The 410,059-nt window shown below is 60.1% G+C and carries 400 protein-coding genes, 7 tRNA genes, 3 pseudogenes and 1 riboswitch (1 of these 411 cut by a window edge); of the genes and pseudogenes, 205 read left to right on the top strand and 205 right to left on the bottom strand.

Going from position 1 to position 410,059, the window contains the following annotated elements; all coding sequences use genetic code 11:
- Positions 1 to 106: 106 nt before the first annotated feature.
- From EOL43_RS03425 to EOL43_RS03410, 4 genes are all read left to right on the top strand, one after another.
- Positions 107 to 466: an acyl--CoA ligase gene (locus tag EOL43_RS03425; protein WP_240686440.1), complete on the top strand. Its 360-nt coding sequence runs from the start codon at positions 107 to 109 to the stop codon at positions 464 to 466.
- Between the two features lie 15 nt (positions 467 to 481).
- A complete protein-coding gene (locus EOL43_RS03420) occupies positions 482 to 1,915 on the top strand; it encodes an aldehyde dehydrogenase family protein (RefSeq protein ID WP_133485513.1) in 1,434 nt (477 codons plus the stop codon).
- 2 nt (positions 1,916 to 1,917) lie between these two features.
- The gene (locus EOL43_RS03415; protein WP_133485511.1) at positions 1,918 to 2,763 is read left to right on the top strand and encodes a crotonase/enoyl-CoA hydratase family protein; all 846 of its coding nucleotides are present in this window, start codon (positions 1,918 to 1,920) and stop codon (positions 2,761 to 2,763) included.
- 421 nt (positions 2,764 to 3,184) lie between these two features.
- A tRNA-Gly gene (locus EOL43_RS03410) sits at positions 3,185 to 3,258 on the top strand.
- A 52-nt stretch (positions 3,259 to 3,310) separates the two neighbouring features.
- Here the strand turns inward: EOL43_RS03410 and EOL43_RS03405 are convergent.
- The 10 genes from EOL43_RS03405 to EOL43_RS03360 form a co-directional block, all read right to left on the bottom strand.
- Positions 3,311 to 4,723 (bottom strand): mannose-1-phosphate guanylyltransferase/mannose-6-phosphate isomerase, encoded by a 1,413-nt coding sequence (locus EOL43_RS03405; RefSeq protein WP_133485509.1) that lies wholly within the window; start codon positions 4,721 to 4,723, stop codon positions 3,311 to 3,313.
- An 80-nt stretch (positions 4,724 to 4,803) separates the two neighbouring features.
- Positions 4,804 to 5,736 carry an NAD-dependent epimerase/dehydratase family protein gene (locus EOL43_RS03400; RefSeq protein WP_133485507.1) on the bottom strand — a complete coding sequence of 311 codons (933 nt, stop codon included), beginning with the start codon at positions 5,734 to 5,736 and terminating at the stop codon, positions 4,804 to 4,806.
- An 18-nt stretch (positions 5,737 to 5,754) separates the two neighbouring features.
- Positions 5,755 to 6,834, bottom strand: coding sequence for a GDP-mannose 4,6-dehydratase (gmd, locus tag EOL43_RS03395; RefSeq protein ID WP_133485505.1), 1,080 nt, complete (start codon positions 6,832 to 6,834; stop codon positions 5,755 to 5,757).
- A 17-nt stretch (positions 6,835 to 6,851) separates the two neighbouring features.
- Positions 6,852 to 7,940 carry a DegT/DnrJ/EryC1/StrS family aminotransferase gene (locus tag EOL43_RS03390; protein WP_240686439.1) on the bottom strand — a complete coding sequence of 363 codons (1,089 nt, stop codon included), beginning with the start codon at positions 7,938 to 7,940 and terminating at the stop codon, positions 6,852 to 6,854.
- A gap of 238 nt (positions 7,941 to 8,178) precedes the next feature.
- Positions 8,179 to 10,392 carry a hypothetical protein gene (locus EOL43_RS03385; RefSeq protein WP_133485504.1) on the bottom strand — a complete coding sequence of 738 codons (2,214 nt, stop codon included), beginning with the start codon at positions 10,390 to 10,392 and terminating at the stop codon, positions 8,179 to 8,181.
- 83 nt (positions 10,393 to 10,475) lie between these two features.
- On the bottom strand, positions 10,476 to 11,843 hold the full coding sequence (locus EOL43_RS03380; RefSeq protein WP_133485502.1) for a phosphomannomutase: 1,368 nt from the start codon (positions 11,841 to 11,843) through the stop codon (positions 10,476 to 10,478).
- A gap of 53 nt (positions 11,844 to 11,896) precedes the next feature.
- Positions 11,897 to 12,088, bottom strand: coding sequence for a Trm112 family protein (locus EOL43_RS03375; protein ID WP_133485500.1), 192 nt, complete (start codon positions 12,086 to 12,088; stop codon positions 11,897 to 11,899).
- Positions 12,085 to 12,729: an LON peptidase substrate-binding domain-containing protein gene (locus EOL43_RS03370; protein WP_133485499.1), complete on the bottom strand. Its 645-nt coding sequence runs from the start codon at positions 12,727 to 12,729 to the stop codon at positions 12,085 to 12,087. The genes EOL43_RS03375 and EOL43_RS03370 overlap by 4 nt, the downstream gene beginning before the upstream one ends.
- Positions 12,730 to 12,756: 27 nt before the next feature.
- On the bottom strand, positions 12,757 to 13,659 hold the full coding sequence (gene trxA, locus EOL43_RS03365) for a thioredoxin (RefSeq protein ID WP_133485496.1): 903 nt from the start codon (positions 13,657 to 13,659) through the stop codon (positions 12,757 to 12,759).
- Between the two features lie 55 nt (positions 13,660 to 13,714).
- Positions 13,715 to 14,503: an exodeoxyribonuclease III gene (locus tag EOL43_RS03360; RefSeq protein ID WP_133485494.1), complete on the bottom strand. Its 789-nt coding sequence runs from the start codon at positions 14,501 to 14,503 to the stop codon at positions 13,715 to 13,717.
- A gap of 231 nt (positions 14,504 to 14,734) precedes the next feature.
- Between EOL43_RS03360 and EOL43_RS03355 the strand changes: the two genes are divergently transcribed.
- Entirely contained in the window at positions 14,735 to 15,607 is an 873-nt protein-coding gene (locus EOL43_RS03355) for a LytTR family DNA-binding domain-containing protein (protein WP_133485492.1), read from the top strand.
- 10 nt (positions 15,608 to 15,617) lie between these two features.
- Here EOL43_RS03355 and EOL43_RS03350 read toward each other — a convergent pair whose 3' ends face one another.
- Positions 15,618 to 15,995 (bottom strand): VOC family protein, encoded by a 378-nt coding sequence (locus EOL43_RS03350; RefSeq protein ID WP_133485490.1) that lies wholly within the window; start codon positions 15,993 to 15,995, stop codon positions 15,618 to 15,620.
- An 85-nt stretch (positions 15,996 to 16,080) separates the two neighbouring features.
- Here EOL43_RS03350 and soxR point away from each other — a divergent pair, with 85 nt between their 5' ends.
- The 4 genes from soxR to EOL43_RS03330 all read left to right on the top strand — a co-directional run bounded on the left by soxR (position 16,081) and on the right by EOL43_RS03330 (position 19,489).
- Positions 16,081 to 16,545 (top strand): redox-sensitive transcriptional activator SoxR, encoded by a 465-nt coding sequence (gene soxR / locus EOL43_RS03345; RefSeq protein WP_133485488.1) that lies wholly within the window; start codon positions 16,081 to 16,083, stop codon positions 16,543 to 16,545.
- A gap of 67 nt (positions 16,546 to 16,612) precedes the next feature.
- Entirely contained in the window at positions 16,613 to 17,323 is a 711-nt protein-coding gene (locus EOL43_RS03340; protein ID WP_133485486.1) for a VIT1/CCC1 transporter family protein, read from the top strand.
- A 277-nt stretch (positions 17,324 to 17,600) separates the two neighbouring features.
- On the top strand, positions 17,601 to 18,689 hold the full coding sequence (locus EOL43_RS03335) for a TauD/TfdA family dioxygenase (RefSeq protein WP_420867493.1): 1,089 nt from the start codon (positions 17,601 to 17,603) through the stop codon (positions 18,687 to 18,689).
- Positions 18,690 to 18,892: 203 nt separating this feature from the next.
- Entirely contained in the window at positions 18,893 to 19,489 is a 597-nt protein-coding gene (locus EOL43_RS03330) for an outer membrane beta-barrel protein (protein WP_133485482.1), read from the top strand.
- A gap of 151 nt (positions 19,490 to 19,640) precedes the next feature.
- Here EOL43_RS03330 and EOL43_RS03325 read toward each other — a convergent pair whose 3' ends face one another.
- Positions 19,641 to 20,327 carry a response regulator transcription factor gene (locus EOL43_RS03325; RefSeq protein WP_133485480.1) on the bottom strand — a complete coding sequence of 229 codons (687 nt, stop codon included), beginning with the start codon at positions 20,325 to 20,327 and terminating at the stop codon, positions 19,641 to 19,643.
- A 151-nt stretch (positions 20,328 to 20,478) separates the two neighbouring features.
- Between EOL43_RS03325 and ribA the strand changes: the two genes are divergently transcribed.
- Together ribA and EOL43_RS03315 are read left to right on the top strand one after the other, a co-directional pair.
- Positions 20,479 to 21,558 (top strand): GTP cyclohydrolase II, encoded by a 1,080-nt coding sequence (gene ribA, locus EOL43_RS03320; RefSeq protein WP_133485478.1) that lies wholly within the window; start codon positions 20,479 to 20,481, stop codon positions 21,556 to 21,558.
- A gap of 20 nt (positions 21,559 to 21,578) precedes the next feature.
- A complete protein-coding gene (locus EOL43_RS03315) occupies positions 21,579 to 22,067 on the top strand; it encodes a L,D-transpeptidase family protein (RefSeq protein ID WP_133485589.1) in 489 nt (162 codons plus the stop codon).
- A gap of 3 nt (positions 22,068 to 22,070) precedes the next feature.
- On the opposite strand, the gene EOL43_RS03310 is transcribed toward EOL43_RS03315, so the two are convergent.
- A complete protein-coding gene (locus EOL43_RS03310) occupies positions 22,071 to 22,724 on the bottom strand; it encodes a YggS family pyridoxal phosphate-dependent enzyme (RefSeq protein ID WP_133485476.1) in 654 nt (217 codons plus the stop codon).
- An 89-nt stretch (positions 22,725 to 22,813) separates the two neighbouring features.
- Entirely contained in the window at positions 22,814 to 23,623 is an 810-nt protein-coding gene (locus tag EOL43_RS03305) for a porin (protein WP_133485474.1), read from the bottom strand.
- A gap of 295 nt (positions 23,624 to 23,918) precedes the next feature.
- Here EOL43_RS03305 and EOL43_RS03300 point away from each other — a divergent pair, with 295 nt between their 5' ends.
- The 4 genes from EOL43_RS03300 to holA all read left to right on the top strand — a co-directional run bounded on the left by EOL43_RS03300 (position 23,919) and on the right by holA (position 28,566).
- Positions 23,919 to 24,431 (top strand): DUF3576 domain-containing protein, encoded by a 513-nt coding sequence (locus EOL43_RS03300; RefSeq protein ID WP_133485472.1) that lies wholly within the window; start codon positions 23,919 to 23,921, stop codon positions 24,429 to 24,431.
- 73 nt (positions 24,432 to 24,504) lie between these two features.
- The gene (gene leuS / locus EOL43_RS03295) at positions 24,505 to 27,060 is read left to right on the top strand and encodes a leucine--tRNA ligase (RefSeq protein ID WP_133485470.1); all 2,556 of its coding nucleotides are present in this window, start codon (positions 24,505 to 24,507) and stop codon (positions 27,058 to 27,060) included.
- Positions 27,047 to 27,544, top strand: a complete 498-nt coding sequence (lptE, locus tag EOL43_RS03290; RefSeq protein WP_133485468.1) for an LPS assembly lipoprotein LptE — start codon at positions 27,047 to 27,049, stop codon at positions 27,542 to 27,544. The genes leuS and lptE overlap by 14 nt, the downstream gene beginning before the upstream one ends.
- Positions 27,541 to 28,566, top strand: coding sequence for a DNA polymerase III subunit delta (gene holA, locus EOL43_RS03285; protein WP_133485466.1), 1,026 nt, complete (start codon positions 27,541 to 27,543; stop codon positions 28,564 to 28,566). The genes lptE and holA overlap by 4 nt, the downstream gene beginning before the upstream one ends.
- Here holA and EOL43_RS03280 read toward each other — a convergent pair.
- Positions 28,563 to 29,738: a TIGR03862 family flavoprotein gene (locus EOL43_RS03280; RefSeq protein WP_133485464.1), complete on the bottom strand. Its 1,176-nt coding sequence runs from the start codon at positions 29,736 to 29,738 to the stop codon at positions 28,563 to 28,565. The two genes, holA and EOL43_RS03280, sit on opposite strands and share 4 nt — an antisense overlap.
- The gene (locus EOL43_RS03275; RefSeq protein ID WP_133485462.1) at positions 29,735 to 31,060 is read right to left on the bottom strand and encodes a mechanosensitive ion channel family protein; all 1,326 of its coding nucleotides are present in this window, start codon (positions 31,058 to 31,060) and stop codon (positions 29,735 to 29,737) included. Before EOL43_RS03275 ends, EOL43_RS03280 begins: the two co-directional genes overlap by 4 nt.
- A 45-nt stretch (positions 31,061 to 31,105) precedes the next feature.
- Between EOL43_RS03275 and EOL43_RS03270 the strand changes: the two genes are divergently transcribed.
- Positions 31,106 to 31,438, top strand: a complete 333-nt coding sequence (locus EOL43_RS03270; RefSeq protein WP_133485460.1) for an HNH endonuclease family protein — start codon at positions 31,106 to 31,108, stop codon at positions 31,436 to 31,438.
- Positions 31,439 to 31,456: 18 nt separating this feature from the next.
- On the opposite strand, the gene EOL43_RS03265 is transcribed toward EOL43_RS03270, so the two are convergent.
- Together EOL43_RS03265 and EOL43_RS03260 are read right to left on the bottom strand one after the other, a co-directional pair.
- Positions 31,457 to 32,068, bottom strand: a complete 612-nt coding sequence (locus tag EOL43_RS03265) for an enoyl-CoA hydratase/isomerase family protein (protein ID WP_133485458.1) — start codon at positions 32,066 to 32,068, stop codon at positions 31,457 to 31,459.
- Positions 32,065 to 32,820, bottom strand: a complete 756-nt coding sequence (locus EOL43_RS03260; RefSeq protein WP_133485456.1) for an SDR family oxidoreductase — start codon at positions 32,818 to 32,820, stop codon at positions 32,065 to 32,067. Before EOL43_RS03260 ends, EOL43_RS03265 begins: the two co-directional genes overlap by 4 nt.
- A 116-nt stretch (positions 32,821 to 32,936) precedes the next feature.
- Between EOL43_RS03260 and EOL43_RS03255 the strand changes: the two genes are divergently transcribed.
- The 4 genes from EOL43_RS03255 (at position 32,937) to EOL43_RS03240 (ending at position 36,296) form a co-directional block, all read left to right on the top strand.
- The gene (locus tag EOL43_RS03255) at positions 32,937 to 34,283 is read left to right on the top strand and encodes a TldD/PmbA family protein (protein ID WP_133485454.1); all 1,347 of its coding nucleotides are present in this window, start codon (positions 32,937 to 32,939) and stop codon (positions 34,281 to 34,283) included.
- Positions 34,270 to 35,061: an inositol monophosphatase family protein gene (locus tag EOL43_RS03250; RefSeq protein ID WP_133485452.1), complete on the top strand. Its 792-nt coding sequence runs from the start codon at positions 34,270 to 34,272 to the stop codon at positions 35,059 to 35,061. Before EOL43_RS03255 ends, EOL43_RS03250 begins: the two co-directional genes overlap by 14 nt.
- Before the next feature lie 81 nt (positions 35,062 to 35,142).
- Complete coding sequence (locus EOL43_RS03245; RefSeq protein WP_240686438.1) at positions 35,143 to 36,183, top strand: LacI family DNA-binding transcriptional regulator; 1,041 nt, start codon at positions 35,143 to 35,145, stop codon at positions 36,181 to 36,183.
- A 36-nt stretch (positions 36,184 to 36,219) separates the two neighbouring features.
- Positions 36,220 to 36,296: transfer RNA gene (locus EOL43_RS03240), tRNA-Arg, on the top strand.
- Between the two features lie 65 nt (positions 36,297 to 36,361).
- Here EOL43_RS03240 and EOL43_RS03235 read toward each other — a convergent pair.
- Positions 36,362 to 37,213, bottom strand: a complete 852-nt coding sequence (locus EOL43_RS03235; RefSeq protein ID WP_133485450.1) for a 1-acyl-sn-glycerol-3-phosphate acyltransferase — start codon at positions 37,211 to 37,213, stop codon at positions 36,362 to 36,364.
- 188 nt (positions 37,214 to 37,401) lie between these two features.
- On the opposite strand from EOL43_RS03235, the gene EOL43_RS03230 reads away from it, so the two are divergent.
- On the top strand, positions 37,402 to 38,331 hold the full coding sequence (locus tag EOL43_RS03230) for a bile acid:sodium symporter family protein (RefSeq protein ID WP_133485448.1): 930 nt from the start codon (positions 37,402 to 37,404) through the stop codon (positions 38,329 to 38,331).
- On the opposite strand, the gene EOL43_RS03225 is transcribed toward EOL43_RS03230, so the two are convergent.
- Positions 38,328 to 39,185 carry a LysR family transcriptional regulator gene (locus EOL43_RS03225; RefSeq protein WP_133485446.1) on the bottom strand — a complete coding sequence of 286 codons (858 nt, stop codon included), beginning with the start codon at positions 39,183 to 39,185 and terminating at the stop codon, positions 38,328 to 38,330. The two genes, EOL43_RS03230 and EOL43_RS03225, sit on opposite strands and share 4 nt — an antisense overlap.
- A 106-nt stretch (positions 39,186 to 39,291) precedes the next feature.
- On the opposite strand from EOL43_RS03225, the gene EOL43_RS03220 reads away from it, so the two are divergent.
- The 5 genes from EOL43_RS03220 to EOL43_RS03200 are packed head-to-tail and all read left to right on the top strand — an operon-like array spanning position 39,292 to position 44,087.
- Positions 39,292 to 39,891 carry an amino acid synthesis family protein gene (locus tag EOL43_RS03220; RefSeq protein ID WP_133485443.1) on the top strand — a complete coding sequence of 200 codons (600 nt, stop codon included), beginning with the start codon at positions 39,292 to 39,294 and terminating at the stop codon, positions 39,889 to 39,891.
- Positions 39,863 to 40,642 (top strand): alpha/beta fold hydrolase, encoded by a 780-nt coding sequence (locus tag EOL43_RS03215; protein ID WP_133485441.1) that lies wholly within the window; start codon positions 39,863 to 39,865, stop codon positions 40,640 to 40,642. The genes EOL43_RS03220 and EOL43_RS03215 overlap by 29 nt, the downstream gene beginning before the upstream one ends.
- On the top strand, positions 40,639 to 41,562 hold the full coding sequence (locus EOL43_RS03210; RefSeq protein ID WP_133485439.1) for a flavin reductase family protein: 924 nt from the start codon (positions 40,639 to 40,641) through the stop codon (positions 41,560 to 41,562). The genes EOL43_RS03215 and EOL43_RS03210 overlap by 4 nt, the downstream gene beginning before the upstream one ends.
- Positions 41,563 to 41,565: 3 nt before the next feature.
- A complete protein-coding gene (locus EOL43_RS03205) occupies positions 41,566 to 42,600 on the top strand; it encodes an LLM class flavin-dependent oxidoreductase (protein ID WP_133485437.1) in 1,035 nt (344 codons plus the stop codon).
- An 8-nt stretch (positions 42,601 to 42,608) separates the two neighbouring features.
- On the top strand, positions 42,609 to 44,087 hold the full coding sequence (locus tag EOL43_RS03200; RefSeq protein ID WP_133485435.1) for an aldehyde dehydrogenase: 1,479 nt from the start codon (positions 42,609 to 42,611) through the stop codon (positions 44,085 to 44,087).
- A 12-nt stretch (positions 44,088 to 44,099) separates the two neighbouring features.
- Here the strand turns inward: EOL43_RS03200 and EOL43_RS03195 are convergent, their stop codons facing one another.
- The 5 genes from EOL43_RS03195 to EOL43_RS03175 are packed head-to-tail and all read right to left on the bottom strand — an operon-like array spanning position 44,100 to position 49,059.
- Positions 44,100 to 45,131 carry a histone deacetylase family protein gene (locus EOL43_RS03195; protein WP_133485433.1) on the bottom strand — a complete coding sequence of 344 codons (1,032 nt, stop codon included), beginning with the start codon at positions 45,129 to 45,131 and terminating at the stop codon, positions 44,100 to 44,102.
- Between the two features lie 60 nt (positions 45,132 to 45,191).
- Positions 45,192 to 46,220, bottom strand: coding sequence for an extracellular solute-binding protein (locus EOL43_RS03190; RefSeq protein ID WP_133485431.1), 1,029 nt, complete (start codon positions 46,218 to 46,220; stop codon positions 45,192 to 45,194).
- Positions 46,221 to 46,238: 18 nt separating this feature from the next.
- Positions 46,239 to 47,045, bottom strand: a complete 807-nt coding sequence (locus tag EOL43_RS03185) for an ABC transporter permease (RefSeq protein ID WP_133485429.1) — start codon at positions 47,043 to 47,045, stop codon at positions 46,239 to 46,241.
- Complete coding sequence (locus EOL43_RS03180) at positions 47,042 to 47,968, bottom strand: ABC transporter permease (protein ID WP_133485427.1); 927 nt, start codon at positions 47,966 to 47,968, stop codon at positions 47,042 to 47,044. Before EOL43_RS03180 ends, EOL43_RS03185 begins: the two co-directional genes overlap by 4 nt.
- Positions 47,968 to 49,059, bottom strand: a complete 1,092-nt coding sequence (locus EOL43_RS03175) for an ABC transporter ATP-binding protein (RefSeq protein ID WP_133485425.1) — start codon at positions 49,057 to 49,059, stop codon at positions 47,968 to 47,970. The genes EOL43_RS03180 and EOL43_RS03175 overlap by 1 nt, the downstream gene beginning before the upstream one ends.
- Positions 49,060 to 49,388: 329 nt before the next feature.
- On the opposite strand from EOL43_RS03175, the gene EOL43_RS03170 reads away from it, so the two are divergent.
- The 9 genes from EOL43_RS03170 (at position 49,389) to argE (ending at position 59,932) form a co-directional block, all read left to right on the top strand.
- Positions 49,389 to 50,666 (top strand): flavin-containing monooxygenase, encoded by a 1,278-nt coding sequence (locus EOL43_RS03170; RefSeq protein WP_133485423.1) that lies wholly within the window; start codon positions 49,389 to 49,391, stop codon positions 50,664 to 50,666.
- Between the two features lie 21 nt (positions 50,667 to 50,687).
- Positions 50,688 to 51,833 (top strand): aromatic ring-hydroxylating oxygenase subunit alpha, encoded by a 1,146-nt coding sequence (locus EOL43_RS03165; RefSeq protein ID WP_133485421.1) that lies wholly within the window; start codon positions 50,688 to 50,690, stop codon positions 51,831 to 51,833.
- Positions 51,834 to 51,854: 21 nt separating this feature from the next.
- On the top strand, positions 51,855 to 52,271 hold the full coding sequence (locus EOL43_RS03160; protein ID WP_133485419.1) for a RidA family protein: 417 nt from the start codon (positions 51,855 to 51,857) through the stop codon (positions 52,269 to 52,271).
- Positions 52,272 to 52,275: 4 nt separating this feature from the next.
- Positions 52,276 to 52,950 carry a DUF1028 domain-containing protein gene (locus EOL43_RS03155; protein WP_133485417.1) on the top strand — a complete coding sequence of 225 codons (675 nt, stop codon included), beginning with the start codon at positions 52,276 to 52,278 and terminating at the stop codon, positions 52,948 to 52,950.
- Between the two features lie 31 nt (positions 52,951 to 52,981).
- Positions 52,982 to 54,094 (top strand): aromatic ring-hydroxylating oxygenase subunit alpha, encoded by a 1,113-nt coding sequence (locus EOL43_RS03150; protein ID WP_133485415.1) that lies wholly within the window; start codon positions 52,982 to 52,984, stop codon positions 54,092 to 54,094.
- 9 nt (positions 54,095 to 54,103) lie between these two features.
- Positions 54,104 to 55,600 (top strand): aldehyde dehydrogenase, encoded by a 1,497-nt coding sequence (locus EOL43_RS03145; protein ID WP_133485413.1) that lies wholly within the window; start codon positions 54,104 to 54,106, stop codon positions 55,598 to 55,600.
- A 30-nt stretch (positions 55,601 to 55,630) separates the two neighbouring features.
- Complete coding sequence (locus EOL43_RS03140; protein ID WP_133485411.1) at positions 55,631 to 56,569, top strand: LysR family transcriptional regulator; 939 nt, start codon at positions 55,631 to 55,633, stop codon at positions 56,567 to 56,569.
- Between the two features lie 96 nt (positions 56,570 to 56,665).
- Positions 56,666 to 58,735: an oxidoreductase gene (locus EOL43_RS03135; protein ID WP_133485409.1), complete on the top strand. Its 2,070-nt coding sequence runs from the start codon at positions 56,666 to 56,668 to the stop codon at positions 58,733 to 58,735.
- A gap of 60 nt (positions 58,736 to 58,795) precedes the next feature.
- Entirely contained in the window at positions 58,796 to 59,932 is a 1,137-nt protein-coding gene (argE, locus tag EOL43_RS03130) for an acetylornithine deacetylase (protein WP_133485407.1), read from the top strand.
- 9 nt (positions 59,933 to 59,941) lie between these two features.
- On the opposite strand, the gene EOL43_RS03125 is transcribed toward argE, so the two are convergent.
- The 3 genes from EOL43_RS03125 to EOL43_RS03115 form a co-directional block, all read right to left on the bottom strand.
- A complete protein-coding gene (locus EOL43_RS03125) occupies positions 59,942 to 61,567 on the bottom strand; it encodes a thiamine pyrophosphate-binding protein (protein WP_133485405.1) in 1,626 nt (541 codons plus the stop codon).
- Between the two features lie 124 nt (positions 61,568 to 61,691).
- Entirely contained in the window at positions 61,692 to 64,121 is a 2,430-nt protein-coding gene (locus tag EOL43_RS03120; protein ID WP_133485403.1) for a GcvT family protein, read from the bottom strand.
- A 154-nt stretch (positions 64,122 to 64,275) separates the two neighbouring features.
- Positions 64,276 to 65,550, bottom strand: coding sequence for a serine hydroxymethyltransferase (locus tag EOL43_RS03115; RefSeq protein WP_133485400.1), 1,275 nt, complete (start codon positions 65,548 to 65,550; stop codon positions 64,276 to 64,278).
- Positions 65,551 to 65,671: 121 nt separating this feature from the next.
- On the opposite strand from EOL43_RS03115, the gene EOL43_RS03110 reads away from it, so the two are divergent.
- Together EOL43_RS03110 and EOL43_RS03105 are read left to right on the top strand one after the other, a co-directional pair.
- Positions 65,672 to 66,559: a LysR family transcriptional regulator gene (locus EOL43_RS03110; protein ID WP_133485399.1), complete on the top strand. Its 888-nt coding sequence runs from the start codon at positions 65,672 to 65,674 to the stop codon at positions 66,557 to 66,559.
- 132 nt (positions 66,560 to 66,691) lie between these two features.
- Positions 66,692 to 68,239, top strand: coding sequence for a hypothetical protein (locus EOL43_RS03105; RefSeq protein ID WP_133485397.1), 1,548 nt, complete (start codon positions 66,692 to 66,694; stop codon positions 68,237 to 68,239).
- Positions 68,240 to 68,350: 111 nt separating this feature from the next.
- On the opposite strand, the gene EOL43_RS15400 is transcribed toward EOL43_RS03105, so the two are convergent.
- The 3 genes from EOL43_RS15400 to EOL43_RS03090 form a co-directional block, all read right to left on the bottom strand.
- Complete coding sequence (locus tag EOL43_RS15400; protein WP_205669508.1) at positions 68,351 to 68,752, bottom strand: hypothetical protein; 402 nt, start codon at positions 68,750 to 68,752, stop codon at positions 68,351 to 68,353.
- 237 nt (positions 68,753 to 68,989) lie between these two features.
- Entirely contained in the window at positions 68,990 to 69,694 is a 705-nt protein-coding gene (locus tag EOL43_RS03095; RefSeq protein WP_133485395.1) for a winged helix-turn-helix domain-containing protein, read from the bottom strand.
- Complete coding sequence (locus EOL43_RS03090; protein ID WP_338068762.1) at positions 69,666 to 69,914, bottom strand: hypothetical protein; 249 nt, start codon at positions 69,912 to 69,914, stop codon at positions 69,666 to 69,668. Before EOL43_RS03090 ends, EOL43_RS03095 begins: the two co-directional genes overlap by 29 nt.
- A 204-nt stretch (positions 69,915 to 70,118) precedes the next feature.
- Here EOL43_RS03090 and EOL43_RS03085 point away from each other — a divergent pair, with 204 nt between their 5' ends.
- The 4 genes from EOL43_RS03085 (at position 70,119) to EOL43_RS03070 (ending at position 73,462) form a co-directional block, all read left to right on the top strand.
- Positions 70,119 to 70,619: a hypothetical protein gene (locus EOL43_RS03085; protein WP_133485393.1), complete on the top strand. Its 501-nt coding sequence runs from the start codon at positions 70,119 to 70,121 to the stop codon at positions 70,617 to 70,619.
- A 218-nt stretch (positions 70,620 to 70,837) separates the two neighbouring features.
- A complete protein-coding gene (locus tag EOL43_RS03080) occupies positions 70,838 to 71,461 on the top strand; it encodes a ribonuclease HII (protein ID WP_133485391.1) in 624 nt (207 codons plus the stop codon).
- Positions 71,462 to 71,587: 126 nt separating this feature from the next.
- Positions 71,588 to 72,688, top strand: coding sequence for a site-specific DNA-methyltransferase (locus EOL43_RS03075; protein WP_133485389.1), 1,101 nt, complete (start codon positions 71,588 to 71,590; stop codon positions 72,686 to 72,688).
- Between the two features lie 150 nt (positions 72,689 to 72,838).
- Positions 72,839 to 73,462: a glutathione S-transferase gene (locus EOL43_RS03070; protein WP_133485387.1), complete on the top strand. Its 624-nt coding sequence runs from the start codon at positions 72,839 to 72,841 to the stop codon at positions 73,460 to 73,462.
- On the opposite strand, the gene EOL43_RS03065 is transcribed toward EOL43_RS03070, so the two are convergent.
- On the bottom strand, positions 73,459 to 74,598 hold the full coding sequence (locus EOL43_RS03065) for an alkane 1-monooxygenase (RefSeq protein WP_133485385.1): 1,140 nt from the start codon (positions 74,596 to 74,598) through the stop codon (positions 73,459 to 73,461). The two genes, EOL43_RS03070 and EOL43_RS03065, sit on opposite strands and share 4 nt — an antisense overlap.
- Positions 74,599 to 74,648: 50 nt before the next feature.
- Positions 74,649 to 75,689: an A/G-specific adenine glycosylase gene (gene mutY, locus EOL43_RS03060; RefSeq protein WP_133485383.1), complete on the bottom strand. Its 1,041-nt coding sequence runs from the start codon at positions 75,687 to 75,689 to the stop codon at positions 74,649 to 74,651.
- 89 nt (positions 75,690 to 75,778) lie between these two features.
- Here mutY and EOL43_RS03055 point away from each other — a divergent pair, with 89 nt between their 5' ends.
- Positions 75,779 to 76,297, top strand: coding sequence for a DUF721 domain-containing protein (locus EOL43_RS03055; protein ID WP_133485381.1), 519 nt, complete (start codon positions 75,779 to 75,781; stop codon positions 76,295 to 76,297).
- 4 nt (positions 76,298 to 76,301) lie between these two features.
- Entirely contained in the window at positions 76,302 to 76,958 is a 657-nt protein-coding gene (locus EOL43_RS03050) for a DsbA family protein (protein ID WP_133485379.1), read from the top strand.
- 27 nt (positions 76,959 to 76,985) lie between these two features.
- On the opposite strand, the gene lpxK is transcribed toward EOL43_RS03050, so the two are convergent.
- The 6 genes from lpxK to EOL43_RS03020 all read right to left on the bottom strand — a co-directional run bounded on the left by lpxK (position 76,986) and on the right by EOL43_RS03020 (position 83,683).
- Entirely contained in the window at positions 76,986 to 77,984 is a 999-nt protein-coding gene (gene lpxK / locus EOL43_RS03045; protein WP_133485377.1) for a tetraacyldisaccharide 4'-kinase, read from the bottom strand.
- Complete coding sequence (locus EOL43_RS03040; protein ID WP_133485375.1) at positions 77,984 to 79,270, bottom strand: 3-deoxy-D-manno-octulosonic acid transferase; 1,287 nt, start codon at positions 79,268 to 79,270, stop codon at positions 77,984 to 77,986. Before EOL43_RS03040 ends, lpxK begins: the two co-directional genes overlap by 1 nt.
- An 83-nt stretch (positions 79,271 to 79,353) precedes the next feature.
- Positions 79,354 to 80,271 carry an alpha/beta hydrolase gene (locus EOL43_RS03035; RefSeq protein ID WP_133485373.1) on the bottom strand — a complete coding sequence of 306 codons (918 nt, stop codon included), beginning with the start codon at positions 80,269 to 80,271 and terminating at the stop codon, positions 79,354 to 79,356.
- Between the two features lie 9 nt (positions 80,272 to 80,280).
- Positions 80,281 to 81,465, bottom strand: coding sequence for an organoarsenical effux MFS transporter ArsJ (gene arsJ, locus EOL43_RS03030; RefSeq protein ID WP_420867492.1), 1,185 nt, complete (start codon positions 81,463 to 81,465; stop codon positions 80,281 to 80,283).
- Between the two features lie 65 nt (positions 81,466 to 81,530).
- Positions 81,531 to 82,535, bottom strand: coding sequence for an ArsJ-associated glyceraldehyde-3-phosphate dehydrogenase (locus EOL43_RS03025; protein ID WP_133485369.1), 1,005 nt, complete (start codon positions 82,533 to 82,535; stop codon positions 81,531 to 81,533).
- A gap of 80 nt (positions 82,536 to 82,615) precedes the next feature.
- Positions 82,616 to 83,683 (bottom strand): NAD(P)-dependent oxidoreductase, encoded by a 1,068-nt coding sequence (locus EOL43_RS03020; protein WP_166636186.1) that lies wholly within the window; start codon positions 83,681 to 83,683, stop codon positions 82,616 to 82,618.
- A 335-nt stretch (positions 83,684 to 84,018) separates the two neighbouring features.
- Here EOL43_RS03020 and EOL43_RS03015 point away from each other — a divergent pair, with 335 nt between their 5' ends.
- From EOL43_RS03015 to EOL43_RS02975, 9 genes are all read left to right on the top strand, one after another.
- On the top strand, positions 84,019 to 86,844 hold the full coding sequence (locus tag EOL43_RS03015) for a molybdopterin oxidoreductase family protein (protein ID WP_133485365.1): 2,826 nt from the start codon (positions 84,019 to 84,021) through the stop codon (positions 86,842 to 86,844).
- Positions 86,844 to 87,575, top strand: coding sequence for a 4Fe-4S dicluster domain-containing protein (locus EOL43_RS03010; RefSeq protein ID WP_133485363.1), 732 nt, complete (start codon positions 86,844 to 86,846; stop codon positions 87,573 to 87,575). The genes EOL43_RS03015 and EOL43_RS03010 overlap by 1 nt, the downstream gene beginning before the upstream one ends.
- A gap of 12 nt (positions 87,576 to 87,587) precedes the next feature.
- Positions 87,588 to 88,457: a dimethyl sulfoxide reductase anchor subunit family protein gene (locus tag EOL43_RS03005; protein ID WP_133485361.1), complete on the top strand. Its 870-nt coding sequence runs from the start codon at positions 87,588 to 87,590 to the stop codon at positions 88,455 to 88,457.
- Between the two features lie 63 nt (positions 88,458 to 88,520).
- On the top strand, positions 88,521 to 89,132 hold the full coding sequence (locus EOL43_RS03000) for a ribonuclease D (protein WP_133485359.1): 612 nt from the start codon (positions 88,521 to 88,523) through the stop codon (positions 89,130 to 89,132).
- A gap of 63 nt (positions 89,133 to 89,195) precedes the next feature.
- Complete coding sequence (gene lptC / locus EOL43_RS02995; protein WP_133485358.1) at positions 89,196 to 89,819, top strand: LPS export ABC transporter periplasmic protein LptC; 624 nt, start codon at positions 89,196 to 89,198, stop codon at positions 89,817 to 89,819.
- 29 nt (positions 89,820 to 89,848) lie between these two features.
- Positions 89,849 to 90,313 (top strand): lipopolysaccharide transport periplasmic protein LptA, encoded by a 465-nt coding sequence (gene lptA, locus EOL43_RS02990; protein WP_133485584.1) that lies wholly within the window; start codon positions 89,849 to 89,851, stop codon positions 90,311 to 90,313.
- Positions 90,313 to 91,071, top strand: coding sequence for an LPS export ABC transporter ATP-binding protein (gene lptB, locus EOL43_RS02985; RefSeq protein WP_133485356.1), 759 nt, complete (start codon positions 90,313 to 90,315; stop codon positions 91,069 to 91,071). The genes lptA and lptB overlap by 1 nt, the downstream gene beginning before the upstream one ends.
- Before the next feature lie 243 nt (positions 91,072 to 91,314).
- Complete coding sequence (hpf, locus tag EOL43_RS02980) at positions 91,315 to 91,893, top strand: ribosome hibernation-promoting factor, HPF/YfiA family (RefSeq protein WP_133485354.1); 579 nt, start codon at positions 91,315 to 91,317, stop codon at positions 91,891 to 91,893.
- A gap of 35 nt (positions 91,894 to 91,928) precedes the next feature.
- Positions 91,929 to 92,393 carry a PTS sugar transporter subunit IIA gene (locus EOL43_RS02975; RefSeq protein WP_133485352.1) on the top strand — a complete coding sequence of 155 codons (465 nt, stop codon included), beginning with the start codon at positions 91,929 to 91,931 and terminating at the stop codon, positions 92,391 to 92,393.
- Between the two features lie 10 nt (positions 92,394 to 92,403).
- Here the strand turns inward: EOL43_RS02975 and EOL43_RS02970 are convergent, their stop codons facing one another.
- The 7 genes from EOL43_RS02970 to cysQ all read right to left on the bottom strand — a co-directional run bounded on the left by EOL43_RS02970 (position 92,404) and on the right by cysQ (position 100,415).
- Positions 92,404 to 93,819 carry a sulfotransferase family 2 domain-containing protein gene (locus tag EOL43_RS02970; protein WP_133485350.1) on the bottom strand — a complete coding sequence of 472 codons (1,416 nt, stop codon included), beginning with the start codon at positions 93,817 to 93,819 and terminating at the stop codon, positions 92,404 to 92,406.
- A 1-nt stretch (position 93,820) separates the two neighbouring features.
- The gene (locus EOL43_RS02965; RefSeq protein WP_133485348.1) at positions 93,821 to 95,521 is read right to left on the bottom strand and encodes a DUF5927 domain-containing protein; all 1,701 of its coding nucleotides are present in this window, start codon (positions 95,519 to 95,521) and stop codon (positions 93,821 to 93,823) included.
- The gene (locus tag EOL43_RS02960) at positions 95,518 to 96,528 is read right to left on the bottom strand and encodes a glycosyltransferase family 2 protein (protein ID WP_133485346.1); all 1,011 of its coding nucleotides are present in this window, start codon (positions 96,526 to 96,528) and stop codon (positions 95,518 to 95,520) included. Before EOL43_RS02960 ends, EOL43_RS02965 begins: the two co-directional genes overlap by 4 nt.
- A 141-nt stretch (positions 96,529 to 96,669) precedes the next feature.
- Positions 96,670 to 97,665, bottom strand: coding sequence for a glycosyltransferase family 2 protein (locus EOL43_RS02955; protein ID WP_133485582.1), 996 nt, complete (start codon positions 97,663 to 97,665; stop codon positions 96,670 to 96,672).
- A 45-nt stretch (positions 97,666 to 97,710) separates the two neighbouring features.
- Positions 97,711 to 98,604 (bottom strand): UTP--glucose-1-phosphate uridylyltransferase GalU, encoded by an 894-nt coding sequence (gene galU / locus EOL43_RS02950; protein WP_133485345.1) that lies wholly within the window; start codon positions 98,602 to 98,604, stop codon positions 97,711 to 97,713.
- A 203-nt stretch (positions 98,605 to 98,807) separates the two neighbouring features.
- Positions 98,808 to 99,611 (bottom strand): 3-deoxy-manno-octulosonate cytidylyltransferase, encoded by an 804-nt coding sequence (locus EOL43_RS02945; RefSeq protein ID WP_133485343.1) that lies wholly within the window; start codon positions 99,609 to 99,611, stop codon positions 98,808 to 98,810.
- Positions 99,612 to 99,617: 6 nt separating this feature from the next.
- Entirely contained in the window at positions 99,618 to 100,415 is a 798-nt protein-coding gene (gene cysQ / locus EOL43_RS02940) for a 3'(2'),5'-bisphosphate nucleotidase CysQ (protein WP_133485341.1), read from the bottom strand.
- A 199-nt stretch (positions 100,416 to 100,614) separates the two neighbouring features.
- On the opposite strand from cysQ, the gene EOL43_RS02935 reads away from it, so the two are divergent.
- The 4 genes from EOL43_RS02935 (at position 100,615) to radC (ending at position 105,606) form a co-directional block, all read left to right on the top strand.
- On the top strand, positions 100,615 to 101,367 hold the full coding sequence (locus EOL43_RS02935; RefSeq protein WP_338068761.1) for an ABC transporter permease: 753 nt from the start codon (positions 100,615 to 100,617) through the stop codon (positions 101,365 to 101,367).
- Positions 101,368 to 101,603: 236 nt separating this feature from the next.
- Complete coding sequence (gene dnaK, locus EOL43_RS02930; RefSeq protein WP_133485337.1) at positions 101,604 to 103,520, top strand: molecular chaperone DnaK; 1,917 nt, start codon at positions 101,604 to 101,606, stop codon at positions 103,518 to 103,520.
- Between the two features lie 64 nt (positions 103,521 to 103,584).
- Positions 103,585 to 104,724: a molecular chaperone DnaJ gene (dnaJ, locus tag EOL43_RS02925; RefSeq protein ID WP_133485335.1), complete on the top strand. Its 1,140-nt coding sequence runs from the start codon at positions 103,585 to 103,587 to the stop codon at positions 104,722 to 104,724.
- 108 nt (positions 104,725 to 104,832) lie between these two features.
- Positions 104,833 to 105,606 carry a RadC family protein gene (radC, locus tag EOL43_RS02920; RefSeq protein ID WP_133485333.1) on the top strand — a complete coding sequence of 258 codons (774 nt, stop codon included), beginning with the start codon at positions 104,833 to 104,835 and terminating at the stop codon, positions 105,604 to 105,606.
- Positions 105,607 to 105,609: 3 nt separating this feature from the next.
- Here the strand turns inward: radC and EOL43_RS02915 are convergent, their stop codons facing one another.
- The 3 genes from EOL43_RS02915 to secA form a co-directional block, all read right to left on the bottom strand.
- Positions 105,610 to 107,187, bottom strand: coding sequence for a phosphate ABC transporter substrate-binding/OmpA family protein (locus EOL43_RS02915; protein ID WP_240686436.1), 1,578 nt, complete (start codon positions 107,185 to 107,187; stop codon positions 105,610 to 105,612).
- Positions 107,188 to 107,287: 100 nt separating this feature from the next.
- Positions 107,288 to 109,270: an acyltransferase family protein gene (locus tag EOL43_RS02910; RefSeq protein ID WP_133485331.1), complete on the bottom strand. Its 1,983-nt coding sequence runs from the start codon at positions 109,268 to 109,270 to the stop codon at positions 107,288 to 107,290.
- Positions 109,271 to 109,381: 111 nt separating this feature from the next.
- Positions 109,382 to 112,063, bottom strand: a complete 2,682-nt coding sequence (gene secA / locus EOL43_RS02905) for a preprotein translocase subunit SecA (protein WP_133485329.1) — start codon at positions 112,061 to 112,063, stop codon at positions 109,382 to 109,384.
- A gap of 178 nt (positions 112,064 to 112,241) precedes the next feature.
- Here secA and EOL43_RS02900 point away from each other — a divergent pair, with 178 nt between their 5' ends.
- Genes EOL43_RS02900 through mutT form a run of 3 tightly spaced genes read left to right on the top strand, consistent with a single transcriptional unit; the run spans position 112,242 to position 114,833 of the window.
- Positions 112,242 to 113,120: a peptidylprolyl isomerase gene (locus tag EOL43_RS02900; protein WP_133485327.1), complete on the top strand. Its 879-nt coding sequence runs from the start codon at positions 112,242 to 112,244 to the stop codon at positions 113,118 to 113,120.
- Positions 113,121 to 113,136: 16 nt separating this feature from the next.
- Positions 113,137 to 114,438: a bifunctional glutamate N-acetyltransferase/amino-acid acetyltransferase ArgJ gene (gene argJ / locus EOL43_RS02895; protein WP_133485325.1), complete on the top strand. Its 1,302-nt coding sequence runs from the start codon at positions 113,137 to 113,139 to the stop codon at positions 114,436 to 114,438.
- Entirely contained in the window at positions 114,435 to 114,833 is a 399-nt protein-coding gene (gene mutT / locus EOL43_RS02890; RefSeq protein WP_133485323.1) for an 8-oxo-dGTP diphosphatase MutT, read from the top strand. Before argJ ends, mutT begins: the two co-directional genes overlap by 4 nt.
- Positions 114,834 to 114,911: 78 nt before the next feature.
- Here mutT and infB read toward each other — a convergent pair whose 3' ends face one another.
- Genes infB through rimP form a run of 4 tightly spaced genes read right to left on the bottom strand, consistent with a single transcriptional unit; the run spans position 114,912 to position 120,279 of the window.
- Positions 114,912 to 117,404 carry a translation initiation factor IF-2 gene (infB, locus tag EOL43_RS02885; RefSeq protein WP_133485320.1) on the bottom strand — a complete coding sequence of 831 codons (2,493 nt, stop codon included), beginning with the start codon at positions 117,402 to 117,404 and terminating at the stop codon, positions 114,912 to 114,914.
- The gene (locus tag EOL43_RS02880) at positions 117,401 to 118,042 is read right to left on the bottom strand and encodes an RNA-binding protein (RefSeq protein ID WP_133485318.1); all 642 of its coding nucleotides are present in this window, start codon (positions 118,040 to 118,042) and stop codon (positions 117,401 to 117,403) included. The genes infB and EOL43_RS02880 overlap by 4 nt, the downstream gene beginning before the upstream one ends.
- 24 nt (positions 118,043 to 118,066) lie before the next feature.
- Positions 118,067 to 119,692, bottom strand: coding sequence for a transcription termination factor NusA (nusA, locus tag EOL43_RS02875; protein WP_133485316.1), 1,626 nt, complete (start codon positions 119,690 to 119,692; stop codon positions 118,067 to 118,069).
- A gap of 2 nt (positions 119,693 to 119,694) precedes the next feature.
- On the bottom strand, positions 119,695 to 120,279 hold the full coding sequence (rimP, locus tag EOL43_RS02870; RefSeq protein WP_205669507.1) for a ribosome maturation factor RimP: 585 nt from the start codon (positions 120,277 to 120,279) through the stop codon (positions 119,695 to 119,697).
- Between the two features lie 358 nt (positions 120,280 to 120,637).
- Here rimP and EOL43_RS02865 point away from each other — a divergent pair, with 358 nt between their 5' ends.
- Positions 120,638 to 121,966, top strand: coding sequence for a GSCFA domain-containing protein (locus EOL43_RS02865; RefSeq protein ID WP_133485312.1), 1,329 nt, complete (start codon positions 120,638 to 120,640; stop codon positions 121,964 to 121,966).
- Between the two features lie 7 nt (positions 121,967 to 121,973).
- Here the strand turns inward: EOL43_RS02865 and pip are convergent, their stop codons facing one another.
- Complete coding sequence (gene pip / locus EOL43_RS02860; protein WP_133485310.1) at positions 121,974 to 122,963, bottom strand: prolyl aminopeptidase; 990 nt, start codon at positions 122,961 to 122,963, stop codon at positions 121,974 to 121,976.
- A gap of 53 nt (positions 122,964 to 123,016) precedes the next feature.
- Here pip and ubiG point away from each other — a divergent pair, with 53 nt between their 5' ends.
- Positions 123,017 to 123,766, top strand: a complete 750-nt coding sequence (gene ubiG / locus EOL43_RS02855; protein WP_133485308.1) for a bifunctional 2-polyprenyl-6-hydroxyphenol methylase/3-demethylubiquinol 3-O-methyltransferase UbiG — start codon at positions 123,017 to 123,019, stop codon at positions 123,764 to 123,766.
- A 3-nt stretch (positions 123,767 to 123,769) separates the two neighbouring features.
- On the opposite strand, the gene EOL43_RS02850 is transcribed toward ubiG, so the two are convergent.
- From EOL43_RS02850 to EOL43_RS02830, 5 genes are read right to left on the bottom strand one after another with little or no spacing between them, the layout of a single operon-like run.
- Positions 123,770 to 124,552: a GNAT family N-acetyltransferase gene (locus EOL43_RS02850; protein ID WP_133485306.1), complete on the bottom strand. Its 783-nt coding sequence runs from the start codon at positions 124,550 to 124,552 to the stop codon at positions 123,770 to 123,772.
- A complete protein-coding gene (locus EOL43_RS02845) occupies positions 124,549 to 124,995 on the bottom strand; it encodes a MarR family winged helix-turn-helix transcriptional regulator (protein ID WP_133485304.1) in 447 nt (148 codons plus the stop codon). The genes EOL43_RS02850 and EOL43_RS02845 overlap by 4 nt, the downstream gene beginning before the upstream one ends.
- Positions 124,995 to 125,813: a carbon-nitrogen hydrolase family protein gene (locus EOL43_RS02840; RefSeq protein ID WP_133485302.1), complete on the bottom strand. Its 819-nt coding sequence runs from the start codon at positions 125,811 to 125,813 to the stop codon at positions 124,995 to 124,997. Before EOL43_RS02840 ends, EOL43_RS02845 begins: the two co-directional genes overlap by 1 nt.
- Before the next feature lie 3 nt (positions 125,814 to 125,816).
- On the bottom strand, positions 125,817 to 126,074 hold the full coding sequence (grxC, locus tag EOL43_RS02835; RefSeq protein WP_133485300.1) for a glutaredoxin 3: 258 nt from the start codon (positions 126,072 to 126,074) through the stop codon (positions 125,817 to 125,819).
- 43 nt (positions 126,075 to 126,117) lie between these two features.
- The gene (locus EOL43_RS02830) at positions 126,118 to 126,834 is read right to left on the bottom strand and encodes a ComF family protein (protein WP_133485298.1); all 717 of its coding nucleotides are present in this window, start codon (positions 126,832 to 126,834) and stop codon (positions 126,118 to 126,120) included.
- Positions 126,835 to 126,864: 30 nt separating this feature from the next.
- Between EOL43_RS02830 and EOL43_RS02825 the strand changes: the two genes are divergently transcribed.
- From EOL43_RS02825 to EOL43_RS02800, 6 genes are all read left to right on the top strand, one after another.
- Positions 126,865 to 127,695, top strand: coding sequence for a methyltransferase domain-containing protein (locus EOL43_RS02825; RefSeq protein ID WP_133485296.1), 831 nt, complete (start codon positions 126,865 to 126,867; stop codon positions 127,693 to 127,695).
- Between the two features lie 51 nt (positions 127,696 to 127,746).
- Positions 127,747 to 128,781 (top strand): ferrochelatase, encoded by a 1,035-nt coding sequence (hemH, locus tag EOL43_RS02820; RefSeq protein ID WP_133485294.1) that lies wholly within the window; start codon positions 127,747 to 127,749, stop codon positions 128,779 to 128,781.
- 99 nt (positions 128,782 to 128,880) lie between these two features.
- On the top strand, positions 128,881 to 129,438 hold the full coding sequence (gene hslV / locus EOL43_RS02815) for an ATP-dependent protease subunit HslV (RefSeq protein WP_133485292.1): 558 nt from the start codon (positions 128,881 to 128,883) through the stop codon (positions 129,436 to 129,438).
- Entirely contained in the window at positions 129,419 to 129,955 is a 537-nt protein-coding gene (locus EOL43_RS02810; RefSeq protein ID WP_338068760.1) for a GNAT family N-acetyltransferase, read from the top strand. The genes hslV and EOL43_RS02810 overlap by 20 nt, the downstream gene beginning before the upstream one ends.
- Positions 129,952 to 131,259, top strand: a complete 1,308-nt coding sequence (gene hslU / locus EOL43_RS02805) for an ATP-dependent protease ATPase subunit HslU (RefSeq protein WP_133485288.1) — start codon at positions 129,952 to 129,954, stop codon at positions 131,257 to 131,259. Before EOL43_RS02810 ends, hslU begins: the two co-directional genes overlap by 4 nt.
- A gap of 57 nt (positions 131,260 to 131,316) precedes the next feature.
- Positions 131,317 to 132,408: an alpha/beta hydrolase gene (locus EOL43_RS02800; RefSeq protein WP_133485287.1), complete on the top strand. Its 1,092-nt coding sequence runs from the start codon at positions 131,317 to 131,319 to the stop codon at positions 132,406 to 132,408.
- Here EOL43_RS02800 and EOL43_RS02795 read toward each other — a convergent pair.
- The 3 genes from EOL43_RS02795 to EOL43_RS02785 are packed head-to-tail and all read right to left on the bottom strand — an operon-like array spanning position 132,405 to position 134,696.
- On the bottom strand, positions 132,405 to 133,007 hold the full coding sequence (locus EOL43_RS02795; protein WP_133485284.1) for a Smr/MutS family protein: 603 nt from the start codon (positions 133,005 to 133,007) through the stop codon (positions 132,405 to 132,407). The genes EOL43_RS02800 and EOL43_RS02795 overlap by 4 nt on opposite strands.
- 1 nt (position 133,008) lies before the next feature.
- Positions 133,009 to 134,037, bottom strand: a complete 1,029-nt coding sequence (mltA, locus tag EOL43_RS02790) for a murein transglycosylase A (protein WP_133485283.1) — start codon at positions 134,035 to 134,037, stop codon at positions 133,009 to 133,011.
- Complete coding sequence (locus EOL43_RS02785) at positions 134,037 to 134,696, bottom strand: Tim44/TimA family putative adaptor protein (RefSeq protein ID WP_133485281.1); 660 nt, start codon at positions 134,694 to 134,696, stop codon at positions 134,037 to 134,039. The genes mltA and EOL43_RS02785 overlap by 1 nt, the downstream gene beginning before the upstream one ends.
- Before the next feature lie 105 nt (positions 134,697 to 134,801).
- On the opposite strand from EOL43_RS02785, the gene EOL43_RS02780 reads away from it, so the two are divergent.
- Positions 134,802 to 135,305, top strand: coding sequence for an FxsA family protein (locus EOL43_RS02780; RefSeq protein WP_133485279.1), 504 nt, complete (start codon positions 134,802 to 134,804; stop codon positions 135,303 to 135,305).
- Here EOL43_RS02780 and idi read toward each other — a convergent pair.
- Positions 135,285 to 135,806 carry an isopentenyl-diphosphate delta-isomerase gene (gene idi, locus EOL43_RS02775; protein WP_133485277.1) on the bottom strand — a complete coding sequence of 174 codons (522 nt, stop codon included), beginning with the start codon at positions 135,804 to 135,806 and terminating at the stop codon, positions 135,285 to 135,287. The genes EOL43_RS02780 and idi overlap by 21 nt on opposite strands.
- A gap of 104 nt (positions 135,807 to 135,910) precedes the next feature.
- Between idi and secB the strand changes: the two genes are divergently transcribed.
- Positions 135,911 to 136,402, top strand: coding sequence for a protein-export chaperone SecB (gene secB, locus EOL43_RS02770; RefSeq protein ID WP_133485276.1), 492 nt, complete (start codon positions 135,911 to 135,913; stop codon positions 136,400 to 136,402).
- Positions 136,403 to 136,414: 12 nt separating this feature from the next.
- On the opposite strand, the gene dnaQ is transcribed toward secB, so the two are convergent.
- From dnaQ to EOL43_RS02750, 4 genes are read right to left on the bottom strand one after another with little or no spacing between them, the layout of a single operon-like run.
- Positions 136,415 to 137,146, bottom strand: a complete 732-nt coding sequence (gene dnaQ / locus EOL43_RS02765) for a DNA polymerase III subunit epsilon (protein ID WP_133485274.1) — start codon at positions 137,144 to 137,146, stop codon at positions 136,415 to 136,417.
- Positions 137,139 to 137,735, bottom strand: a complete 597-nt coding sequence (gene coaE / locus EOL43_RS02760; RefSeq protein ID WP_133485272.1) for a dephospho-CoA kinase — start codon at positions 137,733 to 137,735, stop codon at positions 137,139 to 137,141. Before coaE ends, dnaQ begins: the two co-directional genes overlap by 8 nt.
- Positions 137,732 to 138,568, bottom strand: a complete 837-nt coding sequence (locus EOL43_RS02755) for a shikimate dehydrogenase (RefSeq protein ID WP_133485270.1) — start codon at positions 138,566 to 138,568, stop codon at positions 137,732 to 137,734. The genes coaE and EOL43_RS02755 overlap by 4 nt, the downstream gene beginning before the upstream one ends.
- Positions 138,565 to 139,164: a Maf family protein gene (locus EOL43_RS02750; RefSeq protein WP_133485268.1), complete on the bottom strand. Its 600-nt coding sequence runs from the start codon at positions 139,162 to 139,164 to the stop codon at positions 138,565 to 138,567. Before EOL43_RS02750 ends, EOL43_RS02755 begins: the two co-directional genes overlap by 4 nt.
- A gap of 393 nt (positions 139,165 to 139,557) precedes the next feature.
- On the opposite strand from EOL43_RS02750, the gene EOL43_RS02745 reads away from it, so the two are divergent.
- The 7 genes from EOL43_RS02745 (at position 139,558) to EOL43_RS02715 (ending at position 146,920) form a co-directional block, all read left to right on the top strand.
- Positions 139,558 to 140,007, top strand: coding sequence for a CopD family protein (locus tag EOL43_RS02745; RefSeq protein WP_133485266.1), 450 nt, complete (start codon positions 139,558 to 139,560; stop codon positions 140,005 to 140,007).
- A 125-nt stretch (positions 140,008 to 140,132) separates the two neighbouring features.
- Positions 140,133 to 141,404 carry a transcription termination factor Rho gene (gene rho / locus EOL43_RS02740; RefSeq protein WP_133485264.1) on the top strand — a complete coding sequence of 424 codons (1,272 nt, stop codon included), beginning with the start codon at positions 140,133 to 140,135 and terminating at the stop codon, positions 141,402 to 141,404.
- Positions 141,405 to 141,432: 28 nt separating this feature from the next.
- Entirely contained in the window at positions 141,433 to 142,722 is a 1,290-nt protein-coding gene (gene mnmE / locus EOL43_RS02735; RefSeq protein ID WP_133485262.1) for a tRNA uridine-5-carboxymethylaminomethyl(34) synthesis GTPase MnmE, read from the top strand.
- 27 nt (positions 142,723 to 142,749) lie between these two features.
- On the top strand, positions 142,750 to 144,618 hold the full coding sequence (mnmG, locus tag EOL43_RS02730) for a tRNA uridine-5-carboxymethylaminomethyl(34) synthesis enzyme MnmG (RefSeq protein WP_133485260.1): 1,869 nt from the start codon (positions 142,750 to 142,752) through the stop codon (positions 144,616 to 144,618).
- Positions 144,615 to 145,235 (top strand): 16S rRNA (guanine(527)-N(7))-methyltransferase RsmG, encoded by a 621-nt coding sequence (rsmG, locus tag EOL43_RS02725; protein ID WP_133485257.1) that lies wholly within the window; start codon positions 144,615 to 144,617, stop codon positions 145,233 to 145,235. Before mnmG ends, rsmG begins: the two co-directional genes overlap by 4 nt.
- Positions 145,228 to 146,019 (top strand): ParA family protein, encoded by a 792-nt coding sequence (locus tag EOL43_RS02720; RefSeq protein WP_133485255.1) that lies wholly within the window; start codon positions 145,228 to 145,230, stop codon positions 146,017 to 146,019. Before rsmG ends, EOL43_RS02720 begins: the two co-directional genes overlap by 8 nt.
- 13 nt (positions 146,020 to 146,032) lie before the next feature.
- Positions 146,033 to 146,920, top strand: a complete 888-nt coding sequence (locus EOL43_RS02715; RefSeq protein ID WP_133485253.1) for a ParB/RepB/Spo0J family partition protein — start codon at positions 146,033 to 146,035, stop codon at positions 146,918 to 146,920.
- Here EOL43_RS02715 and hemW read toward each other — a convergent pair.
- Genes hemW through rph form a run of 3 tightly spaced genes read right to left on the bottom strand, consistent with a single transcriptional unit; the run spans position 146,917 to position 149,385 of the window.
- Positions 146,917 to 148,074 carry a radical SAM family heme chaperone HemW gene (gene hemW, locus EOL43_RS02710; protein WP_133485250.1) on the bottom strand — a complete coding sequence of 386 codons (1,158 nt, stop codon included), beginning with the start codon at positions 148,072 to 148,074 and terminating at the stop codon, positions 146,917 to 146,919. The two genes, EOL43_RS02715 and hemW, sit on opposite strands and share 4 nt — an antisense overlap.
- Positions 148,067 to 148,675, bottom strand: coding sequence for an RdgB/HAM1 family non-canonical purine NTP pyrophosphatase (rdgB, locus tag EOL43_RS02705; protein ID WP_133485248.1), 609 nt, complete (start codon positions 148,673 to 148,675; stop codon positions 148,067 to 148,069). The genes hemW and rdgB overlap by 8 nt, the downstream gene beginning before the upstream one ends.
- Positions 148,675 to 149,385, bottom strand: a complete 711-nt coding sequence (gene rph / locus EOL43_RS02700) for a ribonuclease PH (RefSeq protein ID WP_133485246.1) — start codon at positions 149,383 to 149,385, stop codon at positions 148,675 to 148,677. Before rph ends, rdgB begins: the two co-directional genes overlap by 1 nt.
- A 70-nt stretch (positions 149,386 to 149,455) precedes the next feature.
- Here rph and hrcA point away from each other — a divergent pair, with 70 nt between their 5' ends.
- Together hrcA and EOL43_RS02690 are read left to right on the top strand one after the other, a co-directional pair.
- Complete coding sequence (hrcA, locus tag EOL43_RS02695; protein WP_133485244.1) at positions 149,456 to 150,517, top strand: heat-inducible transcriptional repressor HrcA; 1,062 nt, start codon at positions 149,456 to 149,458, stop codon at positions 150,515 to 150,517.
- Positions 150,518 to 150,541: 24 nt separating this feature from the next.
- Entirely contained in the window at positions 150,542 to 151,102 is a 561-nt protein-coding gene (locus tag EOL43_RS02690) for a nucleotide exchange factor GrpE (RefSeq protein ID WP_133485242.1), read from the top strand.
- 52 nt (positions 151,103 to 151,154) lie between these two features.
- Here EOL43_RS02690 and mutS read toward each other — a convergent pair whose 3' ends face one another.
- Together mutS and galE are read right to left on the bottom strand one after the other, a co-directional pair.
- The gene (gene mutS, locus EOL43_RS02685; RefSeq protein WP_133485578.1) at positions 151,155 to 153,776 is read right to left on the bottom strand and encodes a DNA mismatch repair protein MutS; all 2,622 of its coding nucleotides are present in this window, start codon (positions 153,774 to 153,776) and stop codon (positions 151,155 to 151,157) included.
- Positions 153,777 to 153,871: 95 nt separating this feature from the next.
- Complete coding sequence (galE, locus tag EOL43_RS02680) at positions 153,872 to 154,882, bottom strand: UDP-glucose 4-epimerase GalE (RefSeq protein WP_133485240.1); 1,011 nt, start codon at positions 154,880 to 154,882, stop codon at positions 153,872 to 153,874.
- Positions 154,883 to 155,114: 232 nt separating this feature from the next.
- Here galE and EOL43_RS02675 point away from each other — a divergent pair, with 232 nt between their 5' ends.
- From EOL43_RS02675 to EOL43_RS02665, 3 genes are all read left to right on the top strand, one after another.
- Positions 155,115 to 157,376 (top strand): NADP-dependent malic enzyme, encoded by a 2,262-nt coding sequence (locus EOL43_RS02675; protein WP_133485238.1) that lies wholly within the window; start codon positions 155,115 to 155,117, stop codon positions 157,374 to 157,376.
- A 148-nt stretch (positions 157,377 to 157,524) separates the two neighbouring features.
- Complete coding sequence (locus EOL43_RS02670) at positions 157,525 to 158,493, top strand: glutathione S-transferase family protein (RefSeq protein WP_133485236.1); 969 nt, start codon at positions 157,525 to 157,527, stop codon at positions 158,491 to 158,493.
- Positions 158,494 to 158,535: 42 nt separating this feature from the next.
- Positions 158,536 to 159,399 (top strand): COG3904 family protein, encoded by an 864-nt coding sequence (locus tag EOL43_RS02665; RefSeq protein WP_133485234.1) that lies wholly within the window; start codon positions 158,536 to 158,538, stop codon positions 159,397 to 159,399.
- A gap of 52 nt (positions 159,400 to 159,451) precedes the next feature.
- Here EOL43_RS02665 and EOL43_RS02660 read toward each other — a convergent pair whose 3' ends face one another.
- Positions 159,452 to 161,668 carry an NADP-dependent isocitrate dehydrogenase gene (locus tag EOL43_RS02660; RefSeq protein WP_133485232.1) on the bottom strand — a complete coding sequence of 739 codons (2,217 nt, stop codon included), beginning with the start codon at positions 161,666 to 161,668 and terminating at the stop codon, positions 159,452 to 159,454.
- Positions 161,669 to 161,840: 172 nt separating this feature from the next.
- The gene (locus EOL43_RS02655; RefSeq protein WP_133485230.1) at positions 161,841 to 162,857 is read right to left on the bottom strand and encodes an isocitrate/isopropylmalate dehydrogenase family protein; all 1,017 of its coding nucleotides are present in this window, start codon (positions 162,855 to 162,857) and stop codon (positions 161,841 to 161,843) included.
- A 174-nt stretch (positions 162,858 to 163,031) separates the two neighbouring features.
- On the opposite strand from EOL43_RS02655, the gene EOL43_RS02650 reads away from it, so the two are divergent.
- A complete protein-coding gene (locus EOL43_RS02650) occupies positions 163,032 to 163,904 on the top strand; it encodes a ribokinase (protein WP_133485228.1) in 873 nt (290 codons plus the stop codon).
- Positions 163,905 to 163,910: 6 nt separating this feature from the next.
- Here EOL43_RS02650 and EOL43_RS02645 read toward each other — a convergent pair whose 3' ends face one another.
- From EOL43_RS02645 to EOL43_RS02635, 3 genes are all read right to left on the bottom strand, one after another.
- Entirely contained in the window at positions 163,911 to 164,198 is a 288-nt protein-coding gene (locus EOL43_RS02645; RefSeq protein ID WP_133485225.1) for an SCP2 sterol-binding domain-containing protein, read from the bottom strand.
- Positions 164,199 to 164,274: 76 nt separating this feature from the next.
- Positions 164,275 to 165,522: an argininosuccinate synthase gene (locus EOL43_RS02640; protein ID WP_133485223.1), complete on the bottom strand. Its 1,248-nt coding sequence runs from the start codon at positions 165,520 to 165,522 to the stop codon at positions 164,275 to 164,277.
- Between the two features lie 140 nt (positions 165,523 to 165,662).
- Positions 165,663 to 166,496, bottom strand: coding sequence for a hypothetical protein (locus EOL43_RS02635; protein ID WP_166636185.1), 834 nt, complete (start codon positions 166,494 to 166,496; stop codon positions 165,663 to 165,665).
- Positions 166,497 to 166,706: 210 nt separating this feature from the next.
- Here EOL43_RS02635 and ilvA point away from each other — a divergent pair, with 210 nt between their 5' ends.
- Entirely contained in the window at positions 166,707 to 167,954 is a 1,248-nt protein-coding gene (ilvA, locus tag EOL43_RS02625) for a threonine ammonia-lyase IlvA (RefSeq protein WP_133485219.1), read from the top strand.
- Here ilvA and EOL43_RS02620 read toward each other — a convergent pair.
- On the bottom strand, positions 167,951 to 168,265 hold the full coding sequence (locus tag EOL43_RS02620; protein WP_133485217.1) for an Hpt domain-containing protein: 315 nt from the start codon (positions 168,263 to 168,265) through the stop codon (positions 167,951 to 167,953). The genes ilvA and EOL43_RS02620 overlap by 4 nt on opposite strands.
- Before the next feature lie 220 nt (positions 168,266 to 168,485).
- On the opposite strand from EOL43_RS02620, the gene EOL43_RS02615 reads away from it, so the two are divergent.
- Positions 168,486 to 169,718, top strand: coding sequence for a PP2C family protein-serine/threonine phosphatase (locus tag EOL43_RS02615; protein ID WP_240686435.1), 1,233 nt, complete (start codon positions 168,486 to 168,488; stop codon positions 169,716 to 169,718).
- On the opposite strand, the gene EOL43_RS02610 is transcribed toward EOL43_RS02615, so the two are convergent.
- Positions 169,700 to 170,143 carry an NUDIX hydrolase gene (locus tag EOL43_RS02610; protein ID WP_133485215.1) on the bottom strand — a complete coding sequence of 148 codons (444 nt, stop codon included), beginning with the start codon at positions 170,141 to 170,143 and terminating at the stop codon, positions 169,700 to 169,702. The genes EOL43_RS02615 and EOL43_RS02610 overlap by 19 nt on opposite strands.
- A 70-nt stretch (positions 170,144 to 170,213) precedes the next feature.
- Here EOL43_RS02610 and hslO point away from each other — a divergent pair, with 70 nt between their 5' ends.
- The 5 genes from hslO to EOL43_RS02585 all read left to right on the top strand — a co-directional run bounded on the left by hslO (position 170,214) and on the right by EOL43_RS02585 (position 174,695).
- Positions 170,214 to 171,215 (top strand): Hsp33 family molecular chaperone HslO, encoded by a 1,002-nt coding sequence (hslO, locus tag EOL43_RS02605; RefSeq protein ID WP_133485214.1) that lies wholly within the window; start codon positions 170,214 to 170,216, stop codon positions 171,213 to 171,215.
- Positions 171,199 to 171,804, top strand: a complete 606-nt coding sequence (locus tag EOL43_RS02600; RefSeq protein ID WP_133485212.1) for a CoA pyrophosphatase — start codon at positions 171,199 to 171,201, stop codon at positions 171,802 to 171,804. The genes hslO and EOL43_RS02600 overlap by 17 nt, the downstream gene beginning before the upstream one ends.
- Positions 171,801 to 172,946: a CCA tRNA nucleotidyltransferase gene (locus EOL43_RS02595; protein ID WP_133485210.1), complete on the top strand. Its 1,146-nt coding sequence runs from the start codon at positions 171,801 to 171,803 to the stop codon at positions 172,944 to 172,946. Before EOL43_RS02600 ends, EOL43_RS02595 begins: the two co-directional genes overlap by 4 nt.
- The gene (locus EOL43_RS02590) at positions 172,943 to 174,166 is read left to right on the top strand and encodes a class I SAM-dependent RNA methyltransferase (protein WP_133485208.1); all 1,224 of its coding nucleotides are present in this window, start codon (positions 172,943 to 172,945) and stop codon (positions 174,164 to 174,166) included. Before EOL43_RS02595 ends, EOL43_RS02590 begins: the two co-directional genes overlap by 4 nt.
- A 61-nt stretch (positions 174,167 to 174,227) precedes the next feature.
- Positions 174,228 to 174,695, top strand: coding sequence for a L,D-transpeptidase family protein (locus tag EOL43_RS02585; RefSeq protein ID WP_240686434.1), 468 nt, complete (start codon positions 174,228 to 174,230; stop codon positions 174,693 to 174,695).
- Between the two features lie 50 nt (positions 174,696 to 174,745).
- Here EOL43_RS02585 and dalA read toward each other — a convergent pair whose 3' ends face one another.
- Positions 174,746 to 175,240: a divisome-associated lipoprotein DalA gene (dalA, locus tag EOL43_RS02580; protein WP_133485205.1), complete on the bottom strand. Its 495-nt coding sequence runs from the start codon at positions 175,238 to 175,240 to the stop codon at positions 174,746 to 174,748.
- 168 nt (positions 175,241 to 175,408) lie between these two features.
- Here dalA and EOL43_RS02575 point away from each other — a divergent pair, with 168 nt between their 5' ends.
- Positions 175,409 to 176,011 (top strand): L,D-transpeptidase, encoded by a 603-nt coding sequence (locus EOL43_RS02575; protein WP_133485204.1) that lies wholly within the window; start codon positions 175,409 to 175,411, stop codon positions 176,009 to 176,011.
- Between the two features lie 69 nt (positions 176,012 to 176,080).
- On the opposite strand, the gene trxA (EOL43_RS02570) is transcribed toward EOL43_RS02575, so the two are convergent.
- The 8 genes from trxA (EOL43_RS02570) to regB form a co-directional block, all read right to left on the bottom strand.
- Positions 176,081 to 176,401, bottom strand: a complete 321-nt coding sequence (trxA, locus tag EOL43_RS02570) for a thioredoxin (protein WP_133485203.1) — start codon at positions 176,399 to 176,401, stop codon at positions 176,081 to 176,083.
- Positions 176,402 to 176,434: 33 nt separating this feature from the next.
- Positions 176,435 to 179,803 (bottom strand): double-strand break repair helicase AddA, encoded by a 3,369-nt coding sequence (addA, locus tag EOL43_RS02565; RefSeq protein ID WP_133485202.1) that lies wholly within the window; start codon positions 179,801 to 179,803, stop codon positions 176,435 to 176,437.
- Positions 179,800 to 182,745 carry a double-strand break repair protein AddB gene (addB, locus tag EOL43_RS02560; protein ID WP_133485201.1) on the bottom strand — a complete coding sequence of 982 codons (2,946 nt, stop codon included), beginning with the start codon at positions 182,743 to 182,745 and terminating at the stop codon, positions 179,800 to 179,802. Before addB ends, addA begins: the two co-directional genes overlap by 4 nt.
- A complete protein-coding gene (locus EOL43_RS02555) occupies positions 182,738 to 183,421 on the bottom strand; it encodes a nucleotidyltransferase family protein (protein ID WP_133485200.1) in 684 nt (227 codons plus the stop codon). Before EOL43_RS02555 ends, addB begins: the two co-directional genes overlap by 8 nt.
- Entirely contained in the window at positions 183,406 to 184,398 is a 993-nt protein-coding gene (locus tag EOL43_RS02550) for an aminoglycoside phosphotransferase family protein (protein ID WP_133485199.1), read from the bottom strand. Before EOL43_RS02550 ends, EOL43_RS02555 begins: the two co-directional genes overlap by 16 nt.
- Positions 184,395 to 184,889, bottom strand: coding sequence for a tRNA (adenosine(37)-N6)-threonylcarbamoyltransferase complex ATPase subunit type 1 TsaE (gene tsaE / locus EOL43_RS02545; protein WP_133485198.1), 495 nt, complete (start codon positions 184,887 to 184,889; stop codon positions 184,395 to 184,397). The genes EOL43_RS02550 and tsaE overlap by 4 nt, the downstream gene beginning before the upstream one ends.
- A 57-nt stretch (positions 184,890 to 184,946) precedes the next feature.
- Positions 184,947 to 186,530, bottom strand: a complete 1,584-nt coding sequence (locus EOL43_RS02540) for a PAS-domain containing protein (protein WP_133485197.1) — start codon at positions 186,528 to 186,530, stop codon at positions 184,947 to 184,949.
- A 113-nt stretch (positions 186,531 to 186,643) separates the two neighbouring features.
- Entirely contained in the window at positions 186,644 to 188,059 is a 1,416-nt protein-coding gene (gene regB / locus EOL43_RS02535) for a sensor histidine kinase RegB (RefSeq protein ID WP_133485196.1), read from the bottom strand.
- 104 nt (positions 188,060 to 188,163) lie between these two features.
- Here regB and EOL43_RS02530 point away from each other — a divergent pair, with 104 nt between their 5' ends.
- From EOL43_RS02530 to EOL43_RS02520, 3 genes are all read left to right on the top strand, one after another.
- Entirely contained in the window at positions 188,164 to 188,790 is a 627-nt protein-coding gene (locus EOL43_RS02530; protein WP_133485195.1) for an SCO family protein, read from the top strand.
- Between the two features lie 82 nt (positions 188,791 to 188,872).
- Entirely contained in the window at positions 188,873 to 189,427 is a 555-nt protein-coding gene (locus EOL43_RS02525) for an ActR/PrrA/RegA family redox response regulator transcription factor (RefSeq protein ID WP_133485194.1), read from the top strand.
- A complete protein-coding gene (locus EOL43_RS02520; RefSeq protein WP_133485193.1) occupies positions 189,424 to 189,765 on the top strand; it encodes a hypothetical protein in 342 nt (113 codons plus the stop codon). The genes EOL43_RS02525 and EOL43_RS02520 overlap by 4 nt, the downstream gene beginning before the upstream one ends.
- On the opposite strand, the gene EOL43_RS02515 is transcribed toward EOL43_RS02520, so the two are convergent.
- Positions 189,762 to 190,259: a GNAT family N-acetyltransferase gene (locus EOL43_RS02515; RefSeq protein WP_133485192.1), complete on the bottom strand. Its 498-nt coding sequence runs from the start codon at positions 190,257 to 190,259 to the stop codon at positions 189,762 to 189,764. The two genes, EOL43_RS02520 and EOL43_RS02515, sit on opposite strands and share 4 nt — an antisense overlap.
- Positions 190,256 to 190,852, bottom strand: a complete 597-nt coding sequence (locus EOL43_RS02510) for an HD domain-containing protein (RefSeq protein WP_133485191.1) — start codon at positions 190,850 to 190,852, stop codon at positions 190,256 to 190,258. Before EOL43_RS02510 ends, EOL43_RS02515 begins: the two co-directional genes overlap by 4 nt.
- 135 nt (positions 190,853 to 190,987) lie before the next feature.
- Here EOL43_RS02510 and ahcY point away from each other — a divergent pair, with 135 nt between their 5' ends.
- Positions 190,988 to 192,373, top strand: coding sequence for an adenosylhomocysteinase (gene ahcY / locus EOL43_RS02505; RefSeq protein ID WP_133485190.1), 1,386 nt, complete (start codon positions 190,988 to 190,990; stop codon positions 192,371 to 192,373).
- Between the two features lie 10 nt (positions 192,374 to 192,383).
- Complete coding sequence (locus tag EOL43_RS02500) at positions 192,384 to 193,136, top strand: extensin-like domain-containing protein (protein ID WP_133485189.1); 753 nt, start codon at positions 192,384 to 192,386, stop codon at positions 193,134 to 193,136.
- Between the two features lie 48 nt (positions 193,137 to 193,184).
- On the opposite strand, the gene trpB is transcribed toward EOL43_RS02500, so the two are convergent.
- Positions 193,185 to 194,393 (bottom strand): tryptophan synthase subunit beta, encoded by a 1,209-nt coding sequence (trpB, locus tag EOL43_RS02495; protein ID WP_133485188.1) that lies wholly within the window; start codon positions 194,391 to 194,393, stop codon positions 193,185 to 193,187.
- Positions 194,394 to 194,545: 152 nt separating this feature from the next.
- A complete protein-coding gene (gene lysM, locus EOL43_RS02490) occupies positions 194,546 to 194,962 on the bottom strand; it encodes a peptidoglycan-binding protein LysM (protein WP_133485187.1) in 417 nt (138 codons plus the stop codon).
- A 159-nt stretch (positions 194,963 to 195,121) separates the two neighbouring features.
- Here lysM and EOL43_RS02485 point away from each other — a divergent pair, with 159 nt between their 5' ends.
- Positions 195,122 to 195,463 (top strand): DUF2853 family protein, encoded by a 342-nt coding sequence (locus EOL43_RS02485; protein ID WP_133485186.1) that lies wholly within the window; start codon positions 195,122 to 195,124, stop codon positions 195,461 to 195,463.
- A 252-nt stretch (positions 195,464 to 195,715) separates the two neighbouring features.
- Here the strand turns inward: EOL43_RS02485 and EOL43_RS02480 are convergent, their stop codons facing one another.
- The 5 genes from EOL43_RS02480 to tsaD are packed head-to-tail and all read right to left on the bottom strand — an operon-like array spanning position 195,716 to position 198,898.
- Positions 195,716 to 196,105: a DUF1761 domain-containing protein gene (locus tag EOL43_RS02480; protein WP_133485185.1), complete on the bottom strand. Its 390-nt coding sequence runs from the start codon at positions 196,103 to 196,105 to the stop codon at positions 195,716 to 195,718.
- A gap of 53 nt (positions 196,106 to 196,158) precedes the next feature.
- Complete coding sequence (locus EOL43_RS02475; protein ID WP_133485184.1) at positions 196,159 to 196,575, bottom strand: EVE domain-containing protein; 417 nt, start codon at positions 196,573 to 196,575, stop codon at positions 196,159 to 196,161.
- Complete coding sequence (locus tag EOL43_RS02470) at positions 196,575 to 196,847, bottom strand: YciI family protein (protein WP_133485183.1); 273 nt, start codon at positions 196,845 to 196,847, stop codon at positions 196,575 to 196,577. The genes EOL43_RS02475 and EOL43_RS02470 overlap by 1 nt, the downstream gene beginning before the upstream one ends.
- Positions 196,848 to 197,795, bottom strand: coding sequence for an NAD(P)H-dependent glycerol-3-phosphate dehydrogenase (locus EOL43_RS02465; RefSeq protein WP_133485182.1), 948 nt, complete (start codon positions 197,793 to 197,795; stop codon positions 196,848 to 196,850).
- Positions 197,792 to 198,898, bottom strand: coding sequence for a tRNA (adenosine(37)-N6)-threonylcarbamoyltransferase complex transferase subunit TsaD (gene tsaD, locus EOL43_RS02460; RefSeq protein ID WP_133485181.1), 1,107 nt, complete (start codon positions 198,896 to 198,898; stop codon positions 197,792 to 197,794). The genes EOL43_RS02465 and tsaD overlap by 4 nt, the downstream gene beginning before the upstream one ends.
- A gap of 78 nt (positions 198,899 to 198,976) precedes the next feature.
- On the opposite strand from tsaD, the gene EOL43_RS02455 reads away from it, so the two are divergent.
- From EOL43_RS02455 to EOL43_RS02425, 7 genes are all read left to right on the top strand, one after another.
- Positions 198,977 to 199,669: a uroporphyrinogen-III synthase gene (locus EOL43_RS02455; RefSeq protein ID WP_133485180.1), complete on the top strand. Its 693-nt coding sequence runs from the start codon at positions 198,977 to 198,979 to the stop codon at positions 199,667 to 199,669.
- Positions 199,670 to 199,744: 75 nt separating this feature from the next.
- On the top strand, positions 199,745 to 201,031 hold the full coding sequence (locus EOL43_RS02450; protein ID WP_133485179.1) for a hypothetical protein: 1,287 nt from the start codon (positions 199,745 to 199,747) through the stop codon (positions 201,029 to 201,031).
- A 10-nt stretch (positions 201,032 to 201,041) separates the two neighbouring features.
- Positions 201,042 to 202,517 (top strand): heme biosynthesis protein HemY, encoded by a 1,476-nt coding sequence (locus tag EOL43_RS02445; protein WP_133485178.1) that lies wholly within the window; start codon positions 201,042 to 201,044, stop codon positions 202,515 to 202,517.
- A gap of 141 nt (positions 202,518 to 202,658) precedes the next feature.
- Positions 202,659 to 202,734: transfer RNA gene (locus tag EOL43_RS02440), tRNA-Thr, on the top strand.
- 252 nt (positions 202,735 to 202,986) lie between these two features.
- A complete protein-coding gene (locus EOL43_RS02435) occupies positions 202,987 to 203,784 on the top strand; it encodes an ABC transporter ATP-binding protein (protein WP_240686443.1) in 798 nt (265 codons plus the stop codon).
- A gap of 3 nt (positions 203,785 to 203,787) precedes the next feature.
- Positions 203,788 to 205,419 carry a putative ABC exporter domain-containing protein gene (locus EOL43_RS02430; RefSeq protein ID WP_133485177.1) on the top strand — a complete coding sequence of 544 codons (1,632 nt, stop codon included), beginning with the start codon at positions 203,788 to 203,790 and terminating at the stop codon, positions 205,417 to 205,419.
- A 75-nt stretch (positions 205,420 to 205,494) separates the two neighbouring features.
- Positions 205,495 to 206,646 carry an amidohydrolase gene (locus EOL43_RS02425; RefSeq protein WP_133485176.1) on the top strand — a complete coding sequence of 384 codons (1,152 nt, stop codon included), beginning with the start codon at positions 205,495 to 205,497 and terminating at the stop codon, positions 206,644 to 206,646.
- 82 nt (positions 206,647 to 206,728) lie between these two features.
- On the opposite strand, the gene EOL43_RS02420 is transcribed toward EOL43_RS02425, so the two are convergent.
- From EOL43_RS02420 to EOL43_RS02400, 5 genes are all read right to left on the bottom strand, one after another.
- A complete protein-coding gene (locus EOL43_RS02420) occupies positions 206,729 to 207,031 on the bottom strand; it encodes a hypothetical protein (protein ID WP_166636184.1) in 303 nt (100 codons plus the stop codon).
- Positions 207,032 to 207,079: 48 nt separating this feature from the next.
- Entirely contained in the window at positions 207,080 to 208,141 is a 1,062-nt protein-coding gene (locus tag EOL43_RS02415; RefSeq protein ID WP_133485174.1) for an autotransporter outer membrane beta-barrel domain-containing protein, read from the bottom strand.
- A gap of 361 nt (positions 208,142 to 208,502) precedes the next feature.
- Positions 208,503 to 208,889: a hypothetical protein gene (locus EOL43_RS02410; protein WP_133485173.1), complete on the bottom strand. Its 387-nt coding sequence runs from the start codon at positions 208,887 to 208,889 to the stop codon at positions 208,503 to 208,505.
- Between the two features lie 139 nt (positions 208,890 to 209,028).
- Complete coding sequence (locus EOL43_RS02405; protein ID WP_133485172.1) at positions 209,029 to 210,384, bottom strand: sensor histidine kinase; 1,356 nt, start codon at positions 210,382 to 210,384, stop codon at positions 209,029 to 209,031.
- Entirely contained in the window at positions 210,381 to 211,046 is a 666-nt protein-coding gene (locus tag EOL43_RS02400) for a response regulator transcription factor (RefSeq protein WP_133485171.1), read from the bottom strand. Before EOL43_RS02400 ends, EOL43_RS02405 begins: the two co-directional genes overlap by 4 nt.
- A gap of 274 nt (positions 211,047 to 211,320) precedes the next feature.
- Here EOL43_RS02400 and EOL43_RS02395 point away from each other — a divergent pair, with 274 nt between their 5' ends.
- Positions 211,321 to 211,551, top strand: a complete 231-nt coding sequence (locus EOL43_RS02395) for a hypothetical protein (protein WP_133485170.1) — start codon at positions 211,321 to 211,323, stop codon at positions 211,549 to 211,551.
- A gap of 64 nt (positions 211,552 to 211,615) precedes the next feature.
- On the opposite strand, the gene EOL43_RS02390 is transcribed toward EOL43_RS02395, so the two are convergent.
- From EOL43_RS02390 to nhaA, 3 genes are all read right to left on the bottom strand, one after another.
- Positions 211,616 to 212,884, bottom strand: coding sequence for a PqqD family protein (locus tag EOL43_RS02390; RefSeq protein WP_133485169.1), 1,269 nt, complete (start codon positions 212,882 to 212,884; stop codon positions 211,616 to 211,618).
- Positions 212,885 to 212,980: 96 nt separating this feature from the next.
- Entirely contained in the window at positions 212,981 to 213,346 is a 366-nt protein-coding gene (locus EOL43_RS02385; RefSeq protein ID WP_133485168.1) for a hypothetical protein, read from the bottom strand.
- A gap of 207 nt (positions 213,347 to 213,553) precedes the next feature.
- On the bottom strand, positions 213,554 to 214,747 hold the full coding sequence (gene nhaA / locus EOL43_RS02380) for a Na+/H+ antiporter NhaA (RefSeq protein ID WP_133485167.1): 1,194 nt from the start codon (positions 214,745 to 214,747) through the stop codon (positions 213,554 to 213,556).
- Positions 214,748 to 214,841: 94 nt separating this feature from the next.
- Between nhaA and EOL43_RS02375 the strand changes: the two genes are divergently transcribed.
- On the top strand, positions 214,842 to 215,759 hold the full coding sequence (locus tag EOL43_RS02375; RefSeq protein ID WP_240686433.1) for a hydrogen peroxide-inducible genes activator: 918 nt from the start codon (positions 214,842 to 214,844) through the stop codon (positions 215,757 to 215,759).
- 13 nt (positions 215,760 to 215,772) lie between these two features.
- Here EOL43_RS02375 and EOL43_RS02370 read toward each other — a convergent pair whose 3' ends face one another.
- Positions 215,773 to 217,080, bottom strand: coding sequence for an enoyl ACP reductase FabMG family protein (locus EOL43_RS02370; protein WP_133485166.1), 1,308 nt, complete (start codon positions 217,078 to 217,080; stop codon positions 215,773 to 215,775).
- A 193-nt stretch (positions 217,081 to 217,273) separates the two neighbouring features.
- On the opposite strand from EOL43_RS02370, the gene EOL43_RS02365 reads away from it, so the two are divergent.
- Positions 217,274 to 217,909: a trimeric intracellular cation channel family protein gene (locus EOL43_RS02365; RefSeq protein WP_133485165.1), complete on the top strand. Its 636-nt coding sequence runs from the start codon at positions 217,274 to 217,276 to the stop codon at positions 217,907 to 217,909.
- Between the two features lie 74 nt (positions 217,910 to 217,983).
- Here EOL43_RS02365 and EOL43_RS02360 read toward each other — a convergent pair.
- Positions 217,984 to 218,064 (bottom strand) — tRNA-Lys (locus EOL43_RS02360).
- A 121-nt stretch (positions 218,065 to 218,185) separates the two neighbouring features.
- Here EOL43_RS02360 and EOL43_RS02355 point away from each other — a divergent pair.
- The gene (locus tag EOL43_RS02355; RefSeq protein WP_133485164.1) at positions 218,186 to 219,463 is read left to right on the top strand and encodes an integrase arm-type DNA-binding domain-containing protein; all 1,278 of its coding nucleotides are present in this window, start codon (positions 218,186 to 218,188) and stop codon (positions 219,461 to 219,463) included.
- Between the two features lie 108 nt (positions 219,464 to 219,571).
- Here the strand turns inward: EOL43_RS02355 and EOL43_RS02350 are convergent, their stop codons facing one another.
- The 3 genes from EOL43_RS02350 to EOL43_RS02340 are packed head-to-tail and all read right to left on the bottom strand — an operon-like array spanning position 219,572 to position 223,988.
- Positions 219,572 to 221,029 (bottom strand): multicopper oxidase domain-containing protein, encoded by a 1,458-nt coding sequence (locus EOL43_RS02350; RefSeq protein ID WP_133485163.1) that lies wholly within the window; start codon positions 221,027 to 221,029, stop codon positions 219,572 to 219,574.
- Positions 221,030 to 221,062: 33 nt separating this feature from the next.
- Complete coding sequence (cueR, locus tag EOL43_RS02345; RefSeq protein ID WP_133485568.1) at positions 221,063 to 221,458, bottom strand: Cu(I)-responsive transcriptional regulator; 396 nt, start codon at positions 221,456 to 221,458, stop codon at positions 221,063 to 221,065.
- A 19-nt stretch (positions 221,459 to 221,477) separates the two neighbouring features.
- On the bottom strand, positions 221,478 to 223,988 hold the full coding sequence (locus EOL43_RS02340; RefSeq protein WP_133485162.1) for a heavy metal translocating P-type ATPase: 2,511 nt from the start codon (positions 223,986 to 223,988) through the stop codon (positions 221,478 to 221,480).
- Positions 223,989 to 224,137: 149 nt separating this feature from the next.
- Between EOL43_RS02340 and EOL43_RS02335 the strand changes: the two genes are divergently transcribed.
- A complete protein-coding gene (locus tag EOL43_RS02335) occupies positions 224,138 to 224,338 on the top strand; it encodes a heavy-metal-associated domain-containing protein (protein ID WP_240686432.1) in 201 nt (66 codons plus the stop codon).
- A 1-nt stretch (position 224,339) separates the two neighbouring features.
- Here EOL43_RS02335 and EOL43_RS02330 read toward each other — a convergent pair whose 3' ends face one another.
- Positions 224,340 to 224,879, bottom strand: a complete 540-nt coding sequence (locus tag EOL43_RS02330) for a hypothetical protein (protein WP_133485161.1) — start codon at positions 224,877 to 224,879, stop codon at positions 224,340 to 224,342.
- Positions 224,880 to 224,954: 75 nt separating this feature from the next.
- Here EOL43_RS02330 and EOL43_RS02325 point away from each other — a divergent pair, with 75 nt between their 5' ends.
- Positions 224,955 to 225,557 carry a Crp/Fnr family transcriptional regulator gene (locus tag EOL43_RS02325; RefSeq protein WP_133485160.1) on the top strand — a complete coding sequence of 201 codons (603 nt, stop codon included), beginning with the start codon at positions 224,955 to 224,957 and terminating at the stop codon, positions 225,555 to 225,557.
- On the opposite strand, the gene EOL43_RS02320 is transcribed toward EOL43_RS02325, so the two are convergent.
- The 11 genes from EOL43_RS02320 to EOL43_RS02270 form a co-directional block, all read right to left on the bottom strand.
- Positions 225,542 to 226,018 carry a DUF411 domain-containing protein gene (locus EOL43_RS02320; protein WP_133485159.1) on the bottom strand — a complete coding sequence of 159 codons (477 nt, stop codon included), beginning with the start codon at positions 226,016 to 226,018 and terminating at the stop codon, positions 225,542 to 225,544. The two genes, EOL43_RS02325 and EOL43_RS02320, sit on opposite strands and share 16 nt — an antisense overlap.
- A gap of 91 nt (positions 226,019 to 226,109) precedes the next feature.
- Positions 226,110 to 226,601, bottom strand: a complete 492-nt coding sequence (locus EOL43_RS02315) for a c-type cytochrome (protein ID WP_133485158.1) — start codon at positions 226,599 to 226,601, stop codon at positions 226,110 to 226,112.
- Positions 226,598 to 227,998, bottom strand: a complete 1,401-nt coding sequence (locus EOL43_RS02310; protein ID WP_133485157.1) for a multicopper oxidase family protein — start codon at positions 227,996 to 227,998, stop codon at positions 226,598 to 226,600. The genes EOL43_RS02315 and EOL43_RS02310 overlap by 4 nt, the downstream gene beginning before the upstream one ends.
- Positions 227,999 to 228,002: 4 nt before the next feature.
- Positions 228,003 to 228,902: a c-type cytochrome gene (locus tag EOL43_RS02305; RefSeq protein ID WP_133485156.1), complete on the bottom strand. Its 900-nt coding sequence runs from the start codon at positions 228,900 to 228,902 to the stop codon at positions 228,003 to 228,005.
- Positions 228,903 to 228,911: 9 nt separating this feature from the next.
- Complete coding sequence (locus tag EOL43_RS02300; protein ID WP_133485155.1) at positions 228,912 to 229,526, bottom strand: c-type cytochrome; 615 nt, start codon at positions 229,524 to 229,526, stop codon at positions 228,912 to 228,914.
- Between the two features lie 51 nt (positions 229,527 to 229,577).
- The gene (locus EOL43_RS02295; RefSeq protein WP_133485154.1) at positions 229,578 to 229,883 is read right to left on the bottom strand and encodes a hypothetical protein; all 306 of its coding nucleotides are present in this window, start codon (positions 229,881 to 229,883) and stop codon (positions 229,578 to 229,580) included.
- 36 nt (positions 229,884 to 229,919) lie between these two features.
- On the bottom strand, positions 229,920 to 230,354 hold the full coding sequence (locus EOL43_RS02290; RefSeq protein WP_133485153.1) for a c-type cytochrome: 435 nt from the start codon (positions 230,352 to 230,354) through the stop codon (positions 229,920 to 229,922).
- A gap of 23 nt (positions 230,355 to 230,377) precedes the next feature.
- On the bottom strand, positions 230,378 to 230,947 hold the full coding sequence (locus EOL43_RS02285) for a L,D-transpeptidase (RefSeq protein WP_133485152.1): 570 nt from the start codon (positions 230,945 to 230,947) through the stop codon (positions 230,378 to 230,380).
- A 552-nt stretch (positions 230,948 to 231,499) separates the two neighbouring features.
- Positions 231,500 to 231,940: a terminase small subunit gene (locus EOL43_RS02280; RefSeq protein WP_133485151.1), complete on the bottom strand. Its 441-nt coding sequence runs from the start codon at positions 231,938 to 231,940 to the stop codon at positions 231,500 to 231,502.
- Positions 231,941 to 232,055: 115 nt separating this feature from the next.
- A complete protein-coding gene (locus EOL43_RS02275) occupies positions 232,056 to 232,676 on the bottom strand; it encodes a type VI secretion system-associated protein TagO (RefSeq protein ID WP_133485150.1) in 621 nt (206 codons plus the stop codon).
- Positions 232,677 to 233,763: 1,087 nt separating this feature from the next.
- Positions 233,764 to 233,839 (bottom strand) — tRNA-Lys (locus tag EOL43_RS02270).
- A gap of 110 nt (positions 233,840 to 233,949) precedes the next feature.
- On the opposite strand from EOL43_RS02270, the gene dapF reads away from it, so the two are divergent.
- From dapF to EOL43_RS02225, 9 genes are all read left to right on the top strand, one after another.
- Positions 233,950 to 234,786, top strand: a complete 837-nt coding sequence (dapF, locus tag EOL43_RS02265; RefSeq protein WP_133485149.1) for a diaminopimelate epimerase — start codon at positions 233,950 to 233,952, stop codon at positions 234,784 to 234,786.
- Position 234,787: 1 nt separating this feature from the next.
- Positions 234,788 to 236,050, top strand: a complete 1,263-nt coding sequence (mtaB, locus tag EOL43_RS02260; RefSeq protein WP_133485148.1) for a tRNA (N(6)-L-threonylcarbamoyladenosine(37)-C(2))-methylthiotransferase MtaB — start codon at positions 234,788 to 234,790, stop codon at positions 236,048 to 236,050.
- A gap of 33 nt (positions 236,051 to 236,083) precedes the next feature.
- Positions 236,084 to 236,692, top strand: coding sequence for an FMN-binding negative transcriptional regulator (locus EOL43_RS02255; RefSeq protein ID WP_133485147.1), 609 nt, complete (start codon positions 236,084 to 236,086; stop codon positions 236,690 to 236,692).
- Between the two features lie 49 nt (positions 236,693 to 236,741).
- Positions 236,742 to 237,032, top strand: a complete 291-nt coding sequence (locus tag EOL43_RS02250) for a hypothetical protein (RefSeq protein WP_133485146.1) — start codon at positions 236,742 to 236,744, stop codon at positions 237,030 to 237,032.
- 3 nt (positions 237,033 to 237,035) lie between these two features.
- A complete protein-coding gene (locus EOL43_RS02245; protein ID WP_133485145.1) occupies positions 237,036 to 237,638 on the top strand; it encodes a glutathione S-transferase in 603 nt (200 codons plus the stop codon).
- A gap of 495 nt (positions 237,639 to 238,133) precedes the next feature.
- A complete protein-coding gene (gene petA / locus EOL43_RS02240; protein ID WP_133485144.1) occupies positions 238,134 to 238,700 on the top strand; it encodes a ubiquinol-cytochrome c reductase iron-sulfur subunit in 567 nt (188 codons plus the stop codon).
- An 11-nt stretch (positions 238,701 to 238,711) separates the two neighbouring features.
- Positions 238,712 to 240,025: a cytochrome b gene (gene petB, locus EOL43_RS02235; RefSeq protein WP_133485143.1), complete on the top strand. Its 1,314-nt coding sequence runs from the start codon at positions 238,712 to 238,714 to the stop codon at positions 240,023 to 240,025.
- A gap of 14 nt (positions 240,026 to 240,039) precedes the next feature.
- Positions 240,040 to 240,837, top strand: a complete 798-nt coding sequence (locus EOL43_RS02230) for a cytochrome c1 (RefSeq protein WP_133485142.1) — start codon at positions 240,040 to 240,042, stop codon at positions 240,835 to 240,837.
- 178 nt (positions 240,838 to 241,015) lie between these two features.
- Positions 241,016 to 241,507, top strand: coding sequence for a DUF695 domain-containing protein (locus EOL43_RS02225; RefSeq protein WP_133485141.1), 492 nt, complete (start codon positions 241,016 to 241,018; stop codon positions 241,505 to 241,507).
- A gap of 57 nt (positions 241,508 to 241,564) precedes the next feature.
- On the opposite strand, the gene EOL43_RS02220 is transcribed toward EOL43_RS02225, so the two are convergent.
- From EOL43_RS02220 to EOL43_RS02210, 3 genes are read right to left on the bottom strand one after another with little or no spacing between them, the layout of a single operon-like run.
- A complete protein-coding gene (locus tag EOL43_RS02220; RefSeq protein ID WP_133485140.1) occupies positions 241,565 to 242,257 on the bottom strand; it encodes a thiamine ABC transporter ATP-binding protein in 693 nt (230 codons plus the stop codon).
- Positions 242,244 to 243,803, bottom strand: coding sequence for a thiamine/thiamine pyrophosphate ABC transporter permease ThiP (locus EOL43_RS02215; protein WP_133485139.1), 1,560 nt, complete (start codon positions 243,801 to 243,803; stop codon positions 242,244 to 242,246). Before EOL43_RS02215 ends, EOL43_RS02220 begins: the two co-directional genes overlap by 14 nt.
- Positions 243,779 to 244,768 carry a thiamine ABC transporter substrate-binding protein gene (locus EOL43_RS02210; protein ID WP_133485138.1) on the bottom strand — a complete coding sequence of 330 codons (990 nt, stop codon included), beginning with the start codon at positions 244,766 to 244,768 and terminating at the stop codon, positions 243,779 to 243,781. The genes EOL43_RS02215 and EOL43_RS02210 overlap by 25 nt, the downstream gene beginning before the upstream one ends.
- 39 nt (positions 244,769 to 244,807) lie before the next feature.
- Positions 244,808 to 244,915, bottom strand: a riboswitch (TPP riboswitch).
- 240 nt (positions 244,916 to 245,155) lie between these two features.
- Between EOL43_RS02210 and EOL43_RS02205 the strand changes: the two genes are divergently transcribed.
- The 3 genes from EOL43_RS02205 to EOL43_RS02195 all read left to right on the top strand — a co-directional run bounded on the left by EOL43_RS02205 (position 245,156) and on the right by EOL43_RS02195 (position 248,226).
- Complete coding sequence (locus EOL43_RS02205) at positions 245,156 to 246,121, top strand: DMT family transporter (protein WP_133485137.1); 966 nt, start codon at positions 245,156 to 245,158, stop codon at positions 246,119 to 246,121.
- Between the two features lie 66 nt (positions 246,122 to 246,187).
- Entirely contained in the window at positions 246,188 to 247,294 is a 1,107-nt protein-coding gene (gene aroC / locus EOL43_RS02200; RefSeq protein WP_133485136.1) for a chorismate synthase, read from the top strand.
- Entirely contained in the window at positions 247,294 to 248,226 is a 933-nt protein-coding gene (locus EOL43_RS02195; RefSeq protein ID WP_133485135.1) for an AEC family transporter, read from the top strand. Before aroC ends, EOL43_RS02195 begins: the two co-directional genes overlap by 1 nt.
- Positions 248,227 to 248,239: 13 nt before the next feature.
- Here the strand turns inward: EOL43_RS02195 and EOL43_RS02190 are convergent, their stop codons facing one another.
- The 6 genes from EOL43_RS02190 to ade form a co-directional block, all read right to left on the bottom strand.
- Positions 248,240 to 248,650, bottom strand: a complete 411-nt coding sequence (locus tag EOL43_RS02190) for a thioredoxin family protein (RefSeq protein ID WP_133485134.1) — start codon at positions 248,648 to 248,650, stop codon at positions 248,240 to 248,242.
- A gap of 12 nt (positions 248,651 to 248,662) precedes the next feature.
- A complete protein-coding gene (locus EOL43_RS02185) occupies positions 248,663 to 249,376 on the bottom strand; it encodes a cytochrome c biogenesis CcdA family protein (protein ID WP_133485133.1) in 714 nt (237 codons plus the stop codon).
- Between the two features lie 57 nt (positions 249,377 to 249,433).
- The gene (locus EOL43_RS02180) at positions 249,434 to 250,309 is read right to left on the bottom strand and encodes a DMT family transporter (RefSeq protein WP_133485132.1); all 876 of its coding nucleotides are present in this window, start codon (positions 250,307 to 250,309) and stop codon (positions 249,434 to 249,436) included.
- An 81-nt stretch (positions 250,310 to 250,390) separates the two neighbouring features.
- Positions 250,391 to 250,678 carry an HU family DNA-binding protein gene (locus EOL43_RS02175; RefSeq protein WP_108858109.1) on the bottom strand — a complete coding sequence of 96 codons (288 nt, stop codon included), beginning with the start codon at positions 250,676 to 250,678 and terminating at the stop codon, positions 250,391 to 250,393.
- A gap of 186 nt (positions 250,679 to 250,864) precedes the next feature.
- On the bottom strand, positions 250,865 to 252,349 hold the full coding sequence (locus EOL43_RS02170; RefSeq protein ID WP_133485131.1) for an AMP nucleosidase: 1,485 nt from the start codon (positions 252,347 to 252,349) through the stop codon (positions 250,865 to 250,867).
- The gene (gene ade, locus EOL43_RS02165) at positions 252,349 to 254,151 is read right to left on the bottom strand and encodes an adenine deaminase (RefSeq protein WP_133485130.1); all 1,803 of its coding nucleotides are present in this window, start codon (positions 254,149 to 254,151) and stop codon (positions 252,349 to 252,351) included. The genes EOL43_RS02170 and ade overlap by 1 nt, the downstream gene beginning before the upstream one ends.
- Before the next feature lie 97 nt (positions 254,152 to 254,248).
- Here ade and EOL43_RS02160 point away from each other — a divergent pair, with 97 nt between their 5' ends.
- Together EOL43_RS02160 and EOL43_RS02155 are read left to right on the top strand one after the other, a co-directional pair.
- A complete protein-coding gene (locus EOL43_RS02160) occupies positions 254,249 to 255,085 on the top strand; it encodes an SDR family oxidoreductase (protein WP_133485129.1) in 837 nt (278 codons plus the stop codon).
- Entirely contained in the window at positions 255,082 to 255,879 is a 798-nt protein-coding gene (locus EOL43_RS02155; protein WP_133485128.1) for an ion transporter, read from the top strand. Before EOL43_RS02160 ends, EOL43_RS02155 begins: the two co-directional genes overlap by 4 nt.
- A gap of 193 nt (positions 255,880 to 256,072) precedes the next feature.
- Here the strand turns inward: EOL43_RS02155 and dxs are convergent, their stop codons facing one another.
- From dxs to EOL43_RS02135, 4 genes are read right to left on the bottom strand one after another with little or no spacing between them, the layout of a single operon-like run.
- Positions 256,073 to 258,001 carry a 1-deoxy-D-xylulose-5-phosphate synthase gene (gene dxs / locus EOL43_RS02150; RefSeq protein WP_133485127.1) on the bottom strand — a complete coding sequence of 643 codons (1,929 nt, stop codon included), beginning with the start codon at positions 257,999 to 258,001 and terminating at the stop codon, positions 256,073 to 256,075.
- Between the two features lie 15 nt (positions 258,002 to 258,016).
- The gene (locus EOL43_RS02145) at positions 258,017 to 258,871 is read right to left on the bottom strand and encodes a polyprenyl synthetase family protein (RefSeq protein WP_133485126.1); all 855 of its coding nucleotides are present in this window, start codon (positions 258,869 to 258,871) and stop codon (positions 258,017 to 258,019) included.
- Entirely contained in the window at positions 258,872 to 259,114 is a 243-nt protein-coding gene (locus tag EOL43_RS02140; RefSeq protein WP_133485125.1) for an exodeoxyribonuclease VII small subunit, read from the bottom strand.
- Complete coding sequence (locus tag EOL43_RS02135) at positions 259,111 to 260,046, bottom strand: histone deacetylase family protein (RefSeq protein WP_133485124.1); 936 nt, start codon at positions 260,044 to 260,046, stop codon at positions 259,111 to 259,113. Before EOL43_RS02135 ends, EOL43_RS02140 begins: the two co-directional genes overlap by 4 nt.
- A 46-nt stretch (positions 260,047 to 260,092) precedes the next feature.
- Here EOL43_RS02135 and EOL43_RS02130 point away from each other — a divergent pair, with 46 nt between their 5' ends.
- The gene (locus EOL43_RS02130; protein WP_133485123.1) at positions 260,093 to 260,632 is read left to right on the top strand and encodes a hypothetical protein; all 540 of its coding nucleotides are present in this window, start codon (positions 260,093 to 260,095) and stop codon (positions 260,630 to 260,632) included.
- Between the two features lie 7 nt (positions 260,633 to 260,639).
- Here the strand turns inward: EOL43_RS02130 and EOL43_RS02125 are convergent, their stop codons facing one another.
- Positions 260,640 to 261,341, bottom strand: coding sequence for a response regulator (locus tag EOL43_RS02125; protein WP_133485122.1), 702 nt, complete (start codon positions 261,339 to 261,341; stop codon positions 260,640 to 260,642).
- A complete protein-coding gene (locus tag EOL43_RS02120; protein ID WP_133485121.1) occupies positions 261,334 to 261,840 on the bottom strand; it encodes a MarR family winged helix-turn-helix transcriptional regulator in 507 nt (168 codons plus the stop codon). The genes EOL43_RS02125 and EOL43_RS02120 overlap by 8 nt, the downstream gene beginning before the upstream one ends.
- A 186-nt stretch (positions 261,841 to 262,026) precedes the next feature.
- Between EOL43_RS02120 and EOL43_RS02115 the strand changes: the two genes are divergently transcribed.
- Positions 262,027 to 262,893 (top strand): branched-chain amino acid aminotransferase, encoded by an 867-nt coding sequence (locus tag EOL43_RS02115; RefSeq protein ID WP_133485120.1) that lies wholly within the window; start codon positions 262,027 to 262,029, stop codon positions 262,891 to 262,893.
- Between the two features lie 64 nt (positions 262,894 to 262,957).
- Positions 262,958 to 263,386 carry a hypothetical protein gene (locus EOL43_RS02110; RefSeq protein WP_133485119.1) on the top strand — a complete coding sequence of 143 codons (429 nt, stop codon included), beginning with the start codon at positions 262,958 to 262,960 and terminating at the stop codon, positions 263,384 to 263,386.
- Here EOL43_RS02110 and queG read toward each other — a convergent pair.
- From queG to EOL43_RS02080, 6 genes are all read right to left on the bottom strand, one after another.
- Complete coding sequence (gene queG, locus EOL43_RS02105) at positions 263,383 to 264,393, bottom strand: tRNA epoxyqueuosine(34) reductase QueG (RefSeq protein WP_420867490.1); 1,011 nt, start codon at positions 264,391 to 264,393, stop codon at positions 263,383 to 263,385. The two genes, EOL43_RS02110 and queG, sit on opposite strands and share 4 nt — an antisense overlap.
- Positions 264,394 to 264,485: 92 nt before the next feature.
- Positions 264,486 to 265,151: an FtsZ-binding protein FzlA gene (gene fzlA, locus EOL43_RS02100; protein ID WP_133485118.1), complete on the bottom strand. Its 666-nt coding sequence runs from the start codon at positions 265,149 to 265,151 to the stop codon at positions 264,486 to 264,488.
- A gap of 54 nt (positions 265,152 to 265,205) precedes the next feature.
- Complete coding sequence (gene mtgA, locus EOL43_RS02095; RefSeq protein ID WP_133485117.1) at positions 265,206 to 265,952, bottom strand: monofunctional biosynthetic peptidoglycan transglycosylase; 747 nt, start codon at positions 265,950 to 265,952, stop codon at positions 265,206 to 265,208.
- A gap of 61 nt (positions 265,953 to 266,013) precedes the next feature.
- Entirely contained in the window at positions 266,014 to 266,484 is a 471-nt protein-coding gene (locus EOL43_RS02090) for a DM13 domain-containing protein (protein ID WP_133485116.1), read from the bottom strand.
- Between the two features lie 137 nt (positions 266,485 to 266,621).
- A complete protein-coding gene (gene gltB / locus EOL43_RS02085) occupies positions 266,622 to 271,160 on the bottom strand; it encodes a glutamate synthase large subunit (RefSeq protein WP_133485115.1) in 4,539 nt (1,512 codons plus the stop codon).
- A 70-nt stretch (positions 271,161 to 271,230) separates the two neighbouring features.
- Positions 271,231 to 272,664 (bottom strand): NAD(P)-dependent oxidoreductase, encoded by a 1,434-nt coding sequence (locus EOL43_RS02080; protein WP_133485114.1) that lies wholly within the window; start codon positions 272,662 to 272,664, stop codon positions 271,231 to 271,233.
- A 243-nt stretch (positions 272,665 to 272,907) separates the two neighbouring features.
- Between EOL43_RS02080 and EOL43_RS02075 the strand changes: the two genes are divergently transcribed.
- The gene (locus EOL43_RS02075; protein ID WP_133485113.1) at positions 272,908 to 273,711 is read left to right on the top strand and encodes an undecaprenyl-diphosphate phosphatase; all 804 of its coding nucleotides are present in this window, start codon (positions 272,908 to 272,910) and stop codon (positions 273,709 to 273,711) included.
- A gap of 52 nt (positions 273,712 to 273,763) precedes the next feature.
- Here the strand turns inward: EOL43_RS02075 and EOL43_RS02070 are convergent, their stop codons facing one another.
- Positions 273,764 to 274,750 carry a complex I NDUFA9 subunit family protein gene (locus EOL43_RS02070; protein ID WP_133485112.1) on the bottom strand — a complete coding sequence of 329 codons (987 nt, stop codon included), beginning with the start codon at positions 274,748 to 274,750 and terminating at the stop codon, positions 273,764 to 273,766.
- A 140-nt stretch (positions 274,751 to 274,890) separates the two neighbouring features.
- Here EOL43_RS02070 and EOL43_RS02065 point away from each other — a divergent pair.
- A tRNA-Leu gene (locus tag EOL43_RS02065) sits at positions 274,891 to 274,977 on the top strand.
- A 249-nt stretch (positions 274,978 to 275,226) separates the two neighbouring features.
- Here EOL43_RS02065 and EOL43_RS02060 read toward each other — a convergent pair.
- Genes EOL43_RS02060 through EOL43_RS02050 form a run of 3 tightly spaced genes read right to left on the bottom strand, consistent with a single transcriptional unit; the run spans position 275,227 to position 277,153 of the window.
- A complete protein-coding gene (locus EOL43_RS02060; RefSeq protein ID WP_133485111.1) occupies positions 275,227 to 275,769 on the bottom strand; it encodes a GFA family protein in 543 nt (180 codons plus the stop codon).
- Positions 275,770 to 275,786: 17 nt separating this feature from the next.
- Positions 275,787 to 276,671: a class I SAM-dependent methyltransferase gene (locus EOL43_RS02055; RefSeq protein WP_166636183.1), complete on the bottom strand. Its 885-nt coding sequence runs from the start codon at positions 276,669 to 276,671 to the stop codon at positions 275,787 to 275,789.
- 53 nt (positions 276,672 to 276,724) lie between these two features.
- A complete protein-coding gene (locus EOL43_RS02050; RefSeq protein WP_133485109.1) occupies positions 276,725 to 277,153 on the bottom strand; it encodes a hypothetical protein in 429 nt (142 codons plus the stop codon).
- A 149-nt stretch (positions 277,154 to 277,302) separates the two neighbouring features.
- Between EOL43_RS02050 and EOL43_RS02045 the strand changes: the two genes are divergently transcribed.
- Entirely contained in the window at positions 277,303 to 278,013 is a 711-nt protein-coding gene (locus tag EOL43_RS02045; protein ID WP_133485108.1) for a winged helix-turn-helix transcriptional regulator, read from the top strand.
- A gap of 34 nt (positions 278,014 to 278,047) precedes the next feature.
- Here the strand turns inward: EOL43_RS02045 and EOL43_RS02040 are convergent, their stop codons facing one another.
- Positions 278,048 to 280,228 carry a hypothetical protein gene (locus tag EOL43_RS02040; RefSeq protein ID WP_133485107.1) on the bottom strand — a complete coding sequence of 727 codons (2,181 nt, stop codon included), beginning with the start codon at positions 280,226 to 280,228 and terminating at the stop codon, positions 278,048 to 278,050.
- Entirely contained in the window at positions 280,228 to 284,205 is a 3,978-nt protein-coding gene (locus EOL43_RS02035) for a hypothetical protein (RefSeq protein ID WP_133485106.1), read from the bottom strand. The genes EOL43_RS02040 and EOL43_RS02035 overlap by 1 nt, the downstream gene beginning before the upstream one ends.
- A gap of 742 nt (positions 284,206 to 284,947) precedes the next feature.
- Between EOL43_RS02035 and EOL43_RS02030 the strand changes: the two genes are divergently transcribed.
- From EOL43_RS02030 to EOL43_RS02020, 3 genes are read left to right on the top strand one after another with little or no spacing between them, the layout of a single operon-like run.
- Positions 284,948 to 285,340, top strand: coding sequence for a TadE/TadG family type IV pilus assembly protein (locus EOL43_RS02030; protein WP_166636182.1), 393 nt, complete (start codon positions 284,948 to 284,950; stop codon positions 285,338 to 285,340).
- A 10-nt stretch (positions 285,341 to 285,350) separates the two neighbouring features.
- Positions 285,351 to 285,953, top strand: a complete 603-nt coding sequence (locus tag EOL43_RS02025; protein WP_133485104.1) for a TadE/TadG family type IV pilus assembly protein — start codon at positions 285,351 to 285,353, stop codon at positions 285,951 to 285,953.
- The gene (locus tag EOL43_RS02020; protein WP_166636181.1) at positions 285,890 to 286,687 is read left to right on the top strand and encodes a hypothetical protein; all 798 of its coding nucleotides are present in this window, start codon (positions 285,890 to 285,892) and stop codon (positions 286,685 to 286,687) included. Before EOL43_RS02025 ends, EOL43_RS02020 begins: the two co-directional genes overlap by 64 nt.
- Positions 286,688 to 286,737: 50 nt before the next feature.
- Here the strand turns inward: EOL43_RS02020 and EOL43_RS02015 are convergent, their stop codons facing one another.
- The 3 genes from EOL43_RS02015 to EOL43_RS02005 form a co-directional block, all read right to left on the bottom strand.
- On the bottom strand, positions 286,738 to 287,475 hold the full coding sequence (locus tag EOL43_RS02015; RefSeq protein ID WP_133485102.1) for a hypothetical protein: 738 nt from the start codon (positions 287,473 to 287,475) through the stop codon (positions 286,738 to 286,740).
- A complete protein-coding gene (locus tag EOL43_RS02010; protein ID WP_133485101.1) occupies positions 287,472 to 289,121 on the bottom strand; it encodes a sulfatase-like hydrolase/transferase in 1,650 nt (549 codons plus the stop codon). The genes EOL43_RS02015 and EOL43_RS02010 overlap by 4 nt, the downstream gene beginning before the upstream one ends.
- A 63-nt stretch (positions 289,122 to 289,184) precedes the next feature.
- Complete coding sequence (locus tag EOL43_RS02005; protein WP_133485100.1) at positions 289,185 to 290,411, bottom strand: FAD-dependent monooxygenase; 1,227 nt, start codon at positions 290,409 to 290,411, stop codon at positions 289,185 to 289,187.
- A gap of 86 nt (positions 290,412 to 290,497) precedes the next feature.
- Here EOL43_RS02005 and EOL43_RS02000 point away from each other — a divergent pair, with 86 nt between their 5' ends.
- The 5 genes from EOL43_RS02000 to EOL43_RS01980 all read left to right on the top strand — a co-directional run bounded on the left by EOL43_RS02000 (position 290,498) and on the right by EOL43_RS01980 (position 297,226).
- On the top strand, positions 290,498 to 291,826 hold the full coding sequence (locus EOL43_RS02000) for an amidase (protein ID WP_133485099.1): 1,329 nt from the start codon (positions 290,498 to 290,500) through the stop codon (positions 291,824 to 291,826).
- A gap of 131 nt (positions 291,827 to 291,957) precedes the next feature.
- Entirely contained in the window at positions 291,958 to 293,139 is a 1,182-nt protein-coding gene (locus EOL43_RS01995; RefSeq protein ID WP_133485098.1) for an aminotransferase class I/II-fold pyridoxal phosphate-dependent enzyme, read from the top strand.
- Positions 293,140 to 293,151: 12 nt separating this feature from the next.
- A complete protein-coding gene (locus EOL43_RS01990; protein WP_133485097.1) occupies positions 293,152 to 296,076 on the top strand; it encodes a DNA translocase FtsK in 2,925 nt (974 codons plus the stop codon).
- 93 nt (positions 296,077 to 296,169) lie between these two features.
- On the top strand, positions 296,170 to 296,517 hold the full coding sequence (locus EOL43_RS01985) for a RidA family protein (RefSeq protein WP_133485096.1): 348 nt from the start codon (positions 296,170 to 296,172) through the stop codon (positions 296,515 to 296,517).
- A gap of 103 nt (positions 296,518 to 296,620) precedes the next feature.
- Positions 296,621 to 297,226, top strand: a complete 606-nt coding sequence (locus tag EOL43_RS01980; RefSeq protein WP_133485095.1) for a LolA family protein — start codon at positions 296,621 to 296,623, stop codon at positions 297,224 to 297,226.
- A 48-nt stretch (positions 297,227 to 297,274) separates the two neighbouring features.
- Here EOL43_RS01980 and EOL43_RS01975 read toward each other — a convergent pair whose 3' ends face one another.
- Positions 297,275 to 297,850 carry a transglycosylase SLT domain-containing protein gene (locus EOL43_RS01975; protein ID WP_133485094.1) on the bottom strand — a complete coding sequence of 192 codons (576 nt, stop codon included), beginning with the start codon at positions 297,848 to 297,850 and terminating at the stop codon, positions 297,275 to 297,277.
- Positions 297,851 to 298,068: 218 nt separating this feature from the next.
- Between EOL43_RS01975 and hspQ the strand changes: the two genes are divergently transcribed.
- Positions 298,069 to 298,395, top strand: a complete 327-nt coding sequence (gene hspQ, locus EOL43_RS01970; RefSeq protein WP_133485093.1) for a heat shock protein HspQ — start codon at positions 298,069 to 298,071, stop codon at positions 298,393 to 298,395.
- Between the two features lie 96 nt (positions 298,396 to 298,491).
- Here hspQ and EOL43_RS01965 read toward each other — a convergent pair whose 3' ends face one another.
- Both EOL43_RS01965 and EOL43_RS01960 read right to left on the bottom strand, forming a co-directional pair.
- A complete protein-coding gene (locus EOL43_RS01965; RefSeq protein ID WP_133485092.1) occupies positions 298,492 to 298,944 on the bottom strand; it encodes an ATP-binding protein in 453 nt (150 codons plus the stop codon).
- A 28-nt stretch (positions 298,945 to 298,972) separates the two neighbouring features.
- On the bottom strand, positions 298,973 to 299,320 hold the full coding sequence (locus tag EOL43_RS01960; protein WP_133485091.1) for an STAS domain-containing protein: 348 nt from the start codon (positions 299,318 to 299,320) through the stop codon (positions 298,973 to 298,975).
- A gap of 99 nt (positions 299,321 to 299,419) precedes the next feature.
- On the opposite strand from EOL43_RS01960, the gene EOL43_RS01955 reads away from it, so the two are divergent.
- The 11 genes from EOL43_RS01955 (at position 299,420) to EOL43_RS01905 (ending at position 311,772) form a co-directional block, all read left to right on the top strand.
- A complete protein-coding gene (locus tag EOL43_RS01955; protein ID WP_133485090.1) occupies positions 299,420 to 300,598 on the top strand; it encodes a thiolase family protein in 1,179 nt (392 codons plus the stop codon).
- 65 nt (positions 300,599 to 300,663) lie between these two features.
- Positions 300,664 to 301,116 carry a GAF domain-containing protein gene (locus EOL43_RS01950; RefSeq protein ID WP_133485561.1) on the top strand — a complete coding sequence of 151 codons (453 nt, stop codon included), beginning with the start codon at positions 300,664 to 300,666 and terminating at the stop codon, positions 301,114 to 301,116.
- A gap of 153 nt (positions 301,117 to 301,269) precedes the next feature.
- Positions 301,270 to 301,848: a helix-turn-helix domain-containing protein gene (locus tag EOL43_RS01945; RefSeq protein WP_133485089.1), complete on the top strand. Its 579-nt coding sequence runs from the start codon at positions 301,270 to 301,272 to the stop codon at positions 301,846 to 301,848.
- Between the two features lie 10 nt (positions 301,849 to 301,858).
- Positions 301,859 to 302,230 carry a GFA family protein gene (locus EOL43_RS01940; RefSeq protein ID WP_133485088.1) on the top strand — a complete coding sequence of 124 codons (372 nt, stop codon included), beginning with the start codon at positions 301,859 to 301,861 and terminating at the stop codon, positions 302,228 to 302,230.
- A gap of 3 nt (positions 302,231 to 302,233) precedes the next feature.
- Positions 302,234 to 302,857: a LysE family translocator gene (locus EOL43_RS01935; RefSeq protein WP_133485087.1), complete on the top strand. Its 624-nt coding sequence runs from the start codon at positions 302,234 to 302,236 to the stop codon at positions 302,855 to 302,857.
- A gap of 16 nt (positions 302,858 to 302,873) precedes the next feature.
- Positions 302,874 to 305,318, top strand: coding sequence for a GcvT family protein (locus EOL43_RS01930; RefSeq protein ID WP_133485086.1), 2,445 nt, complete (start codon positions 302,874 to 302,876; stop codon positions 305,316 to 305,318).
- Positions 305,319 to 305,384: 66 nt separating this feature from the next.
- Entirely contained in the window at positions 305,385 to 306,353 is a 969-nt protein-coding gene (locus tag EOL43_RS01925) for a GlxA family transcriptional regulator (RefSeq protein ID WP_133485085.1), read from the top strand.
- Positions 306,354 to 306,437: 84 nt separating this feature from the next.
- Complete coding sequence (locus tag EOL43_RS01920) at positions 306,438 to 308,885, top strand: GcvT family protein (RefSeq protein WP_133485084.1); 2,448 nt, start codon at positions 306,438 to 306,440, stop codon at positions 308,883 to 308,885.
- 93 nt (positions 308,886 to 308,978) lie between these two features.
- Positions 308,979 to 309,881, top strand: a complete 903-nt coding sequence (gene rarD / locus EOL43_RS01915; RefSeq protein WP_133485083.1) for an EamA family transporter RarD — start codon at positions 308,979 to 308,981, stop codon at positions 309,879 to 309,881.
- A gap of 36 nt (positions 309,882 to 309,917) precedes the next feature.
- Positions 309,918 to 310,565, top strand: coding sequence for a pseudouridine synthase (locus tag EOL43_RS01910; RefSeq protein WP_133485082.1), 648 nt, complete (start codon positions 309,918 to 309,920; stop codon positions 310,563 to 310,565).
- Between the two features lie 79 nt (positions 310,566 to 310,644).
- Positions 310,645 to 311,772 carry a beta-ketoacyl-ACP synthase III gene (locus tag EOL43_RS01905; RefSeq protein WP_133485081.1) on the top strand — a complete coding sequence of 376 codons (1,128 nt, stop codon included), beginning with the start codon at positions 310,645 to 310,647 and terminating at the stop codon, positions 311,770 to 311,772.
- A 9-nt stretch (positions 311,773 to 311,781) separates the two neighbouring features.
- Here the strand turns inward: EOL43_RS01905 and EOL43_RS01900 are convergent, their stop codons facing one another.
- The 5 genes from EOL43_RS01900 to EOL43_RS01880 form a co-directional block, all read right to left on the bottom strand.
- Positions 311,782 to 312,885 (bottom strand): flagellar basal body P-ring protein FlgI, encoded by a 1,104-nt coding sequence (locus EOL43_RS01900; protein ID WP_133485080.1) that lies wholly within the window; start codon positions 312,883 to 312,885, stop codon positions 311,782 to 311,784.
- Positions 312,882 to 313,892, bottom strand: coding sequence for a flagellin (locus EOL43_RS01895; RefSeq protein WP_133485079.1), 1,011 nt, complete (start codon positions 313,890 to 313,892; stop codon positions 312,882 to 312,884). The genes EOL43_RS01900 and EOL43_RS01895 overlap by 4 nt, the downstream gene beginning before the upstream one ends.
- Before the next feature lie 10 nt (positions 313,893 to 313,902).
- Positions 313,903 to 315,360, bottom strand: coding sequence for a flagellar hook-associated protein FlgK (gene flgK / locus EOL43_RS01890; RefSeq protein ID WP_133485078.1), 1,458 nt, complete (start codon positions 315,358 to 315,360; stop codon positions 313,903 to 313,905).
- A 23-nt stretch (positions 315,361 to 315,383) separates the two neighbouring features.
- The gene (locus tag EOL43_RS01885) at positions 315,384 to 316,691 is read right to left on the bottom strand and encodes a flagellar hook protein FlgE (protein ID WP_133485077.1); all 1,308 of its coding nucleotides are present in this window, start codon (positions 316,689 to 316,691) and stop codon (positions 315,384 to 315,386) included.
- 115 nt (positions 316,692 to 316,806) lie between these two features.
- On the bottom strand, positions 316,807 to 317,640 hold the full coding sequence (locus EOL43_RS01880; protein ID WP_133485076.1) for a flagellar motor protein MotB: 834 nt from the start codon (positions 317,638 to 317,640) through the stop codon (positions 316,807 to 316,809).
- A 190-nt stretch (positions 317,641 to 317,830) separates the two neighbouring features.
- Here EOL43_RS01880 and hmgA point away from each other — a divergent pair, with 190 nt between their 5' ends.
- The 3 genes from hmgA to fahA are packed head-to-tail and all read left to right on the top strand — an operon-like array spanning position 317,831 to position 321,088.
- Positions 317,831 to 319,183 (top strand): homogentisate 1,2-dioxygenase, encoded by a 1,353-nt coding sequence (gene hmgA / locus EOL43_RS01875; protein WP_133485075.1) that lies wholly within the window; start codon positions 317,831 to 317,833, stop codon positions 319,181 to 319,183.
- Positions 319,180 to 319,821: a maleylacetoacetate isomerase gene (gene maiA / locus EOL43_RS01870; protein WP_240686429.1), complete on the top strand. Its 642-nt coding sequence runs from the start codon at positions 319,180 to 319,182 to the stop codon at positions 319,819 to 319,821. Before hmgA ends, maiA begins: the two co-directional genes overlap by 4 nt.
- 7 nt (positions 319,822 to 319,828) lie before the next feature.
- Entirely contained in the window at positions 319,829 to 321,088 is a 1,260-nt protein-coding gene (fahA, locus tag EOL43_RS01865) for a fumarylacetoacetase (RefSeq protein ID WP_133485074.1), read from the top strand.
- A gap of 15 nt (positions 321,089 to 321,103) precedes the next feature.
- Here fahA and EOL43_RS01860 read toward each other — a convergent pair whose 3' ends face one another.
- Positions 321,104 to 321,670: a DUF2585 family protein gene (locus EOL43_RS01860; RefSeq protein WP_133485073.1), complete on the bottom strand. Its 567-nt coding sequence runs from the start codon at positions 321,668 to 321,670 to the stop codon at positions 321,104 to 321,106.
- 52 nt (positions 321,671 to 321,722) lie between these two features.
- Between EOL43_RS01860 and EOL43_RS01855 the strand changes: the two genes are divergently transcribed.
- The 3 genes from EOL43_RS01855 to EOL43_RS01845 all read left to right on the top strand — a co-directional run bounded on the left by EOL43_RS01855 (position 321,723) and on the right by EOL43_RS01845 (position 324,556).
- Positions 321,723 to 322,673, top strand: a complete 951-nt coding sequence (locus tag EOL43_RS01855; protein ID WP_133485072.1) for an MBL fold metallo-hydrolase — start codon at positions 321,723 to 321,725, stop codon at positions 322,671 to 322,673.
- 66 nt (positions 322,674 to 322,739) lie between these two features.
- Positions 322,740 to 324,362 (top strand): FAD-dependent oxidoreductase, encoded by a 1,623-nt coding sequence (locus tag EOL43_RS01850; RefSeq protein WP_133485071.1) that lies wholly within the window; start codon positions 322,740 to 322,742, stop codon positions 324,360 to 324,362.
- A gap of 5 nt (positions 324,363 to 324,367) precedes the next feature.
- Positions 324,368 to 324,556 (top strand): DUF2783 domain-containing protein, encoded by a 189-nt coding sequence (locus tag EOL43_RS01845; RefSeq protein WP_133485070.1) that lies wholly within the window; start codon positions 324,368 to 324,370, stop codon positions 324,554 to 324,556.
- Between the two features lie 66 nt (positions 324,557 to 324,622).
- Here EOL43_RS01845 and EOL43_RS01840 read toward each other — a convergent pair whose 3' ends face one another.
- A complete protein-coding gene (locus EOL43_RS01840; protein WP_133485069.1) occupies positions 324,623 to 325,291 on the bottom strand; it encodes a peroxiredoxin in 669 nt (222 codons plus the stop codon).
- Between the two features lie 191 nt (positions 325,292 to 325,482).
- On the opposite strand from EOL43_RS01840, the gene EOL43_RS01835 reads away from it, so the two are divergent.
- From EOL43_RS01835 to EOL43_RS01815, 5 genes are all read left to right on the top strand, one after another.
- Entirely contained in the window at positions 325,483 to 326,922 is a 1,440-nt protein-coding gene (locus tag EOL43_RS01835) for an aldehyde dehydrogenase family protein (protein ID WP_133485068.1), read from the top strand.
- 156 nt (positions 326,923 to 327,078) lie between these two features.
- Positions 327,079 to 327,819, top strand: coding sequence for a DUF1538 domain-containing protein (locus EOL43_RS01830; RefSeq protein WP_133485067.1), 741 nt, complete (start codon positions 327,079 to 327,081; stop codon positions 327,817 to 327,819).
- Complete coding sequence (locus EOL43_RS01825) at positions 327,816 to 328,613, top strand: DUF1538 domain-containing protein (protein ID WP_133485066.1); 798 nt, start codon at positions 327,816 to 327,818, stop codon at positions 328,611 to 328,613. The genes EOL43_RS01830 and EOL43_RS01825 overlap by 4 nt, the downstream gene beginning before the upstream one ends.
- On the top strand, positions 328,603 to 328,956 hold the full coding sequence (locus tag EOL43_RS01820) for a P-II family nitrogen regulator (protein WP_133485065.1): 354 nt from the start codon (positions 328,603 to 328,605) through the stop codon (positions 328,954 to 328,956). The genes EOL43_RS01825 and EOL43_RS01820 overlap by 11 nt, the downstream gene beginning before the upstream one ends.
- Positions 328,956 to 329,360, top strand: a complete 405-nt coding sequence (locus EOL43_RS01815; RefSeq protein ID WP_133485064.1) for a CBS domain-containing protein — start codon at positions 328,956 to 328,958, stop codon at positions 329,358 to 329,360. Before EOL43_RS01820 ends, EOL43_RS01815 begins: the two co-directional genes overlap by 1 nt.
- 77 nt (positions 329,361 to 329,437) lie before the next feature.
- Here EOL43_RS01815 and EOL43_RS01810 read toward each other — a convergent pair whose 3' ends face one another.
- Together EOL43_RS01810 and EOL43_RS15555 are read right to left on the bottom strand one after the other, a co-directional pair.
- A complete protein-coding gene (locus EOL43_RS01810) occupies positions 329,438 to 330,538 on the bottom strand; it encodes a LysM peptidoglycan-binding domain-containing protein (protein ID WP_133485063.1) in 1,101 nt (366 codons plus the stop codon).
- Positions 330,539 to 330,576: 38 nt separating this feature from the next.
- Complete coding sequence (locus tag EOL43_RS15555; RefSeq protein ID WP_276320882.1) at positions 330,577 to 330,711, bottom strand: hypothetical protein; 135 nt, start codon at positions 330,709 to 330,711, stop codon at positions 330,577 to 330,579.
- A 45-nt stretch (positions 330,712 to 330,756) separates the two neighbouring features.
- Here EOL43_RS15555 and EOL43_RS01800 point away from each other — a divergent pair, with 45 nt between their 5' ends.
- On the top strand, positions 330,757 to 330,951 hold the full coding sequence (locus tag EOL43_RS01800; RefSeq protein WP_133485062.1) for a hypothetical protein: 195 nt from the start codon (positions 330,757 to 330,759) through the stop codon (positions 330,949 to 330,951).
- Between the two features lie 70 nt (positions 330,952 to 331,021).
- On the opposite strand, the gene EOL43_RS01795 is transcribed toward EOL43_RS01800, so the two are convergent.
- Positions 331,022 to 331,098: transfer RNA gene (locus EOL43_RS01795), tRNA-Pro, on the bottom strand.
- 133 nt (positions 331,099 to 331,231) lie between these two features.
- On the opposite strand from EOL43_RS01795, the gene EOL43_RS01790 reads away from it, so the two are divergent.
- Positions 331,232 to 332,827 carry a Na/Pi cotransporter family protein gene (locus tag EOL43_RS01790; RefSeq protein ID WP_240686428.1) on the top strand — a complete coding sequence of 532 codons (1,596 nt, stop codon included), beginning with the start codon at positions 331,232 to 331,234 and terminating at the stop codon, positions 332,825 to 332,827.
- On the opposite strand, the gene leuB is transcribed toward EOL43_RS01790, so the two are convergent.
- The 5 genes from leuB to leuC form a co-directional block, all read right to left on the bottom strand.
- A complete protein-coding gene (gene leuB / locus EOL43_RS01785) occupies positions 332,824 to 333,927 on the bottom strand; it encodes a 3-isopropylmalate dehydrogenase (RefSeq protein ID WP_133485061.1) in 1,104 nt (367 codons plus the stop codon). The genes EOL43_RS01790 and leuB overlap by 4 nt on opposite strands.
- Positions 333,928 to 334,002: 75 nt before the next feature.
- The gene (locus EOL43_RS01780) at positions 334,003 to 335,079 is read right to left on the bottom strand and encodes an endonuclease/exonuclease/phosphatase family protein (RefSeq protein ID WP_240686427.1); all 1,077 of its coding nucleotides are present in this window, start codon (positions 335,077 to 335,079) and stop codon (positions 334,003 to 334,005) included.
- Complete coding sequence (locus EOL43_RS15485) at positions 335,076 to 335,918, bottom strand: hypothetical protein (RefSeq protein WP_240686426.1); 843 nt, start codon at positions 335,916 to 335,918, stop codon at positions 335,076 to 335,078. The genes EOL43_RS01780 and EOL43_RS15485 overlap by 4 nt, the downstream gene beginning before the upstream one ends.
- A 254-nt stretch (positions 335,919 to 336,172) precedes the next feature.
- Positions 336,173 to 336,778: a 3-isopropylmalate dehydratase small subunit gene (gene leuD / locus EOL43_RS01770; RefSeq protein ID WP_133485059.1), complete on the bottom strand. Its 606-nt coding sequence runs from the start codon at positions 336,776 to 336,778 to the stop codon at positions 336,173 to 336,175.
- Positions 336,779 to 336,790: 12 nt separating this feature from the next.
- Entirely contained in the window at positions 336,791 to 338,200 is a 1,410-nt protein-coding gene (gene leuC / locus EOL43_RS01765; protein WP_133485058.1) for a 3-isopropylmalate dehydratase large subunit, read from the bottom strand.
- Positions 338,201 to 338,477: 277 nt separating this feature from the next.
- On the opposite strand from leuC, the gene EOL43_RS01755 reads away from it, so the two are divergent.
- From EOL43_RS01755 to EOL43_RS01705, 11 genes are all read left to right on the top strand, one after another.
- Positions 338,478 to 339,845, top strand: coding sequence for a mechanosensitive ion channel family protein (locus EOL43_RS01755; protein ID WP_133485057.1), 1,368 nt, complete (start codon positions 338,478 to 338,480; stop codon positions 339,843 to 339,845).
- A 176-nt stretch (positions 339,846 to 340,021) separates the two neighbouring features.
- On the top strand, positions 340,022 to 340,387 hold the full coding sequence (gene rsfS / locus EOL43_RS01750; RefSeq protein ID WP_133485056.1) for a ribosome silencing factor: 366 nt from the start codon (positions 340,022 to 340,024) through the stop codon (positions 340,385 to 340,387).
- 16 nt (positions 340,388 to 340,403) lie between these two features.
- Entirely contained in the window at positions 340,404 to 340,874 is a 471-nt protein-coding gene (gene rlmH / locus EOL43_RS01745) for a 23S rRNA (pseudouridine(1915)-N(3))-methyltransferase RlmH (protein ID WP_133485055.1), read from the top strand.
- Positions 340,875 to 340,961: 87 nt separating this feature from the next.
- On the top strand, positions 340,962 to 341,483 hold the full coding sequence (locus EOL43_RS01740; protein WP_133485054.1) for a carboxymuconolactone decarboxylase family protein: 522 nt from the start codon (positions 340,962 to 340,964) through the stop codon (positions 341,481 to 341,483).
- Positions 341,484 to 341,560: 77 nt separating this feature from the next.
- Positions 341,561 to 343,081, top strand: coding sequence for a 2,3-bisphosphoglycerate-independent phosphoglycerate mutase (gpmI, locus tag EOL43_RS01735; RefSeq protein WP_133485053.1), 1,521 nt, complete (start codon positions 341,561 to 341,563; stop codon positions 343,079 to 343,081).
- Positions 343,081 to 344,244, top strand: coding sequence for a murein hydrolase activator EnvC family protein (locus EOL43_RS01730; RefSeq protein WP_133485553.1), 1,164 nt, complete (start codon positions 343,081 to 343,083; stop codon positions 344,242 to 344,244). Before gpmI ends, EOL43_RS01730 begins: the two co-directional genes overlap by 1 nt.
- Positions 344,245 to 344,248: 4 nt before the next feature.
- Positions 344,249 to 345,583 carry a S41 family peptidase gene (locus EOL43_RS01725; RefSeq protein ID WP_133485052.1) on the top strand — a complete coding sequence of 445 codons (1,335 nt, stop codon included), beginning with the start codon at positions 344,249 to 344,251 and terminating at the stop codon, positions 345,581 to 345,583.
- Between the two features lie 93 nt (positions 345,584 to 345,676).
- Positions 345,677 to 346,171, top strand: coding sequence for an RNA pyrophosphohydrolase (locus EOL43_RS01720; protein WP_133485051.1), 495 nt, complete (start codon positions 345,677 to 345,679; stop codon positions 346,169 to 346,171).
- Positions 346,171 to 346,662, top strand: coding sequence for a hypothetical protein (locus EOL43_RS01715; RefSeq protein WP_133485050.1), 492 nt, complete (start codon positions 346,171 to 346,173; stop codon positions 346,660 to 346,662). Before EOL43_RS01720 ends, EOL43_RS01715 begins: the two co-directional genes overlap by 1 nt.
- A gap of 87 nt (positions 346,663 to 346,749) precedes the next feature.
- Positions 346,750 to 347,442 carry a ribulose-phosphate 3-epimerase gene (rpe, locus tag EOL43_RS01710; RefSeq protein ID WP_133485049.1) on the top strand — a complete coding sequence of 231 codons (693 nt, stop codon included), beginning with the start codon at positions 346,750 to 346,752 and terminating at the stop codon, positions 347,440 to 347,442.
- 127 nt (positions 347,443 to 347,569) lie between these two features.
- A complete protein-coding gene (locus EOL43_RS01705; protein WP_133485048.1) occupies positions 347,570 to 348,517 on the top strand; it encodes an MBL fold metallo-hydrolase in 948 nt (315 codons plus the stop codon).
- Between the two features lie 79 nt (positions 348,518 to 348,596).
- Here EOL43_RS01705 and EOL43_RS01700 read toward each other — a convergent pair whose 3' ends face one another.
- Genes EOL43_RS01700 through dapE form a run of 3 tightly spaced genes read right to left on the bottom strand, consistent with a single transcriptional unit; the run spans position 348,597 to position 353,184 of the window.
- Entirely contained in the window at positions 348,597 to 349,748 is a 1,152-nt protein-coding gene (locus tag EOL43_RS01700; protein ID WP_133485047.1) for a lytic murein transglycosylase, read from the bottom strand.
- Between the two features lie 26 nt (positions 349,749 to 349,774).
- Positions 349,775 to 352,030, bottom strand: coding sequence for a ribonuclease R (gene rnr, locus EOL43_RS01695; RefSeq protein ID WP_133485046.1), 2,256 nt, complete (start codon positions 352,028 to 352,030; stop codon positions 349,775 to 349,777).
- Entirely contained in the window at positions 352,027 to 353,184 is a 1,158-nt protein-coding gene (gene dapE / locus EOL43_RS01690; RefSeq protein WP_133485045.1) for a succinyl-diaminopimelate desuccinylase, read from the bottom strand. The genes rnr and dapE overlap by 4 nt, the downstream gene beginning before the upstream one ends.
- Before the next feature lie 165 nt (positions 353,185 to 353,349).
- Between dapE and EOL43_RS01685 the strand changes: the two genes are divergently transcribed.
- A complete protein-coding gene (locus EOL43_RS01685; protein ID WP_133485044.1) occupies positions 353,350 to 353,922 on the top strand; it encodes a hypothetical protein in 573 nt (190 codons plus the stop codon).
- A 4-nt stretch (positions 353,923 to 353,926) separates the two neighbouring features.
- Here the strand turns inward: EOL43_RS01685 and EOL43_RS01680 are convergent, their stop codons facing one another.
- A complete protein-coding gene (locus tag EOL43_RS01680) occupies positions 353,927 to 354,556 on the bottom strand; it encodes an HAD hydrolase-like protein (protein ID WP_133485043.1) in 630 nt (209 codons plus the stop codon).
- A complete protein-coding gene (locus tag EOL43_RS01675) occupies positions 354,553 to 354,906 on the bottom strand; it encodes a hypothetical protein (protein ID WP_133485042.1) in 354 nt (117 codons plus the stop codon). Before EOL43_RS01675 ends, EOL43_RS01680 begins: the two co-directional genes overlap by 4 nt.
- Before the next feature lie 162 nt (positions 354,907 to 355,068).
- Between EOL43_RS01675 and EOL43_RS01670 the strand changes: the two genes are divergently transcribed.
- Together EOL43_RS01670 and EOL43_RS01665 are read left to right on the top strand one after the other, a co-directional pair.
- Positions 355,069 to 356,085, top strand: coding sequence for a transporter substrate-binding domain-containing protein (locus EOL43_RS01670; protein WP_240686425.1), 1,017 nt, complete (start codon positions 355,069 to 355,071; stop codon positions 356,083 to 356,085).
- A 94-nt stretch (positions 356,086 to 356,179) separates the two neighbouring features.
- A complete protein-coding gene (locus tag EOL43_RS01665; protein WP_133485040.1) occupies positions 356,180 to 356,467 on the top strand; it encodes a DUF6525 family protein in 288 nt (95 codons plus the stop codon).
- On the opposite strand, the gene dapD is transcribed toward EOL43_RS01665, so the two are convergent.
- Positions 356,445 to 357,272, bottom strand: coding sequence for a 2,3,4,5-tetrahydropyridine-2,6-dicarboxylate N-succinyltransferase (gene dapD, locus EOL43_RS01660; protein ID WP_133485039.1), 828 nt, complete (start codon positions 357,270 to 357,272; stop codon positions 356,445 to 356,447). The genes EOL43_RS01665 and dapD overlap by 23 nt on opposite strands.
- 217 nt (positions 357,273 to 357,489) lie before the next feature.
- Here dapD and EOL43_RS01655 point away from each other — a divergent pair, with 217 nt between their 5' ends.
- From EOL43_RS01655 to EOL43_RS01645, 3 genes are all read left to right on the top strand, one after another.
- Complete coding sequence (locus tag EOL43_RS01655) at positions 357,490 to 358,332, top strand: LOG family protein (protein ID WP_133485038.1); 843 nt, start codon at positions 357,490 to 357,492, stop codon at positions 358,330 to 358,332.
- A gap of 118 nt (positions 358,333 to 358,450) precedes the next feature.
- Complete coding sequence (locus tag EOL43_RS01650) at positions 358,451 to 358,987, top strand: hypothetical protein (protein WP_133485037.1); 537 nt, start codon at positions 358,451 to 358,453, stop codon at positions 358,985 to 358,987.
- Between the two features lie 163 nt (positions 358,988 to 359,150).
- On the top strand, positions 359,151 to 359,342 hold the full coding sequence (locus EOL43_RS01645; RefSeq protein WP_133485036.1) for a hypothetical protein: 192 nt from the start codon (positions 359,151 to 359,153) through the stop codon (positions 359,340 to 359,342).
- Here EOL43_RS01645 and EOL43_RS01640 read toward each other — a convergent pair.
- The 4 genes from EOL43_RS01640 to EOL43_RS01625 all read right to left on the bottom strand — a co-directional run bounded on the left by EOL43_RS01640 (position 359,339) and on the right by EOL43_RS01625 (position 362,820).
- Positions 359,339 to 360,193 carry a Hint domain-containing protein gene (locus EOL43_RS01640; protein WP_240686424.1) on the bottom strand — a complete coding sequence of 285 codons (855 nt, stop codon included), beginning with the start codon at positions 360,191 to 360,193 and terminating at the stop codon, positions 359,339 to 359,341. The two genes, EOL43_RS01645 and EOL43_RS01640, sit on opposite strands and share 4 nt — an antisense overlap.
- 251 nt (positions 360,194 to 360,444) lie before the next feature.
- Complete coding sequence (locus tag EOL43_RS01635) at positions 360,445 to 360,795, bottom strand: hypothetical protein (RefSeq protein WP_133485035.1); 351 nt, start codon at positions 360,793 to 360,795, stop codon at positions 360,445 to 360,447.
- A gap of 202 nt (positions 360,796 to 360,997) precedes the next feature.
- Positions 360,998 to 362,188, bottom strand: a complete 1,191-nt coding sequence (rlmN, locus tag EOL43_RS01630) for a dual-specificity RNA methyltransferase RlmN (RefSeq protein ID WP_133485034.1) — start codon at positions 362,186 to 362,188, stop codon at positions 360,998 to 361,000.
- A 104-nt stretch (positions 362,189 to 362,292) separates the two neighbouring features.
- Positions 362,293 to 362,820, bottom strand: a complete 528-nt coding sequence (locus tag EOL43_RS01625) for an invasion associated locus B family protein (RefSeq protein ID WP_133485033.1) — start codon at positions 362,818 to 362,820, stop codon at positions 362,293 to 362,295.
- A 184-nt stretch (positions 362,821 to 363,004) separates the two neighbouring features.
- Between EOL43_RS01625 and EOL43_RS01620 the strand changes: the two genes are divergently transcribed.
- The gene (locus EOL43_RS01620; protein WP_133485032.1) at positions 363,005 to 364,009 is read left to right on the top strand and encodes an asparaginase; all 1,005 of its coding nucleotides are present in this window, start codon (positions 363,005 to 363,007) and stop codon (positions 364,007 to 364,009) included.
- Between the two features lie 8 nt (positions 364,010 to 364,017).
- On the opposite strand, the gene EOL43_RS01615 is transcribed toward EOL43_RS01620, so the two are convergent.
- Both EOL43_RS01615 and serB read right to left on the bottom strand, forming a co-directional pair.
- Positions 364,018 to 364,776 carry a TSUP family transporter gene (locus tag EOL43_RS01615; RefSeq protein WP_133485031.1) on the bottom strand — a complete coding sequence of 253 codons (759 nt, stop codon included), beginning with the start codon at positions 364,774 to 364,776 and terminating at the stop codon, positions 364,018 to 364,020.
- Positions 364,769 to 365,647 (bottom strand): phosphoserine phosphatase SerB, encoded by an 879-nt coding sequence (gene serB / locus EOL43_RS01610; protein ID WP_133485030.1) that lies wholly within the window; start codon positions 365,645 to 365,647, stop codon positions 364,769 to 364,771. The genes EOL43_RS01615 and serB overlap by 8 nt, the downstream gene beginning before the upstream one ends.
- 280 nt (positions 365,648 to 365,927) lie before the next feature.
- Here serB and EOL43_RS01605 point away from each other — a divergent pair, with 280 nt between their 5' ends.
- Both EOL43_RS01605 and serA read left to right on the top strand, forming a co-directional pair.
- A complete protein-coding gene (locus EOL43_RS01605) occupies positions 365,928 to 367,070 on the top strand; it encodes a phosphoserine transaminase (RefSeq protein WP_133485029.1) in 1,143 nt (380 codons plus the stop codon).
- 63 nt (positions 367,071 to 367,133) lie between these two features.
- Positions 367,134 to 368,726: a phosphoglycerate dehydrogenase gene (serA, locus tag EOL43_RS01600; protein ID WP_133485028.1), complete on the top strand. Its 1,593-nt coding sequence runs from the start codon at positions 367,134 to 367,136 to the stop codon at positions 368,724 to 368,726.
- A 54-nt stretch (positions 368,727 to 368,780) separates the two neighbouring features.
- Here serA and EOL43_RS01595 read toward each other — a convergent pair whose 3' ends face one another.
- The gene (locus EOL43_RS01595) at positions 368,781 to 369,464 is read right to left on the bottom strand and encodes an aquaporin (protein WP_133485027.1); all 684 of its coding nucleotides are present in this window, start codon (positions 369,462 to 369,464) and stop codon (positions 368,781 to 368,783) included.
- Positions 369,465 to 369,571: 107 nt separating this feature from the next.
- Between EOL43_RS01595 and EOL43_RS01590 the strand changes: the two genes are divergently transcribed.
- The gene (locus tag EOL43_RS01590; protein ID WP_133485026.1) at positions 369,572 to 370,330 is read left to right on the top strand and encodes a metallophosphoesterase; all 759 of its coding nucleotides are present in this window, start codon (positions 369,572 to 369,574) and stop codon (positions 370,328 to 370,330) included.
- A gap of 35 nt (positions 370,331 to 370,365) precedes the next feature.
- Here EOL43_RS01590 and EOL43_RS01585 read toward each other — a convergent pair whose 3' ends face one another.
- Positions 370,366 to 371,370 (bottom strand): sterol desaturase family protein, encoded by a 1,005-nt coding sequence (locus EOL43_RS01585; protein WP_205669505.1) that lies wholly within the window; start codon positions 371,368 to 371,370, stop codon positions 370,366 to 370,368.
- A gap of 41 nt (positions 371,371 to 371,411) precedes the next feature.
- On the opposite strand from EOL43_RS01585, the gene EOL43_RS01580 reads away from it, so the two are divergent.
- Positions 371,412 to 371,780, top strand: coding sequence for a Hint domain-containing protein (locus EOL43_RS01580; protein ID WP_133485025.1), 369 nt, complete (start codon positions 371,412 to 371,414; stop codon positions 371,778 to 371,780).
- A 26-nt stretch (positions 371,781 to 371,806) separates the two neighbouring features.
- Here EOL43_RS01580 and EOL43_RS15630 read toward each other — a convergent pair.
- Positions 371,807 to 371,920: pseudogene (locus tag EOL43_RS15630) on the bottom strand (hypothetical protein); the annotation flags it as partial.
- 16 nt (positions 371,921 to 371,936) lie between these two features.
- On the opposite strand from EOL43_RS15630, the pseudogene EOL43_RS01570 reads away from it, so the two are divergent.
- A pseudogene (locus EOL43_RS01570) lies at positions 371,937 to 372,089 on the top strand (IS5/IS1182 family transposase); the annotation flags it as partial.
- Between the two features lie 155 nt (positions 372,090 to 372,244).
- A complete protein-coding gene (locus EOL43_RS01565; protein ID WP_133485024.1) occupies positions 372,245 to 372,634 on the top strand; it encodes a diacylglycerol kinase in 390 nt (129 codons plus the stop codon).
- Between the two features lie 18 nt (positions 372,635 to 372,652).
- Here EOL43_RS01565 and EOL43_RS01560 read toward each other — a convergent pair whose 3' ends face one another.
- Together EOL43_RS01560 and EOL43_RS01555 are read right to left on the bottom strand one after the other, a co-directional pair.
- On the bottom strand, positions 372,653 to 373,414 hold the full coding sequence (locus EOL43_RS01560; RefSeq protein WP_133485023.1) for a CDP-alcohol phosphatidyltransferase family protein: 762 nt from the start codon (positions 373,412 to 373,414) through the stop codon (positions 372,653 to 372,655).
- On the bottom strand, positions 373,411 to 374,103 hold the full coding sequence (locus tag EOL43_RS01555; RefSeq protein ID WP_133485022.1) for a phosphatidylserine decarboxylase: 693 nt from the start codon (positions 374,101 to 374,103) through the stop codon (positions 373,411 to 373,413). The genes EOL43_RS01560 and EOL43_RS01555 overlap by 4 nt, the downstream gene beginning before the upstream one ends.
- A gap of 242 nt (positions 374,104 to 374,345) precedes the next feature.
- Between EOL43_RS01555 and EOL43_RS01550 the strand changes: the two genes are divergently transcribed.
- Positions 374,346 to 375,884, top strand: coding sequence for a sulfatase-like hydrolase/transferase (locus EOL43_RS01550; RefSeq protein WP_133485021.1), 1,539 nt, complete (start codon positions 374,346 to 374,348; stop codon positions 375,882 to 375,884).
- Complete coding sequence (locus EOL43_RS01545; protein WP_133485020.1) at positions 375,881 to 376,486, top strand: phosphatase PAP2 family protein; 606 nt, start codon at positions 375,881 to 375,883, stop codon at positions 376,484 to 376,486. The genes EOL43_RS01550 and EOL43_RS01545 overlap by 4 nt, the downstream gene beginning before the upstream one ends.
- Before the next feature lie 113 nt (positions 376,487 to 376,599).
- Here EOL43_RS01545 and EOL43_RS15625 read toward each other — a convergent pair whose 3' ends face one another.
- Positions 376,600 to 376,953 (bottom strand): Tn3 family transposase, encoded by a 354-nt coding sequence (locus tag EOL43_RS15625; protein ID WP_420867491.1) that lies wholly within the window; start codon positions 376,951 to 376,953, stop codon positions 376,600 to 376,602.
- 123 nt (positions 376,954 to 377,076) lie between these two features.
- Between EOL43_RS15625 and EOL43_RS15620 the strand changes: the two are divergent.
- Positions 377,077 to 377,212 (top strand): annotated as a pseudogene (locus tag EOL43_RS15620) (transposase); the annotation flags it as partial.
- Between the two features lie 97 nt (positions 377,213 to 377,309).
- Here the strand turns inward: EOL43_RS15620 and tnpC are convergent.
- From tnpC to EOL43_RS01515, 4 genes are all read right to left on the bottom strand, one after another.
- Entirely contained in the window at positions 377,310 to 378,824 is a 1,515-nt protein-coding gene (gene tnpC / locus EOL43_RS01530) for an IS66 family transposase (protein ID WP_133485018.1), read from the bottom strand.
- 70 nt (positions 378,825 to 378,894) lie between these two features.
- Complete coding sequence (tnpB, locus tag EOL43_RS01525) at positions 378,895 to 379,242, bottom strand: IS66 family insertion sequence element accessory protein TnpB (RefSeq protein ID WP_133485017.1); 348 nt, start codon at positions 379,240 to 379,242, stop codon at positions 378,895 to 378,897.
- Positions 379,239 to 379,619, bottom strand: a complete 381-nt coding sequence (gene tnpA, locus EOL43_RS01520; protein WP_133485016.1) for an IS66-like element accessory protein TnpA — start codon at positions 379,617 to 379,619, stop codon at positions 379,239 to 379,241. The genes tnpB and tnpA overlap by 4 nt, the downstream gene beginning before the upstream one ends.
- Before the next feature lie 287 nt (positions 379,620 to 379,906).
- A complete protein-coding gene (locus tag EOL43_RS01515; protein ID WP_133485015.1) occupies positions 379,907 to 380,275 on the bottom strand; it encodes a winged helix-turn-helix transcriptional regulator in 369 nt (122 codons plus the stop codon).
- Positions 380,276 to 380,367: 92 nt separating this feature from the next.
- Here EOL43_RS01515 and EOL43_RS01510 point away from each other — a divergent pair, with 92 nt between their 5' ends.
- Complete coding sequence (locus EOL43_RS01510; protein WP_133485014.1) at positions 380,368 to 381,144, top strand: nuclear transport factor 2 family protein; 777 nt, start codon at positions 380,368 to 380,370, stop codon at positions 381,142 to 381,144.
- Positions 381,145 to 381,208: 64 nt separating this feature from the next.
- Here EOL43_RS01510 and pnp read toward each other — a convergent pair whose 3' ends face one another.
- The 4 genes from pnp to EOL43_RS01490 all read right to left on the bottom strand — a co-directional run bounded on the left by pnp (position 381,209) and on the right by EOL43_RS01490 (position 385,136).
- Positions 381,209 to 383,356: a polyribonucleotide nucleotidyltransferase gene (gene pnp, locus EOL43_RS01505; protein WP_133485013.1), complete on the bottom strand. Its 2,148-nt coding sequence runs from the start codon at positions 383,354 to 383,356 to the stop codon at positions 381,209 to 381,211.
- A 181-nt stretch (positions 383,357 to 383,537) separates the two neighbouring features.
- A complete protein-coding gene (locus EOL43_RS01500) occupies positions 383,538 to 384,254 on the bottom strand; it encodes a sterol desaturase family protein (RefSeq protein WP_133485012.1) in 717 nt (238 codons plus the stop codon).
- Between the two features lie 152 nt (positions 384,255 to 384,406).
- Complete coding sequence (gene rpsO / locus EOL43_RS01495; protein ID WP_133485011.1) at positions 384,407 to 384,676, bottom strand: 30S ribosomal protein S15; 270 nt, start codon at positions 384,674 to 384,676, stop codon at positions 384,407 to 384,409.
- Positions 384,677 to 384,818: 142 nt separating this feature from the next.
- Positions 384,819 to 385,136 carry a DUF5665 domain-containing protein gene (locus EOL43_RS01490; protein WP_240686422.1) on the bottom strand — a complete coding sequence of 106 codons (318 nt, stop codon included), beginning with the start codon at positions 385,134 to 385,136 and terminating at the stop codon, positions 384,819 to 384,821.
- 179 nt (positions 385,137 to 385,315) lie between these two features.
- On the opposite strand from EOL43_RS01490, the gene EOL43_RS01485 reads away from it, so the two are divergent.
- The gene (locus EOL43_RS01485) at positions 385,316 to 386,509 is read left to right on the top strand and encodes a calcium-binding protein (RefSeq protein ID WP_133485010.1); all 1,194 of its coding nucleotides are present in this window, start codon (positions 385,316 to 385,318) and stop codon (positions 386,507 to 386,509) included.
- A gap of 9 nt (positions 386,510 to 386,518) precedes the next feature.
- Here EOL43_RS01485 and EOL43_RS01480 read toward each other — a convergent pair whose 3' ends face one another.
- Positions 386,519 to 387,025, bottom strand: coding sequence for a DUF1643 domain-containing protein (locus EOL43_RS01480; protein ID WP_133485009.1), 507 nt, complete (start codon positions 387,023 to 387,025; stop codon positions 386,519 to 386,521).
- An 88-nt stretch (positions 387,026 to 387,113) separates the two neighbouring features.
- On the opposite strand from EOL43_RS01480, the gene deoA reads away from it, so the two are divergent.
- Positions 387,114 to 388,421 (top strand): thymidine phosphorylase, encoded by a 1,308-nt coding sequence (gene deoA / locus EOL43_RS01475; protein ID WP_133485008.1) that lies wholly within the window; start codon positions 387,114 to 387,116, stop codon positions 388,419 to 388,421.
- 87 nt (positions 388,422 to 388,508) lie between these two features.
- Here deoA and dapB read toward each other — a convergent pair whose 3' ends face one another.
- A complete protein-coding gene (dapB, locus tag EOL43_RS01470; protein ID WP_133485007.1) occupies positions 388,509 to 389,318 on the bottom strand; it encodes a 4-hydroxy-tetrahydrodipicolinate reductase in 810 nt (269 codons plus the stop codon).
- A gap of 98 nt (positions 389,319 to 389,416) precedes the next feature.
- On the opposite strand from dapB, the gene rbfA reads away from it, so the two are divergent.
- Together rbfA and truB are read left to right on the top strand one after the other, a co-directional pair.
- Positions 389,417 to 389,836 (top strand): 30S ribosome-binding factor RbfA, encoded by a 420-nt coding sequence (gene rbfA / locus EOL43_RS01465; protein WP_133485006.1) that lies wholly within the window; start codon positions 389,417 to 389,419, stop codon positions 389,834 to 389,836.
- Entirely contained in the window at positions 389,836 to 390,741 is a 906-nt protein-coding gene (gene truB, locus EOL43_RS01460; RefSeq protein ID WP_133485005.1) for a tRNA pseudouridine(55) synthase TruB, read from the top strand. The genes rbfA and truB overlap by 1 nt, the downstream gene beginning before the upstream one ends.
- Before the next feature lie 123 nt (positions 390,742 to 390,864).
- On the opposite strand, the gene EOL43_RS01455 is transcribed toward truB, so the two are convergent.
- Complete coding sequence (locus EOL43_RS01455; protein WP_133485004.1) at positions 390,865 to 391,092, bottom strand: DUF1674 domain-containing protein; 228 nt, start codon at positions 391,090 to 391,092, stop codon at positions 390,865 to 390,867.
- A gap of 68 nt (positions 391,093 to 391,160) precedes the next feature.
- On the opposite strand from EOL43_RS01455, the gene EOL43_RS01450 reads away from it, so the two are divergent.
- The 10 genes from EOL43_RS01450 (at position 391,161) to EOL43_RS01405 (ending at position 403,442) form a co-directional block, all read left to right on the top strand.
- Complete coding sequence (locus EOL43_RS01450; RefSeq protein ID WP_133485003.1) at positions 391,161 to 392,420, top strand: RsmB/NOP family class I SAM-dependent RNA methyltransferase; 1,260 nt, start codon at positions 391,161 to 391,163, stop codon at positions 392,418 to 392,420.
- A gap of 118 nt (positions 392,421 to 392,538) precedes the next feature.
- A complete protein-coding gene (locus EOL43_RS01445; protein ID WP_133485002.1) occupies positions 392,539 to 394,290 on the top strand; it encodes a heparinase II/III family protein in 1,752 nt (583 codons plus the stop codon).
- A gap of 30 nt (positions 394,291 to 394,320) precedes the next feature.
- A complete protein-coding gene (purH, locus tag EOL43_RS01440) occupies positions 394,321 to 395,910 on the top strand; it encodes a bifunctional phosphoribosylaminoimidazolecarboxamide formyltransferase/IMP cyclohydrolase (RefSeq protein WP_133485001.1) in 1,590 nt (529 codons plus the stop codon).
- 4 nt (positions 395,911 to 395,914) lie between these two features.
- Positions 395,915 to 396,391, top strand: a complete 477-nt coding sequence (gene lspA, locus EOL43_RS01435; protein WP_338068758.1) for a signal peptidase II — start codon at positions 395,915 to 395,917, stop codon at positions 396,389 to 396,391.
- Between the two features lie 141 nt (positions 396,392 to 396,532).
- On the top strand, positions 396,533 to 396,976 hold the full coding sequence (locus EOL43_RS01430) for a DUF3035 domain-containing protein (RefSeq protein WP_338068757.1): 444 nt from the start codon (positions 396,533 to 396,535) through the stop codon (positions 396,974 to 396,976).
- A gap of 137 nt (positions 396,977 to 397,113) precedes the next feature.
- Positions 397,114 to 398,448 (top strand): M16 family metallopeptidase, encoded by a 1,335-nt coding sequence (locus tag EOL43_RS01425; RefSeq protein WP_133484999.1) that lies wholly within the window; start codon positions 397,114 to 397,116, stop codon positions 398,446 to 398,448.
- On the top strand, positions 398,448 to 399,758 hold the full coding sequence (locus tag EOL43_RS01420) for a M16 family metallopeptidase (RefSeq protein ID WP_133484998.1): 1,311 nt from the start codon (positions 398,448 to 398,450) through the stop codon (positions 399,756 to 399,758). The genes EOL43_RS01425 and EOL43_RS01420 overlap by 1 nt, the downstream gene beginning before the upstream one ends.
- Positions 399,759 to 399,809: 51 nt before the next feature.
- Positions 399,810 to 401,672 carry a DNA mismatch repair endonuclease MutL gene (gene mutL, locus EOL43_RS01415; protein ID WP_133484997.1) on the top strand — a complete coding sequence of 621 codons (1,863 nt, stop codon included), beginning with the start codon at positions 399,810 to 399,812 and terminating at the stop codon, positions 401,670 to 401,672.
- Complete coding sequence (locus tag EOL43_RS01410) at positions 401,669 to 402,898, top strand: DNA recombination protein RmuC (RefSeq protein WP_133484996.1); 1,230 nt, start codon at positions 401,669 to 401,671, stop codon at positions 402,896 to 402,898. Before mutL ends, EOL43_RS01410 begins: the two co-directional genes overlap by 4 nt.
- Positions 402,899 to 403,037: 139 nt before the next feature.
- Positions 403,038 to 403,442: a hypothetical protein gene (locus EOL43_RS01405; protein WP_133484995.1), complete on the top strand. Its 405-nt coding sequence runs from the start codon at positions 403,038 to 403,040 to the stop codon at positions 403,440 to 403,442.
- A gap of 140 nt (positions 403,443 to 403,582) precedes the next feature.
- Here EOL43_RS01405 and EOL43_RS01400 read toward each other — a convergent pair whose 3' ends face one another.
- From EOL43_RS01400 to EOL43_RS01375, 6 genes are all read right to left on the bottom strand, one after another.
- A complete protein-coding gene (locus tag EOL43_RS01400; RefSeq protein WP_133484994.1) occupies positions 403,583 to 404,359 on the bottom strand; it encodes a DUF6782 family putative metallopeptidase in 777 nt (258 codons plus the stop codon).
- A 53-nt stretch (positions 404,360 to 404,412) separates the two neighbouring features.
- On the bottom strand, positions 404,413 to 405,000 hold the full coding sequence (locus EOL43_RS01395; protein ID WP_133484993.1) for an HD domain-containing protein: 588 nt from the start codon (positions 404,998 to 405,000) through the stop codon (positions 404,413 to 404,415).
- 68 nt (positions 405,001 to 405,068) lie between these two features.
- Positions 405,069 to 406,211 carry a saccharopine dehydrogenase family protein gene (locus EOL43_RS01390; protein WP_133484992.1) on the bottom strand — a complete coding sequence of 381 codons (1,143 nt, stop codon included), beginning with the start codon at positions 406,209 to 406,211 and terminating at the stop codon, positions 405,069 to 405,071.
- 13 nt (positions 406,212 to 406,224) lie between these two features.
- Complete coding sequence (locus tag EOL43_RS01385) at positions 406,225 to 406,473, bottom strand: SemiSWEET family sugar transporter (protein WP_133484991.1); 249 nt, start codon at positions 406,471 to 406,473, stop codon at positions 406,225 to 406,227.
- Complete coding sequence (locus EOL43_RS01380) at positions 406,473 to 407,528, bottom strand: saccharopine dehydrogenase (RefSeq protein ID WP_133484990.1); 1,056 nt, start codon at positions 407,526 to 407,528, stop codon at positions 406,473 to 406,475. Before EOL43_RS01380 ends, EOL43_RS01385 begins: the two co-directional genes overlap by 1 nt.
- Positions 407,529 to 407,554: 26 nt before the next feature.
- Positions 407,555 to 408,205, bottom strand: a complete 651-nt coding sequence (locus tag EOL43_RS01375) for a histidine phosphatase family protein (RefSeq protein ID WP_133484989.1) — start codon at positions 408,203 to 408,205, stop codon at positions 407,555 to 407,557.
- A 145-nt stretch (positions 408,206 to 408,350) separates the two neighbouring features.
- Between EOL43_RS01375 and fdhF the strand changes: the two genes are divergently transcribed.
- Positions 408,351 to 410,059 carry the 5' portion of a formate dehydrogenase subunit alpha gene (fdhF, locus tag EOL43_RS01370; RefSeq protein WP_133484988.1) on the top strand. It continues 1,042 nt past the right edge of the window, so only the first 1,709 of its 2,751 coding nucleotides appear in the window; it begins with the start codon at positions 408,351 to 408,353; its stop codon lies beyond the right edge, outside the window.

Raw genomic sequence — 410,059 nt, 5'->3', positions numbered from 1 at the left:
ACGCCGCCCTACTGGCCCACTTTTGCGCCGCCCTTGACATGCGCCGCCCTTTATATCCGAAACGGTCGACGCGAATGGTTGGCTGCACACCGGTGATCTGGGCCGGATGGATACGCGCGGCTACGTCACCGTCACGGGCCGTGTCAAAGAGATGATCATCCGAGGCGGCGAGAACCATTTCCCGGCCGAGATCGAGAACTGCCTGTTGGAACATGGCTGCGTGGCCGAGGTCGCCGTTGTCGGCCTGCCGCACCCGAAATGGGGCGAGGTCATCGGTGCATTCATCCGCGGCACAGAACCACTCGATAGGTCCGCGCTGCATGCCCATTGCCGCGCAAATATGTCGCCGCAGAAAACCCCGAATGTCTGGGTGCAGGTCGAGGATTTCCCCCTGACCGGCTCGGGCAAAATCCAGAAATTCGTTCTCCGTGACCGTTTTGTCGCCGGGGAATTCACTGAACTCTGACTGACAGGAGCCGACATGCAGGATGCTTCCAAACACTATATCAACGGCCAATGGGTCGCCTCGATAGACGGGCGCGAAATGGCGGTTGAGAACCCGTCTACGGAAGAGAAGATCGCCACGATCACTTTGGGTGGCGTCGCTGATGCCGACGCGGCCGTCGCTGCGGCCAACGCAGCCTTCCCGGCCTGGGCGGCAACAGAACCCGAGGAACGGATCGCCGCATTGGAGCGGTTGATGGAGGTCTACAAGTCTCGGGCCGAAGACATGGCGCAGGCCATCAGCACCGAAATGGGTGCACCTATCGCACTGGCTAAGACGGCACAGGTAGGTGCTGGGGCTGGGCATCTCAAGAACACCATTCGGGCGGCCAAGGCTTTTGCCTTTGAGCACCCATTGGGAGACCACGCGCCCAGCGACATGATCCTATACGAGCCGGTCGGTGTCTGTGCGTTGATCACCCCCTGGAACTGGCCGATGAACCAGGTGATGCTCAAAGTGGCACCGGCTCTGGCGGCGGGATGTACGATGGTTCTGAAACCAGCCGAACAAGCCCCGCTCAGCGCCACGTTGCTGGCAGAAATGATCGACGCGGCCGGTTTCCCGCCAGGTGTGTTCAACCTTGTGAACGGCGATGGGGCTGGTGTTGGCGCACATCTCACGGCGCACCCCAATGTGGATATGGTCAGCTTTACCGGCTCGACCCGAGCTGGGGTGGCGATCAGCAAGGCCGCGGCAGATACCGTAAAACGCGTCAGCCTGGAGCTGGGGGGCAAGGGAGCCAATATCATCTTCGCCGATGCCGATGAAAAGGCCGTCACGCGCGGCGTGCGTCACTGCTTCAACAACTCTGGCCAGTCCTGCAACGCGCCAACCCGCATGCTGGTGGAACGCGCGATCTACGACCAGGCCATTGAAACCGCCCGTACAGTGGCCGAGAAAACAGAGGTCGGACCGGCGGACATCGAAGGCCGCCAGATCGGCCCGGTTGTGTCTGCAACACAGTTCAACAGGATCCAATACTACCTCAAGCAGGGGATCGATGAAGGTGCCAGGCTCGTGGCCGGTGGGATGGGCAAGCCGGAGGGGTTGAGCGCCGGGCATTTCGTCCGGCCCACAGTCTTTGCCGATGTCACACCCGACATGACCATCTGGCGCGAGGAAATCTTTGGGCCGGTTCTGACCATGACACCCTTCGATACTGAAGAAGAGGCGATCACATTGGCCAACGACACACCTTACGGGCTGACCAATTATGTCCAGACTGCTGACAAGTCTCGCGCCCGCCGAGTGGCACGGCGGCTGCTCTCGGGTATGGTCGAGATGAACGGTAAGCTCGGCGGGGCCGGAACGCCCTTTGGCGGGATGAAGCAATCGGGCACTGGCCGTGAAGGCGGTGTCTGGGGGCTGGAGGAGTTCCTGGAGGTTAAGGCCGTGAGTGATTGGGAGTAGGTATGACGAAGGTTCTGTACGAAAAGGATGGCCGGATCGGGCGGATCACCCTGAACCGAGCTGAGGTGATGAACGCCATCGACGATGATCTGCCACGCGAACTGGCGGCGGCGGTGGCAGAGGCCGACCATGACCGAGACATCCACGTGATGGTCCTTTCGGGTGCAGGAAAGGCCTTTTGCGCAGGCTACGATCTGTCCCACTATGCCGAAGGTAACGGCCCTAACAAGGTAGCGCAGGAGATGCCATGGGATCCAATGCAGGATTTCCAGTTCATGTGGGCCAACACACAGGCCTTCATGTCGCTTTTCCGCGCGATGAAACCAGTGATCTGCAAGGTGCATGGGTACGCCGTCGCGGGCGGCTCGGATATGGCGCTCTGTGCCGATCTCACGATCATGGGGGACACCGCGCAAATCGGCTACATGCCCACCCGAGTCTGGGGCTGTCCGACAACTGCAATGTGGGTACATCGGCTCGGGCCGGAAAAGGCCAAGCGGATGATGTTCACCGGCGACAAGATCAGCGGGGTTGAGGCCGCCGAAATGGGGTTGGTGCTGAAATCCGTGCCTGATGACCAACTGGATGATGAGGTCGAGGCACTGGCCGCCCGTATGGCGTCCGTGCCGATCAACCAACTGGCCATGCAGAAAATGGTGATCAACGCGGCGGTTGAGGAAAAGATCAACCAGACGCAACGCCTTGCGACCGTGTTCGACGGCATCACCCGCCATTCACCCGAAGGACTGAACTTCAAAGCCCGCGTCGAAGAGGTCGGCTGGAAACAGGCAGTGCAGGAACGGGATGAGGGGACGTTTGACTGGACCCGCAACAAACCCTTCGACTGACAAGTCCCGCGAATTACTTGGAACCAACCGTTCGCGTTGGCGTGCCAAATTGCCACAAATCCCCGCCACCCGAGTATGGAATAGGGAAAACCAGCTGCGCTCCGAAAAAATGGCGGTTCTTCTCGCCGCGTGGCGGCACTCTAACCAGTGCACGCGCCGCAGTTTCCCGCTGCGAGCGCACGCAGCAAGAAAGTCGAATTCACAGGTTGGGCTCTGACCTGCCATGCGGCGGTACAGAGAAACACCCCGTTTTGCGGTTTCCTGAATGTCCGTTTCCACAATATCGGACCAATTGTTGCGCGCTTGCGGAGAAAGCCCGGAGTCCGCCCATTTGGGTCATTCAAATTTCCACTCTTTTGATTTCCTATGTTGGGTCCACTTGACGCCCAGAAGCGCATGAAATATGTCGTAATTCCACTGGGCGGGCGTTGTGTAGTGGTAAGACCTCAGCCTTCCAAGCTGATGACGCGGGTTCGATTCCCGCCGCCCGCTCCAGAAACTCCTGACATCGCAGATTTGGCACCCAATCGGGGCCTTTCGCGGGCGTTTAATCCCTCGCGTAGACGTCTTCGTAGCGGATGATGTCATCTTCGCCCAGATAGGAACCCGTTTGGACCTCGATCAGGACCATTGGCACTTTGCCGGGGTTTTCCATGCGATGCGTGGCGCCCAGCGGGATGTAGACGGACTGGTTTTCGCTGACCAGTTTGACCTCGTCATCCACGGTGACTTTGGCGGTACCCTCCACCACGATCCAGTGTTCGGACCGGTGGTGGTGGGACTGTAGCGACAGGGCCGCGCCGGGGTGCACGACGATGCGTTTGACCTGGAACCGGTCCCCCACGACAAGGCTTTCAAACCAGCCCCACGGGCGGTGATCCTTGGGGAAGGCCTCGGCCTGAGGGGCTTTCTGTTCTTTCAGCGCGGTGACCGCCTGTTTGACCTCTTGCGTGCGATCCTTGTGGCTGATCAGAACCGCGTCGGGCATGGCGACGGCGACAATATCCTCAAGCCCGATGCCGACAATCGCCTGACCTTCAACTTCGGACCGAAGCAGCGTGTTCTGGCAATCAATCGACGTGGCCGGACCGGACAGCGATAGGCCATCGGAATGAGTCTCACGCCAGACCGCCGCCCAGTCGCCTAGATCGGACCAGCGCCCCGCGAAAGGGACGACAGACAGGTTGTCGGCTTTCTCCATCACCGCATAGTCGATCGAGATCGGCTTGGCTTGGTCCCATGCCACGGGGTCAAGACGGGTAAAGCCCAGATCCCGCTTGGCACCCTCTACGGCGCCTTTGACGGCGGCCATAAGCTCGGGCGCGTGGGTGTTGAATGCCGCCAGAATGGTCGGGACCGAGAATAGGAAGATGCCGGCGTTCCACAGGTACCGTCCCTCGGCCAACATGGCGGCGGCGGTGTCCACATCCGGTTTCTCGACAAAGGATTTCAGCGGCACGGCAGCCATGTCGCCCGTCGGTGCCGCATCCAGTTCAAGATAGCCATAGCCGGTTTCGGGGCGGTCCGGGCTGATGCCGAAGGTGACCAGCTGGCCCGCACGGGCGGCGGGCAATGCGGCTTCGACACAGGCGTTGAAATCATCCGTATCCGGGATGACGTGATCGGACGGCGCGACCAGCATCATGCCGTCCGGATCGGTGGCGGCCAAATGCAGCGCTGCGGCCAGCACAGCAGGGGCCGTATCCCGTCCGGCTGGTTCAATCAGAACTGCCCCGGTCGTGATCCCTGCGCCGTCCAGCTGCTCGGTCACGATGAAGCGGAAATCATTCGCCGTGACGACCAGAGGGGCCGCATAGGCAGGGCCAGACAAGCGACGGGCGCTGGCCTGAAACAGGCTTTCGTCCCCCATCAGGGGCGAGAACTGCTTGGGATAGCTTTTGCGCGACAGGGGCCACAAACGGGTGCCAGAGCCGCCACACAGCAAAACGGGAGTAATCATTGAACTGTTCCTTCTTGCCCTGCTTATCTTTTCAAATTCGGACAGAAAGGCGGCAATCGGATGTCTTCTTCAAGCAATCCTCAGCCAGCCGCTATCTGGTCTTCATAGGCCGCAATTACGGCGGCAAGTGCCTGTGGCATCGGGGTTTGGGGGGCGTATCCCAGCGCCTTGGCACGCTCGGACGTCATGCATTTCGCCATCATGCCCTCGGGCCGGGACAGATCGTGGTGAAACGCACCGGTATAGCCCGCCATTTCGCCAATCATCTGATAGTACTCGTTGACCGAGTAGTCCGTGCCGTAGCCGACATTCAGGACCTGAGGCAGGCTGTCCAGTCGCGGCAGCGACGTCAGCATAAACTGCACCAGATCATCCACAAACAGGAACTCGCGCCGGGCGTTGCCGCTGCCCCAGATCTCGACGCTTTCTTCACCTGCGTTGCGCGCCTGCACGACCTTGGTCACGATGGCGGCAATCAGGTGGCTTGCAACCGAGCCAAAATGATCCTCGGTCCCGAACAGGTTGCAGGGGATCAGCGTCTTGTAGTGCCGGTTGTCGTGGCTGCGGGTGATGTAATCGCACAGCCGCGCGCCGGTGATTTTCGACAGCGCGTAGCCTTCGTTGGTGGGCTCAAGCGGGGCGGCAAGGATGTCGCCTTCTTCCAGCGGCTGGCGATAGTCGCGCGGGTACATGCAGGACGACCCAAGAAACACCAGACGTTCGACACCCGCCTGATGCGCACCCATGACCACCGCATCATTCATGCGCAGATTCTCGACCAGAAAATCGACCGGGTGATCGATGTTGGCCTGAATACCGCCCACACGCGCCGCCGCGTGGATGACCGCATCCACCGGGTTGGCCGCGAACCAGTCGGATACGGCCTTCGCGTCGGTTAGGGGAAGCTCGGCCCGGGTTGGGGCCAGAACCTCAAGGTCAGGCGCAACGGTTGGGGCCAAGCGCTGCAAAGCGCTGCCCAACATGCCAGATCCACCGGTCAGAAGAAGCTTCATCAGCCGCGCGCCCCGGTCTTATTCCACAACGCCGTACGCGCGACGGGCCAGACGCTCGGTTTCCAGAAGCTTCCGGTCTTCCTGCACCATTTCGCTGACCAGATCCGCGAAGGGGGTCGAGCTTTCCCAACCCAAGAGTTCACGCGCTTTGGTCGGGTCGCCCAACAGCTGCTCGACCTCGGTGGGGCGGAAATAGCGCGGATCGACCTGCACCAAACATTTGCCCGTCTCGGTGTCATAGCCCTTCTCGTCCACGCCTTCGCCTTTCCATTCCAGCGTCACGCCGGTAGCGGCAAAGGCCAGCTCGCAGAATTCACGGACCGAGTGCATTTCGCCGGTCGCCAGCACGAAGTCTTCAGGCGTGTCGTGCTGCAGGATGCGCCACATGCCTTCCACATAGTCGCGGGCATGGCCCCAGTCGCGCAGCGCGTCCAGATTGCCCAGATAGAGCGTGTCCTGCAGACCCAGCTTGATCGCCGCCGCCGCACGGCTGATTTTGCGGGTCACGAAGGTCTCGCCGCGGATCGGGCTTTCGTGGTTGAACAGGATGCCGTTGGTGGCAAACATGTCATAGGCTTCGCGATAGTTGACCGTGATCCAATAGGCATAGAGCTTCGCCGCCGCATAGGGTGAGCGCGGATAAAACGGGGTGGTTTCGCGCTGCGGAACCTCTTGCACCTTGCCGTACAGTTCCGACGTAGAGGCCTGATAATACTTGGTCTTTTCAGTCAGGCCCAGCATCCGGATGGCTTCCAGAATACGAAGCGACCCGATGGCGTCGGCGTTCGCGGTGTATTCCGGCATCTCAAAGCTGACCTGCACGTGCGACTGTGCCGCCAGGTTATAGATCTCGTCCGGTTGGATGTCGGCAATCTGACGGATCAGCGTGGTGCTGTCGGTCATGTCGCCATAGTGCAGATGCAGGTTGCCGGGGCGGTGATTGTCGATCTGCAGGTGGTCAATGCGCGACGTGTTGAACGACGACGAGCGGCGCTTGACGCCATGCACTTCATAGCCCTTCGCCAGCAGAAGCTCGGCCAGATAGGCGCCGTCTTGTCCGGTGATGCCCGTGATATAGGCGGTTTTCTTATCGGCCATAGCTCTGGTCCTTGTACTTAGAATTTGGCACAGGTCGCGTCGACGACCTCGCGCAGACGATCCAGTTGCGCGGGAATGGGGTGGTGGTGGTTGCCGACAAACAACCCTTCGGAATCAATCACGTCGGCGGCCTTGATCTGGCCAAAGACGTTGTGATCCAGCTTGTCGATGACAGGGTTGCGTAGGAAGTTTCCGGTGACGATCGGGCGGCATTCGATCTCGGCCTCTTTCAGGGCGTTGACCAGGGCCGCGCGCTGGCCGCGCATCTTGCCCTGCAGCACCATCGCAAAGCCGAACCAGCTGCTTTCGCCGGTTTCGCGCTGAATGGTCAGATGCGCGTGATCGCCGAACAAAGACTGGAACTGCACCGCATTCTTGCGGCGCTCGGCGACAAAACTGTCCAGTTTCTCAAGCTGAGGAATGCCCAGCGCGCCTTCCATCTCGATCGGGCGCAGATTGTAGCCGGGCAGCACGAAACGGAACTGACGCACGAAGGGGTCAGGGTCCATCGGCAGATGTGTATCTTCGGGCAGATCACGGACCCAGCCATGGGCGCGGATCGACAGCATGTTGTCATAGAGCTTGCGATCATCGGTGATCACAAGGCCACCTTCCATCGTGCAGATGTGGTGGCTGAAGAACGTCGAGAACGTCCCGAACAGACCGAATGCACCCGCCTTTTCGCCATTCAGGCTGGCACCCATGCTTTCGCAATTGTCTTCGGCCAGCAGGATGCCGGCATCCGCACAGATCTTGCGCAGGCGGTCAGCCTCAATCGGGTTGCCCAACAGGTTCACCGCGAACACCATCTTAGTGCGTGGCGTGATCGCGGCGGCAACCTGATCCACGTCGATGTTCATCGTCTCGGGATCGATGTCGACAAAGCGCAGCTTCATCCCGTTCTGGGTAATCGGAAAATAGGTAGTGGACCAGCTAACCGCAGGGACGATCACCTCGTCCCCGGGCTGGAACCCAAAATCCGGGTGATGGAAAGCTGCCGTGATGCCCAGCAGGTTGGCCGTGGAACCGGACGAGGTCATAACCGCGTATTTCTTGCCAAACTTCTTGGCAAATGCCTCTTCAAACTCACGGACACGCGCGCCCATCGTGAAACGGTCTTAGGAAATCACCTCTTGCAATGCCGCGTATTCCGCGTCGTCCCAAGTTGTATTTGCCAGCGGATAGAACATCGCCTGATACCTTATGCCTGTCGTAAGACGCACCTATTGCCGATACGTCGATTAATTGGCGGCAACTTAGACATCGTGTCTTCTAATTGCCAGTACGTTAAATTGCCGCCTCGCATGGCAATTCCACTGTGATGCAAAGGCCATAGCGCGCCCGTCATTTGACCAGATCAAGCACCATATCCGTGTCGAACGTGCTGCGCTTGATCAGCTCGCGTGCGACCTCGGGGCGACCGATCCGGTCGAACTGCCGATAGATATCCTGAAGCGTGTGCACAGACTCCAGCCCCCAATCGACGATCTTTTCATAGATCTCGTACGCCTCGTCGGTGCGATCTGCTGCCATCAGGAAGCGGGCCTTTGGGGTCATGATCCGTACGGCGCCATGGGCCAGTTTCTCGGCCTTGTCCAATTCGGCCAGCGCTTCGGGCAAACGATCTGCGGTGCGGCGCAACATGTTGGCGGTCAGGATGCGGATCTCGATGAACTCGTGATCCGACTTGGCCAGCCGGTCATGAATGTCCCGCGCCTCTTTGCGGCGGTCTTTGTCGAACCACAAGCGATCGGCAAGGCAGGCGGCATAACAGGGGTGATTGCCGGACAGCTCGGTGGCCCGCTCAAGATATGGCAGCGCGTCCTCGGCCTCGCCCGTTTCGTACAAGATGTCTGATAGGCGCTTGTAATAAATCGGATTCTCAGGCGCTTGTTCAACCGCCGTCAGATGCGCATCCAGCGCTGCCCGGGTGTTGCCCATCGCTTGGTCATAGACGCCCAGCGCAGAAACCAACGCAGGCTCTCCCTTCATCTTGTTGAAAGACCGACGAAGCATCTCGCGGGTTTTGCCGATTTTCGAGATGTTGGTGAACGCACGGTTCAGACGCTTGCCCGAGACAAGTCGCCAGTCCCGCACGACGATCTCCCACGGGTGGAAAAGCGGCCGATCGTCCGGCTTCATCCCATGCGGCACAAGGTCGTTCAGCGCGGCCAATGCCGGCCTGCCAATGGGAAAGACTCCGCCCTTCTTGCGCACCAAGTCCGGATCGAACGGAAAGAAGTTCTCAGGTGTGATTGCTCCCACCGTCAGTGCGGTGCTGAGCGCGCCTTGCACCAACGGCTCAAGCGGTCTGAACCATGTGGCCGCCTGCAGACGCGAGCGTGCCGCCGCGTGATCCCCCTGCACCAGTTGGTTCATCCCGGAATAGGCATTCACTGCCGAAATGGAATCATCCACATAGACCGGGCGCACATAGGCCATTTTGCGCACCTCTTCGACATAGGGCAGGTCCTGACTGGTCACCGAAAGCTCGCAGAGCAGCAAATAGGCAAAGCTTTTGTCCAGCCCGTCTTCCATATACGCGCTGATGATCCGCTTGGCGCGTTCGGGATCGTTGCGCGACATCTGGTATTCGATCTGGAAATGCAGGCTTTGCCCCACATCGCCCATGTTGATGAACAGATCCGATTTCTGCTCCAACCGCTGCGACATCCGCTCCATCGCGATGTCATGTTCTTCTTGGGTCAGGGCGTCCTGCACAGCCCGCAAATTGCAGCCGCCAATGGTCATCGCCGTCTGGCTATAGGCCGAGGACGGCGGACCGTAGATCTGCTTGCACAGCGACATGGCATAAAGCTCAAGGAAATCGCGTGCGCCGCTGGTAAAGTCACGCTCACCGAACAGATCCGAGATCCCCATCACGCGATCTGATTTTTCCTTCAGTCGCTCAACCTCTTGCGGGGTGTCCGAGAAGACCAGAATGCGTTGGGTCGGATCCTTCAGAAGCCGCTCTAGCAACACCTCGTAGAACTCGCGCGGGATATACTTGTTGGGCCACAGCTTGTTTGACGTCACTTGATTATAGATGATGTCCCCGCGGCGGATGTGGAACGCGGTCAGGCTGGACCCGGCGAACATCTCTTTGATCTCGCCGATCATCGCCTGAACCGGGGGCGAGTACTCGAACTCGTCCATGCACTGGGGCAAGGCGGCCTGCACTTTGGCCATATCTTCCCACGGCAGAACAGTGATCCCCATCGCCGCCCCGGCCAGATAGCTTTCACCCTTTTTCAAAGGTTTCAGGAACTGTCCGCGAGTTGTGTCACCGCTTTCCACCGTGCTGATGTCGATCAGATCGTTATAGACCTGATGTAGCACATCCCCGTCGAAGAACTTCCGCTCGACAAAATCCTCGCTGAAAATATAGGTCGGATCGCGGCATTCCTCGTGGGTGCGCCCGCCCGTGGTCCAACCGCAAAACCACGGAATGTCATAGTCGCGTGCAATCCGGATGGCATTCAGCATCGAAATAATGCGCGCGCCCATCCGGTCATTGCGGTGGGCAATAATACTGCTCTGCAAATCTGCCTGTTTCATCGCGCAACCCTACCCAGATCCCAAGGTCGGGGCCAGCCGAAATTCGGGGATGTGGCGATCGGGCCGTCCATTGCGTCCGCCGGTCAGCCCTGCCCCAATTCAGCCCGCAAGGCGTCCAGCCCGACGGCAAGCGCTTGGTCTGCGGCGGCGGTGCTGTCTGCCTCGACATACAAGCGCAGTTCGGGGGCATTGCCCGAGGGGCGCAAATGCGCGATCCGCCCGTCTGCCAGTGTCATCCGCAATCCGTCGGTCCGGTCCACGGCGACACAGCGTCCGTCCATACGCGCCAGAAAGGCATCGCGCGCTGTGTCGTCAGCGTCCAGCTTGGCCACCAGCGCTTGCGACCTCTCGGTTGGCACCTCTTGCAACCGGTCGGCGGCGGTGAAGCGGGCGGGTTGCTGCGCGACCAAGGCCGACAGACCACCCGCTGCCCGTGCACGCGTCAGGGGCGCCAAGAACGGCAGCACCGCGTCGCGGGTCATCAACGGGGGCAGGCCCTGCGTCGCAAATCCCAGAAGGAAGCCGCCATTCGCCTCGTACCCGACGACGCGGCCCGAAGCCTCTTCCATCCCCGCGATCACGTAAGGCGAACCAATACGGGTGCGGATCACTTCGCCGAATACGTCTTCCGCGCCGGTGTTCGAAGAGACCGGCGTCACGGCGACCTCGGCCCCCATCGCGGCACCGGTGATCTGGCCCAGCACATCACCCACGATCACCTGACCGGTTTCATCCGTCAGCAAGGGTCGATCCCCGTCCCCATCGGTCGAGATGATGGCATCCAGATCATGCGCCCCGGCCCAATCGCGCAGTTTTTGGCGAAGCTCGGGGGCGACAGCCTCGGTATCCACGGGGATGAAGGTCGGGCTTCGGCCTAGCTCCTCAACCGTGCCGCCCAGCGCGGGGATCAGGTCCAACAGCAGGTCGCGCCCAACGGCGGAGTGGCTGTAGACACCGATCCGCAACCCGCCCAGCGCATCTGGCCCAAAGGCGGTGACATAACGGGCGACATAGTCAGCGCCCGCCGTGGTGTTCTGGATCACCTCTGGCCCTGCAACAGGGTCAGAATGTGTATCTAATGCACCCAAAATCGCCGCTTCATGGGCTTTGGTGATCTCGCCCTCGGGGGTGTAAAACTTCAACCCGTTGCGGTCTGCCGGGATGTGGCTGCCAGTGATCATAACCGCCGAGGCGCCCGCCCCCATCGCCGCCAAAGCCAGCGCCGGGGTGGGCACGGCCCCGCAATCCGTCACTTGAATACCCGCAGCCCGCGCCGCATCCGCCACCATCCCCGCAATGTCGGGCGAGGATGGGCGCAGATCGCGCCCCACGAATAGCCCCGTGCCCACCGGGCAGGCCCGCAGAAAGGCAGCGACATGAGCGCCAACAAGGTCAGGGGTCAGCTCTGTAACAAGGCCGCGCAGGCCACTTGTGCCGAATTTGGGGGGCATCTCGGGACTCTTTTGTGTGGGAAGTTAAGCTTGGGGGGAAGTGAACCTGCACATCACTCTTCGATCTTGCGCGCCTCATCCACCAACATCACCGGAATGCCGCCACGGATCGGGAAGGCCAGATTGGCGGCTTTCGACAAGAGTTCCTGCTTGTCCGCGTCATAGGTCAGCTGTGTCTGGGTCACGGGGCAAACGAGCGCCTCGATCATGCGACGATCAAACTTGGTTTCAGCTGGGGTGGTCATTGAACTTTCTCCTCGCCCGCGCCTTTGCGCAACGCAAATTCCATAAGAGTTACAAGGGTTTCGCGGCGCGTCGGCAGCGATGGTGCCTCGAGCAGCGCCTGTTTGTCTTCGGGTGCAAAGGGGCACAGCATGGACAGAGCGTTGATCAACAACTCGTCCTCGGCTGATTCAAGGCTTTCCCAATCCGTCTGCAATTCCTGCAGATTGAAATAGCGGGTCAGCAGCGCCAGAAATTCCTCGCGATTCAGGCCCGTGTCATGTTCGGGTTTGCCAAGATCGCGGTCAAAACTGTCCCACCCCATCTGCGCTTTCAGATAAGGGGTAAAGCCGGTCTCGACCTGCCCAAGACGAAAGCGCGACACACCAGTCAGCGTGATCATATAGCGCCCGTCATCGGTTTCCGTGAAGCTGGTGATCCGCCCCGCGCAGCCGATGCTGTGCAACCGCGTATCCTCGCCGCATTCTTCGCCAATGGGCTGGATCATCCCAAGCAGCCGCCCGGGTGTCTTCAGCACATCGTCGACCATCGCAAGATAGCGCGGCTCGAACACATGCAGTGGAAGCCGGCCACGCGGTAGAAGCAGCGCGCCCGGCAACGGGAAGATCGGAAGGGTCTCCGGCAGATCAGCTGATGAAATCATGACAGCAGTCTAGCGCGACTTTTCCATTCACACAAAGATCATCGACGACAGCTTGCGACGACCGGTCAAGGCGATCGGGTCTTTGGCGTCCAGAGCGTCGAAAATGGTGAAGAGCTGCTGCTTGGCGGCGGCGTCATTCCAGTCTCTATCCCGGCGGAAAAGCTCCAAAAGCTCGTCCACGGCGCCCTGCACATCGCCATCAGCGTTCATCGCAACGGCCAGATCAAAGCGCGACTGGTGATCATCGGGGTTGGCGTCGACAGCGGCGCGCAGCTCGGCAAGCGGACCGGCGCTTTCGGCTTGGCGGGCCAGTTCGATCTGGGCGCGCACGGCTTCAAGCTCCGGCGCGTCCGAGATCTCGGCCGGGGCGCCATTCAGGGTCGCTTCGGCGTCGTCGGCATTGCCCACGGCCAGATGAGTGCGGGCCAGACCGGCATAAGCCGGGGCCGAGTTCGGGTCTTCTTCAAGGATCGCGGCATAGGTCTGGGCGGCGTCCTGAACCTCGCCCGCTTCCAGCATTTCATCGGCGGCAGCAATCGCGTCTGCCAGACCGCCGTCGCCACCAAGGGCCGCAACGCGGTTGACGAATTCCTTGATCTCGCTGGGCGGCACAGCGCCTTGGAACCCGTCTACAGGCTGGCCTTGAAAGAACGCATAGACGGTCGGGATCGACTGCACGCGCATCTGCCCTGCGATCATTTGGTTTTCATCCACATTCACCTTGGCCATGCGGACCTTGCCGCCAGCCTCGGTCACAGCGGCTTCCAAAGCCGGGCCGAGCGTCTTGCAGGGGCCGCACCACGGCGCCCAGAAATCGACGATCACCGGCACCTCTTGCGAGGCTTCGATCACGTCCTGCATGAAGGTCGCTTCGCCCACATCTTTGATCAGTTCCACGCCCGCAGACGCGCCGTCCATTCCGAATTCCATGGCTTTGGCTCCGTTAAATAGGTTTACCGCTTATATGGCGCGGGTGAGGGTGGTTTTAAAGGTCAAACGTCGCGAAGACCGGCGCGTGATCCGAGGGCTTCTCCCATCCGCGCGCATCGCGCATCACCCGCGAGCCGTGGCCTGCGTTGGAGATATCGGGCGTGGCCCAGACGTGATCTAGACGACGACCTTTATCGGCGGCGTTCCAGTCGCGGGCACGATAGGACCACCAGCTGTAAAGCTGCCCTTCCGGAATATCCTGACGGGTGATGTCGACCCAACCGGCGGCATCCTGTACGTCACCCAGCGCTTCGACCTCGACCGGGGTGTGGCTGACCACTTTCAGCAGTTGCTTGTGCGACCAGACATCGTCTTCGCGCGGGGCGATGTTCAGATCGCCCACAAGGATCGACTTCTGCGGCTTCTCGCGCCCGAAATGGTCGCGCATGTCGGTGAGGTAGTCGAGCTTTTGGCCAAACTTCTCGTTCACTTCGCGATCCGGCACATCGCCGCCCGCAGGGACATAGAAGTTGTGAACCGTCACACCGTTTTCCAGCTGCCCGGCGATGTGACGCGCGTGGCCCAGATCAGCGAAATCAAAGCTTTCGGCCTCGACCATCGGGATGCGCGACAGGATTGCGACGCCATTATAACCCTTCTGCCCACGGGCAACCATGTGGGTGTACCCCAGCGCCTTGAAGCCTTCGAGCGGGATCTTTTCCACTGGGCTTTTACATTCCTGCAAGCACAACACATCCGGCGCTTCTTCCTCGAGCAGCTTCAGCACGATCGGCTCGCGCAGACGGACCGAGTTGATGTTCCAGGTGGCAAGGGTAAAGCTCATCGTGCGTCTTCCTGTTGATGGTCGCATGAGCCATCAGTCTTGCCAGAAAATCGGGACTGGCACCATTCAGAAATTTTTTGCACCTTTAGTATAGAAAAGAGCGCCAAGTGCGTTGGCACTCTGGCGCTCTTGCATCATGGTGACACCAATTACTCTACCCATCCTGAAACGGCCAACATGCCAAACAGCATAATGACGCCCCTCACGCTCCATGATTAAGAGTCTGATCGCATGAGACCCCCAGCAAATACAGCCCGTTGGAATGAAATGCATGTAATTGCCATCAACGGCACACGCGTGCGCTGTGATTGGGGCGTGCTGCATCGGCTGCTCGTCTCGGCACGGATGAATGGCACGTTCATTTTGGTTGCCCTTGCGCTGGCAACGTTCAAATCCACCCTGTTCGAAATCCCCGCCCCCTACCTGACCCGGATCCTGTTTTGGGTCATCGGGGTCTATCTGACCGTGGTGTTTTGGTATTCGATGATCCGTGTGATCCATCTGATCCTAGATCGCCTGCAGGCCAACATTGCCGTGATCAACTATCCCGTCACCGCAGCGGCAACCATTGGTGCCGTGTTCGTCAGCACCTTTCTGATCAACCTGCTGACACAAAGCACCTTCCTTTATGAAAACCTGACTTGGGCCGATTTCTCTCGAAATTTGCTGATCGCTGCATTGGTCGAACTGCTGACCGTCACAAGCATTCTGCCGTTCTTTTGGGAGGGCACGCCGCCCGAGCCCGGACGCATCGAAACGTCCACACAAGCCTCTCAGCCCGACACCATTCGGTTCGAAGATAAGGACATCCACCTCCCCTCGCTTCTGCATGTCCAATCACAGGAACACTATTTGGAATTCGTCTTCGACCAGACCAAGTTCCTGCTGCGCGGGGCGTTGAAGGACTTCGTGGCGTTGTGCGACCACAGCCACGGCATCCAGTGTCATCGCTCGCATTGGGTGGCGAAGAAGGCGGTTACCGGCCGCAAGCGACAGGACGGGAATCCGGTGCTGCTTCTGTCCAATGCCACCGCCGTGCCCATCGCGCGCGGCAGGCTGTCGGACGTGAAAACTTGGTTAGAGCAGCACCGGCCCGAGATCTGATCCATTTGGATCAGGCGTAGGACACGACCTCCCACTCCACACCGTCATGGTCATCGAAATAGAACCGCTTGCCCGGCTCGTAATCGGCGTGGTTGTGCGGGGTGAACCCGGCGGCTTTCACCCGCGCTTCGGTCGCGTCAATGTCGTCCACAACCACCCCCACATGGTTCAGCCCAGCGCGGGTTGTGTAGGAATGCTGCGGGTCCTTCATCGCCATGTTGGGCGTGTATAGAGCCACATATGATCCCTTATCGCCCACATGCGCGGTGTATCCGCCCGACATCGCGTCGCCCTCCCACCGGGTGGTCCAGCCGAACACGGCGCCCAGCCATGCGGCGGTTGCTTTCGGGTCGGATACAGTCACATTCACATGCTCTAGATTTGCCATTTCGGCCTCCTTGATCTTTGGTGCGACTCGGTTGATAATTCCTAAAGCTAACTTTAGCTCAAGCTTTTTCTTTCGGAGGTTTCACATGCAGCGCAGGAACGAGATTTCCATTGGTACTTTGGCCGATCGCACCGGGCTCGCCGTATCGGCGATCCGGTATTACGAAACCCAAGGGCTGGTCGCACCAGAACGAAACGCGGGCGGGCAAAGGCGGTTTCTGCGCTCGGACATCCGGCGCCTCAGCTTCGTGATGATCGCCCAGAAATTCGGCTTCACGCTAGACCGCATCCGCGAGGTTCTGGGGCGGCTCCCCCAAAGCCGCACACCGACCGCCAAGGACTGGACCGAGATCTCGCAGGACTTCCGCGCGGAGTTGGACGAGCAAATCGCCGCCCTGACCCGTCTGCGCGACAAGCTGGACGGCTGCATCGGCTGCGGCTGCCTCTCGCTGGAGCGCTGTGCGCTGTATAACCCGGACGATGTGGCGGCGGATAAGGGCGCAGGGCCGCGGTATTTGATGGGCGACGAGGCTGTCAGGCCGGAGGACTGACATCTCTTGATCTGCCTTAAGGCAGCGCCGAGCGCTGTCGTTCAGACTGCCCTGAAGGAGACCGCACATGTCAGATCACGGACACAGCCCACAGGAAATCACCGCCCGCATCGGATCGCCTCCCGGACGCGGTGTTTTGAAGGATGCGGTCTATGGTGCGATTGACGGCGCAGTGACCACCTTTGCCATCGTGGCGGGCGTGGCGGGCGCGGGGCTGTCGCCGTTCATCATCGTCATTCTGGGGCTCGCGAACGTGCTGGCCGACGGGTTTTCCATGGCAGCCGCCGCCTATTCCGGCACCAAGGCCGAACAGGACAATTTCAAACGCATCCGAAAGATCGAGGAAGACCACATCGCCCGCAACCCCGAAGGCGAATGGCGCGAGGTGCGCGAGATCTTGGCGCAGAAAGGCCTGTCTGACCGCATATTGGACGAGGCCACGGACGCCATCACCAAGGACAAGGAAAACTGGATCGCGATGATGATGGAGGGCGAGTACGGGCTGGGCGGAATTGACCCTAACCCACTGCGATCCGCCACAACCACCTTTCTAGCCTTCCTTGTGGCGGGCATGGTCCCGCTTCTGCCCTTCATCTTCAAGCTCGAGGGCGCCTTCACCATTTCCGCATGGATGACCATGGCCAGCTTCTTCGCCATCGGCGCCTTGAAAAGCCACTGGTCGCTCAGCCCATGGTGGCGGTCAGCTTTTGAGACCTTGCTGATCGGGGGCGCTGCGGCGGCGTTGGCTTATGGCGTGGGCAGCCTGTTCAATACTTAATCAGACGCGAGTGTTTCTTGGCCTGTCACCTGCGGAACAAAACCCATATCGCGCAGAATAGTCTTGCCGCGACTCACCCCTGTTGGCATAGCTTGGATTAACGCGAACGGGATTAACTGAGATGCATGTCGTATTGGGGCAGCGCCCCGGACATCCATATAAAAAAGCCTATGATTGGTGGCCGCCCCCCGGTCGCTACGCCTGACCGCACGTCCGGTCACACCTTCAAAAGCCTAACAATCTCAGTACCATGGAGCTTCCCATGACCAGTGCAACCATGCACGATACCACCGTGTTCATCCAATGGGACGACGGACACGACGCCCATTTTCCCTTCATCTGGCTGGCCGACAATGACCCGGCTGGCTTCCACCCGCAAACGCAGGAGCGGATCACCGACCTGACCGCCATCTCGCTGGACAAAACCCCCGAGGTGATCGAGGCGAACGACAAGACGCTGACCATCCACTGGGCCGGCGACAAAACCATTTCCAGCTTCGATATGAACTGGCTGAAGGCCTATCGTCCCGGCCAGAACGCCTTCGACCCGGCGCGCACCGGTTTCACCACCTGGCGCGCCGATCTGGGTGCCGACGGCGTACCGCGCGCCAATGCGCGCGAGATCATGACCTCGGACATCGCCCTAAAAGACTGGCTCGTCGCCACGCAGACCTATGGCTATTCGATCGTCGAGGGGCTAGCCGACACGATTGAAGCGGGCACAGACGTGGCCAAGCGCATCGGCTTCCTGCGCGAAACCAATTTCGGTCTAGTGTTCGAAGTGCAATCGAAGCCGAACCCCAACAATCTGGCCTACACCCCAATTGCCCTGCCCCTGCACACCGACCTGACCAACCAGGAGCTGCCCCCGGGCTTCCAGTTCCTGCACTGTCTGGCAAATGAAGCACAGGGCGGCGGATCACTGTTCTGTGACGGCTATGCGATTGCGGAAGACCTGCGCGACCAAGACCCAGAGGCGTTTGAACTGCTGTCCACCGTGTCCGTTCCCTTCCGCTTCCATGACGAAGACACCGACATCCGCAACCGCAAGAAGGTGATCAATCTGGACGAAGACGGACAGGTGATCGAGATCTGCTTCAACGCACATCTGGCCGATATCTTCGACTTAGAGCCCGAACTGATGACGCGCTACTATCGCGCCTATCGCCAGTTCATGATCATGACCCGCTCGGACGATTACGTCGTGTCTCTGCGCCTGAAAGGCGGCGAAATGGTCGTGTTCGACAACCGCCGCGTCCTGCATGGCCGCGAAGCCTTCGACCCGCAGACCGGTTTCCGCCACCTGCACGGCTGCTATGTCGACCGCGGCGAGTTCGAAAGCCGCTTGCGCGTGCTAAGTCGGTAAGGTGTTGCCAAGGCACTATGAAAAAGGATCGGGCCGTACAGGCCCGGTCAACCGCTGGAAGCGCGGAAATCCACGGAAATCAGCCACAAATACACCAGTTCAAGTGACTCTCGCGCAACAGATTTCAACGCATTGGTGTGAGGCGTTGACCCCACGACACTGAGGCAACATTAACCAAGTGTGGGAAAATTAAGGGTATTACAATGAACACCAAGATTTGTGCAGCAGTTGCACTGAGCGCGTCCTTGCTTGGCGCAGGCGCAGCCTCGGCCGAACAGGGCTTCTATTTCGGCGGGTCGCTTGGCGCATCGTCGCTGCAAAGTGAATCTTTCTTCGGCACGACCACGGGCGGCAGCATCGCCTATGGCGCAGTTGTTGGCTATCGCTTCGAGCTTCAGAACGGCTGGTCGGCCGGCTTGGAAGGCACGTTCGATTTCCTGAAAAATGGCGAAATGGACTATAGCGACGGCCAACCCGCATGCACCAGCCGCTCGCCGGACTGGTGTGACGTGGACAACATCGCACGCATCCGCGGCGTCGTTGGCGTACCGGTGAACGACAACCTCGAAATCTTGGCAATGGGCGGCTTCGCCACGGCAACCGGTCTGGCAGAAGACGGCCCCACCACCTTCGCAGACAGCCGCGCCAAAGGCTTCACTGTCGGTCTGGCCGCTCAGACAGAAACCGGCTTCGGCACCACCCGTTTCGAGCTGTCCTATGACAAGATGTCGAACGTGACGCCGAACAGCTATGACAAAACGCTGGAAGTGATCTCGCTCAAGACGTCGATCTTGTTCTGATCCGAACCGAGATTCCAAGAAAGCGGGCGCAGGGGAAACCTTGCGCCCGTTTTTCGTTAATCCCCGTGGCGCATGAAAAAACCGGACCCGCTAGGGCCCGGTCAGTCTTCAGGGAGGGAAGCGTACTCGTAACCCCGAGTACAAGGGAGCTTTAGGCGTTCAGGCGATAGCCACCGCTTTCGGTAACCAAGAGCCGCGCATTCGAGGGATCAGGCTCGATCTTCTGGCGCAGGCGATAGATGTGGGTTTCCAGCGTATGGGTGGTGACGCCCGCGTTATAGCCCCAGACCTCGTGCAGCAGCACATCGCGCGCCACGACGCCATCGTTCGAGCGATAGAGGAACTTCAGGATGTTCGTCTCTTTCTCGGTCAGGCGCACCTTGCGGTCATCTTCGGTCACCAGCATCTTTACGGACGGCTTGAACGTATACGGCCCAAGCTGGAATACGGCGTCTTCCGACTGTTCATGCTGACGCAGCTGGGCGCGGATGCGGGCCAAAAGCACCGGGAATTTGAAAGGTTTAGACACGTAGTCATTGGCACCCGCGTCCAGACCCAGAATGGTGTCCGCGTCGGTGTCATGACCGGTCAGCATCAGGATCGGGCATTTCACACCTTGCTTACGCATCACGCGGCACAGCTCGCGCCCATCTGTGTCGGGCAGACCCACGTCAAGGATCACCAGATCGTATAGCGCTTCCTTGGATTTGGTGATCGCCTCGGCCCCGTTTCCAGCTTCGAAAACGTCGAAATCCTCGGTCATCAGTAGCTGTTCAGCCAACGCGTCGCGCAGGTCTTCGTCGTCATCTACCAACAAAATCTTTTTCAGCGTGGACATGGCGCCCTCCTTCATCCTGTTGCTGTCAGATTTGTGGGCGCGCACGGAAATGACAAGATATGCAACAAAACTCTCACGGCCTCGTGTCAATTCGACGGGAAATGTTTCATATGGTGACAGAACCGCCTATCTAGGGCGGGAAAGGATGCCCATGACGCTTGCCCCAAACCAGACCGAGCTTCTTGCCCGCGCCCGTGCCGATCTGCGCATGGGGGTGCCGGTCGTGTTGCGGCTGGAGGGGCGTGCTGTGGTCGCCGCCGCAGCCGAAACCCTGTCGGCGGGCCGGTTGGACGATCTGCGTGCCTTGGGGGACGCCGTCCTGGCGATCACGCCACGCCGCGCCGAAACGCTAAAGGCTCGTGCGTATTCGGATCGAGTGGCGCGGATCGAGCTGCCGTCGGACGCGGATACCCGCTGGATCGCCTCGGTCGCGGATCCGGCAGATGACCTGTCGCACCCGATGAAAGGCCCTTTCCGCACCTGTCGTGGCGGCGATGACGCGCTTGAGGCGCATGCCATTGCGCTGTGCAAATCGGCGCAGCTTTTGCCCTCGGCCTTGGTGGTTGAAACGCTGGATGCCAACGAGCTGACCCAAATGCATGGCCTGACGTCCGTGCATCTGAACCCAGAAACGCTCCGCGATTTGCATCTGGCGCCCGTGGTCCATGCCCGTCTGCCCATGCAAGTGTCCGAGGCCGGACGGCTGCACATCTTCCGCCCCGAAGACGGCGGGGAAGAGCATTATGCGGTCGAGATCGGCCGCCCCGCGCGGGATGAACCGGTGCTGGCGCGCCTGCATTCGGCCTGCTTCACTGGCGATGTGCTGGGCAGCCTGAAATGCGATTGCGGCCCGCAGTTGAATGCGGCGTTGGCGGCGATGGGCGAAAACGGCGCGGGCGTACTGCTTTACCTGAACCAAGAGGGTCGCGGCATTGGTCTGGCCAACAAGATGCGCGCCTATTCCTTGCAAGATCAAGGCTTTGACACGGTCGAGGCCAACCACCGCCTTGGCTTTGAAGACGACGAACGTGACTTCCGCATCGGGTCCGAAATCCTGAAATCCATGGGATTCTCTCAGGTCAAACTCATGACCAACAACCCGCGCAAAGTGGCGATGATGGAAGACAACGGCATCAAAGTGGCCGAACGGGTGCCCCTGAAAGTCGGCGAAGGCGCGCATAATGCGGCCTATTTGGCGACGAAAGCCGCAAAATCCGGGCACCTGCTGTGACCCTTCCGCGCCGCCATGACATGACCGTCACCCGCTGGGGCGCGCGGTTCATGGGGCGACGCTTTCCCGTGGCGATCGGGCGCGGCGGCATGACCGATGACAAGCGCGAAGGCGACGGCGCGACCCCGCGTGGGGTCTGGCGTCTGATGGGCGGTGGCTTCCGTGCGGACCGTCTGGCCCATCCTGACACGCTGTTCGACCTGAACGCCATTGGCCCAATGGATATCTGGTCCGACGATCCTGCAGATCCGGCCTATAATCACGGGATCCGCGTGCAGAACTACGCCCTAAGTCACGAGAAGATGCGCATGACCGCGCCGCTCTACGATGTGGTGCTGTTCAGTGACTGGAATTATCCGAACGCCACGCCGGGCAAAGGTTCGGCCATTTTCGTGCATCACTGGCGCAAACCGCGTCACCCAACGGCGGGTTGTCTGGCGTTTGCACCGAAAGACCTGCGCTGGATCCTAGACCGCTGGACCAACCACAGTAGGATCATCGTTAGATAGCGGTCAGCCATAATCCCGCTCGCCAAAGATCGCGGAACCAACCCGCACATAGGTCGCACCCTGCGCAATCGCGCGCTCGAAATCACCGCTCATCCCCATCGATAGCCCGTCAAAACCGTGTTTCTTCGCCATCTTGGCAAGAAGGGCGAAATGCAGGCTGGGTTCTTCATCCGAGGGCGGGATGCACATCAGACCTTCAATGGGCAGTTTTAGTTCGCGGCACAGGGCGACCAGTTCGTCCAGATCGCCGGGCAACACGCCCGCTTTCTGATCCTCTTCGCCCGTATTCACCTGAATAAACAGACGCGGACAGTGGCCTTCTTCCTCGGCAATGCGGGCGATAGCGCGGGCCAGCTTGGGACGGTCGACTGAATGGATCACGTCAAACAACCCAATTGCCTGCCGGGTCTTGTTGGTCTGAAGCGGGCCGATCAGGTGCAGTTCGACCCCATCGAACTGGGTTTTCAGATCCGGCCACTTTCCCGCAGCCTCTTGCACCTTGTTTTCACCAAAGACGCGATGGCCCTCTTCCAACACCGCAACCACGCGTTCCAAGGGTTGAACCTTGGACACGGCAATCAGGTGCGCCGACCCGGGGGTGCGGCCCATGCGGGCCTCTTCCTCGGCGATGCGGGTTTGAATGTCTGAAAGTGCCATGGGTCATCCTGTATCTGTTGAAACAGGTTTCCCAAAAGAAAAGAGCGGGCGCAAGGCCCGCTCTTCCCTTACCAAATAATCCGTTAGGATTAGAAGGTCATGATGATGCCCAGATCGGCAACAGTGGTGCCTGCAACTTCTGCAACACCGGCGTTAACCGAAGCGCCGCCGCCCAGATCGTATCCAATGCCCAGGCCGAAAGCTTCGTCAGTGCCGTCGTTGCCGTAAGCAACAGTCACGGAAGTTGCGCCCATGGCGTAGGTTGCGTCGATGCCGTACGATTCAGCCGAGGTGTCGCTGTTCTTAGCGAACAGAGCGTTCACACCGAAGTCGCCGAACGAAGCGCCAGCGCTGATGGCGTATACGGTGTCGCCAGCTGCATCTTCAACACCAGCTGCGAATTTGTAGTCACCCATCGAGTAACCAGCAGCAATCGCCCAATCGCTTCCGCCGTCCAGCTGAGCCGAAGCTGCAACCGAGAAGTCGCCGAACGAACCTTGATAAAGGAAGTCTGCGCCCGAGGTGCCTTTCTGAGTTTCACCCAGGTTGTCAACACCCAGACCCGAGTAGCCAACATCAGCCAGGCCACCAACAGTTGCGTCAACAGCGTTGTCGATATCACCAGCCGACAGTTTGCCGAAGCCGCCTTCGATGTAAGCCGAAGAAGCGTCAACAGCGCCACCGGTGGTGCCGGTGGTGATGTCGAACGATGCGCCGAACGACAGGCCACCATCGGTTTCGCCAGCCATCGATACCGACAGAGTGGTGTAGTGGTTAGCAGCCCAGTCAGTACCATCATAAATGACACCAATGCCAGCTTCACCCGAGAAGCTGATTTCAGCAGCAGCGAAACCAGCCGAAGCGACCAGAGCGGTCGAAGCGAAGAGAATCTTTTTCATTTGTTTTCCCTCATGAATTTTAGAGTTCGCCTCAATTCAGGGGAATCCGAATTGAGTATGCATCGTTCAATCTACCTTTCCGCCGCTCATTGCAAGCCGACTGAAACTTCGAAAACCGAATGTGGGGCTTATTGGTGCTTCTATGCCACAGTTTATTTCCCGCAGTCGGCGAAAACCCGCAATATCAAGCGATTCTATTATTATTAGGCCGATATACGGCACTTGGGAAAACGCTTGCCCGCCTGCAGGGGCTTATATACTAACAAGAAGAAACTTTTGCTTATGGGGCTGTTTAATGGGCATCCTTAGAACGTCTGCTTTTGGTCTGTCATTGATCGCCGTACTTGGCCTTTCTGCCTGTGGTGGCAGCCGTGGCTCTGTTGGATCGGGCAATATTTTCGGTGGAGGCTCGAACGAACAACAAGGTGGTGGGCTTGGTCACACCCCTGAAGTCGAAGAGCCGCGCGAAACCATCTGGGATCTGTTCAAGAACGTCGACGACCCCAACACCACGGTGGAAGTAAACCGCTATATCTGGAATGCAGCGCTGGATGTGCTGAACTTCCTGCCGGTGCAGGCCGCTGATCCGTTCTCGGGTATTATTGTGACGGGCTATGGCCGTCCGCCAGGTGGTGGCGCATCGTACAAAGCCACCGTCTATGTACGTGACCCCGCGCTGGACGCGCGCTCGCTGTCGGTTGCGCTGTATACACGCGGTGGCCCTGCCAGCGCCGAGGCCGTCCGCAAGGTCGAGGACGCGATCCTGACTCGCGCACGCCAACTACGTATTCGTGACGGCAAGCTCTAGACCCGGAACGACCAGACTTATAAGACATGCGCCGGGCCCATAGCCCGGCGTTTTCACATCAAGGACCTGACGAATGTCGCGATACACTGCCGCAGATATCGAACCGAAATGGCAAAAAGCCTGGGACGAGGCCGGAATCTTCACCGCCAAGCGCGATGAAACGAAGCCGAAATATTATGTGCTCGAGATGTTCCCCTATCCGTCGGGCCGCATCCATATGGGTCACGTGCGCAACTACACGATGGGCGACGTGATCTCGCGCTATAAATCGTCCTGCGGGTTCTCGGTCCTGCACCCGATGGGCTGGGACGCCTTCGGGATGCCCGCCGAAAACGCGGCGATGGCGCAGGGCGGCCACCCCGGCACATGGACCTATGACAACATCAAGACCATGAAAGGTCAGATGCGTCCGCTGGGTCTGTCGATTGATTGGAGCCGCGAATTTGCCACCTGTGACCCGGAATATTACGGCCAGCAGCAGGCAATGTTCATCGACTTCATGGAAAAAGGACTGGTTTACCGCAAGAACGCCACGGTGAACTGGGATCCGGTCGACATGACGGTTCTGGCCAACGAGCAGGTGATTGACGGCTGCGGCTGGCGCTCGGGTGCGCCTGTGGAACGTCGCGACCTGACGCAATGGTTCTTCAAGATCTCGGATTACTCGGGCGAACTTCTGGACGCGCTGGACGGTTTGGACAACTGGCCCGAGAAAGTGCGCACCATGCAGGCCAACTGGATTGGCCGTTCGCAGGGTCTGCAATTCTCGTTTGAACGCACAGATGGTGGCGAACCGATCGAGGTCTATACGACCCGCCCTGACACGCTGAACGGTGCCAGCTTTGTCGGCATCTCGCCCGACCACCCGATCTCGAAGGCGCTGGAAGCGGACAACCCCGAAGTCGCCGCCAAACTGGCCGAAATGCGCAAAGGTGGCACCACCGAAGAAGCCATCGAAACCGCCGAGAAGCTGGGCTATGACACCGGCATCCGCGTGAAACACCCGCTGAACCCGAATTGGGAGCTGCCGGTCTGGATCGCCAACTTCATCCTGATGGACTACGGCACCGGCGCGATTTTCGCCTGTCCGGCCCATGACCAGCGCGACTTGGACTTCTGCCGCAAGTACGATCTGCCGGTCGTGGACACGTTCCTGTCTCTGGACGATCCGAAGCCCGTTGAAAACGAGGCCTTCGTGCCGCCGAAAACCGAAAAGGTGAAATGGGTCGACCACTTCGCCGGTCTGGACGAGGCCACGGGCGAGGAAGCCATTGACGCCACGGTAAAATTCGCCGAAGCCGCCGGCTGGGGCACGGGTGTCGAGAAGTTCCGCCTGCGCGACTGGGGCCTGAGCCGCCAGCGTTACTGGGGCTGCCCGATTCCAGTCGTCCACTGCGACGATTGCGGCGTGGTGGCCGAGAAGAAAGAGAACCTGCCGGTTAAACTGCCCGAGGATGTGTCGTTCGACACCCCCGGCAACCCGCTGGACCGTCACCCGACGTGGCGCGACTGCGCTTGCCCGTCCTGTGGCAAGCCCGCCACGCGTGAAACCGACACGATGGACACCTTCGTCGATTCGTCCTGGTACTACGCGCGCTTTACCTCTCCGAACGCGGCGACGCCGACCGATCTGGAAGAAGCCTCCTATTGGATGAATGTTGACCAGTATATCGGCGGGATCGAGCACGCGATCCTGCACCTGCTGTACTCGCGCTTCTTCGCCCGCGCGATGAACATCTGCGGCCACCTGCCCGACACGGCGCGCGAGCCGTTCAACGCGCTGTTCACGCAGGGCATGGTGACCCACGCGATCTACAAGAACGACGAGCGTACAGATGAAAACGGTCGCGCGATCTATCATTACCCCGAAGAAGTCGAGGAACGTGATGGCGAGATGGTCGTCTCGGAAACCGGCGAAAAGGTCAAAGTGATCCCCTCGGCCAAGATGTCGAAGTCAAAAAACAACGTGGTCGACCCGGTAAACATCATCGAAGCCTTCGGCGCCGACACCGCTCGTTGGTTCGTGCTCAGCGATTCGCCCCCCGAGCGGGACGTGGAATGGACGGCATCCGGTGCAGAAGCTGCCGCCAAGCACTTGGCCCGTGTTTATGCCACCGCCGTAAAGATCACGGATATGGACGACGCGGACGGTAATGATGAAGAGCTGCTGCGCGCGATGCACAAGGCCATCCACGATGTGACGATGGGCATCGAAAGCTTCGGCTTCAACGCCGCCATCGCCAAGCTCTACGCCTTCCAGAACGCCATTTCGAAATCGAAAGCAGGCGGCAAGGCGCAGAAGCAGGCCATGCGCACCATGGCACAGCTGATGTCGCCCATGACCCCGCACCTCTCGGAAGAGGTCTGGTCGATGCTGGGTGGCGAAGGTCTGGTGGCGCAGGCCGCATGGCCCGTCGCGGACGAAGCCATGTTGGTCGAGGATACCGTCACCCTGCCGATCCAGATCAACGGCAAACGCCGTGCGGAAATCAGCGTGCCCAAGGACATGGACAAAGCCGAGGTTGAAAAACTCGCGCTGGCCGAGGATGCTGTCGTCAGGGCGCTGGACGGAAAGGCCCCGAAGAAAGTGATCGTTGTTCCGGGACGTATTGTGAATGTCGTGGTCTAATCGCCGCCATTTCCTGAAAATCACCGCCGCTGCCGCGCTTTTGTCCGGCTGCGGCTTTACGCCGGTCTATGCGCCGGGCGGATCTGCTGACGGGTTGCGCGGGGCGGTAACCATCGCCGAACCCAGCGATTCGAACAGCTACGAGTTCGTGAAGCGGATGGAAGAGCGGTTGGGGCGCAACCTCTCGGCCCCGTATCGTTTGGACTATACGATCACCACACGCTCAGAAGGCGTTGGTGTGACGCCCGCACAGGAAATCACCCGCACACAGGTATTGGGCGCGGTTGAGTTTAGCGTGACCTCGGTTGCTACGGGCGATGTGGTCGAAAAAGGCACCGTGTCCAACTTCACGTCCTACTCGACCGAAGGCTCCACCGTATCGACCGCAGCGGTCGAACGCGACGCGAATCGCCGCCTGATGGTTCTGTTGGCCGATCAAATCACCACGCGCTTCTCGGCCACGTTCTCGGGCTGGGGCGAATGAAGCTTTCCCCCCGGGACGCCAGCGGCTATTTCGCCAAGCCCGATCCCAAGCGGATGGGCGTGCTGATTTTCGGGGCGGATGCGATGCGTGTGGCGCTGAAGCGGCAAGAGCTGATTGCCAACCTGATCGGCCCCAATGGCGAAGACGAAATGCGCCTAACCCGCATTCCCGCCGCCGAGCTGCGCAAAGACCCCGCGATGCTGTCGGACGCAATCAAATCGCAAGGTTTCTTCCCCGGCCCGCGTGTGGCCTTTGTCGAGGACGCCACCGACACGCTGGCGAAAATCATCACCCCCGCCATTGCCGACTGGCAGGACGGCGACGCGCAGGTTGTGGTGACGGCAGGATCGCTGACCGCACGATCCGCGTTGCGCAAACTGTTCGAGGGCCACCCGAACGCCTATGCAGCGGGCATCTATGACGATCCCCCCACGCGCGACGAGATCGAGGCCGACCTGAAGCGCGCCGGCATCGCACAGGTCAGCCCCGAGGCGATGAACGACCTGATGGGCCTGTCGCGCGATCTGGATCCCGGCGACTTCCGGCAAACGGTCGAGAAGCTGGGGCTGTACAAACTGTCCGATCCCACGCCCGTCAGCCCTGACGATGTGCTGGCCGTTGCGCCTGCCTCGACCGAGGCGGCGTTGGACGACCTCTTGCACGCGGTGGCCGAGGGGCGCGCAGGCGAAATAGGCCCTATTCTTGCCAATCTACAGGCCCAAGGCGTCGCCGCCGTGGGCCTGTGCATCGGTGCCACCCGCCATTTCCGCGCGCTTCACGGGGCCAGCTCTGATCCGGCAGGACCGGGACAAGGCATCAACCGCCTGCGCCCGCCCGTGCATTTCAAATCCCGTGACCGGATGGTGCGGCAAGCCAATAAATGGGGTCTGCGGCGGTTGGAACAGGCGCTGGAAGTACTGATCGACACGGACCTTACCCTGCGATCGGCCCAAAAAGCCCCGCAGATGGCGCTGATGGAACGAACCCTGATCCGCTTGGCGATGATGGGTGGACGGCGTTAGCGCGTGGTGTATGCCGCCGCAGCACGTCCCGCATGACGCCCCGTAGCAAAACAGGTGGTCAACAGATAGCCGCCGGTCGGGGCTTCCCAATCCAGCATTTCACCGCAGGCAAACACACCCGGCAGGGCTTTGAGCATCAGCCCGTCATCCAGCGCCTCGAACGGCAAACCGCCTGCGGTCGAGATCGCCTCGTCCATCGGGCGCGGACCTTGATGGGGGATCGGCAGGGCTTTGATCAGGGCAGCGAGTTCAGCAGGATCAGAGGGCAAAGGCCGCGAAAACTCCTGCATTAGAGACGTTTTTGCCGGGTCCAGTTTCAATGTCTTGCGCAGGTGGTTGGACAGGCTGGCCTTGCCGCGTGGGCGGGAGAGACGGGCGGTGATGTCCTGAAGGCTGCGCCCGGGGAGCAGGTCCAAAGTCAAAGGCGCCCCGTCGCGCATCGCACGGCTAACGGCATAAATCGCGGACCCCTCGATGCCCCGCGACGAGATGACGAACTCGCCCAGCACAGATAGATCCCCAGCAGTGACGCGTACGGATTTCACAGGCTGGCCGAAGTGGCGCGCCATATGGTCGCTCCACGCGACGATGAAGCCCATATTGGCGGGCTGGAACGGCGCGCAGGAAACACCGTTTTGGGCAAGAATAGAGACCCATTCTCCATCCGATCCCAACCGCGCCCAGCTGGCCCCGCCCAGTGCAAGGACGGTGACGTCTGACCGTATGGTTTGCGGGCCTTCCGGCACGTCGAAGCGCATCGCGCCGCCTTCAATGCCGACCCAACGCCAGTTCCGGCGCAGCTCCACCCCGGCCTGATCCAACCGCGCCAGCCAATTGCGCAGCAGGGGTGACGCCTTCATCACCTTGGGAAAAACACGCCCCGACGACCCGGTAAAGACCTCTTGCCCCAGCTCACGCGCCCAGTCCTGAACCGCGTCTGGACCGAACCCGGCTACAGTATCTCGCAGGCTGTCTGGTCCATGAATATGGGACAAAAACGCTGAAATAGGCTCTGATTTTGTCAGGTTCAGACCCGACTTTCCGGCCATCAGGAACTTGCGCGCGGGGGAAGGCTTGGCGTCGGCCACCACAACGGACAGCCCAGCTTTCGCCAGCTCCTCCGCCGCCATCAGCCCTGCCGGACCTGCCCCAATGACCAGCGCAGTTTTCACGAGGATTTGGCCCCATCACCCAGCATCTCGACCACGCGGTGCGGATAGGGGATTTCGATGTCGTTCGCCTTGAGCGCTTTCCAGATCTGCATCATGACGCGCGGCGTGAACTTGTTGCGGCCATCGTCGATGCCGTTCACCCAGAACTCCAACGCGAAATCGACGCCGCTGTCGCCAAAGGCGCGCAGCTCGCAATCGGGCATGTGTTCTTCAGTATCGGACAGAACGAAATCCAGTTCGGCCACGGCTTTTTCGATGATGTCCGGCACGGCCTCAATGTCGGCCTTATAGCTGACCGAGAACGGCGCCTCGTAGCGATTGGCGCTGCCCGCATCCGAGTAGTTCACCACGCGGGTGGTGATGAAATGCTCGTTCGGCACCACGATCCATTTGCCGTCAAACGTCTCTAATATGGCGGCGCGGGCGGTCATTTTGACGATCGTGCCGGACTCGCCCCCGTCCAATTCAACGTAATCCCCGACGGTCGCCTGCCCTTCCAACAGAAGGATAATGCCCGAGATAAAGTTCGAGGCAATTTGCTGCAGCCCGAAGCCCAGCCCGACGCCAATCGCGCCCCCAAGCACGGCGAGCGAGGTCAGATTGACCCCCATGATGTTCATCAGGATCAGGAAGGCGGCGCCGAAGATCGCAATCTCGGCCGCTTTGACGGCGAGCTCGCGGGTGGCGGGGCGCATCTCTTCCTGTTTCTTGATCGCTTGTGCGGTTTGGTCGTTGGACCAGCGCCCTAGCCAGAAGATGACGCCGCCCAGAACCGCAAATCGAATGGCAAACAGCAGCGAAAAGCTCATGTTGCCCAGCGGAACGACGGTTTCGTCCAGCTTGGTCGTCACCAGATCCAACAGCCCGACGGTATAGAGCGCAGCCATTGGGATCAGGATGTATTTGCCCAGCAGTTTCAGGAACGGATCCTTGATGATCTCACGCGCGAAGGCGCGCACGGCGAGGAACAGGAACACGCGTTTCCCGAAGGCGATCACCGCGCCAGAGCCAAAGATCGAGCGCGTGACCTGCTCGCCCATCGCAGTAAACGCCCAAGCCAGAAGCGGCATGGTCAGGGGCAGGAAGATCAACGCGAACAGGCGAACCTTAGCAATCGGATGATTGCGGTCACCATTCGGCGTCAGAATGCGAGTCAGGAAAGGTTCGAGCTTCTTATCGGTATAGCGCGCGGCCAGATAGGCAACGACCAAGAGCCCGAACTGAGACCACGCGGCGGGCGACAGCAACCAGCCTTCCGCGATCTCCCACCCCTGGTTCAGATAATCCAGCGCGGTGTCCACGATCTGAGGTCGATTTTCCATCTGCTTTTCCTTGCCTTCACGCGATCACTGATAAAACCTTTGGAAATGGATAGCGGTTTGACCTCAAAGGGCAAGGCTTCCTTGCCGGAATGCGCGCTGTGCGGGCGCGTGATTCCGCCGGATGTGGCGCAAAGTCAGCATCATCTTGTGCCGAAGCTGAAGGGTGGGAAAGGCGGGGAGACAGTGCTGCTGCACCAAATCTGCCACAATCAGATTCACCTTGAACTGAGCGAGGCCGAACTGGCGCGCAGCTATCATACACCTGAGGCCTTACGCGCCCATCCGGGGCTTGCCAAGTTCATCCGATGGGTCGCCAAACGCCCGCCGGATTTCTACGCCGTCACCAAAGGGGCACGGCGTAGGAAAGGGCGGGGATAGGCTTAAATAGAGCCTATATCAGGGGACCATCCGCTTCATCGCCGCCACATGATCAGCGCTTTGCGATCGGGCGTGGTCGGCAAGCTCTAACGCGGCGTCCATCAAACCCTCGGGCGCGACCACGCGGTCGATCAGACCCCAGGACAGCGCCTCGTCTGTCTGGATTTTCTGACCCGCCATCAGGATCATCTTGGCCCGCGCAGGACCGACCAGCGCAGACAGGCGTGCGGGGTCAGAGGGCTGGGGCAAGTAGCCCAGTTTCATCACCGGATAGAAAAACTTAGAGCTGGGGACAGAGATCCGCAGATCACAGGCCAAGGCCATGCCAAAAGCGCCCCCTGCCAGCGTGCCGTTCAGGGCGGCGATGGTCAGACAAGGTGCGGCGGCGATGGCGCCGGACAGACGCTCCCACACATCGTCGGTGGCCAAACCAGCCTTCGCCTCGTCCAGATCCGCGCCAGCGGAAAACACCTTGCCCGCGCCGGTCAGCACCAACACGCGCGCATCCCCCGCCGCGTCCTGCGCGATCTGGGCAAGCCGTTCCAACATCGCTTTGGTCAGCGAGTTCGCCTTGTCCGGGCGGTTGATGGTGACCACCCAGACGCCATTTTCTTTCGTGAGTTCGATCATCCGAATACGTTCGCTCTTTTCCTAATATCCATGTCGCGTAGCGAGATTTCCTTGCCCAGAAACTCGTCTGCATCATCTGTGCACATCCACAACAGCGCGCGGGCAGGCCATTCGGCGGGGATGTGTTCTTCCCAGTTCAGTCGCGCCACCGCGTTGATGCCCGAGGCTTTGATCTCGCGCTGCATCTGCGTCGCGACGGTGCCCGGCGACAGACCGATAGCGCGGATGCCCTTCCCAGCGGTTTCCAGGTGAAGCGCCCGGTTGAACATGTTCACCCCGGCCTTCGAGGTACAGTAATGCGCCCAACCTTCCAGAGGGTGATGCGCAGCCCCGGAACTGATTGTCAGGATTGACCCCCAGCCCTGTTCGATCATGTGTGGCAAAGCCGCTCTTGCGCCGTAATAGACACCTTTCAGGTTCACATCGATGACGTGGCTCCACCCCTCGGGATCCGAGGTTTCAAGCGGGCCGATGGGTTCGATTACGCCCGCATTGTTGATCAGCACATCCACGCTGCCAAAGCGCCCGTGGGCCATATCAATGGCGGCTTTCACTTGGCTCCAATTCGACACATCACAGGTGACGGCCAAGGCACGTTCGCCAATGGATTCCGCGATGGCTTGGATCTGGGCCGCGCTTCGGGCGGTCAGCACCACGTTGGCACCTGCCTGCGCAAAGATGTGCGCGGCGGCTTCTCCGATCCCGCGGCTTGCGCCCGTGATCACAACGGTTTTCCCTGTCATATCATGCATATGCTGCCCTCCCTTCCTTTAATGCTAGCGCAGCATTCACGCAGATGCCAGAGACACATCTTGCGAGCGCGGGGTGCAGGGGTTACCTGAGAGGCACGCAATTGAAAGGACGCCCCATGCGCGCATCGCTTGATAGCCTGACCCAACAGCTTTTGGACGCCGCCCGGAAGGCCGGAGCGGACGCGGCGGATGCGTTGGCGGTGGATGGCACGTCGGTGTCGATTGACGTGCTGAACGGCAAGCTAGAGCATGCGGAGCGCTCCGAGGGCGTGGATATCGGTCTGCGCGTGATGCTGGGGCAGCGTCAAGCCTGTGTATCGGCATCGGATGTGTCCGAGGCAACCATTGAAGCGATGGCCGAACGCGCCGTGGCAATGGCTAAGGAAGCCCCCGAAGATCCCCATATTGCACAGGCCGATCCGGCTGATCTGGCGAGCGAGTGGGATTTGGAGGCCTTGGAAATGGCCGACCCCAGCGCCGAGCCCGACCCGGCCGCGCTGGAACGCGATGCGCTGGAGGCCGAAGCCGCCGCGCTGGCCGTCAACGGCGTATCTCAGGTCAGCAGTTCGTCGGCAGGTTATGGGCGGCATCAGTTCCATCTGGCGTGCTCGAACGGGTTTTCTGGGGGCTATGGCCGCACCAACCGCGCAATCTCGACCGTGGCGATCACCGGCGAAGGCGCGACGATGGAACGTGACTATGCCGGCGAAATGCGCATCTTTCAGGCCGATCTGCCGAGCGCGGAAGAGATCGGCACCAAGGCGGGTAACCGCACCGTGGAACGTCTGGGCGCGAAGAAGCCGCCCACAGGCGCCTATCCGGTGCTCTATGACGAACGCATCTCGGCGTCTTTGATTGGACATCTGCTGAGCGCATCGAACGGCGCAATGATTGCGCGCGGCTCGTCCTGGCTGCTGGATGCGTTGGGCGAACAGGTGTTGCCCAACGGCATCGACTTGATCGAGGATCCGCACCGCAAACGTATCTCAGGCTCGCGCCCGTTTGACGGCGAAGGTCTGCCCACGCAACTGCGCAAGATCGTCGATAACGGACAGCTGACCGGCTGGACGATGGACATCGCCACGGCGCGCCAACTGGGGATGCAAAGCACCGCCAGCGCGTCACGCGGGACGTCTGCACCGCCCTCGCCGTCAATCTCGAATGTGGCTCTAACGCAGGGCAATTTGACGAAAGATGACCTAATCGCCCAGATGGGGACCGGGCTGTTGGTGACCTCGATGATCGGGTCCACGATCAACCCGAACACGGGCGATTATTCGCGCGGCGCGTCGGGCTTCTGGATCGAGAACGGCGAAATTGCCTATCCCGTCAACGAATGCACCATCGCGGGCAATCTGCGCGACATGCTGAAGCGGATCATTCCGGCGAACGACGCGGAGCCGCATCTGAGTCGCATGATCCCCAGCTTGCTGGTTGAAGGGATGACCCTTGCCGGTGACTGATGATCTGAAACTTCTGATCGACGCGGCGGAAGCGGCGGGCAAGATCGCGTCCGGTTTCTTCCACGGCGCGGCCGAACGCTGGGACAAGCCCGGCGGCCAAGGCCCCGTGACCGAAGCGGATTTGGCCGTGGATCGCATGTTGCGCAACGAATTGACCGGTGCCCGCCCCGGCTATGGCTGGCTGTCGGAAGAGACCGAAGACACACCCGCCCGCCTTGAGGCCGAACAGGTGTTCATCGTCGACCCCATCGACGGCACACGCAGCTTCATCGAGGGCTCGACCACGTGGGCGCATTCGCTGGCTGTGGCGCGCAACGGTATCGTCGAAGCCGCCGTGGTGTATTTGCCGGAACGTGGCAAGCTTTATGCCGCCGCGCGCGGGCAAGGCGCGACCCTGAATGACACCCCCCTGACGGTCAGCCCGAAGACCCAGATCGAAGGCGCCACCGTTCTGGCGGCAAAGCCCAACTTGAACCCCAGTTTCTGGCGGAATAGAGACGTTCCTCCGGTCGAGCGCGTGTTCCGCAGCTCGCTGGCCTATCGCCTATCCCTGGTGGGCGAGGGTCGATTTGACGCGATGATGACACTGCGGCCCACGTGGGAATGGGATGTTGCTGCAGGGGCGCTGATCGTCGAAGAAGCAGGCGGCAGAGTGACCGATCAGGTCAAAGGATCGGCGCGCTTCAACAACCCGCATCCGCAGCTGCGCGGCATGGTCGCGGGCACCCCACCCGTGCAGGACGCGCTGGTTAAACGGTTAGCGGAACCGTTAGTCTAACATCCCTTTGAAATTGGGGCATTGCCAAGCGGCTTTCTATCGCTAACATACGGCAACCCTCATACGTTCAAGGATGCCTAAGTGACAGACAGACAGACCCCCCCGAACCGCCGCCCATTGACCCTTCGTGACGTGTCTGAAGCCTCGGGCGTCAGCGAAATGACGGTCAGCAGGGTGTTGCGAAATCGGGGCGATGTCAGCCAGGCAACCCGCGACCGCGTATTGGAAGCCGCGAAAGAGTTGGGATACGTGCCCAACAAGATTGCCGGTGCACTTGCCTCGCAACGGGTGAACCTTGTGGCCGTGATCATTCCGTCCCTATCCAACATGGTCTTCCCCGAAGTGATGATGGGCATCAACGAGATCCTAGACGAAACCCCGTTGCAACCCGTTGTGGGCGTCACGAATTACGACCCCAAACGCGAAGAAAAAGTGCTGTACGAGATGCTGTCGTGGCGTCCCTCAGGCGTGATTATCGCAGGGTTAGAGCATTCTGACGCCGCCAAGGCGATGCTAAAGGCCGCTGGCATTCCCGTGGTCGAGATCATGGACACCGACGGCGAAGCAATCGACGCCTGCGTGGGCATTTCCCACCGTCGCGCGGGCCGCAAGATGGCCAAGGCCATTCTGAAAGCGGGCTACAAGAACATCGGCTTCCTTGGCACGAAGATGCCGCTGGACCACCGCGCCCGTAAGCGCTTTGAAGGCTTCACCGAGGTGCTGGCCAAAGAAGGGATCGAGATCGCGGATCGCGAATTCTACGAGGGCGGATCGGCGCTGGCCAAAGGTCGCGAGATGACCGAGGTCATGCTGGAACGCACGCCCGAGCTGGATTTCATGTATTACTCCAACGATATGATCGGCGCGGGCGGGCTTTTGTACTGTCTGGACAAGGGCATCAGTGTCCCGGGGCAGATCGGCCTTGCGGGCTTTAACGGGGTCGAGCTTCTGGACGGTCTGCCGCGCCAACTGGCCACGATGGACGCCTGCCGCAAGGAAATCGGCCGTGCCGCGGCCCAGATCATCGCGGACCGCAGCACCGAAGCCGGTGACACCGGCGGGGGCGAACGGATCGAGCTTTCCCCGAAGATCGAAGCCGGCGAGACCCTGAAACGCCGCTAGACAAGCCCGAACCGCTTGCCTATTTCCTGCGCAAACGGCCCCGTGGCTCAACTGGATAGAGCAGCCCCCTCCTAAGGGGCAGGTTGCAGGTTCGAATCCTGCCGGGGTCACCATGCGATTATCAAAAAACCATCGTTTCGAGCTGGGCTAGACTGACTTTGTGCCCTGTATCCTGCCCTTAGTCAGGTCGATACAGTCCCGGAATCAACTCTTCCGCCAGCGCTTGCAGCGCTTCCGGCGTTGATCCAGGCGGTTGGACGGAGCCATAGCGGACCTCATAGCTACCACCCAGTTTCGCCAGCAGCTCTGACACATAGCGCAGCGAGGCGACCTCGCGGCCGATATATTCGTTGTTGCCGCTTAGAATGCGGGCGAGCTTTCGGGTGCGGTAGTAATGGCGCGAGTTTCGAAGATCGGCAGATGCGGGCACGATCGGGGCGCCCGTTTCCGCAGACACACGGGTGATGCCGGTGCGCCACGGGGGTTCGACCAGCAGCCCCTTGGCCATATCCGCCACGCGTCCAGATCCGAAGACCAGCAGAGCGCCACCTTCTTCCAGATGCGCCTGCATGTCGGCCCGGGTCTGCCGCGCGCCCAGCACCTTGTCCGACCGGTCAAGGTCCACCGCAACGATGCGCTCGGCGCCCAGAAACCGCTGCGCCTCGCGGTTGGCGACGACTTTCAGATCGGGCCGGTGATCCAGCAACGCACCCGCGTGCGAGATGAAATCGAACGTCCCAACGGGATGCGTGGCCCCAATGATCACCGCGCCTTGGGTGGGGATGTTTTCAATCCCATGTGTGGTGATCTGGGTGCCACCCTGCATCTCTAAAAGCGCCTTCACCAGATCCGGGCCTGTGCGGCCATCGAGGTCTCGCAACACCTGTTCCGTTTCGCGCAGCGCAAAGAAGGCCTGCCCCGTCAGGGTGCGACTGAACAGATCGACGGACCCCATCAGAAGGCGCAAACCCTTCAGCCGGAAATGCGCACGCTCGGTCAGCCGAAGGCGCGCGCGCAACAGCTCGTCCATTGGGTTTTCAGTCTTCTGTCGGGGCAAAATCGGCTCGGCGCATGGAAGTGGAAATCCAAGACTGCAATCCCACCGCCCCCGCGGTCAATTCGTTTATTGCTTGCCCAAAGGGTGGTGGGTGTTCAAAACTTGACCTGTCGCCAATCGGTTACAGGCCGAGACGGCAAATAAGGGACGGGGGACGCAGCATGAGTACACCAGCACAAGCTGGCATTGACGAGGTGATGCTGAACTTCTCGCCCACAAGCCTGCAGATCCTGAACGCCGTGCTTGCGATCGTCATGTTCTCGATCGCGATTGACCTGAAACCCAGTGATTTCAAGAAGCTGGCACGGGATCCAAAGCCCCTGCTGACCGGGTTGGCATCGCAATTCCTTGTGCTGCCTGCACTGACTTTCTGTCTGGTTCTGGCGACCACCCCGCGCCCGTCGATTGCCTTGGGCTTGATGCTGGTGGCGGCCTGTCCGGGGGGCAATATCTCGAACTTCATCACCCATCGGGCAGGCGGGAACGCAGCGCTTTCCGTGTCGATGACCGCCTTTGCGACGATCTTTGCGATCCTGCTGACGCCGATCAACATCGCGTTCTGGGGCAGCCTCTATGAACCGACGCGGGCGATCCTCCGGCAGACCTCGATTGATCCGGTGTCGGTGGCGATCACCGTGGGCGTCATGCTGGTGCTGCCCTTGTGCCTTGGGGTGATCCTGAACGCCAAGCGGCCCGACATTACGCGCCGACTGCGCACACCGCTTCAGTATCTGTCGATGGGGATTTTCATCGCCTTCGTGGTGCTGGCGCTGGCCGCGAACTGGGCGTTGTTCTTGGAGTATGCCGAGGCCGTCGCCGCCCTTGTCATCGCCCACAATGCCCTTGCACTGGGGGCCGGGTTTGCTGTCGCCACGCTGGCCGGACTGTCCGCCTTTGATCGCCGCGCCATCATGATCGAAACCGGCATCCAGAACTCCGGCCTTGGGCTGATCCTGATCTTCGGGTTCTTTAGCGGGCTGGGCGGGATGGCCGTGGTCGCGGCGTTTTGGGGGATCTGGCACGCGGTGTCGGGTCTAGCGCTGGCTGGGATACTGGCACGCGGGGGCGCGATACATCCGTCCTATTCCTAGGCTTGATCCGCCGCGTTCGACAGCACATCCAGCAGCCACGCGCGGAAATCGACCGCGGCGGGGTTCTGGTCATTGACCGACAGGTAATAGCCTTCGTTGCTGGGGATCGAGGCCGGGTGGGCGCGGGTCAACTGGCCCGTGTGCAGCGCATTTTGGATCAACAGCTCGCTGACCAGCGCCACGCCATTTCCTTCCGCCGCAAGGTGCAGGGCCATGCCGAATGAGTCCGCGAACAGCGTCGGTTCACATCGCCCGCCGATCTGCTCTGACCAGCTTTTCCACCCGCCCGAGGTGCCGACAGCCTCGATCAATGGCAAGTCTTCCAGCGCACCGGAAAGAGTCGGAGATTTCATTGCAACCAGCCCGTCCGGCGTCAGTAACTCGGCATTCTTGCCGACCTGTTTGGCGGACCCAAAGCGGATTTCCACATCCGCGCGCGAGGCGTTGAATTCGTCTGGCCAGATCGCGCTGAGGAACCGCACGCGGACATTCGGATGCGTTCGGGTGAAGCTCTGCAGATGCGGGGCAATGATCCATTGCGCGACGCTGACCGAGGTCGCGATGGTCAACAGGTTCTGGGTCGGGCCCGCGTCGAACACCTCGGTCGCGGCGGCAAGGGTGCCCAGCGCGGCACCCACCTGCGGCAGCAATTTACGCCCGTCATCGGTCAGGGACAACCCGCGTGCATGGCGGGTGAACAGCGACACGCGCAGCCGCGATTCCAATGCTTTCACCTGCTGGCTGACCGCCGATTGGGTCAGCCCAATCTCATCCCCCGCAGCGGTGAAACTAAGATGCCGGGCGGCGGCTTCAAAGGCGCGAAACCATGTCAGCGGGGGAAGCGATTTCTTCATGGGTCAAACCAGCCATTAGTCTTTTTAATACCTAAGCCAGCAAATCTATCATTTGTCAAAATATCAGGGCGTTCCGATGATGTCGGCCAGCGAATAGGAGACCCAAATGACGCCCGAAATCCGCAAAATCGTAACCTATGACGAAGAGGTTCTGATCGAGGGGTTCAAGCCCGCCGACACCCCGTGGCGCATGTTCGCCGTGGCCGCCGTGGTCAAGAACCCGTGGGCCGGGCGCTTTGTCGAAGACCTGAAGCCCGAGATCCACGCCTTTGGTCCCGTGCTGGGCGAGATGATGACCGAACGCATGATTGCGTTGGCCGGAAGCGGTGACGCGATCGAGGCCTATGGCAAAGCCGCCGTCGTCGGTCTGGATGGCGAGGTCGAGCATGCCTCGGGACTGATCCACACCCTGCGGTTCGGTAATTTCTATCGCGAGGCCGTGGGCGCGAAATCCTATCTGGCGTTCACCAACACCCGTGGGCCTGCGAACGCGCCGATCATGGTGCCGTTGATGGACAAGAACGACGCGGGGCGCCGCTCGCATTACCTGACCTTGCAGTTCGCGATCCCAGATGCGCCGCGCGCGGACGAGATCGTCGTGGTGCTGGGGGCAGCCACCACCGGACGTCCCCATCACCGCATCGGCGACCGCTATCAGGACCTGAAGGATCTGGGCCATGACCTGGACAACCCGGCCGCGGTCTGATCACGCCACCCTGTCCGCGATCACCGCTGGGCAGGGGGCGACCATTCTGTTCATCCACGGCGTCGGCCTGCGGGCCGAGGCATGGGGCGCGCAACTGGACGCGCTGTCGCCGCACTATCACGTGGTGGCCGTGGACATGCCGGGACATGGGGACAGTACCCTGCCCGCGGGCGATCTGAGCCTGTCCGATTACACCGACGCCATCGCTGCCGGGATCGACAGGCCGGTGATGGTGGTCGGGCATTCTATGGGCGCGATGATCGCGTTGGACATGGCGATCCGGCATCCTGAAAAGGTGCAAGGCGTTGTGGCCCTGAACGCCATCTTCCGCCGCCGCCCTGACGCCTCGGACGCGGTGCAGGCCCGCGCGGCCAGTTTGGATGGGGTCAGCATGGCGGACCCCTCGGGCACGTTGGAGCGGTGGTTTGGCACCGACGCCTCGCCCGAGCGGGACGCTTGCCACACGTGGCTGAGCGAGGTGAACCCGGCGGGCTACAAAGCCGCCTACACGATCTTCGCCCATCAGGACGGGCCGGGCACGGATGCCCTGAACACCCTGCACTGCCCCGCCCTGTTCATGACCGGCGCGGACGAGCCGAACTCAACCCCCGCCATGTCACAAGCCATGGCCGCACTGGCCCCGAAAGGTCGCGCGCTGATCGTAGAGGGCGCCGCGCACATGATGCCGATGACCCATGCCGCTGACGTGAACGCGGCCCTTCAGGACTTCGCAAAGGAGCTTTGGCCATGACCGAGTTTGATCCCCGCGCCCTGCGCCAGGCCTTTGGCCGTTTCATGACCGGCGTCACCGTGGTCACGACGCGTACGCCCGATGGCGCGCCCTTCGGCTTCACCGCGAACTCGTTTTCATCGGTGTCGATGGACCCGCCCCTGCTGCTCGTCTGCCCCGGCAAGTTCCTGTCATCCTTCGATGCTTTCGCAAGCAGCATGCATTTTGCCGTGAACATTCTGGCCGAGGGGCAGGAAGACGTGTCCAACACCTTCGCCAGCTTCAAGGGCGACCGCTTTGCCCAAGTCAGCCATCGCGACGACGCCAATGGCATCCCCCTGATCGACGGCGCGATTGCGCAGTTTTCCTGCGCCACGTGGAAATCCCTGCCCGCAGGCGACCACCAGATCCTGATCGGAAAGGTGACGGATTTTGCCCAGTCCGAGGGCCCCGGCCTTGGCTATGCGGGCGGGCAGTATTTCAGCCTCGGGCTGGAACGCGCCGCGTTGGAACAGACAGAAGGCCGCGCGATTTGCGGGGCCATCATCTCGGTCGGCGATGCGGTGCTGCTGGAGCAGACGCCCGACGGATACCGCCTGCCGCAGATCGAGCGTTCGGACCGTGGGCAGTTGCGGCAAGGGCTGCAGGACGATCTGGCTACACGCGGGATTTCGGCGCGGTTGGGACCGGCGTACTCGGTCTATGACGACGCCAGCCGTGGCCAGCACTTCGCCTATTTCCTTGGCACCAGCGACGACGTGCAAGTGGACGCGCCCCTTCAGGCCATTCCCGTCGCCGACCTTCCGACCCTTACTTACACCACCCCCGCCATCGCCGACATGATGGCGCGGTTTGCCCTTGAATTCCGCACCCGCAGCTTTGGCCTTTATCTGGGCGATGCAAAGCGCGGCGATGTGCATGCTCTGTCAGAAAGGACCTGATCCATGGAATTTTCGCTGTTCGCCCATATGGAGCGCATCACCCCCGACCAGTCGCAAGCGCAGTTGAATGACGAATTCATCGAGCTGTGCAAAATGGCCGACGACGCCAAGATGCGGGCGGTCTGGACCGGGGAACATCACGGGATGGATTTCACCATAGCTCCGAACCCGTTTCTGACGCTGGTCAATCTGGCCCACCACACCAAGCATGTGCGCCTTGGCACCGGCACGGTAATCGCGCCCTTCTGGCATCCGATCAAACTGGCAGGCGAGGCCGCGTCGGCGGACCTAATGACCGACGGGCGGATTGAACTGGGCATCGCGCGCGGGGCGTATTCCTATGAATATGAACGTCTGATGCCGGGTCTGGACGCGTGGGAGGCCGGTCAGCGGATGCGCGAGATGGCCCCTCTGGTCCCGCAGCTGTGGAAAGGCGATTGCGCCCATGAAGGCGAGTTCTTCCAGTTCCCCGCCACAACCTCGGCCCCGAAACCCGCACAGGAGGACGGTCCGCCGATCTGGATCGCCGCGCGTGACCCCAATAGCCACGAATTTGGCGTGCAGAACGGCTTCAACATTCAGGTCACCCCGCTATGGCAAGGGATCGAGGAAATCGAAAGCCTGATGGAGCGTTTCAACGCGGCGTGTGACGGCTATGACGGCAAGCGCCCGAAGATCATGCTGCTGCATCACACCTATGTGGGCAAAGACGCGGCGGATGTGGATCAGGCGGCGAAAGAGCTGTCGCGCTTCTATTGCTATTTCGGCGCGTGGTTCCAGAATAAGCGTCCGGTCAGTCAGGGTCTAATTCAGGAGCTGACCGAGGAAGAGATGGCCGCGAACAAAATTATGGCGCCCGAGAACCTGAAGCGCGATCTGACCATCGGCACCGCGCAGGAGGTCATCGACCAGATCAAACGCTACGAAGATTTGGGCTATGATGAGTATTCATTCTGGATCGACAGCGGCATGAGCTTTGAACGCAAGCGCGAGTCGCTGGCGCGGTTCATCGACGACGTCATGCCAGCGTTTCAGTGAGGGATCAGATGGAACAAAAACCGCATTATCAGCTGTTTATCGACGGTCAATGGTCCGATGGGGCCGACGGGCAGGTCATGGCCACGCAAAACCCGGCGACGGGGGAAGATTGGGCGACATTTGCCTGTGCCGCGCCCTCGGATGTGGATCGAGCGATCGCCGCCGGGCGTCGGGTTCTGAACGACCCGGCGTGGCGCGACATGACGCAAACTCAGCGGGGCAAACTTCTGTATCGTCTGGCCGAACTGATCGAGGAAAATGCCCAGCGCATTGGCGAGATCGAGACGACAGACAGTGGGAAACTGTTGGCCGAAACCTCGTCTCAGTCGGCCTATGTCGGCGACTATTACCGCTACTACGCGGGACTCGCGGACAAGATCGAAGGGGCGGTTTTGCCCATAGACAAGCCCGACATGCATGTCTTCACCAAGCGCGAGCCCATCGGCGTGGTGGTCGCCATCGTGCCGTGGAACGCGCAGATGTTCCTGACCGCGACGAAGCTGGGTCCGGCCTTGGCAGCGGGCTGTTCTGTGGTGCTGAAAGCGTCTGAAATCGCGCCTGCCCCGATGCTGGAATTCGCACGTCTGATCGGGCAGGCAGGCTTCCCGCCCGGCGTCGTGTCAGTCATCACGGGGGATGCAGAAAACTGCGCCATCCCTCTGACCCGCCATCCGGATGTGGACCGCATCGCCTTTACCGGAGGGCCGGAAACCGCGCGGCATGTGGTGCGTAACTCGGCCGAAAACTTCGCGGTCACCTCGCTGGAACTGGGCGGCAAATCCCCCATTCTGGTGTTTGAAGACGCGGATCTGGACGGCGCGGCCAATGGGCTGATCGCCGGGAACTTCGGGGCCTCGGGGCAAAGCTGCGTGGCGGGGTCGCGCGGGTTGGTGCATCGGTCGATCTTTGATGCGCTTGTGCAGCGGATCGAAGAGAAGATGCAGCCGGTTGTCATCGGCGACCCGTTGTCGGCGGACACCCATATCGGCCCGCTTTGCACGGCGGCACAGGTGCAAACCATCGAAACCACCCTGCAAGCCGCCCGCGACGGCGGGGCAACCATCCGGTTCGGAGGCGCGCCCTTGGACCGCCCCGGCAACTACATGGCGCCAACGCTGGTCGAATGCCCCAACACCGACGTTGAGACCTTGAAGGTCGAGATGTTCGGGCCGGTTATGTCCCTGATCCCCTTCGACACGGAAGAGGAAGCCATCGCCATCGCCAATTCCACGCCCTTCGGGCTGGGATCCGGCGTCTTCACCGAAAACGTCGCCCGCGCGCATCGCGTGTCGGCGCGGCTGAAGGCGGGGATTTGCTGGGTGAACACCTATCGCGCCGTGTCGCCGATTGCACCCTTCGGTGGCTATAACCAGTCCGGCTATGGCCGCGAGGCGGGGCTTGAGGCAGTGTTGGATTACACCCGCACGAAAACCACGTGGATCAGCACCTCGGACAAGCCGATGGCCAATCCGTTTGTGATGCGGTGAGGGGTGGGGCACTTACGCCCCGCCTTCAAATCCCTGCAGCACGTTCACAGCGTTAATGCCGATCTCGTCGATGTCATAGCCGCCCTCCATGACAAACAGCGTGGGCAGGTTCAGCGTGGCGATATCCGCGCCATAGGTGGTGAAATCGTCACTGGTCAGCTTGAAAAAGCTGATCGGGTCGGTTTCGAACGTGTCCACCCCAAGTGAGATGATCAGCACATTGGGCGCATAGTCCGCCACGCGGGCCAGCGCGTCCGACAGCGCCGCGCGCCATGCCGGGAAACTGGTGCCGGGCGGCAGGGCATAGTTCACGTTGAAACCTTCACCTGCGCCTGTGCCTGTCTCGTCCTCGTGGCCAAGGAAGTGCGGGAACGCGTCCATCGGGTCGCCGTGGATCGACAGAAACAGCACATCATCACGGTCATAAAAGATGTCCTGCGTGCCGTTCCCGTGGTGGAAATCCACGTCCAAAATGGCGATCCGTTTCGCACCCTTGTCCAGCAGGTATTGCGCAGCGACGGCGGCGTTGTTCACGAAGCAGTAGCCGCCGAACATATCGATGGCCGCATGATGCCCCGGCGGGCGGCAGAGCGCGAATGCGGAAGTCGCACCCTGACGGATCCGCTCGGCCCCGGTCAGGGCGACTTGCGCGGCGGCATAGGCGGCCTCCCATGTACCCTCGGAAATTGAGGTTTCGCAGGCGAGCGCGTAGTAGCCCAGCTTGCCCTCGATATGGCGCGGGATGTGGGAGGACATGCGGCGGGCGGGCCAGACTGTGGTCAATGCCTCGCCCTTGAAGCCTTCGGCGACCCATTCGTCCCACGCGGTTTGCAGGAAATCCACAAAGCCTGCGTCATGCACCGCCAAGATCGGCTCCATCCCGAAATCATCGGGGTCCGAGATCGGGCCCAGCCCCACCTGACGCACCCGGTCGATAATGTATTCGGCGCGCGAGGGGCGTTCGAAAGGCTCGACCAGCTCGCCCCCACACAGTTCGGTCTTGGAGTTTCGCAGGCGATGTTTCTCGGTAAAGATGGTTTCCATTCCGGCCTCCGCAGATAGAAAAAGGGCGGCCCGGAAGCCGCCCCTTACCGTCATTAAGACTTACTTTTTCACGTTGGTCCAGATCTGGTCATAGACGGCCTGAGTGGCTTCGTCGCAGACCTCGATGAACGCGCCCTGACCGGCGGTGGCGGGCGGGTTGGCTTCCGGCAAGGTCGCCAATTCAGGGTCAAGGAAATCACCCACACCGCTGACGCCCGCGCCATAGCGCGCATAGTTCGATACCGCGGCGATGTTCTCTGGCTGCAGCAGGAAGTCCATGAATTTCAGTGCGTTATCGCGGTTGGGCGCGTCTTTCAACAGAACCACGTTGTCCATCCAGACCACATAGCCCTGCGTCGGGAAGGCGTATTGAAGCGATGCTTTTTCCGCCCGCGCCTTCGCGCCGAACCCGTCATAGATCATGCCGACCGCCACATCGCCCGAGACCAGAACCTCTTTCGCCGTGTCCGAGTTGAACGAGGCCCAATGCGCCTTGGCGTTGACCAGCATCTCGTTCAGCGCTTTCAACTGCTCGCGGTCGGACGAACACTGCGGGATGCCCATGTGAAGCGAGGCCAGCGCCATGACTTCGCCTTGGCTGTCCAGCATGTTGATCTTGCCCGACAGCTCGGCCGGCGGATTGAACAGGATGTCGGTGGTGTTGATGTCGCCGCTATAGGCTTCGGTATCGACCGAGAACGCGGTGGAGCCCCACTGATACGGGATCGAATGCGTGCGGCCCGGGTCGAAACTTGGGTCGGCCCATTCCGGCGCGATGTTGCCTTTGTTGGCCAGCTCGCCATCCGCGATGGTATCTAGCAGCCCCTCGCCGGCCATGATCGCCACCATGTAGTCTCCGGGAACCGCCACGTCATAGGTGCCCATGCCGCCAGCCTTGAGCGATGCCAGCATCGCTTCGTTGGAATCGTAGGTGTCCATGGTGACGTTGATGCCCGTTTCAGCGGTGAACTTATCCAGCAGCTCCTGAGGCATGTATTCGAACCAGTGATAGACGACCAGATCGCCCTCGGCAGCGGCAGTATTGGCCATCAGGGCCAGCGCCATGGCAGATTGGGTAAGAAGTTTCATTGTGTTAGCTCCCTGTGATTATTTCGTATTGTCGGACTTCGATACGAAGTACGAGATGGTCACCATCACGATCGACACAGCCAGAAGCATGGTCGAGATCGCCATGATGTTGGGCTTGAGGCCCTGTTTCACCGATCCGAAAATCGCCGTGGGCAAGGTTTCCACCCCTGCACCTTTGACGAAGTTGGTGATGATGAAGTCATCCAGGCTGACGATGAAGGCCAGCAGGAAGCCCGAGATGATGCCGGGCATCATCAGGGGCAGCAGAACGCGGCGGAAGGCCTGTGCCTTGGTGGCGTAAAGGTCCATCGCGGCCTGTTCATAGGTATCCTCGATCCCCTGCATGCGGGCCTGAATGGGCAGATAGGCGAAGGGGATGCAAAAGGCGATGTGCGCCACAAGGATGGTCAGCAACCCGCGATCAAACCCAATAGAGTTGTAGAAGATCAGCAGCGCAACGGCGGTGACGATTTCCGGCACCATCAGGGGCAGGCTGATCAGCCCAAGGGATGCCGTGCGCAAGCGGAACTTTCCGCCCCGCACGATCGCCGTGGCGGCCAAGGTTGCGATTGTGGTCGAGATCGTGGCCGCAACGATGGCAATGACGAAGGAATTGATCGCCGCCTGTTTGAACTTGCCGCTTTCCGGCCCGACGAAAACGTCGGCGTACCAACGCAGCGACAGCCCTTCCCACACCGTGATCGATTTCGACGCGTTGAAGGAATAGACCGTCACGACGATCAGCGGCGCATAGAGGATGACCAAGCACAGCAAGGTCATGAACTTGAAGCCGGAATAGGTTTTTACATCGGTCTTGGCGCTCATGACGTGGCCTCCGCCTTGCGTTGCTGACGGGCGAAGATCAGCAAGATGATCAGAACCATGGTCAGCAGGATCATCGAGGCCGCGGCCCCGAACGGCCAGTTGCCTGCATTGCCTTTGAACTGCTCTTCAATCAGCGAGCCGATCATGAAGTTTTTGGCCCCGCCCAGCAGGTCAGGCGCAAGGAAGGCGCCCAGCGACGGGACGAAGACAAGGATACAGCCCGCAATCACGCCGGGTTTCACGGCTGGCAAAAGAATGCGCCGCAGTGTGGTCCATTTGGTGGCGTACAGGTCTGCAGCGGCCTCGGACAGCGCGAAGTTATAGCGCTCGACCGAGGCATAGATCGGCAGCACCATGAAGGGCAGGTAGCTGTAGAACAGGCCCAGCTGCACCGCGAGGTTGGTGTTGATGATATGCAGCGGGCTGTCGATCAGGCCGATGCTGATCAGGAAATCGTTCAACGGGCCTTGGTCGCGCAGCAGGAACTTCATCGACACGGTGCGGATCAGCAGGTTCACCCAGTAGGGGATGGTGATCAGGAACACCCACATGGCGCGGGTCCGCTCGGGCCGGGTGGCGATGAAATAGGCAGTCGGGAAGCCAATGATCAGGGACAGGATCGTCGCCGCCCCTGCCTGCCAGATCGAGCGCCAGAAGATGGTGATATAGGTCCATTCAATCGCGCAAGGCTCGTCCCCGAACAAGCCGCGATCACAGAAGAACTGGTCGTAGGCCTTCAGCGAGAACTCCCAGATCACACCGCCGCGGAATTCTTTCGTCAGGAAGGAATAGATCAGCATCATGCAGACCGGAGCCAGCACGAAGACGATCAACACCACCCATGACGGCATCAACAGCCAGTTGCGCGCGCCGGCATAGGTGTCTGCAGCAGACGAGCCGCCAGATGCCGCACCCCCCGCCATTAGTCGACCAACAGGCGTGCCGAGCCTGCCTCCATATTCACATAGGCCTGCGCGCCGGGTTCAAAGATCCGCTTGTTGCCGCGATCTGAATTCGAGGTGCGGACGGTGAAGTTGGGTCCATCATTCAGGTCGATGATGGTGGTGATGTCCGTGCCGATAAAGATGTTCTCGACGATGGTGCCCTTCAGGCTTTCCGATTCCGTCGGCTGGTCCGACAGGAACAGGCGTTCGGGGCGCACAGACATGTGCACTTTGGACCCGACGCCCACCTCGTCCACCGCGTTGCAGGTCAGCTCGTGCCCGCCGCCCAGATGGCAAATGGCACGCCCATCATTGATCGCATCCACGGACACTTCCAGCAGGTTGGTTTCCCCAATGAAGTCGGCCACAAACATGTTGCGCGGGCGTTCATAGATGTCCTTGGGTTCGCCCAGTTGCTGCATCCGGCCCGCCGACATGACGGCGATGCGGTCGGACATGGTCAGGGCCTCTTCTTGATCGTGGGTCACGAAGATGAAGGTGATGCCGGTTTCACGCTGGATGTGTTTCAGCTCGATCTGCATGGCTTTGCGCAGCTTCAGGTCCAGAGCAGAGAGAGGTTCGTCCAGCAACAGCACTTTGGGCGAAGGCGCCAGCGCGCGGGCAAGCGCCACGCGTTGTTGCTGTCCCCCCGACAATTGCGATGGCTTGCGGGCAGCGAATTGCGACAGCTGGACAAGCTCCAGCATTTCACCCGCACGGGCGCGGGCCTCGGATTTCGATTTGCCGCGCATCTCCAACCCGAAGCCCACATTGTCCAAAATGGTCATGTGCGGGAACAATGCATAGTTTTGGAACACCGTGTTCACCGGGCGCTGATGTGGGGGGAGGGTCGCAATCTCGTCGCCATAAAGGAAAATAGCACCTTCGGTCACGTCCTCGAACCCGGCGATCATCCGCAAAAGCGTGGTCTTACCGCAGCCCGAGGGGCCAAGCAGCGTGAAAAACTCGTTGTCGCGAATCCCGAGTGAGATCTTCTGAAGCGCCGTGAAATCGCCATAGCGTTTCACCGCATCGCGCACGTCCACCGCGATTTGGGCGTCGTCATTCATTGTGATCTCTCCGTCGTTTGGGAGATCTTGATACGTGCAAAGCAATGATGTCCCCCGATGGGGGATTGAGTTGTCCGCGCATGGTGACCTCCGAGTCAGTATCAAAAGGCTAGAAGCCGCGCGGCATTGGAAAAATACGTATCTTGCGAAGTTTGGCTTAGGCTTAACCTTTTCAAGCTGCCTAGATGTTAGTCACTGCCTAATCACGGCTGACACAGAACATTCTTTTCTGTCGGCCCCATCGTGCCAATGTAATGCGACCGCCGACCACGGCGCACCCGGCCAGCACGCCTGCGCCGACACGACATTCAGACAAGAGGACCAGACACATGCCCGTTGAAACCATTGATACGCTTGTTGTTGGTGCCGGACAGGCCGGAATTGCCCTAAGCGAACACCTTGGAAGCCGTGGCGTGCCGCATCTGATTCTGGAAAAGAATCGCGTCGCCGAGGCATGGCGCACCGGGCGCTGGGACGCGCTTGTGACCAACGGACCCGTCTGGCACGACCGATTCCCCAGCCTTGAGTTCACAGGAAATGACCCGGACGAATTCGTCACCAAGGACCGCGTGGCGGACTATCTGGAAGAATACGCGCAGATGGTGAACGCGCCCGTGCGCACCGGGGTTGAGGTGCTGAAAGCCGAACGCCTGCCCGATCAGGCCGGGTTCCGGGTCGAAACCTCGGACGGTGAAATCCACGCCAAGCGCATTGTCGCCGCAACTGGCGCTTTCCAACATCCGGTGATCCCGCCCATCGTGCCGGAAACGGCCGGGGTCGATCAGATCCATTCCTTCCATTACAAAAACCCGTCACAGCTCTCGGATGGGGCGGTGATGGTTGTTGGTGCGGGATCATCGGGTGCCCAGATCGCGGACGAGCTGAACCGCGCGGGCCGTAAAGTGTTCCTGTCGGTTGGGCCGCATGATCGCCCACCGCGTCGCTATCGTGGCCGCGATTTCGTCTGGTGGCTGGGTGTGCTGGGCCTGTGGGACATGGCCGCGCCAAACCCGGGGACAGAACATGTGACGATCTCGGTCTCTGGGGCCTATGGCGGACATACGATGGATTTCCGCCGCTTGGCGGGTGAAGGCGTCACGCTTCTGGGCCTGACCGAGGGGTTCAAGGACGGCACACTGACCTTCCGTGACGATCTGCAAGCCAATGTGGCCGCGGGCGATGCGAATTATAACGAGATGCTGGACGCCGCTGACGCCTATGTGGAACGCACCGGCCTGTCCCTTCCGGAAGAGCCCGAAGCCCGTGAAGCCTTCCCCGATCCGGACTGCCTGACCAACCCGATCCACGCGCTTGATCTGGCCAAGGAAGGGATCACCACAATCATCTGGGCCACCGGGTTCCGGCAGGATTTCGACTGGATGAAATTCGACGCCTTCGACGACAAGGGCGCGCCGATCCACCAGCGTGGCGTGTCGGTCGAACCGGATGTCTATTTCCTTGGCCTGCCGTGGCAATCCCGCCGCGGTTCGACCTTCCTGTGGGGGGTCTGGCACGACGCCAAACACGTGGCAGATCAGATCGCAACCCAGCGCGCCTATCTGGATTACGACGGTCAGGCGGCCGTTGTGTCTTCGGCTGCAGAATAAGCTCAACGAGAAGGATCCCAGATGGCAAAAGACCATATCGACCCCGTAGAGGAACTTCGCCAGAACACCGCCGAGCCGTTCGAGCAGGCCCATGCCATGCCGCCCTCGGTCTACACGTCCGAGGCGTTTCTGAAGGAAGAGCTGGAGCACATCTTCTCGAAGGATTGGTTCTGCGTGGGTCGGGCGGATGCGCTGAAAGAGCCGGGCCAGTACACCACTTGCGAGCTTGCCGGTCAGCCGGTTCTGGTCATCCGTGATCGCGACGGCGAGCTGCGCGCCATGTCCAACGTCTGCTTGCACCGCATGTCGACGCTCTTGCACGGAAACGGCAAGACCCGCGCCATTGTCTGCCCCTATCACGCCTGGACCTACAATCTGGACGGCAGCCTGCGCGGCGCCCCGGCGATGACCCTGAACGAAGGCTTCTGCAAGGACCAGTACCAGCTGCCGCAGGTGAGATGTCAGGAATGGCTGGGCTGGGTGTTCATCACTCTGAACCAAGACGCGCCTGACGTATCTGATCAGCTTCGCCAAGTCGAAGACATGGTCGCGGGCTATGACATGACCAACTACACCGAAGCGTTTTACGAAGAACACGTCTGGGACACCAACTGGAAGGTGCTGGCCGAGAACTTCATGGAAAGCTATCACCTGCCGGTTTGTCACGCAGGCACCATCGGCGGTCTGTCGAAGCTCGAGGATATGGTCTGCCCGCCGGGTTTACCTGCGTTCAACTATCACACCATCCTGAAGGACGAGACGCTGCGCATCGCGATGGCGCACCCATCGAACGACCGCCTGAAGGGCGAGGAACGGCGCACCACCTTCCTGCTGGCGATCTATCCCAGCCTGCTGATCACGCTGACGCCGGGCTATTTCTGGTACTTGTCGTTGCACCCCAAGGGACCGGGCCAGGTGCAGATCCGGTTTGGCGGCGGGATGTCGGATGACTATGCCGATGACGCAGACGCGCAAGAGAACTTTGCCGCCCTGAAGACCCTTCTGGATGACGTGAATGTCGAAGATCGCGGCTGTACCGAAAAAGTGTTCAAAGGCCTGTCGTCCGACCGCGCCGTGCCGGGGCATCTAAGCCACTTGGAACGCCCAAACTATGACTTCGCGCAGTATCTGATGGCCCGGATCGAGGCCGGACGCGCCGCCACCTAACACCACATAAAGGGACGCCCAATGGCCCATACCCGCATTCGCAAATTCAACACCTCGGACACCTATCCCGAACAGAATCTCGACAATGACCTGTGTCAGGCCGTGGTCACACAGGGTGGCAAGACCGTCTATCTGCGCGGCCAGTGCCCGCAAAATCTGGACGATGCCGTCAACATCGACAGCCATGACCCGGTCGAGCAGACCCACAAGGTGATGCAGAACATCCGCCAGCTGATCGAAGAAGCCGGAGGCGAGATGGAGCATCTGGTGAAGGTCGTCGTCTACATTACCGACGTCCGCCACCGCGAGGCCGTCTATCGCACCATGGGCGAGTATATCAAAGGCGTGCACCCTGTCTCGACGGGTCTGGTGGTGCAGGCGCTGGCGCGGCCCGAGTGGCTGGTTGAAATCGACGGCACCGCCGTCATTCCGGAGTGATGTGATGACCTTTTCACTGGTGGCGCGCTGCGCCGACACGGGCATGTTTGGCATTGCGATCTCGTCGTCATCCCCTGCGGTGGCGGCGCGCTGCGCCTATGCCCGCGCGGGTGTTGGCGCGGTGGCGTCACAAAACGTGACCGACCCAACCCTTGGCCCCTTGGCGCTGGACATGATGCAAGGCGGCATGTCCGCGGGCGAGGCGATTGCCGGCGTGAAGGATCTGGGCCGGTTTATCGAATACCGGCAGGTTCTGGCGGTGGATAAAAATGGCGCGACGGCCATCCATTCCGGACCCAATAGCCTTGGTATTTGGACACAGGCGCAGGGGCCGGATGTGGCCTCGGGCGGGAACTTGTTGGCGAATGACGGCGTGCCGCAGGCGATTGTGGACGGGTTCTTGGCCAGTTCCGGCCATCTGGGCGACCGGCTGATCGCCGCGATGCGCGCTGGGCTGGCCGCAGGCGGCGAAGCGGGGCCAATCCATTCCGCAGGCATGATGTTGGTCGACAAGGTCGCGTGGCCCGTCGCCGATCTGCGCTGCGACTGGACCGAGGACTGTCCGATCGAAAACATCGCCACCGCGTGGGGAATCTACAAGCCGCAGCTGGACGCCTATGTCCAACGCGCGCTCGACCCGCGCGAGGCGCCGTCCTACGGCGTCCCCGGCGACGAATAACCCCAAAACGCAACAGGAAACGGAGGGTAAGATGGGTGATTTAAGAACGAAGCTTCAGGATTTGGCCGCCTTGCCTGCCGACCGCCCGATGGGCATGCCTGGGGCATACTACACAAGCCAAGCGCAGTTCGAACACGAGGCTGCTACGGTGTTGCGCTGGAATTGGCATTGTCTGGGCCGCACAGATGAAATTCCCGAACCCGGCGACTTTTTCACCGTGCAGCTTTTGTCCGAACCGCTGATCGTCGTGCGCGGCGATGATGGGGACATCCGTGTGCTGGCCAATGTCTGCCGTCACCGCGGCATGCCGCTGGCTGAAGGGCGGGGCAACGTGAAGCGCTTTGTGTGCTCGTACCACGCATGGGCCTATGGCCGTGACGGGGCGCTTCTGCGCGCCGCGCGGATGGAAAACGCCGGGTTTGACAGCAAGAATTGCCGCCTGCATGGGCACAATGTGCACCTGTGGAACGGCTTCATCTACGTCAATCTGGACAGCCATGCGGCCCCGTTTGATCACCCAGATCTGGACGGGTTGCTGGCCCCCTACGAGACTGAAAACTTCCGTCTGATCCACGTGGCCGAAGAGAACTGGCAGACCAACTGGAAATGCCTCGTCGAGAACTTCATGGAGGGTTACCACCTGTCCGTGGTGCACCCGCAGACGCTGCATGGCTATACGCCCACGGGATTGGCGCGCAAGCTGCTGGCGGGGGAGGATTTCACCTCTTACGCCGCGAATTATCCCACCACGATCCCGCCGCGTGGGCATGGGGCCGAGGGGCTGAGCGATGACGAACGCATGCGCTCGACCCTATTTGCGAAATTCCCGACGCAGGTTGCCAGCCAAGCGGCGAGCCTATTGGTTTCGTTGTCTATTTTCCCACTCAGCGCCGGAGAGATCCGCGTGAAATGGACCATGTCCGTCTATGGCGACGATCTGGACGACGCGACCATCGCCGCCCGCATCAAGCTGTGGGAAGAGGTCAACCGCGAGGACCGCGAGAAACTGGAACGCATGCAGGTGGCGCTTGGGTCTGAACACGCGCTCGAAGGGCCGCTGGCGGGCGATGACTATGAAGGAACAATCCGCGACTTCCAGCTGTGGTTGGCGCGACAGGACAGGGCCATCGTGGCCGCCGAATAGGAGAGAGAGATGCTTGACTACACCCTAGAAGACTGGCGGTCCCGCGCCGGGCAGATTTCCTTCCGCAACAAGGCGTTCATCGACGGCAAATTCGTCGATGCCGTGTCGGGCAAGACCTTTGACAGCATCAACCCGGCCAACGGACAGGTGCTGGCGCAGGTGGCCGAATGTGACGCGGCGGATGTGGATCTGGCCGTCGCTGCCGGACGGCGTGCCTTCGAAGATGGGCGGTGGTCACGTATGGCACCGGGGGATCGCAAGGCGGTGCTGTTGAAGCTCGCCGATCTGATCCGCGCCAATCTTGAAGAAATGGCGCTTCTGGACAGTCTGGATATGGGCAAGCTGGTGACGGATGCCGCCACCATCGACGCCCCGGGATCCGCGCATTTCTTCCAGTGGTATGCGGAAGCAATCGACAAGGTCTATGACGAAGTCGCCCCAACCGGCCCCGGCGATTTGGCGCTGGTATCCCGCGTGCCCTTGGGCGTGGTCGGCGCGGTGACCCCGTGGAACTTCCCCTTGGACATGGCCACGTGGAAAGCGGCGGCGGCGCTGGCGGCGGGCAACTCGGTCGTGTTGAAACCAGCCGAGCAATCTCCCTTGTCCGCCCTGCGTTTGGCCGAACTGGCCGCTGAGGCGGGCGTACCGGATGGCGTCTTTAACGTCGTGCCGGGCTTTGGCCACACGGCGGGGCAGGCCTTGGGTCTGCACATGGATGTGGACTGTCTGGCCTTCACCGGATCGACCATGATCGGCAAGAAATTCATGGAATATTCGGGCCAATCGAACTTGAAACAGGTCTGGCCCGAAACCGGCGGCAAATCCCCCAATCTGGTCTTTGCGGATTGCGAGAACTTGGACGCCGCCGCCGACATGGCCGCCTTTGGCATCTTCTTCAATCAGGGCGAGGTCTGCTCGGCGAACTCGCGGCTGTATGTGGAGCGGTCCATCAAGGATGCGTTTGTTGAGAAAATGATCGCGCGCGCCGAAGGGATGCAGCCGGGCGACCCGCTGGACCCGGCCTCCAAGATGGGCGCAATTGTCGACGAAAAGCAGACCGAAGACATCATGCGCTTTGTCGAAGGCGGCAAGAAAACCGCCAATCTGGTTGCCGGGGGCGAGCGTGCCTATGTCGACGGCAAAGGCTGCTTCGTCGCGCCCACGATCTTTGACGATGTCAGCCACGACGACCCCTTGGCGCGGGACGAGATTTTCGGACCTGTCCTGTCGATCATCCCCTTCGACAGCGAAGACGAGGCCGTCACGATGGCCAACGATTCAGTCTATGGGCTGGCCGCATCCGTCTGGACCGATAATCTGGGCCGTGCGCTGCGCGTGTCGGACAAGTTGATGGCCGGGACCGTGTCGGTCAACACCGTCGACGCCCTGTCTGCGCAAACCCCGTTTGGTGGCATGAAGCAGTCGGGATTTGGCCGCGATCTGTCCCTGCACAGCTTTGACAAATACACAGCACTGAAGACCACATGGATCAAGTATCAGGCTTGAACCATTTGAACCGTAAGGCATAATCGCAGGATGGCTTTGCGGTTCACTCTTCGTCAGTTGGAATACTTCGTCGCGGTCGGCGAGGAAGGCTCGATCTCGCAGGCGAGCGAGCGGGTGAACGTGTCGTCGCCGTCGATCTCGGCGGCGATTTCGCAGTTGGAGGACGAGTTTGGCCTGCCGCTTTTCGTCCGCAAACACGCCCATGGCCTTAGCCTGACGCAGGCCGGGCGGCAGTTCATGGCGCAGGCCAAGCAGGTGTTGCAGGAAGCCGACGCGCTGAACCGTCTGGCGGGCGATATCTCGGGCAATGTGCAGGGGCCCTTGAACATCGGCTGCCTTGTGACCTTTGCGCAGGTGCTTTTGCCCGCGATCCGGCGGCAGTTTGAACTGAAATACCCCGACGTGCGCGTCAGTCAGATCGAGACCGACCAACTGAGTCTGATCGAACAGCTTCGCCGCGCACAGATCGACGTGGCGCTGTCCTATGACCTCGAAATCCCGCCGGATCTGGAATTCGTCCCCCTGCGGTCCCTGCCCCCTTATGCGATGGTGCCCGAAGGTCACCCGCTGGCCCGCCAGAACGAGGTCGAGGTGGCCGAGCTTTTGGACTATCCGATGGTCCTGTTGGACCTGCCACTCAGCAGCAACTATTTCCTCAGCTTCTTTGACCAGACGGGCCGCAAGCCCCGCATTGTCGAACGCACGCGGGACATGGCGGTGATGCGGTCAATGGTGGCAAACGGGTTTGGCTATGCAATCGCCAATATTAGACCCTATTCCGACCTGTCCCCGGACGGGCGGCGGTTGGTGTTTATTCCGCTGAAGGGCGACCAGCGCCCCATGCAATTGGGCCTGATCATCCCCGAAGGCGCGCGCAATGTGCTGACGGTTAACGCCTTCATCGACCACGCCGCCACGGTGATCCGCGACTGGAATTATCCGGGCCGCGCTATCCCGCCTAGGGGTTAAGCACAGCCTAACCCGCGCTTCCGTAAGCACGACTTTAGCCTAACTCGATCATCTGTCACGCTGATCCGATAACGCGATCCTGACAGGAGAAGAAACGTGCGCGATCCTCGCTATGACATTTTGTTCGAGCCCATGAACATCGGGCCGGTCACAGCCAAAAACCGCTTCTACCAAGTGCCCCATTGCAACGGCGGCGGCTATCGCGATCCGTCGGCTGCGGCGGCGATGCGCGGGTCCAAGGCCGAAGGCGGCTGGGGCGTCATTTTTACCGAGCAATGCGAGATGCACCATACCTCGGAAATCACGCCGTTCATCGAGCTGCGCCTGTGGGAAGACAAAGACATTCCAATGCTGCGCAAGATGTCCGAGACGATGAAAAGCAACGGCGCGCTGGCGGGCATTCAGCTTGCCTATTCCGGCGTAAATGGGCCGAATCTGTACACGAAAGAGGTGCCGCTGGCGGTGTCCGCCCAGCCCATCCGTACCTTCACCAACGATCCCGTTCAGGCGCGTGCTTTGGACAAGCAGGACATCAAGGATCTGCGCCGCTGGTTTGTGAATGCGGCCAAACGCTCGAAGCTGGCCGGGTTTGATCTGATCTGCCTGTATGGCGCGCATGGCTTCGGTATTTTCCAGCACTTCCTCAGCCGCGCCACCAACCACCGGACGGATGAATATGGTGGCTCGCTCGAAAACCGCTCGCGCTTTGTGAACGAGGTGATTGCGGACATTAAAGACGCCGTGGGGGACACGATGGGGATCACGCTGCGTGTCAGCTTGGACGAAACCATCGGCGATCTGGGCTTTTCCAACGCCGAGGTGCGCGAGTTTGTCGAGATGAACAAGAACCTGCCTGATCTTTGGGACCTGGCGCAGGGCACGTGGGAGGACTGCTCGGGCCCATCCCGCTTCAAGGAAGAGGCCGCGCAGGAACAACTGGTCACAGGCATTCACGAGCTCACGGACAAGCCCATCGTCGGCGTCGGGCGCTTCACCAGCCCTGACGTGATGGCCAAGATGGTCCGCACGGGCACGCTGGATTTCATCGGCTGCGCCCGTCCCTCCATCGCGGATCCGTTCCTGCCCAAGAAGGTCGAAGAAGGCCGGATCGAGGATATTCGCGAATGTATCGGCTGCAACATCTGCATCACCGGCGACATGACCATGTCGATCAGCCGCTGCACCCAAAACCCCACCTTTATGGAGGAATGGCGCAAAGGCTGGCACCCGGAACGGATGAACGCGAAGGGCGACAGTTCGAACGTGCTGGTGGTCGGGTCGGGTCCTGCGGGGCTTGAAGCGGCGCGCGCGCTGTCCGAACGGGGCTACGACGTTGCTATCGCCGAAGCGGGCACCGTGATTGGCGGCCGCGTGACGCGCGAGCGCACTCTGCCCGGCCTGTCGGCTTGGGGCCGCGTGGTGGACTATCGCGAGTACCAGATCAGCCAGAAACCCAATGTCGAAACCTATTTCGACAGTGAACTCGACGCCGAAAGCATCCTTGAGTTCGGGTTCGAGAACGTCTGCATCGCCACCGGGGCCAAATGGCGCCGCGATGGCGTCTCGCGTCAGCATGTCGTGCCGTTCCCGACCGATGCCGCGATGCCTTTGTTCACACCGGATGATATGATGGACGGGGCCAGCCCCTCGGGCCATGTGGTGATCTATGATGACGACCACTATTACATGGGGGGCGTGATGGCCGAGTTGCTGGTCCAGAAGGGCTGCAAGGTCACTTTGGTCACGCCTGCCGCCTATGTCAGCGAATGGACCCTGAACACGCTAGAGCAGCACGAAATCCACCGCCGTCTGGTTGAGATGGGCGTCACAATCGAGCTGAACCGCGGCATCACCGCCATCGGCAAGGATCACGTGGAAACCAACTGCACCTTCACCGATCAGCGCCGTGCGATTGAATGCGACGGGGTGCTTCTGGTGTCCGCGAAGCAGGAAAATAACGGCGTCTACAACGAGCTGAAGGCCCGTCAGGCGGACTGGGCGGATGCCGGGATCAAGTCGGTCAAGCTGATCGGCGACGCCAACGCCCCCGGCCCGATTGCCTGGGCGACCTATGCTGGCCACCGCTATGCCCGCGAGCTGGACGGCGAGGATATCGGCGACGCCCTGCCCTTCCGCCGCGAGATCACCGAACTGGCCGCGGATTGACCGCGCCTGTTCGTTCGCCCAAAACTCGCGCAGGACACATGCCGAAATGCAGGAGACACAATGAGCCGCACAATTGAGATCCTTGAGCGGCTGATTGCCTTTCCGACGGTCAGCAAGGACAGCAATCTGGACCTGATCCACTATGTGCAGGACCTGCTGCACAGCGCGGGGTTTGCCGTTGTGAGCATCCCGTCGCCCTGCGGTCAGAAAGCTGGGCTGTTCGCGCGGATTGGGCCCGAAATGGGCGGCGTGTGCCTGTCGGCGCATACGGATGTGGTGCCGGTCGAGGGGCAGAATTGGTCCAGCGACCCGTTTACCCTGACTCGCCGTGGCGAACGCCTGCATGGGCGAGGCACCACGGATATGAAGGGATTCCTCGCCTCTGCCCTTGCGCTGGCGGAGCGGGCTGCGAAAGCCCCGTTGATGGAACCGCTCAGCCTTGCGATTTCCTATGACGAAGAAATCGGCTGCGTGGGTATTCGCCAGATGATGCCAACGCTCGCGCCGCTTCTGGGCAGCCCTCGCGCGGTGATCGTAGGCGAGCCGACCGCGATGCAGGTAGCGACGGGGCATAAGGGCAAAGTTGCGTTGAAGGTCGCATGCCACGGGGAAGCGGGCCACAGTGCGCTGGCGCCGGATTTCACCAATGCCCTGCACGTCGCAGCGGCATTCATCGACGAGGTCCGCGCGCTGCAAACCCGGCTGGCAGAAGGCGCGACCGACGCGGCCTATAGCATCCCCTATTCCACCGTCCATATCGGCCGGATGAGCGGGGGCAGGGCGTTGAACATCGTACCGGATTCCGCCGTGATAGAGATGGAATTTCGATATCTGGCGCATACCCCAGCCGAGGACATCCTGTCCGAGTTGAACGAAATCGCTCGGCGCGTCGGTGCTGCTTTCGGCGACACCGATGCCATCGAAATCACCCAGACCAACGCCTATTACGGGCTAGACACGCCCACCGACGATCCGGTCGTCAGCTGGGCAGGTCAAATGGCAGGCACCCAAGGCACCACCAAGGTCGCTTTCGGGACCGAAGCCGGGTTCTTCGCTGCTGAAGGTATCCCCACTGTGGTGATCGGACCCGGCGACATGGCGCGCGACGGCCATAAAGCGGACGAGGGCGTAGACCTGTCCGAACTGGCCGCCTGCGACGCGATGATGGACCGGATCCTGACCGATCTAAGCGCGTAAACGCCTGCGTTAGATTCGCATCCGCGGCACGTCATTCGGATCCAGCCGCAGCTCGATCAACAGGGGTTTCGTGCGGGTATCAATCGCAGTGATCGCGCTTTCCAGCGTCTCGACACTGTCCACATAGATGCCCTGCCCGCCCAGCGCGGTGCCGATTTCGGCAAAGGACGGCCAGTCGAACATCGACAGACCCGGGTCCATCTTGCGGTCGAGGAACTGGATATGCTCGGCGCCATAGGCGCTGTCATTGGCGACGATCACCACCAGATCCTGCTTCATACGCACGGCGGTGTTGAACTCGTTGATGCCACCCATCATGAAGCCCCCGTCCCCGGTGAACAACACAACGGGGCGATCTTTCACGGCAAAGCCTGCACCAATCGCCACCTGAAGCCCCAAGCCGATCGAGCCGAAATTGGTCGTGGCGATGAAGCTTTCGGCATTCGGGGCGTCGACGCGGCACCAGACCTCGGTCATGAAGCGGCCGCCATCGGTGGTCAGGAAGCGATCCTTGGGCAGGGCGGCGTCCAGACGATCCAGAGCGTATTCGAAGTTCACAAATCCGGGTGCGGCCTTGTCGGGGTTGCCCTTGGGGTGCGCGGTCAGAACCTCCATATCCAGTTCGGCAGTGAAGCCGCTGGGGGGGATTTCGGCCTCGTCCAGCCACCAGACGATGTTGTCGGCGGTCAGGCCCGCATCGGCCACCAAAGCCGCGTCGGGGTGATAGTTCTTGGACACTTCGGTCACGGTATCATTCACCTGCACCACGCGCTTGCCCTTCATCAGGGCACCTTTATCAGTGGTGAAGTGGTGCAAAGACGTGCCGAAGGCCACAACGCAATCGGCCTTGGCAATCGCCTCATACGCGGCGGGGGTCGAGAGGGTGCCAAAAATGTCGATGTTGAACGGGTGGTCGTTGAACATCCCCTTGGCTTTCAGCGTGGTTGCCAGCGGGGCCTCCAGACGGTCGGCCAGTTTGATGATCTGATCCACCGAGTCCTTCGCCCCGATCCCTGCCAGAATGATCGGGCGCTTGGCCGACGCGATCATACCGATGGCTTCGTCCAGATCGTCGCCTTCCGGCACATGTGCGGGGGCCGAGAACGCCGGGAAGACGTGCTTTTCATGCGTGGCCTCTTCCCACATGAAATCGGCAGGCATGTTCAGCACGATGGGGCGCTTTTCGACCTGCGCGCGGTAAATGGCATGCGCCACGTCATAGGACGCAGTTTGGGGCGAACGCATCTGCTCGAACCCGGCACCGGTGATCTTCACCGTCTCGCGCTGGTCGATGTTTTGCAGGTTCTGCGGGTTGGACACGGCAGTGTCCCCGGCCAGCAGCACCATTGGCACACGCCCGCGGGCGCCCTCGGTCAGGGCAGTAACGCAGTTGGTCAGGGCGGGGCCGTGGGTGACAGTGGCAATGCCGACGCTACCGGACACGCGGCCATAGGCCAGTGCCATCAATACGGCGCTGCCTTCAAACGCGACGGGGACGAATTCACCCCCGCATTCGCGGACATAGTGATCGACCATGAACAGGTTCGCATCGCCCATCAGGCCGAACATGGTGGTGTGGTCGTGATCCACCAGCGACTGCGCGATGGACTGATATACATAAGCTGAGGCGCTCATCTATGGGACTCCCTTAAATAGACCCGGCTTTCGGATTTGGCCGGCCTCACTTCTATTCTGGGTCCCTATGTATGGGCGCTAACAGGACGACGTCCACTATTTTCTTGCAAATGAAACGATCTACTCACGCGCGTGGGCGCAGGTTTTCCGAATCGTAGGCGCAAGTGTCGATCACCTCGCCCTCACGCAGTTCGTTGTGGATTTTCACCTGAAGCTTGGTGCCCGGTGCGGTCAAATCCTGCGGCACCAGCGCCATCGCGATGTCATGCTGACAATAATACGAGAACCCGCCAGACGTCACACGCCCAACGATCTGACCGTCATGATAGACGGCCTCGTGCGCGATCACGGATGTGTCGCAGAAGGGCAGTTTGAGCGTGATTAGTGTCTTATATCCGCCATCTTCCTTCTGTTTCAACAAGGCGTCCTTCCCGATGAAATCCCGATCTTTCATCGCCACGAAACGCCCCAGATCCGCCTCGAACGGCGTCAAGTCCTTGCAAATCTCGCGGTTGATCGCGCGATAGGATTTGTCCAGCCGCATGCTTTCCAGCGCCAGCGCCCCGAAGGGCCGCACGCCTGCCTTTAACAGCAAATCGACGATGTGGCGGTTGTAGTTCACGGGGTGGTGAATTTCCCAGCCCAGTTCTCCGGTATAACTGACCCGCAGAAGGCGCACGCCCTTGGCATAGCCGACCTCGCCCATCTGGGCGGACAACCACGGAAACGCCTCGTTCGACAGGTCATTGTCGGTCAGCGGCTGCAAAATCTCGCGCGATTTCGGACCTGCTAGCGCGACGACGCCGTATTGCTCGGACACATCTTCCATCTGCACCGAGCCGTCCTTCGGCAGACGCTTGGACAGCTCGTCCCAGTTATAGACCTGCCCGTTGGGGGTCGAGACCAGATAGAACGCATCCTCGGCGTCGCGCACAATGGTGTATTCGGCGTCCATCCCACCGCGCTCGTTCAGCATCAAAGACAGCGTCATCCGCCCCACTTTGGGCAGCTTGTTCGCCATCAACCCGTCCAGCCACGCCGCCGCCCCCGGTCCGCGCACCGTGAACTTGGTCATGGGGGACATTTCGATGAAACCCGCTTCCTCGCGGGTCGTTTTCACCTCGCCCGCGACATGATCCCAAGCGTGGGTCTGGCGGAAAGACGCAGCCGGAATTGCCTCATCGGGCGAGGGCGCGAACCATTTGGGGAACTCATAGCCGTTATAGGTCGTCCAAACCGCCCCCTTAGCGGTCAGCAAATCATACGAGCCAACAGTCCGCATCGGGCGCGCGGAATACAGATCCTCGCCGGGGATATGCGCATGCATATGGGTGCCCCACGTCTCGCGCACCTTGTCCATCGTCCAGCGTTTCGAGGCGTAGTCGCCAAACCGGCGCGGATCGAGTTCCGACATATCAATGGCGGGACGCCCATTCAGGATCCATTGCGCCAACTGATTGCCTACGGTGCCGCCCCACAGGATGCCACCGGGCATCCCTTCGGCCAGCCACAGGTTGTCATGCCCCGGCGCGGGTCCGGCCAAGGGCAGTTCGTCGGGCGTCATCTGGAACGGGCCGCGGGTATTGGCCTTGATGCCGACTTCGCCCAAAACCGGGACGCGTTCAATGGCGCGTTCCCACTGGGTTTCTACGGCCTCGAAGTCTTCGGGCAGAAGATCGGCGCCAAAACTCGGGGGCACGCGGTCCTCGGCGAACAGCTTCAGGTCTTTTTCGAACTCGTAAGGGCCGAACTGAATGCCGCCGGTATCCTCGCGCAGATAGGCGCCGTAGTCCTCGTCCCGCAGGATCGGGTACTCCGGCAACCCTTCCTTCTTGCGGTCGATCAGATGCGGTACGGTTTCGGTGGTCCAGTATTGGTGCACGATCGGGATGCAGGGCAGGTCAATTCCTACCCGACGGGCGTTTTCCCGCGCATAGTTTCCAGTAGCGAAAATCAAGTGCTCACACGTGATTTCGCCTTGATTAGTGACTACTTTCCACAATCCATTGTCGAGCTTCTCGTAACTCTGTGCCTCGGTGTTCTGGTAAATCTTCGCCCCCGCATCACGGGCCAGTTTCGCCATCGCCTGCGTAATATCGGCCGGGTTCACATAGCCGTCTTCGGTATGCAGAATGCCGCCCTGAATGCTGTTGCTTTGGTTCAAAAGCGGATGCACCTCGGCGATTTCTTCCGGGGTCAGCAGCTTGCAGGGCACGCCCGCCGCCTCGGCCACGGACAGATAGCTTTGGAATTCATCCCAACGCTCGGGCGTGTTGGCGACGCGCAGCTGCCCGACCTTCTTCAGGCCGACTGACGCGCCCAGCTTTTTCTCAACCTCGGTATAGATGCGGATCGTTTCCAGCGTCATTTTTGACACGTTGTGCGACCGCACAAAGGTCACCAAAAGCCCCGCCGCATGCCAGGTCGATCCCGCCGTCAACTGCGTGCGCTCCAACATCACCGCGTCCGAGCATCCGTGTTCCGTCAGCCCATACAGGATCGAGGCGCCAACGCAGCCGCCTCCGACAACAACGACTTTCGCATGAGTTTGCATGGGGGGCCTCCGGGTCTGCATTCCTGATACGAATCACTCTAGTGGCAAATCACCCCCTGACTTCTCTGAAAACGACACCTGCGTGCAGGTCAGATGACGCGAAAACCCCGCCTGAATTCACAGGCGGGGCACTGCAAGTCGACATTGGTTTGCGTCAGCCAGAATAGGCGGGGAAGGCAGCGCAAAGCGCAGCCACCTTATCCGATGCCTTGGACACAGCCGTATCAAGGGCCGAACTATCTCCGCCGGCCTCGGCGTTGATCAGGTCGGCGATGATCTCGCCCAACTGCGCGAACTCGGCTTCTTTCATGCCCCGCGTGGTGGCAGCACTTGCCCCAAGGCGCAGACCAACCCATTCCGGCGGTCGGGGGCTGTCATTGGGGATCGCGTTCTTGTTCGCGGTGATATTGGCGCGCTCCAAAACCACCTCGGCACGCTTGCCCGTCTGGCCCTTCCCGCCGAGGTCTAGAAGTACAATATGTGTGTCTGTTCCACCGGAAACGATGCGGATTCCGCGCGCGGCCAGTGTACCGGCCAAGGCATTCGCATTGGCCTTGATCTGATGCGCATAGGCTTTGAAATCATCCGTCATCGCCTCGCCCAGACAGACCGCCTTGGCCGCCAGAACCTGCGTGTGGATCGACCCCTGAACGCCGGGGAAAACCGCAGATTGCAGGCGCTTGAACCAGTCTTCGTTATTGGTCAGGATCAGCCCGCCGCGCGGACCGCGCAGGGTTTTGGTGGTGGTGCAGGTGACGATATCGGCATGGGGAAACGGCGACGGATGCGCCCCACCCGCAACCAGCCCCGCGATATGCGCCATGTCCACGTGGAACCACGCGCCGACCTTCTTGGCGATCTGCCCCATGCGCGCAAAGTCGATCTCGCGCGGATAGGCCGATCCACCAGCGATCAACAGCTTTGGTTTCAGCGACATGGCCTGTTGTTCCAGCGCGTCATAGTCGATCACCTCGGTTTCCGGATCGACCCCATAGTGATGCGGCTCGAACCAGCGGCCCGAGAGGTTAGCCTTCAGACCGTGCGACAGATGCCCCCCGGCTGCAAGGTCCAGCGACAGCACTTTGTCGCCCGGTTTCAGCAGCAGAAAGAACACCGCTAGGTTGGCCTGCGAGCCGGAATGGGGCTGCACATTGGCGTAATCGCAGTGGAACAGAGCCTTTGCGCGGTCGATCGCGGCTTGCTCGACCACATCCACGAAACGACCCCCTCCGTGGAAGCGGTTGCCGGGATAGCCTTCCAGCGTCTTGTTTGTCATCTCGTGCCCCAACACGTCCAACACCGCACGGCTGACGATGTTTTCGGACGCGATCAGCTCGATCTGATCCTGCTGGCGTTGCTTTTCGTTGTTCAGCGCATCCGCAATCAGCGGATCGGTTTGGGCGACCGGCGTATTGAATTGAAGTGTCATCTGCGTACTCGCTTTCCTGAAAGGGGTGTCGTCCTCAGGATCGGGCAGAGGGGCTGGATCGCGCAAATCAGTATTGCTATTATTTTGGTGTAGAAAAACTCAACCTAGCTGAAAGCGCGCCATGCCCGTCTCGCCACCCCGTCCGAAAGGCCCACATCTGAACGCCCTACGCGCGTTCGAGGCTGCAGCGCGTCTGGGCAGTTTCGCGGCAGCGGCAGAGGAGCTATCGGTCACACCCGGCGCGATCACCCAGCACATCAAAACGCTCGAGGCCTGGGCTGAGACACCGCTGTTCACGCGGAATGCCCGTGGCGTCGCGCTGACCCCAATGGCCGAGGCACTGGTGCCCGAGTTCACCCGCGCCTTCGACCAGCTGGGCCTTGCCGTCCATGCGCTGCGCAAACAGGTGGCCCCCAACAAGATCAAGCTGGCGACGCTGCCCTCGCTTGCCCAGTACTGGCTGCCCGCCCGTTTGGGAAAGCTGCGCCAGATCGCTCCGGATTTGCAGGTGTCCGTGATCGCCTTGGAAGAGCCGCCAAATCTGGTGCGCGAGCCCATTGATATGTCGCTGTTTTTCACCTCGGACCCCTTGGGGCCAAACGATATCGAAGTGCTACGGGATCGCATCTTTCCGATCTGCACGCCGGACGTGGCCGCCCGCCTGACCTGCCTTGAGGATCTGCGTAGTGAAACGCTTCTCCGCGACAGCACATGGTCCGACGATTGGGAGCATTGGCTGTCCGCGCAGACCGATCTTGGCGGCATCGCTTCGGGCGGGACGGAACACTCGCTATTTGCCGTCGCGCTGGAAGAAGCGCGGCATGGCGGAGGCGTCTTGATGGCCCACGAGGCACTGGTGCAGCGTTTTCTGGTCAGCGGCGAGCTGGTGCGTCCCTTCGCAGGCATTGTCGACCTTCCGCGAAAGCTGGTTCTACACCTGTCGCCCGAGATGGTCCGCTCGGATCAGCTGGCTCTGATCAAGGATGTTTTGCTGGGCAGTGCGCAATAGATCCGCGGGGCGCGCAGCCCTGCACGGATGCATTGAATCCTATCCCAGAGATACTCTGAAAGGTGTTGTAACCCCCCTTTCGCTGACATACCTTCGCGTCAATTGAACATTGAGTGCAAAGGATTATCGCACATGCAAACACTTGCCACCCGGCTGACCAGCGCCGCTTTTCTGGGCGCAACCTTCCTGCCCGGTACCGCCTTCGCGGATCTGACTACGAATGATGTTTGGCAGCATTTCCAGCAAAGCTCGACCGTGATTGGCGGCGCGCTCAGCGCCGAGACGTCGGAGCGCGGCGATGGCCTTGCGCTGCAGAACGTGACATTCGATCTGACCCTGCCGTTTGATGCGGGTTCGATCAGCTTGGATATGGGCGGGTTCGATCTGATCGACATGGGCGATGGCCGTGTCGAGGTAAAGATGCCAGAAAGCACGACCTATAACGTGACTTACACCGCTCCTGACGGCGAAAGCTTCGGTGGCAGCATGGCGGCGACCTATCAGGGTCTCAGCAGCATCTTCTCGGGCACCCCGGACAAGATCACCTCTGATTGGAAAGCCGATCAGATGGACTTTACGCTCGACGTGGCTGGCCTTCCGGCCGAGATTCAAAACATGGCCATGAGTGGGTCGATCCTTGGCTATGTCGGGCAAGCCGTGACGACCACAACGGACGTAATCACATCCGACGTCACCTTTGCCTTTGATGAGCAGAGCGTGACGGTAAATCAGGCCATGTCGATCGAGGGGGATGCCCCTGTCACGGTTGAAGGCGTCACTAAATCGGGTCGTACTGAAGGTGAAATGCGCATTGTGACCCCATCCGGCGGAATCGACCTTGCCAATCTTGCCAAGGCGCTGCGGGGCGGGTTGGTCATGGACGTGACCACCCGTATGACCGACTACAGCTCGGATCAGGTGTCGTCGCAGGGCGACACGCTGATGATGGCCCAGTCGACCTCGGCCAAGACCTATGATTCTTCCATGAAGCTGGATGCGAGCGGCCTTACGATCTCGGGCCCGGCCGAGGAACTGCGGGTTCAGATGGAAATGCCGATGATGCCGGGGCTGCCGCTGGGCGGGAATATTGCGTCGATGTCGGCCAATGTTCAGCTGCCGCTTCTGGCGGATGACAGCTTTGGCCCGGTCGCGTTCAACGTCGATCTGAACGGGCTGACGCTGGACGATATGGTTTGGGCGATGGGCGACCCGATGGGTGCCCTGCCGCGCGATCCGATCCATCTGAAGCTCGATCTGACTGGGACGCTGAAGCACAACATCGAATGGCTTGATTTCGCGAATGTCGAAGCCAGCCTGATGGCGCTGGACGACATGCTGCCGCTGGAGCCGGGCAGCGCGACTCTGAATACGTTGCGTCTGTCGGCTGTTGGGGCCGAGGTCACCGGCGAAGGTGCATTCACCTTTGATGCCAGCGATCTTGAAACCTTCCCTGGCATGCCCCGTCCGGAAGGCAAGCTGACACTGCGCTCCAAGGGCCTGACTGCGCTGGCGCAACGGCTAGAGCAGCTGGGCATTCCGGCAGAACAGATTGCGCAGTCGATGATGATGCTCGAGATGTTCACCGCAGCCGACGCCGCGAATGGCGATGATGCCCGCATGACCACGCTGGAAGTCACCGCAGACGGATCGGTTTTCGCCAACGGAATGCAGCTTCAGTAAGCTTGGCGCTTACATTTCATTGCAACGAAATAGCCCGGCAGAAGCGTTCCTTCTGCCGGGCTAATCTTTTCATGTCGACTTATCTTCGCCCGTAACTACGGGTGCAAGATATCAGCGACCGTTGTCGTTCTTGTTCGACTTACCGGGCACGCCATCGCCGCCGCCATTGCCGAAGCCGTTATTGGCTTTCGAACCTTTGCCGCCGCCGTTGCCGCCATTGCCGCCGTCTCCGCCGCCGCCGCCACCATCAGGTGTACCGCCGCCAGTTCCGTCGTCACCACCGCCGCCACCGTCAGGTGTACCGCCACCAGTGCCGTCGTCACCGCCGCCGCCAGTGCCATCTCCGCCGCCACCGGTTCCGTCGCCGGTGCCGCCACCGCCACTGCCATCACCGGTGCCGCCGCTGCCGTCGCAGTTAGACGTACAGCCCGTATCGGCCGTGGCTTGAGTTGCTGGCATCATCAAAACAGCAGCTAAAAGTGCCGCAAAAAGACCCGGAATTTTTGTACGCATAATTCCCCCTCCTAATAAATTTTCCGCCCAACCAAGCGGGTACTAATGTCTGGTTGTTCCCAATATTCTACTAAAAATGTGCCTTGCAGTCCAATATTCCGCCGCGATTCCGTCACATTCTCGCCCCAATTGAAAAGCCGGACCACCCGCCAAACGCAAAACAGGCCGGCACCAAGCTGGGCCGGCCTGTTCACAGCTTACCACGCGAAAGCAGGCAGAACGCGCCTGCAGAGCGTGTCAGATCATCCGAATAACATCTTTATCAATCGCCAGCATATAGCCGCGGCGGGCGATGGTTTTCACCAAAAGCTCGCTCATCAGCTGGTTGCCCAGCGCGTCGCGCAGACGTTTGATGCGGGTGGCACCAGCGGCCTCGTCACACTCGGACGGGTCACGGCCCGAGATCAGCCCCTCAAGCTGCGAGCCAGACAGAACATCCTCGTCCATGCGCGCTTCGGCCAAGGCAGACAGGGTTTCGATGGCCGCCTCAGTCAGCGAGAACTCCATGTTGTTCAGATACACGGTGCGCTCTTCGCGGCTGATCAGAAGCGAGTTCACTTGAATACCGGCGCGCTCGATCTCGCCCATGCGGCGGTTCAGGCCGAAGATGGTCAGAAGGAACAAAAGGGCCGCCACCAAAAGCGCGGTGGCAAAGATCAGCAGCACGAATATCACCATGCGATAGCTGGTCAGCGTATCGGCAAAGGCGGTGCCGGACTGGGCCAGAATCTCAAGCAGCTTGATCTCGGCCCCAGAAGTCAGCCCGTCATTTTCCACAAAGATCTGTTCAACCCGCGCGTTAAATGCATTCGCATCCGGCAAGGTCATGAACAGGAACACAGCCGCCACCAGCAGAATCACCACAATCGCAACAATCCCAATGACAACCACGCGATTCGAGCGCTTCAGCGCATCAGTAGCGAAGGAAGAATTTTCCGGCACTTTCTTTCCTTTCCTCAAGACCTGTGGCGTCAAATATGGATTGGACTTTCAGAAGGGACCAGCCATTGGCCTCTAGCCGGTCACTTATCTGCCGACGCGCGGCCTTGCGATTGTCGCAAGCGTCATCGGACAGCTCGATCACACCATAGTGGAGCTTTAGCGGGTTATCCCGTTTGGCCTTGTAATCGGCATAGCACGCGGCCTGAGCCGTAGATGCCATGGCGACAAGAAGTAAAGTAAGAGCGGTACGTTTCATCATGGCCTGACCATGCGGCGCGAGGGCTGGTTATTCAATAACAAACCCCGCCATGAGGCGCTGATAGGGGATAACACGCCCCCGTTATTGCCTGTCTTTCAGGGGGGTCCGCATGTTGGGGGCATGACAAGCGCCTGCTTGCGCCGACCCAACAGGAAGGAGGATCCCATGGTCCTGAATTCAATGCCCCGCTCTTTTGTGAAACTTGTTCTTAGTGCTGCTGTCGCGGCGACTCTGGCCGCTTCCCCGGTTCAAGCCCGCGACGCCACGCGCGGCGATGACAGTGTCGCGATCATCGCAGCCCTTTTGGGGCTGGTCACGCTTGGTGTGCTGTTGTCCGGAAATGATGACGAACCGTCCTACCCCTATGGACATGTCTCGCGCCCCTATACGCCGACCTATCCCGATCGCCCGCATCGTCCGCACCGGGTCAGCAAGTACCGCATGCTGCCTGCCAGCTGTCTGCGTGAATACCGCACCCAAACCGGGCGCAAGATCATGTTCAGCAACCAATGCCTGAACAAGAACTTCAAATACGCCCGAGATCTGCCCCGCAGTTGTGAAAGCACGCTGGTCGTGAAGAACCGCAAAGGCATCTACGTCACCCGCCGGGGCTATTTGCCTGAATGCCTCAGCAAACGCGGCTACCGCGCAACGCGTCGCTACTAAGAATATCGAGCAGCGGCGCGGCGGTCCCTTTCACTTCACGCGCCGTTAAACTTGGCAGAGGCTTCGGCCTCTGCCCTTTTTGCTTGCGGGGCTCGCCGGTTTGCGCCACCTCACATGGATTCCAGTTCTTATTGGATCGCTTGTTCGCTGCCTCTCCCTTCGGTCGAACGCGAAAAGCGATGCTTGACGTTTCAGTAAAAACTGGAAACGCATGTCACATGACAAAAACAGTTCCTGATTTCAGCTTCGAAGCCGCCGCGATGACCCGTGGCTATCACTCTATCGCCGGCGTGGACGAGGTCGGGCGCGGCCCGCTGGCCGGTCCTGTCACCGCCGCCGCCGTTATTCTGAACCCCGATGACATCCCCGAGGGGCTGAATGATTCCAAGAAGCTGTCCGCCAAGCGACGCGAGGCGTTGTGGGACGCGATCCATGAAAAGGCCTGTGTGTGCATCGCCCATGCATCCGTTGAAGAGATCGACGAGCTGAACATCCTGCGCGCCAGCCATCTGGCGATGGAACGCGCGGTGGCTGGGCTGTCGCAACAAGCGGACTATCTGCTGATCGACGGAAACCAAACCCCGCGCGGACTGACCGGGCCATCTGAAACTATTGTGAAAGGCGACGCGCGATCCGTGTCGATTTCCGCCGCATCCATCGTGGCAAAAATTGCCCGAGATCGGATCATGGTGGATTTGGCGCAACAGTTCCCCGGCTATGGCTGGGAGACGAACGCCGGATACCCGTCAAAAAGCCACAGGTTGGCGCTCCAAAATCTTGGTGTGACCCCACACCATAGACGTTCGTTCAAACCGGTGCACAATATCTTGTATCAACAGTAAAATGTAAGTTGCTGATTCAAAAAAGAATTTGACGGCGAATCCACTTTGACTCATCCTGTTCTCATCAAAACGAGCGTGAAAACACGCCGCTGATAGAGCGCAAAAGCGCCGGTACATGAGGCAGAAATGGTAACCAAAACCAAAACGAAGGCGGCTGTAGAGCTGCCCCTGAACCAGATTCTTGATGGCGACTGCATCGAGGTGATGAACAGTCTTCCGGAAAACTCGGTCGACATGATCTTCGCGGATCCCCCCTATAACTTGCAGCTGAAAGGTGAACTTCACCGCCCGGACAATTCGAAAGTCGACGCTGTCGATGACGAATGGGACCAGTTCGACAGCTTCAAAGCATACGACCAGTTTACCCGCGCCTGGCTGAAGGCCGCGCGCCGCATTCTGAAACCAAACGGTGCGATTTGGGTCATCGGCTCGTATCACAACGTGTTCCGCATGGGCGCCGAGCTGCAAAACCAGGGCTATTGGATCCTGAACGACGTCATCTGGCGCAAGTCGAACCCGATGCCGAACTTCCGCGGCAAGCGCTTCACCAACGCGCATGAAACGATGATCTGGGCCTCGAAATCCGAAGGCGCCAAGTACACGTTTAACTATGAAGCCCTGAAGGCGCTGAACGAAGGCGTTCAGATGCGTTCCGACTGGGTTCTGCCGATTTGCACAGGCCACGAACGCCTGAAAGACGAAAACGGCGACAAAGCACACCCGACCCAAAAGCCCGAAGCCCTGCTGCATCGCGTTCTGGTCGGCGCCACCAACCCCGGCGACGTGATCCTTGATCCGTTCTTTGGCACCGGCACCACCGGCGCCGTTGCGAAGATGCTGGGCCGCGACTTCATCGGCATCGAACGTGAAGAGGCCTATCGCAAAGTGGCCGCGAAGCGCATCTCGAAAGTGCGCAAGTTCGACAAAGAAGCCCTCACCACCACGCCGTCGAAACGCGCCGAACCGCGCGTGCCCTTCGGCCAGCTGGTTGAACGCGGCATGCTGCGTCCGGGCGAGGTTCTGACCAGCCCGCGCGGGAAAACCGCAAAGGTCCGCGCCGACGGCACGCTGATTTCCGGCGAGGCCCGCGGCTCGATCCACCAGGTGGGTGCGGCGCTGGAAAGCGCGCCCAGCTGTAATGGCTGGACCTACTGGCACTTCAAGCAGGACGGAAAGAAAGCTCCGATCGACCTGCTGCGCCAGCAGATCCGCGCGGAAATGAACTAAGCAGACTTCCATTTACAACAGAATTTGCGTGGCGCGCATCAGACGCGCCCGCATCATCAGGTACCGCCTGTGCCTGTGGCCCGCCGCCACAGCACAACCTGACTGACCCTGCCTCCTTGCGAGGCAGGGTTTTTTTTGCTTTCTGGGGGCATGACCGCGATCCTCTATTCCTTCCGCCGCTGCCCCTATGCGATCCGCGCCCGTCTGGCGATTGCCAGCGCGGGTGTGAACGTTGAACTGCGCGAGATCCTTTTGCGCGACAAACCCGCCGCATTTCTGGACGCCTCGCCCAGCGCGACGGTGCCGTGTTTAGTCTCTAACACAGGCGTTTTGGACGAAAGTTTGGACGTGATGAAGTGGGCGTTGGGGCAATCCGACCCCGAAGGGTTGTCGGACATGCCTGACGCCGGACACGCCCTGATCGACCGCTTCGACGGCCCGTTCAAACGCGCGTTGGACCTGACAAAATACGCAGTACGTCATCCCGACAGCGACCCCGAAGTCACGCGGGCCGAGGCAATGGAGATACTGGGCGCGCTGGAAGACCAACTGGCCGATGGCTGGCTGTTTGGCACCCGCCCGACGCTCGCGGATCTGGCCATCCTGCCCTTCGTCCGCCAGTTCGCCATGATCGACAAACCGCGCTTCGACAGCGAGGTCACACCCAACGTTTCTGCATGGTTAGAGACGTTTTTGACCAGCGTTCGCTTGGCGTCCGTCATGAAAAAGAACCCCGTTTGGGCGGAAGGTGATGCGCCCCTGATGTTTCCTTAACGGATCACCGGCGGCGGCAGCGTGCCGGCCTTATAGGCGCTCCAATCACTCACTTCGGGATAGTGCAGCTTGCGCCACGCACGCACGCGCGGGTTCATCACGCGCCGCCAGACCGGAGGGATCAACGCCGCCATCGTCATCACCGGATAGCCATAGGGCAGCTGAGGTGCCTCGGCATCGGGATAGGTCTGCAACAGCGGGAAGCGGCGCGCGGGTTTATAGTGGTGGTCCGAGTGGCGCTGCAAATTGATCAACAGCCAGTTCGACGCCTTATGATCCGCGTTCCAGCTGTGATGCGGCATCACGCGTTCGTATTTCCCGTCGCCCAGATGTTTGCGGGTCAGGCCGTAATGCTCGACATAGTTCACCAACTCCAGCTGCCAGACGGCGACAAAGGCCTGGAACGCAAACAGCGCAAGGCCCAGCCAACCGCCGATCCAGACCGCCAGAATGATCGCCACGAACTGCAGCGTGCCATAGCGCCAGAAGGGGTTGGCGCGATCAAAAGCCGACAAGCCGCGCCGCGCCAGCATAGCCTTTTCTGCCCTCCACGCCGAAATCGGCGCTTCGGTCAGAACCCGGAAGAAAAAGCGGTGGAAGCCCTCGTTGTACCGCGCGGTCACCGCGTCGCGGGTGGTGCCAACATGGGGGTGGTGGACCAGCAGGTGTTCGGTACGGAAATGGCTGTAGAGCACGGTGGCCAGCAGCAGATCTCCCAGCCAGCGCTCAAACCGGTTGGATTGGTGCATCAGCTCGTGGCTATAGACAATGCCCACCGTGCCGGACAGCACGCCAACACCAAAGAAGGCACCGAACTTTTCTCCGGTCGACAGATGCTCGGCCCCGGTTACGTACCAAATCAGGCCGTAAATCATCACGAATTGGATCGGGAACCAGATCATGGTGATCAGGCGATACCAGAACAAATCCGCGTCCTCGATCATGGGGTCCGCGTTCTCGGTATAGCGACCGGTGATCGCGTCAAGAATGGTGTAAAGCCACCACGTCCCCAGCGGCGGCAGCAGCAGAAACCAACCCCCCTGCGTTACGGCGACGATCACCAACAAAGGCAGAGCGATCGAGATGCCGAAAGGGGCAGCGTTGCGAAAGCGCGAGATCGTGGACGCAGGAAGCATGACGTTTGTCCTTCTGTTGACGCGCAGGGTAGCGACGAAATCGCGTCCACTCAATGCGACAGATGGGTTGTCGCCACGTCAAAGGCTTTGCGCATCACCGTCGGCAGATCCGAGCGTTTGATGTCCAGAAATAGACCCTGTTCCGGCTGAACTTGCCCATCTATCTGCACAACCCGCAGCGACAGATGCAAGTTAAAATGCGTAAAAACGTGCCGAACGTCCACGCCGGGATCCTGCCAATCGGCGTCAAATGGCGGCTGCTCGACCGCGGCGTCGCCCCAATCTGCCCCCGGCCAGCCAAGCATACCGCCCAGCAATCCCTTCTCGGGCCGCCGCTCCATCAACCACTCGCCCGCCGCGTTTCGGGCCAGATACGCCACCCCGTACCGCGTGGGTTTCTTGGCCTTGGGCTTCTTCTTGGGAAGTTCGGCCTGAACACCTGCTTTCCGGGCCAAACAGTCTCTATTCCAAGGACAAATGCCACACGCGGGCGATTTCGGCGTACAGATCGTGGCCCCCAAGTCCATCACGGCCTGCGCGTAATCCCCTGCCCTTTTTTTCGGGGTTAGCGTTTCAGCCAGTTGTGTAAGCTCAGGTTTGGCATCAGGCAGAGGCGTTTCAACGTGAAACACCCGCGACATCACCCGTTCCACGTTCCCGTCCACCACCGTTTCCGGCAAATCATACGCGATGGCCGAGATCGCAGCCGAGGTATAGGGCCCGATCCCGGGAAGCGCCTGAAGCCCGTCGCGCGTGGTCGGAAATGCGCCCAGCGCCGCCACCTCGCGCGCGCATTTCAGCAGATTGCGCGCCCGGGCATAGTATCCCAGCCCAGCCCATTCACCCATGACCCGGTCATCCTCGGCATTGGCAAGGTCCTGAACCGTGGGCCAAATCGCCATAAATCGGGTGAAATAGTCTCTAACCGCGGCGACGGTAGTCTGCTGCAACATGATCTCGGACAGCCAGACGGCGTAGGGATCCGGCACCACACCCAGCGCCCGGTCGCCCGGACTGACGCGCCACGGCAGATCGCGGGCATGGCGATCGTACCAGTCCAAAAGATCGGCAGTTTTCGGCACGTCACGCACGTGTTATCTCCTATCCGTCGTTTGTTCTGGCATAGCAAAGTGATGCGCCTAGAATAAGCGAAAAGAAACGAGTCACATCTATCTGCCAAATGGAAAAGCCCAAAGCATATCCCCGCCGCAAAAAGGGTTTCGAGCGTACCTCGTCCCTGCTGTCGGCCCGGATTCGCAAAGCCAGCGAAACCCGCGGCTTTGCGGTGACGCGTGTGCTGACCCATTGGGCAGAGATCGTGGGCGAGGCGACGGCCGGCATCTCGCGTCCCGTGGACATTTCCTATGGGCGCGGCGGTATGGGTGCGACGTTGACCGTGCTGACCACGGGCGCGCAGGCACCGATGCTGGATATGCAAAAGGACCAGCTGCGCGAAAAGGTGAACGCGGTCTATGGCTATAACGCCATCTCGCGCATCCGGATTACGCAAACGGCGGCGACCGGCTTTGCCGAAGGGCAGGCCCAGTTCACCCACGCCCCGAAGAAACACCCCCAACCTGACCCCAAAGACTTGGCCCGCGCAACGGACGCGACCAAGGACATAGGTGATGACGGGCTTCGCTCTGCGCTCGAGCTTTTGGCGCGGAACGTCATAACAAAAAACAAACACAAGGCTTAAACAGATGAATCGTATCCTTCCGATCCTGATCGCAGCGGTGATCGCCATTGGCGGCGCGTTCTATATGACGCAAAATAACGGCTCGCTACCCGGTGTGTCCGTGGCCGAGGCACAAACCAGCGACGCAGCCATCGAACCCGCCGCCGATATGGTCTTGGGCGATGAAAACGCACCGCTCACCGTGATCGAGTACGCGTCTTTCACCTGCCCCCACTGCGCCAACTTCCACAAAGACACGTTCAAGAAGCTGAAGCAGAACTATATCGACACCGGCAAGGTCAAGTTCGTCCACCGCGAGGTCTATTTTGATCAGTTCGGCCTGTGGGCGGGCATGATCGCGCGTTGCGGCGGCGACGAACGTTACTTTGGCCTGGTTGATCTGATCTATGGCGGTCAGAAAGACTGGATCGCCGACGGGTCGCCCACCACCATCGTGGCCAACCTGAAGAAACTGGGCCGCACCGCTGGCATGACGGACGAGCAGATGGATGTCTGCCTGCAGGACGAAGACTCGGCCCGCAGTCTGGTGGCCGCCTATCAGCAAAACGCTGGCGCGGACGAGATCACCGGTACCCCGTCCTTCATCATCGACGGCACCAAATACTCGAACATGAGCTACAGCGATTTCGCAGCGATCTTGGACGAGAAGCTGGGCGAATAAGCCACTTGGGATTGGGTCTATTCGACCCTATCCCGCCAAAATACGCGCGAGCGCCGCGTCAACTGCGCTCCAATCCTCAAGCTCCAATCGCACTGGCACGGTCAGCACCTTGCGACGGAACCCGTCCGGCAGGCGCACGGCGTCTTTCTCGGTCGTCACCAGTTGCGCGCCCAACGTGGCGGCCTCAAGCTCCAACCGCTTCATCAACGCGTCCGTCAGGGGCTGATGATCGGCAAGCGCCTCGGCCCGCAGCAGGTTGGCGCCCAGATCGCTGACGGTGGCAAAGAACTTCTCGGGCAGGCCGATCCCGGCAAAGGCCAGCACGTCCATCCCGTTCCAATCCATCCCAGTTTGAAGCGGTTCAAGCTGTCCGGTGACATGCGGACAGGGGATCGTTTTGCCCCATTTCTGCTGGAATAGGGTCTGTGCGCGGGCGTGACCAACCGATAGCAGAAGGTCGGCACGCTTCATCCCGGCAGCCACCGGTTCACGCAAGGGGCCAGCTGGAATGCAGCGCGCATTCCCGAAACCTTTCACCGCATCAACGACGACGATGGACAGCGTTTTCCGCACGCTCGGGTTCTGGAACCCGTCATCCATCAGAATGATCTCGGCTCCGGCCTCTTCGGCGGCTTGCACGCCTTTCACCCGGTCGCGGGCAATCCAGGTGGGCGTGAAAGCAGCCATCAAAAGGGGCTCGTCCCCGACCTGATCGGCCTTGTGCTGACGTTCGTCGACCAACAGCGGCCCTTCTTCACTTCCGCTGTGCCCGCGCGAGACGATATGCACCGCCCTGCCCTGCGAAATCAGCCTCTGCGCCAGCGCAATCGTGGTCGGCGTTTTCCCGGTGCCGCCCGCATTGATATTGCCGATGCAGACCACTGGAACCGAGGCACGATACCCCTGATCCACGCGCGCAACGCGGCGCGCGGTGCCAAATCCGTAAAGCCACCCCAAAGGCGACAGCAAACGGGCGCGCCAACTGGGTTTGTCTGGGTCCGTGAACCAATAACTGGGTGTGCGCATCAAAGACCCTTTCGACTTTCGGCTTCGTCCAGCAAATCCAACAAGCGCCTCATCAGGAACTCGCCAACTTCCGCACCTTTGGTGGTGACGTCCCACGCGGCCATCGCCATCTCGGCCGCTTTGTCGGGGGCCAATAGATGTTCGATCTCGAGCGCCAGAGTTGCGGCATCACGCACGCGGCGCGCAGCACCCGCGCGGGTCAGACGGTCAAGCGAGGCCGCGTGCCGTCCTCCGTCAGGGCCATACAGCACGACCGAGCCCAGCGATGCAGGCGCCAATGGATTTCGGTTCGCCCCACCTGCCAAAGTCCCCCCGATCAAGGTGATCGAGGCCAAATGCATCCACAGCGCGCACTCATCGTCGCGATCAACAACAAATATCTGATCATCGCGATGCGGATAGTCGTCTTTGGACCGCGACGAGATAATCCAGCTGTCCTGTTCAAGCTGCGTGGTCAGCTCAGACGCACGGGCAGGATCCTGAGGGATCATCACCAGCAAAAGCCGATGCGACTTGCGGATCAGCAGACGGTGCGCGGACAGAATGGCGTTTTCCTCACGCGGGTCCACACCAGCAGCCAGCCAAACCGGCCGCGCGTCCAGTTTCTGCGCAATGCGGTCGCGTTCCTCGGTATCGCAGTTGGGAACTTGGCTAAGCGGCTGCAGAATGCCCGTGACCTCAATCTTCTCGGACGGGACGCCAAGTTGCAGCAATTCACGCCGAGAAGCGCCATCTTTGGGCAGAATAGAGTCTATCTCGACCACAGCGTCGCGCAACGCAGACAGCTTGAACCGCTGTGTCAAACCGCGATCCTGCGGCGCGCGGGCGCCAAGCCAGATGACCCGTATACCCGCCGATTTCAGCGCGCCATGCACCACCAGATCGATCTCGGGCAGCATCCAGATGACCACGTCTGGCTGCCAATGCTCCAGAAAATTACGGACCGCGGCGGGCTCGAACCTGGGGCTGAGCTGATACAGGGCGTCATGCGGGACGGCATCGGCCGTCTGCGCGCCCTGCGTGGTCAGCAGCAAGGACACATCGCCCATTTCCGCCTGCAAAGGAGGAAGAAGCGATGACAACGCCTCGACCTCGGAAAGATCGGGGAGGCAAGCCCAGATGAGCAACCCATCTGGGCGCGGTTGATCGGATTTGCCTCGCCGCGCGTGTGCAACGGTCTGCGCGGCATCGTCCTGCGCCGCACGCTCGGACGCGCGGCCCTTAGAGGACGCCTTGCCCTGCAATGCCTGCAAGCGTCGCAATAGCGATGATCGGATCAGCGACATGGCCTGCCTTTTCTTAATACGCCCAACCGGCGCAGGTAGCGTGTGTCAGATTACGGGAAGCCGCGACAGGGGGAAAGACGCGATCAGTGATGCCATTCGCCATGGGCCAACATGGAAATTTGCTGGGTAATCCGCGCGAAGCTGCGGCGTGCGCGCTCGGATTGGTGGCGGGCGCGCAAATAGCCGTGCACCAACCCAGCTTCGTTGAACCAAGCCGCTTTTCCGCCAGCGTTCAGAATGGCGTCACGGTAGTCGCGCCCATCATCCGCCAAGGGATCGCATTCCGCTGAAATAGAGACTGTTGGAGGCAGGTCGCCAAAGTCCATATCCTCAAGCGGGGCTGCCGTGGGATCTGGCCCGTCAGGCGGTGTTGCAAAGCGAATCTTGTTGTAGAATTTCATGTCTTCGATCGAAAACAGCGGCGCGTTGGCGTGGTCTACATAGGAGCCCTTCGTCATATCTCCGCCCAACGCTGGATAGATCAGGACCTGTCCGGCAATTTTAACCTCTCCACGCAGGGCATGGCATGCGGCTGCGGCAAGGTTTCCGCCCGCGCTGTCACCAGTCAGTATAAGCGGTTTGGGCCAAGTTAGAGCCACATATCGCACGACGGCCAGCGCATCCTCGAACGCGGCGGGGTGGGGATGTTCCGGGCAGAGGCGATAGTCGGCGCTGACCACACGCAACCCGGTTTGATCGGCAATCTCAGCGCAGACATCATCGTGGCTTTCCAGCCCGCCGACCACGAACCCGCCGCCGTGGAAATAGACCACGGTGCCCTGTGGGTTGTTTGGCTCATAGATGCGTGCCGGAACGGTATCGATCCGCTCGTCCCGCACGGCCAGCCCTTCGGGATAGCCCGCGAAGAAGGCGCGGCACATGGTGTTGTAAACCTCGCGCTGCTGGGCCGCGGTGCGGTTCACCGAATCCGGGGGATAATGGGCGTCCGTCTCGCGGATGAAGCGCCAGATTTCGTCGTCGATCAGCTTTGAATAATCCATGCCCGCAGGCTAGGCGGCATGATCCAGCTTGGCAAGCTGACGTGCGGACAGCCAGCTGGCGGCAGACAGGGCGGCGGCGGTGCCAAGGCACAGGGGCAGGCCCCCAATCTGATAGGACAAACCAGACAAGAGCGTGCCGATCAAGCGCCCAGCGGCGTTGGACATATAGTAAAAGCCGACATCCATCGTCACACGCTCGGCCTTGGTGAAGGCGAGGATCAGATAGGAATGGAGCGAACTGTTCACCGCGAAAACAAAGCCAAACACCAGAAGGCCCGCGACCAGAACGGGGGTTAGCCAAGGGCCGGGGAACAGGGCGGCGACGGTCAGCGCGCCGATTACCAGTGTCAGAATGCCGACCCAGAGTGTCGCGAGGCGGGGGAAATCATGCGGGTCGCGCTGTGCGGCCTTTAGCAGTTTCGGCGCCCACGCCTGCACGGCACCATAGGCGATGATCCACACCGCCATGAAGCTGCCGATCAGGAAAAACGCGCTGCGGTCGCCCGCATGGGTGCCGTCCGAGACAACGGCGTGGAAGTACACCGGAATGCCCACGACGAACCACACATCGCGCGCGCCGAACAGGAACATACGCGCCAAGGACAAGCGGTTGATCCGCACGTCTTTCGACCAAACTTGCGAGAATTTAGCTGACTTAGAGCCTTTCGGAAGCCCCGCCGGCATGAACGCCACCACGCCAATCAGGATCGCGCCCAGCACAATGGCCATTGCGATGACGGACGGCGTGAAGCCGATCAGCGCCAGCAACGCGGCCCCCATCAGGAAGCCGAACCCTTTTACCGCGTTCTTCGAGCCGGTCAGGATCGCCACCCAACGGAACAGCCCGTCGCCCTCGGGCGCCAGCAGCTTCACCGCGCTTTTCGATGACATCTTGGACAGGTCTTTGGCGACACCCGACATGCCCTGCACCACCATCACATAGATGACCGAGGTCACGACCGCCCAGTCTGTCGACAGCTGTGACAGGGCGATCAAGGCCACAATCTGCAGGGATAGACCCGTATAGAGCGTCGACGTCAGGCCGAACCGTGCGGCGATCCAGCCTGCAGACAGGTTGGTCACAACGCCCATGAACTCATAGAGCAGGAATAGCCATGCCAAGGTGAAGGGCGAGAAGCCCAGCGTGTGGAAATGCAGCAGCACCAGCATCCGCAACGCTCCATCTGACAGCATAAACGCCCAATAGGCGGCTGTGACGGCGATATATGCGGCAAGCCCCTTTTTGGGCTCGGTTAGGGTCACATCTGGGCTCCGACCATGCGAGCGACATCGGCCAGACGGCAGGCGTAACCCCATTCGTTGTCGTACCAGGCATAGATCTTCACCTGCGTGCCGTTGATCACCATCGTCGACAGCGCATCAATGATCGAGCTGCGCGGGTCGTTGGTGTAGTCGGCGGACACAAGCGGGCGTTCCTCGTAGCCCAGAATGCCGTTCAAATCGCCCTCGGCCGCTTCTTTGAAGAAGCTGTTGATTTCCTCGGCGGTTGTTTCGCGCTCGACTTCGAACACGCAATCGGTGAGCGAGGCATTCAGCAGCGGAACCCGCACGGCGTGGCCGTTCAAGCGCCCGGTCAGCTCGGGAAAAATCTGGGTGATCGCCTTGGCCGACCCGGTCGAGGTCGGGATCAGCGAGTTCAGCGCGGACCGTGCGCGGCGCAGGTTCTTAGCGGGGCGGTCCACGATGGTTTGTGTGTTGGTCACGTCATGGATGGTGGTCATCGAGCCGTGCTTGATGCCGATGCGATCCAGCAGCACTTTCACAACCGGGGCCAGACAGTTCGTCGTGCAGGACGCCGCCGTGACCAGATCATGCCCATCATACAGGTCATGGTTCACGCCATAAACGATGTTCAGGGCGTTTTCTTCCTTGACCGGGGCCGACACGATTACCTTTTTCACGCCCGCTGCGTAATACGGGGCCAGTTTTTCGTTGGTTTTGAACGCGCCGGTGCAATCGATCACCATGTCGATGCCCATTTCCTTCAGCGGCAGGTCTTCCAGCGTCCACGATCCGGTCAGCGCCATTTCCTGGCCGTTGATCATGATGCTGTTTTCACCTGCCGAGAACTCGGCCGGCCAGCGGCCATGCACGGTGTCCCACTCCAGCAAATGCGCGTGTTGTTCGGCATTGCCGACGGGGTCGTTCAGCAGCACGATCTCTCCGGGGGCACCATTGTCGATCAGGTCCCGCAGAACCAGTTTGCCCATGCGGCCAAGTCCGTTGATTGCGATACGTGTCATGTCATGCCCCTTTCGATGGTTCCTTCCTGCGCGGAATATGTCGAAGGCGTAACAGATTTATGACGCTGCAAACAATGGTGTCAGAGCGAGGCGCGCGGGGACAAGCTCATCGCGTGGGACGCGGTTTCCGAGGTCTGAGTCAGCGAGATCACATTGCCCTGCGAATGGGTGGAATAGCCTGTGTTAGAGACACCTGGGACCACCTGAACCTCGGCCCCCTGCCCCGTCAGACGCGCGATCCACGACTTTGCATCTGCGCGGCTTGCGGGGTCACCCGAGACCAGCCAGACCACGCGACGGCCAGCGTTCGCCATCCCGGCATAGTCGGTCAGCGCGGCGTCATCTGCGGTCATGCGAGTCGCGTCACGGCGGGTCAGCGCCAGAATATCAGCATTGGCCGTGGCATCGTGGATGATCACATCGGCACGCTGCATCACGGACAGCGCACGGAAGGTCAGCAGATCCTGCGCACCCGATCCGATGCCCACCAGCCAAATCCCACCCTTCTGATCCGGATCTTCACCGGTCAGGGACTGGTCGATCAGCTCTTCCGCGCGGTCTTTGTCCCCAGCCAAGAAGGCATCGCCAATCGGGCCTTCGATCATCTGTTCCCAGAACCGGCGACGGGCGCGACCCGAGGTAATGTGATCCTCGATCTTGCCGCGAAAACCGCTAAGGAAGCTGGCAAGGCGGCCATATCCAGACGGTAAAAGCGACTCGATCCGCGCGCGCAAAATGCGGGCGATGACGGGCGCGGCGCCTCCGGTCGAGATGGCGATGGTGACCGGGCTGCGATCAACGATCGACGGGGTGATGAAATCACACAGCGGCTTCACATCCGCGACGTTCACCAGCGCGCCTTCGGCTTTGGCCGCGGCGTGCAGGAACTCGTCCCGTTCGGGGATGTCGGACGCGCCATAGGCGATGATGCAGTCCTTGAAATCGTCCTTTTCCGGCAGGCGCGCATGATGCGTCACGCCCGGTCGCTGCAGCAATCCCAGCAGTTCGGCCTGCGGGTTGGGTTCAAACACATGCACGACAGCACCGGCATCCAAGGCACGTTCAACACGCCGAGCAGCGGTCGTACCACCCCCGTCTATGACCACTTTTCGGCCCTTTATATCCAGAAATATTGGCAGGTGATCCATATCGCGCCTCCGATGAGTTGCGTGTGATATGCACCCGGATGGGAAATATTTCCATAGATTCACCAATCTTGACCATTTGAAAAGGACGGAACGCGCATCAGACGGCCCCATGAGGGTCATTATTCCGCTTCTGGCGATTTTTCTGGTCCGTTTTTGCGGCCCAATCGTAGACTCGAGCGAGTCGCCAGCACCCAAAATCTGGCTACATCCGCAAGAGCTTCTGGACCTACCGCACCCCCTGTCCAAATCGGCATTTTAAGAACAAGACCAACAGGATCGCGCCAAAGACGCGTCAGCCAACCAAGCCGCAAAGCGGCCAAGGAACAGCAAACGTGATGAGTAAACCGGAAAACATCCAGATCGACACCTCTCCACCCGTCTCGGACGAGGTGCGCAAGACGACCTGCTATATGTGCGCCTGCCGCTGCGGGATCAACGTGCACATGAAAGACGGCAAGGTCGCCTATATCGAGGGCAACCGCGATCACCCTGTGAACAAGGGCGTTTTGTGCGGCAAGGGGTCCTCGGGGATCATGCAGCACTATGCGCCGTCGCGTCTGCGCGCGCCGCTGAAACGCGTCGGCCCGCGTGGATCGGGCGAGTTTGAAGAGATCTCCTGGGACGAAGCGCTGGAGATGGCCGTCGGTTGGATGGGTCCACTGCGCAACGAAGACCCCTCGAAGCTGGCGTTCTTCACCGGTCGCGATCAAAGCCAAAGCTTCACCTCGTGGTTTGCGCAAAGCTATGGCACGCCGAACTATGCGGCGCATGGCGGGTTCTGTTCCGTCAACATGGCGGCGGCCGGCATCTATACGATGGGCGGCGCGTTTTGGGAGTTCGGCCAGCCCGACTGGGATCGCACCAAGCTGTTCATGCTGTTTGGGGTGGCGGAAGACCACGACTCGAACCCGATCAAGATCGGTCTGGGCAAGCTGAAAGAACGTGGCGCGCGTGTGATTGGCGTGAACCCGATCCGCTCGGGCTATAACGCGATTGCGGATGAATGGGTGGGGATCACCCCCGGCACGGACGGTCTGTTCATCCTTGCATTGGTGCACGAGCTGTTCCGCGCAGGCAAGGTCGATCTGAACTATCTGTCGCGTTACACGAACGCGGGCTTTATCGTAAATGAAGAGCCTAACACAGCGGAAACCGGCCTTTTCATCCGTGGTTCGACCGGCAAGCCGCAGGTTATCTGCCGCAAGACCGGCAAGCTGGCGGACTATGACACACCCGGTGTGATGCCCGATCTGGCGGCGATTTATGAGTCCGAGGGCCAGACGCATCGCCCGGTCTTCCAGATGATGGCGGAACGCTATTTGTCGGAGGAATATGCCCCCGAAGCCGTGGCCGAGCGCACCGGCGTGTCTGCAGACAAAATACGCTCTATTGCAGCCGAACTTGCCCGTGTGGCGTTCGAGGAAGAGATCGTTCTGGATCAGCCCTGGACCGATTGGAAGGGCGAGAAACATGACAAGATGATCGGGCGTCCGGTCAGCTTCCACGCGATGCGCGGGATCTCGGCGCATTCGAACGGCTTCCAGACCTGCCGCGCGCTGCATGTACTGCAAATCCTGCTCGGCTCGGTCGAAGTTCCGGGTGGGTTCCGCTTCAAACCACCCTACCCCAAACCGGTCGAGGCACACCCCATTCCGCATGTTGGCGTGACGCCCGGCCAACCGCTGAACGGACCGCATCTGGGTTTTGTCCGTGGTCCCGAGCATCTGGCGTTGAAAGATGACGGAAGCCCAGCGCGGATCGACAAGGCTTTTACGTGGGAAAACCCGATGTCCAGCCACGGGCTGATGCATATGGTTATCTCAAACGCGCATGCGGGTGATCCGTACAAAATCGACACACTGTTTTTGTATATGGCGAACATGGCGTGGAACTCGTCGATGAACTCGTCCGAGGTGATGCGGATGCTCACCGACAAAGACGAGAATGGCGATTACGTGATCCCGCACATCATCTATTCCGACGCCTATAGCTCGGAAATGGTGGCCTATGCGGATTTGATTCTGCCTGACACGACTTACTTGGAGCGTCACGACTGTATCTCGCTGCTCGATCGCCCAATTTGCGAGGCCGATGGCGCGGCTGATGCGATCCGTTGGCCGGTGGTTGAACCCGACCGCGACGTGCGCGGCTTCCAGACGGTTCTGATCCAGTTGGGTGTGAAAATGGGCTTGCCGGGCTTCGTGAACGAAGATGGATCCGCGAAGTACGAAGACTATGCCGATTACATCGTCAATCACGAACGCCGTCCGGGTGTTGGACCGCTGGCCGGATGGCGCGGTGAAGATGGCAACGGCAAAGGTCGAGGAGAGCCTAATCCAGCCCAAATCGACAAATATATCGAAAATGGCGGCTTCTGGATCAACCACGTGCCCGAGAACGCCAGCTTCTATAAACCGTGGAACAAACACTATCAGGAATGGGCGGTGAAACGCGGGATTTTCGACGTGGAAACCCCCTATGTCTTCAGCCTGTATGTCGAACCCATGCGCAAGTTCCAGCTGGCAGCAGAAGGGTTCGGAGATCGCCAGCCCCCCGACAATCTGCGCGCGCGGATTGGCGAAACGATGGATCCCCTGCCGATCTGGTACGAACCGTTTGAAGAGGGCAATGTCGACACTGACGAATACCCGATCCACGCCCTAACCCAGCGCCCGATGCACATGTATCACTCGTGGGGCACGCAAAACGCGTGGCTGCGACAGATTACCGGGAAGAATTACCTCTACCTGCCCACCAAGATCTGGGAGGAGCATGGGTTTGAGGATGGCGATTTCGCCACCGTGTCGTCCGTGCATGGCCAGATCACCGTCCCGGTCGCGCATCACGCGGGCCTGAACGGCAGCACGATCTGGACCTGGAACGCCATCGGCAAACGCAAAGGTGCGTGGGCGCTGGATGAGGACGCACCAGAAGCCACGGATGGCTTCCTGCTGAACCACCTGATCAGCGAGCTTCAACCACCCAAGGGCGATGGTCTGCGTTGGTCAAACTCGGACCCAATTACCGGGCAAGCCGCATGGTTTGATCTCCGCGTGAAAATCGAGAAATGCGAGACTAAACCAGCGGAAAGCCAGCCTGCGTACCCGCCGATCAAGTCCCCTGTGGGCAAAGGTCCCAAAACTGTGGCGAGGAAGATCTGATGACTGCTTTGCCATCGAAAACCGACAAGAAACTGGGTCTGGTCATCGACCTTGATACCTGTGTGGGCTGCCACGGCTGTGTGACCGCTTGTAAGGGCTGGAATACTCAGAACTATGGCGCGCCGCTGTCCGATCAGGATGCCTATGGCGCGGATCCGTCCGGCACCTTCCTGAACCGTGTGTTCAGTTACGAGGCCGAGAAATCCGGCTGCGCCTCGCAAACCGTGCATATGCCGCGGTCTTGCCTGCACTGCGAAGACGCGCCCTGCGTGACCGTCTGTCCGACCGGCGCCAGCTATAAGCGCGAAGAAGACGGGATCGTTCTGGTCAACGAGGACCGCTGCATCGGCTGCGGCCTTTGCGCGTGGTCCTGCCCCTATGGCGCGCGTGAACTGGATCGTGAAGCGGGTGTGATGAAGAAATGCACCCTGTGTGTGGACCGGATCTATAACGAAAACCTGCCGGAAGAAGACCGCGTACCTGCTTGCGTGCGCACCTGCCCCGCTGGTGCCCGCCATTTCGGAGATCTGGGCGACCCGGACAGCGATGTGTCGAAACTGGTCGCCGATCGCGGCGGGTTCGACCTGATGCCGGATCTGGGCACCAAGCCCGTAAACAAATACCTGCCGCCCCGCCCCAAGGATCAGCTGGACACAGCACCGCTGAACACGGTCGCGGACGAACCCAAGGGGTTCCTTGGCTGGCTGGACAAAGCGCTCGACAAGCTCTGACGGAGGAAACGGATGCATCCCGCACCCAGTGTTATTATCTTCACCACCTTTTCCGGGCTTGGCTTCGGGCTTTTGGCCTGGATGGGGCTTGGCATTCCCGATGTCGGCGGCATGACGCTCCTGGCGTTCTTCGTCATCGCCTATGTGCTGGCGGCGGGCGGGCTTTTGGTCTCGACCTTCCACCTTGGGAACAAGAAGAACGCGATCTATGCGTTCAGCCAATGGCGGACCAGCTGGCTGAGCCGCGAGGGCGTGGCCGCCGTCGTCACACTTCTGCTCTTTGGTCTGATCGCCCTTGCCCGCATCTTCATGGGCGCAGATATGGCGTTTTCCGGTGCAATAGGCTCTGTTTTGGCGCTGATCACCGTCTTCACCACCTCGATGATTTACACCCAACTCAAGACGATCTCGCGCTGGAACCAGCCGCTGACGCCGGTGCTGTTCTTGCTGCATGCAATCGCAGGCGGGGCGCTCTTGGCTGGGGAAGTAAAGATCGCAGGCGTGCTGCTGGCCGCCCTCGCCGTCGTGATGTGGCTTCACTGGCAGCAAGGTGACGCGCGCGCCGCGAACCGAGGCTCGCTGGGAGACGCAACCGGGTTGGGCCATCTGGGCGAGGTGCGTATGTTCGAAAGCGGCCACACCGGTGGCAACTATGTGCTGGACGAGATGGTCTATCGCGTCGGTCGCAAGCACGCGCAGAAGCTGCGGATGATCGCGCTGGGCGCGGGCGCCGTCCTGCCCGCCGCCATCCTGCTGCTGACGCCTGCCGGTCACGCCACCGCCTTCATCGCCTTGGCGCTGCATATCGCGGGCGCGATCGTCGGCCGTTGGCTGTTCTTCGCCGAAGCCGAGCATGTTGTGGGGCTTTATTACGGCAAGTAAGCCTTTTCATTGAACCTTCATCCCCGTGGGCCTATCACGGGGAAAAGGATTTATGAGGGCGACATGGCCAACCATCTTTACAAGCGTGACCTTCCCGATGGGCTGGACCTTGGTCCGGTCGTAGCCATCGACTGTGAAACCATGGGTTTGAACCCGCATCGCGACCGTCTGTGCGTGGTGCAGATGTCCGGCGGCGACGGCAATGCCCATATGGTGCAGGTCGAGAAAGGCCAGACCAGCGCACCTAACCTTGAGAAGATGCTGACCGACCCGAACGTTCTGAAGATCTTCCACTTTGGCCGCTTCGACATCGCCGCCATGCTGAACGCGTTCGGCGTGGTCACGGCACCTGTCTATTGCACCAAGATCGCCTCGAAACTGGTGCGGACCTATACGGATCGCCACGGGCTGCGCAACCTGCTGGATCAGCTGCTGAAAGTCGACATCTCGAAACAGCAACAGATGAGCGACTGGGGCGCGGAAGAGCTGACCCCAGCGCAGCTGGACTATGCGGCGTCCGACGTGTTGCACCTGCACCGTCTGAAAGAAGAGCTGGATATGCGTCTGGCCCGCGAAGGACGGACCGAGATGGCGCAGGCCTGCTTCGACTTCCTGCCCATGCGGGCCCAGCTGGATCTTGCCGGTTGGCCCGAACAGGACATCTTTGCGCACTAAAGGGTGCCTTGGAATCCGGCGCATCGGCGCTAGATAACAAGCAACCCCACCGAAAGGCCCCGCATGTCCGGCACCGGCATCACATATACGCGTCTTGTGAACTGGCTGAAGATCATTCTACCAGCCACCGCGCTTGTGCTGTTGTCGCTGATGTTCCTCGTGTCGAAATCTGTCGATCCGACCACGTCATTGACCTATGCACGGATCAATCTGGACGAGCTGACGGGCGAGCAGAAGATCAGCAATCCGAAATTTTCCAGCGTGACCGAGGATGGCGCCGCGATCCAGTTCAAGGCCGCCAGCGCCGCCCCGGACGAGGAACGCGCCAATTATTTCAAAGCGTTAGAGCTTGAGGCCGACATCGAAACCCCCGACGGTGCGCAGGTTCATATCCGTGCGGCTCAGGCCGATATTGATGGCACCGCACACCAGATCGACCTGTCGGGCGGCGTGTCTTTGCGCACCTCGACGGATTACTGGATCTCGACCGAAACGCTGACGACCTCGATGGACAGCACCTATGTTGCCAGCAATGGCCCGGTCGAGGCCACGGGCCCGATGGGCGACCTGTCGGCAGGTGACGCCGTCATTTCTCAGGCAGAAGGTGAAGACGCCGGATATGTTCTTGTTTTCAAGGACGGGGTGAAGCTGATATATGATCCCAAAGACAAGGGGGAACCCCGGTGATCAAACGCAGTTTTATTTATTCCATTTTGATGGCGATCTGCTTGCCGGTCGCCGCTTTCGCACAAGCTCAGGTTGCCTTTGGCGGGCTGAAGCATGACAGCAGCCTTCCCATCGAAATCTCGGCCGACCAGCTGACCGTGGACCAGTCCAGCGGGGCGGCGACGTTCTCCGGCAATGTAGTAATTGGTCAGGGCGACATGCGCCTAAGCGCCGGCAAGGTGCGCGTGGAATACGCGACGGGCGCGGACACTACCGGCGAGATCTCGCGCCTGCATGCGACGGGCGGCGTGACTCTTGTGAACGGTGCCGAAGCCGCTGAAGCGCGCGAGGCGGTCTATACCATCGCCACGGGCGTGGTTGTGATGACCGGCGGCGTGATCCTGACCCAAGGCCAAAACGCGCTGTCCTCGGACAAGCTGACCGTGAACCTGCAGAATGGCACGGGCCAGATGGACGGGCGGGTCAAGTCGATCATCCAGACCGAGGCGAACTGATGGCCGCCCCAAATCTAACAGTTGAAAATGGCGATGCCGGGCTGCGCATCATCGGATTGCGTAAAAGCTATCGCAAAAAGCCGGTGATCCGCGAAGTGAACCTGGAATTGCACCGCGGCGAGGTTGTCGCGTTGTTGGGGCCGAACGGCTGCGGCAAATCCACGACCTTCTACGCAATCGCCGGACTGGTCACACCCGAAGCCGGACAGGTCATCATTGACGGGCAGGACGTGACGCTGCTGCCGATGTATCGCCGTGCGCGCCGCGGGATCGGGTATCTGCCGCAAGAGATGTCGATCTTCCGCGGCATGAGCGTCGAAGACAATATTCTGTCGATCCTCGAGATCTCGACCAAAGACCGGCACAAGCGCCGCGAGCGGCTGGAAGAGCTGCTGAACGAGTTCTCGATCAGCCACCTGCGCCGCACCCCCGCGCTGGCCCTGTCAGGCGGTGAGCGTCGCCGCTGTGAAATCGCGCGACTCTTGGCATCGAATCCCAAGTATTTGCTGCTGGACGAACCCTTCGCGGGCGTCGATCCGATTGCTGTTGGAGAGATTCGCACACTGGTGCATGACCTGAAAAACCGCGGCATCGGCGTGCTGATCACCGACCACAACGTGCGCGAAACGCTCGAGATCGTCGACCGTGCTTACATCCTGCATGACGGCCATGTCCTGATGAGCGGCACCACCGACGAAGTTGTGAAGGACGAGAACGTCCGCCGCGTCTATCTAGGTCAGAATTTCTCGATCAACTGACGAAAGTGGCGCCGGATCGCTTGACAATCCCTACCGACTCGTCGCCAAATGAAGGTGATGCATGAACACGCAACCCTTCGTTCGTGCCGTGCCCACCGTGGGCTCGCACATTTGATCGCCCCAGACCTGATCGGGCGGACAAATCTCTGCAAAGACAAAACATCCCCATGTTTTCAAACGGTTTTCCCGCTTTATGCCCTTGTGGCATAAGGCCAAATTCCTACAGCGACCAAAGGAGATAGGATGCAATATCAAATCAGTGGCAAGCAGATCGACATTGGTGAAGCCCTTCAGGTTCACGTGAAAGAAGAGCTCGGCGGTATTGTTCAAAAGTATGCTGAACGCCCCACCGATGCGCAGGTCATCTTCTCGAAAAATGCACATGAATATGTCTGTGAAACCATTGTTCACCTGTCCACTGGGCTGACCGCTCAGGCCAAGGGTCACGCGACCGAAATCTATGCGGCATTCGACCAATGTGCCGAGAAAATGGAAAAGCAACTGCGGCGTTATAAGCGCAGGTTGAAGGACCATCACCGCGACCGCGTCGATCCGGTTGAAGTTTTCGGTGGATCCTCGTATATCCTCGCCAACGAAGAAGGCCACGACGAGGCAGAGGACGCTACACTCCAGCCCATGATCATCGCCGAAATGGAAACGCGCATCCCGTCGCTTTCCGTTGGCGAAGCTGTCATGCAGATGGAGCTCGCCCACGCCCCCGTGCTGGTTTTCAAGAACGAGAAAACTCAGGGCATGAATGTCGTCTACCGTCGTGAAGACGGAAATGTCGGCTGGATTGACCCGGTTAACAACGAAGCGTAGGCCCCCCGCCTTGGCGGGCGGGAAATTGGTCAAAAATGGAACTTGCGAGCATTTTGGCGCCGTCCGCCGTAAAGGTTCTGTCGACGGTGTCGTCCAAGAAACGTCTTTTTCAAGACTTGGGCGACATCGCTGCGGATTGCTATGGCATCAACGCAGAGGATGCGTTTGCCGCCCTGTCCGAGCGTGAAAACCTTGGCCCGACCGGCGTAGGCCGCGGCGTTGCCCTGCCGCACGCCCGTCTGGCTGGCGTGACCGAGGTCACCGGTTGCTTCGTCCGCGTTGAGAAGCCGTTTGATTTTGACGCCGTGGATCGTCAGCCCGTAGATCTGATCTTTGCGCTGTTCGCCCCGGAAGATTCCGGTGTGGACCACCTGAAAGCGCTGGCGCTGGTGTCCCGCTCGATGCGTGACGCGTCGATCTGCGCAAAACTGCGCGCCAACACCGACACCGCGGCCCTGCACGCGCTGTTGACGGATAGCCTGTCGAACAAGGCGGCCTAAACGCCGCCCGTCAGGACTTGCCCCACGGCCGATAGCCGAACATCATGTAATCACGCTGATAGGCGGCCTTCACAGCTGCCTCGACCTCGTCATCATAGATCTGCGCCAGCTTGAACGGCGCATCTTTCTGTTGCGCAGGCAGTTCTGGCGCGCCTAGGTCGACGTCTTGGGCAAGTGCCGCCAATCCGTTCTCTAATTCCTCTTCCCGAAGGACACGATCGGGCAGCTGGAACTCGGAAAACCCTTTTATCACAGCGGATTGCGTCGCCCATGCCGCATCCACGCGGATGCCGGTCTGGCCTGCCAGATTGCGCCGCACAAAATCTGCAAAGGCGATAAACGCTTTCCGATGGGCCGCCTTGTCCCACGTGTCATCGGGCAGATGCGCGGGCAGGGGGACATCATAGTTCTCGCGCAGGGCGTTCTTGATTTCCCAATAGGTCTCGGGCCCATCTTGCAGGAAATGCGTGCAGAACGCCGCGTGCAGGCGGGCGACCGGGTGGCGCAGCACGGTGAAGGTGCGATGCCCTTTGTTGCGGTTCTTCCACTGGCGCAGAGATTTCTGATTGAAGTCCGAGGACAGTTCGCCGAACCCCTCCATCCAACTTTTCACACGCTCCACCGGGCCACCCTTGATGGGCAGGAACATCAGCGGCGCATTCTCGGCCGTCACATAGGTCGGCACAGCTGGTGGACGCGCGGGTTCAAAGTTCGGCACTTTGCCCAGATCGAACAGGTCGATGTTGCGCACCGTCTCGACCAGCTCGTCCATGTTGCGGACCTTGTCGGCCAGCGTCTCGGGATTCTGCTTCTTGTATTTGCCCGAGAACTTGGTGATCTCGTGCTCGGCGCCCAGAAACTTGCCCAGCCCATTCACAACGTCGATATTCTGCGTGTCTTCATAGTCGATATAGAACGCCGTCTGGCCGGTCTTCTGCAGTCGGCCTTTGATCTTCAGCTGAAAGGCCTTGTATTCATAGAAGAAATTCTCGAACTCGCTTGAATCGAACTTCACGCGGAACTTCTTGGCGTCCTTGCCATTGGTCAGCGCCCATTGCTGCGTGGCCCAGGCAATCCGGCGGCTGACATAGCTTTCCACCTGATTGCGGGTCAGAACCACCTTGGCGCAGCGCGGGTCGTCGATCACGTGCTCGAAAATGCGCATGTCGTGGTCGTGGAAGAAGCGAAACCCGGGGATGCCATCGGTGCCGGCTTTCATCTGCTCCAGCAGCTTCACCGGGTTCTTGTCCCGCTGCTTTACGGTGACGCCGAACAGCTCTTCCAGCTCGGGTTTCACCATGAAATAGGGGTTAAACGCCTCGCCATAGCATTGAATCCCGTCGAACTGATCCAGATTGCTTTCCAGAAAGTTGGACCCCGTGCGCATCTCGGCAAGGATGATGAAACAGTCGAATTTCTTATTCATATTACTTGGTCACCAAATAGGGCGTGGTGCGCTCGGGCTGGGCTGGCTCGGGCGCATAGTCGGTTGGGAAATCACCCGCGAGGTGCAGATGCATGCCTTGGTTTTTCAGATTTTGCAGGAACTCTCCGAACCCGCCCAGATGCACCATCTCGGGCGGGGCGGTCAGCTTGGGACGGTCGCGGGCGGCCAACTGGTCTAGAACATCCTGCAGTGGCTCGATCGGGTTCAGAACGAAATCCGAGAGGGTCTGGATTTTAACACGGGCGCGGCAGTGATCGGACAGAAGGACCTTCAGGAACGCACTTTCCGTCTTTTGCAGGCGCGCAGCGGTGCGGCGCATGTCAGCAAACCGGCCTTCGGACAGGAAAAGCGGCACGGCCCATGCCCCCGAAATGACATGGATCCGCGCATTGGCGTCGCGCGCAATGTCCCATGTGATGTCCTGCGTATCCGAGGGGCCAAACTGGAAACACTGCCGTTCCCCCCGCGTATTCCAGATTAGGTTGGTCAGAAAGGCGGTGCCGTCATAGTCGCGCAACGCCGCCGAGGACGACAGCGCCCCGAAATACTCGCGCCCGCCGCCTGCAAAATGCGCACCATCTGGCGCGAACAGATGCCCATGCACCCGCACTTTGCCAAAGCTGGCCAGCCACGGTTCGAACCCGCGAAACATCTCGGAAAAGCCTTGCAGAACCACATAGGGTTCGGCGGTCACGCGATTGCCCCACCGCTGATGCGGAAAGCGGCTTTGCATCAGCAGGCCGGGTCGCCCTTTGGTTCGGCGATCCACCGCCTTGGCGAAAATGCGGTCGATCTCGCCGGGGTTGGGTTCGGCGCCGTGGCTCAGGCTTGGCGTGTCGGACAGGAAGCTATCGTAAAGCCGATCCGCATGCGGCCAGATTTTCCGCGCCACAAAGCAGTCCGAACGCCGGAGGAGCTGCAGGTGATCGTCATAGAACACATGCGGTTTGCCCTGATAGTCGAACTTCGACAGGGTCAGGGATCGGCTTTCGATTTTCTTCGAATGCTGGCGGGATAGGGTCTGATAATAGCTTTCATCCGGGATCCAGACCCGGCGGAAATAGGCATCATTCACCGCGCGTCGGGGGTCGTTCAGGATGGCCGACAGCGTGTGCCGCGTCAGGCACCACCATTGGCTGCCCAAATGCGGCGAGATCCCCAAAGGAATACGGCGCTGATAGCCGACCCGCCGCTGCAGCCGCACATAGCCATCAAACAGCCGACGGTGACGCTTCCACGAGAACGGAAAGCGCAGGGTGAAGCGTTCGGTATTCAACCCGCCGACAGCCCAGGGCACGTCCTCGGTCGTGACACTTTCGATGAAATCGGTGGTGGGGCGGTCACGCAGATAGGCTGTTAGCTCGCCGACTGGGCGCAGGGGCAGACAACTGCCCGAGGCCAAAAGCACGTGCTGCACATCAGGGAAACGCTCTAACAACAGCTCGGACGCGGTTTGACTGGCCGCCACAAGCGACCACGTACCCCATTCGCAGCGGTGGCGGTCGCAGAACAGCACATTGTCGCGATCGGCCAGACTGTCGACAAAGCGGTTATAGGTGTCACGATCTACGCGCTGGTCGACATGCAGCACCACGGGGCAGCCGTGATCAGACCAATGACGCGCCAGCTGGGTTGCGCGGTGCAGTGCCTCGTGCACGATCATGACAACGCCCAAGCTCATGCCCAGTTCCCCTTAGACATCAGGCCCAGCACCTCAAGCTGTCGCCAGTTGATGTATTCCTCGCTCCACTCACACCACAGGACCGGATCATCCGCCATTCGGGTGTTGTAGGCGCGATATTCATGGCTGTTGGCATAGTGCTGACGGCGCTGAAGCTCTTCTTTCGATTTTGCCTCGAACGTGTCCAGAAATTTGGTGTGCAACAGACAGCCCGAGGCTTTCTCGCCCCCGGATTCGTCGTAAACAAGGTTCAAACCGCGCGGCAAAAGCGTGTGGGTCGAGCTGACATAGGCATAGGACCGACGCCACTTCACCAAAGGGATCTTGTTCAGGGCAGGGGCGCGTTCCGGGTTGTCGTCAAAGAAGACACGGGCCCGCACGCCGCCTTGGATCCACAGGTTCCGAAACTGGCTGTTCTTGCGAATGGTATAGTTGCCGCTGTCGAACCAGCGCGTGATCTCAAGCGGGTTCTGACCGGCCTGATAGGGCTCGGCGCCGATCTGGCCCTCGGGATACATATCCATCAGCATTGCGCCGAAGCTTCTGATCTCGCTTGCGTCCAGCCAATCGGTCAGCGCGCGCAAGGGGCGAGTGTCGCAGAACGGATAGACAAAAAACTCGTCCGTATCGACGGTCAGGCACCAATGATCATGCCCGTATTTGCGCTGCAGCCAGTTCAGCCAGTCCACGCCGAACTTCGCGCGCTTATAGCTGGCCTCAGTGGTCCACAGCGACACGTCGTCCTGCTGCGCCAGATATTCCCGCGATCCGTCGTCCGAGCCATTGTCCACGATCAGAAAGTGGTTCACGCCCAAGTCTCTGTAATATTTCAGGAAATAGGGCAGGCGGACCAGTTCGTTGCGCAGGGTGGTAAAGACAAGGATGTTCGCAGGCGCGATCTGTGCGGTACGGTTCTTGACCGCCGACAGCTCGTGCCGTTTGCGAAACGCACGGATCAGGTGGCGCTTGCGCTTGAGCCTAAGGCGATATGACGTCAAAGCGCCCAAATCGTATCCTGTCCGTTAATGCCTGTATCTGCTGGCGCGCGCCTCTGCCCGTGGCAGGCACAAAGCGCGGTCCACCTTTGCTTTTATATCTAAATTCTAAACGTCTTCCATACATCGCGCAAATCCCTTCACGCGATGGTGTTAGTCACTCCAACCCCCGGTCGACATCAGCCCAAGTCGGGTCAGTTGCTGCCAGTCTTCGAACCGCTGTGCGCCGGGATGCCACAGATCCGGAGCCGTGCCGATCGCATCGTAATAGGCGTCGAACTGGTCGGGCTGGCCGAAATGCTCGCGCCGGGTTTTCTCTTCCCCGGACCGTTCCAGCACGCCGGGCAGGAACTTGGTGTGCAGCAGGACGCCGGACAACTGCTCGGTGCCACTGATCGCGGGCGGGCCGTCCCATTCCAAGTTTAGACGCGGCGGCAGGATGGAGTGGGTCGAATTCGCATAGGCATAGCGGCGCGACCACTTGACCAAAGGCAGTTTGTTCAGGGTCGGGCCACGCGCGGGGGCATCTGGAAAGAAAACCCGTTCCCGCGCGCCGCCTTGAAGCCACAGATTCTGCATCGGTTCCTGCCGGATTGCGCGATATGGGCCAGCGTCAAACCACGGCAACGCCGCGATGGGATCGTCTGCCGTGTCGGCGGTACCCAACGGCCCCTTGGGATAGAGATCCAACATCAGCGCGCCCAACGCCTGCGCGCCTGTGGCGTCCAACCTTTGCGTCAAGGCGGGCAGGGGACGTTGGTCGTGATGCGGATAGATCAACAGCTCGTCCACATCGACGGTCAGGCACCAATACCCGTGCCCATAACGAAACTGCAGCCAGGTCAGCCAATCCACCCCGAACCGCGCGGATTTATAGCTGGCATCGGTGCGCCACAGCGAGACATCGGGTTGCTGGGCCAGAAACTCGGCGCTGCCATCAGTGCAATCATTGGCGACAATCAGGAAATGCCCCACGCCCAGACGGCGATAATGCGTTAGAAAGTAGGGCAGGCGCTGCATTTCATTGCGCAGCACCACGAAGGCCAGAACCTGATCCTTCTGGATCAGCTCTGTACGCTCATTGACGGGGGTTAGTTGTCGCCGGGACCGGATCGACCGCCACAGAAGACGGCGACGCTTCAGACGCATCCGATACCGCGAAATCAGACCGGACACGCCCTTCGCCACGCAGGATTACTCGGCAGCTTTGTTCTGAGCCACCAGATCGTGCAGATAGCCGATGAACTCGTCCCGCAGCTCGTCTCGGGCCATGCCGAAAGCCACTGTGGCCTGCAGGAACCCGGCTTTCGAACCACAGTCGAAGCGCTGACCACGGAAGCGATAGCCAAACACATCGCGTCCCTGTTCCAGTTCGTTCGCGATGGCATCGGTCAGCTGAATTTCACCACCGGCACCGGTTTGCTTGCGGTCCAGACTTTTCAGAACGTCAGGGGTCAGGATGTAGCGGCCGATCACCGCCAGATTGGACGGCGCTTCGTCGATCGAGGGTTTCTCGACCATGCCGCGGGTCGACACCAGATCGCCCATGTCCTCTTTCACGTCCAGAACACCGTAGGCGCTGGCCTTTTCAGGCGGAACCTCCATGGCGGCAACCATGCAGCCACCGGTATTCTCATAGGCCTCGACCATCTGCTGAAGGCAGGGCTTTTCGGCGGCAATCACGTCATCGGGCAGGATCACGGCGAAGGGTTCGTTGGCGATCAGGCGGCGGGCACACCAGACCGCGTGGCCCAGACCCAGCGCCTTGTGCTGGCGCATATAGGCGATGGCACCCGATTCCATGTTGGTGTCTTTCAGGATCTCAAGAAGCTGATCCTTGCCCTTCTTGCGCAGCTCGCGTTCCAAGACGGGCGAGTTATCGAAGTAATCCTCAAGCGCGCCTTTGCCGCGCGAGGTCACAAAGATGAACTCCTTGATGCCAGCGGCACGCGCTTCATCAATGGCGTATTGGATCAAGGGCCGGTCAACCAGCGTCATGATCTCTTTCGGGATGGATTTCGTTGCAGGCAGGAACCGTGTTCCAAGCCCAGCCACAGGGAAAATCGCTTTGGTAACCTTACGCTTCATTAACTTCACCTTTGTACATTTCGCGTCACCATATTCTGATCTGCTATCATCTGGTGAAAAGTCGACGGCATCTCGCTAGGGTTGCGCTTACTTGTTCATTCTCTAATTGATAAATCTGAAAACATCATGGTCTTTTTTTGCCATTCTAGAACATGGCGGATTTTTTCTCGACTCTTTTCAGAAAGCATTGTGTGAAGCTTTGGTTACACCACCCCAAGCTCGTTCAAGATCGCTTCGATCCGCGGGACGTCTTCGGGGTTGTTCAGCTCCCAAAACTGGCGGGAACGGGCGTCGACTTCGACACATTGAATGGGCTTTTCACGCTCGAGAAAGCGCAACTGCTCTAACCCTTCCAACTGTTCCAGAGGCCCAGCGGACCAGAGCGGATAGGCCGCAAGCGCCGACGGGCGATAGGCATAGACGCCGACATGGTGAAACACCGGCGTCTGATCGTGGTCGGACCAGCCATTGCCCTGCGTATACGGGATTACCTCTTTCGAGAAATAGAGCGCATGGCCTTCTGCACCAAAGACCGCGGTGGTCCCGCCGACCCGGCCCGCCTTGCGGTCTTCCAGAAAGCCGTTCAGCGCGCGGCCATCGCAGCGCAGAACCGGCGTGGCGACCTCGGCCGCGGGATGGGTTTTCAGCGCGGCGACCAGCTCTTCCACGAACCACGGAGGCGTTAGGGGCGCATCGCCTTGCAGATTGACGATGATGTCGAACTCCTCGCCCAGCGCGGTCAGGGCTTCCGCGCAGCGCTCGGTCCCGTTCTCGCAGGCTTCCGAGGTCATCACGACCTCGGCTCCAAACCCTTCCGCCTCGTTCCGGATGCGGTCATCGTCGGTAGCGACCACAACCCGATCCACGCCGCGCACCGCTTGTGCGGCCTCCCAACTGCGGTGGATTAGGGTCTTATTTTGACCCGTCGCCCCCCTGAGCGGCGCAAGCGCCTTGCCCGGATACCGGGTTGAGGCGTAGCGCGCCGGAATGACAATCAGCGTGGACATGCGGGATCAGGCCTTTTTCAGCTCGACACCCGGTGCATAGGCAATGAAGAACGGGTTCTCGTAGATCGGCTTGCCATAGGTCAGCGGCGTGTGATCGTCGAAACGCACAACATCTCCGCCAGCCCCTTTCAGAACCGCATGACCGGCAGCGGTGTCCCATTCCATCGTGCGGCCCACGCGGGGATAGAGATCCGCCTCGCCGGTCGCAACCAGACAGAACTTCAACGAGCTGCCTGCCGATTTGCTGTCTTTGACGTTGTATTTGTTGATGTAATCCTCGGTCGCCTGATCGCGGTGGGATTTCGATGCAACGATGAACAGCGCGTCATTGTCAGGCTTGGACACGGTGATCGGCGACAGGGTGCCTACGGTATCTTTCTGGAACGGCCCTTGCTCTTCCACGCTTTCGCCGCCTGCGCGGGTGAAGAACATGCGGCCCTTGGCGGGGGCGTAGACCACGCCGCGCACAGGGGTGCCGTCTTTGACATAGGCGATGTTCACGGTGAAGTCGCCGCGACGGTGAATGAACTCTTTCGTGCCGTCCAGAGGGTCCACGATCAGGAACTCGCCCGCTTGTTCGCTGTGGCTGTCGGCCTGTTCTTCCGTCACCAAAAGCACATCCGGGAAGGCCGCGCGCAGACCAGCAGAAATCAGCGCATCTGCGGCTTCGTCCGCCGCGGTCACCGGGCTGTCGTCTGATTTGGCACGCACATCGAAATCGTCCGAGTTGTAGATCTCCATGATCACATCGCCCGCTTCCAGGGCCAAAGTGCGCATAACAGTTTCCAGACGCTCAAAATCCAAGACGAGACTCCTCAAATACGGCCAGATGCGGCCTTGTTGATAACATTTTGCACCCTCCTTATGATCAACCAGTAAAGGATCAGCAAGAAATCCCTGTTAAAAGCACCGCATAACCGTTCAAGGTAGCGCCATGTTCGAGGCAAAGAAGAAACAATCGAAGCTGTCAGCAGCGTTTTCCATGTTCGAGGTCATCTTCCACATGACCGCGCACAGCATTCGCAGCACGCATACAAATGCGTTGGCAGCGCTTGCCATCAACATGTTTCAAGTGATCCTGATGATCGGCGTGTTCTATGTCATGCTGACATTTCTTGGATTACACCGCGCGGCTGTGCGCGGCGATTTCCTGCTTTATGTGATGTCGGGGATCTTTGTCTTTATGACAAACGTCAAGGCGATGGGCGCTGTGATTGGGTCCTCCGGGCCCTCTCATCCGATGATGCAACATGCGCCGATGAACACCTTCGTCGCCTTTGTATCTGCTGCTCTGGCGTCGTTGTATATTCAGATGCTTAGCATCGTGGTTGTCCTGACCATCTACCATATCGGCTTTAAACCGGTCGAAATCGACCAACCCGTTTGGGCATTGGTGATGATATTGCTGGCATGGTTTAACGGCGCATCGACTGGATTGATCTTTCTGGCGATGAAACCCTGGTTTCCGCAGTTCACCAGTATTGCGCAGAAAATATACACGCGGGCCAACATGTTTGCCTCGGGCAAGATGTTCTTGGCCAATTCGGCGCCCTCTTATCTCATCGCGATCTTCATCTGGAATCCGCTGTTCCATATCGTTGATCAGATCCGTGGCTTTATCTTCATCAACTACGCGCCACATTACACAAACTGGATGTATCCGCTGCTTGCGTCGTTCGTGTTCATGCTGCTGGGTCTCATGGGCGAAAACTATTCGCGCAAGCACGTATCGGCCAGTTGGGCAGCGCGTCAGTAATCGCAATCACGCGCTTTCCAGGGCTTTGACACGCCAAAACCACGCAAATCCTCAAATTGACTCGGAATTTTTGCGCCAACAGGGGCACCGGACCGCTTGCAGGCCCGATTTTGCCTACTTATATACGCCGAGACGCCGGAGATGGATCACTCCTGACCCGGTAAAAATCTGGGATCCGGGGCCGATGCTTTGCAAGGTCGGTCCTGACAACATCGCCTAAAGAGAGGATATTACGAATGGCCAAAGTCATCGGTATCGACCTCGGCACCACCAACTCGTGTGTTGCCATCATGGACGGCTCGCAGCCGCGAGTCATCGAAAACGCAGAAGGTGCACGTACCACGCCTTCGATCGTAGCCTTCAAGGACGACGAGCGCCTTGTAGGTCAGCCTGCCAAACGTCAGGCTGTTACCAACCCCGACAACACCGTCTTCGCCGTGAAGCGCCTGATCGGCCGCAACATGTCGGACCCGGCTGTCGAAAAAGACAAAAAGCTGGTGCCCTATTCGATCGTGGATGGCGGCAATGGCGACGCATGGGTTGAAGCTGCTGGCGAGAAGTATTCGCCCTCGCAGATCTCGGCCTTCATTCTGGGCAAGATGAAAGAAACGGCAGAAAGCTATCTGGGTGAAGACGTCACTCAGGCCGTGATCACCGTGCCCGCTTACTTCAACGACGCTCAGCGTCAGGCCACCAAAGACGCCGGCAAGATCGCTGGTCTGGAAGTGCTGCGCATCATCAACGAGCCGACCGCGGCTGCGCTGGCCTATGGTCTGGACAAAGAAGACACGCAGACCATCGCCGTATATGACCTTGGTGGTGGTACCTTCGACGTGACCATTCTGGAAATCGACGACGGCCTGTTCGAAGTAAAATCGACCAACGGCGACACGTTCCTTGGTGGTGAAGACTTCGACATGCGCATCGTTCAGTATCTGGTCGATGAGTTCAAAAAGGAAAACCAAGTCGATCTGTCGAAAGACAAGATGGCTCTGCAGCGCCTGAAAGAAGCCGCTGAGAAAGCCAAGATCGAGCTGTCGAGTGCCTCGCAGACCGAAATCAACCAGCCGTTCATCTCGATGGGCGCTGATGGTGCACCGCTGCACATGGTCATGAAGCTGACCCGCGCCAAGCTGGAAAGCCTTGTGTCGGACCTGATCAAGCGTTCGATCAAGCCGTGTCAGGCTGCTCTGAAAGACGCTGGCCTGTCGACCGGCGACATCGACGAAGTGGTTCTGGTTGGCGGTATGACCCGCATGCCGAAAGTGATCGAAGAGGTGACCAAGTTCTTCGGTAAAGAGCCGCACAAAGGTGTGAACCCGGACGAAGTGGTTGCTATGGGTGCTGCCATTCAGGCCGGTGTTCTGCAGGGCGACGTGAAAGACGTTGTTCTTCTGGACGTGACCCCGCTGTCGCTGGGCATCGAGACGCTGGGTGGCGTGTTCACCCGCCTGATCGACCGCAACACGACGATCCCGACCAAGAAGTCGCAGATCTTCTCGACCGCGGAAGACAACCAGAACGCCGTAACCCTGCGCGTGTTCCAAGGTGAACGTGAAATGGCTGCGGACAACAAGATCCTGGGCCAGTTCAACCTGGAAGACATCCCGCCCGCACCGCGCGGCATGCCTCAGATCGAGGTGACCTTCGACATCGACGCCAACGGCATCGTTGAAGTGGGCGCCAAAGACAAAGGCACCGGCAAAGAGCAGAAAATCACCATCCAAGCTTCGGGCGGTCTGTCGGATGACGACATCGAAGCAATGGTGAAAGACGCTGAAGCCAACGCCGAGGCCGATAAAGAGCGTAAAGAGCTTGTCGAAGCCCGCAACCAGGCCGAAAGCCTGATCCACTCGACCGAGAAGTCGATGGAAGAGCATGCTGACAAGGTCGACCCGACCACGATCGAAGCCATCGAGCTGGCAATCGCTGCTCTGAAGGACGATCTGGCCAAAGACGATGCGTCGGCTGACAAGATCAAAGGCGGCGTTCAGAACGTGACCGAAGCGGCCATGAAACTGGGCGAAGCGATCTACAAGTCGCAGCAGGAAGAAGCTGCTGGCGAACCTTCGGAAGAAGCAGACGGCCCCTCGGCCGTGGACGATGACATCGTCGATGCCGATTTCGAAGACCTTGACGACAGCAAACGCTAAGTCGCTTAGGTGAATGGCGGGGCGGCCACGCTGCCCTGCCTCCCTCCCAAGTGGAGACGACCCCATGGCAAAACGTGACTACTATGAGGTTCTTGGCGCTTCGAAAGGTGCTTCGGCGGACGAGCTGAAGAAAGCCTATCGCAAGAAAGCCAAAGAGCTTCACCCAGACCGGAATTCCGACAATCCCGACGCCGAGTCTCAGTTCAAAGAAGTGAACGAAGCCTACGACGTTCTGAAGGATGCCGAAAAGAAAGCCGCCTATGACCGCTTTGGTCATGCTGCTTTCGAAGGCGGTATGGGCGGACGTCCCGGCGGCGGCCATCATGGCCAAGGTGATTTCGCCAGCGCGTTCTCGGCCGTGTTCGACGACCTGTTTGGCGACTTCATGGGCGGTCGTGGCGGGGGCCGTGCGCGTGCGCAACGCGGATCGGACCTGCGCTATAACCTGCGCGTGACGCTGGAAGAAGCGTTCTCGGGCATCCAGAAGACCATCAACGTGCCGACCTCGGTCGCCTGTGATGAGTGCAGCGGCACCGGGTCTGAATCCGGCGCGGAGCCCACCATGTGTCCGACCTGTCAGGGCATGGGCAAGGTCCGTGCGCAGCAAGGTTTCTTTACGGTCGAGCGCGCCTGTCCGACCTGTCAGGGCACCGGCCAGATGATCCAGAACCCTTGCAAATCCTGCCACGGGGCAGGGCGCAAGGAAAAGGAACGCTCGCTGTCGGTGAACATCCCTGCTGGTGTTGAAACCGGCACCCGCATTCGTCTGGCTGGCGAAGGCGAAGCCGGCATGCGCGGTGGGCCCTCGGGCGATCTGTACATCTTCATCGAAGTGTCCGATCACGCCATTTTCGACCGCGAAGGCACGCATCTGCATTGCCGCGTCCCGGTCTCGATGACCGCTGCCGCACTTGGCGGCGATATCGAGGTTCCGACCATCGACGGTGGCCGCTCGCGCGTGAAAATCCCGGCCGGCAGCCAATCAGGCCGGCAGATGCGTCTGCGCTCCAAAGGCATGCCCGGTCTGCGCGGTGGGCCGAATGGCGACATGTATATCGAGCTTGCGGTGGAAACGCCGGTCAACCTGACCTCGCAGCAAAAAGAGCTGCTGCGCGAGTTCGAGAAACTGTCGGAAGAGAACAACCCGGAAAGCTCGAACTTCTTCACGAAGGTCAGAAGCTTCTGGGACAGCATGAAGGGCTGATCGCTCTGTCAGAAATCCAAGCGCCCCGGTGTTGCACAAACGCCGGGGCGTTTTTGTTTCTCGTGCACGTTAACCTGCCATTCACCAATCTTGGGACAGGCTGTCCACATGACCGACCAGCGTGACTTCCACTTCGCCGAGATGCCGCAAAGCCTGTTCGACACGGACGAGGCACCTGCGACGCCGATCGCGATGACCGCTGGCAAGCTGCCGTCCTATATCAAGGACCACCGCCAACGGTTGCGCGCGCGGTTTAACGAAGGCGGGGCGCAGGCCATGCCGGATTATGAGTTGCTAGAGCTTCTCTTGTTCCGCTCGATCCCCCGCCGCGACGTGAAACCCATCGCGCGGGAACTGCTGGACACGTTCGGCGACTTCAACCGCGTGGTTACGGCACCGACTGACCGGTTACGCACCGTGTCGGGCATTGGCGACTCGGTCATCACTGACCTGAAAATCATAGAAGCCGCGGCCCATCGTATGGCGCGGTCCAAGGTGATGCAGCGGCATGTGATTTCCAGCTGGGACGCGGTGCTGGATTATTGCCACACCACCATGGCGCACCGCGATACCGAACAATTCCGCGTGCTGTTTCTGGACCGCAAAAACGTGCTGATCGCGGATGAAGAACAGGCGAAAGGCACTGTAGATCATGTGCCCGTCTACCCGCGCGAGGTGGTGAAACGGGCGCTGGAATTGAACGCCTCGGCGCTGATCTTGGTGCACAACCACCCGTCCGGGGATCCGACGCCATCGGAAAGCGATATCCAGATGACAGCGCAGGTGAATGACGCCGCGAAGGCGCTTGGCATTGCACTGCATGATCACTTGATCATCGGAAAATCGACCGAGTTAAGCTTTCGGTCTGAAGGATACCTTTAGGCGTCAATCTACCCAGATCTCGACCCGGCGGTTCACACTCCGCCCCCAAGCACTGTCGTCACAGGCCATCGGCATCGCCTCGCCAAAGGCGTCGATCTGCATCTCGACACGGGACAGATCGAAGGCCTCAAGCTGCGCCAAGACCTGATCCCGCACGGCACGCGCGCGGCGTTCGGACAATTTTCGGTTCTGCTCTGCAGCGCCTTGCCCGTCTGAAAATCCAATGAAAGACAAGCGCTTACCGTCAAAATGCCCGCTCTCCAAAGCCTCGGCCAGCAAGGCCACGTTCGACCGCGAGGGCGCATCCAAAAGGGTGGAACCGCCTTCAAAACGGAAGCTGATCGACAGACGCTCGGACCCGGTCAGGGTGGTGATCATGCGCTGAAGTTCGTCCAAGGCGACCTCTTCCCCGCCTGCGGTGATCGCATTGGCCATCCGATCCCCCTGCGCACGCAGCGGTTGGCGGGTCAGCGCCTGGTCCACAAAACCCGCGCGGCGGGTCACGAACTGCGCACTGTCAGTCCGCAGATAGGACAGGAACTCGCGCCCGATCTGGGGCAGTCGGCGTTCCGGCAGATACAGGAACATCGGCATGGTCAGAGGATAATCTTCGGACTTGATCGACGCGCGCGAGGCATGGACCGAGAAGCCGCAACGGCCTGACAACTCGACCACTTCACCGCTGCCGCGCTGGGTATAAGTCGTCATCGCAATGCCATACGGATCACGCGCAATCGCGTCGGCAAGGGTGCGGCTGGTCGGATGGATCACCACGCGGTCAGACAGGGTGACGCCCTGCGCTGCGATGACATCTTGCATGAAAACGGGGCCGAAGCCTTCTTCCACATCCATCATATAGGGCGTGATTGGCGCGTCCTCGCCCCCCAGCTGGGACCAGTTGGTGATCTTGCCCGCATAGATCGCTGCCAGTTGCGAGATCGAGATCCGCGTCACCGGATTACCCGGCGCAACGATGGGCACCAACGCATCCAGAGCCGCCACCCGGCTTTGCCGCGCCATCCGCAGATCGCCAAGGCCCGCATCCCGCGCAAGCGTCCGTTCGCGGGTCGTCGCTTGTCGCATCGACAGAACCATATCGGCCTGCTGGCTCAGCAGATCGGCAAAGCCTTCCGAGCTGGTGGTCAGCTTGATGGTAAAGCGCGCAACCTCTTGCCCGCTGCCGCCCTCCAGAAGCGTATAAAGCGTGCCTACCCCCTGTATCTCTTCACGTTTCAGGGCGTAACCGTTGCGAAGGGCGAAGCCCTCGACCAGTGCGGGGAACAGGACGGCACCCATGTTGTGGGCCCCCGAAATCGTCAGTTCGGCCACAAACGGCCCAAGGCTGGGACAGCCCGGCCCCTCGCAGCTAACGCCCGAGCTGTCGACGGTCAGGATGCCGAACTCGGTATCGACGCGATAGAACTCGCCATCGAAGGTCAGAAGATAGCCGGTCAGCTCGATTGATCCATCGCGCGAGGTCAGGGTGACGTCCTGCGCGCGGGCCGCAAAACTGCTGATCAGCGTAACCGCGCAGATTGCACCCAGAAGGCGCACAAGGATATCAGGTAGAATTCGAGTCACACGGGGACCATAGATATTTCCGCGCCCAGCACCAGTGCCTCTGTTTGTGATCTTCGATTTTCCAAGACCCGGCGTGGCCGATCTGACAACGCGCCGCGCGCTAGTGAGAGGGAAGAGACGCAACCGCGTCCACGATATCCGGCGCGATCAATGCCGCGCCCGCCGGGCTAAGGTGATCGTCATCCAGATAAAGGATATTTTTGCCATCGGCGTTCGTACATCTTGACGTCAAGAAATTGCAGAACCGCGTATGCACGGGCGCAATCGTGATGTTTTCTGACCCGGCATCAAGTGCTGAAAACATGGACAGCAGAGCATTCGTCCGCGCGGCATAGGCCGCATAAGGCGTCGACAGCGACTGATCATCGCTGCCCTCGAAATACATGCGCTTCGCGATCAGCTCGGGCACGCTCCACCCGGCTTCGGGGATCGGTTCGACCAACACCAGATTGAAGCGCGCGGCCAAATCTTCCAGCTTGGAGCGCAGAAGATCAAGTTGCCCCTCATGCGATGCGCCCGTCAAATCGCGGACATCCATGCGGATGCCGTGCTCAACCCCGCCCTCGCCATTGCTGAAACGCGTTCCGTGCAGATAGGCGGGGAACCGGGCGACCAGAACCAGCGTGTCGATGCCGATCTCTTCGGCATAGGTCAGGATGGCGCCAACGAACTCGGCGCATTTATGCGCGGTGGATTTGTGCACGCGCTCCATTTCAGGCAGCGGAATGCAGCCGCCATACGAGCCGACATACACGTTGCGTCCGCTTGCGTTCAGGGCCGCGACCACCGGGTTCGAGATCGCGGCGACATGACTGTCCCCCAGCAACAGCACCGTGTCGGTGGCGTTCGGAACAGTGTGAAAGCAGGCCGGTTTGGGCACAACCCATGGCAGCCTTTCATCAAAATGGCAGGTGCGTGCGATCTGGTCGGTATTCATGGTCAAAACCGCGCGCGCATGGGCCGGGAACCGATCAGGCAGCCCCTTATTTATATGCCCCCACGCGCCGATCCCAGCGATCAAAACAAGCCCGGCGATGCTGATCGCAAAGACGCCGGACTGCGTTTTCAGCCGCGTTTTCGGCCCCGCACGGAAGGGCTGTTCCACGAAACGCCAACTGAAGGCAGCCAAAATCAGCGACAGCACGGCGAGCCCCAGCATCAGGGCAAGGCTGGGCTCGGTTAGGCTTCGGATACGGGCGAAGGCGAACATGGGTTGGTGCCACAGATAAGCGCTGTAGCTGATCAGCCCGATCCCCACGATGGGTTTCATCGATAGAAGGGCGGCGACCCGCGTGCCTTGCTGTCCGAACAGGATGATCAGAAGCACGCCGATGACGGGTAGCAATGTATAGAGGCTGGGGAACGGGGTCGTGTCGTCAAACAGAAAGACCGCCACCCCAATCGCCAGAAGGCCCAACGCGGCGGCAACGTCATTGCCGGGCAGGGTGCGCCGGTGCAGGGCGAAGGCGCAGAAGGAACCGGCCAACAGCTCCCACACGCGGCCGGGGGCGAGGAAGAAATTGGCGGCGGGATGGTCGCGCCAGCCCCATTCCGCAAGGCCAAGGCTGACCACTGCGATCATGGCAAGGATCCAGATCACCGCCCGCCTGCCAAGTTTCCACAGCGCGAACAGCAAGACGGGGAAGATCACATAGAACTGCTCTTCAATGGCCAAGCTCCATGTATGAAGCAGCGGTTTCAGGTCGGCGCCGGCCTCGAAATACCCGCTTTCCATCCAGAACAGGAAGTTCGACGAAAACAGACTGACCGCCATAAGGCTTTGGGCATAGTCGCGCAGCTGCGTGGGCAGCATCCACAGGATTGCGAAGGGGATCGTGCAGGCCACCACGAAGAACAGCGCGGGCAGGATACGCCGGGCGCGGCGTTCATAGAACCTCAGAAGGCTGAAACGCCCGCGCACGATGTCTTCGATCAGGATCGAGGTGATCAGGTAGCCGCTGATGACGAAAAAGACGTCGACGCCGACAAAGCCACCTTCAAACAGGCCAATGCCCGCATGGAACAAAATGACCGGTAAAACGGCAACCGCACGCAAGCCATCAATCTCTGGCCGATAAATCATAAATCAACAAAATCCTGTCAAATACCGCTTAACGATAGGTCAGCTATCGGCGGTCCTGCAAGAAATTGTTGTTATCAGGGTGTTGCCGCGCCGCTGGGCGGCGCGGCGGTATCAGACCAGCCTGCCGTGGCAGTGCTTGAACTTTTTGCCCGATCCACAGGGGCAGGGGTCGTTGCGCGACGGGTTACCCCAGGTGGTGGGATCGTTTTCGTCAAAGCCCTCGGCTGCGTTTTCATTTGGCGCAGCGGCCGCAGCTGCTTGCGCCGCCGCCTGCTGCTGTTGGATCATCTGCTGCATCATCGCCTGCTGCTCTTCTTCCGTCATCGGGCGGATCTGAGACAGCTTCTTGGTCACGTCCGAGCGCAGACCGTCCAGAAGGCTTTCAAACAGCTGGAAGGCTTCGTTTTTGTATTCGTTCAGCGGATCGCGCTGCGCATAGCCACGGAACCCAACGACCGAACGCAGGTGGTCCAGCGTCAGCAGGTGCTCACGCCATTTCGAATCGATTGTCTGCAGGATCAGCTGCTTTTCGATCGTGCGCATGGTCTCGGGGCCGAAATCAGCGGCTTTCTTGGCCATGAATGCGTCCGAGGCATCATACAGACGCTCGCGGATCGAATCGTCATCCACACCTTCCTCGGCGGCCCAATCAACAACCGGCTCTTCAAAGCCCAGATGTTCGATCACCGCAGCCTGCAGACCTTGGGTGTCCCACTGATCGGCATAGGATTTCGGCGGCATGTACTGATCGACCAGATCGTCGATCACCTGATGGCGCATGTCGCCTGCGATCTCGGACAGATCCTCGGCTTCCATGATCTCCAAACGCTGACCAAAGATCGCCTTACGCTGATCGTTCATCACGTCGTCGAATTTCAGAAGCTGCTTACGAATGTCGAAGTTGCGGCCTTCAACCTTGGCTTGGGCGCGCTCCAGCGACTTGTTCACCCACGGGTGCACAATGGCTTCGCCTTCCTGCATGCCAAGGGTCGACAGAACCTTTTCCAGACGCTCGGAGCCGAAGATACGCATCAGATCATCGTCCAACGACAGGAAGAAAGCCGAGCGGCCCGGGTCACCCTGACGGCCCGAACGGCCGCGCAGCTGGTTGTCGATCCGGCGGCTTTCGTGACGTTCGGTGGCCAGAACGAACAGGCCGCCTGCATCTTTCACCGCTTGTTCATCCGCCTCATGGGCTTCTTCGATCTGCGCGCGCAGGGCTTCGTGATCGCCATCGGGGTTCGCCTCGATCGCTTCCATGATCTTAAACTCGACATTGCCGCCCAGCTTAATATCGGTGCCGCGACCGGCCATGTTGGTGGCGATGGTGACCGCGCCCAGCTTGCCGGCGTCAGCCACGATCTGCGCCTCGCGCTCGTGCTGGCGGGCGTTCAGAACGTCGTGCTTAATTTTGGCATCGGTCAGCAACTGCGACAGCTGTTCCGATTTCTCGATCGAGGTCGTACCGACCAGAACTGGCTGGCCTTTCTCGTTTGCCTCGCGGATTTCCTTGACGATAGCGTCGAATTTCTCGCGCTCGGTGCGATAGACGGCGTCATGTTCATCGATACGGGCAATCGGGCGGTTGGTCGGCACTTCGACCACACCAAGGCCATAGATTTCCGCAAATTCCTCGGCTTCGGTCAGAGCCGTCCCTGTCATACCGCCCAGCGTGCCATAGAGGCGGAAATAGTTCTGGAACGTGACCGAGGCCAGCGTGACGTTTTCCGGCTGGGTCTTGCAGCCTTCCTTGGCTTCAATCGCTTGGTGCAGACCTTCCGACAGACGACGACCGGCCATCATACGGCCCGTAAACTCGTCGATCAGCACCACTTCACCATCACGAACGATATAGTCCTTGTCACGGGTGAACAGCTTGTGGGCGCGCAGGCCCTGGTTCACATGGTGCACGATGGTGGTGCTTTCTGGATCATACAGCGACTGACCCTCGGGCAGCAGACCACGGGCGTGCAGAAGTTCCTCGAGGAACTCGTTGCCTTCCTCGGTGAAGGTGGCGCCACGGGCTTTCTCGTCGATGGTATAGTGCTCTTCCGTCAGCTCGGGGATCAGCGCGTCCACGGTGACATACAGTTCCGAGCGGTCTTCGGACGGGCCCGAGATGATCAGCGGCGTCCGCGCTTCGTCGATCAGGATCGAGTCAACCTCGTCCACAATCGCGAAATTATGGCCGCGCTGGGACATATCCTTCAGCTCAGACTTCATGTTGTCGCGAAGATAGTCAAAGCCCAGCTCGTTGTTGGTGGCATAGGTGACGTCGCAGGCATAGGCCTGACGCTTTTCGTCATCGGCCTGATGCGGGTAGACAACTCCGGTGGTCATGCCCAGCGCGGCGTAAACCTTGCCCATCCATTCGGCGTCACGCTTGGCCAGATAGTCGTTCACGGTGACGATGTGCACACCCTTGCCGGACAGCGCGTTCAGATAGGCCGGGAAGGTCGCCACAAGGGTTTTGCCTTCACCGGTCTTCATCTCGGCGATGTTGCCTTGGTGCAGGAAGATCCCGCCCATCAACTGCGTATCAAAGGCCCGCAGACCCAGCGCACGTTTGGCGGCTTCGCGACAGTTGGCAAAGGCCTCGGGCAGGATCGCGTCCAGCTTTTCGCCATCCGCCACACGTTGCTTCAATTCTTCGGTCTTGGCGACGATGCCGTCATCCGTCAGGGCGGCGAATTCGTCCTCAAGCGCGTTGATCTTTTCGACAATGGGTCGCGTGGCTTTGATCTTGCGATCATTCGGTGTGCCAAAGACTTTACGCGCGATTTTTCCAAGCATGTTTTTTTGCCTCAATGCGGTTTAACGCTGGTTTGACCAGAGGAAACTTGCCCGTCCCGATCCAGCCACCTATCTAAGTGCTCAAGAACCCACGCTCTTAAGCCCTTAGCGATGTAAGCGTCGGGTGGAAAACTGTCAATGTTGCCGGGGATTCCGGCCTGTTTTGAAGGATATTTTCATGATTTATCGCCACGCGGCCGCCTTTGGCTTCGCCCTTTCGCTGACTTTGGGTGCGCCTGCCTTTGCGCAAGAAACCGCAACCGAAGATGCCATGCCCAAGGTCGAGGTTCAGGCCGACACCGTTCTGGCGACTGTAAACGGTGAAAATATCACCGTGGCACACGTCATCGCCGCCCGTCAGGGTCTGGCGCAGCAATACCAACAGTTGCCCGATGACGTGCTGTTCCCCGGTCTGGTCGAGCAGCTGATCCAGCAGACCGTACTGGGTCAGGCCGCAGACGAAATCAGCCGTCGGAACGAGATCATTCTGGAAAACACCCGCCGTGAAATGGCCGCCGCCCAGCAGGTTGACGCCATTGTCGCCGAGGCCGTGACCGAAGACGCTCTGCAGGCCGCCTATGACGCGCAATATGCCGATGCCGAGCCCACCAAAGAGTTCAGCGCCGCGCATATTCTGGTGGCCACCGAAGATGAAGCGAAAGATCTGATCACCAAGCTAGACGGCGGTGCCGACTTTGCCGAACTGGCGAAAGAGTTCTCGACCGGTCCGTCGGGTCCCGGCGGCGGGGATCTGGGCTGGTTTGGTCCCGGCATGATGGTGAAGCCGTTCGAAGACGCGGTCTTTGTGCTTGAGGTCGGCGCGGTGTCCGCCCCCGTCCAAACCCAGTTCGGCTGGCACGTGGTCAAACTGAACGACACCCGCATGGTTGGTGCGCCGGAACTAGACGAAGTTCGCGCCGAACTGGCCGCCCAGATCGAGGCGGATGCCGTCGATGTGGCCCTTCAGGCACTGCTGGATGGTGCAACAATTGAACGCACAGCGCTGGAAGGGATCGACCCCGCCGTCTCGCGTGATATGACACTGTTGGACAACTGATCTTTAGGGGACAAAGATGGGCAAGACGGCGAAAATCAAAAAGCTGAAAAAGAAGGTATCCAAGCTGAAGGCCAAGCTGGCCGCGGCGCGGGACCACACGCATGAGGTTTCGCCGCTTGCGCCCGCAAGTTTCCCTGACCTGCCGGTGATTGCCGGGGCCAAGTTCTCGGCTGTGAAGGCGGGTGTGAAATACAAAGATCGGCTGGATGTGATGCTGGCCGAGCTTCAGCCGGGCACCGCGATTGCAGGTGTATTCACCAAGTCTGCAACGCGGTCTGCGCCGGTCTTGGACTGTCAGGCGAAACTGGGCGGGGCCTCGGACCAAGGCGCGGCTTTTCTGGTCAACGCGGGCAACTCGAATGCCTTCACCGGTGCCACTGGGGACGGGTCGGTTGCGGCCATTACCGGGGCTGTGGCCAGCGCGCTGGACGTGCCGCAAGACCGCGTTTTCACCGCCTCGACCGGCGTGATTGGCGAACCGCTGCCCCATGACCGCATCACTGCCAAAATCGACGAGCTGAAGGGGCTTCTGACCCCCGATGCGATGCAAGACGCCGCCCAAGCGATCCGCACCACAGACACCTTCCCCAAAGGCGCCAAGGCTGAGGTGAAGATCGGTGACCGGATCGTGCATATTGCAGGGATCGCCAAAGGCTCGGGCATGATTGCGCCGGATATGGCGACGATGCTGGTGTTCATCTTCACCGACGCCAAGATTGCTCAGGGCGACCTGCAAGCGATGCTGTCGGACCTGAACGAGGACAGCTTCAACGCGATCACCGTGGACAGCGACACCTCGACCTCAGACACGCTGCTTCTGGCGGCGACGGGGGCGTCGGGCGTCGAGGTCAACCAAGACAACGCCGCCTTCCGCGCCGCCCTGAACGGCGTGATGCTGGATCTGGCGCATCAGGTCGTGCGTGACGGCGAAGGCGCCACGAAATTTGTCGAGGTCCGTGTGACCGGTGCGAAATCGAACGCAGACGCCAAAGTGCATGCCCTTGCCATCGCCAACTCGCCCTTGGTGAAAACCGCAGTCGCGGGTGAAGATCCCAACTGGGGCCGCGTCGTGGCGGCGATCGGCAAGTCCGGCGCCTATGCCGACCGCGATCTTCTGTCGATCCGGTTCGGAGACATTCTGGTCGCGGAAAAAGGCTGGGTGTCGCCCGCCTATCGCGAAGAAGACGGCGCAGAATACATGAAGCAGGACGACCTGCTGATCGACGTCGATCTGGGTGTGGGCGAGGGCACAGCCACCGTCTGGACCTGCGATCTGACCCACGCCTATATCCAAATCAACGCGGATTATCGCTCGTGAAAACCATCCTTGTTTCTGCTGTCGCCCTGATCGATCCGGACGGGCGGATCCTGCTGGCCCAACGGCCCGAGGGGAAGTCCATGGCGGGCCTGTGGGAGTTTCCGGGCGGCAAGGTCGAACAGGGTGAAACGCCCGAAGCCGCCTTGGTCCGTGAATTGCACGAGGAACTGGGGATCGAGACGTGGAATTCCTGCCTCGCCCCCTTGTCCTTCGCCAGCCACAGCTATGATGACTTCCATCTGCTGATGCCGCTTTTCGCCTGTCGCAAGTGGAACGGCACGCCGACCCCGCGTGAGGGGCAGGTCCTGAAATGGGCGCGGGTGAACCAGCTGCGCGACTTCCCGATGCCGCCCGCTGACATTCCGCTGATCCCGGTGCTGCGCGAACTCCTGTAAACGGCTAACCTGCTGCAAGACATACAAAAAGGGGACGGAAAACCGTCCCCTTTTCTTATTCATCAATCGGCGTTGCGATTAGTCCAGCGTACGCTCGACCTCTTCTCGTTCGAAGATCTCGATCACGTCATTCGGACGGATGTCGTCGTAGTTTTCGAACGCCATACCGCATTCCTGACCGGACAGAACCTCTTTCACTTCGTCTTTGAAGCGCTTCAGGGTCTTCAGCGTGCCTTCGTGGATCACCACGTTGTCGCGCAGCAGGCGGACGCCTGCCGAACGGCGGGCAACGCCTTCGGTGACCAGACAACCGGCAACCTTGCCAACGCCCGACACTTTGAAGACTTCGCGGATCTCGGCGTAGCCGATGAAGTTCTCGCGTACCTCTGCCGACAGCAGACCCGAGGCCGCCGCTTTCACGTCATCCACAAGATCATAGATGACCGAGTAGTAGCGGATCTCGACGCCCTTTTGGTTGGCCGAGTTGCGGGCCGAGGCGTTTGCACGGACGTTGAAGCCGATAACCGGTGCGCCCGAGGCTTCCGCCAGACCCACATCGGTTTCGGTGATCGCGCCCACACCATAGTGCAGCACGCGCACGCGAACCTCTTCGTTGCCGATCTTTTCCATCGCCTGAACGATAGCTTCGGCAGAACCCTGCACGTCGGCTTTGACCAGGATGGGCAGCTCGGCCACATCCTTGTCGGCCTTCGCCTTCGCCATCATCTGTTCCAGCGTGGTCGCAGCACCGGCAGCGGCACGTTTGTCCTTGGCGGCTTGCTCGCGATATTCAGCGATCTCGCGGGCTTGCGCTTCGGTATCCACTACGTTCAGAACGTCACCCGCTTCGGGCGTGCCATTCAGACCCAGAACCTCGACCGGAACCGAGGGGCCAGCTTCTTTCACGCGGTCGCCGTGGTCGTTGACCAGCGCACGAACCTTACCCCACTGCTCGCCCACGACGAAGATATCGCCCTGTTTCAGCGTGCCGTTCTGAACCAGAACGGTGGCAACCGGACCACGGCCCACATCAAGCTGGGCTTCGATCACAGCGCCCGAGGCCGCACGGCTCGGGTTGGCTTTCAGTTCCAGAATTTCCGACTGAAGCGCGATGGCTTCCAGCAGTTCATCCAGACCAGCACCGGTGATGGCGGACACTTCAACATCCTGCACGTCACCCGACATCTTTTCGACGATCACTTCATGCTGAAGCAGCTCGGCGCGGACCTGATCGGGGTTCGCAGTCGGCTTGTCGCATTTGTTGATCGCAACGATCATCGGAACACCCGCCGCTTTCGCGTGGTTGATGGCTTCGATGGTCTGCGGCATGACGCTGTCGTCAGCAGCCACAACCAGAACAACGATATCCGTCACCTGCGCACCACGTGCACGCATCGAGGTAAACGCGGCGTGGCCGGGCGTATCCAGGAAGCTCAGCGTTGCGCCACTGTCGGTTTTCACCTGATAGGCGCCGATGTGCTGCGTGATGCCGCCAGCTTCGCCGGCGGTTACCTTCGCATCGCGGATCGCGTCCAGAAGCGAGGTTTTACCGTGGTCAACGTGGCCCATGATCGTGATGATCGGGGCGCGATCTTCCAGGTCTTCCTCTTTGTCCTCGACGGTGTCGATCACGTCCTCAACGTCGGCGTCGGAAACGCGAACGATGTTGTGGCCGAACTCTTCGATGATCAGTTCTGCGGTATCGGCATCGATGGCTTGGTTCTGCGTCACCATCATGCCCATTTTCATGAGCGATTTTACGACGTCAGCAACACGTTCGGCCATACGGTTGGCCAGTTCCGACACGACGATGGCCTCGGGGACCTGAACGTCGCGGATAACCTTTTCCCGCTCGACATTCTCACCCATAGCTTTCTGTCGTGCACGTTCCTGCTTACGGCGCATCGAGGCAACCGAGCGCTGACGGCCATCGCCACCACGCATCGCCTGGTTCACGGTCAGCTTGCCCGAACGGCGACCATCGTCGCGGCCCTTGCCACGGTTCTGGCGGTCATTGGCACCGCCACGATCGTCTTTCTTTCGCGGAGCCGACGACGGTTTGCCGGTGCCACGCTGTTCAGCCGCCTGAGCCGCTGCCGGATCCGCTGCCGGAGCAGGAGCCGCTTTTGCACGGGTCTTGGCTTCTTCAGCTTCGCGTTTCTTGCGGGCTTCTTCTTCGGCCTTGGCTTTCAGCGCTTCTTCACGCTCGCGCTCGGCGCGTTCCTTGGCTTCGGCTTCTTCGCGACGACGCTTACGCTCTTCCTCGCGGGCCTTTTCTTCGGCTGCACGCTTTTCGGCTTCCTCGGCTTCACGCGCCTTGGCTGCCTGAAGCGCCTTCATGCGGCGTTCCATTTCGGCATCCGAAATGCCAGCGGGACGCTTGCGCGGATCCCCACCTGCGGGCGTCTTGCCCGAACCACCAGCTGCCGCACCCGGCTTGGGCACGACAACGCGCTTGCGTTTCGTTTCGACCACGACGTTCTTGGTGCGCCCGTGGCTGAAGCTTTGCTTCACCTGGCCGGGGCGGCTTCCGCGCAGGCCAAGGGTCTTTTTGCCGTCATTATCGCTCATCTGGTCTTCGTACCTTTCCGGCGAGCCTTCCCGCCGTCGTTGTCTTGCACAACACGCATCGCTGTCAGTTTCTGGGCTTCCTCTACAACACGAGAGGCCAAACCGCCAGACGATAGCGCGCCATGTATCACATTTTCACGTCCAAACGCCAAACCCAGCTCGTCGCCGGTCAGACATTCGATAAACCGTCCCTCCTCTCGGGGCGGTCTGAGTTTTGACTTTCCGCGCTCGGACCCGTCCGAGGCTTGGATCAGGACATAGGCCTGATCTTTCATCAGCCAGTCTTTAACTTTCTCATACCCAGCGACCGCTTGACCCGCTTTGCGCGCCATCGCGATCAGATGCGTCACCCGATCCGCGTAGCTACGCTCGAGCAGATCGAGCAACCCGTCTGGCACGGTGACCTGCTTGCGCGCAGCACGCGAAAACAGGCCTTTCTTAATCGCCGTGGCAATCGCCGCACGGTTGGCAGCGACATAGATCCCACGACCCGGCAGCTTGCCCAACAGGTCAGGCACCACCATGTCATCCGGCCCCACCACAAAACGGATCAACCCGGCCTTTGGCTGGGTTTCACCGGTTGCGATGCAGCGCCGTTCGGGCTCTTCCGGCCGCTTTTTATGTCCACCACGCGTCATGCGTTGCCCTCTGAGGCCCGAGGATCAGGCCTCGGCTCCTTCTTCAGCGGCTTCAGCTTCTTCTTCACCTTCAGCAGCTTCGGCTTCCAGTTCAGCAGGATCGACCCAACCCAGAATGATGCGGGCAGTCATGACCATGTCCTGAGCTTCTTCCAGCGTGATGCCGAATTTCTCAAGCGAACCGTCATCCTTGATGCGCTCGCCATCCACGGTGGTCCAGCCGCCAGCCAGTTCCCAGTCAGCACAGGTTGCGAAGTCTTCCAGCGATTTCACGCCGTCTTCGGCCAAAGCTTCGACCATCTGAGCGGTCAGTCCTTCGAACGCGATCAGGCTGTCTTCGACACCCATCGCACGGGCATTTTCCAGCGCTTTGGCGGCCTGAGCTTCCAGATATTCGCGGGCGCGGGTCTGCAGTTCTTGCGCGGTGCCTTCGTCAACACCGTCGATGACCAGCAGTTCGTCCAGTTCGACATAGGCGACTTCTTCCAGGTTGGTGAAGCCTTCCGAGACCAATAGCTGGGCAAAGAACTCGTCCAGATCAAGGGTCTCCATGAACAAAGCGGTGCGCACAGCGAATTCTTTCTGGCGACGTTCGCTTTCTTCGGCCTCGGTCAGGATGTCGATGTCCAGGTTGGTCAATTGCGACGCCAGACGCACGTTCTGACCGCGGCGGCCAATGGCCAGCGACAGCTGTTCGTCGGGGACAACCACTTCGATCTTGCCGGCTTCTTCGTCCAGAACAACCTTCGACACTTCAGCAGGCTGAAGGGCGTTTACAAGGAAGGTCGGCTGATCTTCGTTCCACGGAATGATGTCGATCTTCTCGCCCTGAAGCTCGTTCACAACGGCCTGCACGCGCGAACCACGCATACCAACACAGGCACCAACCGGGTCGATCGAACCGTCATACGAGATCACGGCAATCTTCGCGCGCGAACCGGGGTCACGGGCCACAGCTTTGATCTCGATGATGCCGTCATAGATTTCCGGAACTTCCATCTTGAACAGCTCGGCCATGAATTCCGGAGCGGTACGCGACAGGAAGATCTGCGGGCCACGGGCTTCGCGGCGCACATCTTTGATGTAGCAGCGGATACGGTCGTTCGGGCGATAGCTTTCGCGGCCGATCTTTTCGTTGCGGCGCAGGATAGCTTCGCCAGCACCCACGTCCACGATGACGTTGCCGTATTCTTCGCGCTTAACCTGACCGTTGATGATGGTGCCGGCACGATCTTTGAACTCTTCGTACTGACGATCACGTTCAGCTTCACGCACCTTCTGCAGGATCACCTGCTTGGCGGACTGGGCGGCGATACGGCCCATTTCGACCGGCGGCACTTCCTCGCTGTACACGTCGCCCACTTCGGGGTTTTCCATGTACTGCTTGGCCTGCTCGACGGTGAACTCGGCCTGATAGTTCTCCAGCTCGTCATCGGCGACAACGGTGCGCACGCGGGTGAAGGTGGCGCGGCCGGTCTTGCGGTCGATGGACACGCGAATGTCCATTTCCGCGCCGTAGCGCGACTTGGCTGCACGGGCCAGGCTTTCTTCCATCGCTTCGATGACCAGCGCGGGGTCGATCATCTTTTCGCGGGCGACGGCCTCGGCGGTTTGCAGAAGCTCAAGCTGGTTAGCAGAGGTAATTGCCATTCTCAGTCCTCCTCGGAACCGGTGATTTCTTGAATTTCATCAAATTGGGCTTCGTCGATCTGGCCCGCATCCTTGCGCTGACGCAGCGCCTCGCGGATCAGTTCGTCGGTCAGAACCAGCTTGGCATCGGCCAGCCAGTCAAAGTCGAGGCCAATGGTGACCTCTTCGCCGTGGTTCTCAATCTCGATCAGAACCTCGTTTCCTTCAACGCCTGCAAGGGTGCCCTTGAAGCGCTTGCGCCCGTCGATCATCTCGGACGTTTCGATTTTGGCAACATAGCCCGACCACGCGTCGAAATCTTTCAGACGGGTCATGGGGCGGTCGATGCCGGGCGAGCCAACTTCAAGCGTATAGTTGTCTTCAATCGGGTCTTCGACATCCAAGATCGCGCTGATCGCGGTCGAAATCTGGGCGCAATCATCCACTTCGATCCCGCCTTCGGGACGTTCGGCCATGATCTGCAGCGTGGGCGTATTGCCGCCCATCAGACGCAGACGCACCAATTCGAACCCCATGTCTTCGATCACGGGGCTGACAATTTCAGCCAGACGACGGTCAATCGCGGATTTCGCAACAAGGTTGCTCACACGTATCTCCAAAACAAAAAAACGGGCCAGCGGGCCCGTCGGATTTTCCGGTGGAGCTTTGGGGGTGGAGGCCAAAGCACCGCTGTTGAAAAGGCATATAGGGGAAAGCGCCTGAGTCTGCAAGCCTTACGCGCTTGGCTTCTTTGCGATCAGGAAAAGCGCCGTGATTTTGCCGGTGGGGCGCCAGTCTTCGATGATCTCGAACCTGATGATCGGGTGCTTTCAAATACCCAGCTACCTGTGGGGCGCAGGGCGGGGTTTATCAGGTGCCTTTTCAACCCGATTGACCTGTGAAAGTATCCAGCCAAGCCAACGCCAGTATTCAGGCGCAGCGCATCCAGTTAATTAGGAGTTCGGAATGCCAATTGAGAAGATGTCGGCAGACACTGTTTTCAAGAGACTGTTAGCCAACAAAAACAGGGTCTATCCGTCCGAGGCACGCGGCGCCGAACGTCTGTCACCCTATGCGCAACCGCATTTCGCGGGGGACTCGTCGCTGGATAAGGATGCAGCAATCTTTGCATCCGGCTCGTGCTTTGCCCGAAATGTCGAAAAATCGCTGAAGTTCATCGGTGCGAACGTCATTTCCAGCCCTACCAATATCCCGACACCCAAGGCTGTCACGCAGGTGTCGCAGCTGTTCAACAAATACACCGTCCACTCGATTCTGAACGAACTCCGGTGGGCACTTGGGGACGAAAAGCCGGACTTTGAAAAGCTTCTGGTCGAAGACAAAAAGACCGGGCTTTACTATGATCTTCAGGTGTCGGCCTCTGCGCAGCTTTCGGGGCCGCTTGACGAAATGTTGGCGTTCAGGTCTGGCTTCAACGCCAGCTTTGCCCGCGCCAGCGAGGCCGACCTGGTTATCATCACGCTGGGATTGGTCGAATGCTGGTATGACACCGAAAACGAGGTCTACCTGAACACAGCACCACCAAAGCCGCTGACGCTTCAATACCCCGGACGGTTCGAATTCCACCTGCTCGACTACAACGATGTCTACGCAGCGCTGGAAGAAATCCACAGCTTGCTTTCGTCGCGCAGCACCCCTGCGCCCAAAATGCTGTTCACTGTTTCCCCGGTCGGTCTTGCGTCGACATTCCGGTCGGATGACGTGCTGGTCGCCAATTGCTATTCCAAATCCGTTCAACGCGCCGCAGTCGAGGCGTTTGTCGCCAATCACGAGGCGACCTACTTCCCCAGCTACGAATATGTCACGCTGACTGATCGCAAGTTCGCCTGGGGCAATCGGGATTTCCGCCATGTCCGGCAGGAAACCGTCGACCGTATCATGGCGGATGTGCTTCTGGCCTATTTCGGACCTTCCCCCGAGCAAGAGCTTTTGTATCTCAGGGGCCACGCCACAGCGCGTTTTGACAATCGCGAATACGAGAAGGTCATCGACATGATCGAAGCCAAACAGCCAGACTTTGACGACAACGCTGAAATCATGTGGCTCTACGCGCGGTCTCTGCGCTCGGCCGGGCGCCAGCAGGACGCTTTGGACGTCTTCCAAAAGGTCATGGGCATGGATGCGGGTATCTCGAAAGCTGCTGGGCGAACCGCGATCAATCTGGCCAGACTGATAAAATCGGATGACCTTGTTCCACAGTTGATCGAGCAACATGTCGCAAAATTCCCGACCGAACAGGAATGGGCCGAGACGTTGAAAAGCAACGCAAAATAAGTTGGGGCTAAACCCCCAACGCCTCGCGCTTGATTGCCAGCTTCTCCATCGTGGTCACCAGCTCGTCCGCGATGCCGCGTTCTGACAGGGCGTGGCCGGCCAGATGGATCATCCGCAGATCGGACGCGGGCCAGCGGCGGTGCAGTTCCCACGACATTTTCGGCGGGCAGATCATGTCGTGGCGGCCCTGCACAATCGTGCCGGGGATATGCGCGATCCGTTCCATGTCACGCAGGATCTTGCCGTCTTCATCCAGAAACGCCCCGTGCCGGAAGTAATGGTTTTCCAGCCGGGCAAAGGCGCGGGCATATTCCGCCGGGCTGTCAATCGTCACGCCCATATTGTGGATCGAGGCGAGTGCGTTTTCCCACCCCGTCCAAGCGCGGGCGAAGCGGGCTTCCTCGGCATAATTGCCAGAAAACAGACGCCGGTGATAGGCGGTGATCATGTCGTGGCGCTCGGCCTCGGGGATCAGGGTCTCGAAACGGTCCCACAGCTCGGGCCAGAAGCGCCCAGCGCCACCGCCATAGAACCAGTCAAGCTCGGACTTCGTGGCAAGGAACACGCCGCGCAGAACCAAATGCGCCACGCGAGACGGGTGCGCCTGTGCATAAATCAAAGCCAGCGTCGCGCCCCAGCTTCCGCCAAACACGATCCAGCGATCAATCCCCAACAGGGTGCGGATCTGTTCAATGTCGCGCACAAGATGCCACGTCGTGTTATGGTCGATGCTCGCATGCGGGCGCGACCGGCCACAGCCGCGCTGGTCGAACAGGATGATGTGATAGAGCCGTGGATTGAAAAACCGGCGCATCGCGGGCGAGGATCCACCCCCCGGACCGCCATGCAGAACCACAACCGGAATGCCGTCTGGATTGCCCGATTGTTCCACATAGATCTTGTGGCCGTCGCCCACATCCACCATATGCCGATCAAACGGGTCGATCGGAGGATACAACCTTGCGGCTGCGCTGTTTTTTCCTGCGGCCTTATCCATGAGACCTCTATATAATGCCCACGACGCGCCCGCCATCAGAAAGAAGGTATCCGATGACTGCCGATAACCAGACCACCGTCGATCCCGCCGAAGTCGCCAAATTCGAGGCGATGGCCGCCGAATGGTGGGACCCCACGGGCAAGTTCAAACCGCTTCACATGATGAACCCGGTGCGTCTGGATTATATCACAAACCAGATCGCTGCTGAATTTGGCCGCGATCTGAACGATGTCGAGCCGTTCAAAGGGCTGCGCCTGCTGGATATCGGCTGTGGTGGTGGGTTGCTGTCAGAACCGATGGCACGTCTGGGTGCCACAGTGATTGGTGCGGATGCGGCGCCGCGTAACATTCCGGTCGCACAGCTCCATGCCGAGCAGATGGGTCTGGACATCGACTACCGCAATTGCACTGCCGAAAGCCTTGCGGACGCGGGCGAGCAGTTCGACGTGGTTCTGAACATGGAAGTGGTCGAGCACGTGGCCGACCCGCTGGCCTATCTGACCGCGTGCCAACAACTGTTGAAGCCCGGCGGGTTGATGGTCGCGTCCACGATCAACCGCAATCCGAAAAGCTATATGGTTGCCATCATCGGTGCCGAGCATGTGATGCGCTGGTTGCCCAAAGGCACCCATGAATGGTCGAAATTCATAACGCCGGACGAGCTGGCCGACCTGATCGCTGCCGCAGGTCTGAATGTGGTGGATCGCATGGGCATGGTCTTCAATCCGATCGCGTGGAGCTGGTCGCTGTCGGCACGAGATCTTTCGGTGAACTACGCGATGACCTCGGTTAAGCCGAAATAGACTCTATTCCGTGGGCCGATAGGCAGAAATCGTCGTTTCCGCCAAAGCAAATCCGGCGCGACGATAGAGCCGCCCAGCATCACTGTCGGCATTTGCGACGATCACCGGAAGCGCCTCTGGCGCACGAGATGTGGCCCAATCCAGACAGGCACATAATAGCGCCGCGCAAATGCCTTGCCGCCGGTGGTCCTTGTGGGTCTGGACCGACTGATACCGGATCAGGTTTTGGTCGTGGAATACCCCCATATCGCCGACCAACGTATCGCCCTTGAACGCCCCAAACCATTGCCCCAGTCCTCGCGCAATCAACGCCCGCCGCGTGGCGCTGTGCCCGGCCAAATACGTGTCTAATCCAGCCTCAGGTAGCCCATCTTCGATGTGATGCACCTTGGCAATCGCCTCGGACTGGTGCCAATCGCTTGGCGCTTGAAACGGGCGAATGGTGACGCCCGCAGGCGCCGCGCTGCGTCGAAGCGGGCCGGTCAGGGTCAGAACATCCGCCTCTTCGACCATCAAGCCGGTCCCATCAAACATCGCCGCGATCTGCGCGCGGTCCAGCCCCGGAATGTCCCAGCTGATGCAGATATGACGTGCCTCGGGAAGGTCGGCGTGAAAGTGATCGAGATGCGCCTTGGCGCCGTCCAGCACGGTGCGGAAAATCACCCGATTGCCAAACCAGAAATTCGGCTCGTCCGGCGTGATCTGCACGAAGCGATTGGGGTGGGTGTCCAGCCTGTACTGGCCCGTTTGCACCAACAGGTCCGTGGTGAACTCAAGCGCGTTCATTCAACATCGCTAAGGATCTTACGCATCTCACGAAGAACCGGCAGCACGTTGCGCACGTTCTCGGCCCCGATCTGGCGCACCATGTTCGAGATGATGGGCGTGATCGCTGCCAGCGCCGCATCCCGCGCGGCCTTACCGGCAGGCGAAATCGTGACGAATTTGCGTCGCGCATCGTCCCAGTCGGGCCGGATATGCACATGCCCCGCCCATTCCAGCTTGTTCAGCGTGTTGGTCATCGCGCCGCGCGTGACATGGAACGACTTGGCCAGCTGTGCGGGGCTTTTCTCTTCCCCAACACGGGCCAAGTGATTCAGCACGGAAAAATGGCTTAGCTCCATACCCTTGGGCAGCGCTTTCGACAGACGGTTGCGCGCCAGCTGGTCGGCCATGAACATTTCGCTGAACAAAGCGACAGACAGGGTTTCGGCAGAGCTTTCGGACATCAGGGGCCTTTGAATTCTCGATCATGCGTCAGGGATGGGACGCGTTGGCGCGACCTTCCCACGTCTGCAAGGTCAAGATCAACCATTGTGATGCCCGGTGCGACACCAGCGTCGGCCAAAACCTCGCCCCAGGGCGAGACGACCAGCGAATGTCCGTATGTGGACCGCTTCGACCCGTGTTGTCCGCACATGGCGGGCGCCAGAATGAAGACGCCGTTTTCAATCGCGCGGGCACGCAGCAGGCTTTCCCAATGGGCCGCCCCTGTGACCGGTGAAAACGCGGCAGGCACGGTGATGATCTGTGCACCTGCCTTGGCCAAGGCGCGATACAAATGCGGAAAGCGCATGTCGTAGCAGACGGTCATGCCAATCGGGCAAAACTCGGTCTGGGCCACAACGGCGCGATCGCCGGGACGATAGCCCGCGCTTTCACGATAGCTTTCCGTCTCGTCGATCTGCACATCGAACATGTGGATCTTGTCATAGCGCGCAACGATGTCCCCAAGCGGAGAGATCATGAAAGACCGATTGGCAAAGCGCCCGTCCGGATCGTCGGTTTTCAGCGCAAGCGATCCGATCAACAGCCAGATGCCCAGCGCGTGCGCCTCGTATCGCAAGGCGGCGAGGGTGGGGTCATCCTGTTCGTGGTGCAGAACGTCTTGTTGGTGGCGGCGACTGGTCGAGATGATGTTCGACACTTCGGGCGTCAAAACGAACTCGGCCCCGTCTTGCGCCGCTTTTCGCACCATGTCGCGCAGTGGTCCAAGGTTCGCGGCCGGATCATCCCCGGCCGTAAACTGGATCAGCGCGACGCGCACGGGTCAGCCCGCCAGCAGCGGATCAAGCTTCCCGCTGCGTTCAAGGTCATACAGATCATCGCACCCGCCCACATGGATATCGCCGACAAAGATCTGCGGCACAGTATGGCGGCCATTGGCGCGCGACATCATTTCCTGTTTGCGCTCAGGCTTCATCAGCACGTTGATTTCTTCAAATTCAACGTTCTTGCTGTTCAAAAGGCGCTTGGCGGCGTGGCAAAACCCGCAAAGCGGCGAGGAATAGATGGTGACAGGCTGCATCAGAGGCTCCGTACGGGGGTTCTGTTGATAGGTTTACAGCCAGTTAGGCATCACGCGCAACGCGCGCAAGGGATAGCACCTTCACAGATGCGGCACCGGCACGAATTGCCGCATGCGCCGCCGCATGAAATGTCGCGCCCGAGGTCATGACGTCGTCCAACAAAAGGACATCTCGTCCCTGCAAAGCTGCGCCGTGCTTGGGGTGTGGCGCAATCGCGTTGTCCATATTCTCGAACCGATCCTCTGCGCTCATCCCGTCATGCATGGCGGTGCGACGCGGGCGGATCAGGGATTGTGGTGCATGCTCCAACCCGGTTTCGCGCGCCAAGGTTCGCGACAGCTCGGCCGATTGGTTATAGCGCCGCTTCAACCGCCGGGTCCAATGGATGGGTATGGGCACGATCAGCAGGTCATCGTGCAGAATATCCGCCGCCGCGCGGGCCAGCCACGGGGCGAAACTGCGGGCAAGCTCGGGCCGGTCTCCGTGTTTCAAGGCCAGGATCATCCGGCGGGCATTGCCGCGATAGAGCAGGGCGGATCGGCCCCGCGTCCACGGACGCTGCCGCGTCATGCAGGCGTCGCAATGCACGATGCTGCCATCATCTTCACCGGGCAACGGCTCGCCACACAGATCGCAAGACAGCCCGCTGATAAAAGGCGTATCCCGCCAGCAGTCCGGGCACAGCGCAAAGTCGGTATCCGTCGGCGCATCGCAACTGACGCATTGCGGCGGATAGATCAGATGCAGCGCTGATTGCATTTTCGCCCTTTCCAACTATGGTCCGCCGTCATGAGACTGCCTGACGACACACCGCCCAAGCTGACCAACCGCGCCCAACTGGCGCAGAACCGCCGCCGCGCGACGGCGGATGGCATGTTCCTGCAGGAATTGGCCGCGGATGAGGTAAAGGATCGCCTGACAGAGGTTAACAGAACGTTTACCAAGCCTGCGATTGTCACTGGTTTCCCGGATGTGTGGGCCGAAAGCTTCCCCGACGCGGTGATTGTCCCGGATGACGACATCCTGTCACTGGAACCGGGCGCGCATGATCTGGTGATCCATGGACTTTCGCTGCATTGGGCCAACGACCCGGTGGGGCAGATCATCCAATCCCGCCGAGCGTTGATCAATGACGGGCTGTTCATGGGGGTGATGTTTGGCGGGCAAACCCTGTCCGAGCTCCGCGCCATTTTGTCCGAGGTCGAGGTCGCCCACACCGGCGGCCTGTCCCCCCGCGTCGTCCCGATGGGCGAGATCCGCGACCTTGGCGCGCTGCTTCAGCGTTCGGGCCTTGCGCTGCCCGTCGCGGACAGCGCTGTGCGGCAAGTGACCTACGCGGACAGCTACGCATTGATGCGCGACCTGAAAGCGATGGGAGAGCGAAATGCGCTGGATCAGAGACTAATTTCGCCCCTAAACCGCGCCTTCTTTGACGATGTCAAAACCCGCTATGCCCAGCATTTCCCAGCAGGTGACAACCGCATCACCGCCAGCTTCGAGATGATCTTTCTGACCGGCTGGGCGCCCGATGAAAGCCAGCAAAAACCTCTGCGCCCCGGATCCGCCGCCGCCCGCCTGGCCGACGCCTTGGGTACGGACGAGACCAAATTGTCCAATTGACCTAAAGTTTATACCCGTTAAGTGATCTATGACGCGAACAAGGACGTAGCCATGATTATGAAAATGCCCACGGATCACCCCACACTCCCCGCCCGCAAAGTCGGCGTTCTGTTTGCCAACCTCGGCACGCCCGATGGATATGACTATTGGTCGATGCGCCGCTATCTGAACGAGTTCCTGTCGGACAAGCGCGTCATCGATTATCCCGCATGGAAATGGCAGCCCCTGCTGCAGACCATCATCCTGACCAAACGCCCGTTCTCCTCGGGCGAAGCGTATAAGTCGATTTGGAATGAAGATCTGGGCGAAAGCCCCTTGATGACGATCACCAAGGCGCAAGTGGGCAAGCTTCGCGCAGCGTTAGAGACTAAATATGGCGCAGAGGTCATGGTCGATTTCTGCATGCGCTATGGCAACCCCTCGACCAAATCGAAAGTGTCCGAAATGGTCGCGGCAGGCTGTGACCGCATCCTGTTCTTCCCGCTTTATCCGCAATATGCAGGCGCCACGATGGCCACCGCGAACGACCAGTTCTTCCGCGCGCTGATGGAGGAAACCTGGCAGCCCGCGTCCCGCACGATCGAACCCTATTTCGATGATCCCGCCTATATCGACGCTTTGGCGCAGTCGGTGGAAAAGGGCTATGCCTCGATGGATAGAAAGCCCGACCTTCTGGTTGTGTCCTATCACGGGATGCCGAAGCGATACTTGATGCAGGGCGACCCCTATCACTGCCAATGCCAGAAAAGCACTCGCCTGTTGAAAGAGCGTCTGGGTTGGGATGACGATGCGATCACCACGACCTTCCAGTCGGTGTTTGGCCCCGAAGAATGGCTGAAACCCTACACGGTCGAAGAAGTCGCGCGTCTGGCTGAAACCGGCAAAAAGAACATCGCGGTCATCGCGCCCGCGTTCTCGGCCGATTGCATCGAGACGCTGGAAGAAATTCAGGAAGAGATCCAAGAGGCCTTTGTCGAGGCCGGAGGCGAAAGCTTCACCTATATTCCCTGCCTGAATGACGACGACGCCCATATCGACGCGCTGATTGGCGTGGCCGAACGCAATCTGGGCGGCTGGTTAAGTTAAACCGCCTTAAATCCGCAAGAACCGCTGCTTCGCACTGGCCAATGCTTGTGCGTCGCAAAACTCGTGTCCATATAGGATGAAACCGAATTTGGAGGCGATATGGCGGATACGGAATTTCCCGGCTGGCATGGCACGACGATCATTGGCGTGCGCAAAGGTGGCAAGGTTGTGATTGCAGGCGATGGGCAAGTCAGCCTGGGTCAGACCGTGATCAAGGGTACCGCGCGCAAAGTGCGCAGACTGTCCCCCGGCGGGTTTGATGTTGTGGCTGGCTTTGCCGGATCGACCGCCGATGCCTTCACCCTGCTGGAACGTCTGGAAACCAAGTTGGAGGCCACGCCCGGCCAACTGGCCCGTGCCTCGGTCGAGCTGGCCAAGGACTGGCGCACCGACAAATATCTGCAAAAGCTGGAAGCGATGCTGATCGTCACCGACGGCAAGGATCTGTTCGTGATCACCGGCGCGGGCGACGTGCTGGAGCCCGAACACGATGTGACCGCGATCGGATCGGGTGGCAACTTCGCGCTGGCCGCCGCGCGGGGCCTGATGGAAAGCGATCTGGATGCAGAGGGTATCGCCCGCAAAGCCATGGCGATTGCCGCCGATATTTGTGTCTATACCAACGGAAACCTGACGGTTGAGACGATTGCAGGCTGATCTGACATTTCGGCCAATGACGCCTGAAGATATGCCCTTGCTGCGCAAGTGGATGTATCTGCCGCATTGGCGGGAGTGGTGGGGCGACGACCCCGAAGAAGAATTGGAATTGATCGTCGATATGCTTGAAGGGCGCGACTCGACGCGTCCATTTCTGTTCTTTCTGAATGAAACGCCTGTCGGTTATATCCAGTACTGGATTATCGGCGACAACCAGACCAAAGAGCTGTGCATAAAGCACCCATGGCTAACGTGGTTTTCCCCCGAAACTGTGGGTGTCGATCTATCGATCGGCCCGGACAACCTGACCTCTCAGGGGCTTGGGTCACGCATCCTGAAGGATTTCACCACGTATCTGCGCGGTATTGGGCATGACGATATCATCATCGATCCCGATCCAGCGAATACCCGCGCTGTTCGCGCCTATGAAAAGGCCGGATTTGCCGCAATCCCAGAATTTGAAGGCCGCACGGCAGACTGCCTGTTGATGCGCCTAAAGAAAGGAAACACCCTATGACCGATCTTACCCCGCGCGAGATTGTCTCGGAACTTGACCGTTTCATCATCGGCCAGAACGACGCCAAGCGCGCCGTTGCTGTGGCACTGCGCAATCGCTGGCGTCGCAAGCAGCTGTCGGATGACCTGCGTGACGAAGTTTACCCGAAGAATATCCTGATGATCGGACCCACCGGTGTCGGCAAAACTGAAATCAGCCGCCGCCTGGCAAAACTCGCCCGCGCGCCGTTTCTGAAGGTCGAAGCCACCAAATTTACCGAGGTCGGCTATGTCGGTCGCGACGTAGAACAGATCGTGCGCGATCTGGTGGACGCCGCGATCATCCAGACCCGCGAGCATATGCGCGAAGACGTGAAGGCCCGCGCCGAGGAAGCCGCCGAAGATCGCGTGATCGAGGCCATCGCCGGCTCTGACGCCCGTGACGCCACCCGCGAGATGTTCCGCAAGAAGCTACGCAGCGGCGAATTGGACGATCACGAGATTGAACTCGACGTCGCCGATACCTCAAACCCGATGCAGATGCTCGATGTGCCGGGGCAACCGGGGCAGGGTATGGGGATGCTCAATCTGGGCGACATGTTCGGCAAGGCATTTGGCCAGCGGACAGTGCGCAAGAAGATGACCGTGCGCGACAGCTATGATGTGCTGATTTCCGACGAGGCCGACAAGCTTTTGGACGACGAAACAGTCACTAAATCAGCGCTAGAAGCGGTTGAGCAGAACGGCATCGTTTTCTTGGACGAGATCGACAAGGTCTGCGCACGCACCGAAAATCGCGGCGGCGATGTCAGCCGCGAAGGCGTGCAGCGCGACCTGCTTCCGCTGATCGAAGGCACCACGGTCTCGACCAAACATGGCGCGGTGAAAACGGATCATATCCTGTTCATCGCCTCGGGCGCGTTCCACGTGGCCAAGCCTTCGGACCTGCTGCCGGAACTTCAGGGTCGCCTGCCAATCCGTGTCGAGCTGCGTGCGCTTACGGAAGAAGATTTCGTGCGCATCCTGACCGAAACCGACAACGCGCTGACCCGTCAGTACACCGCCCTGATGGGCACCGAAGACGTAACCGTCAGCTTCACCGATGACGGCATCGCGGCCTTGGCCAAGATCGCCGCCGAAGTGAACCAGAGCGTGGAAAACATCGGTGCGCGGCGGCTTTATACCGTGCTGGAACGTGTGTTCGAGGAACTCAGCTTCTCGGCCCCGGATCGTGGCGGCGAAGAGGTGGTCGTGGACAAGGCGTTCGTCGACAAACATCTGGGTGCGCTCATGACCTCGACCGACGTCAGCCGTTACGTGCTTTGATCTAGGCAGGGGCGGGTTCGTCAGCTATTCAGTAGCTGTATTTAAGGAGCCTGCCCCGTGCGCTTTCTGGTTTTTTCTGTTGTTTTGGCGCTTTCCGCCTGTGCCCCGCGCGGCACGATCACCTATTTCCCGGGCGCCGGACAAGTCGGTGATCTGCAAAGCATCTTTGTTGCCTCAACCCGCGAACTTGACGAAGACGGCGCCCCGACCAGCAACCGGGGTGGGGAGTTGTTGTTCGGGCATGTTGGGGTTTCGATCCCCGACGACCGCGAACCGGGCGAGGTCAACTGGCCCCACCGCGCAACCCCGGATCCCGCCAAACACTTCCTTGTCGACAATTACGAGAAGTACGACACGCACCGCGCGTTCGAGGCCGCGATGGCGCGCGCCTTGCGCGGGCGGCGCGGGGAAGAGCGCACGGCGACCGTGTTCGTCCATGGGTTCAACAACCGATTTTCCGAAGGGCTGTATCGTTTTGCGCAGCTGAATGCGGATCTGGATCTGCCTTTCCTGCCGGTCCACTATTCCTGGCCCAGCGCCGGGCATCCGCTGGGATACGGGTATGACCGTGACTCGATGCTCTATGCCCGCGACGGGCTTGAGGCGACGTTGCGGTCGGTTTCGAAATCCGGCGTGGACGAGGTTTTGCTGGTCGGCCACTCGATGGGCGCGCTGTTGTCGATGGAGGCCTTGCGCCAGATGGCAATCGCCGACGGCCAACAGGGGCTGGCCAAGATCGGAGGGGTTGTTCTGATCTCGCCCGATATTGATCTGGACCTGTTCCGCCAACAGGCCAAGCGCATCGGAAAGCTGCCGCAGCCATTCTTTATTTTCACGTCCTCCCGCGACCGCGCGCTGAAGCTGTCGGCGCGCTTGACCGGCCAAACCACGCGGCTTGGCAACAACACCGATGTCGCCGAATTGGCCGAGCTGGACGTGACCCTTGTGGACCTGTCTGCGTTTACGGATGGCGAGGTTGATCACAACGTGGCCTTCGCCTCGCCCGCATTCTTGCGCCTGATCAACAGTATTCCGAACCTGTCCGCAGCGATCAGCGACAGCCCGACGGTCCAGCCGGGCCTGTTGCCGGGAACGATCTTGGTGGTGCAGAACGCCACCCGATTGGTGATCCCGAACAACGCGCCTTAACGTTGTCTGCGCAGATAGACGTAATAGGCACCTTGGCCGCCATGCTTCAGATGGGCCTCGGTGATTTGCAGGACGTGTTGGCGCAGGGGGGCGGTGTTCAGCCAATGCGGCACCTGATGACGTAGCACGCCGTGACGCACCGGGATCGGCCCGCCCTCATCCTTGTGTTTGCCCTTGCCGGTAATCACCAAAACCAGACGTCGATCCGCATCGATCGCGTTCAAGATAAACCGCGTCAGCATCGGGTGGGCCTGCGCGATGGTCATGCCGTGCAGGTCGATCTTGGCCTCGGGCGACAGGCGACCCTTCTTCATCTTGCCAAAGGTTTTGCGGTCCATCGCCACCGGGCTGGACGCGATATGATCGCGCATGGATGGCGCCAGATCGTTCGGATTTCCGGGCTTCTTCGCCCGCTCGCCCACGCGGAACCGGGGGTGCGTGACCTTGACCGGTTTGGGCGGAGGCTGAATGGGTTCAGGTGGAATAGTCTCTGTTTTTTCACGCGAAGGCTTGGGTGGGCGCAGCCGGATCGTGCTGTCCGCCACTTTCTTCCACAACACCTTGTCGTCTTCGGTCAGTGTCTTGGGTCGCTTCGCCATGTCACTGATCCTCGGGCAGCAGCGCATAGGCGCGCTGGATCGGAAGCAGCACATACATGCGCCCGTCATCTTTGATCTTGCCCGCCAGCTTTCCGGCCTGATCGCCAGTGCCCCAGAAAATATCCGCCCGCTGCGCGCCCTTGACCCGCGAGCCGGTATCCTGCGCGACCATCAGGCGGCGAAACGGCTCGGCCCCGTCTTTTTCCAGCCAGATCGGCGCGCCCAAAGGGGTGTATTTCGGATCGACCGCCAGCGACCGATGCGCCGTGATCGACCGGTTCATCGCCCCAAGCGGGCCTTTGCTGGCCGAGACGTCTCCGATCTTGCGGAAAAACACATAGGACGGGTTGGACATCAGCAGATCATGCCCGGCTTCCGGATTGCGGCGCACCCAGTTCTTGATCACTGCCTGCGAGACCTGATGTTCGTTATAAATCCCGCGCCGGACCAGCTCTTTCCCCAGCGACACGAACGTATGTCCATTCGACCCGCCATAGCCCAGACGAATACTGCCACCATCCGGCAGTCGAATGCGGCCCGAGCCTTGAATTTGCAGGAATTGAAGATCCACGGGGTCCGCAACCCACGCGATTTCCAGCCCGCGACCCTTCATAATGTCACCTTCTTCGATGGTCCGACGGGGAAGCCAAACCTGACCCGAAGCCTCGCGCGGTTTGGCGTACACCGGATAACGATAGACCGAGGTCTGAACCCGCGAGCCTTTCAGCTCGGGTTCGAAATAGGCGGTGAACAGCGGTGCGTTGCCGTCTTCGATCAGAAGAGGGCGGAAAAACAGCTCGAAAAAGGTTTTTCCGTCATCCTGCGTCTGCGCCAAAGCGCAGATCGGGCGCCATTGCGGGTCGTCCAGATCGCGGCAGGTGTCCAGAAACACGCGCAGCGCGTCTTGATGGTCGTCATCGTTCCAACCATCAAGCTCTTCAAACGGAACAAGGGTTACGCGCGCGTCATCCAGACCCGCATAGGCAGGCATGCCCAAAAGGGCCAGCGCACATGCCAGCCCCCGAAGCATCAGCCACCCGTGGCGACAAGTTGCCAGTTGGGGTTGTCCGAGCCCATGATGCGGGCGAAGGTCCAGACGTCTTTCTGACGTTTGACCTCGTTCGGGTTGCCCTCGATGATGTCGCCGCCCTTGTCACGCACGACCGAAGTCAGCTCGCCCACAAATTTCACGGTGATTTCGCCTTCGCGGGTCGCGGTGTCGAACGCGGCTTCTTCCAGCTTCAGTTCGCGCACGCCAACAAAGTTCGCTTCGACCGACAGGCCTTGAGCTTCGCGCGCCTCAACGACGCTGGCGAAGGTTTCGTACACTTCTTCCGACAGGAAGGGTTGGATCTTGGACATCTCGCCCGCCTCGAACCCCATCAGGATCATTTCATACGCACCACGCGCGCCACCCAGAAACTCGCCAACATTAAAGCCGGGTTCGTTGGTTTTCATCGCCGCCAAGGCCAGCGCGCTGGGGCTGCCCTCTTCCGCGTGATCCAGAATGTCCCGATCCGGGCCACCTTCGATCACTTCAAGGTTGCTGCGATCCAAGCGTCGGTTGTCCTGACGCGGCACAACGGGTTTCTCGAACCCCTCGCGCGTGCCAAGCACATCGCGCAGGCGCAAAATCAAAAACAGGGCAATACCGGCCAGTACAAGAAGCTGGATCAGGGAAGAGCTCATGGATACCTCTTTTCAAGCGCCATATGGAAACGCGATCATTGAAGTCATATGTAGGTGCAGTACCGGGCCAAGTCCACCGGTCACACGAAAAGGAGATCACTTGCCATGTGGCTTTTTGCACTGTTCATCGCCGTTCCGCTGATTGAAATCGCCTTGTTCATTCAGGTTGGCGGTGCGATCGGGTTGTGGTGGACCCTTGGGATCGTTGTTTTGACGGCCATCGTTGGCACCCAATTGATGCGCGCGCAGGGGGCGCTTGCGTTGTCGCAACTGCGGGACAGCTTTGGGCAGTTGAATGACCCGACCGAGCCGCTGGCCCATGGCGCAATGATCCTCTTTTCCGGCGCGCTTCTGCTGACCCCCGGCTTTTTCACCGATTTCGTAGGCTTTGCCTTGTTGATTCCCGCGGTGCGCAGCGCCGTGTTCAGCTGGGCGCGGTCGCGGGTAAAGGTTCAGACCTTCACAATGGGCGGTATGGCTGAGGAAGAGATGCGCCGCCGCCCGCGTTCCGAGGACGACGTGATCGATGGCGATTTCACAGACGTAACGCCCGAAAAACGCCCAACCCATCCCGGCGTTGAAGGTCCGTCAGGTTGGACCAAACACTGAGGCCGAATGCTTCGACATATAAATCTGCAGCCACGGGGTGAACTGATCCGGGTTTTTGGCGATTTTCGTCTCTAACGCTGCGCGATCCAGCCAATCCACGGCCTGAACCTCGTCCGGGTTCAGGTCCATATCGGGGCGCGTGTCGCAGTGAATGACGAACAGATCGACGACCTCGTGTTCGATCAGGCCTCCACCCACATCGGCGCGATATTCCAAGTTCTCGACCCAGACCGGATCGACACCTTTGATCCCCAGCTCTTCCTCCAACCGACGGATCGCGCAAAACCGCGGGTCTTCCCCCCAATACGGATGCGTGCAGCAGGTGTTCGCCCACAGGTTCGGCGTATGATATTTCCCCGCCGCGCGTTGCTGGATCAGCACGTGACCATCGCAGATCAGGAACACGGACACGGCTTTGTGCCGAAGCCCTTTCACATGCGCTTCAAGCTTTTCGACCGGGGTCAGGGTGCCGTCCACCCAAGTGGGGATCATCGTCGTCATGACGCGCTGATAGCGTCAAATCCGCTCTGACGAAACCCTTAGTTGAGGGTCCCTTCCCAACCTGATAAGGACATTTCCGACAGATTTTCCTGAAGGAGACACCCATGGCCGACGAAGCCACCCCACAGACTCCCCCCGCCCAACCAAAAATGCAGGTTCTGGGTCAGTTCATTCGCGATATGTCGTTTGAAAACATTCTGGCGCAAAAAGGCATTCAGGGCGAAGTACAGCCCGATATCAGCGTCGAAGTTGCGCTGGACGCAAAAAAACGCCCGACCGATCACCAGTTTGAAGTGATCACGAAATACACCATCGGCTCGAAAAACAAAGGCAACGGCGAACAGCTGTTCCTGATGGAGCTGGAATACTCGGGCATCTTCCACGTGGAAAACGTGCCGGAAGAGCAGCTGCACCCGTTCCTGATGATCGAATGCCCTCGCATGTTGTTCCCGTTCGTGCGTCGCATCGTGTCGGACGTGACCCGTGACGGTGGCTTCCCGCCGCTGAACCTGGATACCGTCGACTTCTTGGCCCTGTACCGTCAGGAAATCGAGCGCCGCGCTGCGGCCGAACAGGCGAACGCTCCTGTGAGCTAATTTGCCCAGAAGTTACTGAAACTTCTTCCAAATTGCGCCGTCGCCCAGCTTTTCTACGAAAGCATCATGGGCGGCGGTTTCTTTTTCGTGGATCCGGGACGGCAGGGGTTCTGGACGCGGGCGCGGACGCCAATCGTCGTTCGCACCACCAGAACCCGAGGTCGCCTGATTGCCCGACAAAACAAGGTCGGGCTGACGACCTCCAATGAGCTCCAGATAGACTTCGGCCAGAATTTCACTGTCCAAAAGCGCGCCGTGTAGTGTCCGCGACGAGTTGTCGATCGCATAACGACGGCACAGCGCATCCAAAGACGCGGGCGCGCCGGGAAATTTGCTGCGCGCCATCGCCAGAGTGTCCAGCGCGCGTTCCCATGGGATTTGCGGCAGGCCCATCCATTGCAGCTCGGCATTCAGGAATTTCATGTCAAAGCTGGCGTTGTGGATGACCAGCTTGGCGTCTCCGATGAAATCAAGGAACGCCTGCCCAACCTCTTTGAAGATCGGCTTGTCTTTCAGAAGGACTTCGCCCGGTTCAGCAGGGCGGGGCGAGGCCAGCAGGTCAGGGCCAATGCCGTGCACACCAAATGCCTCGTCCGGCATGCCGCGTTCTGGGTTGATATACTGGTGATAGGTCCGCCCGGTCGGCATGTGGTTCATCAGCTCAAGGCACCCGATTTCCACAATCCGGTCACCGCTTTGAGGGTCAAAGCCGGTGGTTTCTGTATCGAGTACGATCTCACGCATCCAACTTCCCTTTCACATGGGCGATGACTTCATCCACTGCGGCGCGCGCGCCATCCAGAGTTTCGGTCGGAATGATTACATCCGCGCGGGCGCGTTTGTCCGCATCTGGGACCTGTTTGGCCAGAATAGTCTCGAATTGTGCTTCCGTCATGGTGCCGCGTGCAAGCACGCGTTCACGCTGCAATTCAGCAGGGGCCGAGACGACGACGACCAGATCCACATGTTCGTGCGCACCGATTTCAAACAAAAGCGGCATGTCCAGAAGAACGATGGGCGAGGTGCTGTTGGTCAAAAACTCCGCCCGGTCCTGTCCGACCAGAGGGTGCACGATCTCTTCCAGTTTTTTCAGGGCGCCTGCATCTTTCGACATCCAGTCTTTCAGCGCATCGCGGCTGACGGCGCCGTCGATGATTGCATCAGGACAGACCGCGCGGATCGGTTCGACCGCCGCGCCGCCCACATCATAGATGCGATGCACCGCCGCATCCGCGTCCCAGATCGGAACGCCCGCATCGGCAAACATTTTCGCGGTGGTGGATTTCCCCATCCCGATCGAGCCGGTCAGCCCGATGATAAACGGCCCGCTCATACGCCCAGAACCGCATGGCGCAGCGCGTCATCGACGACGGGGCGCGTGCCGAACCAGCGCTCAAACCCGGGAACGGCTTGATGCAACAACATGCCCAACCCGTCGACCACCTGACAGCCCGCATCTTCGGCCTGTTGCAGGAAATCGGTTTTCAGCGGCGAATAGACCAAATCATTCACAACCGCGCCGGGCATCAGCCCATCCAACGGCACGCGGAACTCGGGCTTGCCGGTCATGCCAAGGGACGAGGTGTTCACCACGGTCACCGCATCATCCAACATATTACCCGCCTGAACCCAGTCATACACTACGATCCGCGCACCAAACTCCGCACGTAAAGCGTCCGCACGGGCGCGGGTGCGGTTGGACAAGCGAATTTCAGGCACGCCAAGCTCGATGAGCGAGGCCAAAATGGCACGCGCGGCGCCACCGGCCCCAAATACAGCGGCAGGCCCAGTTTCTGGGGCCCAATCCGGTGCGGATTGGCGCAGGTTTTGCGTAAATCCATAGCCGTCGGTGTTGTCCGCGTGGATTTTGCCATCGTCACGGAAAATCAGCGTGTTCGCCGCCCCGATCAGCGCGGCGCGGTCTGTGACGATGTCGGCCAGCTTCAGCACGGCTTCTTTATGGGGGATCGTGACGTTCAGACCGACAAACCCGGCTTTTGGCAGCGTCCGAATGACGGTTTCCAGATCGTCCGCTTCGACCCGCATCGGGATGTAATGCCCGGCCAGCCCCATCGTGCGCAACCAATGGCCGTGCAACCGGGGGGACAAAGAGTGTTCGATGGGGTTTCCAATGACGCCCGCCAGGGGAATTCGTGTGTCGCTCATATCTTCAGATCTCCTCGCACGATCAGATATGACAGAAGCTCGGTCAGGGGCAAACCCAACACGTTGAAATAGTCGCCGTCCACTTTGGCAAATAGGCGCACGCCTTCTTCTTCCAGCTTATAGGCGCCGACGGAATGGCGGATGCTGTCCCAGTTCCGGTCGACATAATCGGCGATATATTCCGGCGAAAGCTCTCGCATCTTAAGGCGCACCAAACCCACATGCCGCCAAATCGGCTTGCCGTCCTCATAAAGAACAGCGGCAGAGAGCAGCCGATGCACTTTGCCGGACATCGCGGTCAACTGGGCGCGCGCCTCTTCTTTGTCCTTAGGTTTCGACAGAACCTTCTGCTCCAGCTCGGCCACCTGATCACAGCCCAGAACCAAAGACCCAAAATGTTTCTCGCTGATTTTGCGCGCTTTGAACTCGGCCAGCGCATCGGCCAGATCGCGCGGGCTCGCACCCTCGGCCTCTAATGATGCGCGGATCATCTCTTCATCAATGCGGGCGGGGATGATGTCGAAGTCGATGCCTGCGTTGCGCAACAGATCAGCGCGGATTTGCGAGGCAGACGCCAAAATCAGGGAAGCGGTCATGTGATAACCCTGTGGAAAAACTCTGTGTAATCCTGTTCTGGAATCAGCAGATAACTCGGCCCCCGCCAGAACAGCTGGATAAGTCCCACCTTTACTAAGGCGATTTTCACAGTTCTTCCACTGTTGGTTTTTGCCCATCGCACCCCGTGGGCGAATCCCCAGCGCGCGATTTCATCCCTGCACTTATCCCCAGATGGTAAATGCGCCGGGGCCCGTGAAACAAAGGCAAAAAGATTCCGTCCAGAATCTCGGTCCTCACTTGTCCACCTGTGAACAAGTCATGGGACAGATCAATAATCCCCGTTATCCACAGGCCTAACATCAACTACATCTTTTCTTCTTCTTTATATTATTTATGAAGATCGAAGCGGCATCGCATATAAGAGGCTTAGAATGGGTGACTTTCTGTCAGACGCGTATTTCTGGACGAAATCGCTGCACATCGTATCGGTGATCGCATGGATGGCGGGCCTGTTCTATTTGCCGCGCCTGTTCGTCTATCATGTCGAGGTCGTGGGATCGGGCAATGAAACGGATGACCTGTTCCAAACGATGGAGCGCCGGCTTCTGAAAGCGATCATGAACCCAGCCATGATCAGCTCGTGGATTTTCGGTCTGTGCCTTGTGGTAACGCCTGGTGTCGTTGATTGGTCGCTGGTCTGGCCCTGGACCAAGGGGATCTCGATCATCGGCATGACATGGTTTCACATGTGGCTGGCCGCGCGACGCAAAGACTTCATGTCGGGCACCAATACGCTGACCGGTCGGCGCTATCGCATGATGAACGAATTGCCGACGGTTCTGATGATCGTCATCGTCTTCTCGGTCGTGTTCAAATACTGATTTTGTTGACTCGACCGGTGTCAGCGCGTATCTGAGCCTCTAAGCAGGCCGTCCGGCCATGTGTTTTTCCCAACTCGACATAGACAGCGCAGAAGCGCCGTCGTGATCTATTTCCGAGATATTCCATGTCTGAAAACCGTCTGAACCTATCCGATCTGAAAGCCAAAAGCCCGAAAGAGCTGGTCAACATGGCTGAAGAGCTCGAGATCGAAAATGCCTCGACCATGCGCAAAGGGGACATCATGTTCTCGATCCTGCGCGAGCGGGCGGATGATGAATGGATCATCGGCGGCGACGGCGTGCTGGAAGTGCTGCAAGACGGCTTTGGCTTCTTGCGCTCGCCCGAGGCAAACTATCTGCCGGGTCCCGATGATATCTACGTCTCGCCCGACATGATCCGCCAGTATTCGCTACGCACCGGTGACACGGTGGAAGGTGTCATTTCCGCCCCCGGCGAGAATGAGAATTACTTTGCCATCACCAAGGTCGAGAAGATCAACTTCTCGGATCCGGAAGATGCCAAGCACAAGGTGGCCTTTGATAACCTGACGCCGCTTTACCCGGACGAGCGCCTGAAGATGGAGATCGAAGATCCCACCATCAAAGATCGCTCAGCCCGCGTGATCGATTTGGTTGCCCCGATCGGGAAAGGCCAGCGTTCGCTGATCGTGGCGCCGCCGCGTACCGGTAAAACGGTGATCCTGCAAAACATCGCCCACTCGATCGAGAAGAACCACCCGGAATGCTATCTGATCGTTCTTCTGATCGACGAACGCCCGGAAGAGGTGACGGACATGCAGCGGTCCGTGAAAGGCGAGGTTGTGTCCTCGACCTTTGACGAACCTGCGACCCGCCACGTGGCCGTGTCCGAGATGGTGATCGAGAAAGCCAAGCGTCTGGTTGAACACAAGCGCGACGTTGTGATCCTGCTGGACTCGATCACCCGTCTGGGCCGTGCGTTCAACACGACCGTCCCGTCCTCGGGTAAGGTTCTGACCGGTGGTGTGGATGCCAACGCGCTGCAGCGTCCGAAGCGTTTCTTTGGTGCTGCCCGGAACATCGAAGAGGGCGGCTCGCTGACCATCATCGCGACCGCGCTGATCGATACCGGATCGCGTATGGACGAAGTGATCTTCGAAGAGTTCAAAGGCACCGGCAACAGCGAGATCGTGCTGGATCGCAAGATCGCCGACAAGCGCGTGTTCCCGGCCATCGACATTCTGAAATCGGGCACACGGAAAGAGGACCTGTTGGTTAATCCGAAAGACCTGCAGAAAACCTATGTCCTGCGCCGCATTTTGAACCCGATGGGCACTACGGACGCGATCGAATTCCTGATTTCCAAGCTGAAACAGACCAAGTCGAATTCCGAGTTCTTCGACTCTATGAATGCCTAATATGTAACAAAAACAATAGGTTAGTTCAATGGGCACGATCTATGCTCTTGCCAGTGCCCGCGGGAAAGCGGGTGTCGCGGTGGTCCGGATTTCCGGGCCACATGCGTTTTCGGCGGCCCGTGCGTTGGCCGGCGACTTGCCTGCGCCGCGCCGTGCCGGATTGCGCCGCCTGACAAGCGCGGATGGGGCGCTGTTGGACGAGGCTTTGGTGCTGCTGTTCGAAGCAGGTTCCAGTTTCACGGGCGAGGACGTGGTCGAGCTTCAGTTGCACGGGTCCACCGCCGTCGTCCGCGCGGTGCTGGCTGAGCTGTCAAAGCAAGAGGGTGCACGCCCAGCAGAGCCCGGGGAATTCACCCGCCGTGCGCTTGAAAACGAATGTCTCGATCTGGCGCAGGTAGAGGGTTTGGCGGACCTTCTGGACGCCGAGACCGAGGCTCAGCGCAAGCAGGCCGTGGGCGTCCTCTCTGGCGCTCTGGGCGACCTTGCAGGGGCGTGGCGCACGGACCTGATCCGCGCCGCCGCTCTGCTGGAAGCCACGATTGATTTTGCCGATGAAGATGTACCCGTCGACGTCTCGCCCGAGGTGAATGCGCTCTTGGATACCACGCTGGACAGCCTTGAGCGCGAGACCGCTGGTACCCGAATTGCCGAACGCATCCGCGAAGGATTCGAGGTCGCCATCGTGGGCCGTCCGAATGCTGGGAAGTCCACGCTTCTGAACGCTCTGGCCGGGCGTGAGGCGGCGATCACCTCGGATATTGCGGGCACCACCCGTGACGTGATCGAGGTGCATATGGAGCTCGCAGGGCTTCCTGTGACGGTGCTGGATACCGCCGGGGTGCGCGACACCGAAGATCAGGTGGAAGCCATTGGCGTTGCCCGTGCGTTGGAGCGTGCGAAGGCGGCGGACCTGCGGGTTTTCCTGCTGGAAGGCGCCGACGATCAGCCCGCGATGGATCCGCTGAACGACGACCTTGTAGTGCACGGGAAGGCTGATCTGGGCGCCTCTGGCGATCTGGTTGTCTCGGGGAAAACCGGGCAGGGGATGGATCAGTTGGTCCAAAAGATCTCGTCCGTTTTGGAGACCCGCGTTCAGGGCGCCGGGATCGCTACGCGTGAACGGCATCGCATCGCGATGGAGCGTGCGCTGTTCTCTTTGGAAGATGCGCGAATCGAGGTACAACACGGCCCCGAACGCGCCGAATTTGCCGCAGAAGAAATCAGAACTGCCATCCGGGCTCTTGATAGTCTTGTCGGCCATGTCGATGTAGAGCATCTGCTGGATGAAATCTTTTCCAGCTTCTGTTTGGGAAAATAGCGTGTGCGTAGCGAAGGAGTGTTTCACGTGAAACATCTGGATTTCGATGTGATTGTTGTTGGGGGCGGGCACGCGGGTGCCGACGCCGCCCATGCTTCTGCACGTATGGGCGCGAAGACGGCGCTGATCACGTTGCGCAAGGAAGACCTTGGTGTGATGTCCTGCAACCCCGCCATTGGTGGTTTGGGTAAGGGGCATTTGGTGCGCGAGATTGATGCGCTGGACGGGTTGATGGGCCGCGTCGCGGATCAGGCTGGCATCCAGTTCCGCCTGCTCAATCGTCGCAAAGGCCCCGCTGTTCAGGGTCCGCGCGCGCAAGCAGACCGCGCAATCTATCGCAAATCCATGTCCGCCGAGATCCTGTCGACCGAGGGTTTGACGTTGATCGAGGGCGAAACGACCGACCTAATCATGGACGGGAATCGCGTGTGCGGCGCCGTGCTGGCAGACGGATCGCAACTGCATGCCGGCGCTGTTGTGCTGACCACAGGCACCTTCCTGCGCGGGATTATCCATATCGGCGACAAGCAAAGCCAGGGCGGCCGAATGGGGGATCGTCCCTCGGTCAAATTGGCAGAACGCATTGATTCCTTTGGTCTTCCGCTCGGCCGCCTGAAAACGGGCACCCCGCCGCGCCTGAACGGGAAAACGATTAACTGGGACATTCTGGCGTCACAGCCGGGCGATGATGATCCCGCGATGTTTTCCTTTATGAACAAGGCGCCTATCGCGCGGCAGATCTCGTGTGGGATCACTCATACAAACGCGCAAACGCACGAGATTATCCGCGCCAATCTGGATCGCTCGGCCATGTATGGTGGGCATATCGATGGTGTCGGACCGCGCTATTGCCCCTCGATCGAGGACAAAATCGTGCGCTTTGCGGATAAGGACAGCCATCAGGTGTTCCTTGAACCCGAAGGTCTGGACGATGACACGGTGTATCCGAATGGGATCAGCACCTCTCTGCCCGTTGACGTGCAGGAGGACTATGTGCGCTCCATCGTCGGGCTTGAGCAGGTCGAGATCCTGCAGCCCGGCTATGCCATCGAATATGACTATGTCGACCCGCGTTCTTTGACCGAAACGCTGTCTTTGCGGGATGTTCCGGGGCTATATCTTGCGGGTCAGATCAACGGCACCACAGGATATGAGGAAGCCGCCGCACAGGGTTTGGTGGCTGGCACCAACGCTGCTCTGGCGGTGCAGGGCAGGGATCCGGTGATTTTCTCGCGCTCGAACTCCTATATCGGGGTGATGATCGATGATCTGATCACCCGCGGCGTGACCGAGCCCTATCGCATGTTTACATCGCGCGCTGAGTATCGCTTGTCTCTGCGTGCGGACAACGCAGACCAGCGTCTGACGCCGCTTGGGATCGAGCTTGGTTTGGTGAAAGATGCGCGTAAATCTGCGTTTGAAGCAAAGCGTGACGCCTTGGTGCACGCGAAAGAGCAGCTGACGCAGACGTCGTACACCCCACAAGATCTTGTGGGTCTCGATCTGAACGTACGTAAAGATGGTACCCGCCGTACCGCCTACGAGCTTTTGGCCTTCCCCGATATGAGCTTTGAAAAGCTGGTTCAACTGGACGCCGCATTGGATCAGATTGACGACGAAGTGAAGCTTCAGGTCGCGCGCGATGCGCTTTACGCAAACTATATCGAGCGTCAGCAGAAAGATGTTGAGGCGCTAAAGCGGGATGAGGCGCATGTGATCCCCGAGGATTTCGACTATTCCGCGCTCAGCGGACTGTCGAACGAGCTCGCGTCGAAGCTTCAGGCCGCGCGCCCGCGCACTTTGGCCCACGCGAGCAGGGTTGAGGGGATGACCCCAGCCGCCCTGACGCTGCTTTTGTCCAAGATTCGTCAGTTCGAGCGGAAGCGCACAGCATGAATCATGCCGAATTCCAGCGTCACGTCGATGTTTCACGTGAAACATTCGAGCGACTCGAGGCTTACGTCGCCTTGATGAAGAAGTGGAATTCGGCGATTAATCTGGTTTCGCCCAGCACAATCTCTGAAATCTGGACGCGTCACATTCTTGATTCAGCCCAGATATATGGGCTTGCGCCAGAGAATCCCAATATATGGTGTGATCTGGGGTCGGGCGGGGGTCTTCCGGCTTTGGTCGTCGCGATCATGGCGAAGGACGCTAGCCCGGATCTTTCCGTGACGTGCATCGAAAGCGATCTGCGCAAGGCGACCTTTCTGCGGACCGTCGCACGCGAGCTGGATCTTAAACTATCCGTCCGCTCTGAGCGAATCGAGAAAGCCGCCCCACAGAACGCCGATGTCCTGTCGGCGCGTGCTTTGGCGTCGTTGAATGCGCTCTGTGGCTTTGCCGAGCGGCACCTGAAGCCCGAAGGCGTTGCCATTTTCCCCAAGGGCGAAAACTATCGACAGGAAATCGACGAAGCGCTTGAAAACTGGTCGTTTCAGCTTGATACATATCCCAGCAAGACCCATCCATCCGCCGTTGTTCTGAAGATTAAGGAAATCTCACGTGTCTGACCCATTCCAAGTACGCGGGCCGAAGATTATTGCCATCACCAACCAGAAAGGCGGGGTTGGAAAGACGACAACAACGATCAATCTGGGGGCAGGGCTGGCCGAGGCCGGAAAGCGCGTGCTTTTGATTGATTTGGACCCGCAGGGCAACGCGTCGACCGGGTTGGGCGTTTCCGCCGATGATCGCGACATGAGCACCTATGATCTTCTGCTGGAAGAGGCGTCAGTGCTGGATGTCATCCAGAAAACCACCATCGACAATCTGCTGATCTCGCCCGCGACAACGGACCTGTCTTCGGCGGATATCGAGCTGGTCTCGAACGAAAAGCGCAGCCATCTTCTGCGCGATGCATTGCGAGATGTAGCGTTATCGCAGCTGAACATCGACTATATCTTGATCGATTGCCCACCGTCTTTGAACCTTCTAACCGTCAACGCGCTGGTCGCAGCGGACAGCGTTCTGATCCCGCTGCAAAGTGAATTCTTCGCACTGGAAGGGCTGTCGCAGCTTCTTCTGACCGTGCGCGAGGTGCGTACGGCGGCGAATCCCGATCTGCGAATCGAAGGTGTTGTGCTGACCATGTATGACAGCCGCAACAACCTGTCCCGCCAGGTCGAGGCCGATGCGCGCGAAAATCTGGGCGAGCTGGTGTTTAAGACCATGATTCCGCGCAATGTCCGCGTGAGCGAGGCGCCCTCTTTCGCGCTGCCGGTGTTGATGTATGATCCGACGTCCAAAGGCAGCCGCGCCTATCGCAATCTGGCCGCGGAACTGATCAAACGATAATCGGAGGCGAGTAATGAGCAAACCAACTAAAAATCGCGGCCTAGGCCGCGGCTTGTCGGCCCTGATGGCGGATGTTGTTGTCGATGAATCGCCGAAGGGGGCTTCGTCCGAACCGCGCCGCGCGGACATGATGGTTCCGATTGAAAAGATTAAACCGAACCCCGAACAGCCGCGCCGCACCTTTACGCAGGAACAGCTGGATGATCTGGCGGCTTCGGTGAAGGAAAAAGGGGTGATTCAGCCCCTGATCGTGCGTCCGCGCCCCGGCAGCGAAGGCGAGTACGAGATCGTCGCAGGTGAACGCCGCTGGCGCGCCTCGCAGATGGCCAAACTGCATCAACTGCCTGTAATCGTCCGGGAATATTCCGATACCGAGGCGCTGGAAGTCGCGATTATCGAAAACATTCAGCGCGCCGATCTGAACGCGATCGAAGAGGCCGCTGGCTATCGTGATCTGATGGACCGGTTTGGGCACACGCAAGAGAAAGTCTCGGAAGCACTGGGGAAAAGCCGTTCGCATATCGCGAACCTTCTACGTCTTCTGAACCTGCCCGATGATGTTCAGGCCTTTGTGCGTGATGGCCAACTCACCGCCGGCCACGCGCGGACGCTGGTTACGGCGGACAATCCCTCGGCACTGGCACGCGAGATCATCAACAAGGGTTTGTCGGTGCGGGCTGCCGAGAAGCTGGCAAAGGGTGCGGGCGACAGCAAGCCGCGCGCAGCAAGCCCGAAGACCGAGAAAGACGCCGACACCAAAGCGCTCGAGGCGGATCTGTCGGCGGCGACGGGCATGAAAGTGCAGATCGACCACAAAGCCGGGGGCGAGGCCGGGACGGTCACAATTCGCTACCAAAACCTCGATCAGCTGGACGATATCTGCGGAAAACTGTCCGTTTAGTCCGGCAAAAGCTCTCGCAAAATACCATTCAAAACGGGGCGGCCATTTTTGGTCGCCCTAAGTGTTTTCTGATCGACGGAAACCAGGTGAAGTTCGATTAAGTCTTTGATTTTATTCACATCTAGTTGGGTGTCGAACTGAGCCTTCAGCCGCTCTAGGTCGATGCCCTCAGTGGTGCGCAAACCCATCAAAAGGTATTCAGTTACCTGTTCAGAGAGAGGGAGAGGCGCTCTCTCGCGCTTGTCAGCGTCCCCCAGTGCGTTTTCCAACCATTTGCTCGGCGAGAGAGGGGTTTCCGTTCCCCACCTGTTCCCCCCAATGGACAGCCGTCCATGTGCGCCGGGACCGATCCCGATCCAATCGCCGCTGCGCCAATAGATCAAATTGTGCCGACTTTCTTCGCCGGGGCGTGCGTGGTTCGAGACCTCATAGGCGGGCAGGCCGGCGGCTTCGGTGGCGTATTGCGTGTGGAAGAACATGTCGACGGCCAGCTCGTCCTCGGGCAGGCCGGACAGTTTTCCCGCCTCGAACCGCGCGCCGAAGACTGTGCCGGGTTCGATGGTCAGTTGGTACAGCGACAGGTGATCTGGCGCGAAGCTAAGTGCGCGGTCAAGCTCGGCTTGCCAGTCAGAGAGGCTTTGATCCTGCCGCGCATAGATCAGATCGAAACTCACGCGGTTGAAATGGGTGCGGGCAATGTCGAGCGCGCGCAGGCCTTCGTCGACCGAATGCATGCGTCCGAGTTTTCGCAGGTCCGCATCGTTCAGCGCCTGAAACCCCATCGACACGCGGTTGACGCCAGCCTTGCGATAGCCCGCGAAATTCTGCGCCTCGATCGAGGTGGGGTTGGCTTCCAGTGTGATCTCGATGTCATTGGCGAAGGTCCAGAGGTCCGCCGCCTTGTCGATGATCGCGCCGACCGTTGCGGGGTCCATCAGGCTGGGTGTGCCGCCGCCGAAATAGATCGAATCCAGGACGCGACCCTGAGTTTCGGCCCCATAGCGCTCCAGATCCTTCAGATAGGCTGCTGCCCAGTCATCTTGGTTAATGGAGGCCGAGACATGGCTGTTGAAATCGCAATAGGGGCATTTGGCGGCGCAAAATGGCCAGTGGACATACAGCCCAAAGCCGCCGATTTGCCAATTCTCAAGCAAAAGCGCCCTTCACCAGCTTAGCGAACGCGTCGGCGCGGTGGCTCATCTGGTGCTTCTTTTCGGGGTCCATTTCGCCAAAGGTGATGTCAAAGCCCTCGGGCACGAAAATCGGGTCATAGCCAAAGCCCTGATCGCCGCGCATGGGCCATGTCAGCGACCCTTCGACCTTGCCTTCGAAAACCTCGTCATGGCCGTCGGGCCACGCAAGACACAGGGTGCAGCAGAACCGTGCGGTACGGGGCAGGGGCGCGTTCTTCTCTTCCAGAAGGGTCCAGGTTTTCTCCATCGCCATGGGAAAATCGCGCCCGCTTGGCGTTTCGGCCCAATCTGCGGTGTAAACGCCCGGTGCGCCGTCCAGCGCGTCGACCATGATGCCGCTGTCATCGGACAGGGCGGGCAATCCGCTTTCTTTGGCGGCGAAATGAGCTTTGATCCGGGCGTTGCCGACGAAGGTATCTTCGGTTTCTTCCGGCTCTTCCAAGCCCAGTTCGCCAGCCGAGGTGACGGCGATGCCAAAAGGCTCTAACAAGGCGGAAATCTCGCGTAATTTGCCCGCATTGTGGGTCGCAACGACCAGTTTATCGCCGTCAAATTTCCGCATTATGCTGTCGCCTGAAGCTGCGCAGCGACCAACTCGGACACGCCCTTGTCGGCGAGATCCATCAGCTGGTTCATCTGGTCACGTGTGAAGGTCGACCCTTCGGCCGACATCTGCACTTCGATCAGTTTCGGGCCACACATGACAAAGTTGCCATCCACGCCCGCTTCGCTGTCTTCGGGATAGTCCAGATCCAGCACTGGCTGGCCGGCGTAGATGCCGCAAGACACGGCGGCGACCGGATCCATCAGCGGATCGGTGGTGATGTCGCCTGCCTTCAGCAGCTTGTTTACGGCCAGACGCAGCGCTACCCAACCGCCAGTGATTGCCGCACAACGGGTGCCGCCATCGGCTTGAATGACATCACAGTCGACGGTGATCTGACGTTCACCCAAGGCCACCAGATCGATGCCCGCGCGCAGCGAACGGCCAATCAGGCGTTGAATTTCAACGGTGCGACCGCCTTGCTTACCGGAAGCAGCCTCGCGACGCATGCGCGACCCGGTCGAACGGGGCAGCATGCCGTATTCTGCCGTCACCCAGCCCTTGCCAGAGTTGCGCAGAAACGGGGGAACGCGGGTTTCCAGCGATGCGGTGCACAGCACATGCGTATCGCCCACGCGGATCATACAGGACCCCTCGGCGTGTTTTGTTACCCCGGTCTCGATTGAAATCGGGCGCATTTGATCTAAATCTCGACCAGAGGGACGCATGGCTTCTTCCTTTGTTTCCGCTTTGAAAGCGTGATAGCCATGGGTCCGGCAAAAAGGCAAGGCTAAGCTGATGGCAGACGCTTCTGATTTGATGGAAGATATGAACACCCGCTCGCGCGAGGTCTTCCGCTGCATCGTTGAAAGCTATCTGGAAACGGGCGCGCCGGTGGGCTCGCGCAGCCTGACCCGCAGCCTGACGGAAAACGTCAGCGCGGCGACCATTCGCAACGTGATGCAAGACCTTGAGTATATGGGGCTGTTGGACAGCCCGCATGTGTCGGCCGGTCGGATCCCGACCGAGCTTGGCTTGCGGATGTTTGTCGATGGACTGCTTGAGGTGTCGGACCTGACGACGGACGACCGGCAGAAAATCGACGCAACTGTCGGAAATGAAAGCAATATCAACTCGATGATGGACCGCGTAGGCGCGGCATTGTCGGGGATTACCGCTGGCGCCAGTCTGGTTTTGACACCCAAGCACGAGGCGCCGATCAAACATATCGAGTTCGTGTCGCTTGGCCCCGATCGCGCGCTTGCCGTGCTGGTCTTCGCAGATGGCCACGTGGAAAACCGCGTGTTTGAGCCGCCTGCGGGGCAGACCCCAAGCTCGATGCGGGAAGCGGCGAATTTCCTGAATGCCCTGGCCGAGGGCCGCACGATTTCTGAGCTTCAGCGCATTATTGCGACTGAAGTTGCCAATCGCCGGCAAGAGCTCGACACGTTGGCGCAGGCTTTGATCGAAAGCGGTGCCGCGATTTGGGAAAACGAAGGTCAGCCCTATGAGCGCCTAATCGTGCGCGGACGCTCGAATCTGCTGACGGATGATGGGCCCGAGGTCGATCTGGAGCGTATTCGGACCCTGTTTGACGACCTTGAGCGTAAGCGGGACATTGCCGAATTCCTTGATCTGGCTGATCAGGGCGAAGGCGTGCGCATTTTTATTGGCTCTGAGAACAAACTTTTCTCACTTTCGGGTTCCTCTTTGGTGGTTTCCCCTTATATGAACGCTGATCGAAAGATCATTGGTGCTGTGGGCGTAATTGGCCCGACGCGGCTGAACTATGGGCGGATTGTTCCGGTGGTGGACTATACCGCGCAACTGATCGGCAAAATGATCTCGGATCGAGGATAAAGGCCGAGGATAGAGGCAAAGAACATGACGGACGCGAAAACCGAACGCGCTGAGGAACTGGAACCGGGCATCGACAAGCTGATGACCGAAGAAGTGACCGTTGAGGACGAAGTGAGCCTTGAGGACGAGTTGATTGCAGCCCGTGCTGAACGTGACGAGATGAAAGATCGTTTCATGCGTGCGCTGGCGGATGCTGAAAACGCCCGCAAACGTGGCGAACGTGACCGTCGCGAGGCCGAGAACTATGGCGGCTCCAAGCTGGCCCGCGACATGCTGCCGGTTTACGACAACATGAAGCGTGCGCTGGAAGCTGCAAATGAAGCCGGTGAAGCAGACAAGGCTCTGCTGGAAGGTGTTCAACTGACCATGCGCGCGCTGCTGGGCATCTTTGACAAGCACGGCATTCATCTACTGGCGCCGGAAGTTGGCGATAAGTTTGACCCGGAAGTGCACGAAGCCATGTTCGAAGCCCCAGTGCCCGGCACCAAAGCGGGCGACATCATTCAGGTGATGGCCGAGGGCTTCATGCTGCATGACCGCCTGCTGCGCCCGGCGCAGGTTGGCGTGTCGTCGACGCCCAAATAAGGCTCTAATTCACCGCAAACTTCTTAAAATGCCCTCGGATTTCCGGGGGCGTTTACGTTTCTGCCGCGATCTCTTTCAGCTCATACAGCAGGTTCAGAGCCTCGATAGGTTTCAGGTCATCAGGGTGGATATCCTTCAAGGCAAGCTCCAGGTCGCTCGGGCCTGTAGGTGCGGGTTGAACCGGTTCGGCAATGGCGGAAAACAGCGGAAGATCGTCAATGATGGCCTTCTGGCCGGACCCTTCACGCTCGCCTTTTTCTAGCGCGTCCAGCACTACATTCGCGCGGGCGACAACGCTGTCGGGAAGACCCGCTAGTTTGGCAACCTGTACACCATAGGACCGATCGGCAGCGCCTTTGCGGACTTCGTGCAGGAAAATCACCTCGCCTTCCCACTCCTTCACCGCGATCGTGGCGTTTTCGACGCCGTCCAGCTTGTCAGACAGCTGGGTCATCTCGTGATAGTGGGTGGCAAACAGCGCGCGGGATTTGTTGACGTCGTGCAGATGTTCAAGCGTCGCCCAGGCGATGGACAAACCGTCATAGGTCGCCGTTCCGCGCCCGATTTCGTCCAGAATGACCAGCGCACGGTTGTCAGCTTGGTTCAGAATGGCGGCTGTTTCGACCATTTCGACCATGAAGGTGGATCGTCCCCGCGCCAGATCGTCCGAGGCACCTACGCGGCTGAAGAGTTGCGAGACCAACCCGATATGCGCCGCTTTCGCCGGAACGAAGCTGCCAGCCTGCGCCAACAGGGCGATCAGCGCGTTTTGGCGCAGGAAGGTCGACTTACCGGCCATGTTCGGACCAGTCAGAAGCCAGACATCGGCAGATTTTGCACCATCCGCGAGGTCGCAATCATTGGCCACAAACGCCTCGCCTGTCTTGCGCAGGGCGGCCTCGACCACGGGGTGGCGACCGCCTTCCACGTGAAACACGCGGCTGTCATCGACGGTGGGGGCGGACCAATTGTCGGACCGTGCCAGATCGGCAAAACCGGTGGCCACGTCGATTTCCGATAGGGCGCGGGCGGTGTCGGATACTGCGGCGACTTGATCCAAAATTGCCGCTGTTAGGCTGGAATAGAGCCGCTTCTCGATCTCCAACGCTCGGTTTCCCGCGTTCAGGATCTTGGTCTCCATATCACTGAGGGCAACGGTCGTGAAGCGCACCGCGTTCGCTGTAGTTTGCCGGTGGATATAGGTTTCCGACAGCGGCGGGTTTAGCATTTTTTCGGCGTGGGTAGCCGTCGTCTCGATGAAATAGCCCAGCACGTTGTTGTGTTTTACCTTCAGCGAACCGATGCCGGTGTGTTCAGCATATTGCGCCTGCATCGCGGCGATTACACCGCGGCCCTCGTCCCGCAGCTGGCGCGCTTCGTCGAGGTCTTCGTCATAGCCGGGGGCGATGAAGCCGCCATCACGGGCCAGAAGGGGCGGCTCAGCGACCAGCGCTTGATCCAGAAGATCGACCAGATCGTCATGGCCGCGCAGGTTTTGCGAGGCTTCCGCCAGTTTTGCGGGCAGATCTGACTGAGACAGGCTATCCGCCAGATCATTCGCGGCAGCAAGCCCGTTGCGGATGGCGCCCAGATCACGGGGGCCACCACGTTCCAGACCAAGGCGCGACAGGGCGCGGTCGATGTCAGGGACGTTGCGCAGAAATTCGCGCGTATTCTCGCAAGTTAGTCTCTGTTCCACCAGAAAACGTACCGCATCTAGTCGGGCGTTGATCTCTGACAGCGTGCGCGAGGGGCTGGAGATGCGCCGTTCCAACAAACGTCCACCGCCAGCGGTCACGGTGCGGTCGATCACGGACAGAAGCGAGCCCTCGCGCCCGCCGGACAGGCTGTGGGTCAGCTCCAGATTGCGGCGCGTGGCGGCGTCGATCTGCATCGTGCCTTGCGCCAGTTCCTTCACGGGCGGACGCAACAGAGGCAGTTTGCCCTTCTGGGTGATGTCCAGATATTCGACGATGGCCCCCATCGCCCCAAGTTCGGCGCGTGAGAAGCTGCCGAACGCATCGAGCGACCCGATCTTATACAGATCCAGCAGCCGTTTTTCCGCACCCGTACTGTCAAAGGCCGCGCGACCCAGTTCGGTGGGGGATGCGCCAGATTCAGTCACTATTTCAGCGCAATTCTGATAATCCGCTTCAGACAGTACGACCTCGCGCGGGGCAAGGCGGGCGAGTTCTGGGCCAAGGCGGACGGGCGGGCAGGGCATGACGCGGAAGGCGCCGGTCGAAATGTCGACCCAGGCCAGCGCGGCCTCGTCGCGCACGACGTTATAGGCGGCGAGGAAGTTGTGCCGTCGCGCGTCCAGCAGGCTTTCTTCGGTCAAGGTGCCGGGCGTGACCAGCCGGACCACATCGCGTTTCACGACGGATTTCGAGCCACGCTTCTTCGCCTCGGCGGGGTTTTCCATCTGCTCGCAGACCGCGACGCGGAAGCCCTTGCGGATCAGCGTCAGCAAATAGCCCTCGGCGGCATGCACAGGCACGCCACACATGGGGATGTCTTCGCCCAGATGCTTGCCGCGTTTGGTCAGCGCAATGTCCAAGGCCGCGGCGGCCGCGACGGCGTCGTCAAAGAACAGCTCGTAAAAATCGCCCATGCGATAGAACAAAAGGGCGTCTTGATAGCCCTCTTTGATCTCAAGAAACTGCGCCATCATCGGCGTGATCTTGGCTGGTTTATCGCTCACCTGCTGCCCCCCGGCGTTGTGCTTTGCGACAGACTAGAATGTCGGGCGTCGGGGTGAAAGAGGGGTCAGGAATTTTTGCGGCGCGAGACCCAGTTCCAGCTGCTTTCGCACATCTCGTCCAGACCACGCTCGGCCTCGAACCCCAGCACGTCGCGGGCTTTGGTTGGATCGCCATAGACGCCGGCCACATCCCCCGCGCGGCGGGGCGCCATTTGATAGGGCAGCTCTTTCCCGGCGGCCTTTTCATAGGCGTGCAGCATGTCCAACACCGAATAACCGGTGCCGGTGCCGAGGTTTACCGTGTGGCTTTCGTTAGTTTTCAGCAGCGCATCCACCGATTGCACATGCCCTCGCGCCAAGTCCATCACGTGAATATAGTCGCGCACGCCAGTGCCGTCGGGTGTGTCGTAATCGTTGCCGAAGACCGACAGCTTTTCCAGCTCGCCTGTGGCGACCTTGGCAATATAAGGCATCAGGTTGTTGGGAATGTCGTTCGGATCCTCACCGATCAGCCCGGTTTCGTGAGCGCCGGCGGGGTTGAAATACCGCAGGATGCCAAAGGCCCAGCGGTCATCTGCGGCGGCGACTTGCTCCAACGATTGTTCACAGACCAGCTTGGTATAGCCATAAGGGTTGTTGAAGCTGCGCGGGGCGGTTTCCGGTACGGGCAGTTGGTCGGGCTGGCCATAGACGGTCGCCGAGGATGAGAAAACCAGACGGAACACGCCCGCCGCCTTCATCACGTTCAGAAGCGTATACAGGCCCGAGATGTTGGTGGTCAGATAATCCAGCGGCTTTTCGGTGCTTTCACCCACGGCCTTCAGCGCGGCGAAGTGGATGACGGCGTCAAATTTGTGCTCGGCAAAGACGCGGGTCAGTAGGTCTTGGTCCAGAACGTCTCCGTCCACGTGGACGACTTTTTCACCGCTGATCACCTCGAGCCGGTCCAGCACACCCCGGTGCGCGTTGGAAAAGTTATCAAGGATCACAACCTGATACCCGGCTTTGGTCAGCTCGACGAACGTATGCGAGCCAATGAACCCTGCGCCGCCGGTCAAAAGGACTTTTTGTGCCACGTGAAACCTCCAAATCTAATGACCGAGATATAGGATGGATCGGCGTGAAAGGCACGTGGGAAAGCCAAGGCAGTACAGAATTGCGTTTATTGCGCTAACAAATGAATATAATTTCCAACAATTACCCAAAAACCCCCGACAAAAGACAGATTAATAGCACAATACCGGTTGAGGCCCGGATTTTCCCCCTGTAAGGGTTTGACTTCGAAAGAAGATGACAAAGGCCCCCGATATGCCCAAAGCCAAGATCACAGATGAAGAGGCGCTCGCCTTCCACATTGACCCCACACCGGGCAAATTCGAGGTTACGCCGTCGGTCCCGATGACCACGCAGCGCGACCTGTCGCTGGCCTATTCGCCGGGTGTTGCTGTTCCCTGTGAGGCAATCGCCGAGAACTCGCAGACGGCTTATGATTACACCAACAAGGGCAACCTTGTGGCGGTGATTTCGAACGGGACCGCGGTTCTTGGCTTGGGCAATCTGGGTGCGCTGGCGTCGAAACCCGTGATGGAAGGCAAGGCGGTTCTGTTCAAGCGTTTTGCCGACGTGAACTCGATCGATATCGAGCTGGACACCGAAGATCCCGAAGCCTTCATCAACGCGGTCAAGCTGATGGGTCCGACTTTTGGCGGCATCAACCTTGAAGACATCAAAGCGCCCGAATGCTTCATCATCGAGCAGCGTCTGAAGGAAGAAATGGACATCCCCGTCTTCCACGACGACCAGCATGGCACGGCGGTGATCTGCGCGGCGGGCCTTTTGAACGCGCTGCATTTGTCGGGCAAGAAGATCGAGGATTGCCGCATCGTTCTGAACGGCGCCGGTGCCGCGGGCATCGCCTGTATCGAGCTGATCAAGGCGATGGGCGCGAAGCATGACAACTGCATCGTCTGCGATACCAAGGGCGTGATTTATCAAGGCCGTACCGATGGTATGAACCAGTGGAAATCGGCCCACGCCGCCAACACCGAACTCCGCACGCTGGAAGAGGCGATGGACGGGGCAGATGTGTTCCTTGGTGTGTCGGTCAAAGGCGCCGTGACGCAAGAGATGGTCGCCTCGATGGCCGACAACCCCGTCATCTTCGCCATGGCGAACCCGGATCCGGAAATCACCCCGGAAGAAGCCCACGAAGTGCGCAATGATGCGATCGTGGCGACCGGGCGTTCGGACTATCCGAACCAGGTGAACAACGTTCTGGGCTTCCCGTACCTGTTCCGTGGCGCGCTGGACATCAACGCCCGCGCCATCAATGACGAGATGAAGATCGCCTGTGCGCAAGCGCTGGCCGAGCTGGCCCGCGAAGATGTGCCGGACGAAGTTGCCATGGCGTACGGCAAGAAGCTGACCTTTGGCCGCGACTATATCATTCCGACGCCGTTCGACCCGCGTCTGATCCACGTGATCCCGCCGGCAGTTGCTAAGGCCGGGATGGACACGGGCGTTGCGCGCCGTCCGATCATCGACATGGATGGGTACGAGCAAAGCCTGAAGGCGCGGATGGACCCGACGGCCTCGATCCTGCGCGGCATCACTGCGCGTGCACGTAAGAGCCAGGCGACAATGATCTTCGCCGAGGGTGACAACTCGCAAGTACTGCGCGCTGCGGTTCAGTATCAGCGCAACGGGTATGGCCGCGCGCTGGTCGTCGGCCGTGAAGAGGATGTAAAGGCCAAGCTGACCGCCGATGGTTTGGGGGATGCTGTGCGCGAGTTGCGCGTGGTGAACGCCGCAAATACCGAGCATCTAGATACCTACAAAGACTACCTGTACCAGCGCCTTCAGCGTCAGGGTTTCGACCGCCACGACATTCACCGTTTGGCCGCGCGCGACCGCCACGTGTTTGCCTCGCTGATGCTGGCGCATGGCCACGGCGATGGTCTGGTTACCGGCGCAACCCGGAAATCGGCCTATGTTCTGGACCGGATCAACCACGTGTTCGACGCCACCGCTGCAGATGGCGCGGTGGGCGTGACTGCTGTCCTGCACAAAGGGCGCATCGTGCTGATGGCCGATACGCTGGTGCACGAATGGCCCGAAACCGAGGATCTGGCCAACATCGCAGAGCGCGCCGCCACCGTGGCACGTGGTCTGGGGCTTGAGCCGCGCGTGGCTTTCGTCAGCTTCTCGACCTTCGGTTATCCGGTGTCGGAACGTGCCTCGAAACTGCACGAAGCCCCCGTGATCCTCGAGAAGCGCGGCGTGGACTTTGAGTTTGAGGGCGAAATGACCGCAGATGTGGCGTTGAACCCCGACGTGATGGCGCAGTATCCGTTCTGCCGCCTGTCTGGTCCGGCCAACATTCTGGTGGTTCCGGCCCGTCACTCGGCCTCGATCTCGGTCAAGATGATGCAGGAACTGGCAGGGGCCACGGTGATCGGGCCGATCCTGTCGGGCATCGACCAGCCGATCCAGATCTGTTCGACCAACTCGACCTCGAACGACATTCTGAACATGGCGATGCTGGCCGCGACCCGCTTGGGCAAGCGCTAATTCCGCTGGAATAGAGACTGAAACGGCCCGCGGGACATCCCGCGGGCCGTTTTCGTTCTGTGCAGGTTTGAACAGATAGGACGCGTATCGCGCTGAATTGTTTGGTGGCTTGGAGCCGCTATCTTTCTATGGAGTATAGGAGGCACCAATGGGTCAGCTTGTGGATGGCGTCTGGCAAGACGTGTGGTACGACACCAAGAAAACCGGCGGCAAATTCAAGCGTGAAGACGCGCGGTTTCGCAATTGGGTCACGGCGGACGGGTCTGCGGGCCCGACGGGCGATGGCGGTTTCAAGGCCGAACCCGGGCGCTATCACCTATACGTCTCGCTCGCCTGCCCCTGGGCGCATCGCACCCTGATCTTTCGCAAGCTGAAAGGGCTTGAGGACCTGATCGGCGTGACCGCCGTGCATCCTCATATGCTGTCGAATGGGTGGGAGTTCGATCCTGACGACCCCGATCCACTGTTCGGGCATAGCTTCATGCATCAGGTCTATACGACAGATAAGGCTGACTACTCGGGCCGCGTGACGGTGCCGGTTCTGTGGGACAAGGTGCAGGGGCGGATTGCCAGCAATGAAAGCTCGGAAATCATCCGCATGTTCAACACGGCCTTTAACGGGCTGACGGGAAACACGCTGGATTTCTATCCCGAGCCGCTGCGCGATCAGATCGACGCGATCAACGATGACGTCTATCGAAACATCAATAATGGTGTCTATCGCTGCGGATTTGCCACCACGCAAGAGGCATATGAGCAGGCTTTTGAAGCGCTGTTCGCGGCGCTGGACCGTGTGGAGGCCATCTTGTCCAAACACCGCTATCTGGTTGGCGATCAACTGACCGAGGCTGATTGGCGCCTTTTCACCACGCTGATCCGGTTCGACGCGGTTTACCACGGGCATTTCAAAACGAACCTGAAGCGGATCGAGGATTATCCGAATATCTCGAACTATCTGCGCGAACTCTATCAGCATCCCGGCGTGGCCGAGACGGTGAACATGCAGCACATCAAGTCGCACTATTATTACTCGCACGAGACGATCAACCCGACGCGGGTTGTGCCGAAAGGGCCGGCGCTGGATTTCACCCGCCCCCATGATCGCGATCGGTTCTGACGCAGTTTGACTTGCGCGTTAGGGCGGCCCTAGGCTTGTCCGATGCGGTATCTTCTGAACCATCTGCGCGGGCGGCATCCGCTGTGGCAAAGCTTTTGGGTGAATGGCGTCGGCGTGCGGCTGGTGCTCTATGCCCTTATTTTGCAGGCTCTCAGCGCCGCCCCGATCTCGTTTCTTGTGGCTGTGGCGTTGATTGGCGCCGATGCACTGTGCCTGCTGTGGCAAAGCGTCGGCTATTTCCGCGCCGCTGACGCACGGGTGCGCGATACAGGATCCATGTTGCCCACTTGGGGCGGGATGATTGCATTGGTCGTCGCGGTTTTCGTTGTGGCGTCGCAATGGTGGGCCTTGGCTTTGGCAACGCGACCGGGCGAAGACGGACCCAGCTTTGCCGAACGCAAGGCGCTAGAACGGCAGGCTGAATACCAGATTGTGCGACAACCTGACGGAAACCTGTTTTTCCAAGGGCAGATCGTGTTGGGCGTGACCAAGGCGCTGGACCGGGAACTGGCGCAAGGGCCGATCCCTACACGCATCACCTTAGCCAGTGACGGCGGCAATGTGTTCGAAGCACGGGGTTTGGCGAAGTTGATCACGACCCATGGGATGCAGACCTATGTGGACGGCACATGTAGCTCTGCCTGTACGCTGGTATTTGTCGCCGGGGCGCAGCGTCAGCTTGGGCCGGATGCACGGTTGGGGTTTCACAGCTATCTGCTGGAAGACGCGCAGCGGCTGCCGGGATTTAATATCGAGGCTGAACAGGCGCGGGATCGGGCGTTCATGCTCGGGCAGGGTGTGTCGGCTGATTTCATCACCCGCGTGTATGAGACCCCCTCCAGCGATATCTGGTTCCCGGAACATGGGATTTTACGTCAATCGGGTGTCGTGACACAGGCCCCCTGAAACAGAAAACCCCGCCACAAGGACGGGGTTTTCAGGTGATTTAGAGACGAACTTAGTCGATGATCGCGTTCAGCGTGGCCGAGGGGCGCATCACTTTGGCTTTCAGTTCGACCGAGGGGCGATAGTAGCCGCCGATATCGGCTGCCGGACCCTGAGCTGCGGCCAGCTCGGCCAGGATGGCTTCTTCACCGTCTGCCAGTGCCTTGGCAACCGGAGCGAACTCGGCCGCCAGATCAGCGTCGTCCGACTGAGCGGCCAAAGCGTCGGCCCAGTAGCGAGCGAACCAGTAGTGGCTGTCGCGGTTATCCGGCTGACCAACTTTGCGCGACGGCGAGTTGTTGTTGTCCAGAATGCCTTGGGTCGCAGCTTCGGCAGCGGCACCCAGAACACCGGCTTTGGCGTTGCCTTTGACGTCCGCCAGGAAGTTCAGGCTTTCACCCAGCGCACAGAACTCGCCCATCGAGTCCCAACGCAGGTGGTTTTCTTCAACCAGCTGCTGAACGTGCTTCGGAGCCGAGCCACCAGCACCGGTTTCAAACAGACCGCCACCTTTCATCAGCTTCACGATCGACAGCATCTTGGCCGAGGTGCCCAGTTCAAGGATCGGGAACAGGTCGGTCAGATAATCGCGCAGCACGTTGCCGGTGATCGCGATGCTATCGTTGCCAGCGGTGATGGTTTTCAGCGACTGTGCGGTGGCTTCGCGCGGGGCCATGATTTGGAACAGATCGGCTTTGCCGGCAGCTTCCAGAGCGGGCGTCACGTATTTGATCAGCTCGGCATCGTGGGCGCGGTTTGCGTCCAGCCAGAAGATGGCTTCCGAACCGGTCAGGCGCTGACGGTCCATGGCCAGCTCGATCCAATTTTCGATCGGAGCTTTCTTCACGGTGCAGGAACGCCAGATGTCACCGGCTTCAACCTCGTGGCTGTGCAGCGTGTCGCCATTTGCGGTCACGATACGGATGGTGCCGTCAGCGGGTGCCTCGAACGTGGTCGGGTGCGAGCCGTACTCTTCCGCTTTCTGTGCCATCAGGCCAACGTTTGCCACCGAACCCGCGGTGGTCACGTCCAGCGCGCCGTTGGCTTTGAAGAAGTTGATGGTTTCGTCATAGACTGTGGCGTAGCAGCGGTCGGGGATCACGCAGTTGGTGTCGCCTTTCGCGCCGGTCTCGTCCCAGCCTTTACCGCCTGCGCGGATCACGGCAGGCATCGAGGCGTCGATGATCACGTCCGAAGGCACGTGCAGGTTGGTGATGCCTTTGTCGCTGTCGACCATGTACATCGACGGACGATCCAAGGCGGCGATTTCCGCGTTGATCTCGTCTGCGTTGTCCATGCTGTTGATGGCGTCCAGAACCGCACCCAGACCCGAGTTCGGCGAACCGCCGGCAGCCGCAATAGCTTCGCCGTGCTTGTCCCAAACCGGACCCAGCCATGCCTTGACTGCGTGGCCAAAGATGATCGGGTCCGACACTTTCATCATGGTCGCTTTCATGTGAAGCGAGAACATGGTGCCGTCTTTCTTGGTGTCTTCGATGGCCTCGGCCAGGAAGGAACCCAGAGCTTTCGCCGACATGAAGGTCGCATCCGCGATGGTGCCTTCTTCCAGCGGCCAGCCGTCTTTCAGAACGGTGGTTGCGCCGTCTTTGCCGACGAATTCGATCTTCGCGTCACCTGCCTGAGCGGCGGTGATGGTGGCCGATACTTCGTTGGCGTAGAAGTCGTTGCCTGGCATGGACGACACTTTGGTTTTCGAGGACGATTCCCAAGCACCCATCGAGTGCGGGTTGTTTTGGGCGAAGTTTTTCACAGCGCGGGCCGAGCGACGGTCCGAGTTGCCTTCGCGCAGAACCGGGTTCACAGCCGAACCCTTGATGCCATCATAGCGCGCGCGGATCGCCTTTTCTTCGTCAGTCGACGGATCTTCCGGGTAGGACGGGATGTTGTAACCCTGACCTTGCAGTTCTTCGATCGCGGCAACCAGCTGCGGAACCGAGGCCGAGATGTTCGGCAGCTTGATCACGTTCGCACCGGGGGTTTTCACCAGCTCGCCCAGGGCGGCCAGATCGTCCGACTGGCGCTGATCGTCGGTCAGGTTTTCGGGGAAGGTCGCGATGATGCGGCCAGCCAGCGAAATGTCCGGCGTGCCAACGGTGATTCCCGCGGCGGAAACGAACTTGCGGATGATCGGCAGGAACGAGGCCGAGGCCAGCTCGGGCGCTTCGTCTACAATTGTATACAGAATGTCTGCTTGCGATTTATCGGTCATTTTATGGCACCTCTTTTTTCGCGGAAAGGTTCGCCTGCGGACAACGGTCCAGAACGGCGATAGGTGAGATTTCCCCTTTCCCTTACACAAAACCCGTGAAGAAAAAAAGGGCAGAGCGCTAACAGCTCCAAGAAAAAGGGTCGCAGCCCAAGCTACGACCCTTCGAATGCGGTCAGAGGCGATCCATGATGGCCTCGGCAATCGACATTGTGTTGCCGGTACCGCCCAGATCGGGGGTGACGCGGTCCTTGGCCTGCACGGTGTCGATCACCGCTTTCTTCAGGCGCTGGGCGTCTTCCGGTTTGCCCACATGCTCCAACATCAGGCCCGCGGCCATCAGGAACGCACAGGGGTTAGCCTTCTGTTGACCGGCGATGTCAGGGGCAGATCCGTGGACGGCTTCAAAGATCGCAGCGTCCGTGCCGATATTGGCGCCCGGGGCCAGACCCAGACCACCCACCAGACCGGCGGCCAGATCCGACAGGATGTCGCCAAACAGGTTGGTGGTGACAATCACGTCAAACGCATCCGGGTACATCACCATCTGCATGGCGCAGGCATCGACAATGCGCTCGTCACACTCAACACGGCCTTCATATTCTTGGGCAACCTTGCGGGCTTCTTCCAGAAACATGCCCGAGAGCAGCTTCAGGATGTTCGCCTTGTGGACGATGGTGACCTTCTTGCGCCCGTTCGCCAGCGCATATTCGAACGCGGCACGGGTGATGCGCTGGGCACCTTCCTTGGTGTTGTACCCGGTCGAAAACACTTTCCCCTCGGGGTCACCATTGTGCTCCATATACCCTTCGTCCGAGATGTAATACCCTTCCAGGTTCTCGCGGAAGATCACCATGTCGATGTTGTCATAGCGACCGTCCAGTTTGATCGTTTTGGTCGGGCGGACGTTGGCATAGAGGTTAAAGGCCTGCCGCAGTTGCAGGTTGATCGACTTGAAGCCGCCGCCAACGGGTGTGGTCAGCGGACCCTTCAGCGCCAGCTTGGTTTTGCGGATGCTGTCCAGCGTCGCTTCGGGCAGGGGGGTGCCGACGGCGTCAAAGGCGGTCATCCCAGCCTGTTGCACATCCCATTCGAACGGGCTGCCCATCTTGTCGAGGATGGCAGTAACGGCTTCGGTGATTTCGGGGCCAATCCCGTCGCCGGGGATCAAAGTGGCTTGGATCTTGGTCATGGTCTTCTCCATGCTGTTGAGCGCGTTTAAGGCTCATATAAACGGTATACAATGGAATACAATAGCGAAATGACATTCAGAAAGGTGAATAAAACAAGGCGTTTCCCCGTCATGCTACGCGCGACTTGCGCCTGCGGGCAAGCGCGCTAACGTGGACAGGCAAGGAGGCGCCGCGTGACCCTATTCAATCTCGGATCCATCAACATCGATAACTTCTATCGCGTGCCGCATATGCCCGCGCCGGGGGAAACTCTGGCGGCGGAGGAGCATTCCGTCGGATTGGGCGGGAAGGGCGCAAACCAGTCCGTCGCAAGCGCGCGGGCTGGATCGCAGGTGCGCCATATCGGGGCGGTTGGTCCCGAGGGCGATTGGTGTGTCGAGGTGCTGACACAAGCCGGAGTCGACACGCGCCACATCACGCGGGCGCAGGTGGCAACGGGCCACGCCAATATCCTGATTGATCCCGAAGGCGAGAACCAAATCATTCTCTATCCCGGCGCAAACCGTACGTTTTCACGGGATCATGTTTCCGAGGCTTTGTCCGATGCAGGGCCGGGTGACACGCTGATCTTGCAGAACGAAACCGCCCTGACAGTCGAGGCGGCCACGCTGGCCAAGTCGAAAGGCCTGCGCGTCATCTATTCCGCCGCGCCCTTTGTGGCTGAGGATGCGAAAGCGATGCTGCCTGTGACGGATATGCTGGTGTTGAACGAAATCGAGGCGCAACAGCTGACCGACGCGCTGGGCGTTGGGTTGGCCGATCTTCAGGTGCCCGTGGTGTTGATCACCAAAGGGGCGGATGGGGCCGTCTGGATGGAAAACGGCGTGGAAACCGCGCAGGTTCCGGCTTTCCCGGTGACGCCTGTGGACACGACTGGCGCAGGGGATTGCTTTATCGGCTATGTCGCCGCGGGTCTGGATCAGGGAATGTTGCCCGAAGAAGCCATGCGGCTTGGGTCGGCGGCATCCGCCATCAAAGTCACCCGCTTTGGCACCGCAGATGCGATCCCGACACGGGACGAAGTTGACCGCTTTCTGCAAGACTAGGGTCTGTTAGCCTTTCAGAAGCTGCCCCAAACGCATTGCGATCGACATATCGCCGGATACCTTGATCTTGCCCATCATGAAGGCCGTCATCGGGTTCAGATCACCCTTCATCAGCTTTTGCAAATTGGCATGCGACATGGCGATGGTGCAGTCCGTATCCGCATCCTCGCGCGAGACCACACCGTCTTGCAGAACAATCACGCCGTCCTCACCACAATCCAGCTTCAGGCTTTCATCGAACGGCACTTTCGTCAGGCCGCGTTCGATCTTTTCGACGATGGGGGTCAGGGGCATGGGAGGTCCTTAAGTAAAAACGCCCCCGCGTGATACGGGGGCGTTTTGAATTGGTCCACTGTGACGTGGCGCGAGCTTACTTGACGCGTTTGTTGCGCATCGCGATCAGCTTCAGACGCAGGGCGTTCAGCTGGATGAAGCCGGCGGCGTCGGTCTGGTCGTAGGCGCCCATGTCCTCTTCAAAGGTCACGTGCTCTTCCGAGTAGAGCGAGTGATCCGACCAGCGGCCAACCACGCGGGCCAGACCTTTGTACAGCTTCATGCGGACGGTGCCGGTGACGTGCTCTTGGCTGTGGTCGATGGCGGCCTGCAGCATCTCGCGCTCGGGCGAGAACCAGTAGCCGTTATAGATCAGCTCGGCATAGCGCGGCATCAGTTCGTCTTTCATGTGCATCGCGCCGCGGTCCATGGTGATCGACTCGATCCCACGGTGGGCGTCCAGCAGGATGGTGCCGCCGGGGGTCTCGTAGATCCCGCGCGACTTCATGCCAACATAGCGGCCTTCCACCAGATCCAGACGGCCAATGCCGTGCTTGCGACCGTATTCGTTCAGCTCGGTCAGAATAGTCGCGGGCGACATCTTTTCGCCGTTGATGCCGACGGGATCGCCTTTTTCGAACTCGATCTCGATGAACTCGGGGGTGTCAGGCGCGTCTTCCGGGTGCACGGTGCGCTGATAAACGTAATCCGGTGCGTCCTCGGCCGGGTCTTCCAGAACTTTTCCTTCCGACGAGGTGTGCAGCAGGTTCGCGTCGACCGAGAACGGCGCTTCGCCACGTTTGTCCTTGGCGATCGGAATCTGGTTCTTCTCGGCGAAGTCCAGAAGCTTGGTGCGCGAGCCCAGATCCCATTCACGCCACGGGGCGATCACGACGATCTCGGGGTTCAGCGCGTAGGCGGCCAGCTCGAAACGCACCTGGTCGTTGCCTTTGCCGGTTGCGCCGTGGCTAACCGCATCTGCGCCGTGCTCTTCCGCGATTTCCACCAGACGCTTCGAGATCAGCGGACGTGCGATCGAGGTGCCCAGCAGGTACAGGCCTTCATACTGCGCGTTGGCGCGGAACATCGGGAAGACATAATCGCGCACGAATTCTTCGCGCAGGTCTTCGATGTGGATGTTTTCAGGCGCGATGCCCAGCATCTCGGCCTTCTTGCGTGCGGGTTCCAGTTCTTCGCCCTGACCAAGGTCAGCGGTGAAGGTGATCACTTCGCAGCCATACTCGGTCTGCAGCCATTTCAGGATGATCGAGGTATCAAGGCCACCGGAATAGGCCAGAACAACTTTCTTAGGCGCCTTTTGCGGTGCGGTATTGGACGAAATCATCGGTTTCCCTTTCACGAGCGTATCGCGCGGCGATTATATGTTTTTAAGGGAAAGAGCAAGGATGCGCGGGCGTGTTCTGCACGGAAAAGGGCGGCCCAATGGACCGCCCTTCGTAATTTTATTCGCAGTGGCCGATCGGATCAGAGCCCAAGGTTGCCGTGCAGTTCTTCCATGGCGGCTTCGTCACCGGAAATGTCGCGGCCATTGGTCAGTTCCAGAAGCGCTGCGTGCTGGTCTTCGGCCGCAGTTGCTGCCGCTGCCGCTGCCGCAGCTGCTTCGTCTTCAAGACGGGCCAGCTCGTCCTCATAGGCTTGGGCTGTTGCAAGATCTTCCTGTGCGCTCGCCAGATCGGTCTGGGTCTGCGTGATCTGGTCGTCCTTGGCTTTCAGTTCGTCTTCCAGCTCGGCAACGCGGGCGGCTTCGTCATCGGTCAGCTCGGTTTTGGCGTTGAGGGCGTCCAACTCGGTCTGAAGCGCGGTTTTCTCGTCGTTCAGGGTGCTCAGCTGGCTGTTCAGCCCATCGATTTTGGTCTGCGTTTCCTCAGCGGTGAAGCCGGGATCGTTTTCCTTGTGGGTCTCAACCGCTGCGGTTGTTTCGGCCACTTTTGCGTCCGCTTCGCCGACATTGACCGTCGCGTCACGATATGCTGCCGCCTTGCCGACACGGCTGTTGGCGTTGGCAACTTCCAGGGCGCGGGCGCTGGCATTCGATGCGTTTGCCGATTTCAACGAGCTGCGGGTCGAGCCATTTCCGTTCGAGGCTTTGGAGCCGCCTTGCGACTTCGATCCGCCCTGCGACTTGCTTCCGCCTTGTGATTTGGACCCGCCGCGTTTCTCTTTGCCGCCGCCTTTTTCCTTGTCCTTGCCCTTGGCCAGCGCAGGCTCGGCTGAAACGAGCATGATTGATGTGCTTGCGACAGGAACAGCAAGAGTGGTGACAAGTGCTGTCATGACGGCTTTGGTGAGTGTTTTCATTTGCGCTCTCTCCGTGAGTTCAGAGTGGGTTGGCCTCGCTATAATAGAAGACGAACGCTAGTCGGTCAGAAAACGCTGACAAGAATTTTGTTCAAATATGCATACAATATTATCGGGTTATGGGCGACTGTTTCCAAATCGACACAACTTCCGGGCGCTCAGTCTTTGGTTTGACTTGCCAAGCGGCACCTCTTGATGGACAGATCACGCATGAGCGATTTTTTGAAAAGAGCCCGCGTTGCCGAACAGCAAATGCGCGCATTGTTCCCCGCCACGCCCTTGCAGCGCAATGACCATCTGTCTGCGATGTATGGGGCCGATATCTGGCTGAAGCGTGAAGACCTGAGCCCGGTGCGCAGCTACAAGATCCGGGGTGCGCTGACGGCGATGGGCAAGGCCTTGGCCGCGGATCCGACGCGCGATCTGTTCGTGTGCGCCTCGGCAGGCAACCACGCACAGGGCGTGGCCTATACCAGCCGCCATTTTGGCGTGCGCGGTGTGATCTTCATGCCTGTCACAACGCCGCAGCAGAAGATCGAGAAGACCCGTATTTTCGGCGGCGACAACATCGAAATCCGCTTGGTTGGGGACTATTTCGACGACACTTTGGCCGCTGCTCAGGAATATTGCGCCACCGAGGGCGGTCATTTTCTGTCGCCCTTTGACGATGCGGATGTGATCGAAGGACAGGCCAGCGTCGCCGCCGAGATCGTGTCGCAGCTTGGCCGTGCGCCGGATCTGGTCATCCTGCCGGTTGGCGGTGGCGGGCTGTCCTCGGGTGTCACCAAATATCTTCGCGAAACCGCGCCGGAAACCGCCTTGCGCTATGTCGAGCCTTTGGGTGGGGCCAGTTTGAAAGCGGCACTGGATGCGGGCGGGCCCGTGACCATGCATGCGGTGGACAATTTCGTTGACGGCGCTGCCGTCGCCCGGATCGGTGATCTGACCTTCGACGTTTTGAAGGATATCGACCCGAGGCATGTGCTCGACGTTCCCGAGGACCGCATTTGCCTGACGATACTGGACATGCTGAATGTCGAAGGCGTGGTGCTGGAACCCGCTGGTGCCTTGTCCATTGATGCGCTGAAAGACCTGAAAGACGAGATCGAGGGAAAGACGGTTGTCTGTGTTACGTCCGGCGGAAATTTCGACTTCGAGCGCCTGCCCGATGTCAAAGAGCGCGCCCAGCGCTTTGCCGGGTTGAAGAAATATTTCCTGCTGCGCCTGCCGCAACGCCCCGGTGCGCTGAAAGATTTCCTTCAGATCCTTGGTCCGGACGACAACATCGCCCGGTTCGAGTACATGAAGAAAAGTGCGCGCAATTTCGGATCCGTCCTGTTGGGGATCGAGACCAGCAAGCCCGAAAACTTCGACCTGCTCGAGCAGCGGTTGGAAGAGCACGGCTTTGCGTTCTCGGACATCACGGATGATGAAACCATCGCCGAGTTCGTGGTCTAGCACGTCGCCAGAAACTCGGCCTTGGACTGATCATAGGTGGTGAAAACCGGGTCGAGCTGGATCTGGTGGGCCTGACCGTTTGCCGCGGCCTGTTCATTCTGCCCGCAGATCACAGACAGATCCCGAAACCCCAAATTCAGGGCCGAGCCCTTCAGAAAGTGCATATCCTGTTCGAACTGCGCGGGGTCTGGGCTGGATTTCAGACGGGCAATGACCTCATCCACTTCTTCCAGGAAAATCTCGGCCACCTCGCCGAAATCTTCTTCCCCGATTTCATCTTTCAGTTCATTCACGCGGCCCCAGTCGATCATGAGCGGCTCCTATCTGTCCGCGGTGATCATGCGCGATGCAGGTTAACATACTGTTATAATTACAGATAAGGTCGAATTTTAACTTTAAAGACCTGTTAAATCGAGCGCCCTAAAGATGATCCGGAAAGTCGTATTTTGAAGAGTTCTTGGGGCAATCTTGGGCGTAGCAAAACCACATAACACTGAGGCAATCCGCACAAATACCGCGCAAAACAACGCGGTGCGGCCTGATTCGATTCAGCGCATCCTGGTCGTTGACGACAGCCGCGCCCAACGCAGCCTGATGTCGCGATCACTGGCAAAACAAGGCTATCAGGTGACCGAGGCCGGGTCGGGGCTGGAGGCGATCAAGTTATTCTCGGCGCATGATTTCGATCTGGTTCTGAGCGACTGGATGATGCCCGGTATGGACGGGCTGGAGCTGTGTAAGGCTATTCGGGCGTACAATGCGAAGGGCTATGTCTATTTCATCCTGCTGACGTCGAAATCCGACAAAGACGCGGTGGCGCGCGGTTTGGATGTGGGGGCGGACGATTTCCTGGCCAAACCCTTCAATCCGGATGAACTGCGTGCGCGGATCGCGGCGGGTGGGCGCATTCTGTCGATGGAGCGGGAGCTTCAGGAAACCAACCGGCTGGTGTCCTCGGCGCTGGCAGAGCTGAAAACGCTCTATGATTCGCTGGATCGTGACTTGGTCGAGGCGCGGAAGATGCAGCAGTCCTTGGTGCGGGAATCGTTCCGCGACTGGGGCCGGGCGGAAGTGTCCGTGCTGTTGAAGCCCTGCGGCCATGTGGGCGGCGATCTGGTGGGGTTCTTTGACGCCGGAAAAGACCACATCGCGTTCTATTCCATTGATGTGTCCGGGCATGGGATCGCCTCGGCGCTGTTGACTGCGCGGCTTGCGTCCTACCTGTCCGAAGGGTCGCCCACGCACAACATTGCCTTGATCGAGCGTGAAGATGGCGACCACCGCCGCCAACCTCCGGAAATGGTCGCGGCCCAGCTGAACACGCTTCTGACCAAGGACATGCTGTCCGAGCACTATTTTACCATGTTGTTTGGCTATCTGAACATGTCCACGGGCCACGTGGAGTTTACCCAATGCGGGCACCCAAATGCTGTGATCCTGAACCGATCCGGCCGGGCGCAATTCATCGGGGATGGCGGAATGCCGATCGGCCTAATTTCGGCGGCAGAGTTCGAACGCCAAACCCTGAATTTGTATCCCGGAGAGCGGCTGATCTTTTATTCAGACGGCTTCACGGAATGCGAAAACACACAGAAAGAACAGATTGAAGAACAAGGGTTTGGCGAGATCCTCGAGCAAAACAGCGGCCTGACAAACGAGATGCTGTTTGACGCGATGGTCTGGGATCTGGATCGCTATACCGGCGGGGAAGAATTCGGCGATGATCTGTCCTGTGTGATGGTGACTTACAAGTCCCCGACATAGGTCTGGACGAAATGCCGGTCGCCCGCGCTGTGCAGGATCTTTGCGGCGATGGGGGCGGTACTCCAGATCGGGGTATGGTCCGGTTCAATTGGTGCACCGATCTGCCGAACGGGGACTGCCAGAAAAATGTGGCAGATCTTTTCGGCCCACAGGTCGTATTCCGGCATGAAGGTGAACCGACGATAGGCGCCCAACCGCACCGGATTGCGGATGGTCCAGCCGGTTTCCTCCATCACTTCACGATGCAGGGCGGCAATCGGGCTTTCCCCAGCATCAATGCCGCCGCCCGGAAGCTGGTATTCGTCGAACGCACCACCCTGATGGGTCAGCAGCAGATCTTGCCCGTGTACAAGGATCGCATAGGCCCCCGGACGCGGAGTGTAGGCCTGATTTCTTTGCTTCGGAGCGCCAAATCTACGGATCATCCCTTTTCCATCCGGTTGCTGCCACCATATAGACGCGGTATGCCAAGCTGAACGCCGTTAGGAAAGCCCCATGACCCTTGGATCTCAAATCGCCTGGGATGACACCATTCTGCCATTCCAACTGGACAACAGCGACATCCGTGGCCGCCTTCTGCGCCTAGACGGAGCGCTGGACACGATCCTGTCCCAACACAACTATCCCCCCGCGATCGAAGCGCTGGTGGCCGAAGCCGCCATGCTGACCGCGATGATCGGGCAGACGATCAAGCAAAGCTGGAAACTGTCGCTACAAATCCGCGGCGATGGCCCCGCACGCCTGATTGCCACCGATTACTACGCGCCGAAAGTGGCAGGCGAGCCCGCCGAAATCCGCGCCTATGCCAGCTATGACGAAGAGCGTCTGGACCCCACCGGACCCAGCTTTCCGCAGATCGGCAAGGGCATTTTCGCGATCCTGATCCAGCAAAAGGAAGGCCAGCAGCCCTATAAGGGCATGACGCCGCTGGCGGGGAATTCGTTGTCCGACTGCGCGCAGTCCTATTTTGCGCAGTCCGAGCAGTTGCCGACCCGCTTCCACCTGACCTTTGGCAAATCGGTCTGGGCCGGCGGTCAGGAAGGCTGGCGTGCGGGCGGCGTGATGCTTCAACACATGCCGAAATCCTCGCCGCATGTGACGGGCGAAGGTGGCTCGGGCGAAGGTGGGCTACTGGCGCCCGCTGATTTGCTGACGGATGAAGACAGCGAAAATTGGAGCCGCGCCAACATCCTGTTGGATTCCGTGGAAGAGCTCGAACTCGTTGGCCCCTCGGTTCAACCGACCGAGCTGCTGGTCCGCCTGTTCCACGAAGAAGCCCCGCGCGTTTATGATCCGCAGCCGGTGACCTTTGGCTGCCCCTGCTCTGAACAGCGCGTGCGCGACAGCCTGTCGATCTATTCGGAACGTGACATCGGTCACATGACCAATGAAGACGGTCGTGTGACCGCGGATTGCCAGTTCTGCGGTGCGCATTACGATCTGGATCCGGCCACCGTGGGCAAGGATGCGAAGGGCGTGGATGGTGACAGCGCCTGATCAAATCGCGCGCCTTCGGGCGGCCCTGTCCCTGCCGGGGACGGGTAGCTCGGATTTTGATCTGTCGCCCGGCGTGAAGCCTTTGGCCGGGCGAAAACTGCGCCCGGCGGGCGTGTTGATGCCCTTTGTCGAAACCCGAACCGGGCTGGAATTGGTGCTGACCAAACGGTCCTCGGCCTTGAAACATCACCCGGGGCAGATTGCCTTTCCGGGCGGCAAACGGGACGAAATAGACACTGATATTCGTGCCACCGCCCTGCGCGAGGCGCACGAGGAAATCGGCCTGCACCCCACGAAAGTCGAGGTTCTGGGCGAGCTTCCTGAACACGAAACCGTCACCGGTTTCACCGTGACCCCGGTCTTGGGCTTGGTCACCACCGAGTTCACCCCAATCGTCGAACCCGGCGAGGTCGAGGAAGCCTTCCGTGTGCCTTTCGACCACGTCGCGGACCTGGCCAAGTTCAGCAGACAAGGACGGTATTGGCAGGGTCAAATGCGCTGGTACGAAACCGTGCCGCTTGGCCCTTATTACATCTGGGGCGCCACCGCGCGGATGTTGCGCGCATTGGCCGAAAGGCTGGCGCAATGACGCGTATTCAGGGCGACTGGATCAACGACCCCGGCGCGCAGCGAGTCTGCGCCTTGCTGTCCGACGCCGGGTATCAGGCCTATTTCGTCGGCGGGTGCGTGCGCAATGACCTTTTGGGGGTCGGGATTTCCGATCTGGATATGTGCACGGATGCGCTTCCCGCCCGCGTGATGGAGCTGGCCGAGGCGGCTGGCCTGCGCGCGCTGCCCACCGGGATTGACCACGGCACGGTGACGATTGTTATCGACCATGAACCGTATGAGATCACGACCTATCGCAAAGACGTCCACACGGATGGGCGTCGTGCGGTCGTGGCGTTCTCGGATCGGGTCGAGGATGACGCACATCGCCGCGATTTCACGATGAACGCGCTCTATGCCGATCCAGCCGGGCAGGTTTTGGACCCGCTGGGCGGGCTTCCCGACCTGAACGCGCGCCGAGTGCGGTTCATTGACGATGCGGGCGAACGGATCCGCGAGGATTACCTGCGTACGCTCCGCTTCTTCCGGTTTCACGCGTGGTATGGTGATGAAGCGGCGGGTATTGATCCAGACGGATTGGCGGCATGTGCGGCGAATTTGGCAGGGTTAGAGACACTTTCGAAGGAACGTGTCGGGTTGGAGATGCTGAAGATTCTGTCCGCGCCCGACCCTGCGCCCGCGATGGCGGCGATGGCGCAGTCTGGCGTTTTGGCGCGGATCTTGCCCGGTGCGGATGCCTCGAAACTGGCGGTTCTGGTGTATCTTGAGGCCGATTTGACCACAGACCCGCTGCGCCGTCTGGCGCTGTTGGGTGGGCAGGGCGTCGCGAAGGCATTCCGCCTGTCAAAGAAGCAAGCAAAGCAGCTAGACGAATTGCGCGATGGGATGGGGTCATCCGCTTCGGTTGGCGAGTTGGCCTTCCGATTGGGCCCTGATCAAGCGCGCAGCATTGCGCTTCTGCGTGCTGTGATGTTTGAGGCGCCGCTGCCCGACGGGCTGGACGCCCAGATCGACGCCGGAGCTGCGGCGAAATTTCCCATCAAGCCTGTCGACCTGATGCCCGATCTTTCCGGGCCCGCGCTGGGCGAGAAGCTGCGCGCTCTTGAAACCCGCTGGATCGCATCGGGTTTTACCCTGACGCGCGAGGAGTTGTTGAGATGAGTGACGTGACTCACACCATCACCCGTCTGGGTCATCTGGGCGATGGGATTGCCGACGGACCTATCTTTGCCGCCCGCACCTTGCCGGGAGAGGTCGTGCGCGGTGACGTTGTGGGCGACAGGATCGAGACGCCGAAGATCATCACGCCCTCGTCCGATCGGGTCAAACCCGCTTGCCCGCATTACAACGCCTGCGGGGGTTGTTCGTTGATGCATGCCTCGGATGAGTTCGTGGCGGGATGGAAGACCGATATTGTCCGAACAGCGCTAAGTTCCCACGGAATAGAGACTGATTTCAGGCCCATCCATACCTCGCCCACGCGCTCAAGACGACGGGCTGTGCTGTCTGCGAAACGGGGCAAGAAGGCGCCGATTGTTGGCTTTCATGGCCGTCGGTCTGGCACAATTACCGAGATTTCGGACTGTCATCTGATCCACCCCGAGATCCTGCAAGCCTTGCCCGCACTGGGCGAGCTGACTGTGATTGGTGGCTCGCGCAAGGGCGAGCTGTCGATTAACGCGACGGTCTCAAACGTGGGGCTGGATGTGTCGGTGACGGGCGGCAAGCCGCTGGACCGGGCGCTTGAGTCCCAGTTGGGGCAGGCCGTGCACCGCTTTGGTTTCGCCCGCCTGTCGTGGGACGGTGAGGTGATCGCGATGGAAACCCCGCCGACGCAAAGTTTTGGGTCTGCCGCCGTGACGCCCCCGCCCGGCGCGTTTCTGCAAGCCACCCGCGAAGGCGAAGCTGCCCTTTTGGCTGCCGTGCGCGAGGCGATTGGCGACGCGGATCACATTGTGGACCTGTTTGCTGGCTGCGGCACCTTCGCGCTGCCCTTGGCGGAAAACGCCGTGGTCCACGCGGTCGAGGGCGAGGGCAGCATGTTGAAAGCGCTGGATGCGGGCTGGCGTCACGCCAAAGGCCTACACAAAGTGACCACTGAAACACGCGATTTGTTCCGAAATCCGCTTTATGCCGAGGATCTGACCCGGTTTGATGCTGCCGTCATCGATCCACCGCGCGCCGGAGCCGAGGCGCAGATCGAACAGATTGCCGCGTCGGACCTGTCAGTTGTGGCAATGGTGTCGTGCAACGCGATCAGTTTTGCGCGAGATGCCAAGATTTTGCTTGATGCAGGGTTCGAAATGGATTGGATACAAGTCGTGGATCAGTTCCGATGGTCCACACATACCGAGCAGGTGGCCAGTTTCCGGCGCGGATAAGCCGGATCTGCCACACAAGAAGTACGGGTGACCCATGAGAACCGTCGTCGCAATTGCAGCAATGCTTGCCCTTCTTTTTACCGCGTCCTGCGGAGACAAGATCATCACCTATGACGGGCCCGAAGTGACGCGGATCGTTGTGAACAAGGGTGCCCGGAAGATGTATCTTCTGCACGGCACCGAAGTTCTGAAAAGCTATAACATCGAATTGGGCTTTGCCCCTGAAGGGCACAAGCAGTTCGAAGGCGATGGTAAGACGCCCGAGGGGCGCTATGTGATCGACCGCCGCAATCCCAACAGCGCGTTCTATCTGTCGATCGGCATTTCCTATCCCAATCGCAAAGACGTGGAATATGCGCGTGCGCAGGGGAAACGCCCCGGTGGCGAGATCTTTATCCACGGTGGACCGCGCCCCAAGGATCCGAAAGGACCGGATTGGACGGCGGGCTGTATCTCGGTCAAGAACCGCGAGATGCGCCAGATTTATGCGATGGTGCGGAACGGAACGGTCATCGACATCAATCCCTAAGAAAAAAGCCCGCCAGATGTGGCGGGCCTTTTTGTGATCGTTGAAGTGGTTTAGGCGCCGACCTCGAGCACCCACCAGATTTTGCCGTTGGTTTCCTGATGCCACGAGAACCCCAGATTGCGCGCCCGCGGATCCATGATGATGCGGCGCGTGTCCGGATTTGCCATCCATGCGGACAGGGTTTGAAGCTCGCTTTCGAAGGTCTCGGAAATCGTCTCACCCAGATAGGTGCCCGGATAGCCGACACGTGTGGCGCGATCCAGCGGCGACGACCCGTCCGAGCCGAAATGCCACGGCCGGTTCTGGACCGACATGTCCTGCGCATGCGTTTTTGCAGCCGCGTTCAGCTGGCTGTTCAGCTGCAAGGGCGTGGCGCCCGAAGCAGCACGCAGCTCGTTCACGGAATCCAGCATCCGGTACTGAATGCGCGACGTTTGTGCGGCCGAAATCCGGTACACTTTCGTGCCGGTGCCGGTCGTGGTGGGTCCAGTCGTACAAGCCGCCAGAGTCGTTGCTGTGGCCAAAGCCAACAAAATCGCGCGCATGGGTACTCTCATCAAAATAATCTTGTTCTGGCGCCTCACTATAGACAGTATGTGACGAATTCAAATAACGGGTGCGCGATATTGCCGATTCACGCCGGTTTGATTTGCGACTGATGCGGTCGCGCAATATAGGGTACGTTAACAAAGTAAGTTCATTGGAGTGGCAATATGAGTGACACCCCCAGCACTAAGATTGGCCGTCGTACATTTTTGACCGGTGTTGCCGCAGCTGCGGGCGGTGTGGCGTCGCCCGCGCTTGCGCAGTTTGATAACTCGACCGCGGTGGAACGCGATCTGACCGAGGTGGTGAAGCGCAATATTTCCAGCTTCCGCACCCTCGATTGGCAGCCCTATTTCAGCAACACCAGAAACGGTGTGATCCTGGTGGATATCAGCTCGCGCTGTTTGCACTATTGGTCCGAAGATCAGTCGATCTACCGCCTGTACCCGACCTCGGTCCCGCTGAGCGAAGACCTGACCCGCCGTGGCCGCACCAGCGTGATCCGCAAGGTGGAAGGTCCGTCCTGGGCACCGACCCCGGCCATGCGCAAACGCAACCCAGAATGGCCCGCCTTTGTTGGCCCCGGTCCCGATAACCCGCTGGGCACCCATGCGCTGTATCTGGGCTGGAAATACTACCGGATCCACGGCACGCATGACACGCGCAAGATCGGGCGTCAGTCGTCGAACGGCTGCATTGGTCTGTATAATGAACACATTGCCGAGCTGTTCGGCTTGGTGAAAAACGGGGCACAGGTTCTGTTGATCTGATCGCAGCACACCTTAGAAACAAAAAAGCCCCGCAAGTTGCGGGGCTTTTCTTTTAGCTGTGTGCCGGGATCAGACGCTTTCGTCGATCCACGACTGCAGGGCAGCTTTCGGCGCAGCGCCCACTTTGTTCGAGATCACCTGACCGTCTTTGAACATGAACAGCGCCGGAATGCCGCGCACGCCCATCTGGGCCGGCGAGTTCGGGTTTTCGTCCACGTTTACCTTCACGATTTTGACCTTGCCTTCATACTCGGTCGACAGCTCTTCCAGAGCCGGGCCGATCTGTTTGCAAGGGCCACACCATTCGGCCCAGAAATCGACGACGACGGGAATGTCCGAGTTGCGGACTTCTGCGTCAAAGGTGGCATCGGTGACAGCGACGGTTGCCATGTGTGTTCTCCTAAAAATTTGGTTGGACAGAACCTAGGTAGCCTGACCCTCAGCGTCAAGGCGACCAAATGCGTCATCGACAGTTTGGTCGTCCAAAGCCATCAGCTCGCGCGTTTGTGTCCACAGGATTGCGGTGTGCACGGGGCGCTCCGGATAAACGGCGCGCAGCATCCAGCGATAGGCGCCCAACTGGCGTAAAAGTCCTTCGGGCGTTTGGTCGGGGTGATCCGGAATGATGCGGTTGGATTTGAAGTCCACCGCCAGCACGTGATCCTCGGTAACAATCAGCCGGTCGATGAAGCCGTGCAGGATGCGCGCGGGATCATCCGGCAGGTGCCCGGTGATGGGTGCTTCGGCGATGCTGCGTTCGTCAAACAGATGCGCCAGCGCCGGGTCGGTCAATAGGGCCGAGACCTCGTTTGTCAGCGCGTCGATCACGTGGGTCTCCGCCGCATCCGGGCCGCTGGACAAAAGGTGCTGCGCAACGCCTGCCCAGCTTTCCGGCGCGACGTTCGGCAGATGCTCCAACAGCGCGTGAATTTGACGCCCGCGGATCAGCGGATCCTGCCCATCCGCCAACTCTGCCTCACCGGGAAGCGCCTTCGCACCGCCCAAGTCGGACGGAGAGAGCGGTTTTGGCACCGTAACAGGGGGCGCGGCCTGCGTGGTCAACCATTCGGGCAGCGGGGTGCGCGCCGTATCCTGCGCGGTGGGGTCGTTTAGCCCCGGTTCGGGCCAGTCGCCCGTGGCATAGCGTTTGCCTGTACCCGTCGGGAAGGCGCAATCGGCGCCACCCGTGCGCTCCATCGCGGCCTCGGCCACGCGATACCAGCCAGTATCCGCTTTCCCAAGGTCCCCGGCGGCGGCAAGGATCAACCACTGCTCGGCACGGGTCATGGCGACGTACAGAAGGCGCGTCCGTTCCTCGATCTCGGCTTCTTTCAAGCCCTCGGCCACGTCCTCAATCGCCTCGGTCCGGTCCGCCTTGGCGGGGAACCAAAAGGGCTGATCTGACGACAGCTTGCCAACCTGCGGCGGCTCTGAAGCGCGCCGCGCCGCCAAATCCGGCAGTAAAACAATCGGCGCTTCCAGCCCTTTCGAGCCGTGGATCGTCATCACCCGCACCAGATGCCCCTTGCTGTCCACCTGCCGCTTGATCGTGATGTCGCCGGTTTCCAGCCACGTGATAAAGCCGGTCAGGCTGGGGATCTCAAGCCGCTCGTAGTTCATTGCCTGATGTAGCAGCGCGTCAATGCCGTCCTCGGCCTCTTGCCCCAGCCGCGCGAGCAGCTTTTTGCGGCCGTCATGGCGGGTCAGGATACGTTCCAGTAACTCGTAAGGACGCAAGAAATCCGCGCGGTCGCGCAGGTCATGAAGTGTCTCTAACGTAGCGGAATATTGCTCTGACTGATCCGAGAGCGCCCGCCATAGGAAGGTTTTCTTGCCGCGATAATGGGCCAGTCGGAACAGGTCATCCTCGCTCCATCCGAACAAGGGCGAGCGCAAGACGGTCGCCAGCGACAGATCATCCTCGGGCGTGGCGAGGAAGGACAACAGCGCGGTCAGATCTTTCACCGCAAGCTCTGCCCCAATGCGCAACTGATCCGCCCCGGCGATGGGAATATCGCGGGCTTTGCAGGCGCGGATTAGCTCGTGAAACAGCTCGCTGCGCGACCGGACCAGCACCAGAATGTCGCCCGGATCGACAGGGCGTGAACCGCCTTTGTCGTCGGGCAAACGTTCCTCGCGGATCATCCGCTGGATTTCATCCGCCAGATGGTCCGCCAGTTGCACCCGGTGATCACGGGGCGAGGGCCGGTCAACTGGATCATTCCAATCCCGGTCTTCTTCGTGCTTCACCGGCTCAATCGACGGCCACAGATCCACGCGCCCCGGTTTGTCGCCAAAAAACGCGCGGTGTTTGAAGCCGCCGCCAAGGCCGGATCGCCCCTCAAGCGCCATATCAACGAAGCCCAGCACGGCGGGCGAGGATCGGAACGAATATTCCAGCGGTTGTACAGCCAGCGCCCGCCCAACCTGCTGCAAGCGATCCGCAAAACTGTGCTGCATCCGTTGAAACTCAGCCGGTTCCGCGCCTTGGAACGAATAAATCGACTGTTTCGGATCGCCCACCACGAAAATTGTGCGCTCCACATCGTCGCGGGCGCCCGACCCGGTGGTGAATTCACGCGCAAGGCTGTCGATCACGCGCCATTGCACGGGACTGGTGTCTTGTGCCTCGTCCACCAGAATGTGGTCAATGCCGCCATCCAGCTTGAACAGTACCCATGCCGCGACCGACGGATCGGTCAAAAGCCCGCCCGCCTTCAAGATCAGGTCGTCAAAATCCAGCCAGCCCCGCGCCAGTTTTGCGGCCTCATATTCCTGCACGAAAGCGTGCGCGAAACGGTACAGAACCTGCGTGCGCCGTGCGTTGTGAAGGGCCAATCGCTTGTGCCGCGCATCCTCGACCCGTGCCATCAGATCATTCAGCTGATCCATGATCGGCGCGCAGGCTCCGGACTGGAGTGCTTTGGTCGGTACCGACCCTATCTTGGCGGAAAACGGAGCAGATTGCTTCAGAAGGATCTTCTCGAGCCGCTGAAGAAGATCCAGATTTGGCTGGGAAAGATCCGCCCCCTGCAGCACCTCAGCGCGTTTCTGATCCTGCGCGCTGCCCGTAGCCGATCCCGCTCGGAACGTCGCCAGCACATCCAGATCACCCGGTGCAAAACATGCGTCCAACATATCGTCCAAGCTGTCGCCCGCGGCCACCCCAAACCAGCCACTGATTTGTGCCGTGTCCTTGTCGTCCGCGAACAGCATCCGGGCCGAGGTGATGCCTGCCGTCAGCCGCATCAGGTCTTCGCCGGTGAACAACTGCGCTAGATCCTGCACCACACCCTTGTGCGGCCCGTCGCTCATTTGTTCCAGAATCGTGGCACGCAGATCGTTGGCGGCGCGATCGTCCATCTCGGTAAACTGGGGGGACACGCCCGCTTCGGTCGGGAAACGGCGCAAAAGCGAGGCGCAATAAGCGTGGATCGTCTGGATTTTCAGCCCGCCGGGCGTCTCGATCGCGCGGGCGAACAGTTGACGAGCCAGCGACAGGTCGCGTGCGCCCTCGACGCCCAGCTCGACCAACGCCTGCGTCAGGCTGGCGTCATCCTTCATCGCCCATTCGCCCAACCGCTTGAACAGGCGGTTCTGCATCTCGCTCGCGGCGGCTTTGGTGTAGGTCAGGCACAGGATGTTCTGCGGGGACACGCCGTCCAGCAGCAAGCGCGCCACGCGGTCGGTTAGAACACGGGTTTTCCCCGATCCCGCATTGGCCGACAGCCAGGTCGAGGCCGAGGGATCCGCCGCGCGGATTTGGGCGCGGGTTGCGTCGTCAAAATTCATCGCCCGACCTCCGTGATCACAGGGGTGTCGCTGTCATCCCATTCGCCGTAACGCGCCAGATGATCATAGTCGCCCGCAAAGCGCTGCATATGCATGGCGCGGCGCGACGTATAGCCCTGCGCGGCGTCATTATAGGCTCTAATCAGGCCTAAAAGTTCGGTTCTGATGGTTTCGATGTCGGCGGGTACCAGAACCGTCTGGACCTCTTTCTGTGGCGTCAGGCCGATATAGCTGACCAGGGATACGGGTGCTGCATCGATGTTTTCGAACCCGCCGACCTGCGCAATGACAGCTTCCAACAACAGCTGTTTATCGAAGTGCTTTTGCTGTTTCTCGTTCGGAGGCGCGCCGGTTTTATAGTCGTAGATCAGCAGCGATCCGTCCTGATGACGGTCGATCCGGTCGGCCTTGGCCACCAGCTCGAAATCTGGGTCGTCGAACCGTGCGCGTCCCCAGGTTTCGTTCGCCAGATTGGACGAGAACGCACCGCGCGACAGCTCTTGTTGAACGAACCACGGCGCGATCCGATCAATCCGCGCTTTCCACAGGATACGGGTCGCCAGATTAGGGACATGTTCGGCCAGAATGTCGTCTGCAATCTGGCGCAAGCGATCCTGTTCGAGTGCCGGGTCCGGGGCGTCGGGCAGCGACGAGACGTAGTTTTCGAAAACATCATGCAGCACGGTCCCGCGCATCAAGGCGTCCGATCCGCGCAGCAGCGGATCCAGCGCACGCAGATGCAGCACTTTGTCTGCGTAGATCGCAAAAGGATCGCGGATCAGCTTGGTTACGCCGGTTGCCGACAACTGTCGGGGGCGGGTCGACAGGGGCGGGGACGGTGAGGGGCGCTTTTCAGGCGGAGTAGTCTCGTTCGGCTGATCAATCTGCCGTGCGAACTCAAGCCATTGGGTTCCCCGCGCGCGCATTTCCTGTAAGGCCTGCGCACCGTCATCTGACATCCCGGCCATCAAGTTGCAGATGCGGTTTAGCCAGCGCGACGGGATGGTTTCGCTGTCCTCGTCCTTGACCGACCGGGTCAGGATCACCTCTTTCGTGGCGATGGCTTGCTGGAAATCATGCGCGGACAGACCCACGCGGCGTTCGGGCAGGGGAAGACCCACTTGCATCCGCATCTGGCGGTTCAGCCACGGATCTGGGCCGGGTAGTTCGGGCCAGATGCCATCGTTCAACCCGGCGAGAATAACACGGTCAGCCCCTTGCACGCGCGCTTCGAGCGTGCCCCAGAACATCACGCCGGGATGGGGGGTGTTCGGATCGCGGACCTCGCCTTTTGACAGGATAGAGCGGAATAGATCGCGATAGGCGAGCGGGGAAAGATCGCCGCCGTGTTGAGCATTTTTTGCAAGGTTAGAGACAATTTCTTGGCACATCTGCCCCGCAGCGCGGTTCCAAAGTTCGCCCGTTCCCTCGCCGTTCGGGCCGCGCGCGATCTCACGCGCCAGATCAAGATGGTGGGTCAGAAGATCCGGCAGAGGCAGCTCACCTTCAAGCGGCGGAGCAAGGCAAATCGTGGCCACCCACTCGGCCCAGATTGCGCGTTCCGGTTCTTCCTCGAACGTCTGCGCCCAATCCAGAAGCACCTGACGGTCGGGGATCGCGGCCGAGCCACGCAGCACCTGAAGCTCAAGATCGCGGGTCCAGCGCAGATGATCCCCGCGGGCATCTCCGCCGGCGTTGGTCAGCGGATGTTTGAGCAGCGTTAGCAGCCGATCAGCCGCGGGGGCCTCGCACATCATAAGGGTGATCTGGCGCAAAAAGCGCCCGGGTGCGGACAACGCCAGCGGGCGACCCGCACTATCGTCAGGTTCGATGTTCCAGCGGTCCAATGCGGCGGTGACCTGACGGGTCAGATTTCGATCCGGCGTGATCAAAGCCACGCTAACCCTGTCTTCGACCGAGCGGCGGAGCAGCGCGGCAATCGCCTGCGCCTCGTCTCGCGGTCTCTGCGCCTCGATCAGGGTTAATCCCTCAGTGGCTTTCGTGACGTTCTGAAACTGGCGCCCTTCGATCTGCCATTGGTCCGTCACAGGGGCAGGCCGCAACGCCAGCGAAATCAGTTTGTTGCGTTCTGGCGCGACGGGCGGCAGTCCTGTCCAGTTCTGCACATCGCTTCGGGGCAAATTCAACTGCTTCAAAAGCGCGGCGAAGCGGTATTGCGGGTGATCTTCGGCCGACAGAGCATCTTCCAGGGCGCTCCATGTGTGGTCTGGCAGGTCCGTGTCGAACCCCGGCAGGACCAATGCGCCCTGCGGAAGCTGCGCGACAGCCCGCATCAACAGCGCAGTGGTGCCGCGCGATCCGGTTGAGCCGGCGATGATGATCGGGTGATCGGGGGGCGATTTCTGCCAGCCCTCGGTGATCATCGTCACCACCATCCGCTGACGCGTTTCCGCGTCTGGAGCGTGTCCGGCGCTAGGATCGAAGAACGGATTGATCAGCGACAGAAAGCGCAGGCTGCGGGCCCAGTGTTCGGACATATCTTGGACGTCAAGTGTCTCTAACGCAGCGGGATTCACGCCTTCGCCGTGCATTTCGTCCATCAGCTTTGCCACGCTATCGGCCAGATCAAAAGCCGCACTTTTCGGGGCAAGGTCGGGTTCTTGGTCCAGCAGGGCGAGGATCAGCTGGTGCAGCTCTAGCTGGCGGCGCAGGGGGGCGACGGCGCTGGGGGTCGAGCTGTCCAGCGGCATCTGCGCGAGGTCGGTGATCAGTCGCAGACGCGGGACGAAACCGGGCTGATCGTCAAACAGGCTTTGCACGCGGTTCAGCATGCGGCGGGAGTTCACGAACAGCTCGACCCGCGCCATTTCGTGCGGAGGACGGCCTTCCATGCGGCGGCGCAGCCCGTCGACCAACGCCTTGGGGAAGTCGACGCCGAGCGGGACACCGAAGACGCGCGATTTGGACGCGGGCTCAAACATCGGCACCCTCCAACATTTTCTCTGCCAATGTGATGCCGTCCGGATGCCCGACATCACACCATGCGCCTTGATAGGGCATGCCGAACAGGCGGTTGGATTGGCGAATGGCATCCCACGCGACGTTTAGCGAGAAGACGTCCTCATCCACCTGCGCCACAGGATGCGTCTTGATGATCTGACACCCGGTGTAAACCAGCCCCGGCCCGCGCGTCAGTTGCCCGTCAGGGGCGATTGTAAAGTCGCCTTGCCCTAGGTGACCAATGGCGTTTTCCGGCGGAACCAGCAGCATCAGGGCGTCCATCCGGTCGGGGTCCCAGGCCTGCAGAAGCATTTGCATCGGATTGGGACCGGACCAGACCGCATCAGCGTTGAGGGTGAAAAGAGACGCGGTTTTATGCAGTGTTAGAGCCTGTTTTAGGCCTCCGCCCGTTTCAAGCAGTGTGTCTTCGTGCGAAAAAAGGATGTCGCGATCCGCCAGATGGGCGTGGATCTGATCTGCCAGATAATGCGTGTTTACGATGATCTGCGAGACACCGTCCGCCTCGTCCACGATCTTCAGCGCGTGGTCCAGAAGGGGCTTCCCGGCGACCGGGATCATCGGCTTCGGCTGCGTTTCCGTCAAAGCGCCCATGCGGGTGCCGCGCCCAGCGGCAAAGATCATCACTGTGTCGGGCATGGCTGTCTGAGCCTTTCAAGATGGCTAGGGCTGGGTTCGGGGAGGATCGCGTTCAGCTGATCGCGTAGTTTTGCAAGCGGCGGGTGGCGAAGGTCGTCCTGTAGCAGGGTCCAGACGCGCGGGATCAGGTCAATATAGTGCGGTTTGCGCATCTGTTGCGACAGTCGTGCGAAAATACCAAGAATGCGCAGGTTGCGCTGTACGGCGACAAGGTGGAATTCGTCTTGAAAGGCGGTCTGATCAAGCCCGCGCCGTTGTGCGAAGGCCTTTCGCGCCGATATGGCCAGATCGTCAGACACATCGCGCCGCACATCGCGCAGAAGCGAGACAAGATCATAGCTGGGCAAGGTGTTCACCGCGTCCTGAAAGTCAAGAAGCCCGACGCGAGCAGTGCCAGTCCGTTCTGGCAGCCAATGCAGGTTCTGTGCGTGGAAGTCGCGCAGGGATGTGCACAGGGTGGTGTCGAAGGGGGTGAGCGCCTCTTCGATGGCACCCAGCGCATCGCACATCACGGCATCTGGCTGCGGCGCATAGTGCAAGAAAGCCAGATCGCAGGCTTGCGCCATTTCGCTGATGCCATAGCTGGCGACCGGCGCGGGGGTGGCGTCCAAAGTGGTGTGAATGGCATCAATTGCGCTGGAATAGAGACTGTTCTCAAGCGAGGGATCGGCGTGGATCAGCGAGGCGAAATCGTCGTCTCCGAAATCCTCAAGCAGCAGGAAGCCGCCGTGAAGATCCGCCGCATAGATCGCCGGCGCAGACAGGCCAAGCGCCGCAAGATACTGCGCCACGTCGACAAAGGATTGCATCGACCCGCAGGTCGACGGTGGGGCGTCCATCAGGATTGCGGGGTGGGTGCCTTGCGCGCGGAAATAACGGCGGGAAGAAGCATCCCCGGTCAGGGGTAGGAAGGGCGCGTCGGCCCAGTCGGTCGAGTTCAAGAACTGGCGGCGATCCTGCGCGCGATCATCGCTCATAGCAGCGCCTTTTGGATGCGGGCTTCCCAGTGCTCGGCGGGGCCCGAAATCCGGGCGTGTCGCACATCGGGGTCATCGGACGCGTCACCTGTCGAGAACTCCAGCGACAGCGCGTTCTGCGGCAGCAGATCGCCGAGGCGGTCGGGCCATTCGACAAGGCAGATCGCGGTCTCGAACGCGTCGATCAGGCCCAGCTCTTCGACTTCGTCCGGGTGTGTCAGGCGGTAGAGATCGGAGTGCCAGATCTCGCACAACGTGTCGTCATAGGTCTGCACCAGCGTGAAGGTGGGCGAGGGCACGTCCTCGGCCAGCCCTTGCGCGGCAAGGCGGGATTGGATCACCGCGCGGGCAAAATGCGTCTTTCCCGCGCCGATTCCGCCAGACAGCAGGATCACATCGCCCGGCACCAGTTGGTGCGCCAGTTCGGCGGCAAAAGCGGTGGTCTGATCCGGGGTGGAAAATGCAAGATCATGATGAAAGGCGTGCGTCATGGCACGAGTTTTAGACGCCCTGCGCGTCGGTGCAAGGGTAGATCACCTCACCTTGTGTCAGGGGGTCAAATGCATGGCGGAATTCGGCGCAGGCTGAAACTCGCGCTGGGCGGGGCGGACGTGGAAGCGGGCCATTGTGGCGCCGCGCACCAAGGGGACGAAATGGCAGTCGACCTGCCGTCCATCTAGAAGGGCGATATGGTCGGACCACATTTGACGTTCGCCATGGGCGGCCACGAATTCTTTCAGCATGCGCCAGACCGGCGTGTCGCCAGCGGTGCCGCGCCAAGTGCGGATCGCGTCGCCCAGATTGATATCCTCAAGCGTGGTGGACGGATCATTGCCCCACAGCTTGGTATAGGCCGCGTTCGACATGGACAGCACCCCACCGGGCGAGAAGATGGCAATCGCGTCCTCGATACAGTCCAGCGCGGATTGGCCCATCTCAAGCTCGCGGCGGAAGCGGCGGGTGAGCGAGATTTCCGAGGTGATGTCTTCAAACAGGAAGGCCACAGCGCCATCCGGGTGTGGGCGCCCGGTGATGCGATAGGTCTGGCCTGTGGGCAGGGACCACGTTTCCTCGTAGGTGCCATTCACGGCGGCACTTTCCAGATCCGCCATCTGTTGCCGCCACGAGACATAGTCCTTGGGTTCCGGCATCATCCGCTTCTCGCGCAGGCGGTCGAGGAAGGTAAACAGCGTGGGTTTGCCAACAAGAAACGAGGCATCCAGCGCCAGAATGTCGGTCAGGGCCGGGTTGAACAGGGTCAATTGCCGTTTGCGGTCGAAAATGGCCAGCCCGATGGGAAGATGCGCGAAGGTTTTGGTCAGGGTCGAGACGAATTCAGTCCGTGATTTCTCGGCATTCACCACGCGATCCACGGGGATGGCGGTCAGCAGGATCTCGGTCCCCAAGGGGGCGTCGTGCAGCTCGAACCAGTGGCGTTCACCATCGGTGGGCAGCTGGACGGCCACGCGGCGCGGGGTTTCCAGATTTTTGGCATCTTCAAGCCGGGGCCGGTCAAACAGCTTTTGTGGGGGCCAGCTGGCGACCTCGTCCGAGGTGTCGGGGTCGGCGGCCTGATCCAGATAAGTCTTGTTGGCCCATGTGATTTTGCCGTTCGCGTCTTCGCGCCACATCATGACGGGCGCGTGATGCGCAATGGCTCGCAGCCCGTCCAGTTCGTCCCGCATGGCGTCAAAGCTGACCCGGTCGACAATCGGATCGGCGCCCTCGGTGCCAGCGGTTACCAAGTGGATCCGCGCCAGCCCGTCGCGCCATTCCGCGTCAATGCGATGCGCCCCGTCAGTCGAGGGGATCGAGAGCGTGCCAAGCTCGGCCAGTTCGCCGATTTGGTCGGACAGGTTGGGAAAGCGCGCTTCCAGGATTTGCGATAGATGCTGCCAGTCAGAGCCGGAGTTGTGCCGCGGAAGCGCATCCAGAATCTGACGCCCCGCCGGGGTCACGTCGGTTAGCATCTGATCGTCGAACAGAAACACGACGCTGTCTTTTTCCTGCGAAGTCCGCTTGCGCAGCTTGCGATCCCGCGCCGGGTCCAGCACGGAAAGGATGTAAAGCGCTGCGATCGAGATCGTCAGGGCCGTCAGCACCAGCCCCACCGCGTAAAGAGTATTCATCATGTCCACACCTGTCGTTTCGGCGGTCTGCCACCCGCGTTATCAACGGGTTAACCTTAAGCCGGTGTGGTTAATGAAGGTTTAATCGGGCTGAACGTCTTGTTTTCAAGGGGTTTTCAGCCTGCGTCGTGGGTGAAGTGAATGTTCTCGCCCAGCGCGCCGCTGGTGTTCTTGGCCTCGAGCCCACGTGTGTCGCGCCGCCATTCCACCTGTGCAATGGCACCCGATTTTTCGCGCGGGTGGGGGCGGCCAGTATAAGGCGACGAGGCATTGGCGAAATGCAGCGTGGCACCGGTGCGTTCCAGCAATGTCTTGGCGATGAACAGGCCCAGCCCCATGCCTTTGTACGCCTGCCGTTGGCCATGCTCGGCCTGCGATTTGCGGCGGCGGATGAAGGGGTCTCCGATCCAGCCCAGAACCTGCGGGGAATACCCTTTGCCGTCGTCTAGAATGCGGATGGTGATGCGCTCGTCATTCCAGCACAGCTCGATCCAGACCTTGGTCGAGGCGAAATCCACCGCGTTCTGGATTAGGTTGCGTAGCCCGTGGATGATCTCGGGCCGGCGCATCAGGATGGGCTGATCCAAGGGATCGGCCTCGGTGCAGGTGATCTCGATTTCCAGCGCCTTGCCGCGTTCGCGGTGGGGTTCGGCGGCCTCTTCGATCAGGGCGATCAGGGGGGCGTGTTTGACCAGCATGTCGTCTTTGCCGGCGCGGCCCATGGATTGCAAAATGTCCCGGCAGCGGTCGGCCTGCTCGCCGATTAGGCGGGCGTCGTCACGCAGCTCGTCATCGCCGTCCAGTTCCTCGACCAGCTCGGACGAGACCAGCTTGATCGTCGCCAGCGGGGTGCCCAGTTCGTGTGCAGCAGCAGCGACCACGCCGCCCAAATCGGTCAGGTTCTGCTCGCGCGACAGGGCCATTTGGGTGGCCAGAAGCGCCTCGGACATCGAGCGCATCTCGGACGAAATTCGGCGGGTATAGAGACCAATAAAGCCGACCGAGATCGTGACCGAGACCCACAGGCCAAAAACGAACAGGTCCGGCATCTGCAGAACGCCCGTCGCAGTCTGAAGCGGAATATTGACCCACGTGACCAGACTGGTGGCCGCGATGGCCACAGCCCCCACCATAATGGTCGAGCGAGTCGACAACGCGGTCGCGGCAACGGTTACCGGGGCAAGGATCAGCACCATGAACGGGTTGTGGATGCCGCCGGTCAGCAACATCATCAGACCCAATTGCAGCGTGTCAAAGACCAGAATGCCGGTCGCCTGACGTTCATTCAGGCGCGTGTTGCGCGGGAACAGCGTGCTGGACACAAGGTTGGCGATCACTGCAATGCCGATGGTGGCGGACACCAGCCCGAACGGGATTTGGACCGTAAAGAACTGAACCGCAACGGCAATTGCCACAATCTGACCCGCAATCGCTGCCCAGCGCAGCAGGATCAGCGTACGTAGTCGCACCCAGCTGCGGTGCTGGCTGCCAACGGCGGCGTCAGTGGCCGGGTCTGTTTGCTGTTCCGTCATTTGTGATCAGGGCGAATTGCTTTTTCGGTTGCGTCAATGTGTTCTCTTGCTAGTCGTGACGAAAGGCAGGATCAATGCCTGCGCGAACAAACCGGAGAATTTCTATGCAACGCATCTATGCTGTGACGGCCGCAACGGCGATTGTGGCACTTGTCGGGGTGACGTGGTTTGTCACCAGCGGGGAAGAGGATGCCTTTGCCGAATGTCGCGCTGGCGCCATCGGAACCGGCGTTGCGTCGATCGGGGGGCCGTTTGAGCTGACCGATGAAACCGGCGCGCTGGTGACCGAGAAAGACGTGATCACCAAGCCGACGCTGGTCTATTTCGGCTATACGTTCTGCCCGGATGTTTGCCCGTTGGACAACGCCCGCAACGCCGAAGCGATGCGCATTCTGGATGGTCAGGGTTATGACGTACAGGCGGCTTTTATCTCGGTCGATCCAGAGCGCGACACACCCGAGCATCTGGCGGATTTCACCAGCTATATGCATGACAACATGATCGGTTTGACCGGTACGCCCGAGCAGGTCAAAGCGGCCAGCCAGGCCTACAAGACCTATTACCGCAAGCAAGAGCCGGAAGAGGGGCAGGAAGAGTATTATCTGATTGATCACTCGACCTTTACCTATCTGATGTTCCCGGAAACCGGGTTTGCAGATTTCTTCAAGCGGGACGAGACGCCCGAGTCGATGGCCAAGCGGGTCAGCTGCTTCATTGACGCAGGCGCATAGCAGGCATCGTAGCGTCAAAATTGACCTTACGGTCATTAATACCTACCTATCATGAGGCAAACGCAAACCGGAGGTTGCTACGATGACCACTGAGGAACTCAAGCCGATTGGCGAAGACGCGTCCCTTCTTTTGGTAGACGACGACGAACCGTTCCTGCGCCGCTTGGGGCGTGCGATGGAAAAGCGTGGCTTCTCTGTCGAAACTGCAGGATCTGTTGCTGCGGGTAAGGCCATCGCCACCGCGCGTCCGCCAGCCTATGCCGTGGTCGATCTGCGGCTTGAGGATGGCAACGGGCTGGATGTGGTTGAGACCATCCGCGACAAGCGCCCCGACGCCCGCATCGTGGTTCTGACAGGGTATGGCGCGATTGCCACCGCAGTTGCAGCGGTCAAACTGGGCGCGGCGGATTACCTGTCTAAGCCCGCAGATGCCAACGACATCACAGCCGCCCTGCTGGCGATGCCGGACGAGCTGCCGCCGCCGCCAGAAAACCCCATGTCTGCCGACCGCGTACGGTGGGAGCATATCCAGCGCGTATATGAACTCTGTGACCGCAACGTCTCGGAAACTGCGCGCCGCCTGAACATGCACCGCCGCACGCTTCAGCGTATTCTGGCCAAACGCAGCCCGAAATGAGGCTGTCCGCGGGCGTGATGGGCCTTGTGCTGCTGTCTGCCTGCGTCCAGCCCAGCGCGCCAACACCTGCGCCGCGCCAAGCCGTTAGTTTTGCGCCCGACGCGCAGGGGCTGGCCGTTCTGCCCAGCAATCAGCGCGTCGACTTCGGGCGTTCGCCTAAAGGTGTGATTCCAGCGCTGACCCGAGAGCTTGGTCGCCCAACCACCTTACCGCTGACCGGCTGCCCTACAGGCATTACACAACGCCTGCGCTGGGCAGATCTGGAACTCAGCTTCACGGCCGAGCGGTTCGTGGGGTGGAAGCGTGGAGCAGACCAGCGCGGCCGCGTCTGCGCCTAGGTTAAGTCAAACCGTTTGCAGGCCTTCTGAACCTGCGTGCCGTCGGACAGGGTGTCGGTCAGCACCGCACCATAATCCGTGAAGCCAAGCCCGCTGTAATAGGCCAGCCCCGGCACGTTGTCGGTTCGAATGGTGGCCCCGATCGTATCAACGTCGGCGGCGATCGAGCGGGCCTTGGTCTCGGCCCACATGATCTGCCCCACGCCCTTGCCCTGCGCTTGCGCGCTGACAAAGCTTCCGATCTCGGCCCAGCGGGCAGAGGACCCGTCGCGGGCGGGCTGGGTCAGGAAGATCCCTTGAAACCCAAGGATCTCGCCCGCCTCTTCGGCGACGACGCAGGACAAGACGACGGGGTTCTCGATGTAGTGCGCCACCATATGCGTTGTATCAAAGGGCGTGCGATAGGCAGTGGTCGAGCCCTCTTCGATGATCGGGTTCAGAAGGGCGCACATGGCGGGGGCATCTTCGGGGCGGGCGCTGCGTGCTGTGATCATCCCATCTGCTCCAGCAGGCGATTGTGGCGCGCGGTGAAATCGGCACGGACCTCGGCGGGGGGACGCAGGGTGATGTCCAGCCCCTTGGTGATGGTGGGATCGGGCACGCCAAAGAACTTTCCGGCCTCTTCGACACTGAACCCGGCGATCTGCGTGGCTTCCAAAAAGGCCGAGATCCTGTCCGCGCGCTTAATGGCCTTCTTCACCGCCACAGGGATCTTCGCGGGCAGGCCAAAGCGGATGTGGATGGCGGCGGTCAGGCGGTCGTCCAGCTCTCCGTACCCCGCACCGACCGAGGCTTTCACCGGCGAGATCATGTCGCCAATCACATATTCTGGCGCGTCATGCAGAAGGGCGGCCAGTTGCCATTTGACCGGGGCTTTGGGGTTCATCCGCGTGTACAGCGCCTCGACCAACAGCGAATGTTCGGCGACGGAATAGGGGAAGTCGCCAAAGGTCTGCCCATTCCAGCGCGCAACGAAGGCAAGACCGTGGGCGATGTCCTCGATTTCAATGTCGACGGGGGTCGGATCCAGCAGATCCAGCCGCCGACCAGAGAGCATCCGTTGCCATGCGCGGGGTTGAGCGGGCATTTTCGATCCTTCCTGCGAATTTCCCCTCGCAATTTCGCCTTTTTCACGGGCAAGTCAATTGGCCTTCATTGCGTGTTCGTGGTTACAATGCTACGGCACGCGCAACAGAAACGGGATCAGGATCGGAGAAACACCGTGACCCAGGATTATATCGTCAAAGACATCGCTCTGGCCGAATTCGGCCGTAAAGAGCTGGACATCGCTGAAACCGAAATGCCGGGCCTGATGGCCTTGCGCGAGGAATACGGCGAAACGAAACCGCTGGCAGGCGCACGGATCGTCGGCTCGCTGCACATGACCATTCAGACCGCGGTTCTGATCGAAACGCTGGTCGCGCTGGGCGCCGATGTGCGCTGGGCGTCGTGCAACATCTTCTCGACCCAAGACCACGCGGCTGCTGCAATTGCGCAGGCAGGCGTTCCGGTCTTCGCGATCAAAGGCCAGTCGCTGGAAGAGCACTGGGACTATCTGGACCTGTCCTTCCAATTCCCGGAAGGTCCGAACCTGATCCTGGACGATGGCGGCGACGCGACGCTGTACATCCTGCTGGGGGCGCGCGCCGAAGCTGGTGAAGATCTGGGTGTTCCCGGGTCGGAAGAGGAAACCGTCATCCACGCACAGATCAAGAAGCGCATGGAAGCCAGCCCCGGTTGGTTCACCAAGATGCGCGACCAGATCAAGGGTGTCTCGGAAGAGACCACCACCGGCGTGCACCGCCTGTATGATCTGGTGAAGAACGGCCAACTGCCATTCCCGGCGATCAACGTGAACGACTCGGTCACCAAGTCGAAATTCGACAACAAATACGGCTGTAAGGAATCGCTGGTTGACGGCATCCGCCGCGCCACCGACACCATGATGGCCGGTAAGGTTGCCGTTGTCTGTGGCTATGGCGATGTGGGCAAAGGCTCGGCCGCGTCGCTGCGCGGTGCTGGTGCCCGCGTGAAAGTGACCGAGATCGATCCGATCTGCGCGCTGCAAGCTGCGATGGACGGGTTCGAGGTGCTGACGCTGGAAGATGCCGTCGCGGACGCCGACATCTTCATCACCACCACCGGCAACAAAGACGTCATCCGCATCGAGCATATGCGCGAGATGAAGGACATGGCGATTGTTGGCAACATCGGTCACTTCGACAACGAAATTCAGGTGGCGAACCTGAAGAACCACAAATGGACCAACATCAAGGACCAGGTGGACATGATCGAGATGCCCTCGGGCAACCGCATCATCCTGCTGTCGGAAGGTCGCCTGCTGAACCTCGGCAACGCCACCGGCCACCCGTCTTTCGTGATGTCGGCCTCGTTCACCAACCAGGTTCTGGCTCAGATCGAGCTGTGGACCAAAGGCGATGAATACAACAACGAAGTTTACATCCTGCCTAAGCATCTGGACGAAAAAGTCGCCCGTCTGCATCTGGACCGCATCGGTGTGAAACTGTCGTCGCTGAACAAGGAACAGGCGGACTATATCGGCGTGTCGACCGAAGGTCCGTTCAAGCCGGAACACTATCGTTACTGATCGTCCGGTGATGGAAGAAGAAACCAAAAAGCGCCGTCCGTTCCTACAGCGGGCGGCGCTTTTTCTGTTGTCCTCGGTGTTGTCGCTTGCACTTCTGGGGCTGGTTGCGCTGTGGGTGCTGTTGCGGCCTGACAGCGTGTTGCCCGATCACTGGAACCCCACGCGGCCTTTGTCGATCACAGCACCCGTGACACCCGTGACCCGCTGGCAGCTGCGCATGGCCACACGGGACGAGGCCGTGTGCCGCGATGTGCTGGCGCAGGCCGGTGTTGCGTTCTCGCAGATGGAGCCGCTGACCTCGGGCGACCATTGCGGGATTTCCCAAAGGGGTAGCCTGTCGTCGCTGGTCGGCGCGCAGCTGTCGCCGGTCGAAACCCGCTGCGCCACCGCGCTGCGCCTTGCCATGTGGGAACATCACGACGTCCAGCCCGCGGCGCATCAACACTTGGGGACGGATGTGGCGCAGCTTTTGCATATTGGCAGCTACAACTGCCGAAAAATGCGCACCGCGCGCGGCACGGAAAACGCGTGGAGCAGTCATGCCACCGCGCGCGCCTTCGACATCACCGGCGCGCTTTTGTCTGACGGGCGCAGACTGACCTTGCTTAGGAACTGGAATGGCACGCCCGAGGAAGCCGCCTTCCTGCGTCAGATCTGGCGCGGATCCTGCACATGGTTCCGCTTGGTTCTGGGGCCGGAGTATAACCGGCTGCACGCGGATCATTTTCACCTGCAGGCCAATGGTTGGGGTTTCTGCCGTTGAACGAAAAAGGGGCGCCGAAGCGCCCCTGATCTTTGATTTTACAGTAACTTACAGGTCTTCGCCGAACCCGAAGTTCTCGGTCACGTAATCGATGTCTTTATCGCCACGGCCCGACATGTTGATCAGGATCGACTTGCCCGGGTTTTTCGGGGCTTCGCGCATAGCGAAGGCAACCGCGTGGGCGCTTTCCAGTGCCGGGATGATGCCCTCGGTGCGGCTGACGGTGAAGAAGGCGTTCAAGGCTTCCTTGTCGTCACAGGCGGTATAGTTCGCCTTGCCGGTACGGTGCAGGTGCGCGTGCTCTGGCCCAACACCCGGATAATCCAGACCCGAGGCAACGGTGTGCACGGGGGCGGGTTCACCATTTTCGTCCTTCAGAACCATGGTGCGGAAGCCGTGGATGTCGCCGTCTTCGCCGAAGGTGATGGTCGCGGCATGTTCACCCAGTTTCGACGAGGTGCCCATCGGCTCGACGCCGTAAAGTTCTACATCGTCATCGTCGATAAAGCCCGAGAACAGACCCATCGCGTTCGAACCACCGCCCACACAGGCGGCGACCATGTCAGGCAGACCACCGGTCATTTCAAGGAACTGCTCGCGCGCTTCGACGCCCACGATGTGCTGGAAATCACGGACCATCATCGGGAACGGGTGCGGACCCACGACCGAGCCGATCGCGAAGAGCGCCGTGTCGGCTTGTTCCAGATAGCTGCCGAAACAGCTGTCCACGGCCTCTTTCAGCGAACGGCCACCAAAGCCCACGGGAACAACCTCGGCGCCCAGCAGTTTCATGCGGGTCACGTTGGGGGCTTCTTTGGCGATGTCGATCTCGCCCATGTGGATCTCGCATTCCAGACCGAAATAGGCAGCAGCGGTGGCCAGAGCCACGCCGTGCTGACCTGCGCCGGTTTCAGCCATCAGTTTCTTCTTGCCCATGAACTTGGCCAGCAGACCTTCGGCCATGCAGTGGTTCAGCTTGTGTGCGCCGGTGTGGTTCAGGTCTTCACGCTTGGCATAGATCTGAGCGCCGCCGCATTGCTCGGACAAGTTTTTCAGATAGGACACCGGGGTCGGACGGCCTTGGAAATGTTTGCGGATGTGGCGCAGCTCGGCGATGAAGTCGGCCGACTTGGAAATCCGGTCATAAGCCTCGCAGATTTCTTTGAAGTGCGGCTCCAGCGGGGGCGGCAGCATTGCGCCGCCGTAGTCGCCAAAATAGCCGTCACGTGTCGGTGTGGATTTAAGATAAGACGCCATTCCTGTGTTCCCTCGTGTCTATTTTTGTCCACGGGATGAGACAGGGAAATGCGCGGCGCCTCAAGCAGAAAGTTGCGGTTTACAACGATTATTCAAAATAAAATTACGGCCCCGCATGCGTGAGGCCGTAATCAAAGGATTTTTCAGCGAAATCAGCTGGGAATCCGCAGGTTCTGGCCCGGGTAAATCAGGTCCGGATCCTTCAGCATCGGCTTGTTGGCTTCAAAGATTTCCTTGTAGCGCGCACCGTTGCCCAGCGTCTTTTCAGCAATCGCCCAAAGCGTGTCGCCTTTTTCGACGGTGTGGAAGGTCGGCTCGCCCTCAAGATCGGCCTCGACCTCGGCCACGCCTTCGACGTTGCCCACAGCCAGAATGACCTTTTCACGCTCTTCCGCGCTTAGGTTTTCACCGCCTTTGACGGTGACTTTCTCGCCCTCGACCTGAATATCCAGACCCGAGGTGTCGATGCCCAGATCGGCAACTTCCTTGTTCAGGCTGTCGGCAGACGCGGCCTCGTCACCACCAAACAGCGATTTACCAGCACCTTTTACGAAGCTCCAAAGACCCATTGTTCTCTCCTAAAGCAATATGTGTCGCCGGCATCCTGTGCCAGATAGGCGAAAAAACCTAGGGGGAAAGCTGCGGCAAACTTTTCCTTTGTGGAAATCCCGATTGCGCCTAGAGTTTCGAGGAAATGCATTGAACGTCCATAAAATTGGGAGACACTGATGGGAAAGCGTGACGACTTGATCGCGAAATATGCAGACGACCTTAAGAACAAATGCGGCATGTCGCCGGATATGGATCTTTTGACCAAGGTGACGATTGGCTGTGGCCCTGCGATTTACAATGACGATGCCTCGACCGTGGCTGCGACGCAGGAAAGCGAGCTTGAGACCGTCAAAGAGAACTTCCTGATCAAGAAACTTGGCCTGGCTGATGGCCCGCAGTTGATGGACGCGATCAACGCCGTCATCGACACCTATGGCCGCAGCGAGCGCAACAAGTACCGCGCCGTTGTGTACTACATGCTGGTGAAGCATTTCGGGAAGGAAGCCGTCTACGGCTAATCCACCCCGATATCTGATTTTTCAAAGCGCGGCCTTCGGGTCGCGCTTTTTGAGTCTTTAACGGAAGGTGAATGTAAACCACTGCAATTGAACGGTATTTTACGGTCAATTCAATTGCTTGGGGGCGCAACCTGCGCTAGCTTCATCTACGAAGACCAGGACGGTCGGACCTTTAATTCAGAGACACGTGCGGTGCTGAGGGAGCACGTGGGGTGAGGAAGGGGTCCGAGACGTCGGGCCCCTTCTTGTTTCTCACATCACGCCCAGAACCAGCCCGATGATGGTGCAGCCCCCAACGGCATAGCCTCCATCCATCCAGATCAAGGATTTCGACCGGTCGCTGAACATGACGTTGTTGATCATCCAAGGCGCTACGACGAACAATCCAAGCCCCAGCCCAGCGATCAGGCTTTTGCCCGCGCCATCAATGCCCGCCATGCTGAACATGTGCCGCATCATCCCGGCGACAACCAGTGCGCCAACAAAGGCCACGATATAGGGTTTCGGGTCGGATGCGTTATGGGGTTTGCCCGCGTCATCGGTTTGGATGCCCGCGGCGACAACCCACTGTTTCGACAGCGCCATGTACCAGACCGCGCCGAACGCATAGCCCGCGATGGCGGCGACGATGACTTCCAACATGTTATTTCCTCCTGTTCGACTGGGTTCATGCGACCAGCCGGGCAGGGGGGTTGTCAAGCGTCGCCCGCAAGCTCCAACACGATGGCCCATTCGGCCTCGGTCACGGGTTGAACAGACAAGCGGGTGTTGTTGACCAGCACCATATCGGCCAGACGGGGATCGTCTTTGCACATCGCCAGCGTCACCGGCTTGGGCAGCGCGCGCACCGCCTTGATGTCCACGCAATCCCAACGTTCATCGTCGGTGGTGCTGTCGGGATGGCTTTCCGCGATCACCTCGACGATGCCGACGATCTCTTTTTCTTTCTGCGAGTGGTAGAAGAAGCCAAGATCGCCGATTTTCATGGCGCGCATGTGGTTGCGCGCCTGATAGTTGCGCACGCCGTCCCATTCCTCGCCCGCGTCACCTTTGGCGACCTGTTGGTCCCAGCTCCAGGTCGAGACTTCGGATTTGAACAGCCAGTACGCCATTAGCCCACCACCCGGTTCCACTGCTCGATGCGCACATCGGCAAACAGACCGGCCTTGGCATAGGGATCGCCGTCGGCCCAGGCCTGCGCGGCGGCCATGTCATCGACGTCCAGCACCAGAAGCGATCCGCACATCATGCCGTCGGCATCCAGAAACGGGCCCGCCTGCGCGACCACGCCGGTGTCCTTGATATAGGCCAGATGCGCCTCGCGGTTTGCTTTGCGGGTTTCGATGGCACCGGGTTTGTCAGTGCAGATGACGGCTACGAGCATTCATTCCTCCTTGAGCGGCCGTGACAAGAGCATGTCGACAGCTTCGTTTATGGTCAGTTGATTGTCCAGCACGGCGACAACCATCTGCGCGATGGGCATTTCAATCCCAGCGTTTTGGGCAAAGTTAGAGACTGCTTTGGCGGTCGCGCGCCCTTCGACGGTGGTGCCTTCGGGCAGGGGATCACCGTGGCCAAGCGCCAGTCCGTAGCTGTAGTTGCGGGATTTCTCGGACGAGCAGGTCAGCGTCAGATCGCCGAAGCCCGACAGCCCGGACAGCGTCTCGGGCTGCGCGCCTTTCAGGGCGGCAAAGCGTTGCATCTCGGCATATCCGCGGGTCATCAGGGCGGCGCGGGCGCTTTCGCCCAGACCCGCGCCGATGGCGATGCCGCAGGCGATGGCGACGACGTTTTTCAAGGCGCCCCCGATCTCGACCCCGATCAGATCTGTCGAGCGATACACGCGGATGTTGTTGGTGGACAGCGCGGTTTGCAGCGCCTCGCCATCCGCGCAGGCCAAGGTCAGGGCCGTGGGAAGGCCTGCTGCGATGTCGACGGCGAAGCTGGGGCCGGACAGGATCGCCGGGGTGGCCGAGGGGCAGGCGCGCTGAATGATCTCGGCCGGACCAAGCCCGGATTGCAGATCGACGCCCTTACAGCAAGCGACAAGCGTTTTGCCCTGAAATAGGGACGCATTCTCTTCCAGAAATCCGGCCAGTTTTTGCATCGGAACGGCCAACAGGATGATGTCGGATGCCTGCACATCCTCGATCTGCTCAAGCACGGTCAGGCTATCGGGAAAGGCAAAGCCGGGCAGGCGGCGGGTGTTTTCGCGGGCAGTCGCCATGTCGCCCGGATCACGCGCCCACAGGCCAACGGCGCGACCGCTTTGCGCCAGAGAGATCGCCAAAGCCGTGCCAAATGCGCCTGCGCCAAGAACCGAAATGCTCATGCCTTTGCCCCTTTTTTTCCTGATCCCAACATTGCTGGGGCACGCTGGTCAAGCGGCCATCGCGGGCGGGCTTGCAGGGACATGTCGTCTTGTTGGCCCGCGCGGAACCGTTCGATCCCGGCCCACGCGATCATCGCGGCGTTGTCGGTGCACAGCGCCAGAGGTGGGGCAAGGAAAGCGGTATCATGTTGTGCGCAAACAGTCTCTAATTCACCACGAATAGCCATATTTGCCGCTACACCCCCGGCCACAGCCAAGGTGGGCTGGGTGGGGTTCAGGGACAGGTATTCTTTCAGCGCACGGTGTGATTTCTCGGCCAGAACGTCACGCACGGCGGCTTGGAAGCCTGCGCAGAGGTCCGCGCGGTCCTGCACGCGCAGCCCGCAATGTTCGGCCACCAGCCTATCCCGTTCGCGCAGAAGGGCGGTTTTCAGGCCGGAAAAGCTCATATCACAGCCGGGCCGATCCAGCAGCGGGCGCGGGAACTTGAAGCGTTTGGGGTCGCCCTTCTTCGCCTCGGCCTCGACCGAGGGGCCGCCGGGTTGAGGAAGGCCCAGAAGTTTGGCGGTTTTGTCGAAAGCCTCGCCGGGGGCATCGTCGATGGTGCCGCCAAGACGGGTGAAATCCTCGGATCCTTTGGCGATCAGGAACTGGCAATGCCCGCCGGATACCAACAGCATCAGATAGGGAAACGCCGCCTGATCCGTCAGGCGGGGGGTCAGGGCGTGGCCCGCAAGGTGGTTCACACCGATCAGCGGTTTGCCTGATCCGATCGACAGTCCCTTGGCGCACATGACTCCCGCCAACACGCCGCCGATCAGGCCGGGGCCTGCGGTGACGGCGATGGCATCGACCTCGGATAAAGCCATATTCGCCTGTGTTAGAGCCTGTTCCACGCAGCTATCCAGCTTCTCCGTGTGCGCCCGCGCGGCGATTTCTGGCACGACGCCGCCGAAATCGGCGTGCAGCTCGGTTTGGCCTGCCACCACAGAGGACAGCACTTCAGGCACCTGTCCCGGCACATGGCGCACTACAGCGGCCGCCGTATCATCGCACGAGCTTTCCAGCCCAAGAACGGTAAGGGGTTGATCAGTTTCAGTCATCACGCTTGCGATCTGTTGCGGGAACGGGTCGGTTGGGGGTAACACCTAGACAGTTCGCAGACAATCCCGGCCCGAAACATGCCCAAGCTTCCAATCCTTGTCCTGACGCGCCCAAAGGCGGCGGCGCAGCGGTTTCTGACGCAGGTCGAAGCGGCGCTGGGGCAGGAAGTGCCGCATGTGATCTCGCCGATTTTGCAGATCCAGCCGATTGGGGATTGGCCCGACTTGTCTGGGGTGGAGGTCATCCTGACCTCGGAACACGCGGTGCGGGGGGATTTGTCCGGCATCACCGCCCATTGCGTCGGCAGCCGCACAGCCGAGGCCGCAGTGGCGCAAGGCGCGCAGGTCCAAACCGTTGCGGTGAATGCCGAAGCACTGTTGCAGAAGCTGGGTGCGCGACCGGGCAGCTATGTGCATCTCTGTGGCTCGCATAAAGCGGTCGATATCTCGGCGCGTTTGACCGCTGCCAGCCTGTCATGCCGCGACCATCAGGTCTATGCGCAGGTGGCGCAGCCCCTGACCGATACCGCACGCGCGGCGTTGGAAGGGGAAGACCCCGCCCTGCTTCCCCTTTTTTCGCCCCGTTCGGCGCGTTTGGTTGGGGAAGCCATTGCGAAACCGGGTCGGCACCTCCACGTCATAGGTATGAGTGATGCGGTCGCAGAAGAATGGCGTGTGGTGACAGGCGAAACCGCCGAATTTGTCGGTACGCCGACCGGTGATGCGATGGTGAGCGGGATTGTCGCAGCATTGCGTGGTCACGTCGCTTGAGCCGCACCAAGGCAAGGGGTAGGCTGTTCTACGCAGCTGCAGCATTTTAGAGCAAGATTCGAGGGGTTCGTTATATTGGCCAAGTCTCCGAAAACAGCCAAGGAAACGGCGGAAATGGTGGAAGACGCCGTTGTCGTTGAAGAAACCAAGCTGGACGAGGACCAGGATACACCTCCTGAAAACCCGACCGAGGATGCGCCTGCGGCGGAGTCTGAGCAGGATGACGCTGTGATTTCCGACGCGGCCGAGAGCACGGACGGCGAAGATTTGCCTAAAGACGTAGCTGACGCCGAGGAGCGTGCTGAGGGGGCCCCGGAAGAGGCTGAAACTTCTGCTGAACCGACCCCAGCCCCGGTTGCCGCAGAACCCAAGAAAAGCGGATCTGCTTTTGGCCCGATGCTGTTGGGTGGTGTGATTGCCGCAGCCCTTGGATTTGGGGCCGCCCAGTTTGCGGGTCAGTGGTCGTTTGGGCAGCCGGAAGAAGATCCGATGATCGCCGAGATGGCCGCGCTTCAGGACCGGATTGCCGGTTTGGAAAGCAGCACCGCTGCGCAGGGTGACAGCCTGAGCGCCTTGGCCGCGGATGATGGGCTGGATCGGCTGCGGGACGAAACCGCAGGCACAATGGACCAGCTGCGCACGCAGCTTGACGGGATGAGCGCGAAGCTGGACGAGCTTGAGAACCGCATTCACACGGTCGAAAAACTGCCGCAGGGATCCGGCATGGAAGCCGCTGCAGCTGCTGCCGCTGCGTATGAGCGTGAGTTGCAGCAGATGCGCCAGATGCTGGATACCGAGCTTGCGCGGATCACCAGCCAGAAAGAAGATGCGCAGACGCTGGAAGTCTCGGCCGCTGAAACCGCGCGGGCAGCAGCAGCGCGGGCCGCAATGGCGCGCGTGCATGCAGCCCTTGAAACCGGCCAGCCCTTTGGGGACGCGCTGTTTGATTTGACGGAAAACGCAGGCCTAACCGCGCCGGACGCGCTGTCGGCCATTGCGGCGGATGGTGTTGCCACCCAACAAACGCTCCAGTCCAGCTTCCCGGAAGCTGCGCGCGCGTCGCTGGATGCGTCGATCCGCGCGGCTGTGGAAGCGGGCGAGATGGATCGCGTCTCGGCCTTTTTCCGCACCCAGCTGGGCACGCGGTCGTTGGAACCGAAAGAGGGCGACGATCCCGACGCCATCCTGTCGCGCGCCGAAGCCGCGCTGAAGGCTGGGCAGTTGGACACCGCACTGACGGAACTGGCCGCCATGCCTGACGCCGGACAGCCTGCGCTGGCCCCGTGGATCGCAACCGCCACCGCGCGTCGCGATGCCCTGGCCGCCGCTGCCGATCTGTCCCAGCACATGAACACGAACTGAGGAACCGCCGATGCTTTGGTCTTTGATTAAGATTATCCTGTTCATCGCAGCGATTGCACTTTTGACAGTGGGCGCTGGGATCCTCATGGAAACCGAAGGTGGCGTGCGTATCGCCATCGGCGGAACGGAATTCAACATGGAGCCCTTACAGGCGGTTATCGCCGGGGTGCTTCTGGTCATAGCCATCTGGCTGGCGCTGATCGTGTTTGGGCTGCTGGTTGCTTTTGTCCGCTTCGTGAATGGCGACGAAACCGCGATTTCGCGCTATTTCGACCGTTCGCGTGAACGCAAAGGCTATGAAGCGCTGGCCGAGGGCATGATGGCGATTGCGTCGGGCGAAAGCTCGACCGCGATGTCGAAGGCCGCCCGGGCCGAGAAATATCTGCGCCGTCCCGAACTGACCAACCTGCTGACCGCCCAAGCGGCCGAGATGTCGGGGGATAAGCGCAAGGCGGCTCAGGTCTATAAGCGGTTGCTGAAAGATGAACGCACGCAGTTTGTCGGCGTGCGCGGAATCATGAAGCAGAAGTTGGAAGAGGGTGACACCGAGACAGCGATGAAGCTGGCCGAGAAAGCCTTTGCGCTGAAGCCGCGTCATACCGAAACGCAGGATGTGCTTCTGGGCCTTCAGGCGCAGAACAATGACTGGGCCGGTGCGCGCAAGACGCTGGGCGCCAAGCTGAAATATGGCGCCCTGCCGCGCGATGTGCACAAGCGCCGCGATGCGGTTCTGGCGCTGTCGGAAGCCAAGGGCGTGATGAAGGAAGGCAACCCGATCGAGGCGCGTGTCGCCGCGATTGAGGCCAACCGCCTGTCGCCCGATCTTGTGCCCGCTGCGGTGATGGCAGCGCGTGGGTACATCGCCGATGGCAAGCCGAAATACGCCTCGCGCGTGCTGGTCAAGGCATGGTCGGCGCAGCCCCATCCGGATCTGGCTGCAGCCTTTGCCGACATCGCGCCCGACGAAACGCCTGCCGAACGGATCAAGCGGTTCCGCGCTCTGACCAAGCATCAGGACGGCAACCCCGAAACCCGCATGCTGCTGGCCGAGCTGAACATCGCAGCCGAGGATTATCCCGCCGCCCGCACCGCGCTGGGCGATCTGCCGGACGCGATGCCGACGCAACGCGCGCTGACGCTTCTGGCGGCGATTGAACGGGGCGAGGGTGCCTCGGACCACGATGTGCGCGCGACGCTCGCCCGTGCGGTAACCGCGCCGCGTGGGCCTCAGTGGGTCTGCGAAAGCTGCAACCACGTGCACGCCGCATGGCTGCCGGTCTGCAACAACTGCGATGGCTTTGACACGCTGGCGTGGAAACCCGCGCCCGAGGCCGAGGGTGCCGTGCCTACGGGCGCCGAGATGCTGCCCTTGGTCGTCGGTGACGCCCCGGTGGATGCGGTTGAAGACGCAGAAGAGCTCAGCGACGACCCCGCCGTTCTGGACGGTGAAGTCGTGAAAGAGGCAGACGACAAGCCCGCTGCATAACCATCCCTTCAGGCGGTGGACTTGCATCGCCGCCTGATCGCCTGACAGTCCGTTCAGACGCATTGTTTTCGCTTGCGCAAAGATCGTGTCACGTCTAAAACCCCCAACGCTGCGGGGCGGAATTCGCCCGGCAACATGTGGGCCGCTGTAGCTCAGCTGGTAGAGCACGTCATTCGTAATGATGGGGTCGTAGGTTCAAGTCCTATCAGCGGCACCACCCCTTTCCGGAAAATTCTTAAATCCGATATTTGCTATATGGGGTAGGGCTTGTCTCCACCCTTATACCCACCCTCAGTGTTGAGTTTTTTGGCGAAGCCAACGTCGAGCTACACAAAGATGGGCGCGATGTTTTGCGCCGTCGCTTCCCGATCAATGACCAGTACAGATTGCAGGTCGAGGCACAGTTGACAACTTAGACATAGAGTTGCCATGAACTGGTGTAGAATATCCGCTGACCTAAGTGTTGTTGGTGCCCACTTCAAACCGCTCGGCCGCAGGTAAGCCGGATAATCTTGGCCAAAGAGAAATGATCACAGTCACAAATTTCAGTAAGCAGTACAAAGGCTTCACGGCCGTGAAGGACCTGAGCTTTTCGGTTGAGTCCGGCCAGATCCTTGGGTTGCTCGGGCCGAATGGGGCGGGCAAGACAACGACCTTGCGTGCCCTGTGCGGGATTATCCCCCCCACCTCGGGACAGCTTGTGATTGCCGGCCATGATATTGCCAAGGCACCCATCGCCGCCAAGCAGAACCTTGGCTATATTCCCGACGATCCGCGGCTATTTGATACCATGACAGTATGGGAGCATCTGGCGTTCACTGCGGCGGCCTACAAAGTCACAGATTTCGAGGAACGTGCCGAAGCGCTTCTTGCGTCGTTCGAACTGACCCACAAGCGTGATACGCTTGTTCATAACCTGTCTCGTGGCATGCGCCAGAAAGTGGCGATCGCCTGCGCCTTCCTGCATGATCCAAAGGTTATCCTGTTCGATGAGCCGCTGACGGGGCTCGATCCTCAGGGCATCCGGGGCATCAAGCAGGCGATCCGCGAACGTGCGCAAGCTGGTGCAGCGATCATCATCAGCTCGCATCTTCTGAGCCTGTTCGAAGATTTATGTACGCACATTATGGTGTTGAACCTTGGTGAATGCCGCTTGTTTGGCACGATGGACAACGTGGCGAGCGAGTTCGGCCAGACCGAGGATAGTTCAGCACTTGAAGAGGCATATTTCACAATCACCCAGAACAAAGAGACCGGTCAGGCCTAAGCTATGGATCAAGCGCTTTTTCGTCTTCTTGTGATGCGATTGCGCGGCGGTTTTCGCCAGCGCCTGATCCAGTTGACAAGCTTGCGTGGCCTGCTTTTCTTTCTTGCTTTTGTCGGGATCATTTGGCTGCTCTTCGTAACGAACAGCTCATCGTCGGACATGGGGTCTCTGTCTGACGCAGCCCTGGATCGGCAAGCGTTAAGCGCGCAGATCAGTACTTTCATGCCGATCAGCATGCTTGCGATGTCGCTGCTGACGGTGGCGCTGACGACGGGGCCGACATTTCATTTTTCGCCGGCCGAGATCAATTTTCTTTTTACCGGGCCGTTCCGTCGCCGCGACCTGATCATCTACAAATTTGGCGCCTACGTTGCTGGGGCCACCTTAAGCAGTGCGCTCATCGCCGTTTTTGCGCAGGGGCAAACGGGCTCGGCCCTGTCTGCTTTCTTTGCGTCGCTTCTGACGATCACATTCGTTCAGTTGAACAGCGCCGTCATCGTCATGACCTCTCAGACACTGGAAGGCAGCAGGCTCGCGCGGATACGATACCCCGTCATTGCGCTGCTTTTCGCAGCTGCAGCCGCCAGCATAGTTTACGCGTGGATGGTGCCCGACCGTAGCCTCTTTGATCTGTTATCTGCGTTTCGGCATTCGTGGATCGGCACGATCATCCTGATACCCTATATTGTGTTTGCCGAACTCTTCGTGTCGTCATCCTTGTCGCAATTGGCCTTCTGGGGCTGCATCGCGTTCCTCATCAACGCCGCACTGCTGCGCGCGGCGATCGTGCTTGACGCCCGCACGACCGACCGCGCCCTCAGCGAAAACGCCCGCGAGAGCAGCCGGTGGGAACGCGTAAAGCAAGGGGGATCCTACTGGGCCACGCAACGCGCCGAGGTGCGCTCATTCCGTCGTTCGCCGGCTTGGGGAGGCTTGGGCCCCATTGCTTGGCGACAGGCGTTGAACGTTGCCCGCAACTCTTTGAAGGTCGTCGCCGTGTTCACTGGCATCGCCGCCTGCGCCGGGCCGCTAGTTGCGGCGGTCGGTATACCCCTTTCAGATCCGCGCGCCTTGACGATTATCTACACCTTTTTCGGGTTCATCCTGCCGCGCACACTGGTTTGCGATTTTCGCGGCGACCTGAGCAGGATGGAAATCTACAAGACCCTGCCCATCGCCCCGTGGCGCATCTGCGCAGGCCAGCTCGTGGTTCAGGTGCTTGTGACCTATGTTGTCGTATTGTCCCTGATCGTCAGCATCACCGTCTTTGAAAAGGGTTTCGTCACATCCGGTGCACTGGTATTTGCAGCATTTGCGCTCCCGTTGACTGTGCTCATCTACACAATCGAAAACACGATACATCTTTTGTTTCCGAAGAAACTTGTTCCGATGGGGCGGGCGGACTTCGAATTTCTTGGTCGTTCCCTTGTCGAGTTCATAGCGAAGACAATTGTCGTTTTGATCGCTGTTGCGGCATCGGCTGCCGTGGGTTTCGCCACATTCACAACGTTTAGAACCTCTTTGGTTCTGCCAGCCTTGGCCAGTTGGATTACCTTGGCCTTGATCGTGCTTCTGACGTTGGTCATGATGCAATTTGCTTTTCGCCGGTTCGCAGTGGCTGAGACCGTCGACTAGAGCGCAGAATTACGAACCTCGCCTAAGGCGCTCGCATACTTCGGGCCTACTATCATCGTTTCCAATGGGGGTTTCATGCCTGTCCTGTCCCACGATCAGCTGTCTTATCTGACCGCCTTGCGCCACGCGCTGCATCGCCGTCCCGAGGTGTCGGGGGAAGAGGCCGAGACCGCCGATTGCATCGATGACGAGCTGACCAAGCTGGGCGCAGATCACATCTGGCGCGGGCTTGGCGGTCATGGTGTGGCGGCCGAGTTTACTGGCGTGTCTGACGGCCCCACGGTGCTGTTGCGCTGCGAGCTGGACGGTCTGCCGATCCGCGAAATCTCGGACCTACCCTATCGGTCCGAGGTCGAGGGGAAGGGGCACCTGTGTGGTCATGATGGGCATATGGTGTCGATCTTGGGGGTTGCGATGCATCTTGCGCGCCGTCCCGCCTGTGGTCGTGTGATCCTGTTGTTCCAACCGGCCGAGGAAACCGGGGCAGGGGCGCAGGCGGTGATCGACGATCCGCGCTGGGCCGAGATCAAGCCGGACTATGCCTTTGCCTATCACAACCTGCCCGGACGCCCCTTGGGCGAGATCGGGTTGCGGTCGGGGCCGGGCAACTGCGCGTCACGCGGGATGCAGATCCTGTTCGAGGGCAAAAGCTCGCACGCGGCGGCACCTCAGGACGGGCTGTCCCCCGCGCAGGCAATGGCGACGTTGATGGAGGCGCTTCCGGCGCTGGGCTCGGGCCAGATCGGGGACGAGGGGTTCGCCCTCGCCACCCTGACCCATGCGAAGCTGGGCGCGCCGACCTTTGGGATTGCCCCTGCGGATGGCGAGTTGCGGGTGACGTTGCGCTCGATGACCAACGCGCGGATGGAGCGCCTGATGGCGGACGCGCAGGCGCTGGTGTCCAAGGTGCAGGGCGACTTGAAGGTCGAGTTGCTTTGGCATGACGTGTTCCGCGCGGTGGTCAATGACGCAGAGGCGGTGCAGATCGCACGTGATGCGGCGCAGGCATTGGGGCATGACACGCACGAGATGACCACCCCGATGCCGTGGTCCGAGGACTTTGGCCGCTTTGCTGATGATGGGGCCTGTGCGGCGATGCTCTATGTCGGGTCGGGGGTGGATCAGCCGCAGCTGCACAATCCGGACTATGATTTTCCCGATGCGCTGCTGCCCGTTGTGATCGACCAGTTCTGCGCCATCGTGGATCGGCTGACCGCGCACCCGTGATCGCCATAAGACAGGATCGCGGCAAAGAAAAAGGGCGGCTGGTATGCACCGGCCGCCCTTCGATTTTTCGGATCAAATCAGATCAGAACGTGTAGTCCAGACCGACGGTGACACCCAGCGAGTCCCAGTCGCGGCCACCGCCGTCAACGAATACCGAACCGTTGATCAGCAGGTTGTCATCGTTGCTGTAGTCCAGACCGATCTCGATGCGGCCCGAGTGACCACGGGTGGTCGACGCGGCGACACCACCGTTGCTGAAGTCATAGGTCCAGATCGATTTGGCGCTGAGGTTGGCGGTCAGGGTCCCGCCGCTTCCAACATTGTAGCTGCGCGAGAAGGTCGGGCCGACCTCGAACGAACCAAACGAGGTGGTGACAGGTGCCACGCGGATGCCGTTGCTGTCGCGATAGGCGTCGGTGGTTTCTTCAAACCACTACAGGCGTGCTTCGGGCTGGACGGTCAGCTCGCCAACCTGGAAGTCACCAACCAGAGCGGCCGTTGCCAGCCAGCGTTCTGCGTTAACCGTATCGGTGTAGGTGCCGAAGGGCGAAACGTCATTCGACGACCGACCCCAAGCCACGCGGGCATCGAAATACAGGTTGTCCTGAATGCGTTTGGTCAGGTACGGGCCGATCATGAAGCCGTTGCCCGAGATCTCGGCGCCAGCACCGCTGAGGCGTGCGTTGTCGAACTGCAGGCCCAGACCGATCAGAAGGTCAGGGTTCACCAAGCGGTCAACACCCATGTGGATGATGTTGAAGTCGCCGTCCATGTTCCCGGCCGAGAACTTGGCATGCGCGGCTTCGATCCAGAAGTCATAGGGCGACGTCCGTGCAGCAGGATTGGACGATGCCAGGAAAGTGCCACCAGCAGCAGCTTCGCCTTCGGGTGCGGCGCTGTCGCGGCTGGCGACTTCGCCTGCAGCGTCAACATTGCGGCTACGGTTGTTCAGACGACCGATGCGGCGTTCCAGGTTCGGACCGTTCTGGATGATCAGACGGCCACGTGCCTCGGACAGGGTGCCGATCAGTGCTTGTGCTTCACCAGCAGGGTCGATGACGTTGATATTGATGAACCGCGATGTCGCACAGGATCCAACGTCACAATAGGTCGTGATAACAATTTGGTGCGCGCCGGGTGCCGTGTTGGCGGGAATAACAACAGATGTGTTTACCGACCGTGTGACGGTACCATTGACTGACGGTTCCGAGCCAGAGGCCAGCAAAGTTACGCCATCAAGATAGATTTCCCATGGTGCGGGTGGCGCATGTCCTGCGTGCCAGATCGTGTAGTCAAACCCGATGTCAATCGTGTCACCGGCAATGCCCGTAGTGGTCGAACTGGTGACGTTTGCCATCCCGTCAATACTGTGCGCATCTGCTTGGGTCGCGCCGAACAGGCCAAAAGCCATCACAGCAGCAAATGTGCGCACCCCTTTGAACAGGCCGGGCACACCCTTCAAGCCCAGCACATTCATCCCTCGTTCTTTAGCCATCCCCTAACTCCTTATGGCGTAAATGTTCTTGCCTTTCGGCGTAATTCGCAGGCTTCAGTTGTGACAGGAGATCCGGGATGAGCGTTTGCTTCTCTGCGTTTCTATGGACGCAATTTGAATGCTTTCTTGCCCGGAAAGATTTCGTCACTGCCGAATTGTTGCCCTTGGGTTAACTTTTATTCATGTTTTCTTAACATTTGAAGGAAAGTCGGGCGCGGTCGGCCGGGGCGAGAGCAAAAATCTCTGTAAGGGTATTTATGTTACAGTTACATATACTTATAGTAGAAGTTGCGAAATGCAATAGAACCGAGGGTGGAGCTTCGGTTCCGTTTCAAAGTGTAAGTTGACGGGGACTGGCGGCTTACTTGATGCGCGTCAGGTCCCAAAACGCACCGTCGCGAAACAGTCGCAGCACAATTGCAGCCGATCTGGGGGCCGAAATCCCCTCGGCCGCAAACTTGTTGGGGGGCGTGAATTGAAGGTCAAGATCGGTCTGGGTGGTGCCATCCACCAGCAGCGCGTCGATGGTGATGTTCTGCGCGTCGCGCGGCTCCAGATTTAGATCATACAGATAGATCGCGATTTCGTCGTCTGACCGGACCAGTTCGATATGGCTGTGCTGGGTCACATGCACCACGCCACCATTCTTCCCGTTGTGATCGGGGCTGTCATGGGCGATGGCTGCACCAATCATGAACTGAGAGAATACGAGTGTTGCGAACAGTTTCGTGGTCTTGGGCAGGAACATGTCTGGTTTGTCTTTTCTGGTTAAAGAGATGGCACATCAGCTTTCGAACGGCCCGCGCGGGCTTGCATCAAACTCCACACAATCGCGGCGAATGTCGACAGAAAAGTCTGGGTCTGCGGATTTCGGTCCGTGTGTTGCGTCACAGAGCATCAGCCTGCGTGGCCTCGGGCGCTGCAAGACACACTTTCACGCCGCCCAATTCGGATTGATCCAGCGACAGGGCGCAGCCATGGGCCTGTGCCATGCGCTGTGCAATGCTCAGCCCCAAGCCCGTGCCCGGCTGTTCTGGGTCCAGTCGCGCCCCGCGTGCCAGCACCGCATCACGTTCGTCTTCCGGGATGCCGGGGCCGTCATCCTCAACGCAGAGAAGCACCTGCGTGCCGTCCTGCCCGCCGCGCACGGTAATTCGGCTTTCGGACCACTTCACCGCATTGTCCAGCAGGTTGCCCAGTAGCTCGGTCAGGTCGTACTCGTCAAAGGGCAGGTACAGGGGGCGGGGCAGGTCGATGTCCCACTGAATGTGCTCGGCGCCGGGCTGGCGGCCAAGCGCCTTGTGCAGGCGGTCAATGATCGGACCGGCGTCGCAGTTCAGAAGCGCCTGCTGGCTGTCGCGGGTCGAGGCCAATTCCCGTTCGACAATGTGCTGAATGCTGGTGATTTCCGTCATCAGATCATCGGCAAGCTTGTCTTGGCCAGCCCGCCGCACCTTGCGCTCGATCCCGTGCATGATTGTCAGGGGCGTCTTCAACCCATGTGCCAGATCCCCCGCGCGCGAGCGGGCGCGCTCCAGCGCTTCGGCATTGACGTTCAGAAGCTGGTTCACCTCTTCGACCAGCGGCAGAACTTCGGAGGGATAATCCGACGACAACCGCCCGTTTGGGGTGTGCGAGACGCGGGCGATCTCGGATCGGATCTTTTGCAGCGGGTTCAACCCCAAGCGCACTTGGAACCAACTGGCAATCATCAGAAACAGGCCCAAGACCCCCAGCCAGAAGATCGAGTTCGTGGTGAACCGTGCGACCGACATATCCAGATCCGCGCGGTCGATGGCCACTGCCAAAAAGACCTCTTTCCGGGTCTCGCCTTCGCCCATCGTGATGATCCAATTGGCGACCGCGACGGCGTCTCCGGTTCCCGTTGTTAGGTCGGTAAAAGAGATCACGCCCGCGGCCTGTGGGCGGGTCAGTTCCAACGGCGCGGCCCAGAAAGATGGCGACAGAAGCGGTTCGGCGTCATCGATCTGCACCTGCCAGTAATATCCGGACAGCGCCTGATTGAAGCGCGGGTCTGGAATCGGAGTGACCTCAATCGCGCCCTCGGCCGTGGCCGAGACATTCCCGCTGAGTTGGATCAGATAGGTCTCAAGCTCGTCGCGCGCGCGGTCTTCGAAATAGAGACGGAACAGGAAGTTGAAGACAAAGGCCGTGGCCACCAAGGCAATCGCCGTTGTCATGGCGGCTGCCAACAACAGGCGAAGGCTGAGGGACAGCTTCATGTCTCGTCCCCGGCGATCATGTACCCAAACCCGCGACGTGTCTCGATCACACCGCCGCCAATCTTGCGGCGCAGGCGTCCGACCAGAACCTCGACCGCGTTGCTGTCAGGTTCCTGATCTCGGTAATAGATGTTCTCGACCAGCTCTTCCTGTGTCACCACCTCGCCGCGATGGTGCAGCAGATAGTTCAGCAGGCGATATTCCAGAGGCGTGACTTTCAACGGCCGCCCGTCGACTGAAACGCGCATCTGCCGCAGATCGACCCGCAGCGACCCGGCCTCTAGGATCGTGGCTTTCTGCCCGCTGGACCGGCGCAACAGGGCGCGCAGCCGCGCGACCAATTCTTCCATCTGGAATGGCTTGCCCAGGTAATCATCCGCACCCGCATCGATGCCTTCGACCCGCTCGTTCCAGTTGGCGCGGGCGGTCAGCAGGATGACGGGCAGGTCCAGCCCCTCGTCCCGCCAAGCGCGCAGCACGGACAGGCCATCACGCTTGGGCAGGCCGATATCAAGAATTGCGGCCGCATAGCTTTCGGTGCTGCCCAGAAACCAGCCCTCTTCGCCATCATTTGCGATCTCGGGAATCAGCCCCTCACCTTCCAGAACATCCGCGATCAGCTCGGCAATCTTCTGTTCATCTTCCACGATGAGGATACGCATCTAGCACTTCCGCATATTTGTAATTCGTCCCGAGCCCGCATCAACCGAGACCGAGACGACCGCGCCGCTCCGATCAACGATCAGCACTCGAAAGCTTGCACGGTTACCTTTGTCAGAGAATCCGACTTGCAGCAACTTTCCGGGCTGCTTCGATTGCACGTTCTTCAAGACTTCTTGCAGTGGCCGTGCCTCGCCGCGCGCAATCGCACGTTGCGCGCGTTGGTAGTCTTGGCGCGAAATCTGACCGTTCCCCGAAATCGACGAACTTCTGCAGGTGCCCGGCCCGCTAGGTCCGCTGGGGCTGGTCGGAGCCGAGCCGTTCGGGCTGCTTGGTCCGGATGGCTCGCTTGCCGCGCTGGGCGCACTGGCTGGCGACGGGGGTGACGGCGGCGATGCAGGGCTGGCCGGGGACGGGGCCGAGGCAGGGCTGGGCGCCGAGGCTGGGGAGGGCGCGCTGGAAGACGCCCGCGCCTGGCTGAGCCCAACCATGCTGGGCGCCATATAGGCACTGGCAGCCCCCAGACCCAGCCGGATCAGCGCGGCACGGCGTGATATGCGCTTGCCATCACTCATTGCGCGGCCATGTTTTGGGATGCGGGGGTAATCAAACGTGCGCGGGTCAGGCTGCGCATCAGGTTTTCGCTGTCCGTGCTGATCTGATCGACGGGCACGTCGGGGAACGCCTCGGATAGGATCTCGACGACTTCGCCCAGATCGGTCGGTTCCTCCAGCAGGTTCCAGATCGCGGCCGACACCGGGTTCAGGCGGAAGATGCCGATCCCGGATCCATCGGCCAGAAACGCCTCGTCCCCCACCACGCTTTCGGTCACGCCTTGGGCTTGCGTATAGCAGAGATCTTTGGCGAATTTGGGGGCAGGGCGGCCAAGCTGGTCGAGTGGCGCTTGTCTGTCATCCTGCGTAAACTCGGTCAGTTGCGCGGCTGGAAGGGCGGTCATGTCGGGATGGGCCGACAGGTATTCGGCGGCCTCTTCAGCGCTATGATAGGTCAGCCGATAGATCGGCAGATTGCGCGACAGAAGGTCGATCGAGCGCAGGATCGCCCCGGCATGGCGCGTGCGGGCGAAGTTCTGCGTGATCAGGCTGGCCAGGGCGTCTTCGCGAGCCATCACGCTCAGGTGTGGCGGCTGTGGATCATCGCTGCGCTCGAGCATGACCATTGCACCCAAGGGCAGCGTCTCGCCCCACGGGGCGACGGGCGCGTTGGACAGGTACTTGTACTGGCGGTTCGATGGGCCGGGATCTTGCGCGACCTCGGCATGGAAGGCGTCGCTGAAGCCTTCGGGCAGGGGCAGACGCAGCCGCGGCTGAATGCCGTTCGCGATGCCCGCACAGGTCCGGGCTTCGGCGTCCACGCGGACCGGCAGAAAATCGTCAGAATACAAGGGTCTACCCAGACGCGCCAAGGCAATCGCTAAGGTGCTTTTGCCGGCGCGTCTGGCGTTAGGCATCACCACAAGACGCCCGTTAAAGTCGATGGCTGCAGCGTGCAGGCACAAAAGGTCGGGATCCGAGCGCAGGCGTTCCCACGCCATTTCGGCGACGATATCGCAGACCGTGTTGACCCCATCCCAAATCCGGGGTGCGTCGGGCTGGTCCGCATGGAGCACGTTCCAGCGGTCTGGTCCGGCGGGGCTGACAGTTATGAAGGGCGGTTCCGACGGCGGTGTCGTCAGAATGCGGTGCGGCCAGGCAGACAGGATGGCGGGCAGCATCGCCCCGATCTCGTCCGCGTTTTCCAACGCGACGGGATGCTTCAATCCATCAAGCTGCACATATTGCGGTTCCACCACGTTCCGCTCCCACTTCTCGCTGTTCATTCCAGCGAATTTCCCCCTGCGCGTCAACGCAATCCGACCTGCCCGCAATTGAGGTGCGGGCAGGTCGTAGATCAGGTGGGGATACCCACGATCACTTTACTGACGGCAGACTTTAACACCGTCGTCGCGGGTGACCACGGTGCCACCGCCGCTTTCGCATTCTTCAGCCGTCACAACGCGGGGGCCGCTGGGGCCGCTGGCTTCCGACGGTGCGCTTGCCTCGGACGGGCCGCTTGCGTCAGAAGGTCCGCTGGAATCCGACGGGCCGCTGGCGGGCGACGGGGCGCTTGCCGGCGACGGGGCGCTAGCGGGCGACGGAGCGCTTGCCGGCGACGGGGCCGACGATGCGTGTGCAGCCGACAGCGTGGTCAGTGCGGGTACCGAATAGGCGGCCAGTGCCAGCCCACCAATGCGGGTCAGCGCCTTGCGCCGGGAAAATACCTTGTCGTCTTCTTTGGTCATTTGCTCTGTCCTTTACATTGTCGTTCCGGCGCCATTGATTCGTGCGCCTCAACCCTTGATAGCACTTCGCACAGGTCGACAGCCTGAACGGCAGTGTCAGCGTTTTGTCAGGAAGCGATCCAAGAGGATTTTGAACATGTAAGGTGGGCAGAGCCGACCGGCCTGTCGCGCAGGGTGTGCGACAAGCCGGCGATCAGGGTCGTTCGTTTATGCCGCCGCGTCTTGCGCCGCCTTGGGCTGCGAGCTTGCGGTGCGTAGCACGGCGAAACCCACCAAGCCTGACAGGATCGAGCCCGAGATCACGCCAAGACGCACCGCGTTCATGGTCTCGTCCGCGCCAAAGGCCAGCGAACCGATGAACAAGCTCATCGTGAAGCCAACACCGGTCAGGCAGGCGACGCCATAGACATGGTGCCAGGTGACGCCCTCGGGCAGGCGGGCAAGGCCGCTTTTCACACCGATCCACGTCGCACCGAACACGCCAATCTGCTTGCCAATGAACAACCCGGCGGCGATGCCCAGCGGAAGCGGCTGCATCAGGTCCGAGAAAGAAATCCCCTGCAGGCTGACCCCCGCGTTGGCGAAGGCAAAGACTGGCAGGATGAGGAAGGCGACCCACGGGTGCAGCTCGTGCTCGAGCTTATACAGCAGCGCCTTGTCCCCGTCTTTGGCCTTCAGCGGAATGGTCAGCGCGATCAGCACACCGGCCAGCGTCGCATGCACGCCCGATTTCAGCACGAACACCCACATGAACACGCCAATGATCAGGTAAGGCGCGACCCGTTGTACCCCCATCCGGTTCAGCGCGACGGCCAGTGCAAAGCCCAGCATCGACAAGGTCAGCGCGTTGGTGGACAGCTCGGATGTATAGAACACCGCGATGATCACGATGGCGCCCAGATCGTCGATGATGGCGATGGCCAGCAGGAACACCTTCAGCGCAACAGGCGCGCGAGTGCCGAGCAGGGCAAGAATGCCCAGCGCGAAGGCGATGTCTGTGGCGGTGGGAATGGCCCAGCCGTTCAGGTTCTCCGGCGTGCTCCAGTTCAGTGCGACGAAGACAAGCCCCGGGATCGCCATGCCGCCGATCGCCGCCAGAACCGGCAGAACAGCTTTGTCAAAGCTGGACAGCTCGCCCGTCAGCACCTCGCGTTTGATCTCAAGCCCGACGAGGAAAAAGAAGATCGCCATCAAGCCGTCATTGATCCACAGAAGCGCAGGCTTCGAGATCTCGAACCCGCCGATCCCGGCGCGGACATTGGTGTTCAGAAAGCTGTCATAATACGGGGCCAACGCTGTGTTTGCCGCCAGCATCGCCAACAGGGCCACGCCCATCAGGATCAGCCCGGCACTGGCTTCGAGCTTCATGAAGGCTTGAATGCGGGACAGGGTCTTTTCCATGGGCGGCTCCGGTGTTGAATGTATAGGTCGCCATATCGGTTGCTTATGTATACTTTCAAATATAAGTTAGCTTTGATTTACATAGTTTGAGGCTATGATGCGTCCAACCCTGCGCCAGCTTGAATACATTGTGGCCGTGGCCGAGACCGGTCAGGTCGGTCTGGCGGCGGCGCAGTTGAATGTCAGCCAACCCAGCCTGTCCGCGCAATTGGCCGAGGTCGAAGCAGATCTGGGCGTGACCCTGTTTCAACGCGGGCGCGCCGGGGCCAAGATCACTCCGGTCGGCGAAGAGATCGTCCGCCGTGCCCGCCAGATCCTGCACGAGCTTCAGGATTTGCGCGCCGCCGCGCAGGGGGGCGGTATCTTTCAGGGGCGCTTGCGTTTGGGCGTTCCGTCGTCGATCGGTCCCTATCTGCTGCCCGGCGTGGTGCAGCGTTTGCACAAAGAACACCCCAGCTTCCGCTTGATCGTGCGCGAGGAAAGCACGCACGAGCTGGATGAAGGGCTGCGCAGTGGTCGGTTGGACATGATCATCTCGTCACCGGAAGATCACCCCGGCGCGCGCAGATCGCATCTGTTTACCGAAAGCCTGTGGGCTGCCGTTGCGCTGGACCACCCGCTGGCGCATGACAGACCTCATATGGCGCTAAGCGATCTGAACGCGCAGACGCTTCTGACACTTGGGGCGGGCCACAGATTGTCCCACATCGTTGCTGGATTGGCCGCGCGGGCCGGGGGGCGTGTGTCGGACGAGTATGAAGGCACCAGCCTGGACGCCATCCGCCTGATGGCCGCCACCGGTGCCGGGATTGCCATTCTGCCCAGCATCTATGCTGCAACCGAAGCCCGCCGCGGCACCGAAGTCCGCCTGTATCCGTTGGACGACCCCGCAGCCAGCCGCGATCTGGCCCTGATCCAACCCCAGCTGCCCGAGCCAAGACCGGGCAGCGAGGTATTGGCCGACATCCTGCGCAGCGAGGCGCAGCGGCTTTTGAATTCGGACGGGGCCTGAGCGGCCCCAGCCCTTATGCGGTCAGCTGTTTGGCGACCATGTCGTGATCCAGCCACAGCACCGGACCTTCGGGTTCGCTGCTGCAGTCGAAGATCAACTGGCCGGTGGCTTTCACAACGTGCTGGCTCAGCACATCGCTGACCAAGACCTTTCGATCCGCATGCAGGCCCACGATGTCCTGAGAGGTGCTGACCGTCTTGTCGACCTGCTCGGCGCTGTTGGGCATCGGCCAGGCGGTGAAGTTGTAGAAGGGCTGCATGACCGGGTCCAACTGATAGGCCTGCACGGTGCCCAGAATATCTTCCAGCGCGACATCATCTTTCAGCAGGGCCTGACACTCTGCCCATAGGGCATCGGTCCACGCGCCGTCGCCTTCCTTGCGCAGCGCTTCCAGAAGCGGCAGCAGCGACAGTTCGATCCCCGCGAACACGTCTGACGAGTTGGTGCGGATTTCCGGGCAGTTATAGACGGTCGCCTTGACGCCGCTGTCCCATGCCTCTTGCGCGAACTGTTCCAGCCGCATTTTGGCGTAGCCTTGGGTGTAGTTGGTGTAGGTCTGCCAGCGGTATTCCCCGTCGATCAGAATGCGGGTCCCGTGATAGCCATAGGCCGTATAGCGCACCTGCCCACCTTCGGATTCGATACGCTCGCGCAGGGCTGTGCTGTGGCTTAGAAGGTGGCCAAAGCTGTTGGCGGTGACCTCGTCGAAATTCTGCAAGATCAGCTTGCCCAGATCGCTTTCGATCAGCGCCTGCGAGGATTGATAGCGCGCGCCGCGCCCTTTGTAGACACGGTTTGCGATCGCCATGAAGGCTTTCGCGCGCGGGATACCGCCTGCCATCGTATGGGCAAAGAAGACGTTCTTCCCGGCGGGGATCATGCCGTCCAGTTCGGCCATCACTTTGGTCAGCGCGTCGGTGAAACGGGCGGTGCCAAGGGCGCGGGATTGCTCGATCTGGTCCCAGTCCAGCTTGTAGCCCTGCCAGTTGTCCAAGGTCATACCGCCCAACATCGCGGTCGGGGTCGTGCCGCCTTCCGGGGCATCCATGTCGAACCCGGCCATCAGGGGGATGTTGATCACTCGCCCGCCCAGATTGTCCTCGGCCGCGGCCAGTTCGTCCTCGGTCAGGGCGCGCAGGGTGCCGTCCTCGTCCCGGCGCCCAACGGTGATGCCGATCACCTCCATCCCGGCGGCCTTTGCGGCCTCGATCAGCCCGGTGGCATAACCACGCCCGAACAGCTCGCCAAAGAGGACAAAGACATCCCCCTGCCCAAACAGGGTATTCGTCGGAAGGGTCGCCAGAGGGATTGAGTTCTTCATATCTGCATCCTGCATTGTCTGTGTCTTGCTCTTAGTAGTCGATCTACGCGGGCTGGTCGCGGAAATTCAAGTCATCCCGGGAAAAAGGGGGCTAGATTAGCGGATCGCGCCCGTGACGGGGCCAAACCGGCCCGCGCGGCTGTGGCGCCAGAAGTGCTCGTCACCGCTGGCCGCGCCGGTTAAGGTGCAGGCGATGGAAACGCTTTCAATACTCTTTGTGCCGCTCTCGCTGATCGCAACGGCTGTCATGGCGGCCTCAGCGGCCATTCAGGCCCGCCGCTTTAACCTCGATTTGTTCGGCGCGACCGTTTTGGGGGTCGTCACCGCTGTAGGCGGGGGCACGCTGCGGGATCTGCTTCTGGGCCTCACCCCGGTGTTCTGGATTTCTGACCTGCGTTTCTTACTGGTGGCGGTCCCGTCATCACTGCTGAGCTTCTTCGTCGCGGCCCGCATGCCGACCGGCAACGGGCGGCGGCTTGCGCTTCTGATGTATCTGGATGCGGTCGGGTTGGCGCTGTTCACCCTGACTGGCGTTCAAGTCGCACTCGAGGCCGGGGTGGCGCCCGTCCTGACCATCGTGATCGGCTGCGTAACCGGCACCGCGGGCGGCATGATCCGCGATCTTCTGTGCAACATCACCCCAAGCGTCCTGCGCGAAGACCTCTACGCCACGATCTCGCTGGCCGGAGGCGCCGCCTATCTGGCGTTCTCGCAATTTCTGGGCGAGACGATGGCGGCACTTTTCACCTTCGGAATCATCCTTCTCGCGCGTCTTGTTGTGCTGTGGATGAACCCCCCAAAGCCGGATGACGAGGCGTTTCGGACCTAATCACGTTCATCCTGGATACACGAAAGCCGCGCTTGATAGCGCGGCTCGCAACATCTTGCTGTGTAAGATGAAAGTGGTGAGCCGTGAAGGATTCGAACCTTCGACCCACTGATTAAAAGTCAGTTGACGTAACCTGCCCAGTTCGGGCTCATCTCGTCACATCTTGACATAAACAATTGAAAAGTAAAGAAAATAAGCGAATACCTCCGGTCGCCACTTGCCAATGGTGGGCGGATTCTGGCATATATCTATCCGGAAATAATCCGGAAAGTTTAAATGACCAGTAAGAACACCAAGATCAAACTGACCCAATCCGTAGTCCAATCGGCCCTCAGCAACCGGGGCCAGGCTGCAATCTACCGCGACACCGAGGTGTCTGGTTTTCAGTTGCGTGTGGCCGCCCGTAGCGCCACATACTATCTCGACTACAAGCCCACCGGGCGTCGCCCCGATGGCCGTCAACACGCCAGCAAATCCATCAAGATCGGCACGGTTCAGTCTCACAGTGTTGCTGAGGCCAGAGCGGAGGCTGCAAGGCTGAAGGCTGAAGTGACCGCCGGAGGTGATCCCGCGGCGGATCGCAAGGCTGCGAAAGTTGCGAAGGCACAGAAAATTGCCCGAGCCACGACGATGGCGGAAGCGGCTGAGGCCTACATCACCACACTGACGGGCTCTGAGCGTCATATCACCACCGAGCGCGGTGCGCTGAGGAATGGTATTCAAGAGATGCAGGCTGAAGCCATGTCCCCTGAGGATGTAACGCCTCAGGACGTAATGCGTATGCTTGATCTTCACAAAGGGCGTGCCTGTGCCGTGCATCGCCTTGGCGCACTCAGTCGCTTCTTCGATGATCTTCTGGCGCGGGAAGTGGTGCTTCAGAACCCCTGTACGCGTGTCAGCAAGCGTCAAAGGCCAAAACCGCCCCAACCTCGCACCCGGCACTACAATGCCGCTGAGATGCGCTCTCTGTGGCTCTGTGATGGGTTGTCTGACGCGCAGTTGCGCTTCCTGCGGGCCATGATGCTACTACCCTTGCGCTTCAACGAGGCTTGTGAGCTTGTGGCCAGCGAGGTGGAGCCCGAGAATGGCAGGCTTGTGTTGCCGAGCAAGCGTACCAAGAACGGTGATGCCTTCGCGTTGCCTGTTCCGGATCAGGCCATGGGTTTGCTCGATGTTACAGGTTCTCAGGATGATCCGCGTGTCTTCCCACTGGCTGCCCCTGGCAAAAAATTTACCAGCTGGACCAGCCTGAAAAACAAGGTGCGCAAAGGCTCGGGCCTTGAGGACTTCAACTTTCATGATCTGCGGCGAACCTTCTTCACCGTTTTGGCCGAGCATGGAATTGGTGAGCCCACTGTTGTTGATGCCCTTCTGAATCACCGCCAGTCCTCCACGCGCTCCGGCGTCATTGCTGCCTATAACCACGCCACCCTGTGGCCCCAGAAGGTACGTGTGATGGAAGCGTGGGCGGGGTTGGTATTTAGTGCGGTGGAAACCGGATCATGGGAAGCTGAGGCCAACATCGTGCCCCTACGAAGACTCGAAAAGACTTGATGCTAGATTTTGATTAAGGGCTGCCCAAAACACGTGGCAGCCCTTCTGCAAAGTGGCAGCGAAGCCGACGGATCGCTTTCGTCCAATGCCATTTGCGCAGACAAGGCCCTAACCGCTCACAGTAAACTGCCCCATCATGCCGCCATCCTCGTGTTCCAAAATGTGGCAGTGGAACATGTAGGGCAGTGCCTCTGATGCCGGGCGGTCGAACCGCATCAAGATCTCAGCCTCACCATCAATCAGGATCGTATCCTTCCAGCCCGTGTTTTGTGGCCGTGGAGGCCGTCCGTTCTCGCTGAGCACCTGGAACATGACGCCGTGGACATGGAATGGGTGCATCATCATGTTGGCCGACACTCTCCATTTCTCAACCTGCCCCACCTGTGTTTTGAAGTTGATTTTCGACATGTCAAATGCCTGACCATTGATCGAGAACCGGTCTTCGGCGCGGCGCATCATCATGCCAGGACCCATGGCCATGTCGAGCGTGATCCGGCGTCGGGCGGCTGAGCTCGCGTCCATGTTCGGACGCGATCCACCCAGCGCCTCAGGCACTCGGGTTATCCGGGCTGGCGCCGCAGGGTCAATGACAAAGGGCAGCACCTCGAACGGTGGCCCGGAAGGGCTCCGCCGCCCCATCATGCCACCCATCATCCCTTCGTTGACGTTCTGTCCGCTCAGAAGCGATATGTCTTTCCCGTCGCCGAAATCCACCAGAACTTCATACCGCTCGCCGGGAGCAAGGCTTAGGGTTTCCAGCGCAATGGGGGCGTCGAGCAGACCCGTATCAGTTCCAATCAAATGCATGGGGCGACCGTCAGACAGCGCCAAGGTATAGATCCGAGCATTCGAACCATTCAGCAGACGCAGGCGGACCACCCCCTTTGGGACGATGGCGGTGGCACCCACTTGTCCATTGACCACCATGGTGTCCCCAAGAAACCCCATCATCTGGTCATGCATGGTCACACGATATGACATGCGCCCATCCTGATCGAAGCGACGGTCCTGCAGGACCAAGGTCAGGTCATCGGTGCCATAGGTGGTTGGCAGGCCGCGTGCATCGTCCTGCCCGTCCGTCAAGTGAAGAACACCTGCCAGACCCATATGCACCTGTTGCGCGGTCTTGCCATGCGTATGGCTGTGATACCAGACGGTTGCAGGGGGCTGGTCGATGGGAAGGACGGGGGACCAGGTTTGGCCGGGATCGACCAGCTGATGCGGCCCACCATCTACATCGCCGGGCACCACAAGCCCATGCCAGTGCACCGAGATCGCCTCGTCCAACGTGTTGTGAACAGCGACCGCTGTGTCACCCGCATGGTTCAACCTGACGGTTGGCCCCAGAAAAGGCTGGTCAAACCCCCAGGTTCGGCTGGATGCATGGCCCGGGAAATCCGTTTCGCCCGCTTGTGCGGTCAGAGTGAACTGTCCGCTGGATGTAGCATCCACCAAAGGCGGCATCTGCAGGGGCTTCGAAGGTGTGGTGGCCCATGCGCGGACCGGAAATTGCGACATCACAGAGGCGGCGCCAAGACCGGACAGCAGAGTTCGACGAGAGATCATGGGCGAAATTCCTTTTGGATCTGATGGGCAAGCTTAGCGGCGATCATCACCGCTAAGACCTTCGAGAATGGGGCAATCAGGGCGGTGGTCGCCCGCACACTCCTTAGACAGATGACTCAGCGTGGCGTGCATGGCCTGAAGATCGTTGATCTTCGCCTCGATCTCTTTCAAGTGCTTGCTGGTGATCTCTTTCACATCTGCGCTGGCGCGCGTTTCATCCTCGTAGAGCGCCAGTAGATTGCGGCAATCATCAATGGTAAAGCCCAGGGCACGCGCGCGGCTAAGAAAGGTCAGCTTGTGCAGATCGGTTTCGCGAAAGACGCGGTAGTCGTTTGTATCCCTGAGCGGTGTGACCAGCCCGATATCCTCGTAGTAGCGAATGGTCTTTGCGCGAAGGCCGGTGCGTTTGGACACATCTCCGATATTCAAGTTCATGGTAGCCTCCCCTTTAGCTGGCGGCGGTGGCAGGTTTCAAAGCTATTGGGCGCGTCGCTGATGGCGATGTTCCCGCGCCAATCGCTGGCCGGACCCAGCGCAGTCTCAAGGCGTTTGACAGTACGAACACACTAGACAGCGCCATTGCACCGGCGGCCAGAACGGGTGACAGAAGCAGGCCAAACGTGGGATACAGCACCCCAGCCGCCACCGGGATCAGGAGCGTGTTGTAGCCGAAAGCCCAGAACAGGTTCTGGCGGATATTGCGCATGGTCCGGGCCGAAATGTCGAACGCGTTGACCACGCCGGTCAGATCGCCAGACATCAGCACCACATCCGCGGCTTCAATGGCCACATCGGTGCCAGTGCCAATGGCAATGCCCACATCGGCTGACGCCAGGGCGGGGGCATCGTTGATCCCATCCCCCACAAAGGCCAGTTTGCCATGGTCCCGCAGGTTGCTAAGGGCCGTAACCTTGCCCTCGGGCAGCACCTCGGCCACGACATGATCGATGCCCAAACTGCGCGCGATGGCATCAGCTGTGCCCTGATTGTCGCCTGTAATCATGGCGACCTTCAAACCCAGATTGTGCAGAGAAGTAATCGCTGCGGGTGTCGTGGGCTTGATCGGGTCCGATACGGCGATGGCAGCGGCAATCTTGCCGTCGATGGCGGCGTAAAGCGGGGTGCGTCCTTGCTGCCCCAGCTCGGTTCCGGAGTCGCCGAGTTTGCCTAGGTCAATGCCGTCACGCACCATCAGTCGGTCCGCGCCGATCAGAATTTGCCGCCCTTCCACAGTCGCGGTTACTCCGTATCCTGTGATTGACGCGAATTTCTCGACGGTTGGAAGGGACAGGCCCCGCTCTTCGGCCGCCCGCAGGATGGCCTCGGCAATCGGGTGTTCAGAGCCAGCCTCAACGGCTGCAACAAGCCGCAAGACTTCATCACGATCATAGCCATCTGCCACAATCAGGTCGGTCAGTTCCGGCCGCCCGGCCGTCAGCGTGCCGGTCTTGTCCAGAGCAACCACCTGTGTTTCCCCCAGCATTTGCAACGCGTCACCCTTGCGAAACAACACCCCAAGCTCGGCGGCACGTCCGGTGCCCACCATGATCGAGGTGGGGGTCGCCAGACCCATTGCGCACGGGCAGGCAATGATCAGGACCGCAACCCCTGCGACCAGAGCGAAGCTCAGCGCGGGATCGGGGCCGAAGATCAGCCAGGCCACGATGGTCACGGCGGCCACGCCCATAACGGCAGGAACGAACCAAGCGGTAATTCTATCCACCAGACCCTGAATCGGAAGCTTCGCGCCCTGCGCCTGTTCCACCATCTGAATGATCTGGGCCAGCATCGTGTCGGCACCCACCTTGGTCGCCCGGAAGCGCAGCGCGCCTGTGCCGTTCACGGTGGCACCTACCACTTCGGCGCCAGTGGTTTTCTCAACCGGCACCGGCTCGCCGGTAATCATGCCTTCGTCAACGTAAGAGCTTCCAGATAGAACCTCTCCGTCGACGGCAATTTTTTCACCGGGACGCACATGGATGACGTCGCCCACCGAGATGCCGTCAATCGGAACTTCAACGATGTCGTCACCCCGTTCGACCCGCGCTGTTTTGGCTTGAAGCCCGACCAGTTTGCGGATCGCCTCGCCGGTGCGGCCCTTGGCGCGCGCCTCAAGCCAGCGGCCCAGAAGGATCAGAACGACAATCACCGCCGCTGCCTCGAAATAGACATTTGCTGTGCCCTCGGGCAGCAGATCGGGTGCAAAGGTTGCAACGACCGAAAAGCCGTAGGCGGCCGAGGTCCCCAAAGCGACCAGAGAGTTCATGTCCGGAGTGCCCCGAAACAACAGCGGAAACCCCTTGGTGTAGAAGCGCAACCCGGGGCCGAACAGCACGATGGTCGTCAGCACGAACTGCAAAAGGCGGCTGGTCTGCATGCCGATGCTACGTTCGATCCACATGTGCATGGCCGGAAACAGATGGCTGCCCATTTCAATCACGAAGACGGGCAGGGCCAGAATGGCGGCCACCAATGTAAGCTGCCCCAGCCGGGTGATCTCGGCCAGCTTTCGGCTTGCTTTGTCGGGATCGCTTCCTTGCTGGACCTGTGCCGGATAGCCCAAGTTACTTGCCACACGGGCCAAATCCGCTGGGGCGACGATCCCTTCGGCGTATTTTACATGCGCAGTTTCGGTGGCTAAATTGACCGATGCGCTCAGAACCCCGGGCACGGCGGTCAAGGCACGCTCGACACGACCGACGCAGCTTGCACAGGTCATTGCCTCGATCTGCAACGTGACCTCGGCCATCTGGGCAGGATACCCGGATTGCTCTAGCGCGTCAGCCAAGGCCGTCAGGGTTGCGGGTTCGGAAAACACGATGTCAGCGCTTTCAGAGGCCAGATTGACCGCAGCGCTGTCGACGCCAGGAACTGCCGTCAGAGCCTTCTCGACGCGACCGACACACGAGGCGCAGGACATGCCGTCCACGGACAGCCGGATTTGGGATTTCTCGGACATGGGACCCTCCATTTAACGGGTGTTCGAGTCGAACATGGGGGTTCCAGTAAGGGGAGGGTCAAGGGCCAAGCATCACGTTTTCTTGAGCATTGACCTTCCCCCTTGGGAAGCCCCACTTACAACTGTGAAGTCATAAGAGGAGCCCTTGTATGCGTATGTTCCACGTCCCTGACATGAGCTGCGGACACTGCAAAGCCGTGATCGAGAAAGCTGTTTTGGCCGAAGATGCGCAGGCGGAACTGGTGTTTGACCTCGACGCCCACGAGGTCAGGATCACCAGTGACCTAGCGGATCACGATCTGCTCGCCATACTTGCGAAGGAAAGCTATCCAGCGACAATTTTGGTCTAGATCAATGCACCATAGAGCCTGTCGCCATCCCCAAGTGATGGGGTTGATGGTGATTGCCGACGGCCATCAGGCCGAAGAAGCCCAGCGCCCGGATAACCTCAGCGTCTGTCTGTGAGGTGACGGTCCAAACAATTTCATCCCCGTTCAAAAGCACCTGACTTTCCCAGCCTGTGTCCGCCCTCAGCACCGGCGCATGCGCGGGAACCATGCGCGAGACTGCGGCTCCTCCTGTTCCGGTGGTTTGTACGTGGAACCGTGCGCCTTCTGGCACGTCTTCTGTTGTCACCTTGGCATGCGTCACCAAGTTATCCATGTCGATCAGATGCCGGCGCAGGGCCGCGATATCGACCGCTGACCAATCGGTTTCGGGGTTGGCGCGTAACATTGCAACGATCTCGGCAATGGCGGCAAATGCGCCCTGACCGGGTTCGGTTGGTAGGACAGTCTGAGGCGCATGACCCGCATGGTCGTGACTGTGCTGTGCGTAGACCGGCGCCGCTGCAAACAATGTGGCAATCGCAAATATCGTGTGTCGGAGCATGATTGAACTCTTGATCGAATTTGTGGCCCCAAATGCTGGTACCTATCTGGCCAATTGAATATGATTTGAATCACAATGAGCGATTTGATCCCACTTCCAGCGCCATTTGATGGCCTGCCCTTGTCCGATTTGCCGCGCCGTAGTTTGACCGGCGGAGAGCACCTGTTTCATCAGGGCGATAGGGCGCGTGGAATGTTCTTTGTTGAGCAAGGAGAGGTGCGCCTGGTGCGGCACACGGAAGCGGGTCAGCTGGTCACGATGTTCAGGGCAAGATCCGGCGACACGCTGGCCGAGCCATCACTGTTCAGCGACCACTATCACTGTGACGCCATTGCTGACGGGGACTGTACGGTGCGCGTTCTCGGTAAGGCCATCGTGCTGGGCGCCATGACAAAGGACACTGACTTTGCAATCGGTCTGGTTCAACGGCTTTCGGCACAAGTCCAGTCTTATCGCCGCAAGCAAGAGTTGCTGGCGATTCGGTCCGCGCAGGACAGGGTACTTGCGGGCCTTGCGGATGGGTGGATGACCGGAACAGTGGTGGCTTTCGCCAGCGACCTTGGACTAAGCCACGAGGTCGTCTTTCGCGCGCTGTCGGATCTGGTACGCGACGGGCAGGTCGAACGCCCCGCCCGCGGCGTCTATCGTCTAAAGCGCACAGATCAAGCGGCGTCGTAGTGGTTGAAAACCTCGGTGCTGCCATCCTTGCGGATCAGGTAGACCGCATAGGCTTCGCGCTCGTTCTCAGGGCCCATACCGGGTGATCCAAAGGGCATTCCGGGGACGGACAGACCCACTGCGTCAGGACGCTCGGACAGCAGGCGATGGATATCGGCGGCGGGCACATGTCCTTCGATGTAGTACCCGTTCACCACGCCGGTATGACATGATGTCATGTCCTGCGGGATGCCGTTCGTTTCCTTATAACGCGACAGGGCGTCCCACGAGGCATTCTGGACCTCCAGATCAAAACCCCCTTGCTGCATGATCGCCATCCAGGCGCTACAGCAGCCGCAATCCGGATCTTTCAGAACCTGTATCAGCGGGCGAGGCGCGGCAATCGTCGGTGTGGCAAGTCCGATGCTGGAAGCGCCAAGCCCCGCTAGGAACAGGCGCCGGTCAAGTTTCGGGTTGGTCATGTTTTATCCTTTATTGTTCGTGCTGACGGCATGATCTCGGCCTTTGTGACCAAAGCGCCGTGACATGTCGTGGCATTGTCGAGCCGGGCAATCATGAGCCGCCCTGCATTTGTTCACCTGTGGTGCGTGTGGCCTGCATCTCGCGGATGCGGTCGGGCCAGGTGGATTTTATGAAGGCCAGTATGTCCCAGATTTGTTGATCGCTTAGGCTGTCTTCGAATCCCGGCATGCCGCTGGAAAATCCAGATACACCGCGTGTTTCAAGCGCCGCTTGGCCACCGCGTTTGGTATAGTCAAACAGCAACGCATCGCCGTGATGCCAGGTGTGTCCGGTTTGGTCATGGGGCGGAGCGGGAAGGACGCCGTCCTCGTCTGGGGTACGCCAGTCGGGTTGGCCCTCAAGGTTCGCCCCATGACACGCGGCACAGTTCTCTGCATACAGCACCTTGCCTGCATCAGGATCCGAGTCCAAGGGCTGCTGTGCTGGCTGGGCTTGCGCATCCATGGGGCTGAAGGCTGTTATTGCGATGCCGAAGGCCCCCAACCCGGCAGCGCATAGCGCAACAAGTGTTCCGCGCCTCATGCGGCCACCCGTATCCAGGTCTTCATACCTGCCTTCTGGTGTGACAGCATGTGGCAATGCAAAAGCCAGTCCCCCGGATTGTCTGCCCGAAACACGATGCTGCGTGTTTCCCCGCGATCCATCAGAAGTGTGTCGCGCAATGGACCAAGCGCGCCATCGGCCAGACGCTCCTGGAAATGGTGCCCGTGTAGGTGTATAGCGTGTGGAAACGCCGTGTCATTTTGCATCGGAATTTCGACAATGTCGCCCACGGCAACCTCAACCAATGGAGCTTCGGGCAGACCTGCGACGCCATTGAAGGTCCAAACCTGGCCCTGCTCGACCAATTGCTGGATCGACAGGCGCTCGCCCTTCCAAATTCCCTGACGCAGCCCCCCCATCGCGCCGCCTTCCATGATCAAGCGCGCCTCAGTCGTGGCCTGAGCTGTCTCAAGAGGGACAAGCGGATTGGATGGCAGAGGATTGATTGCCCCGCGCGCGGACGAACTGCCTCCGCCCGAAACATGGAGATCTGCAAGTACGAAAGCCTCTTCACGTTCATGGATGGCAATTAGTGCCTCGTCTCCCTCGTCAGCAGTGACATCTACGATGAAATCCGCCCTTTGTGCCGGGCCGAGGATCACGTGATCGGTGTGTTCGGGCGTTTGCAGTGGCATCCCATCCAACGCCACGAGGGCGCCGCTTAAGCCATGAAGACCGATCTTCATGATGCGGTCCACCGCGACGTTGACCAGCCGTAGCCGTACGCGATCATGGCGGCGCAGTTGCGAGACGCGCGGCAGAAGGGATGCCTGTACGTAATTTCCGATCCGCCCCGCATGCGTCCAGTCATGCATCCGGTCGAAATCGTCGACGATCTCTCCGTTCTCACGCAGCCGCCAATCATCCAGCACCACAGCGATATCGTGGTCGACCTCTGGCGGCTCGGCCTCATCGACAATCAATAATCCATAAAGCCCCCTTGCGATCTGCTCGGTGGATTGGTTGTGCGAGTGGTACCAGAAGGTGCCCGCATCGGGCGGCGTAAAGGCATAGTCAAACTGATCGCCGGGTGCGACGGCGTCCTGTGTCATACCCGGCACCCCGTCCATCGCATTCGGTACGCGCACTCCGTGCCAGTGAACAGAGGTGGGCTGTGGCAGTTCATTCACCAATGTGCGCATCAAGCGTTCGCCCTGTTTCAGACGCAACAGAGGGCCGGGCACCTCGCCATCAAATCCCCAGATCGGTGTCTCGGGGTATTCGGCAGGTAGAATGCGCGCACTCGCCGGGCGGGCCACCAACCGAGGTATGGTTTCGGCATGTGCAAATCCCGGCGTTGCAGCAAGCGCGGCGGTTCCGGCCAGAAATGTGCGGCGGTTCAGTCTTGGTCCCTGAGGCTTTTGTATTGGGTTCATTCGCCTATCCACCCTCGTGTTCATCCATCAGATATGTCGCGATGGCTGTACGGTCTGCTTCGGTCAGGAAGCTGGTGCCATACAGTACGACCTCACCCATCGTCCCTCCAAAGGCGTCGCCCTCGGGCGTGATGCCGGTGCGCAGCGCGTAAGCAAGGCTTGCCACATCCCATCCCCTTTTGATCAGAGTTTCGTGATCAATCGCGGGTGCTTTCTCGCCACCCGGCAAGCTGTCGCTTCCTTTAAAATGCTCGGTATCCGAGTTGCGGGCCCCTGCGAAGTTCCGCCCGGTATGGCAGGCGGCGCAATGGGTGGCGCCTTCGACCAGTTCGCGGCCACGGTTCCAGATCTCGCCTTTGCCAGCCACGGGCTCGGTTCGGGGTGGTTCAAGATAGGCCGCACGCCACAGCTTCAAGCCCCAACGCTGGTTGACAGGAAACTGCATTTCGGGCGCACGCGAAGGCGTGGCGACGGGGGGTACTGTCTGGAACGCAGCCCAGAGGTCGGCGATCTCTTGATCCGTGAAATTCGCATAGAACGGGTAGGTAAAGGCCGGGTAATAGGCGTACCCCTCGGGCGAGACCCCTTCGCGCACAGCACGGGCAAACTGAGCCTGCGTCCAACCGCCGATCCCATGTTCGGGGTCGGTGGTTAGGTTCGGGGAATACAGCGACCCGAACGGTGTCTCAAGGCGCAGCCCCCCGGCTAGGGGCGCACCTCCGCCAGTGATATCCGTGTGGCACGCAATACACCCGGACGCACGCGCAAGATACGCGCCGCGTTCTACATTGCCTTGCAGCGAAATGGGCGTAGGAGGCTGACCAATCGGCCAAGCGATGAGCGCCGAGAGGCTGACCGAGGCTACTACGGCCCCAGCCAATCCCAGACGATAGATTTTGCGCATCTTCTCGGCCTATTTCTCGGCCCGGAAACGGGTGTGGCAAGCAGAACAAACCTGACCCATCATGGTAAAGACGCCATCGGCGGGCATATCGGCGAAGTCCATCATGCCTGCGCCTTGTCCGGCCATCATGCCGGTTCCCATCATACCTGCGCCTTGGCCACCCATCATGCCACTGCCCATCATGGTGCCCCCTTGGCCCGTCATCATGCCACTACCGGCAGGTGCGTTCCCGGCCATCATCAACCCGTTGTCGGACGCCGCTGCCAGCCCGTCAGCCATCACACGCAATTGCTCGGCCAGCGCAGCAAAATTCTCCCAGTCCTGCCAAATTTCAAGCTTCGCCTCGGATGGGGCATCCGTGCTGCCCTCGGGGAACAGCTTCGTCATGGTCGTTCCGGCATGTTGGCTGATGTCGCCTGCACGATCACGCACCACGTCGGCGTCGTAATCGACCTTGCCTTGCATCATCGGCGTCAGAACCTTCATGGCCTCTTTCATGACGCCCATGCCATCCATGCGTTCCTTGACGATGCCCGTGGCACCCCCATGAGCGAGAACGGACTGGCTTGCCACGGCAAGTACGGACGCAGCCATCGCGCCCACGAGTAGTTTTTTGGTTTTCATCGGATTTTCCTGATTGAAGTGTTTCTCAACGCCATCGGCGCGCGGAAGATATCAAATCAGGAAGCGGGGAGGTGGTGGATCAAATCCCGATATAACGGGAAGACCCATAATTTTTACAGGTAGCGCATAGCGCTCGCGTTGTGCACTTGCGCTTGCTGGCACAAAGTTATGCTGGACGATGGCAGGGCCAGAACAGAAGGCACCACCAAAGCACTGCCCCTGATTGTCTGCTGCGAAATAAACGGCGTCCGACTGCGCGGTAATCGCTGTTTCGGAAGGCGCATGTTTGCCATGTGCTTCCGCAACACCACCTGACAAAAGCAGGCTGGCGACAAAAATGCCGACCGCGACGAACATAGGCCCGACCCATCTGCGCATTCCCTCAAACACCGTTCAGTTGATCCCGTTCTCGCGTTGCAGTTCTCTGACGTATGCAATGATGTTCGCAACATCGGCCCGGGTCAAGCCGTCGACCGGCGGCATGTTGCCGAAGCCCCAATGATGCGCGGGTACACCTCTTTGCACCGCCAGCACAAAAGCCATGTCCGCATGATGACTGGGTTCATAGATCTTGTGCACAAGCGGCGGTGCGATGCCCTGCTGCCCCGCCGCATCGGTCCCGTGGCAGTCTGCGCACACGGCGTCGAATCCGCGCTTTCCCATCGTTGCCGTTGCGCTTAGCGCGGCGGGTAACTGCACTGTCACCATCGGTGCGCCCGCTGCAATCTCTGCCACGGGGTCCGCGACGTCATTCGGTCCTCCACGCGTCAGAAGAAAGGTAACGATGAGGGCCGCGATTCCGATCAGGCTCCACGTCTTGATGGTCATTATCTATACTCTTTCCTTGCAGGTCAGATCAGCTTGACCTGTGTGCCAACCTTCGCAAATGCGAACAATTCAGCGATCTGCCCGTTGTAAAGCCCGATGCAGCCGTTCGAGGATCGTCGCCCGATCTTGCGCGTGTCGTTGGTGCCGTGGATCCGATAGTATTGCCAACTGAGATAAAGGGCATGTGTCCCCAAGGGGTTTTCCGGCCCGGGGCCAACATAGTCTGGCCATTCCGGGTTGCGTTTCTTCATCGAGGGCGTGGGCCGCCATGACGGTCCGTCTACCTTGCGCACCACGCGCGTGTATCCAAGCCGCGTCAGATCATCACTTAACGGCACACTGGTTGGATAGATCTTTGCAACCGTCCCATCTTCGGACCAGTACTGCAGCATGCGCGACGTCGTGTCCGACAGGATCACCCCGTTTTTCAGGCTATCGAAATGGTCTTGCCAGCGGTGCATGCGGAACGAGGAAATGTTGCGTTCCGTTTTCGTTTCCACCTGTTCCGACTGCGCAAGAAGCATTGGCGCAGGAAAGGCGCAACCTGCCGCCAGTCCCGAAAGAAAACGTCTTCTGGATGTGTGTAAGTTCATGTGCCCCTCACTTGGCTGCCTCGTCGAAGGAACGTGTGCTTCGTTTTGATGCAACAGCCAGCTTCCCCCGGGGGAAGGTCAACACATTATACGGTCACAATTCGGTGAAACGTCGGTCCGGTGAAAGATTGCAGATAATCAAAAAAAAGATCGTCAACCGGGACGACCGGGTTTCGCCGATCAGGCCAAGATGGGCTCAGATAACTTGAAAGGAGCCCAAATATGCCTCGTCCCGCCGACACTCCCAACGAAATCTGTACCTGCGGAGCGACGCTTCCAGAGTTCGCAGATCGTGGAACCCTGGCCCAGATCATCACGCGTCGCTACTTCCCCATTTCCGCGCGCACCATTCGGACCTGGCCGCTCGCCGTTTGGCACCCCAATAAGAAGGCCGTGCACAGGGTAAGCGAAGCCTTGGAGTACGCTGAGATGAAGATGCAGGAAGCCTCGGCTGTGCGCCAAGGGGGATAACCCGAACCATTCAAACCGATCCCTCGCGAGCCGCTCAGATACCCTCTGGGCGGCTCTTTGCGTCACGGGTACTCGGATTGCCTAGGTCAGCATGGATTCCAGCGAGGCCTCATCGAGCATCACGTCAGGATTGCCCGAGGCCAGGGTTTCAAGCTCATACCGCGACAGCTCCACCAGTTCGCGCCGCTGAGGCCCCTGTACGGCCTCTGGGCGCTTGGGGGCCACCCACCCCAACCGATCAAGGATGTCACGTGCAGCCTGCAGCCTGACGTTTGCAGGGGAGCTTTCTGACAGCATGACTTCGCGCACCACATTGACGGCGGCAGGGCCAAGGGTTTTTAGCTGGTCGTTCATGGCTGTGCGGATCAGGTCAGCCACGGCCACGTCGCGCAGCCATTTATAGCCCATGCTGTGAGCCGAAGCCGCAGGCACCCCGGCGACCCGCGCAGCCTGAGACGCATTTCCACAGCGTACATATGCTTCAGCAAATGCCTGCCGTTTGCTCCAATCAGCCTTTGCCATGCATATCTCCCTGGTTCTCTTGAATGGGCTAAGGTTAACCCAAAGATCGTAGGAGTTCGTCCAGCAAGGCTGTGGATAGCAGGAGAGGTCGTTAAGCAGGGGCCCAGCGGTGCGCTTACCAGTCGCAGGCTTCGCGCAGGGGCTTGATCGCGTTCTCAATGCCAGAGATGTCGAACTCAGCTGTGACTGGGCTTTGGTTGTAGGGCGTGAAGCGGACCAGTAGCGTGTCTTTCTCAAACAGGCGTATCGCGGCGGGTATTGCCCGATTCCCGCTCCAAATGCCGAGGGCTCGGTTGTCCGTGCTGGCGTCCATGCTAACAGTGCGGGTTTTGTCACTGTCGGTTCTCATATCAACGTCGCCATATCCACTTACACGGCTGGCTAGGTGGCAATTGTCGGTAGCGATGAAAAGTGATGTCGTGTTCTCAAGGCAGCGGATCCAGAGCTGAACAGGGGCCGGGGTCGAGTAGCTTCGACAGGCAACGTTGTCGTTGGATTTCAGCGATAGGTAAACATCAGTCGTGTCTTCAAACTTTGAGGTCTTAACGTTGACGTTCCATTTGCCCGTATCGTCCGATGCGAGGGGAGTGGTTGTTTTCGCTGTCCGACCCGAAGCCTCGTCGTAGCAGGCTAAACGGTCTATGTCAGCGTCAATCGTGGCACAGCTATCGAGAGCGGTTTCAGCATGGGCGAAGCTGGCGGTTAGAAGGGTAATGGCAAGGGCCCATCGTTTCATCGGAATTCCTCTCAATCCGTTTAACCAATAGGTGCAAGTAAACCCGTCAAAGGGGAGTTGTCCATGCCCATATCTACCCTACCGCCATTACCCCCGACAGGATGAATGGTTGGTGGCGCGCCCGCCCCCGTAAGGGGGAGGCGGGCGCACTCAGGGTTGGACCAAGGCAACCTTCCCCTGTTTGGGCCAGTATGGGGCGACAGGGTGCCAACTGAATGCCCAGCGCCTAAGGCCAGGTGGAGGGGCTGGCTGACTTTGCGACAGAAGGGCCAGGGTGGTTTTTCGGCGAGCCGGATATCCGCGAAGGCCAGTGTGGGGCCGAGCAAGGCGGTTGTTGTTTCGTGCGGTAGGAGCAAGCTCGATGGCCAACTAGGGGTCTTTCTGCGCGGTTACTCCTGTAAGGGCCAGTGGGGGGATGTGCGTAACAGATCTCCATTGGCCAATGGGCGGGGGTGGAAACGCGGGCGGTCAAGCTGGCTAACTTTTATACGTGCCCATTCCACAACATGTTGTGCGATTCCTCCGAAATGAGTCCAGATGTATTGACTTTTCCGAGCAGATGAGTTTAGACTGGAGCTGTTCGAAGAACGAAAGCCGAGCAGACTTGAGGACTGAGCTGCGCTCGCCGCTGGAGGCGGCGCGCAGCAGTCGAGCCGCAGGGTCGATTAAAGCTCCAGTCTAACAATCAAGACAATCTCAGAAAACTATGTTCAGAAGATGGGTAGGCAGTGATTGCTCTGCGCACTTCGGCAAAATCTGCTCCGACTGCTCGTCGTGTTGGGGAGGTACAAGAATCCATGGGACTCCCATGGGCGGGTCGACACCTCCCCCCCATAGACGGATAAACGTTCAGTCGATGCTGGCTCCAAGTGAATTGAGAATCGCGCGATCCCCGGCTCGATCTTGGGATTCCGTATTTCCGATACGCTAGGGCGCGTCTTGCCGCTTCCGACGAATCTGAGCGCGAGCATTGATGGGGCAGAGAAGTGTCGCGCGATTCATCCGGAAATACTCCGGAAAGTTTGCGCATGGACTACGAATTTCCCCGAGGAGGTCGGTGTAACCCATTGATTTTAGGGAGGTTCAGTGGTGAGCCGTGAAGGATTCGAACCTTCGACCCACTGATTAAAAGTCAGTTGCTCTACCAACTGAGCTAACGGCCCACTCTGTGAGCGCGGTGACTAAAGGGAGTGGCGGGTGGGGTCAACCCCATTTTCGAATGAATCTGCACGATCTCTGGCAAAAGTTTTGCCAAGGGCTTATATCGCGGCTCATGGCAGATGCGCAGACACATATGAATGGCCTTGAGTTCATGAAATGGCATGGGGCGGGCAATGACTTCGTGATGATTGATTCACGGGGGCGCGATGCTGTTGTGACTCGAGATCTGGCCGCTGGGTTGGGCGATCGCAATCGCGGCGTTGGCTTTGATCAGCTGGCTGAGATTCGCAGCTCGGACGTGGCGGATATTGATCTGGATTTCTGGAACGCCGATGGCAGCCGTGCGGGCGCATGTGGGAACGCGACCCGTTGCGTGGCGCGCTATATGATGGATCAGACGGGCAAGGATGCCCTGACCATCCGCACTTCGCGTGGCGTGCTTGAAGCACGCGCTGACGGAGATCTGGTTGCCGTGAACATGGGACAGCCTCAGCTGACATGGCAGGAAGTGCCTTTGTCGCAGGACGTGGATCTGCAGCACCTGCCGCTGGAGGGCGATCCCGTCGCCGTCGGCATGGGCAATCCGCATTGCGTGTTCTTTGTGGAGGATGCCGAAACCGTCGATGTTGCCGGGATCGGGCCGGGCTTTGAAACTGACCCGCTGTTTCCCGAAGCCACCAATGTTGAATTCGCCGAAATCCGGTCGCGGAACGAGATTCGCATGCGCGTCTGGGAGCGTGGCACGGGGATCACTCTGGCCTGCGGCTCGGGCGCTTGTGCGACGGCCGTTGCCGCTCATCAGCGCGGTCTGACCGACAAGCGCGTGCGGATGGAGCTGGATGGCGGCTGGCTGACCTTGGATTGGCGCGAGGATGGCGTCTGGATGACCGGCCCCACCGCTTTTGTATATAGTGGCCAGCTGACGCAAGCCTTCCTGAAGGGTCTGTAAGATGGGCGCGAAACCCCCGATTTTCGCGACGCTTGGCTGTCGCCTGAACGCCTATGAGACCGAGGCGATGAAACGTCTGGCCGATGAGGCGGGAGTGGAGGGCGCTGTGGTGGTGAACACCTGCGCCGTGACCGCCGAGGCCGTGCGCAAAGCCCGTCAGGAAATCCGCAAGCTACGGCGCGAGAACCCGGACGCCAAGGTGATCGTCACCGGCTGTGCGGCCCAGACCGAGCCCGAGACCTTTGCCAACATGGACGAGGTCGACGCAGTTATCGGCAACCACGAAAAGATGTCGCCCGAAACATGGGCGGGCCTTGCCCCCGACCTGATCGGTGACACCGAGCGCGTGCAGGTCAATGACATCATGTCCGTGACCGAAACCGCCAGCCACCTGATCGACGGGTTCGGCACCCGGTCGCGCGCCTATGTGCAGGTTCAGAACGGCTGCGATCACCGCTGCACCTTCTGCATCATTCCTTATGGCCGCGGAAATTCCCGGTCTGTGCCCGCGGGCGTTGTGGTCGACCAGATCAAACGCCTTGTGGATCGTGGGTTCAACGAGGTCGTCTTGACCGGCGTGGATCTGACCAGCTGGGGCGCCGACCTGCCCGGAGAGCCGCGCTTGGGTGATCTGGTCATGCGGATCCTGCGTCTGGTGCCGGATCTGCCACGCCTGCGCATCAGTTCAATCGATTCGATTGAGGCGGATGAGAACTTGATGCTGGCCATCGCGTCCGAACCGCGCCTGATGCCGCATCTTCACCTCAGCCTTCAGCACGGGGACGACCTGATTCTGAAGCGGATGAAGCGGCGCCACCTGCGCGACGATGCGATTGCCTTCTGTGAAGAGGCCCGCAAGCTGCGCCCCGGCATCACCTTTGGCGCCGACATCATCGCGGGCTTCCCGACCGAGACCGACGCGCATTTTGAGAACAGCGTGAAGCTGGTCGAGGACTGCGACCTGACATGGCTGCACGTCTTCCCGTACTCGAAACGCGAAGGCACGCCGGCGGCGAAAATCCCGAACACCGTGGATGGCAACGTGATCAAGGTCCGTGCGGCGCGTCTGCGGGCGGCGGGGGATGCTCAGGTGCAACGGCATCTGGAAGCACAAGTCGGGCAGGAACATCAGATCTTGATGGAGAACCCGACGATGGGCCGCACCGCCCATTTCGCCGAGGTGATCTTTACCACCCCGCAGGAAGAGGGCGCGCTGATCACCGCCACGCCCACGCGGATTGTAGACAAACAGCTGGTTGTCTGATCACCTGTCCTCAGCATAGTCAGAGGACCCGCCATGCACCCGAACCCCGTTTTCCGACGTAGCGAGCGCGAGCAGAACATCGCCTTCGCCCAGACCCGCGCCTTTGGCACGCTCTGCGTGGCGGGCGAGGCGCCGCTTCTGTCCCATATCCCGTTTCTGCTGTCCGATGACGGATCGCTGGCCGAGTTCCATCTGGTCCGCTCGAACCCCATCGCGCGGGTGGGCGAGATGAATGCGGTGCTCGCGGTGACCGGGCCCGACGGCTATGTCTCGCCCGATTGGTATGGGGCTGAGCAGCAAGTGCCCACGTGGAACTATGTTGCCGTACATCTGCGCGGGCGGTTGGTGCCGTTGGAACACGACGCGTTGCATGACATTTTGGTGCGCCAGTCCGCCGCCTATGAAGCGCGGATCGACGGCAAAGCCCCGTGGACCTTCGACAAGATGACGCCCGAGGTCGTGACCAAGATGGAACGGATGATCGTGCCCATGCAGCTTGAGGTCGAAGAGATCGACGGCACGTGGAAACTGGGCCAGAACAAGGACGATCCGGTGCGCGAAGCGGCGGCGGCGCAGATGCATACGGGCTTTGGGCAAGAGCTTGCCGAAATCGCCAAGCTGATGAGCGATCCGCCTGCATAAGTGGACATAAGCCCCCGGCCTCCCTACATTTCTATATAAGGAGGATCCCATGGCCTTACCGCTTGCCCCAATTGCTGTCGTCGCGCTGCGCTATGGCGCTGTCGCCCTGACCACCTATGCCATCGCCCGTTCGGTCGAACGTGGGCGGCGGGATCAGCGTCATGAGGATGCCTTGGATGAGGCGCCCGAAGGGCTGACCGCACGACGCGAGAAGACGGATGACAGCGAGCAAGTAAACGCCACCGCGCGGATGCGCCGGGTGATCCGTCTGGGGGAAAACGGACCGGGGGTCGAGATTGACGCCGTCGGCCTGACCCGCATTCGCTTTCGAAAGGTATAGGCTATGCAACTGATCTCGTCCGTGACGTCCCCGTTTGCGCGCAAGGTGCGTGTGCTGTTGCAAGAAACCGGCCAGGCGGATGACGTGGAAGAGATCATGGCCGCCACCCTACCCACTGCCCCCGACCCCACGGTGACGGCGGCGAACCCCCTGTCGAAAATCCCCGCGTTGATCCGGCCCGACGCCCCGACGCTTTATGACAGCCGTGTGATCACCCGCTTTCTGGATGCCCGCAGCGGCGGAAAACTCTACCCCGAGCACCAAATCTGGGACGTTCTGACGCTCGAGGCGACGGCGGACGCGATGATGGATGCCGCCGTTCTGATGACTTATGAGCTACGCCTGCGCCCCGAGCCGATGCGGTTCGAGGATTGGATCGAAGGCCAGTGGGGTAAGATCGAGGGTGCGCTGGACGCGCTGAACACCCGCTGGATGAGCCATCTGTCCGGCCCGCTGGACATGGGCCAGATCGCGGTCGGCTGCGCGCTGGGCTACCTGGACTTCCGCCACGACGCCCGCGGTTGGCGCAAAGGCCGCGACGCGCTGGACGACTGGTTCGCGGTGTACTGCCAGCGGGACAGTATGAAGGCGACGAAGCCGGTTTAACGGGTGGTGCAGAGGGTCACGCCTGACCCTGGGTGGGCGTTTCGCTGCGGCGTAGCTATATGCGGCGTCGCGTTTCTTGAAATCTTGCATCTGTGCTTGGCCTCGCAATACGCCCTCCCGTCATGCCGGAGGCATGCCGACTAACGGCGCGCACCTTTGGTGCGGGGGAGGGTCGGGCGTGGCCCGTGCGGTGCACGTGCCGAAAATATCCCCAAACGACTCACGCGCCAAATCGTCGCGTGCGGTTTGACTTAAGTCATGGGCGCGGGACGTGGCTTGGGTAAAATTATCCCCGACATTCTAGATGTTCGCGCCAACAGTGCAGCTGCAGCATGTTTTCAGGGTATCATATCCTTGAAAACCGACACCTGCGCCCTAATGACTTCTGGACTGAGCGCGTTTCCTTAGATAAACAGCCGCGAAACGGACCGCTTGCAAAGGCGGTCTTCAGTCGTGTCGGTTGCCATATTGCAACCTAGCTAGGGAGATGCGCTCGTGTCACACGCCGACGACCACGAAGGAACCCGCCGGGATTTCCTTTACTATGCGACCGGTGGCGCCGCAGCCGTAACGGCTGGTGCTGCTGTTTGGCCGCTCGTCAATCAAATGAACCCCTCTGCCGATGTTCGGGCGCTCAGCTCGATCCGCGTTGATGTTGCTGACGTTGCCGTCGGCAGCCAGATCACCGTGAAATGGCTGGGCAAACCGGTATTCATCCGCCGCCGTACTGCAGAAGAGATCGAACAGGCCCGTGCGGACAACACCGCAAACGACCTGATCGACGCGTTTGCGCGTAACGACAACCGCGATGCGGCCCTGTCGGCAGACGACCAAAACCGTGCGATGGACGAAGCTGGCGAATGGCTGGTGATGATGGGTGTGTGTACCCACCTTGGCTGTGTGCCTCTGGGCGACGGCGCTGGCGATTACAAAGGCTGGTACTGCCCCTGCCACGGGTCGCACTACGACACCTCGGGCCGTATCCGCAAAGGTCCGGCACCTGAGAATCTGCCGGTTCCGCCTGCAGAATTCGTCGACGCAACGACGATCAAGCTGGGCTAAGGGAGGCTTACATGTCTGGAATTCCTCACGATCACTACGAGCCCAAGTCGGGCTTTGAAAAGTGGCTGCACGAACGTCTGCCCGTTGTAGGCCTGGCCTATGACACGCTGATGATCCCCACCCCGAAAAACCTGAACTGGTGGTGGATCTGGGGCATCGTTCTGGCGTTCTGCCTGGTGCTGCAAATCGTTACCGGCATCATCCTGGTGATGCACTACACCCCGCATGTTGATATGGCCTTTGCGTCGGTTGAACACATCATGCGTAACGTGAACGGCGGTCACATGATCCGCTATATCCACATGAACGGCGCGTCGCTGTTCTTTGTGGCTGTTTACATCCACATCTTCCGCGGCCTGTTCTACGGTTCGTACAAGGCGCCCCGCGAAATCACATGGATTGTAGGTATGCTCATCTACCTGATGATGATGGGCACCGCGTTCATGGGTTACGTTCTGCCTTGGGGTCAGATGTCCTTCTGGGGTGCAACGGTTATCACCGGCCTGTTTGGCGCCATCCCCTTCATCGGCGAGCCGATCCAGACTCTGCTTCTGGGTGGTCCTGCTGTGGACAACGCCACGCTGAACCGCTTCTTCTCGCTGCACTACCTGCTGCCCTTCGTGATCGCCGCGCTTGTCGCCGTTCACATCTGGGCCTTCCACACCACGGGCAACAACAACCCGACAGGTGTTGAGGTTCGCCGCGGTTCGAAAGAAGAAGCCAAGAAAGACACCCTGCCGTTCTGGCCCTACTTCGTGATCAAAGATCTGGTCGGCCTGGGCATGGTTCTGATCATCTTCTTCGCCGTTGTTGGCTTCATGCCCAACTACCTGGGTCACCCCGACAACTACATCGAGGCAAACGCTCTGGCGACGCCGGCACACATCGTTCCCGAATGGTACTTCCTGCCGTTCTACGCGATCCTGCGTGCCTTCACCGCTGATGTTTGGGCTGTACAGTTCGTTAGCTTCATCACCGGTGGCATCGTTGACGCGAAGTTCTTCGGCGTGCTGGCCATGTTCGGCGCCATCATCGTGATGGCTCTGGCACCGTGGCTGGACACCTCGTCGGTCCGTTCGGGTCAGTATCGCCCTGCCTTCAAATGGTGGTACCGCCTGCTGCTGATCGACTTCGTCGTTCTGATGTGGGTTGGCGCTCGTGACACCGAGTTCCCGCATGACTGGATCTCGCTGATCGGGTCGACCTACTGGTTCGCCTACTTCCTGGTGATCCTGCCGCTGCTGGGTCTGTTTGAAAAACCGACCACGCCTCCGGCAACGATCGAGGAAGACTTCAACGCCCACTATCCCGGCGCAGCCGAGTGAGAGGATTGAGAACAATGATCAAACAACTCACAGCATCCGCTATCGTCGCTTTGGGTCTCGCCACTGGCGCGGCTCAGGCCGCTGGCGCAGGCGGCGAAGTCCATGACACGGCCTTCTCGTTCGAGGGTCCGTTCGGCAAGTACGACAAGGAACAGCTGCGTCGCGGCCTGAAAGTGTACACCGAGGTCTGTGCGGCCTGTCACGGTCTGCGCTACGTCCCGCTGCGTACCCTGTCGGACAAAGGTGGCCCCGAGTACACCGAGGACGAAGTTCGCGCATATGCAGCCGAAAACTTCACCATCTACGATCCGGAACTGGATGACGACCGCGCCCGCGTGCCGGCTGACTTCTTCCCGACCGTTGAAGGCGAAGGCATGGGTCCCGACCTGTCGCTGATGGCCAAAGCCCGCGCTGGCTTCCACGGCCCGGCCGGCACCGGCATCAACCAGCTGGTCAAAGGCATGGGTGGCGCTGAGTACATCGCTTCGTTCCTGACCGCCTTCAACGGCAAGGAACAGGAAGTCGCTGGTCAGTACCTGAACGGAAACGACGTGTTCCCGGGCGGTTGGACCTCGATGCCTCCGCAGTTGGAAGATGGCACCGTCGAGTATGACGACGGTCACAACAACTCGGCCCACCACTTGGCCGAAGACGTTGCAGCCTTCCTGATGTGGACGGCAGAGCCCAAGATGATGGCCCGCAAACAGACCGGCTTTATCTCGGTCATTATGTTGGTCCTGCTGACCTCGCTTCTGTACCTGACGAACAAGAAGCTCTGGGCCCCGCACAAAGGCAAAAAATTCAACGCCTAAGCGTTGGGTTTGACGGAATAGAGAAGGGCGCCGCAAGGCGCCCTTTTTTTCCGCTTGGTGATGTTTTGTGTTTCCTAAGGGAGGTAGAGACTTCCGCTTGCTTGACTTTGGACACCCTCCAAGGTGGAGTGGGGCCCACGGTGGAACAAGGACGTGTTACTGAAAGCGAGTATCTGTTTTGACCATTGGAAATATCCAAATTGAATTACCAGAACCAGTTTACTCCCTGCTAAATACTTCACGAGGAGGGTTGCCGGCGGTTGTTGTCGTCAACAGCGCGTTACTAGATTTTCCAAATCCCGAAATATTCCCTTGGTGTTTGTCAATTAAGATCACGTACTCTGATCTTGCTAAGAACGAGATGCCAACGGCCAAAGAACAAGAATTACTGAACAAAGTCAGCGATAAAATTGAGATTTCGACACTCGAATCTAAGAGTATTTTGGGTTCCGACAACGCTCTGTTCGTTGCAAGAAGCACTTGGGCGGGCGTCCGAGAATTGGTCTTTCAAGTTCACGACCCTAAAAGCGCACACCACACGCTACAGAAACTGGTGGAGAGAGAGGAATGGCCTCTCGATTGGGCCTACGAGATACAACGTGATCCTGAGTGGAGTGAGGCGCGTGTCTTCATGCAACTGTTCACCAGTGCCAATGGGGCCGAAAGCTGAAGGACGATAGGCAGTAGACTTCGTTTAGTAAGATTGAGCAAATTGGGCAGGTCTTTTTCACCTCCCCAAATACTCCTGCATCACCTCTGGCGGGTTCGCGAACATCTCCTCCGTCGCAACGGGGGCATGGGCCTGCCCATCGGCCACCAGAACCACTTGATTGCAGAGCACGCGTGCGTCTTCGGGGTCATGGCTGACCATCAGAAGGGTGGCGCCTGTCTCGTCCAGCAGGGTGCGCACCAGCTCCAGCATTTCCGCTTTCAGTGCCGGGCCGAGCGCGCCGAAGGGTTCGTCCAACAGCAGCACCGGGCGGTCGCGCAGCAGGACGCGGGCCAGCGCCACGCGAGCAATCTGGCCGCCGGAAAGCTGCGCGGGTTTGCGGTCTCCCATCCCTTCCAGTCCCACGCGAGTCAGGGCGTTTGCAACGCGGGTGTGTTCCTCGGCTGACAAGCGCAGGTTCGGGCGCAGGCCAAGGCCCACGTTTTGCGCGACGGTTAGGTGGGGAAACAGGTTGTTGTCCTGAAACACCATGCTGATCGGCCGCGCGGCGGGATCTTTGGGCATGGGCTTCGTATCCCAGAGGATCTGCCCTGCATCCAGCGGTTGGAACCCCGCGATGGCCGCCAGCAAAGTGGATTTCCCCGCGCCAGACGGACCAAGCACGGCAACGCGTGCGCCGGGTGCAATCTTGAAGTCTCCGGCAAGGCTGAAATCGCCCATTTCGATGCGCATGGAGTCAACGGTCAGCATTCACGCGACCTCCTTTGTCAAACAGCCAGAACAGGCCGAGCGAGAGGGTTAGCAGTAGCAGGGCAGCGGCGGCTGCGTCCTCCATCCGATAGGCCGCCATCAAGCGGAAAAGCTGCAAGGGCAGGGTGGCGTTGTCGCCGTCTGCAAATAGCGCGATGACGCCAAGATCGCCCATCGACAGCGCGGCGGCCAGACCTAGCGCAAAGCCCATCGGGCGGCGCAGGCGGGGCAGCCACAGGTGGCGCAGGCGGGTCCAACCCGTCATGCCCAGCCCATCGGCCAGTGGGCCGAAGTCTCGTTCGACTGCAGCCAGCGCCGGTACCAGTGCCCGCAGAGTGAAGGGCAGGCTGAGGGCGGCGTTGACGATTGCGGTAATGGGCAGGGCAAGGTCCGATGGCTTTACGAAGGGGAAGGTGATGATGAACAGCCCGGTGCCGATCACAAGGGGTGAGGCGGCGATGGTCAGATATCCCAAGGCCTCGACCACGCGCGAGTTATGGCGCACCGCAAGGGCCGCGATGGGCAGGGACAAGGCCAGCGTTAGTGCGGCGGACACGAGGGCGACGATGACAGATCGTAGGGCCGCGCCAAAGACGACGTCGGGCAGGTGCAAAAGGCGTGGGAGGCCATCGAGAACGACCATGCCCAGCGGCAGAAGTAAGAAGAGTGTAGCAAGCGTGATCGCGACTATGTCCTGCACCAACAAAGCGGGGCGGTCATCCCAGCGGGTGACGGCGCGATCCAGCCCCGCGCCCATGTCCGACGGCATGGCAACGCGCAGGGCAATCAAGGCCAACGCCGCGCCCAGCCCGAACTGTACCAAAGCCAGCAGGGACGCGCGGCCAAGGTCGAAATCAAAGCGGAAGGCTTCGTAGATCGCGAGTTCCACCGTGGTGGCTTTCGGCCCGCCACCAAGGGCAAGGGCCACGGCGAAAGAGGTCAGGCAGATCAGGAAAATGACAAGGAACGCGCCCGGCACGACCTCGCGCAGCATGGGGCGCTCCAGCGTGCGGGCGATGTCAGAGGGGCCCATGCCTAGCGAGGCCGCCAGTCGGAAGCGCTCGGACGGGATGGCCAGCCAGCCTTGCAGAATCAGGCGGGTGGCGAGCGGCAGGTTGAAGAACACATGGGCGAGGATGACGCCGTGATAGCCATAGACGGATATCGGCTCGATCCCGAACAGGCCTAAGACTTGGGAGATCAGACCGGTGCGACCAAAGACGGCGATCAAGCCCAGAATGGCGACGATCACCGGCAGGATGAAGGGGGCGCCCAGAAGGGTGATCAGCACAGAGCGACCGGGGAAGCTGCGCCGCGCCAGTGCGCGGGCGACAGGGATCGCCAGAAGGATGCTGAGCGTCGCTGACGCGGCGGCCTGCCATAACGTGAAGCGAATGGCAGCCCAATCGGCTGGGCCAAGCCTGCCCGCACCCTCGGCCCGCATCGCAACCGCGACCAGCGTGCCAAGGGTCAGGCAGACCACCACCCCAAGCGCCAAGACGCCTAGGATGGTGGTGGAACTTATTTGGACGCTGCGGCGAGCCATTCGTCCAGAGCCGGCTTGCGGATTGCCTCGGCTTCTTCTTCCGAGAAGACCAGCGCTTTGGCGGGCACGGGCAGGTTGGCGAAGCCTTCCGGCAGCTTGTCAGTTGCCAGTTTCGACGGGAACGACCAGTTTGAGGTCGCGATGCCCGACTGGAACTCTTCGCTCAGCACATAAGCCATGAAGGCGTCGGCCAGTTCAGGCTGGTCGGTGTTCGCGATTTTGCCCACGAGGTCCACATACAGGTAGTGGCCTTCGTCAAAGATGGCTGCCGATTTGGTCAGGTCTTCCTCGGCGATGATGTGATAGGCGGGCGAGGTCACGTAGGACAGAACCATGTCGGCTTCGCCATCGGTGAACATGCCGTAGGCCTCGGACCAGCCTTTGGTGACAGTCAGGATCTTCGGGTTCAGTTTGGCCCAAGCCTCGTCTGCTTTGTCGCCATAGACCGACTTCACCCACAACAGAAGCGCCAGACCCGAGATCGAGCTGCGCGGATCCTGAATGACGATCTTGGTGTCGTCGGGCATCGCCAGAAGCGCATCAAAGCTGTTGGGCGCGTCGGTGATCTTGGTGTTGTCATAGATGAAGGCGGTGTAGCTGTAGTCGAACGGCACGAACACGTCGTCGGTCCAGTCGACGGGCAGGGTCAGACCGCTGACATCCAGACCGTGCGGGGCAAACAGGCCCGAGGCACGGGCGCGGGCAGTCACGTCGGTGTTCAGGCCGATCACAACGTCTGCTTCGGTGCGCTCGCCTTCCAGCATCAGGCGGGGCATCACGTCGCCGGTGACGAATTCCAGATCGCAACCGCACTGGGCTTCAAAGCCCGCCTCGATCGAGGGACCGGGCCCCCACTCGGATGCGAAGTAGTCAGGAGCATAAACTTGCAGCACGGGCTTGTCCGCAGCCATGGCAGCGGTCGTGGTCAGTGCAAGTCCTGCGACAAATGAAAGGGCTGTCTTCATTGGGTCCTCCATATGCGCCGAACGGATGGGGGCATTTGGGGATGTCCAAATCACCTTCCCTCCGCCGGTGTTAGCCGGTTCAGGTTCTACGGGTCCGCGCCGATTGCGCATCTCAGCTGTGGGATCACAGCACCCCGAGGTGCCCCGTACGTGCACAATGCGCAGAAGAATGGCAAGCAGATTTGGCGGGCGCATTTGCGCAAGCCCGACCATTCCAGCGCAACCCCATGAAAAGAAACCTCATTTGCCCTAAGGCCTGTTTTGCGAATTCGTAGGGCCAGCCGAGCCGCATCTGGAACCGCGCGAAAATGCATAGCAGCATTGCCCTTGACCCTCAGGCAACAATCAGCAATGTGATCGCTAACACCTTCAGTATCGGAGCGGTCCATGTCGGACACATCTCAATCCCCCCTGCGCGGGCTTGGCTTTGCCTTTGCAGCCTTTGGGCTGTTTGCCACCCATGACGCGGTGATCAAGCTTCTGGGCATGCAGTTTGCCGTGTTCCAGATCATCTTCTTCGCGATGCTGTTTGCCTTCGTGCCGATGTCGATCATGATGCTGGCGGACCGTCAGGTGGACAATTTCCGCCCGCATCACCCGTGGCTGATCCTGATCCGGTCGACGACCACGGTGATCGCGATGTCGGCGGCGTTCTACGCCTTCACCGTGCTGCCGCTGGCCGAGGTCTATGCCCTTCTCTTCGCCACACCCCTTCTGATCACCGCCATGTCGGCATGGCTATTGGGTGAGCCCGTGCGCGGGCAGCGGTGGGCAGCCGTGATCGTCGGTCTGATCGGTGTTTTGATCGTTCTGCGCCCCGGCGTGACCGTGATCTCGTTTGGGCATATCTGTGCTTTGATCGCGGCCTTCTGCTCGGCGCTTGGGTCCATCATCATGCGCAAGATCGGGGGAGAGGAGCGGACCGCCGTGATGATCCTCTACCCCATGCTGTCGTCCATTCTGGCGATGGGGCTGATCCTGCCCTTCGTCTATGTGCCGATGCAGATCGTGGATCTGGGCCTTGCTGCCAGCGTCGGGGTCATGTCGGTCTTTGCGCAGATGATGATCATCATCGCCTACCGTTCGGCCCCCGCCGCGGTGGTGGCCCCCACGCAATACAGCCAGATCCTGTGGGCGACCGCCTTCGGCGCGCTGTTCTTTGACGAGCTGCCGGACATGTGGGTGGGCGTCGGTGCCGCGGTGATCATCGCCTCGGGCGTGTTCATCGTGTGGCGCGAAAGCCGCCCGTCTGTCTCGGTCCGCAACCCGATCCTGCGCGATCCGAACCCGCGCTATGACGCTGGCCCCACGCCGAAGCCAAAACACCGCAGGCCGCAACAAAGCGAAAGCTAACGCCTTGGGGCGCTTCCCTTTCGTTTCCCCCTTCGCTATCACGCTTGGGAATGAAGGAGCGCGCCCATGTCGATGAACAGCTTTGGTCATATCTTCCGTGTCACCACTTGGGGTGAAAGCCACGGGCCTGCTTTGGGCGCGACCGTCGACGGGTGCCCCCCCGGTGTGCCGCTTGAGGCTGAGATGCTGCAAGTCTGGCTGGACAAACGCCGTCCGGGTCAGAACAAGAACACCACGGCCCGCAACGAGCCCGATCAGGTGCGCATTCTGTCGGGTGTTTATGAAGGGCAGACCACCGGCACGCCGATCCAGCTGATGATCGAGAACACCGACCAACGATCCAAAGACTATGGCGAGATCGAAAAGACGTTCCGTCCGGGTCACGCTGACATCACCTATTGGCAGAAATACGGGATCCGCGACCCGCGTGGCGGTGGACGCTCCTCGGCCCGCGAAACGGCTGCACGCGTGGCTGCCGGCGGCGTTGCCCGCGAGGCGCTGAAGGCGCTGGTGCCGGGGCTTGAGATCAAGGGCTACATGACCCAGATGGGCGAAAAGCATCTTGATCGCTCGAAGTTCGATTGGGACGCCATCGACAACAACCCGTTCTGGCTGCCCGATGCGAGCGCTGTGCAGGAATGGGAAGACTATCTGCAGTTCCTGCGCGTGAAGGAAAATGACAGCGTCGGCGCCGCGGTCGAGGTCGTGGTGCGCGGCGCCCCTGCCGGACTGGGCGCGCCGGTTTATGCCAAGTTAGACACTGATTTGGCCGCCGCGATGATGTCGATCAACGCCGTGAAGGGTGTCGAGATTGGCGAGGGTATGGCCGCTGCCGGCCTGCGCGGGACGGCGAATGCGGACGAGATCTCGATGGGTCCAGACGGGCCAGTTTATGCCTCGAACCACGCGGGTGGTATTCTGGGCGGCATCTCGACCGGGCAGGATATTGTGGTGCGGTTTGCTGTGAAGCCAACCAGCTCGATCCTGACACCGCGCAAGTCGATCACCAAATCGGGCGAGCCGATTGAGGTGATCACCAAGGGCCGTCATGACCCCTGTGTCGGCATCCGCGCTGTTCCGGTGGGCGAGGCGATGGCCGCCTGTGTGATCCTTGATCACCTGATGCTGCACCGCGCGCAAATCGGTGAAGGACCGCGCGGTCAGATCGGCTGATGCTGGCGATCCTCGCCATCACCTTTCCAATCTACGCAGCCATTGCGCTGGGCTATGCGACCACGCGCGGCGGCTGGTTCAAACCCTCTGATATGCGCGTGCTGGGCGGCTATGTGATGAACATCGCGCTTCCCGCGCTGCTGTTTCACGCCGTAGCGACCCGTCCCGTCGCGCAGGTGTTCAATCCCACCTACATGTCGGTGTTCTTAGCCGGAGGGCTTGCGACCATCGCACTGGCGTGGACGTGGTTTCGCGCCACGGGTGGCGATGCGCCCCGGCGCGGTGTGGCTGTGATGGGAACAACCTGCCCGAACTCGGGCTTCGTGGGCTATCCGGTGATGCTGCTCGCCTTTCCAGATCTGGCTGGATCGATTCTGGCGATGAACATGCTGGTGGAAAACTTCGTGCTGATCCCGATCGCGCTGGCGATCATGGAGATGGGGCGCGAGGGGCCGCATGACAGCCCGATGTCCAAGATGCGCAGCGTGATCCTAAGCGTGCTGAAGCGGCCGCTGGTCGTCGCCCTTGCCGCCGGGCTTGTCGTGTCAATTTCGGGTCTAACCCTGCCCGAACCGGCCCTACGGCTGTTCAGCATGCTGGCTGCGTCGGCCTCGGCCTTGGCGTTGTTTGTGATTGGCGGAAGCTTGGTGGGCTTGCCGCTGATCGGCAATCGGGCCTTGGCCGCTCAAATCACCTTGGGCAAGCTGTTCCTGCATCCGGCAATGGTCTTCGTGGCGCTGCTTGTGCTGGGCACCGGCCTGTCGCCCGAGCTGCAAGCGGCGGTGATCCTGTCCGCCGCCATGCCAATTTTCACCATCTACACCGTTTTCGCGATGGAGCACGGGCGCGAGGGCGTTGCCTCCATCGCGCTGTTGGGCACAACGGTCGGGGCTTTCGTCACGCTGACCGTGCTGTTGGGTCTTTTGACCTGAGGAAAAGCGCCGATCAGGCCGTCGCAGCCGACAGCGCCGTATCCATCAGCGCTTTGATGTCGGCTTTCGATGTGCCTGCCACGATGCGATCCAGTTCATCCTCGCCTTTCAGGACAACCAAGGTCGAGCGGCGTGGGATGCGGAGGGACCGGGACAGTTTCGACTTCCCATACTTGTCCCAGTCGACATTGATGAAGGTGATGTTTTCATCATAGGCGGGGTTTTCGGCCTTCAGGGCTTTGATCACGCGTTCCTGCGCCGCGCAGGTCGAACACCAGCTGGCTTTGAAGTCCAGAAACACGGTTTCCCCATTTGCCAAAGCCTGTTCGACAAGCCCGCGGGAATAGTCCATCGCACCGGCGCGCGCCAAGGCAGGCACAAGCGATACGGCAGCGGTGAGGGACAGGAAATCTCGGCGGTTCATGGTGGTCTCCTTTCAGAGGGATACAGAGAGGTCATTCAGCCAGGCGGGCAGGTTTTGCACGGCCCATGCTTCGAGTGTGTGGTGAAAGCGGAACAGGATGGCGGTGCCGACGGCGACAAAGATCACGCCCATGATCGGGCGGGATTTCTGCGCAATCCGCCGCATTAGAGCCTGTCTGCGCATAATCGCGGCGCGCGCGCCATAGCCCAATGCGATGATGATGGTCGACACGCCCAGGGCAAACATCAGCATGATCGCGGCGGCCCACGGGATTGACTTGCCTTGTGATGCCAGAGAGATCGCGCCACCCAACGTGGGGCCGATGCAGGGGCTCCAAACTGCGCCGAGCAGCATACCGCCAAGGAACTGACCGGAGAGGCCGCTGCGGTTCACATCATCCAACGAGCTGTCTGCTTGGGCCGAAAATCCGGCGGTAGCCGTCGCAAAGCGTTCGGACAGAACCGGGGTCATCAGAATCAGGCCAAAGCCCACCATCAGGATGGCGCCTGCCTGCGCGACCATGTCCTCGGTCAGGCCGATCGTATAGCCCAGCACGGTGACCAGCAGGCCAAGAGTGACGAAAGACACGCTCATCCCGGCGGCGACGGCCAAGGGGCCAAAGCGGCTGGCCTGCAATGCGGTGGCCAACACGATGGGCAGCACCGGCAAGACGCAGGGGTTGATCAGGGTCAGCAGCCCGGCAAGATATCCAAAGACAAGTTCCATGGTTGGAATGTGTTGGATATCGCCGGGAAAGTCACCTCACGAAGCGGGCAAGGGGCTTCACGTTGCTGTGGGGTTTTGTTTCGAAAGCTGCACCGCAAGGATGCCGACCGTGATGATCGCCACGCCGATGAAATCCACCATGCTCAGCGCCTCGCCCAGCAAAAGCCACGCGATGGCAACGCCGAAAAACGGGTTCAGGAAGTGGAAAGTAGCGGCTTTGACCGCGCCAATGCGTCCGACAAGGGCGAACCAAATCCATGTGGCCAGCAGTCCGGGCACCAGAACGGTATAGGTAAAGGCCATGCCAAGGCGCAGGCTGGGCGTGAAGTCCGGGCTTTCCAGAAACAGCGCCGCGACGAACAGCGCGCCGGAGCCCACGAACATTTGCAGCCCTACGATCATCATCAGATTGCCGCCCGAGGATGCCGTGCGGACCGACAAAGTGGCGGCAGTCAGCGCGGCGGCGGCCACGAAGCACAGGATAACGCCGGTGATGTCGACACCACCCGACAGGCGCGAGCCCATGATCAGCGTCACGCCGACGACGCCCGCAAACAATCCCGCGATGGCCATCGGGCGCAAACGGTCGCCCAGAAGGATCCACCCGGCGAAGGCCACCATCAGTGGCATGGTCGATGCGATGATCGAGGCAAGCCCCGCCTCGACCCACTGCATGGCGACGAAATTTAGACCCAAATACAGGGCATTTTGGCAGAATCCGAAGATAATGACGGCCCGCCACTGGTTCCGGGTCAGCTGCCAACTTTGCCCCAAGGCACGCGCGATGATGACGCCCAGCAGACCCGAGATCAGGAAGCGTAATGACAGGGAATACAGAGGCGGCGCTTCAGACACGATGATCCGGGCCGAGGTGAAGGCCGAGCTCCACATCAGGGCGAAGGCCAGCCCCATGAAGATTGCGCGCAGGTCCATGTCACCTCCAATAGAAAAGGGCCGCCAATCTGGCGACCCTTTCCGAATTTTGGCAGCGGGGCAAGGCCCCTTGTGACCAGATCAGCCGTTTACGCTGTCTTTCAGCGCTTTGGCGATGGTCATCTTGACGACCTTGTCGGCTTCTTTCTGGATCTGCTCGCCGGTGGCGGGGTTGCGCACCATGCGTGCCGGACGCTCGCGGCAATAGATTTTGCCAACGCCGGGCAGAGTCACAGCGCCACCGCCCGACACTTCGCGGGTGATGATGTTGATGATACCTTCCAGGGCACCAGCTGCGGACTTCTTGTCCGAACCCATTTCTTCAGCCAGAGCGGCCACCAGCTGGGTCTTGGTCATCGGTTTCGACATGTATAACACTCCTCACAATTGCCCATTTCTTGGGCTTCATTGCGGGCATTTAACTGTATGTAGCAGGGCGACACAATCGTTAGTTGGCCCTATTTTCCTAGGAAATAGCGCTTTTTCGCCAAAAAATGGCATGGCTTCCCTAAGGGCAGGTTTGAATTCACCCTCGAAGGGCTGTTTGTCCCCGATTCACAGGAAGGCGGTTTCGTCGAAGCTGCGCAGTTTCCGGCTGTGGATACGTTCGATCGGCATGTCGCGCAGGGTCTCCATCGCGTGGATGCCAATCTGCAAATGTCGCGCCACCTGGGTCTTATAGAAATCGGACGCCATACCGGGGAGTTTCAGCTCTCCGTGCAGGGGTTTGTCCGAGACACATAAGAGCGTGCCATAGGGCACACGGAAGCGGAATCCGTTCGCGGCGATGGTGGCACTTTCCATATCCAACGCAATGGCGCGGGATTGGGACAGGCGCTGAACGGGGCCGCGTTGGTCGCGCAATTCCCAGTTGCGGTTATCCAGCGTCGCGACGGTGCCCGTCCGCATGATGCGCTTCAAGTCATAGCCTTCATATTCAGTGATCTTCGCCACGGCCTTTTCCAGTGCGATCTGGATTTCTGCCAGTGGCGGGATCGGCACCCAGATCGGCAGGTCGTCGTCGAGCACCTTGTCTTCACGCAGATAGGCGTGGGCCAGAACGAAATCGCCAAGCCGCTGGCTGTTACGAAGGCCTGCGCAGTGGCCGACCATCAGCCATGCATGCGGGCGTAGCACCGCAATGTGGTCCGTTGCGGTCTTCGCGTTCGAGGGACCGACACCGATATTCACAAGCGTAATCCCCGACCCATCTGGGCGCGTCAGGTGATAGCTGGGCATCTGCGGCAGTTTCGGCGGTGTGGGCAATTCCCCGTCAGCAGTCGTGATCCGGTGATAGCCCGGCCCCACGAAAGCCTCATACCCGCTGTCGGGATCGGCGAGCATCTGGCGCGCATACGCTTCGAACTCCTCGACATAGAACTGGTAGTTGGTGAACAACACGTGGTTCTGGAAATCCTCGGGCATGGTCGCGGTGTAATGCGACAGGCGGGCCAAGGAATAGTCCACGCGCTGGGCGGTGAACGGGGCAAGGGGCGCTGCACCGCTGTCATCCAGCTCGGCCACGCCATTCACAATGTCATCATTCGTGGTCGACAGGTCCGGCACGTCAAAGACATCGCGCAGCGGATAGGTCATCGCGCCTTCCTGCGGCACGGTGATGTCCGGGTTGCGCGACACGGCGAAATGCACGGGGATCGGCGTGGTCGAGTATCCAATCTGTACTGGAACGCCGTGATTTTGCATCAGAAGCGCGATTTGCTGCTCCAGATAGTTCGCAAACAGGTCCGGGCGTGTGATGGTGCTGGCATAGGTGCCGGGGGCGGAAACGTGACCGAAGCTTAGACGGCTGTCCTTCTGCGCGTGGCTGGTCGTGGTCAGGCGGATCTCGGGATAAAAGGCGCGAAAGCGGCTGGGGGGTTGTTTGCCGCTGGCATTCTGTTCGAAGGTATCACACAGAAAGTCGCAGGCCTTTTCATAAAGCGATTTCAGCTCGTCCACTGCTGCCTTGGGGTCGGTAAACACCTGGTAGGCGCCGCCACCGGGGCTGACCACGGGGATAGAGGGTGCGCTGGGAGTCATCAATTTTCCTTCAACAAATCGGTCAGTTCGAATTTCGTCACATCCACCAATCCCAGATCAGAGATCCGTAACTCGGGGATGACAACCAAGGCCAAAAAGCTGTGTTGGATCGAGGCATTATTCAAGGTGCAGCCGCAGGTCTCCATCGCGTCAATGATGCTCTTGGCTTTCTCAGCGACCTCGGTTGCGGGGGCGTCGGACATCAGACCGGCGACGGGCAATTCGACCAAAGCCAGCTCTTTTCCGCCTTGATAGACACACATACCGCCGCCGACCTCGGCCAGACGATTGGCCGCCAGCGCCATGTCGTCACGAGACGTTCCGACCACGATCATATGGTGGCTGTCATGCGCCACGGTCGATGCCATGGCCATCTGGCCCGTGTAGCCGAACCCGTTCACGAACCCATTGACCACGCCGCCGGTGCCCTTGTGCCGCTCGACCAGCGCAACCTGCGCTACGTCCTGCGCTTCGTCGGTCTGCACGATGCCGTCAGACACCGAAAGGTCCCGTGTTAGAGCCTTTGTGGGCGCTTGGTTCTCGACAATCCCGATGACCCTGGCAGTAACCGAGTTCGCACCATCAGGCGCTTTTACGATGAAATCCTCGGGCACGATGGTCTTGCCCATATGCATGGTGGCCTTCGCATGGGCGGGCCAGTCCAGATGCGGGCAGTCCACGCTAATCTTGCCACCCTCGGCCACGCTGACACCCCGGGCAAAGACGCGGTTGATCGGCAGGGTGGTCAGGTCGTCGGTAAAGATCACATCACCGCGTCTTCCCGGTGAAATAGAGCCTAATTCTCGCTCTAACCCGAAATGCGTCGCGGTGTTGATCGTCGCCATCTGCAGCGCCACCAAGGGGTCACAGCCATAGCTGATCGCATAGCGCAGGGCGCGGTCTACGTGGCCTTCCTCGACCAACGTGCCGGAATGGCAATCATCGGTGCAGATGATGAAGTTGCGCGGGTCCAGACCCTTTTCGGTCACGGCGGTAATCTGCTTTTCCACGTCAAACCAGGCCGAGCCCAGCCGCATCATCGAGCGCATGCCCTGGCGGACGCGGGCAATGGCGTCGGCCTCGCAGGTGCCTTCATGGTCATCCGCAGGACCGCCCGCCGCATAGGCGTGGAAATTCGGGCCCAGATCAGGGCTGGCATAGTGCCCGCCGATGGTCTTGCCCGCGTTCTGAGTCGCCGCCATTTCCGCTAGCATCTTGGGATCGCCGTTGATCACGCCGGGGAAGTTCATCATCTCGCCCAACCCGATGATGCCGGGCCAAGACATTGCCTCGGCCACGTCCTCGGGCGTGATTTCGAAGCCCGTGGTTTCCAGCCCCGGGGCAGAGGGCGCGCAGGACGGCATCTGGGTATAGATGTTCACAGGCTGGATGAGAGCCTCATCATGCATCAAACGCACACCTTCCAGCCCCAGAACATTCGCGATCTCGTGCGGGTCCACGAACATGGTGGTGGTGCCGTGCGGAATGACAGCACGGGCGAATTCAGCGGGCGTCAGCATCCCGCTTTCGATATGCATATGTCCGTCGCACAGGCCGGGGATCAGGTATTGCCCGCCCGCGTCGATCACGTCTGTATCTGGCCCAATGCAATGGCTGGCGTCGGGGCCGATATAGGCGAAACGCCCGTCGGCCATGGCCACCTGCCAATCCAGCACCTCGCGCGTGTGCACATTCACCACGCGGCCGCCTTTGATAACTGTGTCTGCTGCGTCGCGCCCTGCGGCGACGGCAATCAATCGCGTCGCGCTTTCGGGCCAGCTCTTAAATGTCTGTTTTCTCATGAATCAATTGTTCTGAAATCATTTGTTAGCGCAACCCCAAAATCTGAGACGTCCGTTTTGGGCTTTTCAATCCGCGCTGCGCGACGATACTGCGCGCATGAAAAAGACACTGTTTGTATTCGGATACGGCTACTCGGCGCGCGCCTTGGCGGCCGAGCTACCCAGCGATTTCACCGTCATCGGCACCTCGCGCGAGGCGGGGCCGGACGTGATCCAATGGCCGGGCGCGGATATTTCGCAAGCGCTGTCGCAAGCGACGCATTTGCTGATCTCTGCTGGGCCGGATGGGGACGGAGACCCAGTTTTGCGCCGGGTTAGAGACGAAATTGCCGCCCTCGCCCCGCAGTTGGAGTGGGTCGGCTACCTGTCAACGACTGGCGTTTACGGCGACCATCAGGGCGGCTGGGTCGACGAAGACACGCCGCTTGCGCCCTCGACCCGGCGCGGCCAATTGCGGGTTCAGGCTGAAGCCGACTGGCAGGCGTTGGCTGATGAGGCCGGATTGCCCCTGCACATCTTCCGTCTGGCGGGCATCTATGGCCCCGGGCGTGGTCCGTTTTCCAAGGTGCGCAAAGGAACCGCGCGGCGGATCATCAAGAAGGATCAGGTGTTCTCGCGCATTCACGTCGCGGATATCGCGCAGGTGCTCGCCGCGTCGATCGCGCAGCCCAATCCGGGACGGATCTATAACGTCTGCGACGACAACGCCGCCCCGCCCGAGGACGTGCTGGCCCACGCAGCCGAGCTTCTGAACCTGCCCATCCCCCCCGCCGAGGATTTCGAAACCGCCGAGATGACCCCGATGGCGCGCAGTTTCTACGCGGAAAGCAAACGGGTGCGAAATGATCGAATTAAAGACGAACTGGGGGTGAAATTGCGCTTCCCCGACTATAAGTCCGGTCTAGCAGCCCTCATGACGCAGGAGACCCCATGACCGTCACCTCTGATCCGCCCAATACCTTTCGAACACGTGTTCAAGAGGTGGTCGAGCGGCCCATTGTGCAGAACCTCATCATTGGTGTGATCTTGGTGAACGCGGTCACGCTGGGGTTGGAAACCTCGCAGGCTGCGATGGACGTGGCCGGCGGCTTGATTATGCTGGTAGATCAACTCTGCCTGGCCATTTTTGTGCTGGAGCTGCTGGCGAAGATCTTCGCCTACCGCCTGCGCTTTTTCACAAGCGGCTGGAACCTGTTTGATTTCGCTATCGTCGGGATCGCGCTGGTGCCGGGGGCGGGAAGCTTCTCGGTCCTGCGGGCGCTCAGGATCCTGCGGGTGCTGCGCGTCGTCTCGGTCGCGCCACGCCTGCGTCGCGTGGTCGAAGGGTTCGTGACCGCGCTGCCCGGTATGGGAAGCGTGTTCCTGCTGATGGCGATGATCTTCTACATCGGTGCGGTGATGTCGACGAAACTGTTCGGCGCGACCTTCCCGGACTGGTTCGGATCGCTGGGGCAATCGGCCTATACGCTGTTCCAGATCATGACGCTGGAAAGCTGGTCTATGGGCATCGTGCGCCCAGTGATGGAGGTACACCCCTATGCGTGGCTGTTCTTCGTCCCGTTCATCCTTCTGACCACCTTTGCGGTCGTAAACCTGCTGGTGGGTCTGATCGTGAACTCGATGCAGGACGCGCATCATGAAGAGGACGTCGCCAAAACTGACAGCTACCGGGATGACGTTCTAACCCGCTTAGACGAGATCGAGCGTCTGATCCGAGAGAAGCAATAAGGGGCTCTGCCCCTCGCGGGTCCCCCGCTCACCCCGGGATACTTGAAGCAAGAAAATAAGCAGCGATTCTCTCTATTTTCTTGTCATAAATATCTCGGGGGTTTGGGGGCAGCGCCCCCATAGGCTCACATCGTGAGCCACCCCCAAGCCGGACAACCGAAGGGAGGCAAGGCGCGGGAGTGCATATGAGCGCTTAAGCGCGCTTTTCGCCGATTTGAGCCACGCCCAGAACGTCCAGCACCTTGGCTTCGATATCTTTGGCCGACAGCTTGGCGTCTTCGTACATCTTTGCCGGGGAGGCGTGGTCGATGAACGTATCCGGCAGCACCATCGAACGGTACTTGAGGCCAGTGTCGAAAATGCCTTCCTCGGCCAGCAGTTGTGCCACGTGGCTTCCGAACCCGCCGACGGCTCCTTCTTCGATAGTGATCAGGGCTTCGTGGTTTTCGGCCAAAGACAGGATCATAGCCCGGTCCAGCGGCTTGGCGAAACGGGCGTCGGCGACAGTGGGCGTGATGCCGCGGGCAGACAGCGCCTCGGCTGCGGCTTCGGCTTCGGCCAAACGCGTGCCGAAGGACAGGATTGCCACGCGCGAGCCTTCGCGGATCATGCGGCCCTTGCCGATTTCCAGCACTTCGCCCTTTTCGGGTAGCTCAACGCCCACGCCTTCGCCACGCGGATAGCGGAAGGCCGAGGGGCGGTCGTTGATCGAATGCGCGGTGGCGATCATGTGCATTAGCTCAGCCTCGTCCGCCGCAGCCATCAGCACCATGTCGGGCAGGTTGGCCAGAAACGCGATGTCAAAGCTGCCTGCGTGGGTGGCCCCATCGGCGCCAACCAGACCAGCACGGTCGATGGCAAAGCGGACGGGCAGGCGTTGCACCGCAACGTCATGCACAACCTGGTCGTACCCACGTTGCAGGAAGGTCGAATACATCGCGCAGAAGGGCTTCATGCCGCCAGCCGCCAGCGCGGCGGCGAAGGTCACGCCGTGTTGTTCCGCAATCCCCACGTCAAAACAGCGCGAGGGATAGCGTTCCGCCATCAGGTTCAGCCCGGTCCCGTCCGGCATTGCGGCGGTGACGGCGCAAACTTTGTCATCTTCGGTGGCAAGACGAACCAGCTCTTTCCCGAAGACGGACGTATAGCTGGGCGCGTTCGAGGGCGCCTTGTGCTGTTTACCGCTGGCCACGTCGAATTTCGCGGTGGCGTGGCCACGGTCGCGGGCGGCCTCGGCGGGGGCGTAGCCTTTGCCCTTTTTGGTGATCACATGGATCAGCATCGGGCCGGTGGCGCGGTCGTGGACGGTGCGCAGGACGGACAGAAGGCTGTCCATGTCATGTCCGTCGATCGGGCCAACGTAAGAAAAGCCCAGTTCCTCGAACAGGGTGCCGCCGACGGTCATGGACTTCACCATTTCCTTGGCCCGACGCGCACCTTCCTGGAAGGGTTCGGGCAGTAAGCTGACTGCGCCTTTGGCGGCGGCTTTCAGCTCTTGAAACGGTTCTTCGGCGTAAAGTCGGCTGAGATAGCTGGACAGTGCTCCGACCGGCGGCGCAATCGACATGTCGTTGTCGTTCAGAATGACGAACAGTCGGCGGTTTAGGTGGCCGGCGTTGTTCATCGCCTCGAACGCCATACCGGCCGACATGGAGCCATCGCCGATCACGGCAACGGCGTCTCCGATCCCGTGTTCCGGCGCGCCGCCCAAATCGCGGGCGACCGAGAAGCCGAGGGCGGCTGAGATCGAGGTCGAGCTATGACCCGCGCCAAACGGGTCAAACGGGCTTTCCGAGCGTTTGGTGAAGCCAGACAATCCACCTTCGCACCGCAACGTACGGATGCGGTCACGGCGACCGGTCAGGATCTTATGCGGATAGCATTGGTGGCCCACGTCCCAGACGATCCGATCCTTGGGCGCATCAAAGACCGCGTGCAATGCCACGGTCAGTTCAACAACACCCAAGCCCGCGCCCAAATGCCCGCCGGTTTCCGACACGGCCGAGATCGTCTCGGCCCGGACGTCATGCGCCAGCTGTTCAAGCTCGCGGTCCGACAGGGTTTTCATGTCGGCGGGGACTGCTACGCGGTCCAGAATCGGTGTTTCGGGTCGGTCAGACATAATTGCCCCGTTTGCCTATCTATCGCGCTGGATAACGAAGCGCGCGGCCTCTCGCAAGGTATCGGCATCCTCACCATAGGGGGAAAGTGCGTCACAGGCCTGATCTACAAGCTCTTTTGCGCGGGTCTTTGCCGCTTCCAGCCCCAGAAGCGAGACGAAAGTGGCTTTGCCTGCGTCGGCATCCTTGCCTACGGCTTTGCCGACAGCGGCAGCGTCGCCTTCGACGTCCAGAATGTCATCGGCGATCTGGAAGGCAAGGCCAAGTGCGGTGGAATAGTCTCGCATTGGGGCGATATCCGCCCCGGCCAGAACCGCACCTGCTTCGCCAGACCAGCGGATCAAAGCGCCGGTCTTTCCGGCCTGAAGCTCGGTGATCTGGCCCAGATTTAGCGGGATCTCGGCGGTTTCGGCGGCGATATCCAACGCTTGACCATGCACCATGCCCAGTTGACCGGCAGCAACTGCCATAGAGCGGACCAGAGGCACGCGCGCATCGCCTACGTCATCATGGGTCAGCAGCTCGAACGCCAGTGTTTGCAGGGCGTCGCCCACCAGAACGGCGGTCGCTTCGTCCCATTTCTTGTGAACGGTCGGCAGACCGCGCCGCAGATCGTCGTCGTCCATGCAGGGCATGTCATCATGGACCAGCGAATAGGCGTGGATCGCCTCGATCGCGGCGGCGGGCCACAGCGCGCGGGCCTCGGCTACGCCGTGAATCCGTGCACCTTCCATCACCAGAAAGGCGCGCAGCCCTTTGCCGCCCGCAGTCGCATAGCGCATGGGTTCCGCCAATGCGCCTTTGTCAGAGATCGCTGCGTGCAGATGCGCCCGCGCAGCCCGCGCGGTGTCGTCCAGACGTGTCTTGAACATTTACAGACCTTCGACCGGAGCCGTCCCTGTCGGGGTGCCGTTTTGATCCAGCGTGATGGCGGCGACCTTTTCTTCGGCCTCTTTCAGCTTGGTTTCGCAGCGCGCCTTCAGCTCGGCCCCGCGTTCATACAGCTTGATCGAATCCTCAAGCGCCACGTCACCGCGTTCCAGTTGGCCCACGACAGTTTCAAGTTCCCGCATGGCCTCTTCAAAGGACATTTCGCTTACCGGTTTGTCGCTCATGCGCCGCGCTCCATCATCACGTTGATATAGGCCCCGACGCTGTCGCCGAGGGCTTCCAGATCATAGCCGCCCTCAAGCGACGATACCACCCGCCCATCGCAGCATTTATCCGCCAGATCGCAGATGCGATGCGCCAGCCATGCGAAATCGTTGGTCTCCCAGTGCAGATTGGCCAGCGGGTCGCGGGTGTGGGCGTCAAACCCGGCGGAGACCAGCACAAGCTGGGGGTTATAGGGCTCGATCTCGTCTGTTAGCACGCGGTCCCACGCGTCTCGCATTTCCGCGCCACCGGTGCCGCTTTTCAGGGGAAGGTTCAGCACCTGCCCAAACGCGCCTTTTTGGTGGATGCCACCTGACCCCGGATAGAGCGGCATCTGGTGCGACGACACAAACCGCACCCGGCTTTCATGCCACAACACGTCCTGCGTGCCATTGCCGTGGTGGACGTCGAAATCCAGCACCGCCACACGGTCCAGCCCGTGGGTATTGGCTGCATGGATGGCCGCAATGGCGACGGTGGAAAACAGGCAGAAGCCCATCGGGGTGGCTTTCTCGGCGTGGTGACCCGGGGGGCGGCAGGCGATGAAGGCGTTGTGTGCCTCGCCCGCCATCACGCGGTCTACGGCGTCGATGTTGCCGCCAATGGCCCGCAGGGCGGCTTCGAACGATCCGGGGGCCATGAACGTGTCGCCATCCAGCTGCGCCCAGCCCTCGACCGGCTGCGCATTCTCGATCCGCTCGAAATAGGCGCGGGAATGGCCAAGGCGCACGTGGTCCAGCGACGCAACAGGCGGTTCAGGCCGGATTAGAGACTGAAAGTGAGGCGTGGACAGGGCGGTTTCGATTGCTTCCAGACGCGCCACCTGCTCGGGATGGCCGGGTGGCGTGATGTGGTCGAAGCAAACCTGATGGGTGTAAAGCAGCGTTGTCATGGCGCGACGCTAGGGCAATAGTGACGCAACAACAAGAGAGGTTCCGATGCGCTGGATCATCCCGTTTCTATTGGTCGCATCCCCGGCGTGGGCCGAGGGGTTTTCGGTGCAGATCAGTGGTGATTTCACCGGGGATGGGGTCGAGGATCACGCCGCGCTGATGGACTTCGGACGCACTGGGGATGCCGACCTGCTGCTCAAGCTTGGCGGAGGTGAGACCTTGTGGGTGCAGGACGTCGTCTGGGTTGGAGGGATCGGGCAGCAGCCCTCGCTGACCGTCACGCCGAATGGCTCGCTTCAGGTGATGTCCCACAACAGCGCCATTGGCCGCAACAGATGGGAGCAGATCCATACGCTCGCATGGCGCAATGGGGCGATGCGGATCGCGGGCTATACCTATCGTTGGTATGACACGCTGAACCTTGATGATATCGGTAGCTGTGACCTGAACCTGTTGTCCGGAAAGGGAGAGGTTGCGACAGGCCAAGAGGCCGCGTCACGCGCCATATCAGTCTCTACCCCGGCCTATTTGGTGCAAAACTGGCTCGAAGTCATGCCATCTGAATGCGCGGCGCTGTTCGACTAAGCGCCCCTTAATCCGGCGCCAGCATATAGCCCGCCCCGCGGACGGTTTGCAGGTAACGCGGCTGTTTCGGGTCCGCTTCCAGCTTGCGGCGCAAGCGGGTGATCTGCACATCCACAGCACGTTCCTGCGCTTGCCCCTGATCGCGACCCAGCTGTTCCACCAAAGACGCCCGGCTAACCGGTTCCGACGGCGTGGCCGAGAAGATTTTCATCAGTTGGTTTTCCGTGGCCGTCAGGCGCACCAATTCCTCGCCACACCACAGCTCGCCCCGTTCGATGTCATAGGTCTTGTCGCCCAGCGTCAGGGATTTGGGGCTGGCCTCTTCCGAGGCGGCGGGCATGCGCCGCAAGATCGCGTTGATCCGCAAGAGCAGTTCTTTCGGCTCAAACGGTTTCGCCAGATAGTCATCGGCGCCGGCTTCAAGGCCTTTGATGCGGTCTTCGGTCTCGCCTTTGGCGGTCAGCAGCAGGATCGGCGTTGTCAGCGTTTCGCGCAAGGATCGGGTCAGGCTGATCCCATCCTCGCCCGGCATCATGACGTCTGTAACGATCAGATCGAAATCCAGACCGGCCAGCAGACGGCGGGCGTGGGCGGCGTCACGGGCCGCGCTGACCCAGAAGCCATTGCGCACCAGGAACTTCTGCAGCAGCCCTCGAATGCGTTCGTCGTCGTCGATGATCAGCAGATGTGCTTCGGGCGCGTCAGTCATGTCTGCCCTCCTTCATCCGGGTGAAATGGCGCTGCATGTCGGTGTCCATCATGGCCTCAAGCACGGTGCGGAAGCCCTGTACGGCCTCGGGGCCGGCCTCGCGATAGGCTTGGCGCATCCGCTCGCGCTGGGCGTCAGAGAGTTCTTGCTCCAGCGCGGTGCCGTTCTCGGTCAGAAACAGGTTCCGCTCGCGCTTGTCACGGGTGCCCACACGGCTTTCGACCAGCTCGTCTTCGATCAGCGTCCGCAGCACGCGGTTCAGGGATTGCTTGGTCACGCCCAGAATGGACAGCAGATTGTTCACCGTCGTGCCCGGTGCGCGGCTGATAAAGTGCAATGCGCGGTGATGGGCGCGGCCATATCCGTATTTGTTCAGAATGCGATCAGGATCCGCCGTAAAGCCGCGATAGGCAAAGAACATCGCCTCGATGCCCTTGCGCAGCTGCTCGTCCGTTAGGAATAGAAGGCTTTGCCCGCCGGGGGACTGCCGCTCACTCATGACGTCCTCATCACAAATCATGTTACAGTTTCCAGTTTTATGTCAGTGTTGTTGACTTTCCAAGAATCAATTGATAGCGATTTGCGGATTTCGCGAAATATTATGTCCGATGCGGACCGATTTCGCGCAACAAATGGAAAAATGCTGCGGAAAAGACTGCGGCTCAGAACTGGAAAGGACGGAAACATGAGCGGATATGATGATCGCGACGGCAAGATCTGGATGGACGGCCAATTGGTCGAATGGCGCGATGCGAACGTCCACATTCTGACCCACGCGCTGCACTATGCCTCGTCGGTTTTTGAGGGCGAGCGCCTGTATGACGGCAAGATCTTCCTCAGCCGTAAGCACTCGGAACGCCTGCTGAAATCGGGCGAGATGATGGATATGCCCATCCCCTACACCGTGGATGAAATCGAAGCGGCCAAACAGGCGGTTGTCGAGGCAAACGGCCTGACCAACGCCTATGTGCGCGTTGTTGCGTGGCGCGGGGCGGGTGAAGACATGGGTGTCAGTTCTGCGAAAAACCCCGTTCGTATGGCGGTGGCTGCATGGGCCTGGGGTGATTACTACGGTGACGCCAAGATGAAAGGCGCCAAGCTGGACATCGCCAAGTGGAAGCGTCCGTCGCCCGAGACCATCCCGACCGCGGCCAAGGCCGCCGGTCTGTACATGATCTGCACCATGTCCAAGCACGCGGCCGAGGCCAAAGGCTGCTCGGACGCGCTGTTCATGGATTATCGCGGATACGTGGCCGAGGCGACCGGCGCCAACGTCTTCTTCGTGAAGGACGGCGAGGTGCACACCCCGATCCCCGACGCGATCCTGAACGGCCTGACCCGTCAGACGGTTATCGGTATGCTGAAAGAAAAAGGCATCACCGTGCATGAGCGTCACATCATGCCCGAGGAACTGGCCGATTTCGAACAGTGCTGGCTGACGGGCTCGGCGGCCGAAGTCACCCCGGTTGGGCAGATCGGCGACTACACGTTCGAAGTGGGCGCGCTGACCCGCGACATCGCGGAAAGCTATGAAAAACTGGTCCGCAGCTAACGCCACTTAACGCTTTTTGAACGCCCGTCCCCTAGGCTGATGCCAGATAAAGGGGGCGGGCGTTTTGCTGTCCAGAAATCTCAAAATCCTGATTGCGATCATTGTCGTCGTGGTGCTGCCCACGGCGGCGGCGCTTACGTGGTATTGGGTGACCAAGGATCCCACGATTCGCCCCTTGGGCATCACAAAGCGGGCGCTGGTCGAACGCACCGCCCAGGACGGGGCGTTGTTGACCATTGTGATCCGTTTCGACCCCGATGAAGACACCAAAGCCAGCGAGGCGTTGGGCAACAGTATCGTGCGGGCGCTGGAAGCAAAGGGCGTGATTGGCAGCGTGAAACGCTTGCCTGCACCGGGACAAGAGATGACGGTGACCTATTTGATCGGCGCCTCGTCCATCGGTCCCTATTCGGCGTCGCAGGCCTCGTCCGGGATCAGCGCAGCGGTGGGGGCCTATCGCATGGTCGTGCCGCCTGAAACGCCTGGCAACTAAACCCCTCGCAGTCGCGCCTTGGCCCAGCGTGCCGCATCAGCCACTACAGGGTCCGGATCGCCCAAATGTGGCTCTAACACGGGCAAAAATGCGGGATCGTTCGAGTTTCCGACGGCATAGAGCACATTGCGCAGGAAGCGGTCCCGCCCAATCCGCTTGATTGGACTACCCGAGAATTTCGCGCGGAACGCGGCATCATCCAGACCCATCAAGTCGGCCAGTCTCGGGGCCAACAGATCCTCGCGCGCGGCATAGCGGAATTCCTGTGCCTGAGTGGCGAACTTGTTCCACGGACAGGCGGCAAGGCAGTCGTCGCAGCCATAGATCCGGTTGCCCAACTTCGCGCGCAGTTCCTCGTCCACCGGGCCTTTATGCTCGATCGTCAGATAGGAAATGCAACGCCGCGCATCCAGTTGGAACGGGGCGGGGAAGGCGTCGGTCGGGCAGGCGTCCAAACAGGCGGTGCAAGACCCGCAGTTTTCGCGCCCCGGTGCGTCCACAGGCAGCTCCAGCGTGGTGAAAATCGCGCCCAGAAAGAACCAGTTCCCTAACTCGCGCGACAGAAGGTTGGTATGCTTGCCCTGCCAGCCAAGACCGGCCGCAGCACCCAAGGGCTTTTCCATAACCGGGGCGGTATCGACGAAGACTTTGATCTCGCCCCCGAAGCGCTCGATCATCCAGCGCCCCACGCGCTTCAACCGCTTCTTCACGATGTCATGATAGTCTTTGTTCTGCGCATAAACGCTGATCGCCGCGCGATCTGGCCGGCCGATCACCTCCATCGGGTCGTGATCCGGCGTATAAGGTTCTGCCAGCATGATCACGGATCGCGCTTCAGGCCAAAGCGCCGCCGGGCTGCCGCGCCAGTGCATCCGGTCACCCATCCACGCCATGTCGCCATGCCGCCCCTTTGCTACGAACTGCTCCAGCCGCGCGGCAATCTCGGGCACCGCATCGGGCCGACACACGCGCGCCAAGGCAAAGCCCTCGGCCTGTGCCTGCGCCACAATCTCTATTTTCTTGCCAAAAATATCCTCGGGGGGAGAGCCGGGTTTACCCGGATCGGGGGGCAGACGGCCCCCCTGCGATGGCCTGCGGCTCAAAAGTCCAGATCCGCGTAATGCGCGGGCTGGGGGAAGCCGGGGATCTGGTCGGCCAGAATCGAGCGGAACGCCGGGCGCGATTTGATCTTGGCGTACCAGTCGCGCACATTCGCGTTCCGGTTCCAATCCACATCGCTGATATAATCCAGTGCTGACAGATGCGCGGCGGCGGCAAAATCGGCCAGCGACATCTCGTTCCCGGCCAGCCAACGGCGCTGATCCAACAGCCAGCCCATGTAATCCAAGTGATACTTGATCGCCTTGGCGCCGGCTTTCACGTTCTTGCTTTCCGGGTATCCGGTGCCCATGACCTTCTTGTTCACCCGCTCATACAGCAGGTTCGAGGTCACCTCGTTATGGAACTTGTCGTCAAACCAGCTGACCAGACGACGCACTTCATAGCGGCCCTCGGGGTCGCGGGGCAGAAGCGCGGGGTCAGGGAATTTTTCTTCCAGATATTCACAGATCGCCGCGCTTTCGGTCAGCAGCCGCCCGTCGATCTTTAGGATCGGCACCTTGCCCGCCGGGTTGCGGCGCAGAAACTCGGGGTTTCGCTCCCAATAACGCTCTTCGACAAGCTCGACCTCGACCTTCTTTTCGGCAAGGGACAGCCGCACCTTGCGGCAGAACGGGGACAGGGGAACGTGAAAAAGGCGGTTCATGTGCAACTTCTGGTCTTGGAGTATGTTCCGTATTGCCCCGAACGCGCCACGGGATCAATCCTCGAAGCAGTCAGAGCGCCCATCCGCGCGGATCGTAGCCGCTCCGTCCATGATGGACTGGGCGCGTTTGCGCACGAAGGGGGACGGACGCGAGGCCGAGCGTTCCTTGGGATTGGGCAGAAGGGCGGCCAATCGGGCGGCCTGTGTGGCGGTCAATTCTTCGGGGCCGACACCGAAATAGTGGCGCGCGGCGGCTTCGACACCGAAAACGCCTTCGTCGAATTCGGCAATGTTCAGATAGACCTCGACAATCCGGCGCTTGGTCCAGACCAGCTCGACCGCGGGGGTCAGCCCGGCTTCCAGCGCTTTGCGCAGCCACGACCGCCCATGCCACAGGAAGGTGTTCTTCACGACCTGCTGCGTCAGGGTCGAGGCGCCACGGTTGCCGCCATCCTCGATCGCGGCGCGGATCGCCCCCATGTCGAACCCCCAGTGCTGACAGAAATTCGCGTCTTCAGCGGCAACGACAGATCGCGCCATGACCGGGGCGACCTCGTCCAGATCGACCCATTGCCGATCCACTTCGCCCAGCCGCATTTTTTCCGTGACGATATAGGGCGTCGTCAGCGGATTGATCACCGTGCACGAGATGACGGTCAAGCCGACAAGAATCACCACAGCCAAAGCCCCACGACGCAGCCAGCGCCGCAGTTTGTACCACGTGCTGGGCTTGGCCTTGTTCGTCTTTGCCTTAGTCGCCTTTTTGGCGCTGGTTTTCTTTGTTGTCTTGCTCTTTGCCACGCCGGATGTTCCCACAAGGGGGGTGAGGGGTCAATGATTTGGCACCGTTGTGTGCGGCGGATTACCGATAGGTTGCGGCTGTGATGAACTCGGAAAACGCCTCGCACCAGATCAGAACCGTCGTGTAGTCCTCAAGCACCACGCCCTCGGGGATGTCCAAGATGAATCCTTCGAAGGTTTTGACCGGTCCGATGACATGGGACTGCGCCTTCAGCGGCAGGAATTCGGCCTCGTTGCTGACGAATTGCGGCACCAGATAGGCCATGTAATCCGGCCCGGGGGCCAGCGCGCCTTCGTGGACCATCTGCGTGGTGGTCAGGCTGATCGTGCCTTCGCCCCAATGGAGCAGATCGCTGCCCGGAAGATCGCGCGTGAAGGTACCCTGATAGACCGCATCCTGCGCCATTTCCTCTAGCACCGACGCATCGGGCGAGGGCGGGGCCGTCAGGATCGGTAGCAGATAGATGCCAAGCGCAAAGCCGACGGCCAGCGCGGCGCTATGTGTCACGGTTGCAAATATGAGGCGACGCATAGGTGTCCCTTCTGAAATCAATTTGAAATCAGGCTAGTGCGCAACGGGTGCGAGGTCTACCGCCCTGTTGCCACCTAGGCCCCAACGAAAAACGCCCGCGAGTGTCGCGGGCGTTCTGTGTCTTTTAGGGGCAGAGGTTACTCTGCCGGGATCGCGTCTGCTTCCAGCGACAGGGGCGCGGGCAGTTTGTCCAGCATCTCTTTCGGGCAGATCTGCAGGAAGTTGCCTTTTTCGCTGTCCCAGTGACGCAGGATTTCCGTGGCCTTCTGGCTGCGGGTTTCCGCGACATGGCGCTCGATCAGGCCTTTCAGCTGGGCTTCCCAGTGATCGACGGTGACCGGGCAGGTGACAAGGCTTTCCATGTTCATATGGTCCTGTGCCTCGCCGTCCGGGTCGTACAGATAGGCCATACCGCCCGTCATACCGGCCCCGAAGTTCGAACCGATCGAGCCAAGGATCACGGCGATACCACCGGTCATGTACTCACAGCCGTTCGAGCCACAGCCCTCGATCACCACTTTCGCGCCCGAGTTCCGCACCGCGAAACGCTCGCCCGCGCGGCCTGCGGCGAACAGGTAACCGTCGGTCGCACCATAGAGAACCGTGTTGCCGATGATCGTGTTGTCCGAGGCGACCAGCGGGCTGACCAGCGGCGGACGCACAACCACGGTGCCGCCGGAAATCCCCTTGGCCACATAGTCGTTTGCGTCACCCGACACCTCGATCTTCAGACCCGGGGCTGCGAAGGCACCCAGCGACTGACCGGCCGAGCCTTGCAGCTTCACCGTCAGGTGATCGGGCTGCAACGAGTTGCGCATGCCGAAACGCTTGACGATATGCGACGAAATCCGCGTTCCGACCGTCCGGTGCGTGTTCTGTACCGTATAGGACAGCTGCATCTTCTCGCCATCTTCCAGGAAGCGCTGCGCGTCGCGCACGATCTCGGCGTCCAGCGTGTCGGGCACGGCGTTGCGTGCGCGGTCGCGGTTGTACTCGATCTTATCCGCACCATCGACCACCAGCAGAAGCGGGTTCAGGTCGAGGTCGTCCAAGTGAGCCGACCCACGCGAGACCTGCGACAGCAGATCCGCACGGCCAATCACTTCGTCCAGCGACCGTGCGCCCAGCTCGGCCAGGATTTCACGGACCTCTTGGGCGTAGAAGGTGATCAGGTTCACAACCTTGTCGGCATTGCCGGTGAACTTGCCGCGCAGCTCTTCGTCTTGCGTACAGACGCCAACGGGGCAGGTGTTCGACTGACACTGACGGACCATGATACAGCCCATCGCGATCAGGGCGGCGGTGCCGATGCCGTATTCCTCGGCACCCATCATCGCAGCCATCACGATGTCACGACCGGTGCGCAGACCACCATCGGTCCGCAACGTGACGCGAGACCGCAGGTTGTTCATGGCCAGCACTTGGTGCGCTTCGGTCAGACCCATTTCCCACGGCAGACCCGCGAACTTGATCGAGGTCGCGGGCGATGCGCCCGTGCCGCCATTGTGGCCCGAGATCAGGATCACGTCGGCCTTCGCCTTCGCAACACCGGCTGCAATCGTGCCAACACCGGACGATGCCACCAGTTTCACCGTCACCTTACAGCGCGGGTTGATCTGCTTCAGGTCATAGATCAGCTGGGCCAGATCCTCGATCGAATAGATGTCGTGGTGCGGCGGCGGCGAGATCAGTGTCACACCCTTGGTCGAGTGGCGAAGACGGGCAATCAGGTCGGTAACCTTCATGCCGGGCAGCTGGCCGCCTTCGCCGGGTTTCGCACCCTGAGCAACCTTGATCTCAAGCTCTTCACACTGGTTCAGGTATTCGGCGGTCACACCGAAACGGCCCGAGGCCACCTGCTTGATCTTGGCCGAGGGGTTGTCGCCATTGGGTTCCGGGTGGAAGTGTGCGGGATCTTCCCCGCCTTCACCCGAGTCCGACTTGGCGCCGATGCGGTTCATCGCGACGTTCAGGGTCTTGTGTGCCTCGGGCGACAGCGCGCCCAGAGACATGCCCGGCGTTACGAAACGCTTGCGGATCGCGTTGATGCTTTCCACTTCCTCGATCGGAACCGGCTTGCCCATCGGTTTGATGTCCAACAGGTCACGCAGATGGATCGGCGGGTTCGCCTGCATGCGGGCCGAATACTGCTTCCACATCTCGAACGAGGCGCGGTCACAGGCCGACTGCATCAAGTGCATGGTCTGGGCTTCCCAAGCGTGCGTCTCGCCCGAGCGGCGCGCCTTGTAGAAACCACCCACCGGCAGCACCTTGTCGCCACCGCCGAAACCAGCCGCGTGGATGTCTTCCAGTTTCTTCTGGATGCCGCTGACACCGATGCCCGAAATGCGCGAGGTCATGCCGGGGAAGTATTCCGCAACCATGGCGCGCGACAGGCCGACGGCCTCGAAGTTCAGGCCACCGCGATAGGACGAGATGACCGAGATGCCCATCTTCGCCATGATCTTCAGCAGACCTTGGTCGATGGCTTCACGATAGCGGCTGACAGCTTCGGTCAGCGAGCAATCCAGAAGGCCACGCTCGATACGATCGGCCAGCGAATCCTCAGCCAAATAGGCGTTCACCGTGGTTGCACCACAGCCCACCAGCACCGCGAAGTAATGCGGGTCGATACATTCGGCCGAACGCACGTTCAGCGAGGTAAAGGTCCGCAGACCTTTCTTCACCAGCCAGCTGTGAATGGCCGAGGTCGCAAGGATCATCGGCATCGCCACGCGGTCTTCGCCCTGTGCCTGATCGGTCAAAACAAGGTGACCAGCGCCCGAGCGCACGGCCTCTTCCGCTTGCGCGCGGATGTCTTCCAGCGCAAGGCGTAGCGCGGCCTCATCGCCACCTGCCGGGAAAGTACAGTCGATCTCGGTTACCGAGGACTCGAAGGATTCGATCAGCTTCACGAACTGTTCGTTGCCCACAAAGGGGCTTTCCAGCACGACGATCTCGGTCTGCGCACCGCTTTCATCCAGCACGTTCTTCAGGTTGCCGAAACGCGTCTTCAGCGACATCACGCGGTATTCGCGCAGACTGTCGATCGGAGGGTTCGTCACCTGCGAGAAGTTCTGGCGGAAGAAGTGGCTGAGCGGGCGGTACTTGTTCGACAGAACAGCCGACGGGGTGTCATCCCCCATCGAAGCCAGCGTTTCCTTGCCGTCTTCTGCCATCGGGGCCAGAATCTGCTCCAGCTCTTCCAGCGTGTAACCGGCGGCCACCTGACGGCGACGGAGTTCGTCACCCGTGAACAGCGGCTTTTCTTCGATCTGCGACAGGCTTTCTTCCATGTCGTTGATCTTGCCAACCCACTCGCCGAAGGGCTGCGCCGCGGCCAGTTTGTCTTTGATTTCAACGTCGTGGTACAGCTTGCCTTCTTTGGTATCCACAGCCAGCAGCTGACCCGGGCCAAGTGCGCCTTTCTCGACGACCGAGGCTTCGTCAGTCGGGACCATGCCCGCTTCAGACCCTGCGATCACCAGACCGTCACCGGTGACGACATAGCGCATCGGGCGCAGACCGTTGCGGTCCAGACCGGCGCAGACCCAGCGACCATCGGTCATGGCAAGGGCGGCGGGGCCGTCCCACGGTTCCATCACCGAGTTGCAGTAGGAATACATGTCCTTCCACGCCTGCGGCAGGTCGATGGCCTGCTTGGACCAGCTTTCGGGCACCAGCATGGTTTTCGCCATCGGGGCCGAGCGGCCCGCGCGTACCATCACTTCGAATACGGCGTCCAGCGCAGCCGAGTCCGAAGACCCGCCCGGAACGATCGGTTTGATGTCCTCGGCAAGCTCGCCAAAGAAGCTCGAGGCCATGCGGATCTCGTGCGATTTCATCCAGTTCAGGTTGCCCTTCAGCGTGTTGATCTCGCCGTTATGGGCCAGCATGCGGAAAGGCTGGGCCAGCCACCACTGCGGGAAGGTATTGGTCGAATAGCGCTGGTGATAGATCGCGAAAGTCGACTTGAACCGCTCGTCCATCAGGTCGGGATAGAAAACCGCAACCTGTTCAGCCAGCATCATGCCTTTATAGATGATCGAGCGGCAGGACAGCGACGCGATATACAGGTCGTTGATTTGCGCCGCGTTGGCGGCTTTCTCGATCCGGCGACGGATCACGTACAGTTCGCGCTCGAACGTCTCTTCGTCGACGCCCTTCGAGTTCGAAATCAGGATCTGTTCAATTTCAGGACGCGTGGCGTTGGCCTTGTCACCCAGACAGTCGATGTCGACGGGGACGTGGCGCCAGCCATAGATGTAATAGCCCATTTTCAGGACTTCGGTTTCAACGATCGTCCGGCAGGTTTCCTGCGCGCCGAAATCGGTGCGGGGCAGGAAGACCTGACCTACTGCGACCAGTTGATCTTCGCGCGGCTCGTGGCCTGTGCGACGGATTTGGTCATAGAAGAACGGAACCGGGATCTGTACGTGGATACCCGCGCCGTCACCGGTCTTGCCGTCAGCGTCCACAGCACCGCGGTGCCAGATGGCTTTCAGCGCGTCGATACCGGCTTCGACCACCTTGCGCGACGGTTTGCCGTCGACCGCAACCACAAGACCCACACCGCACGAGCTATGCTCTTCTTCTTCGCGATAGAGGCTGTGTTCGTTCATAAAGGCGCGCTTGGCTTCCTCGCGGCGGACCCAGTTTTCATCATATTTCGTCATTTCGGTTCTCCTTGCGGATGGGCGCGGGCGGCCCGAATTTGGGAGTGGCCCGGCTGGCCCTTGAATGTGATTACTCGGCAGCGACTGCGGCGGTTGCGTTCAGGCTGTCCAGAATGTTGGCGCCTGCTTCGCGACCGTCACGGATGGCCCAGACCACTAGCGATGCACCGCGCACGATGTCACCGACGGCCCAAACACCGTCCAGGTCGGTCTTGTGGGTGCCAAAGGCGGCTTTCACGGTGCCCCAGCGGGTCACGGGCAGATCCTGTTCGCCCCAGAGGGTCGGCAGGTCTTCGGGCTCGAAACCCAGTGCCTTGATGACCAGATCGGCGTCTTCGGTGTAATCCGAGCCCTCGATCACTTCCGGGCTGCGACGGCCCGAGGCATCCGGTGCGCCAAGGCGCATCTTCTGCACGATCACGCCATTCACGGGATCGCCGGTAAAGCCTTTCGGAGCCGACAACCAGACGAATTCCACGCCTTCTTCCTCGGCGTTCTGCGTTTCACGCTGCGAGCCGGGCATGTTGGCGCGGTCGCGGCGGTACAGACATTTCACCGACTTGGCGCCCTGACGGATTGCGGTACGGACACAGTCCATCGCGGTGTCACCACCGCCGATGACGACGACGTTCTTGCCTTCCGCGTTCAGCGCGCCGCTTTCGAATTCCGGCACGGTGTCGCCAAAGCTCAGCTTGTTCGAGCAGGTCAGATAGTCCAACGCCGGAACGATGCCGTCAGCGCCAGCACCCGGCCCCGACAGGTCACGGCCTTTATAGACGCCGGTGGCCAGCAGAACGGCATCGTTCTGGGCGCGGATGTCTTGGAAAGTGATGTCTTCGCCGACATTGCAGTTCAGTACGAAGGTGACGCCTGCGTCTTCCAGCAGCTTCACGCGGCGCATCACCACGTCTTTCTCCAGCTTGAAGCCGGGGATGCCGTAGGTCAGCAGACCACCTGCGCGGTCGTGACGGTCATAGACGGTAACCTTGACGCCCGCGCGCACAAGAACGTCAGCGGCAGCCAGACCACCGGGGCCAGCGCCGATGATGGCCACTTTTTCCGAGCGATCGGCAACCGGCGTGATGTCTTCGACCCAGCCGTTTTCCCACGCCGTGTCGGTGATGTATTTCTCGACCGCGCCGATGGTGACGGTGCCGTGGCCCGACTGTTCGATCACGCAGTTGCCTTCACACAGACGGTCCTGCGGACAGATGCGGCCGCAGATTTCCGGGAAGGTGTTGGTGGACTGGCTGAGGGCGTAAGCCTCTTTCAACCGGCCGGTTGCAGTCATGCGCAGCCAATCAGGGATGTTGTTGTGCAGCGGGCAATGCGACTGACAATAAGGCACACCGCACTGGCTGCAGCGGCTGGCCTGTTCTTCGGCCTTCTGCGCGGCGAATTCGGCGTAGATCTCGTTGAAGTCTTCTTTACGGGTTTCGGCGGTGCGTTTTTCGGGCATGTCCCGATCGACCGACACGAATTTCAACATAGGCTGCTTTGCCATCCTGGCTCTCCCTCGGCTGGCCCGTTTTCGGGCAGACTCTTGGCTTGGAGTTTGGCTTGTAAGGGGACTCGTCAGAAATGAAAAGTCAATAATGCTTACCTAAATGCGAAAATGTGGAGCGAATTGCAAGAAATCTTCGCCGCAATGCCGAAAAATAGGTCAGTACAGCATACCTATAAAGCCTCTTCCCTTTCCAGACCGCTGCTTTAGCTTGCGCAACAGCTGTTTTTCAAGGATCCGCGCATGTCGCTTGCCCACATTCTTCTGGTCGCCATCATACAGGGAATCACCGAGTTTTTGCCGGTTTCATCCTCGGGTCACCTCGTTCTGGTGCCCCATCTGACTGGGCTACCGGATCAGGGTCTAGCGATTGATGTGGCAGTGCATGTGGGCACGTTGGGTGCGGTGATGCTGTATTTCTGGCGCGATGTGCGGATCGGTTTGGCGGGCATTCCACGGATGCTGACAGGGCGGATCGACACGCCGGGTGCGAAGCTCGCGTTCCTGTTGCTGATTGCGACCATTCCCGCCGTGATCCTTGGGCTTGTCTTTAAAGTGACTGGGCTGAGCGACCAGATGCGCTCGATCAAGGTGATTGCCTGGACGATGATCCTGTTTGGTCTGGTGCTGTACTGGGTTGATCAGAAGGGCAGCGTGCAGAAACGCGCCGACGATTGGAGCTTGCGGGATGCGGTGATCATGGGCCTGTGGCAGGCGCTGGCGCTGATCCCCGGCACGTCGCGGTCCGGGGCCACAATCTCGGGCGCGCGGGCGTTGGGGTACGAGCGGTCGGATGGGGCGAAGCTGGCGATGCTGATGTCGATCCCAACGATCATCGCTTCGGGCGTGTTGCTGGGGGCCGAGGTCGCCGCCACGGCAGATGCGCAGGTAGCACGCGATGGCGCCATCGCGGCGGTGTTTTCTTTCGTCGCGGCGCTTCTGGCGCTCAGCCTGATGATGCGGCTGTTGCGATCGGTCAGCTTTACACCTTATGTCATCTACCGCATCGCGCTGGGCGTGGTGTTGCTGGGCATCGCTTACCTGTAAACGAAAAAAGGCGCGGAAGACCGCGCCCTTTTCTAACTGATGATCCGTCGGCTTAGCCGTCGGTGCGCAGGTTCTTGGCCGAGTTCTGGATCGCGGCGTACTGACCGCCAGCGCGGAAGCGCCACAGATAGTCTGGCAGGATTGCAGCCATCGCACGTGGTTTGATGCCCAGATCGGCAAAGCCCTTGGCGTCTTCGGCAACCACGTTGTCGTAGCCCAGATTGGTGACCTGATCGCGGGTCAGCGGCGCAGCAATCAGCCCGCCCGAGATCCACTGGATCATGTCAAAGATGCCAGCCTGAATGCGGGCGATGCCGAAGGGCAGGTTCAGAACCAGACGGCGGCGCTGAGTCACGTTCAGCATGCGGTCAATCGACTCGCGCAGGGTTTCCACGTCGGGGCCACCCAGTTCATAGATGCCGGCCTCGACCTGACCCAGAACGGCCATCTCGGCGGCCTTGGCCACGTCATCCACGTGCACCGGCTGGAACTTGGTGTTGCCGCCAGTGATCGGCAGGATCGGACCGAAGCGGGTCATGTTGGCGAAACGGTTGAAGAACTGGTCGTCGGTTCCAAAAATGACCGAGGGGCGCAGGATCACGGCGCCGGGGAAGGCGGCCTGAACGTCTGCTTCGCCTTGCGCCTTGGTGCGGGCGTATTCGCTATCGCTTTGCGCGTCCGCGCCGATGGCCGACAGCTGAACCAACTGGCCCACGCCTTCTTCGGTCGCGATGCGGGCTACGCGGCCTGCGCCGTCATGGTGGACCGCGTCAAAGCTGTTCTTCCCGATCGAGTTCAGGACACCCACGCAGTTCACAACCGCATCGGCACCTTGCAGTGCCGCACGGACCGAGTTGTCATCGCGGATGTTGCACAGGATCGGCTCGACCTGACCGACGGCACCATAGGGTTTTACGAACAGCGCTTCGTTCGGACGGCGCACGGCAACGCGGACGCGCCACCCCTGCTTGGCCATGCGGCGGGCGATATAGCGCCCGACAAAACCCGAACCGCCATAAATCGTAACCAGCTTGGACATGGAAGCTCTCCTTGAATTCCTTGGCTTTTGAATAGCTTTCAAAGCGCGTTTCGGCAAGGCGCAAACGGAATCTCAGAAAAGCGACGAAATGCTGTTGACACTCCCCACCGGTCACACTAAATCCCCCCTCACCAACCCGTGCCCAGATGGCGGAATTGGTAGACGCGCTAGCTTCAGGTGCTAGTGTCCGTATGGACGTGGAGGTTCGAGTCCTCTTCTGGGCACCAAATTTCCCCCTACATTCTTGATGAAACGCATCGAAAACAGGGTGTTATCTCTGTGCTTGCGGTCGTTTGCGTGATTGCCCATCCGAACAAAGTCCGTTTCGAATGAACAAGAACTCAGGGTTCGCGCTTTCGCAGCAAGTTTTGCGCATGGCGGTTTTACGAACATCCGAGTGAATCAGCACGTCAACGGAATGCAGGCAATTCTGTCATCCGCACGGGTCAGATTCTGGATCTTTTTCAGAAAGAGTATCACTGTGCGGTGTCACCAGTTCTAGAAACGATGATCTCTGCATAGCGTGCGGTGCTTTCTGGCGACCAGGTTTTTGCCCGATCATAGAACCTGTCGAACTGCGGCAACTGGTCGGACAGAAGGACATGCGCCTGTTTTGATGTTGTATAGATGTGTACGTCGGGCGGCATCAGGCTCGGGTCATCCAGTGTGCCGGCGCGGATGAAAAGTACGTGGTTCCCGACCTTCGGTAGGGCGTGATACTTGCTCCAGACGGCAACACCGCATTCGGGACAGCGCGAGATCGTTTGCCCGGCCCCGCTGGGTGTTCGCAGGTGGTGCTCACGCACTGCACCGGATAGAAGCTCTACCCTGTTTTCTTCGATCAAGGCATTGATCGCATAGGCTGCGCCGGTCTGCGTCTGGCATAACGTGCAGTGGCACCCATGCACGATCAAAGGTTTAGAGCGCATGTGATAGCGTACATGACCGCAGGCACATCCGCCCGTAAAGGGCGCGGTGACCGCCCGTGCATCCACAGTTTCATCGGAAGCCTTTCCCATCTTATGTCCTTTCACTGCTACGGCGCAGTCGCCGAGATCATCCATGATGCGCTGTTCATCCAGATGCCGTCTGCATCGTGATGCGCCGAGGAAAACACCGCACGCAGATCCGTTTCGATGGCGGACCGCTTGCGTTCGGCCAAGTCGCCCGCTGTACGGAACACCTCGCCTGCAGGGCCGAGGGCCAGTTGAAACGCGATCGCATCGTCAATTGTTCGCCCGACCAGGACCTGTGCGTCAATCTTCTCAAACGAGATGTCGGTGAACCCTGCCGCCTCCATTTGATTGCGCACAAGCGTGGGGTCTGCCATCGAAAAGGGGCCGGGGCCGCAGCTGGGCGCGTTGGCGTCCGGCTGCGGCAAGTGCTCTAGAAGAACAGACCGGGCAGCCGCCAGCCATGGGTTTTCCGCGCGCTGTCGCCAGACAATATGGGTCAGCCGCCCACCGGGGCGAAGCGCTTTTCGCATGGTGCGCAGGCCGGACACAGGGTTCACGAAGAACATGGTGCCGAAACGCGCGAAAACGCTGTCATATTGCTGTTCGGGCAGGTTGGTCTCGGCGTCTGCAACGTGAAACTCGACGTTCCTAAGCCCCGAGCTTCGCAGTTCAGTTTGGGCAATATCGACGAAATCCGGGCAGCAATCGACCCCGGTCACGTGGCCCATCGGGCCGACCTTCCGCGCCAGTTCTAGCGTGGTGTCGCCAAAGCCGCAGCCAACATCCAGAACGCGCGCGCCGTTCTGGATTTCAAGGCGCGGGAAGACTTGGGCGCTGTGATGCGACAGGCCGCCTTCCAGAATGTGGCGATAAGTTAGGACCTTCGGGGCCAGAACGTCGTTCCAGAATTCAACAATCGGTGAGACTGGCACCACAAAGGGGATGGTGGGATCAATCTTGGTCATGGAAGCTCTCCTTGGAAAGCCGGGTCGCACGGTCCGCGCGACCCGGGGGATCATCAGGCAGCCGAGGGACGGGCCCAGCTGTAATGGGGGGCGCGGTCGCCGCGCAGGTAACGAAGGACGTCCGTGGTATCGACGACAAGCGACACAAGGTTCGTCACGAACAGCACGGCAATCCAGCTTGCCAGCTGCGGATCGGCTTGGATTGTCTCAAGACGGGTCGCCATCCAGACGAACATCGGGATCCACATCAGGTGGACGATCCCAAGGATCCGCGTAAAGCCAATCCGGTCGTAGATCAGGGCCTGCCCGGTAACGGCAACGCCGGTTACGGCTAGCAGAACCTGTGCCTCGATATGCGTGATGAAATACAGACAGCCCAGATTGACGCCGACCAGCCAGACATTCCAGATCCGTGGAACGATGCGAAACCGCAGATAGACGACGCCGAAGATCTGCAGCACGTTTTTTACGAAGTTGTACATGGTTTCCTCCTTCTGTTGCCGGTGTTGTCCGGCGATGAAGAAGGAATATCCACGCGGGCAGATGGGACATACTGCGCCTGACGTAGCAAACGACTACGTATTGCGTAGTTAGCCTGCGCAGCACTATCCTGACAGCAGGAGGTTCCACCATGCGTAGCTATGGCCAGTTCTGTCCCGTGGCAAAGTCGGCAGAGATTCTGGGAAACCCTTGGACATTATTGATCGTACGAGAGCTGCTTTTGGGCAGCTGCCGGTTTTCCACGTTGCAAAAAGGGCTTCCCCGCATATCCCCGACCGTTTTGAACACGCGGCTAAAAGAGCTTGAGGAGAACGGCGTGATCGTGAAGCGGCGCCTGAGTGGGCAGCGTGGGCATGAATACCGGTTGACCCCCGCCGGGAAAGAGCTGTCTGCGGTGGTCGAAGCGCTGGTTGTGTGGGGCATGCGCTGGGCGCGGGACGAGATGGATGATGACGATCTGGATGTGACGTTTCTGATGTTCGACATCCAGCGCAACTTGAAGCTGGACGAGCTGCCGGACGGCGAAACCGTCCTATGTTTCCAGTTCCCGGGCCTTGAAGAATTCGGAAAGTGGTGGCTGGTCTGCGCGCACGGAGAGGTGGACCTGTGTTATCAGGATCCGGGGAAAGACATAGATGCGTTCGTGACCGCGTCATTGCGCGACATGATGGGGGTCTGGATGGGCGATGTCCCCCTGTCTCAGGCGCTTGCGGATGAACGCATTGTGCTGATCGGGGAATCGGCCATCTGCAACCGGTTCAGAAAATGGTTCCCTCTGTCGACGGCTGCCGGCATTCCACGGCCCGCCATCGCCGAGCGGCATTCAGATTTCGAGGTGTGACACCGCGCGCAGAGTCGCCCGCCCCGGCGTCGACCTAGTCGAACGGGGTGAGCGTTGAAACGAAGTCGAGTTCCGACAGCGCGCCTTCCGGTGCCTTGCCAACCGAGACGATCGCCCTGTCGAAAAATGGCGGCGGTGCCATTTCGATCATCATTTCGATGCGTGTCCCATGAACCGGGATGAATTGCCCATCGCGCGGGACGACGATCTGGACGTGATATTCGACTTGGCGCACGAAATGCTGTGGCTTCAGGCGGCTGCCTTGCTCGGCGGCGATCTGAAACATCGGGGTGTGCAAAAGCTCGTCCCCCCAGGACTCGGTAAATGTGTTGATCAGCAGCTTGGAGCCTTCGGGGAAACGCCCGGTCCCGGCCCGTTCGACCCCGACCAGCGCATGCCCCAACGCATTGATATACCCCTCTAATCCGAAAAGCTCGCGCTCGCGCGTTCCGACAACCTCGAGCGCGGATGCAAGTTCAGAGCCACGTCGCGCATCCCGCGCGCTTTCAATCCCAAGCTGCGATTTTCGGAAGCTTCCCGCCTGTACTTTCCGGTTGATGAAATCAGAGCCAAAGCCCATCCCAAGCGCAATCTCGTCGCCCGCGCCCGGACCGAAGGCGTGCAGTGCATCCCATTTCTGCGAGATCAAACGCACCAGATCCGGGCGGTCGTGAAGCTCGGCTTTCAGAATTGGCAGAATGTGGTTGTACCAATCCCGCGAAAGCCCTTCCCACGGACTGTCCCAAAGAAAATTCGGCCGTTCAGCGCCGCGTGGCCTGTTGTAGTTCGGGTAGTGCTCCCGTCTGATACCTGCGGGTTTGGGCTGAAAGATGGCTTGCGAGTGCGTTCTGATAAAGCGCTCGTGGCGATTGATTGCCTGCGCGCTTCCGGGAATTTCAAACTTTGTAAGGTTGGCATCCATGCTATGCACGGCGGCATCCATATAGCGCACGCCCCCGGCATTTGCAGACTGGCTCTGGAAGCGCAGAAAGCCGATAAGATCGTCATAGCCGCGCCCCAGAACACGTCCGCCGCGAATATGCGACAGGAAGCCACCGATGGTCGGCGGAACCGAGAAAAACCCGTCGCCGGCCTGCCGGACGATCGGGGCGATGAAGATTTCGCCGTGCCGTGCCAGTCGCATGGTTTCCTGCGCCTGCCGATTGGCAAGTTCAGCCGAGCTTATCAGCTTTGACGCCCGTCCAGCGGCGGCACCCGGCGCGGCGGCTTTGGGGGACAGGGGCTGCACAGGGGGCGACGTGCTCCCTGCCGGCGTCAGGTCTGGCGCCTGACGGGGGCTTGGCGACGATCCCGTGCCCGACCGTGCGGCCTGACCCACGCCCTTTGATGCGTCATCCGCCATCTCGGAAAACATGAAGTTCCGTCTTGGATTAAAGCCCGTCGGAACCCGGCCGGGGGATCCAAATCCACCAGCGGTGCTGAGCGCAGGAGTGTCGACAAGTTGCATCGCGTCAATGAAATTGCTGGCTTGGTCGTCAAGCGTGCGCAGCCCCCGTTGCGCCAGCTTCGTTGCGGTCTCGACCGTTTCGGCACTTACCCGTCCGAAGGCCAAGACTCCTTTGCTGGCAACGCTCAGCCCGCCTTTGATCAGGGTGCCGCCGCCCCATGTAATCAGGCCCAAGATGATGTCGAGCAGAATGCTTCCGATGAACTCTCCGATCGCATCCACGGCTTCGGCAAAGGTGCCGTCCATCTTGCCAAAGAAGTTACCAACCAGACCGCCGCCCACGACTTGGCCAAGCTTGTAGGCCCCGGTGTCAGAGGCCGCGATGGCGTTCATGCCGTCCTTGATCATCCCGTAAATCTGCCCTTCGTACAGCAGATCCTTGGCCAGATCATAAATATCGGTCACCGATTTCTTCAGCCCGCGCCAAAGCGCATAGGCAAAGATCAGGGGGTGGTAGGACACGCCGGGCGGGACAAGGCAACGCGCCCAGTTCTTCGTGCGGGTCGTTGCGCTTTCAAGCCCTTCCGGCAGGACCGAGGGCGTATAGCCAACAACCTTCCCGTCCTTCACGATCGGGGCGCCGAAGACCAAGCCGGACAGCACGCCAAACACCATGTTGTCCGAGTTGTTATAGAGGTTATAGCACCATTCGATCCAACCTTGCTCTCCGGCATCCTGCGCCCCGACGGGCAAGCCTTGCTCTTGCGGGTCGATCGGATGGGTCGAGGCGTAGCACTTGTCGGCCATCAGCTTGGGTCTTCGATATTGATACCGATCTGGGACGCACCCTGAACCTGAACCACGCGGTCGATATCCGGATCGCCTGTGTCATCTTCCATCAGCTTCATGGCGCGGCGGATCAGATCAAGCTGCGAGGCGCGCACATTCGTCGCGGCCAAAGCGGCATCAAATGCACGGTGTTTCAGCTTGAAATCTTCCAGAAGCGGATGCGCGCCGGGCAGGGCTTCGATGAACAACTCGCCAGTGGGCACGGTCACCTCACGACTGATCTTATGGGCCGCTGCCAGAGTGTCCATCAGCCATTCCGCGATGCGTTTGCGCCCGGTCTCGGTCAGCTCTTTGTTCTTCCAGCTGCATTCCGCGATCTCGATGGCTTCGGTTGCCGTGGGCAAGAAGGACAGGGGCGACGGGTCGCGCAGCCCAAATTGCACGTCCATGAACTCTTGCGCCATGAAGGTCGACAACGCGTTGTGTTCGGTCAGCGGGAAGACACCGAGGTTCCCGCGGAACCCAAGCAAGTTGCCCAGATCGGTCACTTCGTAGAGCTTCCGAGTTTGCCGGAATCGCGGGACCTCGATATCGATGTACAGCTCGTCCGGGATGTCGGGAACGGGCACCATCGGGGGCCATGCCACGGTGGCAAGCGGATTGGGCCGGGCCACAGTTTGCGTGTCGACGACCGTGCCCGCAGCTTGGCCGGGCCACTGAATTTCGTCGTCGTAAAACCGCAGGTACCTTTGATCCACATGTTCCCGCGCCCAGATGGCCTGCATGTAGTGAAGGATGTTGTCTTTGACGTGCAGGATCAGGCGATCAATCTGGGTTCGACGGTTAAGACGCTTTTCGACGGCCTCGACATAGACGCGTGTCGCATTTTCCAGCGCGGTCATCGCTTCGCGCGCCGCGGATTCAATGCGGTTCAAATCCTGTTCGGCCCATTCCAGCGAGGATCGGGCGTTCTCGGCCATGGCGTCGGCCATTTCGGACTCGGCGGAATAGAGCCGCTCGCCCAAGCTGCGACCAATGCCGCCTTGGTGGAACGCTTCGCCCGCTTCGGCATGCCCCACGATGGTGACGGCATCAGTGACCGCTTGCCGCGCCGCGTCGCGCAGACGTTGGTGGGCGGCACCTTGGCGTCTGAGGTCGGCAACCACGGCAAGCTGCGTTTTCCATTGCTGTTCAAGAATTTCGACGGCAACCTCGTCACCCGAGAACGTCTGGCGCAGATAAACCAACGCATTGGCAAAGCTGTCGTCCAGCAGCACCTCTTCGATGATCCAATCATGCTTGAGCAGCCACGCTTCCGTGATTTCGGACGGCGCAGGCATGTCGTAGGCCAGCAAGATCACGGGTTGCAGATCGTGCAGCCTCTCGGTCACTTCGAACCTGCGCTGCAGTTCGTAAAACAGGTAGGTGACCGTGATTTCGTTGTTGGGATTCGAAAGCTCTCGGCTTTCGGTATAGCTGGTTTCATAAGAGGTCTCGGCGCTGACCGTGACCTTGTTTTCGTCGCGATACTCTTGAACGACTTTGGTCGTGATATCGCGAATGGCTTTCTTGGTGCGTTCCGAATTCGACGTCTGACCCGCGCTGAAATTCGTCGATGCACCGAAGTTATATCCCATGCTGGCAACCCCGGTCGATACCCCGGCATTCGCGCCATAGTTCGCTTGGCCGCCAGCGGACATGTTGCGCTGAACGTTGCCCACGATCTGGGCTTCCGCCCGTCGATTGGCGTTCACTTCGTCCATGCTTTTGATCACGCGGTTACGTGAACGGCTGGTCGACGATGTGGACTTTGACGACCGCGTGATGGTGTAGGATCGCTTTTCGTTCGGAGCGAGCGGGATAGAGCCTGCCAGATCCCCCACCTGATAATTCAGGGGGCGCCATCTTTGACGCCACGTGGTCATATACCCGAAGTTATAAGCCCCCGGCGCAAACACATCGAACTGATATGGCGCGACAATCTGCGATTTCAGCTCGCCGATCAGCCGTTCGGCACGGCCCAGTCTGGATGCCGCCGCAGAGCTATAGGTGTCGAGCGGTTTTTCGGCGTTTTCCTTGGCCCGATCCAGATTGACGAAGCTTTCAGCGCGACCGGGGTAGCTGGGTCTTGTCGCGAAGGCGTAGGGAACCATGACATGATCAACCCAGCCATGGGGCTGGTTTTGGAATTCACCCACATTCTTGCCATCCAGATAGTCGAACGGATGCTCAAGGAGCACATTCGGGTCACCAAGGAAGACCCAGATATCGTACTGAAGCTCGACATACTCTTTCTCGGTTTCGGTCAAATGCTCCCAGTATTCCGCCACGCTTGGCACCCATGACCGAATGTGTTCGGGCGCCGCGTTTACTGTCCCAGACAGCGTGGACGAGGCGGCCGCCACACTGTCCGCCAACGTGTCCAGCATGTCATGAAGCTCGTCGATTTCACTTAGGTCGGCCTCGATGTCTTCTGGGGGGACCACTTCGACAATCACATCATACAGCTCGGCCATGCGATCTTTCAGATCGTCATCCGCGACGGCGGACCAGATCTCGGCCCAGGCCACGTTGATGGTGTGAAAGTCGTAATAGGCATCCACATCCGCAGGACCCTTGGGAAGCTCGATCTCAAGGCTTTGCGTGATGTCTTCGGATGTTGGCCGACCGTCGATGCCGCCCAGTGCGGCGTTCAGGATGCGATCAATGCGTTCCTGAATCGTGACCGTTTCGGTGGAAGTGTCCTCGGTCAGGTCAGATGTGTCGTCGGAACTGTCATCTTCGTCATCTGGCGCAGGATTGGCCGGATCCTGAACTTTATACTTTGACGCGCAGTCGCGCAGAATTTGCTGCCAAGGCGTGGTGGAAAAATCCGGAGACACGGTGCCGTTTGGCCGTGCCTCTCCTAGCAGGTCGCCCAACAGGCCTTCGGGCACGCGCCCACCGGGTCGCAGACCCAGATCCCGAACCAGATGATCTGGAAGAGGGATACGTGACACCGTCCCGGCCTTCTTCCCCAGATCTTGTTCGAACACTTTGATCTGATCGTTTTGCTCGGGGCGTCCGGTATGTCCTTGTGGGACAAACTTCCCGGGCCCGGCAAGTTTCCCCATCGGCTTTTGCCCAAGCACCTTGCCCGCGTGGCTTTTGCCACGTCGGCGTATCTCTTTTCGGCGCTTGATTTCCTCTCCGGCGGCTTTGCGCATTGCGTCCTGAAGCTCGAGCTTCTTGTTCAACCGGCCAGCAATCCGATCTTTCGGGTGTGGTCTTTTGAGTTTGACGCCTTTCACGGGTTTGCCGGTTTCATCCAGAACAGGCTCTGGCATCTGGGGCTTTGGTTGGGCACTGCCGGGAAAGATCGGGCCAGCGGTGGGGCGGTCATTGTCCTGATTGTCCGACGGCTCTGGCGCGATCGTGTCGACCTCGACCGCCCAAGCGGAAGATATGCTGCTGACTTTTCTTGGTTCGCTGATGAACTCGGGCCTGTTGAACCCCTTGCGGCTGACCGCGACCGCGATGGTCTTGATGGCGCTGGCGATCTGAAGATCAACGTTCAGCCGGCCTTTGCTATCTGTCTCGTCCAGAAGAAGGACCCGCTTGGGGTCGCCGTCTTCCAGAAGCGCAACCTGAACGTCGCCAAGGGGTTTGCTTTTGGCTGTCAGCAGAGAGAGTCGGAATTTGAGCGCGACAGTGTCCGTCGCCCCCGGCGTGACATCGCCGGGCTTCACATCGAATACAAGTTCGCCCCCCAAGGTGTTGAGCGCGATCGAGTCGCTTCGGAAGACTTCCTTCTTGGTGTTCTCGTTGACCAGAATGACAATCAGTTTGCGCATCATGGGCGGGCGTTCGAAGGACACGAACGCGACCCCGCGATCATTCAGGCGCGTACTGTAGGCGATTTGGTCGGGTCTTGTTGGTGCGGCGATGTCGATGCGAAAGTTGCCTTGCAGCGGTTTTGCATCGGCCAAAAATACAGCTTCAAACTTGATGGACATAAAAGCACTCCCCCAAAAAAGAACGGACGAAACGTGGAACAATAGAGACAGAAATCTACTTAAGATTGGGCCGCGAATGCCTTTGCAGTCAACAGTTGGCGCTTGGGGTAAGGTCGACAGGGCCGCATTCTGGGCGTTCCAGATTGGCGTGACAGCCAAACGATGGGCATGATTTCGGGGCGGGTCTTGGAGGGGCGTTAAGGGTCCATCCTTTTAGATCTAAAAGGGTCGGCCTGACCTTGCCCCGCCACCAGCTAATCCTGTTGAAGAAGCTCAAGAATTTCGATGCGCGCGGGCGCAATGGGGCATGCCGGGGCAGCTGTCACGGCAGTCGGGAACTCCGCCGAAACCGCTTGCCGGCTTGTGCGTAGACACCGCGCAGAGCCGCCGCGATCCGTAGGCAAAATATTAACGTGACGTCCGTTGCGGATGACCCTTGCCTGGCGACCCCTTCTGATCACAGTCGCCGTTCCTATCCGGATCAAGCTTTTGGGTCGATTCGCATCGGTGGATGTGAGAGGCCAAAATGTGGCACGTGTAAGCGCTTGATTTTTACCAATAAGGCGGGTGCGACATCATAACCTGAACAAAAGTATAGGTGATTGGCGCAATCGCCACAATTTGCACACAATCTTGGCTCTTTTTTCCTTCTTAGCGGCAAAGTTGCCCGTTAAGGTTTATAGCGTGTCGAGTTTTCTTATCATGAGCAGGTGAAATGAATAAGCGGACCAAACAGAAAATTATGAATGAAGATGGAACGGCGACCGTGGAAACGGTTTTGTGGTTGCCGGCGCTGTTCATGATTTTCGTCCTGATCATCAATGCGTCCTTCGTGTTCTACAAGCAGTCGATCATGATGCGCGTGGTGCAAGATGCGAACCGCGCTTTGTCGGTTGGGCGCATCGGAGGTGGGCTCGAAAAAGCGGCGGCTGAGGCCGCAACGCAGACCTATATCAAAGACCGGATCTCGGGCTTTTCGAGCAATGGGACGGTAAAGACCACCATCAATTCGTCGACCGGGGTGATCACCACAACGGCGTCAATTCCGGTGTCGGATCTGATCTTCAATGGAAAGTTCAACATTCTTACCGGCTTCTCGGTCTCTGCCCAGTCGCAACATTTTGTAGAGTATTAAGGTGACCGCCATGACCCATACCTTATCTGCCTTCCGCCGTATCCGGCACTTCAGAAAAGATGAAAACGGAGCCATCACGATCTTCGGCTTGTTCCTTTTCGCAGCGATCGTTGTGGTCGGAGGTCTGGCGATCGACATGCACAACCTGATGACGGCGCGCACGCAGCTGCAAATCTCGGCTGACATGACGGCGCATGCCGCGCTGTATCGCCGTGATTATGAAACCGATCCCGCCAAGGCGAAAACACAAGCGCTGGCGCTGGTTCAAGCAAGCATGCCGAAAGCGACCTACGGCAATGTCATTGAAGCCAAAGACATCACTTTCGGTAAATGGGACCCCGTGTCCGAGAAGTTCACCCCCAGCGCCAATTCTAGATCGGCTGTCCATGTCTATTCGACGCGTCTGAATTCGAAGTCGAACCCGGTGTCGACCTTTGTTCTGCGCGTATTGGGCTATGTGAACTATGACATGACCGTCCAGTCGGTGTTCACCACCTTCCGCCCCCCACTTGTTTCCGCGAAGGCTTCGTTTCTGACGAGCGTATCGATGTGCAGTCGAACAACGCCTATAAGAACGGCTTCTGCATCCACTCGAACGATTATGTGTCTGTGAACAGCAACAACTCGTTCGAGACCGGCACCGTCGTGTCCATGCCGGACATGGAAGATATCGATTTGCCACGGTCGGGGTGGGAAAGCAACGAGGGTCTGCAAGCGGCTCTGCGTGAAGGCTATTACCGCCTGCGCATCATCAACAAGCTGCCCTTCATGATTCAGGGGCTGAAGGACCGCGATCCCGAATACCTGCCGGATTACATTGATCCGTTGGATGCCGTGAAATACATCACCCTCAAGAACAACGACAAACTTATGATGTCGGATCTGACCAAGGATCGCGTTCATGTTGTTGGCTGTGGTAAGAACGGCGTCCTGACGATTGACGAGCCGACGGCCATCGACAGCGTTGTGATCGTAACCAGCTGTACGATTAAGTTCGGTCAAGCGCTGAAGATCACCAATTCGGTCATTGCAACCACCCATACCGACGTCAAATCCATCACCTCGCCCTCAAGCATCACGCTTGGGAAGAATGACAATTGTGCTGATGGCGGAGGGTCTGTTCTGCTGACATTGGGCGGCATCTCGTTGACGTCGAAGATCAACATTTATGGCAGCCAGATGATTGCGGCCGGCAATATTGATTTCACGGCGAATGCGGACGGTATCCAAGGTGCGTCCCTGATCGCTGGGGGAACAATTGATGGGACCTCGAACGGGCTTATGGCCTTCTGCGGCACCGGGATGACCAACATCTACGAAGCCGAATACTTCCGTATGGCTTACTAAGACTATGCATTAAAGAAACCGGCCGGGCGCGCGTCGTCTGGCCGGTTTTTTTATGCGTTGCGCTCTCTCAGAACCTTCTCAAGCTTCACGCCGGAATGCGGCGTGCGTTCCTGCAAAAGCTGGCGCACCTCGTGCTTCATGTTCTCGGGCCGCTGCAGGTTCACCGTGTTGAACAGCGAGGTTTCCCACAGCGCGTCTGGGAGGTTGTTGGTCAAGTATCCCTCGTCCCGGGGTAGCGCCCACATGGTCACGCCTGCCTTGGTCTGAAGCCGCGAGAACCGCAGATCGACAAACCCGGCGCAGGGGTGAACCTCGGTCAATGTCGGGCAGTTCTTGCCCAGAAAACACGCGGTCCCGGTGCCCAGAAGGTCAACCTTGAAGATCTGAGGGCACTTCTTTCCGAACGCAAAATTGCGCCAGCCAAGGCGGTCTTCCTGTTTCTTGAAAACAAAGGCATGTGCCTGATAGCCGATTGTGTTCGTCGCAAGATCCAGCCGGTCGGTGAAGGCCAGCGTCCGCGCGACATAGTCGTCGGCATAGATGATGTCGTCATCAACGGTGAAGACGATGTCATCCGCCGCCACCGGAAAGGCGAATTTACCCGCGTCTTTCAGGTCCGCGTCGGGGATCAAGTATTCAAGGTTCGGGATCGCGTCCAAGCCGGGTGGAGGTGCGGTGTATTCGTTCAGGCAGACAAAGACCTTGTCCACCTGCGGCGCGATGCTTTTCACGGCGTCCAGCAGCAGGTGTTGTCGTTTCGGAAAGGTGGCCAGATGCGCCCGGATCACGCCTCGTCGTCCTGCACATGGTTGTCTGGGGCAGGGCCGCGATAAGCGGCGGTCAGCGCGTCGGGCACCTCGGAGCCGTCTTTCAGAAAGGGCAGGATGCCACGGCGCATCGACCGGCCGCGTCCTGCCTCGATCTGGGCGTCAGACTTGGTGACGCGCTGGCTCATCCGGCGGCCCCATTGGCCCAGCATCTCGTACAGCCGCGCGATCTGGTCCTGGTGCGCGTTCCCACGCGCCAGATCGTTCAGCTCGTCCGGGTCGGTCTCCAGATCAAACAGCATCGGGCGCAAGCCGCCTTCGGCATGCATCAGTTTGTAGCGCCCGTCAAAGACCATAAACAGCCGCGCGTCACGGGGGCTGACGCCCAGCTTTTCGCAGGCGGGCGTGGACGAATAGTCGTATTCGCTGATCGCGAAGTCGCGCCACACCGGCGTCTCGCCCCGCAACCACGGCATCAGGCTGCGACCTTCAAGGATGTGATCGGCCACGTCTCCGCCCGCCACTTCGACAAAGGTGGGGGCAAGGTCGATCGCCTCGACCAGCGCGTCGCAGGTTGTGCCGCGCGTCGTGTCCGCCGATGGGCGCGGGTTCGCGATGATCAGCGGCACTTTCACGGACGGCTCGTGGAACAGATCCTTCTCGCCCAGCCAGTGATCGCCCAGATAATCCCCATGGTCCGAGGTCAGGACGATCATCGTGTCATCCGCCTGCCCGGTGGCGTCCAAGTGATCCAAGATGCGGCCCAGATGATCGTCGCACTGCTTGATCAGACCCATATAGGCGGGAATCACCTTGCGGCGGACCTCGTCCTGTTGGAAGGCGGCGGCGATCTTGTTGTGCATGAAGGCGTCGAACACGGGCTGCGCGTTCTGGCGTTCACCGTCCGAGCGCACGGCCGGGGGCACATCCTCGGGCCCGAACATGTCGTGATAGGGCGCGGGCACGATATAGGGCCAGTGCGGTTTGATATAGCTGACATGCGCGCACCACGGCCCCTTGGCCTGATCCATGAAGCGCAGGGTTTCACTGGTCAGCCACGCGGTTTCGCTGTCTTCCTCGCGGATGTTGGCGGGTTTGTCGGCGTTGTCGAACATCCAGCCGCTGGCGATCTCGCCATCCTCGACACCCGCATTGGCGTTCACAGACCACGGGTTTTCGGCCTCGTAACCTTTTGATTTCAGATAGGCATTATAGGGCGAGTGCTTTTCGTCATAGAACCCGTCCGGGCCTTCGGCCCACAGCCCGTCGTCACGCACCCAAACGTCGAAGCCGCATTCGGCCTGCCGCGCACCGATGACGCTGTCGGGCGCGATGCCAAGGCGTTTCATCCCCTCGGCATCGACCTTCATATGCGTCTTGCCCAAAAGCCAGCAGTCCATCCCAGCCTCGCGTAAGTGATCGCCCATCGTGTGCTCGCCCACGCGCAACGGAAAGCCGTTCCACTGCGCCCCGTGCGAGGATGCATAGCGCCCGGTATAGGTGCTCATCCGGCTGGCGCCACAGATCGGCGACTGCACATAGCAGTTGGTGAACCGCACCCCACGCGCCGCCACGCGGTCGAAATTGGGGGTCTTCAACGTCGGGTGACCGGCGCAGCTGAGGTAGTCAAACCGCAGCTGGTCATACATGATGAAAAGAATGTTCACGGCTGCCCCTCCATCGGCGTTTTTCGCACGGTAGGGCAGGGGGCGCCGATCAGCAATGGGTGATCAGATTTGGCGGCCTTGTAGCAGACGCGGCAGGTCTCCGGTCAGGCCAGCGGCCTCGCGGATGAAGTTGCGGCGTAGACCGGGCATGGCGTTCACCGCGCCCAGCCCGATATCGCGGGCCACGCGCAGGATCGGATTGTCGTTCGAGAACAGGCGGTTGGTCGCCTCGGTCATCATCACCATCTGTGACACGTCCCAGCGGCGCCACTGTTGATAGCGCTCCAGTACATCCAGACGGCCAATGTCTTCACCGCGACGGCGGGCGAGTGTCAGAACCTCGGCCAGCGCGGCCACGTCTTTCAGACCCGCATTCAACCCTTGCCCCGCAATCGGGTGCATCCCGTGGGCCGCATCGCCAACCAAGGCCAGACGATCCGCGATAAAGCTGTTCGCGACCGTCAGGTTCAGCGGATAGGTGAAGCGCTTACCGGCCAGGCTGATTTCGCCCAGGAAAGACCCGAAACGCGGGCGGAGTTCTTCCAGATACCCTTCGTCGTCCAGCGCGTGAATGCGCGCGGCCTCGTCATGGGTTTCAGTCCATACGATCGAACATTGGTTGCCCGGAAGCGGCAGGATCGCCAGCGGCCCCGCGGGCATGAAGAACTGATGCGCCACGCCGTTATGCGGCAGCTCGTGATCAATCGCGCAGACCAGCGAAGTCTGCCCGTAATCATGCCCATGCCGTTTGATGCCCGCGCGTTCACCCGTGCCAGTCCTACGCCCGTCACAGCCAACGACCATCTTCCCGGTCAGACGCTTGCCGGATGCCAGCTCCAGCGTGACCGAAGCAGGTTCGATCACCTGATCCACCACCGTGTCCTGATCAATCAGCGTGACATTCGGGTGCGCCTCGACCGCGTCAAAAAAGGCGCGGGACAGGAAGCGGTCCTCGACCATATAGCCCATCGGGCCTTCGTCAATTTCGGCGTGGTCGAACTCCAACACAAACGGGCCGGGGCCTTCGCCGGGACGACCGTCAGAAATGCGGATGTCCAGAAGCGGCTGGGCGTGTTCGGCCACCTTGGGCCAGACGCCAAGCGCGACGAGCAACCGTTGCGACGCCAAAGCAAGCGCATAACCGCGCCCGTCAAAGTCATCGCCCCCGCGTGCGCCCTTCGGCAGCGCATCAATCATGGTCACTTTGAACCCGGTGTCCCCAAGGGCCAGCGCAAGGGCCGGGCCGTTCAGGCCTCCGCCCACGATCAGGATATCGGCATCATGTGTCATACCCTCTTTCTGCCCCCGCTGTTTGGGATTGTCCATGCGTCGTCCTGTCGTTACCGTCCATCGGACAGGGAAAAACGGAGGCTGGGATGAGCGACGCGTGGCTGACCATGAGCATGGGTGATCTGGGTCGGGGGATTGCGGCGGGGCAGATTGACCCGGTGGACCTGACGCGCACCTATCTGGACGCGATCAAAGCCCATCCGTTTGGCGACCGCATTTATGCCCGCCTGACAGAAGACCGCGCCATTTCCGAGGCGCGCGACGCGTCCGAACGTGCGCGAGTTGGGCAACGTTTGGGTCATTTGGATGGTGTTCCGATCAGCTGGAAGGACCTGTTTGATACGGCAGGTGTCGCGACCGAAGCCGGATCGGCCCTTCTGAAAGACCGCGTACCCAGCGCTGACGCCGAGGTGCTGCGCAACGCGACCGCCGCCGGGATGATCTGCCTTGGCAAAACGCATATGAGCGAGCTTGCGTTCTCGGGCCTTGGCTTGAACCCCATCACCGCGACCAGCCCCTGTGTGAACGACCACGACGCAGTGTCAGGTGGCAGCTCGTCTGGGGCGGCGACTTCAGTGGCCTTCGGATTGGCGCCGTGTGGGATCGGCTCGGACACGGGCGGGTCGGTGCGAATCCCGTCCGCGTGGAACGATTTGGTGGGGTTGAAGACGACCTCGGGCCGGGTGTCGCTGAAAGGCGTGGTGCCGTTGGTGGCCAGCTTTGACACGGTCGGCCCCCTGTGCCGCACGGTCGAGGATGCCGCCCTGATGCTGGCCACGCTGGAAGGCGGCACACCCGCCGATCTGCGCGGCGCGTCCCTGAACGGCACTCGCCTTCTGGTGTTGGAAAACGGGTTCGAGGGCTGCCGTGACGAACCGCTGGCTGGATTCGACAGCGCGCTGGGCCGCATCATGGACGGCGGCGCGACGGTCAAACGTCTGCACCTGCCCATCGTGGACGAGGCGCTGGCCATGTCTGGCGTTCTGTTCACCACCGAAGCCTACGCCACATGGCGGACGGAAATCGACGCTCAGCCTGAGTTGATGTTCGGCGAAATCCGTGAACGGTTCATGGCGGGCGCGTCCTTCTCGGGTGCGGATTTTGTGGCGGCGTGGCAGCGGCTTGATCAGATCCGCGCCGAGTTCCTGTCCGAAATCGCCGGCTATGACGCGGTGGTCCTGCCAACCTCGGCCATCATGCCGCCCAATGTGGATCGCCTGATGTCGGACCATGACTACTACGTCGAAGAAAACCTCTGGGCGCTGCGCAATACGCGGATCGGGAACTTGCTGGGCCTCTGCGGGCTAAGCCTGCCGACGGGTTTGCCCTCGACCGGGATCATGCTGCTGGGCGCGCCGATGGGCGAAGAGCGCCTATTGCGCCTTGGGGCCGCCTGCGAGGCCGTGTTGTCCTAAAAGCCACAACCGGCCCGCCCAAGCGTCGATTTTTACGGCGAAATTCTGGACCCGCCGGGATTTGCAGGCTATCGTCATCGGTAACGGGGCGACATGATCCCGAAAACTGAGGCAGTATAAAGACGTTTCAAATGACGTTTCCCGAGCGGTATTCCGGCTTGCCCGAGTATGCATTCCCGCGTTTGCGGACCCTTCTCGACGCTCATGCGCCGGGCGGAGAGGTCATGCATATGACCATTGGCGAACCAAAGCACCCTTTCCCAAGCTGGGTTCCTGAAATTCTGGCCCAAGCTGTTGATGGATTTGGGAAATATCCGCCGAATGACGGCGCACCCGAACTGCTGGATGCGATCTCTGGCTGGTTGGATCGACGCTATGGCGTGGATGTGCCGACCGATCAGATCATGGCCCTGAACGGCACCCGTGAAGGCTTGTTCAACGCGTTGATCGCGCTCTGCCCTGAACAGACGGCGCGTGGCGAAAAGCCCGTCGTTCTGATCCCGAACCCGTTTTATCAGGTCTACGCCGTTGCGGCTGTGACCGTCGGCGCGGAACCCGTGTTCCTGCCCGCAACCCCAGACAACAACTTCCTGCCGGACTATTCGAAGCTGCCGCCCGAGATCCTGAACCGGACCGAGGTCGCCTTCATCTGTTCGCCCACCAACCCGCAGGGTGCCGTGGCGGATCGCGATTACTGGGCAAACCTGATCGCGCTGGCCGAGAAGTATGATTTCAAGATTTTCGCGGACGAGTGTTACTCCGAAATCTATCGCGACACCCCGCCCCCCGGCGCGCTTGAGGTTGCCCGCGAAGGCGGTGCTGACCCGGAACGCGTGACGATCTTCCACTCGCTGTCGAAGCGGTCGAACCTGCCCGGCCTGCGTTCGGGTTTTGTGGCTGGTGGGCCGGAAAGCATTAAACGGGTGCGCCAGCTGCGCGCCTATGCCGGTGCGCCCTTGCCCTTGCCGCTTCAGCGCGTGGCCGAACGGGCGTGGACCGACGAAGAACATGTGGTCGAAAACCGCCGGCTGTACCAAGAGAAGTACGCAATTGCGGATGAGATTTTTGCAGGCGTTCCGGGCTACAGGCCCCCGGAAGCTGGCTTTTTCCTGTGGCTGCCCGTCGAAGATGGCGAAGAGGCCGCAATGAAAATGTGGACCGAGACCGGCGTGCGGGTTCTGCCCGGCGCGTATCTGTCGCGGGATGTGAATGAAGAAAACCCCGGCAAGGGGTTCATCCGGGTCGCCATGGTGGCCCCAAAAGAAGACATGACGCGTGGTCTGATCCAGATCCGCGACGGTCTGTATAAGTAAGGACGAGGTGGTATGGCGTATCAGGCGAAACAACGAGATCCGATCTTTGACAGCACCACGCAAGCGGTGTTGGAACGACGCGGGAAAGAGCTTTTGGGCATCGGACTTATCGCCCTTGGCATCGTGATTGCGCTGATCCTTGGAAGCTATTCGCCCGAAGATCCGGGCTGGATGTCGGCCACCGATACGCCTGCGCAAAACGCACTGGGCCGGTTTGGTGCCTTCATCGCGTCGCCCCTGTCTGTCATCGCAGGCCTTGGGTCGTGGGCCTTGCCGCTGATCCTTGTGGTCTGGGGGCTGCGCATGACCTTCCATTTCGGGGAAGAGCGCGCCATGGGGCGTCTGATCTTTGCCCCGATCGCCGTGGCGCTGTGCTCGGTCTATGCATCGACTTTGGTGCCGGGCGCCGGTTGGACCCATTCCTTTGGTTTGGGCGGTCTGTTCGGTGACACCGTACTGGGCGCGATGTTGTCGGCCCTGCCGGTCAGCGCGGGCACTGGGCTGAAAGCCATGTCGGTGATCGCCGCAATCGCGGCCATCGCCATGACCATGTTTGTCCTCGGTCTGGACCGGGCTGAACTGAAACGCATCGGCCATTTCCTGGTCGTTGGCGTCATCATGACCTATGCCGGGCTTGCGTCTCTGTTGGGCAAGGGTGCGAAAGGTGCCGCCAGCGGAGCTGCCGCCACCGCCCGCCACATGCAGGATCGCTACGCCGCCCGCAAAGAACAACAGCAGCTGCAGGACGAGTATCAAGAGCTGTACGAGGAAGAGTTCCCGTCCCCGCCGCCCCTGCGCACCGCACGCGTTATGCGTCCGGAACCGCCCCTGCATGCCGAACCCGAAGCCGTCGTACACGAAGAACCCGCCCCGGCCCCGCAGAAACAAGGCCTGCTGGCATCCCTGATGCGCCGCAACGTGGAGCCCGAGCCTGAATTGGTTGAACCCGCTGTTTTCGAAGGGGAAATCCCGGAAGAACTGGGTGGCGAAGATCGCATCCGGGCGAAGATCGCCTCGGCGCTGAAGAACCGTTCGCGCCAGATGCCGATTGCCAATCCGATGCGCGCCGAGCCGCCGCTAGAGCGCGCCGTGTCGCGTCACCGCCGCAGCCCGGACCCGATGATTCTGGACACATCGATGCCCGCCGAGCCCGACATGGCGGTGCCGGTGGAAGATCCCTATGCCGCGCCGATGGTCGAAGCACCGATGGCCGAACTGGCTGAAGACGATGACATGATCGTTGAAGATCTGATGGCTCCTTCGGCAGAACCCGAGGCACGTGTCTACATGCCCCAGCACTCGGGCTTTACCCAACCTGCCAAGAAGGTGGTGCAGCACCCGCCGAAAAAACCGGCCCAGCCGTCGACCCGTGCCAAGGCCGAAGCGCAGCCTGCGCTGAAGTTTGACGACGCCCATTCGGACTATGAGCTTCCGCCGTTGAACCTGCTGGCGAACCCCGCCTCGATCGAGCGTCACGTTCTGTCGGACGAGGCGCTGGAAGAAAATGCGCGGATGCTGGAAACCGTGCTGGATGACTATGGTGTGAAGGGCGAAATCGTCTCGGTCCGCCCCGGCCCCGTCGTCACCATGTACGAACTGGAACCCGCGCCCGGCCTGAAAGCCAGCCGCGTGATCGGTCTGGCGGATGACATCGCACGCTCGATGTCGGCCCTGTCGGCGCGTGTGTCGACCGTGCCCGGCCGCTCGGTCATCGGGATCGAACTGCCCAACGAACGCCGCGAGATGGTGTCCTTCCGCGAGATCCTTTCGACCCGCGATTTCGGCGACGGCAACCACCGTCTTCCGCTGGCGCTGGGCAAGGATATCGGCGGTGAACCCGTCGTGGCGAACCTTGCCAAGATGCCTCACCTGCTGATCGCAGGGACCACCGGATCGGGTAAATCCGTGGCGATCAACACGATGATCATGTCGCTGCTTTACAAGCTGACGCCGGAAGAATGCCGGATGATCATGATCGACCCGAAGATGCTGGAACTGTCTGTCTATGACGGCATCCCGCACCTGTTGTCGCCCGTTGTGACCGACCCGAAGAAGGCGGTCGTCGCCCTGAAATGGGTCGTGGGCGAGATGGAAGAGCGCTATCGCAAGATGTCCAAAATGGGCGTGCGCAACATCGAGGGCTATAACAGCCGCGTCGCCGACACGCTGGCCAAAGGCGAGATGTTCGAACGTACCGTTCAGACGGGCTTTGACGACGACACCGGCGAACCGATCTTCGAGACCGAGGAATTCGCCCCCGAAAAACTGCCCTTCATCGTCGTTGTGGTCGACGAGATGGCCGACCTGATGATGGTCGCGGGCAAGGAAATCGAGGCCTGCATCCAGCGCCTTGCCCAGATGGCGCGTGCCTCTGGCATTCACATCATCATGGCCACGCAGCGCCCGTCGGTTGACGTGATCACCGGCACGATCAAAGCGAACTTCCCAACCCGGATTTCGTTCCAGGTGACCTCGAAAGTCGATAGCCGCACCATTCTGGGTGAACAAGGCGCCGAGCAGCTTCTGGGCATGGGCGACATGCTGTACATGGCAGGCGGCTCCAAAATCACACGCGTGCACGGCCCGTTCGTGTCGGACGAGGAAGTCGAAGAAATCGTCAGCTATCTGAAAAGCTTCGGCCCGCCCGAATATGTGGGCGGCGTGTCGGATGGCCCGTCGGAAGACAAGGCCGACAACATCGATGCGGTTCTTGGTCTGTCGACCGGTGGCAACACCAACGGCGAAGATGCGCTTTACGATCAGGCCGTGGCGATTGTGATCAAGGATCGCAAATGCTCGACATCCTACATCCAGCGCAAGCTTGGCATCGGCTATAACAAGGCCGCGCGTCTGGTCGAACAGATGGAAGACGAAGGCCTTGTGTCCGCGTCCAACCACGTCGGCAAACGCGAAATCCTGATTCCAGAACAGCAGTAACGCCCCACCGGACAACGATCCGGACAGCGCCGTCCCTTCGGGGGCGGCGCGACTTTCAACGACAACAAACGACAACACAACTGAGGCAAACCCATGATTCAACGTCGTCACACTACCGACCGAATGAGCCAAAGCGTCACCCATAAGGGTGTCGTCTATCTGGCCGGTCAGGTCGGTACCCCCGGCAACAGCGTCGCCGAGCAGACCCGCGAATGTCTGGAACAGGTCGAGAAGCTGCTGGAAGAAGCCGGTTCGTCGACCAAGCACATGCTGCAGGCGATCATTTGGATGGCCGACATGAAAGACTTTGCCGAGATGAATAAAGTTTGGGATGCATGGGTGCCGAAGGGCCATGCGCCTGCCCGGGCCACCGGCTCGGCCGATCTGGCCACGCCGGATCACAAGGTCGAAGTGATCGTGACCGCCGCGGTTATCGAGTAACCGTCCGCCTTGAAAGGCGCGTTATCGCCTATCATCTACTGTTCGGGCTTAAACTTCCCATATCAAACGGGATAGAGTACGCCCGAGCAGTAAAGGTAGATGTATGACCCCCTTGCGTATGACTTTCGCCGCATTGGCCCTGATGGCCACGGCGCTTCCGGCTCAGGCCGAAAAGATCAGCCTGAACGCGATTTCCAACTATTTGAACGGTCTGAACACCGCCAAATCGCAGTTCACGCAGATCAATGATGACGGCACGATCTCGACCGGGACGATCTATCTGAAACGTCCGGGGCGCGCGCGGTTTGAATATAACCCGCCGATGGATGCGCTGGTCGTGGCGGGCGGGTCTCAGGTTGCGATCTTTGATGGGAAATCCAACGCAGGCCCGCAGCAATACCCGCTGAAACGCACGCCGCTGAACCTGATTTTGGCGCGCAATGTGAATCTGGGTCAGGCCAATATGGTTGTGGGGCACAGCTATGACGGGACGGCGACAACGGTCGTCGCACAGGACCCCGAGAACCCCGACGTCGGGACGATCGAGCTGAAGTTCACCGCCAATCCGACAGAGCTGCGTCAGTGGATCATCACTGACAACGCGGGCTCGCAGACGACGGTTCTGTTGGGTGAGCTTGAGAAGGGTATCGATCTTGGCGCGTCGCTGTTTTCGATCACAGCCGCGATCAATAAGCGGACGCGCAATTAAGTGACATCTTGGAAAATCTGACCCGGGTTTGCCGGGTCAGACCCTGTCTTAGCGGCAGTTTGCCAGCTGGATTTGATACATGATCGAGCGGCTTGCGACCTCGTCCGCCACACGGACCAGCCAGGATTTCGACTTGTAACTGCCGCGCAAATATCCGGTCCGACCCTCGTGATAGGCCAGATACTGGTTGCGCGCGTCATGCAGCGGGATGCCGGTGACCTCGGTCGTTTTGTTCATGTACCAGCCCATGAAGTCCGTCGCGTCTTGGATCTTGGTGCGTTTTGCGCTGCGGCCGCCTTCGGCCCGCTGGTATTCCTTCCACGTGCCGTCCAGCGCCTGCGCATAGCCATAGGCCGAGCTTTGGCGCCCCATGGGCAACACGCCCAGCACGTATTTCACCGGGGTGCGCGCATCATGCACGAATTTCGATTCCTGATAGATGATCGCCATCTGGACGTGAACGGGGACATTCCATTTCCGTTCTGTCTTCTTCATGGCACGCAAGATTTTGGGCTGCTGCCGAACGATGCTACATGCATTGTCCAGATTGCGCGGGGCCTTGGAGCCCCCGCCACATGACGCCACGAACGCCACGACCATGGTCGCGAGAATGAGTTTTTTCATCTGCCTACTGCTCGTTTGTTTTTTCGCTATTCTAGCGGATTTTAGGGCCCGTGGGAATCACCTGATCCGCCTTTTTCGCACCCGCGGCACATCTTTGCCGGTCGGCTGAAAACCGCGTCTTCCGGGGGTGTGATGCCCAAACTGTTTCCAAAAAATCCGGTCCAGTTGCATGGACAATCCAAGGTGTTCGGCGTTAGTGATGGGACAAGGTTGGATCAATGTTGAAGACACACGCGAAATATCATCTAGGCCAAGTTGTGCGCCACCGGAAGCATCCCTTCCGGGGGGTGGTTTTTGACGTGGATGCGATTTTTTCCAACACCGAGGAATGGTACGACGCCATTCCCGAAGACAGCCGTCCGTCCAAAGATCAGCCGTTCTATCACCTGCTGGCCGAGAATGACCAAAGCTATTACGTGGCCTATGTGTCCGAGCAGAACCTGGTCGAAGACCACTCGGGCGAGCCGGTCGAACACCCTGATCTGCATGATCTTTTCGGCGATTTCGAAGACGGCCAGTACCCGCTTCAGGTACAGCTGAACTAACCGGATTTCCGCGATCTACAACGCAGTTGGCCGCTGGGCCAACGCGCTTGTTTGATCGCTTCTTACCTCTCAGAATGGGTGCGCATGGCCCCAAGTTCAGGCCTGATCCTCTGCAGGTTTTGGGATCTGGAAGGACAGAATATTTCGCCCATCGCGCCGTTCATATTGAAGGCCATCGGTCAGCTCTTGCACCAAAAGCCAGCCGAATCCCCCCTCGGGCAGATCGCCCGTTTCGCAGGTCAGATCATAATTGACCTGCTTGTTGGGCAGATCTGCGGGCAGGGGCAGCCCTTCGTCCTGTACCAGAACGCGTAGCCCAGTGTCTGATGGATCGACCGACAACTGAATGTGGCCCGACGGGTCTTCCTGATAGGCGTGCTCGACAATGTTGTTCAGAACCTCGGCCAGAACAATTTCGACCACCGATTTTTCATCGTCCGACAGGGTCAGGGAAAGCACCTTCCCCAAGGCCTGTCGCACAGAAAAGTTGTCGCTTGGAAAGTCCAGCTTCAGGCATTGATCCGAATGTGGCGTCGCCGCGTTCTGCAAGTCTGTGCACTCCTATAGCGCGGGTGTGTCAGCTTGCGTTGGCAAGACCGCCATCAAGGGCCGCATCCACATTGTCATGGATGGTAAAGACCGAGTCCATACGTGTCAGTGCAAAGACTTTGCCGACGGTGTTGGACAGGGCGGCCAGTTCAAAGCTGCGCCCGTCGGGCACTTGCTTCATAGCGGCGACAATCGCGCCAAGGCCGCTTGAATCGATGAAGTCGACTTTCGTCATGTCCACGACAACACGCTGCGGGCCATCCGACGTCATGTCGCGCATTTGATCCTTGAACTTGATGGCGATGGCGGCGTCGATTCGACTGTTGTCTACGGTGATCACTCGGGCCTCGGGCCCGTCTTGATAGGTCAGTTGCACGGGATCGCTCCTTCCTCGCGGTTAGTAGAACTACAGTCTAGACGGCGATCCTTACCATTCGGTAAGCGAGTACGGGAAAAGCACAGGTTGGAGGCTAAGATGAAAAACGTGGTTATCGCAGGGGCGGCGCGCACCCCCATGGGCGGATTTCAGGGCGCATTTTCGGGTGTGACAGCTTCCGAGCTGGGCGGCGCAGCGATCAAGGCCGCACTGGAAGATGCAGGCGCCGAGGCCAGCCAGATTGAAGAGCTTCTGATGGGCTGCGTTCTGCCCGCCGGTCAGGGTCAGGCTCCGGCGCGTCAGGCGGGCTTTGCTGCCGGTCTGGGCAAAGAGGTTCCCGCCACCACGCTGAACAAGATGTGTGGCTCGGGCATGAAGACCGCGATGATCGCGTATGATCAGGTCGCGCTGGGCGGCACCGACATTATGGTTGCTGGCGGCATGGAGAGCATGACCGAGGCCCCCTATATCCTGCCGAAAATGCGTGGCGGTGCGCGGATCGGCCACGGCGCGGTCGTGGACCACATGTTCCTGGACGGTCTGGAAGATGCCTATGACAAGGGCCGCCTGATGGGCACCTTTGCCGAGGATTGCGCCGAGAGCTTCCAGTTCACCCGCGAAGCGCAGGACGAGTACGCGCTGAAGTCGCTGTCGAACTCGCTGGAAGCACAGAAATCCGGCGCGTTTGAAGGTGAGATTGCCGCTGTCACCATCAAGACCCGCAAGGGCGATGTGGTCGTTGGCGAAGATGAACAGCCGGGCAACGCACGCCCCGACAAGATCCCGACCCTGAAGCCTGCCTTCCGCAAAGATGGCACCGTGACGCCGGCCAACAGCTCGTCCATTTCGGATGGCGCGGCAGCTCTGGTGGTTGCCTCGGAAGACGCGGCCAACGCGGCCGGCTTGAAGATCCGTGCGCGCATCATGGGTCATGCCAGCCACGCGCAGGAACCCAACCTGTTCACAACCGCCCCCGTGCCTGCCGCGCAAAAGCTGCTGGATCGCTTGGGCTGGACCAAAGATGACGTGGATCTGTGGGAAGTGAACGAGGCCTTCGCCGTCGTGCCCATGGCCTTCATGCATGAAATGGGCCTGTCGCGCGACATCGTGAATGTGAACGGCGGCGCCTGCGCGCTGGGTCACCCGATCGGCGCCTCGGGCACGCGCATTATGGTGACGCTCTTGAACGCGCTGGAGAAGCGTGGTCTGAAACGCGGTGTGGCCGCGATCTGCATCGGCGGTGGCGAAGGCACTGCCATCGCGATCGAACGCGTGTAAGGTCACTTGAGACCTGCACAGCAAGGGCGCGGGGTTTTCCGCGCCCTTTTCATTTGGAAGACATGATGAAGATCAACTACGCCGAAACCGCCCAGATCATTGCCTCGCTCACCGAAGGCGAGACGGACGAGGTCGCCCTGATGGCCACCGTCACCTGCGAGCTGCACCATGCCGATGATCGGTTCGACTGGACCGGTTTCTACCGCGTGACGGAACCCGAGATGCTGAAGATTGGGCCGTATCAGGGCGGGCATGGCTGTCTGCAAATCCCGTTCGCGCGCGGTGTGTGTGGCGCGGCGGCACGCACGGGCGAGGTGCAGTTGGTCGAGGATGTGGACGCCTTCCCCGGCCACATCGCCTGCGCGTCCTCGACCCGGTCTGAAATTGTTTTGCCGGTCTGGAACGCTGATGGCGCGTTGATTGCGGTGCTGGACATCGACAGCGATCAACCCGCCGCGTTCACGCAGGAAGACGCTGATGCGCTTGCGAAAATCCTGTCGGATACCTTCGCGGGCTGATCCCATCGCCCGCTGAATCTCTGTCAATTCAAGCCGTTTGGCGGCCTGAACACGACATTTTCTCGTCGTAATCAGACTTGCCACGAATCACTTTTGCGCCCCAGTATGAAAAAAATGGTGAAAATTTCACGATAACATTCATGCGGAGGTCACATGCTACACAGCGATCCACAGCACCTGCACCGGACCAGTCTGGGGGCTGACCTGCGGGCCTTACGCAAATCGCGTGGCATGACGATCGCTGATCTGGCCGACGCCTTGGGCCGTTCCATTGGGTGGCTTAGCCAAGTTGAGCGCGACAAGTCCGACCCCTCGATTTCTGATCTGCGCGCGATTGGCGAAGCGCTCGGCGTGCCCATGTCACTGCTGTTCGCGCATAAATCCTCGCCTGCGGGCGAGCAGGGACGGATCGTCCGGGCGGGCAATCGCCGCCCGATGGGCGCCAGCCATGAAGGCTTGCGGGAAGAACTTCTGTCCCCCGACCTGACCGATGATTTCGAGATGGTGCATTCCACCTTCGCGCCGCATTCCAAGATGCAAACCCCCGCCAGCCGCCCCACGCAAGAGGTCGGCTATATGGTGTCCGGAAAGCTGGACCTGACCATTGGCGGGCGCAGCTTCACCGTGCAGGCGGGCGACAGTTTCCGCATCAAGCACGAGGCCTATGACTGGGCGAATCCCTATGACGAACCGGCCGTTGCGATCTGGGTGATCGCGCCGCCGGTCTATTAAGGGGGCGACGATGATCAAGGGAAGCTGCCTGTGCGGCGCCATCACGTTTTCGACCGACGCGACGCCGGAAGGTGCCTCGATGTGCCATTGCAGCCAATGCCGCAAGCAATCGGGTGGCATCTGGTCCTCGGCCTTCGTGCCGGAGGCGGACCTAACCATCACAGGCGACGTGTCGTGGTACGCGGCCAGCGACTCGGCGAAACGTGGATCGTGCCCGACCTGCGGGTCCTTCCTGTTCTGGAAAGCCCATGACGAGGACATGATCAGCTTCGCACTGGGCGCGGTCGATGGCCCCACCGGGCTGTCGTTGGAAAAGCATATCTTCACGGCGGACAAAGGCGATTACTACCAGATCGCCGACGGCCTGCCGCAGAGGGATTAAGCTATGTTAGAGACGCTTTTCCTGATGGACCCGTGGGTCATTGCCACCTTTATCGGAGCCTCGATCCTGCTCTACCTAACACCCGGCGCGGACATGATGTTCGTGATCGCCAGCGGTATTGCAGGCGGACCGAAAGCGGGGCTGTCCGCCACCGCGGGCGTGATCTTGGGCGTGGCCTGTCAGGTCATTTTGGCCGCCGCCGGGCTGGCGCTGTTGATCGCGGCATCGCCCATCGCGCTTGATGTGATCCGCTATGCGGGCGCGGCCTATCTGGCGTGGCTTGCGTGGCATAGCTGGCGATCCTCGGGCGCCCCTGACACGCGCAAAGGTCGGGCTGATCTGTGGCGCGCCTTCCGCCGGGGCCTTGTCACCAACCTTCTGAACCCCAAAGTGATCCTGTTCATCCTCGCCTTCCTGCCGCAATTCGTGGACCCCGCGATTGGCCCGGAATGGCAGCAGATCCTGATCCTTGGCATCATCTTCGCTATTGGCGGCTTCATTGCCGACGGGCTGATCGGCATCTTCGCCGGTTTGGCCGCCGACAAGGTCCGCAAATCCACTCACACCATGAACAAACTGTCCGCCGTGATTTTCGGAGCACTCGCCGCACGGCTGGCATGGAATTGACCAACAGGAGACCCAAATGTCCGACTTCCCCACCAAAGCACGCGTCGTCATCATCGGCGGCGGTGTTGTCGGCGCCTCGACGCTGTATCATCTTGGCCTGAAAGGCTGGACTGACTGCGTTCTGCTTGAAAAGAACGAGCTGACGGCAGGGTCCACCTGGCACGCGGCGGGCAACGTGCCGACGTTCTCGACCAGCTGGGCGATCATGAACATGCAGCGCTATTCCACCGAGCTGTATTCGCGTCTGGGCGAAGAGGTCGACTATCCGATGAACTATCACCAGACCGGGTCGATCCGGCTGGCACACACAAAAGAACGGATGCAGGAGTTTGAACGCGCGTGCTCGATGGGCCGTTATCAGGGCATCGGGATGGAGATCTGGACGCCCGAACAGGCGAAGGAACGTTACCCTTTCCTTGAAACGCATGACCTGATGGGCGTGCTGTGGGATCCGTCGGATGGAGATATCGACCCGGCTCAGGTCACACAAGCGCTGGCCAAAGGCGCGCGCGATATGGGGCAGAAGATCCTGCGCTTCACCCCCGCGACCGGTGTCACCCAGAAAGAAGACAAGACATGGATCGTTCACACTGAAAAGGGCGACATCGAATGTGACTATGTAGTCAACGCCGCCGGGTACTACGCCCAGCGTGTCGGCGAGATGTTCAAGCCTTACGGCGGCCGCACCGTGCCGATGATGGTGATGGAGCACCAGTATCTGCTGACCGAACAGATCCCCGAAATCGAAGCGTGGTCCAAGGAACATGGCGGCAAGCTGCCCCTGATCCGCGACGTGGACGTGTCGTACTATCTGCGTCAGGAAAAGCACGGCTATAACCTTGGCCCGTACGAACCGAACTGTAAGGCGCACTGGCTGGGCGACGACAAAATGCCCGACGATTTCAGCTTCCAGCTGTGGCAGGAAGATCTGGACCGGATCGAGGATATCGTCGTCGACGCGATGGCCCGTGTACCGCTGATGGAAACTTCGGGCGTGTCCAGCGTGATCAACGGCCCGATCCCCTACGCCCCGGACGGTCTGCCCCTGATGGGTCCAATGCCGGGTGTCGAAAACGCGTTCGAGGCGTGTGTCTTCACCTTCGGCATCGCCCAAGGCGGCGGGGCCGGGAAGGTCATGGCGGAATGGATCGTCGATGGTGCGACCGAATGGGACATGTGGGCGGTCGATCCGCGCCGCTACACCGACTACACCGATCAGGACTATTGCGACCAGAAGGGGATGGAGGTCTACGGCAACGAGTACGCCATGCACTTCCCCCATCACGAATGGCCCGCCGCCCGCGACAAGAAACTGTCGCCGGTGCATGACCGCGTGATCGCTGCTGGTGGCCAGATGGGCGCCTATAACGGTTGGGAACGTGCCAACTGGTTTGCCCAAGACGGCGACGATACCTCGGAAGAGGCGACGCATACCTGGGGCCGCTCGGGCCCGTGGGAGCAACGCATTAAAGAAGAATGCGAAGCGGTGCGGGATGGCGTGGGCGTTCTGGACCTACCCGGCTTCTCGCGCTTCTTTGTCAAAGGCGAAGGTGCTGCTGAAACACTGCGCGGTCTGGTCACTGGTGGCCTACCCAAGATCGGGCGCATCAATCTGGTTTACATCGCAGACACCCGCGGTCGTATCCTGACCGAGATGTCGTGCATGCGTCTGGGCGAGGACGACTTCGTCATGATCACCGCCGCCTCGGCGCAGTGGCACGACCGCGACATCTTGATGCGTGCGATGCCGGCCACCGTCACGGTCGAAGACGTCACCACCACCCGCGACACGCTGATCGTGACCGGACCGAAGTCGCGCGATCTGCTGGCGGGTCTGTCGGATGCGGACCTGAGCCTTGGTTGGCTGACCCATCAGGCAGCCACTGTGGCAGGCAAACCCGCGCATCTGGTGCGCGTGTCCTTTGCTGGCGAACTGGGCTGGGAAGTCCACGCGCTGAACGATGACATGCCTGCGATCTATGACGCGATCGTCGCTGGTGGCGCCAAGCCGTTCGGCATGTACGCGCTGAACAGCCTGCGTCTGGAAAAAGGCTATCGCGCATGGAAGGGTGATCTGTCGACGGATTACTCGCTGCTGGAAGGTGGGCTTGGCCGTTTCGTCAAGCTGGACAAGCCGCAGGATTTCCCGGGCAAAGCCGCGATCCAGAACGAGATGCAGCAGGGCGTGAAGAAGTCCTTCGTCACTCTGACGGTCGACGCTGGCGACGCGGATGCGCCCTATATGTCCTGTATCTGGTCTGGCGATGAAATCGTCGGCGAAACCACCTCGGGTGGGTGGGGCCATCGCGTGAACAAGTCGATCGCGCTGGGCATGGTCCGCGTGGAATTGGCCACCCCCGGCACCGAGCTTGAGGTCGAAATCTACGGCGAGAAATTCAAAGCCGTGGTGCAGGAAGAGCAACCGCTGTGGGATCCGGCAAACGAGCGACTACGCGCCTGATCGCATGAAAAGACTGCCCCGCGCGCGCCAAGATGCGCGGGGCCACCAACAGGGAAGGAACAGACGATGAAGGACATGATCCAGCATCCGATTCAGGTGGATATCCTGATGTCAGACGGCTTCGTCTTGACCGAATTGTCTGCCATTCTTGAACTTCTGCGCATCGCCAACCGCGTCACCGCGCGGCAGGTGTTTCGCTGGCGAAACCGGTCGCGTCGCGGCGGGGCGATCAGCTGCCGCGCTGGGATCGACGTGACGACCCATCCGTTCTGCTCCAAGCCGTCCGCGCATTACGTCTTTGTTCTGGGCAACTCCGACCCGGACGCGAAAGAGCTGTCGCTGCAGAAAGAAATCAAAGCCTATCAATGGGCCGGTGCCCGCGTGATCCTGCTGTCGGAAGCCGCAAGCCGCCACATTGCCGAGACCGGCGAACAAACGATGAGCCACACCACCCATTGGGAAAACCGCGCGGTTCTGAACGAACGCGGCACGCCGGGCGTGGGCTCCTATGCGCTGGCCGCCGACGACGGGCGGATCATCACCTCGGCCGGGATGGGATCGACCCATGATCTTGTGCTGGCGCTCTTGGGCAGCCACCTGTCCGCCGCCTCGGTTGCAACAGTGGCGGATATCATGCTGCACGAGAAGATCCGCACGTTCTCGACCCTGCAACCCTTTGGTGGGAAAGAACTTTCTTTGACTGGAAACCGCGCGCTGGACCAATGTGTAGAGCTGATGCAAGCCAATCTGGAAGAACCGCTGCGCATTTCAGAACTGGTCGCGCTGCTGGGCATCTCCGAACGCTCGCTGGAGCGCCATTTCCGCGCGCATTTCCACACCACGCCAAACGCGTACTACCGTGAACTGCGCCTGAATCACGCCAACACACTGCTTCTAAAAACCGCGATGAGCGTGCGTGATGTGGGGCTGGCCTGCGGTTTTCCCAACGGGTTCTCGTCGCTCTTCCGCCGCCATTTCGGCGTGACCCCCATGTCGCTGCGCAAGACCGGAAACTTGCCCGCCTATAATAACTGATTTCCGGCAATTTTGTCGGAAACACGATGTTTGGTCGTGACGGCTCATGCAAATCTCGACCCGAATCCATCAAGGAGTGATGCCATGTCCCTGCCCACACAAGCCCGCGTTGTCATCATCGGTGGCGGCGTTATCGGCTGCTCTGTCGCCTATCACCTGACCAAGCTTGGCTGGAAGGATGTGGTGCTGCTTGAACGCAAGCAGCTGACATCAGGCACCACATGGCATGCCGCCGGACTGATCGCTCAACTGCGCGCCACGGCGAATATGACGAAGCTGGCGAAGTATTCGCAGGAACTCTATGGCGATCTTGAGGACGAAACGGGCGTGGCCACGGGCTTTAAGCGCGTGGGCTCGATCAGTGTGGCGTTGACCACTGAGCGGATGGAAGAGCTGGCTCGTCAGGCTGCCATGGCCCGCGCCTTTGGCGTCGATGTGGAAGAGATCACAGCCGAAGAAGCCCTGTCGCGGTACGAGCATCTGAATATCGACGGTGTGGTCGGTGGTGTGTGGTTGCCGAAAGACGGGCAGGGCGACCCGGCCAACATCGCGCTGGCCTTGGCGAAAGGCGCACGTCAACGCGGCGCATTGGTGAAAGAGCGCACGAAGGTCACCGGCATCAAGCGCGATCGGCGCAAGGTGACGGGCGTGGACTGGGCGTCGGATGACGGTAAAGAACAAGGTCACATCGCCTGCGATATGATCGTGAACTGCGCAGGCATGTGGGGCCACGAGGTTGGCCGTATGGCCGGTGTGAACGTCCCGCTTCATGCTTGCGAGCACTTCTATATCGTGACCGAAGCCATTTCCGGCCTCACCCAAATGCCGGTGCTGCGCGTGCCGGACGAATGCGCTTATTACAAGGAAGACGCGGGCAAGATGCTGCTGGGCGCATTTGAACCGAACGCCAAACCGTGGGGCATGACCGGCATCGCCGATACGTTCGAATTCGACCAACTGCCCGAAGATTTCGATCACTTCGAACCCATCCTTGAAGCCGCCTGTAACCGCATGCCGATGCTGGCCGAGGCAGGCATTCACACCTTCTTCAACGGCCCGGAAAGCTTCACGCCAGACGATGCCTATCACCTTGGCCTCGCGCCCGAGATGGACAATGTCTGGGTCGCGGCGGGCTTTAACTCGATCGGCATTCAGTCGGCAGGTGGCGCGGGCATGGCGCTGGCGCAATGGATGGAGGACGGCGACAAGCCCTTCGATCTGGGTGACGTGGACATCAGCCGGATGCAGCCGTTCCAAGGCAACAAGCACTACCTGTTTGAGCGCTCGAAAGAGACGCTGGGCTTGCTTTATGCCGACCACTTCCCGTTCCGCCAAAAGGCCACCGCACGCGGCGTACGTCGCACGCCCTTCCATCACCACTTGAAGGAACAGGGCGCTGTGTTTGGCGAACTCGCCGGATGGGAACGCGCCAACTGGTTTGCGAATGAGGGACAAAAAGCCGAGTACGAATACACTTGGGGCCGCCCCAACTGGTTCAACAACGCCGCCGCTGAACATAAGGCGGTGCGCGAGAATGTGGGCATGTACGACATGTCCTCCTTCGGCAAAATCCGCGTCGAAGGCCCGGATGCCGAGGCGTTCATGAACTATGTGGGTGGCGGCGACTATTCGGTGCCCAACGGCAAGATCGTCTATACCCAATTCCTGAACCGGCGCGGCGGGATCGAGGCGGACGTGACCGTCACCCGCCTGACCGAGACCGCGTATCTGGTCGTCACCCCCGCTGCCACTCGTCTGGCCGACCAGACATGGATGGAGCGCCACGTGGGCGACTTCCGTGTGGTGATCACCGATGTGACCGCGGGCGAAGGTGTCTTGGCCGTGATGGGTCCGAACGCCCGGAAACTCTTGGAAAAAGTCAGCCCCAACGACTTCACCAACGCCACCAACCCCTTCGGCACCGCGCAAGAGATCGAGATCGGCATGGGCCTGGCCCGCGCCCACCGCGTAACCTATGTCGGCGAATTGGGGTGGGAGATCTATGCCTCGGCTGACATGGCCGGACACGTGTTCGAGACGCTGTTTGACGCCGGGCAGGACATGGGCCTGAAGCTCTGCGGTATGCACATGATGGACAGCTGCCGGATCGAAAAAGGCTTCCGCCACTTCGGCCATGACATCACCTGCGAAGATCACGTGCTGGAAGCGGGGCTTGGTTTTGCGGTGAAGACCGACAAGCCAGACTTCATCGGCCGCGACGCCGTGCTGGCCAAAAAGGAAAGCGGGCTGGAGAACCGCATGGTCCAGTTCAAACTGACCGACCCCGAGCCGCTACTCTATCACAACGAACCCGTCCTCCGTGATGGCGAGATCGTGGGCTACCTTAGCTCGGGTTCCTACGGCCACCATCTGGGGGCTGCGATGGGCATGGGCTATGTGCCGTGCAAAGGTGAAAGCGCTGCGGATGTTCTGGCGTCGAGCTACGAGATCGACGTGGCAGGCACCCGCGTGAAAGCCGAAGCATCTCTGAAGCCGATGTACGACCCGAAAGGCGAGCGTGCCAAGGTCTAAGTGCCCATCACGTTTCGTGATGCATCTTGTCACGACATTCACGCTATCCAATTCCTCATCCGGCCTGCATAAAGGCTGGGTGAGGAGCGCGACATGGCTGTGACATCAAAACCGGAGAATGTGGATACGCCGCAAGGGCTTGCCTTTGCGATCACGGCCTATGTGCTGTGGGGGTTCCTGCCGCTTTACCTGAAGCTTTTGACCCACATGCCCGCAACCGAGGTGCTGGCCCATCGTGTCATTTGGTCCGTGCCCGTTGCCGGTGCTGTGCTGATCGCCATGGGGCGGACGCGAGATCTGAAAACCGTACTGACAAACCGGCGCAGCCTGCTGCTGGCCTTGGTGACGGCCACGCTGATTTCGGTCAACTGGGGCATCTATATCTGGGCGATTGCCGCCGAACAGACGGTCGAGGCCGCGCTGGGCTATTACATCAACCCGCTCTTTTCGATCGTGATGGGCGCCGTGCTTCTGGGCGAGCGTCTGTCGCCTGCGCAATGGGTGGCGGTGTTGTTGGCGGCACTGGCCGTGATTGTCCTGACGGTGGATGCAGGGCGGCTTCCCATGGTCGCGCTTAGCCTGATGCTGACATGGGGCTTTTATGCCTATTTCAAAAAGTCGCTGCCGATCGGCCCCAACCAGGGCTTCCTGCTTGAGGTGTTGATCCTGACACCCCCCGCCTTGGCCTATGTCGTCTGGCTGGGCGCCACCGGGCAGGGGCATCTGTTCACCGGGGCTTGGGACACGGCGCTTTTGATGGGCTGCGGGTTGGTCACTGCCGTGCCGCTGATGGTCTATGCGAACGGCGCGAAGCTGCTGCGCCTGTCGACCATCGGCATCCTGCAATACATCGCACCGACGATGATCTTCCTTGTGGCCGTCTTCATCTTCCGCGAACCGTTCGGAGGCGCCAAGCTGATCGCCTTCCCGCTGATCTGGCTGGCGCTGATCGTCTACACCACCGCGCTGTTTCGGCAGATGCGGCGCAAGCGGTGACTTGCGGCGTGGGGTCTCAACCGCTATCCCGCGCGCATGTCGTCTGAATACAACCCTCCTCAGGATCCGCTGGTCATCCTGCACCACGATCACGAGCTACTGTTCGTGGACAAGCCTTCGGGCCTGTTGTCGGTGCCGGGGAAGGGCGAGCATCTGGCCGACTGCCTGATTGCGCGTGTTCAGGCCGTGTTTCCAGAAGCGCTGTTGGTCCACCGTTTGGACCGCGATACCTCGGGCGTGATGGTCTTTGCACTGACGCCCCACGCTCAGCGTCATCTGGGGCTTCAGTTCGAGAAACGACAAACCAAGAAAACTTATCTGGCGCGCGTCTTTGGACGGGTCGAGGAACGCGAAGGTACCGTCGATCTGCCCCTGATCGTCGACTGGCCCAATCGCCCCAAGCAGCATGTGGATTTCGAGAACGGCAAACCCGCCGTGACCGACTGGAAAGTCCTGCGATACGAGGACAACGCCACCCGGATGCGCCTGTTTCCGCAGACAGGACGCAGCCACCAGCTGCGCGTGCACATGCTGGAACTCGGCCATCCCATTTTGGGCGATCCGTTTTATGCCACAGGCGCGGCGCTGGACGCCCCGCGCCTGATGCTGCACGCCGAAAGCCTGCGTTTGCGCCACCCAGACGGCGGAAAAGGGATCACCATCAAGGCGAAATGCCCGTTCTGACGGCTTGACCTTGGGGCAGGAACTCTTGCCGCCCGGCGCGCTTCCTGTTTGACTGGCACGACCTGCGAAGGAGGCCCCAATGCATCAGCCCGTCATTTCCGGCACCGGCGTTTTCACGCCCGAACAGATCATCACGAACGCCGAGCTGGTGAAGGCGTTCAACGCCTATGCCGACAAGTTTAACGCGGCGCATGCCGACGCCATCGCGGCGGGCGATGTGGACGAGATGGGCCATTCCTCGGAAGAGTTCATCGTGTCGGCCTCGGGTATTCATCAACGCTATGTCATGGACAAAACCGGGGTTCTGGATCCCGACGTGATGCATCCGTCCCTGCGCGAGCGCGCGGATGACGAACCGGGGATCATGACCGAGATGGGCGTGGATGCCTGTCGCAAGGCTTTGGTACAGGCGGGGTGTGATGCGGCGGATGTTGATCTGGTGATCTGCGCGGCGTCGAACCACGAACGTGCCTATCCGGCCATCGCGATTGAAATCCAACAGGCGCTGGGCGCGGGTGGTTTTGCGTTTGATATGAATGTGGCCTGTTCCTCGGCGACCTTCGGCATTCAAGCCGCCGCTGACATGATCCGCTCGGGGTCGGTCAAACGCGCGCTTGTGGTCAATCCCGAGATCTGCTCGGCCCACTTGGAATGGCGCGACCGCGATTGCCATTTCATCTTCGGGGACGTGGCCACCGCGACCCTGATCGAGCGCAAGGAAGATGCCAAAGGCGATCATTTCGATATCTTGTCGACCCGCTGCCTGACGCAATTCTCGAACAATATTCGCAACAACAACGGCTTCCTACGCCGCACCCGAGAAGAGACCTCGGACCTGCCCGACCGGCGCGACATGCAGTTCATGCAGAACGGGCGCAAAGTGTTCAAAGAGGTGCTGCCGATCGTGTCGAAGCACATCTTGGGACACATCGCGGATATCGGCGTGGAACAGGATGATCTGAAGCGGCTTTGGCTGCATCAGGCCAATAAATCCATGAATGACTTCATCGGGAAGAAAGTGCTGGGCCGCACGCCCGAAGCCGATGAGCAGCCCAATATCCTGCAGGACTACGCCAACACCTCGTCCGCTGGATCGATCATTGCGTTCTCGAAGTATTCGGACGACATGGCGCCGGGCGATACCGGTGTGATCTGTTCCTTTGGGGCGGGGTACTCGGTCGGGTCGGTTGTGGTGCGCCGCGCGTAATTCTTGGCGCTAGCGCACGATGAATTCGGCATGAAGCGCGCCGGCGGCCTTGATGCTTTTCAAGATGTCAATCATGTCGCGCGGCGCTACGCCCAATGCGTTTAATCCGGCCACGAGTTCGGACAGGGATGCCCCTCCACTGACCTCGGCCAGCCCGATGCCCGGCTCTTCCTCGATCGCGGCATTGGTGCGGGGCACCACGATGGCCTCGCCGTCCGAGAACGGATTGGGCTGCACCACGATGGGTTGCTCTTGAATGCGCAGGGTCAGATTGCCCTGTGACACCGCCACCCGGCTGATCCGCACATCTTCGCCCATGACAATGGTGCCGGACCGCTGGTCGACAACCACCTTGGCGCGGCGCTCGGGCTCAACCCCGATGTTTTCGATGGTCCCCAACGCATGTGCAGGAGAGATCGCGCGCGTTGCGGTGATGTCGACCACCACCGTCCCGCTGTCCAGCATGCGTGACACCACACGACCATACTTGCCGTTGATGGCTCGCTCGATCCGTTCGGCGGTGGTGAAATCGGGTGTGCGCAGGGCCAGACGGATCGATTTCAGCTTGGTGAAATCAAAGTCAATCTCTTGTTCAACGCGCGCGCCGCTGGGGATCACGCCGCTGGTTGGCACACCCTTTGTCACCGACGCGCCATCCCCTTCGGCAGTTGCGCCGCCTGCGATGACAGTGCCTTGACCGACGGCATAGATCTCGCCATCTGCGGCATTCAGGGGCGTCATGATCAACGTGCCACCCAACAGGCTTTTCGCGTCCCCAATCGCCGAGACCGTCACATCGATCCGGGACCCCGCGCGGGCAAACGGAGGGAGCGACGCCGTGACGAACACGGCCGCCACGTTTTTGGGCCGGAATTGCTCCCCCGTGATGTTGACGCCCAGCCGTTCCAAGATGTTGGACATAATGTCTTCGGTGAAGGGCGCGTTGCGGATGCCGTCCCCGGTGCCGTTCAATCCGACAACCAGCCCGTAGCCCACAAGGTCGTTGCCGCGTACCCCGTCGAATTCGACCAGATCCTTGATCCGGATCGAGTTTGCATTGGCGGCGGACGCTAAAGCTACAAGCGCAATTAGGCAGGCAAGCAGGTGTTTCATCGCATGTAATCCGTGAAGCTGAGTTTCGAGAGATGCGCGGTGGTGGTGTAGAGCGCCTCGAGCTGGCTATAGAGTTCCTCCAACCGCGCCGCTGTGTCGAACGGATCCGCGGCGGTGAGTTCGTTATAAGTCAGCTCTAGCGCGTGTTGTTCGGCGGTGTTGTGCGCCATCGCGTTTTCGATCCGTGCCTCCACCGTGCCGACCCGCGCTTGCAGCATCGTGGTGTCATCGACCGCGCTGAGAAGCGCGTTGGATGACATCTCGGCCAGTGATTTCTGTTGGTCCAGATCCCCGGAAAGCGCGCCCTTTGCCAGTACGGCCGTCTTGGCGATTGCGGACAAAAGGTTGCGTACCTCAGGGTCATTTGCGCGGACGGGCAGGGTGGCGGTTTCGCCGTTGCCCAACCGGATGGGGCCATAGCTTTCATCCGCCCCCAGATAGCCCAACGTCTCAAACCCGCCGCCGGGCGTGTTGAACCAATCATCGATTGCCGCCGAAACGCCTACCGCTGTCACTTCGCCCGCAATGGCGGTCATCAGTTCGGCGATAATCGTGTCGGCATCAGCAAGGGCGGGGCCGTCTGTGGCTGCGCCCGCGAACAGCGATCGCCCGCCCGCGCCTGCGTTCAGCTTTGAAATAATCGAGGCAAATTTCTGCTCTGCGTCCAGCGCGGTGGTTTGTAGCAAGGTCACGTTATTTGCGCTGCGCGCCGCGATTAGCCCGCTTGAGAGGTCCTGCGCCTGCGCATTAATGGTTGTTAACGCGACCTGCGTGGTGTCTGCCATCAGCCGCGCCTCGTTCGTGGCTTGCGTATGCGCCGACATCAGTTTCAGGCTGTGTTCCAGCCCCGCAATTGCGCCATATCCGCCCGTCGTGTTTGCCCCCAGATCCGTTTTTCGCCCAGTGGACAGCTCGGTGCTGAGCCGCGTCAGATCTTGGCGCAACTGCGCGCTATGTCGCCGAGTTAGGAAGGTGCTGGCCATGTCGCCGAAAGTGGAAATGCTCATCCCGCGCCCCCTACATGCCTAACAGAAGTTGCAGCATTTCGTCGGCAGCTGTGACGACCTGGGCGTTGGCGGCGAAGGCCTGTTCGATGACCATCAGCTTCTGCATTTCGGCATCCGTATCGACACCTTGCGCCAGTTCCATCTCGCGCAGGCTGTTGTTCTGCGCGACATCAAATCCCAATTGAGCCTCGCTGTGAGACAGGTTTGAAGCGACCGTGTTAAGCAGATCAGACGCCAACCCAGCCGAGGATCGGGCCGCGCCGGAAAATCCTCCGGACGCGGTGACCTTGGGGGTGTCCAAGGCGTCGACCAACTGGCCGAGAAGCGTGGCATTGCCGACATTGCCCGGCACTGCGGCCCCCAGCCCATCGCGAAGTCTCCAAATGGCTCCACCCTGCGCAGGGTCCACGGCGGCGTTTAAGGTCAGGCGACTGCTGAGGGCGACTTCATCCGCAGGATCAAACGCCGCGCCCGCATCTGTAAACAGACCCGGCGCCCCCGGTGCGCGCGTCGCATCCAAAGCCGGGTCCTGAAAACGTTCAACAAGATCACGGGCGAAGGCATCAAGCTGTTCCTGCGCGGTCACTGCCAGATCGTCGCGGACCTGAAAATGCGCCGCCAATGATCCGCCAGAGATCGCGTTGCGGTCTGCCGTGGTGTCAATCGGCTGGCCGTTGATGGTTAGCCCGGACAATGCACCACTGCCCAGCGTCATCTCGGGGACGATTGTGTTGACGGGCGAGAACCCCAGTTCGGCGGCGCGCCCATCCAGCAGAATGGCTCCGCCGCTCGAGATCAGGGCAACCTGCCCGCCATCGCGCGGAACCTGCTTGATCGGAATGATCGATGACAGCACGTCGATGGCCTGCTGCCGCTGGTCCATCAGGCCCGAGGGGTCCGCGCCGCGCACGATTGCGGCCTGAATCTTTGTGTTCAGGTCCTGCACGTCCTTTAGGCCTTGGTTCAGTTGCGCGACCTCTTGCGCGATGGCTTGATCCGCGGTCAGGCGTGCGTCCTGAATGTGGTCGGACGTGGCTTTCAGATGTGACACAACATTGCGGGCGGCGTTCAGGCTGGCATTCAGGGTTGCCTCGCTGTCGGGGCGGGCAGCGGCCTCGATCAGGGCGGCCTCGAACTGGGCCATGCGGCCCGAAAGGGATCCCGGCTGATCAGGGGTTCCAATGGCTTTTTCCAAACCTTCCAGAAAGCCCGACCGTGTGCTTCCGTGACCCAGCGCTGCGTCCGACAAACGGCGGTCGCCCAGAAGACGTTCGTCGACGTGGCGGGTGACGCCCTCGATCACGACCCCCGACGGCGCGCCGCCCAGCGTGCGCGATGACAGGCTGAGCGACCGCACGCCGTACCCTTCCGTAGTCGCATTGGCGACGTTGGACGAGACGACATGGGCCGCGCGCGCGTTGGCGCTGAGGCCGGTCAATGCGTTGTAGAGGGCGCTGTTGAGGGTCATGGCTGGTTACTTCTGGTTCCCGATCAGCGTTTGATGTTGGTGGTTTCCTGCAGCATCTCGTCGACGGTCTGGATCACCTTCGCGTTCGAGCTGTAGGCCCTTTGTGTTTGGATCAGGTTGGTTAGCTCGCCCGCGACATCGGTTGTCGAACCTTCGCGCGCAAAGCCAACGACTTCGCCCGTCGGGCCGTCACCGGCATCCCACATGAAGAACGAACCGCTTTCGGGTGACACCTGATAGGCCTGGTTCGAGATCGAGGTCAGGCCGTTCGGGTTTGACACGTCCACCAGCGGCACCTGATAGATCGTGCGGATGAACCCGGTGTCATAGGTGGCTTTCAGGAAACCATGTTCGTCGATCTGCACCGCGGTCAGGTTGCCCACCGGCGAGCCGTTCTTGGTGATGGCCACGGGGGCAAAGCTGTCCGACAGTTGGGTCAAGCCGTTGGGGTCACTGATCCCGCCGATGGTCAACGACAACGGGCCGCCTGCAACGGTCAGGTCCAACGTCCCTGCGGCGGCGTCATAAGCACCGCCGGACACGACCGTGACCGAGGCGAGTGTGCCGCCATCGGCGCGGCTGTCATCGAAGACCAACGTGTATTCCCCAATCACCGCCCCGCCCGAGGCGCTGTCGGTGATTTGCATGGTCCAGGTGTTCGACGATCCCGTGCCCGGAACGGTGGGCGTAAAGGTGAAATCCAGCGTTTCCGAGGTGCCGAGATTGCCGAAGTATTCGACCGACAGCGGCAGCGGCGTCCCCGCGGCGCCTGCTTCCGTCTCGACCGCGGGCAGGTTGACGCCTAGCTTCATGTTTGTGGTCGGGTCGCCGGCGGTTTGGTTGGCGTTGATGACGACGGGTTCCAGCCCCACGCCCGTGTCACGCGGATAGGTACCCACATTGCCATCTGCGTCCGCAGGCCAGCCCAATAGGACAAGTCCGGTTTCGGTTTTCAGAACACCTTCGGAATCGGTGCGGAACGAGCCTGTCGTGGTCATCATCATCGGCCGTTCGCCGGGGTTTGAGTCGGCATAGACTTCTTGCGTGACGGGCAGCATGCCGCGCCCGCCGACAGCGATGTCCATCGGGTTCGAGGTCGAGATCAGCGGGCCATGTTCGTCGATCAAACGCTGCGTGGTCGTACGTACGCCGCCCGCCGAATAGGTGCCGGACCCGGAATGCCCACCGATGACAAGGCTTTGGAAATCAGCCGTGGCCCGTTTGTAGCCAAATGTCGAAGAGTTCGCGATGTTGTCAGAAATCGTTGCCAATTTCGTTGCATGCGCATTCAGCCCGGACACGCCGGCACTTAGTGAGGAGGAAATCGTCATGGTGCGCCTTTCTGCTGCATCTACCTCTGGTCCGGGACAGAGTGGACCGGGTGTCCTTAACAGCCGCCTAATAGACGCGAGATTCGCGACGATTTCCCCTTAGCTTATGATTTCGTTACCTTTTCGAACGCAGCAGGATCAGCTCGATCCGGTTGTTGCGCGCGGCCATCGGGTTCGGCGTGACCGGTTCATGATCCGCGTGCCCGGTGACACGCTGCACTTTGTCCGGGGATTCGCCCAGCGATTCGTATAGCCTCCGTACCGCGTCGGCCCGGCCCGAGGATAGCTGCCACGCGGTGTTTTCGGCCACGACGACGGGTTGTGTGGCCACATGCCCCTCGATCGCGATACCGTTTTTGGCCAGATCAAATACCTCGGCAATGGTGATCAGGATCTCTTCCAAGATCGGTGCGGGCGTCGTGGTGCCCGCATGGAACAGCGGGGCGTGATCCAGCGCGAAAATCTCGACCAGCAGGCCTTCGTCGGTCACGCGGGTCACGATATGGCGCCGAAGCTGGTCGCTGGTCATGCTTTCGCCGGACCGGCTGAGCAGAATCTCTTCGACCTCTTTAAGCTTGGCGGTTTCCTTTTCGCCGCTTTCGCCGGAACTGTCGGCCTGATTTCCGTCTTTGGAGGCTGCAGGATCACGCGGAACGCCGCCTGTGCCGGTTTGCGACAGGCTTTCTTCGCTCAGCACGCTGTCGCCACCGAAAGATCCGCTGCCACCGCCCGATACACGGGTGATCGGAATGGTCGGACTGAAATAATCCGCGATCCCCTTACGCTGCTTTTCTGTGGTCGCGTTTAGCAGCCACATCAGCAGGAAGAACGCCATCATCGCGGTCACAAAATCCGCATAGGCCACTTTCCATGCGCCACCATGGTGGCCATCGCCGCCACCCTTCTTGATCTTCTTGATAATTACCGGAGCTTGTTCATTCGAACGCATCCCACCACCTCATTTTTCACCCAAGGTCAGGGATAGCAGCACCAAGTTTCCATCGGCTTAACTATTCAAATTGTTGCGATTTCATTACTTCTCATGTGAAGCATTGCTTTTTCTTGACTTCGTTTCACATGCAACGATATCATTATCGCGCAACAGGATGGCCCATTTGGGCATTGAAACGGATCGACTTATGAACAAGCATAGCCCCTCGCGCGAGATGCAGCGCGCGGTGTCAGCCGTTGGCACCGAAACGCATTACATGCCCGGTTGGGCAAATGATTTCGAAACCGAGGCTCTGCCCGGCGCGCTGCCGCAAGGCATGAACAGCCCGCAGAAATGTGAATACGGCCTGTATGGCGAGCAGCTGTCCGGCACCGCCTTTACCGCCAACCCGCCCGAGCGCACCTGGACCTATCGCATCCGTCCGTCGGTGAAGCACTCGGCGCGTTATACCAAGATCGACGTGCCCTATTGGAAATCTGCGCCTTGCGTGGATCCGGACGTGATTTCGCTGGGTCAGTATCGTTGGGATCCGGTGCCCACGACCGAGGGTTTGAACTGGATCACCGGTATGCGCACCATGACCACGGCGGGCGATGTGAACACGCAGGTCGGTATGGCCAGCCACATCTATCTGGTCACCGAGTCGATGGTGGACGACTATTTCTTCTCGGCCGACAGCGAACTGCTGGTCGTGCCGCAGGAAGGCAAGCTGCGTTTCTATACCGAGCTGGGCATCATCGACCTGGCCCCACAGGAAATCGGCATCATCCCGCGTGGGCTGGTGTACCGTGTTGAGCTTCTGGAAGGCCCCGCACGCGGCTTTGTCTGCGAAAACTACGGCCAGAAATTCGAGCTTCCGGGCCGTGGCCCCATTGGTGCCAACTGCATGGCCAACCCGCGTGACTTCAAAGCCCCTGTTGCTGCGTTTGAAGACCGCGAAGTGCCGTCGACCATCACCATCAAATGGTGCGGTCAGTTCCACAAGACCGAGATCGGCCAATCGCCGCTGGACGTGGTCGCATGGCACGGCAACTACGCGCCTTATAAGTACGACCTGACCACATACTGTCCGGTCGGCGCGATCCTGTTTGACCACCCGGATCCCTCGATCTTCACTGTGCTGACCGCGCCCTCGGGCCAGCCCGGCACCGCGAATATCGACTTCGTTCTGTTCCGCGAACGTTGGATGGTGGCCGAGAACACTTTCCGTCCGCCGTGGTATCACAAGAACATCATGTCCGAGCTGATGGGCAACATCTATGGCCAGTATGACGCCAAGCCGCAGGGCTTTGTTCCGGGTGGTGTCAGCTTGCACAACATGATGCTGCCGCACGGGCCAGATCGCGATGCGTTTGAAGGCGCCTCGAATTCTAACCTTGGTCCTGAAAAGCTGGACAACACCATGTCCTTCATGTTCGAGACTCGCTTCCCGCAGCACCTGACAGCCTTTGCGGCGAACGAAGCCCCGTTGCAGGACGACTACATCGACTGCTGGGAAAGCCTTGAGAAGAAGTTCGACGGGACGCCCGGCAAAAAATGATGAAACTGTATGGATATTGGCGGTCCACGGCGGCCTATCGCGTGCGGATTGCGCTGAACCTGAAAGGGCTCAGCGCAGAGCATGTGTCCGTCCATCTTGTGAAAGATGGCGGGCAGCAGCATGCGGAAGATTACGTCGCCAAGAACCCGACCCATCTGGTGCCCTCTCTGGAACTGGAAGACGGCACCGTCCTGACCCAGTCGCTGGCGATCATTGACTATCTTGAGGCTGTGCAGCCCGAGCCTGCCTTGCTGCCCGCTGACCCGATCAAGCGCGCCAAGGTTCTGGCCGCAGCCCATGTCATCGCGATGGATATCCATCCGGTGAACAACCTGCGCGTGGCCAAGCATCTGGGCGACACGTTCGGCGCGGATGCCGAGGCCAAGCGCCAATGGATGGTCCACTGGATGGACACGGGCTTTGCCGCCCTTGAACAGATGGTCGACAAGGACAGTAAGTTTGCTTTTGGCGACACGCCGACACTGGCAGACATTTGCCTTGTCGCACAGTACTATAACGCAAGGCGCTGGGGGGTGGATCTGACCGCCTATCCGCGTCTGACCGAAATCGAAGAAACCTGTCTGGCCCTGCCCGCCTTCGCCGATGCGCGACCCGAGGCACAGCCGGATGCCGAGTGAGGATCACATGAGCCAATTGAAAAAGTCATGGGTGGACAGCGCGAACTCTGCCGAGACCCCATTTCCCCTGAACAACCTGCCGTACGGCGTGTTCTCGACCGCCGATAGCGAGCCGCGCTGCGGTGTCGCCATCGGGGATATGATCCTTGATATGCAGGCCGCCGAAGAAGCTGGGTTGATTGAGATCGGCGACGAGCCCGTTTTCGACGTTCCGTTCTGGAACGAACTGATGGAGCTGGGATCGGACGCATGGGCCGCCCTGCGCGCCCGTCTGGAGCAGTTGCTGGGCGAAGGTTCGACCGAGCGTGACGCCGTTGCACCACTGCTGGTCGCCCAAGCGGACGCCGAGCTGCACATGCCGTTCCTTGTCTCGGAATACACCGACTTCTACGCCGGTCGTCAGCACGCCGCCAACATGGGCGCGATCCTGCGTGGCTCGCCCGATCTGCCAGCCAACTGGCTGCATATTCCGATTGGTTATAATGGCCGTGCGTCGTCCGTTGTGATCTCGGGCACGCCGATCCACCGCCCGAACGGCCAGCGCAAAGCGCCCGACGCCGAGATGCCAAGCTTTGGCCCCTCGATGCGTCTGGATATCGAGCTGGAAATGGGCGCCATCGTTGGCAAACCGTCCGCGTTCGGTCAGCCGATCACCGTGGACGAAGCCGACGACATGATCTTTGGCTATGTGCTGCTGAACGACTGGTCTGCCCGCGATATTCAAGGCTGGGAATACCAACCGCTTGGCCCGTTCCAAGGTAAAGCCTTCGGCACCTCGATCAGCCCGTGGATCGTCACCGCCGCCGCGCTGGAAGAGTTCCGCGCGCCCACGCCGGAACGCGAGAAAGAGCTGCTGCCCTATCTGGATGGCACCAAAGACGGGCTTTACGACATCGAACTTCAGGTTCTTATGCAGCCCGAAGGGGCCGACAAGGCAAGCGTCGTTGGCGAGACCAACTACACGCGCATGTATTACTCGGCCGCTGAACAGCTGTGTCACCACGCGATTGGCGGTTGTGCGATGAACGTGGGCGATCTGCTGGGATCGGGCACCATTTCGGGGCCGACCAAGACCGAATACGGTTCGCTGATGGAGATGAGCTGGGCGGGCCGCGAGCCCTTCACGCTGGACACCGGCGAAACTCGTACGTTCATCGAGGACGGCGATACCCTGACCCTGCGCGGTGCTGCGAAGGGTGACGGCTTCCAGATCGGCTTTGGCGATTGTGTCGGGCAGATCCTGCCTGCCGTCAACTGGCCTAAGTAAATGGCGGTCTGGGCATCATCCCCCTGCGCTTTGCCATTCGAGGATCGCCTCGGATGGGACAAGCAGCATGATGATGTTCAAGGCCAGCCCATCGCGGATCAGGAAGGTGGTCAGCACTTCGAAGCCCACGATGATCAGGATGCTGATCCAGACGGGCAGACGAAGCGCCAGCCAGAAGCCAAGGAACATGGCCGCCAAATCCGCGGCCGAGTTCACCACGCTGTCGCCCCAATATTCGCCGGACACGGTGAACTCGCGATAGCGCTGGATGACGGCTTCGGTGTTTTCGGCAACCTCCCACGCGCCTTCGACAATGGTCGAGACCAGAAGGCGCCAACCAAGGGCAAAGCGGCGCATCAAAAGGAAGGTCGCGCCGTAGAACAGGATGCCGTGGATCAGATGGCTGGGGGAATACCAGTCCAGCAGATGTTGCGAGCCCTGACCGCTGTCATCTCCGGCATACCACAGCAGGGTATAGCCGCAGGGACATGAGAAATTACGACCCATTGCCAGCAGGGTGACCAGCGTGGCGATGGAAACAAACAGAACGCCCCAATAGGGCAGGAAACGACGATCAAACATAAGGGCAAGGGATCACCAACCCGCGCGCTTGTCCAGAAAGGAAAACCGGACCATGGCAAAGGCATTCGCGTCGCAAGGCGACATGACCGAAAAGAAAATCACCTTCGACCAGATCGGCGAGGGGCTCTACGCCTTCACCGCCGAGGGCGACCCGAACTCGGGCGTGATCATTGGCGACGACAGCGTCATGATCGTTGAAGCTCAGGCAACCCCGCGTCTGGCCAATAAAGTGATCGAGTGCGTGCGCTCGGTGACTGACAAGCCGATCAGCCATGTGGTTCTGACCCACTATCACGCCGTGCGCGTGCTGGGTGCATCGGCCTATGGTGCGGATCAGATCATCATGGGTGACCAAGCCCGTGCGATGGTGGTCGAGCGCGGTCAGGAAGACTGGGACAGCGAATTTCAGCGCTTCCCGCGCCTGTTCGAAGGCCACGAGTCGATCCCCGGCCTGACTTATCCGACCACCACATTCTCGGACGATATGACCGTGTATCTGGGCAACCGCCGCGTTGATCTGATGCATCTGGGCCGCGCCCACACCGCCGGTGACATCGTGATCCACGTGCCGGACCAGAACGTCATGTTCACCGGTGACATCGTGGAAGACCACTCGGCCTGCTATTGCGGCGACGGTCACTTCTCGGATTGGGGCGACACGCTGGACAACATCGCGTCCTTCGACGTGGATGCCATCGCGCCGGGTCGCGGTGAAGCTCTGGTCGGCAAAGACGCCGTGAACCGTGCCATCGAAAGCACCCGTGACTTCGTGGAAAGCACCTATCGTCCCGCCGCCAAAGTGGCTGCGCGTGGTGGTTCGCTGAAAGAAGCTTGGGACGCGGTCCGCGCCGAGTGTGATCCGAAATTCGCAGACTATGCCATCTACGAGCACTGCCTGCCCTTCAACGTCGCCCGCGCCTATGACGAAGCGCGCGGCATCGACACCCCCCGCATCTGGACCGCCCAGCGCGATCTGGAAATGTGGGAGGCCCTGCAGGGCTAAGACCTTTGGGGTTCGGCCACGAGGGTCGGACCCCACACGAAACGCGCGCAGCCGGAGGAGAACCCGATGTTCGACGATAGATACACGCTTGCCTACAAGCGCTATCCTTATAAGAAATCTGCCGATCAGGATGCGGCCACGCCCGTGCGCCATCCGGTCGTGGTGATGGGAGGAGGACCCATCGGCGTGTCCACAGCGCTGGACCTTGGCCGTCAAGGCATTCCAACGCTGGTACTGGACGACCACGAAGGCGTTGGCATGGGATCGCGCGCGATTTGTTTCGCCAAGCGTTGCCTCGAGGTTGCCGGCCGCTATGGCTGCGGCAAGCCAATGGTCGATAAGGGCGTTGTGTGGAACATCGGCAAGGTGTTCAACAAGGACGATCAGGTGTTCGAATTCAACCTTCTACCCGAAGAAGGCCACGAATACCCGGCTTTCATCAACATGCAGCAGCCTTACTATGAAAGCTTCCAGCTGGACCGCTTTGAAGAGCTGCAAAAGGACGGCGCGCCGATCGAGATCCGCGGCAAGAACCGCGTTGATAACGTCGAAGTGCATGATGACTATGTCACGCTTGAGATCATGACGCCGGACGGCCCCTATACGCTGGAAGCAGACTGGCTGATCGGTTGTGACGGAGCCTCGTCACCGTTGCGCACGATGCTGGATCTGGACTTCACCGGGAAGGTCTTCCAAGACAGCTTCCTGATCGCTGACATCAAGATGAAGAACGACGATTTCCCGACCGAGCGTTGGTTCTGGTTTGAACCCACCCATGGTGGCGGCGCGTCGACCCTTTTGCACAAGCAGCCCGACGATGTCTGGCGCGTGGATTTCCAGATCGGCTGGGATGTCGACCGCAAGGAAGAGATGAAAGAGGAAAACATCCGCCGTCGTCTGGACGCCTTCCTTGGTGAAAACGTGCAGTACGATATGGTCTGGTCCTCGATCTACACGTTCCAGTGCAAACGCATGGACAGCTTCCGCCATGGCCGCGTGTTCTTTGCCGGTGACGCCGCACACCAAGTGTCGCCATTTGGTGCACGTGGTGCGAATTCGGGCATGCAGGACGTGGACAATCTGGGTTGGAAACTGGGCATGGTCATCCGCGGTGAAGCGCCGGACAGCCTGCTGGACACCTACAACTACGAACGGATCCACGGCGCGGACGAGAACATCCTGAACTCGACCCGCTCGACCGACTTCATCACCCCGAAATCGGAAATGAGCCGTGTCCTGCGTGATGCTGTTCTGGACCTGTCCGAGAAGCACGAATTTGCCCGCCCAATGGTGAACTCGGGTCGCCTGTCGGTGCCCTGCACCTATGATGGCTCGCCGCTTAACTCGGCCGATGCGCTGGACGGTCCCGCGCGGTCGCGTCCCGGTTCGGTCTGCCCTGATGCGCCGCTGGGGGATGACTTCCTGCTGAACAAGCTGGGCGACAAGTTCATCCTGCTGACCATCGACGCTGACGCCCCCGACATGATCGAGGAAGCCGGCATTAAGGTCGAGCGTCTGGCCCTGTCGACTGCTGACGACAAAACCGGCGCTCTGCGCGAGCGGTACTTGGGCGACAACGACAAAGCCGTCTACCTGATCCGCCCGGATCAGCACGTCGCGGCCCGTCGCCCCAGCTTTGATGAAAACCAGATCCGCGCCGCGATCCGTCGCGCCATCGGTAAGGAGTAAGCCCCATGACTGATCTGATCCTGACCCCGAACATCGACGGCGTGGACGATTTCTATGCCGAGCTCATCGCCGCGCATGAAGGTCTGTCGAAAGAAGACAGCGATGCCCTGAACGCGCGCCTTGTGCTGGTTCTGGCGAACCATGTAGGTGACCGCGAGGTGCTGAGCCAGGCTCTGAAAGCGGCCGAGAAGTAAGGCTGAACTTTCAGTCTGTAGACACAATAAGGGCCCGTGCATATCTGCGCGGGCCCTTTCGTTTGCTTATTCTGCTGCGACCGCGCTGGGATCGGCGGTGGTGCGCAGATAGGGCAGCTTGATGTCGATCTCGCCAAACTTCTCTTTCGCTTCATCATCGCTCAGCGACAGGGCAACGATGACGTCCTGACCTTTGACCCAGTTCGCCGGGGTAGCGATCGGCGTGTTGAAGGTGGCCTGCAGGCCGTCCAATGCGCGCAGCACCTCGGCGAAGTTGCGGCCCACCGACATCGGGTAAGTCATGACCAACTGCACCTTCTTGTCAGGCGAAATGATAAAGACCGACCGGACCGAGGCGCTGTCAGCCGCAGTGCGCCCGTCGGGCAGATAGGCTTCGGCGGGCAACATGTCGAACAGCTTCGACACGGCCAGATCTTCGTCTGCGATGATCGGGAATCCTGCTTTCGCGCCCGAGAAGCCTTCGATGTCGGCTTTCCACGACACGTGCTCTTCTGCGCTGTCGACGGACAGGCCAATCACCTTGGTGCCGCGCTTTTCCCATTCATCAGCCAGTTGCGCGACGGCGCCGAACTCGGTCGTGCAAACCGGGGTATAATCTTTCGGGTGCGAGAAAAGGATGGCCCAGCTGTCGCCAATCCAGTCATGGAAACTGATCGTGCCCTGATCCGTTTCAGCGGTGAAATTCGGCACGATGTCGTTGATGCGCAGTCCCATTTGATGCTCTCCTATGCGTAAAAAACTGTTCAAAGAACACTTAAGTTTCATACCGCTGGATGAAAGTCCGGTGCGACAGTTTGATCCAACTTGATTTCTTGGAGAAATTTGATCAAATTATGATTCCGCGGGTTGCGCTATCAGCGGCTTGGTGCCACATTGCCCGCAAACCCGTCCAAGGAGTCAGGAATATGATCGAGAAACGCGACTTTTACATCAACGGCAAATGGGTCGCCCCCGCCGCCGCCAACGATTGCAATGTGATTGACCCTTCGACCGAAGAGGTCTGCGCGGTCATCTCGCTTGGTGATCAGGCGGATACGGATGCCGCCGTTGCCGCCGCCAAGGACGCCTTCAAGACTTGGGGCTTCTCGTCCAAGGCCGAGCGTCTGGAACTGATCGAGAGCATTCTCGAGATCTACAACCGCCGTTCGGAAGATCTGGCCCAAGCCATGTGCCTTGAGATGGGTGCGCCGATTGACCTGTCGCGCAGCTCGCAAGTGGGCGCGGGCAGCTGGCACATCAAGAACTTCATCCGTGCCTTCAAGGATTTCGAATTCGACAAAATGCTCAGCGAGCGTGCCCCGAACGACCGCCTGCTCTATGAACCCGTTGGTGTAACCGCGCTGATCACCCCGTGGAACTGGCCGATGAATCAGGTGACGCTGAAGGTGGTGGCCGCTGCCGCTGCGGGCTGCACCATGGTCCTGAAACCGTCCGAGGTTGCCCCACTATCCTCGATCGTCTGGACCGAGATCATGGACGAGGCCGGCACCCCCGCTGGTGTCTACAACATGGTAAACGGCGACGGCATGGGCGTTGGCAGCCAGCTGACTTCGCATCCCGACGTGGACATGGTCAGCTTCACCGGTTCGACCCGCGCAGGCATCGCGATTTCTAAAGCCGCCGCCGACACGATCAAGCGCGTGGCGTTGGAACTGGGTGGCAAGGGTGCCAACATCCTGTTTGAAGACGCGGACGAGAAAGCCGTGAAACGTGGCGTGCTGCACATGATGCAGAACACCGGCCAAAGCTGTAACGCGCCCTCGCGCATGCTGGTCCAAAGCTCGATCTATGATCGCGTGGTCGAGGAAGCTGCCGAGGTCGCGAACAAGGTACAGGTCGGCCCTGCATCGGAAGAAGGCCGCCACATTGGCCCCGTCGTGAACGAGCTTCAGTGGAACAAGATCCAGGATCTGATTCAGAAAGGCATCGACGAAGGCGCACGGCTTGTAGCCGGTGGTACCGGGCGTCCAGATGGTCTGAACAAGGGGTACTTCGTGAAACCGACCGTCTTTGCCGACGTGACCAACGACATGACCATCGGACGCGAGGAAATCTTCGGCCCGGTTCTGTCGATCATGAAATTCGACACCGAAGAAGAAGCCGTCGAGATCGCCAATGACACCGTTTACGGCCTGACCAACTATATCCAAACGCAGGACGGCGCCCGCGCCAACCGCGTGGCCCGCCAGATGCGCTCGGGTATGGTCGAGATGAACGGCACCTCGCGCGCCGCAGGCTCGCCCTTTGGCGGCTACAAGCAGTCCGGCAACGGGCGCGAGGGCGGCATTCTGGGGATCGAGGACTTCTTGGAAGTCAAAGCCGTGTCGGGCTGGTCGAACGACTGATCCAAGCCACAGATTGAACACATGCACCCCCGGCCTGTCCGGGGGTGTTTTTTTGTCAAAATGGTTTGATTTCAATCATGGCTCGCGCCGCTGCCACGTGGCTGTTACATCTTTGGTATGAATGCATAACCCAACGCGCGACACAGGAAGGGGCATATGACCGATACGCTTGGAAAGCTGTTCGGCTATTTGGGCGGGACCGCCCGCGATCTTGCCCCGATCCTTCTGATCGTGGGCTTCTTCCAGCTTGTGGTTTTGCAGCAACCAATTGACAATATTGGGCAATTCGCGCTGGGTTTTCTGTTCGTCCTGCTGGGTCTGACGGTGTTTATCCGTGGTCTGGACATGGCGCTGTTTCCCTTGGGCGAGGCGCTTGCGAACGCGCTGGCCTTGCGTGGTTCGCTTCCTTTGCTGGTCCTCTTCGCCTTCAGCCTTGGCTTCGGCACCACCGTCGCCGAGCCCGCCCTGATTGCCGTCGGGGCCGAGGCCGCGACCGTGATGTCCGAGGCGGGCGTAATTGGCAGCACCGAGGGCGAGCTGAACTTCATGGCCACCGCCCTGCGCTATACCGTGGCGGCCTCGGTCGGGGCGTCTTTGGTTTTGGGCGTCTTCCGCATCCTGATGGGCTGGCCCATTCAGTGGCTGATCATCGGCGGCTATATCTGCGTGGTCGCCCTGACCCCCATCGCCCCGCGCGAGATCGTGGGGATTGCCTATGACAGCGGCGGGGTCACAACTTCGACCATCACCGTACCCTTGGTGACCGCGCTGGGCGTGGGGCTGGCATCGGTCATCAAAGGGCGGAACCCGATGATCGACGGGTTCGGGCTGATCGCCTTTGCCTCGCTTATGCCGATCATCTTCGTGCTGTTGTTCGGATTGGTGGTGGCGACATGATCGCGATCCTGACGGACCTTCTTTGGACCTTCCTGAGCGTCGTGCGCGACGTGCTGCCGATCGCGGCGGTGCTGCTCTTGTTCCAGCTGGTGATCCTGCGCAAACCGATCCCGCACCCCAAGAAGGTCGCCGTGGGCATGTTCTATGTGCTCTTGGGGCTGGCGCTGTTCCTGTCTGGGCTGGAGCTTGCCCTGTTCCCTCTGGGCCGCGAGATGGCGGCGCAGCTGACTGACCCAGCCTTTCTGGGCATCGAGCCCGGCGCTGTGGTCCAGTGGCTGGATTACTACTGGGTCTATATCTTCGCCTTCGCCATCGGCTTTGCGACGACCATCGCCGAGCCGTCCCTGATCGCCGTCGCCCTGAAGGCACAGGAAGCATCGGGTGGTGCAGTCAAGGCAAACGGGTTGCGCATCGCCGTTGCCTTTGGCGTGGCGCTTAGCCTTGCGGTGGGGACGTTCCGGATTGTTACCGGCACGCCGCTCTATCAATACATGATCGTGGGCTATGTGATCGTGGTGATCCAGACGCTGATGGCGCCGCGCATGATCATTCCGCTGGCCTATGACAGCGGCGGGGTGACGACCTCGACCGTGACGGTGCCCTTGGTGGCGGCCCTTGGGCTGGGCCTTGCCAGTACCGTACCGGGGCGCAGCCCCCTATTGGACGGGTTTGGCCTGATTGCCTTGGCCAGCCTATTTCCCATGATTACCGTGATGGGCTATGCCCAAATCAGCAACTGGTTGTCGCGCCGCAAGGCCGACCAAGACAGCCAAGGAGAGAAACATGAAGTTTAAACTGATCATTGTGATGACGCAGGATGAACTGACGGACACCGCCATCGAAGCGGCCCGCGAAAAGGGCGCAACCGGATGCACCGTCATCACCTCGGCCCGGGGCGAGGGGCTGGAACCGGCCAAGACCTTCTTTGGTCTGACCGTAGGCGGGCAGCGGGATGTGATCCTGTTCTTGGTCGAAGAACACCACAGCCGCCTGATCCTAGAGGGCATTGGCGAAGCTTGTCGATTTGACCAAGAGCCCGGAACAGGGGTGGCTTTCCAGGTGGATATCGAGGACGCGATTGGCTTGTCCGGTCAGATCGCCTCGATCCAAGAGGAAATCAGCAAGGAGGACTTGTGATGGACGAGAACACGAAAAAGGTCCGCGATGTGATGCAGGGCACGATCTATATGATCTCTGGCCTTGCAACCGTACGCGAAGCCGTGAACGAGATGGAGGCCAAGGGCGTCACTGCGTTGATCATCGAGCGGCGGCATGAGGATGATGAATACGGCATCGTCTCGATCGACATGATTGCAGAACGGGCGATTGCGCTGAACAAGTCGCTGGACCGTACCAATGTCTACGAGGTGATGGACAAGCCTGCCCTGACCGTCTCGGACCACATGGCGGTTAAATACGCCGTGCGTCTTCTGTCACGTCTGGATCACCGCCGCGCCTTGGTGATCGAGCATGGCAAAGCTTGCGGGCTGGTGACGCTGCGCGACATGGTGCTGAGCTATGCGAAGGCGCAAGACAGCTAACACGCCCTTGAGCATCCCAAACGAAAATGGCCGGCATAATCGCCGGCCATTCGCATTTTCAGACTAAGCGGTGTGGCTTAGTTCGCGTTCATGCGGTCGTTATGCTCGCGCAGGGTGTCCGAGATGATGGCGTACCATTCACCCGACTCGCGCATCTCGTTCAGACCTTTGTTCATCATGGCGACGTACTGACGGCCGAACGGGTTGGTGCGGTGGACCAGGAAGGCCAGCGACGACAGGGTCGATACGAAGGGGTTCTCGACCAGATCGTTCTGGGTCAGGCCCATTTCGCTCATCGTGTCGGCGGCCAGCTGAACTTCGAACGATGCAGCGTCGGCGGTGCCGTTCAGAACGGCGTCCAGACACTCACGTGCGGTGGTCGGGCGGACCACATTCACGTTGTCTGCGTTCAGACCTTGCTCTTCAAGGTCGATCATGCTCCAGCCGTCCATACGGCAGATCGTGGCGCCTTCAAACTCGGCGAAGGTGGTCGCGGTGACGTAGGGGCTTTCCGGCAGGGTGTAGAAGCCGCGTACGGTGTCATAGACAGGCACGGTGGCGTAGAACTGCGTGCAGCGCGTTGTGGTTTCTTCCGACCACTCATACGAACGGTTGGTACAGTCCGGCATGGTCCAGGCAACCGACACGTCGAATGCGCCCAGCGGCAGCAGCGTGCTGAGGTGCGCGCCCCAGTCATCAACGAAGCTGACCGAGTAGTCGCGCGAGTTGCCGGCACGGTGCAGGCTGGTGGTTGCGATACGGGTCATGAAACCACCGCCGTTCAGCGATTCGTCGGTAAAGGGGGCCCAGCCGTTGCCGGTGACCAGACGGATCGGAGGCTCATAAGCGTTCGACCGGCGGGTGTTCTGGAAACGGTTTTCCTCGGCCGCGATCACTTCTTGCGCCGTACGACCGTCGGGCAGGCTGCCGTCCTCACAGGGCATGACCAGCACCAGACCCGGTTCCAGGTCGTTGGGGTTGCTCACGATGTTGCGGTTCGCGTTGAAGATCTGCTGATAGTTCGAGGTGCCATAGGCAGTGATGGCGATCGTCGCCAGCGTGTCACCGTCAGCAACGGTATAGTTGGTACAGGCCTGCTGAGCGCTTGCCATACCTGCCGACAAGGCGACAGTGGCGGTCGTCGCGATTGCAAGCTTTTTCGCAGTTTGTTTAAGCATTTCCTATCCTCCAGGATTTTTATTGGCCCGGAAAGGCCTTAGCTATTTTCCATTTGATGGCGCAGAGCGGTGGACACGATGTCCCGCCATTCGCCAGATTGCTGCATGATGTCCAAACCCCGGTTCAGGATCTCAAGAACAGCTTCCCCATCGGGATTGTCCACATGGGTCATCACGTTCAGACCCTTGATCGCTGCCAGGTTGGGGTTTTCGATGATATGATCCGCGCTGGCGACGAAGGGTTGGTTTGGACGATCGAGAACCTGACCGAGTACACCAAAGACCCGATCGGCTTTATTCGCACTTTCCTGGACGATCCGAAAGCACGCCCAAACATGGCCGTGAAGCTGCGCAAAGGCGCCGACGATATTGTCGCTTACATTGCAACGTTCTCGGACGTACCAGCGGAATAGTGTCGGGGCAGGGGCCGCCCTGCCTGCAGACCCTAAAACAACAAAAGGCCCCGCGAGGGGCCTTTGTCATTGGTCGGGCTGAGAGGATTCGAACCTCCGACCCCCTGCTCCCGAAGCAGGTGCGCTACCAGGCTGCGCTACAGCCCGACCGTGGCGCGTGAATTATACCTCGTTGGGCTGATTTGCAAGCGCGTTTTCCTCGCGGAAAGACCTTATTGTGGCTTCTTGTGAACCTAGGCCGATTGAGACAGAGTAAAGTGAAACAAAAAGGGGTAAGCCCTTGCAGGTCTATTATGCCATTGGTGGTGTCGGAATGTTTCTGGTCGGGATGGAGATCCTGACCAACGCACTGCGCGACGCCGCTGGATCGAATCTGCGCCGCATGTTGGGCCGCTTCACCACCACACCTCTGCGTGGCGTGCTGACCGGAGCGCTGGGTACCGCCGTCATCCAATCCTCAAGCGCGACCACGGTGTTGACCGTGGGGTTTGTTGGCGCTGGGCTTTTGTCGATGGTGCAGGCGCTGGGCATCATCTATGGCGCCAATATCGGCACGACGGCGACGGGATGGCTGGTGTCGTTGGTTGGGTTCAAGCTGGATCTGGATATCGCCGCGATGGCGTTGTTGTTGCCCGCCAGTCTTCTGGATCTGCTGGGCAAGTCGATGTGGAAGCGGATCGGGCGTGGGCTGGCGGGGCTGTGCCTGCTGATCATCGGGCTTGAGATGATGCAGACGGGCCTTGGCGGGTTCAAGGATTCCGTCATCCCTGACATCCTGCCGGGCAGCGGGATCGGAGGGCTTCTGTTCCTGGTTGGCGTCGGGCTGGTTATGACCATCGTCATGCAATCCTCAAGCGCTGCGATGGCCTTGGCGCTGGTGCTGCTGCAAGGTGGCGCTATCGAGCTGGTGCAGGCCGCAGCCCTTGTGATCGGTATGAATATCGGCACCACCTTCACAGCCATTCTGGCCTCGGTCGGGGGCTCGCTGCCGATGCGGCAGACGGCGATTGCCAACCTGATCTTCAACTGCGTGACCGCCGGGGTTGCCTTCCCGCTGCTTCTACTGATCATCCCGATGCTGACCGGGCTGGCGCAGAGCTTTGATGACCTCACCGCGCTTTTGGTGTTTCACACCGGGTTCAACCTGATCGGCGCGGCGGCGTTCCTGCCCGTGACACCCAAGTTTGCGGCGATGGTCGCGCGACTGGTGCCCGAGAAAGAGGAAGGCAAGCTGATCGCGCTGGATCGCAGCCTGTTGAAAGACACGGACGCTGCGCTGGTGGCCGCACAGGGGGCCAGCGAAAAGATCGCGAACCGGCTGTTCGGCGCATTAGGTCAGGCGATGAACACGCCACCGGATTATCGCGGCATCTCGGCGCTTGGCCCATGTCAGGACGCGATTGAAGAGCTGTCCGAGTTCCTGTCGCACATCCACCCGGAACGGGACAATCAGGTGGAAGAGGATACCTATTCTGCGTTGCTGCATCAGACAGATCATATGGCTCGCCTGATCAACCGGGCCAGCCGGACCACCCATGTGAACGAGCTGCTGGATGATCACGTGTTGCGCCGCCCGACCTTGGCGCTGGGGGCCACGTTGCGACGTTTTGCGGACGCCGCGTTCGACCCGCGCGAGGCCGCACGCCTGACTCGCCTGCATGACATCGTCAAGCATCGCAAAAGCAAGCACCGCCGCGGTCTTTTGCTGGGCGAACATGCGGGGATCTATGATCTTCAGGACGTGTTTGCGCATACCGATGCGATGCGCTGGTTGGACCGTAGTCTGCACCATGCCGAACGTGTCGCCCACTATCAGGCCATCGCGCGGCGGGGGTTCCCCTCGGCCCCGGAAAAGGCCGAAGGGAAAGAGATTTAGAGGCTGGCGTCCAGCGCGGCGATAACGGCGTCGCCCATTTCGCTGGTCGACACCGGCTTCACGCCTTCTTCGTTCAGCAGGTCGCCGGTGCGGACACCGTCAGCCAGAACTTTCTCGACAGCCGCTTCCAGACGGTCCGCTTCTTCGCCCATGTCGAAGCTGTAACGCAGGGCCATCGCAAAGCTGAGGATACAGGCGCAGGGGTTGGCTTTGCCTTCGCCGGCGATATCCGGGGCCGAACCGTGGACGGGTTCGTACATGGCTTTCGGGAGGCCGTTCTCCATCGGTGCACCAAGCGAGGCCGAGGGCAGCATGCCCAGCGAACCGGTCAGCATGGCAGCACAATCCGACAGGATGTCGCCGAACAGGTTGTCGGTATAGATCACGTCAAACTGCTTGGGCGCGCGGACCAGCTGCATGGCACCGTTGTCGGCATACATGTGGGACAGCTCGACCTCGGGATAGTCTTTCGATACCTCGGTCACCACGTCACGCCACAGGATACCCGATTCCATCACGTTGGCTTTTTCCATCGAGCACAGGCGCTTGTCGCGCTTCATGGCCAGTTCGAAAGCAGCACGTGCGCCGCGTTCTATCTCTTCCTCGGTGTAACGCTGGGTGTTCACGCCCACACGCTGGCCGTCGACTTCGGAAATGCCGCGCGGCTCGCCGAAATAGACGCCCGAGGTCAGCTCGCGCACGATCATGATATCCAGACCCGACACGATGTTCTTTTTCAGGGACGAGAAATCGGCCAGAGCGTCAAAGCACTGTGCGGGGCGCAGGTTTGCAAACAGGTCCATTTCTTTGCGCAGGCGCAGCAGGCCGCGCTCGGGCTTCACCGAGAAGTCCAGATCGTCATACTGCGGACCGCCTACGGCACCCAGCAGAACGGCGTCGACTTCCTGTGCCTTCGCCATGGTTTCGTCGGCCAGCGGCACGCCGTGTTTGTCATAGGCGGCACCGCCCACCAGATCCTCGCTGACATCGAAGGTCACGCCGCGTTTCGCGCCGATCCAGTCGATCACCTTGCGTACTTCGGCCATCACTTCCTGACCGATGCCGTCGCCGGGCAGAATAAGCAGAGAGGGGTTCGTCATGGGGGCATTCCTTGCACTGAATTCGTCGCAGATGGGCCTAGCCTGCCCGGCACTCAGGGTCAAGAAAACAAAGGCTCAAAACGCAATGTCGACCCAGACAAGCCGGTGACGGGACGCGGTTTCGACCGTTTGCGCAAACGGATCAGTGGGCAGGGGCCAGATCACCCCGCTGTCCACCACGCGCAGGCGGGCGTCGGGCAGCACATAGCTGACCCGCAGGTTACCCGGTTTCTGGTCCGGCCAGTCGGCAGTATCCAGCGCCGGGTCGGCGCGATGGTCCGTATCTGCGGCGGCTGCTCCCCCGGCGCTTTGCGGGCGGGGGTCTTGCAGCTGCTTGTGGCTCAGAAGCGTTTGGATTGCCTCGTGGCGACCGTCTCCGTCCAGCGCGTCTAGGTTGGCGTTCCCGGCAATGACTACCGGCCCCTCGGGCGCGGGGAAGTCTAGGGTGCCGTCCAGATACTTGGCCCAGAAGGTGACCTCGTCATGGTTGCGGCGGCCGTTGCGATCTTCGGGACCGTCAAAGACGGGGGTGTTGGCGTGGAAGGTGAGCAGGTGAAACGCAGGCGCGTTATCAGGGCGCAGTTCGATGTCCCAATGGGCGACGCTGCTGAGCCGTTGGACCGTCAGCGCCTCAGGCGTTGGGAAAGGCGTTTCATCCGGGCCGGGCAGAAGCGCGCCGGGAAGGTCCGTCCACAGCATGTCCGAGAAATCGCGCACGTCCCCAATCGGCACCCGTGACAGCACTGCCATACCGCCTTCACCGGTGTAGCGGCCATAGCTTTGCATGTCCTCGGGCTCGGCCAGGCGACCGTCGCCATCCACATCAATCCCGGTGTCGATCCCGGTATTCGGGGCGGCGGCGAAGCTGTGGGGCATCGGGTGACCTGCAGCCTTCAAAACATCCTGAAACGCAGCCAGCGCGTGGCCTTCCAAATCGTAGTCAAAGCCCTGAAGCGCCAGGACATCCGGCTTGGCCTGCGCAATCACCTGCGCCAGCGCCGCGATCTGCGGATCGTTTTTCAGGATGTCCCGTAGGAGTAGCCCCGGCCCCTTTTTGCGGATGTCGGCGTGATAGGTCGCGATACGCAGCACCTCGGCCAAAGCAGTGCAGGGAACAAGCGCCAGCCACAGCGCCAGAAGAGTTCGTTTCATGCGGTGACGGGCTGCCCATTGCGGGCCGAAGCCCCGTTCCGTTCGCGCACTGTGCTGACCATCTGAGCCACCCGCAGCATCGCGATCCCGCGCATGAACAGGCTGGCGGGTAGGAAGGCCCATGCGGCCACCGTCCAGATCAGGGTCTGGGTTTCGATGGTCTCGAACGTGTCAAACAGGGCGGCGGTTTCGACCACGATGATCGGGGTGACGAACGGCAGCAGGAAACCAAGGGCAATGTTCCAGCGTGCGTCCCGCTTCAAACGGCGTACGATGTCGCCGCTGCGGGTCGGGCTGAAGGTGGGCAGGTTGACCCACAGGTTGAAGGTTTCCTGCCGGAAGAAGGGCCAGTTGCTGAGGCGCAGCGCGATCAGGAAGACCGCGATGGACAGAAGCGAGATCAGATAGCTCATCCCCGCAAAGGCGCGCAGTTGGACCAGATCCGCGAACGGGGCATCCGCAGGCAGAAGCGAGACCACCGCGTGAACCGGGCTGTAGGGGAAATCAATCGCCTGCCCGATCAGGATGCCGATCGAGGTCAGAAACTCGACCGCGATGGACGGGTCGGTCTGCGAGCGGGCGATGATCGACAGGCACAGGATCGAGGCAAACAGCGACAGGAAGCGGATGCGGTTGAAGGGTGGGGCGTTCCGAAACTCGACAATGCTGGGATAGGGGGTGGCGTATTCGAACACGGTCAGGGCAGCGGCAGCCAAGGCTAGTATGGCCACAACTTGACCACCCTCGGCGCTTACTCCTGGAACCAGGACCGAAGGTGTGGCGACCAACATCACCATAAGACCGGCACGCACGATGGCGCCAATCAGTCGTCTAACCATGCCTCTTCCTCCGCTATACGGACGGTGCGGTTCGTGCCGCATCCTTGTTCCGCCGCTTGTCCCCTCGCCAGGGTCAAACCAGGGTGGTTTCGCCCAGACTGCGCGGGAAATGCAGGGGGGCGCAAGGCTTTGCGTACAATCCGAGGGAGTTTTGCCCCAAAAAGGCCACAAATGGTGCGGGAATGCACCAAATAGACACCAAAAAGGGGCCGACCGCTATGGTCGACCCCTTCCTGTGGTTGTGTTTTAGGCAATCAGACCCAGGGGCGGGCCGCCGATGCCTTGGCTTCGAAAGCGTCGATTGAGGCTTTCTTTTCCATGGTCAGACCGATGTCATCCAGCCCTTCCAGCAGGCAGTGTTTCTTGAACGCATCCACTTCAAACGCGATGGTTTCGCCGTCCGAGGTGGTGATTTCTTGCGCTTCCAGATCCACGGTCATGCGGGCGTTGGCGCCCTTTTCCGCGTCGGCCATCAGGATGTCGACCTGCTCTTGCGGCAGGACGATCGGCAGGATGCCGTTCTTGAAGCAGTTGTTAAAGAAGATGTCCGCAAAGCTGGTCGACACGACGCATTTGATGCCGAAGTCAGCGATCGCCCACGGGGCGTGTTCACGCGAGGAACCACAACCGAAGTTGTCACCGGCGATCAGGATCTCGGCGTCGCGGTATTGCGGTTTGTTCAGCACGAAATCTTCGATCTCGGTGCCGTCGCGGTTATAGCGCATCTCGTCAAACAGGTTCTTGCCGAACCCGGTGCGGGCGATCGACTTCAGGAACACTTTCGGGATGATCATATCCGTGTCGATGTTCACCAGCGGCATAGGGGCCGCGATACCTTGGAGTTTTTCAAACTTTTCCATTTTGCGGTCCTCTTAGATCAGGTCACGAACGTCGGTCAGCTTGCCGGTCAGGGCAGCTGCGGCGGCCATTGCGGGCGACACCAGGTGGGTGCGGCCTTTATAGCCCTGACGACCTTCGAAGTTGCGGTTCGAGGTCGAGGCGCAGCGCTCGTTCTCGGACAGCTGGTCGGGGTTCATTGCCAGACACATCGAACACCCTGCCAGACGCCATTCAAAGCCAGCGTCCTCAAAGATCTCGGCCAAGCCTTCTTCTTCTGCCTGAGCGCGGACCAGACCCGAGCCGGGAACGATCATGGCGCGCATGCCGTCTTTGATCTTCTTGCCTTTGACCACTTCGGCCACGGCGCGCAGATCTTCGATACGGCCGTTGGTGCACGAACCGATGAAGACGGTGTCGATTTCGATGTCGGTCAGTTTCTGGCCCGGGGTCAGGCCCATATAGTCGATCGAGCGTGCAGCCGCGTCGACCTTGCCGCCTTCAAAATCCGAGGGGCTGGGAACAACGCCCGAAATCGGCAGTACGTCCTCGGGCGAGGTGCCCCAAGTCACAACCGGCTCGATTTCTTCGCCTTTCAGCGTGACGACCTTGTCGAAATGCGCGCCTTCGTCGGTGAAGAGCGTTTTCCAGTACTCCAGAGCCTGCTCGAACTGGGCACCTTTCGGCGCATGCGGGCGGCCTTTGACGTATTCAAAGGTGGTCTCGTCCGGGGCAATTAGGCCAGCGCGGGCGCCGCCTTCGATGGCCATGTTGCAGACGGTCATACGGCCTTCCATCGACAGATCGCGGATCGCTTCACCGCAATATTCGATGACATAACCGGTGCCGCCGCCGGTGCCGGTCTCGCCAATCACGGCCAGCGTGATGTCCTTGGCGGTCACGCCCGGCTTCAGCTTGCCGGTGATTTCCACCTTCATGTTCTTGGACTTTTTCTGGATCAGCGTCTGGGTGGCCAGAACGTGTTCAACTTCCGAGGTGCCGATGCCGTGGGCCAGTGCGCCAAACGCGCCGTGGGTCGCGGTGTGGCTGTCGCCGCAGACAACGGTCATGCCGGGCAGGGTCCAGCCCTGTTCCGGGCCAACGATGTGCACGATGCCCTGACGGACGTCCGATACCGGATAGTAATGCACGCCAAATTCCTTGGCGTTCTTGTCCAGAGCAGCCACCTGAATGCGGCTTTCTTCGGTCATCTGTGCCGGGTCTTCACGGCCCGCAGTGGTGGGCACGTTGTGATCCGGAACGGCGATGGTCTTGTCCGGCGCGTGTACCTTGCGGCCGGCCATGCGCAGGCCTTCAAACGCCTGCGGGCTGGTCACTTCGTGTACCAGGTGGCGGTCGATATACAGCAGGCAGGTGCCGTCTTCAGCTTCGTGGGCTACGTGGGCATCCCAGATTTTATCATAGAGTGTCTTCGGGGCGGTCATGTCGCTCTCCGTGGATGGTCAAAGGTGTGATGTGTGACAGGGATCATCGGCCCGAATACAGGCGATGAGCAGCCACCCGTGCGGGTGGCAACAGCTTATAGTCGGGCGAGCACAGCGTTCTGGGCGCCGTAAAAGCGCCACGGCAAGAACGCGTGGTCATCCATGTCAAAAATCCGAGTCATGGCGCTGAGATAACCGTTCCCGCCCTTCAGGGCAAGGGGCGAGGCTCTGGACCTTCCGCATGGGACCATGCCATGCTGCCAAAAAAGGAGAGGGAATGGAGCAGGATCCCGCAGCAGAGGTCAAACCAGAGACGCCCGCAGAACCCGCGGACGCGGTGGGGCCGTCCCTGACCGAACAGCTTTGGGCGCTGTGGGAAGACGGCGGCGACTTCGTGATCAGCCTTGGCCAGACATGGCGCCTGTATCAGGTTCTGATCATGCTGGGGCTGGCGGCGACGGCCTATATCATCTCTCGGCTTCTGCTTCCCAAGGTCGAGACATGGCTGCGCGCCCGCGAAGGGTGGTCCAAACGCAAGCTGCGCTTTTCCATCCACCTGCGCAATCGCATCGCGATGATGGCCTATATCGTGCTGTCATGGGGCACCGTGTCGGTGATGCGCGAGGTCACATGGCCGTCGCGCAGTTACCTGATTGCGCTTGTGGCAACGATGGTCACCGCGTGGCTGCTGGTTGGCCTTGCCGCCTTTGTCATCGAAAACCGCGTGATACGCCGCATCGCCATGTGGGGCATGTGGGTCTATGTGACGCTCTACTTCCTTGGCATCACCGAAGAAACCGCCAGCGTTCTGGATAACCTCGCACTTGAAGTCGGGGACTTCCGCATCTCGCTTTGGACGATCCTGCGTGTGGCGGTCATCCTTGGCATCCTCTTTGCGCTGGCACGCATGCTCAGCCGCGGGTCCGCCGCGCGCATTCAGGAAAACGAGGATATCTCGCCATCCATGAAGGTGCTGGCGGTCAAGTTCTTGCAGATGGGGCTGTATGGAGCGGCCTTCTTTATCGCGTTGAAAGCAGTCGGCGTGGATCTGACCGGGCTGGCCTTCCTGTCCGGTGCCATCGGTCTGGGCCTTGGTTTTGGTCTGCAGAAGGTCGTGTCGAACCTTGTGTCCGGGGTGATCATCCTGCTGGACAAGTCGATCAAGCCTGGCGACGTGATCAGCCTTGGCGACACGTTTGGCTGGATCGAGCAATTGGGCGCGCGTTATGTCTCAGTCGTCACGCGCGACGGTCGTGAATACCTGATCCCGAACGAAGACCTGATCACCGGGCAGGTGGTCAACTGGTCCCACACCAACGCCTTTGTGCGCTTGGATATCTTCTTTGGCACCGCCTATCACGACGATCCCCACCAAGTCCGCAAGATCGCAATCGATGCCGCCCGCAGCGTAGACCGCGTGCTCAGTTTCCGCCCGCCGGTTTGTCATATCGTCGGCTTCGGGGACAGCTCGGTCGACTATATCCTGCGCTTCTGGATCGACGATCCGTCCGGCGGGCTGACCAACATTCGCGGCAATGTCTATCTGGCGCTGTGGGATGCGTTCAACGAGCACGGCATCTCGATCCCATTCCCGCAGCGCGAGGTGCGGATGCTAGAGGATGCAGGCCCCAAAATCGATCCGTGACCTGTTTACACACCCTTCACGTCTCCTTGAAACACTGTGGATTGAGCTTATCTGCTCGCGGTGTTACGATTCTTCTATGCCCAGCACCGGGGCGGAACGGTGTGTCATGTTAGGAGGACAATGTCCTGTCTTTGCAAACAGAGGCTGCATCAGGCGCAGCCGCAGGGGATCCCGAAATGACGGCTAACCCCGGAAAAACCGCCAGCGAGCAGATGCTGGCCCTTGTCCTGAAGTCCCTTGAAGATGACAAAGCCGAAGACGTTGTGGTGATCAGCCTCAACGGCAAGTCGCAGATGGCCGACAACATGGTTGTGTGCTCGGGCCGTTCGACACGTCAGGTGGCAGCCATTTCCGAAAAGCTGACAGATAAGCTGAAGCAGGAAATGGGCGTCTTCTCGAAGCTTGAAGGTAAGGGTCAGGGCGACTGGGTTCTGATCGACGCGGGCGACGTGATCGTCCACGTGTTCCGCCCGGAAGTGCGCGAGTTCTATCAACTGGAAAAGATGTGGATGGAACCCGGCGCAGCAGACGCCACGACCTGATCAAGGGGGCGATATTATGCGCGTGCATGTCTGCGCGGTCGGACGGCTGCGCAAATCGCCCGAGCTTGAGCTGATCGACGACTATACCACCCGGTTCGACCGGACCGGGCGGGCACTGGGCCTCGGACCGCTTTCCATACATGAAGTCGAAGACAAGAAGGGTGGCGGCATGTCTGCCGAAGCGCCCCTGTTGGAGCGTGCCATTCCCAAAGGCGCGCTGATCTGCACGATGGACGAGCGCGGCAAGGTCATGTCCTCGCCGGATTTCGCCAAGCTTCTGGGCCGCTGGCGGGACGAAGGGCGTCAGGATGTCGCCTTTGTCATCGGTGGTGCGGACGGGATCGACCCATCCCTGCGCGCCAAGGCCGACGCCAGCCTATCTTTCGGCAAAATGGTCTGGCCCCACATGCTGGTCCGCGTGATGCTGTCCGAACAGCTCTATCGCGCGGCGAGTATTCTGGCGGGCAGCCCGTATCATCGGGTTTAAGTAGATCACCTTCCAGTGAACCCGCACCCGCGCCCTTGAACCTTCGGCCAATGCCCCGCACCTTCCCCACAAAGAAGGACCGCGCCCATGCCCCGTTTGCCTGAAAAGCCCGATCGCGATTTCGACGCCCAGACCCGCGCGGCATTTGACCAGATGGCCGACTATGGCGCTTTCGAGAATTGGTCTCGGGTCGCCGCGCATCACCCACCCGTGCTGAATCAGGTAGGCGCGATGTTGACCGCGTTGCGTGACGGCACGACCCTGCCTGCGCGGCTGTCCGAGCTGGCGATGGTCACCGTGTCCAAGATCAACGCCTGTGATTATTGCACCACGAACCACGGCCCCAAGCTGCAAGTCACCGGCCTGAGCGCCGAAGGCATAGACCGTCTGCTGGACGTCGAAAATCACCCCGAGCTGACCGAGCTTGAACGCGATGTGGTCCGCTATGCCGAAGCCGTTACCACCCGCGCCGGAAAGATGCGCGACGCCGAGGTTGAGGCCCTCCGCGCCCATCTCTCCGACGCGCAGATCGTCGAGCTGACATGGCGCATCGCCCTGACCGGCGCCTTCAACCGCTTCAACGACGCACTGCAGATCGCACCCGAGTAACGCCGGGCCGCGCCTCAACCGTTGCACCTGCCCCTCTGACCCCATAGATAGAAGGCGAGCAGACAGAGGACCTTGCCATGACTACCCCGAAACCCGTTGTTTTGTGCATTCTGGATGGATGGGGCCTGCGCGAGGAGACCGCTTTCAACGCGCCCGCGTTGGCGAAGACGCCTAATTTTGATCGGCTCATGGCGACCTGTCCGTCGAACACCTTGATCACCCACGGCCCCGATGTGGGCCTGCCCACCGGCCAGATGGGCAATTCCGAGGTCGGCCACACCAATATCGGCGCAGGCCGCGTGGTGGCGATGGATCTGGGTCAAATTGATCTGGCGATCGAGGATGGCAGCTTCTTTAAGAACGACGCCCTTCTGGATTTCGCCGCCAAAGTGAAAGCCGCAGGCGGCACTGCCCATATCGCGGGCCTTGTCAGCCCCGGCGGTGTGCACTCGCATCAGGATCACCTCGTCGCAGCCGCGAAAGCACTGACCGAGGCTGGTCTGGCGGTCGCCATTCACGCCATCACCGACGGGCGCGACGTGGCCCCGCAATCCGCCCGCGAACAGCTGGCTGCGTTTCAGGCAGACCTGCCCGACGGCGCGCGGATCGTGACCCTCTCGGGCCGCTATTTCGCGATGGACCGCGACAATCGGTGGGAGCGTGTCTCGCTGGCCTATGATGCGATCACGCATGGCACGGGGAAGATCTTCAGTTCGGTCGATGCGGCGATTTCCTCGGCCTACAACAACGAAACCACGGATGAATTCATCCGCCCGGTGATCATTGACGAACATGCCGGTCTGCAAGATGGCGATGGCCTTTTCTTCATCAACTTCCGCGCCGACCGTGCCCGCGAGATCCTGCGCGCCATTGGTGAGCCGGGATTTGATGAATTCGACGTGGGCACCCGCCCGACCTTGTCCGCTCTGCTGGGCATGGTCGAGTATTCCGACGCTCATAACGCCTATATGACCACCTGCTTCCCCAAGCGCGACATCGTGAACACGCTGGCCGAATGGGTCGCCAAGCACGGCAAAACCCAGTTCCACACCGCCGAGACCGAGAAATATCCGCATGTCACCTTCTTCCTGAATGGCGGCAAGGAAGACCCGGTCGAGGGCGAGACCCGCTATATGGCCGCGTCACCCAAGGTCGCGACCTATGATCTGCAGCCCGAGATGTCGGCCCCCGACGTGACCGAGCATTTCGTGCAGGCGATCCGTGACGGTTTTGACCTGATTGTCACCAATTTCGCCAACCCCGACATGGTCGGCCATACCGGGGACCTCGACGCGGCCATCGCGGCTTGTGAAGCTGTCGATGACGGTTTGGGGCAGGTGATTGCTGCTTTGGAAGAGGTCGGCGGCGCGATGATCGTCACCGCAGACCACGGCAACTGCGAGACCATGTGGGATGACGCCACGAACGGACCTCACACTGCGCACACCACCAATTTGGTGCCCGTGGTTCTGATGGGCGGCCCTGATGGGATCTCGCTGTCGCATGGGCGTCTGGCCGATCTGGCCCCCACGGTTCTGGAGTTGATGGGGCTTGAGCAACCGGCCGAAATGACCGGCGAAAGCCTGATCCGTTCGTGATCTTGCGCCGCGCCCTCCAGCCCCTTCTGGCGGGCCTTGCCTTGGCCTGCGCGGCCGGGCCGTTGGCGGCGCAATCCGATCCGACCCTGACCGCCCGCGCGGCGATGGTTCAGCTTGAGGTCGCCACCCAAGCCCTGCAAGACGCTGAGAAATCCGGGGATCGCATCGCGGCCCTGACCCAAACCGTGCAAGCGTATGAGGAAGGCCTGTCAGCCCTGCGCGACGGGCTACGCCGCATCAATCTGCGCGAAGCGGCGCTGGAAGCGGCGTTCGAAGCCGAGCGCGACCGTCTGGGCCAGCTTTTGGGCGTGCTACAAACCATCGGAAAAGCGCCCGAACCTGCGCTGTTGATCCACCCGTCTGGCCCCCTTGGCACCGCGCGATCTGGCATGATCCTGTCCGAGGTGACGCCGGCCCTACAAGCACAGGCAGAAGATCTGCGCGCCCGTTTGGAAGAACAACGCACCCTGCGCGCGTTGCAGGAGAACGCGGTGGACACGCTGCAAACCGGCCTGACCGGCGTGCAGGAAGCGCGATTTGAACTGAGCCTTGCGCTCGCCCGCCGCACCGAACTGCCCCGCCGTTTTGTTGCGGACGAGGCAAGGATGAAAACCCTTGTGGAAAGCGCGGACACATTAGCCAGCTTCGCCCAAGGGCTGATGTCCGACCCGAAAGCCACTGCCAGCGCGACGGCGCTGCCTGATTTCGCATCGGCGCGCGGGCGGCTCGCCATGCCGGTTCTGGGCCGCGTGCTGCGCGGCTACGGTGAACGTGATGCGGCGGGCATTCAGCGCCCCGGCCTGATTGTCGCCACGCGCCCCTTGTCGATTGTCACAACCCCGTGGCCCGCCACGATCCGCTATCTTGGCCCGCTCTTGGACTATGGTAACGTCGCCATTCTGGAGCCCGGTGACGGTTACCTTCTGGTGCTGGCCGGGCTGGGGCAGCTGTACGGAGACGTTGGCGAAGTGCTGGCCCAAGGTGCGCCTGTTGGGCTGATGGGCGGGGCCGATCCGGCGGCCAGTTCAGGCGATGATCAAGCGTTTTTGATCGCTGCGGAGGAAGGAACTGGCGCAGAACGCTCGGAAACGCTTTATATAGAGCTAAGATATGACGGAAAGCCCGTGGATCCCACGACTTGGTTCGCGGCAGGCAAGGAATGATGGAATGAAAAAACTCGTGATGGCCGCGCTGGGCGGAACCTTGGCAGGCGCCATTCTGACCACACAGGTTGCCGGCCCCCTGGTCGCGCAGGACGCCAGCGAAAACGCTTCGGTATACGAGCAGCTTGACCTGTTTGGCGATATTTTCGAACGCATCCGCGCGCAGTATGTGGAAGAGGTCGAACCCGGCGATCTGATCGAGGCTGCCATCGACGGTATGCTGTCCTCGCTTGATCCGCACTCCAGCTATCTGTCGCCCAAGGACGCCGCCGATATGCGCGTGCAGACCCGTGGGTCGTTCGGCGGTCTGGGCATCGAAGTGACGCAGGAAGAGGGCTTCGTGCGCGTGGTCTCGCCGATGGATGGCACCCCTGCCGATGACGCGGGGATGGAGACCGGCGATTATATCACCCATGTGGATGGCGAAAGCCTGCTGGGTCTGACGCTGGACGAGGCGGTGAACAAGCTGCGCGGTCCGGTCGGGTCGGAAATCATCATCACCGTCGTGCGTGAAGGCGTGGATGAACCGTTCGACGTCTCGATCATCCGCGACACGATCAAGCTGACCGCCGCCACCGCCCGCACCGTCGGCAATACGGTTGTGCTGCGCGTCACCACCTTCAACGACCAGACCTATCCCAACATGGCCGACGGTCTGGCCCGCGAGGTCGAAGCGCTGGGCGGATTTGAGAACGTCGAAGGCGTCGTGCTGGATCTGCGCAACAACCCCGGCGGTCTGCTGACCCAAGCCATCGCCGTGTCCGACGCTTTCCTGAACAGTGGCGAGATCGTGTCGACCCGCGGTCGCAACCCGGAAGAAAGCGAGCGTGTGAACGCGCAAGACGGCGATCTGGCCGAGGGTAAACCGATCGTGGTGCTGATCAATGGCGGCTCGGCCTCGGCGTCCGAGATTGTGGCTGGCGCCCTGCAAGATCACCGCCGCGCCATCGTCGTTGGCACGAAAAGCTTCGGCAAGGGCTCGGTCCAGACGGTGATGCCGGTGGCGTCCGAAGGTGCCATGCGCCTGACCACCGCGCGCTACTACACGCCGTCGGGCCGCTCGATCCAGGCGCTGGGCGTGTCGCCCGACATCGTGGTGGAACAACCGCCGCGTCAGCCCGAAAGCGAGGATGAGGATCAGGATAACGGCCGTCAGCGCAGCGAAGCCGATCTGCGCGGCAGCCTGAACAACGACAGCCTGTCCGATGACGAACGCCGCCAGATCGAAGAAGAACGCGAAGCCGCCGAAGAGGCCGCCAAGCTGCGCGACGAGGACTTCCAACTGTCCTACGCGGTCGATCTGATCAAGGGCCTGTCGGCGATCAAGGGAACCGAATAATCCCTGTCATATGAACATCAAGGGCCGCCCTCTCGGGTGGCCCTTTTCCTTTGGCGCGCTGCCCGTTAGGGTCGCGAAAAAGACGAGGCCCCGATGACCCCCGAAGAGATCCTAAAACTTCCCTATCGTCCCTGCGTGGGCATCATGATCCTGAACGCCGACGGCAAGGCGTTTGTCGGCCAACGTCTGGACGCACCCAAGCTGGGCACGCAGACCGCGTGGCAGATGCCTCAGGGTGGGGTGGATGACGGCGAAGACCCCCGCGACGCCGCCCTGCGCGAGCTGTGGGAAGAAACCGGCATCACCGCAGACCTTGTGACGATCGAGGCCGAGCTGCCCGACTGGCTGCCCTATGACCTGCCCCATGACATCGTGCCGAAGATCTGGAAGGGACGATATCGCGGCCAGAAACAGCGCTGGTTCCTTCTGCGGTTCCACGGCGACGACGCACAGGTGAACATCGAAACCGACCATCCCGAATTCAGCCGTTGGCAATGGATGGCCACAAACGAGGTCGTCGACAATATCGTGCCCTTCAAACGCGAAATCTATGCCAAGGTGATGGAAGGATTTCAGGAGTATCTGTAATGCGTGCTTTGTTATTGGCGATTGTGATGGCGGTGCCCACTGCCGCTTCGGCCCTTTCGTGCCGGCCCTATAACGCCATTGCCGCGTATAACGATGCGGCAGATTCGGATGACGCCTATGTGGTCGCCCACGGCACGCTGCGCTTCGATGAAAGCAAGCTGCCCAAGGTGGACTGGGACCATCAGGAAGACGTCAAACCCGACAACTTCCTGACCGGACGCATCGACGGCCAAGCCCTGACCCGCGCCGGGTTCACCGCGCAGTTCGTGCGTGACATTGACATCAACGTGCAATGCTACGGGCCGTGGTGTTCGGGGTTGAGCAATGGGGCAGACTATCTGGTCTATCTGAAGAAAGTGGGCGACGGCTATTTGCTGGAAACCAACCCATGCGGCGGCTTCGCCTTCCCAGACCCCGACGACGAGACCCTATCCAAAGTCACCGCCTGCCTTCGGGGTGAACGTTGTGACCCGGAATTGCCTTTCCGCTAACCATAACGGACAGGGCGCGCTTTCACCCTTCGCAAACGCGCGAAACCCTCTATAAGGGCGGCAAATCCATGCTGCCCGGAGGCCCCCATGTCCTTTGATCGTTCCATCAAGATCGCGCCGTCGATCCTTTCTGCTGATTTCGCCAACTTTGGTCAGGAAATCCAAGCCATCGAAGCGCAAGGTGCCGACTGGGTGCACGTCGACGTGATGGACGGCCATTTCGTGCCGAACCTGACCTTTGGCCCGCCCGCCGTGAAAGCCTTCCGCCCGCACGTGAAAACCTTCATGGACGTGCACCTGATGATCGCCCCCGTCGATCCCTATATTCAGGCCTATGCCGACGCGGGCGCCGACATGATCGTTGCCCATTACGAAGCCGGCCCCCATCCGCACCGCACCCTGCAGGCCATCAAGGCCACGGGTGCCAAGGCGGGCATCAGCCTGAACCCCGGCACCCCTGCGTCCGTGATCGAACACCTGCTGCCGCTTTGCGACATGGTGCTGGTGATGAGCGTGAACCCAGGCTTTGGTGGTCAGAAATTCATCCCGTCCTCGGTCGAGAAAGTGCGCCAAGTGCGCGAGATGATCGGTGATCGCGACATCCACATCCAAGTGGACGGCGGCGTTGACCCTACCACCATCGGCCCGCTGGTCGAGGCTGGTGCGGACTGCTTCGTCGCAGGCTCGGCCGTGTTCAAAGGCGGCTCGGTCGATACGCCCGAGGTTTATGGCGACAACATCCGCGCCCTGCGCGACGCTGCTGCCGCCGTGCAAGGCTGACCTCTTTTTCTTGTCGGAAATATCCCCGCCGGAGGCCTATAATCCCTCGGCGGGGCACGTTCTCTTTTTGCTAGAACAACACATGCGAATGTGACAATCTATCCGGAGCTGATTTTCGGAGGATCCCATGTTTCGCATCACCACCGCCATCCTGACCTGTCTTGCCCTGCCCGCGCTGGCGGACGAAGACATCGCCGACCAGTACCCGGACTCAGTCCTGTATGAAAAACCGGTCGAGGTGATCCCGAACATCTGGTCCGCCATCGGTGCGACCGCGCCGCCCACCTATGAAAACGTGGGTCATAACAACAACTTGTCCTTCATCGTCACTGGCGACGGCGTGATCGTGGTGAATGCGGGCGCGAACTATAAACTGGCCGAGGCGCTGCATTCTGAGATCAAAGCCATCACCGACCAACCCGTGAAGCTTGTGATTAACGAGAACGGGCAGGGCCACGCGATGTTGGGCAACAACTATTGGATCAATCAGGGTGTCGAGGTGCTGGCCCATGTGGACGCCGCCCACGAGTTTGAAGAATACGCAGGGCAGCTGTTTGAAGGCATGAAGCGTTATGCGCAGGAAAACTGGGAGGGCACCGAGCCGATGGGTCCGACCCGCACCTTTGAGGAAAAAGAGGTCATCACGATGGGCGGCAAAACCATCGAGGTGCTTTATTCCGGCCCCGCCCACAGCCCCGGTGACATTCAGGTTTGGATCCCCGAAGACAGCCTGATGATCGCGGGGGACATGGCCTTTCACAACCGCATCCCGCCCATTTTTGAAGACACCTGCACCAGCTGCTGGATCGAAACGTGGGAGACCGTTTTTGCCCCCATCGGCGCGACCTATGTAATCCCGGGCCACGGTTACCCGACCAACATGGCGCAGGTTGAGGCGCACACGATCGACTATCTGAAACACCTGCGCGGTGAGGTTGGCAAACTGTTGGAAGAGGGCGGTACGCTGGACGAAGCCTATTACGTCGACCAGTCCCCGTTCGAACACCACGATACGTTTGAAGAACTGGCCACCAAGAACGCGGGTCAGGTCTATGCCGAGATGGAATTCGAATAAACGATGCGGGTAAGGGGCTCTGCCCCTCGCGCTGCGCGCTCACCCCGGGATATTTCTGGCAAGAAAATGCGGCAATGAGTCAGGCGCTTTGGATGAGCCCGTTCATTAAGTCGAGCGTCGCAAATCCATCCGGCACTTGCCCATTCGCGCTTTGATAGGCACGGAGTGCTGCACGCGTATTGGGGCCGGTAAAGCCGTCTGCCCCTTGCGTGTCATACCCGGCGGCCGTCAGGCGTGCCTGAAGCTCGGCCATCTGGCTGCGCGTCAGGGGTGTCAGGCCTTCGGGGCAAGGGGTGATCTTGTCCCGAGATCCGGCCAAGCGGTCGGACAGGTGCCCGACGGCAATGCCGTAGGCCTCGGCCCGGTTATAGGTCAGGATCACATGGAAATTGTGGTTGACCAGAAACGCCGGACCCGCCGCGCCCGAGGGGCAGAGCACCGAGGCGTCGCCGTAATCCGGCAGAGCCGTTCCCTCCATCGTGCGCACCCCGACGCCATTCCAATCGGAAATGGGAAGGCGATGTTCGGGACCGGTCTGTGTGAAATCAAACCCGTCGGGCAACAGGACCTCAATCCCCCAAGGCTGGCTTTCATGCCAGTCGTGCTGGGCAAGATAATTCGCGATCGAGGCCAGCCCGTCGGTCGGATCGTTCGACCAGATGTCACGCCTGCCGTCTCGGTCATGATCCACGGCGAAACTTAGGAAACTGGACGGCATGAACTGCCCATGCCCCATCGCGCCGGCCCAAGATCCAAGCATCGCATCGGCCTCCACATGGCCCCCATCGATGATCGATAGGGCGGTGGTCAGCTCGGTTTCAAAGAAATCTGCGCGATGGCCGTTATGGGCCAGATTGCCTAATGCGGTCAGAACGGAATGTTCGCCCCGCACGCGGCCATAATCGGTCTCGACCCCCCAGATCGCCAGAATGACCTGCGGATCCACGCGGTAGGCTTCGGCGATGTCGTTCAGGATCTGTCGCTGATTGCGGAAGGTGGCGCGGCCTTTGCTGACCCGCTGCAGGGTGACGACACGATCCAGGTAGTCAGAGATGTTCAGCGCGAATTCAGCTTGATTGGATTGCCGCGCATGAATGTCGGGATCCAACACCAAATACGGCTTCGCACGCTCTAGGGTCTCGCCCGAGACCCCGGATTGTGCTGCCTTTTCAATGTAGCGCTCGCGCCACTGATCAAAGCGATTCTCTACGTCCCCAAATGTTTCCGTCACATTCGACCTCACATTTCCATCCGACGCTACCGCCGGGATCGTTTCACCTTCTTCTTTATTTTGGATTTATGCTTGGCGCTGGTCATGGGTTTTCGGCGCCCAGATTTCCCCCCTTTGCGGGCAGAGCTGCGGGGCAGCTTGCGGCCTTCGACTTCCAGCAGTTCCAGTGCCAGCCCGCCGGTGGTGGGGATCGCCTCGGTCAGGCGCACGACGACGCGCTGTCCCAGTCCTAGGGTGAAGTTCGAGCGTTCACCCGTCAGGGTCTGATCGTCCGCGTTGTAGTTGAAATACTCGTTGCCGACCGTACTCAGCGGCACCAGCCCGTCCGCGCCGCTGTCGTCCAGTTTCACGAATAGCCCGAACCGCGCGATGCCGGACACGCGGCCGGTAAATTCGCCCCCAACGCGTTCTGACAGATAGGCTGCCAGATAGCGGTCGGTCGTGTCACGCTCCGCCAGCATCGAGCGACGCTCGGTTTCCGAGATATGCTTGGCGGTGTCTTCCAACCCGGCGATATCCTGCGGCGACAGCCCGTCATCGCCCCAGCCATGGCCGGACACCAGAGCGCGGTGCACGATCAGGTCGGAATAGCGCCGGATGGGCGAGGTGAAGTGGGCATAAGACCGCAGCGACAGCCCGAAATGCCCGAAGTTCTCCGGGAAGTAATAGGCCTGCGTCATCGACCGTAGGGTCGAGATGTTGATCAGCTCGTCAAACTCGCTGCCCTCGGCCTGTGCCAGCAGGCTGTTCAGGTGACGGGTTTGCAGAACCTGTCCTTTGGCCAGCGTGAAGCCCGACGCCTGTGCGACCTCGCGCAGCGCTTCCAGTTTCTCGGGGCTGGGTTCCTCGTGCACACGAAACAAAAGCGGGCGCTGCAGGCGCATCAACTCTTCTGCGGCCGAGACGTTGGCGAGGATCATGAACTCTTCGATCAGCTTATGCGCGTCGAAGCGGTCGGCGAAGTCGATCGAGGCGACTTTGCCGTCCTCGCCCAGCACGATCTTGCGTTCGGGCAGGTCAAGATCCAGCGGCTGTCGTGCCTCGCGGGCCAGTTTGGCCGAACGGTAGGCGGCGTAAAGCGGCGCGATGACGTCGTCCATTAGCGGCGCGCATTTCTCGTTCGGCGCTCCGTCTTGGGCGGCCTGTACCTCGGCATAATTCAAGGACGCATGGGATTGCATCAGCCCGCGAATGAAGCTGTGGCTTTTCTTGTTGCCCTGCGCGTCCAGAACCATGCGGACGGCCAGACAGGCGCGCGGGACGCCTTCGTGCAGACTGCACAGATCGCCTGACAAACGGTCGGGCAGCATCGGCACCACGCGGTCAGGGAAATAGCTGGAGTTGCCGCGCTTGCGCGCCTCGTTATCCAGCGCGGAACCGGGCGTCACGTAATGCGCGACGTCAGCAATGGCGACCCAGACCACGTGCCCGCCGGGGTTCTTCGGGTTGTCGTCAGCATGGGCATAGACCGCGTCGTCATGGTCGCGTGCGTCCGCCGGGTCGATGGTGATCAGTGGCAGGTGGCGCAGGTCCTCGCGGTTCTTCAGACCCGCGGGTTTCTGCGCATCGGCTTCTTCGATCACACGGTCGGGGAAGGCGTCGGGGATGCCGTGCTGATGGATCGCGATCAGGCTGACCGCCTTGGGCGCGGTCGGATCGCCCAAGCGGGCCACGATGCGGGCGCGGGGCAGGCCCATACGCGCTTTGGGGCCCGAGCGCTGTGCCTCGACCAACTCGCCATCCTTGGCGCCGTCTTCCGCGCCGGGGGCAACGATCCATTCCTTATCGACGCCCTTGTCGATAGGCACGATCCTCCCGCCTTCCGAGCCCTTGCGGAAGATGCCCAGAATGCGCTGGGGGTTGGTGCCGATGCGTCGGATCAGACGACCCTCATAGGCGTGATGTTCGTCTTTCACCTCGGTCAGGCGGGCCAGAATGCGTTCGCCTTGCGCCAGCGCGGGGTCGCCGTCTTTTGCTACCATAAGCACGCGGGGCGCGGCACCTTCGCCGGTCCATTCGGTCGGGTGGGCAAACAGATCGCCGTCCGCGTCCGGCCCTTCGACGCGCAAAACAGACACGGGCGGCAGCTTGTCTGCATCGCGATAGGTCTTCTTGCGCTTCTGCAGATGCCCCTCGGCCTCGAGTTCCTTTAGGATGCGCTTCAGGTCGATCCGGGCCGCGCCGCGAATGCCAAAGGCCCGCGCGATGTCGCGCTTTGCGGTTTGGGTCGGGTTCTCGGAAATCCAGTCCAGAATGGCCTTCTTGGTGGGCAGTTTGCTCATGCGAAATAATCCTGGATGATGCGGCTGTAGATGGATTTTAGCTGCGGGATCAGGGCGACTTCGACCCGTTCATCCACCGCATGCATGGTTTTGCCGACAAGGCCAAATTCGACAACTGGGCAGTGATATTGCACGAAGCGTGCGTCCGAGGTGCCGCCAGAGGTGGACGCTTCGGGCACCAGCCCGGTTTCGGCCTGCACGGCATTCGAGATCAGTTCGGACAACTCGCCCGGAGGCGTCACGAAGCTTTCGCCCGAGACCTTCACGACCATCTCGATATCCACGCCGGTGTCTTTGCCGACGCGCTCGGCTTCGGCCTGCAACCACTTGGTCAGACTGTCCGAGCTGTGGGCATCGTTGAAGCGGATGTTCACCGTGGCGCGGCTTTCGGCAGGGATCACGTTGGTGGCCGGGTTGCCGGTGTCGATGGTGGTCACGGCCAAGGTCGAGGCATCGAAGTGATCGGTACCCTTGTCCAGTTCATGCGCGGCCAGATCGGCCATCAGGCGGGCCAGCGCGGGCACGGGGTTCAGCGCGCGATGCGGATAGGCCGCATGGCCTTGCACGCCTCGCGCGGTGAAGAAGGCGGTCATCGACCCACGCCGCCCGATCTTCATCATCTCGCCCATTTCATTGGGGCAGGTGGGTTCGCCGACAACGCAATCGGTCATCTTCTCGCCGTTTGCTTCCATCCAGTCCAGAATGGCGACGGTGCCGTCGGTGGCCGGGCCTTCCTCGTCCCCTGTGATGGTGATCACCAATGATGCGTCTTCGGGCGCGTGGCGGGTGAAATCCACGGCGGCGGCCACCCAAGCCGCAACGCCCGACTTCATGTCAGTTGCCCCTCGGCCATACAGGTATCCGTCACGGATTTCAGCGCCAAAGGGATCAACACTCCACGCGTCGACATCGCCCACAGGGACCACATCGGTGTGTCCGTTGAAACCCAGCGTGCGGGCGTTCTTGGACCCCCAACGGGCAAACAGGTTCGACACCTCGCCGCGATCCACGCGGGTGCAGGTAAAGCCCGCGCCGGTCAGAATGCCCTCTAGCAGCGTCAAAGCTCCGCCTTCGTCCGGCGTGACCGACGCGCAGCGCACAAGTCGTTGGGTCAGGTCCACGGGATCAAGCGGGGCAGGTTGGGTCGTCGTCATCACATTCTCCATTCCACCCACCCTTAACAGGTGCCGCGACCGGTGGAAACGGCCCTTGCCCGCGAAACCCCGCCCGTGAAGGGCCAATGCGCGCTGTCACGCTGGACCCTGCGCCACGTGGCCGCTAACCTGCCTGCATATTGCAACCCCTGATTGGAGCGCCCCATGCGTAAACTCCTGTTCCTTCTATGCCTTTTGCCGCTGGCTGCCTGTGTTGACATGGATTTGACCCTGAAGATCGATGGCGACAACGCGACCGTCTCGTCCACGGTGACGATGGGGCCTGAGGGGTATCAGATGATGGCCTCGAGCGGCGAGGACATGTGCGAGGACGGTGTCGCAACGACGTTGGACAATGGCGACTATCAGTGCACGACCGAGATGACCGGCACGATCGACGAAATGATCGCTGAGTTGGAAGCCGCGGAAGAGGGTATGGACCCCGACCAGACCGCCAAGATCGAAAAGCTGGAGGACGGCAATGTGCGCGTCTCCTTCGATCTGGCCGAGATGAAGGCGAGTGTGGCCGAAGGCGGCATGGATCCCGGCATGCTGATGATGATGCAGCAGATGCTGGTGGGGCGGAACCTGACCTTTACGATCGAAGGTCAGATCGTTGAAACGAATGGCACGATGTCGGACAGTAGCGACATGGCGACACTGATCATTCCCTTGGACAAGTTCGCGATGCAGGATCCGTCGATCCCGGACAGCTTTGTCACGATCGTAACGCCCTAAGGCGTTAACCGATCAGCGAAGCAATGACGCCCGGCAATTCGTCGGGCGTTTTCACGTGGGCATCCGCGTCGGACATATCGTCCTGCCCGCCATAGCCCCAATCCACCGCGATGAACGCCATGTTGTTGGCGCGGGCGGCCTTCAGGTCATAGTGCCGGTCCCCGATCATCACGCAGCGCGCAGGGTCGTCGCCGGTGATCGTCAGGGCGTGGGCCAAAAGCTCGGCCTTGTCGTTGCGCGTGCCGTCCAGCTCGGGTCCGAACTCGTGCGCCATGTGTTTGGACAGCCCGAAATGCGCGGTGATCTTGCGGGCATAGGCATGGGGTTTCGCGGTGGCGATGCTCATCTTGTGGCGCGTCGACAGATCGTCCAGCACGGGCAGAATGCCGTCATAGACGGTGCAATCATACATGCCGCCGCCGTGATTATAGTATTTGCGATAGGCGTCGAGCGCGGCGTCCGGGTCGGGGGCGCCGAGCTTTTCAAAGCTCCACAAAAGCGCCGGGCCGATCACCCATTCCAGATCATCTGCGCTTGGCGCAGGCAGGCCAAGATCATGCAGCGCCTTGATCACGCTGTCGGTAATGCCCGGCTTGGGATCCGTCAGCGTGCCATCCAGATCCCAAAAGATCATTGCAGGGGCCTTTTCTCGTCATCAAAGAACGGGGTCATCTGGGCGACGATCACGCTGTTCTCAGCCAACGCGCGGCCCATCAGTTTGCGTTCCTCGGCGGGGATGTCGTGGCCCTCGGCCAGACGGTCATCCAGCGACCCATATCCGCTGACATCCAGCGGGGCCAAATCGGCCTGCTTCAGAATGGCGACGGTCTCTCGTACGGCTTCGGCTTCGTCCACGCCGGAGGCATAGCACACCAGCGCAGCCCCCGTTGCGCCCTCGGGCAGGCCGTCATCGTCTTTGCGCCCCACCTCAACCAGCAGTGTATACACTTTGTGAGGCTTCTTGGTTTTGGTTGTCTTGGTCATGAAAAAAGGGGTGCCAGAACGCCACGGAAAGCACAAGTGTCAAACGCTAACAGTTGGCACGTTGCGCCGGTCGCGGTATGTGGGAAGTATAGTTTTGGGGAAAGCGCGATGATTGCACAAAGGCTCCGCCACTTGGCCGCTGTGTGTCTGGCAACGATCTGTATGGCCACAGTGTCATATGCTCAGGCAACTGATCTTGAATTTGTAACGGTCGAGAGGCCTCCGTTCGCGATGTCCGGCGAGGACGCACCGACGGGCTTTGCCATCGATCTGATGACCGAGATTGCCACCGAAATGGGGCAGACCGTCGGGTTCGAGGTCGTCGACAGCTTCCCCCAAATGCTGCAGATGGTTGAAACCGCGCAGGTCGATGGGGCGATTGCCAATATCTCGATCACGCGCGACCGGGAAAGCCGCATGGATTTCTCGCAGCCGATCTATCATGGCGGTCTGCGCATCATGGTGCCGCGCGATCAGGCTGGGGTCAGCATCTGGTCCACTTTAATCAGCCTTGATCTAGCGCTGGCCATTCTGGCGGCATTTGCGCTGCTGCTGGGCGGCGGGATGCTGATGTGGTTCTTCGAGCGCGACAAGCAACCCTATTTTGAAGGCGACGCCAAACAGGCCATGTTCCCCGCCTTCTGGTGGGCGCTGAATCTGGTGGTGAATGGCGGCTTTGAAGAGCGTATGCCGCGGTCCATCTTCGGGCGGCTGTTCGGCACGTTCCTTGTGATCTCAAGCCTGTTTATCGTGTCGGTCTTTGTGGCCCATATCACCGCGTCGATCACGGTCAGCGCGATTTCGGGCTCGATCCACTCGGTGAGCGATCTGGACGGCAAACGCGTCGGTACCACCGATGGCTCCACCGCGTCGATCTTTCTTGAGGATCGCGGCATGGTCTATTCGGGCTATGACTCGCTGGACGCGCTGCTGGGCGACTTTGAGCAGGGCGAGCTGGACGCCGTCATTTTCGACGGCCCCATTCTGGCCCATTATGCCCAGAATGAAGGCGCGCGCTATGGCGAGGTGCTGGATAGTGTGTTCCGCCCCGAAAGCTATGGCATCGCGCTGCCGACAGGCACGCCTCTGCGCGAAGACATCAACGTCGCGCTGCTGCGCCTGATCGAAACCGGCGTCTATTCTGACCTATCGAAGAAGTGGTTCGGCGGCCCGCGGTAAAGCCGATCAACGCTCATGAAGCGCGTGTGCTCTTGAGGTTGCACTCATCGGACGTTATGAAATAACATAACCAGAATTCACACACCTATCCCCCATGACCAATCTGCGATCTTCCCTGAAAGCGCGAAAGCGGGCGGCCAATCCGATGCAGGAATTTGACGGTCTGCCGTTGGCCCTGCGGCGTTGGCTGCAAGAGGCTGCGTTGCCGTGGTCCGCGCCCTCGGCCAAACGGGCGTGGCGGAATGCATTGAAACGCGCGGGCGGATGTGAAAAGCGCGCCATGCATCACATGGCGCGCCTTGAAACGCAGTCTTTGCGAAAGGACGCCCCAAATGTCTGGGGCGCCCACTATCCCGAGATTAATCGCGCAGCAGGTCGTTGATCGAGGTTTTTGAACGCGTTTTGGCGTCCACGCGCTTTACGATCACGGCGCAGTACAGGTTGATGCCGTTCTTCGAGGGCATCGAGCCAGCAACCACAACCGAGCCAGCAGGCACTTCGCCATACATCACTTCGCCGGTCTCGCGGTCGACGATCTTGGTCGACTGGCCGATGAACACGCCCATGCCCAGAACCGAGCCTTCGCGCACGATGCAGCCTTCAACGACCTCCGAACGGGCGCCGATAAAGCAGTTGTCTTCGATGATGGTCGGGCCGGCCTGCATGGGCTCCAGCACGCCGCCGATGCCAACGCCGCCCGACAGGTGGACGTTTTTACCGATCTGAGCACACGAGCCAACGGTGGCCCAAGTGTCGACCATGGTGCCTTCGTCAACATAGGCGCCAAGGTTTACGAAGCTCGGCATCAGAACCGCGCCGGGGGCGATGTAGGCCGACTTGCGGACGATACAGTTGGGCACGGCGCGGAAGCCTGCCTCGGTCCACTCAGCGTCGCCCCAGCCTTTGAACTTGCTGTCGACCTTGTCCCACCAGTGACCACCCTGCGGGCCGCCATCTTGCTGTTCCATGTCTTTCAGGCGGAAGCCAAGCAGCACGGCTTTCTTCGCCCACTGGTTCACATGCCAGTCGCCGCTGTCCTGCTTTTCAGCAACGCGCAGCTTACCGCTGTCCAGCGCGTTCAGCGTGGCTTCGATGGCTTCACGGGTTTCACCGCCGGTGGACGGGGTGATGGTATCGCGCGCCTCCCAGGCGGCTTCGATGGCGGCTTCCAATTGGGCGTTCGACATGTCGGTATCTCCGTAGGCGCGTCAATGTTCCACAAGGCCTATAAGGCCCGCGCCCCTTTTTCGCAACGATGATTGGGCCGGGTGCGCTCATCTGCGGCGACAAGCGCCCCCCAAGCGACGTTTTCATCGCGCGAAGGTGACCATCTGGCACTGGTCCTTGCGGCGTAAAGCCGCTACGCCTTGGGGTAGAGACGCAATCTGTGACAGGACCAGTGCCATGAAAGACGACCGCAACCACCCTCTTCGTGACAGTCATCAGGACCGCGAAGCTGCCAGCCATACGCCGGATACGCCGCAGACCCGCGCGCCTGCCTATAAGCTGGCCTATGACGATCTGGATTTCATGTGCCGGGACGAACTGCGCCCGGTGCGCCTTCAGCTGGAGCTTCTGAAGCCCGAGCTGATGATGCAGGAGTATGGTGTGGAAAGCACTGTCGTCCTGTTTGGCGGCGCGCGCATTCCCGAGCCTGCGAAGAAGGACGATGCCCGGACCAAAACACTGGCCGACCTGTCCAAGTTCTATGACGAAGCGCGCGAGTTTGCGCGTCTTCTGACCTTGCGCTCGAAGGTGAATAACCACCGCGAGAACGTCGTCGTCACCGGCGGCGGTCCCGGCGTGATGGAGGCCGGTAACCGTGGCGCAGAAGACGCGGGCGGTGTTTCCATCGGCCTGAACATCGTGCTGCCGCATGAACAGGCGCCGAACGAATACGTGACGCCCGACCTGTGCTTCAACTTCCACTATTTCGCCATCCGCAAGATGCATTTCCTGATGCGTGCCGAGGCGATCGCCATCTTCCCCGGCGGCTTCGGCACGCTGGACGAGCTGTTCGAAAGCCTGACCCTGATCCAGACCGGCCGCATGAAGAAAGTCCCGATCCTGTTGTTTGGCCGCGATTTTTGGACCAAGATCGTGAATTGGGAGGCCCTGTCCGACGCCGGCACCATCAGCGCCGAGGATCTGGAGCTGTTCAAGTTCGTGGAAACTGCGCAGGAAGCGGTGGACGCGATCGACAACTGGCCAAGCCGCGAGGCGCGGGACGAACTGCCGGGGCGGTAAAGAGATAAGAATTCGCCGCCCGCTCGTCACCTTTGTTGCTGCTCTGATGTTGGCGCAGCCATGCCTTTCCGACACGCAAGAGGTTTTCTTCCCAAGTGAAGTCTGGGGGAAAGAGGCCGTGTCAGAGCGCGATAAAAATATGGTCGCGCTTTATGAGCGATGGTTTGGGGAACAGCTTCGGGCGATGGAAGAGCGCCCATTGTCGAACCTCGAAGCACCGGTTGCGGCCCGTAACACCGTTAGGCTTCTGTTTCTTCCAACATTCACGCCCGCATCGATGGTGAAGCTGGAGTATGGTGAGGACACAGGACCAACCTATGCCTTCAAACGGCTGAGCGGGGCAGGTGGGTACGAGCCCGGAGAGCTGGTCTCGGAAGTTGTCGGGGACGTTCCCGCCGCAGATCTGCAACCTGTTCTGGCCTTGGTTGACGCGATAAATCCTTGGGCGGACACCACAGTATCTAGGATTGATCCACCCGAGAAGTTTTGCGCGGACGGCACGCAGATCGTGTTCGAGTTCAGATCCGAGACTGCCTACAAGGTCGTGTCGCGCCACGAATGCGAACTGGATCAAGACAGCAGTATCCGCCAACTGGTCCACGAGTTCGACGAGTTGGCGGCCGGAATGTTGTTTGGGCTGGAAGGATTCGAGTGATCATACACCAACCCGGCGACCACTTTGCGATCAGGGTTATTCCGGGTTCGTCGGATCGCCCATGGAGAACGTGGAACCCATAGCAGCATAACGCCTGCGATGCGGCATTTGATTGGATGGGCCTTTTCCGGCACAGTCAAGGAACGCAAACAGGAGAAAAGCTATGGCTACCTATCGTTGTGAAGTCTGCGGTATGGGTGTGAATGCATCATGTGCCGACTGTGATGAGCCGCTTATCAACGCCACACTCGAGTTGGAGGATGGAAAGACGGTTCAGGTTTCGAAATGTCCGAAATGCGAAGGAAAGATCAAATCGCCCATGTGCTGCGGGCGCGATATGACCTGCGAGATTTAAGAGCCAATCAGCTTCTTATCGTTCTTGAGATGCCGTTCGATCATCCGATTTATCTTCTTGTTGGACGGCACTAAGGCCGCCGGGCCTTGTAGAGCGATCCGTTCAAGTACCTCGGGGAATAGGGTCGCTATTTCCTCGACCGCCTCGGGCGACAAGGATTTCAGCGCCTCCGGCCCGGTGAACAGGCTTTCGGCCGGGGCGCCGTTGGCCAGCAAGATCTCGTGGTCATCCAGAAGGATGTGGAAGTATTCCAACGCGCGGGGCTGGTCATCGACCGCGATGCCTGTGCATTCGACAAGCTTGATGGCAGGGATCAGAACCTCTTTCGTGCCAAACATACGCTCGGCGATTTTCGAGCGGATCAGAATCCGGTGCTGACGGCTGACCAGCAGGTCGCGTTCTGGCAATTGGTTGCCCAAGGCACCGGCACGGATACGCACCGGGCGTAGCTTCGGGGCATGCAGCATCTCGAACGCCGAGACTTCGCGGCATCCGATCCAGCGGATCTCGCGGCTGTCGCCATTGGCGGTTAGAACCATGTCCCCTTCGGCTAGCGTTTCAATCCGCTGCGGGCCGGCGGGGGTGGCAATTTGTGTCCCTTTGGCGAAGCAGACGACGGCCGAGATATCCGCCTCGAAATGGTTCGACATGGCGGCGCGGATGGCAGTGACGTTTTGTCCAACGGTGAATGTCGTCGTTACATCCGTTGAGTAAAGGATGCCTGACGTTCCACCATCCTGATACAAGTAGGTGGTATCGCCAATATCATTGCCGTCCCCAGATACGGCGGCATCCCATTCGTCATTCGAAATAAACCCGTCACCGTCCAAATCATCGACGGTAATGACCACCGCAGTGGTGTTGACAGAATCTACATACCAATCACCGGTTGACTTAGAAACATATGCAACAGTCCCCGGCGGAAACGTAAGCGTCAATAACGCCATGTTTATGCCCCCGCATACACACTCTCTCTGGGATTGAGCCCACCTCTCCCCAGTACTCAGAAAGTAGCTTCATTTAGCCAAGCTGTGCTGGTTCTGTCAAATTTCCCTTAAAAATAACCTAATATTGCCAAAGAACCCCAAAAGGGTGAGCGTTCTTAGCCGGGCAGCTCGACGCAGGATCCGTGGTCGGTGTCGTTCACCAACCCTTTGATATGCATGTCATAAGTCAGCTTTTCGAAGTTGAGCGAGAAGGTCAGGACGGTGTCATCGTCGATCACCAGAAAAGTCTCGGCGGCAAGATCGTCGTTCTTATCGTGCAGCCCGTGAAGCACCTGCGCGTCCTTGGACAGAACGGGGGTGTCCAGATGGCCGTGGCGCCCTTCTTCGTCCTGCCACAGCTTGATCACGCTGCCATCTTCAACCGAGGTGCATTCGAACTTGCGGCCCGCGGCAAAGGCTGGGCTGGCGGTCAGAAAGATCAGGCTGCAAAAAACAGAGGTTTTCATCGGATTTTCCATGGGATTGGCGCAGGCATTTGGGGTCGGACGCCAAGCGGGCGTCGCGATGGGAATGCGGGTGGTGTCAGTTTATGTGTTCGCGTTTCTCAGGCGCAGCCGCGCCCGATACTTGGGGGTGTTAAATATCCCAAGTTGCAGTAAGTCAACTGCAGGGTGTGTGAAATTTCTGTAAACAACCCTGAGGGTGAGGTTACCCTCTCAGCCCGGCCTCGGCCTCGATCTGCTTGCGCGACTTGCGGGCGCGTTCCGTGGCTGATTTCAGCTGACCACAAGCGGCCATGATGTCCTCGCCGCGCGTCTTGCGGATCGGGCTGGCGTAACCGGCCTGATAGATGATGTTCGCAAAGGCGCGGATGCGGTTGTTGGACGAGCGCTTGTAGGGCGCGCCGGGCCATTCGTTGAACGGGATCAGGTTGATCTTGGCCGGGATGTTGTGACGTTTGATGTGCTCGATCAAGCGATGCGCGTCTTCGTCACTGTCGTTCACGCCATCCAGCATCACGTATTCAAAGGTGATCCGTTCACTGTTCGAGGCTTTTGGGTAGGCCGCCAGCGCGCCCAGCAGTTCTTCGATATTCCAGCGCTTGTTGATCGGGACCAGCACGTCGCGGGTTTCGTCCGTGGTGGCGTGGAAGCTGATGGCCAGCAAGCAGCCGATTTCCTCGGCGGTGCGGGCGATTTCCGGCACGACGCCTGAAGTAGACAGCGTAATGCGACGGCGCGACAGTTGGATGCCCTCGGCGTCCATCGCGATCTTCATCGCGTCGCGCACGTTGTCGAAATTGTACAGCGGCTCGCCCATGCCCATCAGAACGATGTTGGACAGCAGACGGGTTTCGTCTTTTGGTTCGCCGGGAACGGGCCATTCGTCCAGATCATCGCGGGCCATCATGACCTGCCCAACGATTTCTGCCGCCGTCAGGTTACGCACCAGTTTCTGCGTGCCGGTGTGGCAGAAGGAACAGGTCAGCGTGCAGCCAACTTGGCTGGAAATGCACAGCGTGCCGCGGCCCTCTTCGGGGATATACACGACCTCGACCTCGTGCCCGCCGGCGATGCGGCAGAGGTATTTGCGGGTGCCGTCTTCTGACACCTGACGGGTCACGACCTCGGGGATCTCGATCACGAAATGCTCGGCCAATTGGGCGCGGTACGCCTTGGCCAGATTGGTCATGTCGGCAAAGTCGCGTTTGCCCCACTGATAGATCCACTGCCAGATCTGACCGGTGCGCATCTTGGCTTGCTTTTCAGGCGTTCCCATCTCGATCAGCGCCTCGCGCATTTGGTCGCGCGTCAGCCCCACGAGGTTGCGCTTGCCACCTTCGTCGGTCTTGCGGGGGATGGTCATTACATCCTGAGTGATCGGGGCCTTGGGGTCCATGTCGCGTTCCTTACCGTGCAGGGCGGCAGTCTATAGGGCAACATATATAGCTTGTCACGCGAAGGTTTTCACCCCCGCGTGGCAGATCGCTTAATCGGTCGCGATTAGTTGGCGCAGCGCTTGCCTGCTTCATCCACGGCGGCGGTGAAGCCCAGCAGGCTGAACGTGTCCTGCGTTTTGGTCCCGCGCGAGGATTGCGCCGACAGAACGGCCTTCGCGCCACCCTTCATCGACTTGATGATCTTTGCATCATCGGCGGGGCTGGCGGCCCAAGCCCATTCGCCATCTGTGAACAACTGATAGCTGTTGCTGCCGATGGTCATATCCACGGTCGAGCCGGGCGCGAACGGATAGCCGCCGGTGAACGACACTTCGCCCTTCACATTGCTGCCCGGGCGATAGCTGACGAACAACAGGATATCGCTGCGTTTCACCGCAACGGCGCGGCCGTTCTTGGTGTTCACGGTTTCCTTCGGGCTGGAAACGCTCCAGCACTCGGTCGGGTTATTTTCGACGAAAACGCTCCAATCGGTGTTCGCGGCCACCCGGTTCGAGCTTTCTTGCGCCATGACGCCTGTCGCTGCCATCGACAGGCCAAAGGCGCCAATTGCACCCAAGATCAAACGGTTCATGTCTAATACAGCCTCCGCTGCCTCTGCCTCGGACCGTTGCGCTGCCCCCGGCCATCTTAAGTGGCCCTTGACCAAACCGCTCAGGTCGTTTCCATGTCTGCACGCGCAGTCTAGCGCCAAAAGACAGGGTAATGAAAGCCCCGGTGGCGGAATTCCGCGTGTTTCCGGGGTGAAGGAGAACGATATGAGCAAGGCAGAACGGTTGGTCGAGGTCTGGCGCGGCGACATTCTGGAAAGCCAGCACCGGGGACATGCGGTTGTGGTCGATAAAACAGGCGCGATTGTGCATGCGTGGGGGGATCCGGATCAGGTGATTTTGCCGCGGTCTTCGGCCAAGATGTTGCAAGCGCTGCCGCTGGTGGAAAGCGGGGCGGCGGATGCGGCAGGGTTGACCACGGAACAACTGGCCCTGTCCTGCGCCAGCCACCAAGGAGCTGCCATTCACACCGATCGCGTGTCGCGCTGGTTGGCGGATATGGGGTTGGGTAATGACGATTTGCGCTGCGGCCCGCAATGGCCTGCCGACAAACCTGCCAAGGTGGGTCTGATCAAGACCGATGACAGCCCCTGCCGCATCCACAACAACTGTTCAGGCAAGCACGCGGGGTTTCTGACGCTTAGCCGCCACATGGGCGTGAGTGATCCGGAGTATGTCGAGGTCGACCACCCCATTCAGGTGGCCATCAAACAAGCGTTCGAAGAAGTCACAGGTGAGGTTAGCCCCGGTTTCGGCATCGACGGCTGTTCCGCGCCAAACCACGCCAGCACGCTTCAGGGCATGGGGCGTGCGATGGCGGGGTTTGCGTCTGCGAAGGAAAGCGGCGACGCGCGCCAGAAAGCATCTGTTCGTCTGCGCGAGGCGATGATGTTGCACCCCGAGCTTGTGGCCGGCGAAACCCGCGCCTGCACCGAGCTGATGCGCTCGGCCCCCGGCAAGGTGGCTCTGAAAACCGGGGCCGAGGCGTTCTTTGTCGCGATTATCCCCGAACTTGAGATGGGCGTCGCGCTGAAGATCGAGGACGGCTCGACCCGTGCGTCCGAATGCGCGATTGCGGCGATCTTGGTGAAGCTGGGTGTGCTCGATCCGGCGCATCCGGATGTGAAGAAGCGTCTGAACCCGGATGTGCTGAACTTTGCCGGGCTGAACACCGGCTTCATCCGCCCCTCCGAGGCGGTGTTGTCGCTATAGCCCGCCGCTCACATCAAGTCGGTGATCAGCTTCAACGCCATGGCGGATGAGGCGATCACCAGAAGCGGCTTGATCAGGCGCGCGCCGATGCGGGAGGCGAGCGACGAGCCTACGTAAGCGCCTGCCATCTGTGCCGCGCCCATGGCTAATCCGATCATCCAAAGCGGTGACAGCACCAGTAGGAACCCAGCCAGCCCGCCCACGTTCGAGGCGAAGTTCAGAAGCTTCGTATGCGCCGTGGCTTTCAGAATGCCATGCCCCGCCATCGCGACAAAGGCGAGCATATAGAAAGCACCTGCTCCCGGCCCCAAGAGCCCATCGTAGAATGCAACAGCAGGGACGAAGGTGAGTGCGAACAGAACTGGTGTCAGCCGTTGATGACGATCCACGTCGTCCAAGCCGGGTTTCAGCGCAAAGAAGAGCGCAATTGCCACCAGCAAAACGGGCAGCACCATGCGGATCAGCTCGGTCGGCAGGGCGTTGACGGACAGTGCGCCCAGAAGGGCCGCGACGAAGGCGATGAGTGCGGATTTCGCCTGTCTGCGCAGGTTCACATGGCCTTTGCGGGCATAGGTCACCGCCGCCATGCCCGCGCCGAACAGCCCTTGCACCTTGTTGGTGGCCAGCGCCGTCACAGGCGGTACGCCAGCGATCAACAGGGCAGGGAGCGTGATCAGGCCGCCTCCGCCTGCGATGCTGTCGACGAACCCGGCCACGAAGCCAGCGGCCAAAAGGAAGAGCAGAATTTCCGTAGAAAACTCAGCCATCTACGAAGTCTGACTGCGCGTATCCTTGGATATACAAAAGCGCGGTCAGGTCGCCGTGGTTGATGCGGATGTCACATTCCGCCGCGACCGAGGGCTTGGCGTGCAGCGCCACGCCTGCACCCGCCAGACCCAGCATGCCAAGGTCATTGGCGCCGTCACCCACGGCCATCACGTCGTCATGGGACAGGCCAAGGCGGGCTGTGATCTCTTTCAACGCCTGCACTTTCGCTTCGCGCCCCAGAATGGGCATGCCCACGGTGCCGGTCAGTGCGCCACTGTCAACGTTCAGCGTGTTGGCGCGGTTTTCGTCAAAGCCCAGCGTGGCGGCGACATGGGCGGTGAAGGCGGTGAAGCCGCCGGACACCAGCGCGGCATAGGCGCCGTTTGCTTTCATCGTGGACAGCAAGGCCTTGCCACCGGGCATCAATGTGATGCGGTTGGCCAGAACGTCGCCGATGACGCTTTCCGGCAGACCTTTCAGAAGGCCCACACGCTCGGTCAACGCGCCTTCGAAATCCAGCTCGCCATTCATCGCGCGCGCGGTGATGTCTTTCACGCGCTCGCCGACACCCGCTTCGTCCGCCAGTTCGTCGATGCATTCCTGCTGGATCATGGTCGAGTCCATATCCGCCAGCAGCATCTTTTTCTTGCGTCCCTCGGCGGGCAGAACGATCAGGTCGACGCCCATTTTCTGCAGATCGTCCCACACGTCCCATTGGTTGTCGGGCAGCGCGTCCAGCGAGAACTCGGCCGCCTCGTCCGGGGCCAGCCATGCGGCGTCCCCACCACCCCACGCGTTGCGCAGGTTTTCGACCAAAGCGGGTTCCAGATTGCGGGCAGTGGGCGATGCGATCAGCGTGGCGATGTACATGGGCGGGCCTTTTTTGGGCAAATTGAAGCTGTCCGTTTCATGCGGCAGATCGCGCCTGTTTCACAAGGCCGAATCCATAAAATTGGCGATCTGATGGCGTGAATTCCCAGTCTCTGGACGCGACGCAAGTTTCCGATAGTGGTCATTTTGCGCCCGTTTTCGACCCATCGAATGCCAATTCCGACGCTTTTTTGCTTGTGCAGCATCAAAACGCGCCTTACTTCGGTCAGTGGGACACCCCTCCCCAACGAGGGGCGATTTATCTGGAAGGGTAGCATCGATGGCTATTTCGAAACCGGCAGCGCGGCCGGCAAACCCGCGTTTTTCCTCTGGCCCCTGCGCCAAACCCCCCACATGGAACCTTGATGCCCTGGCCGACGCCGCCTTGGGTCGCTCGCACCGTGCCGCCATCGGCAAGGACAAGCTGAAAGCGGCCATCGAAGGCACGCGCGAGGTGCTGGGCATCCCCGCTGACTATAAGATCGGCATCGTTCCCGCGTCGGATACTGGCGCGGTTGAAATGGCACTGTGGTCGCTTCTGGGCGCCCGCGGGGTCGAGATGCTGGCTTGGGAATCGTTCGGTTCGGGCTGGGTCACCGATGTTGTGAAACAGCTGAAGCTGGACGCCGTCGCCAAGACCGCCGATTACGGCAAACTGCCCGATCTGGCATCCGTCGATTTCACCAATGACGTTGTCTTTACCTGGAACGGCACCACCTCGGGCGTGCGTGTTCCGAACGGTGACTGGATTGCCGATGACCGCGAAGGTCTGACCATCTGTGACGCGACCTCGGCCGCGTTTGCGATGGACCTGCCGTGGGACAAGCTGGATGTGACCACGTTCTCTTGGCAGAAAGTGCTGGGCGGCGAAGCGGCGCATGGCATTCTGATCCTGAGCCCCCGCGCTGTTGAGCGTCTGGAAAGCTATACCCCTGCATGGCCGCTGCCGAAAATCTTCCGCCTGACCAAAGGTGGCAAGCTGATCGAAGGCATCTTCACCGGCGCGACGATCAACACGCCGTCGATGCTGGCGGTCGAGGACTATCTGTTTGCCCTCGACTGGGCGCGTTCGGTTGGCGGGTTGGAAGGCCTGATCCACCGTGCAGACGCCAACACCAAGGCCGTCGCTGATTTCGTCGAGATGCGTGACTGGGTCGACTTCCTTGCCGAGGACGCGACCACGCTGTCGAACACCTCGGTCTGCCTGAAGTTCACCGACGACCGTATCAAAGATGGCGCAACCTTCGCCAAGGCCGTGGCCAAGCGTCTGGAAGCGGAAGGCGTGGCACTGGATGTTGGCGCCTATCGCGACGCCCCTGCCGGTCTGCGCATCTGGTGTGGCGGCACGGTCGAGACGTCGGACGTCGAGGCCCTGATGCCGTGGCTGGATTGGGCGTTCAACGCCGAAATCGAAGCTCAGTAAGACATTCGCCTCGCGTAGTGACGCGCGAGGCCCCCCTAAATCTTTGTGAAAAGGACCAAACACATGGCCCCCAAAGTACTCGTATCCGACAAGCTTTCGGAAACCGCCGTTCAGATTTTCCGCGATCGCGGCATCGAAGTCGATTTTGAGCCCAACCTTGGTAAAGACAAGGACGCACTGGCCGCCAAGATCGGCGCCTATGACGGTCTGGCAATCCGCTCGGCCACCAAAGTGACCGAGAAAATCCTTGAAGCCGCCACCAACCTGAAAGTTGTTGCGCGCGCCGGCATCGGTACCGACAACGTCGACAAAGTCGCAGCGTCGAAAGCTGGTGTGATCGTGATGAACACACCATTCGGCAACATGATCACCACCGCTGAACACGCCATCGCGATGATGTTCGCCGTGGCGCGTCAGATCCCGGAAGCCTCGGCTTCGACCCATGCTGGTAAGTGGGAAAAGTCGAAGTTCATGGGTGTTGAACTGACCAACAAGACGCTGGGCGTCATTGGTGCAGGTAACATCGGTGGCATCGTCTGCGACCGTGCGCTGGGTCTGAAGATGAAAGTCGTCGCCTATGACCCCTTCCTGTCGGAAGAGAAAGCCGCCAGCATGGGTGTAGAAAAGGTCGAGCTGGACGAGCTGCTGGCCCGCGCTGACTTCATCACCCTGCACGTGCCGCTGATCGACGCGACTCGCAACATCCTGAGCCGCGAGAACCTGCTGAAAACCAAAGCTGGTGTGCGCATCATCAACTGTGCCCGTGGTGGTCTGGTAGACGAAGAGGCTCTGGCTGATCTGCTGAAATCGGGTCACGTGGCTGGCGCTGCCTTCGACGTGTTCGCCGAAGAACCCGCAACCGAGAACCCGCTCTTTAACCTGCCCAACGTCGTCTGCACCCCGCACCTTGGCGCGGCAACGACCGAAGCACAGGAAAACGTGGCGCTTCAGGTGGCGGAACAGATGTCGGATTACCTGCTGACTGGTGCCGTTCAGAACGCGCTGAACATGCCGTCGGTCACCGCTGAAGAAGCCAAGGTCATGGGCCCGTGGATCAAACTGGCCGAGCATCTGGGTGCGTTCGTAGGTCAGATGACCGACGAGCCGATCAAGGCTGTGAACATCCTTTATGATGGTGTGGCGTCGGAAATGAACCTGAAGGCGCTGGACTGTGCCGTGATCGCAGGCCTGATGAAGCCGCAAACCCCTGACGTGAACATGGTGTCGGCACCTGTTGTTGCGGCAGATCGCGGCATCAAGACCTCGACCACCACGCAAGCCAAGGGCGGCGCGTTTGATGGTTACATCAAGGTGACCGTCGTGACCGAGGGTCGCGAGCGTTCGATCGCTGGTACAGTCTTCTCGGACGGCAAGCCGCGCTTCATCCAGATCAAAGGCATCAACATCGACGCCGAGATCGGGAACCACATGCTGTACACCACCAACGAAGACGTGCCGGGCATCATCGGTACTCTGGGTAAAACCATGGGTGAGAACGGCGTGAACATCGCGAACTTTACCCTGGGCCGTAAGGAAACCGGTGGTGACGCGATTGCGCTGCTCTATGTAGATCACCGGATCTCGGACGACGTGCTGAACACGCTGCGTGACACCGGCCTGTTCAACTCGGTCAGCCCGCTGGAGTTCGACGTTTAAGCGTCAATCAATCACAGGAAAGCCCCGGTCCTTAGCCGGGGCTTTTCTTTTTGGTCAGTCTGCATCAAGCATACCGGACTTGAACAGAACACCGGCTGCGGTTGCGCCAAGGACCGGCGCAACGATGAAAAGCCACAACTGGCCCATCGCATGATCGCCTGCGAACAAGGCAGGGCCAAAGGACCTGGCGGGATTTACCGATACGCCGGTCACGTTGATACCCACCAGATGGATCACAACCAGGGTCAGGCCGATCGCCATGCCCGCCACAGCAGCCGGAGCCCCTGCGCCCGTTGCGCCCAGGATCACCACCACGAACAGAAAGGTTGCCACCAGTTCAAATACAAATGCCGAGACCATATTGTATTCGCCCAAGTAACCAGCGCCCCATCCGTTCTGCCCAAGCCCTGACGCGGTCACATCATAGCCGCCGCCTTTGCCGGTTGCGATGATGTAGAGGATGGCGGCACCCGCTACGGCGCCTGCAAGTTGCGAAAGGATATAGGTCAGCGCTTTCGAACTGGGCAGGCGCCCCGCGATCACCGCGCCGATGGTCACGGCCGGGTTGATATGGCAGCCCGAGACATTGCCGATCCCATAGGCCATCCCGATAAGCGCAAGGCCAAAGGCAAAGCTGATGCCGGTCAGGCCAATGTCGCCACCCGCAATCACTGCGGCGCCGCATCCGAACAGCACCAGCGTCATGGTGCCGATAAATTCCGCTACTGCGTGTTTCATTGGGGGAACCCCCTCTTTCCTAATTTGCATTGTCAGCCATTCTGATCTGGACAAAGGCACAGGTCGCGGGGAATTTGGCGCCAACGAAACCCACGGGGGAAGCCACCATGACACGCGCCTATGCGATCGGAGACATTCACGGCCATCTGGACAAGCTGGAAGCCGCCCACGCGCTGATCGCCGAAGACCGTGCGCGCTGTGGCGATACGGATGCGCCCGTCGTGCATATCGGAGATCTCGTCGATCGCGGCCCCGACAGCCCCGGCGTGATCCAGTTCCTGATCGACGGACAAGCGCGTGGCGAAAACTGGGTGGTGCTGAAGGGCAACCACGACCGGATGATGGAGATGTTCCTGCGCGAACAGCCGATGGTCGATACTCAGCTTCTATATGACCACAACTGGCTGCATCCGCGGATCGGCGGGATCGAAACGCTGGCGAGCTACGGGGTCGACGTGCCCGAGGGCAGCCGCACCTATCAGTTTCACCCCAAGGCGCGCGCCGCCGTGCCGGAACGCCATCGGGACTATCTGGCAAACCTGCCGTCACATTACCGTCTCGGCGACCTCTATTTCGCCCATGCGGGCATCCGTCCGGGTGTGCCCTTGGATCAACAGACCGAGGACGACCTGTGCTGGATCCGCAAGGAGTTCTATGACAGCAACGCCGACCACGGCCCGCTGATCGTGCACGGCCACACGCCAGTCGACGCGGTCACGCATTACGGCAACCGCCTGAATATCGACACCGGCGCTGGACACGGCAAAGCCATCTCGGCCGTGGTGATCGAGGGACGGGATGCGTGGGTGTTGACGGGAGAGGGGCGGCAAGCCGTTCCACCCGCCGCCATGCAGACTTCTTCCTGAGAATGGCTCTCGGTTAGAGCGCTGCGTCGTCGATCCTACTGGCTTGCCTTCTTATACATCGCTTTCTTGCGCTGGCGCGTCTCTTGCGTGGATTCGTCGCTTCCGTCATGAAACGTCCCGAACCAACGATCCCACGGCATCTCTTGGTTGCCGTAATTGCATTCGTAGTAGCGATGGTGGAGCTGGTGATAGAAGGTGCCAAGCGCCAGTCGGCGTTTGTCTTTGATCAACAGATCCTCGTACCCCGTATGGGTCATCGCAGCCCCCGGTCCCAGATAGATCACATGGAAATACAGATGAATCGGGTGGGTCGGAACGATCCAGTGAATCATCAGGGATGTCAGGTAGATGAAGTGCTCGACTGGGTGCATCGAGAACCCGGACCACGGCCCGACATTGACATTGCGGTGATGCAGCGAGTGGACGTGTTTATAAAGGAAAGGAACATGCAGAAGCCGGTGCACCCAATAAAAGTGAAACGCTGACCAGATCGGCAGCAGCATAAGCGCTAAGACGAACCAAACGGGGTTCTCAGCGAAAGTCAGCATGGGAATGTAGCCGTTGGCCATCAGCCACATGGTCAGAACTTGAAACGCCGACAGTTGCGCCACTCCGCTGCCTAGCGACCAGAACATATTGTCGTGAACTTGATTAGAGAAATCCCAAAGGCGATTGCCCGTCGCCATGTCGCGGCGGTCGAATTTCAGCGTCTTCCCCTGTCCGCGCCACATATAGAAATAGCCGTGAAGCCCGCCGGCGATCACGATCATGATCAGCAAATTGACGACCCAAACTTGCATCACCCAACCGACGCCAAAATGTGTCGCTGTTTCGATTGATGGGAAGGCGAACATCCAAAGCAGGATTGCGAGAATGACCATCATCACGCGTTCGCTGAGCGTCAGCCAATTGCGTGCAAGCCAGATCGCCAAGAAACGCGGACTTGGGGGCCACTGAAAGATTGATGTGTCTGCCAGCGGAAGGTCGGGGTGGTAGTTCCACTCGCGGCTCATTGGGGCATCTTCTGGACGGTCCTGCATTCGCACTCCTCCGTTTGCGACTACAGTTCTAGCGTAAGCGTATGTTTGGGGATGAGAATGCCCTCGTGGCGGGTATCCGACTAACAGAGCTTCCCGGCATCTATGTTGATCACGATGTTCACGAGGCTGAATATTACCATCTGGTATTTGACCAGCATGAAATCGTAATCGCAAACGGGGCATACTCAGAGAGCTTCTTCCCCGGACCCGAGGCCCTCAAGGCACTTACGGCAGAGGCACTTGAAGAAATTACGACCCTGTTTCCAGTACTTAAAAGCGGGATACTCCCCTTTGCCTTGGCGGCACATAGCCCCAGCGGAAAAAAACAGAAATCCCTTATAAGGCGCCATTTAGATAACAACAAACCAATGCAGACTTCGGTGAACCGCTGCGTTCTCCAAACGTTCTGAATTTTGGCCACTTTTGCACGCTCGGGTCAGTTGGGCCTACGACGGTCAAACCCGGTCAGTTTCTCCTGGAAGATTGTGTCGCAACCCTCGGCCTGAAGGTGCTCAATCTGGCTTTCCAGGCTCTGCCCGGTGGTGAAAACTCGTGCGTACTGGGCCTACGACGCCGACGCGTACAAATGGCGGCATCTGGTCGAAAACTACTTCGCAAAGATTGAGGAATTCAGAGGTATAGCCACGCGATACGACAAAACCGATTGCAGCTACGCCGCCAACTGGAACCTCGTGGCTGCCCTCATCGCCTCACGATGATTGTCCACAGGCCCTAGTGCGGCGGTTTTCTTGCGAGTTGGAAAGATTGTTTAGCGGCGATCCATGCGCTAAACGAGCCATGTCCTATGACGAAGACAGTGTCGTTTGACGGTCGATACCCATAATTTTCTTGAGAAACTCAGGTGCGCGAACCAATGACCCGATCTCCCAAAATTCCAAACAAAGTGACCGGGTTTGCGCATTTCCTTGCAGCGGCACGCTATTCGTTTGATGGGGCGAAGGTTCTTTTTCGCGAGTCTGCGTTTCGACAAGAGATATCGGCACAGCTGATGATTTTTGGGGCGTTTTGGTTGGCCAGTGTAGCCCCTATTCATTATGTTCTTACCCTCATCCTTTTCTTGGTCACATCTGCGGTCGAGGCGCTGAACACGGGGTTAGAAGAAGTCGTCGACCTTGTGTCTCCTGAATGGTCACAGGCTGCTAAGAATGCAAAGGATCTTGGATCCTTTGCTGTGTTTTGCCTTCTATGTGCAAACGGTTGTTACGTTATCTTCGCACTGGTGACTGAGCTGGACCTTTTCTAAACGAAAAGGCCCCTGGGGTCATTCGCTGTGATTGACGTTGGTGTCATCCGAGTGTTTTGAGCGAATGCGACGCGCCAAAACCGGTATCGATACAAGATAGACAGCCGAGAACGCGATTAGTGTTTCCCAGGGAAAGACCAGCATCAAGCCGATTATGACAGCCGCCGTGACCAACACGTAGGATTGGGCTTTGTGGGGTATTTTCAAAGACTTCAGGGAAACTGTCGGAATGCGCGATACGGCGAGATACCCACAGAAGAAGAGGTAGAAATTGGTCAAAAGAGGATAATTCTTGCCAAAATCAATACCGAGAAGTTGCAGATAGACCGGGATCAGGCAGAGCATTGCAAGGATTGGGGCAGGGACGCCTTCGAAATGCTCGGTTGCGGGCGTCGGCTCAGACGAATTGAAGCGTGCCAGTCGATAGGCACAGCAGATCCCAAGAAACATCACTGCGATCCAGCTGAGGTTCGCATATTCCGTTTCCCAAAAAACGGCCAAATAGATGATCAGGCCCGGTGCGATGCCGAAGTTGAAGAAGTCTGCCAGCGAATCCAGCTGTGCTCCGATTTCCGATTGGCTTTTCAAGGCACGTGCAAGGCGTCCGTCCAGACCGTCCAGAACCATGGCGATCACCAGGGCGATGACCGCAAGTTCGTGACGATCACTTAATGCCAGCCGGATCGAGGACATGCCCGTGCACAGCGCAAGAAGCGTCACAAGGTTGGGAAGCAAAGCCCAATAGTTCAGCGAAGCCTGGGGTTTGCCGCGGTCCTTCATTTTGAGATCCCAACCTGCGCGTCTGCGCCGTCGCCAAGATCGGCCAAAATGGTTTCCCCTGCGATAGTTGTCTGCCCCAGCGACACCTGCAGTGCGGCGCCTTTGGGCAGATAAATGTCGAGCCGGCTGCCAAATCGGATCAGGCCGAACCGGTCGCCAGCGCTTAGGGATGAACCGTCTTTAACGAAACAGACGATCCGGCGTGCAACCAGGCCTGCAATCTGCGTAATGCCGACTTTTACGCCATCTGCGCGTTCGACTGTGATCGAGTTGCGCTCGTTATGCTCGCTGGCTTTGTCCAGAGAGGCATTCAGAAACTTGCCGTGGTGATAGGTGACATTGCGCACCACGCCGTCGATACAGGCGCGGTTCACGTGGCAGTTGAATACGCTCATGAACACCGACACTCGGGTCAGCGCCTCGTCCCCCAGCCCCATTTCTTTGGGCGGTACCACATCCTGTATCAGTGACACGACGCCGTCAGCAGGCGAGATGATCGCGTTTGGATTCTGCGGGACGACCCGCTTGGGATCGCGAAAGAAATAGTAACACCAGACGGTCAGCGCCAGTCCGGGCCAGAACAGTGGCTGCCAAAGCCAGGTCGCAATAATCGTAATCAGGGCGAAGATCGCGACGAACTTGCGGCCTTCGCGGTGCATGGGGAGTATGACGGAGTCGAGAACATTCATACTTTTAACTCCAAGGATTGGGTGGCTACGACGAACAAGCTTAGTGACATCAGCGCAACGAGATTGTAGAGACCCCCATAAATCACCGGATTTTGCACTGGCTTCAAGGGCTTTGAGCTGTCTTGGCTGAAGAGCGGATTGATTGTGAGCAGAAAGATGTGCCTTTGACTGAGAATTTGACGCAGAACACACCTCGGAAATTCGGACTTCTGACAGCCATTGTGCTGTACGCCTTAGCGAATATGGCTGCGTTCCAGGGCCCCGTTCTAGGCGTGATTTTGCCGGCGGTGGATCTGGCGACATTCGATGGAAAATTGCTGCTGATCTCGACCCAGATTTTGCAGTTTCTGGTGATGTGTATCGTTCTGTTCCTGTTGTCGATCTTTTCGATCCGGCTGATGAAGGGCTTTATGGCGCTCAACCTCGTGGTGAACGCGGCCGCTCTTTATTATATGCATTCCTATGCGGTTGTTTTGGATCGCACGATGATCGGGAATATCCTGAATACCGACCAGAACGAGGCGTCCCAACTGTGGCATCCCAGCGTGCTGATCTATCTGGTCCCGGCAATTGTTGCGGCTATCTTGCTGCTGTGGTTCGTGCCCATCAGGAAGCCCCGTATTTTTGCGCGTCTGGCAGGTTTTGTCGTCAGTTTGGGTCTGCTTCTGACATGGGCGTTCTCGACGGCCACAACGTGGTTCTGGTACGATCTTCACGGCGAGAATATGGGCTCGCGCGTGCTGCCGTGGTCTTACATCGTGAATGCGGCCCGCTATGCCAATCAGCAAGCTTTGAGCAACCGCGAGCAAGTCCTTTTGCCCGATGGTGAGTTTGATGCTCCGGTCCCAGCCGGTCAGAAGGATGTCGTGATCTTGGTGATCGGCGAAGCTGCGCGTGCGGATCACTTCGCGCACTATGGGTATGGCAAAGACACCAATCCGTATACGAAAGACACGGACATTGCCGTTCTTCCTATGGGGGAAAGCTGCGCGACGTACACAATAGCAGCGCTGGCCTGTATGTTAACGCACGAGGGAAACGCCGCGTCAGCCCGTACGGTTCATGAGCCGATCCAAAGCTATCTGACGCGCCATGGTGTGCATACCGAGTTCCGGTCGAACAATTTCGGCGAGCCGCCTATCAAGGTCGACAATTATATCAAGGCGTATGATCTGGTGGCCGACTGTAACGGTGCGGATTGTCCGGACCCGAAGCTGGACGAGTCGTTGTTCTGGAAACTGCCAGAGCTTATTCAATCGACCGAGGCAGATCGCCTGTTCATCACGCTTCACCAGACCGGTAGCCACGGCCCCGCTTATTATTCGAAATATTCGCCCGAATTCGGTGTGTTCCAACCGGTGTGTGACACCGTACAGATCGCGAAATGCTCTGAGGAAGAGCTGCATAACGCATATGATAACACGCTGGTCTACAACGATTATCTTCTTTCCGAGTTGGTGAAAGAGCTTGCGGATATTCCAGACACCCGCACAGCGATGATCTTTGTCGGGGATCACGGCCAGTCATTGGGCGAGAATGGGCTGTATCTGCATGGAGCCCCCATATCGGTTGCCCCGCCCGAGCAGCGTCTGATACCATTCTACGTATGGATGTCGGATAGCTTCAAAGCCAGCCGTGGGCTGGATAATGACATGATCATGCGTGACAAGATTAATCCCCATGAACTGGTCTTTCATTCGATCCTTGGGGCGTTTGGCCTGACGATGGATGCCTATCTTCCTGAACGGGATCTGTTCAATCTACCAAAGGACGCATCATGACATTTCGCGAAATTTTCCAGTCGGCGGGCGCGATGCTGCGCGCCTATCCCATTAGACTCGCACTGCTCATGGTGCTGATTTTGGCATCGATGTTCTATCCAACCAATCTGGAGCGGGATTATCAGCCATTAAAAAACGGACATGAAATCGCGCATGTCGTTGCGATCGAGGATTATGGCCGCCACCTGAACAGTATTGTGCCGCTGGCAATTGCGTTGGTCAGCCGGGACGTGGTCGGGTTGAAGCAGATTCTTGTGGTGACTGTTGCAGGTATCGTGGCCACCCATGGTCCCAAACGAATGCTAAATGATGTCACCATTCAGGGAACTCGGCTTGGCCAAAGGCCCATTAGCCCTGACAGTCAGCACAATACTCCATCAGGCCATTCGACGCTGGCCGCTTCTGGAGCGATGATTATGTTCCGACGCTATAGCGTCTGGCTGGGTGTATTTGGGTTGGCTGTGACGCTAATGACGATGTACGCGCGATATATGTTGGACAAGCATACGATCTCGGCAACAATTGCAGGAGCTTTGATCGGTGCAGCGATTGCAACGTTGTTTGTCACGAGACGCCAAAGCGTTTCCCGACGACAGTGTTGACGGTGCTTTGGGTCCGTTGGCATAAAGGTACGCGAGGTCCCACAGGGATTTCTGTAAGCGGCTAATTCATTGTGATTTTTCCTGTCTTATCTCCCCCTGATCTTGAGAGTGTGTCAGGCAGTTGATTTCAGGGGGAGGATTCCGAGGGCGTCACGGAGCTTGTCTTCCGAGAAATCGTATTCGCCGAGCATGTTGATGTGTGCCCAGGCCATTGGGGCGTGTGCGGCAATCGTGCGCCGCAGGTTTTCTCTGGTTTCCTCATCCGGGGCCTTTTCGAGTTGGTGGGCGAGGTAGAGGTAGTTCCAACAGATGATGCTGTTTTTGATGAGGCGGTTGCAGGCCTCGGCGATCTCCTGTTCCTCTTTTTCGGCTTGGGTGAACTCGCGGGGATTGCCAACGGCGACGGCGCGGGTGAAGCGGTTGGCGAGTTCAACCTTGTTGAGTTGGCGCTCGATGGCCTGCCGCAGACTCAGATCATCGACATAGCGCAGAATGAACAGCGATTTGATGATCTGGCCGAAGGCTGAAGTGGTCCCAGGAAACTGGACAGTCAGCTAAGGTGTATCCCAAACCGTTGAAGGGATACGAGAATGGCGAAGCGCCGGAACTTTACAGACCAGTTTAAAGCCAAGGTGGCATTGGAAGCTCTGCGTGGTGATAAGACCGTGCAGGAGATCGCAGCGAAGCACCAGCTTCACCCAAACCAGGTCAGCACATGGAAGCGGCAGGCTATTGACGGGATGGCTGATGTCTTCTCGGGCGGCAAGCAGACAGCGCGGTGCCCGTCCGATGAACCCGCCCTGTTGCTTTTGGGTGGTGCCTGTTACGCTGCTTTTGCAGCGTAACGCCAGGGGAGGAGTTCGTCGAGACGTGTGATCTTGTGGTCGGCGATTTGGGCAAGGACCCATGTTAGCCAGGCTTGCGGATCGACGTTGTTGAGCTTTGCGGTCTCGATCAGGGTGAAGGCGATGGCCATGGCTTTGCCGCCGCCCTCGGATCCTGCGAACATCCAGTTTTTGCGTCCGATGGCTATGGGTTTGACGGCGCGTTCGGCTGTGTTGTTGTCCAATTCCAAATGGCCGTTCTCAAGGTATGGCCAAGCCTTTGGCATCCGGCCAAGGGCGTAGCGGATCGCCTGCGCGAGTGGCGATTTGCCGGAGATCTTGGGGAGCTGCGCATGTAGCCAGGCTTCCAGATCATCGAAGATGGGTGTGGCCCGTGCTTGCCGCAGCGTGACACGCGTTTCGGGCGATTTGCCGCGCGCATCCTTTTCCACGGCATAGAGTTCCGCGATCCGGCGGATGGCCTCCTCTGCGATAGCATTTCCCTGGGACGCAAAGACATCCACGAACTTGCGCCTGACATGCGCCATGCAGGCCATCTCATCGGCTTTACCGTCGCCAAACAGGCCGTTGAAGCCGGAGTACCCATCCGCATGAACCCAGCCCTTGTATCCCGCTAGGTGGCTGACGGGATGCTCTCCTTTGCGATCCACTGTGAACTGATACCACGCGCAGGGCGGGGATTGTCCCGACCATGGCCGCTCATCGCGCACATAGGTCCAGACCCGCGCCGTTTTGGTTTTTTTGTTGCCCGGCGCCTGCATCTTCACGGGTGTATCATCGGCAAAAAGCGCATCCCCACGTCGGACAATCCGCCCGATCTCATCAGCAAGTGGTTCCAGCAGAACTGTGGACCGACCAACCCAATCGGCCATCGTGGAACGATCCAGATCTACCCCTTCACGGGCGTAGATTTGGCTCTGGCGATACAAAGGAAGATGATCGGCGTATTTGCTCACCAGTACATGCGCCAACAAACCTGGTCCCGGCCTGCCACGCTCGATGGGGCGTGACGGTAGTGGCGATTGGACAACTGCCTCACAGCCCGCGCATGCTTTGCGCGGGCGAACAATCCGGTTCACCACAAAGCGTCCCGGCACGTATTCCAGTTCCTCGGTGACGTCCTCGCCGAGGGTCTTCAGCCTGCCGCCGCAGCGCGTGCAGTCCTCACCCGGGGACAGAACCTCGTCATGCCGGTCCAGATGATCAGGCAGCGGCTTGCGGCTGTGCTGGCGCGGGGTTTTGCCTTCAGTGTTTGGTATCTCAGGGCGCGGTTCAGATGCGGCCTCGGCAATCGCCTCATCTTCCTCAAAGGTCAGGTTGAGCTGATCCAGGCTCTCGGAACGGACACCAAATCTATGGCGGTTCTGTCCTGCCAGTTGATGTTTGAGCTTCTCGATCAAGAGCGCCTGCGACTTGACCTCATCCGCCAGAAGCCGGTTCACGGCCCGCAGTTCGGCAGGATCGTCTGGCGTGATATCGAGGTCCTTAAGCATCGCCGTTTCTATACCGGATCAGGGGCAAAACATGAATCCCGAAAGCGCTCAAGGTGCTGTATTTGTTGGGCTATCCGACCGTCAGAGGGCGCCAAGTCTTTTGCGGCATCCGCCAGTCGATCCCTTCCAAGAGCATCGATAGCTGTGCTGGCGTCACGCAGATTTTGCCATCCTTCGCAGCGGGCCAAACAAAGCGACCCTTCTCCAATCGCTTGCTGAACAGGCATGCGCCCTGTTGATCCCACCAGATGATCTTGAGCAGATCACCGCGTCGGCCACGGAACACGAACAGGTGCCCGGAATACGGATCAAGCTCCAGAACCTTCTCAGCCTGCGCCGCCAAGGTGTTGAACCCGCGTCGCATGTCCGTGACACCAGCCGCCAGCCAGACCCGCGTGTTGGAGGGAACCGGGATCAAACCGCCAGACCCTGCACCAAGCTGATCACAGAAGCCAGCGCTGTCGGCCCTTCGATCAAAATGCGCCGCCCATCCGACAGGGTGATATCAACCCGGCTGGCCGACAGAGGGCCAGATGGAGACGGCATTGACATGTCGATAGGTGCTGGTTTGCGGGCAACATCAGCCTCAATCTCAATCGGCAGAAACATCGCTTCTTGATCGGACACATCAGCCTCCGGCGCAAAGCGCGGGTCCTTAAGCCACTTGAAAATAAGGTTCGCGTTCACCGCATACCGCCGCGCAACTTGTGCGACCGACATCCCCGGCGTCGTCGCCTGCGCGCAAATCTCGCGCTTCTCTTCATCCGCCCAAAACCGCTTCTTCCGCCTGCTCATAGAGTGCCCCTAAGTGTCCACCATCGATGGTGGACACTTAGATGAATCTTCTCGACGCCGTTAGGTCGGGCTCAACGGACGCTCACGTTCTAGCCAACCCCATTGGGTGCAGATTTCTAACACAAAAACGACTTCGATGAGTTTTCTTGCAACCGAGAGTATTGGGTGCGTCAGAGTCTCATGCCGCTGCAAGTTGTGCGGCTTGGTTGATCGCGGGAACTTTCCCCATAGAGATGCTCGGCATTTCCGTTGGGCCTTTTTTCGAAAGATGAGCGTTGCGCGATGGCTCACTCGGCTGCGTAGGCCGCACGCGCTTCGATCACCTTCTCATGCCGCTCTGCTGCCCAGAAGAGCAGCGGTTTCAGGTGGCCACACAGCTCAGCCCCCAAATCTGTCAGCGCATAGGTCACAGACACTGGCGGTCCCGCGTCCACGGTGCGGGTCAGATACCCGTCACGCTCCATCTTGCGCAGGTTCTCGGTCAGGACTCTCTGGGTGATGTCGCCAACCTCGCGTTTCAATGCGCCAAACCGCAGGGGATCATCCTCCAACGCGAAGATGATCAGCATCTGCCATTTGCCTGTAACTTGCGACAGAACCTGCCGGACCGGGCAGTTGTCTGCCTCGTCTTTCGTAAGGGCGGTTACTTTGACCATACCTAGTTCCTAAATAGTGCGTAATTGATACTTGGTGCGAAAAGAATACCTATTCGAGTCAGAGAGAACAACTGATTCGAAAGGACTTCGACATGACCCCGACTGAAACCGTACTTGCTGCGCTGACTGCCTTGTTTGTGGACTTCGATCCGGACGCCGCAGGACAGCTGTTGAAAGAGGATTATATCCAGCACAACCCAACCGTTCCGACCGGTGCTGCGCCGATCTTGGGCTTCCTTCCGGCGCTGAAGGAAAGCGGGCTAAGCCCCACCGTGCACCGTGTCATCTCTGAAGGTGATCTGGTGGTCCTGCACGTGACTTATGATAATGCGCAGGCGTTCGGCGCTGAGACGCAGGTCGCTTTTGATGTGTTCCGTGTGGAAGACGGCAAACTGGCCGAGCACTGGGACAACCTGCAAACCGCCGTGCCGGCAGATCAGACGGCCTCGGGCAACACGATGACGGATGGCGTAACCGAGGTGACGGATAAGGAAAAGACCGCCGAGAATAAGGCGCTGGTCGAAGGCTTCCTTGCGGATGTGCTCTATGGTGCAGCGCCTGAAAAGATCACTGACTATATTTCGACCGAGACCTACATCCAGCACAACCCGATGGTGGGCAACGGGCTGGAAGGTCTGGGCGCCGCACTCCAGGCCATGGCCGAGTCGGGCAACGCAATGAAATACGAAGAAACCCACATGGTTGTTGCCGATGGCAACTTCGTCTTCACCGCATCGGAAGGAAAGCTGGGCACGCAGGACACCGCGTTCTTCGATCTGTTCCGTGTGGACGGTGGCAAGATCGTCGAGCATTGGGACACGATTTCCGAGATCCCTGCCGAAATGGCCCATGAGAACGGCAAGTTCTAGACGTCACGCCATGAAAAAAGCCCCGGCGTTTCCACCGGGGCTTTCTGTTTAGAGAGACGAGGGCTTAGTCTTCGTCTTTTTTCTTTTTCGGTTCCGGAGCGATCTCTTCGCCGGTTTCCTGATCGACGACTTTCATCGACAGGCGAACTTTGCCGCGGTCGTCGAAGCCAAGCAGTTTGACTTTGACTTCCTGCCCTTCCTTCAGAACGTCCGAAGGATGGTTTAGGCGGCGGTTTTCGATCTGGCTGACGTGCACAAGGCCGTCGCGCTTGCCGAAGAAGTTCACGAAGGCGCCGAAGTCGACGATCTTCACAACTTTACCGGTGTAGATCGCGCCTTCTTCCGGCTCGGCGACGATCGCGTGGATCATCTCGTACGCCTTGGCGATGGCTTCGCCGTTCGGCGATGCGATCTTGATCACGCCGTCGTCGTTGATGTCGACCTTGGCGCCCGACACTTCAACGATCTCGCGGATGACCTTACCGCCCGAGCCGATCACTTCACGGATCTTGTCGGTCGGGATGTTCATGGTCTCGATGCGCGGCGCGTGGGCCGAGAATTCCTGACGGCCTTCGGTCAGGGCTTTGCCCATCTCGGCCAGGATGTGCATACGGCCATCCTTGGCTTGTGCCAGGGCTTTCTCCATGATCTCGGGCGTGATGCCTGCGACCTTGATGTCCATCTGCAAGGACGTGATGCCGTTTTCGGTACCAGCCACTTTGAAGTCCATGTCACCCAGGTGATCTTCGTCACCCAGAATGTCGGTCAGAACAGCATACGAACCGTCATCTTCCAGGATCAGACCCATGGCCACACCAGCAACCGGAGCCTTCAGCGGAACAGCGGCGTCCATCATGGACAGCGAGCCACCACAAACCGACGCCATCGAGGACGAACCGTTCGATTCAGTGATCTCGGACACCAGGCGGATGGTGTAGGGGAAGTCGGTGGCCGACGGCAGAACAGCCTGCAGCGCACGCCATGCCAGCTTGCCGTGACCGATTTCACGACGGCCCGGAGGGCCAAAGCGGCCAACCTCACCAACCGAATACGGAGGGAAGTTGTAGTGCAGCAGGAAGTTCGACTTGTAGGTGCCGGTCAGCGCGTCGATCATCTGTTCGTCGTCGCCGGTGCCCAGAGTGGTCACAACCAGACCTTGGGTCTCGCCGCGGGTGAACAGGGCCGAACCGTGGGTACGGGGCAGGATGCCAACCGAGCTGTCGATGGCGCGGACAGTGTCCAGTGCGCGACCGTCGATACGCTTGCCGGTTTTCACAACGTCGCCACGGACAACAGCCGATTCCAGCTTCTTCAGAGCGGTGCCGAGGTTTGCGTCCTCTTGCTGCTCTTCGGTCAGCGATGCGATGATCTCTTCCTTGGCGGCAGCAACAGCGGCAACGCGTTCCTGCTTGTCGGTGTTGCCATATGCAGCGCGGATCTTGTCTTCGCCAGCGGCTTTGACAGCCTCGTACAGCTCCGAGTAATCAGCAGGCTGGAAGTCGAACGGTTCGTTCGCAGCTTCTTCGGCCAGTTCGATGATCAGGTCGATCACCGGCTGGATCTGCTCGTGGGCGAACTTCACGGCGCCCAGCATCTCGGCTTCCGACAGTTCGTAGGCTTCCGATTCCACCATCATCACGGCGTCTTTGGTGCCGGCTACAACAAGGTCCAGACGCTGGTCCGGGTTGTTGCGCAGATCGTGCATGTCGTCGCAGGTCGGGTTCAGGATGTATTCGCCATCCTCGAAACCAACGCGGCAAGCGCCGATCGGGCCCATGAACGGAGCGCCCGAAATGGTCAGAGCAGCCGAGGCAGCGATCATCGCAACCATGTCGGGGTCGTTAACCAGGTCGTGCGACAGCACGGTGCAGATTACCAGAACTTCGTTTTTGAAGCCGGGAACGAACAGCGGGCGGATCGGACGGTCGATCAGGCGCGAGGTCAGCGTCTCTTTCTCGGTCGGACGCGCTTCACGCTTGAAGAAGCCACCGGGGATTTTGCCGGCAGCATAGTATTTTTCGTTATAGTGAACCGTCAGCGGGAAGAAGTCCTGACCGGGCTTCTGCTGGCGCGCGAAGGTCACGTTGGCCATGACAGAGGTTTCGCCCAGAGTGGCGATAACCGAACCGTCGGCCTGACGGGCAACCTTGCCCGTTTCCAGAGTGAGGGTTTCTTCGCCCCACTCCATCGATTTTTTAGTTACGTCAAACATCATGTTTTCCTAGTTGGAAGCACTCCCGGCCCTCCGGGTCTTCCGTTTTCGTGGTGGCCCCATTGCCACCGACCCCTCTACCTTTTTCATGCGCCGGGGTCGAAGCGTCACGTCTCAGATGCGTGCGCCTTACAGGAAAACAAGGGGTTTGGAAAGCAAAACCGTTAGCGCTGCTGCGCGCCTAGCTGTGGCGGCGGCGCGGGTGCTTTGTGATGCCAAAGGCCTTGCGGGCGGTGACAAGGCGCAGATCCTCGGGGTCCATGCCCATCGACAGGATGGTTTCGCGGTCGAAGCGTTCGCGGGCAACCTGCGCGTCGTGCTTGGTGCCGAACAACCGGTCGATCCAGTTCATGCCAAAGCTGACATGGAAGGTGGCCTCGTGATCTTGAAAGTGATGCGCCAGATGGGTGCGCGTCACGCGTTGTCCGAACCAGCCTTTCGGCACGTTCAGATGCGCCAGCGTGTGACAGTATTCATAGAAGGTGAAAGCGCTGACCGAGCCGACAAACAGCGCCACATAGGCAAACAGCGCCGCCGGTCCCAGCCCCAGAACGGGCCACAGGACAAGCGTGTGCAGAACGAACGAGATCGTGCCGAAGCGCAACGGGTACCAGTGATCGCCGCCAGTGAAGAACTCGGGATCGTTCGGGAACTCGTGATGGCCGATATGGCTGCGGTAAAGTTCATTGAACACGCCCTGATCGGTGGGCGGCTCGCGGTGTAGAAGGAAGCGGTGCATGGCATATTCGACGAAGAACTGCGCCAGCACGCCATAGGCGATGGCCAGCAGAAGCCATGGCGTGAACCAGATCCCCAGCACAATCAGGCCCGAAAGCCAGAACGGAAACAGCCGTTGCAAGCTGCCCATATTCATTAGGACGCGGATGGTTTCTATCATCGTTTTCTCCTCACCTGACATAAGGTGAGCGATGACCGCCGGTCATTTCAAGCCAGACCACACGTAAAGCAGTGGGTGTGTTTGGGGCGGCTTCACAAAAGAAAACGCCCGCCTTTTGCAAGACGGGCGCTTCTGTCCAAATGGATCCGGTCTTAGCGACGCAGACCCAGACGCTTGATCAGGTCCTGATAGCGTGCTTCGTCTTTCGCACGGGTGTAGTCCAGCAGCTTACGACGCTGGGCAACCATTTTCAGAAGACCACGGCGACCGTGGTTGTCTTTCTTGTGCGTTTTGAAGTGCTCGGTCAGGGTCGCGATGCGCGACGACAGGATGGCAACCTGAACTTCGGGCGAACCGGTGTCGCCTTCTTTGGTGCCGAATTCCTTGATCAGGCGGTTCTTTTCTTCAGCAGTAATCGACATCGGGGTCTCCTTCGTAGGTTAGAGTGGATGGCGCAGGCCGGGATGTCGTCCAGCAAGGCCCATGGAGATACCCGCCATTTTCAGGCGGATGGGGGCGTATAGAAGGATTCTGCGTTAAACGCAAAGGAAATCGCCAAGATCCTTATTGCGCGGGTGGGGCGACCTGAATTTCCTCGATGATCTGGCTAGCCCAGTCGCCCAGTACGGGGATGAAGTCGATCGAGCCCAGCATATAGATCACCCAGGACACAAGGATCGTGGCGCCCAGCACGGACCCCAGACCAAAAGCCAAACCGCGATACAGTTGAAACATGCCCAGTTTGAACAGGCTGTCATGCAGGCGAATGAAGCGGTGGTTGTTCATCCGCTCGACTTCGGCCCGTAGGGCGCGCACCTCGAGCGAGAGCTGTTCCTCGCGCTGGGTCAGCGGGTCTGTCGCGTCACTGTCCTTTTCTGACATCACTCGATCCTTATTTTGCGCTGCCGTCTGAGCGTTAACACTTTGTTAACTTTTAATTTAATTAAACTTGTCGGCAAATTCCAGTCGAAGAATGCGTGGTGTTTCATACATTCGCAAGCGGTGATCAGCATCATTGTGACGGATGTTATGCGGGCAAGTAAAGACAGGCGGCGTATCGAATGCTTTTTGGGTTATTGTTTCTAAGCCTCCTGCCGGTGGCAGTGCTGGCAGATAGCTTCACCAATGATGTGGGTGGCGATCTTGAAGGAAACGGGGGCGGGTCCGACGATGATGATGTGGGTGGCGGCACGACTCCCATGACGGGCGTTCTGACCCCGAATGGCGGGCTGGGGGATGGAGACAGCCCTGACAAGGATCAGACCTTGTTGGATCAGCTTCTAGGTACCGAAACCGATTCCCATTATGGGCGCGAAGATTTGGATCACTTTGTATCCGGAACGACCGAACATGTGCTGACCGCTGGGGATGATGACGTGACCCTTGGCGCATCTGGTGCGGGTGCGGATCCGGGGGCGATCACGACTTTCCGGGGAACGGCTGTCGTGACGGGCGATGGATCGGTTGACGTGGTTGATGCGGGTGCGGGCGATGATACCGTCCGGGCTAGCGATGACGCAGCCTATGTGTTTGGCAATGACGGGGACGATACGATCATTGCGGGTGACGGAGCGCTTGCAGCCTATGGTGGGCAGGGCAATGACAGCCTGGACGGATCGGACAGCATCGATAGCTATCTGGATGGCGGCACAGGCGACGACGTTCTGACGGGCGGGGACGGAGATGACCAGCTTTTCGGCGGCGGGCATGAACACGAGTTGTCAGGCGATCTGGATGCCACGGATAACGACATTCTGGATGGCGGTGACGGGGATGACGTCCTGAAGGGCGGGCTTGGTGAGGATTGGCTGATCGGTGGTGATGGCGACGACGTGATCGATCACTTCGGCCATGCCATGGAAGAAAGCGGTGCCGAGCAGCACGACTATGCTTGGCACAATGACCATGCATCTGATGTATTGGACGGAGGAGACGGGAACGACACATTGATTTTCGGGGCCTCGGATGTGGCAACCGGCGGTGACGGCAACGATATCTTCTGGCTGTATCCCGATGGTGAAGATGGAATGCCGGTCGCTCAGGTGACCGATTTCGAGACGGGACGCGATTTCCTACGCATCTCATTGGACGAGGAAGAGGGACACGCGGATCTGACCTGCGAGGTGCGCCCCTCGGATGATGGAAAAGACGGCGTGGTCACGGTTGGTGGTCAGGTGGTTGCCATCCTGCAAGGCGCTCCGGATGCGACCGTGCACGACGTCTATGTTGAAGTTCGCGAGAATATTTTCGCTTAAGCAGCGCGGTTAGAACCAGCGTTCCGGTTGTTGGGCATAGGCGATGTAGAGCGGATGCTTCGGGTGCCCATCCTTGGTTAGGCCCAAGTGAAATGTCGGCTGGCTGGTTTGCCGAAGAAGCGCTTCAACTTCCGGCCCGCGCGACAGATGTGCGCCATGGGTGCCCCAGCCGCAGATAACCTGATCGGCCCAGGGGCAACTGTCCAGAATGGCGGCGTCATTCGCCGGACCTACAGGATCCACCGCCGCCCGCATCTTGCGCGGATCGGTGTCACGCCATGCGAAAATATTGGTCACCCGAAACGCCCCAAATCCCAGTGTTCGGGCACGGCGTTCGCAGCGCTCGACCGTCGGATCGTTCTGCACTTCCGTCGCGGTGGACGGGTTCAACATGATGAACAGCGCCTTGCGCCCGGCGGGCTCCCACACACGCGTCAGCGTATAGCGGTATTTTTCGCAATCCGAGTAAACGGCCGTGGAATGGGCGTCGCCCTTTTGAAATTCGCGCGTGATCATAGATGCTTTCTGAGGCGATAGCTGACCCTTGGCAACCCCTTGCGTTGCCGCAAATTTGGACGGAAGGTGAAAGAAAACGGAGCAGATCATGCTGATATCCGAAGTGATCCGTAAGAAACGCGATGGCGAGATTCTAAGCGACGCTGACATTACCGCGATGGTCAACGGCATCGCTCAGGGTGGGGCGAGCGACGCACAGGTCGCAGCCTTCGCGATGGCCTCTTGGTTGAAGGGGCTATCACCGGACGAAACCGCCGCACTGACCTTGGCGATGCGCGACAGTGGTGATGTGTTTCGCTGGCCAGACACGCCCGGCCCCGTCGTGGATAAGCATTCGACCGGGGGCGTGGGTGACAATGTCAGCCTGATGCTCGCACCCATTCTGGCGGCGTGCGGAGCGTACGTTCCGATGATCTCGGGCCGCGGATTGGGGCACACGGGGGGTACGCTCGACAAGATGGACGCCATCCCCGGCTATACCTCGCAGCCGGACAACGCGCTGTTTGACCGGGTCGTGCGCGACGTTGGCTGTGCCATCATTGGCCAGACAGGAGACCTCGCCCCCGCCGACAAACGCCTTTATGCGATCCGCGATGTAACGGCGACGGTGGAAAGCATCCCGCTGATCACCGCGTCGATTCTGTCGAAGAAACTGGCGGCGGGGCTGGAATCGCTGGTGATGGATGTGAAATTCGGCAACGGAGCGTTCATGTCGAATTTTGACGATGCACGCGATTTGGCGGCGTCCATCCAGCGCGTTGCGCAATTGGCGGGGCTCAAGTGCCACGCGCTACTGACCGATATGAACGAGCCCTTGGCGGATGCCGCAGGTAACGCCGTCGAGACGCTGAATGCGATTGAGTTCCTGACCGGCACGCGTCGCACAGCTCGGCTGGAGGAGGTCGTGACAGCCTTGTGTGCTCAGATGCTCGTCGCGTCGGGCGCTGAAACGGACCGGGCGGCGGCCGCGAGGCGCGTGCGCGATGTGTTGGAGAGTGGTCAAGCCGCCGAGAAGTTCGGGCTGATGGTGGCCGCGCTGGGTGGTCCGTCGGATATCGTGGACCGTCCCGAAGCTTATCTGGCCCAAGCGCCGGTGATCACCGAACTAAGCGCGACTGAAGCGGGACATGTCAGCGCCATTGACACCCGCGAGGTTGGGCTCTGCGTGGTCGAGCTGGGTGGGGGTCGACGCCGCGCAGCCGACAAAATTGATCCGGCAGTGGGCCTGACGCGGTTGGCACCTCTGGGGGCGAAGCTGGAAAAAGGCGATCCGATTGCGGTGATCCACGCGGCCTCGGACACGGATGCCGAGGCCGCGAAGGCGCAACTTTTGGCGGCCTACCACTTCGGGGACGCACCGACGCCCGGCCCCGTGGTTGCCGAGATCCTGACCTAAGCGCCCGCCCGTGCCGTAGGCACGGGCCACCCCCAACCAGCGCGGCCCGATAGGGTTGGCGCTGGGCGGGAGAACTTTGCCGTTAAATTACAGGCCCAGCACGTCCAACATGCTGTATTCACCCGGCTTTTTGTCTTGACCCCACAGCGCAGCCTTCACCGCGCCACGGGCGAAGATAGCGCGGTCGGTGGCCAGATGGCGCAGCACGATGCGTTCGCCGGGCGCAGCAAACATCACGTCATGCTCGCCCACGATGTCGCCACCACGCACCGCGTGAAAGCCAATATCGCCGCGTTTGCGGGCGCCGGTGATGCCATCGCGACCACGGTCGGACACGTCAGCCAGATCGACGCCACGCCCTTCGGCGGCGGCTTCACCCAGCATCAACGCGGTGCCCGAGGGCGCGTCGACCTTGTGGTGGTGGTGCGCTTCGATGATCTCGATATCGAAATCCTCGTCCAGCGCGGCGGCGACCTTTTTGGTCAGCTGCGTCAGCAGGTTCACACCAAGGCTCATATTGCCAGCGCGCACGATGGTGGCGTGACGGCCAGCCAGCGCGATCTTCTCCAGATCTTCATCGGTCAGGCCAGTGGTGCCGATGACGTGGACGGCGCGGGCTTGGGCGGCGATCTCGGCCATGTCGACGGTTGCGGCGGGTGCGGTGAAGTCGATCACCGCTTGCGCTTTCGCCATGGTTTCCAGCGCGTCATCGGTCACGGCAACACCCACGGGCTGGCCGCCCATGCATTCGCCCACGTCGCGTCCGACCCAGTCATGGCCGGGGCGTTCCAGTGCTCCCACAAGGCGTGCCTTGTCATTGGCAAGTACTTCTTTGATCAGCATCTGGCCCATACGGCCCGAGGCTCCCATCACTACAATGCCCGGCAAATCGCTCATGTCTGGTCTCCGAATTTCGTTTGGGGGTGTCTAACCCGAGTGCGCCCGCTTGGCAAAGCCCTGTTGCGCCCAAGCGCATCAAGGAATACATGGCGGATATGGCAAAGAACCGTTTTGAAGACCAACGTGGCCCCAACCAGCGCCAGCTGCGCGTGGCTGAACTGATCCGCCGGACCCTGTCCGAAGCCCTGATGCGTGGCGATGTGCATGACCCTGACCTGTCGCGCATGTCCATCACCATTGGCGAAGTGCGCGTGACTGCGGACCTGTCGATTGCGACCGTCTATGCGCTGCCCTTGGGCGGCAAAGGAGGGGACGAGGCCGTGAAGGCTTTGGCCCGCAACAAGGGCGAGCTGCGCCGCATTGTTGGCCGCGCGATCAAGATCAAGCACACGCCCGAGCTGCGCTTCATGGTGGACGAGACGTTTGACCAGATGGATCACACGCACCGCCTGTTGCAACAGGAAGATGTGCAGCGTGATCTGCGCAAGTCGGACGACGAGGCCGGAGAAGACTAATGGGACGCCGCAAAAAGGGGCGCGATATCCACGGCTGGCTGGTCGTGGATAAGCCCGCTGGTATCAGCTCGAACGCCGTTGTGAACAAGGTGCGCTGGGCGATGGATGCGAAGAAGGCGGGCCATGCGGGCACGCTTGATCCGGAAGCGACCGGCGTTTTGGCCGTGGCTTTGGGCGAGGCGACGAAGACCGTCCCCTATATCACCGACGCGCTGAAGGCTTATGAGTTCACCGTGCGGCTGGGGCAGGCGACCAACACCGATGATGCCGAGGGCGAGGTGATTTTGGAAAGCGATGCCCGCCCCTCGGACGAAGATATTCAGGCTGCTTTGGCGCAGTTTACCGGCGACATCATGCAAGTGCCGCCGAAGTTTTCCGCCGTAAAGATTGATGGCGAGCGGGCTTATAAGCTGGCCCGCGATGGCGAGGATGTGGAAATCGCCGCCCGCCCGTTGTGGGTTGAAGAGCTGGTGATGGTGTCTCGCCCGGATGCCGATCACGTCACGCTGGAAATGACCTGCGGTAAGGGCGGATACGTCCGCTCGATCGCCCGTGATCTGGGCGAGGCGCTGGGCTGTCATGGGCACGTGCGCAATCTGCGCCGGATTTGGTCGGGGCCGTTTGACGCGGAAGATGGTGTGACCATCGAGCTGATCGAAGAGCTGGCCAAAACCGGAGAGCTGGACGCCTATCTGCGCCCGCTTGAGGAAGGTCTGCAAGATCTGCCCGAGCTGAAAGCCAGCGCCGAAGGGGCGACGCGGTTGAAACACGGCAATCCCGGCATGGTTCTGGCGTCAGACGTGGAATATGGCGACGAGGCCTGGGCGTCTTATGAAGGCAAAGCGGTTGCGGTCGGCACCTACCGGTCTGGCGAGTTGCATCCCAGCCGGGTGTTCAACCAGTAGCGCTCCCGCGCCTTTATGACCTGACGGTCAACAGGCTTGGGGGTGGCCGCGCTGACGCGCGGCGGATTTCATGCCTTCGGCGAGGATATTTCGGGCAAGAAAATGCAGGCGTGAGGCCATCGATCAAAAGTCGATGGCGATGCCTTTCTTTTCCCAATCTCCGAAACGGACGGGTTCGGGGCCGTCGCGGCCTCCGTATTCCTTGGGTTGGGCTTTGGCCTCGGCTTCCGCTTTCTTGCGGCGCTCTTCCGCTTCGGCCAGCGCGCGGATGGCGGCGGGGGGAAGCTCGCGCTTCGGGGTCTCGGGCGCAGCTTCTTTCGATTGGTCGGCCTTGGGGCTATCGTCTGACATGCGGCGCTCCTTGTTTCGGTGTTGGGGATGATATAGGGCGCATTGCAGCGAAACGCAAAGGACGTGAGATGAGCAACCCGAAAGACGTGCGGCATGTGGTGGTGGACCTTCTGGATGATGTCACCGTGGAAAAGCGGCTGTTGTCCGAGGCTTTGCCGAAACGTCTGGCGAAGCTACCGGCCGAAGATCGCGCGCGGGCGCAGCGTTTGGTGATGCAGACCCTGCGGGGCATGGATCGTTGCGACCGGATGCTTGGGCCGTTTCTGCGCCAACGTCCTGTGCCACGTGTGTTGAACATTCTGCGGCTGGGCGTGGCTGAGATTTGCAATGGCGGGGCTGCGCATGGCGTGGTGAATGCCTGTGTGGAGATCGCGAAGGCGCAGGTTGAGACGGAGCATGCACGCGGTTTGGTGAACGCTGTTCTGCGCAAGATCGACCGCGAGAAAGCCAAGTGGGACACGCTGCCCATCCCGCGTCTGCCCAAGTGGCTGCGCAAGCCCTTGCTGGCGGATTACGGGAAAGAGGCCGTGGCCGCGATGGAGGCTGCGCAGTTCGCGGGCGCTCCGGTTGATTTGACGGCGAAGGGTGATGCTGCCGCGCTGGCTGTGGCCGTGAAGGGCGAGATGTTGCCAATGGGGTCGGTGCGTTTGGCGGATGCCGGGCAGATCACCAACCTTCCGGGCTATGCCGAAGGCGATTGGTGGGTGCAGGACGTTGCCGCCACTTTGCCCGCCAAGGTGTTGGACGCGCAGACAGGCGAAACGGTTTTGGACATGTGCGCCGCGCCCGGTGGTAAAACCATGCAACTGGCGGCGGCGGGAGCCAATGTCACCGCGCTGGATGTGTCCGAAGGCCGGATGAAGCGGGTGGAAGAGAACCTAACCCGCACCAAACTGGCAGCGGAACTGGTCACGGGTGATGCGCTGGAATTTGAAGGTGGGCCGTTTGACGCGATCCTGCTGGATGCGCCCTGTACTGCCACCGGCACCATTCGCCGTCACCCCGATTTGCCTTACGCCAAAGATGGCAGCGAGTTTCCGGGGCTGTTCGAGCTTCAGGAATACATGATTGACCGGGCGCTGGGGCTTCTGAAGCCCGACGGACGTCTGGTCTATTGCACCTGTAGCCTGCTGATCGACGAGGGCGAGGAACAGGTGCGCGATGCCTTGGCCCGTCACGAGGGGCTGGCGGTTGATCTGGACGCGTTGCGCCTGCCCGGTGTGGAGGCTGACTGGATCGGCCCTGAAGGGCTGCGGTTGTTCCCGCATTATATGGCCGATCAGGGCGGCATGGACGGGTTCTTTATCACCTGCCTGCGCCGGAAATAATCACGCGCCCATGATTTCGCCATGACAGGCGCAGGCCGTCTTGGTATGCTTTGCCAAAGCCCACTTAGAGGGGCAGGTCGAAACGACCACGAGCAAATGACATGAGGCGAGGCGCGCTGTGGCTCCACAGATCGGTTCTTCCGGGTTAGGCACCCGATTTTCAAATCGTTGGCACGCAAAACGGGCGGCGCGGGCGCGGCCTGCGGCGGGGTTTGTGTCGCAACCGGAACCGCGCACGATCGGATCCTTTGCGCGCGGCAAGCAGCTTTTGGCGGGCAATTTCCTGTTCGCGGGCCATCTGGTGAATGCACCGGATCACATGTTGTGGGACATCCCGCCGCCCAATCCTGCTTTCATTGAAGAGACTCAAGGTTTTGCGTGGTTGGACGACTTGGCCAGCGTTGGCGACGCCGAAGCGCGGGAGCGCGCCCAAGAGTGGGTGTTTGGTTGGATTGCCGCCTATGGAAACGGGCGCGGCGAAGGCTGGACCCCGGACTTGACCGGGCGGCGTCTGATCCGCTGGATCAACCAAGCGCTGTTCTTGATGCGAGGTATGTCGTCCGAGCAGAGCAGGTGGTTCTTCCGATCGCTGGGTCAGCAAACCTTGTTTCTGGCGCGTCGTTGGCGCGGCGCGACACCCGGTCTGCCGCGGTTCGAGGCGCTGACCGGCCTGATCTATGCTGGGTTCAGCCTGACCGGTGTCGATGTCCACGTGGATGGTGCCATTCGCGCTTTGGCGCAGGAGTGCACCGATCAAATTGATGATCAGGGCGGCATCCCGACCCGGAATCCTGAAGAACTGCTGGAAGTCTTCACCCTTCTGAACTGGGCCGCGCTGACCCTGCGCGAAAGTGGGCGTGAGCCTGAACCTGCCCATCTTGAGGCGATCAACCGGATCGCGCCAACCTTGCGCGCGCTGCGCCATGCGGATGGCGGGCTGGCCCGCTTTCACGGCGGTGGGCGCGGGCTGGATGGCCGTTTGGATCACGCGCTGGCAAATTCAGGCGTGCGAGCCGGTGTGAACGAGGGGTTGGCGATGGGCTATGCCCGTCTGTCCGCCGGACGCACCAGTGTGATCATGGACGGCGCGCCGCCGCCTGCCGGGAATGCCTCGGCCAATGGGCACGCGTCGACCTTGGCGTTCGAGATGACTTCGGGTCGGCGCCCGGTGATTGTGAACTGCGGAACCGGCGTGCAATTTGGGCCGGAATGGCACAAGGCGGGGCGCGCCACGCCGTCCCATTCCGTGATGGGTGTGACGGGTATGTCGTCGTCGCGGCTGTCTGCACCACAGGTGCTGGACGGGATCGAGCGGACCTTCTTGGCGCAGACCCCAAAGCAGGTGCCGCTGGAGCGTGTGGTTGGGGTCGGAACCAACGGCGTTGTCGCCGCCCATGATGGCTATGTCGCGACCCACGGCCTGACCCATATGCGCAAGCTGGAGCTGAACGTGACGGGGCGCGAGCTGTCAGGTGAAGACACACTGGCCGCTGTCACGGATGCGGATCAAGAGGCGTTTGATCGCGCGCTCGACGACACATCCCTGCAAGGCGTGCCCTTCACGGTGCGATTCCACCTCCACCCCGAGGTCGACGCGACCCTTGATATGGGCGGTACGGCGGTGTCTTTGGCGCTGCGATCCGGCGAGATTTGGGTGTTCCGCTTCGAGGGACGCGGTGAACTGATGCTGCAAAGCAGCGTTTATTTGGAAAAGTCGCGTCTGAAGCCCCGAAAAACAAAACAAGTGGTTCTCTCGGGCGTCGCAATGGACTATGCGACACGCATCCGCTGGACGCTGGCCAAGGCGCAAGACACCCCAACGGTCTTGCGTGACCTTGAAACGGGCGACCAGTCGGAGCTGCCAAGTTAACAGACTTCAGGCCTTGGGGGGCCAACTGACATGACCGACCTTCATCCCGTGCGCCGCGCGCTGATTTCCGTATCCGACAAGACCGGCCTGATCGAATTGGGCCAGGCGCTGGAAGCCCGCGGGGTCGAGATCCTGTCGACTGGCGGGTCCGCCAAAGCCCTGCGCGACGCAGGTGTCGCCGTGAAAGACGTGGCTGACGTCACCGGCTTTCCTGAGATGATGGACGGCCGCGTCAAGACGCTGCATCCGATGGTGCATGGTGGTCTGCTGGCGCTGCGCGACAACGACGCGCATGTGGCCTCGATGGAGGAACACGGCATCGGCGCGATCGACCTGCTGGTGGTGAACCTCTATCCGTTCGAGGAAACTGTCGCCAAGGGCGCCGACTATGACACCTGCATCGAGAACATCGACATTGGTGGCCCGGCCATGATCCGTGCTGCGGCCAAGAACCATGCCTTTGTGAACGTGATCGTGGACGTACAGGACTATGATGCGCTGCTGGCTGAGCTGGACGGCAACGAGGGTCAAACCTCGTACGCGTTCCGCCAGCATCAGGCCCAGATCGCCTATGCCCGCACCGGAGCGTATGACGCGGCTGTGTCGTCGTGGATGGCAGGTGCTCTTGAACTGGAAGCCCCGCGTCGTCGCGCCTTTGCGGGCGAGCTGAAACAGACCCTGCGCTATGGCGAAAACAGCCACCAGAAAGCGGCGTTCTATACCGACGGCTCGAACCGTCCCGGTGTCGCGACCGCGACCCAGCTGCAGGGCAAGGAACTGTCCTATAACAACATCAACGACACCGACGCTGCCTTTGAACTGGTTGCCGAGTTTGACCCCGCCGTCAGCCCTGCCGTTGCCATCATCAAGCACGCCAACCCCTGTGGTGTGGCCCAAGGCGCGACGCTGGTCGAGGCCTATCAGAAGGCATTTGACTGCGACCGTACTTCGGCCTTTGGCGGCATCGTTGCGCTGAACCAGCCGTTGGATGCGGAAACCGCCACCAAGATCGTCGAGATCTTCACCGAGGTCGTGATCGCCCCCGGCGCGTCGGACGAAGCCAAGGAAATCTTCGCGGCGAAGAAGAACCTTCGCCTGCTGCTGACCGACGGTCTGCCCGACACCCGCGCACCTCTGACCGCTTACAAGCAGGTCGCTGGCGGTGTTCTGGTGCAGGACAAAGACGTGGGTTATGTCGGCATGGACGACCTGAAAGTGGTGACCGAGAAAGCGCCGACGGACGAACAGATGAAAGACCTGCTGTTCGCGTGGAAAGTCGCCAAGCACGTCAAATCGAATGCCATCGTCTACGTGAAAGACCAAGCCACCGTGGGCGTGGGTGCCGGTCAGATGAGCCGTCTGGACAGTGCCAACGTCGCCGCCTCGAAGGCCGAACGTATGGCAGCCGAACTGGGTCTGGACGAAAGCCTCGCGAAAGGCTCGGCCGTCGCATCGGATGCGTTCTTCCCGTTCCCCGACGGTCTGCTGGAAGCGGCCGCCGCTGGTGGCACCTGCGTGATCCAGCCGGGTGGTTCGATGCGCGACAAGGAAGTGATCGACGCGGCGAACGAAGCCGGTCTGGCCATGGTCTTCACCGGCATGCGCCACTTCCGGCACTAAGCCCATGATGCGCGTGATTGGCATATCCGCACTGGTTGCGTTCCTGCTGGATCAGCTGACCAAGTATCACGCGCTGTATGTTTTGGATCTGGACCGCGTCGGCGTGGTCCAGATCTGGCCGCCCTATCTGGTCTATCAGATGGGCTGGAACACCGGCATCAACTTCGGCCTCTTTGGTGGCGCGGACCCAAGCGTCACCCGCTGGATCTTGATCGCAATCGCCCTAATCATTGCGATCTGGGTCGTTTGGTGGGTCGTGAAAGAACAGGTCGGGAAGCTGGGCCAGATTTCGGCCGGGTTGCTGGTTGGCGGTGCGCTGGGCAATGTTGTGGACCGCATCTATTACGGCGCGGTCGTCGACTTTCTGAACATGTCTTGCTGCGGAATCCGGAACCCGTATTCCTTTAACGTCGCGGATATTTTCGTCTTTGCGGGCGCCATCGGACTGGTTCTTTTCGCCTCGTCCAACAAGACCCCGTGACGCGGCTTTCCAGATGGGCTAATAAACCCATAGATTACCTTGGGGATTGGACGTGGAATGCGTGTTTCGTCTGTTAAATTTCTGACTATTGGCGCCCTTGTTCTTGGGCTTTCCGCTTGTGCCGACCGTGAACCTTCGCTGATGAACATGCGCGCTTCGCAGGATGGTCCGGACGAGTTCGCGATTCTGCCGACGAAACCCCTGCAAGAGCCGAAAAACTATACCGACCTGCCGGCGCCCACACCGGGTCAGTCGAACCTGACCGATCCGACACCGCAGGCCGATGCGATTGCTGCGCTGGGCGGCAATCTGGGATCGGGTAAGCTGCGTCGCGGAGAGGGCGCGCTGGTTAGCGCGGCCAGCCGTTACGGCGTGTCGGCAAATATCCGCGAGGTTCTGGCCGCGTCAGATCTGGAATGGCGTAAAGACAACAAGGGCCGCGTGCTTGAGCGTTTGTTCAACGTGAACGTCTATTATCGCGCCTACGAGGCGATGCACCTGAACCAGCACCTTGAGCTTGAGCGCCTGCGTCGTCTGGGCATCTGGACCCCGGCGGCCCCGCCCGAGGTGGTGACCGATCGCTAAACTGTTCAGAATGGGGCCTTCGGGCCCTATTTTGTTTTGGGCCGGTCGCTGGGTTAACCTTGATCACATGTTCGTTGCCAAGGCTTGAAGCAGAGGCCGGGGTGGATCATCTTAATCCGACACGGAAGGAGCATTACATGCGTTTCATTCTTGCAGGATTGCTGGCTTTAGGATTGGGCTCACCCGCATCGGCCAAAGACGATGTCAGCCATTTCACGCTGGACAATGGGCTTGAGATCGTCGTGATCGAAGACCACCGCGCACCGGTTGTGGTCCACATGCTGTGGTATCGCGCAGGTGCTGCAGACGAGGCGCCCGGCGTGTCGGGCGTCGCGCATTTCCTCGAGCATCTGCTGTTCAAAGAGACCGAGAACTTTGAGGCTGGTGCGCTCAGCCGTGTGGTGGCCGAAAACGGCGGGTCGGACAATGCTTTCACCTCGCAGGACTACACAGCTTATTTCCAACGTGTCGCGGCGGATCGCTTGGGTCTGATGATGGAAATGGAATCGGATCGTGTGCGCAATCTGATCCTGTCCGAGGACGACATCGCCACCGAGCGTGACGTGATTTTGGAAGAACGCGCGCAGCGGACCGACAGCGAACCGGGCGCCCTGTTTCGCGAACAGATCAACGCGGCTGCCCATCTGAACCATCCCTATGGCATCCCGGTCATCGGCTGGCGCCACGAGATGGAGACCCTGTCGCGCGCTGATGCTCTGGCCTTCTATGAACGGTTTTATGCGCCCAACAACGCAATTTTGGTCGTCGCGGGTGATGTCGCGCCGGAAGAGGTTCTGGAACTGGCCAAAACCCACTACGGCCCCTTGGCACCCACGCCCGATCTGGGCGAACGCGAGCGCGTACAGGAACCCCCGCAACTGGCCGAACGCCGCCTGCGCTTTTCTGATCCACGGGTCGCGCAACCCTATGTCCTGCGCCGCTATCAGGCGCCCGAGCGTGACAGTGGTGCGCAGGAAGACGCCGCCGCGCTGGTCTATCTGGCCGAGATACTTGGCGGCAATGGCGCGACCTCGGTCCTTGGGCGGGCACTGCAGTTTGATGAACAGATCGCAGTTTATGCAGGGGCGGGATATCGCTCGGTCTCGTTGGATGACACAAGCTTTACGCTGGTTGTCGTGCCCACCCCGGACGTGTCTTTGAAAGACGCAGAAGCCGCCTTGGATCGCGAGATTGCCGAATTTCTTGAGACCGGCATCGACCCTGAGCAATTTGAGCGGGTGAAGTTCCAGATCCGCGCCGATGACGTGTATTCGCAGGACAACGTGATGGCGCGTGCCGAACGGTATGGCGAGGCTCTGACCTCGGGCTTGACGATCGAGGACGTGCAGGCGTGGCCGGATGTGCTGCAGGCCGTCACGCCAGAAGACGTGATGGCTGCCGCACGCGCGGTGTTTGATGATCGCAGGGCCGTAACTGGATGGCTGGTGCCCGAAGGCGGAGAGGACATGTAATGAAACGGATTGCTCTTGTTTTGGCAGGGCTGATTGCCCTGACCTTTCCCGCCCGCGCCGAGGTCGCCATTCAGGAAGTTACCTCGGAAAACGGCCATGTGGCTTGGCTGGTCAACGAGCCAGCCCTTCCCTTCACTGCGCTGGAAATCCGCTTTCATGGCGGAACCGTGCTGGATCGCCCGGGCAAACGCGGGGCCGTGAACCTGATGGTCGGCCTTCTGGAAGAGGGCGCTGGCGACATGGACGCGCAAGGCTTTGCCGAAGCGCGCGAGGCGCTGGCTGCCTCGTTCGGGTTTGATGCCGGGGAAGATAGCATCGGGATCTCGGCGCAGTTCCTGACGGAAAACCGCGACCAGGCCGTTGCATTGCTGCATGAAGCGCTGACCGCCCCGCGGTTCGACGACACCGCGATTGAGCGTGTGCGGGGTCAAGTTCTGTCCCATCTGGCTTCCCGCGCCACCGATCCAAGCTCGCTTGCCAGTGATGCGTTTGATGCGGCAGCGTACGGCGACCACCCCTATGGCAGCTATGATGGGGGCACGATCGACAGCGTCACCGCGTTGACGCGGGATGACATTGTGAATGCGTACCAAGACACGTTGGTGCTGGATGGGATCTATGTGGCCGCCGTCGGGGACATCACCGCCGAGCAGCTTGGCCCGCTTCTTGATCAGCTGTTTGACGGCTTGCCCCAAACGGGTGCAACCATGCCGGACCGGGTCGCGTTTGGCCTGCCCGGCGGCACCACCGTCGTGCCCTTTGATACGCCGCAATCCGTCGCTCTGTTCGGCCACGTTGGCATCGAACGAGAGGATCCTGATTTCTTCGCAGCCTATCTGGTGAACACGATTTTGGGCGGGCCAAGTTCTCTGTCGCGCCTGATGCATCAGGTTCGGGAAGAACGTGGACTGACCTATGGGATCGGCTCGTATCTGGTGCCGGTCGATTGGACGGAAAGTGTGCTTGGGCAGTTTTCCAGCCAGAATGCGGTGATCGGCGAAGCGCTGAATGTGGTGCGTGATGAATGGGCGAAGATCGCCCGCGACGGCATCACACAAGAAGAGCTGACCGCCGCCCAGACCTATCTGACCGGATCGTATCCGTTGCGGTTTGACGGCAATGCCAACATCGCCAACATCATGGTGGCGATGCAGATGGAAGGGCTGCCAATCGATTATATCGCGACCCGGAATGACCAGGTCATGGCCGTCACTCTAGAGCACGCAAACCGTGTGGCCGCTGAGCTGTATAAGCCCGATGCGCTGCACTTTGTTGTGGTCGGCCAGCCCGAAGGTGTCGTGTCGAATTAAGCCGATTTGCGCAATGGTCGAATCGGGCGCGCATATGCTAGTTCTTGTGGTATGCCCGAAGATAGCCCCCATATAAGCCCGGATCAGCCGGTCCGCCGCCCCGTTATCCGCCAGTTGGATGACGCTGCAATCAACCGGATTGCGGCGGGTGAAGTGGTGGAACGCCCGGCCTCGGCGGTGAAGGAACTGGTCGAGAACGCCATTGATGCGGGCGCCACACGGATCGAGGTCGCCTATGCCGATGGCGGCAAGACGCTGATCCGCGTGACGGATGATGGCTGTGGCATCGCGCCCGATGATCTGGCGCTGGCCATGTCGCGCCATGCGACCTCGAAAATCGACGGGTCGGACCTGTTGGACATCCACACCTTTGGCTTCCGGGGCGAGGCGCTGCCCTCGCTTGGTGCCGTTGGTCGCCTGACCATCACCTCGCGCGCGCAGGGCTTTGACGCGGCAGTGATCCGCGTGGCGGGCGGGCAGATGGACCCGGTGAAACCGGCGGCCCTTTCCGGTGGCACGGTGGTCGAGCTACGCGACCTGTTCTACGCCACGCCCGCGCGTCTGAAGTTCCTGCGTACCGACCGGGCCGAGGCTCAGGCGATCTCGGACGTGGTCAAGCGCCTTGCGATGGCCGAGCCGCAGATCGGCTTCATCTTGCGAGACGTGTCCGGTGGCGGCGAAGGCCGTGTCACCTTCCGCGCGGACCCGGAAACCGGTGATATGTTTGATGCGCTGTCGGGCCGATTGGCGACGATTTTGGGCCGCGACTTCGCCGAAAACGCTATCCCGATTGACGCCGAACGTGACGGGCTGCGCCTGACCGGGTTCGCCGCCCTGCCAACTTATTCGCGTGGCGCTGCCGTGGCGCAGTTCCTGTTCGTGAATGGCCGCCCGGTGAAAGACAAGCTACTGACCGGAGCATTGCGGGCGGCGTATTTCGATTTCCTGTCACGTGACCGCCACCCGGCGGCGGCGCTCTTTGTCAGTTGCGATCCGCATCTGGTCGACGTGAACGTCCACCCCGCAAAATCCGAGGTCCGCTTCCGCGAACCCGGCACTGCGCGCGGATTGATCGTCTCGGGGCTACGGCACGCATTGGCGAATGCAGGCCACCGCGCGTCGACTACAGTTGCTGGTGCGACGCTGGGTGCCATGCGCCCCGAGCCGACCGAACCCCGTGTCTATCAGATGGACCGCCCCAGCCTTGGCGCGATGCGCTCGTCCTATCAGGCGCAAATGCCTGCGCCGGACGCGCCCGGTTTCGCCGAAATGTCCGCGCCTTCGGCTCGGTTCGACCCGGTGGTCGAGCCAGAACAAGACGCCCCGCAAGAGGCCCTGCCCTTGGGCGCCGCCCGCGCGCAGGTGCATGAAAACTACATCATCGCGCAGACCGAAACGGGCATGGTCATTGTCGACCAACACGCGGCGCATGAACGTCTGGTCTATGAGAAGCTCAAACGCCAGATGGCGGAAAACGGCGTCGCCCGTCAGGCGTTGCTGATCCCCGAGATTGTTGAGCTGTCCGCAGGTGATGTGGCGCGTTTGCTTGAGGTTGCAGACAACCTCGCAACCATGGGTCTGGTCATCGAACCCTTCGGCGGCGATGCCGTGGCCGTACGCGAAACCCCTGCCATTCTGGGCGAAATCAACGCCGCCGCGATGATCAAGGACGTGCTGGACGAATTGGCCGATCTGGGCGACAGCAACATGGTGCAGGCCAAGATCGAGGCCGTGCTGTCCCGCGTCGCCTGCCACGGCTCGATCCGGTCCGGCCGCTGGATGCGCCCCGAAGAAATGAACGCCCTTCTGCGGGAAATGGAGGCCACGCCCCATTCCGGCCAATGCAACCACGGGCGCCCCACTTATGTCGAGCTGAAGCTCGCTGATATCGAAAGGCTGTTTGGACGCACATGATCCAGATCGGTGACACGACCTATGACCTCTCTGACCCGCTGGTGCTGTTGACGCTTGGCGGTATCGCGCTTGCTGTTCTGATGTTCATCCTGCTGGTGGTGGTCTTGCGCCGCGCTGGCCGCTCGACCCGCGTGGCCGAGGATTTGGCGCTGCAAATGGGCGGTCTGGGGCAGGCGGTGCAGGTGCTGGGCGCCGGGCAGGATCAACTGTCGGGTGGGTTGCGCACAGTGTCTGACGCGCAGGCCTCGGGCCAAGCGCAGGTGTTGCAAGCGATGGAGGCCCGCTTGGCCCATGTGCAGCAGCAGATGAACGACCGGCTGCACGACAATGCGATGAAATCGGCGCGCGCTATGTCCGAACTGCAAGAGCGGATGAAGGAAAGCCTTCAGGGCAATGCAGTGAAGACCACCGAAAGTCTGACGCAGTTGCAGGAACGTCTGGCGGTGATCGACAAGGCGCAGGACAATATCACCCGTCTGTCGGGCGACGTGCTGAGCCTTCAGGACATCCTGTCGAACAAGCAAACCCGCGGTGCGTTTGGGGAAATCCAGCTGACCGACATCGTCTCAAAAGCGCTGCCGAAGGACAGTTATGACCTTCAGGCCACGCTGTCGAACGGCAAACGGGCGGACTGTCTGATCCACTTGCCGAACCCGCCCGGTCCCATCGTGATCGATTCGAAATTCCCGCTGGAAGCCTACGAGGCGCTGCGCCGGGCGGAAACGCAAGACGCGCTGACGCTGGCCGCCCGCGCGATGAAAACCGCCGTGCGCGCGCATATCAAAGCGATCTCGGAAAAATACATCATCGAGGGCGAAACCGCCGACGGCGCGCTGATGTTCCTGCCGTCCGAGGCCGTCTATGCCGAACTGCACGCCAATTTTTCAGAGGTCGTCCGCGAAGGATTCGAGGCCCGCGTCTGGATCGTCTCGCCCACCACCTGCATGGCGACCCTGAACACCATGCGCGCGATCCTGAAAGACGCCCGCATGCGCGAACAGGCGGGTGCGATCCGTAAGGAACTGCACCTACTGTCTGCCGATGTGGGGCGTTTGGGCGACCGCGTGGCGAACCTCGACCGGCATTTCCACCAAGCCTCGAAAGACATTTCCGAGATCAAGATCTCGGCCGAGAAAGCAGGCAACCGCGCGAAACGGCTGGATAATTTCGATTTCGAAGAGGTCACGGAAGAGGACCAGAATGTGGTGCCGATTGGGAAGGGGTAGATATAGTGCGGAATCGTTAGAGAGCCTCACAATTATCATTGAAGCCAGTACTTTTCTTTAGCTTGAGTTTGATTTCGACTTGAGCTTTTCTGTAATGACACTTTCACAAAATCTAGGTTTTTTACCGAGGTAGTTTGAAATGTCTGAAAACCGTGAATTCAATTTTAAAATTGTGGACTTGAGTTTCGATGCCGTAAAATTTCTCATTATGCTTTTTATGTCCACTTTCACTTTTTATCTCACGATAGTGACAATAGCAGTGGCGGTTTTCTCAAGTGCTGAGATTTCTTCAAGCATTAAAGCGCTTGTGAAAATAGCGGGATTGGGCTTCTCGGCCTTTCAGTTGATATTCATTTGGCTGGTATATTTTTTAGTTGTTCGTGCGGCTAATGAACTGCTCATGCGACTGAAAGCGGAATGCGTTGATGCGGAGCGATCCCGTTTCGTCCGCGCGCACGTCAAACTTGTCGGAGCTGGAACCATTCTGTGCTTGGGTGGAAGCATACTAATTCTAGTCACTTCGTTTTATTTTCTCACTTTGTGACTTGTTGAGGTTGGGCTATCTTATCGACTTCGCCACGCTACAATAAGCACATCTTCCCCGCCTTCTGGCTAAGTGGGACATGGGATAGGTCGCGTGCAGTTCCCCCTCCCTTGACGGGCTGAAATCGGCTAGGCTAGCGGCTATTTCTCGCCCGAACTCAACGGATCCGCGCAAAGATATCTGCGCCCGTCCGGCAGCCTGCACAGGTTTTCGTAAAACGCGGGGTCGAGCGTGCCATAGCGCGGGAGCAGGTGCTCGGCGTCTTGGCGATCCAGATATCCGCTACAGGCTTCGATATAGTAGCTATCCTTGCGCGCGTCCGACGCGTACCACTGGTAAAACGCATAGGACACGGCCAGTTCTTCGTCCTGCGTGGTCAACAGGGTCTCTTCAAAGGCCGCAGCAATATCCGTGTGCGAGGCCCAATTCGACAGCGCGTTCCATGCGGCGTCTTGGCCCTGTTCTTTCATGCGCCACGCGATCAGCAGCGACACCGCGCTGGCGTCAGCCTCAAGCGCGAAGGTCGCCCTCGCATATTCCTTCATGGACAGGTTGTTGGTCGGGCACATGGCATAGGTGAACTGCCAGAGATGGCGCAGCTCGTGCAGAAGGATGCCGATCTTCAGATCGCTCGGAACGGCGTTGCTGATCACGATCTTGTTTTGCTCGACGTCCAGATAGCCAAGGGCGTAGTTCATCTGGTCGGAAAAGCACAGCTCGGTCTCTTCGGATTGGATGATCTCTTGCAGGAAGGGAAAGTCCTCTGCGATCGGATGCAAGGTGCCCAGCAGCTCTGACAACGCTTTCTGGTCGTCCGTCTGGGGCGCCGGATAGTGCAGGCCAATGCAGGTTTCCCCGGCAGAGGCGGCACCGGCCCCAAGCAAACCGGCCAAAATGACTGTGGCAAGACGCAGCATAGAGGGGATGGTGTCCGCTATCCGGGCTGTTGTCCAGTGTTGTGCGGGCTGGCCTATCCCTCGCGCGTTTCGTTCAGCTCCATATGCCCGTCTGTGCGGCTGAATACGCGGCGCAGCATCGGTTCGAAAAACTCGAGCGGTTTCGTGGGATAATCCGGGTCGAACGAGTTCTGGTCGTAGTCGTGGCAGAACTTCACGCAGGCGTCGTAATGCGGGCTGTCTTTGTATTTCTCGCGGGCGTGACGATCTCCGCCAAGGTGGTGGTTGTAATAGTAGCCTTGGAAAACGCAGTGGTGTTTCAGGATCCAATGGGTGCGTTCGCTGACATAGGGTTTCACGATGGCAGCAGCCAGTTCGCCGTGGTTGAAGGGCGACAGCGTGTCGCCCAGATCATGCAGAAGGGCGGCGATGACAAGGTCCTCGGGCTCGCCTGCTTCATGGGCACGCGTCGCGGATTGCAACGAGTGCTGGTAGCGGTTGATCGGATAGGGGGTGTCTTCCTCGTCCAGCTCTTTCAAAGCGACGAGAAGCCGGTCGGCGACGGCGTTTGCATAGGCCTCGTCATACTCCATGACGGCAAGGAAATCTTCCTTGGTGGCGGTCTCGAAACTTGTCCAGGTGGGTTTTGATTTGTCCAGCATGGCGGCCTCCCTTTTGGGGAAGCCTAGCACGGCTTAACCGCCATGCTGGTCATTTTGCGACGCCGCGATCAGGCGGTGTGATCCACTACCGCCACATGCTGCGCCAGCTCGTTCACGTGGCCCATCCATGTCTCGATCATCTCGGGATCGGCGGTGGCGGCGGTGACGCCAGCCGGGGCTTTGCCGTCCAGCACCATGTCGATGGCCAGCGACACAGGGGTCGAGACCAGTCGCGCCATGGCGGTGCCACGGTCGTCGCCCCACGCGTCCATGACATAGGTCTTGTGATAGACTTCGGCCCCGTCTTTTTCGGCTTTCAGCGCCACGCACATGATCACGCGGTCGGGTTCGCCTTCGTCATAGGAATTCTCGTCCCAGAACTGGTCGGACATTTCCTTCAGGCGGGCGTCACCGGCGTCGCCTTCCAGCGTTTCGACCTCGGCAAACACGTCTTTCCACGCGTCGGCCCAACCGTTCAGGCGCAGGGTGCCGCGTACGAACAGGTCGACGTCCCATGCGGGGTCGAACTTGTAGTCCTCCATAAAGGGGATCGAATCGCGGTTCGGGTAGACCTCGAAGCTTTCGGCCTCGGGCAGCGGCGCGGTATAGGCGCTGATCGCGTCCCACGGGCGGGCCACGTCGAAAGGCGCACCGTCTTTGATGGATTTCGAGGGCGAGCGCAGCGCTTTCAGCACGCCCAGCGGCGACCAGCTGAACTTGTAGCGGAACGGGTTCGGGATCTTCGGCACGCCGCCGCAATAGCTGATGAAGCTCAGCTTATTGGCCGCGTCATAGGCGTCCGAGGCGCGGTAATCCGCGACCAACCAATGGGCCATCAAGTGGTCGATGCCCGGGTCCAGACCGATTTCATTCACACAGGCCAGTCCGGCCTCTTTGAACTCCGCGTCCAGCGCTTTCATCTCGGGCGCGATATAGCTGGAGGACACGAAATGTGCTTTGTTTTCAAGGCACAGCTTGGCGACGGGGACGTGCAGGTCGCCGGGCAGCATCGATACGGCGATGTCGCCGGGCTTCAGCGCGTCAGCCAGAGCGTCCAGCGAAAATGCGCGGATGTCGTCGGTCAGGTCGCCCACGGCCTCTTGCGCTTTTTCGACGGTCCGGTTCCAAACCGTCACCTCGCGCCCGTTCTCGATCAGGCGACGCAGGCCGGGGATGGCCGACAGGCCGGTGCCACACCAGTGGATAGTCATAACAGGGCTCCTTTCAGCCGAATTTCAGTTTCGCGATGATGATCGAGCCGACCAGAGCAATCGCGATTGCGTTGGCGACAACCATGGGCCACGCGGCCAGCATGACGCCGTAGATAAGCCAGAGCGTGACCGACAAAAGCACCAGCAGGTTGGTCGACAGCGACAGATCCTTGGTCTGCCGCGTGCGCCATGTGCGCAGGGTTTGTGGCAGCCAGCAGATCGTGCTGACGATGCCTGCAAGGGTGCCGATCAGCGTCTCCATCAGATGTCTTTCATGTGGGTACGGAAGGTCTGTTCCGCGCGGCCCCAGACGCCCGATGTCAGGTCGGTCAGGGTTTCGAGCGAGGCCAACAGCTGTCCCGCATAGTCGATCGAGCTTTCCAAGGGCAGCATCGAGGGCAAGTTGTCGATGGCCATCACGTCCAGCATGGGATCTTCCGCCACGCGCAGGGCGGGCGCGTCCCAGCTGGTTGCTTTGTTGTAGACCGGCACCGGGTTGTAATCGCTGTCGGGGTCGCAGGCGACGTCGCCAATGGCGGTGAGCTTGCGGTCGGCGGAAACGGCATCTTTCGGCACGAAGACTGGGGTTTGCGGGCCGGCGAGGATGCAGTTGATGAACAGGTCGTGGTCCAGAATTTCCGGGAAGGGGCCACCATGTGCGGTTTCGGCCATGTCCCATTTGGTGACGGCGACGCCCATCGCTTCCATCAGGTCCGAGGCGCCCGTGCCGACGCGGCCAAGCGCGCCGATGACGATGGCGTTGGGACGGGCAGCACCGGTGGCGTCCAGTTCCGCGCGCAGTTCGTCCATCATGGCGTCTTTGTTTTTGTAGGCGCCGACAGGACCGCAGAGCTTGCCGTGTTGTTGCGCCGCCCACGCTTTCAGCGTCACGGCCGCACCGGCGAACCCGGCCCAGTATCCAAACGCGGCCACGCGACGGCCGGTTTCATCCACCAGATACTCAAGGTCATAGAGCGTCCCGCCGCCCGCCTTGAAGCGCTCCAAAAGCGCGCGGCCCGAGTGCTGGCCTTTGAAGGCGTGGCCGAACATGATGTGGCGATGGGGCAGGGGGGTGCCATCTTCGGGCAGTTCTTTCAGGCCAAAGATGATCGCGTCCAGCGGCGCGTCGGGCCAGCTGTTTTCCGCAGCGATCTCGCAGCCGGCGTCCTTGTAGCCCTCAATGCCGATGGCGCGGACACTGCTTTCCTCGACCGTCACGCGGATGCCCGCCTTGATCAGCGCGGCGGCGCCGTCCGGCGTCAGGCCAACCCGGTCTTCGTTTTCACGTTGCTCTGCACGGACCCACAGATGTGTCATGGGGTGAACTCCTTCGAAATGCGCCCTTAGAAATGGGTCTGCGCGTGGTGGCGGTCTTTGTGTTCCAGATGTGGAACCGCGTTGAACTGGGTCAGCGTCAAACCAGCAGGCATCAGCCGCATCCGGTGGATCGAGCTGTTCATGATTGGCAGAATCGCACGGGTGAACGGGCCAAGATCCAGCCCCATCACCACCCGCGTGGCCATGCCGATAAACCCGCCGGAGGTAAAGATAATCGCGTCCTCGCCACTTTCGGCAATCTCGTGAATCACCTCGGAGACGCGGGTCTGGAAGTCGTGGAAGGTCTCGGGCGCACCTTCGATCTTGCCTTCCTGCCATGCGGCAAAGGTTAGCGGCAGGTGGTCGATGAAATCACCGTGCCCGGTGGGGTGCGGGATGCCGAATTGGGCGTGCATCCGCTCGGACAGGTCGAAATAGCGGACCTCGTCCAACCGTGCGTCGGCGGTGAAATCCTCGGCACCCCATTCGTGCGCGGTTTGCTGGTGACGCGTCAGCGTGCCCGTGTAAACGCGGGCATATCGTTGCCCCGTGTCGCGCATGTGTTCGCCCAGCCAGCGCGCCTGCTGACGGCCCAGATCGGACAGCCGATCATAGCCTGCTTCGTCTGTGGCGGTGTTGTTGGCCTGCCCGTGTCGGATCAGCGTCAAAGTGGTCATATGCGCTCCTTTTGCCCCATTGCTAGACAATTGGATCCAATTCGGAAAGGGGGGCTGGCGCAAAAACGATGCCTTGCGTCGGGAATGGCGAACTGACGGCGCAGATACCGTGGTTTATACTGTGAATCGGATTACGGAGGTACGGATGAGCGACGGTATCAAATTCACCCTGGATGGGCGCGAAGTTGTGGCCCGCGAAGGCGAAAGCATCTGGGATGTGGCCAAGCGTGAAGGCACACTGATTCCGCATTTGTGCCACAAGGATGTGCCCAACCTGCGCGCCGATGGCAACTGCCGCGCCTGCGTGATCGAGATCGAGGGCGAGCGTACCCTTGCTGCGTCCTGTATCCGTGAACCCGCCGAGGGCATGGTCGTTACCACCGACAACGCCCGCGCAAAATCCGCCCGTAAAATGGTGATCGAGCTTCTGGTCGCCGACCAGCCCGAGGAACGCCACGACGCGGCCTCGCATTTCTGGGATATGGCCGACCTGAACGGGGTCGAGCAAAGCCGCTTCCCGAAGATGGACGAGGGCCGTGTTCCGCTTTTGGATGACAGCCACGTCGCGATGAGCGTCAATCTGGACGCCTGTATTTCCTGTAACCTCTGTGTGCGGGCCTGCCGTGAAGTGCAGGTGAACGACGTGATTGGCATGGCCGGTCGCGGCCACGATGCCTTCCCGACCTTTGATATCGCCGACCCGATGGGTGCCTCGACCTGTGTGGCGTGCGGCGAATGCGTGCAGGCCTGCCCGACTGGTGCTTTGATGCCGGCCAAGGTTCAGGACACTTCGGATTTCGACAAAGAAGTCGAAAGCATCTGCCCGTTCTGTGGCGTTGGCTGTCAGGTCAGCCTGAAGGTGAAAGGCGACAAAGTCGTCTATGCCGAGGGCATAAATGGCCCCGCAAACGAAGGGCGTCTATGTGTGAAGGGCCGTTTCGGCTTTGATTACATCAACCACCCACATCGCCTGACCAAGCCGCTGATCCGCAAGGAAGGCGCCGAGAAAGGCATGAACGTGGACCCGGCCAACCCGCTGACCCACTTCCGCGAAGCCACGTGGGATGAGGCGCTGGACGTTGCCGCCAAAGGCCTGATGAAGCTGCGCGACGAACATGGTGGCGAGGCCGTGGCCGGTTTTGGTTCCGCCAAATGCACCAACGAAGAAGCGTACCTGTTCCAGAAGTTCATCCGTCAGGGCTTTACCCACAACAACGTCGACCACTGCACCCGTCTGTGCCACGCCTCGTCGGTGTCGGCGCTTTTGGAGAACGTCGGCTCGGGCGCCGTGACTGCAACGTTCAATGAAATCGAAAACGCGGATGTGGCGATCGTCATCGGCTCGAACCCGATCGAGAACCATCCGGTTGCGGCGACCTATTTCAAGCAATTCACCCAGCGCGGTGGCAAGCTGATCGTGATGGATCCGCGCGGCGTGGGCATGGGCCGTTTCGCAACGCACCGCCTGCAGTTTAAGCCCGGCGCGGACGTGTCGATGCTGAACGCGATCATGCATGTGATCGCCGAGGAAGGCCTGCAAGACGACGCCTATATCGCCGAGCACACCGAGAATTGGGAGGCGATGCGCGAGCATCTGAAAGCGTTCACGCCGGAAGCCATGGCGCCGATCTGCGGCATCGACGCGGACGAGCTGCGCGCCGCCGCCCGCACCTTTGCGAACGGCAAGAACGGCATGATCTTCTGGGGCATGGGCGTCAGCCAGCACGTGCACGGCACCGACAACTCGCGCTGCCTGATCGCACTGGCGTTGATGACCGGCAATGTGGGCCGCCCGGGCACGGGTCTGCACCCGCTGCGCGGTCAGAACAACGTGCAGGGCGCGTCGGACGCGGG

This window comes from Aliiroseovarius marinus (assembly GCF_004360145.1).
GTDB lineage: Bacteria > Pseudomonadota > Alphaproteobacteria > Rhodobacterales > Rhodobacteraceae > Aliiroseovarius > Aliiroseovarius marinus.
The sequence above is the reverse complement of the archived record's forward strand: the minus strand, read 5'-3'. Positions and strand labels throughout refer to the sequence as shown.

Excerpts from the sequence above, each read along its gene's own strand:
- EOL43_RS03425 (WP_240686440.1), top strand. The coding sequence starts at position 107 with ATGGATACGCGCGGCTACGTCACCGTCACGGGCCGTGTCAAAGAGATG.
- EOL43_RS03420 (WP_133485513.1), top strand. The coding sequence starts at position 482 with ATGCAGGATGCTTCCAAACACTATATCAACGGCCAATGGGTCGCCTCG.
- EOL43_RS03415 (WP_133485511.1), top strand. The coding sequence starts at position 1,918 with ATGACGAAGGTTCTGTACGAAAAGGATGGCCGGATCGGGCGGATCACC.
- EOL43_RS03405 (WP_133485509.1), bottom strand. The coding sequence starts at position 4,723 with ATGATTACTCCCGTTTTGCTGTGTGGCGGCTCTGGCACCCGTTTGTGG.
- EOL43_RS03400 (WP_133485507.1), bottom strand. The coding sequence starts at position 5,736 with ATGAAGCTTCTTCTGACCGGTGGATCTGGCATGTTGGGCAGCGCTTTG.
- gmd (WP_133485505.1), bottom strand. The coding sequence starts at position 6,834 with ATGGCCGATAAGAAAACCGCCTATATCACGGGCATCACCGGACAAGAC.
- EOL43_RS03390 (WP_240686439.1), bottom strand. The coding sequence starts at position 7,940 with ATGGGCGCGCGTGTCCGTGAGTTTGAAGAGGCATTTGCCAAGAAGTTT.
- EOL43_RS03385 (WP_133485504.1), bottom strand. The coding sequence starts at position 10,392 with ATGAAACAGGCAGATTTGCAGAGCAGTATTATTGCCCACCGCAATGAC.
- EOL43_RS03380 (WP_133485502.1), bottom strand. The coding sequence starts at position 11,843 with ATGCCCCCCAAATTCGGCACAAGTGGCCTGCGCGGCCTTGTTACAGAG.
- EOL43_RS03375 (WP_133485500.1), bottom strand. The coding sequence starts at position 12,088 with ATGACCACCCCAGCTGAAACCAAGTTTGATCGTCGCATGATCGAGGCG.
- EOL43_RS03370 (WP_133485499.1), bottom strand. The coding sequence starts at position 12,729 with ATGATTTCATCAGCTGATCTGCCGGAGACCCTTCCGATCTTCCCGTTG.
- trxA (WP_133485496.1), bottom strand. The coding sequence starts at position 13,659 with ATGGAATTCGGAATGGACGGCGCGTCTGCGGGCGTGGAACTGATCAAA.
- EOL43_RS03360 (WP_133485494.1), bottom strand. The coding sequence starts at position 14,503 with ATGAGCTTTACCCTTGCCACCTGGAACATCAACTCGGTCCGTCTGCGC.
- EOL43_RS03355 (WP_133485492.1), top strand. The coding sequence starts at position 14,735 with ATGAGACCCCCAGCAAATACAGCCCGTTGGAATGAAATGCATGTAATT.
- EOL43_RS03350 (WP_133485490.1), bottom strand. The coding sequence starts at position 15,995 with ATGGCAAATCTAGAGCATGTGAATGTGACTGTATCCGACCCGAAAGCA.
- soxR (WP_133485488.1), top strand. The coding sequence starts at position 16,081 with ATGCAGCGCAGGAACGAGATTTCCATTGGTACTTTGGCCGATCGCACC.
- EOL43_RS03340 (WP_133485486.1), top strand. The coding sequence starts at position 16,613 with ATGTCAGATCACGGACACAGCCCACAGGAAATCACCGCCCGCATCGGA.
- EOL43_RS03335 (WP_420867493.1), top strand. The coding sequence starts at position 17,601 with ATGCACGATACCACCGTGTTCATCCAATGGGACGACGGACACGACGCC.
- EOL43_RS03330 (WP_133485482.1), top strand. The coding sequence starts at position 18,893 with ATGAACACCAAGATTTGTGCAGCAGTTGCACTGAGCGCGTCCTTGCTT.
- EOL43_RS03325 (WP_133485480.1), bottom strand. The coding sequence starts at position 20,327 with ATGTCCACGCTGAAAAAGATTTTGTTGGTAGATGACGACGAAGACCTG.
- ribA (WP_133485478.1), top strand. The coding sequence starts at position 20,479 with ATGACGCTTGCCCCAAACCAGACCGAGCTTCTTGCCCGCGCCCGTGCC.
- EOL43_RS03315 (WP_133485589.1), top strand. The coding sequence starts at position 21,579 with ATGACCGTCACCCGCTGGGGCGCGCGGTTCATGGGGCGACGCTTTCCC.
- EOL43_RS03310 (WP_133485476.1), bottom strand. The coding sequence starts at position 22,724 with ATGGCACTTTCAGACATTCAAACCCGCATCGCCGAGGAAGAGGCCCGC.
- EOL43_RS03305 (WP_133485474.1), bottom strand. The coding sequence starts at position 23,623 with ATGAAAAAGATTCTCTTCGCTTCGACCGCTCTGGTCGCTTCGGCTGGT.
- EOL43_RS03300 (WP_133485472.1), top strand. The coding sequence starts at position 23,919 with ATGGGCATCCTTAGAACGTCTGCTTTTGGTCTGTCATTGATCGCCGTA.
- leuS (WP_133485470.1), top strand. The coding sequence starts at position 24,505 with ATGTCGCGATACACTGCCGCAGATATCGAACCGAAATGGCAAAAAGCC.
- lptE (WP_133485468.1), top strand. The coding sequence starts at position 27,047 with ATGTCGTGGTCTAATCGCCGCCATTTCCTGAAAATCACCGCCGCTGCC.
- holA (WP_133485466.1), top strand. The coding sequence starts at position 27,541 with ATGAAGCTTTCCCCCCGGGACGCCAGCGGCTATTTCGCCAAGCCCGAT.
- EOL43_RS03275 (WP_133485462.1), bottom strand. The coding sequence starts at position 31,060 with ATGGAAAATCGACCTCAGATCGTGGACACCGCGCTGGATTATCTGAAC.
- EOL43_RS03270 (WP_133485460.1), top strand. The coding sequence starts at position 31,106 with ATGGATAGCGGTTTGACCTCAAAGGGCAAGGCTTCCTTGCCGGAATGC.
- EOL43_RS03265 (WP_133485458.1), bottom strand. The coding sequence starts at position 32,068 with ATGATCGAACTCACGAAAGAAAATGGCGTCTGGGTGGTCACCATCAAC.
- EOL43_RS03260 (WP_133485456.1), bottom strand. The coding sequence starts at position 32,820 with ATGCATGATATGACAGGGAAAACCGTTGTGATCACGGGCGCAAGCCGC.
- EOL43_RS03255 (WP_133485454.1), top strand. The coding sequence starts at position 32,937 with ATGCGCGCATCGCTTGATAGCCTGACCCAACAGCTTTTGGACGCCGCC.
- EOL43_RS03235 (WP_133485450.1), bottom strand. The coding sequence starts at position 37,213 with ATGGACGAGCTGTTGCGCGCGCGCCTTCGGCTGACCGAGCGTGCGCAT.
- EOL43_RS03230 (WP_133485448.1), top strand. The coding sequence starts at position 37,402 with ATGAGTACACCAGCACAAGCTGGCATTGACGAGGTGATGCTGAACTTC.
- EOL43_RS03225 (WP_133485446.1), bottom strand. The coding sequence starts at position 39,185 with ATGAAGAAATCGCTTCCCCCGCTGACATGGTTTCGCGCCTTTGAAGCC.
- EOL43_RS03220 (WP_133485443.1), top strand. The coding sequence starts at position 39,292 with ATGACGCCCGAAATCCGCAAAATCGTAACCTATGACGAAGAGGTTCTG.
- EOL43_RS03215 (WP_133485441.1), top strand. The coding sequence starts at position 39,863 with ATGACCTGGACAACCCGGCCGCGGTCTGATCACGCCACCCTGTCCGCG.
- EOL43_RS03210 (WP_133485439.1), top strand. The coding sequence starts at position 40,639 with ATGACCGAGTTTGATCCCCGCGCCCTGCGCCAGGCCTTTGGCCGTTTC.
- EOL43_RS03205 (WP_133485437.1), top strand. The coding sequence starts at position 41,566 with ATGGAATTTTCGCTGTTCGCCCATATGGAGCGCATCACCCCCGACCAG.
- EOL43_RS03200 (WP_133485435.1), top strand. The coding sequence starts at position 42,609 with ATGGAACAAAAACCGCATTATCAGCTGTTTATCGACGGTCAATGGTCC.
- EOL43_RS03195 (WP_133485433.1), bottom strand. The coding sequence starts at position 45,131 with ATGGAAACCATCTTTACCGAGAAACATCGCCTGCGAAACTCCAAGACC.
- EOL43_RS03190 (WP_133485431.1), bottom strand. The coding sequence starts at position 46,220 with ATGAAACTTCTTACCCAATCTGCCATGGCGCTGGCCCTGATGGCCAAT.
- EOL43_RS03185 (WP_133485429.1), bottom strand. The coding sequence starts at position 47,045 with ATGAGCGCCAAGACCGATGTAAAAACCTATTCCGGCTTCAAGTTCATG.
- EOL43_RS03180 (WP_133485427.1), bottom strand. The coding sequence starts at position 47,968 with ATGGCGGGGGGTGCGGCATCTGGCGGCTCGTCTGCTGCAGACACCTAT.
- EOL43_RS03175 (WP_133485425.1), bottom strand. The coding sequence starts at position 49,059 with ATGAATGACGACGCCCAAATCGCGGTGGACGTGCGCGATGCGGTGAAA.
- EOL43_RS03170 (WP_133485423.1), top strand. The coding sequence starts at position 49,389 with ATGCCCGTTGAAACCATTGATACGCTTGTTGTTGGTGCCGGACAGGCC.
- EOL43_RS03165 (WP_133485421.1), top strand. The coding sequence starts at position 50,688 with ATGGCAAAAGACCATATCGACCCCGTAGAGGAACTTCGCCAGAACACC.
- EOL43_RS03160 (WP_133485419.1), top strand. The coding sequence starts at position 51,855 with ATGGCCCATACCCGCATTCGCAAATTCAACACCTCGGACACCTATCCC.
- EOL43_RS03155 (WP_133485417.1), top strand. The coding sequence starts at position 52,276 with ATGACCTTTTCACTGGTGGCGCGCTGCGCCGACACGGGCATGTTTGGC.
- EOL43_RS03150 (WP_133485415.1), top strand. The coding sequence starts at position 52,982 with ATGGGTGATTTAAGAACGAAGCTTCAGGATTTGGCCGCCTTGCCTGCC.
- EOL43_RS03145 (WP_133485413.1), top strand. The coding sequence starts at position 54,104 with ATGCTTGACTACACCCTAGAAGACTGGCGGTCCCGCGCCGGGCAGATT.
- EOL43_RS03140 (WP_133485411.1), top strand. The coding sequence starts at position 55,631 with ATGGCTTTGCGGTTCACTCTTCGTCAGTTGGAATACTTCGTCGCGGTC.
- argE (WP_133485407.1), top strand. The coding sequence starts at position 58,796 with ATGAGCCGCACAATTGAGATCCTTGAGCGGCTGATTGCCTTTCCGACG.
- EOL43_RS03125 (WP_133485405.1), bottom strand. The coding sequence starts at position 61,567 with ATGAGCGCCTCAGCTTATGTATATCAGTCCATCGCGCAGTCGCTGGTG.
- EOL43_RS03120 (WP_133485403.1), bottom strand. The coding sequence starts at position 64,121 with ATGCAAACTCATGCGAAAGTCGTTGTTGTCGGAGGCGGCTGCGTTGGC.
- EOL43_RS03115 (WP_133485400.1), bottom strand. The coding sequence starts at position 65,550 with ATGACACTTCAATTCAATACGCCGGTCGCCCAAACCGATCCGCTGATT.
- EOL43_RS03110 (WP_133485399.1), top strand. The coding sequence starts at position 65,672 with ATGCCCGTCTCGCCACCCCGTCCGAAAGGCCCACATCTGAACGCCCTA.
- EOL43_RS03105 (WP_133485397.1), top strand. The coding sequence starts at position 66,692 with ATGCAAACACTTGCCACCCGGCTGACCAGCGCCGCTTTTCTGGGCGCA.
- EOL43_RS15400 (WP_205669508.1), bottom strand. The coding sequence starts at position 68,752 with ATGCGTACAAAAATTCCGGGTCTTTTTGCGGCACTTTTAGCTGCTGTT.
- EOL43_RS03090 (WP_338068762.1), bottom strand. The coding sequence starts at position 69,914 with ATGGCATCTACGGCTCAGGCCGCGTGCTATGCCGATTACAAGGCCAAA.
- EOL43_RS03085 (WP_133485393.1), top strand. The coding sequence starts at position 70,119 with ATGGTCCTGAATTCAATGCCCCGCTCTTTTGTGAAACTTGTTCTTAGT.
- EOL43_RS03080 (WP_133485391.1), top strand. The coding sequence starts at position 70,838 with ATGACAAAAACAGTTCCTGATTTCAGCTTCGAAGCCGCCGCGATGACC.
- EOL43_RS03075 (WP_133485389.1), top strand. The coding sequence starts at position 71,588 with ATGGTAACCAAAACCAAAACGAAGGCGGCTGTAGAGCTGCCCCTGAAC.
- EOL43_RS03070 (WP_133485387.1), top strand. The coding sequence starts at position 72,839 with ATGACCGCGATCCTCTATTCCTTCCGCCGCTGCCCCTATGCGATCCGC.
- EOL43_RS03065 (WP_133485385.1), bottom strand. The coding sequence starts at position 74,598 with ATGCTTCCTGCGTCCACGATCTCGCGCTTTCGCAACGCTGCCCCTTTC.
- EOL43_RS03055 (WP_133485381.1), top strand. The coding sequence starts at position 75,779 with ATGGAAAAGCCCAAAGCATATCCCCGCCGCAAAAAGGGTTTCGAGCGT.
- EOL43_RS03050 (WP_133485379.1), top strand. The coding sequence starts at position 76,302 with ATGAATCGTATCCTTCCGATCCTGATCGCAGCGGTGATCGCCATTGGC.
- lpxK (WP_133485377.1), bottom strand. The coding sequence starts at position 77,984 with ATGCGCACACCCAGTTATTGGTTCACGGACCCAGACAAACCCAGTTGG.
- EOL43_RS03040 (WP_133485375.1), bottom strand. The coding sequence starts at position 79,270 with ATGTCGCTGATCCGATCATCGCTATTGCGACGCTTGCAGGCATTGCAG.
- EOL43_RS03035 (WP_133485373.1), bottom strand. The coding sequence starts at position 80,271 with ATGGATTATTCAAAGCTGATCGACGACGAAATCTGGCGCTTCATCCGC.
- arsJ (WP_420867492.1), bottom strand. The coding sequence starts at position 81,465 with ATGCTGTCAGATGGAGCGTTGCGGATGCTGGTGCTGCTGCATTTCCAC.
- EOL43_RS03025 (WP_133485369.1), bottom strand. The coding sequence starts at position 82,535 with ATGACACGTATCGCAATCAACGGACTTGGCCGCATGGGCAAACTGGTT.
- EOL43_RS03020 (WP_166636186.1), bottom strand. The coding sequence starts at position 83,683 with ATGGATCACCTGCCAATATTTCTGGATATAAAGGGCCGAAAAGTGGTC.
- EOL43_RS03015 (WP_133485365.1), top strand. The coding sequence starts at position 84,019 with ATGAGTAAACCGGAAAACATCCAGATCGACACCTCTCCACCCGTCTCG.
- EOL43_RS03010 (WP_133485363.1), top strand. The coding sequence starts at position 86,844 with ATGACTGCTTTGCCATCGAAAACCGACAAGAAACTGGGTCTGGTCATC.
- EOL43_RS03005 (WP_133485361.1), top strand. The coding sequence starts at position 87,588 with ATGCATCCCGCACCCAGTGTTATTATCTTCACCACCTTTTCCGGGCTT.
- EOL43_RS03000 (WP_133485359.1), top strand. The coding sequence starts at position 88,521 with ATGGCCAACCATCTTTACAAGCGTGACCTTCCCGATGGGCTGGACCTT.
- lptC (WP_133485358.1), top strand. The coding sequence starts at position 89,196 with ATGTCCGGCACCGGCATCACATATACGCGTCTTGTGAACTGGCTGAAG.
- lptA (WP_133485584.1), top strand. The coding sequence starts at position 89,849 with ATGGCGATCTGCTTGCCGGTCGCCGCTTTCGCACAAGCTCAGGTTGCC.
- lptB (WP_133485356.1), top strand. The coding sequence starts at position 90,313 with ATGGCCGCCCCAAATCTAACAGTTGAAAATGGCGATGCCGGGCTGCGC.
- hpf (WP_133485354.1), top strand. The coding sequence starts at position 91,315 with ATGCAATATCAAATCAGTGGCAAGCAGATCGACATTGGTGAAGCCCTT.
- EOL43_RS02975 (WP_133485352.1), top strand. The coding sequence starts at position 91,929 with ATGGAACTTGCGAGCATTTTGGCGCCGTCCGCCGTAAAGGTTCTGTCG.
- EOL43_RS02970 (WP_133485350.1), bottom strand. The coding sequence starts at position 93,819 with ATGAATAAGAAATTCGACTGTTTCATCATCCTTGCCGAGATGCGCACG.
- EOL43_RS02965 (WP_133485348.1), bottom strand. The coding sequence starts at position 95,521 with ATGAGCTTGGGCGTTGTCATGATCGTGCACGAGGCACTGCACCGCGCA.
- EOL43_RS02955 (WP_133485582.1), bottom strand. The coding sequence starts at position 97,665 with ATGCGTCTGAAGCGTCGCCGTCTTCTGTGGCGGTCGATCCGGTCCCGG.
- galU (WP_133485345.1), bottom strand. The coding sequence starts at position 98,604 with ATGAAGCGTAAGGTTACCAAAGCGATTTTCCCTGTGGCTGGGCTTGGA.
- EOL43_RS02945 (WP_133485343.1), bottom strand. The coding sequence starts at position 99,611 with ATGTCCACGCTGATTGTCATTCCGGCGCGCTACGCCTCAACCCGGTAT.
- EOL43_RS02935 (WP_338068761.1), top strand. The coding sequence starts at position 100,615 with ATGACCGCGCACAGCATTCGCAGCACGCATACAAATGCGTTGGCAGCG.
- dnaK (WP_133485337.1), top strand. The coding sequence starts at position 101,604 with ATGGCCAAAGTCATCGGTATCGACCTCGGCACCACCAACTCGTGTGTT.
- dnaJ (WP_133485335.1), top strand. The coding sequence starts at position 103,585 with ATGGCAAAACGTGACTACTATGAGGTTCTTGGCGCTTCGAAAGGTGCT.
- radC (WP_133485333.1), top strand. The coding sequence starts at position 104,833 with ATGACCGACCAGCGTGACTTCCACTTCGCCGAGATGCCGCAAAGCCTG.
- EOL43_RS02910 (WP_133485331.1), bottom strand. The coding sequence starts at position 109,270 with ATGATTTATCGGCCAGAGATTGATGGCTTGCGTGCGGTTGCCGTTTTA.
- secA (WP_133485329.1), bottom strand. The coding sequence starts at position 112,063 with ATGCTTGGAAAAATCGCGCGTAAAGTCTTTGGCACACCGAATGATCGC.
- EOL43_RS02900 (WP_133485327.1), top strand. The coding sequence starts at position 112,242 with ATGATTTATCGCCACGCGGCCGCCTTTGGCTTCGCCCTTTCGCTGACT.
- argJ (WP_133485325.1), top strand. The coding sequence starts at position 113,137 with ATGGGCAAGACGGCGAAAATCAAAAAGCTGAAAAAGAAGGTATCCAAG.
- infB (WP_133485320.1), bottom strand. The coding sequence starts at position 117,404 with ATGAGCGATAATGACGGCAAAAAGACCCTTGGCCTGCGCGGAAGCCGC.
- EOL43_RS02880 (WP_133485318.1), bottom strand. The coding sequence starts at position 118,042 with ATGACGCGTGGTGGACATAAAAAGCGGCCGGAAGAGCCCGAACGGCGC.
- nusA (WP_133485316.1), bottom strand. The coding sequence starts at position 119,692 with ATGGCAATTACCTCTGCTAACCAGCTTGAGCTTCTGCAAACCGCCGAG.
- EOL43_RS02865 (WP_133485312.1), top strand. The coding sequence starts at position 120,638 with ATGCCAATTGAGAAGATGTCGGCAGACACTGTTTTCAAGAGACTGTTA.
- pip (WP_133485310.1), bottom strand. The coding sequence starts at position 122,963 with ATGGATAAGGCCGCAGGAAAAAACAGCGCAGCCGCAAGGTTGTATCCT.
- ubiG (WP_133485308.1), top strand. The coding sequence starts at position 123,017 with ATGACTGCCGATAACCAGACCACCGTCGATCCCGCCGAAGTCGCCAAA.
- EOL43_RS02850 (WP_133485306.1), bottom strand. The coding sequence starts at position 124,552 with ATGAACGCGCTTGAGTTCACCACGGACCTGTTGGTGCAAACGGGCCAG.
- EOL43_RS02845 (WP_133485304.1), bottom strand. The coding sequence starts at position 124,995 with ATGTCCGAAAGCTCTGCCGAAACCCTGTCTGTCGCTTTGTTCAGCGAA.
- grxC (WP_133485300.1), bottom strand. The coding sequence starts at position 126,074 with ATGCAGCCTGTCACCATCTATTCCTCGCCGCTTTGCGGGTTTTGCCAC.
- EOL43_RS02830 (WP_133485298.1), bottom strand. The coding sequence starts at position 126,834 with ATGCAATCAGCGCTGCATCTGATCTATCCGCCGCAATGCGTCAGTTGC.
- EOL43_RS02825 (WP_133485296.1), top strand. The coding sequence starts at position 126,865 with ATGAGACTGCCTGACGACACACCGCCCAAGCTGACCAACCGCGCCCAA.
- hemH (WP_133485294.1), top strand. The coding sequence starts at position 127,747 with ATGATTATGAAAATGCCCACGGATCACCCCACACTCCCCGCCCGCAAA.
- hslV (WP_133485292.1), top strand. The coding sequence starts at position 128,881 with ATGGCGGATACGGAATTTCCCGGCTGGCATGGCACGACGATCATTGGC.
- hslU (WP_133485288.1), top strand. The coding sequence starts at position 129,952 with ATGACCGATCTTACCCCGCGCGAGATTGTCTCGGAACTTGACCGTTTC.
- EOL43_RS02795 (WP_133485284.1), bottom strand. The coding sequence starts at position 133,007 with ATGGCGAAGCGACCCAAGACACTGACCGAAGACGACAAGGTGTTGTGG.
- mltA (WP_133485283.1), bottom strand. The coding sequence starts at position 134,037 with ATGCTTCGGGGGCTGGCATGTGCGCTGGCCCTTTTGGGCATGCCTGCC.
- EOL43_RS02785 (WP_133485281.1), bottom strand. The coding sequence starts at position 134,696 with ATGAGCTCTTCCCTGATCCAGCTTCTTGTACTGGCCGGTATTGCCCTG.
- EOL43_RS02780 (WP_133485279.1), top strand. The coding sequence starts at position 134,802 with ATGTGGCTTTTTGCACTGTTCATCGCCGTTCCGCTGATTGAAATCGCC.
- idi (WP_133485277.1), bottom strand. The coding sequence starts at position 135,806 with ATGACGACGATGATCCCCACTTGGGTGGACGGCACCCTGACCCCGGTC.
- secB (WP_133485276.1), top strand. The coding sequence starts at position 135,911 with ATGGCCGACGAAGCCACCCCACAGACTCCCCCCGCCCAACCAAAAATG.
- dnaQ (WP_133485274.1), bottom strand. The coding sequence starts at position 137,146 with ATGCGTGAGATCGTACTCGATACAGAAACCACCGGCTTTGACCCTCAA.
- coaE (WP_133485272.1), bottom strand. The coding sequence starts at position 137,735 with ATGAGCGGGCCGTTTATCATCGGGCTGACCGGCTCGATCGGGATGGGG.
- EOL43_RS02755 (WP_133485270.1), bottom strand. The coding sequence starts at position 138,568 with ATGAGCGACACACGAATTCCCCTGGCGGGCGTCATTGGAAACCCCATC.
- EOL43_RS02750 (WP_133485268.1), bottom strand. The coding sequence starts at position 139,164 with ATGACCGCTTCCCTGATTTTGGCGTCTGCCTCGCAAATCCGCGCTGAT.
- EOL43_RS02745 (WP_133485266.1), top strand. The coding sequence starts at position 139,558 with ATGGGTGACTTTCTGTCAGACGCGTATTTCTGGACGAAATCGCTGCAC.
- rho (WP_133485264.1), top strand. The coding sequence starts at position 140,133 with ATGTCTGAAAACCGTCTGAACCTATCCGATCTGAAAGCCAAAAGCCCG.
- mnmE (WP_133485262.1), top strand. The coding sequence starts at position 141,433 with ATGGGCACGATCTATGCTCTTGCCAGTGCCCGCGGGAAAGCGGGTGTC.
- rsmG (WP_133485257.1), top strand. The coding sequence starts at position 144,615 with ATGAATCATGCCGAATTCCAGCGTCACGTCGATGTTTCACGTGAAACA.
- EOL43_RS02715 (WP_133485253.1), top strand. The coding sequence starts at position 146,033 with ATGAGCAAACCAACTAAAAATCGCGGCCTAGGCCGCGGCTTGTCGGCC.
- rdgB (WP_133485248.1), bottom strand. The coding sequence starts at position 148,675 with ATGCGGAAATTTGACGGCGATAAACTGGTCGTTGCGACCCACAATGCG.
- rph (WP_133485246.1), bottom strand. The coding sequence starts at position 149,385 with ATGCGTCCCTCTGGTCGAGATTTAGATCAAATGCGCCCGATTTCAATC.
- hrcA (WP_133485244.1), top strand. The coding sequence starts at position 149,456 with ATGGCAGACGCTTCTGATTTGATGGAAGATATGAACACCCGCTCGCGC.
- EOL43_RS02690 (WP_133485242.1), top strand. The coding sequence starts at position 150,542 with ATGACGGACGCGAAAACCGAACGCGCTGAGGAACTGGAACCGGGCATC.
- mutS (WP_133485578.1), bottom strand. The coding sequence starts at position 153,776 with ATGATGGCGCAGTTTCTTGAGATCAAAGAGGGCTATCAAGACGCCCTT.
- EOL43_RS02675 (WP_133485238.1), top strand. The coding sequence starts at position 155,115 with ATGCCCAAAGCCAAGATCACAGATGAAGAGGCGCTCGCCTTCCACATT.
- EOL43_RS02670 (WP_133485236.1), top strand. The coding sequence starts at position 157,525 with ATGGGTCAGCTTGTGGATGGCGTCTGGCAAGACGTGTGGTACGACACC.
- EOL43_RS02665 (WP_133485234.1), top strand. The coding sequence starts at position 158,536 with ATGCGGTATCTTCTGAACCATCTGCGCGGGCGGCATCCGCTGTGGCAA.
- EOL43_RS02660 (WP_133485232.1), bottom strand. The coding sequence starts at position 161,668 with ATGACCGATAAATCGCAAGCAGACATTCTGTATACAATTGTAGACGAA.
- EOL43_RS02655 (WP_133485230.1), bottom strand. The coding sequence starts at position 162,857 with ATGACCAAGATCCAAGCCACTTTGATCCCCGGCGACGGGATTGGCCCC.
- EOL43_RS02645 (WP_133485225.1), bottom strand. The coding sequence starts at position 164,198 with ATGCCCCTGACCCCCATCGTCGAAAAGATCGAACGCGGCCTGACGAAA.
- EOL43_RS02640 (WP_133485223.1), bottom strand. The coding sequence starts at position 165,522 with ATGATTTCGTCCAATACCGCACCGCAAAAGGCGCCTAAGAAAGTTGTT.
- EOL43_RS02635 (WP_166636185.1), bottom strand. The coding sequence starts at position 166,496 with ATGAAAACACTCACCAAAGCCGTCATGACAGCACTTGTCACCACTCTT.
- ilvA (WP_133485219.1), top strand. The coding sequence starts at position 166,707 with ATGAGCGATTTTTTGAAAAGAGCCCGCGTTGCCGAACAGCAAATGCGC.
- EOL43_RS02620 (WP_133485217.1), bottom strand. The coding sequence starts at position 168,265 with ATGATCGACTGGGGCCGCGTGAATGAACTGAAAGATGAAATCGGGGAA.
- EOL43_RS02610 (WP_133485215.1), bottom strand. The coding sequence starts at position 170,143 with ATGATCCGTAGATTTGGCGCTCCGAAGCAAAGAAATCAGGCCTACACT.
- hslO (WP_133485214.1), top strand. The coding sequence starts at position 170,214 with ATGACCCTTGGATCTCAAATCGCCTGGGATGACACCATTCTGCCATTC.
- EOL43_RS02600 (WP_133485212.1), top strand. The coding sequence starts at position 171,199 with ATGGTGACAGCGCCTGATCAAATCGCGCGCCTTCGGGCGGCCCTGTCC.
- EOL43_RS02595 (WP_133485210.1), top strand. The coding sequence starts at position 171,801 with ATGACGCGTATTCAGGGCGACTGGATCAACGACCCCGGCGCGCAGCGA.
- EOL43_RS02590 (WP_133485208.1), top strand. The coding sequence starts at position 172,943 with ATGAGTGACGTGACTCACACCATCACCCGTCTGGGTCATCTGGGCGAT.
- EOL43_RS02585 (WP_240686434.1), top strand. The coding sequence starts at position 174,228 with ATGCTTGCCCTTCTTTTTACCGCGTCCTGCGGAGACAAGATCATCACC.
- dalA (WP_133485205.1), bottom strand. The coding sequence starts at position 175,240 with ATGCGCGCGATTTTGTTGGCTTTGGCCACAGCAACGACTCTGGCGGCT.
- EOL43_RS02575 (WP_133485204.1), top strand. The coding sequence starts at position 175,409 with ATGAGTGACACCCCCAGCACTAAGATTGGCCGTCGTACATTTTTGACC.
- trxA (WP_133485203.1), bottom strand. The coding sequence starts at position 176,401 with ATGGCAACCGTCGCTGTCACCGATGCCACCTTTGACGCAGAAGTCCGC.
- addA (WP_133485202.1), bottom strand. The coding sequence starts at position 179,803 with ATGAATTTTGACGACGCAACCCGCGCCCAAATCCGCGCGGCGGATCCC.
- addB (WP_133485201.1), bottom strand. The coding sequence starts at position 182,745 with ATGTTTGAGCCCGCGTCCAAATCGCGCGTCTTCGGTGTCCCGCTCGGC.
- EOL43_RS02555 (WP_133485200.1), bottom strand. The coding sequence starts at position 183,421 with ATGCCCGACACAGTGATGATCTTTGCCGCTGGGCGCGGCACCCGCATG.
- EOL43_RS02550 (WP_133485199.1), bottom strand. The coding sequence starts at position 184,398 with ATGAGCGATGATCGCGCGCAGGATCGCCGCCAGTTCTTGAACTCGACC.
- tsaE (WP_133485198.1), bottom strand. The coding sequence starts at position 184,889 with ATGACGCACGCCTTTCATCATGATCTTGCATTTTCCACCCCGGATCAG.
- EOL43_RS02540 (WP_133485197.1), bottom strand. The coding sequence starts at position 186,530 with ATGATGAATACTCTTTACGCGGTGGGGCTGGTGCTGACGGCCCTGACG.
- regB (WP_133485196.1), bottom strand. The coding sequence starts at position 188,059 with ATGACGGAACAGCAAACAGACCCGGCCACTGACGCCGCCGTTGGCAGC.
- EOL43_RS02530 (WP_133485195.1), top strand. The coding sequence starts at position 188,164 with ATGCAACGCATCTATGCTGTGACGGCCGCAACGGCGATTGTGGCACTT.
- EOL43_RS02525 (WP_133485194.1), top strand. The coding sequence starts at position 188,873 with ATGACCACTGAGGAACTCAAGCCGATTGGCGAAGACGCGTCCCTTCTT.
- EOL43_RS02520 (WP_133485193.1), top strand. The coding sequence starts at position 189,424 with ATGAGGCTGTCCGCGGGCGTGATGGGCCTTGTGCTGCTGTCTGCCTGC.
- EOL43_RS02515 (WP_133485192.1), bottom strand. The coding sequence starts at position 190,259 with ATGATCACAGCACGCAGCGCCCGCCCCGAAGATGCCCCCGCCATGTGC.
- EOL43_RS02510 (WP_133485191.1), bottom strand. The coding sequence starts at position 190,852 with ATGCCCGCTCAACCCCGCGCATGGCAACGGATGCTCTCTGGTCGGCGG.
- EOL43_RS02500 (WP_133485189.1), top strand. The coding sequence starts at position 192,384 with ATGGAAGAAGAAACCAAAAAGCGCCGTCCGTTCCTACAGCGGGCGGCG.
- trpB (WP_133485188.1), bottom strand. The coding sequence starts at position 194,393 with ATGGCGTCTTATCTTAAATCCACACCGACACGTGACGGCTATTTTGGC.
- lysM (WP_133485187.1), bottom strand. The coding sequence starts at position 194,962 with ATGGGTCTTTGGAGCTTCGTAAAAGGTGCTGGTAAATCGCTGTTTGGT.
- EOL43_RS02485 (WP_133485186.1), top strand. The coding sequence starts at position 195,122 with ATGGGAAAGCGTGACGACTTGATCGCGAAATATGCAGACGACCTTAAG.
- EOL43_RS02480 (WP_133485185.1), bottom strand. The coding sequence starts at position 196,105 with ATGTTGGAAGTCATCGTCGCCGCCATCGCGGGCTATGCGTTCGGCGCG.
- EOL43_RS02475 (WP_133485184.1), bottom strand. The coding sequence starts at position 196,575 with ATGGCGTACTGGCTGTTCAAATCCGAAGTCTCGACCTGGAGCTGGGAC.
- EOL43_RS02470 (WP_133485183.1), bottom strand. The coding sequence starts at position 196,847 with ATGCTCGTAGCCGTCATCTGCACTGACAAACCCGGTGCCATCGAAACC.
- EOL43_RS02465 (WP_133485182.1), bottom strand. The coding sequence starts at position 197,795 with ATGAGCATTTCGGTTCTTGGCGCAGGCGCATTTGGCACGGCTTTGGCG.
- tsaD (WP_133485181.1), bottom strand. The coding sequence starts at position 198,898 with ATGACTGAAACTGATCAACCCCTTACCGTTCTTGGGCTGGAAAGCTCG.
- EOL43_RS02455 (WP_133485180.1), top strand. The coding sequence starts at position 198,977 with ATGCCCAAGCTTCCAATCCTTGTCCTGACGCGCCCAAAGGCGGCGGCG.
- EOL43_RS02445 (WP_133485178.1), top strand. The coding sequence starts at position 201,042 with ATGCTTTGGTCTTTGATTAAGATTATCCTGTTCATCGCAGCGATTGCA.
- EOL43_RS02430 (WP_133485177.1), top strand. The coding sequence starts at position 203,788 with ATGGATCAAGCGCTTTTTCGTCTTCTTGTGATGCGATTGCGCGGCGGT.
- EOL43_RS02425 (WP_133485176.1), top strand. The coding sequence starts at position 205,495 with ATGCCTGTCCTGTCCCACGATCAGCTGTCTTATCTGACCGCCTTGCGC.
- EOL43_RS02415 (WP_133485174.1), bottom strand. The coding sequence starts at position 208,141 with ATGGCTAAAGAACGAGGGATGAATGTGCTGGGCTTGAAGGGTGTGCCC.
- EOL43_RS02410 (WP_133485173.1), bottom strand. The coding sequence starts at position 208,889 with ATGTTCCTGCCCAAGACCACGAAACTGTTCGCAACACTCGTATTCTCT.
- EOL43_RS02405 (WP_133485172.1), bottom strand. The coding sequence starts at position 210,384 with ATGAAGCTGTCCCTCAGCCTTCGCCTGTTGTTGGCAGCCGCCATGACA.
- EOL43_RS02400 (WP_133485171.1), bottom strand. The coding sequence starts at position 211,046 with ATGCGTATCCTCATCGTGGAAGATGAACAGAAGATTGCCGAGCTGATC.
- EOL43_RS02390 (WP_133485169.1), bottom strand. The coding sequence starts at position 212,884 with ATGAACAGCGAGAAGTGGGAGCGGAACGTGGTGGAACCGCAATATGTG.
- EOL43_RS02385 (WP_133485168.1), bottom strand. The coding sequence starts at position 213,346 with ATGACCAAAGAAGACGACAAGGTATTTTCCCGGCGCAAGGCGCTGACC.
- nhaA (WP_133485167.1), bottom strand. The coding sequence starts at position 214,747 with ATGGAAAAGACCCTGTCCCGCATTCAAGCCTTCATGAAGCTCGAAGCC.
- EOL43_RS02375 (WP_240686433.1), top strand. The coding sequence starts at position 214,842 with ATGATGCGTCCAACCCTGCGCCAGCTTGAATACATTGTGGCCGTGGCC.
- EOL43_RS02370 (WP_133485166.1), bottom strand. The coding sequence starts at position 217,080 with ATGAAGAACTCAATCCCTCTGGCGACCCTTCCGACGAATACCCTGTTT.
- EOL43_RS02365 (WP_133485165.1), top strand. The coding sequence starts at position 217,274 with ATGGAAACGCTTTCAATACTCTTTGTGCCGCTCTCGCTGATCGCAACG.
- EOL43_RS02355 (WP_133485164.1), top strand. The coding sequence starts at position 218,186 with ATGACCAGTAAGAACACCAAGATCAAACTGACCCAATCCGTAGTCCAA.
- EOL43_RS02350 (WP_133485163.1), bottom strand. The coding sequence starts at position 221,029 with ATGATCTCTCGTCGAACTCTGCTGTCCGGTCTTGGCGCCGCCTCTGTG.
- EOL43_RS02340 (WP_133485162.1), bottom strand. The coding sequence starts at position 223,988 with ATGTCCGAGAAATCCCAAATCCGGCTGTCCGTGGACGGCATGTCCTGC.
- EOL43_RS02335 (WP_240686432.1), top strand. The coding sequence starts at position 224,138 with ATGCGTATGTTCCACGTCCCTGACATGAGCTGCGGACACTGCAAAGCC.
- EOL43_RS02330 (WP_133485161.1), bottom strand. The coding sequence starts at position 224,879 with ATGCTCCGACACACGATATTTGCGATTGCCACATTGTTTGCAGCGGCG.
- EOL43_RS02325 (WP_133485160.1), top strand. The coding sequence starts at position 224,955 with ATGAGCGATTTGATCCCACTTCCAGCGCCATTTGATGGCCTGCCCTTG.
- EOL43_RS02320 (WP_133485159.1), bottom strand. The coding sequence starts at position 226,018 with ATGACCAACCCGAAACTTGACCGGCGCCTGTTCCTAGCGGGGCTTGGC.
- EOL43_RS02315 (WP_133485158.1), bottom strand. The coding sequence starts at position 226,601 with ATGAGGCGCGGAACACTTGTTGCGCTATGCGCTGCCGGGTTGGGGGCC.
- EOL43_RS02310 (WP_133485157.1), bottom strand. The coding sequence starts at position 227,998 with ATGAACCCAATACAAAAGCCTCAGGGACCAAGACTGAACCGCCGCACA.
- EOL43_RS02305 (WP_133485156.1), bottom strand. The coding sequence starts at position 228,902 with ATGCGCAAAATCTATCGTCTGGGATTGGCTGGGGCCGTAGTAGCCTCG.
- EOL43_RS02300 (WP_133485155.1), bottom strand. The coding sequence starts at position 229,526 with ATGAAAACCAAAAAACTACTCGTGGGCGCGATGGCTGCGTCCGTACTT.
- EOL43_RS02295 (WP_133485154.1), bottom strand. The coding sequence starts at position 229,883 with ATGTTCGTCGCGGTCGGCATTTTTGTCGCCAGCCTGCTTTTGTCAGGT.
- EOL43_RS02290 (WP_133485153.1), bottom strand. The coding sequence starts at position 230,354 with ATGACCATCAAGACGTGGAGCCTGATCGGAATCGCGGCCCTCATCGTT.
- EOL43_RS02285 (WP_133485152.1), bottom strand. The coding sequence starts at position 230,947 with ATGAACTTACACACATCCAGAAGACGTTTTCTTTCGGGACTGGCGGCA.
- EOL43_RS02280 (WP_133485151.1), bottom strand. The coding sequence starts at position 231,940 with ATGGCAAAGGCTGATTGGAGCAAACGGCAGGCATTTGCTGAAGCATAT.
- EOL43_RS02275 (WP_133485150.1), bottom strand. The coding sequence starts at position 232,676 with ATGAAACGATGGGCCCTTGCCATTACCCTTCTAACCGCCAGCTTCGCC.
- dapF (WP_133485149.1), top strand. The coding sequence starts at position 233,950 with ATGGCAGATGCGCAGACACATATGAATGGCCTTGAGTTCATGAAATGG.
- mtaB (WP_133485148.1), top strand. The coding sequence starts at position 234,788 with ATGGGCGCGAAACCCCCGATTTTCGCGACGCTTGGCTGTCGCCTGAAC.
- EOL43_RS02255 (WP_133485147.1), top strand. The coding sequence starts at position 236,084 with ATGCACCCGAACCCCGTTTTCCGACGTAGCGAGCGCGAGCAGAACATC.
- EOL43_RS02250 (WP_133485146.1), top strand. The coding sequence starts at position 236,742 with ATGGCCTTACCGCTTGCCCCAATTGCTGTCGTCGCGCTGCGCTATGGC.
- EOL43_RS02245 (WP_133485145.1), top strand. The coding sequence starts at position 237,036 with ATGCAACTGATCTCGTCCGTGACGTCCCCGTTTGCGCGCAAGGTGCGT.
- petB (WP_133485143.1), top strand. The coding sequence starts at position 238,712 with ATGTCTGGAATTCCTCACGATCACTACGAGCCCAAGTCGGGCTTTGAA.
- EOL43_RS02230 (WP_133485142.1), top strand. The coding sequence starts at position 240,040 with ATGATCAAACAACTCACAGCATCCGCTATCGTCGCTTTGGGTCTCGCC.
- EOL43_RS02220 (WP_133485140.1), bottom strand. The coding sequence starts at position 242,257 with ATGCTGACCGTTGACTCCATGCGCATCGAAATGGGCGATTTCAGCCTT.
- EOL43_RS02215 (WP_133485139.1), bottom strand. The coding sequence starts at position 243,803 with ATGGCTCGCCGCAGCGTCCAAATAAGTTCCACCACCATCCTAGGCGTC.
- EOL43_RS02210 (WP_133485138.1), bottom strand. The coding sequence starts at position 244,768 with ATGAAGACAGCCCTTTCATTTGTCGCAGGACTTGCACTGACCACGACC.
- EOL43_RS02205 (WP_133485137.1), top strand. The coding sequence starts at position 245,156 with ATGTCGGACACATCTCAATCCCCCCTGCGCGGGCTTGGCTTTGCCTTT.
- aroC (WP_133485136.1), top strand. The coding sequence starts at position 246,188 with ATGTCGATGAACAGCTTTGGTCATATCTTCCGTGTCACCACTTGGGGT.
- EOL43_RS02195 (WP_133485135.1), top strand. The coding sequence starts at position 247,294 with ATGCTGGCGATCCTCGCCATCACCTTTCCAATCTACGCAGCCATTGCG.
- EOL43_RS02190 (WP_133485134.1), bottom strand. The coding sequence starts at position 248,650 with ATGAACCGCCGAGATTTCCTGTCCCTCACCGCTGCCGTATCGCTTGTG.
- EOL43_RS02185 (WP_133485133.1), bottom strand. The coding sequence starts at position 249,376 with ATGGAACTTGTCTTTGGATATCTTGCCGGGCTGCTGACCCTGATCAAC.
- EOL43_RS02180 (WP_133485132.1), bottom strand. The coding sequence starts at position 250,309 with ATGGACCTGCGCGCAATCTTCATGGGGCTGGCCTTCGCCCTGATGTGG.
- EOL43_RS02175 (WP_108858109.1), bottom strand. The coding sequence starts at position 250,678 with ATGTCGAAACCGATGACCAAGACCCAGCTGGTGGCCGCTCTGGCTGAA.
- EOL43_RS02170 (WP_133485131.1), bottom strand. The coding sequence starts at position 252,349 with ATGACTCCCAGCGCACCCTCTATCCCCGTGGTCAGCCCCGGTGGCGGC.
- ade (WP_133485130.1), bottom strand. The coding sequence starts at position 254,151 with ATGAGAAAACAGACATTTAAGAGCTGGCCCGAAAGCGCGACGCGATTG.
- EOL43_RS02160 (WP_133485129.1), top strand. The coding sequence starts at position 254,249 with ATGAAAAAGACACTGTTTGTATTCGGATACGGCTACTCGGCGCGCGCC.
- EOL43_RS02155 (WP_133485128.1), top strand. The coding sequence starts at position 255,082 with ATGACCGTCACCTCTGATCCGCCCAATACCTTTCGAACACGTGTTCAA.
- dxs (WP_133485127.1), bottom strand. The coding sequence starts at position 258,001 with ATGTCTGACCGACCCGAAACACCGATTCTGGACCGCGTAGCAGTCCCC.
- EOL43_RS02145 (WP_133485126.1), bottom strand. The coding sequence starts at position 258,871 with ATGTTCAAGACACGTCTGGACGACACCGCGCGGGCTGCGCGGGCGCAT.
- EOL43_RS02140 (WP_133485125.1), bottom strand. The coding sequence starts at position 259,114 with ATGAGCGACAAACCGGTAAGCGAAATGTCCTTTGAAGAGGCCATGCGG.
- EOL43_RS02135 (WP_133485124.1), bottom strand. The coding sequence starts at position 260,046 with ATGACAACGCTGCTTTACACCCATCAGGTTTGCTTCGACCACATCACG.
- EOL43_RS02130 (WP_133485123.1), top strand. The coding sequence starts at position 260,093 with ATGCGCTGGATCATCCCGTTTCTATTGGTCGCATCCCCGGCGTGGGCC.
- EOL43_RS02125 (WP_133485122.1), bottom strand. The coding sequence starts at position 261,341 with ATGACTGACGCGCCCGAAGCACATCTGCTGATCATCGACGACGACGAA.
- EOL43_RS02120 (WP_133485121.1), bottom strand. The coding sequence starts at position 261,840 with ATGAGTGAGCGGCAGTCCCCCGGCGGGCAAAGCCTTCTATTCCTAACG.
- EOL43_RS02115 (WP_133485120.1), top strand. The coding sequence starts at position 262,027 with ATGAGCGGATATGATGATCGCGACGGCAAGATCTGGATGGACGGCCAA.
- fzlA (WP_133485118.1), bottom strand. The coding sequence starts at position 265,151 with ATGAACCGCCTTTTTCACGTTCCCCTGTCCCCGTTCTGCCGCAAGGTG.
- EOL43_RS02090 (WP_133485116.1), bottom strand. The coding sequence starts at position 266,484 with ATGCGTCGCCTCATATTTGCAACCGTGACACATAGCGCCGCGCTGGCC.
- gltB (WP_133485115.1), bottom strand. The coding sequence starts at position 271,160 with ATGACGAAATATGATGAAAACTGGGTCCGCCGCGAGGAAGCCAAGCGC.
- EOL43_RS02080 (WP_133485114.1), bottom strand. The coding sequence starts at position 272,664 with ATGGCAAAGCAGCCTATGTTGAAATTCGTGTCGGTCGATCGGGACATG.
- EOL43_RS02075 (WP_133485113.1), top strand. The coding sequence starts at position 272,908 with ATGTCGCTTGCCCACATTCTTCTGGTCGCCATCATACAGGGAATCACC.
- EOL43_RS02070 (WP_133485112.1), bottom strand. The coding sequence starts at position 274,750 with ATGTCCAAGCTGGTTACGATTTATGGCGGTTCGGGTTTTGTCGGGCGC.
- EOL43_RS02060 (WP_133485111.1), bottom strand. The coding sequence starts at position 275,769 with ATGGGAAAGGCTTCCGATGAAACTGTGGATGCACGGGCGGTCACCGCG.
- EOL43_RS02055 (WP_166636183.1), bottom strand. The coding sequence starts at position 276,671 with ATGACCAAGATTGATCCCACCATCCCCTTTGTGGTGCCAGTCTCACCG.
- EOL43_RS02050 (WP_133485109.1), bottom strand. The coding sequence starts at position 277,153 with ATGTACAACTTCGTAAAAAACGTGCTGCAGATCTTCGGCGTCGTCTAT.
- EOL43_RS02045 (WP_133485108.1), top strand. The coding sequence starts at position 277,303 with ATGCGTAGCTATGGCCAGTTCTGTCCCGTGGCAAAGTCGGCAGAGATT.
- EOL43_RS02040 (WP_133485107.1), bottom strand. The coding sequence starts at position 280,228 with ATGGCCGACAAGTGCTACGCCTCGACCCATCCGATCGACCCGCAAGAG.
- EOL43_RS02035 (WP_133485106.1), bottom strand. The coding sequence starts at position 284,205 with ATGTCCATCAAGTTTGAAGCTGTATTTTTGGCCGATGCAAAACCGCTG.
- EOL43_RS02030 (WP_166636182.1), top strand. The coding sequence starts at position 284,948 with ATGAATGAAGATGGAACGGCGACCGTGGAAACGGTTTTGTGGTTGCCG.
- EOL43_RS02025 (WP_133485104.1), top strand. The coding sequence starts at position 285,351 with ATGACCCATACCTTATCTGCCTTCCGCCGTATCCGGCACTTCAGAAAA.
- EOL43_RS02005 (WP_133485100.1), bottom strand. The coding sequence starts at position 290,411 with ATGACACATGATGCCGATATCCTGATCGTGGGCGGAGGCCTGAACGGC.
- EOL43_RS02000 (WP_133485099.1), top strand. The coding sequence starts at position 290,498 with ATGAGCGACGCGTGGCTGACCATGAGCATGGGTGATCTGGGTCGGGGG.
- EOL43_RS01995 (WP_133485098.1), top strand. The coding sequence starts at position 291,958 with ATGACGTTTCCCGAGCGGTATTCCGGCTTGCCCGAGTATGCATTCCCG.
- EOL43_RS01990 (WP_133485097.1), top strand. The coding sequence starts at position 293,152 with ATGGCGTATCAGGCGAAACAACGAGATCCGATCTTTGACAGCACCACG.
- EOL43_RS01985 (WP_133485096.1), top strand. The coding sequence starts at position 296,170 with ATGATTCAACGTCGTCACACTACCGACCGAATGAGCCAAAGCGTCACC.
- EOL43_RS01980 (WP_133485095.1), top strand. The coding sequence starts at position 296,621 with ATGACCCCCTTGCGTATGACTTTCGCCGCATTGGCCCTGATGGCCACG.
- EOL43_RS01975 (WP_133485094.1), bottom strand. The coding sequence starts at position 297,850 with ATGAAAAAACTCATTCTCGCGACCATGGTCGTGGCGTTCGTGGCGTCA.
- hspQ (WP_133485093.1), top strand. The coding sequence starts at position 298,069 with ATGTTGAAGACACACGCGAAATATCATCTAGGCCAAGTTGTGCGCCAC.
- EOL43_RS01955 (WP_133485090.1), top strand. The coding sequence starts at position 299,420 with ATGAAAAACGTGGTTATCGCAGGGGCGGCGCGCACCCCCATGGGCGGA.
- EOL43_RS01950 (WP_133485561.1), top strand. The coding sequence starts at position 300,664 with ATGAAGATCAACTACGCCGAAACCGCCCAGATCATTGCCTCGCTCACC.
- EOL43_RS01945 (WP_133485089.1), top strand. The coding sequence starts at position 301,270 with ATGCTACACAGCGATCCACAGCACCTGCACCGGACCAGTCTGGGGGCT.
- EOL43_RS01940 (WP_133485088.1), top strand. The coding sequence starts at position 301,859 with ATGATCAAGGGAAGCTGCCTGTGCGGCGCCATCACGTTTTCGACCGAC.
- EOL43_RS01935 (WP_133485087.1), top strand. The coding sequence starts at position 302,234 with ATGTTAGAGACGCTTTTCCTGATGGACCCGTGGGTCATTGCCACCTTT.
- EOL43_RS01930 (WP_133485086.1), top strand. The coding sequence starts at position 302,874 with ATGTCCGACTTCCCCACCAAAGCACGCGTCGTCATCATCGGCGGCGGT.
- EOL43_RS01925 (WP_133485085.1), top strand. The coding sequence starts at position 305,385 with ATGAAGGACATGATCCAGCATCCGATTCAGGTGGATATCCTGATGTCA.
- EOL43_RS01920 (WP_133485084.1), top strand. The coding sequence starts at position 306,438 with ATGTCCCTGCCCACACAAGCCCGCGTTGTCATCATCGGTGGCGGCGTT.
- rarD (WP_133485083.1), top strand. The coding sequence starts at position 308,979 with ATGGCTGTGACATCAAAACCGGAGAATGTGGATACGCCGCAAGGGCTT.
- EOL43_RS01910 (WP_133485082.1), top strand. The coding sequence starts at position 309,918 with ATGTCGTCTGAATACAACCCTCCTCAGGATCCGCTGGTCATCCTGCAC.
- EOL43_RS01905 (WP_133485081.1), top strand. The coding sequence starts at position 310,645 with ATGCATCAGCCCGTCATTTCCGGCACCGGCGTTTTCACGCCCGAACAG.
- EOL43_RS01900 (WP_133485080.1), bottom strand. The coding sequence starts at position 312,885 with ATGAAACACCTGCTTGCCTGCCTAATTGCGCTTGTAGCTTTAGCGTCC.
- EOL43_RS01895 (WP_133485079.1), bottom strand. The coding sequence starts at position 313,892 with ATGAGCATTTCCACTTTCGGCGACATGGCCAGCACCTTCCTAACTCGG.
- flgK (WP_133485078.1), bottom strand. The coding sequence starts at position 315,360 with ATGACCCTCAACAGCGCCCTCTACAACGCATTGACCGGCCTCAGCGCC.
- EOL43_RS01885 (WP_133485077.1), bottom strand. The coding sequence starts at position 316,691 with ATGACGATTTCCTCCTCACTAAGTGCCGGCGTGTCCGGGCTGAATGCG.
- EOL43_RS01880 (WP_133485076.1), bottom strand. The coding sequence starts at position 317,640 with ATGCGTTCGAATGAACAAGCTCCGGTAATTATCAAGAAGATCAAGAAG.
- hmgA (WP_133485075.1), top strand. The coding sequence starts at position 317,831 with ATGAACAAGCATAGCCCCTCGCGCGAGATGCAGCGCGCGGTGTCAGCC.
- maiA (WP_240686429.1), top strand. The coding sequence starts at position 319,180 with ATGATGAAACTGTATGGATATTGGCGGTCCACGGCGGCCTATCGCGTG.
- fahA (WP_133485074.1), top strand. The coding sequence starts at position 319,829 with ATGAGCCAATTGAAAAAGTCATGGGTGGACAGCGCGAACTCTGCCGAG.
- EOL43_RS01860 (WP_133485073.1), bottom strand. The coding sequence starts at position 321,670 with ATGTTTGATCGTCGTTTCCTGCCCTATTGGGGCGTTCTGTTTGTTTCC.
- EOL43_RS01855 (WP_133485072.1), top strand. The coding sequence starts at position 321,723 with ATGGCAAAGGCATTCGCGTCGCAAGGCGACATGACCGAAAAGAAAATC.
- EOL43_RS01850 (WP_133485071.1), top strand. The coding sequence starts at position 322,740 with ATGTTCGACGATAGATACACGCTTGCCTACAAGCGCTATCCTTATAAG.
- EOL43_RS01845 (WP_133485070.1), top strand. The coding sequence starts at position 324,368 with ATGACTGATCTGATCCTGACCCCGAACATCGACGGCGTGGACGATTTC.
- EOL43_RS01840 (WP_133485069.1), bottom strand. The coding sequence starts at position 325,291 with ATGGGACTGCGCATCAACGACATCGTGCCGAATTTCACCGCTGAAACG.
- EOL43_RS01835 (WP_133485068.1), top strand. The coding sequence starts at position 325,483 with ATGATCGAGAAACGCGACTTTTACATCAACGGCAAATGGGTCGCCCCC.
- EOL43_RS01830 (WP_133485067.1), top strand. The coding sequence starts at position 327,079 with ATGACCGATACGCTTGGAAAGCTGTTCGGCTATTTGGGCGGGACCGCC.
- EOL43_RS01825 (WP_133485066.1), top strand. The coding sequence starts at position 327,816 with ATGATCGCGATCCTGACGGACCTTCTTTGGACCTTCCTGAGCGTCGTG.
- EOL43_RS01820 (WP_133485065.1), top strand. The coding sequence starts at position 328,603 with ATGAAGTTTAAACTGATCATTGTGATGACGCAGGATGAACTGACGGAC.
- EOL43_RS01815 (WP_133485064.1), top strand. The coding sequence starts at position 328,956 with ATGGACGAGAACACGAAAAAGGTCCGCGATGTGATGCAGGGCACGATC.
- EOL43_RS01810 (WP_133485063.1), bottom strand. The coding sequence starts at position 330,538 with ATGCTTAAACAAACTGCGAAAAAGCTTGCAATCGCGACGACCGCCACT.
- EOL43_RS15555 (WP_276320882.1), bottom strand. The coding sequence starts at position 330,711 with ATGACCCATGTGGACAATCCCGATGGGGAAGCTGTTCTTGAGATCCTG.
- EOL43_RS01800 (WP_133485062.1), top strand. The coding sequence starts at position 330,757 with ATGATCCGCGCTGGCGACGAAGGGTTGGTTTGGACGATCGAGAACCTG.
- leuB (WP_133485061.1), bottom strand. The coding sequence starts at position 333,927 with ATGACGAACCCCTCTCTGCTTATTCTGCCCGGCGACGGCATCGGTCAG.
- EOL43_RS01780 (WP_240686427.1), bottom strand. The coding sequence starts at position 335,079 with ATGAAACGAACTCTTCTGGCGCTGTGGCTGGCGCTTGTTCCCTGCACT.
- EOL43_RS15485 (WP_240686426.1), bottom strand. The coding sequence starts at position 335,918 with ATGGTTAGACGACTGATTGGCGCCATCGTGCGTGCCGGTCTTATGGTG.
- leuD (WP_133485059.1), bottom strand. The coding sequence starts at position 336,778 with ATGGAAAAGTTTGAAAAACTCCAAGGTATCGCGGCCCCTATGCCGCTG.
- leuC (WP_133485058.1), bottom strand. The coding sequence starts at position 338,200 with ATGACCGCCCCGAAGACACTCTATGATAAAATCTGGGATGCCCACGTA.
- EOL43_RS01755 (WP_133485057.1), top strand. The coding sequence starts at position 338,478 with ATGGAGCAGGATCCCGCAGCAGAGGTCAAACCAGAGACGCCCGCAGAA.
- rsfS (WP_133485056.1), top strand. The coding sequence starts at position 340,022 with ATGACGGCTAACCCCGGAAAAACCGCCAGCGAGCAGATGCTGGCCCTT.
- rlmH (WP_133485055.1), top strand. The coding sequence starts at position 340,404 with ATGCGCGTGCATGTCTGCGCGGTCGGACGGCTGCGCAAATCGCCCGAG.
- EOL43_RS01740 (WP_133485054.1), top strand. The coding sequence starts at position 340,962 with ATGCCCCGTTTGCCTGAAAAGCCCGATCGCGATTTCGACGCCCAGACC.
- gpmI (WP_133485053.1), top strand. The coding sequence starts at position 341,561 with ATGACTACCCCGAAACCCGTTGTTTTGTGCATTCTGGATGGATGGGGC.
- EOL43_RS01725 (WP_133485052.1), top strand. The coding sequence starts at position 344,249 with ATGAAAAAACTCGTGATGGCCGCGCTGGGCGGAACCTTGGCAGGCGCC.
- EOL43_RS01720 (WP_133485051.1), top strand. The coding sequence starts at position 345,677 with ATGACCCCCGAAGAGATCCTAAAACTTCCCTATCGTCCCTGCGTGGGC.
- EOL43_RS01715 (WP_133485050.1), top strand. The coding sequence starts at position 346,171 with ATGCGTGCTTTGTTATTGGCGATTGTGATGGCGGTGCCCACTGCCGCT.
- rpe (WP_133485049.1), top strand. The coding sequence starts at position 346,750 with ATGTCCTTTGATCGTTCCATCAAGATCGCGCCGTCGATCCTTTCTGCT.
- EOL43_RS01705 (WP_133485048.1), top strand. The coding sequence starts at position 347,570 with ATGTTTCGCATCACCACCGCCATCCTGACCTGTCTTGCCCTGCCCGCG.
- rnr (WP_133485046.1), bottom strand. The coding sequence starts at position 352,030 with ATGAGCAAACTGCCCACCAAGAAGGCCATTCTGGACTGGATTTCCGAG.
- dapE (WP_133485045.1), bottom strand. The coding sequence starts at position 353,184 with ATGACGACGACCCAACCTGCCCCGCTTGATCCCGTGGACCTGACCCAA.
- EOL43_RS01685 (WP_133485044.1), top strand. The coding sequence starts at position 353,350 with ATGCGTAAACTCCTGTTCCTTCTATGCCTTTTGCCGCTGGCTGCCTGT.
- EOL43_RS01680 (WP_133485043.1), bottom strand. The coding sequence starts at position 354,556 with ATGATCTTTTGGGATCTGGATGGCACGCTGACGGATCCCAAGCCGGGC.
- EOL43_RS01675 (WP_133485042.1), bottom strand. The coding sequence starts at position 354,906 with ATGACCAAGACAACCAAAACCAAGAAGCCTCACAAAGTGTATACACTG.
- EOL43_RS01670 (WP_240686425.1), top strand. The coding sequence starts at position 355,069 with ATGGCCACAGTGTCATATGCTCAGGCAACTGATCTTGAATTTGTAACG.
- EOL43_RS01665 (WP_133485040.1), top strand. The coding sequence starts at position 356,180 with ATGACCAATCTGCGATCTTCCCTGAAAGCGCGAAAGCGGGCGGCCAAT.
- dapD (WP_133485039.1), bottom strand. The coding sequence starts at position 357,272 with ATGTCGAACGCCCAATTGGAAGCCGCCATCGAAGCCGCCTGGGAGGCG.
- EOL43_RS01655 (WP_133485038.1), top strand. The coding sequence starts at position 357,490 with ATGAAAGACGACCGCAACCACCCTCTTCGTGACAGTCATCAGGACCGC.
- EOL43_RS01645 (WP_133485036.1), top strand. The coding sequence starts at position 359,151 with ATGGCTACCTATCGTTGTGAAGTCTGCGGTATGGGTGTGAATGCATCA.
- EOL43_RS01635 (WP_133485035.1), bottom strand. The coding sequence starts at position 360,795 with ATGAAAACCTCTGTTTTTTGCAGCCTGATCTTTCTGACCGCCAGCCCA.
- rlmN (WP_133485034.1), bottom strand. The coding sequence starts at position 362,188 with ATGGACCCCAAGGCCCCGATCACTCAGGATGTAATGACCATCCCCCGC.
- EOL43_RS01625 (WP_133485033.1), bottom strand. The coding sequence starts at position 362,820 with ATGAACCGTTTGATCTTGGGTGCAATTGGCGCCTTTGGCCTGTCGATG.
- EOL43_RS01620 (WP_133485032.1), top strand. The coding sequence starts at position 363,005 with ATGAGCAAGGCAGAACGGTTGGTCGAGGTCTGGCGCGGCGACATTCTG.
- EOL43_RS01615 (WP_133485031.1), bottom strand. The coding sequence starts at position 364,776 with ATGGCTGAGTTTTCTACGGAAATTCTGCTCTTCCTTTTGGCCGCTGGC.
- serB (WP_133485030.1), bottom strand. The coding sequence starts at position 365,647 with ATGTACATCGCCACGCTGATCGCATCGCCCACTGCCCGCAATCTGGAA.
- EOL43_RS01605 (WP_133485029.1), top strand. The coding sequence starts at position 365,928 with ATGGCTATTTCGAAACCGGCAGCGCGGCCGGCAAACCCGCGTTTTTCC.
- serA (WP_133485028.1), top strand. The coding sequence starts at position 367,134 with ATGGCCCCCAAAGTACTCGTATCCGACAAGCTTTCGGAAACCGCCGTT.
- EOL43_RS01595 (WP_133485027.1), bottom strand. The coding sequence starts at position 369,464 with ATGAAACACGCAGTAGCGGAATTTATCGGCACCATGACGCTGGTGCTG.
- EOL43_RS01590 (WP_133485026.1), top strand. The coding sequence starts at position 369,572 with ATGACACGCGCCTATGCGATCGGAGACATTCACGGCCATCTGGACAAG.
- EOL43_RS01585 (WP_205669505.1), bottom strand. The coding sequence starts at position 371,370 with ATGCAGGACCGTCCAGAAGATGCCCCAATGAGCCGCGAGTGGAACTAC.
- EOL43_RS01580 (WP_133485025.1), top strand. The coding sequence starts at position 371,412 with ATGTTTGGGGATGAGAATGCCCTCGTGGCGGGTATCCGACTAACAGAG.
- EOL43_RS01565 (WP_133485024.1), top strand. The coding sequence starts at position 372,245 with ATGACCCGATCTCCCAAAATTCCAAACAAAGTGACCGGGTTTGCGCAT.
- EOL43_RS01560 (WP_133485023.1), bottom strand. The coding sequence starts at position 373,414 with ATGAAGGACCGCGGCAAACCCCAGGCTTCGCTGAACTATTGGGCTTTG.
- EOL43_RS01555 (WP_133485022.1), bottom strand. The coding sequence starts at position 374,103 with ATGAATGTTCTCGACTCCGTCATACTCCCCATGCACCGCGAAGGCCGC.
- EOL43_RS01550 (WP_133485021.1), top strand. The coding sequence starts at position 374,346 with ATGGCTGCGTTCCAGGGCCCCGTTCTAGGCGTGATTTTGCCGGCGGTG.
- EOL43_RS01545 (WP_133485020.1), top strand. The coding sequence starts at position 375,881 with ATGACATTTCGCGAAATTTTCCAGTCGGCGGGCGCGATGCTGCGCGCC.
- tnpC (WP_133485018.1), bottom strand. The coding sequence starts at position 378,824 with ATGCTTAAGGACCTCGATATCACGCCAGACGATCCTGCCGAACTGCGG.
- tnpA (WP_133485016.1), bottom strand. The coding sequence starts at position 379,619 with ATGAGCAGGCGGAAGAAGCGGTTTTGGGCGGATGAAGAGAAGCGCGAG.
- EOL43_RS01515 (WP_133485015.1), bottom strand. The coding sequence starts at position 380,275 with ATGGTCAAAGTAACCGCCCTTACGAAAGACGAGGCAGACAACTGCCCG.
- EOL43_RS01510 (WP_133485014.1), top strand. The coding sequence starts at position 380,368 with ATGACCCCGACTGAAACCGTACTTGCTGCGCTGACTGCCTTGTTTGTG.
- pnp (WP_133485013.1), bottom strand. The coding sequence starts at position 383,356 with ATGTTTGACGTAACTAAAAAATCGATGGAGTGGGGCGAAGAAACCCTC.
- EOL43_RS01500 (WP_133485012.1), bottom strand. The coding sequence starts at position 384,254 with ATGATAGAAACCATCCGCGTCCTAATGAATATGGGCAGCTTGCAACGG.
- rpsO (WP_133485011.1), bottom strand. The coding sequence starts at position 384,676 with ATGTCGATTACTGCTGAAGAAAAGAACCGCCTGATCAAGGAATTCGGC.
- EOL43_RS01490 (WP_240686422.1), bottom strand. The coding sequence starts at position 385,136 with ATGTCAGAAAAGGACAGTGACGCGACAGACCCGCTGACCCAGCGCGAG.
- EOL43_RS01485 (WP_133485010.1), top strand. The coding sequence starts at position 385,316 with ATGCTTTTTGGGTTATTGTTTCTAAGCCTCCTGCCGGTGGCAGTGCTG.
- EOL43_RS01480 (WP_133485009.1), bottom strand. The coding sequence starts at position 387,025 with ATGATCACGCGCGAATTTCAAAAGGGCGACGCCCATTCCACGGCCGTT.
- deoA (WP_133485008.1), top strand. The coding sequence starts at position 387,114 with ATGCTGATATCCGAAGTGATCCGTAAGAAACGCGATGGCGAGATTCTA.
- dapB (WP_133485007.1), bottom strand. The coding sequence starts at position 389,318 with ATGAGCGATTTGCCGGGCATTGTAGTGATGGGAGCCTCGGGCCGTATG.
- rbfA (WP_133485006.1), top strand. The coding sequence starts at position 389,417 with ATGGCAAAGAACCGTTTTGAAGACCAACGTGGCCCCAACCAGCGCCAG.
- truB (WP_133485005.1), top strand. The coding sequence starts at position 389,836 with ATGGGACGCCGCAAAAAGGGGCGCGATATCCACGGCTGGCTGGTCGTG.
- EOL43_RS01455 (WP_133485004.1), bottom strand. The coding sequence starts at position 391,092 with ATGTCAGACGATAGCCCCAAGGCCGACCAATCGAAAGAAGCTGCGCCC.
- EOL43_RS01450 (WP_133485003.1), top strand. The coding sequence starts at position 391,161 with ATGAGCAACCCGAAAGACGTGCGGCATGTGGTGGTGGACCTTCTGGAT.
- purH (WP_133485001.1), top strand. The coding sequence starts at position 394,321 with ATGACCGACCTTCATCCCGTGCGCCGCGCGCTGATTTCCGTATCCGAC.
- lspA (WP_338068758.1), top strand. The coding sequence starts at position 395,915 with ATGATGCGCGTGATTGGCATATCCGCACTGGTTGCGTTCCTGCTGGAT.
- EOL43_RS01430 (WP_338068757.1), top strand. The coding sequence starts at position 396,533 with ATGAACATGCGCGCTTCGCAGGATGGTCCGGACGAGTTCGCGATTCTG.
- EOL43_RS01425 (WP_133484999.1), top strand. The coding sequence starts at position 397,114 with ATGCGTTTCATTCTTGCAGGATTGCTGGCTTTAGGATTGGGCTCACCC.
- EOL43_RS01420 (WP_133484998.1), top strand. The coding sequence starts at position 398,448 with ATGAAACGGATTGCTCTTGTTTTGGCAGGGCTGATTGCCCTGACCTTT.
- mutL (WP_133484997.1), top strand. The coding sequence starts at position 399,810 with ATGCCCGAAGATAGCCCCCATATAAGCCCGGATCAGCCGGTCCGCCGC.
- EOL43_RS01410 (WP_133484996.1), top strand. The coding sequence starts at position 401,669 with ATGATCCAGATCGGTGACACGACCTATGACCTCTCTGACCCGCTGGTG.
- EOL43_RS01405 (WP_133484995.1), top strand. The coding sequence starts at position 403,038 with ATGTCTGAAAACCGTGAATTCAATTTTAAAATTGTGGACTTGAGTTTC.
- EOL43_RS01400 (WP_133484994.1), bottom strand. The coding sequence starts at position 404,359 with ATGCTGCGTCTTGCCACAGTCATTTTGGCCGGTTTGCTTGGGGCCGGT.
- EOL43_RS01395 (WP_133484993.1), bottom strand. The coding sequence starts at position 405,000 with ATGCTGGACAAATCAAAACCCACCTGGACAAGTTTCGAGACCGCCACC.
- EOL43_RS01390 (WP_133484992.1), bottom strand. The coding sequence starts at position 406,211 with ATGACTATCCACTGGTGTGGCACCGGCCTGTCGGCCATCCCCGGCCTG.
- EOL43_RS01385 (WP_133484991.1), bottom strand. The coding sequence starts at position 406,473 with ATGGAGACGCTGATCGGCACCCTTGCAGGCATCGTCAGCACGATCTGC.
- EOL43_RS01380 (WP_133484990.1), bottom strand. The coding sequence starts at position 407,528 with ATGACACATCTGTGGGTCCGTGCAGAGCAACGTGAAAACGAAGACCGG.
- EOL43_RS01375 (WP_133484989.1), bottom strand. The coding sequence starts at position 408,205 with ATGACCACTTTGACGCTGATCCGACACGGGCAGGCCAACAACACCGCC.